Consider the following 461,373-nt stretch of genomic DNA (forward strand, 5'->3'; position numbering starts at 1 on the left):
TGCACCCGCCCGTTCCTGGCCTGCGATCTGACCCTCGCGCTCGTCGGCATCCTCATCACCCCGCTCGCGGACCAGCAGGCCCGCGGGGCCGACGTGACGACCCTGCCGTCGATATGGACGGCGGGCGCCGTCCTCGCCTTCGCGCTCAAGGGCGGCTGGCGGCCGGCCCTCGCGGCCTCCACCCTGGTCGCCGTGGCCGACATCGTGGAGCGCGCGCATCCCAGCAAGGACACCCTGCACAACGTGGTGCTGGTGTGGATCGCCTCCATCGGCATCGGCTACGTGGTCGAGGTGGCGCGCGCCTCGGAGCGCACGCTCGCCCGGGCCCTGGAGATCGAGGCGGCGACGCGCGAGCGCGAGCGGCTCGCCCGGGACATCCACGACAGCGTCCTGCAGGTGCTCGCGATGGTGCAGCGGCGCGGCACCGCGCTCGGCGGCGAGGCCGCCGAACTGGGCAGGATGGCGGGCGAGCAGGAGATCGCCCTGCGGACACTGGTCACCAGCGGGCTGCTGCCCCCCGCGCCCCTGGCGCCGGGCGCGACGGAGACACCGGACGGAGCCGACGCCGGAGGTGCGTGGGCGACCCCGCGCGACCCCGGCCCGCCGGATCCGGCCGGGCCGGCCACCCGTACCGCCTCCCCTGCGGACGGCCAGGCCGAGAGCGCCGGCGGGGCGCCGCGGGCGCGGTCCGTACGCGGGGACGGCCGGGACCCGCGGCCGGACCGGGACGGCGGCGGCGGGAGCGACCTGCGGGCGCTCCTCGCGCGGTACGCGGGGGCGCGCGTGAGCCTCGCCGAGCCCGGCGCGCCCGTGCTGCTGCCCGCGGCGGCCGCCGCCGAGCTGGCCGCCGCTGTCGGTGCGGCGCTGGACAATGTCAGGCGGCACGCGGGCGCGGACGCCGGTGCCTGGATCCTCGTCGAGGACGAGCCGGGCCAGGTCATCGTGACCGTACGGGACGACGGCCCCGGCATCCCCGAGGGACGTCTCGCGCAGGCCGAGGGCGAGGGCAGACTCGGGGTCGCCCAGTCCATCCGCGGCCGGCTGGCGGACCTCGGCGGCGCCGCGGAGCTGATCTCCGTGCCAGGACAGGGCACGGAAGTGGAGTTGAAGGTTCCACGGCAGGCCGGGGACAAGTCCACACGGGGGAGAAGGACATGAGCACACAGGACGCGACGGCACCTGAGCAGGGCAGCGGGGCACCGGTCACGGTGATGGTCGTGGACGACCACCCGATGTGGCGGGACGCGGTGGCGCGCGACCTCGCCGAGGCCGGCTACGACGTGGTCGCGACGGCGGGCGAGGGCGCGCAGGCCGTCCGCAGGGCGCGTGCCGCCTGCCCCCAGGTGCTCGTCCTCGATCTGAACCTGCCGGGACTGCCGGGCGTGCAGGTGTGCAAGGAACTCGTCGGCACACTGCCCGGGCTGCGCGTCCTCGTCCTGTCGGCGAGCGGTGAACACGCGGACGTACTGGAGGCCGTGAAGTCCGGTGCCACGGGCTACCTGGTGAAGTCCGCGTCCACCGCGGAGCTGATCGAGGCCGTGCGCAGGACGGCCGTCGGCGACGCGGTCTTCACCCCGGGCCTCGCGGGCCTCGTCCTCGGCGAGTACCGCAGGCTGGCCGCCGGGCCGGGACCCGGCAGGCCCGACGAGCCGAGGGTGCCGCAGCTGACCGACCGCGAGACGGAGGTGCTGCGCCTCGTCGCCAAGGGCCTGTCGTACAAGCAGATCGCCGAGCGGCTGGTGATCTCCCACCGCACGGTGCAGAACCACGTGCAGAACACCCTCGGCAAGCTCCAGCTGCACAACCGGGTCGAGCTGGTGCGGTACGCGATCGAGCGCGGCCTCGACGACGACTGAGCGCCGCCCCCCGGGGGGCGTCCTTCGCCCTCCCGGCGCCACGGGGCGGTCCCCGGGAGCCCGTGCGACAGTGGCAGAGAGTGATCCGAGTCACGTCAGCCACGGTCGCCGGGCAGCCGGCGCACCCCACCGCCGGCGGAGGGAAGTCCCATGCGGGTCGGACTACTGACCGGAGGCGGCGACTGCCCCGGGCTGAACGCGGTCATCCGCGCTGTGGTGCGCAAGGGCGTGCAGGAGTACGGCTGCACCTTCACGGGGTTCCGGGACGGCTGGCGCGGCCCCCTCGAAGGCATCGGCCGCCCGCTCGACATCCCGGACGTACGGGGGATCCTGCCGCGCGGCGGCACCATCATCGGCGCCTCACGCACCAACCCGCTCAGCGCGGAGGACGGCGTGGCACGGATCCGGGAGCACCTGGCGGAGGCGGGGGTCGAGGCGCTGATCGTGGTCGGCGGCGAGGACACGCTCGGTGTCGCCGCCGAACTGGGCGCGCGGCACGGCATCCCGTGCGTCGGTGTGCCCAAGACCATCGACAACGACCTGTCCGGCACCGATTACACCTTCGGCTTCGACACGGCCGTGGGTGTCGCGACGGAGGCCGTGGACCGGCTGCACACCACCGCCGAATCACACACACGGGTCCTGGTGTGCGAGGTGATGGGGCGGCACTCGGGCTGGATCGCCCTGCACGCGGGTCTCGCGGGCGGCGCCAACGCGATCCTCGTCCCGGAGCGGCCCTTCGACGTCGAGGAGGTCTGCGGCTGGGTGAACTCGCGCTTCAGCTCCTCGGCGGCGCCGATCGTGGTGATCTCCGAGGGGGCGAAGCCGAAGGAGGGCCGGCTCGTCCTCAAGGACGGCTCGACCGACTCGTTCGGCCACGTGCGCCTGTCCGGGGTGGGCGAGTGGCTCGCCGGGGAGATCGAGGAACGCACCGGTTACGAGGCGCGTACGACGGTGCTCGGCCATGTGCAGCGGGGCGGGACCCCGAGCGCGTTCGACCGGTGGCTCGCCACCCGGTTCGGGCTGCACGCCATCGAGGCCGTGCGGGACGGCGACTTCGGGACGATGGTCGCGCTGCAGGGCACGGACATCGTGCGGATCCCGATCGCGGAGGCGGTGGCGACCCTGAAGACGGTGCCGGCGGCGCTGTACGAGGAGGCCGGGGTCTTCTTCGGCTGAGCCGCCCGCGACCCGCGCTGCGCCCCGCGCGCGGGCGGCAACCCCTGCGCGCGGGAGCGCGACTTCCGCCGTAGGGCGTCGGTCCCTAGCTGTCGGCGGCCAGCTTGGCCACGCGCGACTCGACGTCGTCGAAGTGCTCCAGGACCGCGCGGCGGGCCGCCTCCGTGTCGCCGGCCCGCAGCGCGCCGACGATGTCGGCGTGCCGGTGGACGAGGTCGCCGGGGTGTCCGACGGGGCGCAGGTCGGCCCGTACGGTCTGGAAGGCGTCCCAGAACAGCTCGATGAGCTGGGTGGCCAGCTCGTTGCCCAGCGGTTCGAACAGCATGAGGTGGAAGCGGCGGTCCGCGGCGGCGGTGTCCTGCCCGACGCCCTCCGGGGTCCCGCCGGCGGTGCTCCCGCCGTCCGGGGCGCCGGAGGCGGCCATCGCGGCGACCTCGGCGTCCAGCCGCTCGAAGAGCGCAGGGTCGGCCAGCTCCACGACGTCGCCGATCAGTCCGGATTCCAGCGCGCGGCGGACCGCGACCAGTTCGCGCAGCGCACCGGGGTTGCCCCGCACGGCCTGCCGGGTGCGAAAGAGCAGGCCGGGCCCCATGGTGGCGAGCGGGGCACTGCCGACGAAGGTTCCGTACCCGTGCCTGATGTCCACGATGCCGCGCGTGTGCAGGGCGCGCAGGGCCTCCCGCACGCTGTTGCGGCCGGCGCCGAGACGCTCGATGAGCTGGGTCTCCGCCGGCATGGCCTCGCCGGGGGCGAGGTCCAGCTCGAAGATCAGCTCGGTGATGCGGTCCTCAAGTTGCTGCCGGACTCCGTACGCCACGGTCACTCCTCGGCCTGATGGCGGGCCGGCCTCGACGCTCTTGCCTGCCCTCGCCGACGAGTGTAGCGTCGGCACGTATAGGACATCCCATGTCCCATGTCCTATGTCTGTTCGGGGGCGGCGAAAGAAAGGGCCCGAAAACCCACATGAGAAGTGAACCGGCCGTCGCAGGGGTCGTCACGGGAGTCATCCCACCGTTGTGCACACCGCTGACCGAGGAGCAGGAGCTCGATGTCCCGTCCCTGGAGCGACTGTGCGCCTTCCTCCTCGACGCGGGGGTGACCGGGCTGTTCGTCGGCGGATCGACCGGTGAACTCGCCTACCACACTGATGAGTTGCGGCTGCGGGTGCTGACCGTCGCGCGCGGGGTGGCGGCCGGTGCGGTCCCGGTGCTCGCCGGCGCCGTCGACCTGTCCACGAACCGGGTGATCGCCCAGGCGCGCGCGGCCGAAGCCGCGGGCGCTGACGCGGTGGTGGCGACGGTGCCGTTCTACTCGCCGACCCACCCGAGCGAGATGGTGGACCACTTCACGGCGGTCAGCCACGCGCTGAGCATCCCGCTGTGGGCGTACGACATCCCGGGCAACGTGCAGCGCAAGCTGCCCGCGGAGGTCACGGCGCACCTCGCGGGAGCGGGAGTGATCGCCGGGCTCAAGGACAGCAGCGGCGACCTCGACGCCCTGCGCACGGCCTTGGACCTGACGGCCGCCAACGGCGCACGTGCACGCGGCTTCTCGGTGCTCACCGGCTCGGAGGTCATGGCGGACATCGCGCTCGCCCTCGGCGCGGACGGCATCGTGCCGGGGCTCGGCAACGTCGACCCGCACGGCTATGTCGCGCTCCACGAGGCGGCCCGGCGGGGCGACACGAAGGAGGCGGCCCGTCAGCAGGAGCGGTTGCGGACGCTGTTCGCCATGGTGCGGGTGGGCGACACCACCCGGATCGGCGGATACGCGTCGGCGATCGGCGCGTTCAAGGAGGGGCTGCGGCAGCGGGACGTGATCGCCCACGCGACGACACCGCGCCCGATGGGCGCCCTGTCCGCCATCGAACGCGAGGCGGTCACGGCCCACTTGCGCACGGCGGGTCTGCTGTAACCGCCCCAGCTGCCGCGGGGCGCGGCCGTCGGGGGCCCAGCTGCCGCGGGGCGCGGCCGTCGGGGGCCCAGCTGCCGCGGGGCGCGGCCGTCGTCGGGGGCCCAGCCGTCGTGGGGCGCGGCCGTCGTGGGGCCGGGGCACGCCGCCCGGCCCCGCGAGGCTGTTTCCGTACGCCAGCGCCAGCGCCAGCGCCAGTGGCAGATCGGCGCGGGGCCGGCGACCGGCGACCGGCGGCCGGGCAGCCGCCCGCGGTCGGGCGGCGGACGCTTCGGCGCTCCGAGGTGCCTTCCGGGGTGCCCGGCCGGCGCCGGGCCGCACGGCGCCGGCCGGGCACCCCGCGGGGTCTCAGCCCGCCGCCCCCGCGCCCGCGCGGCGGGCGTGCGTCAGGAAGCGGGAGATCACGCCCACGCCGTCCCGGGTCAGCACCGACTCGGCGTGGAACTGCCACGACGCGAAGCCCGGGCCCCGCACCGCGTGCACCTCGCCCGTCGCCGCCTCCCGCGCCACCTCGATGCCGTGCGCGGCCAGCTCGCGCGCCGTCCCGTCGTCGCACCGGGCGGTGAAGCTGTTGTAGAACCCGACGGTCTCCCGCCGCCCGAACAGGCCGACCGTCACCTGCGCCCCCTGGTGCGGCTCCCGCTTGCGCACGACATCGAGGCCCAGCTCCGCCATCAGCAGCTCATGGCCGAGGCACACCCCGAGCAGTCCGCGCTTGCGGGCCGCGACCAGGTCCGCCGCGAGCCCCCGCATCACTCGGATCCTGGGGTCGCGCAGGTTCGTCGGGTCGCCGGGGCCGGGCCCCAGCATCACCGGTCCTTCATGGGCGAGGACCGCGGCCCGCAGCCCCGGTTCGTCGTGGCGGCGCACCGACACGCTCAGCCCGCAGGCGCGCAGCAGGTACGCCAGCATCGCCGTGAACGTGTCCTCGCCGTCCACCACGAGGACGTGCTCCCCGGTGGGCTGCGTCTCCTCGTCCGTCCGCATCCGCAGCCAGAACGGCGCGAGGTCCGCCCGCCGCGCGTCCAGTGCCGCCCGTACCCGGGGGTCCCGGGCCAGTGCCGCCCCGGCCGGCGCCCCCTCCGGGCGGGGCCGCGCCGGCTCCCGTACGCCCAGCGCGGTCAGCACCCCCGCGGCCTTGGCGTGCGTCTCGGCGACCTCGCTCGCCGGGTCCGAGTGGCGTACGAGGGTCGCGCCCACGCCGACCCGGAGTACGCCGGTGTCCGCGTCGATGTCGGCCGTACGGATCAGGATCGGCGAGTCCAGTGACTGGGCGCCGCCCGCGTCCCGGCCGAGCAGGGCCAGGGCGCCCGCGTAGTAGCCGCGCCCGCCGCGCTCGTAGCGCTCGATGACCCGGCAGGCGTTCTGCACCGGTGACCCGGTGACGGTCGCGGCGAACATCGTCTCCCGCAGCACCTCCCGCACATCCATGGTCGAACGCCCGCGCAGCTCGTACTCCGTATGGGCGAGATGTGCCATCTCCTTGAGCCGGGGGCCGACCACCACACCGCCCCGGTCGCCGACGGTGCACATCATCTTGAGTTCCTCGTCGACGACCATCGACAGCTCGTCGGTCTCCTTGCGGTCGCTGAGGAAGGCCAGCACGTCCTCGACCGTCGGCTCCGAGGGGCCCGGCGGGTAGCGGAAGGTGCCGCTGATCGGGTTCATCACGACTGTGCCGCCGCTCATCCGCACATGGACCTCGGGGCTCGCGCCCACCAGGGCCCGCCCGCCGTCGCCCGTGTGCACGACGAAGGTCCAGTACGCGCCCTGCTCGCCCACCAGCAGCCGCCGGAACAGCGCCAGCGCGTCCGCCCGTGCGAACCCGGCGACGCGCCCCTCGTAGGTGCGGCGGATGACGAAGTTCGCGCCCTCGCCGGTGCCGATCTCGTCGTCGATGACGCGCCGGACGGTGTCCGCGTACTCCTCGTCGGCGACGTCGAAGCCGCCGTCCTCGACCCGTACGGCACCGGCCGGCAGCGCGTCCAGCACGTCGGCGAGGGGCAGTTCCCAGGTCTGCTCGGCGAGCAGCACCGAGAGCGGCGTGGCGTCGTCGCGTACGTCGAACCCGCGCTCCCGGATCTGCCGGAACGGTACGAGCGCCAGCGAAGGACGCTCCCCGACCGGGAGGTCCGCGAGCCGGTCCACTTCCCGGACGGCGCCGACGAGCACCTCGACCACGTCCTCGGCGCGGCCCGGCGTACGGCGGCGCAGCAGGGCGAAGGGCGGTCCGCCGGCGGCCGTCAGCCGGCACAGCAGCGACCGGGCCGTCACCGCGGCGTCGGCCGGGACGGTAGACGGGACGGGAGAAGAAACGGAGCAGGGGGCGCCCGGAGCCGGTGCGGCGGGGGAGGGCGGAGGAACGGAGGGCAAAGTGCCGGTCATGGGGCGGGTGGTCCTTCCGGGTGGGAGAGGAGCGGCCCGCCTCACGGCTCCCGCGGCGCCTCGCGCCGACGGGTCCCCGTACACACGGAAGGCCGCCCTCGGGCGGCCTTCTCGATCCGTGCGATATGCGTCACGCGCGCGGAATCAGTGGGGTCGCCGGTCGATCCGGCCACCACCAGGACTGATTCGCGTGACAGAGCATGCGCGCAGCCTAGCCCACCCACCGGCCCCCGGCCCGGAGCGTCCGGAGCGTGCGAAAGCCGTTCCACAGTGTGAGCACCTTGCGTTATCCCGTTGCGTGACCGCGTAACCTGGGGCTGTGACAGTGAACGCTGAGAACCCCGCGACGCATGTGCCCACCTGGAAAGGTCTCCCCGCTGCGCAGCAGCCGGCGTATCCCGACCAGGAGGCCCTGCGCGCGGCCGTGGCCGAGCTGGAGTCCTGTCCGCCGCTCGTCTTCGCCGGCGAGTGCGACCTGCTGCGTTCGCGGATGGCGGCCGTCGCGAAGGGCGAGGCCTTCCTGCTCCAGGGCGGCGACTGCGCCGAGGCGTTCGACGGCGTCTCCGCCGAGCACATCCGCGCGAAGATCAAGACGCTGCTCCAGATGAGCGCGGTCCTCACCTACGCCGCCTCGGTCCCCGTGGTCAAGGTGGGCCGTATCGCCGGCCAGTACTCCAAGCCGCGCTCCAAGGACACCGAGACGCGCGACGGTGTCACGCTGCCGACCTACCGCGGCGACTCCGTCAACGGCTTCGCGTTCGACGAGGCGTCCCGCGTGCCCGACCCGGCGCGCCTGACGCGGATGTACCACGCGTCCGCCTCCACGCTGAACCTGGTGCGCGCCTTCACCACCGGCGGCTACGCCGACCTGCGCCAGGTGCACGCCTGGAACCAGGACTTCGTGAAGTCCTCGCCGGCCGGGCAGCGCTACGAGCAGCTCGCCCGCGAGATCGACAACGCCCTCAACTTCATGAAGGCGTGCGGTACGGACCCGGCCGAGTTCAAGTCCGTGGAGTTCTACTCCTCGCACGAGGCGCTTCTGCTCGACTACGAATCGGCGCTGACCCGCACCGACTCGCGCACGGGGAACCTGTACAACACGTCGGCCCACCTGGTGTGGATCGGTGAGCGCACCCGCCAGCTCGACGGCGCGCACATCGAGTTCGCGTCCCGGATCCGCAACCCGCTCGGCATCAAGCTCGGCCCCAGCACCACGGTGGACGAGGCCCTCGCCTACGTCGACAAGCTGGACCCCGACCGCGAGCCCGGCCGCCTCACCTTCGTGGTGCGGATGGGCGCCGACAAGGTCCGGGACAAGCTCCCCGAGCTGGTCGAGAAGGTCACGGCCTCCGGCGCGAGCGTCGCGTGGGTGACGGACCCGATGCACGGCAACACCTTCGAGGCGGCCTCCGGGCACAAGACGCGCCGGTTCGACGACGTCCTCGACGAGGTCAAGGGCTTCTTCGAGGTCCACAAGGGCCTCGGCACCCACCCCGGCGGCATCCACGTCGAACTCACCGGGGACGACGTCACCGAGTGCGTCGGCGGCGGCGACGAGATCTTCGTCGACGATCTGCACCAGCGCTACGAGACGGCCTGCGACCCCCGGCTCAACCGCAGCCAGTCGCTCGACCTGGCGTTTTTGGTGGCCGAGATGTACCGCGACCAGTAGCCGCCGCACCGGTCGGCCCCCGGGTGACCCGGGGGTCCGCCGCGCGCGAGAACCGACGACGGATGGGGCACGGATCACCGCTTGTGATCCGTGCCCCATCACTCGCACGGGGGTTCTCCGGAGGTGCGGCCCTGGGTAAGGTTAGGTTAGCCTCACCGATACGTCGGGACGGCGTTCCGAGTCCGGCCCCCGGGGAGGTGAACCGCGTGTACGTATGCTCCTGCTTCGGCATCACGGAGTCACAGGTCAAACAGCACGCGGCGGCGGGCGCCTGCACGCCCCGCCAGATCGCCTCCCGGTGCAAGGCCGGTACGGACTGCGGCGGCTGTGTACGCCGCATCCAGTCGATACTCGGCCGTGGTACGTGTCCCAGCCGCCAGCTGCTCGACGGGCGCACGGACGTGCCGGCCGAGGCCGAGGCTCCCGCCATGCCCGGTGAGCCGGCTCCCCGCCCGCCCGCGCTGAACCCGTCCGAGCCGTTCGCCCCGTCCGAGCCGTTCGCCCCGGCAGAGCCGTTCGCGCCGAGTGAGCCCTTCGCGCCCGCGCCCGTGGCGACCGGGACGAGGGTGCGGTTCCCGTACGCGGCCTAGGACGCCGTACGACCGTTCCCGCTCCCGTGCCCCTGCCCCTGCCCCTGCCGTGAACCGGTAGCACCGCCGGACGAGTCGCGGTGGGCCGCGTCGCACCCGTCAGCTGTCGCCGTCGCCCTCCGGCTGCTCGATCTGCTGGGCGATGTACAGCCCCTCGCCGAGCTTCTCGATCAGCGCGAGCTGAGTGTCGAGATAGTCGATGTGGTGCTCCTCGTCCTCCAGGATCGACTCGAAGAGACGCTTGGACGTGAAGTCGTTCTTCGCGTGCATCACATCGATACCGCGCTTGAGCCGGTCGATGGCCTCCACTTCGACCTGCCGGTCCGCCTCGAACATCTCCGTCGCGCTCTGGCCGACCCGCACGTGGAAGAGCCGCTGGTAGTTCGGCAGGCCGTCCAGCAGCAGAATCCGGTCGGTCAGCAGCTCCGCGTGGCGCATCTCGTCGAAGGATTCCGCGCGGGTGTTCTTGGCGAGCTTCGTCCAGCCGAAGTTCTCCTGCATCTTCGCGTGCAGGAAGTACTGGTTGATCGCGGTGAGCTCGGCGGTCAGCTGCTCGTTCAAGAACTCAAGGACCTCGGGGTCGCCCTGCATGGCAGCGGCTCCTTCCAACGATGTGGCGATGGACGCGTGGCGCGTGGCAGACATGTGCCCTGTGAGACTGCGCGCAGTCTCGCATCGCCATGGGGGGCCGTCCAGTAAGGACGTCCTTGGTATGAATTGGGTGGATATGCGTTCAGCCTGGTCATGACCACCCCTCCCGGTCTGTCACCATGTAAAGCATGGGTCAGGACCAGAGCGAGGGGCATCGGATACCGGAGGAGTCCCCCCTGCCGCCGGGACAGCGCCTCCAGCGCGGCTGGCCCGTCACCCATTACGGACCGGTCCCGAAGTTCAAACCCGACCGCTGGGAATTCCGGGTATTCGGCGCGACCTCCGATGCGGACAAGCACTGCTGGAATCACGAGGAATTCACGTCCCTGCCCTTCTCCACGGTCGTGGCGGACGTCCACTGCGTCACGAAATTCAGCATGCTCGGCGCCGAATGGGGAGGCGTCCACGCGAAAACGGTCCTCGACCTCGCACCGCCCGCCGCCTCGGTGACCCACGTGATGGTCTGGGCCGAGTACGGCTACAGCGCCAACCTACGGCTGGCGGACTTCGCCGGGGACCGTACGATCTTCGCCACGCACCGTGACGGCGAACTTCTCACGGCGGAGCACGGCTTCCCGCTGCGGCTGGTCGTGCCGCATCTCTACGCCTGGAAGGGGCCCAAATGGGTCAGGGGCGTGGAGTACATGACGGCGGACCGGCGGGGCTTCTGGGAGGAGCGGGGCTACCACAACGTGGCGGACCCGTGGACCGAGCAGCGCTACACCTACCAGGAGGAACCGGGCGAGGGCCCCGAGCTGTAGGGGCGGTGCGGCGAGGCAGCGCGCGGCCGGGACGGTAGCCGGACCGGTTCACCGCGCGTATGGCGTGGGGGGTGCGGGGTCCGGGGTCCTGCGAGCTTCACCCCGTACGGCCCCCGCCCGCCTCAGGGCGGCCCCGGTTCCGGCTCCCGGTCCTTCCCGGGTCAGGCGTCGCGCAGCTTCTTCAGGCGGGTGACGTCGTCCGTGTGCCCGTCCCTGCCGCCGGGGGTCTCGGTCACCAGCGCTACGCCCCGCGTCGCCGGGTGGTGGAACAGCGCCTCGAAGGGTGCCTCGCCGATGTGGCCGGCGCCGATGTTCTCGTGGCGGTCCTTGTGCGCCCCCACCACGTCCTTCGAGTCGTTGGCGTGGATGAGGCCGAGCCGTCCGGGGCCCACCGTCTCCACCAGCAGATCCAGTGTCTGACGCATGCCGTGCTCACCCGCGAGGTCGTGGCCCGCGGCGAAGACGTGGCAGGTGTCCAGGCACACGCCGAGCTTCGGATGGGCCTCCAGGGCCTCGAAGTACGGGCCGAGATCCCAGATCCGGGAGCACAGCGAGAAGCCCTGGCCCGCGGTCGGCTCCAGCAGGACGGGCGGGTCGTCGTCATGCGTCAGTTCGTCCAGCAGCGGCAGCAGCAGTTCCCGTACCTGCGCGAGCGCGGTCGCGCGGTCCCGGCCGCCGGTCGCGGACCCCGTGTGCACCACCACGCCCCGCGCCCCGATGGCCCGGCCGCGCCGCAGGCTGTGCCGCATGGACTCCACGGACCGCTCCGCCGTGGCCTCGGTGTGCGAGCCGAAGTTGATGAGATAGGGCGCGTGCACGTAGGCGGGCAGGTCCGCCGCCGCGCACCCGGCCCGGAACAGTTCGTCCTGGGCCGGGTTGCCGGCCGGCGTCGCCCAGCCCCTCGGGTTGGCGACGAAGACCTGGACGCTCTCGGCGCCGAGGTCGCGGGCGTAGCCGAGACCGGTGGTCGCGAGTCCGCCGGCCACGGGCACATGGGCGCCGACTGGATTGCGCATGGTGGCGGGGGCCGTCCTTGTCATCGGGGGTGCCGGCTGTTCACGACGGCGCGGGTGCCGGCGGTGCCGCGTGCCCCGCCGCCGTCTCCCGCTCTCACAGGCCGTCGGTCTTGATCGTGATCGTGCTGCCCTCGGGCGCCTTGTCGCCGCCGTCCACGGACTGCTCCGTGATCGTGTCGTCGATGAACGGGAAGCTGTGCTTCACCTTCACCGTGAACCCGGCGTCCTCCAGCCGCGTCCGCGCGTCGTCGGCGGACCGGCCCGTGACGTCGGGCACCGCGACCATCTTCGGGCCCTTCGACACGGTCAGGGTGACCGTGTCGCCCTTGGCCAGCTGCCCGCCCTCGCCCGGTGACTGACGGGCCACCGTGCCCGCGTCCTCGTCGGACTGCACGCGCTGCGGTGTGACCTTCGCCTTCAGGCCCGCGTCGTCGAGGTCGGACGTCGCGTCGTCGACGTCCTCGCCCGTCACGTCGGGCACGTCGACGGCGCTGCCCTTGCTCACCGTGAGCGCGACCGCCTTGTCGGGGCGCACCCGCTCGCCCGCGCCCGGGTCCGAGGAGATGACGGCGCCCCGGTCGGTGCCGTCGTCGAAGGCCGAGGTGACCAGCCCCGCCGACAGGCCCGCCTTGGTGAGTGCCGCCTTGGCGTCGGCCAGCGGCAGGCCGGCGAGGCCGGGAACCTGCACGATCTTGGGGCCGCGCGAGATGGTCAGCGTCACCGGGCCGTCGCCCCGGATCTTGGTCTCGGGGGCCGGATCGCTCCGCATGACCGTGCCCCGGTTGAAGGCGTCGCTGTAGCCGTGGTCGAAGCGTGCGTCCAGGCCCGCGTCGGAGAGGCGCTTCTTCGCCGCCTGCTCGCTCTGCCCGAGCAGCGGCGGTACCCGCGTGAACTGGCCCGAGTTGATGTACCAGACCCCCGCGCCGACGAGCACCACGACGAGCGCGGTCACCACGGCGACGACGCCGCGACGCCGGCGTGGGCCCCGGCCGCCGTGGCGTGCCGGGGGACCCGCCGCGGCCGGCGGTGCGGGCGGCAGGTCGAGGCGGCTGGTCCTCGCGACCCGGCCGGTGTCCGCGCCGGCGGGGGCCGTGCGCGGGATCACGCTCGTACGGTTCTCAGAGCCGGACGCACCGCTCACGGTGCGCGCGGCGGGTGGCACGGCGTCCAGTTGGGCGTCGCTGAGGGCCGCCCGTGCGGCGCGTACGAGCGCGAGCAGCGCCACCGCGTCGCCCGGCCGGACCCGGGGGTCGCGCGCGGTCGCCGCGGCCACGAGCGCGTCGAGTTCGCGGGCGAGGCCCGGCACGGCCGCGGACGGCCGCGGGACGTCCTCGTTCAGGTGCTGGTAGAGGACCTGCGCGGGAGTCTCGCCGCCGTGCGGCTTGCGGCCGGTCAGCATCTCGTAGAGCACGACGCCGCACGCGTACACGTCGACGCCGGCCCCCGCGCCCGCGGCGGCGTCCTCCAGCTGCTCGGGTGCGAGGTACGACACCGTGCCGAGCACGGCGCCGGTGGTGGTCGTGACGTCGCCGACCGTACGGACGAGACCGAAGTCGGCGACCTTGACCCGCCCGTCGTCCCCTATCAGGACGTTCTCCGGCTTCATGTCCCGGTGCACGAACCCGGCGCGGTGCGCCGCGCCGAGCGCGGCCAGCACCGGTTCCACGATGTCCAGGGCCGCCCGGGGCTGCAGTGCGCCGCGTTCGCGCAGCACGTCACGCAACGTACAGCCGGCGACGTACTCCATCGCCAGGTACACGTACGCGCCCTGGGCGCCCTGGTCGAAGACCGCGACCACATTGGGGTGCGCCAGGCCCGCGACGGACTTGGCCTCCCGGATGAAGCGCTCCACGAAACCGGCGTCGGTGGCGAGCGAGGGATGTATCACCTTGAGCGCGAGCACCCGGTCGAGGCGGGTGTCCAGGGCCCGGTAGACCGTGGCCATCCCGCCGACCGCGATGCGCGCGTCGACGCGGTACCTGCCGTCGACCACGTGCCCGACGATCGGGTCATTGAGGGTCGTATCCACGCGGCGAGTCTACGTTCCGGCCGGGTGGAAGGCCCTGCCCGCCGGTGGGCCTGCAGCAGAGCTGTAACGCTGCGAACAGCCCGGATGCCCCGCGCCCGGGCCGCCGACGGGTGCGGTCCTGCCCCCGGAAGGGGTGCTGTCCCGCCTCAGAAGGCGGGGCGTTCCGGGTCCAGACTCGCGCGGCCCGCCTCCGGGGAGGACGCCTCCGCGTGGTGGCGGCGGGGGATGCGCCCGGCGCGGCGGGCGAGGCGGCCCGCCTGAACGCCGTGCCGCATCGCCTCGGCCATCAGGACCGGTGACTGCGCCCGGGTCACCGCCGAGGCGAGCATCACCGCCTCGCACCCCAGCTCCATCGCGAACGCCGCGTCCGAGGCGGTTCCCGCGCCCGCGTCGAGGATCACCGGAACGCCCGCCCGCTCGACGATCAGGCTGAAGTTGTGCGGGTTGCGGATGCCGAGGCCCGAGCCGATGGGGGAGCCGAGCGGCATCACGGCCGCGCAGCCGACATCCTCCAGTTTCCGCGCGAGCACCGGGTCGTCGTTCGTGTACGGCAGCACGGTGAAGCCGTCGTCGACGAGGGTCTCCGCCGCGTCCAGCGTCTCGACCGGGTCGGGCAGCAGCGTCCGTTCGTCCGCCACGACCTCCAGTTTCACCCAGTCGGTGCCGAGCGCCTCCCGGGCGAGGCGGGCCGTCAGCACGGCCTCGCCGGCCGTGAAGCACCCCGCCGTGTTGGGCAGCGGACGGACGCCGAGCCGGCTGAGCACCGACAGCACCGAACCCTGCACGCCGGGGTCGAGCCGGCGCATGGCCACGGTGGTCAGCTGTGTGCCCGACGCGACCAGGGACCGTTCCAGCACGTCGAGACTGGGCGCACCGCCCGTTCCCATGATCAGTCGGGACGTGAACGTCACGTCCGCGATGGTGAGTGGATCGTCCGCCATCCCCGTCAGCCTCCTTGTACGGCGGTGAGGACTTCCACCCGGTCGCCGTCGCCGAGCCGCGTCCGGGGCCAGCTGCCCCGGGGCACCACCGTCTCGTTGAGCGCCGCCGCGACGCCCGAATGCGCCGTTGTCAGCGTTGCGATCAGCTCGTCCAGCGTCGTGGCGGCCGCGACCTCACGCGGCTCGCCGTTCACCGACACGCGCACCACGCGTGCCGCCGTGTCGTCGCTCATGCGAGCAGCCCCTCTCGTACGGACATCTCGGTCCGGTGCGTCCCCTCGGGCGACGAGCCGGCGGGACGCGGCGAACCCGTGAACCGCTCCGGTGTGAACGGCCGTGCGACCTCGGGCAGTTCGCCCGTCGTCAAGGCCTCGGCCAGCGCGTCCCCGGTCACCGGGGTCAGCAGTACGCCGTTGCGGAAGTGCCCGGTCGCCAGGTGCAACCCGGGCAGGGCGGTGGGGCCGAGCAGCGGCGCGTTGTCCGGCGAGCCCGGCCGCAGTCCGGCGCGGGTCTCGGTGAGCGGCAACTCCGTGATGCCGGGGACGAGTTCGTGGGCGTCCCGCAGCAACTCGTACACACCGCCCGCCGTGACCGTGGTGTCCCAGCCGAGCTCCTCGCTCGTCGCGCCCACCACCAGTTCGCCGTTCTCGCGCGGTACCAGGTACACGTGCCCGCCGCGCACCACCGCCCGTACCGTGCGGGAGAGGAACGGCGCGTACGCACGCGGCACGGTCAGCCGCAGTACCTGGCCCTTCACCGGCCGTACCGGCGGCAGCACCTCGTCCGGTACGCCCGCGAGCCTGCCACTCAGGCTGCCCCCGGCGAGCACGACCTGGCCGGCGCCGAGCGCCGATCCGTCCGCGAGCTCCGCGCCGGTGGCCCGGTCCCCGACGACGGTCAGCCGCCGGGCCCAGGTGCGGTGCAGTGCCACGCCCGCGCGCTCGCACGCCACCACCAGCGCGGCGGCCAGCCTGCGTGGATCTATCTGGTGGTCGCCGTCCACGCGCAGACCGCCCCGGACGCCCGGCGCGAGCATCGGTTCGAGCCGACGGCAGTCGCGGCCGCCGAGCCATTCGGAGGTGAGGCCGCACTTCTGCTGGAACGCGTGCAGTTCGCGCAGGTGGGCGCGGTCGTCACTGTCCAGCGCCACGGCGAGCGTGCCGCAGGCCCGGTAGCCGGTGTCCCGGCCGCTCGCCTCCTCCAGCTCCGCCACGAACCGTGGATAGCGGCGCGCGGAGGCGAGGTTGAGGCCGAGCAGTGTCTCCTCGCCGTAGTGCAGTTCGGTGACGGCGGCCAGCATGCCAGCCGCGACCTGCGCGGCCCCGCCGCCCGGCTCCGGGTCGACGACGGCGGTCCGCAGGCCGCGCTGCGCGGCGCGCCACGCGGTGACGAGGCCGATGATCCCGCCGCCGATCACCAGGACGTCGTACCCGCCGGCCCCCGCGGGCGCGGAGCCCGGCGAAGCGGAGGGTGCCGCCGACCCGCCGGACGCGCCGGACACGGGAGAGACGCCGGAGGCGCCGGAGGCGGGGGAGGCGTCGGCCGCACCGGACGTCGGGGACGCAGCAGACGTCGGGGACGCGGAGGACGCACCGGAGGCCGGGGACGCGGCGGTCGGTGTCCCGTGCGTGTCGGATGAGTTGGATATGTCAGAAGGCTGCACGGTCGTCAGCCCCTCCCTTCGCCGGCATGACCCGGATCAGGTTCGTACGGTCGGAGGCCGCCCAGCCTCCCTCTCAGCCCGGTCCGTCCGGGCTCCCGCGAGGTTTCCCGGGCAAGCCTAGACCCTGTCATGCCGTCCTGTAACACGGCCCGGGGCGGTGGGGATCTATGGTGATCGCGTGAGCGAGGATCAGAGAGTCGTGATCGTCGGTGCGGGCATGGCCGGTGTGCGGACCGCGGTGGCGCTGCGCGAGAGCGGCCACGCGGGGCCCGTCGTCGTCGTGGGCGCGGAACGGCATCCCCCCTACGACCGGCCTCCGCTGTCCAAGGCCCTGCTCCTGGGCCAGGCCGAGAGCTCCGCCTTCGACATCGACTTCGCCGCACTCGACGTGCAACTGCGGCTGGGCCTCGCCGCGACCCGGCTGCGGCCGGACGAGCGCGAGATCGACACGGCCGAAGGGCCCATCGCCTACGACGCGCTGGTCCTCGCCTGCGGCGCGCGACCACTGACCCTGCCCGGTACGGAGGGCCTGCCCGGCGTGCACGTCCTGCGCACGCTGGACGACGTGGAGCGACTGCGGCCCGTACTGGAAGCGCAGCACGAGATCGCCATCGTCGGCGCCGGCTGGATCGGCGCGGAGTTCACGACCGCGGCGCGCGCCGCGGGCTGCGCCGTCACCGTCCTGGAGGCCGCCGACCTGCCGCTCGCGGGAGCGCTCCCCGCCGAGATCACCGCGCCGATGGCCGCCTGGTACGAGGAGAGCGGCGCCACGCTCCTCACGGGCACGCGCGTCGAACACGTCGAAGAGGGCGCGGTCGTCCTCACGGACGGCCGGCGGATCGCGGCGGGCGCCGTCCTCGTCGGTATCGGTGCCCGGCCCGCGACATCCTGGCTGGCCGGCTCGGGCGTCGCACTGGACTCCGACGCGGCCGTCCGCGCCGACGCCTGGCTGCGCACCTCGCTGCCCGACGTCTACGCCGTCGGCGACTGCGCGTCCTTCCCCTCGGCGCGCTACGGCGAGCGGCTGCTCGTGCACCACTGGGACAACGCCCTCCAGGGCCCGGTCACCGTCGCCGGCCGCATCACGGGCGCCACGCGGGAGCCGTACGATCCGGTGCCGTACTTCTGGTCCGAGCAGTTCGGGCGCTTCGTGCAGTACGCGGGCCATCACACGGGCGCCGACCGGCTCGTCGCGCGCGGCGACCGCGCCGGCGCGGCCTGGTCCGCCGTGTGGCTGCGGGACGGGGTCCTCGTCGCGCTCCTCGCCGTCGGCAGGCCCCGCGACCTGGCGCAGGGCCGCAAACTGATCGAGTCGGGCGCCCGGCTCGACCCGGAGCGGGCCGCCGATCCGGCCGTACCACTGAGGAAATCGGTGCTCTGAACGTCCTCTGAACGTCCTCGGAACGTCTTTCGGGCATCCTCCGGCCATCCTCCTGGGGGCGCCAGGAGGATCCTCCGAGCATCCCCCGAAGGCCCCACGAGCGGACTTCCCAGGTTTTTTCCGCGGTGCGGCACGGCATGCCGATCCCCTTGCGGCCTGCCCTGCCATGGGTCGCAGGGGTGGGCGCATGCCCCGCCCGGACCGCCACGACTACCGTCTGTCAGTCCGGGATGGCAGGCTTGTCCTCGTGACCGAGATTGACGCAAAGATCGATGCTCTCGTCCCCGAGTGGCTCCACCTCCCCGACATCGCGGAGAAGCTGGATGTCGAGGTGACGCGCGTTCGCCAGCTGGTGAAGGAAGGCCAGCTGATCGCCGTACGGCGCGGTGAGAACCGGACACTCCAGGTACCCGCCTCCTTCATCGACGGCGACAAGGTCGTCAAGGGCCTCGTCGGTTTGCTGACGCTCCTGAAGGACGACGGCTTCTCCGACGCGGAGATGCTGGAGTGGCTGTTCACGCCCGATCCGACCCTGCCGGGCACGCCCGCGCAGGCGCTGAGCGAGAACCGCGGCACGGAGGTGAAGCGCCGGGCGCAGGCGCTCGCCCTCTGACGCCGGGCGCAGGCGCTCGCCCTCTGGCGCCGGGCGGTCGAGGCCGCCCGGCGTGAGCCGACAGAACACGACAGACGACACCACCGCCCCGGGCGGTACCAGTGGGGGGATCACCCGATGTCCACGGCCCGCGCGGCGCTCGCCGACGCCCGTATCTACCTGTGCACGGACGCCCGCAGGCGTCAGGGTGATCTCCCCGCCTTCCTCGACGCGGTCCTCGCGTCGGGGGTCGACATCGTCCAGCTGCGGGACAAGACACTGGAGGCCGCGGAGGAACTCGACCACCTCCGGGTCTTCGCCGACGCCTGCCGCAGGCACGGCAAGCTGCTCGCGGTCAACGACCGCGCGGACATCGCCCACGCGATCGGCGCGGACGTGCTGCACCTCGGGCAGGGAGACCTCCCGGTGCCCGCCGCCCGCGCCATCCTCGGCGACGGGCCGCTGATCGGCCGCTCCACCCACGCGGAGGCCGAGGCGGACGCGGCGGCCACCCAGCCGGGCGTCGACTACTTCTGCACGGGCCCCTGCTGGCCGACCCCCACCAAGCCGGGGCGGCACGCGCCGGGGCTCGGCCTCGTGCGGCACACGGCGCGCAGTACCGAGGCCCTCGGCGTCGACCGCCCCTGGTTCGCCATCGGCGGGATCGACGAGGGCAACCTCGACCAGGTGCTGGACGCCGGGGCGAGAAGGATCGTCGTCGTACGGGCCATCACGGAGGCCGACGACCCCGCCGCCGCGAGCGCGGCGCTCGCGGCCCGGGTCAGGGAGCGCGCGACGGCGGCCGCGGGCCACTGAGCGCGGGCTGTGCGCCGGACCAGGCCGCTCGCCGCGACGGGCGGCCTGGTCCGAGGCGGCGACCGGTCCGGGGTCCGCCCTCGGTGCGGCGAACTCGCACCCCCGGGTGCCCGGCTCAAGGAGCCGCGGCGCGGCGGACTCCAGCGGACTCCCGCCCCTCGGTGGGTACAGGTCCGGGGCCCTACGGTGTGACGGCGCCCGCCGCAAGTCGATAACCTGCTCGTATGGCCCTCGGTACCCCGTCCACCTGGACTCCGCGTGCGCGCACCGTAGGAGATGTCCTCGCCGACGGTGAGACCAGCTTCTCCTTCGAGTTCTGGGCGCCCAGAACCGAGAAGGGCGAGCGCAACCTCTGGAACGCCCTGCGCCGCATCGAGGCCGTCGCCCCGAGCTTCGTCTCCGTCACCTACGGAGCTGGTGGTTCCACCCGCAGCGGCACCGTCAAGGCCACCGAGCAGATCGCCGCCGACACGACCCTCACCCCTGTCGCGCACCTCACGGCCGTCGGCCAGTCCGTCGCGGAACTGCGCCACATGGTCGGCCGGTACGCGGCGGTCGGCATCCGCAACATCCTCGCTGTACGCGGCGACCCGCCCGGCGACCCGATGGGGGAGTGGGTCAGGCACCCCGAGGGCGTCGAGTACGCCATCGAACTGGTCCGGCTGATCAAGGAGTCCGGAGACTTCTGCGTCGGGGTGGCCGCCTTCCCCGAGATGCATCCCCGCTCACCCGACTGGGACAGCGACATCCGGCACTTCGTCGCCAAGTGCCGTGCGGGCGCCGACTATGCGATCACCCAGATGTTCTTCCGGCCCGAGGACTACCTCCGGCTGCGGGACCGTGCCGCCGCGGCGGGCTGCGAGACGCCGATCATCCCGGAGATCATGCCCGTCACCAGCGTGAAGCAGTTGGAGCGGCTGCCATCGCTCAGTACGGCGCTCGTCCCCGACGCGTTGAAAGCGCGGATCCTCGCGGTCGCGGAGGATCCAGCGGCTGTACGCTCCATTGGCATCGAGTTCGCCACGGAGTTCTGTGCGCGGCTCCTGGCCGAGGGAGTGCCGGGGCTGCACTTCATCACGCTGAACAACTCCACTGCGACACTTGAGATCTACGAGAATCTCGGACTGCACAGACATTCCTGAGCGGCGCCGCACACCACCCGGGGCGGTGGCCGCACGAGAGGGGCGTACATGGGCTATACGGTCCTCTACATCGCGTTCGGCTTTGTCGCGCTGTGGCTCCTCGGCGAGGTGCTGCTCCAGTACAAGGCGCGGCTGCGCTGGCGTGCGCTCGCCTTCGTGGGGTTCGTGACGGTGGTCGTCGGCGTCGTCCTGCCGTCGATCGTCGTGATCGTGCTGGGCGCGATCGCCTTCGCCGTCGGGCAGACGTACGTGACCATGTCGTTCCGCAAGGGTTATTCGACGGGCTGGGCCGTCGGCGGGCGGCCGGGCGCCAGCCGACGTCGCAGAGACGCGGCGCGCGGCGCGCGCGGCGACGAGGACGCGGAGGGCGCTCCGCACCCGCAGGTCTCCGACGTGGCGCTTCAGGCGCCCGAGGAACAGACGATGGTGTCGGCGGCCGCGCCCCAGGACCTCCCGCCGGAGGCCGGCGGGGGGAACCCGGCCGAGGCGGCCCAGGTCTACGCCCCGCAGCCGATGCCGGACGACACCGGCCAGCTGTACGGCGTGTACGACGACACGACGAGCGGCACGGGCCAGGGCGGCCTCGGCGCCGCGGCGTTCGCGGCCGAGGGCCAGGGCGGCCACACCGAGTACGCCCCGGCGGGGTATGACACCTACGGCGGTTACGAGCAGCCCACGGGACACGACGCGTACGGCACGTACACCGGTTACGAGACGTACGGCGATCAGGCGGACCAGGCTGCCTACGCACAGCAGCAGCAATACGGGTACGGCTACGAGGACCAGCCCGGCCAGGGCGCTCAGGCGGGCCAGAACACCCCGACGGGGCAGGACGATTACGCCGCGTACGGCGCGGACGGCGCCGCCGGGCAGCAGCAACAGCAGCAGTCCGACTACCAGCAGCCCGAGTACGGGCAGGCCGAGTACGCGCAGGCCGACTACCAGCAGGCCGACTACGCCCAGTCCGACTACCAGCAGCCCGCGTACCAGCAGCAGTACAACGGCTACGACCCGTCCTACGCCCCGTACGAGGCGCCCGGCGAGCAGCAGCGGTACCAGGACCCGTACGCCACGGACACCCCGCCCGGCGGTGTCTGGGTCCCGCAGCAGCGTGACAACGCGTCGGGGCAGCAAGCACCCCAGTCCACCTACGAACCCTCGTACGGCTACGACCCCCAGCAGCAGCAGCAGCAGCAACAGCAACAGCACGAGCCGGAGCGTGAAGCGGGCGGCCCCTACCGCTACTGACCGCCGCCCGGCGTGCTCCCGGTCCCCAGCGGACCTCGGGGCAGTCCGGTCGCGACAACGCCCGTTGCGCCGGGCCGCCCTCGGGGTCGCGGCGGCGCGCACCCGCAGGCGCTCCCTGCCGTGAACGGCTCACCCACGGGCGGTGCCCGTCACCGCGAGCCCCGGAACTCCGGTCCCTCCACGATCAGTCCGGACACCAGCGCACCCGACATGCCGGCGTGCGGCAGCCCGCCGCCCGGATGGGACCGGCCGCCGACCAGGTAGAAGCCGCGCAGACGGGTCGCGTTGGGCGGATGCAGCAGCCGCCCGCCGGCCCCCGCGAGGGCGGGTGCCGGCACGCCGCCGCCGGGCGCGCCCGTCTCGGCCTCGGTCACGGCAGGCGTGCGCACCTCGCGCCACAGCATCCGTTCGCGCAGGCCGGGCACGGCCGCCGACGCCGCCTCGACCAGCGCGTCGGCACAACGCTCGCGCAGCGCGGTGTCTCTCCAGTCCACGGCACCCTGCGGGGCGACCGTCGCGGTGAGGGTCACCGCCTCGTGCTCCGCGTCGGGCCGCGTCGAGGCGTCGTCGGGCCGGAGCACCGTCACCGTGGGACGGAGAGCGGGGGCTCGGCCGGGACCGCCGAAGACCGCCTCGGCCTCGGCGTCCGCCGGCGGCGCGTGCACGACCGTGCGGTGCGCCGTCCCGGCCGGGCGCCCGCCCCGCACGGCCAGCAGTACCGTGAACCGGCCGGGCACCGCCGCGCGTTCCGGCCCGGCCGGCGCCGCCCGGGCGTCCGTCCACAGCTCGGGCGCCACCAGCGCCGACGGATCCGCCCCGGCGATCACGATGTCGGCGGCGACCGACGCGCCGTCGAGCAGTTCCAGGCCCGCCACCGCGCCGTCCTTCTCCACGACGGCCCGCACCCCGGCGCCGAAGACGAACTCCACCCGGCGTGCCAGGCACCGTTCGTGGACCGCGCGGGCCAGTTCCCGCATCCCGCCCCGCACGTACCACGTGCCGAAGGTCTGCTCCAGATACGGCAGGACGGACGCGCTCGCGGGCGCCGTGCGCGGATCGAGCCCGTACGCCAGCGCGTACCCGTCGAGGAGCGTCGCGAGGCCCGGCACCGCCAGCTCCCACGCGCCGATCTCCGCGAGCGTCGTCGCCTGCCGGGCACCCCGCAGCAGCCTGCGCTGCCGCGGCGCCGGGTACGGGTCCCGGGTGAGCGGCCCCGGGTCAGCGGGCAGCGGCTCCTCCAGCAGCGGACGGCGGGCGCGCGCCCAGGCCTCTCCGGCGCGGCCCAGGAAATCGGCCCAGCGTCCGCCCGCGCCTGCGCCGAACGCCCCGTCCAGCGCGGCGATCACGCCCCCGCGCGACGCGTTCGGCAGCAGTGCGCGCGTGCCGTCCGCGAAGACGTGGAGCGCGTCGTGCGCCGGCTGCACGAGTTCGAGACAGCGCTCCAGCGGCTCCTTGCCCGTCTTGACGAACAGGTCGCGGTAGACCGCGGGTACGTGCAGCACGCCGGGGCCCGTGTCGAAGACGAAACTGTCCCGCTCGAACCTGCCCACCGCGCCGCCGTACGTCGCCGTCCGCTCGTACACCGTCACCCGGTGGCCCGCGACGGCGAGTCTCGCGGCCGCCGCCATCGCGCCCATCCCGGCGCCGATCACCGCAATCCGTGCCATGCCGGTGACTCTAACGGCAGCCACCGACATCGCTCCCCGGCCCCCGAGCAGGCCCCGGGGAGCGCGTCAGCCCGGCGGGTAGGGGGCCCGGCCGGCCGTGGGACGCCGCAGGGCCCGGCGCTCCGCGCGGCGCCCGCGAAAGCACCGGATGCGGGACGCCAGGAACACGATCGCCACCACGCCCGTCAGCAGCAGGGCCGCGGCGAGGACCGCCGCACCCACCGGGTGGAAGAGCGCGAGCGTGATGATCCCGGCGACGCCCAGGTCCTCCAGGGTGGAGACGGCGATGTTGCTGAACGGCTCCGGAGAGGTGTTCACCGCCCTGCGCGTGCCCGCCTTCACCAGATGACTCGCGAGCGCCGTCGAGCCGCCCGTCGCCGCGGCCGCGAGCTCCGGAAGCGAGCCGTTGTGCCCCGCCAGCAGCGCGGCCACGACCCCGCCCACGACAGGCCTGATCACCGTGTGCACGGCGTCCCAGAGGGTGTCCACGTACGGGATCTTGTCCACCACCGCCTCGCAGACGAACAGCACGCCCGCCGCGATCAGGACGTCGGGCCGCTGCAACGCGTCCGGGACGTCGTCGCTCAGGCCGGTCGCGCCGAGAACGCCGAGAAGCAGGACCACCGCGTACGCGTTGATTCCGGCGGCCCAGCCGCCGGTGAAGACGAGAGGGAGTACCGACATCCCCCAAGGCTAGCCACTCGGGGGCGAGTTGGAACGGGGCCGCCCGTGGCCCGCACGGACCTGAGTAGGCGTACTCAGGTGCCTGGATGAGTAGCGGCGCGGATGGGGAGACCCCGTGGAAACGGAAGAGTGGAGCTCGCGGGAGGGACACGGCACCGGCACCGCCGACACGGGGCGGCGGAACGGTGTGACGGCCCCTGCCGGTACGGGGGAGCACGGCGGAGGGACCGGTGACCGGCAAGGAAGCCGGGCCCTCCCACCTCGGACGGGGGGACGGGGGACAGGACCGGGGGCGGCGGACCGACGGGGGACACGGCGGTCCGCGGCCGTACGGGGGAGACGGGGCCCGTGCCCCGGCGCGTGAAGCGCCGGGGCACGGGCCCCGTGCGTTCTCCGGGCACCTGGACGGTGCGCAGCGGCCTTGACGGTGCGTGGTGGGCGAAAGGCCAGGTCGGAGCCGATTGTCAGTGGCGGCCCGCACTATGGGACACAGACGGCCACCGTGCCGTCACACGCGACAGGAGGTTCGTCATGGCCAGCTCCTCCGCAGGCGCCGCACGCCGGCTCCCGGCAGGCGGCCCCGCCCCCTCGCCGACGACCGGTCCGCCCACCGACATCCACCCCGTCACCCGTCGCGCCGGCGCACCGCCCGCGGCCCTGGACCTGCTGGGCCAGGCCCGCGCCGGACTCGACGAGGCAGGCACGCTCGCAACACCCAACGAGCGCTACGCGACGGCCCATCTCGCCGCGCTGCGCACCGCCGCCGCGGTCCTCGCCGCCCGTGGCCGGCCCGAGACCACCCCGCAGCGGCGCCACCGCATCCGCAGTGCCTGGGAAGTGCTGCCGGAGATCGCTCCCGAGCTGACCGAGTGGAGCGCGCTGTTCGCGTCCGGAGCGGGCAAGCGGGCCCGTGCGGAGGCCGGCATACAGGGAGCGGCGGGTATGCGCGACGCCGACGACCTGGTGCGGGACGTCGAGATGTTCCTGCGGCTCGTGGAGCGGCTGCTGGTCCGTGAGCCGACGCTGCCGCTGCCCCGCCGCGAACAGCCGTCGCTGCGCGGCGGCCCCGTCCGGTGAGGGATCGGCTCCTCGCCACCTGTCCCCGGCAGGCCGAGGACAGGTGGCGAGACGGCCGGATCGGTTCGCGGCCCGGCCCGGGCGACATGTGATGCGGGTGGGTACGCCGGGGCATGAGGGGCAGGTGAGGAGGCAATAGGGTGGACGGCACGCACCGTCCACGCCCTGCCGCAGGAAAGCGGCGGCCGCGCCGAGGAGTCAACTGCCGTGTCGGACCCTTCCCCCGCCGTCGGCGGCGAGTCGCCGTCGTCCCGTCGCGGCCCCCTGCGCACCGGAGTGGTCCGGGAGGTCGTGGACGAGGCCCTCGCCCGGCGGGTCAAGTCCACCGGATCCGATGTGCTCGACGTGCTCGACACCGGCGGGGGCACCGGAAACTTCGCCGTTCCGGTGGCGAGCCTCGGCCACCGGGTCACCGTGGTGGACCCGAGCCCGAACGCGCTGTTCGCGCTGGAGCGCAGGGCCGCCGAGGCCGGCGTCGCCGACCGCGTACGGGGAGTGCAGGGCGACATCAACGGCCTGTTCGACGTGGTGGAGCCGGGTGGCTTCGACGCGGTCCTGTGCCACGGCGTCCTGGAGTACGTGGACGACCCGGCCGACGGGCTGCGCAAAGCGGTCGAGGCGCTGCGACCCGGCGGCGCGCTGAGCCTGCTCGCCGCGGGCCTCGGCGGCGCCGTGCTCGCCCGCGCCCTCGCCGGGCACTTCACCGAGGCCCGCCAGAGCCTGATCGACCCGGACGGACGCTGGGGTTCCGGTGACCCGGTTCCCCGGCGCTTCACGGCGGAGCAGCTCGCGGACCTGGTCTCCGACGCCGGTCTCACGGTGGCGTCGGTGCACGGCGTCCGGATCTTCGCGGACCTCGTCCCCGGCGGCCTCGTGGACACGGAACCGGGCGCTCTTGAAGCGCTGCTCAAGCTGGAGGCCACGGCCGCGGTCCTGCCGGCCTTCCAGGCGGTCGCCACCCAGCTGCACGTGCTGGCGGAGAAGCGGGGCTGATCAGGCACGGCCGCCGCGGCGGCGGTCCCACGGGTACCGCATGGAGTACGACACAAGCCAGCCCGTCCATGGGCTCGGCACCGTATGATCGGGGTACACCATCCGGCATGAGGGATCACGTGTTGGGGAATCAACGCCTCAGCAGCCGCGTCCCCATGGCGGCTCGGATTGCTGAAATGGCGTTGAGGGCGGGTTTCTCGGGGGCGATTCCCCGCTTATCCTGAAGGAGCCGCATACCGGCCGCCCCCGCGGCCGACGACTAGGAGGACTCCGTGCCGCTCTCGGAGCACGAGCAGCGAATGCTCGAGCAGATGGAGCGAGCGCTGTACGCAGAAGATCCCAAGTTCGCGACAGCGCTTGAGGGAAGCGGGCTGCGTACGTACACCCGGCGACGGGTCTACCAGGCGGTCGTTGGCTTCTTGGTGGGTATCGCGCTCCTCATGTCAGGAATGGTCGCCCAGCAGATCTGGATCAGCGTGGTGGGGTTCCTCGTCATGCTCGCCTGTGCCGTGCTGGCCATCACGGGCTGGCGCAGGGCACCGAAGCGGGGAGAGCAGCAGATCGCGGCACCGGGCCGCGCCACGGGCGGTGGCCGCGATCAGCGGCAGCACCGCTCGATGATGGACAGGATCGAGCAGCGCTGGCAGCGGCGTCGGGATGAGCAGGGCCAGTGAGGTAGCACGGCGGGACGAGCCGCAGGCTCGCACGAAGGGGCGGACGCGCGACGCGTCCGCCCCTTCGTCGTCCGCACGCCCGCCTCGCCCTTCGTCGTCCGCCCGCCCGCTTCGCCCCGGTGGCGCCGCCCCTTCGGCCCGGCAGCCGGTGCCCTCGCCCTCCTCCTCGCCGGCCCTTGCCGCCGCCCGGCCGCGGATGAGCGACGCGGGAAGGCCGGACGGGGACCGGGCGAAAAGCAGGAAGGCCGGACGCGGACGCGAGAGCGGGAGGGGCGGCGGGCGGCGCGGGCGGGGCCGGTCTGCCCCCGCCCGCGCCGCCCGCCCCCGCCGTTAAGGCCGGCGCCAGGCGGATGGCAGCAGCCGCTGCGGGGCCCAGCGGGACGCCAGCGCCTCCCGGCGCTCCGACAGCGCCCAGACCACCCGGACGGACGAGCGCGGCATCAGCAGCGCGCGCAGCCTGGTGGCCCGGCCCGCGGAGGCGCGCAGTGCGGCCCTGACCCGGTGCACGTCCTGCGCCAGGCCGGTGCGCGGCGCCGGGTCCGGTGCGTAGAGGACCTGCTCCACCGCGTCGGCCAGCCGGTGTGCGGATCGGGCCGCCGCGGGGTCCAGCGAGCCCAGCCGGACGATCCGCTCGGCGGCCCGTCTCGGCGTCCGCGCGTCGTCGGGCACGATGCCGTGGTCCCACGCCGTGTCGGTCAGCTCGCGCCAGGCGGCGAGGACCGGCGCGGCAGGGTCGGCGCCGAGGTGGGCGCCCGCGGTGAGCCTGCGGGAGCGGGCTCTTGTCCGGTACAGCAGCGGAAGCAGCGGGATCAGCACCACCAGTGCGATCCCGGCGCCGATCAGCCCCCAGGTGCCGCCGTGCGCGCCGGGGCCGGAGGGCGGCACCGGGGCCTGGGCCGCCGCCTGGTCGCACTCACCGAGGCGCTGGTCCTGCGCGGCGCAGCTGCTGGACGCGGACGGGGCCGTGGACGGCGCCGCCGACTCGGGCGCTGCGGGCTGCGTGGAGGTCCCGGAGTCCGGGTCCGACGGCGACGCGGGCAGCGTGTAGGCGGGGAGGCTGCCCCGGCTCGGCGTCGGCTCGAAACGGGTCCAGCCGACGCCCTGGAAGTACAGCTCGGGCCAGGCGTGCGCGTCCCGCAGCCCCACGTCCACGGTGCCGTCGCCCTCCGGGGTCCCCGGCGCGAAGCCGACCGCCACCCGGGCGGGGATGCCCAGCGTGCGGGCCATGGCCGCCATCGTGAAGGAGAAGTGGATGCAGAAGCCGCGCTTGTCCTTCAGGAACCGGGTGATCGCGTCCGGGCCGGTGCCCGAGTTGACGTGGGTGTCGTACGTGAAGCCCCCGTCGGCGGCGAACCAGTCCTGGAGCGCGACGGCCTTCTCGTAGTTGTTCCGGGAGCCCGCGGTGATGCGCTGGGCGGTCTTCTTCACCACGGCCGGCAGGCTCGCGGGAACCTCGGTGTACTCGCGCCGGAGCGACGCGGGGGGCGCCCCCGCCGTCGCGAGCTGCTGCCGGGTGGGGTTCACCTCCAGGCTCTCGACGGTGTAGCGCGCGTCGCGTGTGGACTGGCCCCGGTCGCCGACGAGCGTGCGGCCCTCGGGTTCGTAGCGCCAGCGGCCCTTGACCGACACACCCGTGGCCGGGTACGGCATCGGCAGGTAGTTCTGCCGGTACCAGGGCGCGGCCGTGATGCTCGTCGCGATCTTCGTGGCGGGCACGGCGGGGGCGAGTCCCTGCGGCGTCGGCAGGGAGTCCGGTACGTCCTGCACCTTGCGCTGCGAGAACCGCCAGGTCGTGCCGTCGAACTGGTCGAGCGACATGATCCGCAGGTACATGCCCTGCCCGTCCGCGGCGTTGGTGCGGTAGCGCAGTGCCTCGCGGTCGTCGTTCTGATTGAGGTCGTCCTGGAGCGAGACCAGGGGGTTCACCGCCGAGATGGTGCCTCCGCCGCCGAGGCCGGAGCCGTTGCCGCCGCCGATGCCGGCCAGCAGGCCGCCGCCGAGGGTGGGCAGGGCGAGCGGAACGACGAGGGCGGTGCCGAGCGCCACCACGCCGATGCGCCGGCCGGTGCGGGCCGGTGCCGACGCCCGCTGTGGCGGTGCGCCCGGCGGCCGCCCCGGCCGGTGCGCTCCACCGCCGAAGACCCGGCCCCACTGGGCGAGCCGGTCGCCGCCCTCGGCGAGGAGCAGCGAGAGGTAGCCGACGGCCGCGAGCAGGAACCACAGCCAGCTCGCGGTGGAGCCGGTGCCGCCCGAGATGCCCGCGGCCACCGAGTACAGCGCGAGCAGCGGCAGCCCGGCGGGAGCCGCGTTGCGGAAGGTCACCGCGATCGCGTCGACGGCCAGCCCGATGATCAGCACACCGCCGATCAGCATCAGCTTGATGCCTTCGGTCGGCGGTGCGGGGATCGAGTACCGGGTGACGTCCTGACCCCCGGCCGTGAGCAGTTGGGAGAACCGCTGGAAGACCTCGGGGGTCGGCAGCAGGCCGAGCGGCGCGACGCCCCGGGCGAAGACGACCGTGAGGATCAGCAGCACGAGGACCGCCTGGATCACGACGGTGAGCGTCCGGGCGAGCGGGATCCGGCGCGTCAGCGCGCCGACCGCGCTGACCAGGCCCGCCAGCAGTGCCGCCTCCAGCAGCCACAGGTACGAGTTGACCAGCGGCAGCAGCGCGCACGCCGCCAGCAGTGTGGCGAGGAGCGCGCACAGCGTCAGCTTGCCCCGGCCGCTCATGACCATCCTCCGGAGAATCCCGTGGGGCCGCCCGTCGCGGCCCGCCCCGCGGCGCCGGAACCGTCACGGCCGCCGTCCTGCGGGCCGCCCTCGCCCGTGTTCCCGTCGTCCGGGTGGCTCCGGTCGCCCGCCGCCCAGCCCTCCCGTCGGTCGTTGCCGCCGCCCGCGCCGGGAGCCGCCCGCTCCCCGGCGCCGCCCGGGTCACCGGCATCCGGCGCGTACGCCCCCTGGCCGGCCTCCGCCGCCTGGCGCCACAGCGCGGGCAGCGCGCCCCCGGGTGGGACCCGGACCACGCTCCAGCCCGCCTCACGCAACTGCCCGGCCCGCTGACCCGCACCGGAGCCGGCCGGAGCCGCCGTGCCGGGCACCGGCGCCCAGGTGCCGGCGTCCAGCAGGAACGCCACCGCGGGACCGCTGCGCATCCGCATCCTCGCGACCACCGCCGCCTGCTCCTCGTCCAGGTCTCCGAGGAACGCGACGAGCAGCCCCTCGGATCCGCCGCGCAGCGCGTCGTACGCGGGGGAGAGCACCGACCCCTTGGAGTGGTCCACCACCGCGAGCGTGTCCATCAGCAGCCCCATCGAGTCGGCCGACTCGTGCGCCGGGCCGGCGAAACCCTCGCCGCCGTCCCCGGGCACCGAGGCGCCCGAGTCCGTCAGCAGCCGCACCGCGTAGCCGCGCTCCATCATGTGCGCGAGGACGGAGGCCGCGCCGGAGACCGCCCACTCGAACGCGGAGTCCGGCCCCGTGCCCAGGTAGGCGCCCGCGCGGGTGTCGAGCAGCACGGTGCACCGGGCCCGCCGCGGCGCTTCCTCGCGGCGCACCATCAGTTCGCCGTAGCGGGCGGTCGAGCGCCAGTGCACGCGGCGCAGGTCGTCGCCGTGCCGGTAGCCGCGCGGGATCATGTCGTCCTCACCCGCGAGCGCCAGCGAGCGCAGCCTGCCGTCGCCGAAGCCGGAGGAGTCGCCGGAGAGCCGCACCGGGGGCAGCGGCTCGGTGCGCGGGACCACGGTGAGCGTGTCGAAGGAGCTGAAGGACCGGGTCAGCTCGCACATCCCGAACGGGTCGGTCAGCCGCAGCTGGAGCGGGCCGAGCGGGTAGCGGCCGCGCAGGTCGGAACGGACCCGGTACGACACCTCGCGGCGCCCGCCCGCCTCCACCCGGTCCAGGACGAACCGGGGACGCGGCCCCAGTACGTACGGCACGTGGTCCTGGAGCATGAGCAGACCGGTGGGCAGCCGTGACACGTTGTCCACGCGCAGGTGCACCCGTGCCTCGGAGGCGGTGGCCACCCGCCCGGGGGTCAGCCGCCGGGTGCCCGCGACCTGGTAGCGGGTGCGGTTCAGGACGATCACACACACGAGCGGCAGCACGATCAGGAGCAGACCGACCCGCAGCAGATCGGGCTGGCCGAGGACGTACGCGCACACCGAGGCGGCGGCACCGGCGGCGAAGAACGCGCGACCGCGGGTCGTCAGGCCCGAGAGCGCGGTCCGCAGCCCCCCTTCCCGGCCGCCCGGCCCACCGGGAGCCGGAGCGGGAGCGGATGCGGTGCCGGGCGCCGTTCCCCCCGACGGCATCACGGCCGCCGCAGCCCGGGCCGCCGGCCGCCGAAGGGTGCGCCGCCCTGCGCCTGTGTGCCCGTCACATGGCCGCCGTCGGCGGTGGGTACGGGTGTGTGCTGCAGGATCTCCAGCACGACCTGCTCGGCCGTCCTGCGCCCCAGTTGCGCCTGGGCCGTGGGCAGCAGGCGGTGCGCCAGCACCGCGACCGCCAGGGCCTGTACGTCGTCGGGCAGCGCGTAGTCCCGCCCGCTGAGGGCGGCGGCGGACCGCGCCGCGCGCAGCAGGTGCAGCGTCGCACGGGGCGACGCGCCGAGTCTGAGGTCCGGGTGCGAGCGCGTCGCGGAGACCAGTTCCACCGCGTACCGGCGTACGGCCTCGGCGACGTGCACGGTGCGGACCGCGTCGATCAGCTTGATGATGTCGGCGGCGTGCGCGGCGGGCTGGAGGTCGTCCAGCGGGGAGATCCCGCCGTGCACGTCCAGCATCCGCAGTTCCGCGTCGCTGCTCGGGTAGCCGATGGAGACGCGCGCCATGAAGCGGTCGCGCTGTGCCTCGGGCAGCGGGTACGTGCCCTCCATCTCCACCGGGTTCTGGGTGGCGACCACCATGAAGGGGCTCGGCAGCTCGTACGTCGTGCCGTCGATGGTGACCTGGCGTTCCTCCATCGACTCCAGCAGGGCCGACTGGGTCTTTGGCGACGCCCGGTTGATCTCGTCGCCGATCACGATCTGGGCGAAGATCGCGCCCGGCTTGAACTCGAACTCGCGCCGCTGCTGATCGAAGATCGACACGCCCGTGATGTCCGAGGGCAGCAGGTCCGGCGTGAACTGGATGCGCCGGACGGAGCAGTCGATGGACCGGGCGAGCGCCTTCGCCAGCATCGTCTTGCCGACGCCCGGGACGTCCTCGATCAGGAGGTGTCCCTCGGCGAGCAGCACCGTGAGAGACAGCCGTACCACCTCCGGCTTGCCTTCGATCACGCTTTCGACCGACGCGCGGACCCGTTCCGCTGTCGCGGTCAGATCCTCCCCTGCCCTCGCGTATGCCGGGTCGGGGGGACCCCCAGGGTTCGCTCGATCGTCATAGGTCGTCACCCGGCCCTCCTCGGCCTTGCCCCGTCGCTCCGGTGAGGAACTGGGGTACCCCATTGAAGTGCTGCAGGGCCGGTGCACGACAAGCTGCCCGGCCCACCCCGCAATACGGACACCGCCTCCGGAAGGTTCCGGTTCGGTGTCCCGCACGCATTCTTGTTGCCGTTACCGCTTCGTGTCACTTATCCGTCGGCAACAGTGACCAACCAAGCGCCGGAATGAGCGACATGCCGGATCTGAGGGTACGTGCCGGGCGGAACGGGCGGGGATGGGCCGGGCGGAGCCTCGCGGCGGGGGTCAGTCCGCGGTGACCTCGGCCAGGCGGCCGGACTTCACGTCGAAGACGAAACCGCGCACGTCGTCCACGTGCGGCAGGAACGGCGAGGTACGCACCCGGCGGATCGACTGGCGTACGTCCTGCTCGGCGTCCTGGAACGCCTCCACCGCCCACGGCGGCCGCTGCCCGACCTCCAGCTCCAGCTCGTGCCGGAAGTCCTCGGTGATGGTCTGCATCCCGCAGCCCGTGTGGTGGATCAGCACGACGCTGGTGGTGCCGAGGGCGCGCTGGCTGATGGTGAGCGAGCGGATCACGTCGTCGGTGACGACGCCGCCCGCGTTGCGGATCGTGTGGCAGTCGCCCAGCTGGAGGCCGAGCGCGGCGTGCAGGTCGATCCTCGCGTCCATGCAGGCCACGACGGCCACGCGCAGGACGGGACGGGCGTCCATCCCCGGGTCGTCGAAGCTGCTCGCGTACCGGGCGTTCGCGTCTATGAGCCGGTCGGTGACGGTCCCGCCGCCACGCGCGGCGTCCGCCGGGGCCACCGCGGGCTCCTTGGTCGAATGAGTCGAGGTCGTCATACCTATAGACGGTACGGGGAGAGAGGGTGGGCAGCCCGCTGTGGGGTCATGCCAAACAACGCACGCCGGTCTTGTGGCCTGGAGCCGCGTGCGCCGCGCGCGAGCGGCCGGGGCGGCGGCGGGGAGCCGGTCCGTGCGAGCCGGGCGACGCGCCAGGCGGTTGATTGACCGTAAGGGACTGTGGACTAAAGTGACGCGAAGTTCGCGGTTCTCCACCGCACACTTCCCAAAACTCCCCGCGTGCGCGGCGGACGTGCGGCTCGGCCTCCTCCCGCTCGACGGTCCGGACGACGCCCTGGCGGCGCCCCGGCGGACCACTTCCCCTTCCGAGCGGGCGGGGACCCGGCCCCCGCGTACGGCGCGCCGGATCAGAGAGGGCGCATGAGCGAGCGCAGCGAGCGACACGTACCCGTGATGCTCCAGAGGTGCCTTGACCTGCTGGCCCCCGCACTCGCCGACCCGGGGGCCGTCGTCGTGGACTGCACGCTCGGCCTCGGCGGGCACAGTGAGGCGCTGCTCGCCACCTTCCCCGCGGCACGGCTGATCGCGCTCGACCGCGACAAGGAGGCGCTGCGGCTGTCCGCCGAGCGGCTCGCCCCGTACGGCGACCGGGCGACGCTCGTGCACGCCGTGTACGACGAGCTGCCCGAGGTCCTCAAGCGCCTCTCCGTCCCGCGCGTCCAGGGCGTCCTGTTCGACCTCGGCGTCTCCTCCATGCAGCTGGACGAGGCCGGGCGCGGCTTCGCGTACGCCCAGGACGCCCCCCTCGACATGCGGATGGACCAGACGACGGGCCCGAGCGCGGCCGAGGTCCTCAACACCTACCCGCCGGGCGAGCTGGTGCGGGTCCTGCGCACGTACGGCGAGGAGAAGCAGGCCAAGCGGATCGTCGAGGCCGTCGTCAAGGGGCGGGCGAAGGAGCCCTTCGACCGCAGCGGCCGGCTCGTCGAGCTGATCAGGGACGCGCTGCCGCAGGCCGTCAAGCGCACCGGGGGCAACCCCGCCAAACGGACCTTCCAGGCCCTGCGGATCGAGGTCAACGCCGAACTGTCCGTCCTTCAGCGGTCGATCCCGGCCGCCGTGGGATCGCTCACGGTCGGGGGGCGGATCGCCGTCCTCTCGTACCACTCGCTGGAGGACCGCATCGTCAAGCAGGTGCTGACCGCGGGCGCCACCAGCACCGCGCCGCCCGGCCTGCCGATCGTCCCCGAGCAGTACCAGCCCCGGCTGAAGCTGCTGACCCGGGGCGCGGAAGTGCCGCCCGAGGAGGAGGTCGCGGACAACAGCAGGGCCGCGTCCGCCCGGCTGCGCGGCGCCCAGCGCATCCGGGAGGACGCGCTGTGAGCGCCGCCGGCCAGGGCAAGGAGCTGAGGGGCCGCGCAGCGCGGCTCGCGGGGCTGCTGCCGTCCGGGGCCGGCTCGGCGGCCCGCACCCCCTTCGTCCTGCTGGTGGTGCTGCTCCTCGCGGGCGGCCTGATCACCCTTCTCCTGCTGAACTCGTCCCTCAACGAGGGATCGTTCAGGCTGAGTGAGCTGAAGAAGCAGACCCAGGACCTGACGGACGAACAACAGGCCCTCCAGCGCGACGTCGACGACCGGTCGGCGCCCGACGCGCTCGCCGGCCGGGCCCGCATGCTGGGCATGGTGCCCGGCGGCAACCCGGCCTTCCTCGAACCGGACGGGACCGTGCTGGGCAGGCCGACGCGCGCCCACGCGCTGCCCCTCCCGGCGCTGCCCCGCCCGGCCCCCACCGCGACCCCCGCACCCTCCGGGGGCGCCACGCCCACGCCCGGTGCCACGCCGTCCGGCGGTGCCGTGCCGTCGGCGGGCGCCACCCCTTCCGGGGCCGCGTCCGCCACGGCGGGCGCCACGGCGCCGGGCCCCGGCGGGCAGGGCGTGCCGGGCGGCCCCTCCCTCGCGGCCACGGCGACCCCCTCCACGGGCGCGCCCCCCACCGCCGCTCCGCCCGGTACGGCCGTACCGCTCGCGCTGACCGGCGCGGCGACCACCCCCACGACCTCCCTCGGCAGGTGACGTACGTGCCCTCCCAGGAACCACCGCGCCGCAGGGTGCCGCGCCCCGCACGGCCGGCAGGCGGCGCACGACCGGGTCCTGGCGGCAGGCCGGGGCCCGCGAAGCGCCGCACGTACCGGCCGGGACCGCCGCGCGGACCCCGGAAACTGAAACTCGGCAGCCCGAAGCCGCGGCTGCGGTTCGTGGCGTTCGGCCTCTCGCTGGTGGTGCTGGTCTTCGCCGTACGGCTGCTGCAGGTGCAGGCCGTCGACGCGAGCGCCTACACGACCAAGGCGGACCAGAACCGCGTCCTCAAGAGCACCATCGCCGCGGAGCGCGGTGAGATCACCGACCGTTCCGGCGTGCCGCTGGCCGCCAGCGACGACGCGTACGACATCACGGCGGACCCCTCGATGTTCGCACCCGCGTTCAGCAAGGCGTCCGACACGCCCGAGCGGGCGGCGGCGCTCCTGGCCCCGGTCCTCGGCGCCGACCAGGCGAACCTGGTCAAGAAGCTGAGGACGCCGAACTCCCGTTACACGGTGCTCGCGTCCCGGCAGACGCCGCAGGTGTGGAACCAGATCAAGGACCTCAAGAGCGTCCTCGCCACCAAGGCGGGCAAGGACGCGGCGGCCGGGGGCCCCGGCACCAATCCACTCGCGGGCGTCTTCGACGAGGAGTCCAGCAAGCGGGTCTATCCGAACGGCGATCTCGCCGCCGGGATACTGGGCTTCGTCAACGGGACCGGGCACGGCGCGGGCGGCATCGAGTCGATGCTCGACAAGCAGCTCGCCGGCCGCAACGGTGAGATCTCGTACACCCAGTCGGGCGGGCGCCGCGTGCCCACCGGGAGTTCCAGCGAGAAGCCGGCCGTGCCCGGTACGGACGTCGAGCTGACCATCGACCGCGACATCCAGTGGGAGGCGCAGCAGGCCATCGCCGACCAGGTCAAGAAGTCGAAGGCCGACCGGGGCTACGTCGTCGTGCAGAACGCGCGTACCGGCGAGGTGCTCGCGATGGCCGACGCGCCCGGCTTCGACCCCAACGACCTGTCCACGGCGAACTCCGCGAACCTGGGCAACGCCGCCCTCCAGGACGCGTACGAGCCCGGTTCCGTCGCCAAGATCATGACGATGTCGGCGGTGCTCCAGCAGAAGGCGGCGTCCCCGCTCACCCACGTCGTCGTGCCCAACCGGCTGCACCGGGGGGACCGCCTCTTCCACGACGACATCGACCACGCGACCGAGTACCTCACGCTCAACGGCGTGCTCGCCAAGTCCAGCAACATCGGCACGATCGAGGCGGCGGGACACCTCGGCTCCACCCAGGCCCAGGCCGACAAGGTGCTCTACTCGTACCTGACCAAATTCGGCATCGGACAGCCCACCGGGCTCGCCTTCCCCGGCGAGACGCAGGGGCTGCTCGCCAAGCCGCAGGACTGGTCGACCTCGCAGCAGTTCACCATCCCCTTCGGGCAGGGGCTCTCGCTCAACGCTCTCCAGGCGGCGTCCGTGTACTCCACCATCGCCAACGGCGGTGTACGCGTGCAGCCGACGCTGATCAAGGGCACCCGCGGCCCCGACGGGCGCTTCACCCCGACTCCCGCGCCCCGTACGAACCGCGTCGTCAGCCCGGCGACGGCGCGCACCGTGGGCACCATGCTGGAGTCGGTGGTCGGCAACGTGGAGGGCACGGGCACCTCCGCACAGATTCCCGGGTACCGGGTGGCGGGCAAGACCGGTACCGCCAACCGGGTGGATCCGAAGACCGGCAGCTACCGTGGCTACACCGCCTCCTTCGCCGGTTTCGCCCCCGTCGACAAACCGCAGATCACCGTCTACTGCGCCATCCAGAACCCGACCAAGGGCTCGTACTTCGGCGGCTCGATCTGCGGACCCATCTTCAAGAAGGTCATGGAGTTCTCCCTCAAGACGTTGCAGGTCCCGCCCACCGGGAGCGCGCCGGCGCGACTGCCGGTCACCTTCGACCCGGGATCCGGCCACTGACCCCTCAAGGCACCAGGAACCGCCAGTGACGATCAACACCACACCCCCCGCCGACCGCCCCACCTCCGCGGGCGGCGCGTCGGCCTCGCTTGGCCCGAGCCCCGTACAGGCGGGTACGCTCACCGCCGTGCAACACGCTGATCAGAACCCGACCGACGCCGTGCCCGCCCCCGAGAGCAGGCCCGGGGCACCACGCCCCGAGCGGGTGAGTCCGATCCCGCTCGCCGAACTGGGCAAGCTGCTCGGTGAGAGCGGCCCGCTCGGCCCGGGCGAGGTCACCGGCATCACCCACGACTCGCGGGCCGTGCGCCCCGGCGACGTGTACGCCGCCCTGCCCGGCGCGCGCGCCCACGGCGCCGACTACGCGGCCCAGGCCGCCGAGCTCGGCGCGGCGGCCGTCCTGACCGATCCCGGCGGCCGGGAGCGCGCCGCGGCCACCGGGCTGCCGGTGCTCGTCGTGCCTGAGCCGCGCGCCCGGATGGGCGAGCTGGCCGCCGCGATCTACGGGCACCCCGGTGACGACCTGCTCCAGATCGGCATCACGGGCACCTCGGGCAAGACCACCACCGCCTACCTCGTCGAGGGCGGCCTGCGCGGCGCGGGCCACCTGACGGGCCTGATCGGCACGGTCGAGATGCGCGTCGGGGACGAGCGCATCAAGTCGGAGCGCACCACCCCCGAGGCCACCGACCTGCAGGCGCTGTTCGCGGTCATGCGCGAGCGCGGCACCACGTCCGTCGCGATGGAGGTCTCCAGCCACGCGCTGGTGCTCGGCCGCGTCGACGGCTGCGTCTTCGACGTCGCGGTCTTCAACAACCTCAGCCCGGAGCACATGGAGTTCCACTCCGGCATGGAGGACTACTTCCAGGCCAAGGCGAGCCTCTTCACCCCCGAGCGCAGCCGCAAGGGCGTCGTGAACTACGACGACGAGTACGGTCGCAGGCTCGTGAGCGAGGCCTCCGTACCGATCACCACGTTCTCCGCCGAGGGGCACCCCGACGCCGACTGGCGCGCGGAGAACGTCCAGGTCGGCTCGCACCGCTCCACGTTCACCGTGGTCGGCCCCGGCGGCGTGCGGGTGCACGGGGAGGCGCCGCTGCCCGGCCCGTTCAACGTCGCGAACAGCCTCGCGGCCGTCGTCGCGCTGGCCGTCGCCGGCGTCGACCCGGGGACCGCAGCCGACGGCGTCGGCGCGGTGCCGGGCGTGCCCGGCCGTCTGGAGCGGGTGGACGCCGGACAGCCCTACCTCGCCGTGGTCGACTACGCGCACAAGACCGACGCGGTCGAGTCCGTGCTGCGCTCCCTGCGCAAGGTCACCAAGGGCCAGGTGCACATCGTGCTCGGCTGCGGTGGCGACCGGGACACGACCAAACGCGGCCCGATGGGCGCGGCGGCGGCCCGGCTCGCCGACACCGCGGTCCTCACCGCCGACAACCCGCGCTCCGAGGACCCTCTCGCGATCCTCGCCGCGATGGTCGCGGGCGCCGCCGAGGTGCCCGTGCACGAGCGGGGATCCGTCCTCCTCGACGCGGACCGCGCCTCCGCCATCGCCACCGCGGTGGCCCGCGCCCAGCCCGGCGACACGGTCCTCGTCGCCGGCAAGGGCCATGAGCAGGGTCAGGACATCGCGGGCGTCGTGCGCCCCTTCGACGACCGGGAGGTCCTGCGCGAAGCAATCGCCCACGCGCTCCACGACGAGCCCTGCCACGAGAACACCAGTCGTCACAGGAACAACAGTCAGGGATGACCAAGTGATCACCCTCTCCCTCGCCGAGGTCGCCGAAATCGTCGGCGGGCAGGCGTACGACATACCGGATCCGGGGACTACCGGCACACCGGACATGCTGGTCACCGGCCCCGTCGTCTACGACTCCCGCAAGGTCGGGGCCGGCAGCCTCTTCGCCGCCTTCGCGGGCGAACGCGTCGACGGCCACGACTACGCGCGGCAGGCGGTCGCGGACGGCGCGGTCGCCGTCCTCGCCACCCGTCCCGTGGGCGTGCCCGCCGTCGTCGTCGACGACGTGGTCGAGGCGCTCGGCGCCCTCGCCAAGGCCGTCGTCGAGCGCCTCGGCGCCACCGTGGTCGCCCTCACCGGCTCCGCGGGCAAGACCAGCACCAAGGACCTCATCGCCCAGCTGCTGCGCAGCAAGGCGCCCACGATCTGGCCGGAGGGCAACCTCAACAACGAGATCGGCCTGCCGATCACCGCCCTGCGGTCCGAGGCGGACACCCGTTACCTCGTCCTGGAGATGGGCGCCCGCTACATCGGCGACATCCGCTACCTGACCGGGCTCGTGCCGCCCCGCGTCGGCCTCGTCCTGAACGTGGGCACCGCCCACATCGGCGAGTTCGGCAGCCGGGAGAACATCGCCCTCGCCAAGGGGGAGATGGTCGAGGCGCTGCCGTCGGCCGAGGAGGGCGGCATCGCCGTCCTCAACGCGGACGACCCGCTCGTCAGGGAGATGGCGACCCGTACCAAGGCCCGGGTCGTCTACTTCGGGGAGTCGGACAAGGCAGACGTACGGGCCGAGAACGTGCGTCTCACGGACACGGGTCAGGCCTCATTCCTGCTCCGGACACCCTCCGGGTGCAGGGACGTGACCTTGCGGCTGTACGGTGAGCACCACGTGTCGAACGCGCTCGCAGCGGCCGCCGTAGCCCATGAGTTGGGCCTGTCCGTCGATGAGATCGCTGAAGCGCTCTTGTCGGCGGGAACCCTCTCCCGCTGGCGTATGGAGGTCACCGAGCGCTCGGACGGCGTGACGATCGTCAACGACGCCTACAACGCGAACCCCGAGTCCATGCGAGCTGCGCTTCGCGCGCTGGTCGCCATGGGCGGCGCCGCACGTGCCGAGGGGGGCCGTACCTGGGCGGTGCTCGGCCCGATGGCCGAGCTCGGCGACGACACGCTCACCGAGCACGACGCGATCGGACGGCTCGCCGTCCGACTCAACGTCAACAAGCTCGTGGCGGTCGGGGGCAGGGAAGCGTCCTGGCTGCGACTGGGCGCTTACAACGAGGGTTCGTGGGGTGAGGAGTCGGTGCACGTGTCCGACGCACGGGCGGCGATCGACCTGTTGCGCAGGGAACTGCGTCCGGGAGACGTCGTGCTGGTGAAGGCATCGAGGTCGGCAGCGCTGGAGAGGGTGGCTCTCGCACTCCTCGACGACGCGGCCGAGGGCGAGGTCACCGGCCGATGAGGCAGATCCTCTTCGCGGGGGCCATCGGGCTCTTCCTGACCCTGATCGGTACCCCGCTGCTCATCAAGCTGCTGGCCCGCAAGGGCTACGGACAGTTCATCAGGGACGACGGGCCGCGCTCGCACGGCAGCAAGAAGGGCACGCCCACGATGGGCGGTATCGCCTTCATCCTGGCGACGCTCATCGCGTACGTCCTGGCGAAGGTGATCACGGGCGAGGACTTCCACTTCTCCGGTGTCCTCGTGCTGTTCCTGATGACCGGGATGGGGCTCGTCGGGTTCCTCGACGACTACATCAAGATCGTCAAGCAGCGCTCACTCGGTCTGCGCGCCAAGGCCAAGATGGCCGGCCAGCTGATCGTGGGCATCGCCTTCGCGGTGCTCGCACTCCAGGACCCGAACACCCGCGGCATCACGCCCGCGTCGACCAAGCTGTCGTTCGTCACGGACTTCGGCTGGTCGATCGGGCCGGTCGTGTTCGTCGTCTGGGCGCTGTTCATGATCCTCGCGATGTCGAACGGCGTGAACCTGACGGACGGTCTGGACGGCCTCGCCACCGGCGCGTCGGTCATGGTCTTCGGCGCGTACACCTTCATCGGCCTGTGGCAGTTCCAGGAGTCCTGCGCCAACGCGGTCACCCTGACCAACCCGAGCGCCTGCTTCGAGGTGCGCGACCCCCTCGACCTCGCCGTCGTGGCGTCCGCGCTGATGGGTTCGTGCTTCGGCTTCCTTTGGTGGAACACGTCCCCGGCCAAGATCTTCATGGGGGACACCGGCTCGCTCGCCCTCGGCGGCGCGTTCGCGGGTCTCGCGATCACCTCGCGTACCGAGTTCCTGATGGCCGTCCTCGGCGGCCTGTTCGTCCTCATCACGATGTCCGTGGTGATCCAGGTCGGATCGTTCCGGATGACGGGCAGGCGCGTCTTCCGCATGGCGCCACTCCAGCACCACTTCGAACTCAAGGGGTGGTCCGAAGTCCTTGTCGTGGTCCGGTTCTGGATCATCCAGGGCATGTGCGTGATCGTCGCGCTCGGACTCTTCTACGCCGGATGGGCAGCGAAGAAGTGAGCACGGACGACTGGCGGGGCAGGCGCGTCACCGTCGCGGGGCTGGGCGTCTCCGGCGTGCCCGCGGCGCGCGTCCTGCACGGCCTGGGCGCCGAGGTCACCGTCGTCAACGACGGTGACGACGACCGTTCCCGCGAGCAGGCGCGCGACCTGCGCGCGCTCGGTGTCACGGTCCGGCTCGGCGACGGCGACACGCTGCCGCCGGGCACCGAACTGGTCGTCACCGCGCCCGGCTGGCGCCCCGACAAGCCGCTGTTCGCGGCGGCCGCCGCGGCGGGCGTCGAGATCTGGGGCGACGTCGAACTCGCCTGGCGGCTGCGCGGGCCGGGCGCCGCGCCCTGGCTCGCCGTCACCGGCACCAACGGCAAGACGACCACCGTGCGGATGCTGGCCGCGATGCTGGCCGCGGCGGGCCTGCGGACCGCCGCCGTCGGCAATATCGGCGTCTCGCTCCTCGACGCCGTCACCGGCGATCAGACGTACGACGTGCTCGCCGTCGAACTCTCCAGTTACCAGCTGCACTGGGCGCCGAGCCTGCGCGCCCACTCCGCGGCCGTGCTCAACCTCGCGCCCGACCACCTCGACTGGCACGGCTCCATGGAGGCGTACGCCGCCGACAAGGGCCGTGTCTACGAGGGCAACCAGGTCGCCTGCGTCTACAACGTGGCGGACAAGGCGACGGCGGACCTGGTCCGGGCGGCCGACGTCGAGGAGGGCTGCCGCGCCATCGGCTTCACGCTCTCGACGCCCGGCCCCTCCGAACTCGGCGTCGTGGACGGCCTGCTGGTCGACCGTGCCTTCGTCGAGGGGCGGCAGCGGCAGGCACAGGAGCTGGCCGAGGTGAGCGACATCACCCCCGCCGTGCCGCACAACATCGCCAACGCGCTCGCCGCGGCGGCCCTCGCCCGCGCCTACGGCGTGCAGCCGTCGGCCGTACGGGAGGGACTGCGGGCCTTCCGCCCCGACCCGCACCGTATGGAGCACGTCGCCGACATCGCGGGCGTCACGTACATCGACGACTCCAAGGCGACGAACACGCACGCCACCCAGGCGTCCCTCGCCTCCTACGACCCGATCGTCTGGATCGCGGGCGGCCTTGCCAAGGGCGCCACCTTCGACGAGCTGGTCGCGGGGGCGGCGGGGCGGCTGCGCGCAGTGGTGCTGATCGGCGCCGACCGCGCCCTGATCCGCGAAGCCCTGGCGCGACACGCCCCGCAGGTCCCGGTGGTCGACCTCGCGCGGACCGACACTGGGTCGATGTCGGCGGCGGTCCACGAGGCGACGCGCCTGGCACAGCGGGGGGACACGGTCCTGATGGCCCCGGCCTGCGCGTCGATGGACATGTTCGCCAACTACAACAAGCGGGGCGAGGCGTTCGCGGAAGCCGTACGCTCACTTGCCGCGGAGCATGCCTGACCGGCTGGCCCAGGTGCCCCGCCGGGATCGACTGGAGGGTCCACCGCTGATGCCGCCGATGCCCCCGATGCCTGCCGACGACACCCGTCCCCCCGAGCGCTCCGCGGGTGCCGCCGGACCCCCGAAACCCCCGGCGGCCCGAGGGGCCGGCCGGTGGTTCAGCGGGACGGGGCCCGGGCCGCGCACCGCCCAGGTCCCGCACGGGGTCCCCGGCCTCGCGGGGCTGCCCGGCACGGCCCTTCGGGGCGGTACGCCCGGTGCCGGGCCACGGGCCGGACGAGCCCCCGCCCCGCGCGGCGGTGCCGGCCGCCCCCGGCCCCCGCGTCCCGTCGCCCGGCCCTCCCAGGTGGCCGCGCTGCGCCGGAAGTACGACCGGGCCCGGCGGGCCTGGGACCGCCCCCTCACCGCTTATTACCTGATCATCGGCAGCGCGCTGCTGATCACCGTGCTCGGCCTGGTCATGGTGTACTCCGCGTCCATGATCAAGGCCCTGGAGCTGTCGCTGCCCGGGTCGTACTTCTTCCGCAAGCAGTTCCTCGCCGCCGTGATCGGCTCCGTCCTGCTGCTGATCGCGACCCGCATGCCGATCAAGCTCCACCGCGCGCTCGCGTACCCGCTGCTCGTCGTGACGGTCTTCCTGATGGCGCTCGTGCAGGTGCCCGGGATAGGGCAATCGGTCAACGGCAACCAGAACTGGATCGGCTTCGGCTCCTTCCAGCTCCAGCCCAGCGAGTTCGGCAAGCTCGCCCTCATCCTGTGGGGCGCTGACCTGCTCGCGCGCAAACACGAGAAGAACCTGCTCAACCAGTGGAAGCACCTGCTGGTGCCGCTCGTGCCGTGCGCCTTCTTCCTGCTCGGCCTGATCATGCTCGGCGGCGACATGGGCACCGCGATCATCCTCACGGCCATCCTGTTCGGCCTGCTGTGGCTGGCGGGGGCGCCCACCCGGCTGTTCGCCGGGGTGCTCGGCGTCGCGCTCGCCATCGGCGCGATGCTGGTGGAGACAAGCCCCAACCGGATGGGCCGCCTCAGCTGCGTCGGTGCCAGCGTGCCGGGACCCGACGACCAGTGCTGGCAGGCGGTGCACGGCCTGTACGCGCTCGCCGGCGGCGGCTGGTTCGGCTCCGGGCTGGGCGCCAGCGTGGAGAAATGGGGCCAGCTTCCCGAACCGCACACCGACTTCATTTTCGCCATCACCGGGGAGGAACTGGGTCTGGCGGGGACGCTGTCGGTCCTCGCCCTCTTCGCGGCTCTAGGCTATGCGGGTATCCGCGTGGCCGGACGCACGGAGGAACCCTTCGTGAGGTACGCCGCGGGTGGCGTGACCACCTGGATCACGGCGCAGGCCGTGGTCAACATCGGTGCCGTGCTCGGCCTGCTGCCGATCGCGGGTGTCCCGCTCCCGCTGTTCTCCTACGGAGGGTCCGCCCTGCTGCCGACGATGTTCGCCGTCGGGCTGCTGATCGCCTTCGCGCGACAGGAGCCCGCGGCGAAGGCGGCGCTTGCCATGCGGAGGTCCGCCCCCGGCAGGAAGCCGGGCGGACTGGGATGGATGACGATGAGACGGCGCGTCAAGCAGCGGCCGTCCGGAGAGCGGTGAATTTCGGTGCATGTCGTACTCGCAGGCGGAGGGACCGCCGGTCATATCGAGCCCGCGCTCGCCCTCGCGGACGCACTGCGCAGGGCCGATCCCACCACCGGGATCACCGCGCTCGGGACGGAGCGCGGTCTGGAGACCCGGCTCGTGCCCGAGCGCGGCTACGAACTGGCGCTCATTCCCGCGGTACCGCTGCCCCGCAAGCCCACGCCTGAGCTGATCACCGTGCCGGGGCGGCTGCGCGGCACCATCAAGGCCGCCGAACAGATCATGGAGCGGACCAAGGCGGACTGCGTCGTCGGCTTCGGCGGCTATGTCGCACTGCCCGGCTACCTGGCGGCCAAGCGGCTCGGCATCCCGATCGTCATCCACGAGGCCAACGCCCGGCCCGGCCTGGCCAACAAGATCGGCTCGCGCTACGCGTCGGCCGTCGCCGTCTCCACCCCCGACAGCAAGCTGCGGGGCGCGCGCTACATCGGCATCCCGCTGCGCCGCACCATCGCCATGCTCGACCGCGCACGGGTGCGGCCCGAGGCGCGGGCCGCTTTCGGCCTGGACCCCAACCTGCCGACGCTGCTGGTCTCCGGCGGCTCGCAGGGCGCGCGCCGGCTCAACGAGGTCGTCCAGCAGGCGGCGCCGGTGCTCCAGCGCTCCGGCATCCAGATCCTGCACGCCGTCGGCCCGAAGAATGAAATGCCGCATGTGGACAACATGCCGGGAATGCCGCCCTACATCCCGGTACCGTACGTGAACCGGATGGACCTCGCGTACGCCGCGGCCGACATGATGCTCTGCCGTGCGGGCGCGATGACCGTGGCGGAACTCACCGCCGTCGGGCTGCCGGCCGCCTACGTACCGCTGCCGATCGGCAACGGCGAGCAGCGGCTCAACGCCCAGCCGGTCGTCAAGGCCGGCGGCGGGCTCCTCGTCGACGACGCGGAACTGACCCCGCAGTGGGTACAGAACAACGTCCTCCCGGTACTGGCCGATCCGCACCGGCTGTACGAGATGTCCCGCGCGGCCTCCGAGTTCGGCCGCAGGGACGCCGACGACCTGCTCGTCGGCATGGTGTACGAGGCGATCGCCGCGCGCCGCCAGGCGTGAGGCGGGCCCCAGCGGGCCCAACCGAGCGAGAGGCAGGGGCACATGGCCGGACCGACCACAGCCGAGCAGGACGCACGGCAGCCGCGGTCGCAGTCCGGCCGCCCCGGCGGGGACGAGCAGGGTCCGGCCCGGCGCGTCCCCCTGCGCAGGCTGATCGTCGTACTGGCTGCGGTGGCCGTCCTGTTCGGTCTCGTCCTGTGGCTGCTGTACGGCTCCTCGTGGCTGACGCTCACCCGCGTGAAGGTCACGGGCACCGGGGTGCTGACCCCCCGGCAGGTGTCGGACGCGGCCCGGGCGCCGGTGGGCTCGCCGCTGGTGTCCCTGGACACCGGCGCTGTCGGGGCGCGGGTCGAACGGACGCTGCCGCGCGTCGATTCCGTGGACGTGTCACGGTCGTGGCCGCATACCGTCGAACTGAAAGTGGTCGAGCGAAAGCCCGTGCTGCTCATGAAGAAGGGCGCCGAGTTCACCGAAGTCGACGTCAAGGGTGTGCGTTTCGACACGGTCCACAAAGCGCCCGCCGGTGTTCCGCTGCTGGAATTGGCGATCGATCCGAAGGCGGCGTCCCCCCGTTTCCCGGTCGCCCGGCTGCTGCGCGAGGCGGCCGCGGTACGCGGGGTCCTCCCCGCCGAAGTGGCCCGTGGCACCCGCTCCCTTGAGGTGCGATCGTACGATTCCGTATCGCTGGAGCTGTCCGGCGGCCGTACGGTGATGTGGGGGAGCGGCGAGGACGGCGCGGCCAAGGCGCGTGCGCTCTCCGCTCTCCTCAAAGCCGTGCCGAAGGCGGACCATTTCGACGTAAGTGCGCCCAGCGCTCCTGCGGCGTCGGTGAGTTGACGGGCGTTTCCGCTGGCGGGGCCCCTGGTTGGCCAGCGCTATGGGTGATCACATAGGGTGAAAAGAAACACGGGAGGTTCGGCGTGTTCATTGAACGTCCGCCACTTGTCGCCTTAGTGTCCTGTTCGGAAGAGTCCAAAGAAGCCCAAGAACGGGCACACTACTAACCCTAAACTTCAACGTTAGGGTTTGGGTCGGCGATTCGGACCGTCCCATCGGCATCAGTCGTCGCGCAGTGGATTGGTCCGCGCGACGGCACGTAACCCGAGGCGAGAGGCCTTCGACGTGGCAGCACCGCAGAACTACCTCGCAGTCATCAAGGTCATCGGTGTCGGCGGCGGTGGTGTCAATGCCATCAACCGAATGATCGAGGTCGGTCTCAAGGGTGTCGAGTTCATCGCGATCAACACCGATGCGCAAGCCCTGTTGATGAGCGACGCCGACGTCAAGCTCGACGTCGGCCGCGAACTGACCCGTGGCCTCGGCGCCGGCGCCAACCCGGCGGTCGGCCGCAAGGCGGCTGAGGACCACCGGGAGGAGATCGAGGAGGTCCTCAAGGGGGCCGACATGGTCTTCGTCACGGCCGGCGAAGGTGGCGGCACCGGCACCGGCGGGGCTCCCGTCGTCGCCAACATCGCGCGCTCCCTGGGCGCCCTCACGATCGGCGTGGTCACACGCCCGTTCACCTTCGAGGGCCGCCGCCGCGCCAACCAGGCGGAGGACGGCATCGCCGAACTCCGCGAAGAGGTCGACACCCTCATCGTCATCCCCAACGACCGGCTGCTGTCCATCTCGGACCGCCAGGTCAGCGTGCTCGACGCGTTCAAGTCCGCGGACCAGGTACTGCTGTCCGGTGTCCAGGGCATCACCGATCTGATCACCACACCGGGCCTGATCAACCTGGACTTCGCGGACGTCAAGTCCGTGATGTCCGAGGCGGGCTCGGCGCTCATGGGCATCGGCTCCGCGAGGGGCGACGACCGCGCGGTGGCCGCGGCCGAGATGGCCATCTCCTCGCCGCTGCTGGAGGCGTCCATCGACGGTGCCCGCGGCGTACTGCTCTCCATCTCCGGAGGCAGCGACCTCGGCCTGTTCGAGATCAACGAGGCCGCGCAGCTGGTCAGTGAGGCCGCGCACCCGGAGGCGAACATCATCTTCGGCGCGGTCATCGACGACGCGCTGGGCGACGAGGTCAGGGTCACCGTGATCGCGGCCGGCTTCGACGGCGGTCAGCCGCCGACCCGGCGCGAGACGGTACTCGGCTCGTCGTCCGCCAAGCGCGACGAGCCGTCAGCGTCCCGTTCGCTGGACGGCGGACGCCCGTCCTCCGGCGGCCTGGGCACCGTGCCGTCCGCCGACGACTCCTCCGGGTCGCTGAAGGAGCCCGCGATCCCGGTCGCCGAGAAGCCGCTCCCGCCGGTCTCCACGCCCCACGTTCCGCCGACCCGTCCGCCGTACCAGGACAGCCAGGCCGAGGAACTGGACGTTCCGGACTTCCTGAAGTGATACGGGAATCCCTCGCGATCACGGGCGGCGCCCACTTCGCCTTCACCGACCGGTGGGGCGGGGTGAGCGCCGCTCCGTACGAGGAGCTCAACCTGGGCGGGGCGGTGGGGGACGATCCCACCGCGGTCCTCGCCAACCGGAAGCGGGCCGCCGCCTCGCTGGGCGTCGACCCGGCCAGGGTGGTCTGGATGAACCAGGTGCACGGACGCGACGTCGCCGCCGTGTCGGGACCCTGGGAAGCGGACGCTGACATTCCGTCGGTGGACGCCCTGGTCACCTCGGAACGCGGACTGGCGCTCGCCGTGCTGACCGCGGACTGCGTGCCCGTCCTGCTCGCCGACCCGGTCGCGGGAGTGGCCGCGGCGGCCCACGCGGGCCGGCCCGGTCTCGTCGCCGAGGTCGTGCCCGCCGCGGTGGCGGCGATGACGGAGCGCGGCGCCGATCCCGCCCGCATCACCGCGTACACCGGACCCGCCGTCTGCGGCCGGTGCTACGAAGTGCCCGAGGCGATGCGCGCCGATGTCGCCGCCGTCGTGCCCGAGGCCCACGCGGAGACGAGTTGGGGCACCCCCTCCGTCGACGTCGCCGCCGGGGTGCACGCGCAACTCGCCCGACTCGGCGTACGTGACCTGCGGCGTTCGCCCATCTGTACGCGCGAGTCGGCGGATCACTTCTCCTACCGCCGCGACCGCACCACCGGTCGGCTCGCCGGCTATGTCTGGCTGGGCTGAGCACATGAGCGACCGCAAGGCCGAACTCTCGCGCAACCTCGCCGCTGTTCACGAACGCATCGGCGCCGCGTGCGCGGCCGCGGGGCGGGACGCCGACGAGGTGACGCTGATCGTGGTCACCAAGACCTACCCGGCCGAGGACGTCCGCGCGTTGTACGAACTCGGAGTCCGCCACGTGGCGGAGAACCGGGACCAGGACGCCGCCCCCAAGGCGGCCGCCTGCGCGGATCTGTCGCTGAACTGGCACTTCGTGGGACAGTTGCAGACGAACAAGGCCAGATCCGTGCTGGGTTACGCCGACGAGGTCCAGTCGGTCGACCGGCCGCGGCTCGTGTCCGCGCTCTCCGCGGCCGCGGTCCGCCGGGAGCGCGAGGTCGGGTGTCTCATCCAGGTCGCGTTGGACGCGGAGTCCGGCGCACGCGGAGAGAGGGGCGGTGTCGCGCCTGACGGAGTCGAGGAGTTGGCCACCGCGGTGGCCGGTGCCGAAGGACTGCGGCTCGACGGAGTGATGACCGTCGCCCCGCTGGCCGGCCCGTTCGCGGGACGGCAACACGCGGCGTTCGAGCGGCTGATGGAAATCTCATCCCGCCTGCGGGCGGACCATCCGGCTGCGAACATGGTATCGGCAGGGATGAGCTCGGACCTCGAAGAGGCCGTGCGGGCGGGTGCGACACATGTACGCGTCGGTACGGCGGTCCTCGGAGTCCGACCCCGGCTCGGGTAACGTCGCGAACTAAGTCGGACCAGAGTAGAAAATATGGTCATTTCCGCCGCAAGGCGGGCAGGCCGAGTGGATCGCGGGCACTTGGTGACGAGGATCCACCACAGAGCGGAGGAACCGGAGCATGGCCGGCGCGATGCGCAAGATGGCGGTGTACCTCGGCCTCGTGGAGGACGATGGGTACGACGGCAGGGGCTTCGACCCCGACGACGACTTCGAACCCGAGCCGGAGCCCGAACGGGAGCACCGGCGTCAGCCCGTGCACCAGTTGGAGCGCGAGGAACCCGTGCGGGTGCCAGGGCCGCCCCCGCAGCGTGAGCGGGAGCGCGAGCCGGTGTCACTGGCGGCGGAAAGTGGGCGACCGGCACGAATCGCCCCCGTGGCATCCATCACACCTGAACGTCCCAGTCTGGAGAAGAACGCACCGGTGATCATGCCCAAGGTCGTGTCGGAGCGGGAGCCCTACCGCATCACCACGCTGCACCCGCGGACCTACAACGAGGCCCGTACCATCGGGGAACACTTCCGTGAAGGCACCCCGGTGATCATGAACTTGACCGAGATGGACGACACCGACGCGAAGCGACTTGTCGACTTTGCCGCTGGTTTGGTCTTCGGTCTGCATGGCAGCATTGAACGTGTGACCCAGAAGGTGTTCCTGCTGTCTCCTGCTAACGTCGATGTCACGGCGGAGGACAAGGCCCGTATCGCAGAGGGCGGGTTCTTCAACCAGAGCTGAGAAACACGACACCGGGTACGACACCGGCCTTCCGGCCGGACCGAGTGAGCCAGGGGAGAGGGAAGCGCGGGATGGGCGTTGCGCTGCAGGTGATCTACATCGCTCTGATGTGCTTCCTGATCGTGCTGATCTTCCGGTTGGTCATGGACTACGTCTTCCAGTTCGCACGTTCATGGCAACCCGGGAAGGCGATGGTGGTCGTACTTGAGGCCACCTACACTGTCACCGATCCACCGCTCAAGCTTCTGCGGCGGTTCATCCCGCCGCTGCGTCTCGGGGGCGTGGCACTCGACCTGTCCTTCTTCGTTCTGATGATCATCGTTTACATTCTGATTTCCGTCGTAGGCGGGTTCGCGGGATGAGTGTGGACGATACGGTCTTGCCGACTGCCGACGACTACGTAGAGGTGAAGAAGAGATGCCGTTGACCCCCGAGGACGTGCGGAACAAGCAGTTCACAACCGTCCGCCTCCGAGAAGGCTATGACGAGGACGAAGTCGATGCCTTTCTCGACGAGGTCGAGGCCGAACTGACTCGCCTGCTCCGCGAGAACGAGGACCTGCGGGCCAAGCTGGCCGCCGCTACGCGTGCGGCCGCGCAGAACCAGCAGCAGCAGAGCATGCGCAAGGCTCCCGAACCGCAGGACCGACAGGGACCCGGCGGCCCGCAGGGCCCGGGCGGACCCGGCGGTCCTGTCCCCGCGGCCATATCCGGACCCCCCGTGCAGCAGGGCCCCCCGCAGATGGGTCCGCCCCAGCTGCCCGCGGGTCCGAGCGCGCACGGCCAGCAGGGTCCCGGCGGTCCGCAGGGGCACGGCCCCCAGGGCCAGCACGGCCCCGGCCCGATGCAGGGTGGTCCTGGTATGCAGGGCGGTCCGATGCAGGGTGGTCCCGGTATGCAGGGTGGCCCGATGCAGGGTGGTCCCGGTATGCAGGGCGGTCCGATGCAGGGTGGTCCCGGTATGCAGGGCGGCCCGATGCAGGGCGGTCCCGGCATGCAGGGCGGCCCGATGCAGGGTGGTCCCGGTATGCAGGGTGGCCCCGGCCAGATGCAGCAGCAGATGGGCGGCCCCATGGGCGGCCCGGGACAGATGCAGCAGCAGATGGGCGGCCCCGGTCCGATGGGTGGCCCCATGGGCCACGGCCCGCAGCTCGGCCAGCCCGGCGGTCCCGGCGGCGACAGTGCCGCACGTGTCCTCTCCCTCGCCCAGCAGACCGCCGACCAGGCGATCGCCGAAGCGCGGTCCGAGGCCAACAAGATCGTCGGTGAGGCACGCAGCCGCGCCGAGGGTCTGGAGCGGGACGCCCGCGCCAAGGCCGACGCACTGGAGCGGGACGCCCAGGAGAAGCACCGCGTCGCGATGGGTTCCCTGGAGTCCGCACGGGCCACGCTGGAGCGCAAGGTCGAGGACCTGCGCGGGTTCGAGCGTGAGTACCGCACCCGCCTGAAGTCCTACCTGGAGAGCCAGCTGCGCCAGCTGGAGACCCAGGCCGACGACTCGCTCGCGCCGCCGAGGGCACCTTCGTCCGCGCCCTCGCTGCCGCCGTCGCCCTCGATGGCGTCGGCCGGTGCGGGATCGCTCGGGCACACGATGGGTAGCGGCGCGCAGTCCATGGGCGGCCACGGAGGTCCCTCGTCCGGTCCGTCCTACGGCGGTCAGCAGCAGATGTCTCCCGCGATGACGCAGCCGATGGCACCGGTCAGGCCCCAGGCCCCGCAGCCGATGCAGCAGGCCCCGTCGCCGATGCGCGGCTTCCTCATCGACGAGGACGACAACTGAGGCCGGGACGCGCGCACCGCGCGTGATCTGAACTGTTCGGCCGTCGGCAGGCCGCGCACAAGGGCCGGGCCCGAGTCTTCACGGACTCGGGCCCGGCCCTTTCGCGCGTCGGACGCGGCGCGGTGAGCGCCGGCCCCCGCCCACTCACGCCACGGTGAGAGGGGAGCGCCCCCGCCCGGACGACGCGGCCCCGGACCCCGGGGCGCATTCCAGGGGTCCGGGGCCGCGCCGGGCCTTCCGCTACGCCTTGCGCAGGTGGAACGTGAGATGCAGGCCGTCGTCGGTGAACGCCTCGCCGTACGCCCCGTCCGGCTCGCCCTCGGCGAACTCCGGGGCGAGGACCTCCTCGGAGATCAGCCCGGAGTGCCGCGTCAGTGCCTCCGTGACCTCGTCGGACCCCGACCGCCAGCGCAGCGCGATCCGGTCCGCGACATCGAGGCCGCTGTTCTTGCGCGCTTCCTGGATCATCCGGATCGCGTCGCGGGCCAGGCCCGCGAGCCGCAGGTCCGCGGTGATCTCCAGGTCGAGCGCGACGGTCGCACCCGCGTCGGACGCGACGGACCACCCCTCGCGCGGGGTCTCCGTGATGATCACCTCGTCCGGCGCGAGCGCGACGCTCTCGCCGTCCACGTCCACCGCCGCGGTGCCCTCGCGCAGCGCGCGCGACAGGTCCGCCGCGTCCGCCGCCGCGACGGCCTTCGCCACGTCCTGGACCCGCTTGCCGAACCGCTTGCCGAGCGCCCGGAAGTTCGCCTTCGCCGTCGTGTCCACCAGCGAGCCGCCCACCTCGGACAGCGTCGCGAGCGACGACACGTTCAGCTCGTCGGTGATCTGCTCCCGCAGACCGGCCGGCAGCGAGTCGAACCCGGCCGCCGCGATCAGTGCCCGCGACAGCGGCTGCCGGGTCTTCACACCCGACTCCGCGCGCGTGGCCCGCCCGAGCTCCACCAGCCGCCGTACGAGCACCATCTGCCGGGACAGTTCCGGGTCGATCGCCGCCAGGTCGGCCTCCGGCCAGCTCGCCAGGTGCACCGACTCCGGCGCGTCCGGCGTCACCGGGGCGATCATGTCCTGCCACACCCGCTCGGTGATGAACGGCGTCAGCGGCGCCATCAGCCGCGTCACCGTCTCCAGCACCTCATGCAGCGTGCGCAGCGCCGCCTTGTCCGCCGCCCAGAAGCGGCGGCGCGAGCGGCGCACGTACCAGTTCGACAGGTCGTCCACGAACGCGGACAGCAGCTTGCCGGTGCGCTGCGTGTCGTACGCCTCCATCGCCCGGGTCGTCTGGTCGACCAGCGCCTGCGTCTCGCTCAGCAGCCAGCGGTCCAGCAGCGGCCGGTCGGCGGGCGCCGGGTCGGCCACGGACGGCGCCCAGCCGGAGGTGCGGGCGTAGAGCGCCTGGAAGGCCACGGTGTTCCAGTACGTCAGCAGCGTCTTGCGGACGACTTCCTGGATGGTGTTGTGGCCGACACGGCGCGCGGCCCACGGCGAGCCGCCCGCCGCCATGAACCAGCGGACCGCGTCCGCGCCGTGCTGGTCCATCAGCGGGATCGGCTCCAGGATGTTGCCCAGGTGCTTGGACATCTTCCTGCCGTCCTCGGCGAGGATGTGGCCGAGGCACACCACGTTCTCGTAACTGGACTCGTCGAAGACGAGCGTGCCGATGGCCATCAGCGTGTAGAACCACCCGCGTGTCTGGTCGATCGCCTCGCTGATGAACTGCGCCGGATAGCGCCGCTCGAAGAGCTCCTTGTTCTTGTGCGGGTAGCCGTACTGCGCGAACGGCATCGAGCCCGAGTCGTACCAGGCGTCGATCACCTCGTCCACGCGCGTCGCGCTCTCGCCGCACTCGGGGCACGCGAAGGTGACGTCGTCGATGAACGGGCGGTGCGGGTCGAGTTCCGACTGGTCGCTTCCGGTCAGCGTGGTCAGCTCCGCACGGGAGCCGACGCACGTCAGGTGCGACTCCTCGCCGGCGCAGCGCCAGATCGGCAGGGGGGTGCCCCAGTAGCGCTTGCGGGACAGCGCCCAGTCGACGTTGTTGTTGAGCCAGTCCCCGTACCGCCCGTGCTTGACAGAGTCGGGGAACCAGTTCGTCTTCTCGTTCTCCTCCAGGAGGCGGTCCTTCACGGCCGTCGTACGGATGTACCAGGACGGCTGCGCGTAGTACAGCAGCGCGGTGTGGCAGCGCCAGCAGTGCGGGTAGCTGTGCTCGTAGGGCACGTGGCGGAAGAGGAGGCCGCGGGTGCGCAGGTCCTCAGTGAGCGCCTCGTCCGCCTTCTTGAAGAAGACGCCGCCGACCAGCGGGACATCCGCCTCGAAGGTCCCGTCGGAACGCACCGGGTTCACCATCGGCAGCCCGTACGCGCGGCAGACCTCCAGGTCCTCCTCACCGAAGGCGGGGGACTGGTGGACGAGGCCCGTACCGTCCTCGGTCGTCACGTACGTGGCGTTGACGACGTAGTGCGCGTCGGTGTCCGTGGGGAAGGGGATCAGCGAGAAGGGACGCTCGTACGTCCACCGCTCCATCTCCTTGCCGGTGAACGAGTCCCCGGTGAGCTCGAATCCTCCCCCGGGGCTCTCCTGGCCGGCGGCCGCCCCCACGCCCAGCGCCTGCGCCGCCAGCGGCTCGGCGACCACCAGCTTCTCCCGGCCGTCACTGGCCACGACGTAGCGGACGTCCGGGTGGGCCGCCACCGCCGTGTTCGACACCAGCGTCCACGGCGTCGTCGTCCAGACCAGTAGCGACGCCTCGCCCGCGAGGGGGCCGGACGTCAGCGGGAAGCGCACGTAGACGGACGGGTCGACGATCGTCTCGTAGCCCTGCGCCAGCTCGTGGTCGGACAGGCCCGTCTCGTCCCGGGGGCACCAGGGGGCGACGCGGTAGTCCTGCACCAGCAGGCCCTTGTCGAAGATCTGCTTCAGCGACCACCAGACGGAGTCGACGTACTCGGGACTCATCGTCCAGTACGCGTTGTCCGTGTCCAGCCAGTAGCCCATGCGGTTGGTGAGCTCGGTGAACGCGTCCGTGTGCCGCGTCACGGACGCACGGCACCTGTCGTTGAACGCCGCGATGCCGTACGCCTCGATGTCCTTCTTGCCCTCGAAGCCGAGCTCCTTCTCGACGGCCAGCTCGACCGGCAGGCCGTGGCAGTCCCAGCCCGCCTTGCGCGGCACGTGGTAGCCGCGCATGGTGCGGTAGCGGGGGAACACGTCCTTGAAGACGCGGGCCTCGATGTGGTGCGCGCCCGGCATGCCGTTCGCGGTGGGCGGGCCCTCGTTGAACACCCACTCGGGGCGTCCCTCCGTCTGCTCCATGCTCTTGGCGAAGATCCTGGACTCGCGCCAGAAGTCGAGCACGGCGTGTTCGAGGGCGGGCAGGTCGACCTGGGCCGGTACCTGGCGGTACTGCGGCTCGGCCGGCGACGGCGGGGTCACTGATGTCATCGGGCGCTTCCTCCGGCGGGACTGCGGCATCTCCGTCCGGAGGGACGAGAGCACGTGCTCCCGCGGTACCACCCTCCTTGGCACCGGGCGCAGCGCACCCGAGGCCCCCTCATTGGGGTCGCGCTGCCGGGTCTACTCGCCCACCGCCGCGGCGGGCTTTCTTCCGGCGGCTCCGGGGTGATGCTTCGCACCGCGCCTGCCCCCGGGCTCTCACCGTCCCCGGGTCGCTCCTGGCCGCTCTCGGGCTACTCGTCCCCATCCACGCCTGTCGCTCGTCCAGTGTACGGGGCGGGGCGGGGTCCGCCGTACCGGTTTGCGGCGGCCGTGCAGGCCATGCGCGATGGTGCCGTACGCGGGCCCGGATGACCCGGATGGCCATGAGGGCCGGACGGGTTCCGGCGGGCCCGGGTGGTGGCGCGAGGCCGGATTACCGGTCGTACTGCTGGGCACAACGGATGCGGACGGGCCGGGGGAGGGAACAAAGGAGCGGCGTGCCCCGTTGCCGCGAAGCTGATGTCGATTTATCGTCCCAACACGATTTGCGGGCGAAATCACGCGATGTGAAGGGGCCGCGGCCATGGTGGCGAAAAGGACGACCAGGGCGGACTCCGCGGCGGCCGATCGCACGTCGTCCCCGGCGCGGTCCGGGCCGGAGGCGGCGGGCGAGGCCGGCCGGCCGCGGGAAGCGGACGGGGCGTCCGGTCGGGCGCCGGAGAAGGCCGCACCGGAGAAGACCACGAAGGCCGCGGCGAGGAAGACCACGACGACCGCGCCGAAGAAGGCCACGAAGGCCGCGGCCAAGAAGACCGCAGCGAAGAAGGCCACGAAGCCCGCGGCGAAGAAGACCGGGGCCGAGAGGACCTCGAAGAAGACCGTCAAGAAGGCCGCCGGGAAACAGGCGGGGGACACGACGAAGGGCCGGCACGCCGAACGGCGGGCCGGCCCCGGGCCGGCGGGGGAGCCCCGGGCGGGCCGGCCGGCGGCGAAGGACGCCGCCGGCGCGGATCAGGACACGGCGGCGGGTGCCGCCGCGGGGGGACGGGCCGGGCGTGAGTCCGGCGCGGACAGGGCCGCGGACGCGGCCGTCGACAAGACAGGAGCCCATACGGTGGCAGCGAAGAAGACCGCGGGCGGCCGTGGCGGCACGGCCGGACCGGACGAACAGACGGCCGTCGCGGTGAGCCCGGCTCCCGTCGTCGCGACCGTGGCGCCGGGGGAGCTCCCGGTCCGGCCGGGCGAGGACCCGTGGACCGAGGAGGAGGTCACCCAGGCGCGTACGGGCCTGGAGGACGAGGCCGAGCGGCTCACCGACGAGATCACCTCGTCCGAGCGCGCCCTCGTGGGCCTGATGCGGGACTCCGCGGACGGCGCGGGCGACGACGAGGCCGACACCGGCACGAAGAACATCACCCGCGAGCACGAGATGGCTCTCGCGGGCAACGCGCGCGAGATGCTCGAACAGACCCAGCGGGCCCTGCAGCGTCTCGACGCGGGCACGTACGGCCTGTGCGAGGTGTGCGGCAAGCCGATCGGCAAGGCACGCATGCAGGCGTTCCCGCGGGCCACGCTGTGCGTGGAGGACAAGCAGAAACAGGAGCGGCGGGCCTGACTGCGCCTCCCCGCCGGCGGGGCCGTGTCGTACCCTCGTCATCACACAGGCACCAGCAGGGCCCACGAGGGACCCGGCGGGTTCGGAGCTAGCTGGCCGAGGGACTCACGTGGCAGAGGCGGAGCGCATCATCGGTACGCCGGAGGCAGACGACGAGGCCGCCGTTCCCGCCGAGCGGACCCGGGGCAGACGCCGGGTCCTCGCGCTGTTCACGGTCGCCCTCGTGGCGTACCTCCTGGATCTCGGCAGCAAACTGCTCGTCGTTGCCAGGCTCGAATACCACGAGCCGGTGAAGATCCTCGGGAACGCCCTCGAACTGACCGTGATCAGGAACCCGGGCGCCGCCTTCGGCGTCGGCACGGCCTACACGGTGATCTTCACGATCATCGCGGCCGCCGTCATCGTGGTGATCGCGCGGCTCGCCCGCAAGCTCTACAGCCTGCCCTGGGCCATCGCGCTCGGCCTGCTGCTGGGCGGCGCCCTGGGCAATCTCACGGACCGGATCTTCCGTTCCCCGGGCCTTTTCGAGGGCGCTGTGGTGGACTTCATCGCCCCCGCGCACTTCGCGGTCTTCAACCTGGCGGACTCGGCCATCACCTGCGGTGGCATCCTTGTGGTGCTGCTGTCGTTCCGCGGACTCGACCCGGACGGGACGCTCCACCGGAACTGACACGGCCCAGGAAACCTTCACCACGGGACGGCCATCATTCCGGACATCAGAACACTCCCTGTACCCGACGGTCTTGAGGGCGAGCGCGTAGACGCCGCCCTCGCGCGCGTGTTCGGGTTCAGTCGTACGAAGGCGGCAGAGCTGGCCGCGCAGGGCAAGGTACAGGTCGACGGCGCCCTGGTGGGCAAGTCGGACCGGGTCACCGCCGGCGCCTGGCTGGAGGTGGAGATGCCGGGCGCGGCGGCGCCCGTGCAGATCATCGCCGAGCCCGTCGAGGGCATGGAGATCATCCACGACGACGAGGACATCGTGGTGATCGTCAAGCCGGTCGGCGTCGCCGCGCACCCCAGCCCCGGCTGGCGCGGCACCACGGTGATCGGCGGACTCGCCGCGGCCGGCTACCGCATCTCGACCTCGGGTGCCGCCGAGCGCCAGGGCATCGTGCACCGGCTCGACGTCGGCACGTCCGGCCTGATGGTCGTGGCGAAGTCGGAGCGCGCGTACACCCAGCTGAAGCGGCAGTTCAAGGAACGCACGGTCGACAAGCGCTACCACGCGCTGGTCCAGGGCCTGCCCGACCCGATGAGCGGCACGATCGACGCGCCCGTCGGCAGGCACCCCACGGCCGACTACAAGTGGGCGGTCACGATGGACGGCAAGCCGTCCGTGACGCACTACGACCTGATGGAGGCGTTCCGCGCCGCGTCCCTGCTGACGATCAAGCTGGAGACCGGACGTACGCACCAGATCCGGGTGCACATGTCGGCCCACCGCCACCCGTGTGTGGGCGACCTCACCTACGGCGCGGACCCGACGCTCGCCAAGCGCCTCGGACTGACCCGCCAGTGGCTGCACGCCGTGAGCCTCGGCTTCGAGCACCCCTCCGACGGGCGGTGGGTCGAGTTCTCCAGCGAGTACCCCGCGGACCTCCAGGAGGCCCTCGACGCGGTGCGTGCGGAGAGCAACGCATGAGCGGCGCCCATCCGGCCCCCGTCGTACGGGTCGCCGTGGACTTCGCCGACCTGGAGTCGTGCTTCGCGGTGCGCAAGGAGGTCTTCGTCGGCGAGCAGGGCCTGTCCGTCGACATCGACCGCGACGGCCGTGACGGCGACGCCCTCCAGGTCCTGGCGACGGCGGCGGACGGCACCCCGCTCGGCACCGGGAGGCTGCTGCACGGCCCCGGCGCGTCCGATGTGACCGGCGGCGATCCGCGGGTGGGTGCGCTGGGCCGGCTCGCCGTCGTCCGGTCCGCCCGCGGCACGGGGGTCGGTGCGGCGCTGGTGCGCGGCATCGAGGAGGCCGCGCGGGCGGCCGGGCTCGCCGTGGTGGATCTGCACGCGCAGACCCACGCGCTGGGTTTTTACGCGCGGCTCGGGTACGAGGCGTACGGCGACGAGTTCCTGGACGCCGGCCTCCCGCACCGGTCGATGCGCCGCGGCCTGTGACACGACGGATGCGACACGACGCCCATGACACGACCCCTGCCCTGGGCGCGTGTCAGGGCGCGGGTCGCGCCGCGCACGTGTACGGGTACGTGTACGTGTACGTGACGGAGGTGACCGCACCCCGGCGGGAGCGGTGAGGCCCTGCCGCCGCCGGGCGGTGGTGCGGCGGCGGGCCGGCGGCGGAGCGCGTCGGGCGGGGACGTTCGGCTGATTGCGACGTCCTCGTGACAGGCTGGTGCGGTTCGATCACGGGCCGCCGTGATCACCGTCGGAGGCAGACCCGTGGACCAGTTGGCCCTGCTGTTCGTGCTGTTGCTCGGCGCGGTGGTGACGGTGCCTCTGGGAGAGCGGATCGGTCTGCCGCCGCCGGTGCTGATGACCCTGATCGGGGTCGTCCTGGCCCTGCTGCCGTTCGTGCCGAACGTCCAGGTGCCGCCGGGGTTCATCCTGCCGCTGCTGCTGCCGCCCCTGCTGTACGCGGCGGTGCAGCGCACCTCCTGGCGGCAGTTCGCCGCCAACAAGCGGCCGATCATCCTGCTGGCCGTGGCGCTGGTCTTCGTCACGACGGCCGCCGTCGCCCTCGTGGCGCACGCGGTCGTGCCCGGACTGCCCATCGCGGCGGCGGTCGCCCTCGGTGCGCTGGTCGCCCCGCCCGACCCGGTCGCCGCCACGGCCGTCGCCGGATCGCTCGGGCTGCCGAGGCGGCTCGTGTCGATCCTGGAGGGCGAGGGGCTGTTCAACGACGTCACCGCGATCGTCCTGTACCACGCGGCGATCGCGGCGGTCGTCAGCGGCACGTTCTCCTGGGCGGGGGCCGCGGGAGAGCTGGTGCTGTCCGCGGTCGTGGCCGTGGCGGTCGGGCTCGCCCTCGGCTGGCTGTCGAACAAGCTGATGTCGCTGCTGGGCGACGCCACGCTGCAGATCGGGCTGACCCTGCTGGTGCCGTTCGTCAGCTACGTCCTGGCGGAGGAACTGCACGGTTCGGGTGTCCTCGCGGTCCTCACGACGGCCCTGTTCCTCGCGGAGCACGCGGCGGACGCGGACGACGTGATGGGCCGGCTGGCCGGGAACTCCTTCTGGGAGGTCGTCGACACCCTCGTCACGGGCATCGCGTTCGGCCTGATCGGGCTGGAGCTGCACAACGCGTTCGGCATGGGCAAGGGCCACGAGAGCCGGATGCTCGTGTGGGGCGGGGCGGTCGTGGGCGTCGTCGTGCTCGTACGGCTGCTGTACCTGCTGCCCGCCGCGTGGGTGGCGAAGAGGCTGCACACACTGCGCGACCTGGACGAGGAGATCCCGACCAGCTGGCGCGAGAGCGTCGTGATGTGGTGGGCCGGGATGCGCGGCGTGGCCTCGGTCGCGCTGGCGCTCGCGGTGCCGCTCACGACGGACGGCGGGCACCCCTTCCCGGGGCGCGACGAGATCGTCTTCATCGCGTTCGCGGTGATCATGACCACCCTGGTGGTCCAGGGACTGACCCTGCCGTGGCTCGTCCGGCGGCTCGGCGTGACGGCGGACGCGGACGTGGAGCGCAAGCTGGAGCACGATCTCGCGGTGCGGGCGGCGAAGGCGGCGCGGCGGCGGCTGAGGGAGATCGAGAACGTGGAGGAGCTGCCGGACGAGATCAGCGAGCGGCTGACCCGTACGGCATTCGACATCGGGGCCCGGATCAGCCCGTTCATCGTCGACGACGAGCGGCGGGAGTGGGCCGCGCGCCGGGTGGCGTACGTGCAGACGCTGCGGCGGGTCCAGCGCGACATGATGTCGGCCGCGCGCCACGAGGTGCTGTCGGCACGGAGCGAACCGGGAGCCGACCCGGAGGTCGTCGACCGGGTGCTGCGGCATCTGGATGTGCGCTCCATGCGCTGAGGGAGCCCGGCGGCCGGCGTGGCCGTCACGGGCCGGGCCGGCCGCCGGACACGGCCCGTGGAGTGGTCCGCGGGCGCGACGCGTCCTTTGCCGGCGTCCCCGCCGTCCAGAGCCGTCGCGCGGCCCCGACCGCCCCGAGCAGCGCCTCTCTCTGACGGCTCCTGTGATCAGGGCCCCGCTCGGGGGCGGGCGCAGCTCAGCCGCGACCGGTGTCAGGCGTGGGGGTGTCGTGGCGGGCGGCGGCACCGCGCAGGCGCGGGGTCGGAACGCCGTCCGCGCCCGGAAAACGGGCCTCGTGCGGGGTGGGCGCCTCAACCGTCGCCACATGCGGGAGGGCGTACGGATGCTCCTCGGCCAGCCAGCCGACCAGCTGCTCGCGCACCGCGCACCGCACCGTCCAGATGTCGTCGGCGTCCTTCGCCGTGACGACCGCCCGTACCTCGATCGACGTCGGTGTGGTGTCCGTCACCGCGAGGCTCCAGCCCCGGCCGTCCCACGCCTCGCACCCCTCAAGGACCGCCAGCAGCTTCTTGCGCATCAGGGGGATCGGCGCCGCGTGGTCGAGCTGGAAATAGACCGTCCCCGTCATCTGCGCGCCGCCCCGCGACCAGTTCTCGAACGGCTTGCTGGTGAAGTACGACACAGGCATCGTGATGCGCCGCTCGTCCCAGGTGCGCACGGCCAGGTAGGTGAGCGTGACCTCGTCGATCACGCCCCACTCGCCGTCCACCACGACGGTGTCGCCGATCCGCACCATGTCGCCGAACGCGATCTGGAATCCGGCGAACAGGTTCCCCAGCGTCGACTGCGCCGCCACACCGGCGACGATGCCGATGATGCCCGCCGACGCCAGCATCGACGTCCCGATCGCGCGCATGTCGGGGAACGTCAGCAGCATCGCGGCGATCGCCACGACCACCACGACCGCCGTCACGATCCGCATGATCAGCAGGACCTGGGTACGCACGCGGCGTACCCGCATCGGGTCACGGGTGGCGGACGCGTACCGCGCGTACGACGCCTCGACGGCCGCCGACGCGATCCGGATCAGCAGCCACGCGCCCGCCGCGATCAGCACCAGGGACAGGAGCTGGCCGATGCGGTTCTCGTTGCGCGAGATGAACGACCAGTGCGCCTGCCGGTAGCTGCCGCGCAGCAGCGCCGCGAGCAGCACCACTTGGAGCGGTGCGCGGCAGCGCCGCAGCAGACCCCACAGGGGGGTGTCGTGGTGACGCTCGTCCAGGCGTCGCAGCAGGACGTCGGAAGCCCAGCCGAGCAGCAGTGTGAGCACGACCGATCCGCCGAGGACGGTCAGTGGCCGTAGTGCTTCGTTCATGATCCCCTCGTCGTCCGGTACCCGTGTGATGTCGGTGGCAGGATGGCCGGATGGAGATCATGCTGTTCCATTCGGCTCTCGGCCTGCGCCCGGCCGTCCACGACGCGGCCGACCGGCTGCGCGGCGCCGGGCATTCCGTGCGCGTTCCCGACCTGTTCGAGGGGCAAACCGCCGAGACGATGGACGAGGGCCTGGCGATCAAGGACAGGACCGGCGCGGACGAACTGCTGCGGCGCGCGGTCGCCGCCGCCGCGCCCCACTCGGACCTGGGACTGGTCTATGCGGGGTTCTCCCTCGGCGCGTCCGTCGCGCAGAACCTCGCGCTCGGTGACGAGAAGGCGCGCGGGCTGCTCCTGCTGCAGGGCACGTCCGACATCGCGCAGGGCGCGGCGGTGGACGACCTGCCGGTCCAGTTGCACGTCGCCGACCCGGACGTGTTCGAGCCGCACGACTGGCTGACGGCCTGGTACCTGGGGATGCGGCGCACGGGCGCCGACGTGGAGATCTTCCGCTATCCCGGGGTCGGCCACCTGTACACGGACCCGGCGTTCGAGGACTACGACGAGGAGGCCGCCGAGCGGACGTGGCTGCTCTCCCTCGCCTTCCTGGACGACATCACGGCCGAGCAGGCGTAGGCGGGGCCGCCCCGTCGAGGGGGCCCCGCAGCAGGATGCCCGCGGCGGGGGAGGCCGGTCGGTCCGCGCTCGTGGCCGGGTCGTTCGTGCCGTGGCCGGTGGGCGCCGGGGATGCCGGGGCGCCGCCGGGACGGCTTCAGTGGGGCGTGTCGTCCCAGAGCGAGTGGGGCTCGGGGTCGCGCGGGCCGAAGAACGCCGTCAGGCCGAGGTGCACCAGCATCGCGGCCACGGGCCAGGCGAGCAGCGCGCCCTTCACGCCCAGTTCGAGCGGTGCGTCGAACGTGTGGCCCTGACCGACCTGCTTGGCGTGCGCCACCACATTGGTCGTCGGCCCCAGCGCCTGCCCGAACTTCCAGGCGACGAACGACGCCGCGAGGCCGCCCAGCGCCAGCCCGAAGACCAGCGGAACACCGCCCCGCCTGCGCCACAGGAAGACGGCGACCGCGCTCACCACGCCGAAGGCGAGTGCCAGCAGGACGAACGTGCCGTCCCCGCCGATCGCCTCCTCACCCTCGACGTCCTTGAGCAGGACCGCCGTGCTGTCCGAGGTCAGCGGCACCTTCGGGGAGAGCCACATCCACAGTGCGCCGAGCAGCAGCCCGAACGCGGCCGTCGCGACCAGCACCAGGGCGGCCTGCACCAGCTCCGCCCTCGTGCCGGGGCCGTCCGGGGCCGGGTGCTGTCCGGGCCAGGACCCGCCGCCCTGGGCACCCTCCTCCGGCTGCTGCCAGGGGTCCGGGGACGAGGGGTGCGGAGGTGTCAACGGTGCGTTCACCTTGCCATCGTGCCAAACATGCCTGTGTGCCGCGCCAGCAGGGCGGCTCCGGCCGCATACGGGAGGCGGCGCAGGAGCCGTGCGACGCCCGACGCCCCGCACGAAACGGGTGTCCGGCGGCCGTGCGCACCGGCCCCGCCTCAGCGGACGGCGGCCCTGCGGTACGCCCAGGTCGCCACCGCGAGCGACGCGACGCCGACCGCTGCGCAGACCGTGAGGTCGAGCCCCACCGCCGACCAGTCGGGCCGTGCGTCGAACGTACGGGCCAGCGCCTCCACCCCGTAGGTGGAGGGCAGCAGGTCACGCGCCCAGCGGATCAGCTCGGGCAGCCGGTCGGCGGGCAGCACGCCCAGCAGCAGCGCGGCGGACATGCCGAGCTGGCCCAGCAGCGTCGCGACCTCCTGGCGCCGCGCCAGCAGCCCGCAGGCGGCTCCGAGGCCCGCGAGGGCCGCGCCCGCCAGCGGGATGACCGCGACCAGGATCCACAGATGACTCAGCGGCAGCTGGAACAGCGCGCTGCCGACGACCGCGGTCACCGCCGTGCCCGGCACGGTGAACGACGCGTACGCCCCCGCCGTGCCCAGCACCACCGCGGCGGGCGGCACCGGCAGGGTGGCGTAGTGGTCGAGGCCGCCGCTGGCCCGCAGCTGGCCGAAGTACTGGGCCAGCAGGTTCAGCGCGACGAACGCCACGACGAGCACGCTCGACCCGGAGACCACGGCGCGTGCGCCCGGCCCGCCGTCCACGACACCCCGCATCAGGACCATGATCCCGATCGACTGGAAGGTCGCCACGAACAGCAGCGGGATCCTGGCCACCCGGGCACGCGACAACTGCGCCCGGTAGATGGCGGACATCGACGGCAGCAGCTTCGCGCGGGGCGCGAGCGGCGCCGGCCCCGCGACGGCGGGCGGCGCATGGACCGGACGGGCCGGCCGGCCGTGCCGCACCACCTCGGGGGCGGCGTCCGCGTCCGCGGACTCCGTGGGCACAACGCTCACGCCGTGTCACCCCTCATGCCTTCACCAGCCCCTTCGTCAGTCCGCCGAGCGCCAGGTACACGTCCTCCAGGCTCGGCGTGGCCAGCGTGAAGTCGTCCAGTGCCGCGAACGCGGCCCCACCGGTCACAGCGGCGACCGCCGCCCGTGCCTCCTCGGGAGCCAGCCGGAGCACCCAGCGGCGCCCCGACTCCTGCGCGAAGCCGCGCAGGGCCGCTACCTCCGGCACGTCGAGCGGGGCCCGCTCCCGCCACACCAGCTCCACCCGCACCTCACCCGCGACCTGCTGCTTGAGCCCGGCGGGCGTGTCGCAGGCGATCACCCGTCCGCGCTCCAGCACGGCCACCCGGTCGAGCACCGTCTCCGCCTCGATCACGTTGTGCGTCACCAGCAGGACCGTCGTACCGTGCTCGGCTCGCCGCCGGTCCACCGCCGCCCACACCGCGCGGCGCGCGACCGGGTCCATGCCGGTGGTGGGTTCGTCCAGCACGAGGACCGGCCGTTCACCCACCAGGGTGGCGGCGAAGCACGCGAGCCTCCGCTGACCGCCGGAGAGCTTCTTCAGCGGCCGCGCGGCGATCTCGGTCAGGCCGAGTTCCGCGAGGACCGCGTCGCGCTGGGCACGCGCCTCGCGCAGTGGCAGACCGCGCAGCCTGCCCGTGGTCTCGGCGGCCAGCGAGACGGTCAGTTCGTCCAGCGCGCTGGACTCCTGCCCGAGGTAGCCGATCAGCCGGGACGCGCGCTCCGGGTGGCGCACCAGGTCGTGTCCGAGTACGTCGACGCTGCCGCTGTCGGGCCGCATCAGGCCCGTGAGCTGCCGTACGAGGGTGGTCTTGCCCGCGCCGTTGGGCCCGAGCAGCCCGAAGATCTCCCCGCGCCGCACGTCGAGACTGATCCCGTCGGTGGCCCGGACCTCCGGCGTGCCGGGGGCGCCGCGCCTGCCGCGCGCGGCGGGGTACGTCTTCACCAGATCGCGTACCTCGCACACCGTACTCACAAGAGACGAGATTACGTGGTCCGTCTGTCATCGCGTCCCCGGGCCCCGCGCGGTGGCGTGGCCCGATCGGTGCGCCCCGCGGTCCGGGAGGCCGCGGCGGGCGGCGTCAGGACTGTTCCGACGGGTGCCCGGCCGGCGCGGTGACGTCGATCTCGCGCCAGAAGCCCGCCCGGATCGCGTACCGGTCGTGTTCGTCGATCTGGTCGTCCTTGTGGGCCAGCAGTCCGAAACGGGCCGCGTACCGCAGCAGTTCGCCGTCGATGCGGTGCGGGATCCGCGGGTACAGCGTGGAGAGCGCCGACACGTGGCCGTCCTCGCCGAGGCGGTCCATCCAGCGCCGCGCGAAGACCTGCCCCACCTCGAACGGGTCGCCGCCGACGGTGGTGATGTCCTCCTCGCGGTCGGCCCACCGCTGCTCCGCGCTGGTGAGCTGCGCGAGGGTCGGCAGCGAAGCCGTCTCCGGCGGCTCGCCCGCGCCGCTGCCCGGCCGTACGACCCAGCCCTTGTCCGACGACCAGCGCAGCGTCGCCCCGACGGGCTGCTGCGGCTGGGGCTGCGGCGGCTGGCCCAGCGGCGCGCGCAGCCCCGCGAGGTCCTTCGGGGTGGGCACGCCGGCGCCTTTGCCCGCCGGCGCGGGCGCGGGTTCCTCGGTGTCCTCCCGCGCCGGGTCCCGCACACCGTCCTGGCCGGCCGAGGGACCCGGCCCCCGGTGGTCGGGGCCGCCGGGGGCCGACTCGGGCAGGGGGGCGGCGAGGATCGCCGCGATGTCCGGCCGGGTGGCCGCCGACGGCTGGCAGATGCCCAGGTCCTTGGCCCGTACGGCACGGGTGATCCAGCCTCGGTCGAGCACCCGCCGCTCGTCGGCCTCCGCGACGAGGTCCTCGGACTGGTTGTAGTCGCCGTCCGCGGCCTGCACCGCCCACAGGTGGACGGCGACCCCGTGCTCCTTCGCGGACATCAGGCCCGGCAGCAGATCCCCGTCCCCGGTGACGAGTACGACGTCGGAGCACGCGCGGTTCCTGGCCAGCTCGGTCAGTTCCGCGTGCATCGCGGCGTCCACGCCCTTCTGCGCCCACCGGCCGTCGCTGCGGGTCAGCGCTCCGAGTCGCACGGTCACCCGGGGCATCACACGCAGTCTGCGGTGCTCGGGCTGGGGGACCCGGTCCGGTGCGCCGTCGAACCAGTAGATCCGCAGCAGCGGGCGTTCCGTGTCCTGCTCGGCGCGCTCTCGCAGGCCCCTGATCAAAGCGCTGTGGTCGACGGTGATGCGGGAGCGGGCGGGTTCTCCGGCCAGGAGACTCGCGGCGGCGCCCAGCAGATAGCCGGCGTCCACCAGGACGACGCAGCGGTCCACGTGTTCCACCTTCTTTCGGGAACCTCGGGATCGGAGGGGGGTGTGCTTCGCGTTCGCTTCGAGTCTGCCCGACCGGACGAGCCTTAAGGTCCCGAACTGGATCATCGGCGTGGCGGATCGGTCATGACCCCCCTGCGACGAGGCATCACTACACACGGCGATGATCCAAAATGCGGCATTTTTCCGGTCATGTGAGTCTGACAACGGCCCTGGCCCCGAAACCCCTTCAGGAGGCACACCATGGCCAAGAACCGCAACCGCGACCGAAGTAAGCCGCAGACGGCCGAGCGTGGGCCGGCAGCGGCCAAGTCCCCCACCACCGAGAAGATGACGGAGTCCGAGGAGGCCAGGTTCACGGCCCCCGACACCGCAGCCCACGGCAAGCGGCAGAAGCGCTTCGGCCACAACTGACGCGCCGCGCGGGCCCCGAGAGCCGCCGCCCGCAGGACGGAGCGGACCGGCCGGGGGCATGCGCGAGGGGCGCGCCCGCAGGAGCGGGCGCGCCCCTCGCCGGTGCGTACGGCCCGGCCCGCCGGGCAGGATCCGGCCGAGCGGCACCTTCCGGCCTGCCGGACAGGGCTTGACCGGACCGGGCCGGCACCGGGCCCCACCAGGGGGCCGGGCGAGCCGGAGTACGGTCGGGGTGCGGGTGCCCCGCGAGCGGTCGCAGGCGCAGAACACGGGCGTCTCCCGCTCCGGCGCGAGCTGGCACGACGTGTCCCCCTCGACGTGCTTTCGTGAACATGCCCCACGCGACGGCCGAGGACCCGGCGACGCGTCCCGGGCCCGGCTTGTCGTCACGCCCGGCCCGTACTGCCGAAGAGGGCGAAGTGGCCCCCGGCCCCTTCGCGCTTGACACGCGGCACGGTGGGCGATCACCGGCGCGTGCCGCGCGGCGCGTCCCCTGCGCGGTCGCCTGCCCCGCCGCACGCGCCAGTCCTGATCGGCGACTCGGCGGTGCGGCTGTCACGCGCCACCGCCCCGGCCTCGTCCAGGACGGCCGGCAACGCGGCGCACGGCCCGGCGCGTTGCCGGCCGTGGGTGACCGAATCCCCCGCGTCCCGGCTGCTGTTGGGCACGGCGGCCAGGCTGGAGGGTCAGCCCGCCACGTCATCACCTCATCGCCGGGCCGCCCCCGGGTGGCACTCGTCCCGTGGCGCGGCCGACTTGTGCTTGTCGCCGTCGTCTTTCCGCGCGGGCGCGGACCTGGCGGACCTGACCGGACCTGAGGGAACCGTCTGCGGCGACGTCGCGCAGTCCACGCCCGGGCCTGCCGACCGGGACTCGCGCAGCGGGGGGCCGCGCTCCCCGCCACGCGCCTCCCGCTCCAGGCCTCTCCCGGTCCGGTCCACGGGCCTTCGCCGTCCGTTCCCAGCGCCGCGCACAGGTGTTTCCCCGCCGTCGCCGGGCACTTGCCGGGGGCCTCGCGCGTTGCCTGGGAGGCGGCGTCCGCCCGCGGGTGCGGAGCCCGCGGGAGCGTCCGCACCGCGTACGTCCACCGTCCGCCGTCCGCGAAGGACGGCGCCCGGCGGCGCACGATCAGCGCATGACGAGGAACGGCCGGAGAGCGGCGCCCGGGTCAACACCCGGACGACGGCGTCCGGAAGAGAACGACCCGGGACGAACGACCGGCACCGCCGGAAGACCCGCGACCAGGAGGCACCAGACGATGTCGGCTCCCCGACCCGTGGCAGCAGCGGACGAGCAGCGCGGCGAGGCCATCCTCGCCGTCTTCGACACGGCCTTCGGTGAACTCCTCGCGGCCGACCCCGCCGCGTTCCAGGTGAAGTTCCGGAAGATGGCCGGTTCCGCGTTCGCCTTCTACCGGGGAACGGCCTGCCTCTTCTACCACGACCTGGAAGCGGGTCCCGAGGAGCGCGCGTACCAGGACGAGCGGACCGGCCGGGTATGGATCCACGGCGACCTGCACGCCGAGAACTTCGGCACGTACATGGACGCGGGCGGGCGCCTCGTCTTCAACGTCAACGACTTCGACGAGGCGTACGTCGGTCCCTTCACGTGGGACCTCAAGCGGCTGGCCGCGTCCCTCGCCCTGATCGGCTACACCAAGGCGCTGAGCGACGCGCAGATCACCGGACTCGTCGAGACGTACGCCGGGGCCTACCGGGAGCGGGTGCACGCCCTCGCGACGGGCGCCAGGAACGACGACGTCCCGCCGTTCACCCTGGACACCACCGAGGGACCGCTGCTGGCCGCGCTGCGGTCGGCCCGCTCGCAGACCCGTTTCGCCCTGCTCGACTCCATGACGGAGATCCGCGACTGGGAGCGCAGGTTCTCCTCGGGCGCCGGCTCCGTCGAACTGGACGCAGCGACCCGGTACAAGATCCTCGACGCGTTCGACGGCTATCTGGAGACCCTGCCGGAGGCGAGCCTCGCCCGCCCCGACTCCTACCGCGTCAAGGACGTCGTCGGGCGGCGCGGCGTCGGGATCGGGTCGGCGGGCCTGCCCTCCTACAACATCCTGCTGGAGGGCAACAGCGACGCCCTGGAGAACGATGTCGTCATCTACCTGAAGCAGGCGCAGGTGCCCGCTGTGTCCCGGCACATCAAGGACGCCACGGTGCGCCGCTACTTCCAGCACGAGGGGCACCGCACGGTCATCTCGCAGCGCGCGCTGCAGGCGCACGCCGACCCGTGGCTCGGCTGGACCGAGCTGGACGGCGCCGGGCAGCTGGTCGCGGAGATCTCGCCGTACGCGGTCGACCTCGACTGGTCGGACATCGACGACCCGGATCAGATCGCCGGGGTCGTCGCGGACCTCGGCCGGGCCACGGCGACGATGCACGCGGCGGCGGACGACGACAGCGGCCACACGCTGGTGCCGTTCTCCACCGAGCGCGCCATCGACGCGGCGATCGCGGCCGACGAGGACGGCTTCGCGCCGCTCCTGGTGGACTTCGCGCACACGTACGGGGCGCGCGCGAGGGCCGATCACCAGATCTTCGTGGACCTGTTCCGCAACGGCCGCATCGGCGGCGGGCTGCTGTAGCCGCCGGGCGGGGCCGTGCGGGCCGGTGGCCGGCCGCGGTGGCTGCGGGACGCGGTGGACGCGGCCGGCGGCCGGCGGCCCTGCCCCGGCGCTCCGACGTGGTTCGCGCGGTCCGGGCCCTGTTCCCGGTGCTGCCGCGGTTCCCCGCCCGTGATCCGTATCGGTGCTGCCGCGGTTCCCGGCCCGTGATCCGTATCGGTTCGGAACCTTTAGATCCCTCTGACGGGGTCCCATGGCACACTCGGGTCCGATGAACATATCCGCGACGCAGCTGCGAGCCGCGCGGGCAGCCCTCTTCACGGCCCTCGTCGTGACGCTGTCCGCGGGCTCCCACGTGCTGCTGTCGCGCGCCGCGCTGCCGCTCTCCGTGCTCGCCGCGCTGACGGCGGCGGTCTTCTGCGTCGCCTACGCCCTGGCGGGCCGCGAACGCGGCTACTGGGGCATCGCGGCGCTGCTCGTCCCGCTGGAGCTCGCCGCGGACACCGTCTTCACGACGGGCCAGCAGATCTGTTACGGACCCGTCGGCGGCCCGGTCACCGGCTCGCTGCGCTCCGTCGGCTTCGACGTCCTGTGCGGGCATCCGGTCGGCGCGCACCTGCCGGGTGTCGGCGCGGTGGGCGCCGAGCCCGGCGCGGCCACCGCGTTCCTGGCCTCGCCCGACCTGCCGTGGCTGCCCTGGCTGCTGCTCGCCGTCCACGTGTCGGTGGGGCTGCTGGCGGCGGCCTGGCTGCGGCGCGGCGAGAGCGCCGTCTCCGGCCTCGTCCTGACGGCCACGGTGTTCGCCTTCCGCCCGCTGCTGCTCGCCGTCAAAGCGGCGACCAGGGGCGCGCACGGCGCGCCGCGGGCGCCGCACCGGCGCGCGGTCCGCCCGCCCCGGGGCCCGGCCACCCGGCTCCTCGTGCACTCCGTGGGACGACGGGGACCGCCCGTCCCCGTGCTCGGCATCGCCTGAGCACCGGTTCCGGTACGTCCCCCTTTCGTTTTGTGTCATCACACGGAGTGAACTGTCATGAGTGCACGCAACAACTCGGCCAACAAGGCCGCCGCCCGTGAGCGTCTGCGCGCCGAGCGCGACAAGCAGGCGAAGCGCGACAAGATCCGCAAGCAGTCGCTGGTCGCGGGCTCCGGCGTCGTCGTCCTCGCGATAGCCGCCGGCGTCGTCCTGCTGGTCAACAACCACAACAAGCCCTCCGGCTGGGAGGCCGCGGCGAAGGTCACGAACGTCGTCGCGCCCAAGAACACCTCGGGCACGGACGGCACGACCATCGTCATCGGCAAGTCCACCGCCAAGAAGACGCTGGTGGAGGCCGAGGACCCGCGCTGCCCGATCTGCATGCAGGCGGAGAACGCGTTCGGCACGACGATCCACAAGGACGTCACCGACGGCAAGTACAAGCTGCAGTACGTCGGCGCCGACTTCATCGACGACCACGACAACGGACAGGGCTCGAAGAACGGCCTGTCCGCCCTGGGCGCCGCGCTCAACGTCAGCCCTGACGCCTTCCTCCAGTACAAGACCGCCATGTACTCGGCGAAGTTCCACCCGGACGAGAACGACGACAAGTTCAAGTCCGACTCCTACCTCCTCAAGATCGCCGACACGGTTCCGGCGCTCAAGAGCAACGCGACGTTCCAGAAGGACGTCAAGGCCGGCACGTTCGACGCCTGGGCGCTGAAGCTGGCGGCCAAGTTCAACAAGGACGGCTACACGGCCACGCCGACCTTCAAGGTCGACGGCAAGGACCTCACGGTGCCCGGCGGCCAGAACAACCCGCCGCTGACGCTGGACCAGTTCAACTCGGTGATCGAGCCGGCGCTGAAGTGACCCGGCGCTGAGGTCACCACGACGAGCGCGAGGAGGGGCGCCGGACGGTCTCGGGGACCGGTCCGGCGCCCCTCCTCGTCATCGCGCGGGCGGCAGAGCGCACACGGGAGGGTACGGGCGGGGGGGCGGGGCCCTGCCCCCGCTCCCCGCGGGACCGGTGCGGCCCGGGACCGGCCGTGAGCTTCGCCTACGGCCGGGCCACCGGCGCGAGGGTCGCCGACGTGAGTTTCGCCAGCGCGTCCGGTGTCAGCTCCACCTCCAGGCCCCGCCGGCCGGCCGAGATGTAGACCGTCCCGTGCCCGGCCGAGGACGCGTCCAGCACCGTCCGCAGGGCGCGCCGCTGCCCGAGGGGCGAGATGCCGCCCAGTACGTAGCCCGTCGTGCGCTCCGCGGCCGCCGCGTCGGCCATGACCGCGCGTTTGCCGCCGACCGCCGCCGCCAGCGCCTTCAGGTCGAGGCGGCCCGTCACCGGGACCACCGCCACCGTCAGCTCGCCGTCGACGTCCGCCACCAGGGTCTTGAAGACCCGCTCCGGCGGGACGCCCAGGGCCTGTGCGGCCTCCTCGCCGTAGCTGGGCGCCGCGGGGTCGTGTTCGTACGAGTGCAGGGCGTACGGCACGCCCGCCGCAGCCAGTGCCGTGGTGGCCGGGGTGCCGCCCCCGCCCTTCTTCTGCTTCTTCGCCATGGGCCGGGACCGTCCGCCTGTCAGGTCGCGTGGGTGCGGGTCGTGTCAGTTCAGGTTCGTCGGGGTCGTCGTCAGGTCCGTCGCGGGCAGCGAAGGAAGCTTCCTGATCACCGCGGTCTCCGCGCGCAGCAGCTTGAGTTCCTGCCGCAGCCGGGACGCGGTGTCCGTGGCCTCCAGGAGCTGCTGCTTGGCCGGTACGTCGAGCATCGCGGCGGCCGCGACCAGGTAGGACACCACCGGCGGTTCGCCCGGCAGTTCCTCGTCGTCGGGCAGGGTGCGCTCGCTCGCGCCCGCCAGGCGCTGCTGGTAGGTGCGAAACGCCCGCAGCACGCCCTCCGCGAGCGCCTCGGCGCCCTCACCCGACTCCTCGGGCACTTCCTCGACCTGAGCGGTCAGGTAGGGCCCCGAGGCGTCGACGGACAGGAGTCTGACGCGGGTCGTGCCGGTCGCCACGACCTCGAAGCTGCCGTCGGGCCGCTCCCGGATCGTGGCGGCGTCGGCGACGCAGCCGACGCTGTGGAAGGAGTCCAGAGGTGCGTCGCCGAAGCCCGCCGACGGGCCGCGCTCCGGCACGGACGTCGGGTCCGGCATGCCGGGCGAGGTCACCGCGACCTCGTGCCCGTCGCGGATCGCGACGACGACGAACCGCCGCGCTTCGGGGTCGTCGGTCTTGAGCAGCTCCCGCATCATCGCGCGGTAGCGCTCCTCGAAAACGTTCAGCGGCAGCACGAGGCCGGGGAACAGGACCGCGTTGAGCGGGAACAGGGGGAGGCTTGCCGTGGTCACGACGGGCAAGCCTAGTGGGCGAAGGGCCCTCGCCGACCAGGTCTGTGACACAAAGGCATGCCGGAGGCCACCTGCAGCCGTACTCCGTCGCGTGTTTCCAGGAAATCGCGCAGGGGATCGTCACTGAACCGGCTCCACGGGAACGACGTCGCGTAGGGCCCGATCATGCGGAACTGCTCCAGCGCGTCGGCCCAGCGGCCCCGCCGGACCAGCACGTACGCGAGCAGGTTGCGGGACTCGGCCGGCCACGGGTCGCCCGCCCGGTAGCGCCCCGACAGGTCGATCGCCAGATCCGCCGCCCGGTCCATCCGGTCGGCCTGCACCGGTGAGGGCGCGAAGTCGAGCAGCTGCTGGAACGCGGCGCGCGCGGGCAGCGTCCTGATCAGGGACGCGGGCAGCGCGTCGTGCGCCGCGTCCTCCGCGAATTCGAGGCACTCCCGGTGGGAGCCGTACCACTGCGCCGACAGGTACAGCAGCGCCGAGACGTGGCAGCCGTAGTGGTGGGCGCTGCGCCGCACGGCCTGCGACCACAGCGTCTCGAAGTGGCTGTGGGAGGAGTGCGTACCGCGCGCGTGGTCCAGGGCGATGCGCCAGGGGACCGGGTCGCGCGGGTCGCCGTCGGCGGCCGCGTCGATCAGCGGGCCCGCTTCGCGCAGCCGCTCGGCGCGCGCGGGCGACTCCCAGGCTCTGCGTACGGCGAGTTCGGCCTTGACCACCAGCGCGTCGGGGTCCTCGGGCGCGGCGCGCAGCCAGCAGGTGAGCCAGCTGTCCCGGCGGTGGGCGAAGGCCGCGAGTTTCATCACATAGCGGTCACGGCTCTCCCACTCGCCGCCCTCACGGGTGGTCGCGAGCAGTTTGGCGGCGGCCTCGTACTCGCCGAGCGCGGCCGAAAGCAGCGCGGGCGCGAGCCGGCCGTCCGGGGCGTCGAGGAGGACCGCGTCGTCCGGCGGCAGCCCGGCCGCGAGCTGCGGAGTGTGTCTGACCATACGCGCGGTACTGATCAGAGCGCGAAGCAAAGACATGGTGTGGACCATTCAAAACCGCAGGTCGCGGAGGCGCCAGGGGGTATCTGTGAAGCTTTCGCACGGGGCGGGAGGGTTGTACATTCCGGCGTCAAGAGGCGGTAAAGAAACCGTGACGGAACGTGACCCTCAGTGATCAATCGGGCGGGCGGGCCTCCGGATGAGCACGCCGTGTGCGGGCCGGACCGGCTCGGCGGGACGCCACCACTGGTCCCTCACGCCCCGCGCATCCCATATCACCCACTGATACGGGCGGCCGACGGCCCTTTCCGGTCTGCGAGAATTGGACCCGTGATCTCACGAATCGATCTGCGCGGCGACACCTTCCCCGAAGGCGGCGCCCTGCGTTCTCTGCTGCCCCGTGCCGAGTTCGACGTGGAAGCCGCCCTGGAGAAGGTGCGGCCCATCTGCGAGGACGTACGCCATCGAGGCGCGGAGGCGGTCCTTTCGTGGGGCGAGAAGTTCGGCGACGGCCGGCCCGCGCGCCTGCGGGTGCCCGAAGAGGCGCTGCACCGCGCGCTCGACACCCTGGCCCCCGCCGTGCGGGCCGCCCTTGAGGAGTCCGTCCGCAGGGCCCGGATCGTCCACCGCGCCCAGCGGCGTACCGACACCACCACCCAGGTCGTGCCCGGCGGCACCGTCACCGAGCGGTGGGTCCCGGTCGGGCGGGTCGGCCTGTACGTGCCCGGCGGCCTGTCGGTGTACCCGTCGTCCGTCGTGATGAACGTCGTGCCCGCCCAGGAGGCCGGTGTCGAGGGCATCGCCGTCGCCTCGCCCGCCCAGGCCGACTTCGGCGGCCTGCCGCACCCCACCATCCTCGCCGCCTGCGCCCTGCTCGGCGTGGACGAGGTGTACGCGGCCGGCGGTGCCCAGGCCGTCGCGATGTTCGCGTACGGCGTCCCCGGCCCCGACGGCTGCCGCCCGGTCGACCTCGTCACGGGCCCCGGCAACATCTACGTCGCCGCCGCCAAGCGCCTGCTCAAGGGCGTCGTCGGTATCGACGCCGAGGCGGGCCCCACCGAGATCGCCGTCCTCGCCGACGCCACCGCCGACCCGGTGCACGTCGCCGCCGATCTGATCAGCCAGGCCGAGCACGACCCCATGGCCGCGGCCGTCCTCGTCACGGACTCCGCCGTCCTCGCGGACGCCGTGGAGGCGGAACTCGCACCCCAGGTCGAGGCCAGCAAGCACGCCGAGGCACGTATCAGGCCCGCCCTCGCCGGACGCCAGTCGGCGATCGTCCTCGTCGACTCCCTCGACGACGGGCTCCGCGTGGTCGACGCGTACGCCGCCGAACACCTGGAGATCCAGACCGCCGACGCCGCGGCCGTCGCGGCCCGGGTGCGCAACGCCGGCGCGATCTTCGTCGGCCCCTATGCGCCGGTCTCCCTCGGCGACTACGCCGCCGGCTCCAACCACGTGCTGCCCACCGGCGGCTGCGCCTGCCACTCCTCGGGCCTGTCCGTCCAGTCGTTCCTGCGCGGCATCCACGTCGTGGACTACACGCGGGACGCGCTCGCCGACGTCACCCACCACGTGGTGACGCTCGCGGAGGCGGAGGACCTGCCCGCGCACGGCGCGGCGCTCAAGGCCAGGTTCGGGTGGAAGGTGCCCCAGAAGTGAACCGCACGACCGAGGACCGGACGGGCCCCGGCACCGCCGGCCCCGTCCGCATCGACGACCTGCCCATCCGCGACGAGCTGCGGGGCCAGTCCCCGTACGGCGCGCCGCACCCCGACGTACCGGTCCAGCTCAACGTCAACGAGAACCCGTACCCGCTGCCCGACGCCCTCGTCGAGCGGATCGCCGAGCGGGTCCGCGAGGCCGCCCGCGGCCTCAACCGCTACCCGGACCGCGACGCCGTCGAGCTGCGCACCGGACTCGCGGCGTACCTCACCCGCACCGGCGGCCACGCGCTGAGCACGGCGAACCTCTGGGCCGCCAACGGCTCCAACGAGATCCTGCAGCAGCTCCTCCAGGCCTTCGGCGGCCCCGGCCGCACCGCGATCGGCTTCGAGCCCTCGTACTCGATGCACAGCCTCATCGCCCGGGGCACCACCACCGGCTGGATCTCGGGCCCGCGCCACGACGACTTCACCATCGACGTGGACGCGGCCGTCGCGGCGATCGCCGAGCACCGCCCGCACGTGGTGTTCGTCACCACGCCCAACAACCCCACCGGCACCGCGGTCGACGCGGAGACCGTCCTCGCGCTGTACGAGGCGGCGCAGCGCGCCCGGCCGTCCCTGTTCGTCGTCGACGAGGCCTACGCGGAGTTCAGCCACCACCCGTCGCTGCTGCCCCTGCTGGCCGGCAGGCCGAACCTCGTCGTCTCGCGGACCATGTCGAAGGCGTTCGGCGCCGCCGGCCTGCGGCTCGGCTACCTCGCGGCCGACCCCGCCGTGGTGGACGCGGTCCAGCTCGTACGCCTGCCGTACCACCTGTCCTCCGTCACCCAGGCCACCGCGCTCGCCGCCCTGGAGCACACCGATACTCTGCTCGGGTATGTCGAGCAGCTGAAGACCGAGCGGGATCGCCTGGTCGAGGAATTGAGGGCACTCGGTTTCGAGGTCACGGACTCCGACGCGAATTTCGTGCAGTTCGGCCTCTTCGAGGACGCGCAGGCCGCATGGCAGCACATCCTCGACCACGGAGTGATCGTCCGGAACAACGGCGTGCCGGGCAGGCTCCGGGTGACCGCGGGCACCCCCGCCGAGAACGACGCGTTCCTCGACGCGGTACGCGATCTCAAGAAGGAGCAGAGCGCATGAGTCGCATCGGCCGAGTGGAACGCAGTACGAAAGAGACGTCCGTCGTCGTGGAGATCGACCTCGACGGCACCGGGCAGGTCGAGGTCGCGACCGGGGTCGGGTTCTTCGACCACATGCTCGACCAGCTCGGCAGGCACGGCATGTTCGACCTCACGGTCAAGACCGAGGGCGACCTGCACATCGACTCGCACCACACCATCGAGGACACGGCGCTCGCGCTCGGCGCGGCGTTTCGGCAGGCGCTCGGCGACAAGGTCGGCATCTACCGCTTCGGCAACTGCACGGTGCCGCTGGACGAGTCGCTCGCCCAGGTCACCGTGGACCTGTCCGGCCGCCCGTTCCTCGTGCACACCGAGCCCGAGACCATGGCGCCGATGATCGGTTCGTACGACACGACGATGACCCGCCACATCCTGGAGTCCTTCGTCGCCCAGGCACGCGTCGCACTGCACGTCCACGTGCCGTACGGGCGCAACGCGCACCACATCGTGGAGTGCCAGTTCAAGGCGCTGGCCCGGGCCCTGCGGTACGCCTCCGAGCGCGATCCGCGCGCGGTCGGCATTCTCCCCTCCACGAAGGGCGCCCTGTAGAGATGACCGGGCTCAACACCATCCTGATCCTGCTCGGGCTCTTCCTCGCCGGCGGTGTGTACTCCTTCGTCAAGCAGAAGCTGCCCGTCGGCGTCATCGTCCTGGTCGGGATCTCCTCCGTGTTCTGCCTGGCCGCCGGGATACTCCGGATCCAGGGATTGTGGACATGACCGCCATGACCGCCATGACCGCCATGACCGCCGCGACCGGTGCGGTCGCCGCGACCGGTGCGGTCGCCGCGACCGGTGCGGCCGCCGGGACCGCCTCCGCGACGGAACGGACGACATGAGCAAGAACGTCGTGATCTTCGACTACGGCTTCGGCAACGTGCGCTCCGCCGAGCGCGCCGTCGCACGCGCCGGCGCCGATGTCGAGATCACCCGTGACTACGAGCGCGCCATGAACGCCGACGGGCTGCTCGTGCCCGGCGTCGGCGCGTTCTCCGCCTGCATGGCGGGGCTCACCGCCGCGCGCGGCAACTGGATCGTGGGCCGCAGGCTGGCCGGCGGCCGGCCCGTGCTCGGCGTCTGCGTCGGCATGCAGGTCCTCTTCGAACGCGGCATCGAGCACGGCGTGGAGGCCGACGGGCTCGACGAGTGGCCCGGGACCGTCGAACCGCTCAGGGCCGACGTCGTCCCGCACATGGGCTGGAACACCGTCGAAGCCCCCGGCGACAGCGAGCTGTTCGCCGGACTCGACGCGGACGCCCGCTTCTACTTCGTCCACTCGTACGCCGTGCACCACTGGGGACTTGAGGTCACCAACCCCCGCATACGGCCCCCGAAGGTCACCTGGGCCACCCACGGCGAGCGGTTCGTCGCCGCGGTGGAGAACGGCGCCCTGTGGGCCACCCAGTTCCACCCCGAGAAATCCGGCGACGCCGGAGCGCAGCTGCTCACCAACTGGATCGGAACTCTTTGATGCAGTCCACTTCCCCGCTCGAACTCCTGCCCGCCGTCGACGTGCGCGACGGCCAGGCCGTGCGGCTCGTGCACGGCGAGTCGGGCACGGAGACGTCCTACGGCTCCCCGCTCCAGGCGGCCCTCGCCTGGCAGTCCGCGGGCGCCGAGTGGCTGCATCTGGTCGACCTCGACGCCGCGTTCGGTACGGGCGACAACCGGGCCCTGCTCGCCGAGGTCACCGGCACGATGGACATCAAGGTCGAACTGTCCGGCGGCATCCGCGACGACGACACGCTCGCCGCGGCCCTCGCCACGGGCTGCACCCGCGTCAACCTCGGCACCGCGGCGCTGGAGAACCCCGAGTGGGTGGCCCGCGTCATCGCGAGCCACGGCGAGAAGATCGCCGTGGGTCTCGACGTACGGGGCACGACGCTGCGCGGGCGCGGCTGGACCCGCGACGGCGGCGACCTGTACGAGGCGCTGGAGCGCCTCGACTCGGAGGGCTGCGCGCGCTACGTCGTCACCGACATCGCCAAGGACGGCACCCTGCAGGGCCCCAACCTGGAGCTGCTGAAAAGCGTGTGCGCCGCCACGGAGCGGCCGGTGGTCGCGTCCGGCGGCGTCTCCAGCCTTCAGGACCTGCGGGCGATCGGTTCCCTCGTCCCCGCAGGCGTCGAAGGCGCCATCATCGGGAAGGCGCTCTACGCGAAGGCATTCACGCTTCAGGAGGCGCTTGCGGTGGTGGCCCCATGACGGAGATCGACAAGACGGCCGGCGGCATCAGGAGACTGTCGACGGACGGCCCCTGGGAGGACTCCTACGGCTACTCCCGCGCCGTACGGCTGCCGAACGGGCTGGTGCTGGTCTCCGGGTGCACATCCGTGGTCGGCGGCAGGATCGCCGACGGCAGCCCGTACGAGCAGGCCAAGACGGCCTTCGGTGTCGCGATCAGCGCCCTGCGCGAACTGGACCTCGACACCGCTGACGTCGTGCGCACCCGCATGTACATCACGCACTCCCGTGACGCGGACGACGTGGGCCGCGCACACAAGGAGCTGTTCCACGCGGTGCGGCCGGCCGCCTCGATGATCGTGGTGGCGGGGTTCGTCGACCCGAGCCTGGTCGTCGAGGTCGAGGTCGAGGCCTTCAGGGCGCCCGGGGACGACACGGCGGAGGCCGCGCGGTGACCGTCGCGGTACGTGTCATCCCCTGCCTGGACGTCGACGGCGGCCGGGTCGTGAAGGGCGTCAACTTCCAGAACCTGCGGGACGCGGGCGACCCCGTCGAGATGGCCAAGCTCTATGACGCCGAGGGCGCGGACGAGCTGACGTTCCTCGACATCACCGCGTCGTCCGGCGACCGCGAGACCACCTACGACGTGGTGCGGCGCACCGCGGAACAGGTCTTCATCCCGCTGACCGTCGGCGGTGGCGTGCGCACGTCGGACGACGTGGACCGGCTGCTGCGCGCCGGGGCGGACAAGGTCGGCGTGAACACGGCCGCCATCGCCCGCCCGGAACTGATCCGGGAGATCGCCGAGCGCTTCGGCCGCCAGGTGCTGGTCCTGTCCGTCGACGCCCGCCGGACGCCCGCGGGCACCTTCGAGGTGACCACGCACGGCGGGCGCCGCGGCACCGGCATGGACGCCGTCGAATGGGCCGAGCGGGCCGCGGACCTCGGAGCCGGGGAGATCCTCCTCAACTCCATGGACGCGGACGGCACGAAGAACGGCTACGACACGGAGATGATCCGGGCGGTCCGCGCCCGCGTCAGGGTCCCCGTCATCGCCTCGGGCGGCGCGGGCGGCCTCGACGACTTCGCCCCGGCGGTCTCCTCGGGCGCGGACGCGGTGCTCGCCGCGTCCGTCTTCCACTTCGGCGACCTGCGCATCGGCCAGGTCAAGACGGCTCTGCGCGAGGCGGGACATCCGGTGCGCTGAGCGCCCGGCGGACGGCGGGGCAGCCGGCGGCGACGGATGCCGGCCCACTGCCGGGGCGAGCCGATACCCGGCGCGGCACCCACGCGCCGGTGCCGGTCCCGCCGTGCGGGGCGGGACCGGCACCGCGCGGGGACCCGGTGCGTCAGACGCCCAGCTTCGCGTCCAGCAGTATCGCCACGGCGTCCTTGTCGCCCTCCAGCGTGACGTCCGCCATCGCCTGGCGGCCCGAGAGGAACAGCGTCAGCTCCGCGGCCTCACCCGTCACCGTGACCACGGGGGTGCCCTTGTGCGCCACCGCCGTGCGCCCGTCCGGCCGGCGCAGCACCAGGCCCACCGGGGACTTGCGGCCCATCAGCCGCGCGCCCTTCTCCAGCCGCGACCACAGTGCGTCGGCGAAGACCGGGTCCACCTCACGCGGCGTCCAGTCGGGCTGGGCGCGGCGGACGTCCTCCGCGTGGATGTAGAACTCCGTGGTGTTCGCCGCCTCGTCGACCTGTTTCAGGCCGAACGGCGACATCTTCCCCGGACCGGTACGGACCATCTGCAGCAGTTCCTCGTACGGCTTCTGCCGGTACTCGGACTGCACCCGCTCCAGGCGCCCGCGCAGCGCCGGGATGATCGTGCCTCCGGCCGCGTCCGGGCGCCTGTCCCGTACCACGAGGTGGGCGGCGAGGTCGCGGGTGAGCCAGCCGTCGCACAGGGTCGGTGCGTCGGGGCCGGCGGCTTCCAACAGGTCGGCGAGCAGAAGTCGTTCACGCTTGGCATGGGTCGACATGTCCGCCAGCGTACGGCGGCGGCCTGCTGTCCGCCCAGTGGGCTCACCGCCGGGCATGCCGCCCGGCGCGGCAGAATGGGCCCATGACCACCTCGCTCGACCCTGCCGTCGCCACCCGCCTCAAGCGGGACGCGAACGGTCTCTTCCCCGCCATCGCCCAGCAGTACGACACGGGTGAGGTCCTGATGCTCGGCTGGATGGACGACGAGGCGCTGCACCGCACCCTCACCACCGGGCGCTGCACCTACTGGTCCCGCAGCCGGCAGGAGTACTGGGTCAAGGGGGACACCTCGGGTCACACCCAGCACGTGCGGTCCGTCGCCCTCGACTGCGACGGCGACACCGTCCTCGTCAAGGTCGACCAGGTGGGGGCGGCCTGCCACACCGGTGACCGGACGTGCTTCGACGCGGGCACGCTGCCCCTCGCGGCCGAGTAGGGTCTGCCGCCATGGATCTTGAGACGTTCCGCAAGCTGGCGGTGGACCGCCGCGTCATCCCCGTGAGCCGGCGGCTGCTCGCGGACGGCGACACCCCGGTCGGCCTGTACCGCAAGCTCGCGGCCGAGCGCCCCGGGACGTTCCTGCTGGAGTCCGCCGAGCAGGGCACCTGGTCCCGTTACTCCTTCATCGGCGTACGCTCCGCCGCCGTGCTCACCGAGCGCGACGGAGCCGCCCACTGGCTCGGCACCCCGCCCGTCGGCGTCCCCACCGGCGGTGACCCGCTCGCGGCGCTGCGCGCCACCCTGGAGGCGCTGCACACGCCCCGCGACCTGACCGAGGGCCTCGGGCTGCCGCCCTTCACCGGTGGCATGGTCGGCCACCTCGGCTTCGACATCGTGCGCCGCCTGGAGAAGAAGATCGGCGACCACGCCCGCGACGACCTGCGCCTGCCCGAGCTGACGATGCTGCTCACCTCGGACCTCGCCGTCCTCGACCACCAGAGCGGCACGGTCCTGCTGATCGCCAACGCGATCAACCACAACGACCTCGACACCGGTGTCGAGGAGGCCTACGAGGACGCCGTCGCGCGGCTCGACGCCATGGCCGCGGACCTGGCACGGCCCGTCGACTCCGTGCCCACCGTCCTGCCGCCCTCCGAACTGCCCGAGTACACCGCGCTGTGGGGCGGGGCGGACTTCCGGGCCGCCGTCGAGGACATCAAGGAGCGCATCAGGGCGGGCGAGGCGTTCCAGGTCGTGCCCTCGCAGCGGTTCGAGACCCCCTGCACGGCGAGCGCCCTCGACGTGTACCGCGTGCTGCGGACCACCAACCCGAGCCCGTACATGTACCTGTTCCGCTTCCCCGGCGACGACGGCGAGGTCGCCTTCGACGTCGTCGGATCGAGCCCGGAGGCCCTGGTCAAGGTCGAGGACGGGCGCGCCCTGGTGCACCCCATCGCCGGGACCCGCCCGCGCGGCGCGACGCTCCGCGAGGACCAGGAGCTCGGCGACGAGCTGCTCGCCGACCCGAAGGAGCGCGCCGAGCACCTGATGCTGGTCGACCTGGGCCGCAACGACCTGGGCCGGGTGTGCGAGCCGGGCAGCGTCGAGGTCGTCGACTTCATGACCGTCGAGCGGTACTCGCACGTTATGCACATCGTGTCCACGGTCACCGGCCGCGTCGCGCCCGGCCGTACCGCGTTCGACGTCCTCACCGCCTGCTTCCCCGCCGGCACCCTCTCCGGCGCCCCCAAGCCGCGGGCCCTGCAGATCATCGACGAGCTGGAGCCGAGCAGGCGCGGCGTGTACGGCGGCTGCGTGGGCTACCTGGACTTCGCCGGCGACTCCGACACCGCCATCGCGATCCGCACGGCCCTGCTGCGTGACGGCACGGCGTACGTGCAGGCGGGCGCGGGCATCGTCGCGGACTCCGACCCGGTCGCGGAGGACGCCGAGTGCCGCAACAAGGCGGCGGCCGTGCTGCGCGCCGTGCACACCGCGAACCGGCTGGCGCGTCCGGGGGAGCGGCACCCGACCACCGACTGAACCCGGCCGGAGGCCGTAGGGGATAGTGGAGGGCGTGACAGCGCTACCCGCCCCCCGTGGGGGCACCACCGACCAGCGACGCGCGCCGGGCGCCCCGAGCGGCCGCCGCAGCCTCGCAGCAGCCCTGCTCCTCGGCGCCGCCGGCGCGGCGGTGGCGCTCGTCGCCTCGGGGCAGATCTGGGCCAGAGGCGCCGCTGCCGTCGGCGGCGGCGCCGTCACCGTGACGGCCGACGGCCGCGACGTGACGGGCGTGCCCGCCGCGCTCGCCGTGGTGGGCCTTGCCGCGCTCGTCGCGGTGTTCGCGGTGCGCCGCGCGGGACGGTTCGTCGTCGCGCTGCTCCTCGCGCTGAGCGGCGCGGGCGCCGCGGTCTCCGCCCTGCTCGGCGGTACCGGCTCGGACGCCCTCGACGAGAAGGCCGCGCAGACCACCGGCGACGCGTCGGCGACCGTGCACGCGCTCAGCCACACCGTATGGCCGTACGTGACGGCCGTGGCGGGCGTGCTCATCCTGCTGGCCGGGCTGCTCGCGCTCGGCTACGGAAGGCGCTGGCCCGCGATGTCGGGCCGGTACGAGCGGGGCACGGGCGCCGCGGGCGTCAAGGCGGCGGCCCGCCGTCAGCCTGTCGTGGACCCGGACCGGCCCGAGGACCTGTGGAAGGCCTTGGACCGCGGCGAGGATCCCACCGGCGGGAGCTGAGGCGGGCTCCCGGAGTGGCGGGCGCACTCCCGTCGCCCGCCGGAGAGCCACGGACCGGTGCCGCGGTCCGTGCGGGGGCCGGTGACACGACCCCCCTCGCGCGTCACCCGCCGTGCGTGCGGGACAATGGCGGGTGAGCATCGGGAGAGCGGGGGCCCGATCGCCCGGCACCACGACGCACCACCCCGGCATCACGATCAAGCGCCCACGACACAGCGCCACAGCAACGAGGAGCAACTCATGGCGGGCAGCAGCCACGGACACACGCCGGCGGCCTGGACCGGCGTCACCATTTCCTTCGTCGGCTTCTGCGCCGGCGGGGTCTTCATGGTCGGCGACAGCCCGGTCGGCTTCTGGGTGAGCATGGGCGTCGTCATCCTCGGCCTCGTCGCCGGCGTGGTCATGCGACTGATGGGCCTCGGCATGCCGAAGGAGTCCGACGAGATGGTCCAGGCCCGTGAGGCGGCCGGACGCGCCCAGGCCACGAGCCGTACGTCCGCCGCCGAGGCGAAGCAGCACGCCAGGGCCTGACCGCCCCCGACCGCGCGGCCGCCCACGGGCGCGCCACGGCACGGCACGACCCCGGCCGTCTCGGACGGCCGTGACGGCACGGGACGCGACGACCGGACGGGGCGGGACACCATGGCGGCACCTGCGATGCGGACGCCCGCCCGGCCGGCCCGTCGGCTGGCCTGGCCGTTCGCCCTGCTGGCCGGGGCGGCGGCGGCCTTCACGTACGTGGGCCTCATCGACCCGAACCACCCGGGCCACTACCCCGTCTGCCCGCTCTACGCGCTCACCGGCGTGTACTGCCCGGGCTGCGGGGGGCTGCGGTGCGCCCATGCCGTCGCCACCGGTGATCTCGGCACCGCGCTGCACGACAACGCGCTCGCCGTCGTCGCGTTCGCCGTCTGCGCCGTCCTGTGGGTGCGCTGGGTGTGGCGCGCCCGCACGGGGCGGCCTGCCGGCTTTTCCTTCGGAGGGCACTGGGGGTGGATCCTCGGGGGGCTCGTCGTGGCCTTCACCGTGGCGCGGAACCTGCCCTTCGGCTCGCTGCTCGCGCCCTGAGGCGCCGGGCGCACGCCCCTGCAGGCCCCGCACGCCCCCTCTGGACGATCTGCCGCCGCCGCGCCCGCCCCGTGGCCGGGAGCGCGTCCCCGGCCACCGCGACCGGGGCCGCGACCCGCGCATCCACCGTGATGAGGGGCCTTCGGCCTCCAACGGCTAGCATCGAAGATGGCTGGACCTGAACGTATGAACCACCACTTTCCGGAAAGGGGGCCGCTCGCGTGAGTGTGCTCGACGAGATCATCGAGGGCGTACGCGCCGACCTCGCGGAACGCCAGGCGCGCGTCAGCCTCGACGAGCTCAAGGAGCGCGCGGCGCGCGCCCCCGAGGCCAAGGACGGCGGCGCCGCGCTGAGCGGCGAAGGGGTGAAGGTCATCTGCGAGGTGAAGCGCTCCAGCCCCTCCAAGGGCGCGCTCGCCGCCATCGCGGACCCCGCGGGCCTCGCCGCCGAGTACGAGGAGGGCGGCGCCGCCGTCATCTCCGTACTGACCGAGCAGCGCCGGTTCGGCGGGTCGCTCGCCGACCTCGAAGCGGTCCGGGCCAAGGTCGACATCCCCGTCCTGCGCAAGGACTTCGTGGTGACGTCGTACCAGCTGTGGGAGGCCCGCGCGTACGGCGCCGACCTCGTCCTGCTGATCGTCGCGGCGCTGGAGCAGCCCGCCCTGGTGTCGTTGATCGAACGCGCCGAGTCCATCGGGCTCACTCCGCTCGTCGAGGTGCACGACGAGGACGAGGCGGAACGCGCCGTCGACGCGGGCGCCCGCGTCATCGGCGTCAACGCGCGCAACCTGAAGACCCTCAAGGTGGACCGCTCCACCTTCGAACGGGTCGCCCCCGAGATCCCCTCCGGCATCGTCAAGATCGCCGAGTCGGGTGTGCGGGGGCCGCACGACCTGATCGCGTACGCCAACGCCGGCGCGGACGCCGTCCTCGTCGGCGAGTCCCTCGTCACCGGGCGTGACCCGAAGGCGGCCGTCGCCGACCTCGTCGCGGCGGGCGCCCACCCGGCGCTCCGGCACGGCAGGGACTGACCCGCGGACATGCCCGTCACCCCGAGCCGCCCGGCGCACCTGGCCGCCGGCACCCCGCCCGCGCGGCACGCGCCCCTGGCGCGCGGCTGCCGGCCGCGGGGCTGTCGCGCGCCCGCGCGCCGGGTGCACGGGCGGCGGGTGCGGTACGTCATCGGTGACGAGCCTGGGCAGGTCAACGGAATGCGATGGCGGACGCGCCCGCGCGTGCGGCACGAGTGTGCCGTGCGCGCATACGGTGCTGTCCGTCCGTAGCTTGACGAGGAGTTGCTCCGTTGTCCACGAAGCCTTCCGCAGAGTCCTCTGCGTTCTTCATCCCTGATCCCGGGGGCCAGATCCCCACCGCCGAAGGGTACTTCGGCGCTTACGGCGGCAAGTTCATCCCCGAGGCGCTCGTCGCCGCGGTGGACGAGGTCGCCGTCGAGTACGACAAGGCCAAGTCCGACCCGGCCTTCGCCGCCGAACTCGACCAGTTGATGGTCGAGTACACCGGCCGTCCGAGCCCGCTGACCGAGGTGCCGCGCTTCGCCGCCCACGCGGGTGGCGCGCGGGTCTTCCTCAAGCGGGAGGACCTCAACCACACCGGCTCCCACAAGATCAACAACGTGCTGGGCCAGGCGCTGCTGACCAAGCGCATGGGCAAGACCCGGATCGTCGCCGAGACCGGCGCGGGACAGCACGGCGTGGCCACCGCCACCGCCTGCGCCCTGTTCGGCCTCGAATGCGTCATCTACATGGGCGAGATCGACACCGAGCGCCAGGCGCTCAACGTCGCCCGCATGCGGATTCTCGGCGCCGAGGTCGTCGCCGTGAAGTCCGGCAGCCGCACCCTCAAGGACGCCATCAACGAGGCGTTCCGCGACTGGGTCGCCAGCGTCGACACCACGCACTACCTGTTCGGCACCGTCGCTGGACCGCACCCGTTCCCGGCGATGGTCCGCGACTTCCACCGCGTCATCGGCGTCGAGGCCCGCCGGCAGATCCTTGAGCGCGCGGGCCGGCTGCCCGACGCCGCGGTCGCCTGCGTCGGCGGCGGCTCCAACGCCATCGGCCTGTTCCACCCGTTCATCCCGGACGCAGGGGTCCGCCTGATCGGCTGCGAGGCCGCCGGGCACGGCGTGCCCAGCGGGGAGCACGCGGCCACCCTGACCGTCGGCGAGCCGGGCATCCTGCACGGCTCCCGCAGTTACGTCCTCCAGGACGACGAGGGCCAGATCACCGAGCCGTACTCCATCTCGGCGGGGCTCGACTACCCCGGTATCGGCCCCGAGCACGCCTACCTCAAGGACAGCGGACGCGGCGAGTACCTCGCCATCACCGACGACGAGGCCATGCAGGCCCTGCGGCTGCTGTCCCGCACCGAGGGCATCATCCCGGCCATCGAGAGCGCCCACGCGCTCGCCGGGGCCCTGACCGTCGGCCGCGAGCTCGGCGAGGACGGACTGCTCGTCGTCAACCTCTCCGGCCGCGGCGACAAGGACATGGACACGGCGGCCCGCTACTTCGGGCTGTACGAGGCGGACACGGCCGTCGAGGCCGACGCCGCGTCCCCGGCACTGATCGAGGACGACCGCAACGGCACCGGCGGGGCGCCGGACAAGGGGGCCGCGAAGTGAGCGGGAACATCCAGCTGCTGACCGACACCCTCGCCGCGGCACGGGCCGAGGACCGGGCCGCCCTGATCGCGTACTACCCGGCCGGGTTCCCCACCGTGGACGGCGGCATCGACGCCATCAAGGCGGCCTTCGACGGCGGCGCCGACATCGTGGAGGTCGGCCTTCCCTACAGCGACCCCGTGCTCGACGGTCCGGTCATCCAGACCGCCGACGACATCGCGCTGCGCGGCGGCGTGCGCGTCGCCGACGTGCTGCGCACGGTGCGCGAGGCCCACGAGGCCAGCGGGAAGCCCGTACTCGTCATGACGTACTGGAACCCCGTCGACCGCTACGGCGTCGAGCGTTTCACCGCCGAACTCGCCGACGCGGGCGGCGCCGGGTGCATCCTGCCCGACCTGCCCGTCCAGGAGTCGGGGCTGTGGAGGCAGCACGCGGCGAAGCACGACCTCGCCACGGTCTTCGTCGTCGCCCCGAGCAGCAAGGACGCCCGCCTCGCCGAGATCACCGCGGCCGGCAGCGGCTTCGTGTACGCGGCGTCGCTGATGGGCGTCACCGGCACCCGCGAGTCGGTCGGCGCGCAGGCGCAGGACCTCGTCAGCAGGACCAGGGCGGCCGGTGACCTGCCGGTGTGCGTGGGTCTCGGCGTCTCCAACGCGGCGCAGGCCGCGGAGGTCGCGGCGTTCGCGGACGGGGTGATCGTCGGCAGCGCGTTCGTCAAGCGGGTCCTCGACGCGCCGGACGCGGCGGCGGGGCTCGCGGGCGTACGGGAGCTGGCGGGCGATCTCGCGCGGGGCGTACGGTCCGCCGCCTCCTGACGCTCCGGCGTACCGCCCCGCTCGCGCGGCGGCGCGTTCGAACGTGAGCGGCGGGTGACCTCATCCTTACGGGTGTACCTGGGGCCGGGGAGGTGCGCAGGCGCCTCCCCGGTTCGTTGCTGACGTGTGAGTCAGAAGACACGTGTGGCAAGCAGCAGCGCCCGAGAGCGCATCCAGCAGGAACGCGCGGCGGAGAAGGCCCGCGAGAAGCGCAGGCGCGGATTCGTCGTGGGCGGCACCGCGCTCGCGGTGCTCGCCCTCGCAGCGGGCATCGGCGTGCTCGCGGCCAACGCGGGCAAGGACAAGCCCGCCGACGGGGCGGCCGGCCCGGTCAGCACGCCCACCGGGGCGAGCGGCAAGGACAACCTCGCGATCCGGGTGGGCGCGGCGGACGCCCCCTCCACCCTCACGGTGTGGGAGGACTTCCGCTGCCCGATCTGCGGCCAGTTCGAGAACGTCTTCCGCGACACGTTCCACCAGCTGGAGAACAGCGGCCAGTTGAAGATCGAGTACCACCTGGCGACGATCATCGACGGCAACATGGGCGGCACCGGCTCCGTCCGGGCCGCCAACGCCGCGGCGTGCGCGCAGGACGCGGGCAAGTTCGCCCAGTACCACGACGTGCTGTACACGAACCAGCCGGAGGAGACCTCGGACGCCTTCGGCAAGAACAGCAGGCTGATCGAGCTCGCGGCCAAGGTCCCGGGCCTGTCGACGCCCCGGTTCAAGAGCTGCGTCGAGAGCGGTGCCCACGACGCGTGGGTGAACAAGTCGGCCGCCGCCTTCCGTACGGGTGGCTTCGCCGGTACGCCCACGGTGCTGCTCAACGGCAAGCCCGTCTTTCCCAAGAAGGGCAACGAGAACATCAGCCCGGCGAACCTGAAGAAGTGGGTGGCCGAGGCGAACAAGGGCAAGCAGCCGGGGAAGGCCACGGCGCCGGGATCCTGAGCCGCCGCGTCCGGGACCGCGTCCGCGTCCGGGACCGCCTCCGGGACCGAACCCACGTGCCGGATCGCGTCCGGGGCCGGTGGGCACGGCTCCCCGCGCACCCGAGCCCGCCGGACGCGGATACCGGGGGCCGGGCGCCGGGGGGCTGGGCACCCGGTCCGGAAGGGGCCGGCGCGATCTTCGCGGACCCGTCCTCATGCCCAGAAAATGGCGGCTCGTTACCCAGACGTTGCCGGGTGACCAGCCGTCCACCTGGCCCGGCAAGGTAGCGTCGGTCCTGCCATGGAAATTGCCTTTATTCCCAGTCCGTCGGTCGGAGTGGTCCATCTCGGCCCCATTCCGCTGCGCGGCTACGCCCTCTGCATCATCATCGGTGTCTTCGTAGCCGTCTGGTACGGCAACAAGCGCTGGGTCGCCCGTGGCGGCAGGTCCGGGACGGTCGCGGACATCGCGGTGTGGGCGGTGCCGTTCGGCCTGGTCGGCGGTCGCCTCTACCACGTGGTGACCGACCCCGAGCTCTACTTCGAAAAGGGCGAGGACTGGGTCAACGCCTTCAAGGTCTGGGAGGGCGGGCTCGGCATCTGGGGGGCCGTGGCGCTCGGCGCGGTCGGCGCGTGGATCGGCTGCCGTCGCCGGGGCATCCCACTGACGGCCTGGGCCGACGCACTGGCCCCCGCCGTCGCGATCGCGCAGGCGATCGGACGCTGGGGCAACTGGTTCAACCAGGAGCTGTACGGCAAGCCGACGCACCTCCCGTGGGCGCTGCACATCACGAACCCCTCGGGCGACGGCACACCGGGCTACTACCACCCGACGTTCCTCTACGAGTCGATCTGGTGCCTGATCGTCGCCGCGCTGGTGGTCTGGGCGGACCGCCGCTGGAAGCTGGGCCACGGCCGCGTGTTCGCGCTGTACGTGGCGCTGTACTGCGTGGGACGCGGCGGTACGGAGTACCTCCGGGTCGACGACGCGAACCACATCCTGGGCCTGCGGCTCAACCTGTGGACCGTCATGATCATGTTCGTCCTCGCGGTCGTGTACTTCGTCCTCTCGGCGCGGCTGCGTCCCGGCCGCGAGACCGTGGTCGAGCCCGGCGCGGACCAGGACGAGGCAGTGGAGAAGGCCGGCGCGGACGGTACGGACGGCACCTCCGGCACGGGGGAGCACGCCGGGTCCGACCCCGGCGGCCCGGGCAAGCCGCACCAGCAGGACAAGGCCGAGGTGTCCGCGGAGCCGGCGACCGCGAAGGCCGCGACGAGCGCCGACAGCGCGCCCGCGAAGACCGGGGCCGCGAAGACCGGGGCCGCGAAGACCGATGAGGCCGCGAAGCCCGCCGGTGCGAAGGCGGAGACGGCCGAGAAGGGCTGACCCGCCGCGCGGCGCACCACCGCACCGCGAACAAGGACTCCCGGGACCGTCGGTCCCGGGAGTCCCGCGTCTCCGGCGCTCCCCGCGCTCCCGGCGCTCCCGGCGCTCCCCGCGCTCCCCGCATCGTCGGCGCGGCCGGTGCTCCCGCGCGGCCCGCATCGCCGGTGATCCCCGGCGGTCCAGCGACGCGCTCCCGGCGATCAGGGCCGCCCTCCCGGGGCCCGGCTGCTACCTCCGCTCCGTGGACACCACCCGGAACGCGTGCTCATGGGCGCGCCGCCGGCTGACGTCCTTCGCGAAGACCTCCTCCGCCACGCGGGTCAGGCCGGGCGCCGCCGTGCCCAGGTCGACACCCGCCGCCTCCGCCGCCTGTTTCGCCCCGTCCCCGGGGACCGCGCGCCCGCCCGCGAGGGCGCCCGCCAGAGCCCCCGCGAGCAGGGCCACGGTGTCGGCGCCGCGCCCGTACGTCCGGGCACCGAGGACCGTGCGCCGGTAGTCCGCCCCGCCGATGAGCAGCATCCCCAGCGCCACCGGCAGCTCCTCCACCGCGTGCCGCCGCGAGGGACGTCCAGCGCCAAGGTCGGGGGCGTGGTGCGCGGGACCGACCAGGTCGTAGGGGGCGAGCGCCGCGCGCAAGCCGCGTACCGCGGACTCGGCGTCGCGGTGCCGGGACGCCACATCGGCTGCCGCCTCGATCGCCGCCCGGGTGCCGTCCTTCGCCAGCGGCAGGCACGCACTGACCACCGACACGGGGGTCGCGCCGTCGGCGCACGCCGCCGCCACCGCCGCCGCGAACACACCGGCGGCCTCGCGCCCGTACGACGCCTGGTGCGGCGCCGCGACCTCCAGCGCCTCCGCGTACGCGCGGGCCGGGTTCGCCGCGTTCACCAGACCCACCGGGGCCATGTACACCGCGGCCGAGGCGTCGACGCAGTTCCCGACGCCGGCCTCGCGGGGATCGGCGTGCGCCCGGTGCAGGCGCGTCAGCAGCCAGCTGTCCGCCGTCGCCAGCCGCCGCGCGACCGCGTGGGCGTCGAGGTGGTCCCGGGCCTCCTCGTACGCCTCCACCAGCGCGTGGGTCAGCCGGATCGCGGCCGCGGCGCCGGGCCCGCCGCCCGCCGCCGCGCCGGTCAGCGTGCCCGCGACGCGCTCACCGAGCGGCAGTGCGCAGGGCGTCGCCGGAGGAGCGTTATGTGCCATATATGACGTCATGTATTGGATTGTTCACCCTCGGGTGACGGCCGGTACGGCGGCGGGCCCACCACCGGGCCGTCGAGCGGCGCCTCCCGCGCCGCCGGTTCCTCCGCGCGGGTCGCGCCAGGACGGGATCCGCGCACCCCTGGCCGGTCCCCGACTGCGGGTGCCTGGTGTGCGGCCCGCGTGACGCGCCTCACCGTGCGGCGCGAGTCGTCCGGTCCGTACCCCTTTGACCTGCGGTAAGTACGGCCTTCCTTGCTGGCGGCGAGTGATTTCCCTGCGTAGTTTCAGACCTGGGGGGCCGTCGGCTCCGATACGGAACCGGGCCGCCCGCCCATGGGAAGGGGAATGACACCATGGCCGTCTTCGAGGCGAACGCGACACTGCACGAGGCACACCGCGACAACCACACCCACCGCGATGTGACGGGCGGCTGGCTGCGCCCCGCCGTGTTCGGGGCGATGGACGGCCTGGTCTCGAACCTCGCGCTGATGACCGGCGTGGCGGGCGGCGACGTCTCGACCCACGCCGTGGTGATCACGGGCCTCGCCGGGCTCGCGGCCGGAGCGTTCTCCATGGCGGCGGGTGAGTACACGTCCGTGGCCTCCCAGCGGGAGCTCGTCGAGGCCGAGCTCGCGGTGGAACGCGCCGAACTGCGCAGGAACCCCGCCGACGAACTCGACGAGCTGGCCGCCCTGTACGTCTCGCGCGGTGTGCAGAGCGACCTGGCCCGGCAGGTGGCCGAGCAGCTGTCCGCCGATCCCGAGCGGGCCCTGGAGATACACGCACGCGAGGAACTCGGCATCGACCCGGACGACCTGCCGTCGCCCACCGTCGCCGCGGTCTCGTCCTTCGGCTCCTTCGCCCTGGGCGCACTGCTGCCCGTGCTGCCGTTCCTGCTGGGTGCGACCGGCCTGTGGCCCTCGGTGCTGCTCGCACTCGTGGGCCTGTTCGCCTGTGGCGCGCTGGTGGCCCGCGTGACGGCCCGCAGCTGGTGGTTCAGCGGCCTCCGCCAGCTCGCCCTCGGCGGGGCCGCCGCAGCCCTGACCTACGCCCTCGGGACGGTCCTGGGGGCCTCCCTCTAGCCATACTCGGGGGCCGCCCCGGGCTCCGGACGCCCGGAGCCGGCGGCCCGGCGGCCCGAGCCGCTGGTCCGGCGGCCCGGGGCCTTCCAGGCCTGCACGGCCCGAGGGGGCGAAGGCGCCCGGGCCTCAGGCGGCGAAGGCCCCGCCCGGCGGCACCCGCGGGGAGCACGGGGTCCGCCGGGCTCCGGACGCCCGGAGCCGGCGGCCCGGCGGCCCCGGGCCTTCCAGGCCTGCACGGCCCGAGGGGGCGAAGGCGCCCGGGCCTCAGGCGGCGAAGGCCCCGCCCGGCGGCACCCGCGGGGAGCACGGGGTCCCGGCCCGGGCGTCGGCACCTGCCGCGACCGCCGGGTGTGACCCACGTCCCTGTGCGCGCCGGCCGCGGGGGTGCGACACTGACCGGACGCGTCGTACGTACCTGTTACACGGCGGTTTCGACCGCGCGATACCGGGGCATCACCCGTTAGCGCCGCGGGCAATGAGGCCCGCGCCCCCGGACAGCCGCCGTACTGCCCGGCACACCGTGTGTCCGTCGCTGGGAATCCGTCACTCGGCACCCCGCACGGACGCCCCGAGGTGTCCGCATGTTGGATAGAAGCTTCCGCTTTCTGAGAAGAACCCCATCATGTAACCTGCACGAAATTTTTTTGGAGGGCCAACGTCGTCCCTCGGTACCTGCATATGCCACGACGACGACGGGAGAGCCGATGCGTTCCCACGCCTGGTCGCCCATGGACGGTCACCCTGCCCCGCAGGGGATGTACGACCCCCGCAACGAACACGACGCGTGCGGCGTCGGTTTCGTCGCCACCCTCACCGGCGATGCCAGCCACGAGCTGGTCGAGCAGGCGCTGACCGTCCTGCGCAACCTTGAGCACCGGGGCGCCACTGGCTCCGAGCCCGACTCCGGCGACGGCGCCGGAATACTGCTGCAGGTCCCGGACGTGTTCTTCCGCGAGGTCGCCGGCTTCCCGCTGCCCGACGCCGGCGCGTACGCCGTCGGCACCGCCTTCCTGCCGGCCGAGGAGGCCGACGAGGGCGTCGCCGCCATCGAGGCACTCGCAGCCGAGGAGGGCCTGACGGTCCTCGGCTGGCGCGAGGTGCCCGTGGCGCCGCAGATGCTCGGCCTGATCGCGCGCGCCACCATGCCGATCTTCCGGCAGCTGTTCGTCACCGACCACGCGAGCACCGGCATCGCGCTGGACCGCAAGGCGTTCGTGCTGCGCAAGCGCGCCGAACGCGAGGCAGGGGTGTACTTCCCCTCGCTGTCCGCGCGCACCGTCGTCTACAAGGGCATGCTCACCACCGGGCAGCTTGAGCCGTTCTTCACGGACCTCTCGGACCGCCGGTTCGCCACCGCGATCGCCCTCGTGCACTCGCGGTTCTCGACGAACACCTTCCCGAGCTGGCCGCTCGCGCACCCTTACCGGTTCGTCGCGCACAACGGCGAGATCAACACCGTCCAGGGCAACCGCAACTGGATGCGGGCCCGCGAGTCGCAGCTCGCCTCCGGCCTGTTCGGCGACGGTGCCCTCGACCGGATCTTCCCGATCAACACGCCCGGCGCCTCCGACTCCGCGACCTTCGACGAGGTGCTGGAGCTGCTGCACCTCGGCGGCCGTTCGCTGCCCCACTCGGTGCTCATGATGGTGCCCGAGGCGTGGGAGAACAACGACGCCATGGACGCGTCCCGCCGGGCCTTCTACCAGTACCACGCCACGATGATGGAGCCCTGGGACGGGCCCGCCGTCGTGTCCTTCACCGACGGCACCCAGGTCGGCGCGGTCCTCGACCGCAACGGCCTGCGCCCTGGCCGCTACTGGGTCACCGACGAGGGCCTCGTCGTCCTCGCCTCCGAGGTCGGCGTCCTCGACATCGACCCCGCCAGGGTCGTGCGCAAGGGCCGCCTCATGCCCGGCCGGATGTTCCTCGTGGACACCGCCGAGCACCGCATCATCGAGGACGACGAGATCAAGGCGACCCTCGCCGCCGAGCACCCCTACCCGGAGTGGCTTGAGGCCGGCGAGATCGAGCTGTCGGACCTGCCGGAGCGCGAGCACATCGTGCACACCCACGCCTCCGTCACCCGCCGCCAGCAGACCTTCGGCTACACCGAGGAGGAACTGCGCGTCCTCCTCGCGCCGATGGCCCGCGCCGCCGCCGAGCCGATCGGCTCCATGGGGACCGACTCGCCCATCGCGGCGCTCTCCGCCCGCCCGCGGCTGCTGTTCGACTACTTCACCCAGCTGTTCGCGCAGGTCACGAACCCGCCGCTGGACGCGATCCGCGAGGAACTCGTCACCTCGCTGCTCTCCTCGCTCGGCCCCCAGGGCAACCTGCTGGAGCCGACCGCCGCGTCCTGTCGCAGTGTGACCCTGCCCTTCCCCGTCATCGACAACGACGAGCTCGCCAAGCTCGTCCACATCAACGCCGACGGCGACATGCCCGGCCTGACGGCCGCGACGCTCTCCGGCCTGTACCGGGTCGCGGGCGGCGGCGAGGCGCTGGCCGCCCGCATCCAGGAGATCTGCGCCGAAGCGGACGCCGCGATAGAGGGCGGGGCGCGCATCATCGTCCTGTCCGACCGGCACTCCGACGCAGAGCAGGCGCCGATCCCGTCGCTGCTGCTCACCGCGGCCGTGCACCACCACCTCATCGGCACCAAGCAGCGCACCCAGGTGGGGCTGCTCGTCGAGGCCGGCGACGTCCGCGAGGTCCATCACGTCGCGCTCCTGATCGGTTACGGCGCCGCCGCGGTCAACCCGTACCTCGCGATGGAGTCGGTCGAGGACCTGGTCCGCGCCGGGACCTTCATCGAGGGCCTGGAGCCCGAGCAGGCCATCCGCAACCTGATCTACGCGCTCGGCAAGGGCGTCCTCAAGGTCATGTCCAAGATGGGCATCTCCACCGTCGCCTCCTATCGGGGCGCGCAGGTCTTCGAGGCCGTCGGCCTGGACCAGAGCTTCGTCGACACGTACTTCAACGGCACCGCCACCAAGATCGGCGGCGCCGGTCTCGACATCGTGGCGCAGGAGGTCGCGGCGCGGCACGCCAAGGGCTACCCCGCCTCCGGTATCTCCGCGAGCCACCGCAAGCTGGAGATCGGCGGCGAGTACCAGTGGCGCCGCGAGGGGGAGCCGCACCTGTTCGACCCGGAGACCGTCTTCCGCCTCCAGCACGCCACACGCTCCGGCCGCTACGACATCTTCAAGAAGTACACGGACCGCGTCAACGAGCAGTCCGAGCGGCTGATGACGCTCCGCGGCCTGTTCAACGTCACCTCCGGCCGCGAGCCCATCCCGCTCGACGAGGTCGAGCCGGCCTCCGAGATCGTCAAGCGCTTCTCCACCGGCGCCATGTCGTACGGGTCGATCTCGCGCGAGGCGCACGAGACGCTCGCCATCGCCATGAACCAGATCGGCGGCAAGTCCAACACCGGTGAGGGCGGCGAGGACACCGACCGCCTGCACGACCCGGCGCGGCGCTCCGCGATCAAGCAGGTCGCCTCGGGCCGGTTCGGCGTCACCAGCGAGTACCTCGTCAACGCCGACGACATCCAGATCAAGATGGCCCAGGGCGCCAAACCCGGCGAGGGCGGGCAGCTGCCCGGCCACAAGGTCTACCCGTGGGTCGCCACCACCCGGCACTCCACACCCGGCGTCGGCCTCATCTCGCCGCCGCCGCACCACGACATCTACTCCATCGAGGACCTCGCCCAGCTCATCCACGACCTGAAGAACGCCAACCCGCGGGCCCGCATCCACGTGAAGCTGGTCTCCGAGGTCGGCGTCGGCACGGTCGCGGCCGGTGTGTCCAAGGCGCACGCCGACGTCGTGCTGATCTCCGGCCACGACGGCGGCACCGGTGCCTCCCCGCTCACCTCCCTCAAGCACGCGGGCGGCCCCTGGGAGCTCGGCCTCGCCGAGACCCAGCAGACCCTGCTGCTCAACGGGCTGCGGGACCGGATCGTCGTACAGACCGACGGCCAGCTCAAGACGGGCCGCGACGTCGTCATCGCCGCGCTGCTGGGCGCCGAGGAGTTCGGCTTCGCCACGGCGCCGCTCGTGGTGTCCGGCTGCGTGATGATGCGCGTCTGCCACCTCGACACCTGCCCGGTCGGCATCGCGACGCAGAACCCCGTGCTGCGCGAGCGCTTCTCCGGCAAGGCCGAGTACGTCGTGAAGTTCTTCGAGTTCATCGCGCAGGAAGTCCGCGAGCTGCTCGCCGAACTCGGCTTCCGCACGCTGGAGGAGGCCGTCGGCCGCGCCGAACTCCTCGACACCGAGCGGGCCGTGGACCACTGGAAGGCCCAGGGCCTGGACCTGGCACCGCTGTTCCACGTGCCGGTCCTCGGCCGGGGCGCCGTACGCCACCGCACCGTCGAGCAGGACCACGGCCTCGGCAAGGCACTCGACAACGAGCTGATCCGCCTCGCCGCGGACGCGCTCGGCGCCGAGAGCGCCGAGGACGCCCAGCCGGTGCGCGCGCAGATCGGCATCCGCAACATCAACCGCACCGTCGGCACGATGCTCGGCCACGAGGTGACCAAGCGGTTCGGCGGCGCGGGCCTGCCCGACGACACCATCGACGTGACGTTCACCGGCTCCGCGGGCCAGTCGTTCGGCGCGTTCCTGCCCTGCGGTGTCACCCTGCGGCTCGAAGGCGACGCCAACGACTACGTCGGCAAGGGCCTTTCGGGCGGCCGGATCGTCGTACGGCCGGACCGAGGCGCCGACCACCTCGCCGAGTACTCCACCATCGCGGGCAACACCATCGCGTACGGTGCGACCGCCGGCGAGCTGTTCCTGCGGGGCCGCAGCGGCGAACGCACCTGCGTGCGCAACTCCGGCGCCACCGTCGTCACCGAGGGCGTCGGCGACCACGGCTGCGAGTACATGACCGGTGGCCGGGCCGTCATCCTCGGCCCCACCGGCCGCAACTTCGCGGCCGGCATGTCCGGCGGCATCGCGTACGTCATCGACCTCGACACCGACAACGTCAACGCGGGCAACCTGTCCGCCGTCGGGCCCCTCGACGACACCGACCGGCAGTGGCTGCACGACGTCGTGCGCCGCCACCAGGAGGAGACCGGCTCGACCGTCGCCGCCAAGCTGCTGGACGGATGGGACGCCGCGGTCGAGAGGTTCACCAAGATCATCCCCGCTACGTACAAGGCAGTGCTCGCCGCCAAGGACGCCGCCGAGCTGGCCGGACTCTCCGAGACCGAGACCACCGAGAAGATGATGGAGGCGGCGACCCATGGCTGACCCGAAGGGCTTTCTCACCACCGGGCGCGAGGTCGCCGAGCCCCGCCCCGTCGCCGAACGCGTCAAGGACTGGAACGAGGTCTACGTCCCCGGCTCGCTGCTGCCGATCGTCAGCAAGCAGGCCGGCCGGTGCATGGACTGCGGCATCCCGTTCTGTCACCAGGGCTGTCCGCTCGGGAACCTCATCCCCGAGTGGAACGACTACGCCTACCGGGAGGACTGGAACGCCGCCATAGAGCGGCTCCACGCCACCAACAACTTCCCGGAGTTCACCGGCCGGCTGTGCCCCGCGCCCTGCGAGTCCGCGTGCGTGCTCGGCATCAACCAGCCCCCGGTGACCATCAAGAACGTCGAGGTCTCCATCATCGACAAGGCGTGGGAATCCGGTGACGTCACACCGCAGCCGCCCGAGCGGCTGTCCGGCAAGACCGTCGCCGTGATCGGCTCGGGCCCCTCCGGACTCGCCGCCGCCCAGCAGCTCACCCGGGCCGGCCACACCGTGGTCGTCTACGAGCGCGCCGACCGCATCGGCGGCCTGCTGCGCTACGGCATCCCCGAGTTCAAGATGGAGAAGTCCCACATCAACCGCCGCGTCGAGCAGATGCGCGCGGAAGGCACCAAGTTCCGTACGGGTGTCGAGGTCGGCCAGGACATAGACGCCGGGAAACTGCGCCGCCGCTACGACGCGGTCGTCGTCGCCGCCGGGGCCACCGTCTCCCGCGACCTGCCCGTGCCGGGCCGCGAGCTGAACGGCATCCACTTCGCGATGGAGTACCTGCCGCTGTCCAACAAGGTGCAGGAGGGCGACCTCACGGTCTCCCCGATCAGCGCCGAGGGCAAGCACGTCGTGGTCATCGGCGGCGGCGACACCGGCGCCGACTGCGTCGGCACCGCCCACCGGCAGGGCGCCCTGTCCGTCACGCAGCTGGAGATCATGCCGCGGCCGGGCGAGGAGCGCGCCGAGAACCAGCCGTGGCCGACCTTCCCGATGCTTTACAAGGTCACCTCCGCGCACGAGGAGGGCGGCGAGCGGCTGTACTCGGTCTCCACCACCCACTTCGAGGGCGACGAGGACGGCAACGTCCAGGAACTGCACCTCATCGAGGTGGAGTTCAAGGACGGCAAACTCGCCTCCCTGGAGGGCACCGAGCGGGTCGTCCCGGCCCAGCTCGTCACGCTCGCGATGGGCTTCACCGGCACCGACCAGGCCAACGGCCTCGTCGAGCAGTTCGGTGTGGAGCTCGACGCGCGCGGCAACATCGCTCGCGACGCGGACTACGCGACCAACGTCCCCGGTGTGTATGTCGCCGGTGACGCGGGCCGTGGCCAGTCGCTGATCGTGTGGGCCATCGCCGAGGGCCGCTCGGCCGCCCGCGGTGTCGACAGCTACCTCACCGGCGCGAGCGACCTGCACGCGCCGATCCGCCCCACGGACCGGTCCATGATGGTCTGAGGGCCCGGCGGTCCACCGGGTGAAGCAGCCTGACGGACCGTCATGTCCCGGCCGGGCCCGAACCTGTCCGGCCGCACGCACCGTGGGCCGGCCCTCACCGGGCCGGCCCGGCAGACGTCCCGTACAACGGCGTACGGGCGGTCGGGCCGGGGGAGCGACTTCCCCGGCCCTCCGCACGGCACGGCGCCCGCCCCCCATGTCCCCGACCGGACAGGGCGGGTGCCGTGGCATGTGCTCCCCGGGATCCGGGTCCGGGATCCGTTCCTGGCGCCCGGCGTTCCGCGACGGCTGATCGATGGCCCTGATCGACTGCCGGTGCCCCGCGCCGGGCGATCGATGCCCGGTCGTCCCGCGCCCGCTGACCGGCGGCGCGCCAGTCGTGCCCGGCGCGGTGTCCCGGACGGCCGCGCGATCAGGCGGCCGGCTCGCCACTCGGGGTCTTCGCGGACAAGTGCAATTGCGGTGCGGTCTATCTGAGGGGCCGTCGGGCAGGGGTTCTTTCGGGTTCGGCACCCCCGTGCGCGGACGGTCCGACGTCCGTCCGCACCGGCGGACAGGGTGCGCGCCCCCCTGAGGGCCGGCCGCCGCGCTCGGCCCGTCCGGGCACGGATCCTGATGAACTTCCCGCGAACGCGGTGACGTTGGGATTGACGTGACCACGTCTACGCGCGTCATCATGGAGCCATGCGCATACCCCCACGTATAGCCACCCTCGGTGGCGTCGCAGCCCTGGCGTCCTCCCTCCTGCTCGGTGGCGCCTCGGCGTCCGCCGCGGCGACGCCGCAGGCACCCGTCACGTACGCCTTTGTCGCCTCCGTCGGCAGTGTCTGCTACGCGAACCTGCCGGCCCAGGCCCACGACACCCAGGGCCTGATCGACCGGGGCGGCCCCTTCCCCTACAAGCAGGACGGTGAAGTGTTCCGCAACGACGAGCAACTGCTGCCCAGTCAGTCGCAGGGCTATTACCACGAGTACACCGTCATCACTCCGGGATCCGCCGACCGCGGGGCGCGCCGCATCATCGCCGGGCGCACCGACGAGGAGTACTACACCTCTGACCACTACGCGTCGTTCAACAAGATCAACTTCTCCTGCTGACCGGCGGCCCGCCGTGAAAGGTAGCCTCCGCCCCATGACAGTCACCTACGTGATCGACGGGGCGGAGGTCACCGGCCTCGACGCCTTCTGGCGGGTGCTCGGCGCGGCGGTCAACGGCCCCGGCGGGTACTTCGGCACGAACCTCGACGCGTTCGCGGACTGCCTGCGCGGCGGCTACGGCACCCCTGACGACGGGGACTTCGCCTTCCTGTGGCGTGACCACCGGCGCTCCCGCGAGGCACTCGGTCATGCCGCGACCGTACACACCCTCGAACGCCGGCTGGCCCGCGCGCACCCCACCAACCGGGCGGCCCTTCAGGCCCGGCTCGCCGATGCGCGGGCCGGACGCGGCCCCACCGACTTCGACGACCTCGTCGCCGTCTTCGAACGAGAGGCGCCGGGCGCACTCGCGCTGGCATGACCCGGAGGGGAGGTGTCCGGGCAGCCTGCCCGGGACGGTGGCCCGGGGCCTCGTCACGCCGGCGGCGCGACCGGCACGAAGGAGGCCGTCCTCACAGGGGCTTGAGCCGGGTGTGCAGGAGGCAGAACTCGTTGCCCTCCGGGTCGGCCAGGACGTGCCAGCTCTCGGTGCCGGTCTGGCCGATGTCGACGGGCCGTGCCCCGAGAGCGAGCAGCCGCTCCAACTCGGCGTCCTGGTCGCGGTCGGTGGCGTTGACATCGATGTGCAGGCGGAGCTTTCCCGTCCGCGGCTCGCTGCTCGGGCTGAAGACGAGGGTGGGCCGGGGGCCGCCGAAACCGGCGTCGGCCGGGCCGATCTCGATGCTCCCGTCGGGCTCCCGGTCGAGCTCGACGTAACCGAGGACCTCGTTCCAGAACGCGGCCAGCCGGTCGGGGTCCGCGGCGTCGATCACGAGTTCGCTGATGCGGGATGCCATGGCCGTCACTGTAGGGCTGAACCGCGGGAGAGGACACGACGGATCGCGCCGGTTCGGTGCGCCCTGGCCGGCGCGCAGGACGGACGAAGCCCGCCCGGGTGCCGCCGGATCCGGGGCCGTGGGGCCGGCGAACGCCGGGCGCTGTCGAACGCCGGGCCGTGGACCGTACGCCCCAGGGTGTTCCGTGATCTTCTGGCGGCGGATGCCCTTGCCGTGTACGGCTGGGCGACGTGACATGACAGTGGGCGGGAGCGCGGATCCAGGATGACCGGGGAGCAGGCCACATGGCGCATCATGCGGGGGGACACGCTGGTCGGCACGATCGCCGTGCAGGAGGGCGACTTCCCCTGGCTGCGCGGCCGGTTCACCGCAGGACCGGCCTTCGCGCCGTTCGAGCCCTGGTTCGGGGAGTCGCTGGCCGCGCTGGAGGCCGAGGACTTCGAGCGGTTCAACGACGTCTGCGACCGGATCGCCCGGACGCTGACGCTGGTGGCGCCTTCGGGTCCGGTCGCCGATTTCCTCCTGCACATCGACGGCGAGGCGGCGTGGTTCCGGTGGAGCGATGAACCGGTCGTCGACTGACGGGAGTGAGCGGTCTCCCGCGCTGCCGGCCCGGCGTCGGGGGGTGCTTCCGCTGCGCCGTCGGTTGCTGACCCCCGGCGATGACGCAGGGCGTCGCGTGAGGTGCGGTCCGCCCTGTCGGGCACCGGTCCGGCTTCCTGAGCGGGTCCGGGCCGTGCCGGTCGGGCCGTGCCGGTCGGGCCGTGCGGGACCGCGTGGCGGAGCCACCTCGGCGCCGGGGGGCGAGGGAGTGTCGGATAGGCACTGACAGATATTGAAATCTGTCAGATGGCCTGCCATGCTGATCTGACGCACACCCCCTCACCCCTCTCAAGGAGAGCTCTGTGCAGACCCGCACGCTCGGCACCACCGGCCCCCAGGTCTCCGCTCTCGGCCTCGGCTGCATGGGCATGTCGGCCGCCTACGGCGCGACCGACCGCACCGAGTCCATCGCCACCCTGCACGCCGCGCTCGACGCCGGGATCACCCTTCTCGACACCGGCGACTTCTACGGCATGGGCCACAACGAACTGCTCATCAACGAAGCACTGCGCACCGCCCCCCGGGCCCTGCGCGAACAGGCCCTGACCAGCGTGAAGTTCGGCGCCCTGCGCGACCGCGAGGGCCGCTGGGGCGGAGTCGACGGCCGTCCCGCGGCCGTCCGGAACTTCCTCGCCTACTCGCTGCAGCGCCTGGGCACCGACCACATCGACATCTACCGCATCGCCCGCGTCGACCCCGCCGTGCCCATCGAGGAGACGGTCGGAACCATCGCGGAGGCCGTCCAGGCCGGACTCGTCCGGCACATCGGCCTGTCGGAAGCCGGCCCCGACACCATCCGCCGTGCCGCCGCGACGGCCCCGATCGCCGACCTCCAGATCGAGTACTCCCTGCTCGACCGGGGTATCGAGGACGAGATCCTGCCGCTCTGCCGGGAGGCGGGCATCGGCATCACCGCGTACGGGGTGCTCTCGCGCGGCCTGATCAGCGGGCACTGGAGCCGCGACCGCGTGATGGCGGCCGACGACTTCCGCTCCCACAGCCCGCGCTTTCGCCAGGAGAACATCGACAGCAACCTCGACCTCGTGGAGGCGCTCCGCTCCGTCGCCGACGGCAAGGGCATCAGCGTGGCGCAGACGGCCATCGCCTGGGTGCTGGCCCAGAACACCCCGGACTCCGCCGGCATCGTCCCGCTCGTGGGAGCCCGCCGCCGCGACCGCCTGGCGGAGGCGCTCGGCGCCCTGGACGTTAGGCTCGACGCCGACGACCTGGCCGCCGTCGAGAAGGCCGTTCCGGCGGGTGCCGCAGCAGGCGCGCGCTACCCGGAGGAGCAGATGGCCCACCTCGACAGCGAGAAGAAGCAGATGAAGTAAGGGACCCCATGGCGCCGCCCGAGACCCCCCTGACCCCCGAGCGCATCCTCGCGGCCACCGAGGACGTGCTGCGCCGCTACGGTCCGGCCAAGGCCACGGTCGTGGACGTCGCCCGCGCGCTGGGGGTCAGCCACGGCAGTGTCTACCGCCACTTCCGTACGAAGGCGGCGCTGCGCGAGGCGGTCACGAGACGCTGGCTCGACCCCGAGGACGGCGAACTGTCACGGATCGCCGCCGGCGAGGGCCCCGCGGAGGACCGGCTGCGGCGCTGGCTGACAGGCCTGTTCACGGCGAAGCGGAGCTGGGCGTGCGACGACCCGGAGATCTTCGCCACGTTCCTGGAGCTGGCACGGGAGGACAGCGCCACGGTCGCCCGGCACGTCGCGAGCCTCGTGGAGCAACTGGAGACGATCGTGACGAGCGGGGTCGCCGCCGGTGAGTTCGCCGTGCGCGACCCGGCGGCGGCGGCGCGGGCCCTGTGGGACGCGACGGAGCGCTTCCACAACCCGGTCCACGCCTCGGAGTGGGCGAAGCCGGAGATCGACCGGGACTTCCAAGCGGTGTGCGAGCTGCTGCTGCGAGGGCTGCGCGCCTAGGCTCTTCCGGTCTCCCTCTTCCGGTCTCCTGGTCTTCCGGTCTCCCGCCGGCAGTGGCGTGCGGGCGGCACCGGGCGGACGAGCGGACGACGCCGGTGCCGGTTCGGTGCCGGTGCCGGCGCCCCCGTGTTTGGGTGCGGGCGTGGGCCTGCCTGCGTGCTGGTCCCGGCGCGGGAGGCGGTGGCGCATCGCGCGGGGCCGCCACCGCATGTTCGCCCGGTACGCACCGGCAGTCGTGGCGTCCACCTGGGAACACCGGTACCAGGCAAGCCCATGGCCGGACAGGCACACTTGTACCCATGGCGACGGCGGAGTTCGGGCAGGCGGTGCGGCGCTGGCGGGACCGCGTCCCCCCGGAGGCCGCCGGGCTGCCCGCGGGCGGACACCGGCGGGCGGCCGGGCTGCGCCGGGAGGAGCTGGCCCTGCTCGCCGGGATCTCCGTCGACTACGTCACCCGCCTGGAACAGGGCCGGGCCTCCAGCCCCTCGGCGCAGGTCGTCGAGGCCCTGGCCAGGGCGCTGCGACTGCCGGCGGCCGAGCGCGCGCACCTGTTCCGGCTGGCGGGCCTGGCCGCGCCGGGGCCGAAGACCGTCCCGGCCTTCATCTCCCCGAGCGTGCAGCGGCTGCTGGACCGGCTGACCGGGACACCCGTCGCCGTCTACGACGCCTCCTGGACGCTGCTGCTGGCCAACCCGCCGTACGCGGCGCTGATGGGCGACGGGTCGGGTCGGCGGGGCAACGAACGCAACGCCGTGTGGTGGCATTTCGTCGGACCGGGCTCACGGGCCCGGCACACGCCCGCGTCACTGCGCCGGTTCGAGGCCGCGCTCGTCGCCGATCTGCGCGCGGTCGCCGGGCACTACCCGGCCGACCCGCGGCTGCGGCGGCTGGTCGCGGAACTGCGGGAGCACAGCGAGCGGTTCGCCGAGCTGTGGGACTCCGGCACGGTCGGTCAGCACGAGGTCGCGCGCAAGACCATCGACCACCCCGAGGCGGGTCCGGTGACACTGGACTGCGACGTGCTCACCGTCGCGGGCAGCGACCTGCGGATCATGGTCTACACCGCGGAACCCGGCACCGAGGACGCCGAACGCCTCGCACTGCTCACGGTGCTCGGCACCCAGGCGCTCGGCGGCTGAGACCCCCACCTACGGCAGGCTCCGCCCCGCCCTGCCCCGCCTCGCCTCCGCGGAGCCGGCCCCGGGTTCCCACCCCGCAGCCCAGCAGCCCCGCCCCGCAGCCCACCAACCCCAGCCGCAGCACCCGTCCCCATCATCCGCGGCGGGGCGGCGTGCGCTCCAACTCCCGGCGCGCGGGACCGTCCGGCACCAGCGCCACCGCCTCCCGGGCCCGCGCCCACGCCGTACCCCCCGGGTCGGCCCGCGCGAGCAGCCGCGCCAACGCGGCCACCGCCCGCTCGTCGCCCCGCCGCGCCAGGCCCGTCGCGGCCTCCGCCGCCGTCGCGTCGTCCGGGTCGCGCAGCCGCCGCGCCAGCACCTCCCGTACGCGCCCCTCCGCCCCGTCCGTCGCAGCGAGGGCCGTGACCGCCGTCCGCCGTACCGCCGGATCCAGGTCCGTGGCCAGCGCGATCAGCGTGCCGAGGCCCTGCTCGCCCGCGAGCGGGGGAGCGGCCGCGACCCGGCGCCGCACCTCGGGATCCGGGTGGCCCGCATGCCGGGACACGTCGCCCGGCCGGCAGCCGTGCCGCCCCAGGGCCCGCACCACCGCACCCACCAGTGCGGCCGGCGCCGGTGTCCGCGGTGCCGGGACCGCCGCGAGCACCTCCCGCAGCGCCTCCACCGCCCGCCCCGACAGGCCGGCCCGGGCGGGCAGCTCCGCCAGCACGTCGGCCGCGAGCGTGCCGCGCCACTCCTCGGCCGTCCGGCACCAGACAGCCGCCACCTGAAACGTTTCCTCAACGGGCAGCGCGGCCAGCGCCGTCACCGCCTCCCGCCAGTCGTCCCGCGCCGGATCACGGCAGCGCAGCGCCCGCCGCGCCAGCTCCTCGTACCCGGCCCGCACCCCGAGCCCCGCCTCCAGCACCGTCGCCACCGCCGCGTGCCCGGTACCCGCCGCCCGGCCCGCCACCGGGGCGCCGTCCCGCAGCAGCTCCACCGTCACGCTCTCCGCGCCGTCCGCGACCGTCCGCCGTACGACCGTCTCGAAACCCTCCCCGTACGCGGCTGCCAGCCCCTGCCGCAACTCCCGCTCCACATCACGCCCCAGCCAGTGCCTCGCCTCCGCGAGAGCCGCCTCCCGCCCGCCAGGATCACCCGAGCCCGCCCCGTGCCGCAGCAGCGCACGCACCGCCGCGGCCGACCCGCGCCGCGCGGCCAGCACCAGCGGCCGCTCCCCGCCGGGACCCGGCAGGTCCGGGTCGGCGCCGGCCTCCAGCAGCGCCTCCAGCGTGTCCGCGAACCCCTGCACCGCGGCCCACGCCAGCGCCGTGAAGCCGTACGCCTCCCGCAGGTCCACCTCCGCCCCCGCCGCCAGCAGCGCCCGCACCACCTCCGTGTGCCCGCCGCTCGCCGCGCCGCACAGCGGCAGGTCCCCGGCGTCCTCGCCGCACGCCCGCTGCGGATCCGCGCCCGCCGCGAGCAGCAGCCGCACCGCCGAAGGACGGTCACCGACCGCCGCCGCGTACAGGGCCGTACGCCCCTCGGCGTCCACCGCGCACACCGCGCCGGCCGGATCGGCCCGCAGCAGACGTACCAGAGTGTCGTCGGCGCCCCCGAACACCGCCGTGAACAGTTCGTCGTGCATGTCGTCGTCTCAGGATCTTCAGGTGTCGCACTCCAGCACCGTGCGGCACAGCCCGCACCGCGCCCTGACCCGCCCCCGCACCGGTACCCGGATGCGCTGATGGCATGTGGGACATTCGAACGCCACCCGGGGGCCGTCCCGCAGCGCCTCGAACGCGTACGGCGCCGCCGGATCACCCGGCGCGCCGGGATGCTCCAGCGCGTACCTGCGCTCCCGCGCGTAACGGTGCCGGCCCACCCGGCCCGCCGTCGTCAGCGGCGGCTGCCGCTCGTCGCGCAGCGCACGCGCCGCGCCGCGCGTGTACGCCTCGTACCCCTGCGGGCTGGTGAACCAGATCCGCGGGTCCTCCCCGAACACCGCCGCCCGCTTCGCCAGTACGTAACCGAACTCCTCCGGGGTCAGGTAGCCGAGCTTCTGGCTGGAGTCGCGGTCCTCCCGGTACGCGTCCAGCAGCAGCCAGCCCGCCCCCAGGTACGTCGTCGCGGTGTCCGTCAGGATCTCGTTCGCACGGGTGCCGGGGAAGGAGAGCCCCAGCCGGTGCAGCAGCACATGCGTGATCTCGTGCGCCAGCGCGGCCCCGATGTCCCGGCGGTACCTGCGGAACCGGTCGTTCAGCTCGATGAAGTACTCCGGCCCCGCCGTCAGTTCGACACTCGCCGCGTCCTCCATCTCCTGGAAGCTCACCATGATCCGCGCGTCCGGCAGCCCCAGCTGCCGCACCAGCGCGCGGGCCACCCGCTGCGTGCCCAGGTGCAGATCGTCCAGATCGGAGAAGGCCACATCGGCCGGCGCCACACTCGCCGCGTACGCCAGGACGCCGTCGGACGTCAGCCGCCGGTACAGCGCCGTGATGGCCGCCCGGGCGGTGTCGAGATGCGGAAAACCGTGCACGACCCCGGTGCCGTTCGCCACGCCCTGCCCCCTCCACCCGTCCTGCGGGCCCGCCCGTTCCCGTGTCCCCCGAGGCGGCCGGCCGTCCTCCACTGTACGGCGGGGACCCGCGCGCTGCCGGGGCCCTCCTGCGCGGCGCGCTACGGACCCGGCACGGGCCCGGGGACCCGCCGCCCCGTGCGGTGCCGGCCCCTCCTCGAAGGGGGCGGCCGGGGTGGTGCGATCCTCCCTCCTCGAAGGCGCGTCGTACGGGGTGGTGCGGTCCCGGCACTCCGCGGGCCTCCCGCCCCGGGCCTCCCCCCGGGCGGTACCGTCCCGGGGCACCCGGGGCACCCGGGGAGCCCACCGGCCCCGCACGCCCCGAACACCACCCGTCACCGCCCGCAGCCCTCGGCAAGCAGTGCGACGAACCGTGCTGCGCGGGCTGCCCCGCATCGGGCAGCATGGCCCCCATGTCCGTACTGACGCGCGACGAAGCGCGAACCCGAGCCCAGCTGATCGACGTACACCGGTACGCCATCGCCCTCGATGTCACCACCGGCAGCGAGACCTTCGACTCCCGTACCGTCATCCACTTCACCGCACACGCGGCCGGGGACACCTTCGTCGAGCTCAAGCCCGCCACCCTGCGAGCCCTCGCCCTCGACGGGCACGACCTCGACCCGGCGGCACTCGAAGGCAACCGGTACCCGCTCACCGGCCTCACCCCCGGCGAGCACGAACTGCGCGTCGACGCGGACATGCGCTACTCGCACACCGGCGAGGGCATGCACCGCTTCACCGACCCCACCGACGGCGAGACGTACCTCTACACCCAGCTGTTCATGGAGGACGTCCAACGGGTCTTCGCCGCCTTCGACCAGCCCGACCTCAAGGCCGTCTTCGAGATGACGGTCACCGCCCCCGAGACGTGGACCGTCCTCGGAAACGGAGTCGCCACCCACACCGGCGGCGGCCGGTGGACCCTCGCCGCGACCCCCCTCATCTCCACCTACCTCGTCGCCGTCGCCATCGGCCCCTGGCACTCCGTACGCACCGAACACGCGGGCATCCCCTTCGGCATCCACTGCCGCCGGTCGCTGGCCACCCACCTCACCGAGGACGCCGACGAGATCCTCGGTATCACCCGCGCCTGCTTCGACCGCTACCACGAGAAGTTCGAGGAGCCCTACCCGTTCGACTCCTACGACCAGGCGTTCGTCCCCGAGTTCAACGCCGGCGCCATGGAGAACCCCGGACTCGTCACCTTCCGCGACGACTTCGTCTACCGCTCCGCCGTCACCGACACCGAACGCCAGACCCGCGGCATGGTCATCGCCCACGAGATGGCACACATGTGGTTCGGCGACCTGGTCACCCTCGCCTGGTGGGACGACATCTGGCTCAACGAGTCCTTCGCCGAGTACATGGGCTACCAGACCCTCGCCGAAGCCACCCGCTTCCACGACACCTGGGTCGACTTCGCCATCGGCCGCAAGCCCTGGGGCTACGACGCCGACCAGCGCCCCAGCACCCACCCCGTCGCCCCCGAGCACGACGCCGTGCCCGACACCGCGTCCGCCATGCTCAACTTCGACGGCATCTCCTACGCCAAGGGCGCGTCCGCACTGCGGCAACTCGTCGCCTGGCTCGGTGAGAAGGACTTCCTCGCCGGTGTGAACAACCACATCTCGCGGCACAAGTACGGCAACGCCACCCTCGCCGACTTCGTCGACTCCCTCGCCCGCGCCACCGACCGCGACGTCCACGCCTGGGCCGCCGCCTGGCTGCGCACCACCGGCGTCGACACCCTCACCCCGCGCATCACCGGCACCGACACCGACTGGACCCTCACCGTCGGCCACGACGGCAGCCGCCCCCACCGCGTCGCCGTGGCCACCTACGACCTCGACATCGTCGACGCCGGGCGCCTCGTGGCCCGCGACCGCATCGAACGCGACGTGCCCGCCGACGGCGACGGCGCGCCCACCACCCTGCCCGGCCGCCGCCCCGCCCTCGTGGTCCTCAACGACAGCGACCTCACCTACGCCAAGATCCGGCTCGACCCCGGCTCCTGGGACACCGCGCTCAGCGCGCTGTCCTCCGTCCCCGACCCGCTCACCCGCGCCGTCGTGTGGAACGCGGCCCGCGACATGGTCCGCGACGGCGAACTCGCCCCCGCCACCTACCTCGAAGCCGCCCGTGCCCACCTCCCGCACGAGAGCGACCTCGCCCTCGTCCAAGGGGTCCTCACCTTCGCGAGCGGGCAGATCACCGCCCGCTACACCGCCCCCGAGAAGCGGCCCGCCGCCCTCGCCACCCTCACCTCCCTGTGCCGTGACCTCATCCGCCGCACCGAGGACGGCAACGACCCGGGCCTGCGCCTCACCGCCGTACGGCACTTCATCGATACCGCCACCCAACCCGACGGCATCCACGACTGGTTCACCAGTGGCCACGTCCCCGGCGGCCCCGAACTCGACCCCGAACTGCGCTGGCGCGTCCTGACCCGCCTCGCCGTCCTCGGCGCCGCGTCCGAGAAGGACATCGACGCGGAACTCGCCCGCGACCCCAGCGCCAGCGGCCAGGAAGGAGCGGCCCGCTGCCGCGCCGCCCTGCCCGACCCGGCCGCCAAGGACGCCGCCTGGGCCCGCCTCTTCGACGGCGACGACCTCTCCAACTACCTCTTCACCGCCGTCGCCCAGGGGTTCTGGCAGCCCGAACAGGCCGACCTCGTCGCCGGGTTCGTACCCCGCTACTTCCCCGCGGCCGTCGCGCTCGGCGCGCGCAGGGGACCCGCCATCGCGGACGCCGCCGGACGGTACGCCTTCCCCGCGCCCGCCGTCGACGAGACCACACTGCGCCTCGGCACCGAATGCCTCGACACCGCGGACATGATCCCCGCGCTGCGCCGCAAGCTCACCGACCAACTCGACGACCTGCGCCGCGCGCTGCACGTCAGAAAGGCGAGCATCGGCTGACACCGGGCCGCACGCTCCCGCAGCGGGCCCTCAGAGGCCCGCCGCGGGGGGCGCCCACCGGGCCGGTGCCGTACCGCGCATCCCGCGCATCCCCGCGCACCGCACCTCCCGCGCAGCGGCGCCGACCGCTACGCGGTACGCCGGTGCCGTACCGCGCATCCCGCGCACCGGGCGCCGTCCGTCCCGCGCACCGGGCGCCGACCGCGCCCGAGCCGTACCGCGCGCCACCCGTCCCCGGCAGGGCCACCGGCGTCCACCGTGCCGGAGCCGTACCGCGCACCACCGCGCATCCCACGCACCGTACGTCCCCCCGGCCCCGGGCCGGTGGTGGCGTCCGTCCCCACCGGGGCGGACGCCCTCACCCGCGCCGGGCACCGCTGTCCGCCCGACACCCGGAACCGCACAAAACCCGCCAGGGCAATACCCCGTCCGGGTGCCGGTCGTTGGACACGGTGACGCCGTCCACGCAGAAGGGCCAGGATGACCACGCCGCCGCACCCCCCGACACCCGGCACCGCGCTGCCACCGCTCGCGGGCGGCACCCACGGCCCCGACGCGCTGCGGCCCCTCGTCGCCACCGTCCTCGACGCCCTCGCGGCGGGCGCCGCGGAACGCCAGGGCAGGCCCCTGCCCGCCGGGGGCCCCGACGTCACCGCCGCACAGGTCCTCGCCGCCGCCACTCCCGTCCTGCCCGAACTCGGCGCGGGCGCCGGCGAAGCCCTCACCACCCTCGTCCACAGCCTCGCCGCCGGCGCCGCCGACCCCGGACACCCGCTCTGCGCCGCCCACCTGCACACCCCGCCCCTCGCCGTCGCCGTGGCCGCCGACCTCGCCGCCTCCGCGCTCAACCAGTCACTGGACTCCTGGGACCAGGCCCCGGCCGCGGCCGCCCTCGAAGCACTCGTCACCCGCGCCCTCGCCGACGAGGTCTACCGGGATGCCGCCCCCCACCACGCGCCCGCGCCGGACGCCCTCGTCACCACCGGCGGCACCGAGTCCAACCAACTCGCCCTCCTGCTCGCCCGGGAACGCCACGCCCGCACCTGTGGCGGCGTCCAGGTCATCACCGGCGAACACACCCACCACTCCCTCACGCGCGCCGCCTGGCTGCTGGGCCTGCCCGAACCCGTCGCCGTGCCCGCCCCCGGCGGCACCCTCGACCTGGCCGCCCTCGACGACGCCCTCACCACGCTGCGCGGCCCCCTCCTCGTCGCCGCCACCGCGGGCACCACCGACACCGGAGCCATCGACCCGCTCTCCGCCGTCGCCGACCTCTGCGAACGCCACGGCGCGCAGCTCCACGTCGACGCCGCCTACGGCGGCCCCCTGATCTTCAGCAACCGCCGCAAGCACCTCCTCGACGGCCTCGCCCGCGCCCACTCCGTCACTCTCGACCTGCACAAACTCGGCTGGCAACCGGTCGCCGCGGGACTCCTCGCCGTGCCCGACACCGCGCTCCTCGCGCCCCTCGGCCACACCGCCGACTACCTCAACGCCGACGACGACACCGAGGCAGGACTGCCCGACCTCCTCGGCCGCTCCCTGCGCACCACCCGCCGCCCCGACATCCTCAAGATCGCCGTCACCCTGCGCGCCCTTGGCCGCAGTGGACTCGGCTCCCTCGTCGACCACCTCTGCGACACCGCCGAGGAACTCGCGGAAGCCATCGACAAACACCCCCGGCTCGAACTCTACGAACGCCCCACCCTCACCACCGTCCTCTTCCGGCCGGCCGGGGCGCCCGACGCCACCGTCGCCGCCATCCGCCGGACCCTGCTCACCGAGGGCACCGCCGTACTGGGCCGGGCCCGCGCCGGCGGCCGGCTCTGGCTCAAGACCACCCTCCTCAACCCCCACACCACCCCCGACGACCTCACCGGACTGCTGACCCGTGTGGAGGCACTCGGGGACACCCTCCTGGAAGGCAGTTCACCCCGATGACCGGCACCACCCCCGCGCCCCGCCAACCCGGCATCCCCACCCCGGCCACCGCGGCGACAGCATCCGACCGCCACACGGCCCGCACCACCGGCGCCACGCACACCCCCGGCGGTGCACACACCCCCGGCGGTGCACACACCACCGCAGGGACGAACGCCTCCGCAGGGACGAACCTCGACGGAGGGACGAACACCTCAGGCGGGACGAACCCGTTCGGCGCCGGCCACACCACCGGGGACGTACGCACGACCGGGAGCAGGTACGCGACCGGCACCAGGCGGGCCGCCGCAAACGCGGCCACACCGGCCGCCGAGCCGCCCAAAGACCTCGTCGGTATCGGTGTCGGTCCCTTCAACCTCTCCCTCGCCGCCCTCGCCGACGGCATCCCCGGCGGCATCGAAGCGGCCTTCTACGAACAGAACCCCGGCTTCACCTGGCACCCCGGCCTCCTCATCGACGGAGCCACCCTCCAAGTCCCCTTCCTGGCCGACCTCGTGACCCTGGCACAGCCCGCCAGCCCCTGGTCCTTCCTCAGCTACCTCCGCTCCGTCGACCGCCTCTACCCCTTCTACTTCTCCGAGCGCTTCCACATCCAGCGCACCGAATACGACGCCTACTGCCGCTGGGTCAGCGCCAACCTGCCCACACTGCACTTCGGCCACCAGGTCGACGCCGTCCGCTGGAACCACGAACGCGCTCTGTTCGAGGTCGACTTCACCCAACTCGACGCCGACGGCGAAGCCGAGGCACTCGGCCGCACCTACGCCCGCAACATCGCTCTCGGCATCGGCACCAGCCCCCACATCCCCGAACCGCTCAAAACACTCGCCGAAATCCCCTCCGTCCCCGTCATCCACTCCTCCGACTACCTCCACCACCGCGAACAGCTCCTGCGCGCGGGACACGTCACCGTCATCGGCTCCGGACAATCCGGCGCCGAGGTCTTCCTCGATCTGCTGCGCGCCCGCCCCGCCGGCGCCGAACGCCTCCACTGGCTCACCCGCACCGAAGCCTTCGCACCCATGGAGTACTCCAAGCTCGGCCTCGAACACTTCACCCCCGACTACACCCACTACTTCCACGGACTCCCTGAACACACGAGGAACGAACTCGTCCCCCGGCAGTGGCAACTCCACAAGGGCATCGACCACGACACCCTCGCCGCCATCCACGACGAGCTCTACCGCCGCACCCTGGACGGCGGCTGGCCCGACGCCACCCTCACCCCCGGCGTCCACGTCCGCACCGCCGGACGTATCGCCACGAAACAAGTCGAACTCCACCTCGAACACACCGACCAGCGCGCCCGCTCCCGCCTCACCACCGACGCCGTCGTCCTCGCCACCGGCTACCGCGAGCGCCCCGCCGACCGGCTCCTGGCCGGGCTCGACGCCTACATCAGGCGCGACTCCCGCGAACGCCCCCGCGTCGACGCCCACCACCGGATCGTCCTCGACCGCGCCATCACCGGCTCCGTGTACGTCCAGAACGCCGGGACCCACACCCACGGCGTCGGCGCCCCCGACCTCGGACTCGCCGCCTGGCGCAGCGCCGGCATCCTCAACCACCTCACCGGCCTGCCCGCCTACCCCCAGCCCCAGCGCACCGCCTTCACCACCTTCGGGCTCGCCGAAGGCGCTGCGCGCGGCCCCGCCCCCGTGCCCTTGGACCTCGTCCCCCTCGTGGAACCCGCCTGATATTGCCGGACCTCGCCGGCCCCGCCTGATCCGTTCGATCAGCCCGGCCCGCCTGATCCGGAGCGGGCCCCGGCCGCTGCTCCGCCGGACCGTCGTCACCGCGCCGGCCGGCGCAGGCCGCCCGGGAAGAACAGGAATTGACGAGTATTCAGCGGATGTTGGGCGACACGTGACGGGGCGTTTCCCGAAGATCGCTTCGATCAGTGCATGACCCGTGCGCACCGGAACACCCCCGCCCGCTCCCGCACCGACCGCCGCCGTCTGCGACTCGGCGTCGTCACCGCGACCGCCGCCCTCGCCGCCGCCTGGACGCTCCCGGCCCACGCAGCCGACAACGCCGACCCCGGCTTCCAGGTCAAACTGCTGGTCGACCCCACCAAGATCCTCGGGTCATCGGGCACGCCGCTGGCCGCCGCCAACAGCGCCTTCGGCCTCGGCAAGGCATCCGGCGTCGAAGCCGCCGAATACCTCGACTCCAGCAGCCGCCAGCTGGAGAACGAGGGATGGAGCGTCCGCGTCCGCCACGACGATGCCGACGACCAGGTCAAGGAGACCTACAAGAAGCGCTACGCCATCGCGGGCGACGGCACCGACGCCGACGCGCTCGACGACGCCCTCGACCAGGCCGCCGACGACTCCTTCGACGCCGACGAGGAGGACTACGACGCCCAGGTCGACCTCAGTTACAACCAGGCCACCCTCGACTTCTCCGACGACAAGAAGGCCGACGCCGACGGCCTCGGCAGCGGGAAACTCCCGAGCGCCGCGGACGCGCGCGACGACGTCGTGAACGACCTGCCCGGCAAGCTCGACGACCTCGGGTCCAAGAACTTCGCGGCGGACATCCTCGCCGGCGCCCACATCTACGGCCCCGTCGTCCAGACCGACTACCCGGGCACCCTCGCGGGACAGGCAGTCGAACTGCAGATCACACCGATGCACGGCGCCCCCGGCGGCAGCGGCTACTGGGCCGAGATCAGCGCCGACGCCACCAGCCTCCCCAAGGCCGTCGCCCTGCGCACCAGCATCGTCAACGCCCTCAACGCCCACGGCTGGCTCATCCCGCAGAACGCGTTCAAGACCGAGCAGATCCTCGCCACCTACTGACCGTCGAGCAGCCCCGCGCGGCGACAACGGCGCACCGGACACACCGTCCGCCGCACTCGCACCACCCACCGTCCCGTACCGGCCCGGCCCCGGTACCGGCCGTCGTACCGGCCCCGAGCCGGTACGACGGCCCGGGCACACCGACGGCACGACGCCGGTGGCTCCCCCACACCACATGGTCGACGGAGAGTCACGAACACGCCCTGAAACCGCTCATCAGAGCGGCCCTCCGCACACTTCGACACCCCTCAACAACCCTTCACGCAAAGGTTGTTGCGTAGTCATACGACCCCAAACCTCTACCCGGCGGTAAGGTTTACGCTCGGTGGCATGCGCCGAGCGAAAATCGTTTGTACCCTGGGCCCCGCGACCGACTCCTACGACCAGATCAAAGCACTGGTCGAAGCCGGGATGAACGTCGCACGCCTCAACCTCAGCCACGGCACCTACGCCGAACACGAGGACCGCTTCCAGCGCGTACGCAAGGCCGCCGAAGAAGCCGGCCGAAGCATCGGAATCCTCGCCGACCTCCAAGGCCCGAAGATCCGGCTCGGCCGATTCCTCGAAGGCCCCGTACTCCTTGAACGCGGCGACACCTTCACCATCACCGTCGAACCCTGCGCCGGCGACCGCCACACCTGCTCCACCACCTACCCAGGGCTCGCCACCGACGTCACCACGGGTGAGCGCATCCTCGTGGACGACGGGAAAGTCACCCTCGAAGTGACCGCCGTCGACGGCCCCCGCGTCCGCACCACCGTCATCGAAGGCGGCATGGTCTCCGACCACAAGGGCCTCAACCTCCCCGGCGTCGCCGTCTCCGTCCCCGCCCTCTCCGAGAAGGACGTCGAAGACCTCCGCTGGGCCCTGCGCGCCGGCGCCGACGCCATCGCCCTCTCCTTCGTCCGCAGCGGACGCGACATCGAACCCGTCCACCGCATCATGGACGAAGAGGGAACCCGGCGACCCGTCATCGCCAAGGTCGAGAAGCCCCAAGCCGTCGAGAACCTCGACGACATCGTTGCCGCCTTCGACGGAGTCATGGTCGCGCGCGGTGACCTGGGCGTCGAAATGCCCCTGGAACACGTCCCCTTCGTGCAAAAGCGTGCCGTCACACTGTGCAGGCGCAACGCCAAGCCGGTCATCGTCGCCACCCAGATGCTCGAATCGATGATCCAGAACTCGCGCCCCACCCGCGCCGAAGCCTCCGACGTGGCCAACGCCGTCATCGACGGCACCGACGCCGTCATGCTCTCCGGCGAGACCAGCGTCGGGAAATACCCCGTGGAAACCGTCAGCACCATGGCGCGCATCGTCGAAGCGGCCGAAGAGGAGATCCTCTCCAAGGGGCTCCCGCCGCTCACGAAGAACAGCAAGCCCCGCACCCAGGGCGGTGCCGTCGCCCGTGCCGCCGCCGAGATGGGCGACTTCCTCGGTGCCAGGTTCCTCGTCGCCTTCACGGAATCCGGCGACACCGTCAAGCGCCTCGCCCGCTACCGCTCGCCGATCCCCCTGCTGGCCTTCACACCCGACCCCGCGACGCAGGCAGAGCTGAACCTGGTCTGGGGCGTGGAGACGTTCCTCGGCCCGCACGTCGGCTCCACCGACGCGATGGTCGGCCAGGTCGACGAGATGCTCCTGAACCTGGGCCGCTGCGAGCGGGGCGACATGGTGGTGATCACCGCGGGCAGCCCGCCCGGTGTCGCCGGCACGACGAACATGGTGCGCGTCCACCACATCGGCGAGGACGACAGCCCCAAGTAGTCAGGCCCGCCTAGTGTTTCGGCCCGATGTGGGCGTCCATCACCTCGACGGACGCCCGCCGGGCCACGGATATGTTCTGGACGCTGCGGCTGTTGTTGCAGGACTTCCACGCGACACCGACGTGGTCGAGGGCGTCGGTGTACAGGCGCAGCACGTCGGCGGATCTGTTGGTGAAGAAGTACCGCGGATACTCGTACCGCTTCCGGACGCCGCCGGTCACCCTCTCGGTCCAGTTGGTGATCCGGCACCCGTCCGAATGCACCAGCCCCCGGATGAAATCCCAGGGATACGCGTCCACGATGTCCTGCTGCCACTGCTCCAGAACGATCCGCCGCTCGTGTTTCTTGCCGGGCCCGTGCTGGGGGAAGAGGCAGGGCCAGTGGCGGTCGTAGCTGCCCACCTCCACACAGCCCTGCCGCTGGGTGATCCAGACGCCGTTCGTGGGGCGCACGGCCCGGACGGCGCTCCGGCAGAGTGCGATCAGGCCCGGCCAGGTGTCGGCACAGATGATGCGTAACGTATGGCCCTTGCGGCCCTGAGGGCTGACGCAGCCGTCACCGAGGTAGAGCCCGAGAAGGTACGCGTAGGCGACCGGGTCCGAGGGCGGCCGGGGGTCCGGCGCACAGCGGAAGCAGGGCTGCGCCTGTGCGCTCATGCGCGGCCGTGGCTCGGGCCGCCGCTGCCAGGAACGGATCGCCGCACGCGAGACGCCGGTCTGCCGGCTGATCGAGTTGAGGCTCAGTCCCTGCTCGACCAGGGTGAGGACACGGGTGCGTGTCTGCATGTCGTACATAGGCACGACTGTCCACTGCTCGGATACCCGGTCGTGCCGAATTCGCGAAGGGGATCACCGGCGCGAGTGAAGATCAACAAATCGCGACAGACCTGCAAATCGAAGGTAAAGTGCCCTGGGTGGGATTCGAACCCACGCTGTCGGTGGTTTGAGCACCGTGTCTCTACCGCTGGACTACCAGGGCATGCCTAAGAATCGAAGGTTCGCGGGAACCCCCTGTGTCTCAAACATACCGTAGCTCGGTAGGCTCATGGGAGCAGTACCCCGCCGAATCGAGGAGCCCCGTGACCACCCCCGACTCGCCCGAGCCCGTCGAAGACGACGACCCGTCGCACGTTCCTCCGCTGACGACGCGCGTCGTCATCGCCGAGGACGAGGCGCTGATCCGGCTGGACCTCAAGGAGATGCTCGAAGAAGAGGGCTATTCCGTCGTCGGCGAGGCCGGGGACGGGGAGCGGGCCGTGGAGCTGGCGCGCGAGCACCGGCCCGATCTGGTGATCCTCGATGTGAAGATGCCGGTGCTCGACGGTATCTCCGCCGCGGAGCGGATCGCCGCGGAGTCGATCGCGCCGGTGCTGATGCTGACAGCGTTCTCGCAGCGTGATCTGGTGGAGCGGGCGCGGGACGCCGGGGCGATGGCGTACCTGGTGAAGCCGTTCAGCAAGTCGGACGTGGTGCCGGCGATCGAGATGGCGGTGTCGCGGTTCACGGAGCTGCGGGCGCTGGAGCAGGAGGTCGCGGACCTCACGCAGCGGCTGGAGACGCGGAAGCTGGTGGACCGGGCGAAGTCGATCCTGCAGACGCAGTACGGGCTGTCGGAGCCGGCGGCGTTCCGGTGGATCCAGAAGACGTCGATGGACCGGCGGCTGTCGATGCAGCAGGTCGCGGAGGCGGTCATTCAGGACGCCGAGGAGAAGAAGAACAAGTAGGCCGGGCGGGCCCGTGGGCCCGGTGTCGGCAGATGTGCGGCGAGGCCCGTCCCGGGAGTTCTTCTCGGGGCGGGCCTCTTCGCGTGCCGTGCGGCGGGGTGGGTGTTCAGTCCTCGCCGAGGTAGGCCTTGCGGACGGATTCGTCGTGGAGGAGGTCCTGGCCGCTGCCGGACAGGACGATGGTGCCGATCTCCATGACGTGTCCGTGGTCGGCGAGGGAGAGCGCCGCCTGGGCGTTCTGTTCGACGAGCAGGATGGTGGTGCCGCCGGCCTTGAGTTCGGCGATGGTCGCCATGATCTTCTGCATCATGATCGGGCTGAGGCCCATGGAGGGCTCGTCGAGCATGAGCAGTTTGGGCTGCGACATGAGGGCGCGGCCCATGGCGAGCATCTGCTGTTCGCCGCCGGAGAGGGTGCCCGCTGCCTGTTTGCGTCGTTCGCCCAGGATGGGGAAGAGCTCATAGGCGCGCTGGACGTCCTTCTCGATGCCTGCCTTGTCGTTGCGGAGGAACGCTCCGAGGAGGAGGTTCTCCGCGATGGACAGGCGGGGGAAGATGTGGCGGCCTTCGGGGGAGTGGGCGAGGCCGAGCGCGACGATCTTGTGCGCGGGGACGCCGGAGAGGGGTTTCCCGTCGAAGGTGATGCGTCCGCCGGACGGCTTGAGGAGGCCGGAGAGGGTGCGCAGGGTGGTGGTCTTCCCGGCGCCGTTGGTGCCGATGAGGGTGACGACCTGGCCGGCTTCGACGCTGAAGCTGATGCCCTTGACGGCTTCGATCTTGCCGTAGGCGACTTTGAGGTCCTCGACCTCCAGGAGTGCGGTCACTGGTCGTCTCCGTCGGTGGCTTCGGTCTCGGCGGTGGCGTCTTCGTAGGGCGTGCCGAGGTAGGCGGCGACGACGCGTTCGTCGGCCTGGACTACCGCGGGGGTGCCTTCGACGAGTTTTTCGCCCTGGACGAGGCAGGCGACGCGGTCGCAGAGGTTGAAGATGAACCGCATGTCGTGCTCGATGACGAGGACGGCGATGCCCTGGTCGCGGATGGCGAAGACGAGTTCTTCGGTGGTGCGGGTCTCTTGCGGGTTCATGCCGGCGGTGGGCTCGTCGAGGAGCAGGAGGCCGGGGTCGCTGGCGAGGGCGCGGGCGATTTCGAGCTTGCGCTGTTCGCCGTAGGGGAGGTTGCGGGCGAGGTGGTCGGCCTTGTGGGCGAGGCCGGTGAATTCGAGGAGTTCCATGGAGCGGGCGCGTGAGGCGGCTTCCGCTCTGCGGAATCCGGGGCCGCGCAGGATCGCCGACCAGAGGCCCTCTTTGGTCCGGGTGTGGCGTCCGATGAGGACGTTCTCCAGGACGGTCATGTTGGCGAAGAGCCGGATGTTCTGGAAGGTGCGGGCGATGCCGGCTTTGGTGACGAGGTGGGGTTTGGGCGGGAGGACGGTGCCTTTGTAGGTGACTTGGCCCTGCGTGGGGACGTAGAGGCCGGTGAGGCAGTTGAAGAAGGTGGTTTTTCCCGCGCCGTTGGGGCCGATGAGGCCGACGATCTCGCCGCTGCTCACGGTGAGGTCGACGGAGCGTACGGCGGTGAGGCCGCCGAAGCGCATGGTGACGTCGGTGGCCTTGAGGACGGTGGTGGCGGCGGGTGCGTCGGGGGTGGCGGTGGCGGTGGTGCTCATGGTGGTTATGCCTCCGCCTTCGTGACGCCGACGGTGCCCGCGGGGAGTCCGTCCTCGGGGACGTCGAGTTGGCCGGTCTCGTGGAACTCCAGCTGGCTGCGCCGGTTGGGGATGATGCCTTCGGGGCGGAAGCGCATCAGGATGACCAGGGCGACGCCGAAGGCGAGGAGTTCGTAGTTCTGGAGGAAGCCGAGCTTCTCGGGGATGAGGTAGAGGAGTACGGCTCCGAGGATGGGCCCGCCGACGGTGCCCATGCCGCCGAGGACGACGGCGGCGAGGAGGAACGCCGAGTTGGGCGGGGCGGCGCCGGCGAACTGGTACGGCGTCGGCACGACGCTGTAGGTCACGTGGGCGCTGACGGTGCCGGCGAGTCCGGCGAGGGTGGCGCCGAGGGCGAACGCGATGAGCTTCACGCGGAAGCCGTTGATGCCCATGGCGGTCGCGGCTGTCTCGTCCTCGCGGATGGCGACCCAGGAGCGGCCGATGCGGGAGTCCGCTGCGCGCTTGAAGACGAACACCACGATCGCGGTGAACAGCAGCATGAGGAAGAAGTAGTTGGCGAAGCGGCCGATGGTGAAGCCGACGATGTCGTGTGCTTGCCCGAAGTTGAATCCGAAGAAGTTCAGGTCGGGGATGTTGGAGATGCCGTTGGGCCCGTTGGTGACGTCGGGTCCTGAGCTGCCGTCGAGGTTGTTGACGGCGATGCGGAAGATCTCTCCGAATCCGAGGGTGACGATGGCGAGGTAGTCGCCGCGGAGCCGGAGGGTGGGTGCGCCGATGAGGACGCCGAAGACGAGCGAGGCGGCCATGCCGGTCAGGGCGGCGCCCCAGAACGGGAACTGGATGTGGATGCTGGAGTACTGGCTGCCGGAGACGAGCGCCGCGGCGTAGGCGCCGACGCCGAGGAAGGCGACGTAGCCGAGGTCGAGGAGGCCGGTGAGGCCGACGACGATGTTGAGGCCGAGGGCGACGGTGCCGAAGATGAGGATGTTCACGCCGAGGTTGGCGTTGTGGTCGTCGCTCTGGGTGAAGGGGAAGGCCACGGCGGCGAGGAAGGCCATGCCGGTGGCGAATCCCTTGTGGCGCGCGTTGAGTTCGGAGAACCGCTCGAAGAGTCCCGCGGCGTGCAGGGCCCAGGCGGCGAAGATGACGAGGAGCGCGAAGCCGACGAAGGTCTCGCTGTCGTCGTCGTCGATGCCGATGCCGTAGCTGAAGGCGACGAGCGCGAGCGCGGCGCACAGGGTGATGATGACGCGCTGGAGCCAGGCCGCCGGGAGCTTGGGCCGCGGGAGGTCGCCCGGCTTGGCGAAGTACGACCTGAAGCCGGTGCCGGCGTGGGGGAGCGCGAGGGCTCCGAGGACGGCGAGGAGGCCGCCGACGACGGCGACGATGGCGCCGGGGTCGAGGTTGACGAAGCCGCCGAGGTCCACGGAGATCGCGATGGCGGAGAACCAGGTGACGACGAACGCTGAGAGCGCGGCGAGGAACACCGGGCTCGCGGCACGGGCCGGGTTGAGCCAGCGCAGGCCGCGGACGCTCTTGCGGGCGAGGCCGAGGAGGAGGGTGAGGACACCCCCGACGATGGCGATGATCTGGAGGCCCGCGGGGTAGCCGTAGACGGTGAGGTCGCCGGGGAAGTCGCTGGTCCAGGTCCAGGACATGAACCCGGAGACGACGGTGGCGAGGCCGCCGAGGAGGACGAGCGCGTCGGCCGCGGTCTCGGGCAGCGGGAGGACGCCGTGGCGGGGGCCCTGGCCGTCCGTTGCCGGTGCGGGTGTGTTTCCGGTGGTGGCTGTGGTGGTCATGGTTCTCACGCCCTGTCCGCGACGCGTTCGCCGAGGAGTCCTTGTGGTCTCAGCAGGAGTACGAGGATGAGCAGGATGAACGCCCAGACGGAGGCCCAGGCCTGGCCGCCGAACTGTTCCATGCCGGGGATGTTGGAGATGTACGCGGTGGCCATGGCTTCGGTGAGGCCGAGGACGACGCCGCCGAGCATGGCGCCGTAGATGTTGCCGATGCCGCCGAGGACGGCGGCGGTGAACGCCTTGAGGCCGGCCTGGAAACCCATGGAGTAGTCGACGTTGCCGTACTTGAAGCCGTAGGACACGCCCGCGACGGCGGCGAAGAGGCCGCCGATGGCGAAGGCGACGACGATGATGCGGTCGGTGTTGATGCCCATCAGGCGCGCGGTGTCGGGGTCCTGGGCGGTGGCCTGCATGGCGCGGCCGGTGCGGGAGGTCCTGACGAAGAACGCGAGTCCGGTCATGCAGACGATGCCGGCGGCGATGAGGAAGATGTCACCGCTCTGGATGGAGATGGAGCCCAGGTGGTAGGGCCCGAAGGGGAGTTGCGGGAAGGAGCGGTTGGACTTCGCGTCGGGGTACAGGTTGAAGACGACCTGCTGGAGGGCGAGGGACAGGCCGATGGCGGTGATGAGTGGGGCGAGGCGTGGTGCGCCGCGCAGGGGCCGGTAGGCGAAGCGTTCGGCACCGACGGCGATGAGGACGGCGACGAGTGCCCCGCCGACGAGCATGAGGGGAACGGCTATCCACATGGATATGCCGTGGGGGAGCCAGAGGTAGACAGTGAGCGCTCCGAATCCTCCCGTCATGAATATCTCGCCGTGGGCGAAGTTGATGAGCTGGACGATGCCGTACACCATCGTGTAGCCGATGGCGATCAGCCCGTACATCGAGCCGAGGAACAGCCCGTTGGCCAGCTGCTGCGGCAGGGTGTTCACCGCATGGCCTCCATGGGTCAAGGGGTGTGGGTGCGGGTGGTGGTGTGCACGCGCCGCGGGTGACGCGGCGAGCGTGCGGCTGGTCCGGCTACGCCCGGTACCGCGAGGTGTGCGGTACCGGGCGTTCGATGTGTTCTCGGTGGTGCCGGTGGTGCGGGGTGGGTCAGCTGGCGTCGAAGGTGCCGCTCTTGGCGGCGACCCACTTGCCGCCACTGACCTTGTAGACGGTGAGCTGCTTGTTGGTCGTGTCTCCGTACTGGTCGAACTTCACGGGGCCGGCGATGCCCTGGAAGTCGGCGTTCTGGATGGCGCCCACGAGCTGCTGGCGGGCGTCGGAGGGCAGCTTGCCGTCCTTGACGACCTTGGCGACACCGTTGATGACGGCGGTGGCGGCGTCGAACGAGTAGCCGCCGTAGGTGCTGTAGTCGCCGGGGTAGCCCTTGGACTTGTAGGTGCTGATGAAGTCCTTGGCCGCGGCGACGGTGTCGAGGGGCACACCGACGGAGGTGGCGAGGTCGCCCTCGGACTCCTTGCCGGCGGTCTTGATGTACGTGTCGGAGAACATGCCGTCGCCGCCCATGAGCGGGATCTTGGCGCCGACGTCCTTGAGCTGCTTGGTGATCAGCTGGGCCTCGTCGTACTGGCCGCCGTAGTAGAGCATGTCGGCGCCGGAGTTCTTGATCTTTGTGACGAGCGTGGAGAAGTCCTTGTCACCGGTGTTGACGTGGTCCTCACCGATGACCTTTCCGCCGTCCTTGATGAAGTTCTGCTTGAACAGCTTGGCGAGGCCGGCGCCGTAGGTCTGCTTGTCGTCTACGACGTAGGCCTTCTTCTTCTTCAGGTCGCCGGAGGCGTACTGGGCCGCGAACCCGCCCTGGAGGGCGTCGGTGGTGGCGGTACGGAAGTACGTCTTGAAGGGGCGGACCTTGGCGGTCTGCCAGTCCTTGCCCTGGGTCAGCTCGGGCGCCGTGTTGGCGGGCGAGATCTCGGCCATGTTGGCGCTGGCGAAGACCTGCTGCATCGAGGTGGCGACACCCGAGTTGAGCGGGCCGACCGTGGCGATGACGGTCTTGTCGGCGACGAGCTGGGTCGCGTTCTGCTGACCGGTGGCGGGCTGGGCCTTGTCGTCCAGGGCCTTGAGCTTGAAGGTGACGCCGGGCACGGTCTTCTTGGCGTTGGCCTGGTCGATGGCGATCTGGACGCCGTACTGGATGCCGAGGCCGGTGGCGGAGTTCTGCCCCGTGAGGGGCGCGTCGACGCCGATGGTGACAGTGGTGTTGCCGCTCCCCGAGGCGCCGTCGGAGCCCTTGTCGTCGCGGGACCCGCAGGCGGTGAGGGTCAGTGCTCCGGTGGTGAGCACTGTGGTGAGTATGAGCAACGAACGCTGTCGCACGGTGAATCCTCTCCCTGGCGCAGGCTTCCTCGGCTGAGGGGCCATGTTTCTCGCCGGGCCGTTCGGGGTGGTGCCGGTGAAGCGGGACGCGCCCGGCGGCGCGGTAACTGGCCGTGACTCTAGGCGAGGTGGGTCATGTCAGGGGGGCGGCGCGCACATGCTGTGACTTTCTTGTTATGCCGGGACGGGGGCAGCGAGGTGCGTAGTGTGGGCAGATCGGTTGTTTCCGTACAGGGGACCGGTGTTCACATGATGAGAACCCGCAGTTCCACTAAGGGGCTTGGGTGGATCACGGTGCTGTCGCGCGCAGATGGTCCTGATGGCGGCTGTGACGTCGGTGGCGTAGGCGCGGTCGAGTACTTCGGTGTGCTTGCGTATGACGTTTTTCTTACGCAGTGTTACATCCAGGAAAGGCAGACGGACATCGCGCGGGGTGGCGTCGCAGTTCTCCACGGTGATCGCCAACGTGACGTCGCGCGGGCGGTGTTCGGTCACGGTGAAGGGTGAGGCGGGCCGGCTCCGGGTGGCGAGCGCGGTGAAGGGATGGCGCAGCGACTGGACCGTCACGGGCGGGCCCGGAGCGGCCGTGATGCGCAGGCGCACCGTGAAGGTGGGGTCCGCCGGGTCGGTGGGGAGGGTGAGTCCGCGGTACGCGACGGCGTGGATGCCGCCCGGTGTGGGCGTCTTGTCCCTGTCCGAACGGCCCTGGTGCGCCAGGGTGTTGGTGACGGCGTAGCCGACGAGGGCGAGGGCGGCCGCGGCGAGCAGGGCCTGCCGCGCGCGTCGGTGCGGTGTCCGGTGCGTTGTCCGGCGCCCGCCGACGACGTCGGGTGGCGCGGTGTCCGTCGGGTCGGTGCCGTCTTCGTCGGGCTCGGCGCCGTCGCCCTGCTCGACGGGTCCGATCGCGCTCACGGCGCGGACCGCCGCGCGGTGGCGGCCGGGCGGCCGGCGGCCGGCCGCATGGGGGCCGCGCGCGTCGGCGAGGTGATGGGGGGATGCGGCGTGGTCGCCATGGAGGAACGGTAAGCGGTCACCATCGGTCACACAACAGTCGGCGCCGGGACGGGGATTGATCCGTTCCGGCGCCGATCGGGCGTCGCCCCCGCCCGGGTGGTGTCCGCCATGTCGCTCCCGCGCGCGGACGGCGGCGACGTCGCGGGTGCTTCTAGCCGGCGTTCGGCGCGTCGCGCAGCAGGCAGGTCAGGCGCGCGGTGCACACGCGCCGGCCCTGTTCGTCGCTGATGACGATCTCGTGCGTGGTGGTGGACCGGCCGCGGTGCACCGGGGTCGCGACACCGGTGACGGTGCCGGACGACAGGCCCCTGTGATGCGTGCAGTTGAGGTCGACCCCGACGGCGATCTTGGTGCTGCGGCCGTGCAGCATGGCGCCGATGGAGCCGAGGGTCTCGGCGAGCACGGCGGACGCGCCGCCGTGCAGGAGTCCGTACGGCTGGGTGTTGCCCTCGACGGGCATGGTGCCGACGACGCGGTCCGCGGACGCCTCGGTGATCCTGATGCCCATGCGGGTGCCGAGGTGCCCGGCGGAGAACAGCGCCGGCAGGTCGGTGCCGAGCGCGGCGTACTCGTCGACGATGTCCTTCGGCAGCTCGGGGCCGGACGCGTCCGGCCCGTCCGTCTCGTACGTGTCGGCCATGGGCCCGGCTCCGATCCTCTGCGTGATGTTGGCCCGTCTTACTTATCAGACGCGCCGGTCGTGGGCTCGCTCGCGGGTTCGAACCGTACGACGACGGACTTGCTTGCGGGCGTGTTGCTGGTGTCGGCGGTGGCGCCCAGCGGGATGAGCACGTTGGTCTCCGGGTAGTACGCGGCGGCGCAGCCCCGCGCGGTCGGGTAGTGCACGACCCGGAAGTGCGGGGCGCGGCGGTCCACGCCGTCCTTCCACTCGCTGACGATGTCGGTGTACGCGCCGTCGGCGAGGGCGAGTTCCCGGGCGTCCTCCGGGTTGACCAGCACCACGCGGCGGCCGTCCTTGATGCCGCGGTAGCGGTCGTCGAGGCCGTAGATGGTGGTGTTGTACTGGTCGTGCGAGCGCAGGGTCTGCAGCAGCAGGCGGCCGGGCGGCAGTTCGGGGTGCTCGACGGGTGCCGCGGTGAAGTTGGCCTTGCCGGTGGCGGTGGGGAACCTGCGTTCGTCGCGCGGTCCGTGGGGCAGGGCGAAGCCGTTCGGGTCGGCGACGCGCGCGTTGAAGTCCTCGAAGCCCGGCACGACGCGTGCGATGCGGTCCCGGATCGTGGCGTAGTCCTTCTCGAACTCCTCCCACGGCGTGCGGGACGCGGCGCCGAGGACGGCACGCGCCAGACGGGCCACGATGGCCGGTTCGGACAGCAGATGCGGTGAGGCCGGCGCCAGGTTGCCGCGCGAGGCGTGCACCATGCCCATGGAGTCCTCGACGGTGACGACCTGCTTGCCGCCGGCCTGGACGTCCTTGTCGGTGCGGCCGAGGGTCGGCAGGATCAGGGCGCGGGCGCCCGTGACGGCGTGGGAGCGGTTGAGCTTCGTGGAGACGTGCACGGTCAGGCGGGTGGAGCGCATGGCCGCCTCGGTGACGTCGGTGTCGGGCGTGGCCGCGACGAAGTTGCCGCCCATGGCGAAGAAGACCTTCGCCTCGCCGTCGCGCATCGCCTCGATGGAGCGGACGACGTCGTAGCCGTGGTGGCGCGGTGAGGTGATGCCGAACTCGCGGTCGAGGGCGTCGAGGAAGGACGCCGCGGGACGTTCGAAGATGCCCATCGTGCGGTCGCCCTGCACGTTGGAGTGGCCGCGCACCGGGCAGACCCCGGCGCCGGTCCGGCCGATGTTGCCGCGCAGCAGCAGGAAGTTGACGACCTCCCTGATGGTGGGCACGGAGTGCTTGTGCTGGGTGAGGCCCATCGCCCAGCACACGATGGTCCGCTCGGAGGCGAGGACCAGCTCCAGCGCCTTCTCGATGGAAGCGCGGCTGAGGCCGGTGGCGGCGAGTGTCTCGTCCCAGTCCGCCTCGCGGGCGGCCTTGACGAAGTCGTCGTAGCCGTGGGTGTGCTCGTCGACGAACTCCTGGTCGACGGCGCCGGGGGTCGCCAGGATCAGCTTGTTCAGCAGCCGGAACAGGGCCTGGTCGCCGCCGATCCTGATCTGGAGGAACAGGTCGGTCAGGGCCGCGCCCTTCAGGGCGCCCTTCGCGGTCTGCGGGTTCTTGAACCGTTCGAGTCCCGCTTCCGGCAGCGGGTTGACGGAGATGATCCGCGCCCCCGCGTCCTTGGCCTTCTCCAGCGCGGAGAGCATCCGGGGGTGGTTCGTGCCCGGGTTCTGGCCGGCGACGATGATCAGGTCGGCCTGGTGGATGTCCTCCAGGGAGACGCTGCCCTTGCCGATGCCGATGGTCTCCGTGAGCGCGGAGCCGGACGACTCGTGGCACATGTTGGAGCAGTCGGGCAGGTTGTTGGTGCCGAACTCGCGGGCGAACAGCTGGAGCAGGAACGCCGTCTCGTTGCTCGTGCGGCCCGAGGTGTAGAAGAGGGCCTCGTCGGGGGAGGCGAGCGCGCGCAGCTCCTCGGCGATGATCTCGAAGGCCGCCTCCCAGGAGACGGGCCGGTAGTGGCCGTCGTCGTCGGAGCCGGGTGAGGCGTCGCGCTCGAACAGCATGGGCTCCGTGATGCGGCCCTGCTGGCCGAGCCAGTAGCCGCTGCGGGTGGCGAGGTCGGACAGCGGGTGCGCGGCGAAGAACGAGGGCGTCACACGGCGCAGCGTCGCCTCCTCGGCGACGGCCTTGGCGCCGTTCTCGCAGAACTCGGCGATGTGCCGGTGGTCCCCTTCGGGCCAGGCGCAGCCGGGGCAGTCGAAGCCGTTCTTCTGGTTGACCTTGAGCAGGGTGCGGGCGGTGCGGGCCGTGCCCATCTGCCGCTGGGCGATCTGCAGGCTGTGGCGTACGGCGGGGATCCCGGCGGCGGCGTGCTGGGGCGGGGAGACCCGCGGCGCGTCCTGGGCGGGGTCCTGTGCGGGGGGCTTACTGGCCATGGTGCTCTCCCTGTCTGCCGGGCTCCGGGTCGAGAACCCGCACCGCACCGGACGGCGCGAACTGTCTACAATATTCAATGCTCCCACGGGGGCGGTCCGTTGTGATCACGGCCCGCCTGTGACGTGGCCCACCGGCGAAGCGGGGTCCGCCGCTCGCGCGCCCTGGCGGCGACGGCGGCGGCCGGCCGTCCGCCGGGGGCGGCGGGCGGTCGGGAATGTCAGTGGGGCGTGGCAGGATCGGACCCGTGGCTGAGACAGCATCGAAGAAGACCGTGACAGATCGTCCGCGCCTGCTCCTCATGGACGGGCACTCCCTGGCGTACCGGGCGTTCTTCGCGCTGCCCGCGGAGAACTTCACGACCGCGTCGGGCCAGCCGACCAATGCCATCTACGGCTTCGCGTCGATGCTGGCGAACACGTTGCGTGACGAGGCGCCCACGCACTTCGCCGTCGCGTTCGACGTGTCGCGCAAGACCTGGCGCTCCGGTGAGTTCCCGGAGTACAAGGCGAACCGCTCCACGACCCCCGACGAGTTTAAGGGACAGGTCGAACTCATCGGGGAGCTCCTGGACGCGATGCACGCGGACCGCTTCGCCGTCGAGGGCTTCGAGGCGGACGACATCATCGCCACCCTCGTCACCCAGGCCGAGGCCGAGGGCTTCGACGTGCTCATCGTCACGGGCGACCGGGACTCCTTCCAGCTGGTCAGCGACCACACCACGGTGCTGTACCCGACCAAGGGCGTGTCCGAGCTCACGCGCTTCACCCCCGCGAAGGTCCACGAGAAGTATGGACTGACCCCCGCGCAGTACCCGGACTTCGCGGCGCTGCGGGGCGATCCGTCCGACAACCTCCCCGGCATCCCCGGCGTCGGCGAGAAGACCGCCGCGAAGTGGATCAACCAGTTCGGCTCGTTCGCGGAGCTCGTGGAGCGCGCCGACGAGGTCAAGGGCAAAGCCGGCCAGAACTTCCGGGACCACCTCCCGTCGGTCCAGCTCAACCGCCGCCTGACCGAGATGGTCAAGGACGTGCCGCTGCCGAAGCCCGTGTCGCTGCTGGCCCGCGAGCCCTACGACCGCGGTGCGCTGACCGGCCTGCTGGAGCTCCTGGAGATCCGCAACCCGAGCCTGCGCGAGCGGCTGCTCGCCGTCGACCCGGGCGCCGCGGAGGCGGAGCCGCCCGCGCCCGCCGAGGGCATCGCGCTCGACGGCTCCGTCCTCACCACCGGCGAACTCGCCCCCTGGCTCGCCGAGCACGGCACGGTGCCGCTCGGCGTCGCCACGGTCGACACCTGGGCGCTCGGCACGGGCAGCATCACCGAGATCGCCCTCGCCACCGCCGAGGGACCCGCCGCCTGGTTCGACACCACTCAGCTCGACGAGGCCGACGAGCGGGCCCTCACCGCGTGGCTCGGCGACGCCGACCGCCCCAAGGTCCTGCACAAAGCGAAGAACCTTCATAGGGTCCTGCCCGAGCACGGCTGGCACATCAAGGGCGTCGGCATGGACACCGCGCTCGCCGCCTACCTCGTCAAGCCGGGCCGCCGCTCCTTCGAACTGGACTCGCTCGCCGTCGAGTACCTCGGCCGTGAGCTCACCCCGCCCGCGGCGGCCGACGGGCAGCTCGCGTTCGGCACCGACGAGCAGGCCGAGGCCGAGGCGCTGATGTCGCAGGCGCGCGCCGTCCTCGACCTCGGTGTCGCGTTCACGGAGCGGCTCACCGAGGTCGGCGCGACTCGCCTCCTCGACGAGATCGAGCTGCCCACCTCCACCATGCTGGCCCGGCTCGAGCGGCACGGCATCGCCGCGGACCGCGCCCATCTGGAGGCGATGGAGCAGCAGTTCGCCGGCGCCGTGCAGCAGGCCGTCAAGGAGGCCCACGCCGCCGTCGGCCGCGAGTTCAACCTCGGCTCGCCCAAGCAGCTCCAGGAGGTGCTCTTCGGTGAACTGGGCCTGCCGAAGACGAAGAAGACCAAGACGGGCTACACCACCGACGCCGACGCCCTCGCCTGGCTCGCCGCGCAGACCGAGCACGAACTTCCCGTGATCATGTTGCGCCACCGCGAGCAGGCCAAGCTGCGGGTCACGGTCGAGGGCCTGATCAAGAGCATCGCGGGCGACGAGCGCATCCACACGACGTTCAACCAGACCGTCGCGGCGACCGGCCGGCTCTCCTCCACCGACCCCAACCTGCAGAACATCCCGGTCCGCACGGACGAGGGCCGGGCCATCCGCCGCGGCTTCGTCGTCGGCGAGGGCTTCGAGTCGCTGATGACCGCGGACTACAGCCAGATCGAACTGCGCGTCATGGCCCACCTGTCGGAGGACGACGACCTCGTCGAGGCATTCGCCTCCGGCGAGGACCTGCACACGACGGTCGCCTCCCAGGTCTTCGACGTCGACAAGGGGTCCGTCGACCCCGAGATGCGGCGCAAGATCAAGGCCATGTCGTACGGGCTGGCCTACGGCCTCTCCGCGTTCGGCCTGTCCGGGCAGTTGGGCATCGAGGCCGCCGAGGCGCGCGTCCTGATGGAGAACTACTTCGAGCGCTTCGGCGGCGTACGGGACTACCTGCGCCGCGTCGTGGACGAGGCACGGGCCACCGGCTACACCGAGACCATGCTCGGCCGCCGCCGCTACCTCCCGGACCTCAACAGCGACAACCGCCAGCGCCGCGAGACCGCCGAGCGCATGGCGCTCAACGCCCCGATCCAGGGCACCGCCGCGGACATCGTCAAGATCGCGATGCTCAACGTGGACCGCGCCCTGACCGAGGCTGCGCTCTCCTCCCGCATGCTGCTCCAGGTCCACGACGAAATCGTCCTGGAGGTCGCCCCCGGCGAGCGGGACGCCGTGGAGGAACTGCTGCGCCGGGAGATGCCGGCCGCGGCCCAGCTCCGCGCCCCGCTCGACGTATCCGTCGGCTACGGGACCGACTGGGAGTCCGCGGCGCACTGACCGCGGCGATCCCGCGGACAGCCGCGGACGACGACCCCTGGTGAACGGTGGGCGGCGACGGCCCGGAAGGGCCGTCGCCGCCCACCGTTCTTTCCGCGTCCGGCCGGCCGTTCCTGTGAGTTCGGGAAGCGGAGGACGACGCACAGGTAGCGAAGTGGTGAAAAGCGGTCAGGGGGCGCTGTGCCCGCACCGGGTGGTGTCGTAGGGTCGCCTGAGTCGGGGCGCGGGAGCGCGAAGTGTCGTTCTGGGGGAGGGTCATTCGTCATGGCAGCGCTATTCGGTCGCAGGCTGCGCAGAGGGGCGACCACGACGGCGGTCGCCGCCGTGGCCATCGCCGCACTCTCCGCCTCGGGAGCCCCCGGTCTCACCGCGCCCCTCACCGGCGCGGGCGGCGGGCAGCAGAGCGCGGGCGACGCGCAGGACTCCACCCCCGACACCGCCAGTGGCAACTCGCGCTACTACACGGACCTTCCGCCGCTCGACTCGCCGACGCCGGCCGCCGGCACCCTGCCGGACCCGGGCACGACGGTCGGCGGTTCCACTGAGTCGGGCATCCCGGCGACCGTGCTCGCCGCGTATAAGCAGGCCGAGCAGGAGCTGCGGGGGACCAACCCGCAGTGCCACCTGCCCTGGCAGCTCCTCGCCGCGATCGGCAAGGTCGAGTCGGGTCAGGCGCGCGGCGGTGACGTCGACGCCAACGGCACGACGCTGCACCCCATACTCGGGCCCGTCCTCAACGGCGACGGGTTCGCGAACATCCCTGACACCGACCACGGCGTCTACGACCAGGACACGGTCCACGACCGCGCCGTCGGGCCCATGCAGTTCATTCCCTCCACCTGGCAGACCTGGGGCCGCGACGCGAACCACGACGGCGTCAAGGACCCCAACAACATCTTCGACGCCGCGCTCGCCACGGGCGCGAAGCTCTGCGCGAGCGATCACGACATGACGGTCCAGGGCGACATGAACGCCGCGATCCTCAGCTACAACCAGTCGCAGGAGTACCTCGACACCGTCCTGTCCTGGTACGAGTACTACCGCAAGGGCACCCACGAGATCCCGGACGGCACGGGCACCCTGCCCACCAGCACCAGCCCGGTCGACCCCTCGCCCTCCGCGGACCCCTTCTCCACCGCGCCGAGCACGCCCGCCCTGCCGACGCAGACGCCGAAGCCCCCGCAGAGCAGCCCGCCGTCCACCCCGACGAAGCCGGGTAAGCCCGGCAAGCCCGGCGGTGGCAGCAGCACCCCGCCGCCCACCAGCCCGCCCGCCACGCCCACGCCCGTCCTGAAGAGTCTGGCGAAGACCGCGGGCGACGCGCTGACCGCCATGGCGGGCGCGCTGTTCGACGGGCACGCCGAGGTCCGCGCGCTCGACAGCACGGGCAAGCCGATGGCCGGGATCGCCGTCACCTTCGAGATCACCGGTGCCACGGACGCGCACTTCGACGGCGGCGCCACCACCAAGACCACCGTCACCACCGGCAAGGACGGCACCGCGAGTGCCCCCGCCGTCCGGGCCGGCGAGGACGTGGGCGCGTTCAGCGTGCGGGCCACCGCGGGCAAGGCGCCCGCCGCCGACTTCAAGGCCTCCGTCACCCCGCACAGCGCCGACGCGCTCGTCTACCTCGGCAAGGACGGCGACCAGAGCACCGAGGCCGGGGCGGAGTTCAAGACCCCCATCGCCGTCAAGGCCACGCTGAAGGGCGAGGTCGCGGCCAAGGTGGCCGTGTCCGCGGCGATCGTGGACGACAAGGGCAATCCGGTGGCGGCCGGCGGGCCGTCCTTCAAGAACGCCGACGGCACGCTCGTCACGACCCTGTCCGGGCTGACGACGGCCGCGGACGGCACCCTGACCCTGCCGACGCTCGTCGCGGGCAAGGACGCCGGCACGTACCTGATCACGCTCACGGCTGCGAACGGCGGCGGCAGCGTGAGCGTCAAGGTGACGGTCACTGAGGCGACCACCCCGTCCGACCCGCCGTCCGACGACCCGTCGCCCTCGCCGTCCGCCTCGGCCAAGTAGCCACCCGGGCGCCACGCACGTGCCCGCCCCCGTCCGGCCCGTCCGAACGGGGGCGGCGCCGTGCCGGGACCCGCATCGCCCGGGACCCGGACCCGGACCCGGACCCGCCCGAAGCCGTCCGCACGAGGCCCGCGCGTACGCCTGATCCCACGCGCCCGCACGCGGTGTGCAGGCCGCCGCGCGCCGGCCCCACCCGGGGCCGGCGCCGTCACGTGATCCCGGCTCAGTGCTTGCGTGGCTGCAGGCGCCGCGTCGGCCGGGCCGTGGACGGGTCCTCCGGCCAGGGGTGGCGCGGATACCGGCCGCGCAACTCCGCGCGCACCGCCCGGTACCCCTCCTGCCAGAACGACGCCAGGTCCGCCGTGACCGCCGCGGGGCGGCCCGCGGGCGACAGCAGGTGCACCACCACGGGCACGCCCGCCACCGTGGGGGTCTCCCGCAGCCCGAACAGCTCCTGCAGTTTGACCGCGAGCACCGGCTGCTCGCCCTCGTAGTCGACCCGCACGCGCGACCCGCTCGGCACCTCGATGCGCTCCGGCGCCAGCTCGTCAAGCCGCCCGGCCTCGCCCCTCGCCCAGGGCAGCAGCCGCCGCAGCGCCTGCCCCGCGTCGATCCTGGCCAGGTCCGCCCGGCGCCGGGCCCGCGACAGCTCGGGCTCCAGCCAGTCGTCCGCGTGCTCCAGCAGCGCCGAATCCGACACGTCCGGCCAGCCGCCGCCCACGGCGCGCCGCAGGAATGCCAGCCGGTCCCGCAACTGCCGCGCCTCGCGCGTCCAGTGCAGCAGCCCCGGGCCTTCGCGCCGCAGCCCGTCGAGCAGCGCGTCCCGTACGAGCCCGGCCGCCGGGTTGCGCAGCGGCCGTACGGACAACTCGACCGCGCCCAGCCGCTCCACGCGCCTGGCCACCACGTCGCCGTCCTGCCAGTGGACCTCCTCGGCCGCCGAACGCAGCGCCCCCGCCGCCTCAAGCGCCGTGCCCTCGTCGATGACGGCCGCCAGCCGCACCCGGGCCGCCGGTGCCGTCGCGGGCCGGTCCGCCACCGCGACGGCCAGCCACTCCTGGCCGCGCAGCCGGGATCCCTCGGTGAGTTCCGCGCCCGTCCCCGACACCATCAGGTACGTCCCGCCGCCACGCGCCCCTGCCACCCGCTCCGGGAAGGCGAGCGCGGCGACCAGACCCGCCACCGCGTCGTCGCCGCCGCGGCCGCCCCGCCGCCCGCGCACCGCGTCGGGGAGCGCGCCCTCCAGCCGCCGCACCTCCTGGCGCCACCGCGCGCCGTACGCGTCGCCGCCCGCGCGCGCCGCCCGTAGAGCCGCCGCCAGGTCGTCGCCGTAGGAGCGCGGAGGCTCCTCGCTCAGCAGGGCGACGACCTCCGCCGCGGCCCGCGCGCCGACCCGCTCGGCACCGTCCAGCAGGGCCCGTGCCAGCCGGGGGTGCACACCCAGCCGGGCCAGCCGGGCGCCGCGCGGCGTGGCCCTGCCAGTGCCGGGCTCCGTCGCGCCGATCGCTGCCAGCACCTCGCGCGCCGCCGCCAGCGCGCCGGCCGGCGGCGCGTCGAGCAGTGCGAGGCCCGAGGCGTCCGGGTCGCCCCAGCACGCGGCTGCCAGCGCGAACGCCGTCAGGTCCGCGACCTTGATCTCCGGCGCGGGGAACCGGGCGAGGCGGCCGTGGTCGGCCTCGGGCCAGCACCGGTACACCGCGCCGGGCGCCTCGCGCCCGGCGCGGCCCGCGCGCTGCGTGGCGCCCGCCTGCGACACCCGGACCGTCGCCAGAGCGCTCAGGCCGCGCGCGTGGTCCGTGCGCGGTTCGCGGGCGAGCCCCGCGTCCACCACCACCCGTACGCCCGGCACCGTCAGGCTCGACTCGGCGACCGCCGTCGCCAGCACCACCCGCCGCCCGCCCGTGGGCCCGGCGAGGACCGCGTCCTGCACGGCGGCGGGCGCCCGCCCGTGCACCTGGAGCACCTCGGCGCCGAGTTCGCCGGTGTCGCCCAACTGCCCGGCCACGCGGCCGATCTCACCGACGCCCGGCAGGAAGACCAGGACGTCCCCGGTGCGTTCGGCGAGCGCCCTGCGCACCACCGACGCCACGTGCGTCAGCAGCGCGGGATCGACCCGCATGCTGTGCGGCGGCCGCACGGGCCGGGCCGGCGGCGCCCACACCACGTCCACCGGGTGGGCGACACCGCCGGCCTCCACCACGGGCGCGTCCCCGAGGAGCGCGGACCAGCCGGCCGCGTCCGTCGTCGCGGACGCCGCCACCAGCCGCAGTTCCGGCCGCAGGGCCGCTCGTACGTCCAGCAGGAACGCGGCAGCCGTGTCGGCGTCCAGGTGCCGCTCGTGGCACTCGTCCAGGATCACCACGTCCACGCCCGCCAGCTCCTGGTCGCGCTGGAGCCGCTGGAGCAGGACGCCGGTGGTCACCACCTCCACGACCGTGTCGGGCCCCACCGCGCGCTCCCCGCGCACCGTGAACCCCACCCGCTGCCCGGCGCGCTCGCCCAGCAGCCACGCCATCCGGCGGGCCGCCGCGCGCGCCGCGATCCGCCGCGGCTCGGCGACGAGGACCCGTCGCACCGGACCGCCGCCGGGCAGCAGCCCCGCGAGCGCCAGCGGTACGAGGGTCGTCTTGCCGGTGCCCGGCGGCGCGCAGAGCACCGCGCACCCGGCCGCGTCGAGCGCCGCGGTCAGTTCCGGCAGCACCGCCTTGACGGGCAGGGCGGCGAGCGCGTCGGCGCGCGGGGACGTCACGCGTCAGTCCCGTACGCAGACGAAGATCGCGGTGCCCGGCAGCAGCCGCCCGCGCAGCGGCGACCAGCCACCCCACTCCTGCGTGTTCCACGCCGGCCACTCCGGCTCGACCAGGTCCACCAGCCGGAACCCGGACGCCGTCAGGTCCCGTACCCGGTCGCCGAGGGTCCTGTGGTGCTCCACGTACACCGCGTTGCCCTCCTCGTCCTGCTCGACGTAGGGCGTGCGGTCGAAGTACGGCATCGTCGCGGTCAGGCCCTCGGGGCCCGGTTCGTCGGGGAACGCCCAGCGCACCGGGTGCGTCACCGAGAACACCCACCGGCCGCCGGGCCGCAGCACCCGGTGCACCTCGTGGAAGACCTTCGCGGAGTCGGCGACGAACGGCACCGCGCCGTACGCGGAACACGCCAGGTCGAACGCGCCGTCGCGGAACGGCAGCACCCCCGCGTCGGCCTGGACCAGCGCGAGCGGGCGGGCCCGCTCGTCGTCGATGCGGCGGCCGTGCTGGAGCTGGCGGTGCGAGAGGTCAAGGGCGACGGGCCGGGCCCCCTGCGCCGCGAGCCAGCGCGAGCACTGGGCGGCACCCGCGCCGATCTCCAGGACGTCGAGCCCGCTCAGCGACTCCAGCGGGCCGAGGAGTTCCGCCTCCATCTCGTCCAGGCCCTCGGGGCACCAGACGAAGCGGTCGTCGCCGAGGAACGTGCCGTGCTCACTCTGGTACTCGTCGGCGTTCCTGTCCCACCACCCGCGGTTCGCGCGGGAACTCTCGGCTTCACCGGCGCCGCGGCGGGCGGCCTCCGGTTCGCTGCCTTCGTCCTCCCCGTCGCCGTCCGCGGGTGCTTCGTGCCCCGCCTCGTACAGAAGGGGGTCGTAGGGCGCCGCGCGGTCCTCGTGCGCGGGCGGCTGCGGGGTACTGGTGCGGGGCTCGTGTGCTCCGGGCTCTTGGATCATCGTGTCCGTCGTCGTAGGGTGCGTGCAGTCTCCGAAGGGACCGGCCGCAACGGCCGGCCGCTGGGCCGAGTGTGGCAGCGGGCCGCCCGCGACCGCCCGGCCGGGTCCTGGGTGCGGGGCCGGGCGGGCGGACGGAAGCGGGGCCCGCGCGACGTGCCACTTTCCGGTATGCGAGGTTCCGCCCCGGGTGTGCGCCTTCGCGCATTGACCATGCCTGGCTGCCCCCGTATGCTAAAGGTTGCGCTGCGGGCTTGCGCGCCTCAGACGTAGCAGCCGCGCTCGCATCTGTTCGGAGTTCCTCGCTCGTCGAGGCGCCCATCCGGCCGGTAGGTACCGACCGGGGCGGGCGCTCAATGGCGTGTCCGGTTCTTCCACAGACGCGATATCGGGCTCTCGGCGTAGCAGTACCTACGACTCACTGTCCGTACCGGAGCCCTTTCCCACATGACGAGCAGCACCGAGACCACCGCCACCACCCCGCAGGTTGCGGTCAACGACATCGGTAACGAGGAAGCCTTCCTCGCCGCGATCGACGAGACGATCAAGTACTTCAACGACGGCGACATCGTCGACGGCGTCATCGTGAAGGTCGACCGGGACGAGGTCCTGCTCGACATCGGTTACAAGACCGAGGGTGTCATCCCCTCCCGCGAGCTTTCGATCAAGCACGACGTCGACCCCAATGAGGTCGTCGCCGTGGGCGATGAGATCGAGGCCCTGGTCCTCCAGAAGGAGGACAAGGAAGGCCGTCTCATCCTGTCCAAGAAGCGCGCTCAGTACGAGCGCGCCTGGGGCACGATCGAGAAGATCAAGGAAGAAGACGGGATCGTCACCGGTACGGTCATCGAGGTCGTCAAGGGTGGTCTCATCCTCGACATCGGCCTCCGTGGCTTCCTGCCGGCCTCCCTGGTCGAGATGCGCCGCGTGCGCGACCTCCAGCCCTACGTGGGCAAGGAGCTCGAAGCCAAGATCATCGAGCTGGACAAGAACCGCAACAACGTGGTCCTGTCCCGCCGTGCCTGGCTGGAGCAGACGCAGAGCGAGGTCCGCCAGACCTTCCTCACCACCCTGCAGAAGGGTCAGGTGCGCTCCGGCGTCGTCTCCTCCATCGTCAACTTCGGTGCGTTCGTGGACCTCGGCGGTGTCGACGGTCTCGTGCACGTCTCGGAGCTGTCCTGGAAGCACATCGACCACCCGTCCGAGGTCGTCGAGGTCGGCCAGGAGGTCACGGTCGAGGTCCTGGACGTCGACATGGACCGCGAGCGTGTCTCCCTGTCGCTGAAGGCGACGCAGGAAGACCCGTGGCAGCAGTTCGCCCGTACGCACCAGATCGGCCAGGTCGTCCCCGGCAAGGTCACGAAGCTGGTGCCGTTCGGCGCGTTCGTCCGTGTGGACGAGGGCATCGAGGGTCTGGTCCACATCTCCGAGCTGGCCGAGCGCCACGTGGAGATCCCGGAGCAGGTCGTCCAGGTCAACGACGAGATCTTCGTCAAGGTCATCGACATCGACCTGGAGCGCCGCCGCATCAGCCTCTCGCTGAAGCAGGCCAACGAGTCCTTCGGTACCGACCCGGCCTCGGTCGAGTTCGACCCGACGCTCTACGGCATGGCCGCGTCGTACGACGACCAGGGCAACTACATCTACCCCGAGGGCTTCGACCCCGAGACCAACGACTGGCTCGAGGGCTACGAGACTCAGCGCGAGGTGTGGGAGACCCAGTACGCCGAGGCGCAGCAGCGCTTCGAGCAGCACCAGGCGCAGGTCATCAAGTCCCGCGAGGCCGACGAGGCCGCTGCGGCCGAGGGTGCGGCGGCTCCGGCCGCCGGCCAGGGCAGCGCTCCGGCGGCGTCCGGCGGCTCGTACTCCTCGGAGTCCACGGACAACTCCGGCGCTCTCGCGTCGGACGAGGCCCTGGCCGCGCTGCGCGAGAAGCTGGCCGGCGGCCAGAGCTGACGCTCACGCGGTACGGACCGGCGCTCCGGCGCTGATGTCGTGAGGAAGGCCCGTTCCCCTCGGGGAGCGGGCCTTCCGCATGTCCGGAGCCGGGGCGGGGACGGGGAGGCGGACGGGCGGGCGCCGGGCGCACGCCCGTGGCCCGGCACGGCGCCGGGTCCCCGTCACCGTGGCGGGGATCCCGCCCGTAACAGTGGTGAGCGGAAGGCAACGCGGGGGACCACGCGCGGCAGACGGCACGAAACATGCCATTGACATGATCCCGACGACCTGATGATCAGGAAGGGGTCCGGGACATGCGTCAGACACCCATTACCGATTCCACGGGCACGAGCCGGCGCGGGTTCCTGCGCACGGTGGGGATCACCGGCGGCGCGGGCGCCATGCTCGCCACCATGGGCGCCATGGGGCTGGCCCCCACCGCCGCGCAGGCAGCCGAGCGTGAAGCGGGTTACCGTGCGCCGCGGACCGGCGACTTCACCCTCAAGGGCAGAGCGGCGGCCAAGGTCGTCGTCGTCGGCGGCGGCATCGCGGGCCTCGCCTGCGCTTACGAGCTGGGCAAGGCCGGCTACGACTGCACGATCCTGGAGGCCCGCGACCGCAGCGGCGGCCGGAACTTCACCGTGCGCGGCGGGGACACCACCACCGACACCTACGGCAACCGCCAGACCGCGCACTTCAGCGACGGCCAGTACATGAACGCGGGCCCCGCGCGGCTCGCGCAGTGGATGCTCACCCTCGACTACTGCCGCGAACTCGGCGTGCCCATCGAGGCGTTCACCAACCAGAACGCCAACGCCTACCTCTTCAACGAGAAGAGCGGCATGACGGCGCCGACCCGCTACCGCACCGCCAAGGCCGACCTGTACGGATACGTCTCCGAACTGCTCGCGAAGGCCACCGACAAGGGCGCGCTCGACGGGGCGGTCACCGCCGACGACCAGGACCGGCTCCTGGAGTGGCTCAAGGACTTCGGCGACATCGGGGACTCGCTCACCTACACGGGCAGCGCCCGCCGCGGCTACAGCACGGACCCCGGCGCGGCCGGGACTCCGGGTGTCGTACGGGGTTCCGTACCGTCCCTGTCCGACGTGCTGTCCACTGGTGTGGGCCGGTACTTCTCCTTCGAGTTCGACTACGACATGGCCATGATGATGTTCCAGCCGGTGGGCGGCATGGACCAGATACCCAAGGCCCTCACCAGGGCCATCGGGAGCAGGCGCGTCAGGACCGGAGCCGTGGTCGGCGGCATCACCGACACGGCGCACGGCGTCACCGTCACCTACACGCAGGACGGGCGCGAGCACGCGATCGACGCCGACTACTGCATCGCCGCGCTGCCCCCGCACATCCTCGCCGCCACGCCGCACAACCTCGGCAGCGCGGTGCAGGGGGCGCTCCAGGCCGTCACCCCGGTCTCCGCCGGCAAGATCGGGCTGGAATACCGCAGCCGCTGGTGGGAGGAGAAGCTGCGCATCTACGGCGGCATCACCGAGACCGACATGGACCTCAGCCACATCTGGTACCCGTCGTACGGCTACCACGGCAGCCGCGGCGTGGTCATCGGTTACTACAACACCGGTACGAACGCGGACGCCTACGGGGCGCTGAGCCCCGCCGGCCGGGAGAGTCGCGCGGTGGCCCAGGGCGTGAAGATCCACGGCGACATCTACCGCACCGAACTGGCTACTTCGTTCTCGCACCACTGGCGTCAGACCCCGCACCTCCTCGGTGCCTGGCACAGCATGAAGGGCGGCCCGGACGCCGCCGCGTACGCACCGCTCAACGAGGCCGCCGGGCATGTCTACTTCGCGGGCGACTACCTCTCGTACGCCGACGCCTGGCAGCACGGAGCGTTTTCCTCGGCACGCAGGGTGGTGACTACACTGCACCAGCGCGTCCTCGCCTGAACCAGGGGCCGAGTACCCGGCTGAACACGGGCGGGAGGCGCGGGCGGGGAATGCCCGCGCCTCCCGGTGTGTTCTTGCGGGGGAACAGCAGGAGGAGGAGCGGTAATCGTGCTTGATCCGCAGGATTTGTACGAGTGGGACCCCAAGGGCCTCAGCGCGGTCGACATGGCCCTGGCGCAGGAGACGGCCGGATTGGTCATGCTCTACCACTTCGACGGATACATCGACGCGGGCGAGACCGGCGACCAGATCGTGGAGAACCTGCTGGAAGCCCTCCCGCACCAGGTGGTTGCCCGCTTCGACCACGACCGGCTGGTGGACTACCGGGCGCGACGGCCGCTGCTGACTTTCAAGCGCGACCGGTTCACGCAGTACGAGACGCCGTCGCTGGACGTACGCATGGTGCAGGACGCCACGGGCGCGCCGTTCCTGCTGCTGGCGGGCCCCGAGCCGGACGTCGAGTGGGAGCGGTTCGCCGCAGCCGTCGAGCAGATCGTGGAGCGCCTCGGAGTGCGCCTCGTGGTCAACTTCCACGGCATCCCGATGGGCGTCCCGCACACCCGTCCCGTCGGCATCACACCGCACGGCAACCGTACGGACCTCACGCCCGGCCACCGCAGCCCCTTCGACGAGGCCCAGATCCCGGGCAGCGCGGAGTCGCTGGTGGAGCTGCGGCTGATGGAGGCCGGACACGACGTGCTGGGAGTGGCGGCGCACGTGCCGCACTACGTCGCGCGTTCCTCGTACCCGGACGCGGCACTGACGGCGCTGGAGACGATCACCGCGGCGACGGGCCTGGTCCTGCCGGCCGTGGCGCACGCCCTGCGCACGGAGGCCCAGCGCACCCAGACCGAGATCGAGCGGCAGTTGGGCGAGGGCGACGAGGACCTGGTCACCATGGTCCAGGGCCTTGAGCACCAGTACGACGCGATCATCGGGGCCGAGACCAGGGGCAGCCTGGTGGCCGAGCCCGCGGAGATCCCCTCGGCGGACGAGATCGGTCTCGAATTCGAGAAGTTCCTCGCCGAACGCGAAGGCGAGGGCGGGAACTGACGAACCGCCGGACCGGCCGGTGCGGGCCCTGAGGGGACGCGTGAGCGGCCGGGCGGCACGGGAGCCCGCCCCCCGAACGTGCACCGGGAGCCCGCAAGGCGACCGGCGGACGGCACGCACAGCGGTGGAAGACGGTGGGACCAACGGCCCGCGCGAAGCCTGACGGCTTGGCGCGGGCCGCGCCGCTGTCCGCAGCGTGCCGTGCCCGCGCCGGACTTCGGGGCGCGGCCACTGAGTAGGCTGAGGCTCATGCTGAGAGTGGGGCTCACGGGCGGTATCGGCTCGGGCAAGAGCGAGGTCGCGAAGCTGCTGGTGTCGTACGGCGCGGTACTGGTCGACGCCGACCGGATCGCACGGGAGGTCGTGGAGCCCGGTACGCCGGGTCTGGCGGCGGTGGTCGCCGAGTTCGGCGACGGGATCCTGACCGAGGAGGGCACCCTGGACCGGCCCCGGCTCGGGGCGGTCGTCTTCGCGGACGAGGAACGCCGCCGGGCCCTGAACGCGATCGTCCACCCGCTCGTGCGGGAGAGGTCCGCCGAACTGGAGCGGTCGGCCGGCGACGACGCGATCGTCGTGCAGGACGTCCCGCTGCTGGTCGAGGGCGGGATGATGAGCCATTTCGACGTCGTCCTCGTCGTGGACGCCTCGCCCGGCACCCAGCTCGACCGGCTCGTACGGCTGCGCGGCATGACAGCGGACGACGCGCGGCGGCGGATGACCGCGCAGGCCACCCGTGAGCAGCGGCGCGCCGCCGCGGACGTGGTGATCGACAACGACGGTCCGCGTGAGGCCCTGGAGCCACGGGTGCGGTCGGTGTGGGGCGAACTGGAGCGGCGCGCCGCGTCGCCGGGTGAGCACGCCGGGTGAATGCGGGGCCGCCGCGGCCCGCCGGTCTCGGCCCGCGGGGGGCGGAGCCGACACGTCGTGTCGCGGGCACCCGGTGCGGGTGCCCTTCGCCCTGGGGCTCAGAGCGCTGTCGCGACCAGCACCACCGCGAGCAGCAGGGCCACTGCCCCCACCGCGACGAACCCGGCGTCGAGCAGTGTCCTTCGATGTCTCGGCAGCGCCACGTCCCGCGGATCCCGCGGGTCGTAGGCAAGGACGACCACCGACCCGACCTCCAGATCGACGGGTGAGACGAGCTCCATCACCCGGCCGTCCGCCGTCTCGAACTGGAGCATCGGCCGCTCGGCACCCGGCGGCGGACGCATCACGAGTGCGACCGCCGAGGTGCCGCTCGCCAGGATCTGCCGGGTCCTGTACAGACCGTAGGCGCCCGCGAGCAGCGCGAGGAGCCCGCCGAAAGCGACGGACCCCGCGAAGACGATCTGCACTCCGTGATGCTAATCGGACCGGCGGGAGCGTGGGATGCGAGCGTCGGCGCGTTGACGCACATCTGACGCGGACCCCATCCCGACGGCGTAACCTCCCCCGGCCCCCTCCCTCACGGATGGTGGTGCAAGTGCCTGGGCGGGCGCTGCCGCCGCGCGCCGTAGACCGGTTCGTACGGCGGGACGTCACGGCCCGGCTGGAAGTGCGCCCCCTGCCGCATCCGATGGACGATCACCGCGAGGTCGACGACCGCGATCAGTGCCAGGGCGGCGCACACGCCCGCCAGCACCGGCACGGACACCAGCGCGAAGACCGCGGCGGCGCCCCCGCACCAGATCAGACCCCAGACACTCAGCCAGAACCGCAAGCGCAGCGCGCTGCGCGCCGTGACCGGTTCGTTTCCCGTGCGCATGACGCATCCACCTCCTCCGTCCCCTCCTCACGGGAGTACCCGATGGGGAGCGTTCGAAGCGGGGCGGGAGCGGCGATCGGGGTGGGCTCGCGACCGGGCGCACGGGCCCGGCGGCCCATCGTCCGGGACCGTCCCACGCACCGGGTCAGCCGTCCCGCGCCGCGGAAGACGCCGTGCGTCAGTGGCCGTGCGTCAATCGCCGTGCGTCAGTGCACGAAACGGTAACTGCGCCAGGGCGGATTCCCGGCGGAGATGGTGTCTGTCAGGGTCGTCGCGATGTAGTCCGCGTTCGCGCCCGAGCAGTTGAGCGTGGGATAGGCGATCAGGTCCACGAGCGTGCCGTTCTCCACGGCGCGCGCCCCCGTCGGGGCGAAGCGGTGGCAGCCGGTGACGACCGGGTTGTTGACCTGGATCACGCGGTCACCGCTCGTGAGGTGGTCGACCGGCCCCACGGCGGTCCTGCCGAGATCCGAGCACCCGCCGGCCAGCCCTGCGGTCAGGAGCGCCGCACAGGTGGCGCCGGCGAGGCGCCAGTGCTGGTTCACGAACATGAGCCGTCCTCGTCTTCGCGGGGGGCGGTGCGCGGTCGCCGCACGGATGCCGGTGATGGCACCACCCTGCCGGACCGGGCACGGCGCGGCACGCGCTGTACGGCCGGCCGGGGGACGGGCCCGGCGCGCCCGCGCGAGGAGCGTGCCGGGCGTCGCGCCGAGGCCCCGTGGCGTGCTGCCGGGACAGCCCGCGACCCGCCGCCGGGGCCTTGGCTGACGGCGGGCACCGGAGGACCTCGCCCCCTCGCGGCGGCGGACTTACGGTGGAAGAGGGACTCGCTTTCGGCTTCAGGGGGCCGTCATGGTCGAGGTTTGGGTCATAGCAGCAGTCGTCGTGGTGTGCGCCGTGCTGGTGTACGTGATGGCCGCGGCGAGGGTCGTCAAGCAGTACGAGCGGGGCGTGGTCTTCCGCTTCGGCCGGCTGGTGCGCGGGGTGCGGGGTCCCGGCTTCCAGTTCGTTGTGCCGTTCGTGGACCGGCTGCACAAGGTGAACATGCAGATCGTGACGATGCCGGTGCCCGGCCAGGACGGCATCACGCGGGACAACGTCACCGTCCGGGTCGACGCCGTCATCTACTTCAAGGTCGTGGACGCGTCGGACGCCCTGGTGAAGGTGGAGGACTACCGGTTCGCGGTCTCCCAGATGGCGCAGACGTCCCTGCGCTCCATCATCGGCAAGAGCGATCTCGACGACCTCCTGTCCAACCGGGAGAAGCTCAACCAGGGCCTGGAGCTCATGATCGACAGCCCCTCGGTCGGCTGGGGCGTGCAGATCGACCGCGTCGAGATCAAGGACGTGTCGCTGCCGGAGACGATGAAACGGTCGATGGCCCGGCAGGCGGAGGCGGACCGGGAGCGCCGCGCGCGCATCATCAACGCGGACGCGGAGCTGCAGGCGTCGAAGAAGCTGTCGCAGGCCGCACACGAGATGGCGCGGCAGCCGGCCGCGCTCCAGCTGCGGCTGCTGCAGACGATCGTCGCGGTGGCGGCGGAGAAGAACTCGACACTCGTCCTGCCGTTCCCCGTCGAACTGCTGCGCTTTTTGGAGCGGGCCACCCCGGCGGAGGCCGCGCAGGCGGTGCGGGCGGTGTCGGACGTGGCCGAGGCGGGCGCCCCGCAGGCCGGGCAGAAGGGGCCCGCCCCGGGAAGCACTGAGCCCGGCGCCGACGCGGCCGGGGAAGAACCCCCGCCGGGCGCCGACGGCGCGACGGACACGGAACGGGTGGACGCACGGGCACCGGCGGGCCGCGGCACGGGCTCGCCCCCGTCGGCAGATGGCGGTTCGGGGCCCGGCTGAACGGCGGGTCGGGATCAGGGCGAACGCGACGGGCCCGGGCTCCGGCCGCACGCGCCGCGGCCGGCGTGCGGCGGCACGCCCCGGAGCAGGGGACCGGCCGACGCCGGGGCGGTCCCGCACAGCGGGGGAGTGGGGCCCCGCCCCCGTCGCGCACACCGCGATCCGTGCCGCGGCCGCAGGGCCCCGGACCGCTGCCGCATGACCCCGGACCTGGCAGAACGTCGCGCCGGGACGGGATGTCAGACCCCTTGCCTAGACTCGCAGAGGTCGGATGGATCAGTGGATCGTGCGGGAGGGGGTCGGTGATGGCCGTGGCGTACGGGGCGGGGCTCGCGCGGTGCGCCGCCGTCTTCCTGCCCGCCGAGCTGCCTCGTGAGGGGCGGATCGCGTTCTGGGCACCCGAAGGGTCACTCCCGCAGGACGCGTACCCGCAGGAGAGGGCCGGGCGGCTGACGGTCCTGCGGTGGGGCGGCGCCGGCCCGGCGGCCGAGGACGTGCCGGCCGTGATCATGCCCGTGGGCGAGGCGGTGCCGCTGCTCGTGCGCGCCAGAGCGGACAGGTCGGCCCACCCCGCCACCGCCTGCTGGGGCGCGGCGGCGCTGCACGCGCTGCAGCTCGTCGCCCGCGGCAGACTGCTGCCCGGGCTCACCGCGAGAGACCACGACGCGTGGCGGGCGGGCCCACTCGACGCGGAGGACATCGCCCAGCTCCGGGCGGTCGCCGCGGCGATGCCGCCTGAGGGATACGCGGTTCCCGCGCCCGAGCCGCCCAGGGAGGCGGCGGCCGGGCCGTGGGTGTCCGACCCCGAGGCCCTGGTGCGCGCCTTCCTCGACGCGGTCGCCGACACCCTGCCGCGCACCCCGGCCGCCGCGTTCGCCGCGGGCGCGCCGTTCGCCGCGCGGGCCCCGCAGCGGCTGCCCGGTGCCCGCACCTGGGCCGCCGAGGCGGCAGCCGGGATGGATGCCGGCGTACGGATCTCGCTGCGGCTCGACCTGTCGGCGTTCGAGGCCTTCGACCGGGAGCCCGACCCCGGGCCCGGCGCGGCCGGCGCCCCGGGTACCCGGCGTGCGGCGGTCGCGCTCGTCCAGGTGCACAGCCTCGCCGACCCGACCCTCGTGGTGGACGCGGCGCGGCTGTGGGCCGGGGAGGGGGAGGAGGCACTCGGGCCGCGTGCCCGCGTCGACGCGCTGCTCGCGCTGCGCCGGGCGGCCCGTGTGTGGCCACCGCTCGGCCGCCTCACCGAGCAGGACGTCCCCGACGCGGTCGCGCTCGCCGAGGACGAGCTGTACGACCTGCTGGGACCCGCCGCGGGCGCACTGGCCGCCGCGGGCGTCGCGGTGCACTGGCCCAAGGAGCTGGCCCGTACGCTCACGGCGGCCGCGGTCGTCCGCTCGGCGCGCATGGCGCCCGGCTCGGCCACGGACGGGACGGTGTTCTTCGACAGCGCGGAACTCCTCGCGTTCGACTGGCAGATCGCGCTCGACGGGGACCCGCTCACGCAGGCCGAGATGGACATGCTGGCGGAGTCCCACCGGCCCGTGGTGCGGCTTCGGGACCGCTGGGTCGTCGTCGACGCCGCACTCGTACGCAAGGCGCGCAAGCGGGAGTTGGGGCTGCTCCAGCCGTCCGAGGCGCTGGCCGTCGCGCTCACCGGCAGCGCCGAGGTCGACGGCGAGAGCGTCGAGGCGGTGCCGACGGGCGCGCTCGCCGCCCTGCGCGACCGCATCACCGCGGGGCCCGGGAGCCTGCCCCAGCCGCCAGGACTCGACGCGACCCTGCGCGACTACCAGCTGCGTGGCCTCGCCTGGCTCGACCTGATGACGTCGCTCGGCCTCGGCGGCTGCCTCGCCGACGACATGGGACTGGGCAAGACGATCACGCTGATCGCCCTGCATCTGCACCGCGAGCGACGCGCCGAGGCGGGCGGCGGCGCGGGTGAGCCACCCACCCTGGTGGTGTGTCCCGCCTCGCTCCTCGGCAACTGGCAGCGCGAGATCACCCGGTTCGCGCCCGGCACGCCGGTGCACCGCTTCCACGGCGCGGGCCGCTCGCTGGACGGCGTCGGGCGCGGCTTCGTCCTGACGACATACGGCACGATGCGCTCCAGCGCGGAGCAACTGGCGGCACACCGCTGGGGGATGGTCGTCGCCGACGAGGCCCAGCACGTCAAGAACCCGTTCTCGGCGACGGCGAAGGCGCTACGCACGGTCCCGGCCGCCGCGCGGATCGCCCTCACTGGCACACCCGTCGAGAACAACCTGTCCGAGCTGTGGGCGCTCCTCGACTGGACCACCCCGGGGCTGCTGGGCCCGCTCAAGACGTTCCGGGCCCGCCACGCCCGCATCGTGGAGCACGTGGAGAACGCGCGGGCCGCGGGCATCAAGGACACCGACAACGAGCAGGCCGTCGACCGGCTCGCCCGCCTCGTCCGGCCGTTCCTGCTGCGCCGCAAGAAGTCCGACCCCGGCATCGTGCCCGAACTGCCGCCCAAGACGGAGACCGACCACCCCGTGGCTCTGACCAGGGAACAGGCGTCCCTGTACGAGGCGGTGGTCCGCGAGACCCTGGGGGCGATCGAGGAGGCGAAGGGCATCGAGCGGCGCGGCCTCGTCATGAAGCTGCTGACGTCGCTCAAACAGATCTGCAACCACCCCGCCCAGTTCCTCAAGGAGGAGGCGCCGCCCGCGCGCGGCGACCGGCGGGGCGGTGGCGGCGGCGCGGTCCGCCTGGCCGGCCGGTCCGGCAAGCTCGCCCTGCTCGACGAACTCCTCGACACGATCCTCACGGAGGACGGGTCGGTGCTGATCTTCACGCAGTACGTGTCGATGGCGCGGCTGCTGACCGCGCACCTGGCGAGCCGCGCGGTGCCCGCCCAGCTCCTGCACGGCGGCACGCCCCTCACCGAGCGCGAGCGGATGGTGGACCGCTTCCAGGCGGGCGAGGTCCCCGTGTTCGTACTGTCCCTCAAGGCCGCAGGAACCGGGCTGAACCTCACCCGCGCCGGTCATGTCGTCCACTTCGACCGGTGGTGGAACCCCGCCGTGGAGGAGCAGGCGACGGACCGCGCGTACCGGATCGGCCAGACCCAGCCCGTCCAGGTGCACCGGCTCATCACCGAGGGGACCGTCGAGGACCGCATCGCCGAGATGCTCGCGTCCAAACGGGCGCTCGCGGACGCCGTCCTCGGCTCCGGCGAGGCGGCGCTGACCGAGCTCACCGACCGGGAGCTCGCCGATCTGGTGTCCCTGCGGAGGCCGTCATGACCGCGCCGGCGCCGCGCCGGACGCGCCCCGACGACCGGCGTGCCACGTTCCGCGCGATGCCCCCGCGCCCCACGCCCGAGGGCCCGTTCGCGGCGACCTGGTGGGGCAACGCATGGCTCGCGTCGATGGAGGACACGGCCCTCGACCCGGCCAGGCTCGGCCGCGGCCGGGCCTACGCGGACCGGGGCCACGTCGACGCCATCACCGTGACCCCCGGCAAGGTCATGGCGTACGTCCACGGCAGCCGGCCCCGGCCGTACCGCACGGAGATCCGGCTGCGCACCCTGGCCGACGACGACTGGGAGGACCTGCTCGACAGCGCCGCCGACCGGCCCGACCACATCGCCGCCCTCCTCGACAAGGACATGCCGCACAGCCTCGCCGACCTGTCCGAGCTGCTGCCCGCGGCCGGCGACCTGGTGCCGGACTGCTCCTGCCCCGACGACGGTTACCCCTGCAAGCACGCAGCCGCGCTGTGCTACCAGACGGCGCGGCTGCTCGACGCGGACCCGTTCGTCCTGCTGTTGGTGCGGGGCCGCGCGGAGCACGAGATCCTCGCGGAGCTGACCCGCCGCAGCGCGACCCGGTCGGCCGCTGAGCGCACGGCCGCCACCCCGGCGATGCCCACCGTGCCGGCCGCGGCCGCTCTCGCCCCCCGCCCACTGCCGGCGCTGCCACCCCCGCTGCCCGTGCCCGACCGTCCGGGCCGGCCGCCGGACTACCCCCAGGCGGCGGGCGCGCCGGACCCGTTCGCGCTGGACCTCCTCGCCACCGAGGCAGCCGCCCGCGCCCACACCCTCCTCGTCCTTGGCACGGACCCGGTCGCCGACCTCACGCCCTGGCAGGACGCGGTCCGGCTGGCCGCCGCCCACCCGGGCTCCGGGCTGACCGCGTCGACCCGAGCCCTGTACCGGGACCTCGCGGCAGCCACGGCCCACACCGCCACCGACCTCGCGCGCGCCGTGGCCGCATGGCGGCAGGGCGGCCTCGCCGGGCTCGACGTCCTGGAACACGCCTGGGACCCGCCCGCGGGGCCCTTCGACCGGGCACGCCCCGCCCTGGCCGCCGCGGACCTCCCCGCCCTGCGCCCCTGGCGCAACCGGCTCACGGGTCCCACCCTGCAACTGCGCCTCGGCCGTGACGGCCTCTGGTACGGCTACGAGTCGGACCGCGGCCGGGAGGACTGGTGGCCCCGGGGCATTCCGGACACCGATCCCGCGGGTGCCCTCATCGCCCTGCTCGGCCGGTGACCGGCGGCCCACCGCGCGCGACGGATCAGGGACCGCGCCGGTCTCCAGTTGCTTCAACGGCCCTGGCACGGCCCGCGGGGGGCGCCGGCGGTCAGGTGTCCAGTGACGCGGCCCAGTGGGTCAGTGCCGCGAAGTCGGCCTCCCGCAGGCCCCGCGCGGGACGTACCCGCAGCAGGAGCGCTGGCGCGTCGTGGTGCCGGGCCACATGGGCGGTGTCCCGGTCCGTGATCATGTCGTCGACCCAGGCGAACGGCCGTCCGGCGGCCCACGCGAGCAGCGGCCTGGTCTTCCAGTACAGGCCGTCCGGGTCCCGGGCGAACAGGTGGGGCCACTCGATCACCGGCAGGCCGCCGGGGAGCCCCACGCGCGGCGCGATCAGGGTGTTCGCCTCGTGCATCCAGGTGGTGGCCCAGGCGAGTTCGAAGGGCAGCGCCAGCAACCGGGCGCCATGGTCCGCGTTGAGCCGGACGCGCAGGCCCCGGCGGTGCGGGCGGGAGCCGGGGGTCTGGCGGGCAAGCCAGTTCGCGGGGTGCAGGCGGTGGCTCGTGTAACCGCGCGGGCGGATCAGCCGCGCGGCGTACGGGTTGAGCGGGCTTATGCGGGCATGAGACATGTCCGCACCTTTCGGTGGCTGGGCAGAGACGAAGACGGATGGCGCGGATCGGCCGCACCGTCAGTCATGGATGAGGCAACCGCCCGCGAGGTCGGCTGTCCTCGCTGAAGATCATGGGGGCGTGTAGTCGAGGCGCACCATCGAGGTCAGCAGGACTGTCAGACCCGGGTGCCATGCTGTGCGGTCATGGATCTCGAACAGTTCTGGAATCTGATCAATGGCGGATGTTCCGACGATGGCTTCGACTACTTCCGCGGTTGGCTGATCGCCCAAGGCCGTAAGGCTTTCGAGCAGGTCATTGCAGATGCCGACCAGCTCGCCGATCTACCGGTTGTCCGGGCTGCGGCAGCCGAGGGCATCGATCTGGAAAACGAGCAGACTCTGAACATCGCCTTCAACGCCTACAAAGCAGCAACCGGTGAAGAGCTTCCCGGAGACGCCTTCACGATCAACTATCCCGCTCTCGATCCTGCCTGGAGCTTCGACTTCGAGGACGACAGCAAGATCGCGGCCAGACTCCCGCGTATCGCGGCGCTCTACCTGGGCTGAGGAAGGAGATCATCATGGGCACCTGGGACACCGGCCCCTTCGACAACGACGCGGCCGCAGACTTCGCCAATGCGCTCGACGACGCCGAGCCCGCGGAACGCGAGGCTTTGATCCGCGGTGTCCTCGCTCGCACCGTGGACGCCGCCGGCTACCTCAGGGAAGCGGAAGAGGCGGTGGCCGCCGCCGCTTTGATCGGGGCGCAGTGCCCAGGCGGCGAGCCCATCGACACTTCGTACGGCCCTGAATCCACCATGCCCGTATTTCCTGCCGACCTTCGGACGCTCGCTGACGACGCACTTGCCCGAATCATCACCGACGAGGCTGGGCCGGCCTCGAACTGGGTCGATCCGAGGGACTGGAAGCAATGGCAGACAATGCTCAACCGCCTTCGTGCTGTACTTGCCCCGGCCCCACCGTCCCTCTCGCTTTTCGATATCGAGCCATAGAGCCTTACTGATCAAGAAGGTTGAGCGGAACCGTTACTCGCGTACACAGCCATCGCGGCTCTGGGTGATTCGGCTCATCGCGGAGGCACCATGCGCAGACCTCCTGTGGTGGTGTCGCTGAGCTCGCGTCTCAGCGACACGATCTCCTCGTGCTGGGCGGCCAGCCGGGACAGAGCCGTGGTTCGGAAATTCTCTGCCCCGGAGAGTTCTTGGCTCATGCGTGCGATCCGCCCCCGTAGCCGGGCGACTTCCTCCTTGAGTCGGTCAATTTGGACAATCCGGGGGTCCGGCTCGCCTCCGGTTTCCCGTACCCGGCCCAGTCGCTGCTCGAATTCCTGCTTGAGGTGTGGATAGGTGCGATACAGCGTCGCTCTGGGAACACGTGACAGAGTGCTCAGAGACTTGATGTCGCACCTCAGCCCTTCGGGGATGTCCCCGCCCAGGAGCTGTTCCATCGCGGCCCGGATTCGGGCCTCCACCTGGGCATGACGTTCACTGGCCACTGTCGGTCCCCTCACTGTTTAAGCCCGTCGATGCGGCATCGATGGCGTCTACGATCCGCATCGCTCGGTCGAAGGCGTCCTGAGCCCGCCGCCGCTCCAGCGGGGCCAGCCTCGGGTTGCCGAGGAACACTTCCCGAGTGTTCTTTGCCTGGTCCGCCCATGTCTGGCGATGCTGCGGATGGTGGGTAGCCTGCGGGCAGCGCGCAGAGTCGCACATGCCGATGAGCGGTTCCGTCGCGTCCGGAGTCCCAGCCAGTGTCAGACACAGAGCCTTTTTTGGGTCGGTGAACCAGCAGTAGTTTGCAGCCCCCACGTGCAGGGTCTTCGCCCTGGTCTTGAGTAGCCGTTCGAGCCGCCGGTCATCTGTGAGGACGGGAGGTTGAGTTTCGTGCGCGGCCAGTTCCTCATCCACCGCACGAAAGGCCGCGATGAGATCGCGTGCTCCCCGGCCGGACGGCAGCTCCCCCTGCCGGTAGCTTTCGTAAGCTGCGACGGTCAGTCGGGTGTGCTCGGCTTCCTCTTCGGCTTGTACCTCGGCGAGGAACGCTGCTTGGTGCCCGCCTGGCCGAGCGGCGTACCCCTCTGTCGTAGCCACGGATACGTGCTTGAGATGCCACTTCGCAGCCAGGAGGCCATGCGGGCGCTGGGCGATGGACAGCGCGAGAGTACGGCGGAGAGCGCGCGGGTGCACCGGCCCATCAGGGATGGGAGCAAGGCCCAGACGCTGTCCGCAAGGTCCGTTGACCCAGTTCCGGAGAGCGGCATAGCGGTTGCGGGAGTTACTACCCGAAGAGAAGAGGAGTTCGCCGAGTTTGGTTCCAGTGACGGCCTCGGCTGCGGCCAGGGCCCGGTGAACCTCTTCGATCACCACCCAGGAGTCGGGTACCCCGCCGAAGTCCTCTCCCTTGATACGGCGGGAGTCCACCCAGAATCGGGGACTTTGGGAGCGGTTTTCGCGTCGACAGGCCCCGCCGGTGAGCTCGGCCAGCTCGGAGGCCCTCATACCGGAGAGCGCGGCGGTGAGGTAGAACGCGGCGCTGGCGATGACATAGACCATGGTCTCCAGTCCGAAGTGGTCCACAGGGATGGCGAACGGAACGGCGGAGCGGTCATCGGCCCGGGGAACAGCGGTGGCATCCCGACACCATGGTGGCTCGGTTCCGCACTGCCTGATCCAGGCTTCCAGGGGAGGTCGGAGACGTTCCAGATCGCGCCTCTTGGAGAGCGAGAGTGCGGTGTCCCTCACGAACGAGTCGAAGGCGAACGGCAGCAGGGGGTCGTCTTGCTCCCAGCCCCCAGCGAGTCGCCGGGCGATGTATCCGGGTGTGGTGCGCGGGGCGGGAACTCCTGCCCTCATCTGCCGCTGTACTTCATCAATGACCTGCGAGTACTGATCGAGGCGCAGCGAGGATCTGATTCCTGCCCGTGAGGTGATGGCTTGTCGGGCTTGGGTGGCTTCGGCTGCGACGTGAGGCCCGACCACGTCGATGAGGTAGATCGAGTTGCAGAGCAGGGGCCGCAGGATGTCGTCGGGCACAGGGGCGGTCTGATTGACGTCGGCGCGTTCGTAGCCAGCGACTTCGGCGGCGCTGCGGTCACCCCAGGGACGGAAGCCGGGTGCGTAGCAGTCTGGAAGCAACGGCGAGTAGGCCATGAGAGCTTGGGCTGTCAGGACGTATCCCGCGACGGTGCCGGGAGTGACGGACCGTTCCGGGTCCGTGCGGCTGCGGGAGATGACGCTCAGGTAGGTGTCGCAATAGGGCTGCCTGACGAGCGAGAGGCTGCTGATCCCAGCCCCGGAGAGGTGGTTGAACCAGGCTGTCAGCCGATTGACCTCGTGACGAAGGGTGGGGAGTGCGAGGGGGGTTCGGTAGGCCTGTGGAAGAACAGCGACGTCCGGGTGGGTGGGCAGGATGCGAGCCATCAGGTAGGCACGGGCGACGGTCCGCCAGCGAGGGTTGGCGATGGTGGTGAAGTCCAGGATCTTCTCGCTGCGGGGCCAAGACACAGGAGCGTCGGCCACCGCCGTCAGGTCCCAGATTTCTTGATCGAAGCAGGGGCCGCGCATACCGGGCTTGGTGCGGTATCCGGCGGTTTGGAGGATGTCCATCCCATGGAAGGGGTGCCGGTTCGAGTCGATTTGAGGCAGCGGAATGGCGCTGCTCATGGAGCCTCCTCCGGGTGTAGGGGTGCGAAGGCGGTGTCGGTGGCGGCTTGGATGGCCGCAGGACTGAAGCGCGGCAATACGTCGGCATCGAGTCGATCGGCGTAAGGGCCGAAGACCGCCAGGAACTGCGGCGCCGTCATATTCCTTGCCTGGTCCGAGAAGTACTTCTTGAGGCGGAGCAGGTTCGGTAGGTGACGTGGAGCGAAGACCGCGAGCGGGCACAGCAGACAGACCCAGGGACGGGCAGGACACAGCGTTCCGGCTGGGGCGTGAGGGCTGCTGTAAGGGTCGACACAGGAGGCCAGAAACACATCCTGTTCTCCGGCCAGCAGTCGCTTGACGGCGTCGGCGTCGAGCCCGTTCTGCCCGGCGAGGCGAGGGAAGTCGGCTACGAAGCGGGCTGCGTCCTGGTGAGTGACGACGACCGGTGGCTCGGCTTTGCGTCGAATGTCTCGCTGGGCGTCTTCGATGACCCCCTCGATGGCGTCCACCTGCGCGGGGGTGTGGTGGGACAGGTAGTGGTCGCCTTCGACCGTCGGGGTGTGGTTCGGGTCGATGGTGGTGCGACCGGTCCAGGCGGATCGGTCACGACGGTGGTGGTAGGTGGCGCGGATCCGGCCGCTGTGCTGGACGAGTGGCTGTCCGTTGTCGTCGAGCAGGCCAATCTCCTGCGCCCACCGTGTTCGCCACCACGGGGTGCGTGGGGCCGAGGACAGGCCGTGTCTGCCCGAATAGTGAATCCACATGTCATCGGCGATGTCTGTGGCGTGCTCCCGGAGCAGCGCGGAGTGCTTGAGCCATTGGTCCAGGAGCCGGACCGCGGGCCCGTTGATGTTGAGGGATTCGCGGCCGGTGCGTCCCTTGAAGTAGGACAGCAGGGCGGTGGAAGGGCCTGTGCGGGTGAGGTTGGTGCAGGTGAGGGCATCAATGCCGTCCGGAACGATGCCGGTCAGCATCGCCAGACGTAGGTTGTAGGCGAGTGCGACCGGGGCCGTGGGATGGAAGGCGTTACGGATTTCGGCAATCGTCTTCTCTGCCGTTGTGGGAGCCGCCAGGATCATGGTGCGGATGGCCTTGGCTGTGAGGGGGCCGGTGCGGTGGACCATCCAGGCGAGGTTGTCGAAGGTGATGCCGTGCGTCGCTGGGTCGGCTCCTCGGCCGGCGGCTTCCAGGATCTTGCGGTGGTCCCGCCAGGCGGTGGTGATGGTGGCGTTGGTGGCCTCATCGAGGCGCCGCCATTCGGCTTCGCTGTAGGGCCGGTTGGGAGTGGAGTCGCGCATCCGGTTGACGGACCGCCCATCGAGGTGGGCTTGGATGACGGCGTGGAGTTGGCCGCCGTTCGTGCGGTAGCCGGTCAGCATGATCCGGCTGTGCCGTTCGAAGGTGAACCCGGATGCAAGCCAGTACTGGGTGACCTGGGCGGGGGTGAGGCCGCTGAGACTGCCCCTGAAGTCGGCACCGCTCAAGTGCCGGGCGAAGTGGCGCGCGCAGCGGACGGCATGCCTGGCCTCGCGGTAAGTACGGATCGGCCCGACGGGGTGGGTCGCGGAGATGAGCCCCTGGGCGAGATCGGCGGCGAGGACGGCATCGGGGAGCTCGTGGAGGGTGCCGAGGTACGGGCGCTGCCCAGGAAGAACGAAGTGGACGGCGAGAGGATGGCGGAGTTCAGCGGGCATCGCTGTCCTGGAATTCGGTGGCGGCCTCGATCTGTTCGCACGGGGTGGGGGAGGTTTCCTCGTATGCCTCGCGGAAGATCCGTTGCGTGTCCAGCAAGTGGAGGTATGCCTGAGTGGTGGTGACGCTGGCGTGTCCCATCAGGTCCCGCAGAACCAGCAGTGGATCGGCCTTGGTGAGGTAGAGGGCCATGGCGTTGTCGCCGTCGGTGTCCACCACGAGCTGAGCGGCCCGCTGGTAGTAGCCCCGTACCAGCCGCTCCAGGGTGGTCATGGCAAAGGTGTGCCGGGTCATGTGGGGGGAGACGTGCGGGAACGCAGGATCGAACCGGTCGCGGACGCGGGCTGAGGTGCGTCGCAACACAGTGGCCCAGTCCACGAAGGGGGAGCCGTCCGACTGCACGGCGAGCAAGGCGCTACCTCCGCCGGGGGCGACGAGACGGCGTCGTTCGGCGGGGGTGAGGACGTGCCACCGCCGGTACGTGCCGTTGATGCGGGCACCCGCAAAAGTGGGCTCTTCGACGTACAGAGGATCTCCGGGCAGCCAGCGGGAGGCATCAGTGGAGGCGGCGCGCTCCAGCGACACATAGTCGTGGACACCGGCCAAAGCCTCGTAGGTGATCCACGTCTGCCGTCCCTTGCTGCCCTTTGCCGTAGGCGGAGCGAGTAGCAGAGGGATCGGTACAGGGGTGTGTTGCCGGGGTAGCGGTGGGAGCTCCCACACGGTCAGGTGGGACAGCTCGCGCAGCCGTAGTCCCGTAGAGAGAGCCAGGGCGACTCCAGCCGCGTTCCGACCGGTTTCCCGGCCCCGGAAGCTGCGGTCTGGCTCACCATCGGGATAGTTGCCGGCCAAGGCGTTCATCAGCAGCTCGGCGTAGGGGCGCTCCAGGTACTTGCGGGTGGCGTGGCGCTTGGCGCCTCGTACAGTCGCCAGATTGCGTGCCGACTGCACTCGCACGCCATCGGGCCGCCGGTACGAGCCTTCGGCGTAGCTGAACGGAACATCGGTGCAGTACCCGTTACCCACGGACCACTCGTAGAAGGCGGCGATCGTCTTGACCGCCAAGTTCCAGCTCGTCCCCTCCAGCCGAGCCTCCAAGGGCCCCGACAGCCGGTGTTCGGCGTAGGCGGACAGTGCACCACGGAGCCGGAACTGGTCGGCGAACACGTCGACGCTGTGCTCGGTCAGGAACTCGGACCAAGACTTGAGCTGCTGGGCATAGGTCCGCCAAGTGTTCGGGCTGGGGGCTCCGGTGACGGGTAACTCCTGGAGCCACCGGTTCATCGCCACAGTGGGTCGAGGGCCGTTCTCGTCTTCGAAGCGGAGGTCTTCATCGATGAGGACGGGCATCCCGTCTCGGATGAGGGGGCGCGATAGAAGGCCCCAGTTCTTCCAGCCAGTGGGGGAGAAGGAGTGCAGGATCACGCCCGGCACGTTATGTGAGACGTAGTGGAGTGCAAGCGATAACGGTGGGATTGTCACCCTTGCGAGTGAGACAGCGAGACACGCTCAAACCGCAAAGCTAAGCGGGCCGTCGACATCGAGGAGCAGCAACGGGCGGTGCGGGAGGTCCGTCATGCCCAGGACATGTCCCGAACCGGCCGTCGTCACTCCCCGCGCGCGGCGCACTCGCAGAGCGGCCCCGTACGGCGGCCGCCGGTACCGCCGCTTACCGCAGGGCCGCTCGTACCGCCGCACCCCCTGCCGGGGCGCACCGGCGTGCCGGGTGCGGCGGCGCGGTCAGAAGTCGGCGCGGGCCGGCTCGTCCAGGCGGGCCACGGAGTCCTGGGCGTACGTGCGCACGTACGCGGCCCTGGCCCGCTCGATGGCGCCGTCGCGGCGGGCCGCCTCGCTCCTCGGGTACAGCAGGATCAGTTCGTGGCTGCGCTCCCGCTCGATGGTGCCGTGCGCGTCGCGCCACTGGCCCCGGCCGTCCTGCACGGTCAGGCCTTCCGGGAAGGACGGGGTGACCTCGCGGTCGACGAACGCCGCGAACTGCGCCTCGGTGACGGCCGGGCCGCCGTCGGGGCGTTCGGTGCCGAAGAACAGCCGGGTCTCCGTGTAGGCGGCGGCGGGCGGTTCCGCCCCGCGCGGCGCGGCCGGGACGGCGGGCCGGCCGGCGCCCGGTGGTGTGTCCTGGCTCGTGCGGTGCGCGCTGTGCCGCGCGGCGGATCCGGAGTCGAGGCCGGTGTACGAGCTGGGCGCGCCCACGCCGAACAGGGCGGTCACCGCGCAGCCGAGCGCGAGCAGGCTGGAGCGGTGGGGCAGGAAGAAGGTCGTCACGGACGACACTCTGCTGATCCCGGCCCGCCCGCGTGGCCCGCCCGGGCCGGGCTCACCCTCCGCGCGGCCCCTTTTCACCCGATGCGCCTACTGGCGGTACCCGCTCAGGAACCGGCCGATACGGCTGATCGCCGCGTCCAGGTCGTCCGCGTACGGCAGGGTGAGGATGCGGAAGTGGTCGGGGCGGGGCCAGTTGAAGCCGGTGCCCTGGACGACCTGGATCTTCTCCCGCAACAGCAGGTCGAGGACGAACTTCTCGTCGTCCACGATCGGATGGACCTTCGGGTCGAGCTTCGGGAACGCGTACAGCGCGCCCTTCGGTTTGACGCAGGATACGCCGGGGATCTCGTTCAGCTTCTCCCAGGCGCGGTCGCGCTGCTCGTGCAACCTGCCGCCGGGCGCGGTCAGTTCGCGGATGGACTGGCGGCCGCCCAGCGCGGCCTGGATGGCGTACTGCGCGGGCGCGTTGGGACACAGCCGCATCGACGCGAGGACGGTGAGGCCTTCGAGGTAGTTGCGGGCGTGCTGCTTGGGCCCGGTCACGACGAGCCAGCCGGAGCGGAACCCGGCCACCCGGTACGTCTTCGACAGGCCGCTGAAGGTCAGGACGACCAGGTCGGGCGCGAGCGCGGCGGCACAGTGGTGCACCGCGTCGTCGTAGACGATCTGGTCGTAGATCTCGTCGGCGAACACCATCAGCTGGTGGCGCCGGGCGAGGTCGAGGATGCCCTCCACGATCTCGCGCGGATAGACGGCGCCCGTGGGGTTGTTGGGGTTGATGATCACGACGGCCTTCGTGCGGTCGGTGATCTTCGACTCCATGTCCGCGAGGTCCGGGTTCCATGCGGAGGACTCGTCGCAGACGTAGTGCACGGGACGGCCGCCCGCGAGCGAGGTGACCGCCGTCCACAGCGGGAAGTCGGGCGCGGGGATGAGGACTTCGTCGCCGTCGTCGAGCAGTGCCTGTACGGCCATCGAGACGAGTTCCGACACACCGTTGCCGAGGAACACGTCGTCCACGCCGACATCCAGGCCGAGCGCCTGGTAGCGCTGGGCGACCGCGCGGCGCGCGGAGAGGATGCCCCGCGAGTCGGTGTAGCCGTGGGCCTGCGGCAGCATCCGGATCATGTCCTGGACGATCTCCTCCGGCGCCTCGAAGCCGAAGAGGGCGGGATTGCCGGTGTTCAGCCGCAGGACGCTGTGGCCCGCCTCCTCCAGCGCGTCGGCCTGCGCGATCACCGGCCCGCGGATCTCGTACAGGACGTTGCTGAGCTTGCTCGACTGCCGGAACTCCATGGCGTGGCCTCCCCGACCGATTGCGATACTTGGTTTTACCAAGCTTGAGCTTGGAAAGTCCAACAACATGTCTAGACTGCGAGCCATGCCACGTCGCCGAAGCTACGACCAGTACTGCGCAGCGGCCCGCGCCCTCGACACCGTCGGGGACCGCTGGGCCCTGCTGATCGTCCGGGAGCTGCTGGCGGGACCCCGCCGCTACACGGACCTCCACGCCGACCTGCCGGGCGTCAGCACGGACGTCCTGGCCTCCCGCCTGCGGGACATGGAGCGCGACGAACTGGTCACCCGCCGGAAGCTGCCGCCGCCCGCCGCGGCCGTGGTGTACGAACTGACCCCGCGCGGGGCGGGGTTGCTGCCGGTTCTCGGCGCACTGGCCGCCTGGGGCGCGCCCGACCTCGGCGAGCCGGGACCCACGGACGCGGTACGGGCGCACTGGTTCGCCCTGCCGATGCTGCGCATCCTCGGGGAACGGGCGGGGGCCGCGGCGGGCACGGTGGACGTACGGCTGGACGAGGGCACGTTCCACGTACACCTGGGTGCGGCGCCCGCGCCCCGTCCCGCGGGTGCGGCCGGAGCTTCGGAAGCGATGCCCGCGTCGGGCGCCGCCCACGCCAGGGACGCGGCACGTGGGGCAGGCGGTGCGGCGGGGACGGCCGTGGCCGCCGTCGCGCGGGTGCCGGGAACGGCGTACGGCGAGGGCCCGGCCCCCGCCGGCCCCGACGCGGCCCTCGCCCTCGACACGGCCACCTGCCGCGCGCTGTGCGGCGGCACACTGGCGTTCGCCGAGGCCGTGGGAGCGGGCTCGGTCGTCGTCGAGGGGGACGGCCCGCTGGCGAAGGCACTGCGCGGACCGTGACCCCGCGGTGGCTCCGGCGGCTCCGGCTGCGGCGTGCGCGGTCCGCCACCATCCGCAATCCGCAGGCCGCGTCCGCCGGGCCGGCCGGCGGCAAGGGAGGATGGGGCGGTGCGACTCGAAGCGATCACCTGGGAACGGCTGACCGACGCCCTCGCCGACCGGCTGCTGACGAGCGAACCGCGCGACGGCGCCTCCCGGCTGCGCGTCGGCCTCGACGGCGCGCCCGCGGCCGGTACCGGGCGTCCCGCGGCGGCGCTCGCCGAGGCGCTGCGGCTGCGGGGCCGCCCGTCGGTCGTCGTCGACACGGAGGGCTTCCTGCGACCCGCCTCGCTGCGCTACGAGTACGGGCGCGAGGACCCCGACGCGTACTACGGCGGCTGGTACGACACCGGCGCGCTGTGGCGCGAGGTCTTCGGCCCGCTGGAGGCGGGCGGAACGGGGCGCGTCCTGCCGGACCTGTGGGACCCGGAGACCGACCGCGCCACCCGCAGCGAACCGGAACAACTGCCGCCCGGGGGCGTGCTTTTGCTGCACGGGCCGCTGCTGCTCGGCCAGTGGTTCCCCTTCGACCTGACGGTGCACCTGGACCTGTCACCGGCCGCGCTGCACCGCCTCACCCCCACGGAGCGGCGCTGGACCCTCCCCGCCTTCGAACGCTACGCGGCCGAGACCGACCCGCGCGGCTCGGCGGACGTGATCGTGCGCGCAGACCGCCCCGAACACCCGGCCTGGACGGGCCTGCCCGACTGACGGGCCGCCGCCGTCGCCGCGCCCCCGTGCGCCGCGCGGGCGCGGCGACGGCCAGCACCTCCGCGATTCCTGCACCTCCGCGATTCCCGCACGTCCGTGCACCCCGCACGTCCGCGTATCCCGGAGGTCCGAAGACCCGCGGCCCGGACACACCCGTAGCTCCGGCAACCCGCACGCCGGACGCACCCGCAGTCCCGCGCACCCCCGCCCACCCCCGCAGGCCGGACGCACCCGCCATCCTGCGCACTCCCGCACCCCCGCCCACCCCCGCAGGCCGGACGCACCCGCCGTCCCGCGCACCTCCGCAGGCCGGAGGCACCCGGTCCCGCCCACCTCCGCAGGCCCCTCGCCCCGCCGTCCCGCCCACCCACAACTCCAGCCACCCCGAAAACTCCAGCCACCCGCGGCGCCGAACCCGCGCGCGGGCCCGCGCACCCCCGGTGCGCGGACCCGCGGCCGTGGCCCTCGGCCTTCGGCCACCCCGGCGGCGTCTACGCCGCCATCGCATGGTCCAGGGCGCCGTTGGGGTTCAGCACGTACTTGCGGCTGGCGCCCTTGTCGAACTCCTCGTACCCGCGCGGCGCGTCGTCCAGCGAGATCACCGTCGCGTTCACCGCCTTCGCGATCTGCACCTTGTCGTGCAGGATCGCCATCGCGAGCTGGCGGTGGTACTTCATCACGGGGGTCTGCCCCGTGTAGAAGCGGTGGGCCTTCGCCCAGCCGAGCCCGAGCCGTACCTTCAGCGTGCCGGTCTGGGCGTCCGCGTCCACGCCCCGCGGGTCGTCCGTCACGTAGAGGCCGGGGATGCCCAGCGCGCCGCCCGCCCTGACCGTGCTCATCAGGGAGTTGAGGACCGTCGCCGGTGCCTCGCCCGCGTCCTTGCCGTGGCCCTTGGCCTCGAAGCCGACCGCGTCGACCGCCGCGTCCACCTCGGGCTCGCCGAGGATCTGAGCGATCTGGTCCTCCAGCGGCCCTTTCGTCAGGTCGACCGTCTCGCAGCCGAAGCTGCGGGCCTGGGCGAGCCGTTCCGGGTTGAGGTCGCCGACGATGACCACGGCGGCCCCGATCAGCTGCGCCGCCGCCGCGGCCGCGAGGCCCACCGGGCCCGCGCCCGCCACGTACACCGTCGAGCCGACCTCCGTACCGGCGGTGATCGCGCCGTGGTAGCCGGTCGGGAAGATGTCCGACAGCATCGTGAGGTCGAGGAGCTTGTCCATCGCCGCGTCCCGGTCGGCGAACTTCAGCAGGTTGAAGTCCGCGTACGGCACCATCACGAACTTCGCCTGGCCACCGACCCAGCCGCCCATGTCGACGTAGCCGTAGGCGGCGCCGGGACGTCCGGGGTTGACGTTCTCGCAGATGCTGGTCTGCCGCTCCTTGCAGTTGCGGCACCGTCCACAGGCGATGTTGAACGGGACGGAGACGACGTCGCCGACGTCGATGAACTCGACGTCGGGCCCGCGCTCCACCACCTCGCCGGTGATCTCGTGTCCGAGGATGAGTCCCTCGGGGGCCGTCGTCCTGCCACGCACCATGTGCTGGTCGCTGCCGCAGATGTTGGTGGCGAGGATCTTGATGATGACGCCGTGCCGGCAGATCCTGCCGACGTTCTGGGGGGCCACGCCCGGCCCGTCCTTCAGTTCCAGCGTCGGGTAGTCCGTGGTCTGTACCTGCACCACGCCCGGTTCGATGTAGGCGACCGCCCTGTTTCCTCCAGCCATGCCCACTCGCCGTCCCTTCGGAAGTTCGCGTTGTCCGGCTGATGAAGTCCGTTCTGCCCGTAACGGTTGTGTGGTCGATCTCACAGTAGGGCGAGTCCGTGAACGGGACAACGCCGACGGGTCGCCGCCGGATCCCCCGCCCGCCTCTTCCCGCGTGCCCGGGCGCCGGGGTGGGAGTGTCCGCCGCGCCGCCCGCCACCTCGGCGGGGCCGGGGCAGGGCGGTCCGGCCCGGCCGCCCGGGACACGGCGTTCGCGGCACCGGTCGGGGCCGGGCGGGGTCCCTGGGGGCTGCCCCGTATCCGGCGCTGCTCCCGACGGTGGTCGCGACCGTCTTCCATTCCACCGATTCTTCACGGTTCGTTCAGATCACCGTCCAAGCCACCACCGGCAACCGACTTTGCTAACCGGGCCGACCGTCCTACTGTCGCCCCGGACCAGCACGTCAGTACGGTCGTACACATGACGCCGAGGGGCTGAGGGGCACCACACGATGCAGGGGACTGTCAACGGATTCAGCTACGGCCTCGTCACGCCGGTCGTCGCCTTCCTGATGGCGTGCCTGGGCGGGGCACTCGGTCTGCGCTGCGCCGCCCCCTCCCTGCGCGGACGGGTGCCGTGGCGCCCCGGTGTGCTGGTCCTCGCCACGATCGCCATCGGCTGCGGTGTGTGGACCATGCACTTCGTCGCGATGACCGGGTTCTCCGTCGACCAGGTCGGCGTCGGCTACGACCGCCCGACCATGCTCGCGAGCCTCGGTGTGGGTCTGCTGATGATCGGTGCGGGACTGTTCGTCGTCGGGTACCGCGGCGCCACCAGGATGTCTCTCGCCACCGGCGGCACGCTGACCGGGCTGGGCATCGCGAGCATGCACTACCTCGGCATGGCCGGCCTGCGGATCCACGGGCAGATCGAGTACAGCACCGTCACGGTGGTCGCCTCGGTCGCCGTCGGTGTCGCGGCCTCGGTCGCCGCGCTGTACGCGACGGCCCGGCAGCGGGGCGCCGTGGCGGGCCTGACCGCCGTGGCCTGCCTCGGGGGCGCCGCCACCGGGATGCACTATCTCGCGATGGCCGGCTCTCAGGTGCACCTGGCGGCCCCCGCGCCCGCGACGCACCCGGCGGGCGGCTCCGACCTGGGGCTGCTGCTGCCGATGCTCGCCGGTCCTGTCGTCTTCCTGGTGCTCGCCGGACTCGTCATGATCTTCGAGCCGCAACTGCTCTCCGGCTCGGCCGCGCCGCGCCGTACGACGGCGCCGGACGCCTCCAGGGCCCGCACGGGCGGCCCCGTGCAGGACGGGGGCTCCTGGGCCCCGGGCGCGGGCGGCATGCTCCCCGCCCCGCGCCTGCGGCCCCGCCGCCACCACCCGCAGGGGCGGGCGCCGCAGGAGCGGGCGCCCCAGCCCGTACGGCGTGGCTCGTCCGACCTCCACGACTGGTGACCGCCGCCGGCGCCCGCGGGCCCGCGGCGGCGTCGCGGGCGTGAGCCCCGCCGCTCCGGCCCACGACGCCGCGCGGCTCCGCGCCTACCGTCCGTGACGCCGTGCCGCCCCGACAGGCGGCTCTCCCGGGCCGCCGCTGCCGCCGCAGGGGCCCGTCGTGGCGCCCGATGGGGGTTCCGCCGCAGGTGGAAGGCGGCTCGGGGGGCGTTGTCAGTGGGGAGTCGTACGGTTGACTCCATGCGGCCCGTAACTCAGATCGAACGCACTCTGGCGCCTTTCGAGGTCGTCAGCCCCTATCAGCCGAGCGGCGATCAGCCGGCAGCCATCGCCGACCTTGAGCGGCGCGTCCGCGCCGGGGAGAACGATGTCGTCCTGCTCGGCGCGACGGGCACGGGCAAGTCAGCCACCACGGCCTGGATGATCGAGAAACTCCAGCGGCCGACCCTGGTCATGGCGCCGAACAAGACGCTGGCCGCCCAGCTGGCGAACGAGTTCCGTGAGCTGCTGCCGAACAACGCGGTCGAGTACTTCGTCTCGTACTACGACTACTACCAGCCCGAGGCGTACGTGCCGCAGTCGGACACGTACATCGAGAAGGACTCCTCCATCAACGAGGAGGTCGAGAGGCTGCGCCACTCCGCGACGAACTCGCTGCTCACCCGGCGGGACGTGGTGGTCGTGGCCTCCGTGTCGTGCATCTACGGCCTGGGCACACCGCAGGAGTACGTGGACCGCATGGTGCCGCTGAGGGTCGGCGGCGAGTACGACAGGGACGACCTGCTCCGGCGTTTCGTCGAGATCCAGTACACGCGCAACGACGTCGCCTTCCAGCGCGGCACCTTCCGGGTCCGGGGCGACACGATCGAGATCTTCCCGGTCTACGAGGAACTCGCGGTCCGCATCGAGATGTTCGGGGACGAGATCGAGGCGCTGTCCACGCTGCACCCGCTGACCGGCGAGGTGATCAGCCAGGACGAGTACCTGTACATCTTCCCCGCGAGCCACTACGTGGCCGGCCCCGAGCGCATGGAGCGCGCGGTGGGCGACATCGAGGAGGAGCTGGAGCGGCGCCTCGCCGAACTGGACAAGCAGGGCAAGCTCCTGGAGTCCCAGCGGCTGCGCATGCGCACGACGTACGACATCGAGATGATGCGCCAGATCGGGTCCTGCTCCGGCATCGAGAACTACTCGATGCACTTCGACGGCCGCGACTACGGATCCCCGCCCAACACCCTCCTGGACTACTTCCCCGAGGACTTCCTCCTCGTCATCGACGAGTCGCACGTCACCGTCCCGCAGATCGGCGCGATGTACGAGGGTGACGCGTCCCGCAAGCGCACGCTGGTGGACCACGGTTTCCGGCTGCCGTCAGCGCTCGACAACCGGCCGCTGAAGTGGGAGGAGTTCCAAAAGCGCGTCGGCCAGACCGTCTACCTGTCGGCCACGCCCGGCGCCTACGAGCTCTCCCGGGGCGACGGTGTGGTCGAGCAGATCATCCGGCCGACCGGGCTGATCGACCCGGAGGTCGTCGTCAAGCCGACGCAGGGCCAGATCGACGACCTGGTGCACGAGATCAGGGAGCGCACGGAGAAGGACGAGCGCGTCCTTGTCACCACACTCACCAAGAAGATGTCCGAGGACCTCACGGAGTACTTCCTCGAACTGGGCATCCGGGTCCGCTACCTGCACAGCGACGTCGACACCCTGCGCCGGGTGGAGCTGCTGCGCGAGCTGCGCGCCGGCGAGTACGACGTGCTGGTCGGTATCAACCTCCTGCGGGAGGGGCTGGACCTGCCCGAGGTCTCGCTCGTGGCGATCCTCGACGCCGACAAGGAGGGCTTCCTGCGCTCGGGCACGTCACTGATCCAGACGATCGGCCGCGCCGCGCGGAACGTGTCGGGCCAGGTGCACATGTACGCGGACAAGATCACGCCCGCGATGGCGCGCGCCATCGACGAGACCAACAGGCGGCGTGAGAAGCAGATCGCGTACAACACGGAGCGCGGTCTGGACCCGCAGCCGCTGCGCAAGAAGATCAACGACATCGTGGCGACGATCGCGCGCGAGGAGATCGACACGGACTCCCTGCTGGGCACGGGCTACCGGCAGACCAAGAGCGGCAAGAACGGCAAGCCGGCCAAGGCGCCCGTGCCCTCCCTCGGCGCCGCGGCCAGGGGCGGCAAGGGGTCCGAGGGCGGCGAGGTCCTCACGGACCGGCCCGCGACTGAACTGGCCGGGATGATCGAGGAGATGACGGACCGGATGCGGGCCGCCGCGGGAGACCTCCAGTTCGAGGTGGCCGCGCGCCTGCGCGACGAGGTCGGTGAGCTGAAGAAGGAGCTGCGGCAGATGCGGGAGGCGGGCCTGGCCTGACGGGCGGCGCGGCCGCCTCCGCCGCGTACACCGGTGCCGGTCCTGTGTTGCAGGACCGACACAGTCGGCGTGAGGGCCTCCGGGCTGGGCAGCGTCCCCGCGTAGGGTGCCCGAAACCGCACACGGCCGTGGGGCGGGGGGACCGGTGAGAAGGAGGCCAGGGCGTGGTGGACACATCCAAGGGCGGTTCGTCCGGCGGGGGCGTCAGCCTGAGCAAGGGCCAGGCGATCAGCCTGGAGAAGAGGGGCGGGGGAACCCTCACCGCGGTGCGCATGGGGCTCGGCTGGCAGGCGGCCAAGCGCCGCGGCCTGTTCGGGATGCGCAATCGCGATATCGACCTGGACGCCTCGGCGGTCCTCTTCGCCGACAAGCAGCCGGTCGACGTGGTCTTCTTCCGTCACCTCGTCAGTGACGACGGGTCGGTGCGCCACACCGGGGACAACCTCGTGGGCGGCGAAGGACAGGGCGGGGACGACGAGTCGATCCTGGTGGACCTGGCGCAGGTGCCGGCGCACATCGACCAGATCGTCTTCACGGTCAACTCCTTCACGGGCCAGACGTTCCAGGAGGTGAGCAACGCCTTCTGCCGCCTCGTGGACGAGACGAACGGCGAGGAGCTGGCCCGCTACACGCTGGACGGCGGCGGCCAGTACACGGCGCAGATCATGGCGAAGGTCCACCGCTCGGGTGCGGGCTGGCAGATGACCGCCCTGGGCAGCGCGGCCAACGGCCGTACCTTTCAGGACCTGATGCCGGCGATCCTCCCGCACCTCTGAGACCTCTGAGACCTGAGGCCGCGGAACGCCTCCGCCGGTCCCGGCCCTGCCCGGCGGGGACCGGCGGACGTGTTCCGGGGGTGTGCCCGGCCGCTCGGTGACGTGCGGGAAGGGATGTGCGGGGTGTGTGGGATGCGCCGATGGTGACTCCTGCTGTCCGCCGGGTCAGGGATGGCCTGGTGCCCCACGGGTCGGCGTCGGGCGCTGCTGGCTTTACCCAAAGCTTCTCAGTAAAGCGCTGTGACCTGCGCACTTGAATATTCTTTACCCATTACTTTACTTATTCATGGGCATCCCTGTACCGTTGTGAGCAGCGGAGGGGAGTACTCCCACATCGCGACGTACCCGTCAATACGGATCGCCATCGGTCCCGGGGCGTCGGCCTGGCAGTGGCGGTGGCCGCCCAGGTGGAAGAGACCTCCGGCAGGCAGTTCGACCCGCTCGACACTGCCCCAGTCGTACGACGCCGGAGGCACGATGGACATCTCGTTGACCCTGTGGCTGCTGACCGTCCTCGGTCTGACGGCCCTGATCGCGATCGACTTCTTCATCGGTCGCAAACCCCATGAGGTCTCGGTCAGGGAGGCCGGAGTCTGGACGGTCGTCTGGCTCGCCCTGGCCGGCGTGTTCGGCCTCGGCCTGATGGTGTTCGGCAGCGGCAAGGCCGGCGGCGAGTTCTTCGCCGGATACGTCACGGAGAAGTCGCTCAGTGTCGACAACCTCTTCGTGTTCATCGTGATCATGGCGAAGTTCGCGGTGCCGCTCCGGCTCCAGCAGCGTGTGCTGCTGTTCGGTGTGCTGATCGCGCTGGTACTGCGCGCCGGGTTCATCGCGGCGGGTGCCGCCGTCCTCGCGAGCTTCTCGTGGGTGTTCTTCCTGTTCGGCGCGTTCCTCATCTACACGGCCTGGAAGCTGATCCAGGAGGCGCGTTCGGACCACGACGGCGATGAGGAGTGGGAGGAGAACCGTCTCCTCAAGTCCATCGAGCGCCGCTTCGGCGTGGCGGACAAGTACCACGACACGAAGCTGTTCATCCGGCGAGGCGGCAAGCGCGTCCTCACGCCGCTGATGGTGGTCATGCTCGCCATCGGCACCACGGACGTGATGTTCGCGCTCGACTCGATCCCCGCGATCTTCGGCCTCACCCAGGACCCGTACATCGTCTTCACGGCCAACGCGTTCGCGCTGATGGGCCTGCGGCAGCTGTACTTCCTGATCGGCGGGCTGATGAAGAAGCTGGTCCACCTCAGTTACGGCCTGTCGGTGATCCTGGGCTTCATCGGCGTGAAGCTCGTCCTGCACGCGCTGCACGAACTGGGGGTGCACGTCCCCGAGATCGGCATCACCCTCTCGCTGTCGGTGATCGGCGGGGTGCTGCTCATCACGACCGTCACCAGCCTGATCGCCACCCGCAAGCAGACCGCGACGGCCGCACCGGCCACGGCCGCGCACTCCGGTTCCCCCCGCCCGAACGTGGAAGAGGGCGGCAGGAACAAGGACAGCGCGGACGTCTGAGTCGTCCGTCGCCCTCGACTGGTCGGCGGCCGAGGGCGACGGGCCCGGCCCCCGTCCGCGATCCGTACCGGATCGCGGACGGGGGCCCTTTCTACGCGCCGGGCCGTGCCCCGCCGGCGAGCGCGGGACGGATCAGTACCACACCGTCACGCGGCGGGCCGGGCCGTCGACCCGTACCGTCCCGCCGTACGGCACGATCAGCTGCGGGTCCGTGTGCCCGAGGTCCATGTCGAAGACGGCCAGGGTGTCCGGCGCGTACTCACCGAGGGCGCGTTCGACGGCAGCCCGCTGCTCACGGGCGTACCGCGCCCCCTCGGCCGGGGTGGTCCGCCGGTTCAGCGCCCAGGTCTTCGGCCGGGCCATCAGCAGCGCGGGGAACCGGGCGAGCAGCCCGCGCCCGCCCATGTCGCACAGGATCCGGTACACCTGCGAGGCGGACGGCATCTCCTCCGACGTCTCCAGCAGCAGCACGCAGCCGTCGTAGACCGAGGGGTCCGCCTGGATCTCGCGCTCCGCCGCGAGGAGCGACGACAGCACCTCCAGGTTGCCGCCCCAGCTGGACCCCTCCACCACCCGCTCGGGGCCGTGCCAGGACCAGCCGCCCGCCGGGCGGGTCTCCGGTTCGGTATCGAACGTGGCCGGATCCGCCCAGTCCCGGGCCGTGTCGCGGAACCGGGCCGCCGGGCGCAGTTCGTAGGGCCCCGACGTGAACAGGGCGGCCCGCAGCGACGCGGCCGTCAGCGGGTCCATCCGGCCCGGCCTGCCGAACTCCACCATCACGCTGCCGCCGTGGTAGCCGACGATGCCGGTGTTCCACAGGTACGCCAGCAGGTTGGTGTTGTCGCTGTAGCCGAAGAACGGCTTCGGGTTCGCGGCGATCAGCTCGCGGTCCAGGTGGGGCAGCACGGTGATCTGGTCGTCACCGCCGATGCTCGCGATGACGGCCCTGACCGCGGGGTCGCCGAACGCCGCGTGGATGTCGGCGGCCCGCTCGCGTGCCGTGGCCCCCATCCGGCGCGTCGCGGGGTACTCCACCGGTTCGAGCCCGAAGTCGTCGGCGAGCCGGCGCAGCCCCAGTTCGTGGGGGAGCGGCAGGAGGCCGGGCAGGCCCGAGGACGGTGAGATCACGGCGATCCGGTCGCCGGGACGCGGCTTCGGCGGGAGGACCGGGACCCGCGCCGTGCTGGGGCGGTCGGGCCCTCGCGACGGGGGGCCCGGGCGCGCGGGGCGTGGTGTCGGCATGGCGCCGAGGCTAGTGAGCGCCGACCCGACGTACGAGCGAATAACCCCGCGGTCTAGCGTGGTCGCCGAAAACCGACGGCCGGGCGCATATCGGAGCCTGGCCTGCGCCGGTACCCATGACGGGACCGGTGGCGGGACCGGTCCTGCGGGGCCGGCCCGCAGCGGTGGCGAGACCGGTACGCGAAAGAGGGTGCGGCGTGCTGCCGGAACTGACCGTGAGCCGGGGCTTCACGTCCTGGACGCTCGACCCGGCGGCGCTGGTCGCGGTGGTCGTGCTCGCCGGGCTGTACGCGTACGGCGTCGCGGGGCGCGTCCGCTCGGGGCAGCGCCTGCCCGTGGTGAGGGCCGCCTCGTTCGTGGTGCTCGGGCTCGGCACGATCGTCGTCGCCACCATGTCCTCGCTGGCCGTCTACGACCGGGTGCTGTTCTGGCCCGCCGCGGTGCAGAACATTTTGCTCGACCTGCTGGCGCCGCTCGGCCTGGCCCTGGGCGACCCCTTGGCCCTCGCGGCGCCGGACGGGCGACTGCGCCGGGCGATGACCTCGCGGCCCGTGCGGCTGTTGACGTTCCCGCTCGTCAGCTCCCTGTTCGTGCTGATCTCGGAGCTGGCCATCTACTTCACGCCGTACTTCCCGACGGCTCTGCACAACGACCTGGTGCGGCAGTTGATGCACGCGCAACTGCTCGTCACCGGTTCCCTGTTCGTCCTGCCGATGCTGACCGGCCAGGAGTTGCTGCCGCGCTGGTGCACCCATCCGATCAGGGCCGCGCTGGTGTTCGTCGACGGACTCTTCGACTCGATCCCCGGCATCGTCGTGATGACGAGCGGCACCCTCGTCGCGGGGCCCTGGTACCGGGCGCACCCCCGCGGTTGGGGGCCCACGCTCCAGTTCGACCAGATGCTCGGCGGCGGCCTGATGCTGACGCTCGCGGAGATCGTCGCCCTGCCCTTCCTCATCGCGGTGTTCTTCCAGTGGTGGCACACAGAGCGGGACCGCACCGCCGAACTCGACGCCCGCCTCGACGCGGAGCTGACCCCGGTGGGACCGGCCGCCCCGGTGGGCGCCGCCACCACGGGGACGCGCGTGCCCGCGGCCTCGGACGCGGCCCCGGCGGACACCGCGGATTCCGGGCTGGTGCGCCCCTGGTGGGAGACCGACGACGGCGAGGTCGGGCAGCGGATGCGCAGAAGCCGCTGACCGCCGCGCCATGGCCGGCGCCGGACGAGGGCGGCCGCCCGGCCGGCCGGACCCGGTCGCCGTGGGCCCCGCCGGGGCCCGTCCGCGTGCGTTACGGTCGGTGCCGTGATCGTCGTCGCCGGTGAGTCCCTGATCGACCTGGTCCCTGCCGAGCGGGCGGGCGGGGCACTCGCGCCCCTGACGCCCCGTCGCGGCGGTGGCCCGTACAACACGGCTGTGGCCCTCGGCCGGCTCGGCGACCGGGCCGCGTTCTGCTCGCGGATCTCCACCGACGCGTTCGGCGAGGCGCTCGTGGAGGGGCTGCGCGAGGCCGGTGTCGGCCTGGCGTTCACCCAGCGCGGGCCGCAACCCACGACCCTCGCCGTGGCGACGGTGGCCGAGGACGGCTCCGCCGGATTCGGCTTCCACGCGGAAGGGAGCGCCGACCGCCTCTTCGCGCTTCCCACGGCCCTGCCACCGTCCGTACGGGCGATCGCGTTCGGTACGTGTTCGCTCGTCCTGGAGCCCGGGGCCACGGCGTACGAGGCACTGCTGCGGCGCGAGGCGGACCGGGGCGTCTTCACGCTCCTCGACCCGAACATCCGCCCGGGCCTGATCCCGGACGCGGGCGCCTACCGGGCCCGCTTCCGGTCCTGGCTGCCCTCCGTGTCCCTCCTGAAGCTCTCGGAACAGGACGCGCAGTGGCTGGAGGGCACGCCCGAGGGCTGGCTCGGCAGTGGGCCCGCGGCGGTGGTGCTGACCCGGGGCGGCGCCGGGCTCAGCGTGTTCACCGCGGCGGGCGGTGAGGTGTCGGTGCCCGCCGCGCCCGTCGAGGTCGCCGACACCATCGGCGCCGGTGACACGGTCAACGCCGCGCTGCTGCACAGCCTCGCCGCCCACGACGCGCTGACACCACCCGCGCTCGTCTCCCTCGGCGACAGCGGCTGGCGCGAGGTGCTGGCCTTCGCCGCCCGCGCGGCGGCGGTGACCTGTTCCCGGCCCGGCGCGGACCCCCCGTACGCCTCGGAACTGCTGTCGGCGTGAGGCCGCGCGGGCCCTCGGGGACCGGGCCGGGACTCAGGCCGACAGGCGCGGCGAGCGGTCTCCGGTCGTTCTGCGTGTCGCGAGGTAGAGCGCGACGAGCCAGCCGATCAGGGTTCCGCCGAGGACCAGGTTCACCAGCAGGATCAGCCACCGCCGCGGTACGCCCCGGTTGAAGGCGATCAGCGACAGCAGGAGATACACCGCGATGAAGACGATGGTGAGCAGGACAGAGAGAAACGGGCCGAGTGTTCCGAACATGACAAGAGGCTAGGGCAACGGCCCGCGGCCGCGGTCGGCGCCGTGCGGCGCCGGCCGCGCGGGTCCGCCCCGACGGGCGGGTGATCGTCCGCGCCCGAAGACCCGGGGGCGCCGGCTTGGCTGCTCGCGGCTCCTCACGCGGACGGTGCGGCTCCCGGCGTGCGCGGCTCCTCCCGCCCGTCCAGGAAGGCGGTGATCGCCGCCGCGAAGCCCGCGGGGTCCTCCGCCCACGGGATGTGGCCGGCCTGAGGCAGGACGGTCCTGCTGACCTGCGGGAGCGCGCGTTCCAGGGAATCCACGGCCGACCTCGGGCGGATGTCCCGCGCGCCGTCCACGATCAGGACCGGGACGGTCAGTTCCGCGCAGCGCTCCGGCATCCCGCCGTCGGCTGCCAGGTCCCGCAGCTCGCGGTTGAGTGCCGTGTTGCAGGCCCGGTTGACGCCGAACCACGGTGTCGCCATGGCCTCGGCCGACGCCAGGGCGTCGGGGCCGAGGAAGTCCGCCGACCACTGGAGCACGCAGAGTTCGCGGTCCTCCGACTCCGTCAGGCCGGACGCGGGCCGGTCGTTCAGCTCGCGCCATCGCGCCAGGCGGTGCCCGAGCCGCCGTCGCTGCCCTTCCTCGTAGGCGGGATGCCAGGCGGACACGTCGTCCACGCCGACGCCCGAGACGTACACCAGCGCGCGGACCCGGTCGGGGCGCTCCAGCGCGTACAGGAGCGCGAGTTGCGCGCCCCACGAGTGCCCGACCAGCACGGCCCGCTCCCATCCCGATGCTCGCCGTACGGCGTCGAGATCGGCGATCGAGCGGGCCACCGTGTAAGGGCCCCGGCGTTCGGAACGCCCGCAGCCCCGTTGGTCCCAGCGCACCACCGGCCGCCCTCCGAGGAGCGCGGCCGGTGCCTGCAGGGTGTCCCAGATGCCGGGGCCGCCGTGGCAGAGGATCACCGGCGCCCCGGGGCCGTCCGCCGCGCGGACGGCCCAGAGCCGGACCCCGTCGTCCGCGACGACGTCGATGCCCTCGCCGTCCCCGCCGCCGTGAGCGGTTCCGTCGGCCCCCGCGTGCGCTGTCTTCGCCATGACCCGGGATCCTGCCGGGTCACGGCTCACTTCGCGCGCGCTTTACGCGCGCTCGCCGGCGCCGCCCCCGCGGACGTGGCCTTCTTCGCGGCGGTCTTCTTCGCCGGGGCCTTGCGGGCCGGCGCCTTCCTCCCGGTCGTGGCCGCGTCGCTGACGCGCTCCGTGTCCAGGATGTCCCGGAGGAACTTGCCGGTGTGGCTGGTGGCGACGCCCGCCACCTGCTCGGGAGTGCCCTCGGCGACCACCAGGCCGCCGCCGTTGCCGCCCTCGGGGCCCATGTCGACCACCCAGTCCGCCGTCTTGATGACGTCCAGGTTGTGCTCGATCACGATCACCGTGTTGCCCTTGTCGACCAGGTTGGACAGGACGGTGATCAGCTTGCTGATGTCCTCGAAGTGCAGACCTGTCGTCGGCTCGTCCAGCACGTAGACCGTGCTGCCGGTGGAGCGCTTCTGCAGCTCGCTGGAGAGCTTCACACGCTGCGCCTCACCGCCCGACAGCGTCGGGGCGGGCTGACCCAGCCGCACATAGCCGAGGCCCACCTCGTTGAGCGTCTTGAGGTGACGCGAGATCGTCGGGACGGCACCGAAGAACTCCAGCGCCTCCTCGATCGGCATGTCCAGCACCTCGGCGATGTTCTTGCCCTTGTAGTGGACCTCCAGCGTCTCCCGGTTGTAGCGGGCGCCGTGGCACACCTCGCAGGGCACGTACACGTCCGGCAGGAAGTTCATCTCGATCTTGATGGTGCCGTCGCCCGCGCAGTTCTCGCAGCGACCGCCCTTCACGTTGAACGAGAAGCGCCCCTGGAGGTAGCCGCGGACCTTCGCCTCGGTCGTCTCCGCGAACAGCTTGCGGACATGGTCGAACACACCGGTGTACGTCGCCGGGTTGGAGCGGGGCGTGCGACCGATGGGCGACTGGTCGACGTGCACGACCTTGTCGACGAGATCGTCCCCGTCGACGCGGGTGTGCCGTCCCGGTACCGACTTCGCGCCGTTCAGCTCGCGGGCCAGGTGCGTGTACAGGATGTCGTTGACCAGGGTCGACTTGCCGGACCCCGAGACGCCGGTGACGGCCGTGAGCACGCCCAGCGGGAACGACACGTCGATGTCCTGCAGGTTGTTCTCCCGCGCGCCGTGCACGGTCAGACGCCGCGCGGGGTCGACGGGGCGCCGGATCTCGGGTGTCGCGATGGAGCGCTTGCCCACCAGGTACTGGCCGGTCAACGACTCCTCGTTGGCCAGCAGTTCCTTCACGGTGCCCGAGTGGACGACCTTGCCGCCGTGCTCACCGGCGCCCGGGCCGATGTCCACGACCCAGTCCGCGACCTTGATCGTGTCCTCGTCGTGCTCGACCACGATCAGGGTGTTGCCCATGTCCCGCAGCCGCACCAGCGTCTCGATCAGCCGGTGGTTGTCGCGCTGGTGCAGGCCGATGGACGGCTCGTCCAGTACGTAGAGCACGCCGACGAGGCCCGAACCGATCTGCGTCGCGAGTCGGATGCGCTGCGCCTCGCCGCCGGACAGTGTGCCCGCGGCGCGGTTCAGCGACAGGTAGTCGAGGCCGACGTCGACCAGGAACCGCAGCCGCTCGTTGACCTCCTTGAGCACCCGCTCGGCGATCTTCTTGTCGCGCGCGTTCAGCGTGAGCTGGCCCAGGAACTCCGCGCAGTCGCTGATCGACATCGCGGCCACGTCGGCGATGGACTTCTCCATCACCGTGACCGCGAGCACGATCGGCTTGAGGCGCGTGCCCTCGCAGGTCGGGCAGGGCACCTCGCGCATGTACCCCTCGAAGCGTTCCCTGCTGGTGTCGCTCTCCGCCTCCTGGTGGCGCCGCTTCACATACGAGACGGCGCCCTCGAAGGACGGTGTCACATAGGCGCGCTCGCGCCCGTAGCGGTTGCGGTAGCGGACCTCGACCTGGGTCTTGTGGCCGTACAGCAGGGCCTTCTTGGCCCGCTGCGGCAGCCCCGCCCAGGGGATGTCCGTACGGAAGCCCAGCGCGTCCGCGAGGCCCTTGATCATCCGGCCGAAGTACTCCCGCGTGTGCCCGTGCGACCACGGGTGGATCGCGCCCTCGTCCAGCGACTTGTCCTCGTCGGGGATGATCAGCTCTGGGTCGACCTCCATCCGCGTACCGATGCCGGTGCATTCGGGGCAGGCGCCGAACGGCGAGTTGAAGGAGAAGGAGCGCGGCTCCAGCTCCTCGAACGAGAGGTCGTCGTAGGGGCAGTACAGGTGCTCCGAGTACATCCGCTCACGCTCGGGGTCGTCCTCGGGGAGGTCGACGAAGTCGAGCACGACCATCCCGCCGGACAGCCCGAGGGCGGTCTCCACCGAGTCGGTCAGCCGGCGCTTGGCGGAGTCCTTCACGGTCAGGCGGTCGACGACCACCTCGATCGTGTGCTTCTCCTGCTTCTTCAGCTTGGGCGGGTCGGTCAGCTGGATCGTGGCGCCGTCGACGCGTGCCCGGCTGTAGCCCTTTGTCTGGAGGTCGGAGAACAGGTCGACGAATTCGCCCTTGCGCTCGCGCACCAGCGGCGAGAGGACCTGGAACCTGCTGCCCTCGGGCAGCTCCAAGACCTTGTCGACGATCGCCTGCGGCGACTGCCGGGTGATCGGCCTGCCGCACTGCGGGCAGTGCGGCTTGCCGATGCGCGCGAACAGCAGGCGGAGGTAGTCGTAGACCTCGGTGATCGTGCCGACCGTCGAGCGCGGGTTGCGCGAGGTCGACTTCTGGTCGATCGAGACGGCCGGGGAGAGGCCCTCGATGAAGTCGACGTCCGGCTTGTCCATCTGACCGAGGAACTGCCGGGCGTAGGAGGACAGCGACTCCACGTAACGGCGCTGCCCCTCCGCGAAGATCGTGTCGAACGCGAGGGAGGACTTGCCCGACCCGGAGAGACCGGTGAAGACGATGAGTGAATCGCGGGGCAGGTCCAGCGAGACATTGCGGAGATTGTGCTCGCGAGCGCCACGGACGATGAGACGGTCGGCCACGCCGGTCCGCACCTTTCGTTGGGGGGATGCAGGGGCGGAGCCCCCTCGGCGGAATGCCGGGGGCCGCCAGAGCGATGGACTGCTGTACGGGGTGTACGGGGTGCACGGACGCATCCGCACGGAGGCGTCGATACGGGCATCGGTACGGGGGCACCCGTGCGGCTGTGCATGAGGTGCACATACCAGGATGCCTCTTCCGCTGCCGTAACCGAGCTTATAGCACGCGCATTCGATTTAAGCGGGACTTCCGTCCTCTTCACCCGAACGGGTGGCGCCCGTCACGTGCCCCGTAAGGTGGCGTCCATGACCTACAGCGGAGCGGTGCAGGTCGGTGGGCCTGCCGACGTGCACGAGCTGCCCGACCTGATGATCTCGAAGATCGCGGTCGGCGCCATGAACAACAACGCCTACCTGCTGCGCTGCCGTGCCACCGACGCGCAACTGCTCATCGACGCGGCGGCCGAACCCGCGGCCCTTCTCGGCCTCATCGGCGAGGACGGCATCTCCGCCGTCGTCACCACGCACCGCCACGGCGATCACTGGGCAGCGCTCGACGAGGTCGTCGGGGCCACCGGGGCACGCACGTACGCCGGACGCTACGACACCGAGGGCATCCCCGTGCCCACCGACGTACCGGTCGAGGACGGCGACGCCATCCGCTTCGGTGAGATCACGCTCACCGCGCGCCACCTGGTCGGCCACACACCGGGCTCCATCGCCCTGGTCTACGACGACCCGCACGGCCACCCGCACCTGTTCACGGGCGACTGCCTCTTCCCCGGCGGGGTCGGCAACACCCACCAGGACCCCGAGGCCTTCGCGAGCCTCCTGCACGACGTCGAGGCCAAGCTGTTCGACCGGCTGCCGGACGAGACCTGGGTCTACCCCGGGCACGGCGACGACACCACGCTCGGTGACGAGCGGCCCCACCTGCCCGAGTGGCGCGAGCGCGGCTGGTGACAGGCCGCCCGGTGCCGCCCGGCCGCCGGGCGGCACCGGGCGGCGGGTCCCGCGCCGAGGGGGTCCGGAGGGGGCTGGGGCCGGTGCCGGGACGTCTGGTCCGTCCCGGTAACGTCGGGCTCGTACCACCCCTTCCGCCCCCCGTCCGTGGAGCACCCTGATGTCCGGCCTTTCCGCACGCTTCGCCAACCGCCGCGCCGTGCTCAAGGGCGCCGCGCTCGCGGGCGCCACCGCTCTCGGCGCCGCCGCCTGCGGGCCCGGTGGCAAGGCGGCGGCGAGCCCCACCCCGACGGCGCCCGTCGACCTCGGTTCGCCCGACGACGTGCCGGTGGGCGGCGCCCGGCTCTACCGCGACGACAAGGTCGTCGTGTACTGCCCCTCCAAAGGCCGGTACAAGGGCTTCAGCGCCGTCTGCACCCACCAGGGGTGCGTTTTGACCGAGGTCGTCAGGACGACGGGCGAGTGCGCGTGCCACGGCAGCCGGTTCGACGTCACCACGGGCAAGGTCGTCCAGGGTCCCGCGAGCTCGCCGCTGCCCCCCGTACCCGTGCGGGCCGAGGGCGGCAGGCTCGTCGCCGGCCCGGACACCGCGCCGGGCAAGGCCGAGGGGACGCGCGGCAGCGCCGCGGGGGCACCCGGCGGGGCCGCCGGCACCGCGGCCTGAGCCGGTCGCGGTCCGCCCTGATCACACGCCGGGCTCGGAGCCTGACTGTCCGTCCCCGCCAGTAGGGTGGCAGTATGGCCGACCCCTCCAGCTACCGCCCCAAGCCGGGAGAGATCCCCGACTCGCCGGGGGTCTACAAGTTCCGTGACGACCACCGCCGGGTGATCTACGTCGGCAAGGCGAAAAGCCTGCGCCAGCGCCTCGCCAACTACTTCCAGGACCTGTCGGGGCTGCATCCGCGCACGCGCACGATGGTCACCACGGCCGCCTCCGTGGAGTGGACGATCGTGTCGACCGAGGTCGAGGCGCTCCAGCTCGAATACTCCTGGATCAAGGAGTACGACCCCCGGTTCAACGTCAAGTACCGCGACGACAAGAGCTACCCGTACCTCGCGGTGACGCTCAACGAGGAGTTTCCCCGCGTGCAGGTCATGCGCGGCGCCAAGCGCAAGGGTGTGCGCTACTTCGGCCCGTACGGCCACGCGTGGGCGATCCGCGAGACCGTCGACCTGATGCTGCGCGTCTTTCCCGTGCGGACGTGCTCCGCCGGGGTGTTCAAGAACGCGGCCCGCACCGGCCGCCCCTGCCTCCTCGGTTACATCGGCAAGTGCTCGGCGCCCTGCGTCGGCCGGGTCACCCCCGAGGAGCACCGCGAACTCGCCGAGGAGTTCTGCGACTTCATGGCGGGCCGGACCGGCGCCTACCTGCGCCGCCTGGAGCGGGAGATGGCCGAGGCGGCGGAGGAGATGGAGTACGAGCGCGCGGCACGCCTGCGTGACGACATAGGCGCCCTGACGCGTGCCATGGAGAAGAACGCGGTGGTGCTGGCCGATGCCACCGACGCGGACCTCATCGCCGTCGCCGAGGACGAACTGGAGGCGGCCGTGCAGATCTTCCACGTGCGCGGCGGACGCGTGCGCGGGCAGCGCGGCTGGGTCACCGACAAGGTCGAGGCCGTGGGGACCGGGGAACTGGTCGAGCACGCGCTCCAGCAGCTCTACGGGGAGGAGCGCGGCGACGCCGTGCCCAAGGAGGTGCTGGTCCCCGCGCTGCCCGGCGACGACGAGGCCGGCGCGGCAGCCGTCGCGCAGTGGCTCAGCGAACGGCGCGGTTCCCTGGTCTCGCTCCGCATCCCGCAGCGCGGTGACAAGAAGGACCTGATGGAGACGGTCGCACGCAACGCGCAGCAGGCCCTCGGCCTGCACAAGACCAAGCGGGCCAGCGACCTGACCACCCGCTCGCGCGCCCTGGAGGAGATCGCCGCGGCGCTCGGCCTGGACAGCGCCCCGCTGCGCATCGAGTGCTTCGACATCTCGCACTTCCAGGGCGACGACGTCGTGGCGTCCATGGTCGTCTTCGAGGACGGACTGTCCCGCAAGGGCGAGTACCGCAGGTTCCAGATCAAGTCCTTCGCGGGCCAGGACGACGTCCGCTCGATGCACGAGGTGATCACCCGCCGCTTCCGCCGCTACCTCCAGGAGAAGGAGCGCACGGGCGAGTGGCCGGAGGGCCGCGAGGAGGCCCCGGAGCCCGCCAACGGCAGCGCCAACGGCAACGGCGAGGGCGGCGCCAACGGCGGGGGCGCCGGCACCGGTGCGGGCGAGGAGGCCGCGGGAGGCAGGCCGGACACGCGGGCCGCGCGCGGTCCCGAGCGTGTCATGGTCCGTGCCGGGACCGACCGGACGATGGAGCCCGTGACGCCCGGCGGCGCCTGGGGGGCCCCGGAGGCGGACGCCGACGACGGGAGCCCGGCCGTCACCCCGCCGCCCACCGCGACGGGGGGCGCCCTCTCGTTCGAGGCGGAACTCGCGGGCCTCAAGGACGACGAGGGCCGCCCGAAGCGGTTCGCCTACCCCCCGCAGCTCCTCGTCGTGGACGGCGGGCAGCCGCAGGTCGCGGCGGCCAAGCGGGCCCTGGACGAGCTGGGCATCGACGACGTCGCGGTGTGCGGCCTCGCCAAGCGGCTCGAAGAGGTCTGGCTGCCGGACGACGACGACCCGGTCGTCCTCCCGCGCTCCAGCGAGGGCCTCTACCTGCTCCAGCGCGTGCGCGACGAGGCGCACCGCTTCGCCATCACCTACCAGCGCGCGAAGCGGGCCAAGCGGATCAGGTCGGGCCCGCTGGACGACGTCCCCGGTCTGGGCGAGGCGAGGAAACAGATACTCGTCAAGCATTTCGGCTCGGTGAAGAGGCTCCGGCAGGCCACAATCGAGCAGATCTGCGAGGTTCCCGGCTTCGGCCGCAAGACGGCCGAGTCCGTGGTCGTGGCCCTCGCCAAGGCGGCCCCGGCCGCACCGGCCGTCAACACGGCCACAGGAGAGATCATGGAAGACGACGGGGACAGCGGGGACAGCGGGCATGACTGAGGACGACCGGGACGACCTGGGCGACCGGCACAGCGAGCACCACCGGGACGGAGCAGGGCACATGGGCACGGTCGGCACACACACGGGCGGCGGGGGCGGCGAGGCCGTCCCGCCGGAAGGGGGCGGCCACGAGCCCGGCATCCCCGAACTGGTGATCATCTCCGGCATGTCGGGGGCGGGCCGCAGCACCGCCGCCAAATGCCTGGAGGACCTCGGCTGGTTCGTCGTGGACAACCTGCCGCCGGCGCTGATCCCGACGATGGTCGAGCTGGGCGCCCGTTCGCAGGGCAACGTGGCCCGCATCGCCGTCGTGGTCGACGTGCGCGGCCGGCGCTTCTTCGACAACCTGCGCGATTCGCTGGCCGACCTGGAGGCCAAGGGCGTCACCCGCAGGATCGTCTTCCTGGAGTCCTCCGACGAGGCGCTGGTGCGCCGCTTCGAGTCCGTGCGCCGGCCGCACCCGCTGCAGGGCGACGGCCGCACGCTCGACGGCATCGTCGCCGAGCGGGACCTGCTGCGCGAGCTGCGCGGCGACGCGGACCTGGTGATCGACACCTCCAGCCTGAACGTGCACGAACTGCGCGCCAAGCTCGACGCCGGGTTCGCCGGTGAGGAGGAGCCCGAACTGCGGGCCACGGTCATGTCGTTCGGCTACAAGTACGGCCTGCCGGTCGACGCGGACCTGGTCGCGGACTGCCGCTTCCTGCCCAACCCGCACTGGGTGCCCGAACTGCGCCCGTACACCGGGCTCAACGAGGAGGTCGCGGGCTACGTCTTCAACCAGCCCGGGGCCAAGGAGTTCCTGGACCGCTACACGGAACTCCTCGAACTGGTGGCCTCCGGCTACCGCCGGGAGGGCAAGCGCTACGTGACCATCGCCATCGGCTGCACCGGCGGCAAGCACCGCTCCGTCGCGATGTCCGAGCGGCTCTCCGCGCGCCTCGCCGACGCGGGCATCGAGACCGTCACCGTCCACCGCGACCTGGGGCGCGAGTGACCGGCCGCACGTTCAGACTCCGCAGGCTGCGCACCGGCAACCCCGCGCCGTCCGCGCGCGGACGCGGCGCGCAGCCCAAGGTCGTCGCCCTCGGCGGGGGGCACGGCCTGTCCGCCTCGCTGACCTCGCTGCGCCGCATCACCGGCGACCTCACGGCCGTCGTCACCGTCGCGGACGACGGCGGGTCCAGCGGCCGGCTCCGCGAGGAGCTCGGCGTGCTGCCTCCCGGCGACCTGCGCAAGGCGCTCGCCGCGCTGTGCGGTGACGACGAGTGGGGCCAGACGTGGTCCCATGTCATCCAGCACCGCTTCGAGTCCCAGGGCGACCTGCACGACCACGCCGTCGGCAATCTGCTGATCGTCGCCCTGTGGGAACAACTGGGCGACCACGTCAAGGCACTGGACCTCGTCGGCAAGCTGCTCGGCGCGCACGGGCGCGTCCTGCCCATGTCCGCGGTGCCGCTGGAACTCCAGGCGCTCGTCAGGGGACACGACGCGACGCGCCCGGACGACATCGAGACCGTACGCGGCCAGGCGACGGTCGCGCTGACTCGCGGCGAGGTCCAGTCCGTCCACCTCGTACCGGCCGATCCGCCCGCCGTACCGGAGGCCGTCCAGGCCGTGATGGACGCCGACTGGGTGGTTCTCGGCCCCGGATCCTGGTTCTCCTCCGTCATACCCCACCTGCTCGTGCCCGAGCTGCTGACGGCCCTGGTGGAGACCAGGGCGCGGCGGGTCCTCTCGCTGAACCTCGCACCCCAACCCGGCGAAACAGAGGGCTTCTCACCGCAGCGTCATTTGGAGGTTTTGGCGCGACACGCCCCTAAACTCGCCCTGGACGTGGTGCTGGCCGACCGGGCCGCCGTGCCCGACAGTGAATCCCTCGCCGATGCCGCGAAACGCTTCGGTGCCGCCGTCGAGCTGGCCCCGGTCGCCGCGCGCGACAGCTTCGCGAAGCACGACCCGGAGCTGCTGGCCGCCGCGTACGACCGTATTTTTCGTATGCATGGAAGGATCGGCCCATGGCGATGACGCCAGCGGTGAAGGACGAGATCGCTCGGCTCCCGGTCACCCGGACGTGCTGCAGGAAGGCCGAGGTCTCGGCGATCCTCCGGTTCGCGGGCGGACTGCACCTGGTCAGCGGCCGCATCGTGATCGAGGCGGAGCTCGACACCAGCATCGCGGCGCGCCGCCTGCGCAAGGACATCCTGGAGATCTTCGGGCACAACTCCGAGCTGGTCGTGATGGCGCCCGGCGGGCTGCGGCGCGGCAGCCGTTACGTCGTACGGGTGATCACGGGCGGCGATCAGCTGGCCCGGCAGACGGGCCTGGTGGACGGCCGGGGCCGGCCTATCCGGGGACTGCCGCCGCAGGTCGTCTCGGGGGCGACGTGCGACGCGGAGGCCGCGTGGCGGGGCGCGTTCCTCGCCCACGGCTCGCTGACGGAACCGGGCCGCTCCTCCTCGCTGGAGGTCACGTGCCCGGGACCGGAGGCGGCCCTGGCCCTGGTGGGCGCCGCGCGCCGGCTCCAGATCCCCGCCAAGGCCCGTGAGGTCCGGGGCGTCGACCGGGTGGTCGTGCGGGACGGCGACGCGATCGGGGCACTGCTGACGCGCCTCGGGGCGCACGAGTCGGTCCTCGCGTGGGAGGAGCGGCGGATGCGCCGCGAGGTCCGCGCGACGGCGAACCGGCTGGCGAACTTCGACGACGCGAACCTGCGCCGCTCCGCGCGGGCCGCCGTCGCGGCGGGGGCGCGGGTGCAGCGGGCGCTGGAGATCCTCGCCGACGAGGTGCCGGAGCACCTGGCGGCGGCGGGCCGCCTGCGCATGGAGCACAAGCAGGCGTCGCTGGAGGAGCTGGGCGCGCTCGCCGACCCGCCGCTGACGAAGGACGCGGTCGCGGGCCGTATCCGCCGTCTGCTGGCCATGGCCGACAAGCGGGCCCAGGACCTGGGCATCCCGGGGACGGACTCGGGCCTGAGCGAGGAGCTCGCGGACGGCCTGGCGGTCTGACCCGCCACGCCGAAGGGCCGCAACCGCAACCGCGACCGCGTGGGGCCCGCGCCCCGGCCCCGGCGAGGGGCCGGCGCGGGCCCTGGGCCGCGGGGCGGGCGGCGCGGGAACGCGCGCCTGGCGGCACCGCGCATCCGACCGGGCACCCGCCCAGGTGAGCGCGGTGCGGTTACCGGTGGTCATGGGACCCTCTGATGTCACGGCCGGAGGCAGGGGGCGGTAGGGTCGTAGACGGTCGGGGACATCCCATACAGCTCGCCGGGCGTCGCAATCGCACGGCGTACCAACGAGGAGATCGGTTCGTGACGATCCGCGTAGGCATCAACGGCTTTGGCCGCATCGGGCGCAACTACTTCCGGGCGTTGCTGGAGCAGGGTGCGGACATCGACATCGTCGCTGTCAACGACCTGGGTGACACCGCGACCACGGCGCACCTGCTGAAGTACGACACCATCCTCGGCCGTCTCAAGGCCGAGGTCACCAACACCGCCGACACCATCACCGTCGACGGGCACGTCATCAAGGTGCTCTCGGAGCGCAACCCCGCCGACATTCCGTGGGGCGAGCTGGGCGTCGACATCGTCATCGAGTCGACCGGCATCTTCACGAAGAAGGCCGACGCCGAGAAGCACATCGCGGGCGGCGCGAAGAAGGTCCTCATCTCGGCTCCGGCCAAGGACGAGGACATCACGATCGTGATGGGCGTCAACCAGGACAAGTACGACGCGGCGCAGCACAACGTCATCTCCAACGCGTCCTGCACCACCAACTGTGTGGCGCCGATGGCGAAGGTCCTCCTGGAGAACTTCGGCGTCGTCAAGGGCCTGATGACGACGGTCCACGCGTACACGAACGACCAGCGCATCCTGGACTTCCCGCACAAGGACCTGCGCCGCGCCCGCGCCGCCGCCGAGAACATCATCCCGACCACCACGGGTGCCGCCAAGGCCACCGCGCTGGTCATCCCGGAGCTGGCGGGCAAGCTCGACGGCATCGCGATGCGCGTGCCGGTGCCCACGGGCTCCGTCACCGACCTCGTGGTCGAGGTGGAGCGCGAGGTCACCAAGGACGAGGTCAACGCCGCGTTCCTGAAGGCGTCCGAGGGCGATCTCAAGGGTCTGCTCTCGTACACCGAGGACCCGATCGTCTCCTCGGACATCGTGAACTGGCCGGCGTCCTGCACCTTCGACTCCTCCCTGACCATGGTCCAGGGCAAGAGCGTGAAGATCATCGGCTGGTACGACAACGAGTGGGGCTACTCCAACCGCCTCGTCGACCTGACCGTCTTCGTCGGCAACCAGCTCTGATCCGTACGGCATGAGCCCAGGGCCCGGCCCGCGCATCGTCGCGGCGTACGGGCCCTGTGGCCTGTCGGCAGCCTTGAGGAGGCCAGGAAACTGATGAAGACGCTCGATGAACTTCTGGCGGACGGCGACGGTGTGCGCGGCAAGCGCGTGTTCGTCCGCGCCGACCTGAACGTGCCCCTGTCCGGCACCGCCATCACCGACGACGGCCGGATCAGGGCCGTCGTCCCGACGGTCGCCCGCCTCGCCGAAGCCGGCGCGCGCGTGATCGTCGCCTCGCACCTGGGCCGCCCCAAGGGCGCGCCCGACCCCGCCTTCTCCCTCGCGCCCGCCGCCGCCCGCCTCGGTGAACTCCTGGGCCAGGAAGTGGCGTTCGCGACCGACACCGTCGGCGAGTCCGCCCGTGCGGTCGTCGCGGGTCTCGGTGACGGCCAGGTCGCCGTCCTGGAGAACCTGCGCTTCAACCCCGGCGAGACCGCCAAGGACGACGCCGAGCGCGGTGCCTTCGCCGACCGGCTCGCCGCCCTCGCGGACCTCTACGTCGGGGACGGCTTCGGCGCCGTGCACCGCAAGCACGCCTCCGTCTACGACCTCCCCGCGCGCCTGCCGCACGCCGCGGGCGGCCTCATCGCCACCGAGGTCGGCGTCCTCAAGAAGCTCACCGAGGACGTCAAGCGCCCCTACGTGGTGGTGCTCGGCGGCGCCAAGGTCTCCGACAAGCTCGGGGTCATCGACCACCTCCTGGAGAAGGCCGACCGCATCCTCATCGGCGGCGGCATGGCCTTCACCTTCCTCAAGGCGCAGGGGCACGAGGTCGGTTCCTCCCTGCTGCAGGAGGACCAGATCCCGGTCGTGCGCGACTACCTCAAGCGGGCCGACGAGCGCGGCGTCGAGTTCGTGCTCCCCGTCGACCTGTTGGTCGCCGCCGAGTTCCCCGATCTCAAGGCCAAGACGCCCACCCACCCCGAGACGGTCCCCGCGGACGGGATGCCGCCCGGGAAGATGGGCCTGGACAACGGCCCCGAGACCTGTGCGCTGTACGCGTCCAAGCTCGCCGACGCGGCCACCGTCTTCTGGAACGGCCCGATGGGCGTCTTCGAACACCCCGACTACGCCGAGGGCACCCGGGCCGTGGCCCAGGGCCTGATCGACTCGTCCGCCTTCACCGTCGTGGGCGGCGGCGACTCCGCGGCCGCCGTGCGGACGCTGGGCTTCGACGAGTCGGCTTTCGGCCATATCTCGACCGGCGGCGGTGCGAGCCTCGAATACCTCGAAGGCAAGTCGCTGCCCGGCCTCGCCGCACTGGAGGACTGACCTTCCCATGACCGCAACGCCCGAGAACACCGGCCGGACCCCGCTGATGGCGGGCAACTGGAAGATGAACCTCAATCACCTTGAGGCCATCGCCCAGGTCCAGAAGCTGGCCTTCGGCCTGAACGACAAGGACTTCGCGGCCGTCGAGGTCGCCGTCCTGCCGCCGTTCACCGACCTGCGCTCCGTACAGACCCTGGTCGACGGCGACAAGCTCAAGATCAAGTACGGCGCCCAGGACATCTCCGCGCACGACTCCGGTGCGTACACCGGTGAGATCTCCGGCTCGATGCTCGCCAAGCTGAAGTGCTCGTACGTGGTCGTCGGCCACTCCGAGCGACGTCAGTACCACGGTGAGAGCGACGAGCTCTGCAACGCCAAGGTCAAGGCCGCCTACCGGCACGGGCTGACCCCGATCCTGTGCGTCGGCGAGGACGAGGCCGTCCGTGAGGAGGGCCGCCACGTCGAGCACACGCTCGCGCAGGTCGAGGGCGGTCTGAAGGACATCACGGCCGAGCAGGCCGAGACGCTCGTCATCGCCTACGAGCCGGTCTGGGCCATCGGCACCGGCAAGACCTGCGGTGCCGGCGACGCCCAGGAGGTGTGCGGTGCGATCCGCGGCAAGATCGCGGATCTGTACACGCAGGACGTCGCGGACAAGGTCCGCATCCAGTACGGCGGCTCGGTGAAGTCGGGGAACGTCGCGGGGATCATGGCGCAGCCCGACATCGACGGTGCTCTCGTGGGCGGCGCGTCCCTGGACACGGACGAGTACGTCAAGATCGTGCGCTTCCGCGACCAGTGAGTGTGCGGTAGCACGGATCCGTCGTACCCTTGCGGGGGCCGGCCACGGACGCGACGCGTCCGGCGGCGGGCCCCCGCAGTACGTCGCAGGTGCCGCCCCTCGCGCATGACGAGCGGTACCCGTGGTCAGTCCTGTCAGTCCTGTGTCAATTCCGCCCGTCCGAGGAAGTTGGTTCAGCCGTGGTTCTGGGGTTCTCGATCGCCCTCATCGTCTTCAGCCTGCTGCTGATGCTGCTGGTGCTGATGCACAAGGGCAAGGGCGGCGGCCTCTCCGACATGTTCGGTGGCGGCATGCAGTCGTCCGTGGGTGGCTCCTCGGTCGCGGAGCGCAACCTCGACCGCATCACGGTGGTCGTCGCCATCCTGTGGGTGGCGTGCATCGTCGCGCTCGGCCTGATCATCAAGCTCAAGGGCTGAGCGCGGGCGGGTATCACCTCCCTGGACGCGGCCTATCATGAGGTTCCGCGTCCGGAACAGGGGGTAACTCCCGTAACGGAAAGCGCGTTGGGCCTTACGTACACTGGGGCGCCCGGCAGCGGAGCTGCCGTTCGATGCTTTGCGGCACCATCACGCAGGGAGTTACGACCGTGGCAAGTGGCAACGCGATCCGGGGGAGCCGGGTCGGAGCGGGGCCGATGGGTGAGGCCGAGCGTGGCGAGTCCGCGCCCCGCCTGCGCATCGCCTTCTGGTGCTCCAACGGGCACGAGACCCAGCCGAGCTTCGCCAGCGACGCTCAGGTGCCGGAGACGTGGGACTGCCCGCGCTGCGGTTTCCCCGCCGGGCAGGACCAGGACAATCCGCCGGACCCGCCGCGCACCGAGCCGTACAAGACCCACCTCGCGTACGTGCGCGAGCGCCGCAGCGACGCGGACGGCGAGGCGATCCTCGCCGAGGCGCTCGCGAAGCTCCGCGGTGAGATCTGACGTGACGGGACCGGCCGGTCACCCTCGGGTGACCGGCCGGGCGCGTTCGTGCCCGCCGGTCCCTCGGCCGCCTGCCTGATCAATTAGGTTGGGGTCCGAACAGGGGCACGCATAGAGGCACGAGAAGAAGTGGGCTGATGTCCGACATGAACGCAACCGGGGCGCGTACGAGGCTCAACCAGCTGCCCGAGTGGGCCGCGCTCGGCAAGCACCGCGAACAGCTGGCCGACACGCATCTGCGGGATCTGTTCGCGTCGCAGCCGGAGCGCGGTACCGACTACACGGTGCGGGTGGGCGACCTGCGCCTGGACTACTCCAAGCACCTGGTGACCGACGAGACACTGGCGCTGCTGCGCGACCTCGCGAAGGCCACGGGCGTGGCCGAGCTGCGGGACGCGATGTTCCGCGGCGAGAAGATCAACACCACCGAGGACCGCGCTGTCCTGCACACCGCGCTGCGGGCCCCGCGTGACGCCGTGATCGAGGTCGACGGCGAGAACGTGGTCCCCGCCGTCCACGCCGTCCTGGACAAGATGGCGGACTTCTCCGAGCGCGTGCGCTCCGGCGCCTGGACCGGTCACACCGGCCGTCCCATCAAGAACATCGTCAACATCGGCATCGGCGGCTCCGACCTCGGCCCCGCCATGGCGTACGAGGCCCTGAAGACGTTCACGCGCCGGGACCTGAGCGTCCGCTTCGTCTCCAACGTCGACGGCGCCGACCTGTACGAAGCGGTACGCGACCTCGACGCGGCCGAGACGCTCTTCGTCATCGCCTCCAAGACGTTCACCACCATCGAGACCATCACCAACGCGACCTCCGCCCGTGAGTGGCTGCTGGGTGAACTCGGCGCCGGGCAGGAGGCGGTGGCCAAGCACTTCGTGGCGCTGTCCACCAACGCCGAGAAGGTCGGCGACTTCGGCATCGACACGGCCAACATGTTCGAGTTCTGGGACTGGGTCGGCGGGCGCTACTCCTACGACTCGGCCATCGGCCTGTCGCTGATGATCGCGATCGGCCCGGACAGCTTCCGCGAGATGCTGGACGGCTTCCACACCGTCGACGAGCACTTCCGCACCGCGCCGCCCGCCTCCAACGTGCCGCTGCTGCTCGGCCTCCTCGGCGTCTGGTACGGCTCGTTCTTCGACGCGCAGTCCCACGCAGTCCTCCCGTACAGCCACTACCTGTCGAAGTTCACCGCGTACCTCCAGCAGCTGGAGATGGAGTCCAACGGCAAGTCCGTGGACCGTGACGGCAAGCCCGTCGAGTGGCAGACAGGACCGGTCGTGTGGGGTACGCCCGGCACCAACGGGCAGCACGCGTACTACCAGTTGATCCACCAGGGCACCAAGGTCATCCCCGCGGACTTCATCGGCTTCGCCCGCCCCTCGGGCGACCTGCCGGCGAACCTTCGCGCGCAGCACGACCTGCTGATGGCCAACTTCTTCGCCCAGACGCAGGCGCTGGCCTTCGGCAAGACCCCCGACGAGGTACGCGCCGAAGGCGTCGCCGAGGCACTCGTGCCGCACAAGACGTTCCGCGGCAACCACCCGACGACGACGATCGTCGCGCCGGACCTCACGCCGTCGGTGCTCGGCCAGCTCATCGCGCTGTACGAGCACAAGGTGTTCGTCCAGGGCGCCGTGTGGAACATCGACTCCTTCGACCAGTGGGGCGTGGAGCTCGGCAAGGTGCTCGCCAAGAACATCGAGCCCGTGCTGACCGGGGAGAAGTCCGCCGAGGGGCTCGACTCCTCGACTGCGGGGCTCGTCGCCCTGTACCGGACGCTGCGCGGCCGCTGAGCCGATGACGACGGGGGCGGGGGCGGCCGGGGCCGCACACACGACGCCGTACGGAGCGCCGGACGGCGCCGGCCGGGGCGCGGCGCGGCTGCGGCCGCCGAACCGGGCACTCGACCGGCGTGCCGTCGCCTGGTGGCGCACCCAGTGCCTGCTGGCGGCGATCGGGCCGGTCGCGGTGCTCGCCGTGCTCGGGGCGCTGATCGGGCCGGCGCGCGGGGCGCTGCTCACCGCGGCGGGCGCCGTCACCGCGGCCGGCCTCGTCTGCGCCGCGGCCCTGCCGCGCTGGTGGTACCGGGTGCACCGGTGGGAGGTCACCGAGGACGCGGTCTACGTGCGGTCCGGCTTCTTCCTGCAGGAGTGGCGGGTCGCGCCGATGTCCCGCATCCAGACGGTGGACACCGTGCGGGGCCCGCTGGAGCAGCTGTTCCGGCTCGCGACGGTCACGGTCACCACGGCGTCCGCGAAGGGCGCCGTGCACATCAGGGGGCTCGACCGGGAGACCGCCGCGTCCCTCGCCGAGCGGCTGACCCGCATCACCCAGGCGACGCCGGGGGACGCGACATGAGCGTTCCGGTGACGGACGCCGGCGAACGCGCGGCGGACGCGGGCGCCGAGGAGGCACTGCCGTGGCGGCGGCTCGACCCGCGGACGTACGTCGTCACGGCCATGGTCCTCGTCGGGGTCGTCGTCACGGCGGGCGTGCCCGCGACGCTCGGCATCATGGGCTCCATCGGCGTCAGCCGCGCCATGGTGTGGACGGTGGCGGGAGCGGTCCTGGTGATCGCGCTCGGCACCGGCGTCGACTACGTCCGCTGGCGGCGCACCGGCTACCGGATCGGCCCGGAGCGCGCCGAACTGCGCCAGGGGCTGCTGCTCGTCAAGCGCCGCTCGTTGCCCCTGGAACGCATCCGGACCGTGGACCTGACGGCCAACCTGCTGTTGCGGGTGTTCGGCCTGGTCACCGTCCGGATCGGCACCGGTGAGCACGCACGCGAGGGCGCCCTGGAGCTGGAGTCGGTCGCCCGCGCGGAGGGTGAACGCCTGCGCAGGGAGCTGCTGGCGCACGCGCCGGAGGGCGCGGGGGAGAAGCCCGAGGAGGGCCTGCTCGCGTCGATCAGGCCCGGCTGGGTGCTCTACGCGCCGCTGTCGTTCCTGTCACCGCTGCTGGCCGGCGCGTCCGTCGGCGCCCTGCTGCAGATCAGCGACTGGTTCGGTGCGCAGCAGGACGTGATCCGGTTCGTGGCCCACTGCTTCCGGCACGCCCCCCTCGGCTGGGCGATCGCCGGATCGGCGCTCGTGGCGCTGCTGGCAGGGGTGGCCGGGGCACTGGGCGTCTGGGTCGAGATGTGGTGGAACTACCGGCTGGAGCGGGAGCCCGGCGGCACGCTGCGGGTCCGGCGCGGGCTGCTCACCTCGCGGTCGGTCTCCGTCGAGGAGCGGCGGCTGCGGGGCGTCGAGGTCGTCGAGCCCCTCGGGGTCAGGATGTTCGGCGCGGCACGCGTCGACGCCGTCGCGACCGGACTCGTCCACAAGGAGAGCCGGGAGAAGCACGTCGACCACCGCAACCTGCTGCCCGCCGCGCCACGGGCCGTCGCCCACGAGGTCGCCACGCGCGTGCTGCGCGCGCCGTCGTCGCCCACGGCGGGCCCGCTGCCCGCCCACCCTCCGGCGGCCCGGGCCAGGCGTCTGCGCCGGGCGCTGGCGGCGGCGCTCGCCCCGGCCGCGCTGTTCGCGGTGCTGGGCCTCGGGTGGGTGGCGCTGTGCGTGGCGGTCGTGGCCCTGCCGGCGGCCCTGTACCTGGCGGGGACCGCGTACCGGGCCCTGGGACACGCTCTGAGCGGTGCCTACCTGGTGGCGCGGTCCGGCGCGGTCCGCAGGTCGACCGTCGCGCTCCAGCGGTCGGGCGTGGTCGGCTGGACGGTCCGGCAGTCGTACTTCCAGCGCCGGGCGGGCCTCGTCACCCTGACGGCGACCACGGCGGCGGGCCGCGGTGCCTACCACGTGCGCGACGTGGCGGAGGGCGAGGCCCTGGCCTTCGCCGAGGAGGCGGTCCCGGGCCTGCTGGCGCCCTTCCTGACGACCGACGACGCCTGACGCGTCGCACAGGGCCCCGGCACAGCCCAGGAGCCGGGCCGTACGGCGCCCCCGGCGGGAGGGGACCGCGGGGCCGGTGCCAGACACGGGACCTACAGGTCGTAGACGCGGTGCGCGTTCTGGGAGGCGATCAGGGTGGAGACCCGTTGCGCGTCCGACAGCGACCAGGCTCCGTCGGCCACCCAGCCGCCCAGGACGCGGCCCAGCGCCTCCGTGAACACCCGCGCGCCCACCACATGCAGTTCGGGCAGCCCCCGTGCCCCGCTGGAGAACAGCAGCTTGCCGAAGGGTGCCGTCTCCAGCACCTCCGCCAGCAGCGCCGCCGCCCGTGCGCCGGTGCGGGTCAGGGCCGGGCCGAGGTCCGCGTACACATGCGGGAACAGCGCGGTCAGCCGCGCCGCCTGGCGGTGGTGCGGGTAGCTGCCCAGCAGCACCAGATGCACGCCGTGGCCCTCCGTGGCCGCCGCGAAGCCCGTCAGCCGCTGGGGTTCCGTGCGGGACAGGTGCAATTGGAGCGGACGGCCCGTCGCGACCGCCGTCCACAGCAGATGGCGCAGCAGGACGGGATCGACGGGCGGATCACCCGTCGCGCGGGTGGTCAGCCAGTGCGCGGCGGCGGCATGCGTCTCACGGGGCGTCGGCGGCTGGGCGATGTCAACGGCGGGCAGGGACGCGCACGCGAAGGCCACGGCCGTGGTCGCCGCCGAACTCACCGACTCCATCAGGTTCGCCAGCAGTGCGCCCGCCGACCCCGAGGTGTCCGCCACCTGCTGCGCCAGCAGGTCCAGCCGGACGATCTCGCGGGCCCGCGCGCCGCCCGCCGACGCCAGTTCCTCCGGGCCCGTCAGATCGCCCGGCAGCCCGGTGTCCACCAGATACGTGGTGACGCCCGAGCCCCGCAGCAGCATCCGCGCGGCGACGGCCACGCCCAGTTCGCGCCGCCGGGCCAGATACCGGGCGGGCGCGCAGTGCGGTTCGAGGCCGAGCAGCGGCGGGCACCAGCGGCGCACCGCGAAGCCGGTCTGGGTGTCGAAGAACGTCGTGCCGGGCGCGGGCGGGCCGCCCGAGTCGGCGAGTTGGGTCTCGAACGTGCCGAGCCCCAACTCGGTGCGGAGCACGCCGTGGCAGTACTGGTCCACCAGGGACGCAGTTTCGATCATCGGGGTTTCCCGTCGTGGACGTCATGGACCGTGTCGGACGCTCCTCACAGTCCCTAACGGGAAATCCCGGATCGGGTGGCGGGCCCGCCGTTCCTCAGGCGCCGCCGCGTCCGCCGAGCTGGATGCCGGCCATCCGCTTCCACTCGTACGGCCCAGTGGTGACCTTGGCGGCCAGTTCGCCGTCGAAGGCCTCCTGGAGGGCGAGCCCCGCCCCTTCCGCTGCGCGGCGGGCGATGTCGTGCGACGGCGCCACGAGGTCGCCCCAGCCGCCGTCCTCACCGACGAGCACGATGCGCGTGCCCCGCCTGCCGAGGTGCGCGAGCTGGCCCCGCGCACCGCCGTGGCGCGAGCCGAACGCGACGATCTGCTTCGCCAGCCGGGCCGCCGTGCGCGCGGCCTTCGCCTCGCGGCGCCGCTCGGCCGGGTCCGGCTTCTCGGCGGCCGGCGGCTCCTGGACCGCCTCGGCCACGGCCTCGGCGGTGGCACCGGAAGCGGACGTGGACTCGGTCCCGGGCTCCGGCTCGGGGGCGGCTGCGGGCTCCGGCTTCGCTCGCGGCTCGGTCTGCGCTGTGGGTGCGGGGTCCGGTTTCGCTCGCGGTTTGGTCTCCGCCTGGGCCGTGGCATCCGGCTTCGCCTGGGCCGTGGCCTCGGGCTTCGCTTCGCGCGTGGTTTCCGCTGTGCGCTCGGGCTTTGCTTCGGGTGTGGTCTCGGCCGTGGCCTCGGGCTTCGCTTCGCGCGTGGTTTCCGCTGTGCGCTCGGGCTTTGCTTCGGGCGTGGTCTCGGCCGTGGCCTCCGGCTTCGCCGCGGGCGCGGCATCCGCTGTGCGCTCGGGCTTCGCCTCGGGCTTCGCCTCGGGCTTCGCCGTCGCGGTGGGCTCGGCCTCGCGCTCCGGCCCGGGGCCCGCCTCGGACCCGGTCCCGGCCGTCGTGCCGGTGGCCGGCTCGCCCTCGGGGTCCGCCGTGTCCTTCGTGACCGGCTTCGCGTCCTGGTCCTTCGCCGTCGTGACGGCCTCCGGCGTCGCCGCCGTGCCGGGCTTCTCAGCCGCCTCGGACGGCACGGCCGCCTCGGGCTTCGCGGAAGCTCCCGGCTTCTCCTCGGCTTCGGGGGACGACCCCGCCGTCCCGGCGTCCGGGGCCGTCTCCGCCGCCGGGGCCTCGGGCGTCCCGGGGACCTCGTCCTCGGCGCGTCCGCCCTGACCGCTCTCTTCGCTCTCTGCCATGTGCGCAGGCTACCCACCAGTAGCGGGATCAGCGACGCCCCGGGCGGGTGGCTTTGGCCACGCGGTCACCGGGGCGCCGGGCAGGGCTTCGGGCCCGTGCGCGGGGTCAGCGCACGAAGGGGTCCACGGCCACCGCCACGAACAGCAGCGAGACGTAGGTGATGGACCAGTGGAACAGGCGCATCTCCTTGAGCTTCGCGCCGACGACGCCTGCCTTGGCGCGCGCCTGGAGCTTGTGCGCCTCCGCCAGCCACCACGCGCCGGACAGTGCGGCGACCACCGTGTAGAGCCAGCCGGTGTAGCCGAGCGGCGTGAGCGTCAGCGACACCAGGACCATGACCCAGCTGTACGCGACGACCTGCTTGGCGACGGCCGTGTTCGTGGCGACGGCGGGGAGCATCGGTACGCCCACCCGCTCGTAGTCGGTGCGTACCCGCATCATCAGGACCCACGTGTGCGGCGGCGTCCAGAAGAAGATGACGAGGAAGAGGACGACGGCCGCCCACGACATCGAGTCCGTCACGGCCGACCAGCCGATGAGGACCGGCATGCAGCCGGCGATGCCGCCCCAGACCACGTTCTGCGAGGTGCGGCGCTTGAGTCCCATCGTGTAGACGAGCACATAGAAAAGCAGAGCGCCGAGGGCCATCGCCGCCGACAGCCAGTTGATCAGCAAGCCGAACCAGAGCGTCGAGACGACGGCGAGCGTGAGACCGAATACGAGGGCTTCGCGGGGGGAGACCATTCCGGTCACCAGGGGCCGCTGTGACGTCCTGTCCATCAGGGCGTCGATATCACGGTCGATATACATGTTCAGCGCATTGGCGCCGCCCGCGGAGAGATAACCGCCGACGCAGGTCGCGAGGACCAGCCAGAGGTCCGGCACGCCCTGGGCGGCGAGGAACATGACCGGCACGGTGGTGATGAGCAGCAGCTCGATGATCCGGGGCTTCGTCAGCTCCACGAACGCCTTGACACGCGCTCCGAACGGCCGACGGGCCCTCGGGCTCGAAGTCGCGGCGACCCCTGCGGGTCGGGACTCGACGGCCGTCACGTACACCCCTGACAGAGAAATCCCAGCAAGCTCCGGGCGTAGTGAAGCCCCGGTGAAGTCTTGCGCGTACCACGCCACTCTAGACGTTGCCCAGATGCCGTTCTTCGCGGGGGTGGGTCGTGTTGGGGCGCCCCGTGGCCATACGAAAGGCTCACCGGGAGGCAGACTTCCGCCCCGGGCCGCACCCTGGGAATGCAGGGGAAATGCGCGGGAAATGCATGCGTGAGTCCGTCGCGGGCGCAAGGGTAGGCTCGACATCGAACCGGTGCGCCCGCAGGACACCGGCCGCGACATGTGGAGAGGAGCCCTGACTCAGGGTGAGCACCAAGCCGACCACCACAGACCTCGAGTGGACAGAGCTGGACCAGAGGGCGGTCGACACCGTCCGTGTCCTGGCAGCGGATGCCGTGCAGAAGGTCGGCAACGGCCATCCCGGTACGGCGATGAGCCTGGCCCCTGCCGCGTACACCCTCTTCCAGAAGGTGATGCGGCACGACCCCGCCGACGCGGACTGGACCGGCCGTGACCGGTTCGTCCTGTCCGCGGGACATTCGTCCCTGACCCTCTACATCCAGCTCTACCTGGCCGGGTTCGGCCTGGAGCTGGATGACCTGAAGGCCCTGCGGACATGGGGTTCCAAGACCCCCGGGCACCCGGAGTACGGCCACACGGTCGGCGTGGAGACGACGACGGGCCCCCTGGGCCAGGGCGTCGCCAACGCGGTCGGCATGGCCATGGCCACCCGCTACGAGCGCGGACTGTTCGACCCGGACGCCGAGCAGGGCGCGTCCCCGTTCGACCACTTCATCTACGCGATCGCGGGCGACGGTTGCCTTGAGGAGGGCATCTCGGCCGAGGCGTCCTCCCTCGCGGGCCACCAGAAGCTCGGCAACCTGATCCTGCTGTGGGACGACAACCACATCTCGATCGAGGGCGACACGGAGACCGCGGTCAGCGAGGACACCGTCAAGCGCTACGAGGCGTACGGCTGGCACGTCCAGCGCGTGGAGCCGAAGGCGGACGGCGACCTCGACCCGAAGGCCCTGTACACGGCGATCGAGAAGGCCAAGGCCGTCACCGACCGGCCCTCCTTCATCGCGATGCGCTCGATCATCGCCTGGCCGGCCCCGCACGCCCAGAACACCGAGGCCGCGCACGGCTCGGCGCTGGGCACGGACGAGGTCGCCGCCATCAAGCGGGTCCTCGGCTTCGACCCCGAGCAGGACTTCGAGGTCGCCGACGAGGTCGTCGGGCACACCCGCAAGGCGCTCGACCGGGGCCGCGAGGCGCGGGCCGAGTGGGAGAAGACCTTCGCCGCGTGGCGCACCGCGAACCCGGAGCACGCCCAGACCTTCGACCGGGTCGCCTCGGGCGCCCTGCCCGAGGGCTGGGAGGACGCGCTGCCCGTCTTCGAGACCGGCACGTCGCTCGCGACGCGCGCCGCGTCCGGCAAGGTCCTGCAGTCGCTCGGCCCGGTCGTCCCCGAACTGTGGGGCGGCTCCGCCGACCTGGCGGGCTCGAACAACACGACGTTCGACAAGAACTCGTCGTTCCTGCCCGTCGGCAACCCCCTGCCGGAGGCGGACCAGTACGGCCGCACCATTCACTTCGGCATCCGCGAGCACTCGATGGCCGCGGAGATGAACGGCATCACGCTGCACGGCAACACCCGTGTCTACGGCGGTACGTTCCTCATCTTCTCGGACTACATGCGCAACGCGGTACGCCTGTCCGCGCTGATGCACCTGCCGGTGACGTACGTGTGGACGCACGACTCGATCGGCCTCGGCGAGGACGGCCCGACGCACCAGCCGATCGAGCAACTGGCCACGCTGCGCGCCATCCCCGGCCTCAACGTGGTCCGCCCGGCGGACGCGAACGAGACGGTCATCGCCTGGCGCGAGATCCTGCGCCGTTACACCAAGGAGTACGGCAAGGGGCACCCGCACGGCCTCGCGCTGACCCGCCAGGGCGTGCCGACGTACGCGCCGAACGAGGACACGGCACGCGGCGGTTACGTGCTCGCCGAGGCCGAGGGCGGCACCCCGCAGGTCGTGCTCATCGGCACGGGCTCCGAGGTGCAGCTCGCCGTCGAGGCGCGCGAGCGGCTCCAGGCCGAGGGGGTCCCGACGCGCGTCGTCTCGATGCCGTCGGTCGAGTGGTTCGAGGAGCAGAGCCAGGAGTACCGCGAATCCGTCCTGCCGCCGTCCGTGAAGGCGCGCGTGGCGGTCGAGGCGGGAATCGCCCTGACCTGGTACCGGTACGTGGGCGACGCGGGCCGTGTCGTCTCGATCGAGCACTTCGGTGCGTCGGCGGACGGCAAGGTCCTCTTCCGTGAGTTCGGCTTCACCGCCGACGCGGTTCTCGCCGCCGCGCGGGAATCTCTCGACGCCTCCGCACGCTGACGCCAGTACACGACAAGTAGGAGATGCAACCGACATGACAGACGCACTGAAGCGCCTCTCCGACGAAGGCGTAGCGATCTGGCTGGACGACCTGTCACGCAAGCGGATCACCTCGGGCAACCTGGCCGAGCTGATCGACGAGCAGCACGTGGTGGGCGTCACGACGAACCCTTCGATCTTCCAGAAGGCGATCTCCCAGGGCGACGGGTACGACACCCAGCTCACCGAGCTCGCGGCCCGCAAGGTGACCGTCGAGGAAGCCATCCGCATGATCACCACGGCGGACGTCCGCGACGCCGCCGACATCCTGCGCCCCACCTTCGACGCGACGGGCGGCACGGACGGCCGGGTGTCCATCGAGGTGGACCCCCGCCTCGCGCACAACACGCTGGCCACGCTCGCCGAGGCCAAGCAGCTGGCCTGGCTGGTGGACCGGCCGAACACGCTGATCAAGATTCCGGCGACCAGGGCCGGCATCCCCGCGATCACCGAGACCATCGGCCGCGGTATCAGCGTCAACGTGACCCTGATCTTCTCGCTGGAGCGCTACCGGGAGGTCATGGACGCCTACCTGAGCGGACTGGAGAAGGCCAAGGCCGCCGGCCTGGACCTGTCCAAGATCCACTCCGTGGCGTCGTTCTTCGTCTCCCGTGTCGACACCGAGGTCGACAAGCGCCTCGACGCGCTGGGCACCGACGAGGCCAAGGCCGCCCGCGGCAAGGCCGCGGTCGCCAACGCCCGCCTCGCCTACGAGGCGTACGAGGAGGTCTTCGGCAGCGACCGCTGGGCCGTCCTCGACCGCGCGCAGGCCAACAAGCAGCGCCCGCTGTGGGCCTCCACGGGCGTCAAGGACAAGGCGTACAAGGACACGATGTACGTGGACGACCTGGTCGCCCCGAACACCGTGAACACCATGCCCGAGGCGACCCTGTACGCCGTCCAGGACCACGGCTCGATCACCGGCGACGCCGTCCGCGGCACCTACGACCAGGCCCGCGCGGACCTGGCCGCCCTGGAGAAGCTGGGCATCTCGTACAACGAGGTCGTCCAGCTCCTTGAGGACGAGGGCGTCGACAAGTTCGAGTCGGCGTGGAACGACCTGCTCAAGTCGACCGAGGCGGAACTCAAGCGCCTCGCCCCCTCGGAGGGCTGATCCCCTTGACCGCAACCCACGGAGCCAATCCGCTCCGTGACCCCGCGGACCGAAGGCTCCCGCGCATCGCGGGGCCTTCGGGCCTGGTCATCTTCGGTGTCACGGGCGACCTGTCCCGCAAGAAGCTGATGCCGGCGGTCTACGACCTGGCCAACCGCGGCCTGCTGCCGCCGGGCTTCTCACTCATCGGCTTCGCCCGCCGCGACTGGGAGAACGAGGACTTCGCCCAGGTCGTGCACGACGCCGTCAAGGAGCACGCACGTACCGCGTTCCGCGAGGAGGTCTGGCAGCAGCTCAGCCAGGGCATGCGGTTCGTGCAGGGCACCTTCGACGACGACGAGGCGTTCGAGACGCTGAAGTCGACGATCGAGGACCTCGACAAGTCGCAGGGCACGGGCGGCAACTTCGCCTTCTACCTGTCGGTGCCGCCGAAGTTCTTCCCCAAGGTCGTCAAGCAGCTCAAGAAGCACGGGCTCGCCGACCAGAAGGAAGGGTCCTGGCGCCGCGCCGTCATCGAGAAGCCGTTCGGCCACGACCTCAAGTCCGCGAAGGAACTCAACGCGGTCGTCCACGAGGTCTTCCCGCCGCACGAGGTCTTCCGGATCGACCACTACCTCGGCAAGGAGACCGTCCAGAACATCCTGGCGCTCCGCTTCGCCAACACCCTCTTCGAGCCGATCTGGAACCGGTCGTACGTCGACCACGTGCAGATCACCATGGCCGAAGACATCGGTATCGGCGGCCGGGCCGGGTACTACGACGGCATCGGCGCCGCGCGCGACGTCATCCAGAACCACCTGCTCCAGCTCATGGCGCTGACCGCGATGGAGGAGCCCGCCTCCTTCGACGCGGACGCGCTGGTCGCGGAGAAGACCAAGGTGCTCGGCGCCGTACGGCTGCCGAAGGACCTGGGGGCCGACACCGTGCGCGGCCAGTACGCCTCGGGCTGGCAGGGCGGCGAGAAGGCCGTCGGCTACCTCCAGGAAGACGGCATCGACCCCAAGTCGAAGACCGACACGTACGCCGCGATCAAGGTGGAGATTGAGAACCGCCGCTGGGCGGGCGTCCCGTTCTATCTCCGTACCGGCAAGCGCCTCGGCCGCCGCGTCACCGAGATCGCGGTCGTCTTCCAGCGCGCGCCGCACTCGCCCTTCGACCACACGGCGACCGAGGAGCTGGGGCAGAACGCCCTCGTCATCCGCGTTCAGCCGGACGAGGGCGTGACGATGCGGTTCGGCTCCAAGGTGCCCGGTACCTCCATGGAGGTACGGGACGTCTCGATGGACTTCCAGTACGGCGAGTCCTTCACCGAGTCCAGCCCCGAGGCGTACGAGCGACTCATCCTCGACGTGCTGCTCGGCGACGCCAACCTCTTCCCGCGCACGGAGGAGGTCGAGCTCTCCTGGAAGATCCTCGACCCGATCGAGGAGTTCTGGGACAAGCACGGCAGGCCCGCCCAGTACGAGTCCGGGACCTGGGGTCCCGCCGAGGCGGACGAAATGCTCGCACGAGACGGACGGAGCTGGCGGCGGCCATGAAGATCGACCTCACGGACACCACGTCCAGCAAGATCAACAAGGCGCTGGTCCAGGGCCGGAAGGCCATCGGGTCACCCTCGGTCGGCATGGTCCTCACCCTGGTCGTCGTCACCGACGAGGAGAACGCGTACGACGCCCTGAGGGCCGCGAGCGACGCGTCGAGGGAACACCCCTCGCGCATGCTCGTCGTCGTCAAGCGCCCCTCGCGCTCCCCGCGGGACCGCGCCAACGCGCGCCTCGACGCCGAGGTGCGGGTCGGCGAGGACGCCGGCATCGGCGAGACGGTCATCCTCCGGCTGTACGGCGAGGTCATCGACCACGCCCAGTCGGTGGTGCTGCCGCTGCTGCTGCCCGACGCCCCGGTCGTCGCCTGGTGGCCGGTGAACTCGCCGCCCAGCCCGGCCAAGGACCCGCTGGGCGCGCTGGCCCAGCGTCGCGTCACGGACTCCTACACCGCGCAGAGCCCGGTCGAGGAGCTCAAGGAACGCGCCGCCGTCTACACGCCGGGCGACACGGACCTGGCATGGAGCCGGATCACCCCGTGGCGTTCCATGCTCGCCGCCGCCCTCGACCAGGTGACCTGCAAGGTCACCTCGGTCGAGGTGGAGGGCGAGCAGGACAACCCGAGCTGTGAACTGCTCGGGATGTGGCTGGCCGACCGCCTCGGCGTGCCGGTGCGGCGCGCCGTGTCCAAGGGCCCTGGGCTCACCGCCGTGCGGATGGAGACCACCTGCGGTCCGGTCTCCATCGACCGAGCCGACGGCTCCCTCGCGACCCTCTCCATCGAGGGCCAGCCCGACCGCGCGGTGGCGCTCAACCGCCGCGAGACGGCCGAGCTGATCGCGGAGGAACTGCGCAGGCTCGACCCGGACGACACGTACGCGTCGACGCTGCGCTTCGGCGTGGACCGGCTCGCCGAGTCGTCGGCCGGGGCACCGGCGGGCGACACGGCCAAGGACGGTGCGGCGCCGGCCGCGAAGAAGACCGCGGCCAAGCGGGCGGCGTCCAAGTGAGCACGACGCCGCAGCTCGTCGTGCATCGCGACAAGGAGCTGATGGCGTGCGCCACGGCGGCGCGGCTGATCACGAAGATCGTGGACGCGCAGGCGTCGCGCGGCTCCGCGTCGGTCGTCCTGACCGGCGGGCGCAACGGCAACGGCCTGCTGGCCGCGCTGGCGTCGTCGCCCGCGCGGGACGCGGTCGACTGGTCGCGGCTCGACCTGTGGTGGGGTGACGAACGCTTCCTCCCCGAGGGGGACAGCGAGCGCAATGTCACCCAGGCACGCGACGCGCTGCTCGGCAGTGTCCCGCTCGACCCGAAGCGGGTGCACGCGATGGCCGCCTCGGACGGCCCGTACGGCAGCGACATCGAGGCGGCCGCGGCCGCCTACGCCGCCGAACTGGCCGCCGCGGCGCGGCCCGAGGACCACGCACAGGTACCGTCGTTCGACGTCCTGATGCTGGGCGTGGGGCCCGACACCCATGTCGCGTCGCTGTTCCCCGAGCTGCCCGGCGTACGGGAGAGCGAACGCACGGTGGTCGCCGTGCACGGGGCTCCGAAGCCGCCGCCGCTGCGCATCTCGCTCACGCTGCCCGCCATCAGGGCGGCACACGAGGTGTGGCTGCTCGCGGCGGGCGAGGACAAGGCCGAGGCAGCGGAGATCGCGCTGTCCGGCGCCGGCGAGATCCAGGCTCCCGCGGCGGGTGCGACCGGCAGGGCGCGCACGCTGTGGCTGCTGGACGAGGCGGCGGCGTCGAAGCTGCCGCGCGCGCTCTACCCGCCGGCCTCCGCCTGAGGCACGGGCATACGGGCGTACCTGACGGCCCGGTCCCCCTCCCGCGATCAGCGGGGGAGGGGCCGGGCCGTCGGCGTGCCCCTCCTCGGCTGAGCCGTGCGGGCCCGCGCCGGGGGCGTCGGGGGGAGGTGCCGCCTCGCCGCGCGGTTCAGACGTTCGCGCCGTCCAGCAGGCGCAGGAGGTGCGCCGCGCGGTGTTCCGCGGCGCCGGGCGGATTGCGCGAGCCCGGCCCCGAGGCGTCCCCGAGCAGCAGGAAGAGCCATACGAGGGAGAGCAGCCTGCGGCAGTCGTCGTAGCGGGCGGCCTCCGCGCGCGTCAGCGGGAAGTGCCCCAGGAACAGGGGGACGTCGAGCCCGCCCTCCTCGCGGCTGGACACGTGCTCGGTGATCTCGGCCAGTTCGAAGGCGCGGTCGCTGCGGCCCGAGTCCTCGAAGTCGACGGCGCGTACCCGCTGCCCGTCCCACAAGTAGTTGGCGAGGTTGCCGTCGCCCGGGCCGAATACCACCGGTACGCCGGGCGGATCGTCCTCGCCCACGCGGCTGGAGCCCAGCCAGGAGATCCCGCGCTCGACGGCCTGCGCCGCCACCCCCCGTGTCCGGTCCGCGTGGCCTTCGGCGAGCCAGCCCGGGACGCGGCGCAGCAGTGCGGACGCGCGGTCCGGCCGGGGCGGCAGGGACCGCACCGCGCCGGGCGGTACGCACGTGTGCAGCCGCCGTACGGCCCGGGCGAGGGCGGCGGTACGGGCGGGGTCCGCGAGCGCGCCGCGCAGCGGGGTCCCCGGCAGCCGTGACATGACGATCACGGGACGCTCGACGGCCGGGTCCGACGCGAGGGGCACGGGTGCGAGGCCGGGTGCGTGGATGTGGAGCAGGCACAGGGCGCGCCACTCGCGCGCGTGTTCCGCGTGGTCGCCGGGGCGGAACGTCTTGACGACCCGCTCCCCGTCGGCCTCGACGGTGTGCGTGCTCCAGACCACGTCGTGCGGCGCCGGGCCGTCAGACCTTCGCGGCGAGCGGGAGGTGGGCCTGGGCCGGCACCTCGGGCACGGCCGACGGGCGCTCCCGAAGGCTCACCGCGACCCGCACCACCCCGATCCACACCGCGCAGATCCCCAGCATGTGCACCCCGACGAGGAGTTCGGGCACCCCGGTCGCGGACTGGACGACCCCGATGACGCCCTGGGCGAGCAGGACCAGCAGGAAGTTGCGGGCGAGCACGCGGGTGTCGTGCGGCGCGTCGACGACGTGCAGCCCGATCCACAGGGCGGCGGACATCGCGACGACGAGGCACGCGAGGCCCCCGTGCACGTACACCGTGTCCAGCCAGTCGAACGGCATCCGCGGCACCTTGGTGCTGTCGCCCGCGTGGGTACCGGAGCCCGTCGCCGCGGTGCCCGCGGCGATCAGGACGGCCGTCGCGAGGACCATCCACGCCGTGAGGCGGCGCAGCGGCAGCGGGGCGCGCGGCCGGGCGGGCAGGTCACCCTCGCGAAAGCGCAGCCAGGCCAGGGTGGTGACGGTGACGAAGACCATGGCGAGCAGCAGATGGCCCGCGACCGTCCAGGGGTTGAGCTTGACGAGGACGGTGATGCCGCCGAGCACCGCGTTGGCGACGACCAGCCAGAACTGCGACCAGGCGAGCCGGGTGACGCTGCGCCTGCGGGGCTTCGCGCAGCGGGCGGCGATGATCGCCCACCCGACGACGACGCAGAGCAGGTCGGTCAGCATGCGGTTGCTGAACTCGATCGCGCCGTGCAGGCCGAGCGCGGGGGTCGCCGTGAGGCTGCCGTCGGAGCACTTGGGCCAGGTGGGGCAGCCGAGACCCGAGCTGGTCAGGCGGACCGCGCCGCCGGTGACGACGATGACCACGCTCATCACCACCGCGGCCAGCAGCGAGTAGCGGACCAGACGGTCGGAGGGCGTCCAGCGCGCGGCCAGGAAGGCCAGGGGGTTACGGGCCGCTTCGGCCACATCCGCCCGGGTGACGTTCGGCATGACAGTCATCGTATGCGGCCGCTTGTGCAGGTTTTCACGAGGGGGTGGCCGGATCGCCGCCCGTGGGCCGCTCCACCGCGCCGCCGGTGGGCGGGCCCGCCGTGGCGGGGTCATTCCCAGCGGAAGAACGCGCCCGCAGCGCCGAGCCCGGCCACACTCCAGCCGGCCAGGATGCCCAGATCGCCCCAGGGCATCGACGCGCCGTGCTGGAGCACGTCCCGCAGCCCGCCGGACAGCGCCGCGATCGGCAGCAGCTGGAGCACCTCGCGCGCGCCGTCGGGGAACGTGTCGAGCGGCACGATCACCCCGCCCGCGACCAGCAGCAGGATGAACACCAGGTTCGCCGCGGCGAGTGTCACCTCGGCCTTCAGCGTGCCCGCCATCAGCAGGCCGAGCCCGGAGAACGCCGCCGTGCCGAGGACCAGCAGCAGGGCCACCGCGCCCGGGTCGCCGTGCGGGGACCAGCCGAGCAGCAGTGCGATGACGCTCAGCAGCGCGACCTGGAGGAGCTCCGTCACGAGCACGCACAGCGTCTTCGCGGTCATCAGGCCCCAGCGCGGCAGCGGCGACGCGCCGAGCCGCTTGAGGACGCCGTAGCGGCGGTCGAAGCCGGTCGCGATGGCCTGCCCGGTGAAGGCGGTGGACAGGACGGCGAGGGCCAGGATGCCGGGCGCGAGGAAGTCCACGGACCTGCCCCGGCCGGTGTCCACGATGTCGACCGTCGAGAACACGACCAGCAGCAGTGACGGGATGATCACCGTCAGCAGCAGCTGCTCGCCGTTGCGCAGCAGCAGCTTCGTCTCGAACGCGGTCTGCGCCGCGATCATCCGGGCGAGCGGGGCCGCGCCGGGCGCCGGCGCGTAGGTGCCCGTGCCGGTGGTGGTGCTGGTGCCCGTGCCCACGGGCCCGGCGGTGGTGCTCATCGGCGCAGCTCCTTGCCGGTCAGTTCGAGGAAGACGTCCTCCAGGGTGTGCCGCTCCACGGCGATGCCCTCCGCCATCACCCCGTGCTGCGCGCACCAGGAGGTGACGGTGGCGAGCAGCTGCGGATCGACCGTGCCGGTGATCCGGTACGCGCCCGGCGTCAGCTCGGACGCGCCCGAGCCGTCGGGAAGTGCCTTGAGCAGCGAACCGACGTCGAGCCCGGGCCTGCCGGTGAAGCGCAGGGTGTTCTCCGCGCCGCCCTTGCACAGCTCCTCGGGGTCGCCCTGGGCGACCACGCGCCCGGCGTCCACGATGACGACGTCGTCGGACAGGCTCTCGGCCTCGTCCATGAAGTGGGTGGTCAGCACGGTGCTGACGCCGTCCGCGCGCAGCTCGCCGATCAGCTCCCAGGTCGCGCGGCGGGCCTGCGGGTCGAGGCCCGCGGTCGGCTCGTCGAGGAACACCAGTTCGGGGCGGCCGACGACGGCGAGCGCGAGGGCGAGCCGCTGCTGCTGCCCGCCGGACAGCCGACGGTAGGTGGTGCGGCCCAGGGAGCCGAGGCCGAGGCGCTCGATCAGCGCGTCCACGTCCAGCGGATTCGCGTGCAGCTTCGCCATGTGGCGGAGCATCTCCTCGGCGCGGGCGCCGGAGTACACGCCACCCGACTGGAGCATCACGCCGATCCGGGGTCGCAGCCGCGCCGCGTCCGCGACGGGGTCGAGCCCGAGGACGCGCACGGTGCCCGCGTCGGGTCGGCGATAGCCCTCGCAGGTCTCTATGGTGGTGGTCTTGCCCGCACCGTTGGGCCCGAGCACCGAAGTCACCGTGCCCGCGCGCACCAGCAGGTCCAGGCCGTCCACCGCGGTCGTGTTCCCGTAACGCTTGACCAGGCCCCGGATCGACACGACGGGGTCGGACCCGCTGTCCGGGAAGTCGCTGTGCATGGCCGAAGTCTAGGCAGCGCCCCTGGGACGGCCGACCACGGGGGACCGGGACCGCTCCTTAGGTGACCCTAAGTGACGCAGGGCACCGTTGATCGTGGCGGACCGTGGTTGTCATCCCGCCGGGAATTACGCAACAATGGCGTTGTGAAATACGTCGGCGAGACTCGGGAGGCCCCCATGGGGACCCCGCAGGACGATCTGGCGACCGGTGAGCACTCCACGCGCGGCCGCGTCGCGCGGTCCATCCTGGACCACGGCCCCTCGACGGTCGCCGAGCTGGCGGACCGCCTGGGGCTGACCGCCGCGGCCGTGCGCCGCCATCTCGACGCACTGGTCGCCGACACCGTCGTGGAACCCCGCGAGAAGCGGGTCTACGGCTCGCGGGGGCGCGGGCGCCCCGCGAAGGTCTTCGCGCTGACCGACTGCGGCCGGGACGCCTTCGACCAGTCCTACGACAAGCTCGCCGCCGACGCCCTGCGCTGGATCTCCGCCGCCGCGGGCGGCGCCGAGAAGGGCGAGGCCGCCGTCGCGGCGTTCGCCCGCGCCAGGCTCGCCGCCCAGACCGAGGCGTACCGCGCCCCCGTGGAAGCGGCGGCCCCCGCCGGACGGGCCGAGGCCCTCGCGGACGCGCTGAGCGCCGACGGATACGCGGCCACCACCCGCGCGGCGCCGAACGGGCAGGGTGAGCAGCTCTGCCAGCACCACTGCCCGGTCGCCCACGTCGCCGAGCAGTTCCCGCAGCTGTGCGAGGCCGAGACGGAGGCCTTCTCCCAGCTCCTCGGCACGCACGTGCAGCGGCTCGCGACCATCGCCCACGGCGACGGCGTGTGCACCACCTTCATCCCGGGGACGCCGGACGCCGCCGCCCCCCACTTCGACCCCACTACTGAACGCACTGCCGGGAGGAACCCCGCATGACGCTCCCCACGGAGACCGCACACCCCGAGCTCGACGGCCTGGGCACGTACGAATTCGGCTGGGCCGACTCCGACACCGCGGGTGCCGCGGCCAAGCGCGGCCTCTCCGAAGAGGTCGTCCGCGACATCTCGGCGAAGAAGAACGAACCCGAGTGGATGCTGAAGCTGCGCCTCAAGGGCCTCAAGCTGTTCGGCAAGAAGCCGATGCCCAACTGGGGCTCGGACCTGTCGGGCATCGACTTCGACAACATCAAGTACTTCGTACGCTCCACGGAGAAGCAGGCGGAGTCCTGGGACGACCTGCCCGAGGACATCAAGAACACGTACGACAAGCTCGGCATCCCCGAGGCGGAGAAGCAGCGCCTCGTCGCCGGTGTCGCCGCGCAGTACGAGTCCGAGGTGGTCTACCACCAGATCCGTGAGGACCTGGAGGCGCAGGGTGTCATCTTCCAGGACACCGACACGGCGCTCAAGGAGCACCCGGAGCTGTTCAAGGAGTACTTCGGCACCGTCATCCCGGTCGGCGACAACAAGTTCGCGTCGCTGAACACCTCGGTGTGGTCCGGCGGTTCCTTCATCTACGTGCCGAAGGGCGTGCACGTCGACATCCCGCTCCAGGCCTACTTCCGTATCAACACGGAGAACATGGGCCAGTTCGAGCGGACGCTGATCATCGTCGACGAGGACGCCTACGTCCACTACGTCGAGGGCTGCACGGCCCCGATCTACTCCTCGGACTCGCTGCACAGCGCCGTCGTGGAGATCATCGTCAAGAAGGGCGGCCGCTGCCGCTACACGACGATCCAGAACTGGTCGAACAACGTCTACAACCTCGTCACCAAGCGTGCCGTGGCGTACGAGGGCGCGACCATGGAGTGGGTCGACGGCAACATCGGCTCCAAGGTCACCATGAAGTACCCGGCCGTCTACCTGATGGGCGAGCACGCCAAGGGCGAGACGCTCTCCATCGCGTTCGCGGGCGAGGGCCAGCACCAGGACGCCGGCGCCAAGATGGTGCACATGGCGCCCAACACGTCGTCGAACATCGTCTCCAAGTCGGTGGCGCGCGGCGGCGGCCGGACCTCCTACCGCGGCCTGATCGAGATCGGCGAAGGCGCCGCGGGCTCCAAGTCCAACGTTCTGTGCGACGCGCTGCTGGTCGACACCATCTCCCGCTCCGACACGTACCCCTACGTGGACGTGCGCGAGGACGATGTGTCGATGGGCCACGAGGCGACCGTCTCCAAGGTCTCGGAAGACCAGCTGTTCTACCTGATGAGCCGCGGTCTGTCCGAGTTCGAGGCGATGGCGATGATCGTGCGCGGCTTCGTCGAGCCGATCGCCAAGGAACTCCCGATGGAGTACGCGCTGGAACTCAACCGGCTGATCGAGCTGCAGATGGAGGGATCGGTCGGCTGACGCCGCGCCGCCCCGACACCGAGACAGCACCAGAGACAGACAGAGAGAACACGACGACAGCCATGGCTGAGGCCCAGAATTCCCCCGCTCCGGCGGGTTCCACGACCACCGGCGCGATCGCGGTGGCGGCGGAGTCCACCGTGGCGACGCGCATGAGCGCGTCCCCCTCGTACGACGTCGGTGACTTCCCCGTACCGCACGGCCGCGAGGAGGAGTGGCGGTTCACCCCGCTGGAGCGCCTGCGCGGACTGCACGACGGCACCGCCACCGCCGACGGCCGCATCCGCGTCGAGGTGAGCACGCCCGCCGGGGTCACCCAGGAGACCGTGGGCCGCGACGACCCGCGCGTCGGCAAGGCCGGTGTCCCGGCGGACCGCGTCGCGGCCCAGGCGTACTCCTCGTTCGAGAAGGCGTCCGTGGTCTCGGTCCCCAAGGAGACCGTGTTGAGCGAGCCGATCAGGATCGCCCTGCACGGCCAGGGCGGCACCGCCTTCGTGCACCAGGTGATCGAGCTCGGCGCGTTCGCCGAGGCCGTGGTCGTGCTCGACCACACCGGTGACGCGGTCGTCGCGGCCAACGTCGACTTCCTCGTCGGCGACGGCGCCAAGCTGACCGTCGTGTCCGTGCAGGACTGGGACGAGAAGGCCGTCCACGTCGCGCAGCACAACACGCTCGTCGGCCGCGACGCCTCGTTCAAGTCGGTCGTCGTGACCTTCGGCGGCGACGTCGTACGGCTCCAGCCGCGCGTCGCGTACGCGGGCCCCGGCGGCGAGGCCGAGCTGTTCGGCCTGTACTTCACCGACCAGGGCCAGCACCAGGAGCACCGCCTCCTCGTCGACCACAACACGCCGCACTGCAAGTCCAACGTCGCCTACAAGGGCGCGCTCCAGGGCGAGGGCGCGCACGCGGTGTGGATCGGCGACGTGCTGATCAGGGCGGCCGCCGAGGGCACCGACACCTACGAGATGAACCGCAACCTCGTCCTCACGGACGGGGCGCGCGTCGACTCCGTGCCGAACCTGGAGATCGAGACGGGCGAGATCGCGGGCGCGGGACACGCGTCCGCCACCGGCCGTTTCGACGACGAGCAGCTGTTCTACCTGATGGCGCGCGGCATCCCGGAGGTCGAGGCCCGGCGCCTCGTCGTCCGCGGGTTCTTCGCCGAACTGGTCCAGCAGATCGGCCTGCCGGACGTCGAGGAGCGTCTGCTCGGCAAGATCGAGACGGAGCTGGAGGCGTCCGTCTGATGGCCTTCGCCCGCGTCTGCGCCCTCAGCGAGCTGGAGGACGGCATGCCGAAGCGCGTCGAGCTCGAAGGCGTCCCCGTCTCCGTCGTCCGTACGGAGGGCGAGGTGTTCGCGATCAACGACATCTGCTCGCACGCGAACGTCTCCCTCTCCGAGGGCGAGGTGGAGAACTGCCAGATCGAGTGCTGGCTGCACGGTTCCAGCTTCGATCTGCGTACCGGCAAGCCGTCCGGACTGCCCGCGACGCGCCCCGTCCCCGTATACCCCGTACAGATCCAAGGGGACGATGTGCTCGTCTCCGTCACCCAGGAGACCTGAGTCACCCATGGCAACGCTCGAAATCAACGACCTGCACGTCACCGTCGAGGCGGAAGGCGGCCCCCGCGAGATCCTCAAGGGCGTCGACCTGACCGTCAGCCAGGGCGAGACGCACGCCATCATGGGCCCCAACGGCTCCGGCAAGTCGACGCTCGCCTACTCCCTCGCGGGACACCCCAAGTACACGATCACCGGCGGCACCGTCACCCTCGACGGTGAGGACGTCCTGGCGATGACCGTGGACGAGCGGGCCCGCGCCGGCATCTTCCTCGCCATGCAGTACCCGGTCGAGGTGCCTGGCGTCTCCGTCTCCAACTTCCTGCGCACGTCCGCGACGGCCGTGCGCGGCGAGGCCCCCAAGCTGCGCACCTGGGTCAAGGAGGTCAGGGAGACGATGGAGCGGCTCCAGATCGACCCGGCGTTCGCCGAGCGCAACGTGAACGAGGGCTTCTCCGGCGGTGAGAAGAAGCGCCACGAGATCCTCCAGCTCGAACTGCTCAAGCCGCACATCGCGATCCTCGACGAGACCGACTCCGGCCTCGACGTGGACGCCCTGCGCATCGTGTCCGAGGGCGTCAACCGCGTCCGCGAGACCGGCTCGGTCGGCACGCTGCTGATCACCCACTACACGCGGATCCTGCGCTACATCAAGCCCGACTTCGTGCACGTCTTCGCGCAGGGCCGCATCGCCGAGTCCGGTGGCGCGGAGCTCGCCGACAAGCTGGAGAACGAGGGCTACGAGGCCTACGTGAAGGGAGGCGTAACGGCGTGACTCAGACGCGGGAACTGCAGGGCCTGCTGGACACGGAGGCGATCCGCAAGGACTTCCCCATCCTCGACCGGATCGTCCACGACGACCGCAAGCTCGTGTACCTGGACAACGCCGCGACGTCGCAGACGCCACGACAGGTCCTCGACACGATCACCGGGTACTACGAGCGGCACAACGCCAACGTGCACCGCGGCGTCCACGTCCTCGCGGAAGAGGCCACGGCGCTGTACGAGGGCGCGCGCGACAAGGTCGCGTCGTTCATCAACGCCCCCAGCCGTGACGAGGTGATCTTCACCAAGAACGCCTCGGAGTCGCTGAACCTGGTCGCCAACATGCTGGGCTGGGCCGACGAGCCGTACCGCGTCGACGCCGACACCGAGATCGTCATCACGGAGATGGAGCACCACTCCAACATCGTGCCGTGGCAGCTGCTCTCGCAGCGCACCGGCGCGAAGCTGAAGTGGTTCGGCCTCACCGACGACGGCCGCCTCGACCTGTCGAACATCGAGGAGGTCATCACCGAGAAGACGAAGATCGTCTCCTTCGTGCTGGTCTCCAACATCCTCGGCACGCACAACCCCGTCGAGGCGATCGTCCGCAGGGCGCAGCAGGTCGGCGCGCTCGTGATGATCGACGCGTCGCAGGCCGCACCGCACATGCCGGTGGACGTCCAGGCGCTCCAGGCGGACTTCGTCGCCTTCACCGGACACAAGATGCTCGGCCCGACCGGCATCGGCGTCCTGTGGGGCCGCCAGGAGCTGCTGGAGGACCTGCCGCCCTTCCTCGGCGGCGGCGAGATGATCGAGACCGTGTCGATGCACTCGTCGACCTACGCGCCGGCCCCGCACAAGTTCGAGGCCGGTACGCCGCCGATCGCGGAGGCCGTGGGCCTCGGCGCGGCCGTGGACTACCTCACGGCCATCGGCATGGACAAGGTCCTCGCGCACGAGCGGGCACTGACCTCATACGCCGTCGAGCGGCTGCTGCGGGTGCCCGATCTGCGTATCATCGGCCCCGCCACGGCCGAGGAGCGCGGCGCCGCGATCTCGTTCACGCTCGGCGACATCCACCCGCACGACGTGGGCCAGGTGCTCGACGAGCAGGGCATCGCGGTCCGGGTCGGCCACCACTGCGCGCGCCCCGTCTGCCTGCGGTACGGAATTCCCGCGACCACCAGGGCGTCGTTCTATCTGTACTCCACCCCGGCCGAGGTGGACGCCTTGGTCGACGGCCTGGAGCACGTCCGTAACTTCTTCGGATAGGGACAGGGCGAGAGTGAAACTGGATTCGATGTACCAGGACGTCATCCTGGACCACTACAAGCACCCGCACGGGCGCGGTCTGCGGGACGGCGACGCCGAGGTGCACCACGTCAACCCGACGTGCGGCGACGAGATCACGCTGCGCGTGCGCTACGACGGCTCGCGCATCGCGGACGTCAGCTACGAGGGGCAGGGCTGCTCCATCAGCCAGGCCAGCGCCTCGGTGCTGAACGACCTGCTGGTCGGTAAGGAACTCGCCGAGGCACAGCAGATCCAGGGCACGTTCCTGGAGCTGATGCAGTCCAAGGGCCAGGTCGAGCCCGACGACGCGATGGAGGAGGTGCTGGAGGACGCGGTCGCGTTCGCCGGCGTCTCGAAGTACCCCGCCCGCGTGAAGTGCGCCCTGCTGAGCTGGATGGCCTGGAAGGACGCGACAGCCCAGGCCCTGGGCGAGAGCGCACAGAAGGAGAGCGCATGAGCGAGAACGAGACCCTGATGAAGCCGGCCTCGGAGGACGAGGTCCGCGAGGCGCTGTACGACGTCGTCGACCCCGAACTGGGCATCGACGTCGTCAACCTCGGGCTGATCTACGGGGTGCACATCGACGACGACAACACCGTCACCCTGGACATGACCCTGACGTCGGCGGCCTGCCCGCTGACCGATGTGATCGAGGACCAGGCGAAGTCGGCCACCGAGGGCATCGTGAACGAACTCCGGATCAACTGGGTCTGGATGCCGCCGTGGGGCCCCGAGAAGATCACGGACGACGGGCGCGAGCAGCTGCGCGCGCTCGGCTTCAACGTCTGAGCGATCCGAGCGGGCCGCGAGGCGCGCCCCGGTGAGCGGGCCCACAGGGCCCCGGGGCGGCGGGTGTCACACCCGCCGCCCCGGGGCCCTGTTCCGTGTGCGCCCGGACCCGGTTTGGCCAGGACAGTATGTTCCGCTTTAAATGAACTGTTCGAATACGGGTCGCGCGGGGTCCCCCGCGCGCCGACGGCGGGTTCACGGCCGGTTCACGGCGTTCTGCGCCGTGCGCCGGACGCGGGACGGCGGCGACGAGGCGCGGGCGGGTGCCGCCGCGCGCGGAGCCGGGAGAGCGAGAACTGGAGAGCAGTCATGGCGGGGTTCGGCTTCGGGTGGAAGCTGCACGGCGACGGCAAGCACCTGGGGCCGGGAGACATCGTCAGGCCGGGTGAGCGGCTGACCTGGGGGCGCACCGTCGGCCTCGGCGCCCAGCACGTGGTGTCGATGATCGGCGCGTGCTTCGTCGCGCCGGTCCTGATGGGGCTCGACCCCAGTCTGGCGCTGATGGCGTCCGGCGTGGCGACGGCGCTGTTCCTGCTGACCACGCGGGGTCGCGTGCCCAGCTACCTCGGCTCGTCGCTGTCGTTCGTCGGCGTCTCGGCCGCGATCGCGGGCCAGGGCGGCGACACGGGAACGCTGACCGGCGCGATGCTCGTGGTCGGCGCCTGCCTCGCGGGCTGCGGCATCGCCGTCCAGGTGCTCGGCGCCCGGATCATCCACGCCGTCCTCCCGCCGCCGGTGACCGGCGCGGTCGTCATGCTGATCGGCTTCAACCTGGCGCCCGTCACGGCCGCCACCTACTGGCCGCAGGACCAGTGGACGGCACTCGCCACCATGGTCTTCACGGGCCTCGCGCTGGTCGTGCTGCGCGGCTTCTGGTCTCGGATCGCGATCTTCCTCGGCCTCCTGTTCGGCTACGCGCTGTCCTGGGTCCTCGACCGCACGGCCGGCCGGATCCACTCGGCGGACGGCTCCGGCAAGGTCGTCGACCACTGGCGCGTCGACTTCTCCGGCGTCGGCAGGGCCGACTGGATCGGCCTCCCGCACTTCCACGGGCCGAACTTCACCGGCTCCGCGGTCCTGGTCGCGCTGCCCGTCCTCGTCGCGCTGCTCGCCGAGAACACCGGGCACATCAAGGCGGTCGGCGAGATGACCGGCGACACGCTCGACGACACGATGGGCAAGGCGATCGTCGCGGACGGGGCGGCGACCGTGCTGTCGACGGCGTTCGGCGGCCCGGCCACCACGACGTACGCGGAGAACATCGGCGTCATGGCCGCGACCCGCGTCTACTCGACGGCCGCGTACTGGGCCGCCGCCTGCTTCGCCCTGCTGTTCGGGCTCTGCCCGAAGTTCGGCGCGGTCGTCGCCGCCATCCCCGGCGGTGTGCTCGGCGGCATCACCGTCATCCTGTACGGCATGATCGGCCTGCTCGGCGCCCAGATCTGGATCCGCAACAAGGTCGACTTCTCGCAGCCGCTGAACCTGGTCCCCGCGGCGACCGGAGTGATCATCGGCGTCGGCGGTGTCTCGCTGAGGATCACCGGCGACTTCGTCCTGAGCGGCATCGCGCTGGGCACACTCGTCGTACTCACCTCGTACCACGGGCTGCGCTGGCTGTCGAAGACCGCGGGCACGCCCCAGCCGCCGCTGCTCGACGGCGGGACGGCCGGGTACGGCGCGGAGCCCGAGGAGCCCTCCGTACCGGGCGGCCCCGGGCGCGGCGCCGACGGCCAGGACCTGCCGTGACCGTCGGCCGCCGTGCTCACAGGGCCCGGATCAGGTCCTGGGCCAGGCCCTCGTCCCGTATCCGCCGGTCCACGTACACCACGGACAGGACGAGCTGCGGGTAGAGCAGGACCACCAGCTCGGCGAGGAACAGCAACGCGACGGCGAGGAGCGGCAACAGGACGAGCGCCGAGTGGGCGAGGGAGTCGCCGTCCGGCGACGCGGTCACGGCTCCGAACACCGTGATCAGTCCCACCAGCTCCAGCACCACGTTGATGACCGACGCGGCCAGCCCCGCGCACATCCCCGCCACCGCCACCAGGCCGAACGTCCGCCACCAGTTGCCCCGCACCAGCGTCCGCGAGCGGCGCAGCGCCGCCGACGGGCCGGCCGACTCCGCGACCGCCACCACCGGGGCGAGGCACAGCCGCACGCTGACCCAGAGCACCAGCGGGGTGGCCGCGAGCATCAGCAGATAACTCAGGGCGAGCGCCGTGCCGTCGGGATGGTCGAACGACGAGAAGGCCCCGAGTGAGAGCGCCGCCACGGCGAACACCGCGAGCGGGATCAGGCCGAGGACCCCCACGACGAGATTCACCGGGAACGACCGTCGGGCGCCGCGCAGCGATGTGCGGAGCAGGGCGCGGTACGTCGTGCGCCGGCCCAGCGTTCCGTCCTGCACGGCGGTCGCGCACGCGGCGAGGATGACGGACTGCGCCGCCATCAGGGCGAGCAGTCCGAGGACGCCGAGCAGCACCGCGCAGACGACGGCCGGGGCGGTGACGGCCGCGTCCCCGCCTCCGTCGAGGCCGTCGGCCAGCGCGTCCGCCTGCGTGGCGAACACCGCCACCGTCGCGGTGATCACGATCGCGCCGAGCAGCAGCGCCGAGCCGAACGCCGTCACGAGGACCCCGGCGAGCTGCTTCCCGTAGCGGCCGAAGGTGGCGAGGCCACCGCCCAGCACCTGCCCGAAGTTCAGCGGCGCCAGGGGTATGGTCCCCGGCTTCGGCGGCGCGTAGGCGCCCCAGGCGCCGTATCCGGGCATGCCGTACCCCCCGGGACCACCGGGTCCGGGTCCGTATCCCGCAGGCCCCGCGCCGCCCGGTCCGTGTCCGCCAGGACCGGGCCCCGCGCGGCCTGGCCCGTCCCCGCCCGCACCCGCTTCCGTCGGCCCGCCCGGTTCCTGTCCGCCGGGTCCGTACCCACCTGTGTGCGCCATCGCGCGCCCCCCGATGCTCGAATAGCGCACAACGTAGCCGGTGGGGCGGCCTGTTGTGGGTCCGGGGGGGAGGGACGGGACCGTGTGTACGGTCGTACGCATCTCTGTGTACGCTCGTACACATGGGATACACGCTGCTCGCCGGGGCCATCGCGGCGGAGATAGCCGCCACCACCGCGATGAAGTACAGCGAGGGCTTCACCCGGCTCTGGCCCTCGGTGATCACCCTCTGCGGGTACGTGCTCTCCTACGCCCTGCTCTCACAGACGCTCAAGACCCTGTCGGTCGGCACCGCGTACGCGATCTGGGCCGGTGCGGGCACGGCCGTCATCGCCGTGATCGGCATGCTGTTCCTGCACGAGCCGGTGAGTCCGGTTCGGCTGGCGGGCATCGTCCTGGTTATCGTCGGTGTCGTGGTCCTCAACCTCGGCGGAAGCCATCCATGACGCGCCGCTACGACCCCGACCGGCGGCAGCGGATCATCGACGCCGCGATCCGGGTCGTCGGGCGGTCCGGGATCGCCGGGCTCAGCCACCGCACGGTCGCGGCCGAGGCCGATGTGCCGCTCGGCTCCACCACGTACCACTTCGCCTCCCTCGACGAGCTGTTGACCGCGGCGCTGCGCCAGGCCAATGAGGGCTTCGCGGCCCTGATCAGGGACGGCGGACTGCTCGCGGAGCCCGGCGCGGACGTGGCGGCCGTGCTGGCCCGGCTCACCGGCCAGTGGCTCGCCGGGGACCGTACCGGTGTCGAGCTGGAGTACGAGCTGTACCTCGCGGCCCTGCGCAGGCCCGCGTTGAGGCCCGTCGCCGCCGAGTGGACCGACGCCGTGGCCGAGATCCTCTCCGCGCGCACCGACCCCACGACGGCCCGCGCCCTCGTCGCGCTGCTGGACGGCATCTGCCTCCAAGTGCTGCTGACCGGCGGGGAGTACGACCAGGAGTACGCGCGGGAGATGCTCGCGCGCGTGCTGCGCCCGCCGGCCGCTGCCGGCGACGGGTAGGTTGTCCGCGTGAACACCCCCGTACCGCCCGATCCGCAGCCGGGCTCCGAGCCGCCCCCGGCGGACGGGAGCGGACCGGAGATCACCTACGCGGAGTGCCGCCAGTGCGGGACCCTCATCGCGGGGCTCGACGGCCGCTACAGCTGCGGCGTCTGCGGCTGGGTCAACCACCACTCGGAGGGCCACCGGCCCCTGCCGCGTGCCGAGGACGACAGGTACCGCACGCGCGGCGGGGACGCCAACCGGCTGGGCTGACGCCACCGCCACCGGGCAGAGCCCCACCGTGGCCGTCACCGCGCGCACCGATCCCACGACGGCCCGGGGCCGTCGTCCCGTGCGGGGCGGTTCGCTCCGGGGGAGCGGGTGCGGATAGGTTTTCGGTATGACCGATACGACCTCAGGCCCCACCGGCGCGGCCGCCGCCGGCCTCGCCACCGTCGCCGCCGACGGCACCGTACTCGACACCTGGTTCCCCGCTCCCGAGCTCGTGAGCGAGCCCGGCCCCGCGGGTACCGAACGCCTCTCCGCCGAGCGGGCCGCCGGCCTGCTCGGCGAGGCGGCGGGGCGCGCCGTCGGTCCCGACCCGCGCCGCGGTGTCGAGGTCGTCGCCGTCCGTACGGTCATCTCCTCGCTGGACGAGAAGCCGATCGACGCGCACGACGCCTACCTGCGCCTGCACCTGCTCAGCCACCGCCTCGTACAGCCCCACGGCCAGAGCCTCGACGGCATCTTCGGCCTGCTCGCCAACGTCGCCTGGACCTCGCTCGGCCCGGTCGCGGTGGACACGCTGGAGACCGTGCGGCTCAACGCGCGCGCCGAGGGCCTGCACCTCCAGGTGGTGTCCGTCGACAAGTTCCCGCGCATGACGGACTACGTGGCGCCCAAGGGCGTGCGGATCGCGGACGCCGACCGGGTCAGGCTCGGGGCGTACCTCGCGGCCGGCACGACCGTGATGCACGAGGGCTTCGTCAACTTCAACGCGGGCACGCTCGGCACGTCGATGGTCGAGGGCCGGATCTCGCAGGGCGTCGTGCTCGGCGACGGCTCCGACATCGGCGGCGGCGCCTCCACCATGGGCACCCTGTCCGGTGGCGGCAAGGAGCGCATCGTGATCGGCGAGCGCTGCCTGATCGGCGCGGAGGCCGGTGTCGGTATCGCGCTCGGCGACGAGTGCGTGGTCGAGGCGGGCCTGTACGTCACGGCCGGGACCCGTGTCACGCTGCCCGACGGCCAGGTCGTCAAGGCGCGCGAGCTGTCCGGCGCGGGCAACATCCTCTTCCGCCGCAACTCCGAGACGGGCCGCGTCGAGGCGCGCCCCAACAACGCGGTCTGGGACGGCCTCAACGACGTCCTGCACGCCCACAACTGACGACGTCCCGCACGCCCACAGCTGACGGATCGGCGGGGGTGACGGCCGGGCCGGGCGCCACCCCCGCCGAGCAGGCACGGTGGAGGCCCCGGTTCACGGGGCCTCCACCCGCCCGGTGTCACGGCCGCAGGCGCAGCACCTGCGGGTCGTGGTCACTGTCCTGCTGGGCGAACTCCGCGTTGATGTGCACGCTGTCGTACTGGAAGTCGGTGATCGAGGGCGTGGTCAGGATGTGGTCCAGCGTCTGGGTGTTGCCGTTGTAGACGTACGTGTAGCGCTCCGGCACCGGCAGCGAGTCGATGTCGTCGTTGAGCACGCCGCCCTGTGTCAGGGCGGCGAGGGCGCCGGAGAACTGGAAGTCGTTGAGGTCGCCGAGGACCACGACCTCCGCGTTCTTCTTGACCTTGCGGATGTCCTTGACGAAGGAGTTGACGGCCTGGGCCTGCTCCAGGCGCTGCGGCTCCGAGGAGCGGGTCCCGGGCTGGTGCTGCGAGGTCAGCGACTCGTCGCCGCCCTTCGAGATGAAGTGGTTGGAGACCAGGAACACCGTCTTGCCCTGGAAGGTGAACTCCCCGGCGAGCGGCTTGCGGCTGTCCTGCCAGGCCGGGTTCGCCGGGTCGATCCGGCCCGGCGACAGGGTCAGGTCCGGCCCGTTCTTGCCCGACACGACCTGCGTGCCCGTGGTGGCGTCCGCCGTACCGCGGTCCACGAACGAGACGCGGTCGGGGTTGTAGAGGAAGACGTTGCGGATGTTGCCGCCCGGCTCGCCGCCGTCCTCGTCGTTCGAAGGGTCCACCGAGCGCCACGCGTACGTGGGGCCGCCGGCCGCGGCGATCGCGTCGATGAACTTCTGCACGGTCTCGGTCGCGGAGACGGTGCCGTCGTCCTTCGCGCCGTTGTTGTCCTGGATCTCCTCCAGCGACAGGATGTCGGGCGAGGAGAGGTTCGTGACGACGGCGGACGCCAGCGAGTCGAACTTCGACTGCGGGTCCGTCGGGGCGAGGTTCTCCACGTTGTACGTGGCGACGGCGAGCTGGTCCTTCTTCTGCTTCGCGGTCACCTCCCGCGCCAGGCCCTTGTCGACGACCGTGCCCAGCCGGCCCGCGACGATGGTGTAGCCGCCGAACTGGTTGAAGTCGAGCGGGCCTTCGGTGGTGCCCTTGAGCTGGTCGCCCACGTTGGCCGTCGGGAAGGCCTGGTCGGTGGTGGACGCCTGCTGCTGGATCTGGACGCGGCCCGTGTTCTGCTCGTCGTAGGAGCCGTAGACCGTGCCGCCGCGGCGGTCGGCGTTCTCCGACGGCTTGACCGTCACCCACAGCTCGTCGAACGCGTCGGTGGCGCCCACGACCCGCGTGTTCGCGACGCTGACGTTCATGCCCTCCAGCGACTCGTAGTAGTCGAGCGCGTAGGCCTTCGGCTTCAGCTTCAGGCCGTTGATGGAATCGCCGGTCGCGGCCGTGCCGGCCGGCGCGTAGGCGGCGGGCACGGACTTCGCGGTGATCTTCACGGCGGCGGGCAGCGGGTTACCGGAGGAGACGACCGTCACCTTCGCGTTCGAGGAGGTCAGCTCGGTCTCCGACTGCTCGCCGGTCGCGGCGCCGCCCGGGACGAACTCGCTGACGGTGCCGGCGACCTTGACGCTGTCCCCGGTCTTCACCGTCGGCGCGGAACCGGTGTAGACGAACAGGCCCTCGCTGGTGGCGGGGTCGTTGTCCGGCTGCGGGTCCTGGTACCAGAAGCCCTTGGAACTGCCGTACGCGCGCACCCCGGTGACGATGCCGGGCACGTCCGCGACGGGCGAGCCGACGAGCGGCGAGATCCGCGTCGTGCCCTGGATGCCGTGGATCCGGACGTCGGCGGCGGACGCCGGACCAGCGGTCACGATCAGACCGCCCGCGAGGGCGAGTGCCACGAGGGCCGGGACGGCGGCCGTTCTCGGCAGGGAAGAAGGCATCAGGGTCTCCGCAACTGGAAGGCGATGGAGGAAGCGGTGGGGCTGGACATCTACGCGCGTCAATCTCCGCTCTGACCCCATAACGTGTCAAGAGTGCCTGGATGTACGGGGGTTGTCGGCCGGATGAACCAGTGGGCAGGCCGCGGACGAGACCCGCGCGAGACCCCGCCGGGGGTGCCCCGATCGCAGGGACACACGGCAGGCGCACGGGCGTACGCCGGTGCCGCGAGGGCCGGGTCCGGCGCGTGCGTTCGTCGGCGCGACGCACGGTTACGCTGGGGGCGGCGTCCGCCGAAGGCCGTAGCGCGCAGCCGTCCACCGAGGAGTGAACCGTCAGATGTCCGTGCCCGCAGACCGCATGACCCTGCCGCCGGTGCGGCTGCCCTCGGAGGCCGAACTCGCGCGGGACGCGCTGGCTGCCCCCCTGATCGCGCGCGCGGTGCGGCTCGCCCGCTGGGCCGGGCCGAAGACCCGGGTGGACGCGGGCGGCGAGCTCGCGGCGGACGAGCTCACGGCCGCCGCGGAGGTCATCGGCCTCGGCGGCGACGCCGGCGGCGCCGAGGGCGAGGCCGAGGAGTACGCGGCCGAGGCGTGGCGCGTCGCGCTCGAAACCGGCCTCGTGGAGGTGGCCCCGTTCGACGAGGGCGTCCCGGACGAGGACTTCGCCGAGGGCGACGACAGCGCCGACGCGGTGCGGGCGGGCTGCGTCTCCCCGGGCGAGCAGCTGAAACTGGTGACCGCCGGGGGTCCCCAGGAGATCCTGGCCCTCTGGCTGGACATGCTCGACGTGGTCCTGGCCGACGCGGCCGCGCCCGTCCTCGACTCGTCGTCGCCGGCCTTCGGTGAGGACGGACAGCTCGACTTCGACGCGTTGGAGTGGGACCCGGAGACGGAACTGGAGTTCTTGGACACCGTCCTCGGGAACCTGTACCAGCTGACCGTCAGGGACGACAGCACCGAGGAGCCGGGCGCGCCGGTCCCGCTGCCCGCGCTCGCGGCGTCGGTGATCGTGCCGGACGACATGGAGGAGCCGACGGACGACATCCTGGAGCAGGTCTCCGAGGCGATGATCCGCCTCGACGACCAGTTCCGGGTGCTGGAACCGGTCGGCCTCGTCGCCTACACGCCGGTCGACGAAGCCCTCATGGCGGACGTGGAGGAGCCCGACGACACTCCCCTGAGCGAGGACGACGTGTCCCGCTACGGCCTCGTCACGCTGACCCCGCTGGGCCTGTACGGGCTCAGGACCCGGCTGGTGGAGGCGGGTGTCGACGCGCCGCTCGTCGGCGGCCTCGCGGAGCGCGACGCGCGCGGCCTGCTCGACGGCATCGCCCACTATCCCGAGCGCTCCGCGCGCGAGGAGACGGAGCGGTGGCTCGTGACGCGGGCGGCCGGCGAGGCGGCGTCCGCACTGCTGGACGCCGCGCGCGGCGCCGACGCGGGAGCCCCGCTGCGCCGCCTCAACTGCCAGCAGGCGCTCGCCCTGATCGGCTCTCCCGCCGAGCCCGCGGTGCGCGGCGTGCTCGACGACCCCGAACTCGGCGGTCTGGCGCGTGTCTGGCTCGCCGAACTGGGCACGGGCAGCCCGGTGCCGCCGCCGTCGGCGGACATGGTGTTCTGGCTGACGGTCGACACGATCGCGGCCCAACTGGACGCGGAGGGCGAACCCGACGAACTCCAGGAACTCGTGGAGGGCCTGGTCGGCCGGCACGCGGGCTTCTTCGACGAGGCGTGGCGGGTGAACCACCCGGCGACGGCGGAGGTGCTGGAGGCGATCGGCAGGCTGCACCCCGACCGCTCGCTGGCCAAGGACGCCCGGAAGGCCGCGTTTCGCGCGAGGTCGCGCGGCGAGGCGTAGCCGGCGGGCCGCCCCGGGCCGTGGCTCCGGCGGCCGTGGCCCCGGCCGCCGACGGCCCGGCCGCCGGGAGCGGGGCCGAGCCGGGGTTCGCCTTGGGTACGGGCTCCGGGTACGGGCCGCCAGGCGCCCCGTACGGCTTCCGGGGTGGCCGGGCGCGGGGCCCCGTCGCCAGGTACGGCCCCAAGCGGCGCGTACGGGCCCCTCTCCACGGACGGGCGGGCCACCGCCCCGGCGCGGACCACCGCGCGGGAGGGCACCGTCCGCGCGGCGCGACGGCCCCGGCCACCGCCGGTGCTCAGATCGCGCGCAGGGCCTCACGTACCGTCGCCAGGTCCTCGTCACAGGCCAGGCCCGCGTGGTAGAGCCGCAGTTCCGTGGCGCCCAGGGCGCTCGCGCGTGCCGCGTCGTCCGCGAGGGTGCCGGGGCTGCCGCCCATGCCGGAGACCACCGGGAAGTTGGCGGCGATCACGCCCGCGCCCGCCCGCGCGAACGGTTCGAGCATGCCTTCGGGGCCCGCCGCGCACGGCACGACGACACCGTCGGCGACCTTCGCGATGTGCGCCGGGTCCACCCCGGTGTTCGCGCCGGTGCGGTGCGCCTGCGGGTCCGCGTGCAGCAGGATGCGGAAACCGCTGGGCGCCGCCGCGCGCACCGCCGCCACCACCCGTTCCTGGAAGGCGCGGGCCACCCGCCCGCGCCACGCCATCGTGCGGCGCCGCACGTCCGCGGCGGCGTCCGGGGTGCCGCGGCCCTCCAGCACCGCGCGCACCTCCTCGGGGCCCACGCCGTCCCCGTACGCCGCGTAGCCCTCGCGGCAGACCGCGCAGAAGCAGACGGACATCAGGTACTGCTCGGCGTCCCCGGCCGCGAAGCCGGCGATCTTGTCGTGGGCGTGCAGGTGGGCGAGCCCGTACCAGCCGCAGGACTCCAGTTCGGTGCCGAGCGCGCCGGGGCGCACGGCCGCCTCCACCGCCAGGTCGCTCAGCAGGTCGGCGACCTCGGGCCGGGCGATGCAGGGCGCCCACGGGTAGCGGTCCCCGTAGGCGTTGACGACCGATGTGTCCGGATGCTCGGCGCCGAGCCGGGAGTTGTGCGCGAGCACCACCCAGCTGTGCACGTCGAGGCCCGCGTCCGTGAGGGCCGCCGCGGCGTCGCCGAACGCGTCGCCCGGCGCCCAGGCGCCCGCCTCGTGGGGCCGCAGGTCCCGGCCCGCCCAGCGCCGGGCCGACGGCGGGTACAGCACCGCCGCGTACTCCGCCGTGACGATGCGCCGGTGCGGGTGGCGGGGGGTCACCGCGCGCGTGGAGTGGTACGCGGACGCCAGCGTGACCTGCTGGACGCCGAGGCCGGCGACGCGGCCGGGAGCCGCCGCGTCGCCGCGTACGTCCCAGGGGTAGAGGAAGGCGGATGCCCTCATGCTTCCTCTCCCGCCGTGCCCGTGCCGGGTGCGCCGCCGGCGCTCTCCGCGAGCAGCGCGTAGCCCCGCTCGATGATCTCGGTGAGCTCCTTGACGTGCGCGGGCGCGGGTTCGCTCAGCGGGCTGCGGACCTCGCCGACGGCCAGGCCCCGCATCCGCACGCCCGCCTTCACCAGGGACACCGCGTAGCCGCGGCCCTTGGCGCGCAGTTCGACGAGCGGGCGGTAGAAGACGTCGATGAGCCGGTTCGCCGCTTCGTCGTCGCCGGTGTTCAGCGCCCGGTGGAACGCGACGGCGATCTCCGGCGCGAAGCAGAACACGGCCGACGAGTACAGGGTGATGCCGATGCCCCGGTAGGCGAGCCCGGTCAGTTCGGCCGTCGGCAGGCCGTTGAAGTACAGGAAGTCGCGGTCCGGTTCCGCCGTGCGCACCGCGCTGAGGATGCGCTGCATCAGGTCGAGGTCGCCGACGCCGTCCTTGAGGCCGACGATGTTGGGCGTGCGGGCCAGTTCGACGACCGTCTCGGGCGTGAAGACCGCGTTGTCGCGCTGGTAGACGATCACCGGCAGCGGGGTGGCGGCGGCGAGCGCCGCGTAGTGCGCCAGCAGACCCTCCTGGTCGGCGAGAACGAGGTAGGGCGGCATGGCGAGCAGCCCGTCCGCACCGGCCTCCTGCGCGATGCGCGCGAACCGCACCGCGAGGGCGGTGCCGTAGCCGGCGCCCGCGACGACGGGGACGCGGCCCGCGGTGGCCTCGACGGCGGCGGCCACGTACGCGCCGAACTCCTCGGGGGTCAGGGCGTGGAACTCGCCGGTCCCGCAGCAGGCGAAAACGGCCGCGGCACCCGCCTCGACGCCTGCGGCGACGTGTTCGCGGTAGGTGGTCAGGTCGGGTCCGCCGTCGGGGCCGTACGCGGTGACGGGGAAGAACAGCGGCCCCTCCCCGCGGGTGAGGCGGTCGGTGAGCGGGGCGGCTGAGGTCACGGGTGCTCCCTGGCTGCTTCTGTGCACGTCTGTGATCGGTGTCTATATTTCTGAACAGTTCCCACGCTAATGGGCCCCGTCGGCTCCGGTCAAGCTCAGAACAGGGCAACTCCGCACGGGCGGACCGCCCCGCCGGAGAACGATCGGCCCTCGTCCGGAGCCCCGCCGGCGCCACGGCGGAACGGTTCTTCCGGTGGCTGGAGCGCCCCGCCACGATATTCCCGAGCGCCCACGGCGGGAACACGGCCCCACGGCGCGCCGACCGATCCGACGAGGGCGCCGCGGGGTTCCGCGCCCCCGTTGCGGGCGGGTGCGAGGCTGTCCCCGGGTGCCGCGAACGGGTCGCGCGGGGTGCGGCGTCCGGCGTCTTCCCGCGGCGTGCGTCGCGCACTTGACGCCCCCGCCGGCGCCTCCCTAGGTTGAGTGGACCGACTCAATCACGCATATGAACGACGTCTACGGAGCTGAGTGCCCGCCATGCCCGCACCTCGTACCGTCCTGCTCACCGGCGCGGCCGGCGGCCTCGGCACCCTGATGCGCGGGCTGCTGCCCGCGTACGGATACGACCTCCGCCTCTTCGACGCCGTCCCCGTCGAGGGCGAGCCGTACGCGATCACCGCGGACCTGGCCGACACCGACGCGCTGCGCGAGGCCGTACGCGGCGTGGACGCCGTCCTGCACCTCGCGGGCATCTCGCTCGAATCCACCTTCGAGAAGATCCTGAACGCCAACATCGTGGGCACGCACAACCTGTACGAGGCGGCGCGCGCGGAAGGGGTCGCGCGGATCGTCAACGCGTCGAGCAACCACGCCGTCGGCCGCACACCGAGGCCGGCCGACGGCGAACCCCTCGTGCCGGTCGCCACCCCGCACCGCCCCGACACCTTCTACGGGCTGTCCAAATGCTTCGGCGAGGACCTGGCACAGCTCTACTGGGACAAGCACCGCATGCAGACCGTCTCGGTGCGGATCGGGTCCTGCTTCGAGGAGCCCACCACCGTACGGATGCTCTCCCTGTGGATGAGCCCCGCCGACGGCGCTCGCCTGTTCCACGCGGCCCTCACCGCCGAGGGTGTCGGCCACACCGTGGTCTACGGCTCGTCGGCCAACACCCGCCTGTGGTGGGACCTTTCTCCGGCGCGCGCCCTCGGCTACGCGCCGCAGGACGACTCGGAGCCGTTCGCGGCGAAGCTGATCGCCGAGCAGGGCGAGCTGGAGCCGGACAACCCGGACCACGCGGCGATCGGCGGGCAGTGGGTGTCCAGCCCGCCGTTGTGGCCCCGCTGACCTGCGCCGGGACCCCTGCCGGGGCGACTCGCACGGGAATGGGGGACGGGGCCGTTGGGCCGGTCGGGTGGGCGGTACGGACGGGGCGTGGGTAAGGGAACGGCAAAGCCGGGCCGCTCGTTACGCCTGGCATGACTGCTATGACCCCGGGCTCGAACCTTCCGCTCCCGACCGCCCGAGTGACGGTGGACGTCGCGGCGCCCGTGCGCCTGGACGTGTCTGCGCTGTTGCTGACGGCCGCCGGCAAGGTCCGCTCCGACGACGACTTCATCTTCTACAACCAGCCGGCGGGTCCCGGCGTCACCCACCGCTCGGGCGGCGGCTCCGCGCCCGACGCGATCGTCGTCGACACGGCGGGCGTACCCGACGGCATCGAGAAGATCGTCGTCACGGCGAGTCCGGACGCGGCGGGCGCGACGTTCCGGGGTACCGAGCCCACGGCGACGGTGCGGGGCACCGACGACGGCTCGGTCCTCGCGACGTTCACGCCGCCGAGCCTCGGCTCCGAGACCGCGCTCGTGATCGTGGAGCTCTACCTGCGCGGCGGCGCGTGGAAGGTCCGCGCCGTCGGACAGGGGTACGCGGACGGGCTGGCCGGTATCGCCACGGACTTCGGCGTCTCGGTGGAGGAACCTGCCGTCCCCGCCGCACCCGCCGCGCCGCCCGCCGCCGCTCAGGCAGCCGCGCCGCCCGCCCCGGCGCCGAGCGCCCCCCCGGGTCCGCCGTCCGCGCCGTCGCCGTCCTCCTGGCCCACGGCCGCGCCCGCCCCGGCTTCGCCGCCCCCGCCGCCCGCCCCGCCGACTCCGTCGTACGCACCGAGCGCGCAGGACACGGGCGGCTTCGGCGCCGCGACACCGCCGCCGCCCGCGGCGGCTCCGGCAGCGGCCGCCCCGGCCGCCGGCGGGAAGATCAACCTCGACAAGGGGCGCGTCAGTCTCCAGAAGAACCAGACGGTCTCGCTCGTCAAGGGCGGCCGCCCGCTGCTGTCCCGCGTGAAGATGGGCCTCGGCTGGGAGCCCGCGTTCCGCGGCAAGGACATCGACCTGGACGCGTCGGTCATCGCGTACGGCCCGGACCGGCGCCACATCGACAGCTGCTACTTCGGCAAGCTGAGCATCCTCGACGGCGCGGTCAAGCACTCGGGTGACAACCTCACGGGCGAGGGCGCGGGCGACGACGAGGTCATCGTCGTCGACCTCGGCCGGGTGCCGGCCGAGGCGACGGGCCTGGTGTTCACCGTCAACTCCTTCTCGGGACAGAAGTTCACCGAGGTCGCCAAGGCGTACTGCCGCCTGATCGACGCCGCGACGGACGAGGAACTCGTCCGCTTCGACCTGACCAACGCCGAGGCGGAGACGGGGGTCATGATGGCCAAACTGGTTCGGCAGTTCTCGGGAGAGTGGGAGATGACCGCGATGGGCGAGTTCGCGAAGTCCCGTACGGTGCGCGGCATGGTCAAGCCGGCCGCGAAGGCGCTGTGACGGCGGCCGGGCGCGGCGTCCTCGTCACGGGCGCGTCGCGGGGCCTCGGCCGGGCGGTCGCCGCGGCCTTCGCCGGGCGCGGCGACCGGGTGGCGGTGCACTACGGCACCCGCGAGGAGGACGCGCGCGCGACGCTCGCGTCGCTGCCGGGCGAGGGGCACGTCCTCGTCGGCGGCGACGTGTCGGACCCGGCGGGCGCGGCCCGCGTCGCGGACGCGGCCGACGAGGGTCTCGGCGGTGTGGACGTCCTCGTCAACAACGCGGCCGTCAACGACGCGCATCCGCCGCTCACGACGTCGTACGAGGAGTTCGCCGAGCACTGGCAGCGCCATGTCGCGGTGAACCTCAACGCGCCCGCGCTGCTCGGCCACCGCGTCGCCGGACGCATGGTGGAGCGCGGCGTACGCGGCCGGATCGTCAACGTCGGCTCGCGCGGCGCCTTCCGAGGCGAGCCCGACTACCCGGCCTACGGCGCCTCCAAGGCGGGGCTGCACGCGCTCGGCCAGTCGCTGGCTGTGGCGCTCGCGCCGCACGGCATCGCCGTGGCGTCGGTGGCGCCCGGGTTCATCGGCACGGAGCGGGTCGCCCACCGGCTGAGTGGCGCCGAGGGTGAGGCGATCCGCGCCCAGAGCCCGTTCGGCCGGGTCGCGACGGCCGAGGAGATCGCGGCGGCCGTGCTGTGGCTGGCCTCGGACGAGGCGGAGTGGGCGTCCGGCTCGGTGCTCGACCTCAACGGCGCCTCGTACCTGCGGACCTGACCGGCGCGGGCCGGAGCAGGCCTGACCTGACCGGCGCGGCCTGAGCAGGGCCGTCCGCGCGCCGGCCCCGGAGGCGGGGTCCTCCGGGGCCGGCGCGGGTCAGGGAGCGGTGTCCGCCCTCAGCGGCGCGGTGTTCGCGCGACCGCCCGGGCGGCGGCCCTCAGGTGACCGTCCAGACGAAGGACACCGTGGCCCGCGCGCCGGCCGGGGTGGTGGCTGTGACCGTCACCGTCCCGGTGCCCGCCCGCGTGGCCCTGCCCGTGATCACACCGTCCTTCGTCAGGCTCAGGCCCCGCGGCAGTCCGCTCGCGGTGTACGCGGCGTCCGCCGCCGACGCCTTGACCGGCAGGGACACCGAGGCGCCCGCCGGGCTGCTCATGCCGTGCGGGTCGGCGAGGGTGAGCTTCCCGGTCGTGCCGCCCGCCGCCGCGGGCGCCGCCTTCGCGGCGGTCGCCGCCGTCGCCGCCGTGACGTTCAGGGTCCCCGTCAGCGGCAGGTTCCGCGACGAGTCGCCGACCTGGACGCGGTACGCGCCCGCCGGTGTGGTCCACGAGTTGGAGGACGTCGAGAAGTACGCGAGGTCGTGCGGTGTGAGCGTGAACGTCACGGGGGCGCTCGCGCCGGGCTGCAGGTCGACCCGCTGGAAGCCCTTCAGCTGCTTCGCGGGCTCGCCCGCCGCCGGGGAGCCGAGGTAGAGCTGTGCCACCTCGGCGCCCGCTCGCGAGCCCGTGTTCGTCACCGTCGCGGTGACCGTACGGTCGCCCGCGCCGTCCGCCGCGCCGATCTGGAGGCCGGAGAAGCCGAACGACGTGTACGACAGGCCGTAGCCGAACGGGAAGAGCGGGGCGATGTTCTTGTCGTCGTACCACCGGTAGCCGACGTCGAGTCCCTCCGAGTACTGCACGTCGGTGCCGTTGCCCGGCCACTGCGCGCTCGTGTGCGCCGGTACGTCGGCGAGGCTCTTGGGGAACGTGACCGGCAGCTTCCCGGAGAAGTCGTCGTCCCCGTACAGCAGCCGGGCGAGTGCCGTGCCGACGGTCTGGCCCGCGTACCAGTTCTCCACCACGCCCTTGACCTGGCCGAGCCACGGCATGGTCACCGCGGAGCCGGTGTTGAGCACCACGACGGTGTTCGGGTTCGCGGCGGCCACCTGCGAGATCAGCGCGTTCTGCTGTCCCGGCAGGTCGATGCTCGTCAGATCGGTGCCCTCCTGCTCCCCGTAGCTCGCGAACACGATCGCCACCTTCGAGGACCTGGCGAGCGCGACCGCCGAGGCGATGTCCGTGGCGTCGTTGTACTGCACGTTCACGCCGGTGCCCGCGCGCGCCTTGATCCCGTCCAGCGGGGAGACCGTGCCGGAGCTGGTGGCGGTGGCGCTGCCGCCGCCCACGCTCTGCACGCCCGCGCCGCCGTCGGCGCCGAGGACCGCGACGGACGTGGTGGCGGCCGTCAGCGGCAGGACGCCCCCGTCGTTCTTCAGCAGGACGGTGCCCTGTTCGGCGACCTGCCGGGCGGTGTCCTGGTGCGCGGCCGTGGTGACGGTCGCGGTGGGCGAGCCGGTGTGTGCCGTGTCGAACAGGCCGAACGCGAACATCTGCGTCAGTACGCGGCCGGCCATCGTGTTCAGCGTCGCCTGGCTCACCTGGCCGTTCGCCAGCGCCTGCGCCAGGAAGTCGGCGTAGAAGTAGCCGCCGGGCATCTCCATCGTCATGCCGTTGTTCGCGGCCTTCACGGTGGAGTGGGCCGCGCCCCAGTCGCTGGTGACGAACCCGCCGAAGCCGGCCTGCTGGTACAGCGCCGTGTTCAGCAGGGCGCCGCTGTCGCAGTCGTAGTCGCCGTTGACCGTCGAGTACCCGCACATCACGGAGGCCGCGGCGCCCTTGCTCACCACGGACTGGAAGCCGGGCAGGTAGATCTCGTTGAGGGTCCTCGCGTCGACGATCGCGTTGTCCGCCGGCCCGTTGCGGTCGGTCTCCTGGTTGTAGACGGCCACGTGCTTGGGCTCCGCCATCACACCCTGGCTCTGCAGGCCCCGCACGTTGGCGGTGGCCAGGGACGCCGTCAGGTACGGGTCCTCGCTGTACGTCTCGAACGCGCGGCCCCAGCGGGGGTCGCGGTCGATGTTCAGCGTCGGGCCGAGCGCCACGCCCGCGCCCTTGCCCGCGAACTCGGCGCCCGCGACGGCCCCGTACTGCTGCACGAGGGACGGGTTCCAGGTCGCGGCCGAGGACACGGCGGACGGCAGCTGTGTCACGCCGCCCATGCCGTCACCCACACCGCTCGGACCGTCCTGGAAGCCGACGTCGGGAACGCACAGGGACGGGATGCCGGAGAGGTCGCCGATGTACGGGGAGGCGTTGCCGTTGCCGTGCAGGAGCGAGATCTTCTGCGCCTGCGTCATCTCGGCGAGCACCTGGGCGACGCGTGTGGCGACGGGGGCCGTCGAACCGACCCACGGGCAGTCGCCGTTGCCGCCGGAGGGCGGCGCGGTCCCACCCGGGGTGAGCACGCTGAACTCCCAGAGTGAGTAGCCGTAGGCGGTGGCGCGCTGTGTCCCGTACATCCGCACGTAGCGGGCGCTGGTGGGGGAGAAGGAGAGGTTCTCCGTACCGCCCTTGCCGGTCGTCGTCGTGTAGACGTCGCTCCAGTCCGAGCCGTTGGCGGAGACCTGGATGCGGTACGCGCTCGCGTACGCGGCCTCCCAGGTCAGCTGGGCGCCGCAGACGGTGGTGGCGGCGCCCAGGTCGACCTGGAGCCACTGCGGATCGCTCGCCGCGCTGGACCAGCGGGTGCCGGCGTTGCCGTCGAACGCGGCGCCGGGCGTGAAGCTCGCGTCCTGGACGGACGAGGCCGTGGCCGGCTTGCCGAGGGCGGCGGTGGCGATGCCGCAGGGCTGCCCGCTTCCGCCGCCGTCCCCGGACGTTCCGTAGACCTGGAACTCCCAGAGCGAGTAACCGTAGGCGGTGGCGCGCTGCGTGCCGTACATCCGCACGTAGCGGCCGGATCCGGAGACGGGCAGGGTCTGGGTGCCGCCGGTCCCGGTGGTGGTCGAGTAGACCGTGCTCCAGTGGGAGTCGTCGGTGGAGGTCTGGATCTGGAAGGCCTTCGCGTACGCGCCCTCCCAGACGAGGGTGACCTGCGAGAGGGGCTGGGTGGATCCCAGGTCGACCTGGAGCCACTGCGGGTCGGCGCCGGCGGCGCTGGACCAGCGGGTGCCCGGGTCGCCGTCGACGGCGGAGGACGCGGGGAAGACCGCGTTCTCGGTGGAGGAGGCCGTGGCGGGTCTGCCCTGCGACAGCGGGGCGGGCGCGGCGGCGCGGGAGGTGGTGGCGCCCGCGCCGAGCAGGGTGCTCGCGGCGAGGACGAGGAAGCCGAGGAGGAGGGCGAGGCGGGCCCGGGGCTGCCGGATGCCTCGGCGGGTTCTTGGCGGACGGGACATGGGGGTGCCTCTCACTCAGAGAGCGCTCTCAGGGTGAGGCGATAATGTGGCGTTGTCGGGGCCGCGTCAAGAAGGTGAACGCTTTTCGGGACGGACGGGGTCCGTGGGGACAAGTAGTGAAGGCGGACTCACGAACGCCGGTTCCCGGGCCGCCCGTTGGACCCCGGCCGATCACGGCGGGGCAGGCGCGCGGACGGCGGAGGAGCGGCGGGGCGCGCGCCCTCGACGCGGCGGGACGCCCCGGCACCGCTGCGGGCGGGCGCGCCGGGTCAGCGCAGGGTGAGGTGGATCTCCCGGATCGGGCCGCCCCGCGCGTTCGCGTGCGACACCGACTCGCCCGTGACCTCGAACCCGCAGGCTCGCAGCACGCGCAGCGACCCGGCGTTGTCCGCCGCCGCGCTCGCGTGCACCGGGCGCTCGTCCGGGACCAGGGCGAGCAGCGCGCGCAGGGCCCCGGTCGCGATGCCGCGTCCCCACAGGGCGCGGTCCACCCAGTACGTGACCTCGCGCTCGCCCGGCGTGGGCCCGTACAGCGCCGTCATTCCGGCGACCCGCCCGTCGGCCAGCACCGTCCGCAGGACGTCCGTGCGCTCCGGCGCCCGGATGCGGCGCCAGTGCGCGTCGAAGTGCGCCCGGTCGTCCGGGTCCTCATGCGTGAAAGCCGCCATCTCGACGGCGGCCGGGTCCCGCATCATGGCGAACAGCAGCGGGAGGTCGCCGTCCTCGACCTCCCGCAGGGACACGTCGGGGGTCACAGGCGCCGCGTCGCCATCGTGAGCCGGTCACGCGCGTCGAACAGCGCCTCCCGGACGGTCTGTTCGTGCGCGGGGGTCAGCCGGGCCACCGGGACAGAGCAGCTCACCGCGTCCCGCGCGGGCGTGCGGTACGGGATGGCGATGCCGAAGCACCGCAGGCCGAGGGTGTTCTCCTCGCGGTCCACCGCGAAGCCCTGCTCCCGTACCGACCGCAGCTCCTCGATCAGCTTCTCGCGGTCGGTGATCGTGTGCTCGGTCAGCGCGGGAAGTTGCGCGGGCAGCATCGTGCGCACCTGCTCGTCGCTGTACGTGGACAGCAGGGCCTTGCCCAGCGACGTGGAGTGCGCGGGGAGTCTGCGGCCGACCCGCGTGAACGGCCGCAGGTAGTGCTGCGACTGGCGGGTCGCGAGGTAGACGACGTTGGTGCCGTCGAGCCGCGCGAGGTGGATCGTCTCGGCCGTGTCGTCCGAGAGCCGGTCGAGCGCGGGACGCGCGGCGGCGACGACCTCGTCGCCGTCGATGTACGAGGTCCCCACCAACAGGGCTCGCACGCCGATGCCGTAGCGTGTTCCCGTTGCGTCCGTCTCCACCCAGCCGAGCTCGACCAGGGTGCGCAGCAACATGTAGAGGCTGGACTTCGGGTAGCCGACGGCTTCCTGGACGGTGGCGAGCGAGTGCATTCCGGGCCGGCCCGCGAAGTACTCAAGCAGCTCCACCGTCCGGACGGCGGACTTGACCTGTGCGCCGCCCGCGCCTCCCGCCCCGATCGTCCCGCCAGCCCCGCCTGTCTCCACAGCTGACATAACGCCTCGCCTCGCCCCTTCTTCCTGACCGTTCCTGACGGCCTTGACCACACAGAACGCCGGAAATAGAGTCCCTGAGGATTCACCATCAGGAATCGTGTTCAGAATAGCGAACACTAGCGAATACAGCCTCGGAACGGCCCGCAGGCCCAGGCCCTTGGGAAGGAAGCCGCGGTGGCAGCAACACCAGTCTGGAGTGTCGACCCTCGTACGGGGAAGCAGCGTGAGCACGTCGCCGACGAGGCGACGGCCGAGGAGGTCGACCTCGCGGTGCGCAGAGCGCACGCCGTCCGCGCCGCGCTCGCCGACCGCACGACCCGCGCCGCACTGCTGCGGACCGCGGCCGACCTGCTGGACGAGGCCGGTGAGCACGTGATCGAGGCGGCCGACGCCGAGACCGCGCTCGGCCCGGCGCGGCTCACCGGCGAACTGGCCCGCACGTCCGCTCAGTTCCGCGCGTTCGCGGAGGTCGTGCAGGACGGCTGGTTCCTCGACGTCCGCATCGACCACGCCGACGCGACGCGCACCCCGCCGTGGCCCGACCTGCGCCGCTACAAGGTGCCGCTCGGTGTCGTCGCGGTCTACGCGGCGAGCAACTTCCCGCTGGCGTTCTCGGTGCCGGGCGGCGACACGGCGAGCGCGCTCGCCGCGGGCTGCCCCGTCATCGTCAAGGCGCACCCGGACCACCCGGCGACGTCCGAACTGTGCGCGTCGGTGATCCGCAGGGCCGCGGCCCAGGTCGGACTGCCGGAGGACGTGCTGATCCTGGTGCACGGCTTCGACGCGGGCGTCGCCCTCGTCAAGCACCCGCTGATCGCGGCGGCCGGCTTCACCGGGTCCGTACGTGGCGGCCGCGCGCTCTACGACGCGGCGGCGGCGCGGCCCGAGCCGATCCCGTTCCACGGCGAACTGGGCTCGCTCAACCCGGTCGTCATCACCGAGGCCGCCGCGGGCGAGCGTGCCGACGAGATCGGCGCGGGGCTCGCGGGCTCGATGTCGTCGGGCGTCGGACAGTTCTGCACGAAGCCCGGCTTCGTCCTCGCGCCCACGGGCGAGGCGGGCGACCGGCTGCTCACGACGCTGACCGCGGCGGTCAGCGAGACCGAGCACGGTGTGATGCTCGACCACCGGATGCGGGACGCGTTCATCGCGGGCATCGAGAAGCGGGCCCGCCTCGACGACGTCACGGCGCCGGTCACGCCGGGCGCAGGCAGCGAACACACCGTCAGCGCGGGCTTCCTGACCGTCCCGGCGGCGCGGCTCGCCGAGGCGGGGGAGCACGACCTGCTGCTGGAGGAGTGCTTCGGCCCGGTCACCGTCGTCGCGCGCTACACGTCCGTGGACGAGGTGGGCGCGGTGCTCTCGCGGCTGCCGGGAAACCTGACGGCGACCCTGCACCTCTCGGACGGCGAGGGCGACGGCAGCGTGCCGGGCGGCGCCGAACTGCTCCGCTCGCTCACCCCGCTGGCGGGCCGCGTCCTCGTGAACGGCTGGCCCACGGGGGTGGCCGTCGCGGACGCCCAGCAGCATGGCGGCCCATACCCCGCGACGACGTCGACGTCCACCTCGGTGGGTGCCACGGCGATCGAGCGCTGGCTGCGGCCGGTGTCGTACCAGTCCACGCCGCCGGCCCTGCTGCCGGTGGAACTGCGCGACGACAACCCCGAAGGGCTGCCGCGCCGGGTGGACGGCGCACAGGAGAAGTGACGCCGCTGTCCCGGACGGCCGACGCCGCCCGGGACCGGCCCCGTGAGCCGCGGACCCTCATCCGGTCCGCGGCTCCCGTGCGTTCGGGCGGATGGCGCTCACCCGGCGGGCGGGTCGTGGGTGCCGGGGCCGGCGACGGGTGCCGGTTGACGACGGGTGTGGCGGACGACGGGTGTGGCGGGTGGCGGGCCGCCGGCGGGCGTCGCCGGGTGCAGCGGTCGTTGGCGGGACGGCGGCAGGTGCGCCGGGTGCGGCGGGTGATGCCCCCGTGTTGCCCGGGAGGGCTCACTTCGCGGTCCCGTACGTGATTCCGCTCACGCCCTCGCAGCGCGCCCGGCGTCCCGGTGCCGGGCCGGGCGGCCGGTCCCCGAACGGCTCTGGCCAGGCGTGGCACGGCAGTGGCACGGCAGTGCGCCCTCACGGCGGCCCGGGGCGGGGGACCCGGGGAGAAAAACCACAGTCGCCCCTTGACCCTCCGGCGCACCTCACGGTAATGAAACCCGTTCACCCTCTTATATAATTGCTGTATGCATTCATCGCCGGTGTCCGACGAGCAGCGCGTTGTCGCCGCCGCTCGTGGACTGCTGAGGACCATCGGCCGACTGTCGCGCGACCTGTACCAGGCCGGTGAGTTCGGCCTCTCCCGCAGCCATGTGTCCGTCCTCGACGCTTTGGAGACACGCGGACTGCGCGTCACCGAACTCGCCGCCGACACCGGCCTGACGCAGCCCCGCGTCACCGTCGTCCTCCAGGAACTCGCGGAGCGCGGGCTGGCCGAGCGCACGCGGTGCACCACCGACCGCCGCGCCGTCGACGCCTCCATCACGCCGGCCGGCCGCCAGTACCTCGAAGACGCCCGCCAGCGCATGGCCGCCGCCATCCACACCGGTCTCGCCGCCCGCGGATCCGACGCCGAGGATTCCGAGCGTGCCGTCCTCGCCGCCCGCGCGGCCGTCTCCACCCTTCTCGACGCCCTGCACGCCCCCATCGAAGCGGAGGTCAGTTGACCGCCCCCGTCCGCACGACGACCGCGACCGACGAAGCGGCCGAACCCGGCACCACCGTCACCGGATCCCGTACCACCCGCCACCACCCGCTCCCCGTGGCGCCCCGCCGCGTCGGCGGTCCCCGACGCTGGTGGGACTGGGTGCTCGCCGCCGACCCCGGCCTCGGACAGCTCCAGGCCGGCTGGCGGTCCGTCATATCCATGATCACCGCGCTCGCCGTCGGCTACGGCATGTCCGTGGCCCTGGGCCTGCCCGCCATGCTCGGTATGACCATCGGCGGCATGATGGGCCTGATGAGCGCCTTCGCGGTCGCCGAGAACACGGCGCCGCGCCTGGCCCGGGCCATCCTGTGGATGCCGATCCCGTTCTCCGCGGTCCTGCCGCTCACGGCAACGCTCCACGACAACCGCCCGCTCGAGCTCAGCCTGATGGGCTTCGGCCTCGCGCTCACGTTCTTCCTCGCGCGTTTCGGCACGATGTACCTGCTCACGGGCATGATGCTGTTCAACTCCTTCATGGTCGGCATGATGGCCGCCATCCCGTTGAACCTCAGCTTCAAGGCCTTCCTCGTGGCCTTCGTGTGCTGCGCGGCCGTCCTGGCCGCCCGGCTGCTGTTCTGCTACCCGATGCCCCGCGAGGACCTGCTGCGCACCCAGCGCGCGTTCGTCGTGGAGGCCCGCCGGGTCGCCGACGCGGCCGTCGCCGCACTCGACCCCGACGCCGACCACGACACCGCCGTCAAGCGGATGCGCCGCAGCATGCGCCGCCTCAACATGACCACCGTCATCATCGACGGCCGGCTCGCCCAGCCCGAGGTCGCGGCCGACCCGGACACCGCAGAACTCCTGCACCGCCACCTGTTCGACGCGGAACTCGCACTCCAGGGCATCGGCCAGGCCGTCCAGCGGCTCACCCCCCTCAAGATGACCCCGTCGCTGCGCGAGACCGTCGTCGTGGGGCTCGTCATCGCCCGCGGCACGCCGCTCGGCCGGGCCGGCGCGCTGCGTCCCGCCGCCCAGCTCATCCAGCAGCAGGCCGAGGCCGTCACCGCCACGGGAGCGGAGCTCACCACCGACGAGGCCGAGGCCGCCGCGCTCGCCGAGCGGGTCGGTCAGCTCCTCGACTCGCTCGCCATCTCGCTCGCCCACTGGCTGGCCCTCGGCTGGGACGCGCCGACCGCGCCCGCCAAGGTCCCCTTCCAGCCGACCATCGCGCTGGAGCAGAACCGCCCGGCCGGCACCGGCGCCGTCGCCCGCCGCGTCTCGGCCGCCCAGAACGTGGGCGGCTGGCGTCGCGTTGTGCCGTACCTGCGCCTCCCGCTGCACGCGGGCGTCGCCGTCGCGATCGTCGCGCCGATCTCCGACGCCATCGACCCCAGCCGGTTCTACTGGGGCCTGGTCGGCGTGATGATCACGCTCTTCGGCACGAACACCACCCACGACCGGGTGCGCAAGTTCGGCCACCGCATGGCCGGCACGGTCGTCGGTGCCGTGATCGGCGTGCTGTTCCTGCACCTCATCGGCCCCGGCCATGTGTACCCGACCCTCGCGGTCATCGTCGTGGGCCTCTCGCTCGGCGCCTGGGGCATGCAGCGGGCGTACGCGTTCTGGGTCGTCGGGCTCGTCACCGCGCTCGTCCAGCTGTACGGGCTGACGACGCCCTACAGCGGCATGGACCACCTCCTCGCGGAGCGGCTCCTCGACAACGCCATCGGCATCGCCGTCGCCACCGTCTGCGCCGCGCTGATCTTCCCGGTCTCCAACGGACGCCTCATCCGGGAGGCCGAGCGCGGCTTCGCCGCGGCCATCGGGCAGTTGATCTCGCAGATCACCGACCGGTGGCAGGACCCGGAGGCCCCGGTCAGGCTGCGCGGTGCGGCGCGCGGCGTGGACGCGGCGCTGTTCCAGGTCCAGGGTGTGGCCCGGCCGCTGATCAAGATGCCCCTCGGGGTGCGCGGCCCCGACGGGGCCAACCGGCTGGCCCTGCTCACCAACGCGACCGGCCACGCCCGCGCCCTCGCCGCGGCCGCCGACATCGACATCGACCTGGCGCCGCACCTCGCGGCCCGGATCGAGTACGTCATGCGGACGTTCACCGAGTCGCTCGGCGCCCTCGACCGGCGCTTCGCCACCGGGGAGCCCGAGGGCGACTGGGTGCGGGTCGGCCCGCTGGTGTGCGACCTGGAGGCTGCGCTCAACGCACCGTCCGGGCCGCGTGCGGAGCGGCTGCACGCGGCGCTGCGTGAGCTGTCCGCCCTGGACGAGGCACTCGCCGGGTACGCGGAGGCCCGCGGCCTGCGGGTCGTGACCGCTTCCGACCATGGTCCTGGGCCGCGTGGGGCAGCGGTGATCGCCCGGCCCGCGCGGCCGTCCTGGGCGGCGCCCGCCGCCGAGGCGGCGCAGAACGCGCAGGCGCCGCAGGCTCCCCGCACACCCCACGCACCGGCGGCCCCGGGGGCCACGTGGGCGCCGCAGGCACCGGGGGCCGGGCAGGCGCCGCCCTTCGCGTCCGCGGCGCTGTCGGCGTCCGAACCGCCGGCGGGCGGGCTGCCGGAGCCCTCGGCAGCCCGGGCCGGACACGGCCGGCACGCGGCGCCGCCCCGGGACGCCGTACCTGCCCCGCGCAGGGCGCCACGGGCGCCGGACGCGTACCCCGCCACCGGTCAGGTCACCGTCGTCGGACTGCTGCGCTGCACGGACCACCCCGCGGGGTGCGACGCGTGGATCACGGTCGTCAGCGACCGCGGCAAGCGCCGCGCCGGTGTCCGGGCCGTGGGCGGGCGCTACCGCGTCACCGGCCTCGAACCCGGCCGCTACACGCTGATCGCGGCGGGCGCGGCGCACCCGCCGCGCGCCGAGTACCTGTCGGTACGGCAGGAGGGCGGCGAGCTGCGCCACGACATCGACATGGACGCGGAACCCCGCGACTGATCCGCACCCACCCGGTGCCGGCCGGTCCCGCCCGAAGGGACCGGCCGGCGCCGAGTGCTGTGTGCCGCGTGCTTGTACCGTCTGCCGCCGGGCCGGCTGTTCCCACCGTCCAGGGCCCGCCTCCCGCCGCGCGCCGTGGGTTCCGCGCCCTCCCGCCTCCGCGTTCCGCGTCCGCCGCGGGCCCCTCCGCCGCGCGTCCGCCGGGCGGGTCCGTCCCCGTCTCCCCGGCCCCGGCGGGCGTGCGCCCGGCAGCGCACCGGGGCCGGCCGCCCCGCGCGTCCCCGGATGTACGCCTCGTAGGCCTGCGCACCTCCTCGTGATCACCGGGCATGGGTGGAGCACCTTGTGACAAAGGGCACTTTACGGAGCGCGCCGGAAGAGAGCAGACTCGGACAATCCGGCACTAACGCGGAAAGGCGCCCATGCCCGCACCCGGTGAAGTCCCCGAAGTCCTCCCCGAGCACCCACCCCGCCGACCGACCGACGACGTCCACCCCACGGTGGCCGGCGCCGCGACGTCGCCGCTCCTGGCGGCCGTCGGTCCGGCCCTCGCCGCCGTCGCGCTGCTCGACGACGCGGGGCGCGTCGCCGAGTGGACGCCGGGCGCCGAGCGGCTGCTCGGTCACACCGCCGACGAGGTCGTCGGCCGGTACGCCGCGGAACTGCTCGCGTGCCGGACGCCGGGCCCGTCCCAAGGTCCCGAGGACGAGGCAGCAGGCGGGCCGTTCGGGCGGGGCTCCTGGGAGGAGCGGGCCAGCGCCGTCCGCGAGAGCGGGCACTGGTCCGGGGTGCAGGACCTGCGGCACCGCGACGGCCGGGTCGTGCGAGCCACTCTGGAGGCCGTGCCGCTGTCGGGCGACAACGGTGTCACCCACTGGTTCCTGTGGGCCTCCGAGTTCGCCGGCGCCCAGGACGTGCCGCCGGCGCGCGCCGCCGTGATGCGGACCCTGCTCGACCACGCGCCGATCGCCCTCGCCGTGTGGGGCACCGATCTGCGGTGCGTCTGGCTCAACACCACCGCCGAGCACGAGGTCGGCGCCTTCCGCAACCGTGACATCGGCCTGCCCATGCGCGAGGCACTGCACGGCTTCGACACGGCCACCGCGGAGAACGTGATGCGGCGGGTGCTGGACGGCGGCGGCCCGGTCATCGACCACGAGTTCCGCTGGATGTCCGACGACGGCAGCCAGGAGCGGGTCTTCTCGTCGTCCTTCTTCCGCCTCGACACGGCGGACGGGGACCCGATCGGCGTGTGCAGCATCGCCGTCGACATCACCAACAGCTGGGCGCGCGACCGGCTGTCCATCCTGAGCCGGGCCGGCCGGCAGGTGGGCACCACGCTGGACGTGATCACGACGGCGCAGGAACTGGCGGACGTGGCCGTTCCGCTCCTCGCCGACTTCGTCGCGGTCGACCTCTCCGAGTCGGTGCCCTTCGCCGTCCACCCGCCGGAGCGGGTGGAGCCGGCGTCCGACGGGAGACTCCCGCTGTACCGGCGCGCCGCGGCGGCATCGGTGCACGAGGGTGTGCCCGAATCGGTGTTCACGAACGGTGAGGTGGTGTTCGTACGGCCGCCCTCGCCGTACTTCCGCGCGGCCACGGGCGGCGTCTCCATCTTCGAACCCGACATCCGCTCGAACTGGTCGGCCTGGCGGCTCTTCGAGCCCGAGCGGGTCGAAGCGATGGAGCAGACCGGCATCCACTCGCTGATGGTGGTTCCCCTCAAGGCACGCGGAACGACCCTCGGGATCGCGATCTTCGCCCGTTCGGAGAACGCGGCGCCCTTCTCCCGCGACGACCTGCTGCTCGCCGAGGAGCTCGGCCTGCAGGCCGGGCTGAGCATCGACAACGCGCGCCGCTACACGCGGGAGCGGACCGCCGCGCTCGCCCTCCAGCGCAACCTCATGCCCCGCAAGCTGTCCGGCGGCACGACGATGGAGGTCGCGTCCCGCTACCTGCCGACCGACGTCCACGAGGGGGTCGGCGGTGACTGGTTCGACGTGATCCCGCTGCCCGGGGCCCGGCTCGCCCTCGTGATCGGCGACGTCGTCGGCCACGGCATCAACGCCGCAGCGGCGATGGGCCGCTTCCGTACCGCGGTGCACACACTGGCCGACCTGGACCTGCCGCCCGACGAACTGCTCGCGCACCTCGACGATCTCGCAGTACACCTCTCGGAGTCGGAGATGTCCTCGGGCGCCGGGACGGCGACCGGTCTCCAGCCCGAGGCCGCCGAGGCGTTCTCCCCGCCGACGATGGCCGCCACCTGTGTGTACGCGGTCTACGACGCGGTCAACCAGACCTGCACGATCGCGCGGGCCGGCCACCCGCCGCCGGCGGTCGTCGACCCGAGCGGCTTCGTCACCTTCCCCGAGACGCCGGCCGGGGCGCCGGTCGGCATGGGGGTCGGGTCGTACGAGTCGGTGGAGCTCAAGCTCGCCGAGGGCAGCCTGGTCGCGCTCTACACGGACGGGCTCGTGGAGCGCCGCACCTCCGACCTGGACGCCGGTCTCGACCGGCTGGCGGACGTCGTCTCGCAGGCGGGGCCGAAGACGCCGCTCGACGGGCTGTGCCGGCGGATCGTGGACTCCATGACGGCCCGCCTGCACACCGAGGACGACATCGCGCTGCTGCTGGCGCGCACCCGCGCCCTGGATCCGGGGCAGGTCGCCACCTGGGAGCTGCGCCGCGATCCGTCGACGGTGGGGGAGGCGCGCGGCGCCGCGTCCGCGCAGCTCGCCGAGTGGGGGCTCGAAGCGCTGAGCCCGGCGGTGGAGCTGATCGTCAGCGAACTGGTGACGAACGCGGTCCGCTACGGCGGCACCCCGGTCAGGCTGCGGCTGATCCGCCACTCGACGCTCGTCATCGAGGTCGCGGACGCCGACAGCAGTTCGCCGCGGCTGCGGCACGCCCGGGTCACGGAGGAGAGCGGCCGCGGCCTGTTCCTCGTGTCGAAGACGGCGGACCGGTGGGGCAGCAGGTTCACCCCGGAAGGCAAGATCACCTGGGCGGAGCTGGACACGGGCGGCCCGGCATAGCCCGTGGCGGCGCGCGCCCCGCGTGCTGCCGGGCGCCGCCGGGCCGGCACCGGCGGGAATGGACGCCGTCCACCGGACGTTTTTCGTGCGGGGCCATGGGCGGACCGTTGTCCGCCTGCCCCGCCGTCCGCCCGCGAACCGAGAGAAACGGACCACCGATACCCATGCGCGTCGAGATATGGAGCGACATCGCCTGCCCCTGGTGCTACATCGGAAAGGCGCGCTTCGAGCAGGGCCTCGCGGCCTTCCCGCATCGCGACGAGATCGAGGTCGTGCACCGGTCCTTCGAACTCGACCCGCAGGCGGCCCCGGCGAGCGGCGAGAGCGTGGTGGACCTGATCGCGTCGAAGTACGGGCGCACGCGCGAGGAGGCCGCCGCGATGGAGGAGCACGTCGCCTCCAACGCCCGTTCGGAGGGGCTCGGTTACCTCACCGAGGGCCGCGACCACGGGAACACCTTCGACATCCACCGCCTCCTGCACCTCGCCAAGGAGCGGGGCCGCCACAGCGAGCTGCTGGACCTCGCCTACCGCGCCAACTTCGCCGAGGAGCGGTCCGTGTACGCGCCGGACACCCTGGTCGCGCTCGGCGTCGAGGCGGGTCTGGACGAGGCGGAGGTCCGTGCCGTGCTCGCGGAGAAGTCCGCGTACGCCGAGGAGGTACGGGCCGACGAGCGCGAGGCGGCGGAACTCGGGGCGAACGGCGTGCCGTTCTTCGTCCTGGACCGGCGCTACGGCGTGTCCGGCGGTCAGCCCGCCGAGCTGTTCACGCAGGCGCTGCAGCAGGCGTGGGACTCGCGCGGCGCCACCGTCTGACCGGCGGCGGCTCGCGGTCCGTGCCCGGGCCTCGGGCGGGTGGGGGCCGAATCCTCGGCCCCCCGCCCCCCGGGGGCCGTCCCCCGTGGCGAGGACCGCCGGCCGTTTCCCGCTCGTCGTGATTGACGGGAGGACGCGGCCCGCCTCAGGGTGGCTGTCCATGGACCTCTCGCATCGGCTCGGCGGCGCGGAGTTCGCGCCCGACACGGCGTACCTGAACACCTCGAACTGCGGCCTGCTGCCGCGCAGGGCGGTGGCCGCCGTCCAGGAACTCGCCGCGGCCAACGCGACGGGCCGGCGCGGCGGCGGCGCGGGAAGCTTCGACTCGGTGGAAGCGGCCCGTGCGTCGTTCGCGCGGCTCGTGGGGGTGGCCCCCGACCGGGTCGCGGTCGGCGGCGCGGTGTGCGTCCATGTCGCGCTGATCGCGGGATCGGTCCCTTCGGGCGGTGAAGTCGTGGTTCCCGAGGGGGAGTTCAGTTCACTCGTCACACCGTTCGCGGTACGCGGGCTCACCGTCAGGCAGGTGCCGCTCGATCGGCTCGCCCAGGCGGTGGACGCGCGTACGGCGCTCGTCGCGTTCTCCGCGGTCCAGTCGGCGGACGGGCGGCTCGCCGACCTGGCCGCGATCCGGGCGGCCGCCGCCGCGCACGGCGCCCGCACCCTGCTGGACGCGACCCAGGCGGCCGGCTGGCTGCCGGTCGCGGCGGGGGACTGGGACTACACCGTGACCGGGGGCTACAAGTTCCTGTGCTGCCCGCGCGGCACGTCGTTCCTGACCGTCTCGGAGCGGGCGCAGCAGACGCTGGTGCCGCTGCACGCCGGATGGGTCGCGGGCGCGGACCCCTGGCAGTCCACGTACGGGCCGGTCACCGAACTCGCGGATTCGGCACGGCGGTTCGACGAGAGCGTCTCCTTCCTCGCCTACCACGGCGCCGAGCAGTCGCTCGCGCTGCTGGAGGAGATCGGCGCGGGCCCGGTCCACGCGCGGGTGACGGCGCTCGCGGGACGCTTCCGGCGCGGGATGGCGCGGGCGGGTCACGACGTGGTGGAGGCCGGGGACTCGGCGGTCGTGGCGGCACCGGGCCTCGGCGGCCGGCAGGAGGCCCTGAGCGCGGCGGGCGTGGACGCGTCGGTCCGGGCGGGCAACCTGCGGCTGTCCTTCCACCTGTACAACACGGACGCCGACGCGGACCGGGCACTGGAGGCGCTGACCGGGTGACATCCGCGCGGTCCGGGCCCGGGGCCCCCGCACGGGCCGAGCCCGGACACGGCCCGTGCCCGGACACGGCGACGGGTGCGGGACGGCAGGAATCCCTTGCCGTCCCGCACCCGTCGTGCGTCATGCCCCTGCGGGGCCGGGTGTCACCGTACCGGGGTGAAGTCCCGCGAACCGATGAACTCCGGGCGCGGTACGGGAGCCGCGTACGGCTCCACGGCCGTGTTCTCCACGCTGTTGAACACGATGAAGACGTTGCTGCGCGCGTACGGCGTGATGTTGTCGCCGGACCCGTGCATGCAGTTGCAGTCGAACCAGGTCGCCGAGCCGGCGGCACCGGTGAACAGCCGGATGCCGTGCGCGTCCGCGAGCCGGGTCAGCGCCTCGTCCGACGGCGTGCCCGCGTCCTGCATCTGCAGCGACCGCTTGTAGTTGTCACTCGGTGTCTCGCCCGCACACCCGAGGAAGGACTTGTGGGAGCCGGGCATGATCATCAGCCCGCCGTTCGTGTCGTAGTTCTCGGTCATCGCGATCGACACCGACACGGCCCGCATGTTCGGCATGCCGTCCTCGGCGTGCCAGGTCTCGAAGTCGGAGTGCCAGTAGAAGCCGGAGGCGCCGAACCCGGGCTTGAGGTTGATGCGCGACTGGTGCACGTACACCTCGGAGCCGAGGATCTGCCGCGCGATCCCGGCGACGCGCTCGTCCCGTACGAGGGAGGCGAACACCTCGCTGATCTTGTGGATCTCGAAGACCGACCGGATCTCCTGCGAGTGGGGCTCCACGATGGAGCGCTCGTCGGCGCGAATCGCCGGGTCCGTGATCAGGCGCTCGGTCTCGGTGCGGAACCGCGCCACGTCAGCGGGTCCGACCAGCTGTTCGATCGAGAGGAACCCGTCGCGCTCGAAGGCGCCGAGTCCGGCCGGCTCGATCGGTCCAGGGGCGTCCGGCACGGACCAGACGACCGGGTCCTGGCGCGGGGTGACGACTTCGGCGGCGCCGCGTGTCGGGTAGAGGTCCTTGGGTCGGGCGGGGGCAGTGGTCATGGGGTTCCTTCCTCGGTATCCCGGTGGAGTACCGGTTCTTCTTCGTGTCTCAAACAGTCCTTCGCGGTGCCGGGTGGCTGGGCCGTGCGGCTCAGTCCTCGGTCAGCAGCGGGTACACGCCGTTCTCGTCGTGCTCCTCGCGGCCGGTCACCGGCGGGTTGAACACGCAGATGACGCGGAAGTCCGACTTGGGCCGCACGGTGTGGTGCTCATGGCCGTTGAGCAGGTACATCGTGCCGGGCCTGATGTCGTGGACCTCGCCGGTCTCGTCATCGGTGACCTGGGCCTCGCCCTCGACGCACAGCACGGCCTCGATGTGGTTCGCGTACCACATCGACGTCTCCGTACCGGCGTACATGATGGTCTCGTGGAGGGAGAAGCCGACCTTCTCCTTGGCCACGACGATCCGCTTGCTCTCCCAGGTGCCCGACGCGGCCTTGATGTGGCGGTCGGTGTTCTCGATGTCCTTGAACGATCGGACGATCACGGTGCGTTCTTGCCTTTCTGTGTTACGGACGTACGGCTTCCGGGACGGCGGGGCGGCCCGGACGGGGGGCGCGCCCGCGCCGGCTTCAGGCCTGTGGGGGGCCTTCGTACCGGCGCGGGACGCCCCGGCCCGGTCCGCCCCCGGTCGTGGCCGGGGGCGGACCGTTGGTCTCCTGCTGCAGGGGGAGCGGTGCCGGGAGCGGCCGGGGGCCGCTCAGGCCGCGCCGGCCCGGACGGGCGCGGTGTCCCGTACGGCGCGCTCCAGTGTCCGCAGTCCCTCGTCCAGCTCCTCCGGCGTGATGGTCAGTGCCGGCAGCAGCTTGACGACCTCGCTCTCCGGGCCCGACGTCTCCAGCAGCAGCCCCAGTTCGAAGGCGCGCCGGCACACGGCACTCGCCCGTGCCTTCTCGTGGAACTCCATACCCCACACGAGGCCGCGGCCCCGGAACTCGGCGTCGCCGCCGGCGCTCTCCGCGCAGATCCCCGCGAGCGCCTGCTCCACCTGCTCGCCGCGGGCGATGGTCTGCTTCTCCATCTGCCCGTCGGCCCAGTAGGTGTTGAGCGCGGCGGCGGCGGTCACGAACGCCGGGTTGTTGCCGCGGAAGGTGCCGTTGTGCTCGCCGGGCTCCCAGATGTCCAGCTCGGGCCGGAACAGGCACAGCGACATCGGCAGTCCGTAGCCGCTGATCGACTTCGACACCGTCACGATGTCCGGGACGATCCCGGCCTCCTCGAAGGAGAAGAACGGGCCGGTGCGGCCGCACCCCATCTGGATGTCGTCCACGATGAGCAGCATGTCGTGGCGCCGGCACAGGTCGGACAGCGCGCGCAGCCACTCGGGCCGTGCCACGTTGATGCCGCCCTCGCCCTGCACCGTCTCGACGATCACGGCGGCGGGCGTGTTAAGGCCGGAGCCGCGGTCCAGCAGCAGCCGCTCGAACCACAGGAAGTCCGGCACCTGGTCGTCCAGGTAGTGGTCGAACGGCATCGGCGTGCCGTGGACCAGCGGGATGCCGGCGCCGGCCCGCTTGAAGGCGTTGCCGGTGACGGCGAGGGAGCCGAGCGACATGCCGTGGAACGCGTTGGTGAACGAGACCACCGACTCGCGTTCCTTCACCTTGCGGGCCAGCTTCAGCGCGGACTCGACGGCGTTGGTGCCGGTCGGGCCCGGGAACATGACCTTGTACGGGAGGTCGCGCGGGCGCAGGACGACGTTCTGGAACGACTCCAGGAACGCGCGTTTCGCGGTGGTGGCCATGTCGAGGCCGTGCGTGATGCCGTCGCGCTCGATGTAGTCGATCAGCGCGCGTTTCAGCACGGGGTTGTTGTGGCCGTAGTTCAGTGAGCCGGCGCCGGCGAAGAAGTCGAGGTACGTGTGACCGTCCTCGTCGGTGAGGCGGCTGCCCTGCGCGCGGTCGAAGACGGCAGGCCAGCCGCGGCAGTAGCTGCGCACCTCGGACTCGATCGTCTCGAAGACACTCAGGGCGGGCGGGGTGATGGTCACGGCGGTCTCCTGCGGTGCAGAGAACGGGGGCTTCATGGGTCGGGGGTCGTGCGTGGTCCGAAGGGGCGCCGCGTCGGTCAGGTGGATCGCGAGGATCCCGCGGCGTCCGGGGCGAGTGGGGGTCGGATCGGTGCCGGTGCCGCACGGACCGCGGCCCGGGCCGGTGTCAGCGGCGCCGTCCGGGTGGGTGCGGGTCGGCCTGAGGGCTCAGCCCGTGGTCAGCGGGCCGATGCGGTAGAGGACCTCGGGCGCGTGTGCGACGTCGCCGTCCGCGGGGAACAGCCCGCCGTCGAAGAGGACCTCGCGGTCCAGCACCGCGCCGCGGCGTGCGGCGTACGCGGTGAACATGTGGTCCGAGGGGATGTTGTCGGGGGTGACGGTCGTCTCGACCCCGGTGATCCCGAGGTCGCGGACGACCCGGTCGGTGAGTTCGTCGAGCAGGGCGGCGGCGATGCCCTTTCCGCGGTGCGCGTCGTCCACGGCGACCTGCCAGACGACCAGCACGTCGGACCGCTGTGGCCGGACGTAACCGGTCACGAAGCCCATCGGCGCGCCTGCGGCGTCCCTCGCGACGACGGACGTCGCGGCGAAGTCGCGGCACCACAGCAGGTAGCTGTACGAGGAGTTGAGGTCGAGTACCTCGGAGTCACGGGCGATGCGCCAGATCGCGGCTCCATCCTCGACTCGTGGGGTGTCGATCACGAAAGATCCCGGAGAACCCGAGGAGGAGGTGAATTCGCTACTGGCCCCTGCAAGGTCTGCTTGTGCGGCGGTCATACGGATTGAATTTACCGAGCAATTCCGAAAGATGCATCTGGGCAAGGGGTTGGGCTAAACGCGGTCTTGTGTTATCACGCGGGCGCGAACCTCAACAAGAGGAACGGCGAATGGTCCAGATTTGTGGCGGATTTATGGGGCGAATCGACGCTCACTGTGGACTCGGTCACAAGTGGATGACGGGCGTAAATGTGTCCGAATTACGCTGAACATCCTGTCGAAATCTTGGCGTTTAACCAAGGGCTAAGCGGGCAGAAGCATAACGGGAAGCTGTCTGCAAAAGAGCGGGAATTCTTATTCTCAACTTAACATATTCTTGGCTCTGCGGTACAGGGGAATTCCCCACGGAAACCACAGAAACATCATGAGGCGTCACGAAGCGTCAGGACGCGCGGGCGGTACGCCGTAACGTCGCGCAAAACGCCACCGAACACTGTTCGCAGCGACGGAAGGCGCCGCCGGAGATCCCTCTCCGGCGGCGCCTTCCGTCGCTCCCGGGCCGCCGCGCCCCGCGCAGGAGCGTGCACCGGCGCGTGTCGTGACCCACGGAGGCACGACTACGTACGTCGGCGCACGTCAGGCGCTCGGCGGCGCACTGCGGCGCGCGCCTCGCTCCGGCGACCCCCAGGGGACCCCCGGCGGCCCGCGCCGGGCCTCAGGCGCTCAGGCCCACGCCTCGGCCACGGCGCGCGCCGCGGCCCGCGTGTCGAGCGGATCGCGGTCCGCACCGGCCGAGGCCGCCAGCGCGTCGCCCAGGGCCGTCAGTGACGCGGTCACCGCCTCCGCCGTGGCGTCCCGCCCGTAGTGGTTCACCCTGATCATCCGCGTCGCGAGCGCTCCGCCACCCGCGATCAGCGGGAGCGAGGGATCGGCCGCGAGCGCCTTCGCCACCAGCGCGGACGCGTCCACCCCGGCCGGCGTGCGCAGCGTCGTCGCCACCGGGGCCGCGGCCACCGCCTCGTGCACGTACGGAGCGAACCCGCCCCCCAGCGCGAGGACACCCGCGCGGGTCGCCGCGGCGGCCCGCGCGTGCCGCTCCCGCACGACGGCCGCGCCCGTCCGCTCGATGCGGGCCAGGCAGGCGTCCAGCGCCGCCATCTCCAGCTGCGCCGGCGCGTGCGGAAGGGCGCGCCTGCCGGTGTCGATCCAGCGCTCCTTCCAGTCGAGCAGCGAGAGGTACGAGCGCCGCGGGGCGCTGGGGTTGTCCGCCAGCCGGGCCCAGGCGCGCTCGCTGACCGATACCGCCGACACGCCCGCGGGACCGCCCATCGCCTTCTGCGCGCCGATCACGCACAGGTCCACGCCCCACGCGTCGGGCAGCAGCGGCTCGGCCGCGACCGACGCCACGGCGTCCAGCATCAGCAGGGCGCCGTGCGCCCGTACGACCTCGGCGATCTCCGCGACCGGGTTGGTGTTGCCGGTGGCCGCCTCGGCGTGCACCAGCGAGACGAAGTCCGTCTCGGGGTGCTCCGCGAGCGCGCGCTCCACCTGCTCGGCGCTCACCGCACCGGAGAACGGCACCCGCAGGTCGTGCACCCTCGCGCCGCAGTCGCGCAGCCAGCCGCCGAAGGTCTGCCCGTAGGGCCCCGTCACGACGTTCAGCGCGGTGGAGCCCGGACGGGCGGCGCCCTTCACGCATCCTTCGAGCGGCAGCAGCGCCTCACCCTGCATGATCACCACGTCGTTGCCGGTGTCCAGCAGCGCGGCCACCCGCCGCTCAACGGCCGCGAACGCGGCGGCGGTCGGCGGCGCCAGGTCCAGCAGGGCGTTCGACGGGGGCGTGGCGGGCGCGGGGTGTGTCACGGCGGGGCTTCTTTCGCGTTTCCGAGTGTCCTGGACACGGCGGCCGGGGGCCGCCGTTCGAGCGGCTGCGATCTTCTCGGATCCTCTCGAACGAGGGTACTCACGGCTCGTACAGTGCTCTCATGAGCGATGGGACGACAGCGCCGGCACTGCACGTGAAGGGCCGGGTGCTCCTCGGCCCCGACGAGGTCGTGGACGAGCTGTGGGTGGTGGGCGGCAGGATCACCCACGAACGGCCCGCGGGCGTCCGCGACGTGCGTACGGTCACCGGCTGGGCGCTGCCCGGCCTGGTCGACGCGCACTGCCACGTCGGCCTCGACACCCACGGCCCGGTGGACGACGCGACCAGCGAGAAGCAGGCGATCGGCGACCGCGAGGCGGGCGCGCTGCTGCTGCGCGACGCGGGTTCGCCGTCCGACACGCGCTGGATCGACGACCGCGACGACCTCCCGAAGATCATCCGGGCCGGCCGGCACATCGCACGCACCCGCCGCTACATCCGCAACTTCGCCCACGAGATCGAGCCCGACGACCTCGTCGCGTACGTGGCGCGCGAGGCGCGGCGCGGCGACGGCTGGGTCAAGATCGTCGGTGACTGGATCGACCGCGAAGCGGGCGACCTCACCGCGTGCTGGCCGCGTGGCGCCGTCGAGGCGGCCATCGCGGAGGCGCACCGGCTGGGCGCCCGGGTCACCGCGCACTGCTTCGCCGAGGACTCGCTGCGCGATCTGGTGGAGGCCGGCATCGACTGCGTCGAGCACGCCACGGGACTGACCGAGGACACCATCCCGCTGTTCGCGCGGCGGGGCGTCGCGATCGTGCCGACACTGGTGAACATCGCGACGTTCCCGCAGCTCGCCGCCGGGGGAGCGGCCAAGTTCCCCCGCTGGTCCGCGCATCTGGAGCGACTGCACGAGCGCCGCTACGACACTGTGCGCGCCGCCTACGACGCGGGCATCCCGGTCTACGTGGGCACCGACGCGGGCGGCTCGCTCGGCCACGGCCTGGTCGGCGCGGAGGTCGCCGAACTGGTGAAGGCGGGCATCCCGGTGGTGGACGCCCTGTCCGCGACGACCTGGGCGGCGCGGAGCTGGCTCGGCCGCCCGGGACTTGAGGAGGGCGCGCCCGCGGACCTCGTGGTCTACGAGGAGGACCCGCGCGCTGAGGTGCGGGTGCTGACGGCGCCGCGCCGGGTGGTGCTCAACGGGCGTGTGGTCGGCTGAACGTCCTTCTGGGACGGCCGAGTTGACGCCGGACAAGTCGGCCGGCGGGTGTGGCGGCCCGTCCGTTTCGGCGCGCGGTGGGGCGGTCGCCGCGAATGCGCGGGGCCGCGGCGCGGCACGCCGGGGCGCGGGCGGCCTCCTGTGCGGCGTTCGCGGGGTCGGTGCGGCGCCCCCGGACGTCCTCCCCGTCGGCGACGCGGCGGGTTGACGAGGCGTGACGGAGAGGAACGTCCCTCGTTAGACATTAACTTGTCCGCGGCTTCGACCGCCCCGCACGAGTGACGGCTGTGCTCTGCGAGGGAACTCCCGTGCCTCACAAATCGAATGTTGTCACGGAAACCCCCCTTTCGAGTGAACTAGCGCTCCGTCCCGCCACGTTCACTCTCCGTGCGTAAAGATGCGGATGTCTCGGTCGCCGTCGGCCTGTCCCCAGCCGGCCGGTCGGCGACGCCATGTCTATGTGGGGGTTTCACGATCTTGAAAAGCAATACCTTTCGCCGGATGCCCGCGCGTCGCTACGCCGCGATCGCGGCGGCGGCCGCGCTGACGGCGGGCCCCGTGCTCCTCGCGGCGCCCGCGTCGGCCACGGGCGTCGAGGGGGGCGGCGGGGCGGCCCACGCGGCCGTACTGAAGGCGGGACTCGACGTCTCCCTGCTCAACAGGTCCGTCGACGTACCGCTGAACACGTCGCTCAACGAGGTGGAGGCGCCGCGGAGCGCGGACAAGAAGGCGCTGAGCCTGACGGTCGACGGGGTGGACAAGGGAAAGCCGTTCAGCATGCTCAGCGCGGACGTCGCCGACGCGAGGGCGACCGTGGCGGGCGGGAAGGCGGAGGGCTATGTGAACGTGGCCCACGCGAAGGTGCACGTGCCAGGACTCCCGCTGCTCTCGCTGATCGAGATCCAGCAGGTCACCTCCAGGGCGACGTGCGAGGCCGGGAAGCACCCGGTCGCCGCCTCGAACCTGCTGGGCGACGTCACGGTGCTCGGCAAGCGGATCACGCTGTCGACGGCCGGCCCCACGAAGGTGAGCGTGCCGGGGGTGGGTGACGTCAGCCTGGAGCTGTCCCAGACCCGGACGACGTCGCGCACGGCGGCCGCCACGGCCCTCTCCCTCGACGTCTCCGTCAACCCGCTCAAACTGAACGTCGCGGACGTTCAGGGCTCGGTGAAGCTCGCCACGGCCGACTGCACGACGCCCAGGCGGTCGGGGTCCCACGGCGGCGGGGCGCCGTCGAAGCCGACCGACCCGCGAACGGGTGCCCCGTCCCAGGCGCCCGCGCCCGCCTCCTCCGCGCCGGACGTCACGGCGCAGAGCGCGTCGGACCCGAAGCCGGTCCCCACGGCGAAGGAGAACCTCGCGGAGACCGGCGGCAGTTCGACGACGCCGTACATCGCGGGCGGCGCCGCGGTCCTGCTGGTGGCGGGCGCGGGAGCCGTCGTCCTGGCGAAGCGGCGCACCTCGCAGCGCTGACGGCGCCCGGTACGGACACGGGGGCCGCGCGCGGGCACGGCCCAGTCCGTGCAGCACGCGGCCCTGCCCCCGCGCCCCGGTGACGACCCGGGCGCGGGGGCACCGGCGCCCCGGCGCCGACCCGCCCCGAGGAGCGGGGAGCCGGCCGGGTGCGAGCGGCTACCGCGACAGGGGACGGCTCCGGTGGCTGCCCCGGTCCTGGGCTCACACGTCCCTGCCGACGCCCGTCACCGCGAGGTCGAGCGCCTGCAGGAAGCGGTTCGTCGTCGCCCGGTCGCGTACCGCGAGGCGCAGCCACTCGCCGTCCAGGCCGGGGAAGGTGTCGCCCCGGCGCACCGCGAAACCGTACGTCCGCAGCCGGGCCCGAACGGCGTCCGCGCGGGCCGTGCGGACCAGGACGAACGGGCCCTGGGCCGCATGCACGGCCTCGACCTCGTCGAACTCGGCGAGCCCCGCCAGCAGGTGGGCCCGCTCCGCGCACATGGCCCGGGCCGCCGCGTCCGCCTCCGCCAGCGCGGCGGGCGTCATGCAGGCCTCCGCCGCCGCCAGCGCGGGCGTCGAGACGGGCCACAGGGGCTGAGCGCGTTCCAGCTCCTCGATCAGCGGCGGCTCACCCAGGACGTAACCGATCCGCAGCCCCGCGAGGCCCCAGGTCTTCGTCAGGCTCCGCAGCACCACGAGCCCCGGTACGTCCGTGTCGCCCGCCAGCGCCTCCAGCTCGCCCGGGACCGCGTCCATGAACGCCTCGTCGACCACGAGCACCCGGCCCGGCCGCGCGAGCGAGACCAGGGTGTCCGCCGGGTGCAGGACCGAGGTGGGGTTCGTCGGGTTGCCGACGACCACCAGGTCCGCGTCGTCCGGGATCGCTTCCGGGTCCAGCCGGAAGCCGTCCTCCCGGCGCAGCAGCACCCGCCGCACCTCGTGCCCGGCGTCGCGCAGGGCCGCCTCCGGCTCGGTGAACTGCGGATGGACCACCACCGGCCTGCGCACCCGCAGCGCACGTGCCAGCAGGACGAACGCCTCGGCGGCGCCCGCCGTCAGCAGCACCCGCTCCACGGGCAGACCGTGCCGTGCCGCCACCTCCGCGCGGGCCCTGCGCCCGTCGGGGTAGGCCGCGAGGCCGGTCAGCGAGGCGGCGATGTGGTCCCGCAGCCAGGCGGGGGGCGTCCCGCCCCGCACATTGACGGCCAGGTCGATGAGGTCGCCCGGGGTGTCCCGTACCTCGGCGTCGCCGTGGTGGCGCAGATCGTGGGTGCCTGCGGCACCGTGGGGGTCAGCGCTCTGCTCGGCCGTGCGTCTCACGGCGCTCCCTCCGTACGCGCCCTGTGGGGAGGGCACGTCAGCATCCGGTTCAGCGTGTCCGAGCTGTCTACCCTCCGTACAGACGTTCTGTCCACGGGGCGCACACGAACCGTCACCGGGGAGGTCGCGCCCGGTTCCGCCGTCCGGGACGGCGCCGTCCGGCCCCTTGCGCGCGATCGCGCACGTCGCCGTGGCCGTGGCGCCCTTCCGCTTCGCGACGAGCAGCCGGCCGCCGCCGACGAGGGCCGCCGCCTCCGCGACCGAGCCCGTACCGACGGCGGCCCGTACGCCCTGGGCCGGACGCGGTACGGGCACCGCGTCGAGCACCCGGGCCGGGTAGCCGCGCAGGGGTACGCCGAGCCGCGCCGCGGCGGCCACCAGCCCCGGCTCGGCGACCCGGGTGTCGAGGGTGGCCAGCTCCGCAACGGCGGCCGGCCGCAGCCCCGCCGCCAGCAGCGCGTCCGCCACCAGGGCGATCACGTCGTCCGCCGGGACGCCCGGCCGCGCGCCGATCCCGACAGTCAGGTCAGGTGCCCCGAAAGGCGCATCAAACGTGAGGTTGGTCACGACAGGCCCCGATCCGGGCCTCCGAGGGCCCGCGGATGTGCGCTCGACGGCAGTGATCGGCTATGCAGGGGCTCATGGCGGTGTTCGTCGCGCTCGGCGCGTTCCTGATGACGCTGTTCGGCGGCTGGACGGCGCAACGCGTCACCGACCGCCGGCATCTCGTGCTCGGCCTCGCCGGTGGGCTCATGCTCGGCGTCGTCGGCCTCGATCTGCTGCCCGAGGCGGTCTCCGCCGCGGGCAACGAGGTGCTGGGCGTCCCCCAGGCGCTCCTGCTGTTCGTCGGCGGCTTCCTCGTCGCCCATCTGGTCGAACGGCTCCTCGCGACCCGCAGGACCTCCCACGGCGGTGACGAGACGGAGGCCGCCTCCGGCGCGGCTCATGCGGCGGGGACCGCCGGGACGCCCGGCACCGGGAGCCACCCCCACGTGGAGGGCCACGCCCCGGTCCGCGGTCCCTCCGGCGCGCCGCGCGTCCCGCAGTTCGGCCTCACGGCGGCGGCCGCCATGGTCGGGCACAGCCTGATGGACGGCGTCGCCCTCGGCGCGGCCTTCCAGGCAGGCGGCGCGATAGGCACCGCGGTCGCGCTCGCCGTGATCGCCCACGACTTCGCCGACGGGTTCAACACGTACACGATCACCAGCCTGTACGGGAACGCCCGCCGCAAGGCCCTCGCCATGCTGTTCGCGGACGCCGTCGCACCGGTCGTCGGTGCCGCGTCCACGCTGTTCTTCCGGCTCCCCGAGCAGGTGCTCGGCAGCTACCTGGGATTCTTCGGCGGCGCGCTGCTCTACCTCGCGGCCGCCGAGATCCTCCCCGAGGCCCACCACGAGCACCCGGCCCGCTCGACGCTGCTGTGCACGGTGGCGGGCGTCGCGTTCATCTGGCTGGTGGTGGGCGTCGGGGGCTGAGCACCCGCGCTCCACGGCGTCGGGGGCTGAGCACCCGCGCTCCACGGCGTCGGGGGCTGAGCACCCGCGCTCCACGGCGTCGGGGGCCGGGCACCCGCGCTCCACGGCGTCGGGGGCCGGGCACCCGCGCTCCACGGTCCCGGTCCCGGCCGGCCGGCCCGCGAGCGGGCGGCAGGTCCCCGCGCCCGGGCCCCTCAGCGGGCGAGGGACCCGCCCTGTCCTGCCGTCCACCACCGCGCTGCCTCCCGCCGTGCCCCGGAGCCCGTGGGCCGCCCTCACGGGCTGCTCGCCGACGCCGCGGCGCGGGATACGAAGCGGGCCGCGAACTCCGGTGTGGCCGCCCAGTGCGTGTGCAGGTAGCTGGCGTGCACCCCGCGCCGTACGAACCCCTCCATGTGCCGCTCGGGGCGCACAAAGCCCCAGGCCGGGTAGGTGCCCGCGCGCGGCTGCAGGACCGTGCGGTGGAACTCGTGGCCGCGCGTGCGCGCCCCGGCCTCCGCGATCGAGCTGTCGCCGATGGCGACGGCCTCCCGGTAGCCGAGGGTCAGCCGGTCCGTCATCCGCGCGTCGGCGTCCAGCACCCCGCACATCTGCCGCCCGTCGAGCGACCGCGCCAGATACAGCAGCCCGGCGCACTCCGCGGCGACCGGCGCACCCGAATGCGCCAGTGTGGCCACCGCGCGCCGCAGTTCGTCGTTGGCCGACAGTTCGGGCGCGAACACCTCGGGGAAGCCTCCGCCCACCACCAGGCCGGCGGTGCCGGGCGGCAGCCCGTCGTCGTGCAGCGGGTCGAAGGACACGACGTCCGCGCCCGCCGCCGTCAGCAGTTCGGTCTGCTCGGCGTACGAGAACGTGAACGCCGAGCCGCCCGCGACCGCGACCACCGGCCGCCGGTCCGTGACGGCCTCGCCGCCGACGGCCGCCACCGGATCCCAGGCCCGCGCGTCGAGCGGCGGCGCCGAGCGCGCGAGGGCCAGCAAGCCGTCCAGGTCGCACCCGGCGCGTACGTGCTCCGCGAGCGCACGCGTCGCCGCGACCGCGTCCGCGTGCCGTTCCGCGACCGGTACGAGCCCGAGGTGGCGCGAGGGCGTGTTCACGCCGTCCGAGCGGCGCAGCACCCCCAGCACGGGCACCCCGCAGTCCTCCAGGGCGTCGCGCAGCAGCTGTTCGTGCCGGTCGCTGCCGACCTTGTTCAGGATGACCCCGCCGACCCGTACGTCCGGGTCGAACGAGAGGAATCCGTGCACCAGCGCCGCCACGGACCGCGACTGCGAGGACGCGTCCACCACGAGCACGACCGGCGCGCGCAGCAGCTTGGCCACGTGTGCGGTCGACGCGAGCTCGCCGAGGCCCGCCGCACCGTCGTACAGCCCCATCACGCCCTCGACGACCGCGAGGTCGCAGCCGGCGGAGCCGTGCGCGAACAGCGGACCGATCAGCTCGGGCCCGCACATGTACGCGTCGAGGTTGCGGCCGGGCCGCCGGACCGGGCCGCCGCCGGAGACGGCGAGCGCGTGGTAGCCGGCGTCGATGTAGTCCGGGCCGACCTTGTGCGGCGAGACGATCAGGCCGCGCTCGGAGAACGCGGCCATCAGCCCGGTGGCGACGGTGGTCTTGCCGCTGCCCGAGGAGGGCGCGGCGATGACCAGCCGGGCGACGGCGGTCATCGCGCGGCCCCCGCCGCCGGACGTCCAGTGCGGTGGTCGCGGTGCCGGCCCCCGACGCGGAGTGCCGCGCCGGCCCCCGCACCGGGACGCTCAGCGGTGCGCGGCCCGCTCCCCGGCCCGGCGGTTCTCCGAGTACCGCGCGAGGTCACCATTCGATGCCTCGCTGGCCCTTCTGGCCCGCGTCCATCGGGTGCTTCACCTTCGTCATCTCCGTCACGAGGTCCGCGAAGTCCATCAGCTCCTGCGGCGCGTTGCGGCCCGTGATCACCACGTGCTGGGTGCCGGGACGGTCCCGCAGGACCTCGATCACCTCGGCGGTGTCCACCCAGCCCCAGTGCAGCGGGTACGCGAACTCGTCCAGCACGTACAGCCGGTGCGTCTCGGCCGCGAGGTCGCGCTTGACCTGCTCCCAGCCCTCGCGGGCCGCCTCCTCGTTGGAGAGCTGGCTGTCCCGCTGGACCCACGACCAGCCCGCGCCCATCTTGTGCCAGGCGACACTCCCGCCCTCGCCGCTCGCGCCGAGCGTCGTGAGTGCCTTCTCCTCGCCGACCTTCCACTTCGCGGACTTCACGAACTGGAACACCCCGATCGGCCACCCCTGGGTCCAGGCGCGCAGCGCGAGCCCGAAGGCCGCGGTCGACTTGCCCTTCCCCGGGCCCGTGTGGACGAGGACCAGCGCCCGGTTGCGGCGCTGGCGTGTGGTGAGGCCGTCGTCAGGGACGGCCTCCGGCTTTCCCTGGGGCATCAGGCGACCCTTCGCAGCTCGTTGGTGGTGGTGTGCCGCGCGGTACGCGCGTGCTGTTCGTCCCGTACGTCCTTGACGAGGCCCGCGATCGAGTCCGCGCGCAGTTCGTCCAGCGTCACCGCGGTGCCACCGAGCGAGGTCGCGAGCGAGCGGGCGAGACCGAGCCGTACGGGTCCCGACTCGCAGTCCACGACGACCGACGCGATGCCCTCCGCCGCGTGCAGGGAGGCGGCCCGGGCGGCCTGCGCCACGGCGGCCCCGCCGCCGGCCGCCGTCGCGCGCCCGTCGGTGACGACGACGAGCAGCGCGCGGCGCGCGGGGTCCCGCAGCCGCTCCACGCGCAGCACGTCGTGCGCCTTCAGCAGCCCCGCCGCCAGCGGCGTGCGGCCGCCCGTCGGCAGTGACTCCAGGCGGGCCGCCGCCGCGTCGACGGACGAGGTGGGCGGCAGCGCGAGCGCCGCGTCCCGGCCGCGGAAGGTGATCAGGCCGACCTTGTCCCGGCGCTGGTAGGCGTCGAGGAGCAGCGACAGCACGGCGCCCTTGACCGCGCCCATGCGCTGCCGGGCCGCCATCGAGCCGGACGCGTCCACGACGAACAGCACCAAGTTGCCCTCACGGCCCTCGCGGGTCGCCTGCCGCAGGTCGTCGCGGCGTACGAGCAGTCCCCGCCCGACGCGGCCGCGGGCCCGCTGGTGGGGCGCGGCGGCCTGCACGGTCGCGGCGAGGTGCAGCTTGGTCAGCGCGCCCCGGGGCCGCCGGGACCCGGTGGTCCTGCCGTGTTCGGTGCGCGCCCTGGAACGGCGTCCGGCCGCGCCCTCGCCGAGGCCGGGCACGGTGAGGACGCGGGCCCGGAAGGGTTCGCCGGCGCCGGTGGCGGGGCGTTCGGCCGGGGCGGAGCCCTGCCGGGGGACACCGTTGCCCGCCGGTTCCGGGGAGTCGGGGGAGCCGTCCGACGCGGGATCCTGTCCGGCCTCCGGCTCCTCGGGCGCCGGGGCGCCGCCGGAGCCCGGGCCGTCCGGTCCCGGGCCGCCGCCGGGTCCGTCCGGGCCGTCGTCCCCGCCGTCGCCGTCCGGGTCGTTCCCCTCGGGACCCGGTCCTTCCGGTTCGGGCCCGGGGGTGTCGTCGTCGAACTCGTCGAGCGTGCTGTCGAGCTTGTCCTCGTCCAGGCCCGGCGCGTCGAACGGGTTGCGGCGCCGCCGGTGCGGCAGCGCGAGCAGAGCCGCCTGCCGCACGTCGTCGGGGGTGACCTCCTCGCGTCCGGCCCACGCGGCGAGCGCGGTCGCGGTACGGGCCATGACGATGTCCGCCCGCATCCCGTCGACCTCGAACGCCGCGCAGGTCGCGGCTATCCGGCGCAGTGCCCCGTCGCCCAGCACGACACGCGGCAGCAGCGCCCGGGCCGCGACGATCCGCTCCCGCAGCGCCCCCTCCTCGTCCGCCCACCGGGCCGCGAAGGCCTCCGTGTCGTCGTCGTAGGCGAGCCGGCGGCGTACGACCTCGACCCGCAGGTCGGGCTCCCGGGACGCGGCGACCTCGACGGTGAGCCCGAACCGGTCCAGCAGCTGCGGGCGCAGCTCGCCCTCCTCCGGGTTCATGGTGCCCACGAGGAGGAAGCGGGCCGCGTGCCGCACCGAGACGCCCTCCCGCTCGACGTAGGAGGCGCCCATGGCGGCGGCGTCCAGCAGCAGGTCGACGAGGTGGTCGTGGAGCAGGTTGACCTCGTCGACGTAGAGCACCCCCCGGTGCGCGTCGGCGAGCAGGCCCGGCTCGAAGGCCTTGACCCCCTCCGCGAGCGCCCGCTCGATGTCGAGCGCGCCGACGAGCCGGTCCTCGGAGGCGCCGACGGGCAGCTCCACCATGCGCGAAGGCCGGTGCACGGCGGGCTCGTTGCCGTGCGGGCCGTCGGGGCACTGCGGGTCGGGAGCGGCCGGGTCACAGGAGAACCGGCACCCGGCGACGACGCTCAGCTCCGGCAGCAGCGCGGAAAGCGCCCGCACGGCCGTGGACTTGGCGGTTCCCTTCTCCCCCCGCACCAGCACACCGCCGACGGCGGGACTGACGGCGTTGAGCAGCAGGGCGAGCCGGAGGTCGTCCATGCCGACGACGGCGGTGAAGGGATAGGGGGTGGTCATGAATCTCCTTTGCTACGTGAGCCGTTCGGGGCGTGGAAGCGGGCGCCGCGTGGCCGGGGGCGGCGGCGGGGGTGCTCACGGCATCTGACACGGCGCCCCCGGCGGTACGAACGGGAGCCCCGGCGGCGCGCCCGTCTCGATCAGCCGCAGCAGCGCGGCCGTGTCCGCGTGCTCCTCCACCAGGTCCGCGAGCCGGTCCAGCTGTGCCTCGCGCAGCACCCCGAACTCGGTGTCCGGCGCCACTACGAAGCGCCGGCCGGCCTCGCGCGCCACCCGTGTCAGGTACGCGCGCCGGAACGCGTCGTTCTCCAGGACCCCGTGCCAGTGCGTGCCCCGGACCGCGCCGACGACGCAGCCGTCCGGGTCCTGGCCGCCCGCGGGGCCGGGCGTCACGAACGGCTCGCCGCCGCCGACCGACGCCACCCCGTGGTGGATCTCGTAGCCCTCGACCCGCTCGCCGAGTGCGGTCCCCACCGGCCGCGCCAGCGTCTTGTCCGCCGCGAAGCGCACCCGTACCGGCAGCAGACCGAGGCCCGGTACGGCCCCCGCCCGCGACTCGACGTCGTCCTCGATCCGTTCGCCGAGCACCTGGTACCCGCCGCAGATCCCGAGCACCGGTCGCCCCTCGGCCGCCCGCCGGGCCAGCTCGTGGGCGAAACCGCGCTCGCGCAGCCAGGCCAGCGCGCGGACCGTGCCGCGCGTGCCCGGTACCACCAGCAGGTCCGCGTCGGCCGCCTCGTCCACGCGGTCCACGAACCGCACGCGTACGCCCGGTTCCGCGGCCAGCGCGTCGACGTCGGTGAAGTTCGACATCAGCGGAAGCGCGCACACGGCGACGCGCAGCACCTCGTCGCCGACGGGCGGCAGGGCGGACCCGCTCGCGCGGACGCCGAGACCGCCGTCCTCCTCGTCGATGCCGAGCCCCTCGCGCCAGGGCAGGACCCCGTACGTGGGCCGCCCCGTGAGTTCCTTCAGCATGTCCAGTCCCGGCGTCAGCAGCGACACGTCCCCCCGGAACTTGTTCACCAGGTAGCCCGCGACGAGCGACTGGTCCTCCCGGCTGAGCAGCGCCGTCGTACCGAAGAACGACGCGAACACCCCGCCGCGGTCGATGTCGCCGACCACCACCACCGGCAGCCGCGCGGCCCGCGCGATGCCCATGTTCACGATGTCCGTACGGCGCAGGTTGATCTCGGCCGGGCTGCCGGCGCCTTCGCATATCACCGCGTCGTAGGTCGCCCGCAGCTCCGCCAGGCACTCCAGCACCGTGCCGAGCAGCGCCTCCTGGCGTCCTCCGTGGTAGCCGCGCGCGCTCAGCTCGCCCACCGGCCGCCCCATCAGCACCACTTGGCTGCTCGACTCGCCACCCGGCTTCAGCAGCACCGGATTCATCAGGGCGGTCGGCTCGACGCCGGCGGCCCGTGCCTGCATCGCCTGCGCGCGGCCGATCTCCGCGCCCTCACGTGTGACGAACGAATTCAGTGACATGTTCTGGCCCTTGAACGGCGCCACCTTCATGCCCTGCCGCGCGAGCCAGCGCACGATGCCGGCCGTCACCACGCTCTTGCCCGCGTCCGAGGTCGTGCCCGCGACCAGCAGACCACCGCCCCGTCCCGAGCCGCCCCGTCCCGAGCCGCCCCGCGCTCCCCGGGCGCCGTCGGGCGCGCCACCGGGCAGACCCGTCACCCCTGTCACCGCCGTACCTCCCCGCTCCGCCACGCCGTCGCCCACCCCGATCGCCGCACGGGTTCCCGCGCGCTTCCCGCCAGCGATCCCCGTATGGCTCCCCATGCCAGCCGCCCCGTCACACACGCCGCGAGTGCGAGCCAGGTCACGCGCCGCGACAGGCGTACCGCCCGCTCGACGTCCGGGACCTCCACTTCGCGCAGCCCCTCGCCCAGCACCGGCCGCTGCTCCACCCGCCCGCCGTAGGCCAGTGTCCCGCCGAGCCGTACGCCCAGCGCGCCCGCGAACGACGCCTCGACCGGGCCCGCGTTGGGACTCGGGTGGCGGCTCGCGTCGCGTCGTACGACCCGCAGCGCACGGCGCGGCGCGCCGCCCGCGAGGACCGCGAGCGCGGCCGTCAGCCGGGCGCCCGGCCATCCGACGGCGTCGTCGAGGCGCGCCGACGCCCAGCCGAACCGCAGGTAGTGGGACGAGCGGTGGCCGACCATCGCGTCCAGCGTGTTCACGGCGCGGAAGCCCACGAGACCCGGGACACCCGCGAGCGCGCCCCACACGAGCGCGCCGACGACCGCGTCGGAGGTGTTCTCGGCGACCGACTCGACGACGGCCCGCGCGAGTTGCCGCTCGTCCAGGGCCTGGGGGTCGCGCCCGCACAGGTGCGGCAGCCGGGTACGCGCCGCCTCGACGTCGCCGGCCGTGAGGGCGGAGCCGATGAGTGCGGCCTCGCGGGCGAGGGAGGTGCCGCCGACGACGGCCCAGGTGGCTGCCGCGCCCAGGGCGAGCGAGGCGGTGCGCCGGTCCCGCAGTGCCCGGGCCGCCAGCGAGGCCGCGCCTGCGGCCGACCCGACGCAGACGGCGGTGAACAGGGCCCCGCGTCCCCGGTCGTCGTGCCACAGCAGCCGCTCCGCGGCGCCGGCGCACCGCCCGAAGGCGGCGACAGGATGGCCGCGGCGCGGATCACCGAGCACGGCGTCGGCGATCAGGCCGAGCCCGGCGGCCGCGCCGAACGCGAAGGTGTCCTTGACGGCTCTGCCACGGGCAGGCATGGGGCAGTGTCCTCACTCAGGGTCCGCGCCCCGGCTCGACGTGAAACACGGCGGCGAGAGTTCCTGGCTCCCGGCGCGCCCCGGGGGCGCTCACCGGTGACAGTGGCGGGACCGCGCCGGATTCGCACCGGCTTCCTCTGTTGCTGCCGCGGTAATGGCCACGGAAGTCCACCACGCCCCACAACGCCCGTCAACCTCACCCTTGACCTGCGGTGGTGCAGTGTGCGAAGAGCCACACCCGGGCCCGGGCGGACACGTCATAAGGGCTCCCGGCGGGCACGCACGCGCCGTGTCCGGGCGGCCCGCCCGCGCGGACCGGCGGCGCCGGGCACTTCGGTACCGGCGCCGCTCCGGCGCCCGTACCCGGCGGGCCCGTGACGCGCCGAAGTCCCTCGCGTGCCCGGGCACGCGAGGGACTTCGGCCGTCCTGCGAGAAGCGCTCAGCCGACGATCAGGAAGATCCCGTACGCGACGGCCGCCGCGCACAGGGCGAAGCAGGCGTACGCGGCGGATGTGACGACCACCGAGCCCTGCTTGGCGAGCCCCACGGTGCCCAGGGCGAACAGGCCCACCAGGGCCACGCTCACCAGCAGGCTGACGCCGAAGACACTGCCGACGGATGCCCAGTCGATGTTCATACGGCCGTGTCCCTGTCCTTGTCCCTGACGGTGGCCCGGTGCACGCACCCGGCCCGATTCGGCTGTCCCTCGCGGGCGAAGGCGGTGATGCGGGCCGCACCCGCCGCCGGGCCGCTCATGCCGCGGCCGACTGCGGAGGCGCGGGCGCGGCGGCGGCCGGCGCGGGCGCGGGGATGGTCGCGCTGAGGTCCCCGTCCTGCTCTCGGGCGCCGGCACCGGATGGCGCGGCCACGGCGGCCCCGGCGGGCTGCGTGGTCATGCCGCTCGCCGTCACGCTCTGCGCGGTGACGGGCCGTCGGCGGGCCGCCAGCCAGATGACCGTGGAGGCGGCCACCAGTACGGCCGCCACCACCGCGATGCCCCAGGCACCCTGCCCGGCGACGAACTCCGCGCCCGCCGCGACCAGCGCGGCGGCCGGCAGCGTCAGGCACCAGGCGATCGCCATCCGCGACGCGGTCGACCAGCGCACCACCCCGCCCTTGCGGCCGAGGCCCGCGCCCATCACGGCGCCCGAGCACACCTGCGTGGTGGAGAGCGAGAAGCCGAGGTGCGAGGAGGCGAGGATCGAGATCGCCGCGCTGGTCTGCGCCGCGAAGCCCTGCTGCGGGCGCAGGTCGGTCAGGCCGGTGCCCATGGTGCGGATGATCCGCCAGCCGCCGATGTACGTGCCGAGGGCGATCGCCAGACCCGAGCAGACGATGACCCAGACCGGCGGATTGGAGCCGGGAGCGATCACGCCGCCGGTGACGAGCGCGAGCGTGATCACTCCCATCGTCTTCTGCGCGTCGTTGGTGCCGTGTGCGAGGGAGACCAGCGCGGCGGAGGCGATCTGCCCCGCGCGGTAGCCCTTCGCGGTGGCCGCGTCGCCCGTGTGCCGCCCGATGCGGAAGGTCAGGCGGGCGGCGACGAGCGCCGCGAGCCCGGCCACCGCCGGGGCGGCGACCGCGGGGAGGAGGACCTTGGTGATCACCACGTCGCCGTTGACCGCCGAGGCGCCCGCGGACATCACGGCCGCGCCGATCAGGCCGCCGAACAGGGCGTGCGACGAACTCGACGGGAGTCCCAGCAGCCAGGTGACGAGGTTCCAGAGGATGGCACCGACCAGGGCCGCGAAGATGACCTGGGTTCTGATGCCCGACTCGTTGACGATCCCGCCGGAGATCGTCTTGGCGACCTCCACCGACAGGAAGGCGCCGACGAGGTTCAGGGCGGCGGACATCGCCACCGCGATCTTGGGGTTGAGCGCACCGGTCGAGATGGTCGTGGCCATCGCGTTGGCGGTGTCGTGGAAGCCGTTCGTGAAATCGAACGCGAGGGCTGTCGCGATCACGACCGCGAGCAGCAGCGTCACATGCTCCATGTACCCAGGCAATCGTTCGACGGGGTGTGTGGCCGAGATGAACGTAGGGAGCGTGGATGAACGCAAGGTGAACTGGGTCGGTATTCGCGGTGTCTCTCCTGACGATTCGCCCCGGACCCCGTCCCCGGAGCCCCCCGTATCACGGAGGACATCCGAGGCGACGTGAGCCCCGTACGCAACCGTGCGCGAGCCCGGGACCGTTCGCGCGCACCCCTTTCTCGCGGCCGGCGCGCGCGCCCTCCCCTCCCGCGCGCCTCGTTCCCGGAGCCCACGACTCCGCCGGGACCGCAGCCCGGATCCCCCTGCCCGCGGCGGACGTGCCCGGGACCGCTCCCGGCCGCCCCCGGCGTGGCGCTGGCACGATCTCCCCATGACAGAGATGACAGAGATGACGGATCAGCAGGCGGACCGGCTCAGGGACGCGCTGACCGGGCCGTGGCTCGACCTCGTCGCCACCGCCCGCAGGACCGCCGCGGAGGGCCTCGTCGTCGGCACCTCGGGCAATGTGTCCGTCCGCGTGGACGACCTCGTCCTCGTCACCCCCAGCGGCGTGGCCTACGACCGGCTCGGCGCGGCGGACACCGTCGCCGTACGCCTGGACGGCACGCGGGTCCTCGGCGCCTTCACCCCCACCAGCGAACTGCCCATGCACCTCGCCGTGTACCGCACCACCGACGCCCAGGCGGTCGTCCACACCCACGCCGTGCACGCCACCGCCGTCTCCACGCTCGTCCCCGAACTGCCGCTCGTGCACTACATGACCGCCGCGCTCGGCGGGCCCGTGCGGGTCGCGCCCTACGAGACGTACGGCAGCGACGCCCTCGCCGAGCGGATGCTCGAAGCGCTGGAGGGCCGGTCCGGCTGCCTCCTGCAAAACCACGGCGCCCTGACCTACGGGGCCTGTCTCGACCAGGCGTACGACCGCACGGCGCAGCTGGAGTGGATGTGCCGGGTGTGGCTCACCGCCGCGGCGGTGCCCGGCCGGGAGCCCTCGCTGCTGTCACGGGAGGAGATCCGCAGGGTCGGGGAGAAACTCGCGGGCTACGGCCAACGCCCCGCCGGCGGGGCAGGCCCGGGGCCGGGGGGCACGGGCGGACAGGGCTGAACGGCCCCACCGGGGCCGACGCCCACTGGCGCGGGCGGGCGGGGCCCCGGACACTTGGGGAGTGCGCCCCGCTACAGCGACGGCAGCTGCCGTCACCACAGTGATCGGGATCGGTGCGGCTGCGGCAGTCGCGGCCGGCCGCTACGCGAGCGACGCGGCACTCAAGGCACCTCCCCGACGGCCCCTGCCCAGCGACCCGAAGGTCACCGTGCACGGCACCGCGGCCGGTCGGATCACCCTCACCCGCAGCCTCGCGTCACTGCGTCCCGGCACGTACGGCCTGAAGGGGCCCGGCGTGCATGCCGCCGTCGGTCCGGTGGTCGGGGGCGCCGAGCGCAGCGCGGACACCGTCGTACGGCGGCTCCTGCGGGTCAGTCAGGGCAGGCTCACGCCGGGCACCAGGCTCTGGCTCACGCCCGAGGTGTACGCGGGTGACCCCCGCAGCGCGCTCGGCCTCGACCACCGCGAGGTGCTCGTCCCCGGGGAACTGGGCGACGCGCCCGCCTGGTTCGTGCCCGGCACCCGCGACACCTGGGTCATCTGCGTCCACGGCCTCGGCACCGGCCGGGCCCAGACGATGAACCTCATGCCGTTCCTCACCGAGCGGCGCTTCCCCCTCCTCGCGGTGTCCTACCGGGGCGACGAGGGCGCGCCCCGCCCCAGGGAGGGCCTCGGTCACCTCGGCGAGACGGAGTGGCGCGATCTCGACGCGGCCATCGGCTTCGCCCTGCGCGGCGGTGCCCGGCGCGTGGTTCTCTACGGCTGGTCCGTCGGCGCCACCATGGCGCTGCGCTGCGCCGTCGGCTCCGAGCGCAGGTCGCGCATCAGCGGACTGGTCCTCGACTCACCCGTGCTGGACTGGCGCGCCACCCTCAGGGCCCTGGCGTCGGCCCGTACCCCGGCGCCGCTCGTGCCGCTGGCCGTGCGCGCGGCCGAGGGCAGGACGGGGCTGGACACCCACCGGAGCGCGACGGCCGACTTCCCCCACCGCCTCAAGATCCCGACCCTGATCCTGCACGGCCCCGGCGACACCGTCGCCCCGTGGGCCGCGTCCCGTGCCATGGCCCGCCAGAGGCCCGACCTGATCAGTCTCCACACGGTTCCGAATGCGCCCCACGCGGCCATGTGGAACGCCGACCCCGAAAAGTACGAGGAGGCCCTGCGCCGCTACATCACCCCGCTGATGTGAGGTGATACCCCGGGCATCGACCCGAGTACACCGCCCCCGACCTGCTCTCACGCCCTTCGGTCCACCGAGCACCACCGCCCCGCGCGGGCGCCGGCACACACCGGACAAAGTGGCGCGAGCCACCTCCGCGCCGCCGACAACCAGCCCGCACGACACGTTCCGTTTGGGCTTTCGGGCGGACAGCGGGGAGACTGCCATCCGTGACGTCCCGAAAGCCTGATGAGCAATTGGCGCGCAACTCCAGACTCCGACTCGTCCCGTCGCAGCCACTGGCCTCCGCACGACGGGCCGTGACCACCGGACGCAATCGCCAGGCACCCCGGCCGCCGGAGGGCACCCCGCCCCGTGCGGAGCTGGCCCGCCAGGCGAGGGCCGTCCTGTCCGATGCGGTGCGGATGGCCCGCTGGGCCGCCGCGGACCGCGACCCTGGGGCGGGGCCCCTGGGTCCGAAGGCCCTGGAACGGGCTGTCACCACGCTGGATCTGACGGCCTCCCAGGCGCACACGGCGTGGGACCGGGCCAAGCTCTCCGGCCTCGTGGAAGTCCACGACGGCGTCGTACGCCCCGGCTGGCGGCTGCACGCGTGGGACAGCGACGACAGTGCCGTCCTGCGCGGCTGGGTGGCCCTGTTCGACGCGTGGTCGCTGATCCACCTCGCGCCCGCCGGCGTCGACCCCGGCCTCGTCGCCGAGGTCGTCGAGTCCGTCCCCCAGGTGCTCTCGCTCCTGCAGCTCTCCGCCGGTCCCGTCACCGCGCCCGCCCTGCTCGACCTGCTGGCGCAGCGGGTGGCGGAACTCCACGAGGAACGCTGCGAGATCCCCGACGGCCCGGCGGCACCGGTCCCCGCCGACGGTGACGCGCCGGCAGCGGCGGCCCGGCCCGACACCGGCTCGGCTGCGGTGCCCACGGCCGCCTCCCTCGCGCCGCTGCTGCGCTGGGCGCTGGAGGGCCTGGCCTCGGTGGGAGCGCTCGTCCTCGGCCACGGCCAGGCCACCCTCACCCCCCTCGGCAGCTGGGCGGTGTGGGTCAAGCTGGAGCAGATCTGCGTCGCGGCGCAAAGCCCCGCGGGCAACATCGAGCAGTCCGCGCAGGACATGCTCCGCGGCTGCGCCCAGCTCACCCCGGGACCCGCCCGCGCCGAGTACCGCGCCTGGCTCGCCGCCCGCACGGTCTCCAGCGCGGTCGGCGAGCTCGTCACCGTCGCCCGGGGCGAGGACGCCCTGCTGCGCGGCCTCGCCTTCGAGGCGCTGCGCGTCGTCGGGGCCCCGGCCGAGACCGCCGTGCGCGGTGTCGTCGAGGAGCCCCAACTACGCCCCTACGCGCTGATCTGGCTCGCCGAGTACGAGGGGGCCGACCCCGAGGACGCGCAGGAGGTCCTCACCCGCGAGGAATCCACCTGGCTCTGGGTCGACACGGCCGCGGCCGTCGCCGACCACGGCGACAGCGAACTGCTCGTACGGCACCTCGACTCGGCCGTGCAGGGCAACGTGCCCACCCTCATCGCGGAGGTCCGGGCCATAGGGCATCCCCGAACCGTCCAGGTGCTCGTCGCCCTCGCCGCCGCCCATCCCGACCCGGCGCTCGCCAAAGCGGTGCGACGGGCGGCCTTCCAGGTCCACACCGGCGGAGTCTGACGCGGTCGCGGTCGCCGTCGCGTCCGGCGGTCCCGCCGGTCGCGACGCGCACCCCGGCGCCGGGCTCTCCCGGGCCCCTTCACGCCCGTCCCGGGGGCTGTGCCCTCCCCGGCGTGTGCCCGCCGTCCCCGCAGTCGACTGTGAGCCGGATCTCAGTCTCCGGCCGGCCGCGGGCGGCGGGGCGCCGCGGCCTCCCGCCGGAGCCGGGGATACGCAGGCCGCGGCCCCGGCGTTCTCCCGCCCGGCGACGGCTGCTTGTACAGGGCGGGCGCGCCGACCGCTAGAATGGCGGTATGGCAATTCTCCTTGTGCATTAGCGGCGTCGAAGAATCTCCGCCTGCCCTTCCGCCGTCCTTCCCGCCCTGGAGTCTTTCCGTGATCACCGCAACCGGTGTCGAGCTGCGCGCCGGAGCCCGCATCCTCATCGAGTCCGCAACGTTCCGTGTCGCCAAGGGCGACCGCATCGGTCTGGTCGGCCGCAACGGCGCCGGCAAGACGACGCTCACCAAGTGCCTCGCGGGGGAGGCCCAGCCCGCCGCGGGCACCATCACCCGGGGCGGCGAGGTCGGCTACCTCCCGCAGGACCCGCGCACCGGGGACCTCGACATCCTGGCCCGTGACCGGGTCCTGTCCGCGCGGGGCCTCGACACCGTGCTGAAGAAGATGCGGGAGAACGAGGAGCGCATGGCCAACGGCCAGGGCGCCACCCGCGAGAAGGCGATGAAGAAGTACGAGCGCCTGGAGACGGAGTTCCTCACCAAGGGCGGGTACGCCGCCGAGGCCGAGGCCGCCACCATCGCCGCCGCGCTGGGCCTGCCCGATCGGGTGCTGGGCCAGCCGCTGCACACGCTCTCCGGTGGTCAGCGCCGCCGTATCGAGCTGGCGCGGATCCTCTTCTCCGACGCGGACACGCTGCTTCTGGACGAGCCGACCAACCACCTGGACGCCGACTCGATCGTCTGGCTGCGGGACTACCTCAAGACCTATCGCGGCGGTTTCATCGTCATCTCCCACGACGTGGACCTGGTGGAGACGGTCGTGAACAAGGTGTTCTACCTGGACGCGAACCGCTCGCAGATCGACATCTACAACATGGGCTGGAAGCTGTACCAGCAGCAGCGTGAAGCCGACGAGAAGCGCCGCCACCGCGAGCGCGCCAACGCCGAGAAGAAGGCCGCGGCACTGAACGCGCAGGCCGACAAGATGCGCGCGAAGGCCACCAAGACCGTCGCCGCGCAGAACATGGCCCGCCGCGCCGAGCGGCTGCTCGCGGGCCTCGAAGAGGTGCGGGCGTCGGACAAGGTCGCCAAGCTGCGCTTCCCCGAACCGTCGCCGTGCGGCAAGACGCCGCTGACGGCCGAGGGCCTGTCGAAGTCGTACGGCTCGCTGGAGATCTTCACCGACGTCGACCTCGCGGTCGACAAGGGCTCCCGGGTCGTCATCCTGGGCCTGAACGGCGCGGGCAAGACGACACTGCTGCGACTGCTCGGCGGGGTGGAGAAGCCGGACACCGGCACGGTCGTGCCGGGATACGGGCTCAAGCTCGGGTACTACGCGCAGGAGCACGAGACCCTCGACCCCGAACGTTCGGTCCTGGAGAACATGCGCTCCTCCGCGCCCGACCTGGACCTGGTGGAGGTCCGCAAGACGCTGGGCTCCTTCCTGTTCTCGGGCGACGACGTCGACAAGCCCGCCGGAGTGCTCTCCGGCGGTGAGAAGACCCGGCTGGCGCTCGCCACGCTGGTCGTCTCCTCGGCCAACGTGCTGCTGCTGGACGAGCCGACCAACAACCTCGACCCGGCCAGCCGCCAGGAGATCCTCGGAGCGCTGCGCACGTACAAGGGCGCGGTCATCCTCGTCACCCACGACGAGGGCGCGGTCGAGGCCCTGGAGCCGGAGCGGATCATCCTGCTGCCGGACGGGGTCGAGGACCTGTGGGGAGCCGACTACAAGGACCTGGTCGCGCTCGCCTGAGCCCTCGCGCAGAGGCGTACGGGGCCTTCGGGGTCTCCGGGACGCGCGGATGCCCCGATGAGCGGCGCGGCGCGCGGGATCGGGCCCCCGGGGCGGGCGGATCGCGGCTCCGGTCCGCGGGCGGCGGTACCCGGGTCGGTGCGGGCCCTCGCGGGACCGCGCGGACCACCCGGCCGACCCCCGGCCGCCCGCCCGGTGCCCGGCCGGACGGCACTCACCGTGGCCGCCCGCTCACCGTCGGACGTCCGTGCGGGTGGACGGCCGCGCCGGCCCGGCCGGTGATCAACTTCGTATGGATCATTCGGCTCAGCGGTGATCCATCATCTGGGGGAGAGCGTCTACTGCCGCGGCGCGGCTGCGTGCGGATAGCACGTATCGTGCCCGACTTCCGCTTTTTGGCCGGAAAACCTCGCTGACCAGGCACTTCTTTCCGGTTGTCGGCGGAATCCCGTCATGATCGCCGCTGGAACGGCCAATTCCATTCGTGCTGAAATGTTGAAGTGCGGTCCAGCATGTCGAGCGGACCTTGCCGAATGGGTGGCCAGGACGGCCGCTAGGGGTGATCATGAGAAGTCCAGAGCGCACTTCCCATGAGGAGGCACGGGTGGCCGAGACTCTGAAGAAGGGCAGCCGGGTGACCGGCGCCGCGCGCGACAAGCTCGCGGCAGACCTCAAGAAGAAATACGACTCCGGTGCGAGCATCAGGGCACTGGCCGAGGAGACCGGCCGGTCCTATGGGTTCGTCCACCGGATGCTGAGCGAGTCCGGAGTGACCCTGCGGGGGCGTGGCGGAGCCACGCGCGGCAAGAAGGCCGCTTCGGCCTGAGAGCCGCCGGTTCGGCGGGTGACCCCTGGGCGGTCGTGATGATCGTCCGGTGGTTACTGTGCAGTCACTTAGCAGCGCGCCCCCGGGCGTGACTGTGCGACTGCCCGAACCGGAGGCCCGCATGACCACATCGGAATCGCTCGATCCCGTACCCGTAGTCGACAAGGACGGCGTGCGGCTGACCATCGAGGACGCCGTCGCCACGGTGACGCTGACCAATCCGGCCAAGCGCAACGCCCAGTCTCCCGCCCTCTGGCGGGCGTTGGCCGAGGCCGGGGCGTCACTGCCGGGCTCGGTCCGGGTCGTCGTGGTGCGCGGGGAGGGCATGTCGTTCTCCGCGGGTCTCGATCGTCAGGCGTTCACCCCGGAGGGCTTCGAGGGTGAGCCGTCGTTCCCTGATCTGGCGCGGCTCGGTGACGCCGAACTGGACTCCGCGATCGCGGAGTACCAGTCGGGCTTCACCTGGCTGCGACGCAACGACGTCCTGTCGGTGGCCGCCGTGCAGGGGCATGCGATCGGTGCCGGTTTCCAGCTCGCGCTCGCCTGCGACCTGCGTGTGGCGGCCGACGACGCCCAGTTCGCCATGCGCGAGACCAGTCTGGGCATCGTTCCCGACCTCGCGGGCAGCCATCCCCTCGTGGGCCTGGTGGGATACGCCCGCGCTCTCGAAATCTGCGTGACGGGCCGGTTCGTCCACGGGGACGAGGCGGAGCGCATCGGGCTGACCAATCTCACCGTTCCGCGCGCCGACCTGGACGCGGCGGTGTCCGACCTGACGGCGGCCCTCCTCGCGGCCCCCCGGTCCGCGGTCATCGAGACGAAGGCGCTGCTGCGCGGCGCGTCGGGCCGTACGTACGACGAGCAGCGGGCGGCCGAGCGTGCTGCCCAGGCCAGGCGCCTGCGGGACCTGGCCGGTCTCGGCGACTGACGCGCCCCGCGCCGCGGGTGCCGGACGGGCCGGCCGCTTCCCGATCCGGCTTCCCGGGGCGTGCGTTCCTCGCGGCCCCGGGCGCGGCCGTCCCGTTGCGTTGCGGGCTTCCCGGGGCGTGCGTTCCTCGCGGCCCCGGGCACGGCCGTCCCGTTGCGGGGCGCTCCTGGGGGCCGTCGGCGCGGCCCGGTCCCTCGGGTCCTTTCGGCATCCTCGGCACGGCGCCGGCAGCGGGAATTCCCCGGCCCGGGCGAGGTGGATTCGTGATCAATTCCAAAGATCAATTCCCGTTGATCATATGCAAGGACGGGACTCATCTCGCCTTCGGAATGGCCGAATTCCGTCCTCGTGTGAGATCACTCTCGCTCCGTCGACGCTGTGAAAAGGCGCGATTTGGCGTGCCCTTTGCCCGCCCTGTGCCAGTCTCTAAGGGGTTCGAATGCGTGACGCGATCCACGAAGCGGGATGTGCGGTGCGCGAAGGCGTACCTCTGACGCAATGACACGAGTGGGGCAGCGAGAATGGGCCGTGGCAAAAGCAGCATAGGTACGGCGCTCCTGGTGGGGGCGGTACTCGCGGGGGCGGGGGCGTGCGGGGCCGGGGGAGCGACCGCCTCGGCCGACGCCCGGACCCCGCCCGCGACTCAGGCGCCACCCCCGTCGGCGAGTGCCTCCACGGCGCCCTCACCCTCGGCATCCGCCTCCTCGGCGTCGCCCTCGGCCTCCGCGACCCCCTCGGGCACGCCCTCGGGGCAGGTCCAGGCATCGGTGACAGCCGCGCCGACCCCGAAGAAGACGCCCGCCAAGCCGCCGATGCTGCTCAACACCATCACGCCGACCAACGGCGCGACCGTCGGTGTGGCCATGCCCGTGTCCGTCGTCTTCACCGACCCGGTGGCGCCCTCGGCCCGCGCGACGGTCGAGCGGCACCTCAAGGTGTCGGCCTCACAGGCGACGACCGGCGCCTGGCACTGGATGAGCGGCACGCGCGTCGACTGGCGTCCCAAGACGTACTGGCACTCCGGTACGAAGGTGTCGGTGAACGCCGACCTGGCGGGTGTGAGCAACGGCAACGGCCGTGTGGGGACGCACAGTTACTACCACAGCTTCACCATCGGGGAGGACGTCGAGGCGACCGTGTCGGTCACCGGCCACTCGATGAAGGTCACCCATGACGGGACGACCGTACGCACCGTGCCGATCGACGCCGGCAGCAAGTCGTGGCCCTCCTGGGACGGCACCATGGCGGTGATCGACAAGCAGCCGAAGGTCCGGATGACCTCGTGCAGCGTCGGTATCAGCTGCAACAAGAAGGACAAGGACTACTACGACCTCACGCTGCCGTGGGACGTGCACCTCACGAACTCCGGCACGTACCTGCACTACTCGACCGGCGACCCGTACCCGGGCCACAGCGTCGGCTCCCACGGCTGTGTGCACCTCTCCCTGGCCGACGCGAAGTGGTTCTACAACTACGTGAAGCAGGGCGACCCCATCACGATCACGGGATCCCCGCGCGGCAAGGCGGCGCCCGACAACGGCTACGCCGATTTCAACCTCTCCTGGTCGCAGTGGCTTGCCGGCAGCGGAAGCGGCGCGCAGACGACCCTCCCGTACTGACCCCGCCCCGATCCGGCCCTCCGCCCCGTTCCGCGCTCCCGCGGGACGGGGCGGAGGCGGTTGAACCGGGGATTTCGAGCCTGCGGTGGCCGAAACCGCCGACGCGGCGTGGGTGCATGCCGTGGCGGGAGCGGATAAACGCCCTGGAAGGGCGGGAAAGGCGGCGGTGCCGAATTAGCCGGGGGGCCGGGGGAATTCGGGAACCCGCGAGGGGCCGGGCGTCGGTTGCCGCGGACAGGGAGCCGTCGCACACCGGAGCAGGAGACACGGCGCCCGATTTTCGCGACCGTGCCGGGTGCCGGGTGCCGGGTGCCGGGTGCCGGGTGCCGGGTGGCCGCGTCCCGTCGGCCGGGGCGCCGCGATGGAGGCACGAGCCCCGCGTCCCGGCGGGCGGAGCCTTGGCCGCACGCGGCGGCAGTCGCGCGGCGCGGGCCCCACCGGGTGCCGCCGAGCGCGGGCCCCACCCGGGTGCCCACGATCGGGGGGCACCCGGGGTCACGGCCGCGCAGCCTCCGGGGCCGCGGCGATCTCCGTCACGACGACCGCGACCGACCGCGCGCCGGGCCGCTCCCGCGCCAGCGCGACCCGCACCGCCCGCGCCACGTCGAGCACCCGGTGCCCAGCGGACGTCGCCAGTTCCACCCGCAGGTCGCCCTCGGAGGACTCGCTCAGCCCACGCCCCAGCACCGCCGTCAGATGCGCCACCCCGGGGACGTCCGAGACGCCGGGTACCCCGTCCGGGCCAACGGGCCCCGACCTTTGCGCGACAGGCTCCCGCGCGGCCGGTTCCCCCTCGTCCCCCCGCAGTCCCGTCACCCGCAGGTCCACCGCCTCCACCCGCAGCCCGAGCCCGTCGCGGGCACAGGCGAGCAGGGCCGCCCGCAGCCGCTGGGCCAGGGCGGGCAGGGGCTCGTCCCGGGCCGCCTCGAACTCCGCCTCGATCCTGAGCGGTCCGGGCGGCTGCGCGCTCCACGGCACCGGCGGTACAGGCGCGAGCGCCGCATCGCCCGTGGGGCCGGGGGCCTTCGGGTCTTCTCCGCCCTCCTCGTCGTCCGCGGGGCCCACCCGTACGCGACCGAGGGTCAGGGCCCCGCCCGTGCCCGCCGCCCCGGCGGCGCGCAGCGCCCTTGCGGCCGCCGCTTCGGCGAGCCAGGAGCCGTCCTCGGCCGAGCCCAGCGGCAGCAGTCTGCCGAGCCCCAGCCGTCGTCGTACCCCCGCCTGCCACCCCTCGCTGCCGTGCGTGTCGTGCGCAGTCGTCATGGGCTCAGCCTGCCGTATCCGTGGCGCGCGGTCCGGCAAGCGCACCTAATGTGAGAGCGAGAGCAGGAAACCGCCCGGAAAGGGACGAATGGCTATGCCTGAGAACACACCGCGTGACCAGTTCGGTTCGACCGGCTCCGGCGGTTCCAGTGCGACACCGCCGTCGTCCTCCTCGGGTTCGCCGTCGTCGTCCTCGCCGTCGTCCTCCTCGGGCTCAGCGGGCAGGCGCGGCGGCGGGGCCCCCGCCACACGCGGCAGGACGACCATCGCCGACGGCGTGGTCGAGAAGATCGCGGGGCTCGCGGCGCGCGACGTCGTCGGGGTCCATGCCATGGGCAGCGGCGTCTCCCGGACGTTCGGCGCCATGCGCGAGCGCGTGCCGGGCGGCGGGAGCGGCAAGTCCGTGACACGCGGCGTCAAGGCCGAGGTCGGCGAGGTCCAGACGGCGCTCGACCTGGAGATCGTCGTGGACTACGGCGTGGCCATCGCCGACGTGGCGCGCGACGTGCGGGAGAACGTCATCGCCGCCGTGGAGCGGATGGCCGGCCTCGAAGTCGTCGAGGTCAACATCGCGGTCAGCGACGTCAAACTGCCCGACGAGGACGATGACGACGACCAGGACTCCCGACTGCAGTGAGCGGCGGCTGAGCCGACCGCCCCCGGGAGCACAGCGCGAACCACGCGGTACCGACGCGGAACCGACAGCGAGCGGAGTACGGGATGAGCATGGCGGTGGCCGGCCTAGCGGCCGGCATGGCACTGGGCTTCGCCGGGTATTTCGGCGGCTTCGGCGCGTTCGTGGTGGTGGCCGTGCTCGGCGCGATCGGGTTCGCCGCGGGCCGGTTCGCGGACGGCGACCTCGAACCGGGAGACTTCTTCCGGAGCCGCGATCGCGACCGGGACCGGAGCCGCGACCGCGACTTCGGCCGTGACGAGCGCCGGCGGTGAGCGCGACATGACGACGGTTCACCCGACGGCGGACTCCGGCGACGTGAGCCCGGGGGAGCGCGGCTCGACGTCGATCGCGGATCGCGTCGTCGCGAAGATCGCCGCGCAGGCGGCACGTGAGGCGCTCTTCCGCGGCGTACCGGCGGGCGGCGATGTTCCGCACGCCGTCGTCACCGTGCACAAGAACCACGCGCGGGTGCGGATCGGGGTGGAGCTCGACTACCCGTCCGACATCGGCGCGCAGTGCGGCGCGGTCCGCGTGCACGTCGCCGAGCGGGTGCACCACCTCGCCGGGATGACCGTCCCCGAAGTGCAGGTGCAGGTCGAGCGCCTGCACTCCGTCCACTCCCGCGCCGCGGCGGCGGGGAGGTCCCGATGAGCGAGGAACGGCCCACCGAGGCCCTGCCGGTGCGGCACCACGAGCGGCCCGAGGAGGCCGGGGCGCACCAGGGCGCGTACGAGCACCGGCGGGCTGGCCGGTTCTGGTCGGCACGGCGCTTCCCGGCGGCCCTCGTGGCCGCCGTCGTGCTGGGCGCTTCGGGTCTGCTGCTCTACGACGTGGTCTCGGTGCGGGCGGACCGGCCGGCCATGTACTGGCGGCGCTGGCTCGCCCGCGAACTCGCCCGGACGCAGTTCGACTCGACGGCCGCGCTGACCGGTGGGGCCATCGCCATGGCGGTCGGCGTCTGGCTGATCTGGCTGGCCCTCACCCCCGGCCTGCGGGCCGTGCTGTCGATGCGCCGCTCCGTTCCCGACGTACGGGCCGGGCTGGACCGGGACGCCGCCGCGCTGGTGCTGCGCGACCGGGCCATGGAGGTCCCCGGTATCCAGTCCGTGAAGGTACGGATGAAGCGGCACAAGGCGAAGGCCCGCGCGCAGTCGCACTTCCGGCCGTTGGACGACGTGCGGGGGGACCTGGAGGAGGCGCTCGCCCTCGGGGTCCGCGACCTGGGCCTCGCGAGGCCCCCGTCCGTCACGGTGAAGGTCCGCAGACCGGCGAAGAAGGGATGAGTGACGACGGATGTTCCGACTGCTGCGGCTCGTGAACCGGCTGGCGCTCGGCCTGATCGGCCTGGTCCTGCTGTGCGCGGGCGGGGTGGTGGTCGCCCTCGGCGCCCAGTGGTCCGTGCCGTCCTGGTGGCCCTACAACGGACCGCACGACACCCTGCTCAGCCACGCGGACCGGTTCCGGTGGCGGGGCGACGGCTGGTTCTGGCCCGTGGTGATCGCGGCGCTGGTGGCACTGGTGGTGCTGACGCTGTGGTGGCTGCTCGCGCAGCCGCGGCGGGCCCGGCTGCCGGAGGTCCTCGTCGACAGCGGTGACGGCGAGGGCGCACGGGTGAGGGGCCGCGCCCTGGAGGACGTCCTGGAGCGGGAGACCGAGGCACACGACGGAGTGGCGCGGGCGCAGGCCCTGCTGACGGGCCGTCGGCGCCGGGCGCCCGCCGCACGTATGCGGGTGCTGCTGGAGCCGTACGCGGCCCCGGAGGAGACCCTGGGCAGGGTGACCGACGAGGCGCTCGCGCACGCCCGGGACTCAGCGGGGCTGGAGTCGCTGCCGGCGGAGATCCGCATGCGCGCCGCCCGGCACCGCGCGGAACGCGTGCGGTAGGCGCACCGCCCCCACCGTCCCCGGGCCGTCGCGGGCCGGCCTCTCGGCGTAGCGGTCCGCCGGTCCGCCGGTCCGCCGGGCGAGCGGACCGGGCACCTGCCGGCCGCGAAGCGTCGGCCCCGCGGGCGGACATCGCCCTCGTGCGGTGCGGCCGCTCACGCGCCGGACCGCGGCGCCGGGGGCGGGGGCCGGCGCCCGGCGACCCCGGCCGGTCTCAGAATCCGTGCCGCGCTCCGCCGTCCACCGGGACCATCAGGCCCGTCAGGAACGACGCCGCGGGGGAGAGCAGGAACGCCGCCACCGCGCCGAACTCCTCCGGTGTGCCGTACCGCCCCAGCGGGATGCGCGCCGCCATCGCCGCGCGGGTCCCCTCGGCGTCGCCCGTGAGCGCGTCCAGTTCGCGCACCCGGTCCGTATCGATGCGTCCGGGCAGGAGCCCCACGACCCGGACGCCGCGCGGGCCCAACTCGTCGGCCAGCGACTTCGCGAAGCCCGCGAGGCCCGGCCGGAGGCCGTTGGAGATGGTCAGGCCCGGGATCGGCTCGTACACCGAACCGGACAGGACGAAGCCGATCACTCCGCCCTCGCCCAGTTCCTCCGCCGCGGTGCGCGCCATCCGTACGGCCCCGAGGAAGATCGACTCGAACGAGGCCTGCCACTGCTCGTCGGTGCTGTCGATGGTGCTTCCGGGCGGCGGGCCGCCCACGCTGATCAGTACCCCGTCGAACCGGCCGAATCGTTCCTTCGCGGCATGGACCAGGCGCTGAGCCGCCGTCGGGTCGGCGTTGTCCGCCGCGACGCCCAGCGCCCCCGCCCCGTGGGCGCCCAGTTCCGCCGCGGCCTCCGCGACCTGTTTGCCGTCGCGGCCGGAGACGACGACCCTCGCGCCGTCCGCCGCGAGCGCCCGCGCCGCCGCGTTGCCGAGTCCTCGTGTGCCGCCCGTGACCACATAGACACGGTCCTTCAGTCCAAGATCCATGGGGACATCGTTACCACGCCCGTCACACGGTCCTGTGCCCGGCCACCCCTCGATCAGGCCTCCGCGGCCGGCGGCGTCGCGGGGGGCGGGACCGTCCCCGCCACGGGCGTCACGTCCCGCAGGAGCTGGGTGAACGCGGCCTCATCCACCACGGGCGTCCCGAACGCGGCGGCCTTGACCACCTTCGAGGTGAGCGCGCCGGGATCGTTCGTGACGAGCAGGCTGGTCAGCCGCGACACGCTCGTCGCCACGTGGAGGCCGGCCTCCACGGCGCGGTCCTCCAGGAGTTCACGGTCGATCGACGTGTCCCCGGAGAACGCCACCCGCATGCCCTGCGTCAGGGTCCCGCCCGGCTCGTAGCGCCCCGGATTGGGGTACGGACACGCGGGACGTCTGCGCGAGGCGCGCCAACTGGCCGGGCGGTACGCGTGAGCGCCCGACGGCTGGTAGCCCACCCGCGGCCCGGCCGGACCGTCCGACCACTCCGTCAGCGGACGGCACTCCAGCAGCGGCAGCCGCACGCCGCCCCGCGCCGCCGCCACGAGGCTCGGCCTGAACGCCTCGGCCAGCACCCGCGCGTCGTCCAGCGCGTGGTGCGCGTGCCGCTGGACCACACCGAAGTGGGCCGCCAGCGACTCCAGTTTGTGGTTGGGCAGCGGGAGCGCCAGTTCCTTGGAGAGCGCGATGGTGCACAACCGCTGCCGGGTCGGGGCCGTCAGCCGCGCACGGGCGTACTCCCGGGAGATCATCGACCAGTCGAAGATCGCGTTGTGCGCGACGAGCACGCGGCCTTCGAGCCGGGCCGCGAACTCCTCGGCGATGTCCGGGAAAAGAGGCGCGGCCTCCAGCACGTCGCTCGTCAGACCGTGGATCCACACGGGGCCCGGATCGCGCTCCGGGTTGACGAGGGTGTACCAGTGGTCCTCGACCTCGCCGCGGGCGTCGAGCCGGTAGACGGCAGCAGAGATTATCCGGTCGTCCCTGGCGAGACCGGTGGTCTCCACGTCGACGACCGCGTACCCCTCGGGATACGCGGCCGGCCATGGCGCTGCTGTCGTACGGTCGTCGAGCATGGTCACAGAGGATACGGGCCCGGACTGACAGCGCCGAGTCCGCCCGTACCCCGCACCCCGCCCGGTATGTCCGCAGCGCCCGTACTCCCTCGGCCCGCACGCCGGACCAGGAGACCGCGCCGGGGATGAGAGGCTCCCGCAGTGACGAACACGAACACGGCGCAGGGCGATTCGCCCGACGACCCGCGCGACGGGCGGCGCCGGCCGCGCGGCGGGCGCGACGAGACGCACGGTCCCCGGGGTGCCGCGCCGGCCGCGGGCCGCGGGGACGGCGGGCACGACGAGCCGCACGGCGAGGCGCTCGGCTCGCGGCTCAACTGGCTGCGGGCTGCGGTGCTCGGTGCCAACGACGGGATCGTCTCCACGGCCGGCATCGTGGTAGGCGTCGCCGGCGCGACCCAGTCGCGCGAGGTCCTGCTGACGGCGGGTCTCGCCGGACTCCTCGCCGGATCGATGTCGATGGCAGCCGGGGAGTACGTGTCGGTCTCCACGCAGCGCGACTCGCAGAAGGCCGCCCTCGCGGTCGAGCGACGTGAGCTGCGCGAGCAGCCGGAGGAGGAACTCGCCGAGCTGGCGGGCCTGCTGAGGGGGCGTGGCCTGTCCGAGGAGGTGGCCAGGGAGGCCGCGGAACAGCTCACCCGCCGGGACGCGCTGCGCGCCCACGCCAGCGAGGAACTCGGCATCGACCCCGACGCGCTCACGAACCCCTGGCACGCGGCGGGCGCGAGCTTCCTCGCCTTCACGGTGGGCGCGCTGCTGCCGCTGCTCGCCATCGTGCTGCCGCCGCAGTCCTGGCGGCTGGCCGTGACGGTCGCCTCGGTACTCGCCGCGCTCTCGGTGACGGGCTGGGGCAGCGCGCGCCTCGGCGCGGCCCCCGTCGGCCGGGCACTGCTGCGGAACATGGGCGGCGGGGCGATCGCGATGGCCGTCACCTACGCGGCCGGCGCCCTGCTGGGCGCGGCGGGGGTCGGCTGAGCCCGCGCCGGTCCGGGTCGCACGCCCCGGCCCGAGATCCCCGGGCCCGTCCCGTCATACTCCCGGCAGCCCGTCCCACCGCACCCCGCCCTGCCCCGCCCACCCGGGCTCGCGATGCGGCTTCCCGCGCCCCGGAGCACCGCGTGACGAGGGCGCGGAGCCCGCGCCGGCACTGGCGTAACGTGATGGTCGTTCGAAGAGTATCGATCACGTCGACCCTGCCCGCTCACCCCCTGCCGGCGGCGCGACCGTGCCCGATCACGCCGTACCAGCAGCGAGGAATCACCGCGATGCGCGCCACCGTCATCAACGCCCCGTACGAGATCCGGGTGGAAGACGTACCCGACCCGGTCGTCCGGCAGCCCACCGACGTCGTGGTGCGTGTCCTGCGCGCCTGTATCTGCGGCAGCGACCTGTGGCCGTACCGCGGTGAGGTGGCGAACAAGCCCCGGCCCGGGCAGCGCATCGGGCACGAGTTCCTCGGCGTGGTCGCCGAGGTCGGTTCCGAGGTGACCGGTTTCACGGTCGGTGACCTGGCTGTCGCCCCCTTCATGTACTCGGACGGGGTCTGCGCGTACTGCCGGGAGGGCCTGCAGACGTCCTGCGTGCACGGAGGCGGCTGGGGCGGCTTCGACCACGACGGCGGCCAGGGCGAGGCCGTACGCGTCCCCCACGCCGACGGGACCCTCGTCAAGCTGCCCGCGGAGGCCGTCTCCGACGACCGGATGCTCGCCTCGTTCCTCACGCTCTCCGACGTGATGGGCACCGGACACCACGCCGCCGTGGGCGCGGACGTGCGGACCGGCGGGACCGTCGCGGTCGTGGGCGACGGAGCGGTGGGCCTGTGCGGCGTCCTCGCGGCCAAGCGGCTCGGTGCCGAGCAGATCATCATCCTGGGCCGGCATACCGTACGGACCGATATCGCCCGGTCGTTCGGCGCGACCGACGTCGTGGCCCAACGCGGCGACGAGGCCGTGGAGGCCGTGCGCGAGCTGACGAAGGGCCAGGGCGCGCACTCCGTCATCGAGGCCGTCGGCACCGAGCAGTCCATGTCCACGGCGCTGCGGATCACCCGCCCCGGCGGCTCCGTCGGCTACGTCGGCGCTCCGCACGGCAGCGGCGACGGCGTCGACCTGCGCCACCTGTTCGACCGCAACATCGGCCTGCGCGGCGGTATCGCGCCGGTGCGCCAGTACCTGCCCGAACTGCTGGCGGACGTCGTGAGCGGCGCGATCGACCCGTCACCCGTCTTCGACCTGAGCATCGGGCTCGACGAGGTGGCGGACGGCTACCGGGCCATGAACGACCGCACCGCGCTGAAGGTCCTCATCGCGTTCTGAACCGGTGGGCCGTCCCGCCCGCGCGGCTGCGCGGCGGGGCGGCCATCCGGCGCGCCGGAGCGGTGCGGGGGCGCCGGGGCGCGGGCGAGGTGGCCTCGGGCACGGACGAGGAGCGCGAGGGCCCACGGTGCCCCGAGTTCCCGGCCTGCGGGACCGAGCTGGACGAGGCACGCCGTGCCGTTGTGTTCGTGATCTGAGATGACGTGTGTGACGAAGGAGCCCGTTCCGCTCCTGAGCGCCCGTCAGTCCCCTTCGGCAGAAGAGGCACGCGCCGGCCGCGCACGCCCGGGGTCGTAGGGTCCTACGACCGGGCCGCGAGGACCCTCGGAGCAATCGGCCCCGGCCGATGTCCGGGCTCTGACGTAGGCTCGAAGAGGTCGGATCGGCGATATCAGGAGGCGGCACAGTGCTCATCGACACGTATGGCCGGGTTGCCACCGACCTGCGGGTCTCGCTCACGGACCGGTGCAACCTGCGGTGCTCCTACTGCATGCCGGAAGAGGGTCTGCAGTGGCTGGCGAAGCCGGACCTGCTCACCGATGACGAGATCGTCCGCCTCATACGGGTGGCGGTGACCACCCTCGGTATCACCGAGGTCCGCTTCACCGGCGGGGAACCCCTGCTCAGGCCCGGTCTGGTCGGCATCGTCGAACGGGTCGCGGCGCTCGGTCAGCGTCCGCGGATGTCCCTCACGACCAACGGCATAGGCCTGAAACGTACGGCCGAGGCGCTGAAATCGGCCGGTCTCGACCGGGTCAACGTCTCCCTCGACACCCTCCGCCCGGAGGTCTTCAAGACCCTCACGCGCCGCGACCGGCACGCGGACGTCCTCGCGGGCCTCGATGCCGCCCACGCCGCGGGGCTCGTCCCCGTCAAGGTCAACACGGTGCTGATGCCGGGGCTCAACGACGACGAGGCCCCCGAGCTGCTGGCCTGGGCCGTCGAGCGGGGCTACGAGCTCCGCTTCATCGAGCAGATGCCGCTCGACGCGCAGCACGGCTGGAAGCGCGAGGGCATGATCACCGCGCAGGACATCCTCACCTCGCTGCGTGCGCGCTTCACCCTGACACCCGAGGGTGAGGAGGAGCGCGGTGCCGCGCCCGCCGAGCGCTGGATCGTGGACGGGGGCCCGCACCGCGTCGGTGTCATCGGCTCGGTGACCCGCCCGTTCTGCGCGGCCTGCGACCGTACGCGTCTCACGGCCGACGGCCAGGTGCGGACCTGCCTGTTCGCGACGGAGGAGACCGACCTGCGCGCCGCGCTGCGCTCCGGCGCGGAGGACGAGGACATCGCGCGGATCTGGCGGCTCGCCATGTGGGGCAAGAAGGCGGGTTCGGGTCTCGACGACCCGTCCTTCCTGCAGCCGTCGCGGCCGATGTCGGCCATCGGAGGCTGAGCGCGGGGGCCCGCCGGGCCCTCCCGGGGTACGCCTCAGGCGCCGGGCGCCTGCCCGCCCGCCTCCGGGCGCGCCGCGCCGCCGCCCGCCTCCCATTGCGCGAGGGGCACCACGTCCTTGAGGAACCCCCGGACGCCGAGGAACGCCGACAGGTGCTCACGGTGCTCGTCGCACGCCGACCAGGTCTTGCGCCGGTCCGGCGTGTGCAGTTTCGGGTTGTTCCAGGCGAGCACCCAGACGGCGGGTGCCTGGCAGCCCTTGGCGGAACAGACGGGTGTGGGGTGGTCTGCGGACATCACACCGTCAGCCTAGGCCCCGCGCGAAGCCGGGATGCGGGTGGCGTGCCGCGGCGGACCGTTCCGGGCCGGTGATCAACGGCGAGTGACGACGCAAGCCCGGGAAGGGTCACGAGGGACCGGGGGAGGCCGCGAAAGGTGAGAGGGGAACCGTGAAAGACGGTGAAAGGCATGAAAGACAAACGACGCCGAGCAGCCACGGGGGGAGCTGCCCGGCGTCGGTCCGTCGCTCCGACGGGGGATGCGGAGCGCCTGGGAAGTATGTCACGCGGTTCGCATCCGCCGGAGGTGAACCGCGTGATTGATCTGAGCTTTTCCTGACCTTGGCGAAGCCCTGACGGACGCGTCAGACCCGGTCGCCCCGGCGCCGGGCACGGCTCTCATCAGTCACTTCGTCCTCGGCCACCGGTCCCTGCGGCCCTCCAGGGGGCGGCGCCGTCGAGCCCGCCTCCGAGCCCTGACCGGACCGTCGTGCGCCCTCGGCGCCCTCGTCTGCTGAGGGGGCGGCCGCCGGGGATCCGGCGGTGATCATCGGCCGCGTCGGAGTGGGTACGAAGGTCGACGGGAGCGACCTCACGTTCTCCCGGCCGGCGTTCGCGATCACCACGGCCACGTACGGCAGCAGCAGCCCCACGGCCAGGGCCGCCACCGCCACGGGCCGTTCGACGTTCCACAGGACCACGGTCAGGATCACGGCGATCGTGCGGATCCCCATGGAGATCACATAGCGCCGCTGCCTGCCCCGGACGTCCTCCTGGAGGCCCGTGCGGGCCCCGGTGATCCGGAAGACTCCGTTGTCATTTCGCTTCCGCATCACAGTCCATCACCCGATTCATGGTCGGACCCGCCCCGGTCCTGACGCTCCTCACGGTACGCCGGGTGACCGTGCCCTTCGAGACCGGGGCGCACCCGAATGCCACGAAAACGCCGTATCCGGCCGCGGCCGGATACGGGGTCCGGACGCGACAGGACGTCGTCTCCCGCCGTCCCGCGTACGGGCCTTCCGGCATGCGGGGCGTGCGGCGCCGACAGACACTGGCCCTGCGATGCGCGCACCGCGCCGCAGGAGGAGACCGCCGTGAACTGGTTGTGGATCATCATCGTGGGCCTGGTCCTCGGCCTGGTGGCCAGGGCGATCATCCCGGGCAAGCAGTCCATCCCGATCTGGCTGACGGTCATCTGCGGCATTCTCGGCAGCATCCTCGGCAACGCGGCCTCCGGATGGCTCGGCGTCGCCGACACCAAGGGCGTCGACTGGACGCGCCATGTGCTCCAACTGGCGGGCGCCGTCCTCATCGTGTTCGTGGGGGACGTCGTCTGGGCCACTGTCCGGGGCAAACGCCGCGACCGCATCTGACGGGCCGTTCCCGAACGGCGGGGCCGCCAGGGGCCGAGCGGGCATCCGGAGCGGACAACCGGGCCGGAGTGAACAGGGGCAGTGGACAGCGGCGCCGGAGAACGGCGGAACAGCGGCGCCGGAGAACGGCAGGACAACGCCGGCGGCCGACGTCAGAACGGCGGCAGCGGACAACGACGGCGAACGAGGGCGGCGCACGACGGCAGGGGCCCACCGAAGCGGGCCCCTGCCGTCGCGCCGTGTCGTCCCCCGCGCGGGGGACGGGTCAGGCGCCGGTGACCTCGACGGCCGCCAGGTTCCTCTTGCCCCTGCGCAGCACCAGCCACCGCCCGTGCAGCAGATCCTCCGCGCCGGGTACCGCCTCCGCGTCCACGACCTTCTCGTTGTTCACGTACGCCCCGCCCTCCTTGACCGTGCGCCGCGCGGCCGACTTGCTCGGCGCGAGCCCGGTCTCGGCGAACAGGTCGGCGAGCGGCGCCGGGGCGGCGACCGTCGCCGACGGCAGCTCGGCGAGCGCCGCGCGCAGCGTCGCCTCGTCCAGCTCCGCCAGGTCGCCCTGTCCGAACAGCGCCTTCGACGCGGCGATCGCCGCCGCGCACTGCTCGGCGCCGTGCACCAGTGTCGTCAGCTCCTCGGCGAGGGCACGCTGCGCGGCCCGCGCCTGCGGGCGCTCGGCGGTCTGCCGCTCCAGTTCCTCCAGCTCCTGGCGGGAGGCGAAGCTGAAGATCCGGGCGAACCGGGAGATGTCCCGGTCGTCCGTGTTGAGCCAGAACTGGTAGAAGGCGTAAGGCGAGTACATCTCCGGGTCGAGCCAGATGGCGCCGCCCTCGGTCTTGCCGAACTTCGTACCGTCCGCCTTGGTCAGCAGCGGCGTCGCGAGCGCGTGCACGGATTCGCCCTCGACCCGGTGGATCAGGTCGATGCCGGCCGTCAGGTTGCCCCACTGGTCGCTGCCGCCGGTCTGCATGGTGCAGCCGTACTGCTGGTACAGCTTCAGGAAGTCCATGCCCTGCAGGATCTGGTAGCTGAACTCCGTGTAGCTGATGCCCTGGTCGGAGTTGAGGCGGCGCGACACCGCCTCCTTCGCGATCATCTTGTTGACCCGGAAGTACTTGCCGATGTCCCGCAGGAACTCGATCGCGGACAGCCCGGACGTCCAGTCGAGGTTGTTGACGACGATCGCCGCGTTCGGCCCCTCGAAGGAGAAGTACGGCTGCAGCTGCCGCTGGAACCTGCCCACCCACTCGGCGACGACCTCCGGCGCGTTCAGCGTGCGCTCCGAGGTCGGCTTCGGGTCGCCGATGAGTCCGGTCGCGCCGCCGACCAGGGCCAGCGGGCGGTGGCCCGCCTGCTGGAGGCGGCGGACGGTGAGGATCTGCACGAGGTTGCCCAGGTGCATGCTCGGCGCGGTCGGGTCGAAGCCCACATAGACCGTGACGGGACCGTCCGCGAACGCCTTGCGCAGTGCGTCCTCGTCAGTGGACACGGCGATCAGGCCGCGCCACTGCAGGTCGTCGACGATGTCCGTCACGGTGCTCATGTCTCCTCGTGGAAGGGGCTCGCCGTCCCCCGCGGCGGTACCCGGGGCGGCCGGAAGTTCTGAAAGCAGTCTAGGGGTGCCTCTCGGACACCTCCGCCGCTCCCGCCCACCGGTGACCGGGCGCGACGGCGGAGGGACGGACGGCGACCCGACCGGCGGTGGCCGTAGGCGCCCGGACCGGAGACGCCAGGACCGGAGCCGACCGGACCGGAGGCGCCAGGACCGGAGCCTGCCGTGGACGACCGCCTGTCCCGCGCCGGCGCGGCCGGAACCGGGCGGAAGCGTCCGCCGGGCGCCTCAGACGCCCTTGCTGACCGAGCTCATGTTGAAGTCGGGCACCCGCAGGGCGGGCATCGCGGCCCGGGTGAACCAGTCGCCCCACTCGCGCGGCAGCGTCCGCTCCGTCCGCCCGGCCTCGGTGGCCCTGGCCAGCAGGCTGACCGGCGACTCGTTGAAGCGGAAGTTGTTGACCTCGCCGACGACCTCCCCGTTCTCCACCAGATACACGCCGTCCCTGGTCAGCCCGGTGAGCAGCAGGGTCGCCGGGTCCACCTCGCGGATGTACCACAGTGACGTGAGGAGCAGGCCACGCTCCGTTGCCGCCACCATCTGTGCCAGCGAGCGTTCGCCCACGCCCGCGCCGAGGCCGTCCAGGACGAGGTTGCCGATGCCGGGGGCCACCGGCAGCCCGGTCAGCTCCGCGCTCTGCCGCGTGGTGACCAGCCGGTCGAGGCGGCCGTCCTTGATCCAGTTCGTCGCGGTGAGGGGCAGGCCGTTGTCGAACACCGACGAGTCGTCGCCCGAGGAGTGCGCGACGACGAACGGCGCGCATTCGAGGCCCGGCTCGTCGGGATCGCTGCGCAGCGTCAGCGGCAGTCCGCTCAGCCGGTCGCCGACGCGCGTGCCGCCGCCTGGCTTGGAGAAGACCGTGCGGCCCTCCGCGGCGTCCCGGGCCGCCGACGACCACAGCTGGTAGATCAGCAGGTCCGCCACGGCCGTCGGGGGGAGCAGCGTCTCGTAGCGGCCGGCGGGCAGTTCGACCTTCCGCTCCGCCCAGGCCAGCCGGCGCGCCAGGTCCTGTTCGAGGGCCAGCGGGTCGACGTCCTTGAAGTCGCGGGTGGCCTGCCCCGCCCAGGCGGAGCGCGTACGTCCGTGGGACTTCGCGTTCAGCTCCAGCGTGCCGCTCGGCTGGTCGTGGCGCAGCCGCACGCCCGTGGAGGTGCCGAGGTAGGTGGAGGTCAGCTCGTGGTGGGCGAATCCGTAGAGCTCACGGCCGCCCGCCCGGGCCCGCGCGAAGGACTCGCCGAGGGCGGGCGCGAAGTCCGTGAACACCGCGGAGGACGTCTCGCCCGGCGCGCCCGCGAAGTCGTCGGACAGCTCGGGGACGTCGATCAGCGGGCGCGCGTCGTCGGCGGGCTCCGCGCTTCTCGCCGCGGCCTCGGCCGCGCGGACGAGCGGTTCCAGGTCGTCGGCCGTGACGGCGGACCGGGACACCACACCGGCGGCGGTGCCCTGCGCCCCGTCGACGGTGGCGATGACGGTCAGCGTCCGGCCGCGGGTCACGCCGTTGGTGGTCAGCGCGTTGCCGGCCCACCGCAGGTTCGCCGAGGAGTTCTCGTCCGCGATGACCACGCAGCCGTCGGCCCGGGACAGGCCGAGGGCGCGCTCGACGATCTCGTGCGGTGTGATGACGGCGCTCATCGCCCTGCCTCCTGCGTGGTGTTGAGGATGTTGACCCCGCGGAACAGTGCGGAGGGGCAGCCGTGCGACACGGCGGCCACCTGGCCGGGCTGCGCCTTGCCGCAGTTGAACGCGCCACCGAGCACGTAGGTCCCCGGGCCGCCGACGGCCTCCATCGACCCCCAGAAGTCCGTCGTCGTCGCCTGGTACGCGACGTCCCGCAGCTGGCCCGCCAGCCTGCCGTTCTCGATGCGGAAGAACCGCTGGGCGGTGAACTGGAAGTTGTACCGCTGCATGTCGATCGACCAGGACCGGTCGCCCACGACGTAGATGCCGTGGTCGACGCCGCCGATCAGGTCCTCCGTCGACAGGCCGGCCGGATCCGGCCGCAGCGACACGTTCGCCATGCGCTGCACCGGCACATGGCCGGGGGAGTCCGCGTACGCGCAGCCGTTGGACCGCTCGAAGCCGGCCAGGTGCGCGATCCCGCGATCCAGCTGGTAGCCGACGAGGGTGCCGTCCTTGACGAGGTCCCACGACTGGGCCTCCACGCCCTCGTCGTCGTAGCCGATCGTGGCGAGGCCGTGCTCGGCGGTGCGGTCGCCCGTCACCTGCATCGCGGGTGAGCCGTACGTCAACGTGCCCAGCTGGTCGAACGTGGCGAACGAGGTGCCCGCGTACGCCGCCTCGAAGCCGAGCGCCCGGTCCAGCTCCGTGGCGTGCCCGACGGACTCGTGGATCGTCAGCCACAGGTTGGAGGGATCCACCACCAGGTCGTACGAGCCCGCCCGCACGCTCGGCGCACGCATCTTCTCGGCGAGCAGGGCGGGGATGCGCTCCAGCTCGCCGTCCCAGTCCCAGCCCGTGCCGGTCAGGTACTCCCAGCCGCGCCCGGCGGGCGGGGCGAGCGTGCGCATCGAGTCGAACTCGCCGCTCCCGCCGTCCACCGCGACGGCCGTCAGGGCGGGGTGCAGCCGCACCCGCTGCTGGGTGGTGACCGTGCCCGCGGTGTCCGCGTAGAACTTGTTCTCGTGCACCGTCATCAGCGACGCGTCCACATGCGCGACGCCCTCCGCGCGCAGCAGCCGCGCGCTCCACTCGGCGAGCAGCCCCGTCTTGTCCTCGTCGGGCACCGTGAACGGGTCGATGTCGTAGGCCGACACCCATGTCCTGTCCGCGTGCACCGGCTCCTCGGCGAGCGCCACCTGCCCGCCCGCCTCCCCGGCGGCCCGGACGACCCGCGCGGACAGCTTCGCCATGGCGACCGCCTGCGAGGCGACGCGCGCCGCGGCGTCCATCGTGCGGTCGACGCCGGACGCGAACCCCCAGGCGCCACCGTGCACCACCCGTACCGCGTACCCGATGTCCGTGCTGTCCGAGGACCCGGCGGCCTTCGCGTCGCGCAGCCGCCAGGACGCGTACCGCACGCGTTCGAAGCGGAAGTCGGCGTGTTCGGCCCCGAGTGCGCGCGCCCGCGCGAGGGCGGCATCCGCGAGCGCCCGCAGCGGCAGCTCAAGGAACGACTGATCTACCTCATGGCGCACAGCGGCCACTCCCCGGTTCGGCACGTCATCGTCAACCCGCAGTGAACCACGCGCGCGCGAGGGCCACCGTCCTTCGGAGGGTGTCCGCGCGGACCGCCGGACGGGCCGGACGCGGACGCGGACTGTGGGGATCCGACAGTGTGCGTCCCGAGGCCCTGTCGGGGGGCGATCGCTGCTGGTGGCGGCCGAGCCGATAGGTTTCGGGTGTATGCACACCGCTAGGGAAAGGGTGATCCGTTGAGCCGCTCGGTTCTCGTCACCGGAGGAAACCGGGGCATCGGCCTCGCCATCGCCCGCGCTTTCGCGGCAGGCGGCGACAAGGTCGCCATCACCTGCCGCTCGGGCGAACCGCCCGAGGAGCTGACCTCGCTGGGCGTGCTGGCCGTGCGCTGCGACATCACCGACACCGAGCAGGTGGAGCAGGCGTACAAGGAGATCGAGGAGAAGCACGGTCCCGTCGAGGTGCTGGTGGCCAACGCCGGTATCACCAAGGACCAGTTGCTGATGCGGATGTCCGAGGAGGACTTCACGTCCGTCCTCGACACCAATCTCACCGGGGCCTTCCGCGTGGTCAAGCGCGCCAACCGGGGCATGCTGCGGGCCAAGAAGGGCCGCGTCGTGCTGATCTCCTCGGTGGTCGGCCTGATGGGCAACCCGGGCCAGGCCAACTACGCCGCGTCCAAGGCCGGACTTGTGGGGTTCGCGCGGTCGCTGGCGCGGGAGCTCGGCTCGCGGAACATCACCTTCAACGTCGTGGCACCCGGCTTCGTCCAGTCGGACATGACCGCGGTGCTCACCGACGAGCAGCGCGAAGCGGTCCTCGGACAGGTGCCGCTCAAGCGTTTCGGACTCGCCGAGGAGATCGCCGCGACGGTGCGCTTCCTCTCGTCCGACGACGCTTCGTACATCACTGGAGCCGTCATTCCCGTTGACGGCGGATTGGGCATGGGTCACTGATCACATGAGTGGAATCCTGGCAGGCAAGCGCATTCTCGTGACCGGGGTGCTCACGGAGGCGTCCATCGCCTTCCAGGCCGCCAAGGTGGCTCAGGAGGAGGGCGCCGAGGTCATCCTGACCGGCTTCGGCCGGCTCTCCCTGGTCGAGCGCATCTCCCGGCGGCTGCCCAAGCCCGCGCCCGTCATCGAGCTGGACGTCACCAATCAGGAGCACCTGGACGCCCTCGAAGGCCGGGTGCGTGAGCACCTCGGCGAGGACGCGAGCCTGGACGGGGTCGTGCACTCCATCGCCTTCGGCCCGCAGGGTGTCTTCAACTTCCTCGGTGCCGAGTGGGACGACGTGGCCACGGCCGTCCACGTCTCCGCGTTCTCGCTGAAGTCCCTGACCATGGCCTGCCTGCCGCTCATGGAGCAGCGCGGCGGCTCGGTCGTCGGCCTCACCTTCGACGCACAGACCGCGTGGCCCAAGTACGACTGGATGGGCGTCGCCAAGGCGGCCCTGGAGTCCACCAGCCGCTACCTGGCCCGCGACCTCGGCGCGAAGAACATCCGCTGCAACCTGATCTCGGCGGGCCCCCTCGGGTCGATGGCAGCCAAGTCCATCCCGGGGTTCAGCGAACTCGCGGACGTCTGGAACCACCGCGCCCCCATCGGCTGGGAGCTCTCCGACCCGGAGCCCGCGGGCCGCGGCATCGTCGCGCTCCTCTCGGACTTCTTCCCCCGGACGACGGGCGAGATCGTCCACGTCGACGGTGGCGTGCACATGATGGGCGCCTGACACCGCGTGCCGCCCTGCCCGCCCCGCACGGGCCGGGCAGAGCGCGCCGGTACCGCGGCGTGGCGGCACGTCCGCTCCCGTCCGTTCCCGCCCCGCTTGACCGACGGTGACCGTTCGAGTCGAAAAGCCCGGCATCTCCCCGCACACTTGACCCGACGGATGATCCTTCCGCTCGGGGGTGGGCAGGAGGTGCCGGGCTTCATGCGTGTTCGCCACCGCGGGACAGCAGCTCTCACCACCGCCGTACTGATCGCGGCGGGATTCACGGCCGCCCAGCGGGCGCAGACACCCGAGCGGCCGGAGGCGTCCGCACCGGGGCGCGGGACCGGGCCGGGCCGCGCCGCGGAGCCCGTACATCCACGGGGCGCGGCGGCGCTCACCGGGCCGGCGCCCGGCGGCCCGGCCGGCCGTGGTGCCCGTGCCGGCGACCGCGACGACCGGGCCGCCTGCACCACCCGGGTCACCGGTTCGCACGCCGTCGCCGACTGCCACAACCCCGATCCCGCGACGGACCGGGTCCGGCTGCACGTCGAGTGCGCCCGGTGGTGGGACATCGACGCCGACAGCGCACCCGTCGACGTGCCCCCGGCCGGTTACGCGCGGCTCACCGAGCGGTGCTGGAAGGAGATCGCGTCGGTGTGGATCAGCCACGAGCCCGTCCCGCACGCACCGGCAGGCCACGCGCCGCCCGGGACCGCGCCGCTCACGCGCGCGCCCGTACGGACTCCCGCGGGCGGCAGCTGACCGCGTGGCTCGCGGCCTCGGCCGCCGCGGTCTCCCCGTCGCCGGCCCGCAGGGCCTCCACCAGCCGCGCGTGGTCCATCAGCCCCTGCGGGCCCGGGGTGCCGATGACGTGGTCGCGCAGCGTCTCGCGCATGAGGTCGCCGAGGTCCGCGTAGAGCGTGGTCAGCACGTCGTTGTGCGCCGCTGAGACCACCGCGAGGTGCAGGGCCGTGTCCGCGGCGACGAAACCGTCCAGGTCCACCGCCTGCCAGGCCCGCGCGCGCCGGTCGAGGAGCACGTCGAGCTGGCGCAGGTCACGGTCCGTGCGGCGCTCGGCCGCGAGCCTGGCCGCCGACGACTCCAGCGTCGCGCGCAGCTCCGTCACATGATCCGGGTCGGCCCCGGCGAACCTGCGGTGCATCACGCCCGCCAGCTCGCTGGTCGCGACGACGTACGTGCCGGAGCCCTGCCGGATGTCCAGCAGGCCCGTGTGGGCGAGCGCGCGCACGGCTTCCCGGACGGTGTTGCGGGCCACTCCCAGCTGCTGCGCCAGCTCCGGCTCGGTCGGGACGCGGGAGCCGACCGGCCACTCGCCGGAGGTGATCTGGTTCCGCAGCTGCGCGATCACCTGGTCGGAGAGCGCGGAACGCCTCGGAGAAGACAGCGGCATGCTTCCTCATCTCACGTGCGGTGTGGACAACCAATCATCCCATGATTCTATGATAGTGCCATGGCAGACGATCCGAACACCCCGCACCGCGCGGCGCGGACCGCGGAAGCGGCCGGGGCCGCCCAGAAGAGCGCCCACGCCGGGAAGGCCCCCCGGACCGAACACCCCACGCCGAACGCCGTGCCGGCCGTCGAGGCCGTGGAAGAACGCGTCCGCGCGGCCGTCACCGCGGGGGAAGCCGTCGAGGCAGCCGGATCGCTCGCCGTCGACCCCGCCGTGCCGGGCCGCCGTCCCGCGAGTGGACGGGCCGCCTGGGTGTCCCCGTTCGTCGCGGTCAGCATGTTCCTCGCCGCGCTCAACCTCAGACCCGCGATCGGCAGCCTCGGCGCCATGCTCGAAGAGGTGCGCGACGGACTGCACATGAGTGGCAGCGTCGCCGGGGTGCTGACCTCCGTCCCGCCGTTGTGCTTCGCGGTGTTCGGCTTCGCCGCGCCCCGGCTCTCCCGGCGCTTCGGCCCGGGAGCGGTCGTCTGCGCGGGTCTCGTCGCCATCACGGCGGGGCTGCTGATCAGGCCGTACGTGTCGAGTACGGTGCCCTTCCTGCTCGCGAGCGCGCTCGCGCTGGCCGGCATCGCCGTCAGCAACGTCCTGATGCCGGTGATCGTCAAGCGGTACTTCCCCGACCGGGTCGGCACGATGACCGGTCTCTACTCGCTGGCCGTCTCCCTCGGTACGGCGCTCGCGGCGGCGGTGGCCGTACCGCTGACCGGTGCGCTGGGCGGCGACTGGCGTACCGGTCTCGCCGTCTGGGCGCTGCTGGGCGCGGTGGCCCTCGTGCCGTGGCTCGTGTTGGTGCGGGACCGCAGCGGCTTCGACGACCGTACGGGCGAGGCCGCGGCCCGCGCAGCCCGCGCCGTCGCCCCCCCAAACGCCCCCGGGCAGGCGGCGCCCCGCACGGCCGGGCTCGGGGACCCGGCCGGCCGAAGGAGCGCCGCGCGGTTCCGGGTCGGCGCCGGAGCGGGAGTGCCCAGCCTGCTGCGCAGCCGGACCGCCTGGGCCCTGGCGGTCTTCTTCGGCCTCCAGGCCACCGGCGCCTACATCACCATGGGCTGGATGTCGCAGCGCTTCCGGGACGCCGGTGTGTCCGCGGACACCGCGGGCGTACTGCTCGCGGTGATCATGGTGATGGGCGTCCCCCTGGCGTTCGCGATACCGGGCATGGCCACCCGGCTGCGCCACCAGGGTCCCATCGTGGTGGGCCTCGGGATCTGCGGCCTGGTCGCCGTCGGCGGGCTGTACGTCGCGCCGGTGGGCGGCGCCTGGATCTGGGCGGTGCTGCTCGGCGTGTCCAACTGCGCGTTCCCGCTGGCGCTCACCATGATCGGCATGCGGGCCGGCACCGGCGCCGGGGTCGTGCGGCTGTCGGCGTTCGTGCAGAGCACCGGCTACCTGATCTCCATCCCGGGTCCGCTGCTGGTCGGGGTCCTCTACCAGCACACCGGCGCGTGGACCTGGCCGCTGGCGCTGATGGCCGCCCTGCTGCTGCCGCAGATGGCGGTGGGGTGGCTCGCGGGCCGGGACCGGACGATCGAGCAGGAGGCGGGAGTGGGAGACTGACCGCATGCCAGTCCTGGAACCCTCCCCCCAGAACGGGCAGCGCAAGCTGCTCTACGTCTTCGGCGCAATCATGGGCATTCTCGTGATCATCGCCATCGTGGCCTCGTTCGCTTCGCCGTGACCCGCTGAGCGACGGAGCCGCTTCGCCGTGACCCGCTGAGCGACGGAGCCGCTTCGCCGTGACCCGCTGAGCGACGGAGCCGCTTCGCCGTGACCCGCTGAGCGACTGAGGCGCTGACCTGTCGATCCCGCTGAGCCGGGGACCTGCCGACCCGCTGTGACCGACCCGCTGCGGCCGGCCGGTCACAGCGGGTCGGCCGGAGGGCCCGGCGGGGGCGGCGGCCTGCGCGGCGGCGGTGGGCCGCGGTGGTGCTGGCCCCCCGTCCCCTAGGGGGCCAGGGTCAGGGTCGAGTGGGTGGATCGCCGGATGGGAAAGGCGCCCCTCGCTCCGTAGGTTCTTCTGTGACGGCGATAGCCGGGGAACAGCGGACCTCACGGAGGCGGTCATGTCGGTGCGGGCCCGGTCCCACCCCCACAGCTCGGTCGGCGCGGCCACGTCCGCCCTCAGGCTGCCCTGGTGGGCGGTGGTGCTTCCCGCGACCGCCTTCTTCGCCCTGCTGACCGTGATGGTCAACCCGTCCCAGGCGCACGCGGCCGGCGGTGGCGACCTGGTCGCCCGGCTGGTGCGGGAGATACAGCTGCTGCTCTTTCCGTAGCGCTTCGCGCGGACATCAACACCCTGCGCCCGGGGGCGCATTTCGTGCGAAGCTGGGTTGCATGAGCGTCGACACACCACGCAGGATCGTCCTCCTCCGGCATGCGAAGGCCGACTGGCCCCAGGTGTCCGACCACGAGCGGCCGCTGGCCGAGCGGGGCCGCACGGAGGCCGCCACGAGCGGTCGCAGGCTCGCCGACACCGGCATAGGTTTCGACCTGGCGCTGTGCTCCACCTCCGTGCGCACCCGGGAGACCTGGAAGCTCGCCGTGCACGAGCTCCCGCACCGCCCCAGGACCGTCTACGAGGAGCGGATGTACGAGGCGACGCTCGGTGACCTCCTCGCGCTGGTGAACGAGACACCGGACGATGTCGCGGACCTGCTCCTGATCGGCCACAACCCCGGCATGCACGCGCTGGCGGACGTGCTGTCATCGAGCGCGGAGGGCGACGCGATGGCGCGCATGACGCAGGGCGCGTTCCCCACGGCGGCTTTCGCGGTGGTCGGGTTCGACGGCAGTTGGAAGACGGTCGAGCACGGAGTGGGACGACTGCTGGACTACTGGGCCCCGCACGACTGACCGAGCGCACGGTACGCGGGGTTTCGCGGCGGCGACGCGGTGTGTTTCCGCTCTGTGCGGGCGGGCGCGACCGGCCCCCTGACTCCCCGGCCCCTGGCTCCACGGACCCCGGCTCCACGGACCCCGGCTCCACGGACCCCGCCCCGGACCCCGCCCCGGACCCCGCTCCGGTTTCCGGGCGGGGGCCCGGTCGTGCGGTGGAGCCGACCGCTCAGCCGCGGTGCGGCACGTCGGCGCTCCGGCACTCAAGACCCGTTACGCCCTGAGCGGGGTGTTCCCCCGGCTGTCCGCCGTCTCGGCGTCCTCGACCTCGTCGACCTCGTCGCGGGTGATGCCCAGCAGATAGAGCACGGTGTCGAGGAAGGGCACGTTGACGGCCGTGTGGGCCGCGGCCCGTACCAGGGGCTTCGCGTTGAACGCGACACCCAGCCCCGCCGTGTTCAGCATGTCCAGGTCGTTGGCGCCGTCACCGATGGCCACCGTCTGTGCCAGGGGCACCCCGGCCTGCTCGGCGAACGCGCGCAGCAGTCGCGCCTTGCCCGCGCGGTCGACGACGTCGCCCACCACCCGGCCGGTCAGCACACCGTCCTTGATCTCCAGTGTGTTCGCCGCCGCGAAGTCGAGCCCCAGACGTTCCCGGAGAGCGTCCGTGACCTGGGTGAAGCCGCCCGACACCACGCCCACCTGGTAGCCGAGGCGCTTCAGTGTGCGGATCAGGGTGCGCGCGCCCGGTGTGAGGCGGACATCGGCCCGTACCTTCTCCACCACCGATTCGCTCAGCCCCGCCAGCAGCGCCACCCGTTCGTGCAGGGACTGCTCGAAGTCGAGCTCGCCCCGCATGGCCCGGGCCGTCACCTCGGCGACCTCCGCCTCGCACCCGGCGTGCGCGGCGAACAGCTCGATCACCTCGTCCTGGATCAGTGTGGAGTCCACGTCCATGACGACCAGCCGCCGTGCCCTGCGCTGGAGCCCGGCCGACACCACCGCCACGTCCACACCGATGTCCGCCGCGGCCGTGGCGATCGCGGTGCGCAGCGGTTCGGTGGCCACGCCCGACACCGCGAACTCGACGGCGGTCACGGGGTATTTCGCCAGCCGGAAGATCCGGTCGATGTTGCCGCCGGTTCCGGTGATGGTGGCCGCTATGGCCGCGGTGGACTCCGCGGACAGCGGGTTGCCGAGCACGGTGACATGGGATCGGCCGCTGCCACGCGGCTTGTTGTCGCCCGTGCCAGAGATGATCTCGGCCTGCAGCCGCAGGGACTCGGCCCAGCTGTGCACGGTCGCGCGCAGCTCGCCGTCGGTGGTGCCCGCGTACTCCGGCGCCGTGATCAGCGCGCACAGCACGATCCGGCCACGGGTGACGACCTGCTCGATGTCGATCACGTCCACGGCGTACGCGGCGAGTGTGTCGAAGAGTCCCGCCGTGATGCCGGGACGGTCCTTGCCGAAGATCTTGACGAGAAGTGTGCGTACGCCGCCGGCCGACACGCTGGTCGCCGGGGGCTGCGGGGGCTCCTGTGCGCTCATGGTGTTCCCACCGTATCGGGCGGGGACCCGGCCGTGCCCGCCGTCCCGCCCACCGGACAGCGCTTCGCGCCGGGCGGGGCCCCTGGCGGGAAACCGATGCGCGCGACGCGGGACGTGGGCCGTCCCGCGTCCAGCCGGCGTCCACGATCCGTGCCGGTTCTGTCCTGGTCGTGGGTATTGCGCGCACCCGGCTTTCCGACAGGGGGCCGGGCCTGAAATAGTTCCCCCGATGTTGGTCGTCCCTAGACTCCTTTGACTGGGGTACCTCGGGGGAAACACATGGGGCATGGAGTGCCTGGACTCGTACTGGAATTGAACGGAAGAACCTGGACGCTCGATCCGTCCCGGTCCTACACGCTGGGCAGGGACCCGCAGGGTGATCTCGTGGTCGACGACGCCCGGGTCTCGTGGCGGCACGCGACCATCGCCTGGAACGGCCGTGGTTGGGCCATCGAGGACCACGGCAGCACCAACGGCACCTACGCACAGGGGCAGCGCGTCCAGCAGTGGGAGCTCACCCCGGGCGCCGCGGTGCACCTGGGCAACGCCACCGACGGCCCGCTGCTGTCGCTGAGCGCGGCGGAGCAGCCGGTCGCGGCGGCCGGCGCGGCCACGGGCGCCACCGCGGCCCCGGCCCACCAGCAGCCGCTCCTCCAAGAGCCGCCCCAGCAGTCGCAGATGCCCTCGCCGCAGGCGCGAGCACAGGCGCCGGCGCCCGCCCAGGTCTGGCCTCAGCAGCAACAGCAACAACAGCAGCAACAGCAACAGCAACAGGGCCTCTACGAGGAGACGGGCCCGCAGCAACTGCCGCCGACCGGCACGCCGGTGCCCCCCCAGCAGGGCGCGGCGCAGGTCCACAGCGACCGCAGCCCGACGACGTTCCACCAGGTCTCGCTGGGCCGTGTGATGCGCATCGGCCGCGCCCTGGAGAACGAACTGGTCGTCTCCGACCTGCAGGTCTCCCGGCTGCACGCCGAGTTCACCGCCGCGCCTGACGGCCGGTTCGAGATCCATGACCTCGGCTCCCACAACGGCACGTACGTGGGCGGCCAGCGGATCGCGAAGTCCGGCACCGTCCTGATCGGCCAGGGCGACATCGTCGGCGTCGGTCACTCGACCTTCCGCCTCGTCGGCGACCGGCTGGAGGAGTTCGTCGACACCGGCGAAGTGTCGTTCTCCGGGCGGCACCTGACGGTCACGGTCGACGGCGGCAAGCAGATCCTCAAGGACGTGTCGTTCGGTGTGCCGGAGAAGTCGCTGGTCGCGGTCATCGGCCCGTCCGGCTCCGGCAAGTCGACGCTGCTGAAGGCGCTCACGGGATACCGCCCGGCCGACCAGGGCGACGTCCTGTACGACAACAGGGACCTGTACAAGCAGTTCGCCGAGCTGCGCCAGCGCATCGGCCTGGTTCCGCAGGACGACATCCTGCACAAGGAACTGACCGTCAAGAAAGCCCTGAAGTACGCGGCGAAGCTCCGCTTCCCCGGCGACACGGCGGAGGCCGAGCGGGAGTCGCGGATCGGCGAGGTGCTGCGCGAGCTGAAGCTCGACATCCACCAGGAGAAGAAGGTCAGCTCCCTCTCCGGCGGCCAGCGCAAGCGTGTCTCGGTCGCCCTGGAGCTGCTGACCAAGCCGTCGCTGATCTTCCTGGACGAGCCGACGTCCGGCCTCGACCCGGGCATGGACCGCGATGTGATGCAGCTGCTGCGCTCACTCGCCGACGACGGCCGTACGGTCCTCGTGGTCACGCACTCGGTGGCCGAGCTCGCCATCTGCGACAAGCTGCTGGTGATGGCCCCCGGCGGTTCGGTGGCGTACTTCGGCCCGCCGGAAGAGGCGCTGAACTTCTTCGGTTACTCCACGTGGGCCGACGTGTTCTCCGCGTTCGAGAACTACCGGGACTACGACTGGGCCGGCCGGTGGCGCGGGTCGCAGCACTACGAGCTGTACGCGGCCGACCTCGACTCGGTCGCGCCGCAGCGGGTGGCCATGCCGTCCGCGCAGCAGGTCAGGCCGCCGAAGCCGCAGAGCTGGGGCGCCCAGCTGGTGACGCTGATGCGCCGCTACGTGTCGGTGATCGCGTCCGACCGCGGTTTCATGGCGCTGATGGTGATCCTGCCCGCGGTGCTCGGCATCGTGAGCCTCGTCATCCCGGCGGAGTTCGGGCTCGGGCGGCCGGACGCGCATCACGCGTTCAACAGCGGCGCGGGGACGATCACGCTGATCCTGGCCGTCGGCATGTGCTTCTCCGGCGCTGCCAACTCCGTGCGGGAACTGATCAAGGAGCGGGTCATCTATGAGCGTGAACGGGCGACCGGCCTGTCACGCTCCGCCTATCTGATGTCGAAGGTGATCATCCTCGGACTGATCACCGCGGTCCAGGGCGGCATCATCTGCGGGATCGGCTTCTCCACCCGGGCGATGCCCACGGAGGGCCTGTTCATGCCGCCGGCCGTCGAGATCTGCCTCGCGATCATCGCGCTCGGCCTGACCTCGATGATGGTGGGGCTGGTCATCTCCTCGTTGGTGAAGACCTCCGAGAAGACGATGCCGCTGCTGGTGATGTTCGCGATCGTGCAGGTGGTGTTCACCGGCATCCTGTTCCAGGTGTTCGGGACGCCGGGCCTGGAGGAGTTCGCCTGGCTGATGCCGGCGCGCTGGGGCGTCGCGGCGGCGGGCACCACGCTCGACCTGGGCCACGTGATGCCGCCGTTCGACAAGGACAACCCGACGAACCTCGACCCGCTGTGGGCACACGAGGCTTCGCAGTGGGTGACGGATGTCGGGGTGCAGCTGCTGCTCGCCGCCGTCTGCGTGTTCGTGGTGGCGCGGCTGCTGCGCCGGCACGAGCCCGAGGTCATGCGCAAGTAGCGTCCCGCGGGCTCATGGCAGCGCGGCGCACCGCCGAAGGGCGGCACCCCGACCGGGGTGCCGCCCTTCGGCGGTGCGGCCGTACGCAAGGCCGTACGGTGCGGGGCCCGGGCGCCCTCGCGGGGCGCCCGGCCGGGTGTCCCGGTGCGGTGCGGCCGGCTCAGTACGCGCTGTCGACGTTGTCCATCGAGCCGTACTTGTCGGCGGCGTAGTTGCACGCGGCCACGATGTTGGAGACCGGGTCGTAGATGTTGTTCGGCGTACCGGAGACGTGGTACGTCGCGAACGTCGGGGGGATGACCTGGAGCAGGCCCTTCGACGGGATCCCCTTCTGGGCGTTGATGTCCCAGAGGTTGATCGCCTTCGGGTTGCCCGAGGACTCACGGATCACGTTGCGGTAGATGCCGTTGTACGAGCCGGGGATGTGGTGCTTCTTCATGATGGCCAGCGACTCGTGGATCCAGCCGTTGAGGTTGTTGGCGTAGACGGGCGTGCGGGGGGCCGACCGGCCGGCGGCGCTCTTGGCCTCGTGGGCCTTGGCGGCCTTCGCGGCGGCCTGGGCCTTGGCGGCCTTGGCGGCCTTCGCCTTGGCGGCGGCCTTCGCCTTGGCCTCCGCGGCGGCGTGCGCCTTGGCGGTCTTCTCGTCGTCGGCCTTGTTCGCGGCCTTGGTGAAGGCTGCGGCCTGGGCCTTGACGGCGCTCTGGGGGGTTATCTGCTGCTTGGCGATGCTCGCGTGCAGGGCCGTTGCCTGCTCGCTGCCGGTCCAGGCAACCGGGGCCGTAGCCACGGAGTGGGCCGGAGCCGCAGCAGCTGCCGTGCCGTGTCCCGGGGCCACGGCGAATGCCAGGGACCCGGCTCCGATCGCACCCATGGTGGCGACGATCGTGACCTTGCGGGACATGTTGAGACGGAAGGCAGGGGTGCGTGACGCGGACATAGAGACGTACCTCTTCGTGTCGGGGAGTCGCGGAGGCCAAGTCGGCCGGCTGCCTACTCGGCGGCGACGTCGGCAATTGTTAGCGGCCGCAAAATCCCCTGGCAACGATGTGACGTACGACCCCGGATAGTCGTGAGAGGGGCATAAAGGGGTGTCCGAATCGCCCCTCTTGACCCCCTCGACCTCCATTTATACGGTGCCGATTTGTCGACTAATCCCCTTCGTAAGTGATCTGGGTCCTATGTCCGGCCTCACAGGGCACCCCCCTCGATCTCACCCGAGGTTGCACAAGCAACGCAGTGGGTGAGCGGTTTTCGGCTAGCGCAGGATCAGGTGGACATCGCCGAACTCGTGCCACAGGTACCGGTGGTCGAGCGCCTGGTCGTATCCCCTGACCAGGGCTTCCCGTCCGGCGATCGCCTCCAGCATCAGCAGGTGGGACGCGCGGGGCTCGTGCAGCCCGGTCAGCAGGCCGTCCACCGCCCGGGCGCCCCGCCGCGGCGTCACCACCAGGTCCGTCCACCCGGCCGCCGCCCGCACCGTGCCGCGTCCGTCCGCCGCCGACTCCAGGGCCCGCACCACCGTCGTACCGACCGCGATGACGGCTCCACCGCCCGCCCGTGCCGCGTTCACCAGCCGCGCCGTCGTCCCCGGCACGGCGTAGCGCTCCGGGTACGGCGGCTCGTGCGCCTCGGCCGACGCCACCCCCGTGTGCAGGGTCAGCGGCGCGAACTGCACTCCCCTTCGCACCAGCGCGGCGACGGTCTCCGCCGTGAAGGGACGGCCCGCGCTCGGCATCTCCGCCGACCCGGACCCGTCCGGCTCGGGCAGCGCGAAGACCGTCTGGTAGGCCGACAGGTCCTGGTCGCGCTCCGTGTACCCGTACCGGATGGGCCGGCCGTAGCGCCGCAGCAGTCCCGGCACGTCCGGGACAGCGGGCACCTGCCCGGGGCCCGCCGCCCCGCCCCCTGCCCGGTCCTGGCCACCGGAGCCGGCGGCGCGGGAGGCGCCCGGCGCTCCCGCCACCCGCTCCCCGGTCCTGTCCTGCTCGCCGGCGGCTCCGTCCGCTCCCGCCGCGCCGTCCCCCGGCCGGACCCGCGCCCACCACAACCGCGCCCCCGCCGGGTCGAGCGGTTCCTGCAGCAGCAGCCGCACCCCGCCCGGCAGGCGTACGAGCGTCCCCGCGGGGCCCCCGGGGCGCGGGCGGCTCACCCCGCCGCCGCCCGGCACCGGGGTGCGCAGCTCCACCGCCCACCGCCCGTCGTCACCGCGGGTCGAGAAGTGCACCACCACGGCCTCTCCGCCCGTCTCGCCGCCGAGCCGGCCGCCGACCGCGGCGGGCAGCGTCGCCGACGTGTTGACCACCAGCACGTCCCCGGCGCGCAGCAGGCACGGCAGTTCACCGAAGGCGTGGTGCGACACGTCCGTCCCGCGCGAGACCAGCAGCCGTACGTCGTCCCTGCCGCGCCCCCGCTGCTCGGCGGGCACCCGCGCGGACAGTTCGTCCGGCACCCGCAGCGCGTCCAGTACGGTCCTGGTCATCGCGTCGCCGCCAGGGCCCGGGCCGTGTAGCGGCCGCTCGCGGGCCGCCGTCGCACCAGCGCGAGGAAGCCCGGCACCACCGTCACCGGATCGGGCCGCGGAGAACTGTCGTCCGGTACCGCGGCCGCGTACAGGTCCGTCGCCATGTCGCCGGGATCCACCGACCACACCCGCAGGGCCTCCTCCTCCACCGCGAGGACCGCGGCGACCTGGTCGAGCGCGGCCTTCGACGCCCCGTAACCGCCCCACGTCCCGTACGCCTCCGCCGCCGCGTCCGAGCTCAGCACGATCACCGCGCCCCGGCCGCCCGCCCGCAGCAGCGGCAGCGCCTCCTGCACGAGGCCGAGCGCCGCCACCACGTTCGTCTCCAGTGCGTCCCTGAACCCCGCGAGCGGCAGCCGGGCCAGCTCCACCAGCGGCTCGGCGCCCAGCGCGCTGGCGTTGCTCACCAGCAGATCGAGACCGCCGAGCCGGTCCGCGGCCGCCACCAGCTCCCGCCGGTACGCCGCATCCCGTACGTCCCCCGGCAGGGCCGTCACCCGCGAGCCGTGGGCCCGGGCCGCCGCCGCGGAGTCCGCCAGCGCCGACGCGGTCCGCGCCCCCAGCACCAGGTCCCACCCCTCCCGCGCGAGGCCGGACGCGAGCGCCCGCCCGAGCCCCTTCGAACCACCTGTGATCACCGCGACCGGCATGATGCCCGCTCCCTCGTCCCGCGCGGCCCCGGCCGTTGCGCCGGCCGGCCCGCGTGTCCCCGCGGACCACGCCGGCCCGCGATCGCCGGGTCCGCCGCCGTGGCGAGGGACCCGTGCCGATGCCGCCACGGTAGGAAGGGACGAAGGTCCGCCACCTCGGTCCCGAGGGCCCGCCCCCCAGGGCATTTGGGCCTAGGCCGCAGGACCCCCGCACCCGGGTCCCGCGGCCGATACGCGCGGGGGCGCCCCGCCGGTACGGTGAGGACATGACGCCCACCACGGGATCCACGGGCTCCGGCCTCGCCGCCGTGAGCACCGCGCTGCTCGCCATGAGCAGGCACCTGGAGGTGCGGGACGTCCTGAAGACGATCGTCGCCTCCGCCAGGGAACTGCTCGACGCGGAGTACGCGGCGCTCGGCGTCCCCGACGACCACGGCGGCTTCGCGCAGTTCGTCGTGGACGGCGTGAGCGACGAGCAGTGGAAGGCCATCGGCCCGCTGCCCCGCCAGCACGGGATCCTCGCGGCGATGCTCCACGACGAGAAGACCGAACGCCTCGCCGACGTGCGCAAGGACCCCCGCTTCGGCGGCTGGCCGCGCACCCATCCGGAACTCTCCGACTTCCTCGGACTGCCGGTCAGGGACGGCGACGAGACGCTCGCCGCACTGTTCCTCGCCAACAAGCGCTGCCCCGGGCGCCGCTCCGACGGCACCAAGGTCTGCGGCTTCACCGCCGAGGACGAGGAACTGCTGTCGATCCTCGCGCAGCACGCGGCGATCGCCCTGACCAACGCCCGCCTGTACGAGCGCAGCCGCGAGCTCACCATCACCGAGGAGCGCTCGCGGCTCGCGCACGAGCTGCACGACGCCGTCAGCCAGAAGCTGTTCTCGCTGCGGCTCACGGCGCAGGCCGCGGCGAAACTCGTCGACCGTGACCCGGCCCGCGCCAAGGACGAGCTCCAGCAGGTCGCGGCGCTCGCCGCGGAGGCGGCCGACGAGCTCGGCGCCGCCGTGGTCGAGCTGCGTCCCGCGGCCCTCGCGGAGGACGGCCTCGTCCACACACTGCGTACGCAGATCAAGGTCCTCGACCGTGCGCACTCCGCACGCGTGACCCTGGACGCCCCCTACCTGAAGGCGCTCCCGGCCGCACAGGAGGAGGCGGTGCTGAGGGTCGCGCAGGAGGCGCTGCACAACGCGCTGCGCCACTCCGGCGCGCACCACGTCGGCGTCGTCCTCGGCCGCCGCGGGGCGGGCGCGGTCCTGCGCGTCAAGGACGACGGCAAGGGCTTCGAACCGTCCGCGGTCCGCCGGGCGGGCCGCCATCTCGGCCTGGTCTCCATGCGGGACCGCGCGAGCGGTGTGGGCGGCAGACTCATCGTCACGTCGGCGCCCGGAGCGGGCACCACGATCACCATGGAGGTGCCCGGTGGCTGACCCGATCCGTGTGCTGCTCGTCGACGACCACCAGGTCGTACGGCGTGGTCTGCGCACCTTCCTGGAGATCCAGGACGACATCGAGGTCGTCGGTGAGGCGGGCGACGGCGCCGAGGGCGTCGCGCGCACCGAGGAACTCCGTCCCGACGTGGTCCTGATGGACATCAAGATGCCGGGTACGGACGGTATCGAGGCGCTGCGCAAACTGCGGGAGCAGGACAACCCGGCGAAGGTGCTCATCGTCACGAGCTTCACGGAGCAGCGCACCGTCGTCCCCGCGCTGCGCGCCGGCGCCTCCGGCTACGTGTACAAGGACATCGACCCCGAGGCGCTCGCCGACGCGATCCGCTCCGTGCACGCCGGGCACGTACTGCTGCAGCCGGAGGTCGCCCAGGCGCTGCTCGCCCAGGACGACCAGGCGAGCGGCCAGGGGAGGGGCACGTCCCTGACGGACCGGGAGCGGGAGGTGCTCGCGCTGATCGCGGACGGCCGCTCGAACCGCGAGATCGCCCGCGCCCTGGTGCTCTCGGAGAAGACCGTCAAGACCCACGTCTCGAACATCCTGATGAAGCTGGACCTCGCGGACCGTACGCAGGCTGCCCTCTGGGCGGTCCGGAACGGCGTCACCCGCTGATCCGAGATTCATACTGTCGGGTGTATGTCACCCACTCGGCGTATCCGTACGACCGGGCGGGCGTTCTCCTTGCGTGCCGCGGCGCAGCGCCGCGGACGTACGAGGAGGAAACCCGAAATGAAGAACCTGAAGAGGGCGGCCGCGCTCACCATGATCGCCGGTGGCATCGTCGCGGCGGGCGCCGGTGCGGCGTCCGCGTGCGACACGGGCGCCCACGCGCCGGCCACCCACGCCCAGGCTTCGGGCGAGGCCGTCCACTCCCCGGGCGTCGGCTCCGGCAACCTGATCCAGGTGCCGGTCGACGTCCCGGTCAACGTGGTCGGCAACACGGTCAACGTGATCGGCCTCCTGAACCCGGCCTTCGGCAACCACGGCGTCAACTACTGACCCACCCCGCGCCCACGCCCCGGCAGGCCCCCTCACGGCCGCCGGCGCGGGACGCAGGACGCCGCGGACCCGCCCTCCAGAGCTCCCCACCCGGCCCTGGAGGGCATTCCCGTCGGCGCCCTACCGGCGCTCCCGCTCCTCCACGTACGCGTTGTACGCCGCGACCTGAGCCCGCCGTGCCACCCGCTCCACCGGCCGCAGCGCCGAAACCCGCGCCGCGATCGCCGACGCGCTGACCGCCGCCCCGTCCCCGCTCTCGTACGCGAGCGACACCATCAGCCCCACCCGCCGCGCCAGTTCCAGCACCCGCGCCGCCCGTGCCGGATACCCCGGTGCCAGCAGCGACGTGTTGCGTGACGCCCGCGAGCGGTACGCGTCCAGCGCCGCCTCCGCGACGGGCCCCGACGCCGCCACATCGAGCCGCGACAGGACCTCCGTCGCGTCCCGCAGCGCCTCCGCGAGTTCCCGCTCGGCCTCGCCCAGCGACGGGACGTCAGCGGGCGGCGCCTCCCGCACCGGCAGGGCGTGCCAGACGACCTCGACGTGCTCGTCCCCGTCGGGCCCCACCGATGTGACCTCCGGCACCAGCCCGTACGGCGCCCCGACGGCGACCACGGCCTCCTCCGCCTCCAGCGCCCGCGCGTTGAACTCCGGCGGACCGCTCAGCCCCAGCGGGTGGCCCGGCGCGGGCAGCGCGACCCGGTAGCCGCTCACCCCGAGCGAGCGCAGCCGGCCCAGGGCCAGCGTCAGCCCCACCGGCCCCGGCTCGCCCGGCAGCCCCTCGACGCGATGCGTCGCGTCGTCGCCGACGACGGCGAGCGCCGCGTCGTCCGGCGATGCGAATCCGGCCAACAGGGCGTTCCCCCACGAGGCCAGCCGTCCCGAGCGTGGTTCGACATGCATGCGCTCCAGCCTACGGGCCCTGCGGAAACGGCCCTCACAGCCGGAGCATCTCCCCGGTGGCGTAGGTTTTGCCCTGGAGCTGCGCCCGCAGGCGCACCCTGGAGCTCACGACGATTGCATGGGGAGACAGCGCACTCATGAGCGATGTACTGGATCTGGTGGACGTGTCCGTTGTCCGCGACGGACGCGCTCTGGTGGACGACGTCTCCTGGTCGATCAAGGAGGGTGAGCGCTGGGTCATCCTCGGTCCCAACGGCGCGGGCAAGACCACCCTGCTCAACGTCGCCTCCAGCTACCTCTTCCCGAGCACCGGCAGCGTCAAGATCCTCGGCGAGGAGCTCGGCCGGGTCGACGTGTTCGACCTGCGCCCCCGCATCGGCGTCGCGGGCGTCGCCATGGCCGAGAAGCTCCCCAAGCGCCAGACGGTCCTCCAGACGGTGCTGACCGCCGCGTACGGCATGACCGCCACCTGGAACGAGGACTACGAGGAGGTCGACAAGGACCGCGCTCTCGCCTTCCTCGACCGGCTCGGCATGACCGAGTACCTCGACCGCAGGTTCGGTACCCTCTCCGAGGGCGAGCGCAAGCGCACCCTCATCGCCCGCGCCATGATGACCGACCCCGAACTGCTGCTCCTCGACGAACCGGCGGCCGGCCTCGACCTCGGCGGCCGCGAGGACCTCGTCCGCAGGCTCGGCAGGCTCGCCCGGGACCCGCTCGCCCCCTCCATGATCATGGTCACGCACCATGTCGAGGAGATCGCGCCCGGCTTCACCCACGTCCTGATGATCCGCCAGGGCAAGGTGCTCGCCGCGGGCCCCATGGAGACCGAGCTGAGCTCCCGCAACCTCTCCCTCTGCTTCGGCCTGCCGCTCGTCGTCGAGCGCAACGGCCAGCGCTGGACGGCGACGGGCCTGCCCCTCAAGTAACCGGCATACCGGGCTTCCTCCCGGCGCCGGCCCTCCCACCGGGGAGGATGCCGTCCGCGGCGCTCGTCGCCGACACGGCCCCACGGCACCGGACCCGGGCCGGGCGCTGCCCGGCGCGCGCTCCTGTTCCGCGCTCCCGCGGCCCGATGGCGGAGCCCGCCGCGGCCCCGGCGGCCGCCCGAGGGCCGTCCTCCGTCCGCTCCGGGCCCCAACGCCCGTCAAGTGACCTGATATTCACCCTGTCCGGACCATGAACCGCCGACCTACCATGACGTCGTGGACATCGACGCATGGGTGTGGTGGCTGGTAGCGGCGGTCGGGCTCGGTATCCCGCTCGTCATCACCGCGATGCCCGAGTTCGGCATGCTGTCCGCGGGCGCCGTCGCAGGCGCCGTCACCGCGGCACTCGGCGGCGGAATCGTCCTCCAGGTCGTCGTGTTCGCCGTCGTCTCCGTCGCGCTCATCGCCGTCGTACGGCCCATCGCCACCCGCCACGGCAGGCAGCGGCCCGAACTGCGTACGGGAGTGGACGCGCTGAGAGGCCGTCAGGCCCTCGTGCTGGAACGGGTCGACCGGCGCGGCGGCCGTATCAAGCTCGCCGGGGAGACCTGGTCCGCGCGGGCCCTGGACAAGGAGCAGACGTTCGAACCGGGGCAGGAGGTGGACGTGGTCGAGATCGACGGCGCCACAGCGGTCATCATGTGACCGGGGCGACCCGCGCGTGACGCGCGGTCCACCCCACCGACCCCGGCCAACCTGCGTGAACTCCCCCCCGGCACACGCACGGTCATGGGAAACTCGATCATCGGACTATCCGTCAGCGAAGGGCCCAAGGAACACGATGGCAGCAATCATCATCGTCCTGATCATTCTGGTGGTGCTTGTCTTCATCGCCCTGATCAAGACGATCCAGGTCATTCCCCAGGCCAGCGCGGCCATCGTCGAACGCTTCGGCCGCTACACGCGCACCCTCAACGCGGGGCTGAACATCGTCGTCCCGTTCATCGACTCGATCCGCAACCGCATCGACCTCCGTGAGCAGGTCGTGCCGTTCCCGCCGCAGCCCGTCATCACGCAGGACAACCTGGTCGTCAACATCGACACCGTCATCTACTACCAGGTGACCGACGCACGGGCCGCCACGTACGAGGTCGCCAGCTACATCCAGGCGATCGAGCAGCTCACCGTCACCACGCTCCGCAACATCATCGGCGGCATGGACCTCGAACGGACGCTGACCTCCCGCGAGGAGATCAACGCGGCGCTGCGCGGCGTACTCGACGAGGCCACCGGCAAGTGGGGCATCCGCGTCAACCGCGTCGAACTCAAGGCCATCGAACCGCCCACCTCCATCCAGGACTCGATGGAGAAGCAGATGCGCGCCGACCGTGACAAGCGCGCCGCGATCCTGACCGCCGAAGGCATCCGGCAGTCGCAGATCCTGACCGCCGAGGGCGAGAAGCAGTCGGCGATCCTGCGCGCCGAGGGCGAGGCCAAGGCCGCCGCGCTGCGCGCCGAAGGCGAGGCACAGGCGATCCGTACGGTCTTCGAGTCGATCCACGCGGGCGACGCCGACCAGAAGCTGCTGTCGTACCAGTACCTCCAGATGCTGCCGAAGATCGCCGAGGGCGACGCCAACAAGCTCTGGATCGTGCCCAGCGAGATCGGCGACGCCCTCAAGGGCCTCAGCGGCGCCTTCGGGAACCTGGGCCCGGGCGTTCCCGGCTTCGACAACAGTGACAAGAGCGCGCAGCAGGGCGCGGCGAACGTACCCGGACAGGGCGGCAGCCCCGACGCCGGAGGCAAGTCGCTCGGCTGAGACACCGCCCGCGGACCCGGCCCACGCGCCGGCCCGCGGGCGTCCGAGCACGAACGGAGACCATGAGCATCTGGGACATGCTGGCCGTCCTCTTCGCGGGCGTCTGGGCGGGCGCGATCAACACCGTCGTCGGCTCGGGCACCCTGGTCACGTTCCCGGTCCTGCTCGCCGTGGGCCTCCCGCCGGTCACCGCCACCGTCTCCAACGCCCTCGGCCTGGTGCCCGGCACCCTCAGCGGCGCGCTCGGCTACCGCGCCGAACTCGCGGGCCAGCGCCGCCGCGTCCTGCGCCTCGGCGCGGCGGCACTCGTCGGCGGGTTCACCGGCGCCGTACTGCTGCTGGCCCTGCCGTCCACCGCGTTCGAGACGATCGTGCCGGTCCTCGTCGCTCTCGCGCTCGTCCTCGTCGTCCTCCAGCCCCGGATCTCCGTCCTCGTCCAGCGCCGCCGGGCCCGCCGCGGCACGGACGCCACCGACAGCGCCGTCCGCGACGGCGGCCCCGTCCTGATCGGGGCGCTGCTGCTCGCCAGCGTCTACGGCGGCTACTTCACCGCCGCCCAGGGGATCCTGTACATGTCCCTGATGGGCATGCTGCTCGACGACAGGATGCAGCGCCTCAACGCCGTGAAGAACGTCCTCGCGACGATCGTCAACTCGGTCGCGGCGCTGTTCTTCCTCTTCGCCGCCCACTTCGACTGGACGGCCGTCGGCCTCATCGCCCTCGGCTCCACCATCGGCGGCCAGCTCGGCGCCAGGATCGGCCGCCGCCTGCCCCCCACCGCGCTGCGCGCCGTCATCCTCGTCGTCGGCGTCGCCGCGATCGTCCAGCTCCTCCTGCGCTGAACGGAGCGAAGCCCGCCCCCGGAAGAGTTTCGGGAACGGGCTTCACACGACAGGGACGTCCACGCTGTTACGCGGCGCCCACCCCCACGGGGACGCCGGCCAGCCACTCCGGCAGCTCGGAGCGCTCACCCGACCGCAGCGACAGCAGCATCGCCTCGGCGGGCGACGGTATGAACGGGCCCCGCAGCAGCGGCATCCCCGCCTGCTCCGGCGTACGGTCCGCCTTGCGGTGGTTGCACTCGGCGCAGGACGCCACCGTGTTCACCCAGCTGTCCGCGCCCCCGCGTGAGCGCGGAGTGACGTGGTCCACCGTCGACGCCCGCCGGTCGCAGTACGCGCACCGGTGCTGGTCACGCACCAGCACCCCTCGTCTCGACCACGGTGCCTGTCTTCGAAACGGCACGCGTACGTAGCGGCACAGCCGGATCACCCTCGGCACCGGCAGCTCCATCGCGGCCGCGCGCACGCGCAGAGCGGGGTGCGCCTGCTCGACCACGGCCTTGTCCGTGAGCACCAGGACGATCGCGCGGTGGAGAGTCACCGTCGACAGAGGTTCGAAGCTCGCGTTGAGCACCAGCGTGTCCCGCATCCCGCCCACCTCCCGTGTTGCCGGCCCAGCCTTGTCCGACGGGCCATTCGGCTCGGATCAACTCTGGCCGGGCGCGCCGGGGTGGACAACACAATAAAAATGCCCCGCCCCGATCACCGATAGACCAGGGCAGGGCAAACAACGGGCAAACGGTCAGCTCCCGGACGGCTCCGCGTACGCGCCGATCAGCTGTCCACGGCCCAGCGTGTGGAAGCGCAGATTGAACCCGACGAAGGCCGGGGAGCCGTCGCTGTCGGGTCCCAGCTTCTCCGTGTCCACCGCGTACACCGTGAACACGTAGCGGTGCGCGGGGTCACCGGCCGGCGGCGCCGCGCCGCCGAAGTCCTTCGTCCCGTAGTCGTTGCGTGCCTGCACGGCCCCTTCCGGCAGACCCTTGAAGGATCCACTGCCCGCACCCGCGGGCAGCTCCGTCACCGACGCCGGGATGTCGAACAGCACCCAGTGCCAGAAACCGCTGCCCGTCGGCGCGTCCGGGTCGAAACACGTCACGGCGAAACTCTTGGTCTCCGCCGGAAAGCCCTCCCAGCGCAGGGACGGGGACGTGTTGCCCGCCGCGTAGACCTGCGCGTCCTTCAGCGTCGCGCCCGGCGAGACATCGTCGCTGGTCACGCTGAACGAGGGCACCTGCGGGTGGAAGTCGTGGGGGAGCGGGGCCCTCTGTCCTTCGGCCATGCCGGAACCTCCGTGTCATCAGTAGTTCGATTTTGTACTTCTCTACGCGCCGAGCCTAGTCCCGTACTCAGAACCAGTTGCGGCGACCGCCCACCTCGGCGAGCCACGCGTGCAGGTACGCCGGCCAGTCCGTCGAAGCGAAGCCGTCGAGCCCCACGGCGAAGGAGCGGTACGTGTCGTGCCCCTCGCTGAACAGGCCGTCCTTCTTGTCCATCTCCATCACGACGTCCATCTCGCGGTCGTCCGCGACGAAGGTCAGCTCGACCTCGTTCAGCCCCCGGTACTGCTGGGGGGAGTGGAACTCGATCTCCTGGTAGAAGGGCAGCCGCTGACGCGTCCCGCGGAGGTGGCCCCGCTCCATGTCCGCCGCCTTGAAGCGGAAGCCCAGCTGGATGAAGGCATCCAGGATCGCCTGCTGCGCGGGCAGCGGGTGCACGTGCACCGGGTCCAGGTCACCCGAGTCGACCGCACGCGCGATCTGCAGCCCCGTCGTCACCCCGATGTGCATACCGCGCAGGTCCTGGCCGTCGATCGTGGTGAGCGGCGTCTCCCACGGGATCTCCAGACCGAACGGCACCGTGTGCACCGCCCCGGCCCGCACCTCGAAGGCGCCGCCGATGCGCTCCGTCGCGAAGTCGATGTTCTGCTTGTACTCCTGGTCGTCGTGGCCCTCGACCTCGACACGCGCCTGCAGCCCGACGGTGAGCCCCTGGATCTCCTGGCTCACGGATCCGCCCTGGACACGCACCTCGCCGGAGACCACCCCGCCCGGCACCACATTGGACTCGAACAGTTCCGTCTCCACCGAAGCCCCGCCGGCCCCCATGCTGGCGAGCAGCCTCTTGAAGCCCATCTGCACTCCCTCTTCGTGTTGCGCGGTACGGGTCCTTACGACCCCTACATACGCGCGGGCCCCGCGGACGGTTCCTGGAGCGCCGCAAGCGAGGGCCGTACGGATGACGCCGGTAGGCTCGTGGGCCATGGTCATGATCGAAAACGACGACCGTACGCCACTGCCGCGGGACTTCTTCGACCGCCCGGTGCTCGACGTCGCGCCCCAGCTGCTCGGCCGGACCCTTCAGGCCCGCACCGCCGGCGGCACCGTCACGCTCCGCCTGACCGAGGTGGAGGCGTACGACGGCGGCAACGACCCGGGGTCGCACGCCTTCCGCGGGCCCACGGCCCGCAACGCGGTCATGTTCGGCCCGCCGGGCTACGCCTATGTGTACTTCACCTATGGCATGTGGTTCTGCGTGAACGTGGTCTGCGGACCCGAGGGCCGGCCGAGCGGTGTCCTGCTGCGGGCGGGACGGGTCGTCGGCGGCGAGGAGACGGCGAGGAAGCGACGGCTTTCGGCCCGCCACGACCGGGAACTGGCCAAGGGACCGGCCCGCTTGGCCACCGCCCTCGCCATCGACCGATCCCTGGACGGCACGGACCTGTGCGCGGGAACGGCGAGCCCTCTCGCGCTGCTCGCGGGTGTCCCCACCCCGGCCGACCAGGTACGCAGCGGCCCCCGCACGGGCGTCGGTGGAGGGGGAGCCCACCAGCCGTGGCGGTTCTGGACGGACGGCGACCCCACGGTCAGCCCGTACCGCGCCCATGCGCCCCGCAAGCGGCGCCCTTGACGCGGCTTGACCCGGGCACCCCGGACGCGTAATGTAGTCCGAGCCGCTGAAACGGGGCAGCTGCCGTTCGGCAGACCCGGGAGCGGCCATCTTTGAACCTCGAAACCTTTGAAACGAATCCCCAACGGGCGCCTCTTTCGGCATGCCGAAATTGCGATCCAAAGACTCGATTATGAGTCGGCCGGGGAAATCGGCTAAGGTTTGGAACGTCGGAACGGCCGAGCGAAAGGGCCGGAAAGACAAAGGCAGGACCCCTTCCGACGGGGAATCGGACGAAACAGAGTCTGATAGAGTCGGAAACGCAGGACAGCGAGACGGAAACACAGCAGGACAAAGAAATACCGAAGGGAAAGCCCGGAGGAGCCCCGGAAGGGAATCCAAAGGAAGCGTCCGTTCCTTGAGAACTCAACAGCGTGCTAAAAGTCAACGCCAGATATGTTGATACCCCGTCCATTATGCCGGGCGATCCGAATCTTCGGATGGTTCCGGTGGACGAGGTTCCTTTGAAGTAACACAACACAGCGAGGACGCTGTGAACCGCAGGGATTATTCCTTCCTGTGGTTCCGCTCCGAGTGGTGTCACCCCGTTTACGGGGAAAGCATTCACGGAGAGTTTGATCCTGGCTCAGGACGAACGCTGGCGGCGTGCTTAACACATGCAAGTCGAACGATGAAGCCTTTCGGGGTGGATTAGTGGCGAACGGGTGAGTAACACGTGGGCAATCTGCCCTGCACTCTGGGACAAGCCCTGGAAACGGGGTCTAATACCGGATATTGACGCACTCCTGCATGGGATGTGCGTGGAAAGCTCCGGCGGTGCAGGATGAGCCCGCGGCCTATCAGCTAGTTGGTGGGGTAATGGCCTACCAAGGCGACGACGGGTAGCCGGCCTGAGAGGGCGACCGGCCACACTGGGACTGAGACACGGCCCAGACTCCTACGGGAGGCAGCAGTGGGGAATATTGCACAATGGGCGAAAGCCTGATGCAGCGACGCCGCGTGAGGGATGACGGCCTTCGGGTTGTAAACCTCTTTCAGCAGGGAAGAAGCGAAAGTGACGGTACCTGCAGAAGAAGCGCCGGCTAACTACGTGCCAGCAGCCGCGGTAATACGTAGGGCGCAAGCGTTGTCCGGAATTATTGGGCGTAAAGAGCTCGTAGGCGGTTTGTCACGTCGGATGTGAAAGCCCGGGGCTTAACCCCGGGTCTGCATTCGATACGGGCAGACTAGAGTGTGGTAGGGGAGATCGGAATTCCTGGTGTAGCGGTGAAATGCGCAGATATCAGGAGGAACACCGGTGGCGAAGGCGGATCTCTGGGCCATTACTGACGCTGAGGAGCGAAAGCGTGGGGAGCGAACAGGATTAGATACCCTGGTAGTCCACGCCGTAAACGTTGGGAACTAGGTGTGGGTCACATTCCACGTGGTCCGCGCCGCAGCTAACGCATTAAGTTCCCCGCCTGGGGAGTACGGCCGCAAGGCTAAAACTCAAAGGAATTGACGGGGGCCCGCACAAGCGGCGGAGCATGTGGCTTAATTCGACGCAACGCGAAGAACCTTACCAAGGCTTGACATACACCGGAAAGCATCAGAGATGGTGCCCCCCTTGTGGTCGGTGTACAGGTGGTGCATGGCTGTCGTCAGCTCGTGTCGTGAGATGTTGGGTTAAGTCCCGCAACGAGCGCAACCCTTGTCCCGTGTTGCCAGCAGGCCCTTGTGGTGCTGGGGACTCACGGGAGACCGCCGGGGTCAACTCGGAGGAAGGTGGGGACGACGTCAAGTCATCATGCCCCTTATGTCTTGGGCTGCACACGTGCTACAATGGCCGGTACAATGAGCTGCGATACCGCGAGGTGGAGCGAATCTCAAAAAGCCGGTCTCAGTTCGGATTGGGGTCTGCAACTCGACCCCATGAAGTCGGAGTCGCTAGTAATCGCAGATCAGCATTGCTGCGGTGAATACGTTCCCGGGCCTTGTACACACCGCCCGTCACGTCACGAAAGTCGGTAACACCCGAAGCCGGTGGCCTAACCCTTGTGGAGGGAGCTGTCGAAGGTGGGACTGGCGATTGGGACGAAGTCGTAACAAGGTAGCCGTACCGGAAGGTGCGGCTGGATCACCTCCTTTCTAAGGAGCATTTCTTACCGGGTCCTTCGGGGTCCGGTCAGAGGCCGGTTCATCAGCGAATGTCTGGTGCCGGTTGCTCAAGGGTGGAACGTTGACTATTCGGCAGGGCCGGTCGGCTGCTGCTGTGAGTACTGCTCCTTCGGGGGCGTGGAAAGCAGTGGGTGGTGGGCTGGGTTTGTCGGGCACGCTGTTGGGTGTCTGAGGGTGCGAGCGTTGCTCGCCCTTCGGGTTGCCGGCCCCAGTGAACTCGCCTGTTTGGGTGGGGTGATGGGTGGCTGGTCGTTGTTTGAGAACTGCACAGTGGACGCGAGCATCTGTGGCCAAGTTTTTAAGGGCGCACGGTGGATGCCTTGGTACCAGGAACCGATGAAGGACGTGGGAGGCCGCGATAGGCCCCGGGGAGCTGTCAACCGAGCTTTGATCCGGGGGTGTCCGAATGGGGAAACCCGGCAGTCGTCATGGGCTGTCACCCGCACCTGAACTCATAGGGTGTGTGGAGGGAACGAGGGGAAGTGAAACATCTCAGTACCCTCAGGAAGAGAAAACAATAGTGATTCCGGGAGTAGCGGCGAGCGAAACTGGATCAGGCTAAACCGTTCACGTGTGATACCCGGCAGGGGTTGCGTGGGCGGGGTCGTGGGAGTGGACTTTCATTGTCTGCCGGCAGTGAGGCGAGTCAGAAACCGTATGGATAGGCGAAGGGCATGCGAAAGGCCCGGCGTAGAGGGTAAGACCCCCGTAGCTGAAATCTGTACGGCTCGTTTGTTTATTTCCCAAGTAGCACGGGCCTCGAGAAATCCTGTGTGAATCTGGCGGGACCACCCGCTAAGCCTAAATATTCCCTGGTGACCGATAGCGGATAGTACCGTGAGGGAATGGTGAAAAGTACCGCGGGAGCGGAGTGAAATAGTACCTGAAACCGTGTGCCTACAAGCCGTGGGAGCGTCGCATGCAAGCTTGCTTGCATGTCGTGACTGCGTGCCTTTTGAAGAATGAGCCTGCGAGTTTGCGGTGTGTTGCGAGGTTAACCCGTGTGGGGGAGCCGTAGCGAAAGCGAGTCCGAATAGGGCGATTTAGTAGCGCGCTCAAGACCCGAAGCGGAGTGATCTAGCCATGGGCAGGTTGAAGCGGCTGTAAGAGGTCGTGGAGGACCGAACCCACCAGGGTTGAAAACCTGGGGGATGACCTGTGGTTAGGGGTGAAAGGCCAATCAAACTCCGTGATAGCTGGTTCTCCCCGAAATGCATTTAGGTGCAGCGTCGTGTGTTTCTTACCGGAGGTAGAGCACTGGATAGGCGATGGGCCTTACCGGGTTACTGACCTTAGCCAAACTCCGAATGCCGGTAAGTGAGAGCACGGCAGTGAGACTGTGGGGGATAAGCTCCATGGTCGAGAGGGAAACAGCCCAGAGCATCGACTAAGGCCCCTAAGCGTGCGCTAAGTGGGAAAGGATGTGGAGTCGCAGAGACAACCAGGAGGTTGGCTTAGAAGCAGCCACCCTTGAAAGAGTGCGTAATAGCTCACTGGTCTAGTGATTCCGCGCCGACAATGTAGCGGGGCTCAAGCGTACCGCCGAAGTCGTGTCAATCCAGCGTATAGCCCCAACGGGTGCTGGGTTGGGTAGGGGAGCGTCGTGTGCCGGGTGAAGCCGCGCCGGAAGGCAGTGGTGGACGGTTCACGAGTGAGAATGCAGGCATGAGTAGCGATTCACACGTGAGAAACGTGTGCGCCGATTGACTAAGGGTTCCTGGGTCAAGCTGATCTGCCCAGGGTAAGTCGGGACCTAAGGCGAGGCCGACAGGCGTAGTCGATGGATAACCGGTTGATATTCCGGTACCCGCTGTAGAGCGTCCAGTATCGAATCCTCTGATGCTAAGGCCGTGAAGCCGCCCTGATCTCTTCGGAGTTGAGGGGAGTGGTGGAGCCGCCGGTCCAAGGTGGTAGTAGGTAAGTGATGGGGTGACGCAGGAAGGTAGTCCATCCCGGGCGGTGGTTGTCCCGGGGTAAGGGTGTAGGACGTGTGGTAGGTAAATCCGCCATGCATGTGTCTGAGACCTGATGCCGAGCCGATTGTGGTGAAGTGGATGATCCTATGCTGTCGAGAAAAGCCTCTAGCGAGTTTTATGGCGGCCCGTACCCTAAACCGACTCAGGTGGTCTGGTAGAGAATACCGAGGCGTTCGGGTGAACTATGGTTAAGGAACTCGGCAAAATGCCCCCGTAACTTCGGGAGAAGGGGGGCCATTCTTGGTGATCTGTCTTGCACAGTGAGCTGGGGGTGGCCGCAGAGACCAGCGAGAAGCGACTGTTTACTAAAAACACAGGTCCGTGCGAAGCCGTAAGGCGATGTATACGGACTGACGCCTGCCCGGTGCTGGAACGTTAAGGGGACCGGTTAGTCACATTTCGGTGTGGCGAAGCTGAGAACTTAAGCGCCAGTAAACGGCGGTGGTAACTATAACCATCCTAAGGTAGCGAAATTCCTTGTCGGGTAAGTTCCGACCTGCACGAATGGCGTAACGACTTCTCGACTGTCTCGACCATAGGCCCGGTGAAATTGCAGTACGAGTAAAGATGCTCGTTTCGCGCAGCAGGACGGAAAGACCCCGGGACCTTTACTATAGTTTGATATTGGTGTTCGGTTCGGCTTGTGTAGGATAGGTGGGAGACTGTGAAGCTTGGACGCCAGTTCAGGTGGAGTCATTGTTGAAATACCACTCTGGTCGTGCTGGATGTCTAACCTGGGTCCGTGATCCGGATCAGGGACAGTGTCTGATGGGTAGTTTAACTGGGGCGGTTGCCTCCCAAAGGGTAACGGAGGCGCCCAAAGGTTCCCTCAGCCTGGTTGGTAATCAGGTGGTGAGTGTAAGTGCACAAGGGAGCTTGACTGTGAGACTGACGGGTCGAGCAGGGACGAAAGTCGGGACTAGTGATCCGGCGGTGGCTTGTGGAAGCGCCGTCGCTCAACGGATAAAAGGTACCCCGGGGATAACAGGCTGATCTTCCCCAAGAGTCCATATCGACGGGATGGTTTGGCACCTCGATGTCGGCTCGTCGCATCCTGGGGCTGGAGTCGGTCCCAAGGGTTGGGCTGTTCGCCCATTAAAGCGGTACGCGAGCTGGGTTTAGAACGTCGTGAGACAGTTCGGTCCCTATCCGCTGCGCGCGCAGGAGTCTTGAGAAGGGCTGTCCCTAGTACGAGAGGACCGGGACGGACGAACCTCTGGTGTGCCAGTTGTCCTGCCAAGGGCATGGCTGGTTGGCTACGTTCGGGAGGGATAACCGCTGAAAGCATCTAAGCGGGAAGCCTGCTTCGAGATGAGGACTCCCACCCACTTGATGGGGTAAGGCTCCCAGTAGACGACTGGGTTGATAGGCCGGAGATGGAAGCCAGGTGACTGGTGGAGTTGACCGGTACTAATAGGCCGAGGGCTTGTCCATAGAGGCTCGCGTCCACTGTGTAGTTCCCGGATTGCGAACAGTCGCTGCCGGTGAACGCACCACGCACCACGCAGTACTCAATTGAAAAGAGTGCTTGTTCGCCGATCCATTAGGGTTTCGGTGGTTATAGCGTAGGGGAAACGCCCGGTCACATTCCGAACCCGGAAGCTAAGCCTTACCGCGCCGATGGTACTGCAGGGGGGACCCTGTGGGAGAGTAGGTCGCTGCCGAACAATCTTTCAGGGACCCGTGGTCCAGCATTCAAGCTGGACTACGGGTCCTTTTTTGTTGCGATTTTCGCAACACGCACACACCCGCGCATCGGTCGGCCGACTGCGCGACGATTGATGGTGGCACCTGAACCGACGACGGTGCCCTAAGACAGGAGTCCTACCGATGTCCCCCAATGCCCCCGACGACCGTCCTGAGCGCGAACCGCGCCGCGGGGACAGTGGTGACAACCGGAGCGGCTTCGGAGGGCGTCGGGACGACCGGCCTTCCACTCGTCGTGACGACCGGCCGGCTCCACGCCGTGACGACCGGGGTGGCGACCGTGGTGGGTTCCGTGGTGGCCGCGACGACCGCGGTGGCGACCGCGGCGGATTCCGCCGTGACGACCGGCCCGCGCCCCGCCGCAACGACGACCGCGGGAGCCGTCCCGGTGGCGGCGGCGGTTACGCGGGACGTGACCGCGACGACCGTGGCGGTCGTCCTGCTGCCGGTGGCAGCAGTACCGGCGGGTTCGCGCGTCGTGACGACCGTGATCGCGGCGGCGACCGTGGCGGATTCCGTCGTGATGACCGTCCGGCCCCGCGTCGTGATGACCGTGGTGGGGACCGTCCCTCGTTCCGTCGTGATGACCGTCCGGCACCCCGTCGTGATGACCGTGGTGGCGACCGTCCCTCGTTCCGTCGTGATGACCGTCCGGCACCCCGTCGTGATGATCGTGGTGGGGACCGGCCCTCGTTCCGTCGCGATGACCGTCCCGCTCCCCGTCGTGACGACAGTGGTGGTTTCCGTGGCGGCCGTGATGACCGTGGCGGGGACCGTACCTCGTTCCGTCGTGATGACCGTCCGGCTCCCCGTCGTGATGATCGTGGTGGGGACCGGCCCTCGTTCCGTCGCGATGACCGTCCGGCCCCGCGTCGTGACGACAGTGGTGGTTTCCGTGGCGGCCGTGATGACCGTGGCGGGGACCGTACCTCGTTCCGTCGTGATGACCGTCCGGCTCCCCGTCGTGACGATCGTGGTGGGGACCGTCCCTCGTTCCGTCGCGATGACCGTCCCGCTCCGCGTCGTGACGACAGTGGTGGTTTCCGTGGCGGCCGTGATGACCGTGGTGGCGACCGCCCGTCGTTCCGCCGTGATGACCGTCCCGCTCCCCGTCGTGACGATCGTGGTGGGGACCGTCCCTCGTTCCGTCGCGATGACCGTCCCGCTCCGCGTCGTGACGACAGTGGTGGTTTCCGTGGCGGCCGTGATGACCGTGGTGGCGACCGCCCGTCGTTCCGCCGTGATGACCGTCCCGCTCCCCGTCGTGATGACCGTGGTGGCGACCGCCCGTCCTTCCGTCGCGATGACCGTCCGGCCCCCCGTCGTGATGACCGTGGTGGCGACCGGCCCTCGTTCCGTCGCGACGACCGTCCCGCTCCGCGTCGTGACGACAGTGGTGGTTTCCGTGGCGGCCGTGATGACCGTGGTGGCGACCGCCCGTCGTTCCGCCGTGACGACCGTCCGGCCCCGCGCCGTGACGACCGCGGTGGCGACCGGCGTGACGACAGGCCCCGTGGCCCGCGTCGCGAGGACGACCGCGGTGGCCGCCCCACTGGCGGTTTCGCTCGCCGTGACGACCGTGACGGGGGCGGGCGTCCCGCCGGTGGCGGTGGGTACGCCAGGCGTGACGACGGCGACCGTGGCGACAGGGGCGGTTTCCGCGGCGGACGCGACGACCGTGACCGCGGCGGGTACCGCCGTGACGACCGGCGGGACGACCGCCGTGACGGCGGCTACGGGCAGCGTGACGACCGTGACCGTGACCGGGAGCCCGTGAGGCGCCTGCCGATCCCGCCCGAGGTGACCGGCGAGGAGATCGACAAGGACGTGCGGCAGGAGCTGATGAGCCTGCCCAAGACCCTTGCCGACGATGTCGCCCGCAACCTCGTGATGGTCGCCCAGCTCATCGACGAGGACCCCGAGCAGGCCTACGCCTACTCCCGCGTCGCGCTGCGGCTCGCGTCCCGTGTCGCCGCCGTACGTGAGGCGGCCGGCTTCGCGGCGTACGCGACGCAGAAGTACTCCGAGGCACTGGCCGAGTTCCGGGCGGCCCGGCGGATGACCGGCAATGTGGACCTGTGGCCCGTGATGGCCGACTGCGAGCGGGGGCTCGGCAGGCCCGAGCGCGCGCTCGCGATGGCCGGCGAGCCCGAGGTGCAGAAGCTGGACAAGGCGGGCCAGGTCGAGATGCGGCTCGTGGCCGCGGGTGCGCGCCGGGACATGGACCAGCTCGACGCCGCGATCGTGACCCTGCAGAGCCCCGAACTCGCGTCCCACGCCGTCCATCCGTGGACCGCGCGGCTGCGCTACGCCTACGCCGACGCACTGCTCGCGGCCGGCCGGGAGGACGAGGCGCGGGAGTGGTTCGCCCGGGCCATCGAGGCGGACAAGGACGGCAGCACGGACGCCTCCGACCGCCTGGCCGCGCTCGACGGCATCGAGTTCGTGGATGCCATGGAGGACGAGGACAGCGACGACGAGAGCCCCGAGGGCCGGGACGATGCCGCTGCCGAGGAGGACGACGACCGGCAGGACGCGCCGGCCGGAGCCCGCCCCGAGCCGGAGACCGACGCCGAGGCCGTGGCGGACGTCGCTGACGCCGACGACGAGCCCGTACTGGACGACGACGCCGACGACGTTGATGACGATGACGACGACGAGCCCGCAGCGGCCGACGACGCCGACGCCGACGACGCCGACGACGATGCGGATGCCGACGCGCCCACCGGCGCCGAGGGCAGTGCTTCTCCCCGGGCGACGCGGAACGCGGGCCAGGACGACTGAACCGTCGCTTCGGCGAAACAGGTGAGGAAGTAACGAACGACTGAGGGGCCCGCGTGCTGTCGCCGCGCGGGCCCCTCAGTCGTTTCCGGCTCGTACAGGCCGGACACTGCGGCGGGCCGGACACTGCCGGCCGGGCTGCCGGCTCAGGCCGGATCGAGTGTGCGCAGCACCAGACCGGTCGCCGGCTTCGGGCCGAACGACGTGGACTTGCGCGGCATCGTCACGCCCTGCCGCGCCAGCTCCCGCACGACCTCCTCGCGTACCGGGTGCAGCAGGACCGCCGTGCCCCCGTCCTGCTCCGCCTTGCGGACGGCGGCCTCCGTGTCGTGGATGTAGGAGATGTGGTCCGGCGCGTCCGGCACCCGCCACACCGTGTCCAGCAGGGCGCTGTGCAGCACCGTCGCGTCCAGCCGCCGCCAGGCCTGCGGGCGGTCGGAGCGCACCGTGCGGGCCAGCAGAGCGGGGTCCGGGTGATCGGCGAGGTGGAAACGACCGTCGCCCGCGAGCAGGAAGGCGTTGCCCTCCGCCGTCGCCGCGGCCAGGGCCTCCAGGGCCTCGGGCAGTGTGCCGGGGAGCGTGCGTACCCGGCAGACACCGTCGAGCGCCGCCACCGCCGTCGCCACCGGCAGGCCGTGCAGCAGACGGTGGATCGCCCGTACGCGCAGTGGATAGCGTGCCGTGTCCACCAGCAGCACGAGACCGTAGGCCCAGGGTCCCGCGCCCTCGTGCTCCTCGCGCAGCCGCAGGTACGTCGCCCAGCGGTGGTGCCCGTCGGCGATCAGCGCCTGGTGGCGTGCGAGACCGTGGCTGATCGCGGCCTGCTCGGCGGGGTCGGTGACCGACCACAGCCGGTGCGCGAAGCCGTCCTCCGTGGTCGTCGCGAGCAGCGGGGCGCGCTCCCGAACACGGTCGAGGACGGCCGCGGTCTCGTCGGCGTCCTCGCCCTGGTAGGTGAGCAGCAGCGGTTCCAGATTGGTCGCCGTGGTCCGCATGAGGTCGGCGCGGTCCTCGACGATGTCGTCCATCACGTCCTCGTGGGGGAGCACCACGCCGTCCGCCGGCGGGGACAGGGCGAGGGCCCCGATCACTCCGCGCTGGAGGATGCCGTCGCCGTACTGCTCGTAGACGTACAGCGCCGGTTCGGGGTCCGCGGCGAGCACGCCGTCGGCGAGCCAGCGTTCCAGGGTCCGCGCGGCCTGCCGGTGCCGGCTCGCGGGGGTGGGTCCCTGAGGGAGGATCAGCCGGACGATGTTGTGCGGATCCGCCGACTCCAGGTGGTGCAGCCCGTCGGGGCGTACCACGACGTCGTACGGCGGTGAGGTCACGGCGGACAGGCCGGTCACCAGCCCGGGGACGTAGCGCACGCCCCGGAACGCCGTGAGCCGCAGCCCCTTCCCGCCCGGACCTGTCATGTTCATCAGTGCATCGTATGTGCGCGGGGGCCATGAGCGATGATCGGGTGAGCAGCCGGAGCAAGGAGTACGAGCGATGAGTCAGCGGAACAGGACCAGGCCCGGCGGCAGCGCGACCGCCCTGAGCGCGGCGTACGACACGGCGCTGCTCGACCTGGACGGAGTCGTGTACACGGGCGGTGACGCGGTGGAGCACGCCGTGGACGCGCTCGCGGCGGCGCGCGGGACGGGCATGCGGCTCGCGTACGTCACCAACAACGCGCTGAGGCCGCCGGAGGCCGTCGCGGAGCACCTGACGGAGCTCGGTGTGCCCGCCGGGGCCGAGGACGTGATCACCTCCGCGCAGGCCGTGGCCCGGCTGATCGCGGACCAGTTGCCCGAGGGCTCGAAGGTGCTGGTGATCGGCGGCGAGGGGTTGCGGCTCGCGCTGCGCGAGCGGGGTCTCGTCCCGGTGGACTCCGCGCAGGACGGCCCGGCCGCGGTGGCGCAGGGCTACGGCGGTCCCGACATGGTGTGGCGGCGTTTCTGGGAGGCGTGCGCGGCGATCAACGCCGGAGCGCCGTGGTTCGCCTCCAACACGGATCTGACCATTCCGAGCCCGCGCGGCATCGTGCCGGGCAACGGCGCGGCCGTGGAGGTCGTACGGATCGCCACGGGGGCCGAGCCGCAGGTCGCGGGCAAGCCGCTGCCGCCGATGCACCGGGAGACCGTCCTGCGGACCGGCGCGCGTCGGCCGCTCGTGGTGGGGGACCGGCTGGACACCGACATCGAGGGCGCGTTCAACGGTGACGTGGACTCCCTGCTGGTCCTGACCGGCGTGACGGACGCCCGAAAGCTCCTGGCGGCGGAGCCCCGGCACCGTCCGACGTATGTGGACGCGGACCTGCGGGGCCTGCTGACCGGGCAGCCCGAGGTCGTCGACGCGCAGGACGGCGCGTTCCGGTGCGGCCGGTGGACGGCCTCGGTGAGCGCCGGCGCGCTCGTCCTCGACGACGACGGCGGGGAGGACGAGCGCGGGGACGGTGACGCTACGGGCGGGACGGACGGGCGGGCCGGTCAGGATCGCGACCGCGAGGCGATGGACGGGCTGCGCGCGCTGTGCGCCGCGGCCTGGACCCACGCGGGCGACGGCGCCTGCGACCTCGACCCGGCCAAGGCGCTGGAGCGGCTGGGTCAGTAGGCGGTGTGTGCCTGCGGGCGGCTGTGCCCCTCGCCGCGGCAGGTTCTGCCGTGCGGGGCGGTGCGGTGGATCGTGGGTGAGCGGGCAGAGGGCGGGGAGGGTGCCGCGGGGGCCCGCGTGCCGGACTCCGGCGTACACACCCCGTCGAGACGGACAACAGGATAGGCTAGCCTAACCTTCGTGTTGGTCGAGAGCCCCCCAGAACAGAGTGGTGCGCCGGTCGCCGCCGCGCCGCCCCGCGGACGGCGGGCGGTGCGCGGCGCGGGTCTGGCCGCCGCCGTCGTCCTGCTGGCGGCCGTGTGCGTCGCGAGTGTCGCCGTCGGCGCCAAATCCATGCCGATCGGCGATGTCTGGCATGGATTGTTCGCGTCCACCGGCGGTCGCAACGACATCATCGTCAGCGAGGTCCGCGTCCCGCGCACGGTGCTCGGCCTGCTCGCGGGCGTCGCGCTCGGTCTCGCGGGTGCGGTGATGCAGGCGCTCACCCGCAACCCCCTCGCCGAGCCCGGTCTGCTCGGGGTCAACGCGGGCGCGGCCGCGGCCGTCGTCTCGGCCATCAGCTTCCTCGGCGTCAACTCCTTCACCGGGTACGTGTGGTTCGCGTTCCTGGGCGCCGCCGTCGTCTCCGCCGCCGTGTACGTGCTGGGCGGCAGCCGCAGCGCGACACCCGTACGGCTCGCTCTCGCCGGTACGGCGGCCAGCGCGGCGCTCTACGGGTACGTCAACGCGGTGCAGCTGCTCAACACCGCGGCCCTCGACCAGATCCGGTTCTGGACGGTCGGGTCGCTCGCCTCCGCCGACATGTCGACCATCCGGAAGATGTGGCCGTTCATCGCCGCCGGGACCGTGCTCTCCCTGCTGATCGCGCGGCCGCTCAACGCCATGGAGATGGGTGACGACACCGCCCGCGCGCTCGGCGCCCACCTCACCCGTACCCGCGTCCTCGCGATGGCGGCCGTGACGCTGCTGTGCGGCGCGGCGACCGCCGCCTGCGGCCCGATCGTCTTCGTCGGCCTGATGGTGCCTCACCTGGTGCGCGGTATCACCGGGCCGGACATGCGCTGGATCCTGCCGTACGCGGCGGTCCTCGCGCCCGTCCTGCTGCTCGGCTCGGACGTCGTCGGCCGGGTCGTGGCACGGCCCTCCGAGGTCCAGGTGGGCATCGTCACCGCGCTGATCGGCGGGCCGGTCTTCATCTATCTCGTACGGCGCAGGAAGATGGTGAAGCTGTGACCGGGCCCGTTCCCACCCCGTCCTCCTCACGGGACGCCTCCGGGCCGGACCCGGCCGGATCCGCCCCTCGCCCTCGCGGGGTTCGGGCCCTGCGCACACCGGGCGGTCTCGTGTCCGTGCGCGTCGAGATCAGGGCCGCGCTCGTCCTGCTGCTGCTGGCAGCCGCCGCACTCCTCGCGGGGGTGATCGTCATCGGCAGCGGCGACTACCCGATGTCGCCCGCCACCGTGCTGAGCACCCTGACCGGTGGCGGCACCACCGCGCAGGAGTTCATCGTCCAGGACCTCCGGCTGCCGCGCGCCCTCGTCGGGCTGCTCGTCGGTGCCGCACTGGGCATCGGCGGCGCGGTCTTCCAGTCCGTCACCCGCAACCCGCTCGGCAGCCCCGACGTCATCGGGTTCGGCCAGGGCGCCACGGTCGGCGCGCTCGCCGCGATCGTCCTCTTCCACGGCGGGGCCGCGGGGACCGCGGCCGGCGCCGTCGTCGGCGGGCTCGTCACCGGCGCCGGCATCTACCTGCTGGCGTGGAGGCGGGGCGTGCACGGCTACCGGCTCGTCCTCGTCGGCATCGGCGTCGCCGCGATGCTCACGGCCGTCTCCCAGTACCTCATCACCAAGGCCGACATCGTCGACGCGACCCGCGCCGTGCTGTGGATGACGGGGACCCTCGACGGCTCCGACTGGGGTCAGGTGTGGCCGCTCCTCGCCATCAGCGCGGTCCTCGTCCCGCTGATCCTCGGGCACGGCAGGCGGCTGCGGATGATGGAGATGGGCGACGACGCGGCGTACGCGCTCGGTGTGCCCGTCCAGCGCACCCGCATCCTGCTGATGGCGTGCGCGGTGCTGCTGGTCGCCGCCTCGGCCGCGGCGGCGGGACCCATCACCTTCGTCTCGCTCAGCGCGCCCCAGCTCGCCCGCAGGATCACGCGTGCGCCGGGCCCCAACCTCGCCGCGTCGGCGGCGATGGGCGCGGTGCTGCTGTGCGCCGCCGACCTGCTGGCCACGCACGCCTTCGGCAGCACCCAGCTGCCCGCCGGTGTGGTCACCGCCGTGGTCGGCGGCCTCTACCTGCTCTGGCTGCTGATCACGGAGCGCAAGGCGGGCCGGATATGAAGCGCCGGTCCTTGACCCCGGCGCCCGGCTCCGGCGCCCACCGGCCCGACCAGCCCCACCCGCCCGCTCAAGCCGCCAGGCCCGCCCGGCCCGGCGGGCACCCCGAGCCCTCCAGGAGTACGACGATGCAGCGCCTCACCGCGGAGTCCGTGACCCTCGGCTACGACCACCGGGTCATCTCCCGTGACCTCTCCCTGGAGATACCCGACCATTCCTTCACCGTCGTCGTCGGCCCCAACGCCTGCGGCAAGTCGACGCTGCTGCGTGCCCTGTCACGGATGCTCAGGCCGCAGGAGGGCCGGGTCCTGCTCGACGGGTCGGCGATCCACACCATGCCGGCGAAGAAGGTGGCCAAGACGCTCGGCCTGCTGCCGCAGTCGTCCACAGCCCCCGACGGCATCACCGTCGCCGACCTGGTCGCGCGGGGCCGCTACCCGCACCAGGGCCTGTTGCGGCAGTGGTCCCCCGAGGACGAACGGGTCGTGCACGAGTCGATGGCGGCCACGCGCATCGCCGAACTCGCCGAGCGGTACGTGGACGAGCTGTCCGGCGGCCAGCGCCAGCGCGTGTGGATCGCCATGGCGCTCGCGCAGCAGACACCGCTGCTGCTGCTCGACGAGCCCACTACCTTCCTGGACATCCAGCACCAGATCGATGTGCTCGACCTGTGCGCGGAACTGCACGAGACGCAGGGCCGTACGCTCGTCGCCGTCCTGCACGACCTCAATCACGCCGCCCGCTACGCGACGCATCTGATCGCGATGCGGGACGGGAAGGTCGTCGCGGAGGGTGCGCCCGCGGATGTCGTCACCGCGCCGCTCGTCGAGCGGGTGTTCGGGCTGCGCTGCCAGGTCATCGACGATCCGGAGACCGGCACCCCGCTGGTCGTGCCGGCGGCGCGGCGGGCGCGCGCGGCAGCGGCCCAGGAGCCCCGGCGGGCCGGGGCCGCCTCGCTACAGCAGTGACCGCAGGCGCAGCAGGTCGAGAAAGGCCGCCTCGAACCTGACCCGGCCGGAGCCCCACGCCGCGGCGAAGTTCAGCCGCCCCTGAACCAGTGCCACCAGGTCGTCACCGGCCATGGCGAGTCTGATCTGCGCGCGGTTCGCCGGCGCTCCGTCCTGCACGGCCTCGTCGACCTCGATCGTGCCGCGCCGCAGCCGCCCCGTGAACGTGATGTCGAGGTCCGTGATGTGGCAGCTCAGCGAGCGGTCGAGGTCCGCGGCCCCGCGCACGTCGCCGTTCGCGCCCGCGAGGCTCTCCGCGAGCCGGTCGAGCGCGCTCCTGCACTCCTGCGAGGTCGCCATGGTGATCGACGGTACCCGAGCCGATCGCGGTAGCGTTCCGCCATGAGCGAGATGATCCCCGGCCCCGGCCCCCAGGACCCGGTGCGCCACGGCGGTCCCGGTGCCCCGGGGCGCCCCGGCCCAGGGCCCGTACCGCCGCCCGTACCGTCCGACGGGGCGCTGGGGAGCGGGGCCGCGGGGGCCGCGTCGCGCGCGGGGGTCCCGCAACCCGGTGGCGCCGCGGAGGCCCCGGACGCGGCAGGCCCGCAGCGCCGCGCGGCGGAGCCCGGTGGGCCCGCCCCTCTCGGTGTGGAGCGCGCGTCGACCGGCGAACCGCGGGTCGACGCCCGGCTCGCCCGTCTCGCCGACGCCGACCACCTCCCCACCGACGGGCATATCGAGGTGTACGAGGATGTTCACCAGGGGCTGCGTGACGCGCTCAGTGCGCTGGACGCCCGCCCCGCACCACCCGTGTACGACCACAGGAGCTGAAACCCACGTGGCAGGACTGGCCCGCCGACGTCTCGACGCCGAGTTGGTACGGCGAGAGCTGGCGCGCTCGCGCGAACACGCTTCCCAGCTCATCGCCGCCGGCCGCGTCACCGTCGGCGGCATGACCGCGACGAAGCCGGCGACCCAGGTCGAGACCAGCGCGGCCGTCGTCGTCACCGAGGACACGGCCGACCCCGGGTACGCCTCGCGCGGCGGCCACAAGCTGGCCGGCGCGCTCGCCGTGTTCGGCCCGCTCGGACTCGCCGTCGAGGGGCGCCGGGCGCTCGACGCGGGGGCGTCCACCGGCGGCTTCACCGACGTGCTGCTGCGCTCCGGGGCCGCCCACGTGATCGCTGTCGACGTCGGGTACGGCCAGCTCGTGTGGGCGCTCCAGAACGACGAGCGGGTGACGGTCATGGACCGCACGAACGTGCGAGAGCTGACGCTCGACGCGATCGGGGGGATCCCCGTCGACCTCGTCGTGGGCGACCTGTCCTTCATCCCGCTGGGCCTGGTACTGCCCGCCCTCGCGGCCTGTGCGGCGCCCGGCGCCGACCTGGTGCTGATGGTGAAGCCGCAGTTCGAGGTCGGCAAGGAGCGCCTCGGCAGTGGCGGGGTCGTCCGCAGCCCCGGGCTGCGGACCGAGGCGGTGACGGGCGTCGCGCGGCGCGCGGCGGGCCTCGGACTGGGCGTACGGGGCGTCACGGCGAGCCCGTTGCCCGGGCCTTCCGGCAATGTCGAGTACTTCCTGTGGCTGCGGGCGGACGCGCCCCCGCTCGACCCGGCAGACGCGGAACGCGCGGTTTCGGAGGGACCCCAGTGACCGCTTCGGCACAGGGCCGGGCGTCGGAGCCCGGCCGTACGGTCTTCCTGCTCGCGCACACCGGCAGAGCCGCCGCCGTGCGCAGCGCGGAACTCGTCGTCAACGCGCTGGTGGCCAACGGCATCGGCGTACGGGTACTGCGGGCCGAGGCGGCGGACCTGCCGCCGCTGCCCGCCTCCGTGCGCACCGTCGAGGACGCCACGCCCGACGTCCTGGACGGTTGCGAACTGCTGATCGTCCTCGGCGGCGACGGGACGCTGCTGCGAGGCGCGGCCTTCGCCCGCGCCTCCGGCGTGCCCATGCTCGGCGTCAACCTGGGCCGCGTCGGCTTCCTCGCCGAGGCGGAGCGCGACGACCTCGCGCGCGTCGTGGACCGGGTCGTCGGCCGCTCGTACGACGTCGAGGAGCGGATGACGATCGACGTCGTCGTGCACAACAACGGCGACATAGTGCACACGGACTGGGCGCTCAACGAGGCAGCCGTGCAGAAGGTGTCGCCCGAGCGCATGCTGGAGGTCGTCCTGGAGATCGACGGCCGTCCGGTCACCGGCTTCGGCTGCGACGGCATCGTCTGCGCGACCCCGACCGGCTCGACGGCGTACGCGTTCTCGGCGGGCGGGCCCGTCGTCTGGCCGGACGTCGAAGCCCTCCTGATGGTCCCGATCAGCGCGCACGCGCTGTTCGCCAAGCCACTCGTCACCTCACCGACCACGGTCCTGGCCGTGGAGGTGCAGGCGGACGGGCCCCACGGGGTCCTGTGGTGCGACGGCCGCAGGACCGTCGAGCTGCCCGCGGGCGCGCGCGTGGAGGTGCGGCGTGGCGCCGTGCCGGTCCGGCTCGCGCGGCTGCACCACGCGTCGTTCACGGACCGGCTGGTCGCGAAATTCGCACTCCCGGTCTCCGGGTGGCGGGGCGCGCCGAGCTGACGCGGGACCCGTGACGTGGCGGTCGCGGGCCCCCACCTCGTATGGTCATGACCGTGTTGGAGGAAATGCGGATACGGTCGCTCGGTGTCATCGACGACGCCGTGGTCGAGCTGTCGCCCGGCTTCACGGCCGTGACGGGTGAGACCGGCGCCGGTAAGACCATGGTCGTCACCAGCCTCGCGCTGCTGCTCGGCGGGCGTGCCGACGCCGGGCTCGTACGGATCGGCGCCAAGGCCGCCGTCGTGGAGGGCCGGCTCAGACTGCCGCCCGGCGACCCGGTCTCGGCCCGGGCCGAGGAGGCGGGCGCGGAACTGGACGACGGTGCGCTGCTGATCAGCAGAACCGTCTCCGCCGAAGGGCGCTCCCGGGCGCACCTCGGGGGCAGATCCGTGCCGGTGGGGCTGCTCGGCGAACTCGCCGACGACCTCGTCGCCGTGCACGGCCAGACCGACCAGCAGGGGCTGCTGCGCCCGGCCCGGCAGCGCGGCGCGCTCGACCGCTACGCGGGCGGCGCGGTGTCCGTACCGCACGAGAAGTACCTCGGCGCGTACCGGCGGCTGCGGGACGTCGCCGCGGAGCTGGACGAACTGACCACCCGGGCCCGCGAGCGGGCCCAGGAGGCCGACCTGCTGCGCTTCGGGCTCGGCGAGATCGCCGCCGTGGAACCCGTCGCGGGCGAGGACACGGAGCTCTCGGCGGAGGCCGAGCGGCTCGGCAACGCGGAGGCGCTCGCGTCCGCCGCGTCCGTCGCGCACGCCGCGCTGGCTGGCGTGCCGGAGGACCCGGAGGCCGTCGACGCGACGACGCTCGTCGGGGCGGCCGGCCGCGCCCTGGACGCCGTACGCGCACACGACCCCGTCCTCGGCGCACTCGCCGAACGGATGGGGGAGCTGTCCATCCTGCTCACCGACGTGGCGGGCGAACTCGCGGGATACGCCGACAACCTGGACGCGGACCCGTTGCGGCTCGCGGCGGTCGAGGAACGGCGGGCCGCTCTGACCTCGCTCACCAGGAAGTACGGCGCGGACATCACGGCTGTCCTCGCCTGGGCCGAGACGAGCGCGGCGCGGCTGACCGAGCTGGAGGGGGACGACGACCGGATCGGCGAACTGGCGGCCGAACGCGACGTGCTGCGCGACGAACTGTCCGGACTCGCCCAGGCCCTCACCGACGCCCGCGCGGAGGCCGCCGAGCGGTTCGCGGCGGCCGTCACCGAGGAGCTGGCGTCGCTGGCGATGCCGCACGCGCGGGTGTCCTTCGCGATCAGCCAGGTGCCGGCCGAGGACGGCATCGAGGTCGACGGGCGCACGGTCGCGTACGGAGCGCACGGGGCGGACGAGGTGGAGCTGCTGCTCGCCCCGCACCCCGGCGCCCAGCCCCGGCCCATCGCGCGCGGCGCGTCCGGCGGTGAGCTGTCGCGGGTCATGCTCGCGGTGGAGGTCGTGTTCGCGGGCTCCGACCCGGTGCCCACGTACCTCTTCGACGAGGTCGACGCGGGCGTCGGCGGCAAGGCCGCCGTGGAGGTGGGCCGGCGCCTCGCCAAGCTCGCCAGGTCGGCGCAGGTCGTGGTGGTCACGCACCTGCCCCAGGTGGCGGCCTTCGCGGACCGGCAGTTGCTGGTGGAGAAGACGAACGACGGGTCGGTCACGCGGTCCGGGGTCACGGTGCTGGAGGGCGAGGACCGGGTGCGGGAACTGTCCCGGATGCTCGCGGGCCAGTCCGACTCGTCCTCGGCCAGGGCCCACGCGGAGGAACTCCTGGCGGCCGCGCGGGACGACGCGTAACGCGGGGACGGGATCCGGGACGCCGGGCCCGGGCACATCCTGCCGGGACCGGCGGGCGCCGTGACGGACAGGCGCCGGGACGGCCAGGTGTCGAGAGGGACCGGCCGCGGGACGGACCCGACGCCGCCCACCACCGCCACGGCCGTCCCGGGCCGGCGGACTTCGGGGCCGGCCCCGGGCGATCGCCCGCGGCGGGGCCCGGGAGCGGTCCCCGGCCCCGGGGTTCGTACAGTGACGTCCATGGTCGTCGCGCGTGTGCCCCGCAGCCTTGCCCTGGGAGTGTCGTACGGGCTCTCCCGGGTCTTCGGGCAGGCCCTGCCGGGGGCCCTCGCCGCGGGCGCCGTGGACCCGGCCGCCGGGGCCGCGGTCGTGGGCGCCGCGCTAGCGCCCCGCGTGCCGGGGGCGCTCGTCGCCGGCGCCGTCGTCGCCGGGGTGCTCATGAAGCGGCGGCCACTCGACCGGGCGCTCGCCGCCGTCGTCATCGCCGGAGCCGCCCACTGCGTGCGCCTCGTGGACCGCCGGCCCGGCCGGGCGGTGCTGGCCACCGCCGCGTTCGCCGCGCCCGGCCTGCTGCGGCGGGACGGGGCGCTCGCCGCGGTGCCGCTCGGCGCGGCCTGCGCCGTCGTGGTGGACGACCTCGCCGAGGAGAGCACCCTCGGCGCGAGCGGCGCGTACGCGCTCGGCGCGGCCCTCGGCGTGGCGGTCGTCGCGACCAACGGGCGGTTCGGACTTGCCGCGCACGCCCTGGGAGCCGCGGCCGGGACGGCGTACGGTGAGTGGTCCGCCCTTCACCCGAACGGGTGATCCGGTCGGCAGGGTGGCGGGCCGGCGAGCTGGCATCCTTGAGAGCGATTCCGCATCCGATCTCGAACCCGGGAGTCCCGACAGGTGGCACCGCTGCGTACGGTCCAGGTGCTCGGCGGCGGCAGCGCCGGCAGCAGCGCGCACGTCAGGTCCCTCGCGGGGGGACTGGTCGCCCGCGGTGTACGGGTGACGGTGTGCGCGCCCGACGACGTCGAGCGGGCCTACGACTTCCACGCCTGCGGTGCCCGGCACCTCCCTGTGCCGCGCCGCGGTGATCCGGTGTCGGTGGCAGCGCTGCGCGCCGCCTGCGCGGGGGCCGACGTCGTGCACGCGCACGGGCTGCACGCGGCGGCCAGGACCGCCTTCGCCCTCGGCGGCCGGCCCGTGCCGCTGGTCGTCACCTGGCACACCCGCGCGGTCGGGGACGGCGCTCGCGGAGCGCTTGCCGGGTTGCTGGAGCGAAGGGCCCTGCGCGCGGCGTCCGTGGTGTTCGCGACCTCGTCCGACCTGGTCGACACGGCCCGCTCCCGGGGCGCCCGTGACGTGCGGCTCGCGCCGCTCGCCGTGCCGGCCCCGCGGCCGCCGGGCGCGATGGGCGCCGACAGCAAGGCGCGCGCCGAACTCGGCGCCGTGGAGCGGCCCCTGGTGATGGCGGTCGGCAGCCTCGTGCCGGAGCGTGGCCACGACGTCCTGCTGGACGCGGTGGCGTTGTGGCGCACGCACGGCCTCGACCCGCTGCCGCTTGTGGTTGTCGCGGGCGAGGGACGCCAGCGGGCGGCCCTCCAACGCCGCGTCGACCGCGAGGACTTGCCGGTCCTCTTCCTCGGCAGCCGCGAGGACGTCGCCGATCTGCTCGCCGCCGCCGACGTGGCCGTGCTGCCCAGTCGCTGGGAGTCCCGTTCCCTGCTCGCCCAGGAGGCCCTGCGGATCGGGGTGCCGCTCGTCGCCACCGCCGTGGGCGGTGTGCCCGAACTGGTGGGCCGCGCCGCGGAGCTCGTACCGTACGGAGACCCCGGGGCCCTGTCCGTGGCGCTGATGCGGCTGCTCGCCGACCCGGGGCGGCGGGCCGAACTCGCGGGCGCCGGGCGGGCGCAGGCCGCGACCTGGCCCACCGAGGACGAGACGGTCACCCAGGTCCTCAGCGTCTACGACGAACTGGTCCACCCGCTCGGCGCGTAGCCGCTTCCCGGCGCCCGCGCGGGGGCTGCGCGCCCCCGGACCGGCTCGGGGTCCGTCAGGGCGTGTGGGGGCGCGCCCGCAGGGCCAGGCTCAGCGTCAGCACGGTCCCCGGGTCGTCCAGGTCGCGGCCCAGCAACTCCCCGATACGCGCGAGCCTGTTGTAGAGGGTCTGCCGGTTCAGGTGCAGCGCGCGGGCCGTCTCCGCCTTGCGGCCCGCGTGGGCGAGGTAGGTCTCCAGCGTCGCCAGCAGCGCGGGCCGCGCGGTCCTGTCGTGCGCCAGCAGCGGGCCGATCGCGCGCTCCACGAAGGCCGCCAGGTCCGGGTGTTCGCGCAGCCGCCACAGCAGCAGGTCGATGTCGAGTCCGCGCGCGTCGTACCAGAGCCGGTCACCGGGCCCGTGCGCCGCCGCGGCCGTCTGAGCCGCGTGGCGCAGCCCCGCGCCCGCCGCCGCCCAGCCGCCCGCCATGCCGACGACGACCACCGGAGGAGCGGAGCCCGTCCGTTCCAGGCCCGCCCGCTCGACCCCGGCGCGCAGCGCCGTCGCGACCCGGTCCGCCACCGCCGCGCGCTCCGGCTCCGCGCGCAGTCCCAGCAGCAGCGGCACCCGGCCCTCCACCGGCCGCACCCCGAGCAGCACCGGCACACCCACGGAGGTGAGTTCCTCCAGCACGGCCCGCGCCAGCACCGCCCAGTTGCCGGACGGGGCCGGCTCCGGGGCGAGCCGCATCACCACCGGCAGCAGCGGCCCCGCGCCCGGCCGGAAGCCGAGCACCCCGGCCCGGCCCGGAGCGTCCTCGGGCCGGACGCGGCCCTCCGCGAGGTCCGTGAGGAAATCGCCCCTGCCGCGTGCCGCGAGCTCCTCCTCCAGGCGTGCCTGCATCAGCACCACCGCCAGGGTGCCCGCCGCCCGCTCGGCCGCCAGCCGGTGCACCTGGGTGAGCGGCGCCGACACGGCCGGCATCACCAGGCGCGCCCGTACGGCCCCGGTGCCCTGCCCGCCGCCCGCCACGTCCACCAGTACCGATCCGGCGGGCGGGCCCGACCTGCGGGCCGCCGGCGCGCCCCGCAGGCTCTGCCAGACGTCCAGCGGGGCGGCGGCCGGCGTGGCACCCGGCGCGGTCCCCGGCGCCGCCGCGTACAGCAACTGCCCCTCGGCACTCTCCAGGAAGACGGGCCCGGCGCGGAAGTCCGCGAGGATCCGCAGGACCCGGGGGATGCCGCCGCCCCCGAGGAGCGCCTGCGTACAGCGGCGGTGCACCTCCTCCGCCTGCCGCAGCAGCGCGTAGTGGCTGTTGACGATCTCGGTGTGCACCTCCTCCGTCACCGACACGAACGCGACCTCGCGGTGCAGCTGCACGAGGGGGAGCCGCGCCGCGCGGGCCGTCTCGACCAAGGTCTCCGGCAGCCGCTCGAAGCGCGCTCCGAGCTCCACCACCAGCGCGGCGATGCCGCGTTCCGCGAGGCGCCGCACGAACGCGCGCTGATCGGCCGGGCGGGTGCCGAGCCCGAGCCCCGTCGTCAGCAGCAGCTCACCGCCCTTGAGGAGCGAGGCGATGTTCGGCACCTCACCCGCGTGCACCCAGCGCACCGTACGGTCGAGATGCTCGGCGCCCACGACGACTTCGGGCAGGCCGCCGCGCAGTCCCGGCAGGTCCAGAGCCTGCCGTACGGTGATGCCGCCCTGAGCCTCCATGCCGGGACCCTACCCGCGGGCCCGCGGGTGGGGACATCCCCCTCGGGCGCCCGGCGCGGAACGCCCGATGCGGTATCCGAGCGTGCGTGCCGGGCGCCCGTCCGGACGTCCCGGGTCCGTCCGGACGCCCCAGGCAGCGGGCCTCCGTCCCACCGCGGTGCCTGCCCGGTGAATCATGGAGCCGGTACATCCGACCGAGGGTCCGAGGCAGCCGGCAAGCAGGTCCGCCGCCGTGCGTCCCTCCGCCAGTGGAACGAGAACGACATGCCTCTCAGCGGCACCTACCAGCCGAGCCCGGACCGGTTCGCGAGCGACCAGGTCGCGTTGTACGAGAGCTCAGGGGGCACGGCGGGAACGACGCTCCAGGGCAGGCCCGTGATCATCCTCACCAGCCTCGGCGCCAGGAGCGGCAAGATCCGCAAGACCCCGCTGATGCGGGTGGAGCACGCAGGGACGTACGCCGTGGTGGCCTCGCAGGGCGGTGCGCCCCAGCACCCCACCTGGTACCACAACCTGGTCGCGCATCCGGGGGCCGAGCTCCAGGACGGCGCGGTGCGCCAGGACGTGACGGCCCGCAGGGCCGAGGGCGAGGAGCGGGACCTGTGGTGGTCCCGCGCGGTCGAGGCGTGGCCGGACTACGCCGAATACCAGACGCAGACGGACCGGGTGATCCCCGTCTTCGTGCTGGAGCCGGCGGCCGACGCCGGCTGACTCCGGGCGTCACGGGCGGGGCCGGCGGGGCCCTGCCCCCATACGAGGGGCGGCGAGGGCCACGGGAGGCGCGGCCCGGGCCGCTCCGGGGCGTGCGCACCGCAACCGCACGCACGCCCGTGGCCGTTCGATCCCCGGCCCCGTGAGCGGCCCCGGCCTCCTGCAGGTTCTCGTTCCCCATGTTCTCTGGCAGAGCCCTGACCAGTGGATTTCATGGTCATCTCACTCCGTGGCCACTGGTCGTCATCCACTGGCCGTGTCCGTTTCCTCATGCGGTGGTCGGGGCAGCGCACCGGCGGCAGCGCAGGGTCTCGACAGCGCCGTTATGGCGTGCAGTCCTCAAGCAGCGCTCATCCGTGCGCGGTCGTCGCGTCACGGGCGGGGCCGCGTGGCGAAGTCCGCCGCGCCCAGGCCGGCGGCGAGTTCGGCAACTGCCTCCCGGATGCGGGCCGGCAGGCCGATGGGGTCCGGCTGGTCGGTCCAGCGTTCGAACGCGGTGCGGAAGATGGCGACGCCGACCTCCGCGAGCAGCGTCGCCTCCGATGCGGCGGTGCCTCGGTCCCGCAACGCGTCCGCCACCGCGTCGGTCACGGCGGCGAACTTGGTGCGTCCCCGTTCCTGCAGCTCCGGGCTGGCCCGGACGACCGCGCGCCGTTGCGCGGCGAGCGGGGCCTGGCCGGCCAGCCCGCCGGCGACCTCCACGAGAGCGGTCAGGAGGGCCCCGAAGGACGAGAGGGTGTCGTCAGCGTTGCGGACGGAGCGGGCGAGGACCACCGGAAGTTGTTCGGATCCGGCAAACAGCACGTCCCGCTTGTCCGTGAAGTAACGGGAGAACGAGCGCCGGGTCAGCCCGGCCCGCTCGGTGATCTCCGTGACGGTGACGTTGTCGTACCCATGCTCAAGGAACAGCTCCAGCGCTGCCTCGCGGAGCCGGTCCTCGGCGCGTGATTCCCATCGCGGCATGGCCCCCATCATACCAGTGATGACTCAGTGAGCCATCATCACTGCTACGCTGACGACTCAGTGAGTCGTCACTGTTCGAGGCATAGGAGTACGCATCATGGCTCTTTCAGGCCAGCGCATCGTCATCATCGGCGGCAGTTCAGGGATGGGACTGGCCGCGGCCCGCGCCGCAGCCGCGGCCGGGGCGGCAGTCACGATCGCTTCGAGCGACCAGGGGCGTCTGACGGCCGCTCTCGCGGAGTTGCCGGACACCTGCGACGGGGCCGTCGTCAACACCCGCAACGAGGCTGACATCGCTGCCCTGTTCGCCCGCGTCGGCGAGCTCGACCACGTGGTTTACACAGCCGGTGACGCTGTGCGTCCGCAGCCGCTGGCAGACCTAAAGCTCGACGCCGCCCGGGAGCTGTTCGAGGTCCGCTTCTGGGGAGCCGTCGCCGCGGTCAAGCACGCGGCACGGCGCGTCCGGCCGGGAGGCTCGATCGTGCTGACGTCCGGGACGGTCGCTGTTCGCCCCGTACCCGGTGCGGCGCTCGCGGCCGGCGCCGCCGCCGCCACCGAGGGCCTGACGCGAGGGCTGGCTGCCGAGCTCGCCCCGATTCGCGTCAACGCGGTCCGGCCGGGAGCAATTCGGACGCCGCTGTGGGACCCGGTTCCGGAGCCGCAGCGTGCGGCGCTGTTCGCGGCCCTCGCCAATAAAACGCTCACCACGTCGATCGGGGAGGCGGACCAGATCGCCGCGGCACACCTGTACCTGATGGAGAACCGCTTCGTCACCGGAACCGTGCTCACCGTTGACGGAGGCGCCATCCTCGCCGGGAGCTAGGTGTATTGGCCCGTAGGGTCGTTCACGCGCGTGATGGGTGGCCGGCCGTTGGGTGCGGTGTGGCTGCGGTGGTGGTTGCAGGTGAGCGTGATGGGCTGGGCGACGATGTGCCGCACTTCGGGGTGAAGCCGGAGAACATCAGCCGCCCGAGCTCCATCCACGACGCGTAGATCCCATGATCGCCCACGGGGACCGACCAGTGGATGCCCGGGCAGTGCCGCTGCTCCCTGTGCCGGCGGAAGCGCTACGGCCGCCGAAACGCTGGGGTCCGGAGCCGGCCACGCACCCGGACGACGGCCGGGGCGGTCCTGCACACGAAGGGGGGAACCACTGGTCCACGGAGCATGATTTCCATCCCGTGGCCAATTGGCCACCAGGTGGCCATCGCCGATGGAAAGTGACCACGGGTCTGGAAACCCACCCACGCCCGTGGCCGTCCGATCCCCCGCCCCCGTGAGCGGCGCCGGCCACCTCAGCCGGAGTACGCCCCCGACGCGGTCAGCCGCAGGGCCGTGTCGATCAGGGGGACATGGCTGAACGCCTGCGGGAAGTTGCCCACCTGGCGCTGCCCCTGCGGGTCCCACTCCTCGGCGAGCAGCCCCAGGTCGTTGCGCAGGCTCAGCAGCTTCTCGAAGAGCCTGCGTGCCTCGTCCACCCGCCCGATCATGGCGAGGTCGTCGGCCAGCCAGAACGAGCAGGCGAGGAACGCCCCCTCGTCACCCGCCAGGCCGTCCAGGCCCGCCTCGCTGCCCGATGTCGGGTAGCGCATCACGAAGCCGTCCGGGGTGGACAGTTCGCGCTGGATCGCCTCGATCGTGCCGATGACGCGCTTGTCGTCCGGCGGCAGGAAGCCGACCTGCGGGATCAGCAGCAGGGACGCGTCCAGCTCCTGCGAGCCGTACGACTGCGTGAAGGTGTTGCGCTCGTGGTCGAAGCCCTTCTCGCACACGTCGCGGTGGATGTCGTCGCGCAGGTCGCGCCACTTGTCCAGCGGCCCGTCGGCGTCACCCGACTCCAGCAGTTTGATGGTCCGGTCCACGGCCACCCAGGCCATCACCTTCGAGTGCACGAAGTGGCGGCGCGGGCCGCGCACCTCCCAGATGCCCTCGTCGGGCTGGTGCCAGTGCGCCTCCAGGTAGCGGATCAGCTTGAGCTGGAGCACCGACGCGTAGTCGTTGCGCGCGAGGCCGGTCATGTGGGCCAGGTGGAGCGCCTCGGTGACCTCGCCGTACACGTCCAGCTGGAGCTGGTGCGCGGCGTTGTTCCCCACGCGTACGGGCGAGGAACCCTCGTACCCGGGGAGCCAGTCGAGTTCCGCCTCGCCCAACTCCCGCTCGCCGGCGATGCCGTACATGATCTGGAGGTTCTCCGGGTCGCCCGCGACGGCCCGCAGGAGCCACTCGCGCCAGGCGCGGGCCTCCTCGCGGTACCCGGTGCGCAGCAGCGAGGAGAGGGTGATCGCGGCGTCACGCAGCCAGGTGTAGCGGTAGTCCCAGTTGCGTACGCCCCCGATCTCCTCGGGCAGCGACGTCGTCGGCGCGGCGACGATGCCGCCGGTCGGCGCGTACGTCAGTGCCTTCAGCGTGATCAGTGAGCGGACCACGGCCTCCCGGTAGGGCCCGTGGTAGGTGCACTGGCCGACCCAGTCCCGCCAGAAGTCGACCGTCGCGTCGAGCGCCGCCTCGGGCTCCGGCAGGGCCGGCTGCTGGTGGTGCGAGGGCTGCCAGCTGATCGTGAAGGCGACCCGCTCGCCGGGGGAGACGGTGAAGTCGGAGTAGGTCGTCAGGTCCTTGCCGTACGTGTCCGCCGTGGTGTCCAGCCAGACCGAGTCCGGTCCGGCGACGGCGACCGTGCGCTCGCCCACCTTGTGCACCCAGGGGGTGACCCGTCCGTAGCTGAAGCGCATACGGAGCGTGGAGCGCATCGGCACGCGGCCGCTGATCCCCTCCACGACACGGATCAACTGCGGTGCCCCGTCGCGCGGGGGCATGAAATCGGTCACTCTGACCGTTCCACGAGAGGTGTCCCACTCCGATTCCAGGATCAGCGAGTCGCCGACGTAGCGGCGCCGCTGGGCCCGGGGCGGCTTGGAACCCGCAGGAAAAGCGGGTCCCAGTCGCCAGAAACCGTGTTCTTCGGTGCCGAGGAGGGCTGCGAACACGGCATGGGAGTCGAATCGGGGCAGGCACAGCCAGTCGACTGTGCCGTCCCGGCAGACCAGCGCGGCGGTCTGCATGTCTCCGATGAGTGCGTAATCCTCGATGCGCCCTGCCACGTGCATCTCCAGTCCAACGGCCACGTCGCCCCGTGGGGGCTCTTACTACGGTCAAGGGGTCGTTGACGAGCTCTTTTTCCGGGAATACGGGCTGGGGTGGTGCCGTTTGCCGGCCTGACTCGGCAGCGAATGTCCGAGCAGGATACGACGCACCCCGCCCTTCTGTGTCACGCCCACGGCACCATAGGTCCGATGAACGGCTGAGTCACGGCGGGGGAGGCCGGCGTCGGGTGTGACGAGTGGCCGGAAGCAGTCGCTCCCGGTCGCTGTTAGTCTGGTAGCCCGTGGACCGGTGGTCTCCCTCAGGCGTGAAATCCGCAGACAGGGCGCACCGAAGCCGCCGCGACGCCACCCCAGACCGCGACCACGGGAGCCCCCTCTTGGCCATGCCGAACCGATCCTCGACATCCTCGACGACCAAGCACATCTTCGTCACCGGCGGTGTTGCCTCCTCCCTCGGCAAGGGCCTCACCGCCTCCAGCCTCGGAGCGCTGCTCAAGGCGCGGGGTCTCAAGGTCACGATGCAGAAGCTGGACCCGTATCTGAACGTGGACCCCGGCACGATGAACCCGTTCCAGCACGGTGAGGTCTTCGTCACGGACGACGGTGCCGAGACGGACCTGGACGTCGGGCACTACGAGCGCTTCCTCGACGTCGAACTCGACGGCAGCGCCAACGTGACCACCGGGCAGGTCTACTCCACGGTGATCACCAAGGAGCGCCGCGGCGACTACCTCGGCGACACCGTGCAGGTCATCCCGCACATCACGAACGAGATCAAGCACCGCATCCGGCGGATGGCCACCGACGACGTCGACGTGGTCATCACCGAGGTCGGCGGCACCGTGGGGGACATCGAGTCCCAGCCGTTCCTGGAGACGGTCCGTCAGGTGCGGCACGAGGTCGGCCGCGACAACGTCTTCGTCGTGCACATCTCGCTGCTGCCCTACATCGGCCCGTCCGGCGAGCTGAAGACCAAGCCGACACAGCACTCGGTGGCGGCGCTGCGCAGTATCGGTATCCAGCCCGACGCGATCGTGCTGCGCGCGGACCGCGAGGTCCCGCTGCCCATCAAGCGCAAGATCTCGCTGATGTGCGACGTGGACGAGGCGGCCGTGGTCGCCGCGATCGACGCCAAGTCGATCTACGACATCCCCAAGGTGCTGCACGCCGAGGGCCTCGACGCGTATGTCGTGCGCAAGCTGGACCTGCCCTTCCGCGACGTGGACTGGAGGGTCTGGGACGACCTGCTGGACCGGGTGCACAACCCCGACCACGAGGTCACGATCGCGCTCGTCGGCAAGTACATCGACCTGCCGGACGCCTACCTGTCCGTGACGGAGGCCATGCGCGCGGGCGGGTTCGCCAACCGGGCGCGGGTCAATGTGAAGTGGGTGACCTCGGACGAGTGCAAGACGCCCGCGGGCGCCGCGCGCCAGCTCGCCGACGTGGACGGTGTGCTGATTCCCGGCGGATTCGGTGACCGGGGCGTCACGGGGAAGATCGGCGCCATCCAGTACGCGCGGGAGAATCGCATCCCGCTGCTCGGCATCTGCCTGGGCCTCCAGTGCATCGTCATCGAGGCGGCGCGCAACCTCGCGGAGATCCCGGACGCCAACTCCACCGAGTTCGACGCGGGCACCGCGCACCCGGTGATCTCCACGATGGAGGAGCAGCTGGCGTACGTGGAGGGCGCGGGCGACCTCGGCGGCACGATGCGGCTCGGGCTCTACCCGGCGAAGCTCGCCGAGGGCTCGCTGGTGCGCGAGGCGTACGCCGGCGAACCGTACGTCGAGGAGCGCCACCGGCACCGCTACGAGGTCAACAACACCTACCGTGCGGAGCTGGAGAAGAAGGCGGGTCTGGTGTTCTCCGGGACCTCGCCCGACAACAAGCTCGTCGAGTACGTGGAGTACCCGCGCAGCGTCCACCCGTACCTGGTCTCCACCCAGGCGCACCCGGAACTGCGTTCCCGTCCGACCCGGCCGCACCCGCTGTTCGCGGGTCTGGTCAAGGCCGCGGTCGCGCGCAAGCTCGGCACGGACAGCTAGCCGCGAGGTGACCCGCCGAGCGGCGGGTCACCGGGCGATACGGTGGAACCGGGGCGTACGGATCGGACAGATCCGGCGCCCCGGTTGTCCGTTTCACCGGCTACGTGTGGAGGGCCGTTTCATGACCGTCAAGGATGCCCACGAGGAGTGGCGGGTCACCGGGACCGCGAGGCCGTTCCGCGGCCACAAGACCAGCGTCCGCACGGACGAGGTGGTCATGCCGGACGGCGCGGTCGTCTCCCGTGACTACCAGGTGCACCCCGGCTCCGTCGCGATCCTCGCGCTCGACGACGACGGCCGGGTCGTCGTACTGCGCCAGTACCGCCATCCCGTACGGCACAAGCTGTGGGAGATCCCGGCCGGCCTGCTAGACGTCGAGGGCGAGAACCCGCTGCACGCGGCGCAGCGCGAGCTGTACGAGGAGGCCCACGTCAAGGCGGGGGACTGGCGGGTGCTCGTGGACATGTACACCTCGCCCGGCGGTTCCGACGAGGCGGTGCGCGTGTTCCTCGCGCGCGACCTCGGCGAGGCCGACGGGGAGCGCTTCGAGGTCTCCGAGGAGGAGGCCGACATGGAACTGGCGCGGGTCCCGCTGGGTGAGCTGGTGCGCGGTGTGCTCGCCGGCGATCTCCACAACAGCTGCCTCGCGGTGGGGGTCCTCGCCCTGACGGCCGCTCTCGCCGGCAGTGGCCCGGAGTCGCTGCGCCCGGCGGACGCCCCCTGGCCGGCCCGCCCGTTCACGTCCTGACGCCCCTCCTTGGCGGTGGCGGGCCGCGCCCGGTCCGGGCGCGGCCCGGGACCCGGCGACCGGGCATGGTGGTCGGACTATCGGTTGATCCGATCTGGTGATCCTCCGGGCACGCCCGCCGTTCGCGCCAGGCGAGGTCAACTAGGCTCTGGACGCCCGCGGGGCTCCGTGGGACCGGGTTGTGGTCAGGTGGACGGAGCGTGATCCCGTGACGGATCAGGCGGTGGACGTGAACAGCCCCGACCGGGCCGCCGAGTCCTTCTTCGTGGGTCGCCGTCGCGAGCTGACCGAGCTGCGCGCCGACCTGGAGCGCGCGGGACTCAACACCATCTCCGGCCGCAAGGCCCCGCGCGCCCGCGTCCTGCTCGTCGCGGGACGGCCGGGCTCCGGCCGCAGCGCGCTCGCCGAGGAGATCACCCGGCAACTGCGCGAGCGCTACCCCGGCGGTGTCGTGCGGGCCGCCCTGACGGATCCCGGTGGTGAGCCGGTGCCCGGCGAGCGCTCGGCCCGCGCCGTCCTCGGCGCCCTCGGCATCGAGGCGCCGCCGGGTGAGGACGAGGACGCGCTGACCCAGCGCGTGCGCGAGGCCCTCGCCGCGCGCAAGGCCCTCCTCCTGCTCGACGACGCGCGCGACGCGGAACAGGTCGACCCGCTCGTCCCCGACACCGCCGACTGCCTGGTCGTCGCCGTGTCGCGCGGCCCGCTCACCGGCATCCCCGACGTGCGCCCCTGCACCGTCGGCGGCCTCGACAGCGCCGCCGCCGTGGAACTCCTCGGCCGCCACACCGGCGCCGTGCGCATCACCGTCGACCCGCAGGCCGCCGAGTCGCTGGCCGAGGAGTGCGGCGGCCAGCCCGCCGCGCTGCTGCTGGCCGGAGGCTGGCTGGCCGCCCGCCCCACCGCGTCCGTCGCCGACCTGGCGCGGCGGCTGCGCGAACTGCCGGCCGAGCAGGACGTCCCGGAGGGCGACCGGCCGCTGGCCCGCGCCTTCCGCCTGGCGTACGAGGCCCTGTCGCCGTCCGCCGCGCACGCGCTGCGGTTGCTCACGCTCGCCCCGGCGGGACTCGTCGACGCGCACACGGCGTCGGCGCTCGCCGGCTGCTCCGTGCCGTCCGCCGCCTCGACCCTGCGCGACCTCGCGGGCCTCGGCATGCTCAGGCCCGCGCCCCCCGCCGGCCCCGGGCAGGTGCCCGCGGGGCGGCGGGAGGACGGCACGGACGGCCGGTACGTCCTGCCGGGCTGCCTCGTGCCGCTGCTGCGCGCGCGTTCGGAGCGCCAGGACCGGCCGGGCGAACGCCGGCTCGCCCGGGCCCGCATGCTGGAGCGGACCGTACGGCTGCTGCGGGCCTGCCGGGCGATCACCGAGCCCGAGGGTTCGCCCGCCCGCAAGCAACTCGCCGGGCTGCCCCGCGCGCTGCGCTTCGCCAACACGGCCGCGGCCGGCTCCTGGCTGCGGCTCAACCGGCCCGCGCTGCTCGGCGCGGCCCGCATCGCCGTCGCGGACGGCGAACTCGACACGCTGGCCCGCAGGCTGGTGGCCGCCCTGGTCCGGGCGCTGGCCGCGCACGAGGGCACCGAGGCCGCCGCGCCCGACCTGTACGGGCTGCACCACCTCGTCCTCGACGTCGCCGAGCGGCGGGGGCTGCACCGCGAGCGGGCCGCGGCGCTGCTCAACATCGGCGACCTCGACGCGCGGACCGGACGTACCGAGGCCGCTCTCGCCCGCTACCGGGCCGCGCTGGACGCCGGACGGGCGGCCCGGGACCACTACGCGACGGGCCGCGCGATGGAATCCGTCGGCGGCGCGTACCAGGACCTGAAGGACTGGCACCGGGCCGCCGACTGGTACGGCAGGGCCCTCGCGCAGCGCCTCAGCCGGGGCGAGCGGGCCGACGAGGCGCGGCTGTACGGGCGGCTCGGCGCCGTCCACGCGTACGCGGGCGCCCACGAGGACTCGCTGCGCGAGTGGCGGGCGGCCGTGGCCTGTCACCGGCGCCTGGACGATCTGCCGGGCGTGGCAAGGGCGTTGAGCGAAGTGGCGCGGGTGCTGGAGTTCACCGGCCGTCCGCACGACTCGCTGCGCGTGTGCGAGGAGGCGCTGGAGTGGGCCGTCCTCGCGGAGGACGAGCGGCTGCGGGCCGCCCTGCACCTGCGGCTCGCGGACACCCTGGAGCGGGTGGGGGATCCCGCCGCCGCGGCGCTGCACCGCGGCAGGGCGAATCGGCTGCTGGGCCCGGACGAAGCACGGGCATGAGGCTGGATGGCCTACGAATTCCGTAGCTCATCTCGAAGAGGTTCCTTCATTGCAAGGCTAGACACCGAGAAATCCTTCATTAGACTGAATCTGCCGCGGGTATCCGTGGTGTCGCCCGATGCGTCGTGTCCCTGCCTGTTTTCGGCGCCGATACGTCGATTGCCCGGGTGTGTGTTTCTCCTGGCACCCCTCTGAGTCAAGGACCGTGATCGACGTGAAGGTCGGCATCCCCCGCGAGGTCAAGAACAACGAGTTCCGGGTGGCCATCACCCCGGCCGGCGTGCACGAGCTGGTGCGCCACGGCCACGAGGTCGTCATCGAGCGGGGAGCCGGCGCCGGCTCCTCCATCACCGACGGGGAGTACGCGGCGGCGGGCGCGGCGATCCTGCCCGGGGCCGACGAGGTCTGGGCGGCGGCGGACCTGCTGCTCAAGGTCAAGGAGCCGGTCGCGGAGGAGTACCCGAGGCTCCGCAAGGGCCAGACCCTCTTCACCTACCTCCACCTCGCCGCCTCGCGTGCCTGCACCGACGCGCTGCTCGCCTCCGGCACCACCGCCATCGCCTACGAGACCGTCGAGACCGGCGGCCGCGCGCTGCCCCTGCTGGCCCCCATGTCGGAGGTCGCGGGACGGCTCGCGCCCCAGGTCGGCGCGTACCACCTGATGCGCTCGGCCGGCGGCCGGGGCGTGCTGCCCGGCGGCGTGCCCGGCACGGCGCCCGGCCGCGCGGTGGTCATCGGCGGCGGCGTCTCCGGCTGGAACGCGACCCAGATCGCGGTCGGCATGGGCTTCCACGTGACGCTGCTCGACAAGGACATCAACAAGCTGCGCGAGGCCGACCGGATCTTCGGCACGAAGGTGCAGACGATCGTCTCCAACGCCTTCGAACTCGAACGCGCGGTCGTCGAGGCGGACCTCGTCGTCGGCGCGGTGCTCATCCCCGGCGCGAAGGCGCCGAAGCTCGTCACCAACGACCTCGTGGCGAAGATGAAGCCGGGAAGTGTACTTGTCGACATCGCAATCGATCAGGGTGGTTGCTTCGAGGACTCACGGCCCACCACCCACGCCGAGCCGACCTTCCGCGTGCACGACTCGGTCTTCTACTGCGTGGCCAACATGCCGGGCGCTGTCCCGAACACGTCCACCTACGCGCTGACCAATGCCACACTCCCGTACATCGTGGAGCTCGCCGACCGCGGCTGGCGTGCCGCGCTGCGCCGCGACGTGGCGCTCGCCCGGGGCCTCAACACCCATGAGGGCCAGGTGGTTTACCGTGAGGTGGCCGAGGCGCACGGCCTCGATCACGTCGAACTGGACGCGCTGCTCGGCTGAGCCGTCAAGGGGCGCCGTCAACGTCGCTCCACGGGCCGGACCTTGCCTCGCGAGGTCCGGCCCCCGTGTGTATCGGGCCACTTTCCTGGCCTGACCCGCCCGTCGTCAACACGCGGTAAAGGTAACGATTGTGCCGGTTTGTTCATCGGCCATGACAGTGCGCTGTGCCTTGGTGAGAGGGGTGTGCGCCCTTGACACAGGGGTGTTCGCTCGCCGACACATCGGGCCGGGTACGGCGGATTGTGTTGCTGCGGAGCGGTGACACGCCATAGAGTCGCCAACCGTCGGCATGGTGCCACGCTGACCTATCGATAAGTTTCCTGGTCACATCCAAGGAGGTAAGACGACTTGTGAATGAGTCGACATTTACTCCCGGGGGTGGTCAACCAGGAATGTCTGCGGCGGGCGTGCGCGCTCCGTCCGGCTTCGAGGCTGTCGGCTCCGTCGCTGTCCGCACCTTCGCCACCACCCAGCACATGACGACAGCCCACCAGATGATGGACGGCCAACACGTGAACGCCATGGCCGGCAACGAGGGAAGCCGAGAGCCCACCCCATTCGCCGACTTCGAGGAAGTGCCCGAGGGGCACTTCTACGACCCTGACGCCGAATACGAGCCCGACCCGGAGTACGCGGCCACACTCGCCCCGGACGCCGCCCGCCAGCGCCGCGAGCGCGTCGGCCCCACGGGCCGGCCGCTGCCGTACTTCCCGATCCCCGGCCCACTGACCGACCACGGCCCCGCGAAGATCATCGCGATGTGCAACCAGAAGGGCGGCGTCGGCAAGACCACGTCGACCATCAACCTGGGCGCCGCACTCGCGGAGTACGGGCGGCGCGTGCTGCTCGTCGACTTCGACCCGCAGGGTGCCCTGTCGGTCGGCCTCGGGGTCAACCCGATGGAGCTCGACCTGACCGTCTACAACCTGCTCATGGAGCGGGGCATGGCGGCCGACGAGGTGCTGCTGAAGACGGCGGTGCCCAACATGGACCTGCTGCCCAGCAACATCGACCTGTCCGCGGCCGAGGTCCAGCTCGTCAGCGAGGTCGCCCGTGAGTCCACGCTCCAGCGCGCCCTGAAGCCGCTCCTGCAGGACTACGACTACATCGTCATCGACTGCCAGCCCTCGCTCGGCCTGCTGACCGTGAACGCGCTCACCGCCGCTCACCGCGTCATCGTGCCGCTGGAGTGCGAGTTCTTCGCGCTGCGCGGGGTGGCCCTGCTCACGGAGACCATCGAGAAGGTCCAGGAGCGGCTCAACCCCGAGCTGGAGCTCGACGGCATCCTCGCCACGATGTACGACTCCCGTACGGTCCACAGCCGCGAGGTGCTCGCCCGCGTCGTCGAGGCCTTCGACGAGCACGTCTACCACACGGTCATCGGCCGTACGGTGCGCTTCCCGGAGACCACGGTCGCCGGTGAGCCGATCACGACGTACGCGTCCAACTCGGTCGGCGCCGCCGCGTACCGCCAGCTCGCCAGGGAGGTGCTCGCCCGGTGTCACGCCGAGTGAGTCTGCCCGGCGCCGACGAACTGTTCCGTACGACCGGCGGCACGGCCCTCCAGTCGTCCTCGCCCGCGGAGCGGCGCCGCGCCGCGAACGGCGAGGCGCGGGTCCCCGCGCCCGCCGGGGAGAGCGACGCGGGCGTCGAGGGGCCAGGTCCCGGCCAGGCGCAGTCCCCGGCCGCCGGCACGTCCGGACGCGGTGCCGAGGAGGAGCACTCCTCCGCCGCCGATCCCGACTCCTCCGACCCGGCCTCCTCGGCCAGGTCCCGTACGGCCGACGCCGAGCAGCAGGCCGCCGCGGCCGGCAAGCAGCGCAGGCCGGGCGACGCGCCGGGCGTCGGGCCCGTCGTACCGCAGCAGCCGGCCCCCGCGCCCGCGCAGCAGCAGCGCCGCAAGGGGCGCGGCGCGAACCGCAGGCCCAGCGGGCGCGAGCGGCACGATGAGAAGATCACCGTGTACGTCTCCGCCGAGGAACTCATGGACCTCGAACACGCACGGCTCGTCCTGCGCGGCGAGCACGGCCTCGCGGTGGACCGCGGGCGTATCGTCCGGGAAGCGGTCGCCGTGGTCCTCGCGGACCTCGAATCACGCGGCGACGCGAGCATTCTCGTACGGCGCCTGCGCGGCCGCTGACCGGCCCGCCCCGGCCGGCGCCCGCCCGGTGCCCCTGCCCTGGACCCCGATGCCGCCCACGAACCTCCCCCGCCGCCCGCTGGGCCAAGGCCCCGGCACCGCCGCGCGGCCCACGCGGCCCGAGCCGGGGCCCGCGGGCCCCGCGCCGGCCGCGCCGCCGCCCGGCGACACCGCCGCCGGGGAGCGGCACCCCGCGGCGCCCGCGCCCGCGAACGCCCCGTCCGAGGAGCCGTCCGGGCCCGGCACCGCCGGCCGGACACCCGCGGCCGAGACACCCGCGGCCGAGACACCCGCGGCCGAGACACCCGCGGCCGAGACACCCGCGGCCGAGACACCCGCACCGGACCCCGCTGACGGCGATGACGGCCCCGACGGCGATGACGGTGCCACCCGCACTGCCGCCGAAGTGCGAGGGGCTCCTGACGCCCCGTCCGCTGACGGCGCGTTCTGCGCCGTGCCCCCCGGTCCCCGGAGCGTGACCCCCAAAGCGCCTGAGGCCCCCTCTGGGCGCCTGCCGGCCGCACGGACCTCTCCCGGTGCACCCGAGGAGCCCGAGGCTCCCGAAGGGGCTCCTGACGCCGCGTCCGGGCATCCCGGCGACGGCAGGGCGGAGCCGGCGGACGACGGGCGCTTCACCGTGCGGCTCGTCAACTTCGAAGGCCCCTTCGACCTGCTCCTCCAGCTCATCTCGAAGCACAAGCTCGATGTGACCGAGGTCGCACTGTCCAAGGTCACCGACGAGTTCATGGCGCACATCCGGGCCATGGGACCCGACTGGGACCTCGACCAGACCACCGAGTTCCTCGTCGTCGCGGCGACCCTCCTCGACCTCAAGGCCGCCCGGCTGCTGCCCGCCGCCGAGGTGGAGGACGAGGCCGACCTCGCGCTCCTGGAGGCCCGTGACCTGCTGTTCGCGCGGCTCCTGCAGTACCGCGCGTACAAGGAGGTCGCCGCGGTGTTCGCCGGCCGCCTCGACACGGAGGCGCGCCGTTACCCCCGTACCGTCGGGCTGGAGCCGGGCCTCGCCGAACTGCTGCCCGACGTCGTGATCCGCATCGGCCCCGAGGGCTTCGCGCGGCTCGCCGTCAAGGCCATGCAGCCGAGGCCCGAGCCGCAGGTCTACATCGACCACATCCACGCGCCGCTCGTCTCCGTCCAGGAGCAGGCCCGGATCGTGCTCGCTCTGCTGCGCGAGCGGGGGCGGGCGACGTTCCAGGAGCTGACCGCCGACACGGACGACACCCTCACCGTGGTCGCCCGCTTCCTCGCCCTCCTGGAGCTCTACCGGGCCCGCGCGGTCGGCCTCGACCAGGAGGAGGCGCTCGGCGCCCTCGTCGTCCACTGGACGGGCGCGGAGGACGCCGGGGAGATCCGCGTGGGTGAGTTCGATCTCGTTTCCGGACCCGGCGAACAGGAGGAGGCAACCGCGTGAACGAGCCGCAGTCGTCGCGTGCCACGGAGGAGCTGCCCCTCGGGCCGGCTCTTGAGGCCGTCCTGATGGTCGTGGACGAGCCTGCCACCGAGGAGCACCTCGCCAAGGTCCTCGGCCGCCCGCAGCGCGCCGTCGGGGACGCGCTGCGCGCGCTCGCCGACGACTACACCGCCGCCGGCCGGGGCTTCGAGCTGCGGCTCGTCGCCGGAGGCTGGCGTTTCTACTCCCGCGCCGAGTACGCGGCCGCCGTCGAGGGCTTCGTCCTGGACGGCCAGCACGCGCGGCTCACCCAGGCCGCGCTGGAGACGCTCGCCGTCGTCGCGTACCGCCAGCCGGTCAGCCGTTCGCGGGTCTCCGCCGTGCGCGGAGTGAACTGCGACGGCGTGATGCGCACCCTTCTCCAGCGCGGTCTGGTGGAGGAGGCGGGCACAGAACCCGAGACAGGTGCGATCCTGTACAGGACGACGAATTACTTCCTGGAGCGCATGGGCCTGCGAGGCCTCGACGAACTGCCCGAGCTCGCGCCCTTCCTCCCCGAGGCGGACGCGGTCGAGGCCGAGTCGCTGGAAGGCGTTCCGTCGTTCGATCCGGACGCACCGGACACCCACGCAGGCGACGAGACGACGACGGACATTTGATGCGAAGCAGCGGCAGCGGCAGGAACGACCGGAACGACCGAGGGGCGGGCAACCAGCGGGACGACAAGCAGGGGCAGCGTCCTCGCCGTCCCCGCCCCGAGGAGCGCCGCTACGACGTGGGCGGCGCCCCGGGCGAGGGGAGCGGCGGCGCGCCCCGCAAGGGCCGCGGCGACGCCGCGCGCGGCGGGGCCAAGGGTGGCCCGCGCCCGGCGCAGTCCCCCCCGAAGCGCGGCCCGCGCAGCACTCCGGCGCGCCCGCGTGAGCTGGACGCGACCATCGAGCAGCGCAACCGCGACCGGTACGCGCAGCGGCCCGAGGTCAAGACGCCCAAGACGTTCCCCGGCGCCGAGCAGGAGGGTGAGCGGCTGCAGAAGATCCTCGCCCGGGCCGGCATGGGTTCGCGGCGGGCCTGCGAGGAGCTGATCGAGCAGGCGCGGGTCGAGGTCAACGGCGAGATCGTGCTGGAACAGGGCATGCGCGTCGACCCCGACCACGACGAGATCAAGGTCGACGGGCTGACCGTGGCCACCCAGTCGCACCTGTTCTTCGCGCTGAACAAGCCGGCGGGTGTGGTCTCCACCATGGAGGACCCCGACGGCCGCCAGTGCCTGGGCCACTACGTCAACAACCGTGAGACGCGCCTCTTCCACGTCGGCAGGCTCGACACGGAGACCGAGGGCATCATCCTGCTCACCAACCACGGTGAGCTGGCCCACCGCCTCACCCACCCGCGCTACGGCGTGAAGAAGACGTACCTGGCGGCCATCCAGGGTCCGCTGCCCCGGGACCTCGGCAAGCGGCTGAAGGACGGCATCGAGCTGGAGGACGGCTACGCGCGCGCGGACCACTTCCGGGTCGTGGAGAACACGGGCAAGAACTACCTCGTCGAGGTGACGCTGCACGAGGGCCGCAAGCACATCGTGCGCCGCATGCTCTCCGAGGCGGGCTTCCCCGTCGACCGCTTGGTGCGTACGGGCTTCGGGCCCATCCCGCTCGGCGACCAGAAGTCCGGCTGGCTGCGCCGTCTGACGAACACCGAGGTCGGCATGCTGATGCAGGAGGTCGACCTGTAGGACGGCCTCCGCCCCCTGAGCGGGGCAGGAGCGAGCGGCATCGAGGACCCGCGGCAGCAGGAGGGCCGCGGGTCCTCGCGCTGTCCGGACGGGCGCCGGGGCCCCGGTCCTGCACGACACGAAAAGCCTCTTGTCATACCGCTGCGCGAGTCTTTATAGTCAACATGACTATAAAGAAGGAGGCGGGACCATGAGCGTCGCGGACCTGCTCGACCCGCTGCGGGAACCCCTCGTGACCGTGCTCGGCACCACCGTCGGCTGGAGCGAGATCCTCGGCTTCGGCAGCGGCGCGCTCTGCGTCTGGCTCGTGGCCCGCCGGCACGTCGCCAACTGGCCGGTCGGGATCGCCAACAACCTCTTCTACCTGCTGCTTTTCGCAGGGGCCGGGCTGTACGCCGATGCCGCCCTCCAAGTCGTCTTCATCGTCCTCGCCGCGTTCGGCTGGTGGGTCTGGACCCACGGGGGTGGCCCGGAATCCGCCGGTTCCCCACCGGTGCGCCGCAGTACGCGCGCCGAGTGGGGGATGCTGATCGCGGCGGGGACGGTGGGGACCGCGGCGCTGACGGTCCTGCTCGGCCGGTTCACCGACTCGACGGTCCCGTTCTGGGACGCGCTGACGACCGCGCTCTCCCTCGCCGCGACCTACGGCCAGTGCCGCAAGCTCATCGAGTCCTGGTGGCTGTGGATCGCCGCCGACCTCGTGTACGTCCCGCTCTACGCGTACAAGGGCCTCTACCTGACCTCGCTCCTGTACGTCGGGTTCATCGCCCTGTGCGTCACCGGGCTGCGCGGCTGGCACCGCGACCTCGGCGCGGCCCGTCCCGCGCCGGCCGCGGAGGCGCTCGCGTGAGCCCCGCCCCGCGGCCCCGCTACCCGCACGGCCTGGTCCTCGGCAAGTTCTATCCGCCGCACGCGGGCCACCACCATCTCGTGCGTACCGCGCGTGCCCGCTGCGCCCGGCTCACCGTGCTCGTGTGCGCCGCGTCCGTCGAGTCCGTGCCGCTCGCCGACCGGGTCGCCTGGATGCGGGAGGAACATCCGGACGTCACCGTCGTCGGCGCCGTGGACGACGTGCCGATGGATCTGAACGACCCGGACATCTGGGCCGCGCACATGGCCGTCTTCCGCGCCGCCGTACCGGAGGGCGTCGACGCCGTCTTCTCGTCCGAGACCTACGGCGCCGAACTGGCCCGCCGTTTCGGTGCGGTGTCCGAAACCGTCGACCCCGCCCGGGTCGCCTTCCCCGTCTCCGGCACCGCCGTGCGCGAGGACCCGGCCCGCTCCTGGGACTTCCTCGCCCCGCAGGTCAGGGCGGCCCTCGCGCGCCGGGTCGTGGTCGTCGGCGCGGAGTCCACCGGCACCACCACCCTCGCCCGCGACCTCGCCGCGCACTACCGCGGGCGGGGCGGGGTGTGGACCCGCACGGGCTGCGTCCCCGAGTACGGGCGGGAGTTCAGTGAGCGCAAACTCGCGGCGCTGCGCGTGCGGCGGCCCCGCGCGGGCTGGGACGAGGTCGCCTTCACCACGGAGGAGTTCCCGCTGATAGCGCGTCGGCAGAACGCGGCGGAGGACGCGGCGGCCCGCGCCGGTTCACCGCTGCTCGTGTGCGACACGGACTCCTTCGCCACCACGGTGTGGCACGAGCGCTACGTCGGCGGCCGCAACCCCGCCGTCGAGGAGGTCGCGGACCGCGCCGCGCACCACCTGTGGCTGCTCACCGACCACCGCGACGTGCCCTTCGAGGACGACGGACTGCGCGACGGAGCACACCTCAGGCCCTGGATGACCGACCGCTTCCGCGCGGAACTCACCCGGACCGGACGCACGTTCCGCCTGATGCGCGGATCCCGCGAGGCGCGCCTCGCGAACGCCGTCGCCGCCGTCGACGAACTGCTCAGCCGAGGCTGGGACTTCGCACCACCCCTTCCGGAGAAGCGTTGAACACCGCACCGGGGGACCACCGCAGCCCCGAGCCCGGCCGCACCGCCGGCGAGCCGTCCGCCCCCGCGTCCGGCCCCACGGCACCCGAGGGCTACGACCCGTCCGCCTTCGAACCGTTCGCCGTGACCGTCGACCTCGCGGTGTTCACCGTACGAACGGCACGCCTGCACGTGCTCCTCGTGCGGCGCGGCGAGGAACCGTACCGGGGCAGGTGGGCGCTGCCCGGCGGATTCCTGCACCCGCGCGAGTCGGCGGAGCAGGCGGCGAGGCGCGAACTCGCCGAGGAGACCGGCATAGCGCCCGACGACGGGCCCTCCCCGCTCCACCTCGAACAGCTGCGCACCTACAGCGACCCGGGCCGTGACCCGCGGATGCGCGTCGTGTCCGTCGCCTACGCGGCCCTCGTACCCGGGCTGCCGGAACCGCGCGGCGGCGGCGACGCCGACCAGGCCTGCTGGAGCGCCCTCGCGGACGCTCGGGACCTCGCCTTCGACCACGACCGGATCCTCGCCGACGCGCACGACCGCGTCGGCTCCAAGCTCGAATACACCGGCCTCGCCACCGCCTTCTGCCCGCCCGAGTTCACCCTCGGCGAGCTCCAGCAGGTGTACGAGACGGTGTGGGGCGTCACCCTCGACCGCCCCAACTTCCGCCGGAAGGTGCTCGCCACACCCGGCTTCGTCACCCCGGCGAAGGACGGCAGGCGCCGCACCGGAGGCCGGGGCAAACCGGCCGTCCTGTACCGGGCCGGAGACGCCGCCGCGCTCCACCCACCCCTGCTGCGACCGGAAGGACGGACCCCATGACTCCGACAGGAACACGGACCCGGCGGGCCGCCACCGGGGCGCTGATGGGACTCGCCCTCGGCGACGCGCTCGGCTTCCCCACCGAGTTCAGCGCGGTGCCGGCCATCCTCGCCAAGTGCGGGCCCTGGCGGGAGATGAAGCTGCCCACCCCGGCGTTCGTCACCGACGACACCCAGATGACGCTCGCGTTCGCCCGCGCCCTGCGGGCGAGCCTGGCGGACGGCGCGCTCGACCCGCGACGGCTCGCCCGCGAGACCGGTGACGCGTTCGTGCTCTGGTACCGCGACCCGGAGAACAACCGCGCCCCCGGCACCACCTGCCTGACCGCGTGCGCGACTCTGGAACGCCTCGACCGGCCGCGCGAACCGTGGCAGCGCGCGAGCCGCACGGAGTCCAAGGGCTGCGGCGCGAACATGCGGGTCGCGCCGATCGCCCTCGTACCGGGCCTGACCGCGCAGGAACGGGCCGGCGCCGCGCAGACGCAGGCCGCTCTCACCCATGGACACCCCACCGCGCTCGCCGCCTCCGACCTGACCGCGCACGCCATCCACCTGCTCGCCGACGGCGCCGACCCGGCGGGACTCGTCGGCAGGCTGCGCTCGTACGCCTTCGACCACCGGGACAGCTACCACCACGCCTGGCTCGGCGACCTGTGGTCGTACGGCCAGGACGCCACTCCCGAGGCGTACATCGCCCGCGGCTTCGACGACTGCCTCGCCGCGCTCGACCGGGTCCGGGACGCTCTGGCCGCCCCCTCGCCGGAGACCGACCCCTGCCTGACCACCGGCGACGGCTGGGTCGCGGAGGAGGCGCTGGCCACCGCGCTGCACTGCTTCCTCCTCTTCCCCGACGAACCCGTCACCGCGCTGCGCAGAGCCGCCTGCACCCGCGGCGACTCCGACTCGATCGCGTGCCTCACCGGGGCCTTCGCCGGGGCGCACCTCGGCCCCGGCGCCTGGCCGGCCTCCTGGACGGGCCGTATCGAGTACCGGGCCGAACTCCTCAGGTTCGGCGCCCTCTGGGACGCCTGAGCCATGCCGGCGACGGAAGAGCACCAGCGGCGGGCGGTCCTGCGCGCGGCCGGCCCGCCCGCGACGGCTCCGCGGCCGCCGCTCGCTGCCCGGAGCGACCCGCTGGTGTTCGCCACCGTCTCCGGGGCCCACCCGTACGGCTTCCCGTCCCGCGACGTCCACGTGAACCCGCGCGGCGCGCACCTGCCGGCGTTGCCCGCCTGGTCGGTCCGGGGGAGCCGGACGGGACCCGCTTGCCGATGGACGGCCGCGACGGTGTCGAACGGGACCTCGTGAAGCACGACCTGGGCGGGTCCGCCCGGCTGCTGCTCACCCGCGACGGCTGCGTCCTGGAGCAGCCGCTGTCCCCGCTCGTCGTGCACACGACCCCGGCCCACCATGAACTCGTCGCGCCGGGACGAGAAATGATGACCCATCACCACGCCCACCACGGGGTTTCGCCCTGACCCCGTGGCGCCTCTTCGAGCGGACCGGTGTACTCAAGCCGCTCCTGTACACCTTCCGCTGCCGCGACAGGAACGCCTCGCGCAGCGCCGGCAGTTCCGCGCCGGTGTCGTCCACCCGCTCCACCAGGGGGGGAGAACAGGCACTCCAGTGCGTTGGGGTTCGAACGCAGGGTCAGCTCGCAGAACCGTTCCAGCTCCCACGAGAACTGCTCGTCCAGCGGGCCGTCGACGTGCGTGGGCGGCTTCTCGAACCGCCAGAACAGAGCACTGGGCGCGAGGAAGACCCCCGGCGGTCCGTGTCGCTGTCCCCGGTCGCCAGTCCGAACGCCCGCGAACCCGTCACGCACGCGTACACGGTGTGGTCGCGGACCAGCTCGTGCGGCGCCAGGGAACTCGGCCCGGGGGACCGCGGCCGCGGCCGTTCCTGCTGCGGCGGCGGCGACGGATCGGGCGTCGGACGCGGGGCGGCGGACGTCATGGCCGGGACAGTAGGCCACCGCGGCCCGCCCGCTCCACGGGATTGCGGGCGGACGCCCCGCCGTACCGCGCCCTGCCAGGGACGTCACCCGTCTCGCAGGGCGAGAGCCCGTGTCCGGCCCCGGGCCGCGGACACTACGCTGGACGAACGGGACGATCACTGAGGAGCACGTTGTGGCGGTACGAGCGGTTCGTGGAGCGGTCCAGCTGGAGCAGGACGAAGCCGGGCACATGGCGGATCAGGTGAAGCAGCTGCTCACCGCGATCATGGAGCGCAACGACCTCACCGCCGACGGGCTCATCAGCATCTGGTTCACGGCCACCCCCGACCTGCACAGCGACTTCCCCGCCGCGGCCGCGCGTGAGCTCGGCATCGTCGACGTCCCGCTGATCTGCGCGCAGGAACTCGACATCGCGGGTGCCATGCCCCGCGTCGTGCGGATCCTCGCGCACATCGAGTCCGACCTCACCAAGGCCGCGATCTCCCACGTCTACCTCGGCGCCGCCGCGACGCTGCGCAAGGACATCGCCCAGTGAGAACCGCCCTCGTCATCGGCACGGGACTGATCGGCACCTCGATCGCGCTCGCCCTCACCGCCCGGGGCGTCACCGTCCACCTCTCGGACCACGACCCCGGCACCGCGCACACCGCGGCCGCCCTCGGCGCGGGTACCGAGCAGCCGCCCGAGGGCCCGGTCGACCTCGCCGTCATCGCCGTGCCGCCCGCGCACGTGGCCGCCACCGTGGCCGCCGCCATCCGCGGCCGTGTCGCACGCGGCTACCTCGACGTCGCCAGCGTCAAGAGCGGCCCCCGGCGCGAACTCGAAGCACTCGGCATCGACCTGAGCTCCTACCTCGGCACCCATCCGATGTCCGGCAAGGAGAGGTCGGGGCCGCTCGCCGCGACCGCCGAGCTGTTCGAAGGGCGGCCCTGGGTGCTGACCCAGGCGACCGGGACCGACACCGAGGTGCTGAACCTGGCGCTGGAACTGGTCTCGCTGTGCCGGGCCGTCCCCGTGGTGATGGACGCCGCCGCGCACGACCGCGCGGTGGCCCTCGTCTCGCACACACCGCAGCTGATGTCCTCGATGGTCGCGGCCCGGCTGCGGGACGCCGAGGAGTCCGCCGTACGGCTGTGCGGACAGGGCATCCGTGACGTCACCAGGATCGCCGCCTCCGACCCGGGGATGTGGATCGACATCCTCACGGCCAACCCCGGCCCGGTCGCCGACGTGCTCTCCGGCATCGCGGCCGACCTCGGGGAGACCGTGCAGGCGCTGCGCGCCCTGGAGTCCAGTGACGAGGCCAAGCGGCAGGGCGGCGTCCAGGCGGTCGAGGACCTGCTGCGCCGCGGCAACGCCGGCCGCCGCCGGGTCCCGGGCAAGCACGGTGCGGCGCCCGCCGCGTACGAGGTCGTCGCCGTCCTCGTCACCGACAGGCCCGGCGAACTCGCACGGATCTTCGCCGACGCGGGGCAGGCCGGGGTGAACGTCGAGGACGTCCGAATCGAGCACGCGACCGGTCAGCAGGCCGGCCTCGCCGAGCTGATGGTGGAGCCGTCGGCGGCCCCGCTGCTCAGCGCGGCGCTGCGGGAACGGGGCTGGTCGATCCGGCAGTGACGCGCGGACCGGGAGCCGTCCCGAAGCCCTCGGGGGGCCGGCTCGGCCCATGCCCCGGGCGGCGCCCGACGGCTGGGAGCCGAACGAGTGCACGGGCCGATCCGGGCAGTCGGTAACCTCTACGGGGAACTTGTTTCGGGGGCCCCGCTCCGTGAGCCCGTGCCCGCGCCCCGTACCCGACCCGCGCCCTTTGTTCCCGCGCCACCCAGGAAGGTGTCCGTCCCCGTGGAAACCGCCGCACAAGCCGCAACCGCCGCCTCCGCGACCGGTCCCGCGGTGATCGTCGCCATCGACGGCCCGTCGGGCACCGGCAAGTCGAGCACCTCGAAGGCCGTCGCCACGCGACTCGGCATGAGCTTCCTCGACACCGGCGCGCAGTACCGCGCGATGACGTGGTGGATGATCAGCAACGACATCGAGGTGACCGACGCCTCGGCCGTGGCCGCGGTGGCCGGCAAGCCCGTGATCGTGTCCGGCACCGACCCCGCCGCCCCGGGCATCACCGTCGACGGCACCGACGCCTCCGGGCCGATCCGTACGCCCGAGGTCACCTCCCGGGTCAGTGCGGTCAGCGCCGTGCCCGAGGTGCGCTCCGCCATCACCGCGCTCCAGCGCTCCATCGCGGCCGCCGCGCCCCACGGCATCGTGGTCGAGGGCCGCGACATCGGGACGACGGTGCTGCCCGACGCGGACGTCAAGATCTTCCTGACCGCCTCGGCCGAGGCCCGCGCGGCCCGCCGCAGCGGGGAACTGGGCGCCACGGCCAGCGCCGACGTCGCCGCCACCAAGGAAGCGCTGATCAAGCGGGACGCGGCGGACTCCACCCGGAAGACCTCCCCCCTCGCGAAGGCGTCGGACGCGGCCGAGATCGACACGACGGACCTCACGCTGGACCAGGTCATCGATCGCATCGTGGCCCTCGTCGAGGAGAAGCGGGCGGCGAAGTGATGAGTACGTCCGTCACCTCGCGGCAGCGCCGCAACGTCGCCTCCGAGCGGGGAGCCGCCTTCGGCAGGGGCCTCGGCATCGGTCTCGTCAACGGCCTGTGGAGGCCCCGCGTCCTCGGCTCCTGGCGCGTTCCCGCTCAGGGGCCTGTGATACTGGCCGTCAACCACTCGCACAATGTCGACGGCCCCCTGGTGATGGGGCTCGCACCCCGGCCCGTGCACTTCCTGATCAAGAAGGAGGCGTTCGCCGGGCCGCTCGGCAGCTTTCTGCGTTCGATAGGCCAGCTGAGCGTGGACCGCGACGCGGTCGACCGTACGGCCATAATGGACGCGCTGGACGTCCTCGCGGACGGCAAGGTGCTCGGGATATTTCCTGAGGGCACGCGGGCGGGCGGCGACTTCGGGGCGCTGCGCGCCGGACTCACGTACTTCGCGGTCCGCTCCGGTGCGCCGGTGGTGCCCGTGGCGGTGCTGGGAAGCTCGGATCGGCCCGGACGGTTGATACGGGCGCTGCCCCCGATACGCGGCCGGGTCGACATCGTCTTCGGCGACCCGTTCCAGGTCCCGTCCGGCAGGCGCACCCGCGCCGCCCTGGACGACGCGACCGTGCAAGTCCAGCAGCAGCTGACCGGCCACCTGAAGGCCGCGCGGCAGCTCACCGGCCGTTAGACGGCGGCCGGCGGGCGGGCCGCGAGGCCGCACACCTGTGTGCGGCCCGCACTCAAGTAGTGGACCGCTCCCGCGCGGCCACCGATCACGACGGATGAACGAGGTACGCACTTCTCATGGACGACCAGATCGAAACCGGCTCGGGGGACGAGCACGGTGAGCTCGGTGACGCCGAGTACGCGGAGTTCATGGAGATCGCCGCGCTAGAGGGCTTCGACCCCGAGGACGTCGAGGGCGCCATCGACGAGGCGGGCCACGGCCCGCTGCCCGTCGTCGCCATCGTGGGCCGCCCCAACGTCGGCAAGTCGACCCTCGTGAACCGCATCATCGGCCGCCGTGAGGCGGTCGTGGAGGACCGGCCCGGGGTCACCCGGGACCGCGTCACGTACGAGGCCGAGTGGGCGGGCCGCCGCTTCAAGGTCGTCGACACCGGCGGCTGGGAGCAGGACGTTCTGGGCATCGACGCCTCCGTCGCGGCCCAGGCCGAGTTCGCGATGGACGCGGCCGACGCGGCGATCTTCGTCGTGGACGCCACGGTCGGCGCGACCGACACCGACAGCGCCGTCGTCCGGCTGCTGCGCAAGGCCGGCAAGCCGGTCGTGCTCTGCGCCAACAAGGTCGACGGGCAGAGCGGCGAGGCCGACGCGACCGCACTCTGGTCGCTGGGTCTCGGCGAGCCGCACCCCGTCTCCTCGCTGCACGGACGCGGTACGGGCGACATGCTCGACGCCGTCCTGGAGGTGCTGCCCGACGCGCCCCGGCAGACCTTCGGCGAGGCCGTCGGCGGCCCGCGCCGCATCGCCCTCGTCGGCAGGCCGAATGTCGGCAAGTCGTCCCTGCTCAACCAGCTCGCGGGGCAGGAGCGCGTGGTCGTCAGCGAGATCGCCGGCACCACCCGCGACCCGGTGGACGAGCTGATCGAACTCGGCGGGACGACATGGAAGTTCATCGACACCGCGGGCATCCGCCGCCGCGTCCACATGCAGGAGGGCGCCGACTACTACGCGTCCCTGCGCACGGCCGCCGCCGTGGAGAAGGCCGAGGTGGCGATCATCCTGATCGACACCAGTGAGTCCATCAGCGTCCAGGACCAGCGGATCATCACGATGGCCGTGGACGCGGGCCGCGCGCTCGTCATCGCCTACAACAAGTGGGACACGCTGGACGAGGAGCGCCGGTACTACCTGGAGCGCGAGATCGACTCGGAGCTCGCGCAGGTCGCGTGGGCGCCCCGGGTGAACGTGTCGGCGCGCACCGGCCGCCACATGGAGAAGCTGGTCCCGGCGATCGAGACGGCCCTGGCCGGCTGGGAGACCCGGGTCTCGACCGGCAGGCTCAACGCCTTCCTCGGCGAGCTCGTCGCCGGCCACCCCCACCCCATCAGGGGCGGCAAGCAGCCCCGCATCCTGTTCGGTACGCAGGCGGGCACACGGCCGCCCCGGTTCGTGCTGTTCGCGTCCGGGTTCATCGAAGCCGGCTACCGCAGGTTCATCGAGCGCAGGCTCCGTGAGGAGTTCGGCTTCGAGGGCACCCCGATCCACATCTCCGTGCGGGTGCGGGAGAAGCGCGGGCGCAAGAAGTGACGTCGCCGCCGCGGCGCTGTTGACGCGGCGGACACGCACGAGGAGGGAGGGGCGGTGGCCGGGCCACCGCCCCTCCCTCCTCGCTGTCGGCCGACGGCCGGTCCCGGGGCCGCCGGCGGCCCTCAGACCGAGCGGCGCGGCGCCGGCGGCAGGGCTGCCGCCGCGTGGCGCGGGGTCCCGCGCGTGTCGCGCTGCCAGGACCCCGGGTGGACGGTCCGCTCCCCGTACCGGCCGCCGTAGCCGCCCCGGGCGCCGATGCCGAACGCCGTGAAGCCGAGGTTCTCCTCGCCGCTCCGGTCGCCCGGCAGGGCTCTGAACGACCTCAGGTACTCCGAGTACAGCGCGTCGTAGATCGGCGTGGTGCTGTATCCGTCCACCAGGTCCTGCGCGGGGCGCATCGAGGGAAGATGGGCGCGGGTCGGTTCGTATGCGTGCACATACCGCCCAACGACCCCGCGCGCTGTGGGATGCGGGCTGTCGTCCGTTATTGCCCCGGTTTTCGCCGAGTGTCCGTCAGCGGGACGGCGGCCGGAACGACCGGGATCGACCGGTATGTGCCCCTCACGTGCCCGCCAGCGGCATCGCGGCCGCGACCAGGCGGCCACCGGCCGCCGCCCTGTCCAGCGCGTCGCGCAGCAAATCCTCCCGGGGCTGCTGGCCGATGGTACGGACGGGCGCGGCGAACACCAGGACCATGTTCGACTTGTTGGCCTCGGCCCGCCAGCCCTCCGTGACCTGCAGCGGCTGGTGCGCCTGCCACCAGGCCACCTGGCCGCCGCTGTGCGCGCCGGGCTGCAGCACCGCGTGCAGCTGGCCCATGGCGAGCAGCACCGACCAGCCGGGCAGCACCGCGGGCACCCTGGACAAGTCCCGTACGGCGCCGAAACCCTGCTCCACGAGGAGCTGGAGGAACTGGTCGGGGCCGGTCGTACCGGGCCGTGCGATGGGTGCCGTCGGCTCCACCACGAGGGCGGGGTGCAGGTTACCCTCGATCAGGACGAGCCCGCTGGTGACGCCGAGCACCGCCTGCTCGCCGCCGGCCGGAGCCTGGACGCCGGCCTCGGAGCCCGTGATGGACCTGACCGCCCCCTGCAGCTGGTCCTCGGCCACCTGCACCACCTGCGAGGGGATGCAGGAGGCGTGGGCGAAGGCGAGCACGGCGGTCTCCTCGCCGACGAACAGCACCGTGCTCGTCCGCTCCTGCTCCGAGTCGCCGGGGGTGCGGCAGGAGGTGCAGTCGTAGCTTCCCGGCGAGTTCTCACCGGCGAGCAGCCGGTCGGCTTCTTCGTCGCCGATCTCGGCGCGTACGTCTTCGCTGACGTCGAGCATGCGCGGCACGGGTGGCTCCTCGAACTGGGTACGTGCGGCCGGGCTGTTCCCGGCTCATACGAAGACAACGGGTGACCCGTGGCCGGGGTCACGCACGTGGCTCGTACGAAATCGAATCTCCCGGCGAGCGGCACCGAAAGCGTTTGTTCCGCGTCTCACCGGGCGACGCGGCCGCGTCACGTCCGCCGGTGAACAGCGGCGTGTTCCCGTCCGTACCGGATCAGGGACCCACCGTGTCCGGCCGTGGGGCAGCCGTGAACATCCGTGAGCAGCGCAAGAGCCGAAGGACGCCTGACCGCATGAACAGTTCCACCGAGCACCTCGCCCCGGCGAACGGGTGCGCCGTCGACTGCACAGCGGACTCGGCGGGCGGTCTCACGTTCGACGTGCCGGCCGCGGAACTGCCGCACGACGCGGCCCTGGTGCTGCGCAGGCGCGGTCCCTGCGCCGGGCAGAGCGCCGAGGAGGTCCTGCTGCCGCTCACGGACGTGGACGGCGGCCGGTGGCGCGCGGTCCTCCCGTCCACGGTGGCGCTCGCGGAGGGGCACTGGGACGTGCGCCACGGGGCCGTGGACGGCGGCGGACGCCTGCGCACCGGAGCGCGGGACGTGGCGGCGCTGAACGGCCGGGTGCCCGAGGCGGGCCTGGTCACGGCCCGGGTCCCGTACCCGACGGCGGACGGCGGCCTCGCGCTGCGCAGCTGGGTCAGGGCGCCGCACGCCGAGGCGGGTGAGGTGCACTGCCTGCCGGGAGCGGTGACCGTCGAGGGCGTCCTGTACGGGAGCGGCACCGGGGGCGGAGCAGGTGGGCCCGCGGTCGTGGAGGCCCGGCCACGGGGCGGCGGAGCCGCGCACCGGGTGCCCGCGACCGGCCGCGGGGGCGTCTTCGCCTTCACCCTGCCGTACGGACCGCTCGCCGCCGCGTCCGCGGGACGGCGGCAGTGGTGGGATCTGTGGCTGGTGCCCGAGGCGGGCTCGGCCGCGGCGCGGATCGCGCGGATCCTCGACGACGCCTGGGACAAGCGGCGCTGGGCGCTGGGGCCGGCGCAGGAGTCCGGTGGCGCCCGGGCCGTCCCCCGCTACACGCAGGACAACGGGCTGAGCGTACGGCTCGATCCGGCGCGCGTCCCGGCTCCCGCCGTCCGAAGGGGAATTACCGGCGATTTCCTTGCGGGACGATGACCGCGAGAACTCGTCATGCACACGAATATCCCGGCCCGGAATTTATCTGATCTTCGGTCGCGTGAAATTCAGCCGGACAGGATAAAACGGTCGAGTGGCGGGTTCGCCATTACGCTCCGCCAGGCGTCGAGATTCTGTGACAGAAGTGTGACTCCTGTGGGCCGAAAGAGGGTGCCCGCCCGGCGGACGGCTTCCCCCGGCGGCGCCGGACACCTACGGTGAAGCCATGGCACCGACACCCCGACCGCACCAGGGACCGGACGACGCCACCGACGCGTACGTGGGTCTCGACGCCGAGAGCGCGGAGCGCAGGGCGCGGGAGCACGGCTGGACGACGGTGAGATCACTGCCCCCCGGCTCGATCGTCACGCTGGAGTTCCGCGAGGGCCGGCTGAACTTCGAGGTCGACGACGGGTCCGTGACCCGCTGCTGGCGCGGCTGACGGCGTCCCAGCCCTCCTGCCCCCGTATCCGCGGACTCGTCGGAGCGGCGCGGCTGGGCCCGGCCGTACCCGGTAGGGCGGGGCGGGCGTGTCCACGGGCTGCCGGCGCGGGCGGCGCCGCCCGACGTGGCGCGCGTCGGCCCTCCTGACGCCGGCCACGGGCGGCACGCGAAACGGCGCGTGCCGCCTTCCGGGCCTTCTCAGGCCCTTCCCGGCCTCTCACGGGCCCCTGCGGCCTTCCGGGACTCCGCCGGGCTCCCGCTGGGTCCCGTGAGCGCCCTCCGGCCCCCACGTGGCCCCGTGCCCGTTGCGGCGGCCACGGGCCGCACGCGAAACGGCGCGTGCCGCGGATCGCTCCGCGCCACGCGCCGTTCCTGCCTGTGCCGCCGTCCGGTGTCCGCCGTGGGGTGCCCGCCCGGACCGTCGGGGTACCTCTCGCCGGGACCGCCGGGCCCCGCTGCCGTCCCCGGACGGATCAGCCGCCCGTGACCTGCCGGGACTGCGGGGGTCTGCGGCTGCCCGACGGGGTGATCGGCGAATGGTCGGAGCGGGCCGTCGGGTGGTGCGGCCTGGACTGCGCGAGCGCTCCCGTGCCGGTGGCGCCCGAGGGGCGCGCGGGGGAACCGGAGCCGCCGGCCACCGGCCCGCGTCCCGCGCGTCCCGCGCCGACCGCCTTGCGAGGCTGCTCCTCCTCGCCGCTCGCGGGCCGCCTGGGCGGTTGCGGGCGGACGTCGCCGGGCGCTCCCGGCTTGCGCACCGCCGCCCTGCGGTAGGCGCGCAGGCGGTCCCGTACGCCGAAGATGATGAGCTCCGCGCGGCCGATCATCGGCTCGAACCAGGGCATCGCCAGCAGGATCAGCAGGCCGGCGACCCAGCCGAGCACGACGTCGCTGACCCAGTGCGTACCGAGGTAGACCGTGGTCGCGCCGACGCCGAGCGAGAGGGCGGACGAGCCCAGGGAGAGGTAGCGGCGGGTGCGCGGGGTGGTGGCGAGGTAGGCGAGGATGCCCCAGGTCACGACCGCGTTGGCGGTGTGACCCGAGGGGAATATGTCGCCGCCGGAGAAGAGTTCGGGAGACCCGATCTGCGTCGCGTAGTGCGGGCCCTGCCTGCCCAGCCCCAGCTTCACCGCGCCGACGGTGATGTTCAGGAGCAGCAGCGAGGTGCCGAGGACCAGCAGCGGCCGGAGCGTGTGCTGCCGCCAGGACCGCCAGCCGAGCCAGGCGGCGATCATCACGGCGGTGGGGCCCCGCTGCCCGAGGACCACGAAGTAGTCCAGGAACGCGTGCAGCCCGGGCCACTGCTGGTAGGGCCGGAAGAGCATCGTCTTCCAGTCCAGAGCCACCAGCCAGGAGTTGGTGAGCACGGCCGCGACGATGACGACGTAGATCGCCAACGTCCCGCCGAAGAGGGCCGTGCGGGTGGAGCTCATCCGCGGGGTCTCTATCTTCGGTGGCTCCGGCTCCCGGTCGAGGCGGGCAAAGATGTCGGTACGCACCCAATCGACGTTACAGCGAGTGAGTGAGTGGGCAGGTCGTTCCGGTCTCTTTGTGATGACGATGTGATGTGGAGTATGTCTCAGATCACGGTTTATCCGGAGCGGTTCCCGAAATCCAGGTGATCTTGTTCTTTTTTATTCGACACGCCGTGCGAAGTCGATTGCGCGCTCCGACGGGAATTCGTTCACCGGGGCGTCGCGCGGAATTTCCCGGCCGCTCGAAGACCGGTGGCCCGTGGTGTGAACGGGACGGGGCGGACCGCTGAGTCCCCGGTGAACGGGGGTGGATCTGGACGGCCGGACGCCCGGACCCGTAACGTCGGCCCCGCCGTAACTACCACTGCTAGTTTTCAGGTGCCGTCGGAGGTAATCCCATGTCCAAGCCGTCCGCCGCGAAGCGTCCGCCCTTCGACCCGGGCGATCCCCTCGGCATCGACGACCTGCTCGGGCCCGAGGACCTGGCGGTCCGCGACACCGTACGGGCCTGGTCGGCCGACCGGATCCTGCCGGAGATCGCCGACTGGTACGAACGCGGCGAACTGCCCGGCGTGCGGGAGCTGGCCCGCGAGCTCGGCGGGCTCGGCGCCCTCGGCATGCATCTCCAGGGGTACGGCTGCGCCGGCGCCAGCGCGGTGCAGTACGGGCTCGCCTGCCTGGAGTTCGAGGCGGCCGACTCCGGTATCCGCTCCCTCGTCTCCGTGCAGGGGTCGCTCGCGATGTACGCGATCCACCGCTTCGGATCCGAGGAGCACAAGCAGCGCTGGCTGCCGTCGATGGCGGCCGGCGAGACGATCGGCTGCTTCGGCCTGACGGAACCCGACCACGGCTCCGACCCGTCCGGGATGCGCACCAGGGCGCGGCGCGACGGCGGGGACTGGGTGCTCGACGGGCGCAAGATGTGGATCACCAACGGGAGCGTCGCCGGGGTCGCCGTGGTGTGGGCCGGGACCGAGGAGGGGGTGCGGGGCTTCGTGGTGCCCACGGACACGCCGGGATTCTCCGCGCCGGAGATCAAGCACAAGTGGTCGCTGCGCGCCTCGGTCACCAGCGAGCTGGTCCTCGACGGCGTACGGCTGCCCGCGGACGCGGTGCTGCCCGAGGCGCGGGGCCTTGGCGGACCGCTGAGCTGCCTGAACCAGGCGCGTTACGGGATCGTGTGGGGCGCGATGGGCGCGGCGCGCGCCTGCTTCGAGAGTGCGCTCGGCTACTCCCGCGAGCGCGAGCAGTTCGGCAGGCCCATCGGGGGCTTCCAGCTCACCCAGGCCAAGCTCGCCGACATGGCGCTCGAACTGCACAAGGGCATCCTGCTCGCGCATCACCTGGGGCGGCGGATGGACGCCGGGACGCTCCGCCCCGAGCAGGTCAGTTTCGGGAAGCTGAACAACGTGCGGGAGGCGATCGAGATCTGCCGCACCGCCAGGACCGTCCTCGGCGCCAACGGGATCTCGCTGGAGTACCCGGTGATGCGCCACGCCACGAACCTGGAGTCCGTGCTCACGTACGAGGGGACGGTGGAGATGCACCAGTTGGTGCTGGGCAAGGCGCTCACCGGTCTCGACGCCTTCCGCTGACTCGCGCTGGGCCGGGCGGCGGCGGGCTGTCTCGCCCGTGCCCGGTCGAACGGCGGTCCCGACGGCGGGCGCGACACTGCTCGCGCCTGCGGCGGCTTCGGTGAGCGGCCCTGCTCAGCTCTGGTTGAAGAAACCGTCCTGGCCGCGGCCGTTGCCGTCGCCGGTGACGATCTCGGTGTGGGCGGGGGTCAGCAGGAAGACGCGGTTGGCGACGCGGTCGATCGAGCCGCGCAGTCCGAAGATCAGTCCCGCCGCGAAGTCCACCACGCGCTTGGCGTCGGAGGACTCCATCGCCGTGAGGTTCACGATGACCGGGATGCCGTCCCGGAAGAGTTCGCCGATGCCGCGCGCGTCCCGGAAGCTGTCGGGGGACACGGTGGCGATTCTGCGGTCCTGGCCCTCGGTGGTCTCCGCGGAGCCCTGGAGACGGAGGTCGGTCTTCCAGGCGTCGCCGCTCCCGGTCTCGACACCCTCGGAGTACTCGTCGTCGTAGTACCGCTCGTCATTGTCCTCGACGAGGCCCAGCCAGGCGCTCGCCTTGCGCACCGATCCCATGGACGCCTCCTTTCACCGCGGTCACTTGTGGTTCCGCATCCCCTCTATGGTCGTCCATCATGCGGATTCCACGCCAAGGGGATAGCCGCCGTGCAGATGATTCGTGACGCTACTGGCACACAGGATATGGCGGTTCGTCAGCGTTCTTCCCCGTCGGGATGGATGAATCAGCACGAAATATGAATTTCAGACCAGATGGGTGATCTATCGGGCGTACGGGTGACCTGGCCGTGGCTACCATGCGGGGCGCACCGCAGGACGTACTCATGGGGGAGACAGCCGTGTTCGGAATCATCAGACCGTGCGCCCATCGGCTCACCGAAAGCCTCAGGACCGAGTGGATGGCACATCTGTGCGGGCTCTGCCTGGCACTTCGCGCGGACCACGGCCAGCTGTCGAGGGTCGTCACCAACTACGACGGCCTGATCGTCTCGGTTCTGACGGAGGCACAGACATCGCGCCTGCCGGACGGCCGCCGCACGGCGGGCCCCTGCCCGCTGCGCGGAATGCGCACCGCGCCGGTCGCCCGGGGCGAGGGCGCGCGGCTCGCCGCCGCCGTCTCGCTCGTCCTGGCGTCGGCGAAGATACGCGACCACGCCGACGACGGGGACGGGGCGCTGCGGCGCCGGCCGGTGGCCGCGGCGGCCCGCCGGGTGGCGGCCGGCTGGGACCGGGCGGGCGCCCGTACCGGCGCCGAACTCGGCTTCGACACGGCCGTCCTGGCCGGGGCCGCCGCCCGGCAGGCGGACATCGAGGCGGCGGTGGTGGCCGGTTCGGGCACCACCGCTCTCCTGGCGGTGACGGAGCCGGCCGCGACCGCGACGGCAGCCGCCTTCGCGCACACGGCGGTGCTCGCCGGGCGGCCGGGCAACCGGGAACCGCTCGCGGAGGCGGGCCGGCTGTTCGGACGCCTCGCCCACCTGCTGGACGCCGTGGAGGACCAGGCTTCTGACGCCGCGTCGGGAGCCTGGAACCCGCTCACCGCGACCGGCACCTCGCGCGCCGAGGCGCGGCGGCTCGCCGACGACGCGGTGCACGGCATCCGGCTGGCCCTGCGGGACGTGGACTTCGCGGACGGGCGGCTGGCGCACGCACTGCTGGCGCACGAGTCACGGGTGGCGGTGGACCGGGCGTTCGGCACGGCGGGCTGTACGCACGGCCCTTCGCCGGTGGGCGCGGCGGACCCGAAAGCGCCGCACGATCCGCGGGTCCCGTACGACCCGGCGGCGCCACGGGTCCCGGAGGGTCCCGGGGCGCCGGGCGGTCCCGGGGAGCCCGAGGGGCCGCACAAGCCGGGCAAGCGGGGGTTCTTGGCGGGGTGCGCGGTGGCCGCGGGGCTGTGCTGCACCTGCAGGACATGCTGCGCGAAGGAGTTCGAGGGGCCCTGGTCGGGAGAGAGGCAGGAGGGCCTGTGCCGGGACGTGGGCAACTGCGACTGCTCCGACGGCGACTGCTCCGGATGCGGCGACTGCCTCCAGTGCTGCCAGTGCTGCTCGAACTGTGACGGCTGCGACGGATGTGACGGCTGCGACTGCGACTGCGGCTGCTGACGCGCGGCGGCAGGGGGCGCCGGGCGGTGGGCCCGGGTCCGCTGGCCCGGTCGGCCGGCTCGGGTCGGTGGGCTCCGGGCGGCGGGCTCGCTCCGGGCGGCGCGGCGCGCGCTCCGGGGCTTCGGGCGGCGGACGGGACGCCACCCGCCCGTGACCGCCCCCGCGCGTCCTGCGGAGGGAGCCCGGCGGCCGCACGGCCATCCGGTGTCGGTGGTCGCGCCACGTCCCGGGCCGACGGGCCCGCCTCCCGGGGCCCGAACCGGAAGCGCGCGGCGGCCCGCGGGCGGAGCCCCGGTACGGCGGGCCACGGGCGGGCGCGAGCGGAGACAGAGGCGGTTTCCGGAAGGCCGCTCGCCGGGTGCGGGGCGACTCCTCGGATCGCCCGGAGTGTTCGCGAACCGGAATCGCCACTGCCCGGTTCGGGGCGCGCGCGGCGCGCCGCCGGTGCGGTCGGGGTGTGGTCGGTACCACAGGCCCGTCCTCGACCGGGGGTTGTGTGCTACTCGCGGGTTTCGCCATAGTGGGCGGCCACATCCTCCGTACCGGAGCACCCCACATGCGCCCGGTGCGGTCCCCCACAGGAGGCCTGTCCATGAAGAACGGTCAGCACCGGCGGATATCCGGAAAGCGCGCGGCGGTCGCGGGAGGCGCCGCCGCCGCTCTGGTGATGGCGGGCATCACCTTTCAGACTGCGAACGCGAGCGAGGGAACACCCCAGTTCACGGTGAAGTCGCTGTCCCCACTCGCGGCCGGAAAGCTCTCCTCGTCGCTCGGCAAGGACCTCGGCTCGGACAACGCGGCGGGCTCGTACTACGACGCGAGGACGAAGGCGCTCGTGGTGAACGTCCTGAGCGGTGACGCGGCGGACGCCGTGCGGCGCGCGGGCGGCAGGGCCAAGGTCGTCGCGAACTCGCTGAGCGAGCTGCGCGGCGCGACGAGGGCGCTGTCCGGCGCGGCGTCCTCCGTGGCCGGCACGTCCTGGGCGATCGACCCGGTGAGCGACAAGGTGGTCGTCACGGCCGACCGCACGGTCAAGGGCGACGCCCTCGCCAAGCTGGACACCGCGGTGAAGAACCTCGGCGGCAAGGCCGAGCTGAAACGGTCCACCGGGCAGTTCAAGCCGTTCATCGCGGGCGGCGACGCCATCGAGGGGTCGGGCGGCCGCTGCTCGCTGGGCTTCAACGTGGTCAAGGACGGCCAGCCGTACTTCCTGACGGCCGGTCACTGCACGCAGGCCATCAGCGACTGGACGGACGGGCAGGGCAACGCCCTCGGCTCGAACGCGGGCTCGGACTTCCCCGGGCACGACTACGGCCTGGTGAAGTACGCCTCCTCCGGCACCGCCCACCCGAGCGAGGTCGACCTGTACAACGGCGGCACCCAGAAGATCACGGGGGCCGGTGCGGCGACGGTCGGGATGAACGTGACGCGCAGCGGCTCCACCACGCACGTCCACGACGGCACGGTCACGGGGCTCGACGCCACGGTCAACTACGGCGACGGCGACGTCGTGAACGGGCTGATCCAGACGGACGTCTGCGCCGAACCGGGCGACAGCGGCGGGTCGCTGTTCTCCGGCAGCACCGCGATCGGGCTGACGTCCGGCGGCAGCGGCGACTGCACGGCGGGCGGTCAGACGTTCTTCCAGCCGGTGCCGGCGGCGCTGACGGCGTTCGGCGCGCAGATCGGCTGACGGACGTATCCGTGCCGCAGGGCCGGGCGGGGGACACGGCGTCCCCGGCCCGGCCCTGCGGCGTGCCGGTCCCGCCACCGTGATCCCTGCCGCCGTCCGGCCTGGGCTGCCCGCCTCCGCTCGGCCGCGGGGCGGTGTTGGTCCCGCCGGGCGACCATGGCGCTTCCCTGGTGACGGCGTGTCGGGTCGCCGGCCGCAGGGGCCGGGCGGGCGCGGGCGTGGAGCCGCGGTGGCCGGGGCCCGGGGAGCCGGGCGCGCTGTCGGGAGTGAATGTCCTGATTCTGTAACCCCGCACCCGGTGAGGAGTGATGTGCACTTAATCTGCTTTTCCGCCGGGCGCGCCGAAGGTGTCCGGACTTACCCGTGGGGGGTCCCCGAATGTTCCGTATCCGTACTCTGTCCGCCGCCGGAGCGGCTGTCGCGGCCGTAGTGGCCGGGATGGCGCTGCTGCCCGCGCAGGCGCAGGCGGCTTCCGGTTCCGTGCACCTGTACAAGATCTACTACGACAGCCCCGGCACGGACCGCGGCGCGAACACCAGCCTCAACGCGGAGTACGTGCAGATCCGCAACACCACGTCGAAGGGGGTCAGCCTCAAGGGGTGGACGCTGACCGACGCGTCGCGGCACACGTACACGTTCGGCACGTACACGCTCGGCAAGGGCAAGACGGTCACCGTGCACACGGGCAAGGGCACGAACACGACGGCCAACCGCTACCAGGGGCGGGCCGCGTACGTGTGGAACAACGACAAGGACACGGCGACGCTGAAGAAGTCCACGGGCGCGAAGGTAGACACCTGCTCCTACAACTCCACCAAGGCCGACTACACGATGTGCTGATCGCACCGCCCGCCGGTATCCCCGGCAACGGGGTCCGCCCGCCGGTATCCGCGGCAACCGGGTCCCGGCGGGTGGCGACGGGTCCGGCGGGCGTGGCCCCGGCGCTCTCAGGACGCCGGCGGGGCCGTCGCCGGCCGCGGAGCGGGGGGCTCCGCGGCCCGGCGGCCGCGGAGCAGGGCCGTCGCGACGAGCGTCACCAGGACGCCGCCGACCGCCCACGCGGACAGCACCAGCAGCGGACCGGTCACCGCGTTGCCCCGGAAGTACGCGATCGAGCGGGCCACCCAGGTGCCCGCGCCCACTGGGAGCGCCGGGCCGATCGCCCGCCAGAAGTCGGGCAGCAGCGGCAGCGGGAACGCGCCGCCCGCGCTCGGGTTGCCGCCGATCACGATCAGCAGGATCGCGATGCCGATGCCGACCACGCCGAAGAGCGTCTGGAGCGCCAGCGTCGCCGCGCCCACCGCGAAGACGGTGAGCGCCCCGAGCCCCCACAGGGCCCACACGCTGCCGGGCAGCGCGCCGAGGACCGGACCCGTGATCACCGCGCCGAGGATGCCGCCGGCGATCGCGTACACCGCCGTCGTGGCGAGCCGGATCACCGCCCTGCTGCGGTTGGCGGGCCGGGCGCCCGCGCTGATCGCGAGGATCGCGGCGCAGAGGTAGCCGCCGACGCACCAGCCGACGACCAGGTAGAAGGACGACAGGCCGTCCGCGTCCTGGACGGACGCGGGCGCGACGTCCTCGGGCTTCAGGGTGCGCTGCTGCTGTTGTTCGATCTGGCCGAAGACGTTCAGCAGCGCGCTGGTCTCGGTCGACCCCTGTCCCGACGCGATCAGCAGCGTGTCCGACGCGGCGCTCGGGTCGACGATCAGCGCGGCGTCGACGTCCCGGTCCAGCATCTGCCGCCGCGCCGCCGCCTCGTCGGGCAGGACCCGGGGGGACAGCGGGCCGCCGGGGAGCTGCCGAAGCTGCGACGCCACCTGCTCCGCGGCGTCCCCGGGCGCCACCACCGCCACTTTCACGTCCGTGGGCTCCGGATGGTGCAGCGCGCCGACGTACGACGCGATGAAGAGGAGCTGCAGTACCAGGACGCCGAGCACCAGCAGTGCCGCGCGCGGTGTGACGGCCGTTTTGACCTCGTCCACGAAAGCCATGGCTCCACCGTCCGCCCGGCCGGACCGTCGCCCCAGGTGGGGAGGGCCGAATGGCTGGCCGAAAGGGGCGGGGCGAGGCGCCGGGCGGGTGTGCGGTGCCGGATGGCGGGGGCCGTCGGACGCCGCGGGCGGGGCAGGTCCCGGCGCTTCGATCATCATTCGCACGAGCGTTCGAAACTGGTTATGGTGGAACCCGTGGGGGCGATTTCCGGACGGTTCAGGAGGTGGGTGTGCCGACGTTCACGCATCTGCACACCGCCTCCGGGTACTCCGTGCGCTACGGCGCCTCCCACCCGGCGGCGCTCGCCGCGCGCGCCGCTGAGCGGGGCCTCGGCGCGCTGGCCCTGACCGACCGCGACACCCTCGCGGGCACCGTCAGGTTCGCCAAGGCGTGCGGGACGCACGGGGTGCGACCGCTGTTCGGCGTGGATCTCGCGGTGCGGTCCTTCGCCCCGGACGGCGGGCCCGGGAGCGAGGGCGCCCTCGCGCCGCGCCGCCGCGCCACCCCTGTGCGCGGCGGAGCCTTCGTCGACGAGTCCGCGCCGCGCGCCGTCTTCCTCGCCCGCGACGGCGCGGCCGGCTGGGCCGACCTGTGCCGGCTCGTGTCCACCGCGCACGCCACCGGGGCGGCCGGCCCGGTCCTCGGCTGGGACGACAACCACGGCGAGGCCCTCACTGTCCTGCTCGGCCCGGACTCCGAGGTCGGCCGCGCCCTCGCGGCGGGCCGCCAGGACCGCGCCGCCCTGCTGCTCGCGCCCTGGCGCGAGGCGTACGGCGACGGCCTGCGCCTGGAGGTCGTACACCACGGCCGTACCGGTACGGGCCCCGGCTCGCTGCGCCACGCCGCCCGTACGCTCGGCTTCGCCGTCGAGCAGGGCGTACCCGCGGTGCTCGGCAACGCCGTGCGGTACGCGGACCCCGGCCTCGGCCCGGTCGCCGACGTGCTCGACGCGGCCCGCCGCCTCGTGCCCGTCGACCCGAGGGGCGGCCTCGACACGGGGGAGCGGTGGCTGAAGGACGCGGCGGCGATGGCCCGTACCGCAGACCTGGTCGCCGAGGCCGCGGGGCTGGGACGGGACACCGCGCACCGGCTGCTCGCGCTGACCGGGCTGACCGCGGACGCCTGCCGGGTCGATCCCGCGGGCGACATCGGTGTCATCGACATGGCGAAGGGGTTCGGCGCGCACAACGTGCACTTCCCCGAGCCCCGCCTGGTCGGCGCCGACCGCCGCACCGCCGCCCGGGTGCTGCGCTCGCGCGCGGCGGCCGGGATGGTCGCGCGCGGTTACGACCTGCGGCCCGATCACCGGGACTACTGGCAGCGGCTGGACGCCGAGCTGCGCACGATCGACTCCTTCGGCTTCGCCTCGTACTTCCTCACGGTCGCCGGGGTGAGCGACGACATCAAGAAGATGGGGATCCGGGTCGCCGCCCGCGGCTCGGGCGCCGGGTCGCTGGTCAACCACCTGCTGGGGGTCGCGCCCGCCGACCCGGTCGAGCACGGCCTGCTGATGGAGCGGTTCCTCTCCAGCCGGCGGCCCGGACTGCCCGACATCGACATCGACGTGGAGTCCGCGCGCCGCCTGGAGGTCTACCGCGCGATCCTCGACCGGTTCGGCCCCGAGCGGGTCGCGGCGGTCGCGATGCCGGAGACGTACCGGGTCCGGCACGCCGTACGGGACGTGGGCGCCGCGCTGTCCATGAACCCGGCCGAGATCGACCGGATCGCCAAGGCGTTCCCGCACATCCGGGCCAGGGACGCCCGGGCCGCGCTGGCGGAACTGCCGGAACTGGCAGACCTGGCGACAGGGCAGAAACGTTACGGCAGGTTCTGGGACCTGGTGGAGGCGCTGGACGCGCTGCCGCGCGGCATCGCCATGCACCCCTGCGGTGTGCTGCTCTCCGACGCCTCGCTGCTGCGCCGCACCCCGGTCGTGCCGACCAGTGGCGAGAACTTCCCGATGTCCCAGTTCGACAAGGAGGACGTCGAGGACCTGGGCCTGCTCAAACTGGACGTGCTGGGCGTGCGGATGCAGTCCGCGATGGCGCACGCCGTCGCCGAGATCGCCCGCGCCACCGGCGAGGAACTGGACCTCGACGACCCGGCGCAGGTGCCGGAGGGCGACCCCGAGACGTACCGGCTGATCCGCTCCGCCGAGACGCTCGGCTGCTTCCAGATCGAGTCGCCCGGCCAGCGCGACCTGGTCGGCAGGCTCCAGCCCGCCACCTTCCACGACCTGGTCGTGGACATCTCGCTGTTCCGGCCGGGGCCCGTCGCCGCCGACATGGTGCGGCCCTTCATCGAGGCGCGGCACGGCAGGGCGCCCGTCCGCTATCCGCACGACGACCTGGCGGGCGCGCTGGAGGAGACCTACGGGGTGGTCGTCTTCCACGAGCAGATCATCAAGATGCTGGACATCATGACCGGTTGCGGCCGGGAGGAGGCCGACCGGATCCGGCGCGGCCTGTCCGATCCCGAGTCGCAGGACAGGATCCGTGCCTGGTTCGAAGGGGCCACCCGGGAGAAGGGGTACGGTCCCGAGACCGCCGCGCGCGCCTGGGAGATCGTCGAGGCGTTCGGCTCGTACGGCTTCTGCAAGGCGCACGCCGTCGCGTTCGCCGTGCCGACGTACCAGTCGGCCTGGCTGAAGGCCCATCACCCGGCCGCCTTCTACGCGGGGCTGCTCACCCACGACCCGGGGATGTACCCGAAGCGGCTGCTGCTCGCCGACGCGCGCCGGCGCGGGGTGCCGGTGCTGCCGCTCGACGTGAACCGGTCGACGGTCACTCATAAAATCGAACTGGTGTCTGAGAGTGGGCCCGCCGTGGGGCGTTGGGGGCTGCGGCTCGCGCTCTCGGACGTCCACGGCATCAGCGAGGCGGAGAGCGCGCGGATCGAGGCGGGGCAGCCGTACACCTCGCTGCTCGACTTCGTCCAGCGCGCCCGCCCGGGCAGGCCGGTGGCCGACCGGCTCGCACAGGTCGGCGCGCTGGACGCGTTCGGCGCGAACCGCCGGGACCTGCTGCTGCACCTGTCCGAACTGGGCACGGCACAGCGCGGGAGGGGCACGCGCAGGGGCGGCTCCGGAGCCCAACTGCCGCTGGGCGAAGGGCGCGAGACCGCGGCGGTCGGGCTGCCCGACCTGGACGACACGGAGCGGCTGAGCGCCGAACTCGGTGTGCTGTCCATGGACGCGTCCAGGAACCTGATGGACGACCACCAGGCCTTCCTCGCCGAACTCGGCGTGTACGGGGCGAAACGGCTGCGGGACGTGCCGCACGGCGCGACGGTGCTGGTCGCGGGTGCCAAGGTGGCCACCCAGACCCCGCCGATCCGGTCCGGCAAGCGGGTCATCTTCACCACGCTGGACGACGGCAGCGGCCTGGTGGACCTGGCCTTCTTCGACGACTCGCACGACGCGTGCGCGTACACCGTCTTCCACTCCTGGCTGCTGCTGGTGCGCGGGGTGGTGCAGCGGCGCGGGCCGCGCAGCCTGAGCGTGGTGGGCGCGCGGGCCTGGAACCTCGCGGAACTGGTGGAACTCCGGCAGCGGGAGGGCCTGGAGGCGGTCGCCGCCGCGCTGGCCGCGCCCGCCCGGGGCAGCGGCACCGGTACGGACAACGGCGAGGGCGGAGCGGACGGAGGCGGTGCGGCGGGCGGCGGCGCCCCGGACGGCGCTTCCGGGTCCGGCCGCCGCATCCACCTGCCCACCGGCTACGAGATGAACCCCTGGTCCGACCTCCGCCCGGCGGGCGAAGGGCAGGGCACGGGACGGAAGTTGTGGCATGCGAGCCCGGGGAGTGCGGGATGATCATCTGCGTACGGCTGCGCGACGGCGCGGCGCTGCCCGGCCTGCTCGACGTGGCGCGGAACCTCAGCCCGGTGGTCCAGGCACTCCCGCCGGACACCGCGCTGATCGATGTGGCGGGCGCCGAGCGGTACTTCGCCCAGGACGCGGCGGGTCTCGCCTCGGTGCTGCGGGTGCGCGCGCTCGCGTACGCGGGCGCCGAATGCGCCCTCGGCGTGGCCGCGAGCCCGCTGCTCGCGCGGATGGCCGCACGAACGGCCGCGTACGGCGCGACGGTGACGGTGGCGGACGATCCGCGCGAACCCGCCGCGTTCCTCGCGCCGAAACCGGTCGGCGCGCTGCCCGGCGTCGGCGCCGCGACGGCGCGCACCCTGCGCGCGTACGGACTCGGCACCGTGGGGAAGGCGGCGGGCGTCCCCCTGGCCACCCTCCAGCGGCTCCTCGGCGTACGGACCGGGCGCGAGGTGTACGAGAAGGCGCACGGCATCGACCGCACCACCGTGGCCCCGGACGCGGGCACCCAGAGCATCGCGGCCGAACGTGCCTTCGCGCACGACGAGTTGGACCACGAAACGCACCGCCGCGCTCTGCTGTCGGCGGCCGGGGAGCTGGGCGTCCGGCTGCGTGGGAGCGACCGGGCGTGCCGCTCGCTGACACTGGTGGTGCGGTACGCGGACGGCTCGGCCACCGTCCGCACCCGGACCCTGTCCGAGGCGAGCGCCCACTCGCCGGCGCTCACCGCCGTCGCGTACCGGATGCTCGACGCGCTCGGCCTGCAACGCGCCCGGGTACGGGCGTTCTCGCTGCGCGCGGAGGCCCTGGTCGAGGCGGACCTGGTCACCCACCAGCTCACCTTCGACCCGGCGGACGACCGCTCCCGTCGTCTGGAGGAGACCGCGGACCGCGTCCGCGCCCGCTTCGGCCCATCCGCGATCGGCCCCGGAGCACTGGCGGCCTGACCGGGCCCGCACCGGCGGGAGCCCTTGCGGACCGGGGCCGCGCGGCCGCGGGGGCGGACGTACCGTGCCCGTATGGAGAACCGCGACCACCAGGTCCGCGCGGCCGTCGCCGGTGACGTGCCGTGCGTCGCCGCCGTCACCGACGCCGCCTACCGCCACTACATCGACCGCATCGGGCTGACCCCGGCGCCGATGGAGGCCGACCACGCGGCCGACGTGGCCGCCCGCCGGGTGTACGTGACGGGGCGGCCCCCGGCCGGAGTCGTCGTGCTCGTCGAGGAGGCCGGGTATCTCCTCCTCGCCTCGATCGCCGTCCGCCCCGACGCGCAGGGCACCGGCACCGGGCGGGCGCTCCTGGGGTTCGCCGAGCGGCGGGCCCGCGAACTCGGCCTGCCCGAGGTGCGGTTGTACACCCACGCGCTGATGTGGGAGAACCAGGCACTGTACGAGCGGATCGGCTACGCCCTCATCGGGCGCCGCGTGGACGGGCCGTACGACCGGCTGTACTACCGCAAGCCGGTCGGCCCCGGCTGATTGTCAGTGGCGGCCCGCACAATCGGTGCATGACGATCGACTGGGACGCTGAGGCCGACACCTTCGACCGGGAACCCGACCACGGGCTGCTCCCACCCGAGGTGCGGGCCGCCTGGGCCGCGAAGCTCGCCGAGTGGCTGCCGGGCCGGCCCTGCGAGGTGCTCGACCTCGGGTGCGGCACGGGCTCGCTCGCGCTGCTCGCCGCCGAGCGTGGCCACCACGTCACGGCCGTCGACCTGTCGCCGCGCATGGCCGAGCGGGCGCGGGCCAAGCTCGCGGGCACGGACGCGCGGGTCCTGGTGGGGGACGCGGTGGCGCCGCCGGTGCCGGACCGTGCCTTCGACGTGGTGCTGGTCCGGCACGTGCTCTGGGCACTGCCCGAGCCCGAGGCCGCGCTGCGGCACTGGGTCTCGCTGCTGCGGCCCGGCGGGCGGCTGGTGCTGGTGGAGGGCGTGTGGGGGGACGCGGGCCTGCCTCACGAGCGGATCGTCGCGGCGCTCACGCCCCTGGTGGAGCGGGTGCGGCACATCCCGCTCGCCGGCGAGCACGCCCTGTGGGGCAAGCGGGTGGACGACGACCGGTACGCGGTCCTGGGCGGCGCGGCCTCCGCGGGACGCCACACGGAGATCGTCGACGTGCATCTGATCCTGCGCAGGGGTGACGAGGTGCTCCTCGCCCGCCGCCAGGGCACGGGGTACGCCGACGGGCTGCTGCACGCGCCCTCCGGCCATGTGGAGGACGGGGAGGACGTACGCGCGGCGCTGCTGCGCGAGGCGTACGAGGAGACCGGCGTGCGCCTCGGGCCCGAGGACGTCCGGGTGGCGCTCGTCATGCAGCACCGGGGGCCCGGCGGACAGCCCCGCATCGGCTGGTTCTTCGAGGCGGAGTACGGCGCGGGGGCGCGGCCGGACACCGAGCCGTACAACCGGGAGCCGGACAAGTGCTCGGGCCTGTCCTGGCACCCGCTCGCCGCGCTGCCGGACGACATGGTCGCCTACTGCGCCGCCGGGCTGGAGGCGTACCGGGCGGGCGGGCACTTCGTCCTGCACTGGCACGAGGACGGCGACGGGATCGCCCGGATGCCGGGCGGGGCGAGCCGTGCCGTGACCCTCCCGGGGACCGGGGCGAGATGAGGTGGCGAGGCGGCGCGGCCGCTCAGCCGAGGGTCCTCACGTGCCGGACCTCCGTCCCGGAGATCCGGTAGCCCAGGCGCCGGTTGATGGCGAGCATCGGGGCGTTGTCCGCGTCGTTCTCGGTGTGCGCCTCGGTGATGCCCGCCGCACGCGCCCTGCGCAGCGAGTCCGTCTTGGCGAGCCTCGCGAACCCCCGGCCCCGAAAGGCCCTGCGGGTGCCGGTCATGCCCGACCAGTAGCGGGTACGGCCGTCGGTGTGCGCGAGGGAGAAGGCGGCGACCCGCCCGTCGACCTCGACCACGGACGTCAGGGCGTGGTCGAGCCGGGGGTCGTGCCAGGTGGAGGTGGACCAGTCACCGAAGTCGGCCAGTTGCTGGGTGACGTCGCCGGGTTCGTCGGCCGTGACCTCGGCGTCCGCCGCGAACAGCGGACGCGGGTCGTCCGCGTAGTCGGCGAACGTCCGCAGCCGGACGCCGGCCGGGAGCGGTCCCGGCGGCGGCAGTTCGGCCGTGGTCAGGTCGAGGTGCTGGAAGTGCGCCGCCCTGCCGGGGCGGTAGCCGTGCCGGGCGGCGAAGGCGCGGTGCTCCGGCTCGTCGAGCACCCACGAGAACACCTCGGTGGCGCCCGCCGCGACGAGGTGTTCCTCGGCGCCGCGCAGCAGCAGCGTGCCCACGCCCCGGCCCCGGTGGGCCGGATGCACTTGGGGGTTGGCCGAAGCCTGGCCCGGCACGGGGCTGTCGTGGAACAGCAGCACCTCGGCGGCGCCGGCGAGGCGGCCGTCCTCCTCGGCCACGAGAATCCGGAAGCGTTCGTCCGGGTGCGCCTTCACCGCGCGGTGGCGCACGGACTCCTCGGTGAGCAGCAGGTGCGGCAGGGCGGCGAGCCTGGCGCGCACGACGCCCGCGGCGTCCTCGGGGTCGTCGGGGCGGAAATCTCGCACGATCACGGCCATGACGGGTGACCGTACGCGCGGGGGCGGCGTGGACGCGCGCCATTTTTTCCGGGAGCTGTCGGGGGAGGACAATCGAAGGCGTGACCTTGCAGATCGAGATCGACCCCGCGGGCGTGGACGCGCCGTACGAACAGCTCAGGTCCCAGATCGCGGACCGTGTCAGGGAGGGGGCGCTGCCGGTCGGCTACAAACTGCCCACCGTGCGGGGCCTCGCGTCCGATCTCGGCATCGCCGCGAACACCGTGGCGAAGGCCTACCGCGTGCTGGAGACGGACGGGGTGATCGAGACGCGCGGCCGCAACGGCACGTTCGTCGCGGCGGCCGGGGACGCGGCGGCCCACGAGGCCGCCGGGGCCGCCGCCGCCTTCGCGCGGCGGGCACGCCGCCTGGGCCTGAGTGAGGACGAGGCGCGCGAGGCGTCGGACGAGGCGCTGCGGGCGGCTTACGGGCAGCGGGAGTAGGCCCGGCGGCGTCCGCCGCCCGCCGGGAGCACGGAAGCCCCGGCGGCCCGCGGGCCCGTCACAGGTACAGCCCGGCCTCCTCCGCGCGGGGCGCCGGTGCGAGGGGGACCCGTACGCGTCCCCGGCGCATCGCGTACAGCTCGGCCAGGGTCGCGCCGTCGCGTGCCACCGTGCCCTCCCACGGCGCGGCGTCCCGCTGGAGCCAGGCGAGGGACTCGGCCCGGGTCAGGCCGCCCACCTCGATACGGGCCAGGCAGCGGCCCGGGCGCACCACGGCCGGGTGCAGGCGCTCCAGGTTCTCGTTGGTGGTGACGCCCACCAGAACGTTCCTGCCCTGGCCGAGCAGTCCGTCCGTCAGGTTCAGCAGGCGTGAGAGCGCCTGGCCAGCCGCGTGCTTGGCCTCGCCCCTGATGAGTTCGTCGCAGTCCTCCAGGAGCAGCAGCCGCCAGCGGCCGCCGCCCGCGTCGTCCTCGCCGATCGCGATGTCCATCAGATAGCCGACATCGTTGAACAGCCGCTCGGGGTCGAGGACGCAGTCCACCTGGCACCAGTCCCGCCAGGAGCGGGCGAGCGTGCGCAGCGCCGAGGTCTTCCCCGTGCCGGGCGGTCCGTGCAGCAGCAGGAGCCGGCCCGCGATGTCGTCCGGCGTGACCTTCATCAGGCCGTCCATGGCGTCGGCGACCGGAGCGGTGTAGTTGCCCCGCACCTCCTCCCAGGTGCCCGCACTGATCTGACGGGTCGTGCGGTGCGGGCCGCGCCGGGGCGAGACGTACCAGAACCCCATCGTCACGTTCTCCGGCTGGGGCTCCGGGTCGTCCTGCGCGCCGTCCGTCGCCAGCTTGTGGATGTCCTGCGCCAGTTCGGAGGTGACGGCGGTGACCGTCACGTCCGCACCCCGGCTCCAGCGGGAGATGAGCATGGTCCAGCCGTCGCCCTCGGCGAGGGTCACGCTGCGGTCGTCGTCACGGGCGTGCCGCAGCACGGTGGCGCCGGCCGGCAGCAGCGTGAGGCCGGCCTTGACGCGGTCTATCGACGAACTGTGCGAGTAGGGCTGCCATCCCGTCGCGAAGCGGCCGAGGAAGAGGGCGTCGACGACGTCCGCGGGGGAGTCGCCGTCGTCCAGGGCCAGCCGGAAGGGCAGCGCGCTCTCGGGCGGGAGGGCCCCGGCCCGCGCAGGGGCCGCCGGGTCCGTCCTCGCCGCCTCGATCGCCGCCGGGTCCGGCTCCGCGACGGCCGTCCCCGTGCGGGCCCTCCCCGGGACGGCCGTCCCGGCCGCGGTGCGCTCGTCCTGTGCGTCCTCGTGTGCGCCCTCGGGCCTGTCCTCAACGTTGGCAGACATGGCAGCCATGATCCGGCACCCGGCAGGCCCACGCACGGACTTTTGTCACGTCCGCGGTCCCGTCGCCGGGGCGGTCCGCGGGCCGGTGCCCAGGCCGGTGCCCTCGCACGCGCCCGGCCCGCGGACCGCCGACGTCACCCGCGCACCGCGCGTGTCGCCGCCCGGGCCCTGCGCACCAGCGCGTATCCCTTCGTCAGTGCCCGGTCCGCGGCGAACGTCCGGCCGACACCCTTCCCTTCGATCAGCCGGCCGAACTCCTCGATGCCCGTCGCGCGCCGCACCGTCAGCCGGGCCAGCGCGTAGGGCCCCTGGCCCCGGTGCGCCGACGCGTTACGCACGGCGAGCGACTGGGTGAAGCCCGCCTCCCGTACCACGTGGCGGACCCTGCGGTCCGAGTAGCCGAAGGGGTACGCGAACGACACCGGCGCCGTCCCCGTCTCCTGCGCCGTGATCTCCCGGCAGCGCTCGACCTCGGTCACCAGCCGTCCTTTCGACAACTGGTCGAGCTGGGGATGCGAGTGGCTGTGCCCGCCGATCTCGACACCCGCCGAAGCCAGTTCGCGCACCTGGTCCCAGTCGAGCGTCGTGTCCGGCGCGCCACCGGGCCCCGGCCTGCCGCGCAGCCACCCCGTCGACACGAACACCGTCGCGGCGAAACCGTGTGCGGCCAGGACCGGCAGGGCGTGCCGGTGCACGCCCTCGTACCCGTCGTCGAAGGTGATCAGGACCGGGCGGGGCGGCAGGGCGACGCCCCGCCGCCACGCCTCGCCCAGGGCGGCCGTGGTGAGCGGCGTCCTGCCGCGCCGGGCGAGCAGCGCCATCTGCGCGGCGAACGCGCGGGGCGTCACCGACAGCGCGCGGGCGGCCGGGGACGGTTCGTGCGCGACCGCGTGGTACATCAGGATCGGCACGGTGCCGTCACCCGCGGCCGGCGCGGCCCGCGAGGTCACGGCGCTCGCCGCGGGGGCCGTCATGCGGCCCCCGCCCCACCGGCCGGGGCCCCCAGGGGCGCCCCGCCCGCACGCGGCGCCTCGACCGGGCCCGGTGCCCCGCCCGCACCGGCCGCTCCCGGCGTCGCGGCCACGGCGAGCGGCACGATGGGCCCCGAGGAGAACGCGACCGCGCCGCCCCGGGTGCGGACCCGGCCCACGGCGTAACCCCCCGCCGTGGTCAGGGCCCCGACGACGATCGCCGCGGCCCGCCGCGCGCCGCCCGGCCGCCCGAGTGCCGCGTCGCGCAGCCCCCGCAGGATCCCGGCGGGCAGCGTGCGAGTCGTGTAACGGCGTTCGGACTCCAGGCCCTTGGCCGTGCCGACACTGCGGGCGACGAGCGCCTTCGACAGGCCCTCCGCGTACGCGCGGGTACGGAAGTAGCCGAACGCCTCCCGTGCGCGGGGCACCTTGTGGTGGATGACCGACCGGTCGTCGATCAGGAGCACCGCGCCGGGCACCGCGCGCGCGACGCGGATGCACAGTTCGGTCTCCTCGCAGCCGAGCGGCCGCCGGTCGCCGTCGCGTCCGATGCCCGTCGCGAACCCGCCGGCCGCGTCGAACGCCGTACGCCTGAAGGACGCGTTGCCGCCGAGCACGTTGCGCACCCGTACCCGGCCGGCGGGCAGGCCCCGGTACGTGCAGCCGACAATCCAGTCGAACTCCTCCGGGAACCAGCGGGGCCGCCGCCCCGACGCCCACAGGGGCAGCGTCCTGCCGCCGACCGCGAGGACCCTGTCGTCGTCGTACGCCTGGTTGAAGTGGCGCAGCCAGCCCGGCTGGGCGACGGCGTCGTCGTCGAGGAACGCGACGATCTCGCCGCGCGCCGCCGCCACCCCGGTGTTGCGGCCCGCGGACAGGCCGCGGGGGCCCGCGTTCGCGAGCACCCGCACCCCCCGCGCCGGGGCGAACTCGGCGGTCAGCCGCGCCCGCAGCGCCTCGTTGTGGTCCACCACGAGCAGCGTCTCCAGCGGGGCCGGCGACTGCCCGCGCACCGACTCGACCGCCGCGAGGATGTCCGCCCAGCGCTCCTCGGTGTAGACGCAGATCACCACCGAGTACGCGCGCCGGCCCTCGCTCACGGAGCCTCCCCGAGCGGCGCGTCGGTGAGCGCGGACGGGACCAGCGGGGACGGCACGAGTCCGAGCGGGACCTTGCCGATCGGTGTCCTGCCGAACGCGTCGGGCCTGCCCGTCCAGCGGCGGCCCGAGCGCGGCACGCCCTTCTCCTTGAAGATCACCTTGAGCACCCTGAGCCCGTCGCGGACCGCACGCAGGTTGGAGACGCCGTGGATGCGGTCGTACTCGTGGCTCGGTATCTCCTGCACCTTGAGGCCCGCCTTGACGACCCGGATGTTCATCAGGGTCTCCACTTCGAAGCCGGTGCAGTCCAGGGTGATCGCGTCCAGGCAGTGGCGCCAGAACGCGTTGTACCCGTAGCAGAGGTCGGTGTATCTCGCGCCGAACTTGGCGTTGACCGTGGCGCACAGGACGCGGTTGCCGAGCTTGCGGACGAAGGTCATGTCGTCCGTCCCGCCGCCGTTGGCGAAGCGCGATCCCTTGGCGAAGTCCGCGCCCGAGACGAGCGCCGACACGTAGCTCACGATCTCCTGGCCGTCGGCGGAGCCGTCCGCGTCGACCATCACGATGATGTCGCCCGTGCAGGCCGCGAAGCCGCTGATCAGGGCATCCCCCTTGCCCCTGCCCTGCTGCCCGACGACCTTGACGCCCGGCCACAGCCGTTCGGCGACCGCGACCGTGTCGTCGGTGGAATTGCCGTCGACGAGGACGACTTCGTGAATCCAGTCGGGCAGTGTCTTGAATACGTACGGAAGGTTCTCCGCCTCGTTCATGGCCGGGATGACCACGCTGACGGGCGGGGCGATCGCGAGATGGGACGAGATCGGCCGGTACCCCTCGGCATTGCGGCGAGGTGAAGTTAACCGATCGAGGCCCGGAACGGCCGGGCGCAGAATGGAGCTCACGAGTTGTTTTCCCTCTCGTCCGGCGGACCGCCCGCCCCCGGGCAGTCCGGCTGAGTTTCCGGTTCGAAAGGGGGGTTCTCAGCCCGGGCATGCCGGAGCGAACTCCGTGCACCCTGCTGAGCTGGTAGAACTTGCCGCGCGCGGCACGCGACTCGGCGCTGTTCACGACCGGAACGAACCGGCCGTGGACACCGAGCACGGCACCCCCCTACCGCGCCCCGCAACGATCCCTCCGGCGCCCGAGCCCTCCCCTTTGGCCGGTGTACATCAAGGATCGATGCAGGTGGATGTACGACGGTATTGACGAAAGGGACTGTATGGCAAGACCCGGAGGGGGGCTTGCCTTTTCCGTACATTGGCCGTTCTTCGCCGGTCGAATCCGCAAAGGACCAGTCGACTTCTGTCGCGTATTGCGTCCCGCGTGTTTTTTTCTGTCCCATCAGCCCCACGCGCCACAGCGTTTCTGCGTCACGGCGGAACGTCCGATATCTACGCTACGGGGTCCGGGCGTTCGGCGGCCGGTCGGCGGACGGACAGTTTTCTGTCATGTCCACTTCCGATGAAGTGGGTGTACTGGTACCACAGTTGACGGCGGTACACCGCTGAGTGGCGGCAAGAACTGTTATGGGAGGTTCCATGAAACTGACCCGTACCACCCCACGTTCCCGGCGGCCCAGACTCGTGGCGCTCGCGTCCGCTCTGGCCGCGGGCCTCGCGCTCACCCTCACCGGCGCGGCGGCGGCCCAGGCCGCACCGGCCGCGGGCACCGACTACGTCGCGCTCGGCGACTCGTACTCCTCCGGAGTCGGCTCCGGCGACTACGACAGCGCCAGCGGTTCCTGCGACCGCAGCCCCCACGCCTACCCCGCCCTGTGGGCCGCCGCGCACGCGCCGGCCACCTTCACCTCCCTCGCCTGTTCCGGCGCCCTTACGGGTGATGTCACGGGCAAGCAGCTCACGCCGCTGACCTCCGCCACCGACCTCGTCTCGATCACCGTCGGCGGCAACGACGCGGGATTCTCCGATGTCATGACGACATGTGTCCTCAAGTCACAGGCCACCTGTCTCAGCGGCATCGCCACCGCCAATGCCTTTGTCGACAACACGCTCCCCGGCAGGCTCGACACCGTCTACGCCGACATCAGGGCCAAGGCGCCCAACGCCCATGTCGTCGTCGTCGGCTACCCGCGCTTCTACGAGCTGAACGGTTCGTGCGTGGTCGGGCTCAGCGAAGCCGAGCGGTCGGCCATCAACAGCGCCGCCGACCACCTCAACTCGGTGACGGCCAAGCGCGCGGCCGACCACGGCTTCACCTTCGCCGACGTCACCCAGGCGTTCACGGGGCACGAGATCTGCTCCAGCGGCACCGCCTGGCTGCACAGCGTGAACCTCCTCGACCTCGGGGAGTCCTACCACCCCACGGCCGCGGGGCAGTCCGGCGGATACCTGCCGGTCTTCACTGCCGCCGCGTCCTGAGGTGCGCCCGGGCGCCGTTCTCGACGCCGTCCTGACGCCCGTCCCGGCGTGCGCGCAGACGTCCTTCGGAGGGCGATCTCGCGCGTAACGCCATGAACCGGGCATCCTGCCGGGAGTTGGCGGTCGAACTGTCCAACTCGCCCTGAAATAGGTGGAGCAGGGCGACCGCCAACGCAACTCGTACGAGTGTGGTTCACGCCCGAGACGGGATACACGGGTGTCATGGCGTAGCGATAGGGTTAATCTGCCCGGGGCCGGGCCCAGTCGTACGGGTGGGGAGTGAGATGAAGCAGATAACGGCGCACAGCAGGGCGCGAGTCCCTGCGATCACGTGCGGGACGAGCGCGAGCAGTTCGCGCCTCGACCGCCATCTGTCGGTGCTCGGCGGTCCAGCCGTGCCCCAGCGGGAGGCGGCGGAGGCGACGCTGCTCATGCGTGAGCTCACCTCGCACGACCACGCGCGGACCCACCAGCGCAAGAGCGCCAGGGTCTCGCTGTTCGCGCCTCTGCGGCGGCTGCGCCGCTCCCTGTTCGGCAACCGCGGCTGAGTGACCTGCCTGCGGGCCCGTCGTCACGGACGGCCCGCCAGGCTCCGCTGGGCACCCGGCACGCTGTTGGCGCCGGGGCCGCCTGCCCGCTGTATCCGTGCCCGTACCTGTTCTGTACCCGTACCTGTGCACGTGCCGGTGGTTCCCGGCCCGACCCGGACGTGCACGCGGGCCCGGCGCCCGTTCACGGGCCGCCCCGTGTCCCTGCGTCCCGCACCCGTCCCGTGCCGTGCCACCGGCCGTCGCGGCCCGGACCGGTGTGACCCCGCGCTGTCGCCGTGCCCGCGAAGAGCCGCACGACCGGCCCCTTCGTCTCACCGCCGCCGCGTCGACCCGCGAGCCCGCCGCCGCTCAGATCAGCGCGAACTGCCCCTCCGGGCCCTCCTCGTGGTGGTCGAACACCGATGCGGGCCGCCGCGCCGCCGTCGGCACCGGAAGGACGCCCGCCGCCCGCAGCGCCGCCCGGTCGAGGGTCGCGCCCGCAGCCGCCGCCGCGGCGCACGCGCCGCGCACCTCCTCCTGCCGGGGCGCCAGCCGGGCCAGCAGTGCGAGGACCGCGATCAGCTCCAGCAGCTCCGAGGTCCAGGCCTGCGGCCATACCGCCGGGGCCACGGCGTCCAGCGACCCGGCCTCCGCCCGCGCCGCGCGCCGCTCGAACCACAGCTCCAGGACGCGGACCCCGGCCACCCGGTAGGCCCACGCCTCCTCGGGCACGGGCGAGATCCGGCCGGAGCCGCCCAGGTGCAGCGTCTCGTCCTCGGGTGTGTACGCGAGGCCCTCCGGCCGCGCGGGCGGCGCCGCGCGGACATAGGGCCGCCGCCCGCCCGGCAGCCTCGGCCGCTCGCCCCCGCGCGCGCCGCGCAGCTGGATCCGCGCCAGTTCGGCGCCCAGGGCCACGCCCTCGGCCCACAGTGCCGGGTCGGCGGGCAGCGGGACGGCGCAGCCGCCCGCTGCCTGGAGCGCCGCCGCGGTGCTCCAGGCCAGCACGTCGCCCGCGCCGACATCGTGGCCGTACCGCGTCGAGAGCAGCGCGGTGAGGCCCGGGGCGAGGTTCGGTTCCACGCCGCCGGGCCTGCGGTACAGCGGCCGGATGCGGCCCGGCCGGCCCGCGGGGGAGCGGCCGTCCGGCAGCGGCGCCGACAGCAGCAGCGCCGGGCCCGCCGGCCCGGCGACGTACCCCTGTTCCACCGCGAAGACCTGCCGCTCGTCAGCGACGCGCCACAACTCGGGGCGGGCCGCGTCGATCAGCCGGTGGTCGGGGATCAGCCACTGCTCGTCGAACGGGCCGTGGGTGATGCGCAGCGGCTCCGGGCAGGGTCCCGACTCGCGGGCGAAACGCCCGGTACGCCGCGCGCCGCCGGGCAGCGCGGCCACCGCCGTGGCTTGCGTACGGGCGCGGCTCGGTGCGAAGAGGGCGTCCCGCTCGGCGCCCTCGGCCCGTACGAGCCGGTCCCAGCGCGCCGCGAGCGAGGTCGCGTCGGGGGCCAGTACCCAGGTCCTGCCGAACCGCAACGGCGCCACCGACCACGGCATCAGGTCGGCGAGCAGCGGAGTCCCGGCGGGTGCGGCGCTCTTCTCGGCCACCCGTACCCCCTCCTCCTCGGTAGCTTCCCGGGCGCGTGAGTCGCTGTCCCCCGAAAAGCGTAACGACCCGTGCCGCGCGGCGTTCCGGGACGCCGTCGGGCCGCCGGCGGGCGGGCCCGGCGCCGGACCTCGGGGCCCGGGCCGTCCGCAGCCGTGGCCCGTGCCGGGGGGCTTCCCGCGACGCCTCGCCCGCGCCGGGCCCGGGGGATCACGCCTGCACGGTCACCGAGAAGGCGAACCGGTCGCCGCGGTAGCGGATCCGGGCCACGTCGACCACCCGGCCCCGCTCGTCGTACGTCACGCCGGTGTAATGCAGGATCGGGCTCAGCAGCGGAACGTCCAGCAGCTCCGCCGTCACCGGGTCCGCCAGCGTGGCCCGGACCGTGTCGGTGATCCGGGAGATCGTGACGCCCGCCGCGTCACGCAGCACCTTGGTCATCGGGGCCTCGGCCAGGGCGGCCACGTCGATGTGCGCCGCGGCCTCGGGGCGGACCGCGTTCTGGGCCCAGCTCACCGGCTCGCCGCTCTCGCGGTCCCTGCGCAGGCGGGTGTAGGAGACGATCTCGGCCAGATCAGGAAAGAATTCGGCCAACTCTCCGGTGACTTTGGCGGGTCCGTGGCCGAGGACCGTCGTCATGTCGCCCGACTGCTGCGCCACCACGGCGTCCACCGAGCCGAGCAGGCGGCGCGGGGCGCTGCGCCGTGAGCCGGGTTCGATGAACGTGCCGTGCCGCCGGTGCCTGCTGATGAGGCCCTCGCCGACGAGTTCCTTCAGGGCTTGGCGCATGGTCAGGACCCCGACGCCGTAGTGCTCGGCGAGGCGCTCCTCGGTGGGCAGCCGCAGCGGGTCGCCCGGGTGGCGGCCGAGTATCGAGGCGCGCAGGGACTGGGAGACCTGGTACCACAGGGGCAGCTTGCGGTTGAGTACCAGCGAGTCGGGCGCGAAGGCGGCCGACTCGCTCCGGTCCCGGCCGCCGTTGGCCGTGCCGTCCGCGGCCGGGCCGCCGGCGACCACCTCGCCCCCGAACGGACCGCCGGTCCCCGCGCCGTCCTGGTCCCGGCCATCGGTCTCCGCGTCGCCGCGCTCCGCGTCACCGGGCTCCGCTCCGTCCCGCTCCGGGAGGCTGTCCCGCCCCGTGCCGCCGCGGTCGACGCCCCCGCGCCGGGTGCCGCTCATGCCGGGAAGTGGCGTTCGAGGCCCCGCCACACCCGGTCGTAGTCCCCCTGGAGCTGCGGCGCGGCCGCGGCCTGGGCCGTCGCGGTGATCGGCCACCGTGTCTCGAACATGAACGCGAGGCCGTCGTCGATCTTCTGCGGCCGCAACTCGGCCGTACTGGCCCGCTCGTAGGTCTCACGGTCCGGGCCGTGCGCCGACATCATGTTGTGCAGCGAGCCACCGCCCGGCACGAACCCGCCCTCCCCGGCCCGTTTCGCGTCGTACGCGCCCTCCACCAGGCCCATGTACTCGCTCATCACGTTGCGGTGGAAGTACGGCGGCCGGAACGTGTCCTCGCCCACCAGCCAGCGCGGCGCGAACACCACGAAGTCCACGCCCGCGAGTCCCGGTGTGTCCGAGGGCGAGGTGAGCACGGTGAAGATCGACGGGTCCGGGTGGTCGTAGGAGAGGGACCCCATGACGTTGAAGCGCCGCAGGTCGTAGACGTAGGGCAGGTGGTTGCCGTGCCAGGCGACCACATCGAGCGGTGAGTGGTCGCAGTCCGCGGCCCAGAGGTTCCCGCAGAACTTGTGCACCACGCGCACCGCTCGCTCCTCGGACTCGTACGCCGCGACGGGCGCCTTGAAGTCCCGGGCGTTGGCCAGCCCGTTGGCGCCGATGGGGCCGAGTTCCGGCAGTTCGAAGGGTTGGCCGTAGTTCTCGCAGACGTACCCGCGCACCGTCGCGTCCAGCGGCTCGACCCGAAAGCGCACACCGCGCGGGATCAGCGCCACCTCGCCGGGGCTCGCCGCGAGAAGCCCGAACTCGGTGCGCAGCAGCAGCCCGCCCTGCTCGGGGACGATCAGCAGTTCGCCGTCGGCGTCGCCGAACACCCGGTCGTTCATCGGTGAGTTGGCGGCGTAGAGGTGAATCGCCATGCCGACACGCCGACTCGCGTCGCCGTTGCCGCCGAGCGTCCACAGCCCGGCGAGGAAGTCGGTGCCGGGCGCCGGGTCTGGCAGCGGGTCCCAGCGCAGCCGGTTGGGGTCGGGCTCGGTCGCGGTGAACGGGGCCCCGGTCAGCGTCCCGTTGTCGATCCGGGTGTACGCGGGGTGCGCGGCGGACGGCCGGATCCGGTAGAGCCAGGACCGGCGGTTGCGGGCGCGCGGTTCGGTGAAGGCGCTGCCGCTCAACTGCTCGGCGTACAGGCCGAACGGCGCCCGCTGCGGGGAGTTGCGGCCGACGGGCAGGGCGCCAGGGACGGCCTCGGAACTGTGCTCGCCGCCGAAACCGGTGAGGTGGTCGAGGCCGGCGGCTGCCTTCCTGGCCCGCTCGACGGCGTAGCCGTTCGCAGGCCCGGTGCCGGCGCCGGACCTGCCCGTCTGCCCGGCGCCGGTCCTGCCGCCGCGGTCCTCGTCGTCGCTGCCGCTCATCGCCACTCCCTCGTGAGGATCGTTCGGTCCTTCAATCCTATGGTTCACCAGAGGATTCCACCCGTCAACGCCCGCCGACGTGGCCCGGGGCGCCGAAGGCGTGCGCGAACCGGGCCCCGGGGTTCACCCGAACGCGTCGCACTCCCGGTGCACTTGGGTCTTGGCCCGGAAAACTACCGCCGCTAGTTTGTGTCCCGGATGCCGCGCCCCGCGCCCGCGTCCGGCCACGCCGTCCGTCCTGGGGAGGATGTCGATGAAGGCACACGACGGTATGTACATCGGAGGGCGGTGGCGGCCCGCCGGGACGTCCGACACGATCGCCGTGATCAATCCGGCGGACGAACGGGTCATCGCCGAGGTCCCGGCCGGCGGGGCGGCGGACGTCGACGCCGCCGTACGGGCGGCGCGCGCCGCACTGCCCGGCTGGGCGGCCACCCCGCCCGGTGCGCGCGGAGCCTTCCTCGGCGCCCTGCACGACGCCATGGTGGACCGCGAGGAGGAGTTCGCGCGGACCCTGGTCGCCGAACTCGGCGCGCCCGCGCGGTTCGCGGCGAGGGTACAGACGAGGGCGCCGATCGCGGCGCTCGCCACCTACGCGGAGCTCGCCGCGACCCATCCGTTCGAGGAGCGGGTCGCCAATTCGACGGTGCTGCTCGAACCCGTCGGTGTGGTCGCCGCGATCACCCCGTGGAACTACCCGGTGTCCATGATCGTCAGCAAGGTGGCACCCGCCCTCGCGGCCGGCTGTACGATCGTCCTCAAACCCGCCGAGGACACACCGCTGACCGCTCTGCTGTTCGCGGAGTGTGTGGACGCGGCGGGGCTGCCGGCCGGTGTGGTCAACGTGGTCACCGGGTACGGGCACGTCGCGGGGCAGGCACTCGCGGAGCACGAGGGCGTCGACCACATCTCGTTCACCGGTTCCACCGCCGTCGGCCGGAAGATCGGCGCTCTCGCCGGCGGTGCGATCAAGAGTGTGTCGCTGGAACTCGGCGGCAAGTCCGCCAACGTGATCCTCCCGAGCGCGGACCTGCCGAGGGCCGTCGCCGCGGGCGTCGGCCATGTGATGGCCAACTCCGGCCAGACCTGCTACGCGTGGACCCGGATGCTGGTGCACAGCGACCGCTACGAGGAAGCCGTCGAGCTGGCCCGCCGGGACCTGTCCGGGTACGCGGTCGGCGACCCGGCCGCAGCCGGCACCCGGGTCGGCCCGGTCGTCAGCGCCAAGCAGCGCGAGCGCGTGCGGGGTTACATAGCCAAGGGCGTCGAGGAGGGCGCGCGGCTGGTCGCGGGCGGCACCGAGGCGCCGCACGCCACCGGCTACTTCGTGGCGCCGACCCTGTTCGCCGACGTCACCAGCGACATGACCATCGCGCAGGAGGAGATCTTCGGGCCCGTGCTGTCCGTCCTCAGGTACGAGGACGAGGAGGACGCCGTACGGATCGCCAACGACACGGTCTACGGCCTGCACGGCGGTGTGTGGGCGGACACCGAGGAGGAGGCCGTCGCCTTCGCCCGCCGGATGGACACCGGACGCGTCGACATCAACGGCGGCGACTTCAACACGCTCGCGCCCTTCGGCGGCTACAAGCAGTCCGGGGTGGGCCGCGAGATGGGCACGTACGGCCTGCACGAGTACCTTCAGACGAAGTCCCTGCAGCTCTGAGCACCCGGCCGCCGCCGATACCGGCCCCGGCCCCCTCCGGGACCCCGCCCGTCCCCGACCCCCGACCCCCGACCCCCGACCCCCGGCCCCGAACCGCCGTCCCACTGACGAGGAGGCATCACCCATGACCCGTGCCGCCGTTCTGCCCGCCGTAGGAGCACCGCTGCGGATCGACGAGATCGACCTGCCGGAGCCGGGCCCCGGGCAGGTGCGCGTCCGCCTCGCCGCCGCCGGGGTGTGCCACTCCGACCTGTCGCTGTCGAACGGCACCATGCGCGTGCCCGTGCCCGCCGTCCTCGGACACGAGGGCGCGGGCACGGTCGTCTCTGCAGGTGAGGGCGTCCAGGGGATAACGGCGGGTGACGAGGTCGTCCTGAACTGGGCGCCCTCCTGCGGCGCCTGCCCCGCCTGCGCGGCGGGGGAGGTGTGGCTGTGCGCGAACGCGCTCGCGGGCGCGTCCGCCGTGCACGCGCGGGCGTCGGACGGCACCGATCTGCATCCGGGGCTGAACGTGGCGGCGTTCGCGGAGGAGACCGTCGTCGCCGCGAACTGCGTCCTGCCCCTGCCCAAGGGCGTTGTGCTCACCGACGCGGCGCTCCTCGGCTGCGCGGTGCTCACCGGCTACGGCGCGGTCCACCACGCCGCGCGGGTGCGCGCGGGCGAGAGCGTCGCCGTGTTCGGTGTGGGCGGGGTCGGCCTCGCGGTGCTCCAGGCGGCGCGGATCGCGGGCGCGGCTCAGATCGTCGCGGTGGACGTCTCACCCGCCAAGGAGGACCTGGCGCGGGCGGCGGGGGCCACCTCGTACGTCGTCGCCTCCGCCACCACCGCCAAGGACATCAGGAAGCTCACGGGGGGCCGCGGCGTGGACGCGGCCGTCGAGTGCGTGGGGCGCGGCGACACCATCCGTACGGCCTGGGACTCCACCCGGCGCGGTGGCCGCACGACGGTCGTCGGCATCGGCGGCAAGGACCAGCAGGTGACGTTCAACTCCCTGGAGATCTTCACCTGGGGCCGGACGCTCGCGGGCTGCGTGTACGGCAACAGCGACCCGGCGAAGGACCTGCCGGTGATCGGCGACCACATCACGTCGGGCCGGTTCGACCTGGGCCTGATGGTCACGGACCGCATCACGCTCGACGACATCCCGGCGGCCTTCGAGGCGATGCTGGCGGGCCGCGGCGGGCGGGCGCTGGTGGTGTTCTAGACGGTTCTGGACGACCTGGATGCTGTGCGCCGGCTGCCGTGCACGCGGTGCCGAGCGGCCGGTTCCGGGCTTCGCGGGACGTGCGGGCCTCGCGGGGCGTGCGGGGCGTCCCGCCTGGGACCTGTCCGCCGTGGTGATCCCGCGGCGGGAAAAGGGCGGACGCCAGCGTGGCCGGGCGCGCGCTGTCCGATGCCTTCGCCTCGAAGGGGAAGGCGTCGCACGCGAACGCGGGCAGGCACACGAGGCTGCCCCGGTCCGACGCCGACGCCGAGGCCGACAGCGCGGTCCGTTCCGCGCCCGGCCTCTGCGGGGCGATCACCGCGGTGGCCTGACGCACCGGTCGCGGCGTCCGGTGCGTCAGGCCCGGACCCAGCGGGGAGCCGGGCGTCCGGCGTGCGGGTGTAACGGGCGCCCGACGCTCGGGGCGATGCCGAGGCGGCCGGGGCTCAGAGCGGGTCGGGGGGACGTCCGGCGCGCCGGGCGTACTCCTGGGCGAGGCCGTCGATCAGCGCCCGCAGGCCGGTCTGGAAGGCGCCCTCGTCCACCTGCCGCTGGTGCTCCGCGAGCAGGTGGGCCTGGCCCAGGTGCGGGTAGTCGGCCGGGTCGTACGCGTCCCGGTCCTCCACGAAGCCCCGGGCGAACGACGACAGCGCGGAGCCGGTGACGAAGTAGCGCATCAACGCGCCGATCCTGGTCGCCTGTGCGGGCGGCCAGCCCGCCCTGACCATCGCGCCGAAGACCGCGTCCGCCATCCGCAGCCCGGCCGGCCGGCGGCCGGGGCCGTGCGCGAGGACGGGCACCAGGTGGGGATGGTCAGCGAGCGCGGCCCGGTAGGAGAAGGCCCAGTCGCGCAGTGCCGTGCGCCAGTCGCGGCTGTCGTGCTCCTCGAACATCGACAGGTCGACCTGCGCGCTCACCGTGTCGGCCACGGCCTCCAGGATCTCGTCCTTGGTGCGGAAGTGGTTGTAGAGCGAGGGACCGCTCACTCCGAGTTCCGCCGCGAGGCGCCGGGTGGAGACCGCTTCGAGGCCCTCGGCGTCCAGCAGCGCGCTCGCCGTGGCGACGATGCGTTCTCTGCTGAGCAGGGGCTTGCGCGGTCGGGCCATGGCCCACATAGTAGGGCCTGCGCATATTAAACTAGCAGTGCTAATTTAACTTTCCGGCATCGCGGGCGACCCCGTCGGCGGTGCCGCTCACCGTCCCCGTCCGTCGAAGGAGCCCGCGACCATGAACCTGGAGCTGAGCGAGGAGCAGTCCGACATACGTGCCCTCGCGCGCGACTTCGTGGCGCGCGAGATCACACCGCACGTCGTCGAGTGGGACCGTGCGGAGAGTGTCGACCGGGCGATCGTCCCCCGGCTCGGCGCGCTCGGGCTGCTCGGGATGACGGTGCCCGAGGAGTACGGCGGCTCCGGCGGGGATCATCTGACGTACTGCCTGGTCACCGAGGAGCTGGGGCGCGGCGACTCGTCCGTGCGCGGCATCGTCTCCGTCTCCCTGGGCCTGGTCGGCAAGACGGTCCTGGCGTGGGGCGACGAGGAGCAGAAGCGCGCCTGGCTGCCCCGGATCACCTCGGGTGAGGCCATCGGCTGCTTCGGTCTCACCGAGCCCGGCACGGGCTCGGACGCGGGCAACCTCGCGACGCGCGCGGTGCGCGACGGCGACGACTGGGTCATCGACGGCTCGAAGATGTTCATCACCAACGGCACCTGGGCCGATGTGGTCCTGCTGTTCGCCCGCACCAACGACACACCGGGCCACCGCGGCATCTCCGCCTTCCTCGTGCCCACCGGGACGCCGGGCCTGAGCCGCCGCACGCTGCACGGCAAGCTCGGTCTGCGCGGCCAGGCCACCGCGGAGCTGGCCCTCGACGGGGTGCGGGTGCCGTCGGCCGCGATGCTGGGTCCTGAGGGCAAGGGGTTCTCCATCGCCATGTCCGCGCTGGCGAAGGGCCGGATGGCGGTGGCCGCCGGCAGTGTGGGCATCGCCCAGGCCGCGCTCGACGCGGCCCTCGGATACGCGGGCGAGCGCGAGCAGTTCGGCTCCACCATCGCCCACTACCAACTGGTGCAGGAGCTCATCAGCGACATGGCGGTGGATGTCGACGCGGCCCGGCTGCTGACCTGGCGGGTGGCCGATCTCATCGACCGGGGCGAGGAGTTCGCCACCGCCGCGTCGAAGGCGAAACTGTTCGCGTCGGAGGCCGCGGTACGTGCCGCGAACAACGCGATCCAGGTGTTCGGCGGCTACGGGTACATCGACGAGTACCCGGTCGGCAAACTCCTGCGCGACGCCCGGGTGATGACCCTCTACGAAGGCACCAGCCAGATCCAGAAGCTCATCATCGGCCGTGCGCTGACCGGGGTTTCGGCCTTCTGAGCGCGGTGCGGCCCGGCCGGGGTACGACAGTGCCCCGCCACGGGGGCGGGGCACTGGTCGACGCGGTCGTGCCGCCTTGGTCCGGGGCCGGGCGGAGCGTGATGTCCCGTCGGCCCCGGAACGGATGTCAGGCGAGCGGCCACACCGGCAGAACGGTCTTCGCCCAGGTGCTGTTGGCCACTGTCGCGCAGGACGCGTACCAGGCGACGGCCGCGGTCACGTACCCCGCCCAGCCGCCGACCTTGTCGATGCCCGTCGACTGCGCGAACGCGCCGATGGTCAGCAGGATGAAGGTGAGCGCCAGCAGCGCGATCACGGCCAGCACCGCCCCGCTGGTACGCATCGCCGGGATGATCATGTAGGTCGTGAAGATCGCCCAGGCCAGCAGGAACAGGCCGGTCGCCTGGTAGGCGTGGGCCGGCGGCAGCTTCGGCGCGACGTGGGAGATGTAGTAGGCGAACGCGAGCCAGAAGGCGCCGTACGAGCTGAACGCGGTGGCCGCGAAGGTGTTGGCCCTGCGGAACTCCCACATACCCGCGAGGAGTTGGGCGAGGCCGCCGTAGAACAGGGCGAGCGGGAGCACCACGGTCTCCAGCGTGTCGCTGAGCAGGCCGGTGTTGAAGGTGCTCAGGACGAAGGTGGTCATCGCGAAGGCGGCCAGCCCGAGGGCGCCCGGATCGGCGATGCTCGCGGTGGGTGAGGGAGTTGCGGCCGGCTGGGGGGTTGCCGCGCTGTTCGGTTCTGCTGATGCCACGGGTGGATCCTCTCCGCGAGATGCGCCTGACAATTCCCGGCGCGCTTCCGGCGGCGGCGGAGCCCCCGCCTGGGTGTGCCGGCCTCGGAGATGGTGTGGTGATGTCGGAACGGTCCGTGGTCGGCGCTGCGCTCCGGGTCAAGGATCATCATCTTGGCCTCGTGTCATGAAGCGGTCAAGGAGCCGGGCGTCAATCGTTGCAGCTTCGAATCCCGCATTCGATTGCCGGGCGCCCCGGGTCCTTCCTAAGCGCTTGCTCACCCTCGGGGTATGGTGTGCGTCCTGCCCCAGGGCAGTTCGGTGTCCGGACGGAAGGGGCGAACCATGCGTACGGCCGAATCGGTCGACGGCGACGGTGGGAGCGGCGGCGCCGCGTGGGCCGAGGTCTCGCCCGAGGCCGCCAGGAGGCTGCTGGTCGCGGCCGTCGAGGCGTTCGCCGAGCGCGGCTACCACGCCACCACCACACGGGACATCGCGGGCCGGGCCGGCATGAGCCCCGCCGCCCTCTACATCCACTACAAGACCAAGGAAGAACTGCTGCACCGGATCAGCAGGATCGGGCACGACCGTGCCCTGGAGATCCTGCGCAGGGCCGAGTCCGGCGGCGGCACCTCGGCCGAGCGGCTGGCCGAGGTCGTACGGGCGTTTGTGCGCTGGCACGCGGAGCAGCACACCACCGCCCGGGTGGTGCAGTACGAACTCGACGCGCTGGGCCCGGAACACCGCCCCGAGATCGTCGCCCTGCGGCGGCAGAGCGACGCCGTGGTGCGCAGGATCCTGGAGGACGGCGTGCGGGACGGCGAGTTCGACGTGCCGGACGTCGGCGGCACCACCCTCGCGGTGCTCTCGCTCTGCATCGACGTGGCACGGTGGTTCAGCGACGCGGGCAGCAGGACGCCCGAGGAGGTCGGGGACCTCTACGCCGGCCTCGTCCTGCGGATGGTGCGCGCGAGGCCCTGACCTCAGCCGGCGCCGGCACCCCGGCGCCCGGCGCGGGCCTCCCTCGTGCGGTGTCTCAACGCGCGGCGGCCACCGGCGCCTGCGCGTCGGGCCCGTACTGCCGCGCGACCCACGCGTACCAGTCGTCCATCCCCTCGCCCGTCGTCGCCGACACGGTCAGGACGCGCAGCCCGGGACTGACCGAACGGGCGTAGCGCACACACTGGTCGACGTCGAAGTCGACGTGGGGCAGCAGGTCGATCTTGTTGATGAGGACCAGGTCCGCGGCGGCGAACATGTATGGGTACTTCAGCGGCTTGTCGCTGCCCTCGGTCACCGAGATGATCACGACCTTGCTCTGCTCGCCCAGGTCGAACAGGGCGGGGCACACCAGATTCCCCACGTTCTCCACGAGGACCAGCGAACCGGGCGAGGGACGCAGCGCGGTGAGCGCGCCGCGCACCATCCCCGCGTCCAGGTGGCAGCCGGCGCCGGTGTTCACCTGGACCACGGCGCAGCCCGCCCGCTTGATGCGGTCGGCATCGAGCATCGTCTCCTGGTCGCCCTCGACGACCGCGACCTCACGGCGTCCCGACAGGTCGCGCACGGTGCGCTCCAGCAGCGTGGTCTTGCCCGAGCCGGGGGAGCTCATCAGGTTGACGGCGACGACGCCCCGCTCGGCCAGCCAGGCCCGGTTCTCCTCCGCCAGCAGCTCGTTCTTGGCGAGGACCCGCTGCTCCAGCGTGACGGTGGCGTCGCCGTCCCCGGCACGGCCGTGCTCATGAGTGTCGTGGCTGTCATGGCCGTGGCCGTGGGCGCCGCCGTGGGCGTGGTCCCGGCCATCGGCCGGTGGGTGCGGGTGGTGCGGCGTCGCGCCCTCCTCGCCCGGTACGCCGATCCGCACGCCCCCATGGGCGCTCGTCCCACCGCAACCGCAGGTTCCGCACATCCGGTTCAGCCCACTTTCATCGAAACGATCTGGAGCTCCCGCCCCGACACGACCCGCACGTCGGCGCTGCCGCACGGGCACAGCAGGACGAGCCCGTCGAGGGGGATGTCGGTGTCGCACGCCCGGCAGTGCCCCGAGCCGCCGGGCTGTTCGATCTGGAGCCGCGCGCCCTCGGCGACCGTGCCCGCGGTGACCAGGTCGAAGCAGAATCGCATGGAGTCGGGCACCACCGCGGTGAGCGCGCCGACGCGGACGGTCACCGTGTGGACCGGGCGGCCCGCCGCCTTCTCGCAGACCGCGTCCACGACACTCTGTGTGATCGCCAGTTCGTGCATCGCCGTTCCGCCGTCCCTTCGTGTCCATCACGTCCGAGGTGCCCGTGCGGCAGGTCCGAGGCCGGGTGAGGCGGCCGCGCGAAGCACCGATCGGGGTATCGCACCCGAATCACCCGGACGGCCCAACCGGGGATCGGCGGGCCGTAGGGCGCAATAACCACTGATGGGGGCGGTTTCGGTCGGCTTCGGGCGCGGATGTGCCCCACCTGCGTCCAGGGAGTTCCCGGGTCGGCCTGCGTTGCCGCGCGGCCACCGGGGCCTGTGGATGGTAGCAATGTGACCGGCGCCACACGCGTGGCGCGCCACCCCGAACTCGGTGACGCTCCGGATACAGCCTGAGCCCCCGGAAGGCGGCAACGCTATGCCGACAGAAGCCGCGGTCAAAGCGGAAGAAACGCTGATCCACGTCCTGTGGATCAATGCCGGTCTCAGCTGCGACGGCGACTCCGTGGCGCTGACGGCGGCCACGCAGCCGAGCATCGAGGAGATCGCCCTCGGTGCCCTGCCGGGGCTGCCCCAGGTGGCGGTGCACTGGCCGCTCATCGACTTCGAGTGCGGCCCGCGAGACGGCGCCGACGACTTCCTCGAATGGTTCTTCAAGGCGGACCGCGGGGAACTCGACCCGTTCGTCCTGGTCGTCGAGGGGTCGATCCCCAACGAGCGGCTGCACGACGAGGGCTACTGGTCGGGGTTCGGCAACAAGCCCGGCACCGACCAGCCGATGACCACCAGCGAGTGGATCGACCGGCTCGCCCCGAAGGCCACCGCGATCGTCGCCGTCGGCACCTGTGCCACGTACGGCGGGATCCACGCCATGGCGGGCAACCCGACCGGCGCGATGGGCCTGCCCGACTACCTGGGCTGGGACTGGAAGTCCAAGGCGGACATCCCGATCGTGTGCGTGCCGGGCTGCCCGATCCAGCCGGACAACCTCTCCGAGACGCTCACCTACCTGCTCTACATGGCCACCGGCCAGGCTCCGATGATCCCGCTCGACGACGCGCTGCGCCCGACCTGGCTGTTCGGGCAGACCGTCCACGAGGGCTGCGACCGGGCCGGCTACTACGAGCAGGCCGACTTCGCCACCGAGTACGGCTCCCCGAAGTGCATCGTCAAGCTCGGCTGCTGGGGCCCCACCGTCAAGTGCAACGTGCCCAAGCGCGGCTGGATGAACGGCATCGGCGGCTGCCCCAACGTCGGCGGGATCTGCATCGGCTGCACGATGCCCGGCTTCCCCGACAAGTTCATGCCGTTCATGGACGAGCCCCCCGGCGGGAAGCTCTCCACCAACGCCTCCAAGGCGTACGGCGTGACGATGCGCCGCCTGCGCGGGCTCACCACCCACACGCTCGACCACGAGCCGAAGTGGCGCAGGCCCGGCACCGAACTCAGGAGCGGCGCGACCCGCACCTGGTGACATCCGGGCATCCGCGCCTCCGGTGGGCGCGGATGCCCGTGCCCGTACCCCGCGTGGCCCGTACTCCCGCGGCCCGTACCCGGTGACCCCTACACCCCGTAACTCGTCGGCCGGCGCTGTCCAGCCGGTGACTCCCCGACACACTGACAGATGAGGCGGCGCAATGACGGCGACGAGCCAGGGCAAGAGCGAATTGGTGGAGATGGCGTGGGACCCCATCACCCGCATCGTGGGCAGCCTGGGGATCTACACGAAGATCGACTTCAAGCAGAAGACCGTCGCCGAGTGCCACAGCACCAGCTCGATCTTCCGCGGCTACTCGGTCTTCATGAAGGGCAAGGACCCGCGCGACGCCCACTTCATCACCAGCCGGATCTGCGGCATCTGCGGCGACAACCACGCCACGTGTTCCTGCTACGCGCAGAACATGGCGTACGGGGTGAAGCCGCCGCACCTCGGCGAGTGGATCGTCAACCTCGGCGAGGCCGCGGAGTACATGTTCGACCACAACATCTTCCAGGAGAACCTGGTCGGGGTCGACTACTGCGAGAAGATGGTCGCCGAGACCAACCCCGGCGTGCTGGAGCGGGCGAACCGCACCCAGTCACCGGGCGCCGAGGCGCACGGCTACAAGACCATCGGCGACATCATGCGCTCGCTGAACCCGTTCACCGGCGAGTTCTACCGCGAGGCGCTCCAGGTCAGCCGTATGACGCGGGAGATGTTCTGCCTGATGGAGGGCAGGCACGTGCACCCGTCCACGCTCTACCCGGGCGGCGTCGGCACGGTCGCCACGGTCCAGCTGATGACGGACTACATCACCCGCCTGCAGCGCTACGTCGAGTTCATGAAGAAGGTCGTGCCGATGCACGACGACCTCTTCGACTTCTTCTACGAGGCGCTGCCCGGCTACGAGCAGGTCGGCAACCGCCGCATCCTGCTGGGCTGCTGGGGCTCCTTCCAGGACCCGGAGTACTGCAACTTCGAGTACAAGGACATGACCGAGTGGGGACGCAAGATGTACGTCACCCCCGGTGTGGTCGTGGACGGGAAGCTCGTCACCACCGACCTGGTGAAGATCAACCTCGGCATCCGGATCCTGCTCGGCTCGTCGTACTACGGCGACTGGGAGGACCAGGAGATGTTCGTCAGCCACGACCCCCTCGGCAACCCGGTCGACCGCAGGCACCCGTGGAACCAGCACACCAACCCGCAGCCGCAGAAGCGGGACCTGGACGACAAGTACAGCTGGGTCATGTCGCCGCGCTGGTTCGACGGCAAGGACTACCTGGCGCTCGACACCGGCGGCGGCCCGCTGGCGCGCCTGTGGACCACCGCGCTCGCCGGCCTCGTCGACATCGGCTACGTCCAGGCCACCGGCCACAGCGTGAAGATCAACCTCCCCAAGACGGCGCTCAAGGGCCCGGTCGAGCTGGAGTGGAACGTCCCGAAGTGGAGCAACACCATCGAGCGCAACCGCGCCCGCACCTACTTCCAGGCGTACGCGGCGGCCTGCGCCCTGCACTTCGCGGAGAAGGCGCTCGTCGAGATCCGGGCCGGGCGCACCAAGACGTGGGAGAAGTTCGAGGTCCCGGAGGAGGGCATCGGCTGCGGCTTCACCGAGGCGGTGCGCGGTGTGCTCTCCCACCACATGGTGATCAGGGACGGGAAGATCGCCAACTACCACCCGTACCCGCCCACGCCGTGGAACGCGAGCCCCCGCGACACCTTCGGCACCCCGGGGCCCTACGAGGACGCGGTGCAGGGCCAGCCGATCTTCGAGGAGAACGACCGGGAGAACTTCAAGGGCATCGACATCATGCGCACCGTGCGCAGCTTCGACCCCTGCCTGCCGTGCGGTGTGCACATGTACCTCGGCGAGGGCAAGAAGCTCGAACTGCTGCACTCCCCGACCCAGTCGGCAGGCAGTGAGTGAGTGACGTGAGCGCACCCACCGAACCACCCATCGAACCACCCATCGAACCACCCGCCGGCGACCGCGAGTCCGAGGGACGGGAGGACTGGCGGGAGACGGGCGAACGCATCGAGACGCTGATCGCGGCGAGCGCCGCGAACGGCGTGGTCGCCCGCGAACGCAGCGAGGAACTCGTACGCCTCGTCACCGACTTCTACGGTGCGGGACTCGAACGGCTCCTCGACCTGGTCCACGACCACGGCCGGCTGGACGACGCCGTCCTCGCCGCTCTGGCCGGTGACGAACTCGTCGCGGGCCTGCTGCTGGTGCACGGCCTGCACCCGTACGGCGTCGAGACGCGCGTCGAGCAGGCCCTGGACGCCGTACGGCCCTACCTGGGCACGCACGGCGGTGACGTCGAACTCCTCGGCGTCAGCGACGAGGGCACCGTCCGCCTGAGGCTGCTGGGCAGCTGCGACGGCTGCCCCTCCTCGTCGGCGACGCTCGAACTCGCCGTGCGCGGCGCGGTCGAGGCGGCCGCGCCGGAGATCACCGCCATCGAGGTCGAGGCCCCGGCCGGGACGCCCGACACCGCGGCGGGCGGGACCGTCGTCCCCGTCGACGCGCTGTTCACCCGTGTGCGCGAGGCGAGCGCCGCGCCGGAGGGTGGCGGCTCGTGGGAGGCCGTCGCGGAACTGGCCGCGCTGGAGTCCGGCGCGGTCCGCCATCTCACCGTCGGCCGTGTCCCGGTGCTCGCCTGCCGCATCGGGCAGGACCTGTACGCGTTCCTGGACACCTGCGGCCGGTGCGCCGGCTCGCTCAAGGGAGCCTCGCTGGCCCGGCGGCTCGGCGGCGCGCTGGGCGAGGGTGTGCTGCGCTGCCCCGCCTGCGGTGCCCACTACGACGTACGGCGGGCCGGTGCGTGCCTCGACGAGGACGGCGTCCACCTGGACCCGCTGCCGGTGCTCACCGACGGCGCGACCGTGTCCCTCGCGGTGCCCGCCGCGGTGGCGACGTGAGCGCGCCGGCCGGCCGGGTCTCCCCGGCCGCGGCACTGCTGCGTCTGAGCCGCGACCGGCGCCCGGTGATGGAGGGGGAGCGCTGCGAGATGTGCGCCGCCCCGATCGGTGACGAGCACGCCCATGTGGTGAACCTGGAGAGCCGCGGGCTGATGTGCAGCTGCCGCGCCTGCTACCTGCTGTTCACCGACGAGAGCGCGAACCTGCGCTACCGCGCCGTCCCGGAGCGCTACCTGCGCTTCGACGGCGTGAGCCTCGACGCCCGTACCTGGGACGAACTCCAGATCCCGGTCGGCCTCGCCTTCCTGTTCCGCAACTCGGCGCTCGGCCGTACGGTCGCCTTCTACCCGGGCCCGGCGGGCGCCACCGAGTCGGAACTCCCGCTCGACGCCTGGGACTCCGTGATCGAGAGCCACCCCGAGTTCGCCGTCCTACTCCCCGACGTGGAGGCCCTGCTGGTGCGCCGCACCGAGTCCGGTGCGTCCAGCTGCCACCTGGTGCCCGTCGACGCCTGCTACGAACTCGTCGGCCGGCTGCGGACGGTGTGGCGCGGCTTCGACGGGGGGCGCGAGGCGCACGCCGCGATGGACGCGTTCTTCGCCCACGTCAGCGAGCGGAGCAGGCCCTACACCGAAGGACGCGCCTCGTGAGCGGACCGGAGCCCGCCGGGCTGGACTTCTCCGTGCTCGACGTGGTCGCGGAGCCGTACAGCGCCGCGCCCCAACTGACCGCGCGACTGCGGATCGAGGACAGCGGCGGCGAGCGCGTCCACGCGATCGTGCTGCGCTGCCAGGTCCGTATCGAACCGCAGCGCCGCTCGTACGACGCCGCCGAACGGGACGCTCTGCTGGGCCTGTTCGGGGAGCACGACCGCTGGGCCGACACACTGCGGCCGTTGTTGTGGATGCAGTGCAACACCACCGTGCAGGGGTTCACCGGCGCAACCGAAGTCGACCTCGCCCTGCCCTGTACGTACGACTTCGACGTGGTCGGCTCCCGCTACCTGCACGCGCTCGGCAGCGGTTCCGTGCCGCTGAACCTGCTGTTCTCCGGCACGGTGTTCACCAAGGACGGCGGCCCGTCGGGCACGGGCTTCGGTGTGCGGCACGTGCCGTGGGACTGCGAGGCCCGGTACGCGATGCCCGTCGCGGTGTGGCGGCAGCTGATCTCGGCGCACTTCCCCCACACGGGCTGGATCAGGCTCGACTCCGACATGCTCGCCCGGTTCGCGGACTTCCGCGCCCGGCGCGGCCTCATCAGCTGGGACGAGACGGTGAGCACGGTGCTCGAAGAGATCGGCGAGGTGGTCCGGTGAGCACGGCGGGCCTCGACCCCGTACGCGCGGTCGCCGACGCGGTCCTCTACGAGGGCTACCTGCTCTACCCCTACCGGGCGAGCTCCCACAAGAACCGCTCCCGCTGGCAGTTCGGGGTCCTCGGCCCGCCGAACGCCGGACCCGCCAGCTTCGGCGAGGAACCCGGCATGACGACGCAGGTCCTGCTCGCCCCGACCGGTGCCCCGGGCGACGCGGGCCTCACCGTCCACCTGCGTTTCCTCCAACTGCAGGTGCGCGAGGTGCAGCGGCTGGAGCGCGACGGCGGGCACACCCCGGTCGACTCCCTCACCGTGAACGGTACCTCCGTGCTGACCTGGGACGAGGCCGTCGAACACGAACTTGCCCTGCCCGTAATGCGGTTGACGGACACCGTCGACGAAGTGCGGGAGGTGGCAGGCGGCGAGGACACGGAGCGGCTGACGGACGCCGACGGCACACCGGTGGGCCGCGTCGTGCGGCGCAGGTCCCCGCTCACCGTCCGGATCCGCGCGCACGGCGAGCCCTGCGCCGGCGCGGGCGCACAGGACGGCGGGTACACCCGGTTCACCGTGTCCGTGACGAACGAACACGCCGGCCACGCCGGCGACAAGGAGGCGGCGATCCGCTCCTCCCTCATCGGCACGCACCTGCTGCTGCGGGCGCGGAACGCGGACTTCGTCTCGCTCCTCGACCCGCCGCCCGAGGCCGCCGCGGCGGCTGCCGGCTGCCGGCAGCACCGCTGCTGGCCCGTCCTCGCGGGCCCGCCAGGCAGCGCCGACACCGTGCTCGGCGCGCCGATCATCCTCTACGACCACCCGGAGATCGCGCAGGCGAGCCCCGGCGACCTCTTCGACTCCACCGAGATCGACGAGATCCTCACCCTGCGGGTGATGACCATGACCGAGGACGAGAAGGCCGAGGCCCGTGCCACGGACCCGCGCGCGCGGGAGGTCATCGACCGCTGCGACGCCATGACTCCCGCCGAACTCCAGCGCCTGCACGGCCTGCTGCGTGATCCGCACGCCCCGGGCCCGGACCCGGCCGCACCGCCGGCGGGCGAGGGGGCGGGGGACGTACGCGACCTGCCCGAGGCCGACTTCACCACCGGTGACGCGCCCTGGTGGGACCCGGCGGCCGACGCCGCCGTGCGCCCCGGCAGCGACGCCGTCGTCATCGACGGCGTCAGCGTGGCCAAGGGCAGCCTCGTCCGGGTCCACCCGGCCCGTCGCGCGGACGCGCAGGACCTGTTCTTCGCGGGCCAGGTCGCGCGGGTGACCGCCGTGCTCAGTGACGTGGACGGCGGCGTGCACGTGGCGCTGGTCCTCGTCGACGATCCGGCCGCCGACCTGCATGACTGGTACGGCCGGTACTTCTACTTCGCGCCCGACGAGCTGGAACCCCTGCCCGCCGGGACCGAGACCGACGCCGGGAGCGGGACCCGCACCGGGACCCGTACCGGGACCGGGACACCAACCCCGCAACACCGTGAGGAGAGCCGATCGTGAAGACCCTGGGCATGATCACCGCAGGTGTGGCCGCAGCCGTGGCGGCGGTCGCCGTCGTCGCCGGCGTGCAGTCGATCCCCGACATCCGCAGGTACCTCAGGATGCGCTCGATGTGAGCGCGAGCGGCAGCGAACAGGAGCGTGGGATGCCCGCGGACGGGCCGTCGGCGCGGGTCCCCGGGGCTCCGGGCGGCCGCATGCTCGTCGCGGGCATCGGCAACATCTTCCTGGGTGACGACGGCTTCGGGCCCGAGGTGGTGCGGCGCCTCGGCGACCGCGCGGACCTGGCGCCCGGGGTCCGCGTCGTCGACTACGGCATCCGCGGCATGCACCTCGCCTACGACCTGCTCGACGGTTACGACGCGCTGGTACTCGTCGACGCGTGCCCCGGCGAGGGGCCGCCGGGGAGCGTCACCGTGCTCGAAGTCGGCGCCGACGACCTGGGTGAGGGTGAATTCGACGCGCATGGGATGAATCCGGTAGCAGTTCTGGCAAACCTGGGCCAACTGGGCGGTACGCTGCCCCTCACCTTCGTCGTCGGCTGCCTACCCGCGGACCTCGGCGAGGGCATCGGGCTCAGCGGTGCGGTCGCCGCCGCCGTCCCGGAGGCGATGGACGCGGTGCTCGCGCTGGTGCGGCGCTCGCGGCCCACGGAAACCACCGGCCCTGCGGGCGCGCCCGTCACCGCGACCACCACAGCGTCCGCGTCCGCGTCCGCACCCGTACCCGCCGCCGTCGAGGCCGCGGCCACCGAGCCCCGGAGGACCTGAATCGTGTGTCTTGGCATCCCCGGCCGAGTCGTGGAGATCGTGGACGGGTACGCCGGGCAGCTGGCCCTGGTCGACGTCGAGGGCGCCCGCCGGCGCGTCAACATCGGCATGCTCGACGCGCCCCCCGCGTGCGGTGACTGGGTGCTGCTGCACATGGGCTTCGCGCTGGAGGTCATCGACGGGACGAAGGCAGCCGAGGCGCTGTCCGGCCTGGAGATGATGGGCCGGGGCCGGACGGCTGAGACCGAGCCCGGGACCGGCGCCGGTCCCGAGGACGGCCCCGAGGACGGCCCCGGACCCGCGACCGGCCCTGGAGCGAGGTCAGGGGCGGAGCCGGGCGGCCGCCCCGCTCCCGGCTCCGGCCCCACGCCCGGCCGCGAGGACCCGCACCGGGGCGCGCCTCGTGCCCCGGTCCGCTCGTCCGTCGCCCTGGCGGACGGCGGCGGGGCGGGGGCCGCCCCGGCGCCTGCGGCGGATGCCGCGACCGTGCCGGAGGCCGCTCACGCGCCCGGTGCGGTGGCCCTCGTCGCGGCCCGGCCCGTACCGGATGTGGCGTCGGCGCCCGTAGCCGACGCTGCGTCCGTCTGCGTAACGGAGACGGTAACGGAGGCGGCGTGCCCTCCCGTTCCCCGGACCGCGCCCGCGCCCGCTCCCGCTCCCGTGACGGTGGAGGCCGGGTCGCCTGCCGCCGCCGGGGCCGGGGCGCTGCGCTCGGGGTGCGGTGCGGAGCCCGGTCCGTGCGACGCGCCGCCCGGGGTGCGTGTCCGGCGCCGGTTCGAGGTGCGCGGGGTCGTACAGGGGGTGGGGTTCCGCCCCTTCGTCTATGTCACCGCCGACGCGCTGGCCCTCAGCGGGTCGGTGGCGAACACCGGCAGCGGTGTGGTGGCGGACGTCGAGGGCGAGGCGGCCGCCGTGGCGGAGTTCGGGCAGCGCCTGCGTACCGGCGCGCCGCCCCTCGCGCTGGTCGAGAGCGTCACGGAGTCCGCTCGGCCACCGCGCGGGACAAGCGGGTTCACCATCGAGGAGTCGGGCCCCGCGGGCCGCGCCCGGACGCTCGTCTCGCCCGACATCGCGACCTGCGCCGACTGCCTCGCCGAGCTGGCGGACCCGGGCGATCGCCGCTACCGGCACCCGTTCGTCACCTGCACCCACTGCGGCCCCCGATACACCATCGTCACCGGCACGCCCTACGACCGCGCCACCACCACCATGGCGGGCTTCGCGATGTGCGCCGAGTGCCGGACCGAGTACGAGGACCCGCGGGACCGGCGCTTCCACGCCCAGCCCATCGCGTGCCACGCCTGCGGGCCCCGGCTCGAACTGGTACGCGCCGACGGCGCGTTCGCCGTACGCGACGACGACGCGCTGCGCACCGCCCGGCGGTTGCTCGCGCAGGGCGCGATCGTGGCGGTCAAGGGTCTCGGCGGGTACCATCTCGCGTGCGACGCGCGCGACGCCGGCGCGGTCGCCGAACTGCGGCGCCGCAAGCGGCGCGGTGGCAAACCGTTCGCGGTGATGGTCAAGAACCTTGACGTCGCCCGGGAGTTCGCCCTCGTGAGTGAGGACGAGACGCAGCTGCTCGCGGGTCCCCGCCGACCGATCGTGCTGCTGCCCCGGCGCGCGGGCGGGCTGCCGGACGCCGTCGCCCCGGGCGCCCCCGACCTCGGACTGATGCTCCCGTACACCCCGCTCCACGTCCTGCTGTTCGGGCTCGACGGCGACCCCGGGGGACCCGACGCGCTCGTCATGACCTCGGGCAACCTGTCCGGTGAGCCGATCGTCACCGACGACGTACGGGCCCTGAGTGTGCTGGCGCCGCTGGCCGACGCCTGGCTGCGGCACGACCGGCCGATCCGGGTGCCGTGCGACGACTCCGTCAGCCGGTTCGTCGCCGGTGCGGAACTGCCGCTGCGCAGGGCACGCGGATACGCGCCGCTGCCGCTCGCGCTGCCGTTCGACGTGCCGCCGCTGCTGGCCGCCGGGGCCGACCTCAAGAACACCTGCGCGCTGGGGGAGGGCGGGTACGCCTGGGTCAGCCAGCACATCGGCGACATGGACGACCTCGCCACGCTGGACGCGCTCACGGCCACCGAGGCGCACCTCGAACTCCTCACCGGCACGGCCCCCCGCGCCCTGGTCGCCGACCTGCACCCGGACTACCGCTCCGGCGGCTGGGCGCGTGAGCACGCCCGCGGCAGGCCGCTGCGCACGGCGCAGCACCACCACGCGCACATCGCCTCCGTCATGGGCGAGCACGGGCTCGGCCCGGACGACGAGGTCATCGGCTTCGCCTTCGACGGCACGGGGTACGGCACCGACGGCGCGGTGTGGGGCGGTGAGGTGCTGCTCGGCGGCTACCGCTCCGTGCGGCGGGCGGCGCACCTCGCGTACGTGCCGCTCGCGGGCGGGGACGCCAGTGTGCGGCGCCCGTACCGGATGGCGCTCGCGCATCTGCACGCCGCGGGTCTCGGCTGGGACGCGGCGCTGCCGCCCGTGGCGGCCTGCCCTCCCCGTGAACAGGAGCTGCTGCGGCGCCAGTTGGAGACCGGGTTCGGGTGCGTGCCGACATCCAGCATGGGTCGCCTGTTCGACGCGGTCGCCGCGCTGGCCGGTGTCCGGCAGGAGATCGCCTACGAGGCGGAGGCGGCCGTCGCGCTGGAGGGGCTCGCCCGGGCGGGCGGGACGGATGCCCCCGGCGCCTATGCCTTCACGGTCCGGCCCGCCCCGGACGGGGGCCCGGATCTCGCCGACGCGGCGCCCGTGATCCGCGCGGTGGCCTCGGACGTACGGGCCGGGGTGCGGCCGGAGGCGGTCGCGGCCCGGTTCCACGCGGCCGTCGCCCACCTCGTCGTGGATCTGGCGGTGGCCCTGCGGGAGCGCACCGGTGTCGGGACGGTGGCGCTCGGCGGCGGTGTGTTCGCCAATGCCGTGCTCCTCCAGGCCGCACAACACGACCTGACGGCGCGGGGTTTCACCGTGCTGAGGCCCCGGCTGCTGCCCCCGGGCGACGGTGGGCTCGCTCTCGGCCAGCTCCTGATCGCGGCGTCGGCCTGACGCCGCCCGGCCGTGTCTTCGCGCGCTGCGGCGTGCCGTCATCCATCCGGTTGTCCCACGAGAGACAGAAAAGGAATAAGGACCATGTGTCTGGCAGTTCCGGGGCGTGTGCTCAGCACCGCCGAATCCGAAGGCGCCTTGATGGCCGAGGTGGATTTCGGGGGAGTGCGCAAGGAAGTGTGCCTCCAGTACATCCCTGATGTGACGGTGGGCGAGTACGTCATCGTCCACGTCGGGTTCGCGATCCAACGGCTCGACGAGCGCTCGGCGCTGGAGACGCTCGCGAACTTCGACCGGCTCGGGATCCTGGAGGAGGAGTTCGGCGACGGCTTCGAACTCGCCGCGCGGCAGGCGGGCGGCGACCCGGCCACCGCCGGGGACCGGGCGACCGCGGGGAACCCGGCGCCGGCTGGAGCGCCCGCCCACGGCGGGGGCGCAGGACCGACCGCACACCCGTCCACGACCCCCGAAGAGGCCGCCCGATGAAGTACCTCGAAGAGTTCAGCGACCCCGCCCTGGCGCGCAAACTGCTCGACCAGATCCATGCCGCGACCACCCGGCCCTGGGCGATGATGGAGGTCTGCGGCGGTCAGACCCACTCGATCATCCGGCACGGCATCGACCAACTCCTGCCCGAGGGCGTGGAGATGATCCACGGGCCCGGCTGCCCGGTCTGTGTGACGCCGCTGGAGGCCATCGACCGGGCGCTCGCGATCGCCGCGCGCCCCGGGGTGATCTTCTGCTCCTTCGGCGACATGCTGCGGGTGCCCGGCAGCAGCCAGGACCTGTTCTCCGTCAAGAGCGCGGGCGGCGACGTCCGCGTGGTGTACTCCCCGCTCGACGCGCTGAAGATCGCCAGGGAGAACCCGGACCGCGAAGTCGTCTTCTTCGGCATCGGGTTCGAGACGACGGCGCCCGCCAACGCCATGGCCGTGCACCAGGCGGCCCGGCTCGGTGTACGCAACTTCTCCCTGTTGGTCTCGCACGTCCTCGTGCCGCCCGCCATCGCCGCCATCATGGAGTCCTCCACCTGCCGGGTGCAGGCGTTCCTCGCTGCGGGGCACGTGTGCAGTGTGATGGGCACGGCGGAGTACCCGCCCCTCGCCGAGAAGTACCGGGTGCCGATCGTGGTCACCGGCTTCGAACCCCTCGACATCCTCGAAGGCGTCCGGCGGACGGTCCTCCAGCTCGAAGAGGGCCGGCACGAGGTGGAGAACGCCTACCCGCGCGCCGTACGCGAGGAGGGCAACCTCCCCGCCATGGAGATGCTGCGGGACGTCTTCGAGGTGACCGACCGGACCTGGCGGGGCATCGGGGAGATCCCCCGCAGCGGCTGGCGGCTCGCCGGGAAGTACACGGATTTCGACGCCGAACTGCGCTTCGACGTGACGGGCATCCACACCGCCGAGTCCGAGCTCTGCCGCTCGGGAGAGGTGCTCCAGGGGCTGATCAAGCCCCACGAGTGCCCCGCGTTCGGCAAGGAGTGCACGCCGCGCAACCCGCTCGGCGCGACGATGGTCTCGTCCGAGGGCGCGTGCGCCGCGTACCACTCGTACCGCCGACTGGAACTGGTGGACGCCAAGTGACCGGGACGACCAGCACCTCCACCGGTGCGACCTCCACCGGCACCACCCCCGCCACCGCCACCGGTGCGCGTGGTGTGCCAGCCGCCCCCGCCCCCGGTCCCGTCGCGGTCCCCGACCTCGACTTCGAGGGCTGGACCTGCCCCGCGCCGCTGCGCGACACCCCGGCGGTCGTCATGGGACACGGCGGCGGCGGAGCCATGTCCGGCGAACTCGTCGACCACCTCTTCCTGCCCGCCTACGGCGCGGCGGCGGCGGCGGAGCTGGGCGACTCGGCGGTCCTGACCGTGGGCGACGGCACCCGGCTCGCCTTCTCCACCGACTCCTACGTGGTCAGGCCGATGTTCTTCCCCGGCGGCTCGATCGGCGACCTCGCCGTGAACGGGACCGTCAACGACCTGGCCATGTCGGGCGCTTCACCCCTGTTCCTGTCGACGGCGTACATCCTCCAGGAGGGCACCGCGCTCGCCGACCTCGACCGCATCGCGCGGGCGGTGGGCGCGGCGGCGCGGGCCGCCGGGGTGCGGCTCGTGACCGGGGATACCAAGGTCGTCGAGCGCGCGAGCGGCGACGGGGTGTACATCAACACCTCCGGCATCGGTGTGATCCCGGACGGGGTCGACATCGGCCCCCGGCGCGCACGTCCCGGCGACGCCGTCCTCGTCAGCGGCGACATCGGGGCGCACGGCGTGGCGGTGCTCAGCCGCCGCGAGGGCCTGGAGTTCGCCTCCACCGTGGAGAGCGACACGGCGGCCCTGCACGGCCTGGTCGCCGACATGATCGCGACCGGCGCCGACCTCCATGTGCTGCGGGACCCGACCCGCGGTGGTGTCTCCGCCTCGCTCAACGAGATCGCCCGGGCCTCGGGCGTCGGGGTCGAGCTGGTGGAGCGGGACCTGCCGGTCCCCGAGACGGTCCGCGACGCGTGCAGCCTGCTCGGTCTCGACCCGCTGCAGGTCGCCAACGAGGGCAAGCTGCTGGCGATCGTCCCCGCTCAGGCGGCGGACCGGGTGCTGGAGGCGATGCGGGCGCACCCGCTCGGCCGTTCGGCGTGCCGGATCGGCACCTGCCTGGCGGACCACCCCGGCATGGTCGTGGCCAGGACCGGCCTCGGGGGCACCCGGGTGGTCCCGCAGCCCATCGGCGAGCAGCTGCCGAGGATCTGCTGAGGTGAGCGCCGAGGGAGCGGTGCTGTTCGCGCGCTACGCCTACCCGCCCAACGAGCTGGGCTACTGCGGTCCCGCCGACGCGTCCGCCCTCCTGCGGACCGAGGCCACCGACGGTATCGAGAGCCGCGCCCGGGAGTTCGAGGGCGCCTGGTGCTATCTGGAGTTCCTCGCGGAGAGCGCGGGTGTCGCCGACCCGCTGGACCCGTACGTCGTCGAGGCGTACTGGATCGGCAACGAACTGCTGGAGCGGGCCGACCCCGGGGCCCTGCTGGAGCGGATGCGGGACCGCTTCCGCGGCCAGCTCGGCGGCACCTGGCGCGAGGCGGGGGCCGGCGCGCGCGCCCACCACAGCTTCCAGGTGTTCGACGTGTATCCGTGGGCCGGCCTGCTGGCCACGGCCGGCAGGGCGACCGCGCTGAACGTGCTCGACCAGTGCCGCATCCGTACGGGTGTGGTGGTGGACGTCGACGGTGAGAGCGCCGTCGTCACGTCGCGGCCCCTGTTGTGGGACGCGGCGCGCGGGGTGCTGGCGCCGGGTGCGCCCCGGCGCCAGGCGGCCCGCTGGTCGACCGGCGGCAGGTCGCTCGTCGGCCGCGTGGCGCCGGGCGACCTGGTGGCGCTGCACTGGGACTGGATCTGCGACGTCATCACCGAGGGGCAGCGCGAATGGATCGAGCGCCTTGAGGAGCGCCGCCGCCCGCTCGCGGCGCCGGCGGCGTAGCGGCCCCTTGCTCCGGGGCGCGTCGCGGGCGTCATGGTGCGCGGGGCAGGGCCCGGTACGGGCCTCACGCGCGCGGATGCGGTACGGGCCGGCGGTGCCGGTCCGTACCCGCCTCCGCGTCCGTATCCACGTCGCGCCCGCGGGCCGGCGCCGGCCGGTGACGCCCCCCGCGCGGGCCTCAGAAGTAGTAGCGGGAGACCGACTCGGCCACGCAGACCGGCTTGTCGCCGCCCTCGCGTTCGACGGTGACGCGCGCCGTCACCTGCACCGCGCCGCCGCCGACCTCCTTGACGTCCGTCAGCGCGCCCGTGGCCCGCAGCCGGGAGCCGACGGGGACCGGGGACGGGAAGCGGACCTTCTCGGTGCCGTAGTTGATCCCCATCTTCACGTTCCGCACGCTCAGCACCTGCGGCAGGAGCATCGGCAGCAGGGACAGGGTCAGGTAGCCGTGCGCGATCGTGGTCCCGAACGGGCCGGCCGCCGCCTTCTCGGGGTCCACGTGGATCCACTGGTGGTCGCCGGTGGCGTCGGCGAACAGGTCGATCCGCTTCTGGTCGATCTCCACCCACTCGCTGTACCCGAGCTGCTCGCCGATCCCGGCGTGCAGTTCCTCGGCGGAGGTGAAGGTCTTCGGCTCGGTCATTCCCCGGCTCCCTGTCGTCGTACCGATCGGTATGTGCGGGGCGAGTCGACGCCCCGACCGGCGCTGTCCAAGCGCTTGCTCAGGATGGTCGGGGCGCCGCTCTCCTGTCAACGAGGCCGCCGTGCCCGGGCACCCGCACCCGTAGGCTCCCGGGGGTCCTCCGCGTTCCCCAGGTCCACGTCCCCGCCGTCGGCCGGCTCTCGGCCCGCGGCGGGGCCGCCGTGTCGGCCCTGCGCCTGAACGAGGAACGCGTGCTGATCAGCAGCCGCAGGGCCTGTGGCAACCAGCGCCGCGACCCGCCTGACGCGCCGCGCCGCGTGGCCTTCGTGCGCGCGGCGCGCCCGCATCCCGCTCACGGCGGTCGGGGACGCGCTCGCCTAACCGCCCCAGGCCGCACACCCACCACCCAGGACCGGGCGCGGCTCTCGCGGGCCTGGCGCTGCGGACCCGACGAGCGGACCCGGCGGCTCGGCAGGCTGAAGGACCACCCGGCCGACTGCATCTGCCTCCCGCCGGCCACGTGCGTGCTGTCGCATCCGGACGATGTGATCGGCGGGCGCATCACCGGGTCGCGGCTGCTGCCGGGGCGATGACGCGGACCCGGGTGAGAGGGACGTGCGGACGCGTCGCGTGGGTCGGGCGGAGCCTGCCGTGGCGGGTGTACGGGGACGGCGGGGCATGCGTGACGGGCGTACAGGGAGCAGGTGTGGGCGGCCGGTCGTAAGGGGGCGGCGGGGCGTGCGGTGACGACGGCGCCTGCCGTGACGGGCGTGCGGGGAACAGGTGCGGGTGGGCGGCCGTGCGGGGACGGACGTACCGGACACAGCGGTGGGGAGAAGCGGGCCGTGCTGCGCGCGCGTGACCCGCCGTGCCGTGCGCCGGCGGGATCACCGGCGCTCAGGCGGCGGTGAGTGCCTTGCCCCGGCCGTGCTTCGCGTGGGCGAGCGCCTCGGAGGTGAGGACCGGCTGGGGGACGACGATGCCGCAGCCCGTGCACACCGGGCCCGACCACGGCTCGTGCGTGAGGTCGGGGCGCCAGACGATCTCACGGGTCGCGCCGCACACCGGGCAGGTCTCGCCGGGTCCTGACTCCAGGCCGGCGATCAGCCTGCGCAGCACTTCGGCGAGCGAGTCGGAGGGGTGGATGCGGGGGTTGTCGCAGCGGGCCACGCCGTTGCCGCCCCAGGTGAGCCGGTGCCAGTCGTCGAAGCTCCCGGGCTGGCGGAGCCCGTCGTGCTTCTCGCGCTTGCGGCGTTCGGCGAAGTCCACCTCGTACTGCAGCCAGACCGCCCTGGCCTCTTCCAGTTCGTCGAGCGCCCCGACCAGACGGCCCGGCTCGGGCGACCTGTCCTCGGGTTCTATGCCGTGCCTCGCGCACAGGTGGTCCCACGTCGCCCGGTGCCCGTAGGGGGCGAACCTCTCCAGGCACTTGCGCAGTGAATACCGCCGCAAGGCCAGATCGCAGCGCGGGTCGCGGACTTGTCTCGCGAGACTTCTGAACCCGGCCATCACATGCCACCTCCGTCAGTGGATCTCCGGAACTCCGGCGTTGTGGAATGGACGTACGCCTGCCCCATTCGGCTCCATCAAAAAGAGGATTGCCGTGACGAATACGGGAGCGCCGACTTTTTTACCCGACGATGACCCCCGTGATCTGCGGCTTTACATCCGCATGACGACTGGCGTGCGAAAACTCCCCCCTTCGTTCACGCCATCCGTGCCCGCGCCCCGCGCCGGGCGCCGGGGAGTGCGATCCGGCGCCCGGCGCGTGCCGTGCGTGAGGGCGGCGTCGGGTAGGCGGCCCCGCGAACGGACAGTCCCGTCAGCCGCCCGGCCACGGGCACGTCATCGGGCGCGGTCCGTACCCGCGCTGCGGGCGGTTCAGCGGTAGAGGAGGTAGTGGCGGCGCACGGCACGGAACGCGGCGAGTTCCTTCTGCCAGGCGGCGACCACCTGGTCCGTGCTCGCGCCCGCGTCGATCATCGTGCCGACCTGGTCCGAGCCGGTGAGGGTCGCGATGTCGTTGTCCGCGCGCCAGGCGAAGGCACCGTAGAGGCGCTTCGCGGTGATCAGCAGGGCGATGCCGGTACGGACCGCGTCGAACGCGTCCCGGTCGTGGACGTGAAGTTGCAGGCCGCCGACGGTCTTGCCGGTGAACTTGGAGAAGGTCGGCGCGAAGTACGCCTCGCGGAAGTGCACGCCGGGCAGGTTCTGCGCGGTCGCGGCCCTCGCCCACGCCGCGTCCAGACCCTCGGCCCCCAGCAGCTCGAAGGGGCGGGCCGTGCCGCGGCCCTCCGAGAGGTTGGTCGCCTCGAACATGCAGGTGCCCGGGTAGACCAACGCCGTGTCCGGGGTGGGCATGTTGGGGCTCGGCAGCACCCAGGGCAGCCCGGTTCCGTCGAAGTACATCGACCGCTGCCAGCCGGTCATCGTGACGGTCGTCAGGTCGGCCTTCTTCGTGAGGAACTCGCCGTTGTAGAGAGCGGCGAGCTCCGCGACCGTCATGCCGTGCTGCTGCGAGATCGGTTTGCGGCCTACGAAGGACGCGAACTCCTCGTGCAGCACGGGTCCGGTGGCCTCCCGCCCGGTGACCGGGTTGGGCCGGTCCAGCACCACGAAGCGCTTGCCGGCCCGCGCCGCCGCCTCCATGCAGTCGTACAGCGTCCAGATGTACGTGTAGAAGCGGGCGCCCGCGTCCTGGATGTCGAAGACGACCGTGTCGACACCGGACTTCGTGAAGACATCCACCAGCGGCTGCCCGCTGACCTGGTAAGTGTCGTACACCGGCAGGCCGGTCGCCGGATCGGCCGAGGTGCCCTCGCCGCCGCCCGCCTGCGCGGTGCCGCGGAAGCCGTGCTCGGGGCCGAAGACCGCGACGAGGTCCACCCGGTCGTCCGCGTGCATCACGTCCACGATGTGGCGCACGTCGGACGTGATGCCCGTGGGGTTGGTGACGATCCCCACCTTCTGCCCGGCCAGCAGCCGGTACCCGTCCGCGCTCAGCCGGTCGAAGCCGGTGTGGACGCGGGAGCCGCCCGTGGCACCGTGCCGGGGCGCGACGGCCGTCGCGGGCCCGGCCGCCGCCACCGCCCCGGCGGCTCCCAGGGCGCCGCCCGCCGCGAGCAGACCTCGTCGGGACAGGTTCATGCCGCCGCCTCCGTGCCGCTGGAAACGATCAGTGCCGTAGGGTCCGGACCGGGGAAAACGATCATTGCTGTCATGCCCACGCACCGTAGTCCCCCGTGGTCCGGTACGGAATGAGGCCGTCGCGTCCGATCGGGCACCAAGCCTTCCCCGATGACATACCGACTGGTTAGTCTGCCAGTCGGACGTGTCAGCAACACGGCCGACGAGCAGCCGAAGGGCAGGTGCCGATGGAAGGCTTCGAGGGCGCGAGGGTCGTCGTGAGCGGAGCGGGGGGCGGCATCGGAGCCGCGCTCGCCCGCAGGTTCGCCGCCGGGGGCGCCAGGGTCGCCGTCAACGACCTCGACGCCGCGAAAGCCGCCGCCGTCGCGGCCGGGATCGGCGGCGTCGCGGTCCCCGGGGACGCGGCCACGACCATCGGCCAGGCCCGCGAAGCACTCGGCGGCCGGGTCGACGTCTACTGCGCCAACGCCGGTGTGGGCACCGGCGGCGACCCCATGACGGACGACGACGTGTGGCAGAGCGCCTGGGACGTCAACGTCATGGCACACGTACGGGCCTGCCGGGCGCTGCTGCCCGCGTGGCTGGAGCGCGGTGAGGGACGGTTCGTCTCCACGGTCTCGGCAGCCGGGCTGCTGACGATGCTCGGCGCCGCGCCCTACAGCGTCACCAAGCACGGCGCGCTCGCCTTCGCCGAATGGCTCTCGCTCACCTACCGCCACCGCGGCCTGCGCGTGCACGCCATCTGCCCGCAGGGCGTCCGCACGGACATGCTCGCGGCGTCCGGCGAGGCGGGGCGCCTGATGCTGGCCCCGGACGCGATCGAGCCGGACGCGGTGGCCGACGCGCTCTTCACGGCCATGGCCGAGGACCGCTTCCTCGTCCTGCCGCACCCCGAGGCCGGCCGGTTCGCGCAGGCGCGCGCCGCCGACCCGGACCGCTGGCTCGCGACGATGAACCACTACCAGCAGAAGCTGGAGACACGGGAAGGGGTCACCGAGTGACCGCGTCGATCTACGCCGCCAAGCCCTGGCTGGGGATACTCAACGAGGCGCAGCGGGCACCGATCACCCCGGCCGACTCGGTCGTGCACGCCTTCCGCGAGTCGGCCGCCGGGGCCCCGGACCGGGCCGCCGTCGTCTACTTCGACGGCCGGCTCGGCTACCGGGAGGCCGACGAGCTCAGTGACTCCGTCGCGGGCCACCTCGCCGCGCGGGGCCTGGCCCGCGGCGAGCGGGTCGCGATCATGCTGCAGAACAGCCCCCAGTTCGTCCTCGCGCTGCTCGGCGCGTGGAAGGCCGGGGCGATCGTCGTCCCGCTCAACCCCATGTACAAGTCCGCCGAGGTCGGTCACGTCCTCGGCGACGCGGACGTCTCCGCGCTGATCTGCTCGGACCGCGCCTGGGAGGCCTACCTGCGCGACACGGCCGCCGGATCGCCGGTGCGCATCGCGCTGACCACCAGCGAGCTCGACCTCCAGACGCGTGACGACCGCCGGGTCCTCGGCTTCGAACGGTTCCCGGTGGCACAGGACGCCGACGACCTGCTCGCCGTGGCGCGCAGCGGCCTGCCCGCCCCGGGCGGACGGGACCCCGGCCCCGGCGACACCGCGCTCATCAGCTACACCTCGGGCACCAGCGGCCGCCCGAAGGGCGCGATGAACTCCCATCGCAACATCATGTTCAACGCCGAGCGGCAGGCCACAGGACAGGGCCTCGCGGAAGGCTCCTGCTACTTCGCGCTGGCCCCGCTGTTCCACATCACCGGCATGGTCTGCGAGCTCGCGGCCTGCTTCGCCAACGCCGGCACCCTCGCCCTCGCCTACCGCTTCGAGGCGGGCGTGGTGCTGGACGCCTTCGTCGAGCACCGGCCCGCCTACACCGTGGGCCCCTCCACCGCGTTCATGGCGCTCGCCGCGCACCCGGACGTCACCCCCGCCCACTTCGCGTCCTTCGAGCAGATCAGCTCGGGCGGCGCGCCGCTGCCGCCGGCGCTCGTGGAGAAGTTCCGCGCCGCGCTCGGCCCCTACGTCCACAACGGCTACGGCCTCACCGAGTGCACCGCGCCGTGCGCGTCCGTCCCGCCGGGCGTCGAGGCGCCCGTCGACCCCGAGTCGGGCACACTCGCCGTGGGAGTGCCGGGGCCCGACACCGTGGTGCGCATCCTCGACGACACCGGCGCCGAGGTGCCGTTCGGCACGCAGGGCGAGATCGCCGTGAGCGGCCCGCAGGTCGTCTCCGGCTACTGGCACCTGCCGGAAGCCACGGCGGAGGCCTTCCCCGGCGGGGAACTGCTCACCGGCGACATCGGCTTCATGGACGCCGCCGGCTGGCTGTACGTGGTCGACCGCAAGAAGGACATGATCAACGCGTCCGGCTTCAAGGTGTGGCCGCGCGAGGTCGAGGACGTGCTGTACACCCACCCCGCGGTGCGCGAGGCCGCCGTGGTCGGCGTCCCCGACGACTACCGGGGCGAGACGGTCAAGGCGTACGTCAGCCTGCGGCCCGGCGCGGACGTGGATGGTGACGAGGTCGCCACGTACTGCAAGGAGCGGCTCGCCGCGTACAAGTACCCGCGGGTGGTCGAGATCCTGCCCGAGCTGCCCAAGACCAGCAGTGGGAAGATCCTCAGGCGGGAGCTGCGTTCACGTAGGGACGCCTAGCGACGCGAACGGGAAAGGGTGGTGGCTCATGGCCAGGACGACGGGGGGCGACGGCGCCACGCCGGTGCCCCAGCGGCTGCTGGCCGCCGCCACCCGGCTCTTCGCGGAGCAGGGCTACGACCGCACCTCCGTGCAGGAGATCGTGGAGGCCGCCGGCGTCACCAAGGGCGCGCTCTACCACTACTTCGGCTCGAAGGAAGACCTCCTGCAGGAGGTCTACGCGCGGGTGCTGCGGCTCCAGCAGGAGCGCCTCGACGCCTACGCGGACGCCGACGAGCCCGTCGAGAAGCGGCTGCGCGACGCGGCGGCCGACGTCGTCGTGACGACCATCGACAACCTCGACGACGCGTCGATCTTCTTCCGCTCGATGCACCACCTGAGTCCGGAGAAGAACAAGCAGGTGCGGATGGAGCGCCGCCGCTACCACGAGCGTTTCCGCGACCTCGTCGAGGAGGGGCAGCAAAGCGGTGTCTTCTCCACGGCGACCCCCCCGGACCTCGTGGTGGACTACCACTTCGGCTCGATCCACCACCTGTCCACGTGGTACCGCCCCGAGGGCCCGCTCACGCCACGCGAGGTCGCCGACCACCTCGCCGACCTGCTGCTGCGGGCCCTGCGGCCCTGACGGGCAGGGGACGGCCGCACCGGATTCCGGAGCGCGGCGTCCGCACCGACGGGCGCGGGGCTGCAGCCTCGCGTCACGCGCCACCGGTGCCGCGACAGGCGGCGGGCCGATGGCGTCACCCGCCGCCGCCCCGCCGCCGCCCCGGGACCGTCAGGCGTGCTTCCTCAGCTCCCGGCGCGCCAGCGAGCGCTGGTGCACCTCGTCCGGCCCGTCCGCGAGACGCAGGGTGCGGGCGTGCGCCCACAGCTCCGCGAGCGGGTGGTCCTGACTCACACCGCCCGCGCCGTGCAGCTGGATCGCCTTGTCGAGGATGTCGACCACCGCGCGCGGTGTCGCGATCTTGATGGCCTGGATCTCCGTGTGCGCGCCCCGGTTGCCCACGGTGTCCATCAGCCAGGCCGTCTTCAGCACCAGCAGCCGCAGCTGCTCCACGCTCACGCGGGCGTCCGCGATCCAGTTCTGGACGACTCCCTGGGCCGCGATCGGCTTGCCGAACGCGGTACGCGACGACGCCCGCACGCACATCAGCCCGATCGCGCGCTCCGCCATCCCGATCAGCCGCATGCAGTGGTGGATGCGGCCAGGACCGAGCCGAGCCTGGGCGATGGCGAAGCCGCCGCCCTCCTCGCCGACCAGGTTCGAGGCGGGCACCCGCACGTCGTCGAACACGACCTCCGCGTGGCCGCCGTGGTGGCCGTCGTCGTAACCGAAGACGCGCATCCCGCGGCGCACCTCGACGCCCGGTGTGTCCCGCGGCACCAGCACCATCGACTGCTGGCGGCGCACGTCGGCGCCGTCCGGGTCGGTCTTGCCCATCACGATGAAGATCCTGCAGTCCGGGTTCATCGCCCCGGAGATGTACCACTTGCGGCCGCTGACGACGTAGTCGTCGCCGTCGCGGGTGATCCGCGTCTCGATGTTCGTCGCGTCCGACGAGGCCACCTCGGGCTCCGTCATCGCGAACGCCGACCGGATCTCGCCCGCGAGCAGCGGCTCCAGCCACTGCTTGCGCTGCGCCTCGTCGGCGAATTCGGCGAGCAGCTCCATGTTGCCGGTGTCCGGCGCGGCGCAGTTCAGCGCGGCGGGCGCCAGCTGCGGGGAGCGGCCGGTGATCTCGGCCAGCGGCGCGTACTGGAGGTTCGTCAGCCCCGCGCCGTACCGCGTGTCCGGCAGGAACAGGTTCCACAGGCCCTGGCTCCGGGCCGCCCGCTTGAGGTCCTGGATGACGGGCGGGATCTGCCAGGGGTCGGCCGCCGTCTCGCTCTGCTCACGCAGAACGGGCTCCGCCGGGTACACGTACTCGTCCATGAAGGCGAGCAGTTTCGCCCGCAACTCCTGCGTGCGGGCGTCGAATGCGAAGTCCATGGGGGTAACTCAGCCTTCCTGGAGGGTGGTGAGGCCGTGCCGGATGAACAGGGGGACCAGGTCGCCGATGCGGTCGAAGCCGCGGCCGACGGTCTGGCCGAGCGTGTAGCGGTAGTGGATGCCCTCCAGGATCACGGCGAGCTTGAACCACGCGAACGCCGTGTACCAGGGGATCGCCGAGGTGTCCCGGCCCGAGCGGCGCGCGTAGCGCTCGATCAGCTCGGCCGGCTCGGGGTGGCCCGGCGCGCCGGCCGCCGTGCTGACGGGGGAGTCCGGCAGGTCGAGCCGGACGCTGTACATGACCAGCAGGCCGAGGTCGGTCAGCGGGTCGCCGAGCGTGGACATCTCCCAGTCGAGCACGGCCCTGATGCGGTCGTCGTCGCCGAGGAGCACGTTGTCGAGGCGGTAGTCGCCGTGCACCACCGCGGGCGCGGGTGAGGCGGGCAGCGCGCCGCCGAGGCGGCTGTGCAGTTCGTCGATGCCGGGCAGGTCGCGGCTGCGGGACGCGTCCAGCTGCTTGCCCCAGCGCCGCAGCTGCCGGTCGAGGAACCCCTCGGGCCGGCCGAAGTCCCCGAGCCCGACCGCCGCCGGGTCCACGGCGTGCAGGTCCACCAGGGTGTCCACCAGGCCCAGCACGGCGGCCCTGGTGCGCGCGGCGCCCAGCGGGGCCAGCTCCTCGGCCGTGCGGTACGGGGTGCCCGTCACGAACTCCATGACGTAGAACGGCGCCCCCGTCACCGACTCGTCCTCGCACAGCAGCAGCGCCTCGGGCACCGGTACGGGCGTGGTGTGCAGCGCGCTGATCACGCGGTGCTCGCGGCGCATGTCGTGCGCGGTGGCGAGGACATGGCCGAGCGGCGGCCTGCGCACGACCCACTGGCCCGTTCCCTCGGGCGCGGCGGTGTCGTGGACCACGTAGGTGAGGTTCGAGCGGCCCCCCTCGCACATCCGCGCCTCCAGCGGGCCGCCGACCAGGCCGGGCCGCTCGCGGTCCAGGTGGGCGCGCAGCCGGTCGAGGTCGAGTCCTGGCGGGGGGACTTGGCTCATCGTCCGCTCCTTCTTGGGTCACGTGCCGTGGTGAGGCGCGGTGCCGCGGTCGCGTCCCGCGGCACCTCTTATGATGCCGACCGGTCGGTATGTCGTCCAGTCCCGGGTACCCTGGCGGGCGGATCGTCCATATGAATAGGGTTCACGTATGGATACATCGCTCACCGTCGACCAGGTCCGGCTCACCCCGATCCTCATCGCCGATCCTCCCTTGCTCAACACCCAGGGCGTGCACCAGCCCTACACCCCGCGGCTGATCGTCGAAGTGATCACCCGGGGCGGCGTCGTCGGCGTCGGGGAGACGTACGGCGACGGGAAATACCTGGAACTGGCCCAGCCGCTCGCCGACGCCCTTCCCGGCCGTCCGATCACGGACATGAACGGCCTCTTCGCCCTCGCCGACGACGTGTGCGGCGAGTCACACAACACCGAGACCCGCGTCGACGCGGGCGGCCTGCGGGGCGCGCAGACCGTCGACAAGCTCCGCCTGTCCATCGTCTCCGCCTTCGAGGTCGCCTTCCTCGACGCGCTCGGCAAGCACCGCGGGGAACCGGTCCACGCACTCCTCGGCGGCAAGGTCAGGGACGCCGTCGACTACAGCGCGTACCTCTTCTACCGCTGGGCCCAGCACCCCGACGGCGCTCATCCGGCGGTGCAGGACGACGGCTGGGGCGCGGCCCTCGACCCGGCGGGCGTCGTGGCACAGGCCCGCCGCTTCGCCGACACCTACGGGTTCCGCTCCTTCAAGCTCAAGGGCGGCGTCTTCCCGCCGGACGAGGAGATCGCCGCCATCCGGGCGCTCGCCGAGGAGTTCCCCGGGCAGCCGCTGCGGCTCGACCCCAACGGCGCCTGGTCCGTCGAGACGTCGCTGTACGTGGCGGAGCGGCTGGCGGGCGTCCTGGAGTACCTGGAGGACCCGGCGAGCGGTACGGACCTGATGGCGCGGGTCTCCGCGGGCACCTCGGTCCCGCTCGCCACCAACATGTGCGTGACCGCGGTGCCGGAGATCGCGGAGGCCTTCCGGCGGGACGCGGTGCAGGTCGTCCTCTCCGACCACCACTACTGGGGCGGACTGCGCCGCACCCAGGAACTCGCCGCGATCTGCCGGGCGTTCGGCGTGGGACTGTCCATGCACTCCAACACCCACCTCGGCATCAGCCTCGCCGCCATGACCCATGTCGCGGCGACCGTGCCCAACCTGGACTACGCCTGTGACAGCCACTACCCGTGGCAGACGGAGGACGTGATCACCGTCCGGCACACCTTCGAGGACGGGCACCTCACCGTGTCCGACGCGCCCGGTCTCGGTGTGGAACTGGACCGGGAGGCCCTGGCGGCGCTGCACCGCCGCTGGGCCGAGGACGACGGCACGATGCGCGAGCGCGACGACGCGGCGGCGATGCGCACGGCGCGGCCCGACTGGGTGCGGCCCCCGCTGCCGCGCTGGTGAGAGCCGGGCGCCGCCGGCGGGTGGGAAGATCCTGCCCGCGGCGGCCGTCCGATGACGTGCGTCAGGCGTGGCAGGCCACGGGCTGCCCGCCGTTGACGGTCGTCATGTCACCGAACACCAGCAGCGGGTCCAGGTCCACGCCCTCCGGCAGGCCGTCGAGCTCCGCGTACGCACGGTGCAGGTTGGCGACGAGCCGCTCGCTCTCGCGCAGCGCGGCGAACTCGCCGAGGTCCGTGCCGCGCGCCGTTTCGAGCGGGCTGAGCCCCTTCGCGTGCCCGGCGCGCGCCACCTCCTCCACGAAGCGCAGGTAGCGCTCCGTCGCGTCGTACGCCGACGGGTCGGTGACCGGGCCGTGGCCCGGCACCACGATCTCCGCGTCCAGCGACCGCAGCAGCTCCAGTGCGCGCAGCGAGCCCGCCAGGGAGCCGTTGAAGATGAACGGTGTACCGCCCGCGAAGACCAGGTCGCCGGTGAACACCACGCCCTGCTCCGGCAGATGGACGATCGAGTCGCCCGTGGTGTGCGCGACCCCGGGGTGCAGTACGCGCACCGGTATGCCGCCCACGTACAGCGTCATGCGGTCGCTGTAGGTCATCGTCGGTGTGACGACCGGCACCTCGCCGAACTCCGTTCCGGGCCACACCAGATGGAGCTGATGCCCCGCCGCGATCTGCTGGCTGCGGCAGGTCTCGTGGGCGACGACCGTCGCGTCCGCCGCGAACATGCTGTTGCCGTACGTGTGGTCGCCATGGTGGTGGGTGTTGACCAGGGTGCCGGGCAGCGGCAGCCCCTGTGCGGCGACCGCCTCGCGCAGCAGCCGGGCGCGCCGCTCCGTCGCCGCGGTGTCGACGAGGAGCGTCGTGCGGCCGTCGCTCACCACACCGGCGTTGTTGAGGCACCAGCCGCCGTCCGGCTGGACGTAGGCGTACGCCTGCGGGCTGACGCGGACGAGGTACGGGTCCATTGCGGGCATCGGTGGTCCTTCGCTGCGGCGCTGTCGGGGGACGGTCGCGGTCCTGCCCGGCGTCGTTGCCGGGTACGTGTGCGGTGGTGCGGTGGGGCCTGATCCGCGGGGGGTTCTCCCGCCCGCAGCTTGCCAGGTGTACGGGGCACGTGCCAGCGCCGTCCGGCCGGGGCACGGCAGAGCGTTCGCGTTCGCGGCCGGGCGCCGGTGGACGCCCCGCGGGCCGGGGCGCCGGAGGACGCCGCTCTCCGGCCCGGACCTCGCCGGTGCGTGGCGGGGCCCCTCCGGGCGGGTGACGTCGAGGGCCGCACGGCCCGGTCCTTCGGGAAGCCCGGGAGGCGCCGGCGCCGGCCATCGGGGCACCCGCCTCACCACAGCAGCGCCACGCCGAGGGCCGCGAGACACACCGCGCACACCGCCGCCGTCCGCGCCGCACGCTCCCCGAGGCGCGGCGGGCGCGCTGTCGCGAGCGCGAGCGTCCTGACGTGCGCGACCACCAGGAACGCCAGCCAGAGCAGCGCGCCGAGCGCGACCGCGACCACACCGAGGGCCGTGACACCGTCGTGCAGCGCCTGCCGCACGGCGAGGATCGCCGCCACGGTGCAGGACAGGGTCGTGCGCCGCCACGCGAGCCGGGTGCGCTCCGGCTGCAGCCCGGGGTCCCTGGGCCGGTCCGCCCGCCGCGGACCCGGTGCCGAGGTCGCCATCGCCCGCCTCAGCCGCCCCGGCCGAGCAGCACCACGACCAGCATGCACACTGCCAGCAGCCCCACCACGAGAGCCAGCACCGTCGGGAACCGCGACACCGGCAGATCCTCGCCGCGCCGCATCGCCCGCTCGCAGCGCACCCAGTGGTTCACGGCGCGCAGCGAGGCCAGCGCCCCCACGGCGAGCAGCGCGACCGCGAGGGCCGCGCGCACCGCCCCGTCGAGGTGCGGCAGGAACTGGTCGACCGCGAACCCGCCGCCGACCAGCGCGAGGGCCGTACGGATCCACGCGAGGAAGGTGCGCTCGTTGGCGAGCGAGAAGCGGTAGTCGGGTGTCGTGCCCTCCTCGCCGATGCGCCGGGGGGCGAACCACAGGAAGAAACCCCGGCCGGGGCGCCCCGGGCCGGGTGCCTGCGGCGTGCCCGCGCCGTCAGGCACGCCCGGCACCCGTCGCCCCGCCCGTGCCATCGGCGGCGGGCCGCTCGCGCGCGTGGCGCGCGTAACGCTCGTACGCGACGCGGCCGTCCGGCACGAACTCCCACGGCAGTGCCTCCCCGGCGCCGCCCGCGGGCACCTCGCCGCGCAGCCGGGCCGCGACCTCGCCGGCCGGCAGGAAACCGTGCCACGCGACCTCCTCTGCCTGCGGGTTCACGGGCAGTGTGCAGCGCACCTCGTAGACCGCCGACCACCACGAGCCGCGCCCCTCGGGCGCGTCGTACAGGAAGCGGAAGAGCGGGGTGGGCCGGGGCAGCCCCGTGACCCCGAGCTCCTCCTCGGCCTCGCGCAGCGCGCCGTCGTCGTAGCTCTCGCCCGCGCCGAGCACGCCGCCGACGAAGACGTCGTACAGCGAGGGGAAGATCAGCTTCGTCGCGGTCCTGCGGTGTACGAACAGCCGGTCCCGCGCGTCCCGGGCCAGCACGAAGGCGGCCCGGTGGCGCAGACCGCGCGCGTACACCTCACCGCGCGGCGCCCGGCCGACGACATGGTCGTTCTCGTCGACGACGTCCACGATCTCGTCTTCTGGAGCCATGGGGCCATCCAATCAAACGGCCCGTCCGAAGCCCGGTCAGGGCCGGTACGTCCGGAACGCGCCGGGGCCGCCGCGCGCAGGCGGTTGACTTGTTACCAGCGCGTACCGAAGATCGGAGCACCGGGCAGAGGCGGACTCCGAGGGCGGGGGAGCATGGCGTACGACGCAGATGTGATCGTGATCGGAGCCGGTCTCGCGGGACTGGTCGCGACGGCCGAACTCGTCGACGCCGGACGCCGCGTGATCCTTCTCGACCAGGAACCCGAGCAGTCGATCGGCGGGCAGGCCCACTGGTCGTTCGGCGGGATCTTCCTCGTCGGCTCCGCGGAGCAGCGCCGCATGGGCATCAAGGACAGCAGGGAGCTCGCGCTCCAGGACTGGCTGGGCACCGCCGGCTTCGACCGCCCCGAGGACCACTGGCCGCGCCGGTGGGCCGAGGCGTACGTCGACTTCGCGGCCGGCGAGAAGCGCGCCTGGCTGCACCGGCGCGGCATCCGCTTCTTCCCGCTGGTCGGCTGGGCCGAGCGGGGCGGGTACGACGCGAGGGGGCACGGCAACTCCGTGCCGCGCTTCCACATCACCTGGGGCACGGGACCCGGCATCGTCGAACCGTTCGAACGCCGGGTGCGCGAGGGCGTCGCCAAGGGCCTCGTGAGCCTCCGCTTCCGGCACCGGGTCACCGCTCTCGCGGCGAGCGACGGCCACCTCGACACCGTCACCGGTGACGTGCTCGAAGAGAGCGATGCGCCGCGCGGCACCCCCAGCACCCGCACCACCACCGGCGCGTTCGAACTGCGCGCCCAGGCCGTCGTCGTCACCAGCGGTGGCATCGGCGGCAACCACGACCTCGTACGCGCCCAGTGGCCCGACCGGCTCGGCACCCCGCCCCGGCACATGATCACCGGTGTGCCCGCCCACGTCGACGGACTGATGCTGGGCATCGCCGAAGCGGCGGGCGCCCACCACATCAACCGCGACCGCATGTGGCACTACACCGAAGGCATCCAGAACTGGGACCCGATCTGGCCCGGCCACGGCATCCGCATCCTGCCGGGACCGTCGTCGCTGTGGCTCGACGCGCGCGGCCGGCGGCTGCCCGTACCGCTGTTCCCCGGCTTCGACACGCTCGGCACCCTCGAACACATCATGCGCTCCGGGCACGAGTACACGTGGTTCGTGCTCGATCAGCGCATCATCGGCAAGGAGTTCGCCCTCTCGGGCTCCGAACAGAACCCCGACCTGACCGGCAAGTCCGTCCGGGGCGTCCTCGACCGGGCCCGCGCCGACGTGCCGGGCCCCGTCCGGGCGTTCATGGACAAGGGCGCCGACTTCGTGGTCGCCCGCGACCTCGCCACCCTCGTCAAGGGCATGAACAACCTGACCGACGAGCCGCTGCTCGACGAGGCGGAACTGCGCCGCGAGATCGTGGCGCGGGACCGCGAGGTCGCCAACCCGTACACGAAGGACCTCCAGATCACGGCGCTGCGCGGGGCCCGCAGGTTCTGGGGCGACCGCCTCATCCGCACCGCGCCCCCGCACCGCCTCCTCGACCCGGCGGCCGGCCCGCTCATCGCCGTACGCCTGCACATCCTCACCCGCAAGTCGCTGGGCGGCCTGGAGACCGACCTGTCGTCCCGTGTCCTGACCGCGTCGGGCGAGCCGCTGCCGGGTCTGTACGCGGCGGGCGAGGCGGCCGGCTTCGGCGGCGGCGGCGTCCACGGCTACCGCTCACTTGAGGGCACGTTCCTCGGCGGCTGCCTCTTCTCGGGCCGCGCCGCGGGCCGCGCGGCGGCGGCCGCCACGGCCTGACGCACGGCCCGGGGGCCGTGGGGGAATCCGGAGCGGGTGCGGTCCGCGATCAGCGTCTCGTGTCAGCTCGTGCCCACCGTGCCCACCATGCCTGACGATGCCGCGCTCCGTGCGCCGTCCTGCGGGAAGTCCGTCGAACGCGAGAGCTCCTCCCAGGCGGCGAGGTCCTCGTCGACGGCCGCGCGGCCGGCCCGCACCAGCCGGAGCGCGTCCGATCCCAGTACCAGGTGGGCGGGCGGCCGGGGCAGGTCGAGGACGCGCAGCACCGCCGCGGCGGCCTGGGCGGGGTCACCGAGCTGCCGGCCGTCGGCCGACTGCCGGGCCGCGCGGATCGGTTCGAACAACTCGTCGTAGTCGGGAAGGGACCGGGGCGCGCGGACCATCGAGCGGCCCGCCCAGTCGGTGCGGAAGGAGCCCGGCTCGATCGCGGTCACGTGGATCCCGAAGCCGGCCACCTCCTTGCCGACGGCCTCCAGGAGGCCCTCCACCGCGTACTTGCTGCCGCAGTAGGCGGAGACGCCGGGGAACGAGGCGAGCCCGCCCATAGAGCTGACGGCCAGCACGTGCCCGCGGCGCCGGGCCCGCATGTACGGCAGGACGGCCTGCACGGTGGCGGCCGTGCCGAAGACGTTGACCGCGAACTGGGCCCGCAGGTCCGCGAGCGGGGTCTCCTCGAAGACGCCTTCGAGCCCGTAGCCCGCGTTGGCGATGAGCACGTCGATCGCGCCCACGCGCTCCTCGACGTCGCGCACGGTCCGTACGACCGCGTCGTCGTCCGTGACGTCGAGGACACGCGCATGGGCGCGGCCCGGCGCGAGGGCCTCGAAGGCGGCGCCGTCCGCCGGGCGCCGGACGGTCCCCGCCACCGTGTGGCCGGCCTCCAGGGCGCCCTGCGCGAAAGCGCGGCCGAGTCCGCTGCTGACGCCGGTGATGAGAAGGGTCCGCTGAGTCGGGTGCGTCATGCCGAGGTCACTCCTGGATCGGAAACGGGAACATCACCGAGTCTACACAGTGCAGATTTTTTTCTACGCGACGAAGATTTCTTGTCCGGCGGGTAGGCTCGGGCGGTCCGGGCCGGCCTGGCCCCGCAGGTGAGGAGAGCTGAGTCGCATGGGCAGGCGGAGCGAGACGCCACGCAAGGGCGACCTGCGCGAACAGGCGCTCCTTGACGCCGCCGAAGGTCTGCTGGCGCGCACCGGACTGGAGCGGATGACCGTCGAGGACATCGCGAAGGGGGCCGGCATCTCGCGCGGCTCGCTCTACTTCTACTTCGACTCCAAACAGGACGTCCTGGCGGGCCTCGTGGCCCGCACGATGGCCGCCATCCGCGAGGACGCCGCCCGCGCGGCCGAGGACACCGCGACGCCCCCGGCCCAGGCCGTCGAGCGCGCCCTGCGGCACACGGAGCGGATGTGGCGCGAGCACGGCACGGTGATGCGCGCGGCCGCCGAGAACGCGGCCCGCAACGAGGCAGTCGGGCGGGCCTGGGAGGAGACGGTGGAGGTCTTCGCCGACGCCATGCGGCAGGTGCTCGTACGCGCCGGGCTGCCCGACGGCGACGGTCCCACCGGCGCCGGCGCCCTCGCCCGTGCGCTGTGCTGGATGACGGAACGCGGCTACTACCGCGCCTGCGGCGATGACGGCGACACCCTCGACAGCGCCACCCGGACGCTGCGGGAGGTCTGGCTCCGGGTGATCACTCCACCGCGGCCCTGAGGAACGGGCTCCCCGACCGACCCGGGTGGGCGCCCGTCCCCGGGGCCGTTGTCCGGGCGTGGGGTGTGTGCGCGTAGAGGCGGCGGTGTGCCGGCGGATCGGTGGCGGGCGCCGTTGGACCGGCGGCCGACGCTCCCGGGCTCGTCGCGGCCCTGGACGGGGGCCACCGCTTCGCCGTCGCCGGACCGACGCCGTAGTGGCGCCGCGCGGCCCCGTTGAGCCGCCGCCCCGAAAGGAGCGCGCCACCGCCCGATCTGTGACGGAAGTCTGACGTGTCGGCCCGGGCAGGGCGCCGGACCTCCGCAGGGGTGTTCAATCGGTGGAGTGAGCGAGCAGAGCGAGGGCCGGTCCGGGTCAGGGGACGTACGCGACGAGGACGAGCGGCCGGGGCCGGGGCGTGCGGACGCGCCGGTGAGGAAGGGACCACCCGTGGGCCGGCGGGTGCTGCTGGGGACGCTGGCCCTGGGCGCGGGCGGGCTGGTGGCGGCCCCGTACCTGCAGGGCGGCCTGGAGAAGTTCCTCGGCGCCGCCTCCCAGGTCGATCCCACCGGGATCTCCAATCTGCTGCCCAACGGGGGCGGTTTCCGCTTCTACAACGTCGCCGCCTCGGTGCCCACGAAGACCGCGGTCACCTACCGGCTGAAGATCGACGGGCTGGTCGAGCGTCCCCGCTCGTACACCCTCGCCGAGTTGCGGGCCCTCCCGCAGACGCGGACCGATCTGGACGTCCAGTGCGTCACCGGCTGGCGGGTGCCGAAGGTGCCGTTCGAGGGGGTGCGGGTCTCGGACCTGCTGGACGCCGCCGGGGTGCGGGCGGAGGGCCGCGCGCTGCGCTTCACGTGCTTCGACGGGACGTACAGCGAGAGCCTCACGCTCTCCCAGGCCCGCAGGAACGACGTGCTCGTGGCGCTGCGGATGCAGGACAAGCCCATCAGCAAGGACCACGGAGGGCCGGTCAGGCTCTATGTGGCCCCCATGTATTTCTACAAGTCGGCGAAGTGGCTCTCCGGCATATCGGTCACCGACAAGGTGGAGCCCGGTTACTGGGAGGAGTACGGCTATGACGTCGACGGATGGGTCGGACGCTCGAACGGGCGGGACGACCAGCCGACGGTCTGAGGCCGCGGCGGGGCCGGACGGGGTACGGCGGTTCACGCTGGCCGAGCGGCTGGTGCACCGCACCACCAGCTGGCTGATGCTGCTGTGTGTGGGGACGGCCGCGTTCCTCTACGTACCGCAGCTCGCCGAGCTCGTCGGGCGCCGCTACCTCGTCGTCACGGTCCACGAGTGGTCCGGGATCCTGATCCCCGTGCCCTTCCTCGCGGGCCTGGTCTCGCGCGCGCTGCGCCGGGACCTGGAGCGGATCAACCGTTTCGCGCCCTACGACCGCGAGTGGCTGCGCGCGGTGCGCAGGCGCTGGAACTGGGCGGGTGCGCGGCCCGCGGGCAAGTTCAACGCCGGGCAGAAGATCTACGCGTCGTGGATCGCCGGTGCGACGATCCTGATGATCTTCACCGGCCTGCTGATGTGGTTCACCGGCCTGTTCCCGCTCGTCTCCCGCACGAGCGCCACCTTCATCCACGACTGGCTGGCGCTCGCCATCGGCATCGTGCTGTTCGGGCACATCGGCATGGCGTTCAAGGACCCGGGTGCCCGCCACGGCATGCGGACGGGTTCGGTGGACCGGGCCTGGGCCCGCCGCGAACACTCCGAGTGGGAGGACGAGATGGCGGCCGAGGAGGGGGCGGCCGGGGCGGCCGGCGGCGCGGCCCGGCCGGCGCCCGTGACGGACCTGCCGGAAGGCCGCGGCTGACCGTCCGCGCGTGCCTGCCCCTGGCTCGCCCGTGCGGGGCCCGGACACGACGAGGGGGCGGTGGCGACCCGGTGGCCGCCACCGCCCCTCTTCTTCGTCCCCGGGCCGCCCGCGGTGCGCCGGGGCCGGGGAAGACACCCGGACCGGGCTAGACGATCAGCGACAGCAGCAGCACGCAGCCCAGGCCGACCACCGACAGGATGCCCTCCATCACCGACCAGGTCTTGACCGTCTGCCCGACGTCCATGCCGAAGTAGCCCTTCACCAGCCAGAACCCGGCGTCGTTGACGTGGCTGAAGAACAGCGAGCCCGCGCCGACCGCCAGCACCATCAGGGACACGTGCGTGGTGGACATGCCCTGGGACAGCGGGCCCACCAGCCCGGCCGCCGAGATCGTCGCGACCGTGGCGGAGCCCGTCGCGATCCGGATGGCCACCGCGATCAGCCAGGCGAGCAGCAGGGACGGGATGGACCAGTCCTTGGTGACGTCCAGGATCATCTGGCCGACGCCCGCGTCGACCAGCACCTGCTTGAAGCCGCCGCCCGCGGCGACGATCAGCATCACACCGGCGATCGGGCCGAGCGACTCCTCCAGCAGCACCGAGAGTTTCTGCTTGCCGAAGCCGGCCGCGCGGCCCAGCGTGAACAGCCCGACGATGACCGCGATGAGGAGCGCGACCAGCGGGTTGCCGATCACGTCGGCGACGCGCTGGCCGGTGTTGGCCGGGTCGTCGACCGTGATGTCCACCAGCGCCTTGGCCAGCATCAGCACGACCGGCAGCAGCATGGTGCAGACGGTGGCGGGGAAGCTCGGACGGGTGTCCAGGGAGTCCGAGGGACGCTCCGGGATCATGTTCTCGGGCGGGGTGACGTCCACCCAGCGTGCCGCGTACTTCGAGAAGACCGGGCCGCCGATGATGACGGTCGGGATCGCGACGACCAGGCCCAGCGCCAGCGTCACCCCGAGGTTGGCGTGGATGGCGCTGATCGCGGCCAGCGGGCCGGGGTGGGGCGGGATCAGGCCGTGCATGGCGGACAGGCCCGCGAGCGCGGGGATGCCGATCCGGATCGCGGAGAAGTTGCCGCGCTTGGCGACGAGCAGCACCACCGGGATCAGCAGGACGAGCCCGATCTCGAAGAACAGCGGCAGTGCCACGATCGCGGCGATCAGCACCATCGCCCACGGCATGGTCCTGCGGCTCGCCTTGGCGAGGATGGTGTCGACGATCTGGTCCGCGCCGCCGGAGTCCGCGAGCAGTTTGCCCAGCATGGAGCCGAGCGCGATCAGCACGCCGACGCTCGCCACCGTCGCGCCGAGGCCGGTGGAGAAGCTGGTGATCACTTTGTCCAGCGGGGCGGAGGCCGTGGCGCCCAGCGCCAGTGAGCCGATCGTCAGCGCGAGGAACGCGTGCATCTTGAAGACGGTGATGAGCACGACGAGGACGGCTATGCCGACCAGGACGGCTATACCCAGTTGCGCGTCGCCCGCGGAGGAGATCAGCGGGGGGTCGGCGGCAGCCAGCATCTCGACATTGAGACCGGTCATGGGTGCTTCCTTCTACATCCCGGGCAGCGCGCGCAGCGCGGCTACCGCCCTTTCGGCTATTTCGTGGGGGGAACCGGACACATCGACGGCGACGCCTCGCTCGTCCGCTGCCAGCGGCTGGAGGGTGGCGAACTGCGACTCCAGCAGCGTGGACGGCATGAAGTGGCCCTTGCGGTCCGCCATGCGCTTCCCGATCAGCCCGCGGTCTCCCGTGAGGTGCAGGAAGACCACGCCGGGTGCCGCGGCCCGCAGCCGGTCGCGGTAGGCGCGCTTGAGCGCCGAGGAGCTCACGACACCGCCGTAACCGGCCCGTTCGTGCGCCCACCGGCCGATGGCGTCGAGCCAGGGCCAGCGGTCCTCGTCCTGGAGCGGCTGCCCGGCCGTCATCTTGGCGATGTTCCGCGGCGGGTGGAAGGCGTCGCCCTCGGCGTACGGAACGCCCAGGTCCTCGGCCACCAGGGGCCCGACCGTGGTCTTGCCGGTGCCCGATACGCCCATCACCACCACTACGTGGGGGCCGTGCATGCCTGCCTCGCTGTCTACGTCGGCAACGTTGTGTCGCGTCACTGAACCCCATCAGGTATGACGTAATCAAGAGTGTGTGATGTAAACGTAGTACTTATTTTTTGCGTGAGATGTGCCGTACGCACCGTAAGCTGGGGCCATGAGCGAAGAAGGCCGAGGTCAGCACAACCGCGTCCTGGACGCCCTCGGCCTCGCCGTCACCGCCGGCGCGTACCCCCCGGGCTCCGTGGTGCGCACCGACGAGGTGGCGCAGCGTTTCGACGTGTCCCGCACCGTCGTGCGGGAGGTCGTGCGCGTCCTCGAATCCATGCATCTCGTCGCCTCCCGGCGCCGGGTCGGCGTGACCGTACGGCCCGCCGACGAGTGGAACGTCTACGACCCGCGCGTGATCCGCTGGCGCCTCGCGGGCGCCGACCGGCCGCGTCAGCTGCGCTCCCTCACGGTCCTGCGCTCGGCCGTGGAACCGGTGGCCGCCGGGCTCGCCGCGCGCCACGCGACGCCCGAGCAGTGCGCGGCCCTCACCGAGCGGGCGCTCGGCATGGTCGCCACCTCGCGCGGCAGGCGCCTGGAGGAGTACCTGGTGCACGACATCGCCTTCCACCGGATCGTGCTGAGCGCGTCCGGCAACGAGATGTTCGCCCGGCTCGGCGACGTCGTCGCCGAGATCCTCGCCGGACGCACGCACCACCAGGTGATGTTCGAGGACCCCGACCCGGCCGCGGTCACGCTGCACGTCCAGGTCGCGCAGGCCGTACGGGAGGGCCGGGCGGACCGGGCCGAGGAGCTGACGCGGCAGATCGCGGCCGGCGCCCTGGAGGAACTCGACGTACTGGCTCCGTGAGCCGGGCCCCGGCGCGCCATACTCACCCTTGGACGAGATCGTTCCGTCGTCGGCCGACGCGGTGGACGCGGTGAGGAAAGGCAGGTCGTGGCATGGCGCAGCGGGTGCGGGGTGTGGTGGCACCGGGCAAGAACGAGCCGGTGCGGATCGAGACGGTCATCGTGCCGGATCCGGGCCCGGGCGAGGCGGTGGTGAAGGTCCAGGCGTGCGGTGTGTGCCACACGGACCTGCACTACAAGCAGGGCGGGATCAACGACGACTTCCCCTTCCTGCTGGGCCACGAGGCCGCGGGCGTGGTCGAGTCGGTGGGGGAGGGCGTCACGGAGGTGGCGCCGGGCGACTTCGTGGTGCTGAACTGGCGTGCCGTGTGCGGCCAGTGCCGTGCCTGCCTGCGCGGCCGGCCCTGGTACTGCTTCAACACGCACAACGCGAAGCAGAAGATGACGCTGGAGGACGGCACGGAGCTGACGCCCGCGCTCGGTATCGGCGCGTTCGCGGAGAAGACGCTGGTGGCGGCCGGGCAGTGCACGAAGGTCGACCCCGAGGTCTCGCCCGCCGTGGCGGGTCTGCTGGGGTGCGGTGTGATGGCCGGTATCGGTGCGTCGATCAACACGGGCGCGGTCGGCCGGGGCGACTCGGTCGCGGTCATCGGCTGCGGCGGTGTCGGCGACGCCGCGGTGCTGGGCGCGCGTCTCGCGGGCGCGGCGAAGGTGATCGCCGTCGACATCGACGACCGCAAGCTCGCGAAGGCCGTCGAGATCGGCGCCACGCACACCGTCAACTCCCGTTCCAGGGACGCCGTGGAGGCGATCCGGGAGCTGACGGGCGGGTTCGGCGCGGACGTGGTCATCGAGGCGGTTGGGCGCCCGGAGACCTATGAACAGGCCTTCTACGCACGTGACTTGGCCGGTACGGTCGTGCTGGTCGGGGTACCCACGCCGGAGATGAAGATCGAGCTGCCCCTGCTCGACGTGTTCGGCCGGGGCGGCTCGCTGAAGTCGTCGTGGTACGGCGACTGCCTGCCCTCACGGGACTTCCCCATGCTGATCGACCTGCACCGCCAGGGCCGCATCGACCTCGGCGCGTTCGTGACGGAGACGATCGGACTGGGCGACGTGGAGGCCGCGTTCGCCCGGATGCACGAGGGTGACGTCCTGCGCTCGGTGGTGGAGTTCTGATGACCGCGGGCATCGAGCACCTGGTCACCTCCGGCACCTTCTCGCTCGACGGCGGCACCTGGGACGTCGAGAACAACGTGTGGATCGTCGGGGACGACACCGAGGCGATCGTCATCGACGCGGCACACGACGCCGGGGCGATCAAGGCCGCGCTGGGCACCCGTACGCTCAGGGCCGTGGTGTGCACCCACGCGCACAACGACCATGTCGACGCGGCTCCCGCCCTGTCGGCCGCCACCGGCGCCAAGGTGCTGCTGCACCCGGACGACCTGCCGCTGTGGAAGCTGACCCATCCCGACGAGGCGCCCGACGGCGACCTGAGCGACGGCCAGACCATCACGGTCGCGGGTACCGACCTGACGGTGCTGCACACTCCGGGCCACGCGCCGGGAGCGGTGTGCCTGTACGCGGCCGACCTGGGCACGGTGTTCACCGGCGACACACTCTTCGCCGGCGGCCCCGGCGCCACGGGGCGCTCCTTCTCGGACTTCCCGACGATCGTGGACTCCATCAGCCGGCGTCTGCTGGCCCTGCCGCCCGAGACGGTGGTGCGCACCGGGCACGGCGACTCCACCACGATCGGCGCCGAGGCCCCCCACCTCGACGAGTGGATCACGCGCGGTCACTAGGCGGAAGCCGGTCACGGGGCCGGGCCGGCCGCGATCGGGCCGTGTGACCGCGCCGGTCATCACGGCGGACGGCCGGTGCCGGCCGGGCGGGCGGCGCTCTCGGCGGCGCCCGCCCGGCGGCGCCCGGCGCCCGGCCGCTGCCGGTTATATTGTAGTGGTAACTATAAATCCGACGTCACCTGGGAGACGATTCATGGCAGGGGGCAGGCCACGCACCTTCGACCACGACACGGCCCTCGACCGGGCCCTGGAACTCTTCTGGCGCCAGGGCTACGAGGGCACCGGGACCGCCGAACTCACCAAGGCGATGGGCATCAAGAACGCACCGAGCCTCTACAACGCCTTCGGCAACAAGGAGCAGCTGTTCCGCCAGGTCCTCGACCACTACGCCGAGGGCCCCGCACGGTACATCCGCGAGGCTTTCGGCCGTCCCACCGCACGAGAGGCCGTCGAGGCGCTGCTGCACGGAGCCGCCGACGCGACGACCCATCCCGACCACCCGCGCGGCTGCATCACGGTCCAGGGCGCTCTGGCGTGCTCGCCGGGTTCGCGGCCCGCGCGCGATGAACTGGCGGCGCGCCGGGCGGCCGGCGAGGCGGCCCTGCACGAGCGGCTGCGGGGGGCGAGCGAGAGCGGGGAGCTGCCGGCCGGCGCCGATCCCCAGGTGCTCGCCGCCTACTTCAGCACGATCTACCAGGGCCTGGCCGTCCAGGCCGCCGGTGGCGCGGCCCGCGAACAGCTGCACCGGATCGTCGATGTGGCCATGACGGCCTGGCCGCGGGAGCGCCCCGCGGCCTGAGCGCCGCAAGGCGACCGCCCGGCGCGCCCCGCGTGCGCCGCCGGCACGCCGGCGCTGCCCGTGACGGCGCCCCCGCGGGTGCCTTCCGTCAGCGGGCCAGTACGGCCAACTCGCGCCACTGGGGCAGCGGGACGGCGGAGCCCGCCCCCACCACGTGCAGGCAGACGTGGTCCGCGCCGGCGTCGTGGTGCGCGCGGACGCGCTCGCCGATGGCGTCCACGTCGCCCCGGGCGACGACACCGTCGATGAGACGGTCGCTGCCGCCGTCCGCCAGGTCGTCCTCGGTGAACCCCTGGCGCAGCAGGCTCCTCGCGTAGTGGTCCATCGTCAGGAACGCGCCGAGGAACTCCCGGGCGGCGGCGCGGGCCCGGCGTGGGTCGCTCTCCAGCACGACCGCCTGGTAGGGGGCCAGCAGCGGGCCCGCACCGAGGTGCTTCCTGGCGGCGGCCGTGTGCTCCGGCGTGACCATGAAGGGATGGACCCCGGCCGTGCGCCGTCCCGCCAGCCGGGTCATCCGGGGGCCGAGCGCGGCCATGACGCGCTCGTCCCGGGGCACGGGGACCGGGGCCTGGTCGAGTGCGTCCAGGTAGGCCCCCATGTCGGCCAGTGGGTGGAAGGCGCTCCCCGCGGCCTCGGCGGTCCCCGGATCGCTCACGCCCAGTCCGAGAAGCAGGCGTCGGCCGTACGCGCTTCCCAGCCGCGCGTGTCCGGCGGCCATGTCCTCGGCCCGGTGGCGCCAGATGCTCAGGACGCCGACGGCCACCTTCGTCACGCGGGTGGCCCGCAGCAGTCGTTCCGCGTCCCCCAGGATGTCGCCGCCGCCCAGCCCCGGGATCCACAGGGCACCCCAGCCCAGTTCGTCCAGCTCCGCCGCGGCGTCCGCGATCTCCACCGGATCGGCTGTCCGCAGCTCGATGCTCCAGAGCCCTGTCCGTCCCAACTCCATGGTGCCTTCCCGTCTGTACTGGTACATGGTCGTGCGGTGGGTCCCGCGCGGCCGGGCGGCCGGGCGGCCGGGGCCGGGCAGCCCGGGCCGCCGGGGGACGCGGGAGCGAGCCGGCGGAGGGCCGGTGTCCGTGCGCCGCGGCGCCCCCGCCGGTGTGTCCGACGCGGGGCCGGGTGGCGGTCAGATCTGGTTGCGTCCGCCGTCGACGAACATCTCCGTACCGGTGATGAAGGTGCTCTGGTCCGAGGCGAGGAAGAGGGCCGCGTCGGCGACCTCCTCCGGGCGGCCGACGCGGGCCAGTGGGATGGTGCCGGCCAGGAAGCTCTTGAGCTGGTCCGCCTGCTCCTGGTCGGGTGCCAGACCGTCGATCCCCGGGGTGTCGATGGTGCCGGGGCTGATGCTGTTGACCCTGATCGCCCGTCCCTTGAGCTCGTTGGCCCAGGTGCGCGCGAAGGAGCGCACCGCCGCCTTGGACGCCGCGTAGACGCCGAACGCCTCGTTGCCCAGGCTCGCCGCGTTCGAGGCAGTGAGGATGACGGAGGCACCCTCGTTGAGCTGCGGCAGTGCCTTCTGCACCGTGAACAGCATGCCCCTGACGTTGATGTTGAACGTCTCGTCGAAGTGCCGCTCGGTGACCTGCTCCAGTGTGGAGAAGCCGCCGCCGCCGGCGTTGGCGAACAGCACGTCGATGCCCGCGCCCCGTCGGGCGACGGCCGCGTAGAGCCTGTCGAGGTCGGCGAGGTCCGCGACGTCACCGCGTACGCCGGTCGCCCGTGCGCCGATGGCGGCCACCGCCGCGTCGAGCGTCTCCTGGCGCCGGCCGGTCACGAACACGTGTGCGCCCTCCGCGGCGAACCGCTGTGCGGCGGCCAGGCCGATTCCGCTGGTACCACCGGTGACGATGGCCGTCCTGCCGTCAAGCTGTCCCATGATCTGGTGCTCCGTGTCGGTCGAGTGCGGTGGAGAGAGACCCCGCCGGTTGATGTAACGGCTTTGGTTGCTTCAATGGGCGCGGGTGGCCCCGGCGCATAGCGGCAAGATGGGGTCGGCGTATTTTTTAGTGCCTACTAAGAAACTAGTCCCCGCCGAGTGGGGGTGTCAAGGCGGAACGTGGCCGCCCGGTCGCCGTCGTCCGGCCACGGTCGACCGGCTCTCCGGTGGACGGCGGCAGGCCCGGTGGCGGACCGCGGAACGGGCCGGTGGTGGACCCGCGCCGTCGGGCGGTGGCGAACCGGAGCGGCCCGTCACCGAGTCGGGCGTCTCACTGGGCCACGGGCCACCGCGCCAGCCGCTGCCCGCTGGTGAAGGAGTGCGGCTCTCCCGTCAGCGGATCAGTGAAATCCAGTGCCCTGGCGAGGAGTTGAAGGGGCCGGTCGTAGTCCTCCGGCGCCGCGTCGCGGACCACGGGGTACAGCGGGTCGTGCAGCAGCGGCAGCCCGAGTGCGTTCATGTGCACCCGCAGCTGGTGGGTGCGGCCGGTGGCCGGGGTGAGCCGGTAGCCGCCGAACCCACCGCCGTGCGCGGCCAGTTCGACGCGCGTCTCACTGTTGGGGACACCGCCCGGCACCTCGTACGCCGCGAGCACGCCGCGGTCCTTCACGATCCGGCTGCGTACGGTGCGGGGAAGGGTGAGCGCCGGATCATGGGCGGCGACCGCCTCGTACTCCTTGCGCACCCGCCGCTCGGCGAACAGCCCCTGGTACGCGCCCCGGTCCGCCGGGCGCACCACGAACAGCACCAGACCTGCGGTGAGGCGGTCCAGCCGGTGGGCCGGCTGGAGTTCGGGCAGGTCCAGTGCCTGCCGCAGCAGTGCCACCGCCGTACGCGTGATGTGCCCGCCGCGCGGTGTCGTGGCGAGGAAGGGGGGCTTGTCCGCGACCACGATCCGCTCGTCGCGGTGGACCACGCGGATGGCGAAGGGCAGCGGCTCCTCGGCCGGCAGGTCCCGGTGGAAGAACACGTACAGGCCGGGCGTGTACGGGGTGGCGGGTGTGACGGGCCGCCCGTCGGCGGTCACGAAGCGGCCCTCGCGCAGCATCTCCTCGATCCGCTCGCCGCCCGCCGCCGGTCCGTAGCGGACACTCAGATACTCCCGTACCGTCCCGTGGCGGCCCTCCGGATCGGCGGGCAGGCGCACGCGTACGGCGTCCACGCCGTCCCGCTGCGGCAGGGGCGAGGCCGGCGTCCTGTGTCTGCGCACCACGCGGCAAGCCTACGGCGCCGCCCGGATGAGGCCGCCCGGGCCGCCGTCAGTGCGCCGCGACGTGCGGGGAACCGCCCTGGTTTAGGTCTGAGTCCCATGTACACGCAAAATAGTGAGGTGATCAGTGTCCTCTTCGCCGTGCTGACGGCCATCAGCAACGGCTCAGCCTCGGTGCTGCAGCGCCGCGCCGCGGCGACGGTGCCCGACAGCGATGCCATGCACCTGTCCCTTTTCCGCCACCTGCTCAAGAAGAAGGTGTGGCTCGCGGGCATCGGCCTGGTGATCGTGGCAGCCGTCTGCCAGGCCGTGGCCCTCGCCACCGGGCCGATCGCGGTGGTGCAGCCGATCTTCGTGATCGAGCTGCCGTCGACACTGATCATCGCCGGGTACGTCTTCCGCTCCCGGCTCCCGCGCACGGCCTGGTACGGCGTCGCGGCCGTCACCCTCGGCCTCGCACTCGGGATGGCCTGCGCGGCGCCGGGCGGTGGCAGGGAGACCGTCCCGGGCGCCAGTTGGATTCCCGCGCTGATCGGCACGGTCCTCTTCGAGGCCGTGCTGATCACCCTCGCGCAACGCACCCGGGGCAACCCCAGGGCCGCCCTGTTCGGGCTCGCCGCCGCGTGCAGCTACGCGCTGACCGCGGCCCTGATGAAGGACGCCGTGGCGCGCCTGGCGGACGGCGACGGCATCGTGAAGCTGTTCGAGTCGTGGCAGCTGTACGCGACGGCCGTGGCGGGCGTGGGGGCGCTGTTCCTGCTGCAGAACGCCCTCCAGGCGGGTCAGCTGGTCGCCTCCCAGCCCATGCTGACCCTCGGCGACGCGCTCATCAGCATCACGTACGGGGTGACCCTGTTCGGCGAGACCCTGAACACCGGCTGGTGGCTGCTGCCCCAGCTGCTCGCGCTCGGACTGATCGCGGCCGGGTGCGTGGAACTCGCCAGATCACCGCTAGCGAGCGGCAACAGGCCACCGAAACCACGCGTCGTGTAGCGGTCGGCCCGCCGGGCGTACGGGGGAGGGGCCGGGCGGGCGCCCCTCTCCCGTACGACGCCCGGACGGGCGCCGGCCTCAGCGCCCGACGCGCTCGATCAGGCCCGCCGCGGCGTCCGCGGCGACCTGCTCGCGCAGCCGGTAGTGGATCTTCTTGCCGGTGGCCGTCGTGGGCAGCGCCTCCACGAAGCGGTACGCCCGGGGCCGTTTGTAGGAGGCCAGCATCGGGTGCGAGCGGCAGTGCTTCTCGCAGTCCTCGACCGTCAGGGCGGGGTCCCGGCGTACCACGTACGCGGTGACCAGCTGGCCCCACTCGGGGTCGGGCAGACCCACGACGGCCGAGTCGGCGACGCCGGGGTGCTCGCCCAGTACCTCCTCGACCTGCACCGGATGCACGTTCTCGCCGCCGGAGAGGATCATGTCGTCCTTGCGGCCGACGATCGTCACGTACTCGTCCGCGTCCCAGGTGGCGAGGTCGCCGATGTACAGCCAGCCGTCGCGGAAGTTCGCCGCCTCCTCGTCCGGCCGGCCCGTGTAGCCGTAGCCCGACTTGGGGGAGCGGACGATGACCTCGCCGATCTCCTGGCCGTTCTTCGCCGCGAGGTCGTCGGGGGCGGCGCGGCGGTCCTCGTAGACCTTCACGACGGCCACGTCGTCGTCAGTGGAGGCGCGGCCCGCGCTGCCCGCGTGCTCCGGCAGGTCGGCGGGGCGCAGGAACGTGTTCCAGAACGCCTCCGTCGTGCCGTACCCGTTGAAGATCCGCTCGGTGAGCACCCGCTGGTAGCGCAGGCACGCGGCCCGGTCCAGCGGCGCGCCCATGGTCACGATGCCGCGCAGCGAGGAGAGGTCGCGGGGCGCGGCCTCCTGCGCGTCCGCGAGCCGCTCCAGGTTCGTCGGCGCGCCGATCAGGAAGGTGAGGCCGCGCTCCTGCACCAGGTCGAGGACCGTCCCGGCGTCGAAGTGGCGCAACGGGACGGTTTCGCCGCCGATGTAGAACACCGGGTTCGGGCCGCCCGCGTACAGTCCGCCGCGGTGGAACCACGGCGTCATGTTGAGCGTGCGGTCCTCGGGAGAGAGCGGGAAGTGCATGATCACGTCGTGCGCGGAGAGCACCTCGGTCGCGTTGTTCAGCGGCACGCCCTTCGGCATGCCCGTGGTGCCCGACGTGTACAGGCGCGTGGTCTCCGCGTAGATCCCGCCGTCCGGCTCGGGCAGCGCGGGGCGGCCCTCGCCGCGCGCCGGCAGGTCGGCGAGCGCCACGGAGCCCGGCAGCGCCGCGTCGTCGGGATCGCCCGAGGCCACGTGCACGATCAGCTCGGGACGGTGGCCGGCGAGAGCGAGCGCCCGGCCCGCGTTCTCCGCGACGGCCGTGTCGTACACGAAGGCGCGCGGCCGGCCGGTGGTCAGCACGTGCGCGGTCTCGCCCGGTGCCAGCCGGAAGTTGACGGGCGAACCCACCGCGCCGAGCCGCTGCGTCGCCAGGTACAGCAGCGCGAACTCGGGGGTGTTGAACAGCTGGTACGCGACGAGGTCGCCCGCGCGCACCCCGGACGCCGCGAGGCCCGCGGCCAGCCGTTCGACCTCGTGGCCCAGTTCCGCGTACGTCCAGCCGCGACCGGACGCGGGGTCGTACATCGCGGTGGCGCGCGCGTACCGGTGCGTGTTGCGTGCGAAGCCCGCCCAGTACGTGAAGCGGTTCTCGAACACGGCGCGGTACGCGGCCGGGTCGTAGCCGGGTGCCTCGGCGGGGTCCGGGTCGGTCATGTTGCTGTTCCTCTCAGGGAAGCCTTCGGCAGGCACCGGCGGTGATCAGACCGCGCGCAGTACGGCGACGCAGTTCTGGCCGCCGAAGCCGAACGCGTTGACCGCGGCGGCGCGCACCTCGGTCTGCCGGGCCGTGTGCGGCACGTAGTCGAGGTCGCACTCCTCGCCGGGGTTGTCCAGGTTGATCGTGGGCGGCACGATGCCGTCCCTGATCGCGAGCGCGCACACCATGGCGGAGAGCGAGCCCGCCGCCCCGATCAGGTGGCCCACCATGGACTTGGGCGAGCTGACGGCCAGGTCGTACGCGTGGGAGCCGTAGACCTCTCGGATCGCGCGGGTCTCCGTCAGGTCGTTGATCCGGGTGCTGGTGCCGTGCGCGCAGATGTAGTCGATGTCGCCCGCGTCGGTGCCGGAGGCGCGCAGCGCGAGACGCATCGCGTCCATCGCGCCCTCGCCGCTCGGGTCCGGGGCGGAGACGTGGAAGGCGTCCGAGGTCAGGGCGCCGCCCGCGACCTCCGCGTACGCGCGGGCGCCGCGCGCCCTCGCGTGCTCGGCGGACTCCATCACGCACACCACCGCGCCCTCACCGAAGACGAACCCGTCGCGGTCCGCGTCGAACGGGCGGCTCGCGTGCGTGGGGTCGTCGTTGCGGCGGGACAGCGCGCCCATGTTGGACAGGCCGGTGAACATGACGGGGGTGATCGCCGAGTCGGTGCCGCCCGCGATGACCACGTCGGCCTCGCCGGACAGGATCAGCCGGCGGGCCTCGATCAGCGCGTAGATGCCGCTGGCGCAGGCGAGCGCGCTCGCGGTCACCGGGCCCCGGATGCCGAGGTCGATGGCGACCTCGCAGGCCGGCATGTTCGGGATGACCGACGAGACGAAGTACGGATTCACCTTGCGCGGGTCCAGGTGCATGGTGTCCACGGCGTTCTCGACGCCGTCCATGCCCGCCACCGCGTTGTTGACGACGACACCGACGCGGCGCGAGTCGACGCCGTCCGTGCCGATGCTCAGCCCGGCGTCCTCGACGGCCTCGCGGGCCGCGGCGATCGCCAGCTGGGAGAAGCGTGCCGAGCGGCGCTCCCGCTTGCGGTCCAGCAGCTCGGAGGGGTCGAAGCCGGTGACCTCGCCCGCGATGCTCGTCTGCATGCCCGTCGCGTTGAAGCGGGTGATGGGTCCGACACCCGACTTGCCCGCGAGGAGCGCCTGCCAGGTGCTCTCCCGGTCGTTGCCGACGGGGGTGAGGGCGCCGAAGCCCGTCACCACCACTTGCTGATTGCTCTGCACTGCGCTCCTCCTGCTCGGCTCCGGACTGCCAGGCATGGGCCTGCCAAACCTTGAACCACAATCCGGCCGTTGTCGATAAAAGTCACGGACTCGGCGCGATATGCCCGCCTCATACGCGCCGTATGTCCGTCAAGCCCCGGCTGCCACGTTCGTGCGGCCCCCGCTTGCCGGGTCTGTTCCGCTTTGTCCCATCGGGGCGGCCGGCGTCGTTGCGGAACCGGTATCCGCGGCGCCGATTTCGGCCACCGCCCCGCCCGGCCGCCGGCCGTGCCCGGTCCCGCCGCCGGCCGCGGCCCGCGACGCCACCGCGGCAGCCGTACGCGCCACGACGCGGTGCGCCGCCCGCAGCCCCTCCGCGGTGGCCCGCACCGCGTTGAGCTCCCGCGTGCCGCTCACGCCACCGGCCTCCTCGAACGGCACCCCGGCCCGCCGCAGCGCCGCCCGCGCGTCCCGCTCCGACTCCTGGCCCGCGGCCAGCACCACATGGTCGGCGGCCACCAGGCGGCGTTCGCCGTCCGCGTCCCTGACCACCACGCCCGCGCGCGTGATCTCCTCGTACTCCACCCCGACGAGCGTCTCGACGCCCGCCGCCCGCAGTTCCGCCAGCGCGACCCAGCGGGTGCTGGGGCCGATGCCCGCACCGACCCGGCCGCCGCGGCGCATCAGCGTCACCGAACGGGCGGCGCCCGCCGACGTGCCCTTCGCGGGGGAGCCGCCCGTCACCGCGTGCGCGGCCAGGAACTCCTGCGGGGTGGACTTGGCCCGGGGCCCCGCCGTCAGCAGGTGCGCGAGGTCCACGGCGATGCCACCGCCGCCGATGACCGCGACCCGGGGGCCGAGGGCGTCGGGGTCCGCGAACACCTGGGCGTAATCGAGCACGTGGGGCAGCGCGAGCCCCGGCAGCGTGGGCCGCAGCGGCAGCACACCCGACGCCAGGACCACCCCGTCGAACGTCCGCAGCAGCCCGACGTCCCCGTGGCCGACGCGGTGCCCCACGTGCAACGGGGCGCCGTGCTCCGCCAGTTCGGCCACATGGTGCCGTACGGTCTCCGCGAAGTCCGCTTTGCCCGGGACCTGTCCCGCCATCCGGAACTGCCCGCCGGGCTCGGCCGCCGCCTCGAACACCTCGACGTCGTGGCCGAGCGCCAGCAGCGTCCTCGCCGCCTGGAGGCCGGCCACGCCGGCCCCCACCACGGCGTACCTGCCGCGTCCCGCCCCGGGACTCCCGGCGGCCGCGAACTCCGCCTCGTACCCGGCCCGCGGGTTGACCAGGCACGACACCCGCTCGGTGCCGAACGACCTGTCGATGCACGCCTCGTTGCAGGCGATGCACAGGTCGGCGCTCTCCGGCCGGCCCGCACGCGACTTGGCGACGATCGCCGCGTCCGCGAGGAACGGCCGGGCCATCGCCACGAAGTCCACCTCGCCGCCCGCGAGGACCTCGTCGGCCTGCGCGAGCCGGTTGAAGCGGTTCGACGCGATCACCGGGACCCCGTCGAGGCCCGCCCCCAGCAGCGCCCGCTTGACGTCCTTCGCGAACGCCGCCCACGTACCCTCCGGCACCTGCGCCTGCACGGTCGGCACGGGCGACTCGTGCCAGCCGACGCCCACGGCCAGCGCGTCCGCGCCCGCCCGTGCGAGGGCCACCGCGAGGTCCGCGGTGTCCTTCGCCGGGGTGCCGCCCTCCACCAGGTCCGCCCCGGACATCCGGAACAGCACGGGGAAGCCCGGCACCGCCTCGCGCACCGCGCGCATCACCTCGACGGGGAACCGGCGGCGGCGCTGCGCGTCGCCGCCCCACGCGTCGTCGCGCTGGTTGGTCAGCGGCGCGGTGAACTGGTTGATCAGATAACCCTCCGACCCCATCACCTCGACGGCGTCGAAGCCCAGGTCGCGGGCCGCCTCGGCGCCCCGCGCGAAGTCCTCGACGGTCCTCGCGATGTCGTCCGCCGACATCTGCCGCGGCGTGGCACGGGAGAACCTGCTGTAGACGGGCGAGGGCGCGAACGGGGCGCCCCCGTCCGTCCCGGCCACGCCGGGCAGCGCGTACCGCCCGGCGTGGAACAACTGCAGCGCGATCAGGCCACCCGCCGCGTGCACCGCCTCGGCGGCGCGGCGCAGCGCGGCCCGGTGCGAGGGATCGCCGACCATGCCGTACCCCGGCCCGCCGGCCCCCGCGGGGGAGACCGCCGTGCCGCCGGTGACGATCAGCGCGGCCCCGCCGCCCGCACGCTCGGCGTAGAACGCGGCGAGCGCCTCCCCGCCGTCCTGAAGGGCCTCCAGATTGAGGTGCATGGCACCCATGACGATGCGGTGGGGCAACGTCAGGCCGCCGATGGCACCTGAGCGGAAGACATGGTCGAACACGTGCAGTCCCTCTGTCGGATTCAGCACTTCTCCGCCGGAATCAGGCTTCCCGCGTGGGACGCGGCGGAAGCCGCAGTTCGGGACCCGCGTCCGCGAAGAACGGCGGCGCGACCACGCTGAGGCCGCCGTCGACCACCAGCGTCTGGCCCGTGATGTAGCCGGAGCCCTCACCGAGCAGGAAGTTGATCGTGTCGGCCATCTCCTGCACCGTGCCCGGCCGGTTCGCCGGGATGCGGTCCAGCACGCCCTGCATGTCCGGCATGCCCTTGACGTTGTAGAAGTACTCCAGGGAGTCCGAGTCGATCAGACCGCCGTTGACCGCGTTCACGTTGATGCCGTACGGCGCGAACTCCACCGCCATGTACCGCACCCACGCCTCGATCGCGGCCTTCATCGCGCCGAGTGTCGCGTACGTCGGGTACGCGCGGATCGAACCGTACGAGGACAGCGCGACGATCCTGCCGCCCTTGTCCATCAGCTTCACGGCCTCCTGCGCGCCCAGCACGAAGGGCCGCAGGTTCATCGCGTAGGACCGGTCCAGGTGGTGCGGGCCGACGTTCACGATGTTCTTGAACGCGCTCGCGGCGGCGTTCGAGACGAAGTTGTCGAGGCGCCCGCAGCGCCGCGCGACCTCGTCGAACAGCGCCTGCACGCCCTCGGTGGTCTCGACGTCGGCCTGTACCGCGAAGCCGTGGCCGCCGGCCTCCTCGATGTCGGCGACCGTCTTCTCCGCCAGGTCGGCGTTCTTCTTGTAGTTGACGGCGATCGTGCCGCCCTCGCGGGCCAGGGTCAGGGCCAGGGCGCGGCCGATGCCGCGCGAGGCTCCGGTGATCAGCGAGACCCGCTCGGTCTTCGGGGTGTCCTGCGTGCCGCTCATCGGGCGGTCTCCTTGGTCGTCGTGTCCGTGGCGTTCGTGGAGTTGCCGGAGGCGGTGGAACCCTCGGCGGTCCTCGCCGCGGAGGCCGCCTTCGCGCGCTGCAGCAGCTCGCGGAAGACGACCGCCTTCTGCACCTCGTTGGTGCCTTCCTCGAAGCGCTGCGCACGGGCGTCCCGGTACACGCGCTCGATCTTCTGCGACTTCCAGTAGCCGAGGCCGCCGTGCACCTGGAGCGCCTTGTCGGTGACGTTCGTCAGCATCGTCACGGCGTGCATCTTCGCCATCGAGGACTGCATGGACGCGTCGTCCGCGCCCTGCTCGAAGCGGCGGGCCGCGTGCAGCACGAGCTGCTTGGCCGCCTCGATGTCCGCCTGGTTCTCGGCGAGCAGGAACTGGATGGCCTGCCGCTGCGTGAGCGACTTGCCGAACGTCACGCGGTTCGCGGCGTACTCGATGGCCAGCTCCTGCGCGCGCTCCGCGAGGCCCACGCAGCTCATCGCGACGGAGATGCGGGACGGCGTCAGGAAACCGCCGAGGAAGACCTCCAGGCCCTGGCCCTCGGCGCCGAGCCGGTGGTCGACCGGCACCGGGGTGCGCTCGAAGGTCAGCGACGCGTGGTCGGTGCCGGTGACACCCATCGTGTTCGACGTGTCCTCGACGGTGACGCCCTCGGCCTCGCGCGGCACCAGCAGCGCGACGGTGCCCTCATGGCCGCTGCTGCCCTCGACGCGCGCGGCCAGCAGGAAGTAGTCGCAGCGCACCCCGAAGGTGATCAGGTGCTTGCGGCCCGAGAGGTAGTACGTGTCGCCCTCGCGCACCACGGACGTGGTGATGTCCGCGCCGGTGCCGTTGCCCGGCTCGGTGAGCGTGAACGCGATCTTGATCTCGCCGGTGATCGAGGGGATCACGAAGCGCTTGCGCTGGTCCTCGGTGGCGTGGCCGTCCATGGACCGCCAGATGCCGTTGACCACGTGCACGATCATGCGCACGGAGCCGTGCGAGCGGGAGAAGATCTCCATCAGCTCCATCCAGCGCGCGAAGCCGAGGCCGTGGCCGCCGTACTCCTTCGGCGCGGCCACGCGCAGGAAACCGAGCTCGTTCAGCTCGGCCCACAGCTCCTCGGGGACCTCACCGCTCTCCTCGATGCGCTCGGCCCAGCGCTCGCCGGGCCCCTCCACCCACTGCTCCACCTGGGTCCTGAGCCGGTGGAACTGCTGGTCGTCGGTCATCTGCTGCTTCTGCCTTCCGTCTTTCCCGATGTGGTGCGAGGCCTGACGTCGGCCGGGCACCGTGGCCTGCCGGGCGGGGGCCGCTCCGGGAGGCGTCCGAGGACGCCTCCCGAAGCGGTGCTCCCGCTGCCGGAGGGCATGGTCTACAGCGCGCCGTGCGGGCGCAGGCCGCGGGCCCTGGCACGCAGTTCGAACTTCTGCACCTTGCCGATGGGGTTGCGCGGCAGGACGTCGATGGGCTCCAGCCGCTCCGGCCAGTACTGCTTGGCCACCTGGTGCTCGTCCAGATAGCGCCGCATCTCCGTGAACTCCAGGGTCGCACCGTCCTTCAGCACGACGAAGGCGCAGGCACGCTCGCCGAGCCGCTCGTCGGGCATGGCGACGATCGCCACGTCCTCGACGGCGGGGTGCGCGAACAGCAACTGCTCCACCTCGGCCACCGGGATCTTCTCGCCGCCGCGGTTGACGACGTCCTTCACCCGGCCCGTGATCCGCAGGAAGCCGGACGCGTCGATCGTCGCCAGGTCGCCCGTGCGGTACCAGCCGTCCTTGGTGAACACCTCGGCCGTCAGGTCGGGGCGGTCCAGGTAGCCGTCGAACACGGTGGGGGAGTGCAGCTCGAAGTTGCCCTCCTCACCCGCGGGGAGCACCAGGCCCGAGTCGTCGGTGATACGCAGCTCGATGCCGTCCAGCGCGCGGCCGTCCGAGCCCCAGCGCTCGCCCGGTTCGTCGCCAGGCGAGGAGAGGGCGCCGAGGCATGTCTCGGTGGTGCCGAAGGCACCGCACACGTCGGCGCCGAGCAGCCGGCCCGCGCGCTCCGCGAGGCCGCGCGGCACCTGGGCGCCGGTGGCGACGAAGATCCGCAGGTTGCGGGGCGTCTCGCCGCTCTCCTCGACCGCCCGGACCAGGTCGGCGAGGAACGGCGTCGCCGCCTGGACGAACGTCGCGCCGTGCTGGTTGAGCGACTGGAGGGCGCGCTTGGCGTCCCAGTCGGACTGCACGATCTGCGGGACGCCGAGCACCATCGCGAGGACCATGCCGTACAGGAAACCGGTCTGGTGGGCGAGTGGCGAAGGCACCCAGATCGCGTCCCGTGCGCCGAGGCCCAGGTGCTTGATCTCCATGGACGCCGCGCGCACCAGGTTGGCGGTCGGCTGCGTGACGCCCTTCGGCTCGCCCGTGGTGCCGGACGTGAACAGCAGCTGCGCCGTCATGCCGGGCTCCGGGACGATCGCGTCGAGTGCGGCGCGGTCCACGACCGCCGCGTCGAGCGCCGCGCCGAAGTCCCGTACGGACAGGCCCGTCGCACCCGCGTCGGGGAGCGCCGCGGCGCCGCCCGCACCGGACAGGACCAGGACGTGTTCCAGGGCGGCGCGGTCCGCGTCGGACAGGCCGAGCACCTCTTCGGCGGGCTGGCGCGAGCGGTACTCGTCGGCCACCACCAGGACACGCGCCCTGGAGCGGCGCAGCACGAAGCCGACCTCGCGCTCACGGAAGAAGGGGATGATGGGGCAGCACACCGCGCCGACGCGCAGCGCCGCCAGGGACAGCACCACGAACTCGACGCGGTTGGGCAGCTGGTACGCCACGTTCTCGCCGGGCCGCACGCCGAGGTCGAGCAGCAGGGACGCGGTGCGCTCCACGCGCTCCGCCAGCTCGCCCCAGGTGACGACCTCGTCGTGGTCGGACCGTACGTCCACCACCGCGGTGTCGTTCGGGCGGGCGGCGGCGCGCCGGCGCAGCCACTGGGGCAGTGTCACGCCGGCGGCCAGGTCCGGCCTGGTGACCTCGCGCTCCAGGCGCCGCGGCTTGGCCTTGCCGACCGCGCCCGCGCCCTCCTCCACCGACATCGGCACCCCGAGGGTGTTCATGCCGTCGAGGAAGGTGGGGTACGAGATGCGGTACGCGTTGGGGTAGGTGAGGGTGGAGTGCCCGCTGGCCCGCGACGACGCGATGGCCAGCGACATCAGCACCCGGTGGTCGTTGAACGACGAGAGCCTGGCTCCGACGAGACCGCCGACGCCGCGCACCCGCAGGGTGTCGCTCGTCAGTTCCAGTTCGCCGCCCATGGAGTTGAGCTGGAGCATCGCGGCGGCCCGGTCGGACTCCTTGAGCCGGGTGTGCGCGATGTTGCGGAACACCGACTCGCCGTACGCGAACGTGCCGAGCGTCGAGAGGATCGGCAGCATGTCCGGCACGTCACGGCAGTCGATGTCGACGCCCTTGAGCATCGGACGGTCCTGCTGGATGCGGACGCCGCCGGCGGCGTGGTCGATCTCCATCGGCACACCCATGGCGCGCGCGATGTCGATGAAGTGGAACTCGGGGTGGTCCGCGGGACCGCCCTCCAGCGAGGTGATGCCGCGCAGCAGCACGTCGGAGGGGTGCAGCGCGGCGGCGGCGATCCCGAACGCGGCGGAGCCGATGTCGGGCGGGAGCGTCAGTTCGACCGGGCGCGCCTCCTGGTGGGGCTCGATGTCGAACCGGCGCCAGTCCTCGGACACGGTGACCTGGAGGCCGAACTGCCGCATCATCGCGACCGTCAGTTCCAGGTACGTACGTTCGTTCAGCTCGCCCTCCACCTCGATGGTGGTGTGCCCGGTGGCGAACGGCGCGAGCAGGATCAGGCCGGAGATCCACTGCGAGAGCGTGCCGGCGATGCGTACGTGGCCGCCGGTGGGCCTGCGGCCGGTGACCTGGACCGGCGGGCAGTCGTCCGCCGACTCCACTTGGACGCCCATCTGTTCGAGGGCGCGCAGCAGGGGGCCGACCGGACGGCGCCTGAAGTACTTCTGCCCGGTCACCGCGACGTCGCGGTCGGACAGGGAGGCGAGTCCGATCATGAAGTAGAGGGTGGTGCCGGAACTGCCGGCGGAGACGGCGGCGCGGCGCGGCTTGTAGCGCCCGCCCAGTCCCTTCACCACAAAGGTGTCACCGTCACGTGTGACTTTCACACCTAGACCGCGCAGCAACTGCACGGTGTACTCGACGTGCCGGGCGTCGGAGAGCCCGTGCACCCGGCTCTCCCCGTCGGCGAGTGACGCGAGGATCAGCGCGCGGTGCGCGTGGTACTTGGAGTTGGGAACAAGGACATCACCGGTGAGCGGGTGCTTGATCCCTTTGACAAGAAGGTGCATGGGGGCTTGCTACTCCCTGGCCAGGCGGGCACACCGGGCCACGGTCGTCACAGCGGGGGCGGCGCCGTCGTCGTCGCGGCGCGAAGGCGCCGGGACACCACGGGCACGGCCCCGGCCGTTGAGACCGTGACTCGGTGATGGAACCGTCTGTGAGACGGCAGTGGTTACGTTATGAAAGCTGGGGCGGGCCGGTATGCGACATCGCCGGTCGGACCGATGTGCGGTCCTTACGGGGGACGACGGCCGGCCTGCGAGCATGAACGCGGGCACGGGCACGACCGTATCGCGAAGTGGCGCGAGCGCTGGGTGAGCGCTCACGGGGGTCAGTCACTCCGCGCGGATCGCGGCATCCGATGACGCGTCGAACAGATCGGACGGCTGTCATGGCGTCGAGCCCACGCTGGGGGGCCCTCTGGTCGTGGCAGTAGCCGAGGTGCGCTCGTGCGACCCGGGACGGGGTGCACGGGGAGGAGCGTCCGGATGACGAGCCCGCGCGGAACCACGCCGCGACGGCGGTGGTCCTGCTGGAAGTGCTCGGTCATATGAGCTTTATATCAATGCTCGGTACATGCATGCAGCTCGCCCCTTACGAGTGAGACGAGCGATGAGCGGTGACCGTTCCCGGACCTGCGGAGATCTTGACGTTGTGGCGGACGCCACTGCGCCGGGCGCCCGCGTCTCACTGATCCGGGCGGCCCAGCAGGCCCTGGACGGTCGGCATCATCAGGGTCCTGCTCTTGAGCCGTACGGTCGCGCGGTTTCCGAGCACCAGTGCGTCGCGGCCGAGCACCGGCAGCAGCGTGCTCCCGCCTTCGGGACCGAACGGCACCGAGAACGCCCGTACGGGGGAGGGCCGGTAGGGGCGCGGAGGCGTGCTGTGCCTCACACCCTCCAGATGCGCGCGGATGGTGTGCGCCGCCGCCTGTCCCTGCGCGAGGGCGGACGGGCTGAGTTTCGCCTCCGCCACGTCGTTGACGTCGCCGATCGCGAAGACGTCCCGCTGCCCGAGCACCCGCAGATGCGCGTCGACCCGGACATGGCCGCTCCCGTCCAGCCATCCGCCGAGCCCCGCGAGCCGCAGCCACAGCGTGTTCGGTGTGGTGCCCGTCGTCCAGAAGACCACGTCCGCGCCGAGCGGGGAGCCGGCCTGGTCGCGCAGTCTGCTGCCCGCGGAGGTGACGAGCGTGTTCAGCAGCACGCGGACGTCGTGGGTCTCCAGCCAGGCACGCGCCCTGCGGCCCATCCGGCCGGTACCGAGGCGCGACAGCAAGTGCTCCCCGGAGTGGGCGAGCGTGACGGTGGCGCCCGGGTTCGCGCGCCGCAACTCCGCGCTCAACTCCACACCGGACGGCCCGCCCCCGATCACCAGCATCGAACGGGCCCCGGCCGCGCGCCGCTGGTGAGCGCGGAACGAGGTGGCCGCCTGGGCGATGGTGCCGCCCGTGAAACGCGCGGGTTCCTGGTAGTCGGCCCCGGTCGCCAGCACCAGCACGTCGTAGGTGACCACCCCGCCGGAGGCGAGGACCACCTCGCGTTCTGCGGTCCTCACGCCGAGTGCCTTGTCACGCAGCACGCGTCCCCGCGCGAGCAGTGCGTCGTACGACAGGAACGGCGCGTACGTCCACGCGCTGTCCGAACTCGCGCGCAGCGAGGCGATCCGGTGGAAGAACGCCTCCTTGAGGTCGATCAGCGTCACCTCGGCGTGGGGGTCGAGGTCGCGTGCGAGCTTCACACCCGCATAGCCTCCGCCGATGATGACGACCCGCCGCGCGGTCATGGTCGTGGCCATGGTCAGCCCACTTCTTTCCGCTCGCAACTGTTGCCTTCGTAGGGTGAACGTGCGCGGGGCGCCAGTGGTTCAACGAGCGTCCCCGGGGATGCTCGACCCACCCCTTCCTCCCTCCCCCTCCCGGTGCCCGCGGGTGCGGGGCGCCGGAGGCGGACCCCAGGGTCCCGAAGGGACACGTACGTACGGGAAACGGGCGCGTGCGGGCGCCCCTTCGCCCGCTTCGTGCCGGTGCCCGCGCCGGGCGGCCCACCGCGCCCACCGCGTCCACGGCGGGTCGCGCCGCCCCCCGCCCGCGGTGCCGCCGGGAGGCGACCTGGGAAAGGTGCTTTACGAATCCGCCTCGGGCGCCGCTCTCACACGTCCCTGCGCATGTCGAAGACGCGCTCGCGGGCCGTCTGGGCCGCCCGTGCCACCGCGCCGAGCAGCACCGCGTCGTCACCGAGGGCCGAGCCGACCACGCGCGGGCGCAGCGGTGTCAGATCCCGCAGGCACGCCCGCAGCGGCGCCAGCAGCAGATCGCCGTTGCGGCCCACCCCGCCCCCCAGCACGACGAGTTCGGGGTCCAGGACGGCGGCGAGCGCCGCGACCGCGTGCGCGAGCCGCGCGCCCTCCCGCTCCACCACCCGCAGCGCCGTCGCGTCCCCGGCGCGGGCCGCGGCGAACACGTCCTTCGCCGTCCGGATCGTGGCCGCCGGCATGCCCATCGACCGGGCCAGCGCGACCACGGCGTCGGCCGAGACGGCGCCCTCCATCGGGCCGCCGCGCACCGCGGGGTCCCCGGCGCCCGGCCCCCGCGCCGTCCCCGCGGGCTCCGGGCCCCCGCCACCGGGGCCGGCCGCTTCGGGCAGCGGGAACATCGGCAGATAGCCGATCTCGCCCGCCGCGCCGTGGCCGCCCCTGAACAGCTTGCCATCCGCCACCACACCCGCGCCGAGGCCCGTGCCGACCCACAGGTACGCGAACAGCCGCGAGCCCTGGCCCGCGCCGAGCGCGTATTCGCCGAGCGCCGCGAGGTTGGCGTCGTTCATCACGTCGAGGCCGGTGCCGAGTTCCGCGTGCAGCCGCTCGAAGAGACCGCTGCGGCCCCACCCCGGCAGGTTGACCGCGTAGCGCACGCGGTGGGTGCCGGGGTCCGTCACGCCGGGGCTGCCCACCACCGTGTGCACCACCTGGGACCAGTCGAGACCAGCTTCGGCCGCCACCGAGCGGGCGAGACGGGCCGCTTCGCGCACCATCGCCCCGGCGGTACGGGCGGTGTTCGGTGTGTCCCTGCGGCCGACGACCGTGCCGTCGAGGTCGGCCGCCGCGGCCCGCAGCCACTCGCGCCCCACGTCGACACCGATCACATGTCCGGCCGTCGGATCGGCGGCGTAGAGCACGGCGGCCCTGCCGCGGCCCTGGCCCCGGCTGACCTCGCCGGTGCGGCGGACGAGGCCCGCGCGCTCCAGGTTGGCGAGCGCCGCGGAGACCGTCGGCTTGGACAGGCCGGTGGAACGGGCGAGTTCGGCACGTGAGGTGGAGCCCGCAGCGCGCAGGGCATCGAGCAGCACCCGCTCGTTGTAGCTGCGCAGGACGCCCCGGTTCCAGGCCTGTTTCCCGACCGAGGCTCCGGCCGGTGCGCGGGCCGCCTCGCCACCGGTCCCGTTGACGCCGTTCAGAATCGTCCCTCCTCGCCCGTTGACGTTCTTTTGTTAAGGATTCTAACTTGGTCCTGGCATCGTCTTGATGGTTCCTTGACGTCGCCTGTTCCGGCAAGCCCGGTCCCCCCTCGCGCCGCGGGGAGGGGCTCCGCACCCCACGACGACAGCAGCCCCGACGGACTTCAGGAGAGGGCCCGGATGCCCGACACCGACCGTAAGACCACGACGAACGACATCGGGTTCGTCCGCACCATCGGCCAATTCCAGGCGAGCGCCATCAACATGAGCCAGATGGTCGGTATCGGGCCGTTCATCACGATTCCCGCGATGATCATCGCCTTCGGCGGGCCGCAGGCCGTCATCGGCTGGATGGCCGGCGCGATCCTCGCCCTGGCGGACGGTCTGATCTGGGCCGAGCTCGGCGCGTCCATGCCGGGCGCGGGCGGCTCGTACATCTATCTGAGGGAGGCGTTCCAGTACCGGACGGGACGGCTGATGCCGTTCCTGTTCACCTGGACGGCCATGCTGTTCATCCCGCTCATCATGTCGACGGGAGTGGCCGGGTTCGTCCAGTACCTGACCTACCTCTGGCCGTCCATGTCTCCGGGCCAGGGCGACCTCATAGGCCTCGCCATGTGCGTCGCGGTGGTGGTGCTGCTGTGGCGGCGCATCGACTCCGTCGGCCGGCTCACCTCGGTGCTCTGGGTCGTCATGATGATCAGCGTGGCCTGCGTGATCATCGCGTCCTTCACGCACTTCCACGCGTCGGACGCCTTCACCTATCCCGCCCACGCGTTCGACTTCGGCTCCACCAAGTTCTGGCTGGGCTTCGCCAGCGGACTGACCATCGGGATCTACGACTACCTCGGCTACAACACCACCGCGTACATGGGCGCGGAGATCAAGCGGCCGGGACGGGTCCTGCCCCGCTCCATCATCTACGCCATCGTCGGCATCATGTGCATCTACCTGCTGATGCAGATCGGCACGCTCGGCGTGGTGAACTGGCACGACATGATCGACCCGGCCAATCCGGCGTCCCGGTCGGTCGCGGCGGTGGTGCTGGAGAAGGCGTGGGGCAGGACCACGGCGGACGTGGTCACGGTGCTGATCCTGATCACCGCCTTCGCCTCGGTCTTCGCCGGCCTCCTCGGCGGCTCCCGGGTGCCCTACGACGCGGCACGCGACAAGGTCTTCTTCAAGCAGTTCGGCACCCTGCACCCGAAGCACCGCTTCCCGGTCCTTGGCCTGGTGACGATGGGCGTGATCACGGCGCTGGCCTTCCTGATCAGCCGGCACCTCGGCAACGCGCAGACCCATCCGCCGCTGACCGTACTGATCACCTTCCTCACCACGACCATGGTGATCGTGCAGGCGTTCGCGCAGATCGCCGCCGTCACCGTGCTGCGCAGGCGGCAGCCCGCCCTGCGGCGCCCGTACCGGATGTGGCTGTACCCGCTGCCCAGCATCGTGGCGTTGGTGGGCTGGCTGACGGTGTATGTGTTCGCGGACAAGAACAACCCGGGGCTGCATCCCATCGAGGGGTCACTGGGCTGGGTGCTGCTCGGCGGCATCGCGTTCCTCGTGTGGGCGAAGGTCGAACGCACCTGGCCCTTCGGCCCGAAGGAGATCAACGAGAACTTCCTGAACGCGCCCGTGGACGACGCCGTGGACGGCGAGGCGGCGGGAGCCGGCGCGGACACCGGGGGAGCCGTCCGACGGGAGCAGGCGTGAGGGACGGCACGTCGGCGGACCGGGCGGCGGGCGGGCCGGACTTCGTACTCGGCGTCGACATCGGCGGTACGAAGATCGCCCTGGCCACCGCCGACCCGGCGGGCGGCATCCTGCGCACGGCACGCCTCGACACCCGCGCGTGGGAGGGCGCCGGTCAGGCGGTCGAGCGGGCCCTGCGCGCGGCGGCCGACCTGCGCGACGCCACGCCCGGGCGGCTGCTCGGCGTCGGCGTCGCCGCGCCGGGGGTCGTGCACGAGGACCACATCGCGTACGCGCCGAACATCCCGGGCCTCGCGGACATCGCCCTGCGCTCCCGGGTGGCGGCCGTCCTCGGCCCCGCCCCGGTAGGGGTGGACAACGACGTGAAGGCGGCCGGACTGGCCGAGGCGCGCTGGGGCGCGCTGCGCGGCGCCGACCCCGGCGTCTACCTCAACCTCGGCACGGGCCTGGCCGTCGCCCTCGTGGCGGGCGGCCGGGTCCTGCGGGGCGCGCACGGCGCGGCGGGGGAGATCGGCTACCTGCTGCGCGACCGCTCCGACCGGGCGGGCGTGGCCTCGGGCCGCGCACCGCTGGAGGAACACGTCTCGGGCCTCGGCCTCGCCCGCCGCGCGGGCGAGGTGCTCGGGGGGACCTGGACCACGGCGGAGCTGTTCGCGGCCACCGGCGACCGGGCCCGCGCACTGGTCGACGAGGCGCTGGACACGCTCGCGGTCCAGGTCGCCAACGTGGCCACGGCCCTCGACCCGGAGGTCGTCGCCGTCGGCGGCGGCATGAGCGCCGTGTCCGACCGCGTGCTGCCCGCGCTGGCCCGGCGCCTGGCCGAGGCGGTGCCGTACCCGCCCGCGCTGGTCACGGCGCGGTTCGCGACGGACGCCGCGCTGCGCGGCGCGCTGGCCCTGGCGCCGACGGGACGCGACGAGGGCCCCGCCTGAGGCACCGCGGCCTTGAGCGGCCCTCGGTCCGGCGCGGCCCGCGCGGCAGCCGCCGCGCGCGGGACTCCCGGCTCCCCGGACCTGAGGCCCCGCCACTCCGGCACCGGGCGCCGGTACATGACGGCTCCTCTGCTGTCCGGGTGGGCGGGGCGCGGGGACGGGCGCGCGCGGGCGATCCACGCACGCCCCCGGCGTACAGTGCCGGCGGCGGGCGGTCGGGGCTGGGGAAGGCACAGTCGACGGTGCCTCAACTGCCCCGATCTGTCCCGAACGTGCACGAGAGGCCCCCGCATGCACCAGCACAGGACAAGACTCCCCCTCCTCGCGGCTCTCACCAGCGGCGTACTCGCCGCGGGCTGCCTTGCGCTCCTCCCCGCGACCACCACCTCCGCCACCGCCGCACCCGCACCCGGTCCTGCGGCGGGCGCCGCCGCCGGGACGCGGCAGGCCGATTTCACGTCCGCGGCGGCGGAGTTCCACGTTCCCGCCTCCGTCCTGCTCGCCCTGGCCTACGAGGAGTCGCGGTGGGACGCGCACCCCGGCCGGTTCAGCACCGGGGGCGGCTACGGCCCCATGAACCTCACCGACGTCACCGCGAAGATGGCGGGCGCGGGCGGCGCGGGAGCCGCGGGACGCGGTGACATCGCCTCGTTCACCGAAGACCCCGCACTGCACACACTGACCACCGCCGCCCGCCTCACCGGCGCGTCACCCGCGGCACTGCGCACCGACAGCGGTGCGAACATCCGCGGTGGGACCGCCCTTCTCGCCTCGTACGAGAAGACCCTCACAGGCGGCACACCCGCCGGCCCCGCACAGTGGTACGGGGCCGTCGCCCGCTACAGCCGGGCCGTCGACCGCGCAACCGCGGGCGCTTTCGCGGCGCGGGTCTACGCCACGCTGCGCACCGGCGCGAGCCGCACCGCGGACCAGGGGCAGCGCGTCGCCTTCGCGGGCGATCCGGCCCTGCGGCCCTCGGCCGCACAACTCGTCAGGGCGTATCCGAAGGCCCCGGCCCAGCCCGGTCCCTCGGCCCGGGCGACCGAGTGCCCGGCCACGGTGAGCTGCCGGTTCG

The 461,373-nt window shown here is 72.5% G+C and carries 393 protein-coding genes, 1 tRNA gene, 3 rRNA genes, 4 pseudogenes and 2 riboswitches (2 of these 403 running past the window's edge); of the genes and pseudogenes, 255 read left to right on the forward strand and 146 right to left on the reverse strand.

The window, feature by feature from the left end; all coding sequences use genetic code 11:
* The 3 genes from macS to OG310_RS25980 form a co-directional block, all read left to right on the forward strand.
* On the forward strand, nt 1-1,158 hold the 3' portion of the coding sequence (gene macS / locus OG310_RS25970; protein WP_329458270.1) for a MacS family sensor histidine kinase. The gene continues 219 nt to the left of window position 1, outside the view; 1,158 of the gene's 1,377 nt are visible here — the last part of the coding sequence; the start codon falls outside the window, past its left edge; its stop codon occupies nt 1,156-1,158.
* A complete protein-coding gene (locus tag OG310_RS25975; RefSeq protein ID WP_329458271.1) occupies nt 1,155-1,856 on the forward strand; it encodes a response regulator transcription factor in 702 nt (233 codons plus the stop codon). Before macS ends, OG310_RS25975 begins: the two co-directional genes overlap by 4 nt.
* 150 nt (nt 1,857-2,006) lie before the next feature.
* The gene (locus OG310_RS25980; protein ID WP_329458272.1) at nt 2,007-3,035 is read left to right on the forward strand and encodes a 6-phosphofructokinase; all 1,029 of its coding nucleotides are present in this window, start codon (nt 2,007-2,009) and stop codon (nt 3,033-3,035) included.
* Between the two features lie 85 nt (nt 3,036-3,120).
* Here OG310_RS25980 and OG310_RS25985 read toward each other — a convergent pair whose 3' ends face one another.
* Nucleotides 3,121-3,852 (reverse strand): FadR/GntR family transcriptional regulator, encoded by a 732-nt coding sequence (locus tag OG310_RS25985; RefSeq protein WP_329458273.1) that lies wholly within the window; start codon nt 3,850-3,852, stop codon nt 3,121-3,123.
* A gap of 146 nt (nt 3,853-3,998) precedes the next feature.
* Here OG310_RS25985 and OG310_RS25990 point away from each other — a divergent pair, with 146 nt between their 5' ends.
* On the forward strand, nt 3,999-4,949 hold the full coding sequence (locus tag OG310_RS25990; protein WP_329458274.1) for a dihydrodipicolinate synthase family protein: 951 nt from the start codon (nt 3,999-4,001) through the stop codon (nt 4,947-4,949).
* Between the two features lie 345 nt (nt 4,950-5,294).
* Here the strand turns inward: OG310_RS25990 and OG310_RS25995 are convergent, their stop codons facing one another.
* Nucleotides 5,295-7,331: an anthranilate synthase family protein gene (locus OG310_RS25995; protein WP_329458275.1), complete on the reverse strand. Its 2,037-nt coding sequence runs from the start codon at nt 7,329-7,331 to the stop codon at nt 5,295-5,297.
* A gap of 319 nt (nt 7,332-7,650) precedes the next feature.
* On the opposite strand from OG310_RS25995, the gene OG310_RS26000 reads away from it, so the two are divergent.
* On the forward strand, nt 7,651-9,003 hold the full coding sequence (locus tag OG310_RS26000; protein ID WP_329458276.1) for a class II 3-deoxy-7-phosphoheptulonate synthase: 1,353 nt from the start codon (nt 7,651-7,653) through the stop codon (nt 9,001-9,003).
* Between the two features lie 206 nt (nt 9,004-9,209).
* Nucleotides 9,210-9,593 carry a (2Fe-2S)-binding protein gene (locus OG310_RS26005; RefSeq protein WP_329458277.1) on the forward strand — a complete coding sequence of 128 codons (384 nt, stop codon included), beginning with the start codon at nt 9,210-9,212 and terminating at the stop codon, nt 9,591-9,593.
* A gap of 99 nt (nt 9,594-9,692) precedes the next feature.
* On the opposite strand, the gene bfr is transcribed toward OG310_RS26005, so the two are convergent.
* Complete coding sequence (bfr, locus tag OG310_RS26010) at nt 9,693-10,184, reverse strand: bacterioferritin (protein ID WP_329458278.1); 492 nt, start codon at nt 10,182-10,184, stop codon at nt 9,693-9,695.
* A gap of 188 nt (nt 10,185-10,372) precedes the next feature.
* Between bfr and OG310_RS26015 the strand changes: the two genes are divergently transcribed.
* Nucleotides 10,373-11,005, forward strand: a complete 633-nt coding sequence (locus tag OG310_RS26015; protein WP_329458279.1) for a sulfite oxidase-like oxidoreductase — start codon at nt 10,373-10,375, stop codon at nt 11,003-11,005.
* 161 nt (nt 11,006-11,166) lie between these two features.
* On the opposite strand, the gene OG310_RS26020 is transcribed toward OG310_RS26015, so the two are convergent.
* From OG310_RS26020 to thiO, 5 genes are all read right to left on the reverse strand, one after another.
* Nucleotides 11,167-12,045 (reverse strand): deoxyribonuclease IV, encoded by an 879-nt coding sequence (locus tag OG310_RS26020; RefSeq protein WP_443078732.1) that lies wholly within the window; start codon nt 12,043-12,045, stop codon nt 11,167-11,169.
* A 70-nt stretch (nt 12,046-12,115) separates the two neighbouring features.
* Nucleotides 12,116-14,050: a Stk1 family PASTA domain-containing Ser/Thr kinase gene (gene pknB, locus OG310_RS26025; RefSeq protein ID WP_329458281.1), complete on the reverse strand. Its 1,935-nt coding sequence runs from the start codon at nt 14,048-14,050 to the stop codon at nt 12,116-12,118.
* 146 nt (nt 14,051-14,196) lie between these two features.
* Nucleotides 14,197-14,991: a thiazole synthase gene (locus OG310_RS26030; RefSeq protein WP_329458282.1), complete on the reverse strand. Its 795-nt coding sequence runs from the start codon at nt 14,989-14,991 to the stop codon at nt 14,197-14,199.
* A gap of 5 nt (nt 14,992-14,996) precedes the next feature.
* Nucleotides 14,997-15,224, reverse strand: coding sequence for a sulfur carrier protein ThiS (gene thiS, locus OG310_RS26035; protein ID WP_329458283.1), 228 nt, complete (start codon nt 15,222-15,224; stop codon nt 14,997-14,999).
* Nucleotides 15,221-16,411 (reverse strand): glycine oxidase ThiO, encoded by a 1,191-nt coding sequence (gene thiO / locus OG310_RS26040; protein ID WP_329460389.1) that lies wholly within the window; start codon nt 16,409-16,411, stop codon nt 15,221-15,223. Before thiO ends, thiS begins: the two co-directional genes overlap by 4 nt.
* Nucleotides 16,412-16,650: 239 nt before the next feature.
* Nucleotides 16,651-16,763, reverse strand: a riboswitch (TPP riboswitch).
* Nucleotides 16,764-16,832: 69 nt separating this feature from the next.
* Between thiO and OG310_RS26045 the strand changes: the two genes are divergently transcribed.
* From OG310_RS26045 to OG310_RS26065, 5 genes are all read left to right on the forward strand, one after another.
* Nucleotides 16,833-18,035, forward strand: a complete 1,203-nt coding sequence (locus OG310_RS26045; RefSeq protein WP_329458284.1) for an NAD(P)/FAD-dependent oxidoreductase — start codon at nt 16,833-16,835, stop codon at nt 18,033-18,035.
* 247 nt (nt 18,036-18,282) lie between these two features.
* The gene (locus tag OG310_RS26050) at nt 18,283-18,648 is read left to right on the forward strand and encodes an Rv2175c family DNA-binding protein (protein WP_329458285.1); all 366 of its coding nucleotides are present in this window, start codon (nt 18,283-18,285) and stop codon (nt 18,646-18,648) included.
* A 117-nt stretch (nt 18,649-18,765) separates the two neighbouring features.
* Nucleotides 18,766-19,443, forward strand: a complete 678-nt coding sequence (thiE, locus tag OG310_RS26055) for a thiamine phosphate synthase (RefSeq protein WP_329458286.1) — start codon at nt 18,766-18,768, stop codon at nt 19,441-19,443.
* Between the two features lie 224 nt (nt 19,444-19,667).
* Entirely contained in the window at nt 19,668-20,585 is a 918-nt protein-coding gene (gene metF / locus OG310_RS26060; RefSeq protein WP_329458287.1) for a methylenetetrahydrofolate reductase [NAD(P)H], read from the forward strand.
* Nucleotides 20,586-20,633: 48 nt separating this feature from the next.
* Complete coding sequence (locus OG310_RS26065; protein ID WP_329458288.1) at nt 20,634-21,833, forward strand: hypothetical protein; 1,200 nt, start codon at nt 20,634-20,636, stop codon at nt 21,831-21,833.
* Nucleotides 21,834-21,982: 149 nt separating this feature from the next.
* Here the strand turns inward: OG310_RS26065 and OG310_RS26070 are convergent, their stop codons facing one another.
* Together OG310_RS26070 and OG310_RS26075 are read right to left on the reverse strand one after the other, a co-directional pair.
* A complete protein-coding gene (locus OG310_RS26070; RefSeq protein WP_329458289.1) occupies nt 21,983-23,500 on the reverse strand; it encodes a phytoene desaturase family protein in 1,518 nt (505 codons plus the stop codon).
* A gap of 66 nt (nt 23,501-23,566) precedes the next feature.
* Nucleotides 23,567-24,184, reverse strand: a complete 618-nt coding sequence (locus OG310_RS26075) for a DUF4126 domain-containing protein (RefSeq protein ID WP_329458290.1) — start codon at nt 24,182-24,184, stop codon at nt 23,567-23,569.
* A gap of 531 nt (nt 24,185-24,715) precedes the next feature.
* Between OG310_RS26075 and OG310_RS26080 the strand changes: the two genes are divergently transcribed.
* The 3 genes from OG310_RS26080 (at nt 24,716) to OG310_RS26090 (ending at nt 26,928) form a co-directional block, all read left to right on the forward strand.
* Nucleotides 24,716-25,261, forward strand: coding sequence for an SAV_6107 family HEPN domain-containing protein (locus OG310_RS26080; protein WP_329458291.1), 546 nt, complete (start codon nt 24,716-24,718; stop codon nt 25,259-25,261).
* A gap of 276 nt (nt 25,262-25,537) precedes the next feature.
* Nucleotides 25,538-26,254 carry a class I SAM-dependent methyltransferase gene (locus OG310_RS26085; RefSeq protein WP_443078898.1) on the forward strand — a complete coding sequence of 239 codons (717 nt, stop codon included), beginning with the start codon at nt 25,538-25,540 and terminating at the stop codon, nt 26,252-26,254.
* Between the two features lie 272 nt (nt 26,255-26,526).
* A complete protein-coding gene (locus OG310_RS26090) occupies nt 26,527-26,928 on the forward strand; it encodes a DUF3040 domain-containing protein (RefSeq protein ID WP_329458293.1) in 402 nt (133 codons plus the stop codon).
* A 330-nt stretch (nt 26,929-27,258) separates the two neighbouring features.
* Here OG310_RS26090 and OG310_RS26095 read toward each other — a convergent pair whose 3' ends face one another.
* The 4 genes from OG310_RS26095 to OG310_RS26110 form a co-directional block, all read right to left on the reverse strand.
* Entirely contained in the window at nt 27,259-29,661 is a 2,403-nt protein-coding gene (locus OG310_RS26095) for a transglutaminase TgpA family protein (RefSeq protein ID WP_329458294.1), read from the reverse strand.
* Nucleotides 29,658-31,241, reverse strand: a complete 1,584-nt coding sequence (locus OG310_RS26100; protein ID WP_329458295.1) for a DUF58 domain-containing protein — start codon at nt 31,239-31,241, stop codon at nt 29,658-29,660. Before OG310_RS26100 ends, OG310_RS26095 begins: the two co-directional genes overlap by 4 nt.
* Nucleotides 31,241-32,320 (reverse strand): AAA family ATPase, encoded by a 1,080-nt coding sequence (locus OG310_RS26105; protein WP_329458296.1) that lies wholly within the window; start codon nt 32,318-32,320, stop codon nt 31,241-31,243. Before OG310_RS26105 ends, OG310_RS26100 begins: the two co-directional genes overlap by 1 nt.
* A 294-nt stretch (nt 32,321-32,614) precedes the next feature.
* Nucleotides 32,615-33,175: a beta-class carbonic anhydrase gene (locus tag OG310_RS26110; RefSeq protein ID WP_329458297.1), complete on the reverse strand. Its 561-nt coding sequence runs from the start codon at nt 33,173-33,175 to the stop codon at nt 32,615-32,617.
* Between the two features lie 381 nt (nt 33,176-33,556).
* Here OG310_RS26110 and rsmH point away from each other — a divergent pair, with 381 nt between their 5' ends.
* The 16 genes from rsmH to OG310_RS26190 all read left to right on the forward strand — a co-directional run bounded on the left by rsmH (nt 33,557) and on the right by OG310_RS26190 (nt 51,889).
* Complete coding sequence (rsmH, locus tag OG310_RS26115; protein ID WP_329458298.1) at nt 33,557-34,519, forward strand: 16S rRNA (cytosine(1402)-N(4))-methyltransferase RsmH; 963 nt, start codon at nt 33,557-33,559, stop codon at nt 34,517-34,519.
* Entirely contained in the window at nt 34,516-35,208 is a 693-nt protein-coding gene (locus tag OG310_RS26120) for a septum formation initiator family protein (protein ID WP_329458299.1), read from the forward strand. The genes rsmH and OG310_RS26120 overlap by 4 nt, the downstream gene beginning before the upstream one ends.
* Nucleotides 35,209-35,213: 5 nt before the next feature.
* Nucleotides 35,214-37,193 carry a peptidoglycan D,D-transpeptidase FtsI family protein gene (locus OG310_RS26125; RefSeq protein WP_329458300.1) on the forward strand — a complete coding sequence of 660 codons (1,980 nt, stop codon included), beginning with the start codon at nt 35,214-35,216 and terminating at the stop codon, nt 37,191-37,193.
* 127 nt (nt 37,194-37,320) lie between these two features.
* Entirely contained in the window at nt 37,321-38,940 is a 1,620-nt protein-coding gene (locus tag OG310_RS26130) for a UDP-N-acetylmuramoyl-L-alanyl-D-glutamate--2,6-diaminopimelate ligase (RefSeq protein ID WP_329458301.1), read from the forward strand.
* A gap of 4 nt (nt 38,941-38,944) precedes the next feature.
* Entirely contained in the window at nt 38,945-40,393 is a 1,449-nt protein-coding gene (locus OG310_RS26135) for a UDP-N-acetylmuramoyl-tripeptide--D-alanyl-D-alanine ligase (protein ID WP_329458302.1), read from the forward strand.
* Entirely contained in the window at nt 40,390-41,460 is a 1,071-nt protein-coding gene (gene mraY / locus OG310_RS26140) for a phospho-N-acetylmuramoyl-pentapeptide-transferase (RefSeq protein ID WP_329458303.1), read from the forward strand. Before OG310_RS26135 ends, mraY begins: the two co-directional genes overlap by 4 nt.
* Complete coding sequence (gene murD / locus OG310_RS26145) at nt 41,442-42,875, forward strand: UDP-N-acetylmuramoyl-L-alanine--D-glutamate ligase (protein WP_329458304.1); 1,434 nt, start codon at nt 41,442-41,444, stop codon at nt 42,873-42,875. Before mraY ends, murD begins: the two co-directional genes overlap by 19 nt.
* A 67-nt stretch (nt 42,876-42,942) precedes the next feature.
* On the forward strand, nt 42,943-44,475 hold the full coding sequence (ftsW, locus tag OG310_RS26150) for a putative lipid II flippase FtsW (protein WP_329458305.1): 1,533 nt from the start codon (nt 42,943-42,945) through the stop codon (nt 44,473-44,475).
* Nucleotides 44,476-44,481: 6 nt separating this feature from the next.
* Nucleotides 44,482-45,576 (forward strand): undecaprenyldiphospho-muramoylpentapeptide beta-N-acetylglucosaminyltransferase, encoded by a 1,095-nt coding sequence (murG, locus tag OG310_RS26155; RefSeq protein WP_329458306.1) that lies wholly within the window; start codon nt 44,482-44,484, stop codon nt 45,574-45,576.
* Between the two features lie 42 nt (nt 45,577-45,618).
* Nucleotides 45,619-46,413 carry a cell division protein FtsQ/DivIB gene (locus OG310_RS26160; RefSeq protein ID WP_329458307.1) on the forward strand — a complete coding sequence of 265 codons (795 nt, stop codon included), beginning with the start codon at nt 45,619-45,621 and terminating at the stop codon, nt 46,411-46,413.
* 285 nt (nt 46,414-46,698) lie between these two features.
* Nucleotides 46,699-47,919 carry a cell division protein FtsZ gene (gene ftsZ / locus OG310_RS26165; protein WP_329458308.1) on the forward strand — a complete coding sequence of 407 codons (1,221 nt, stop codon included), beginning with the start codon at nt 46,699-46,701 and terminating at the stop codon, nt 47,917-47,919.
* A complete protein-coding gene (gene pgeF / locus OG310_RS26170; protein ID WP_443078899.1) occupies nt 47,919-48,650 on the forward strand; it encodes a peptidoglycan editing factor PgeF in 732 nt (243 codons plus the stop codon). Before ftsZ ends, pgeF begins: the two co-directional genes overlap by 1 nt.
* A gap of 4 nt (nt 48,651-48,654) precedes the next feature.
* Complete coding sequence (locus OG310_RS26175) at nt 48,655-49,374, forward strand: YggS family pyridoxal phosphate-dependent enzyme (protein WP_329458310.1); 720 nt, start codon at nt 48,655-48,657, stop codon at nt 49,372-49,374.
* A 121-nt stretch (nt 49,375-49,495) separates the two neighbouring features.
* On the forward strand, nt 49,496-50,110 hold the full coding sequence (locus OG310_RS26180) for a cell division protein SepF (RefSeq protein ID WP_329458311.1): 615 nt from the start codon (nt 49,496-49,498) through the stop codon (nt 50,108-50,110).
* A gap of 71 nt (nt 50,111-50,181) precedes the next feature.
* The gene (locus tag OG310_RS26185; protein WP_329458312.1) at nt 50,182-50,472 is read left to right on the forward strand and encodes a YggT family protein; all 291 of its coding nucleotides are present in this window, start codon (nt 50,182-50,184) and stop codon (nt 50,470-50,472) included.
* 55 nt (nt 50,473-50,527) lie between these two features.
* A complete protein-coding gene (locus OG310_RS26190; protein ID WP_329458313.1) occupies nt 50,528-51,889 on the forward strand; it encodes a DivIVA domain-containing protein in 1,362 nt (453 codons plus the stop codon).
* A 240-nt stretch (nt 51,890-52,129) separates the two neighbouring features.
* On the opposite strand, the gene ileS is transcribed toward OG310_RS26190, so the two are convergent.
* A complete protein-coding gene (gene ileS / locus OG310_RS26195; protein ID WP_329458314.1) occupies nt 52,130-55,336 on the reverse strand; it encodes an isoleucine--tRNA ligase in 3,207 nt (1,068 codons plus the stop codon).
* 577 nt (nt 55,337-55,913) lie between these two features.
* Between ileS and OG310_RS26200 the strand changes: the two genes are divergently transcribed.
* The 5 genes from OG310_RS26200 (at nt 55,914) to OG310_RS26220 (ending at nt 60,929) form a co-directional block, all read left to right on the forward strand.
* Nucleotides 55,914-56,945, forward strand: coding sequence for a TraR/DksA family transcriptional regulator (locus OG310_RS26200; protein ID WP_329458315.1), 1,032 nt, complete (start codon nt 55,914-55,916; stop codon nt 56,943-56,945).
* Between the two features lie 109 nt (nt 56,946-57,054).
* Nucleotides 57,055-57,615: a signal peptidase II gene (gene lspA, locus OG310_RS26205; RefSeq protein WP_329458316.1), complete on the forward strand. Its 561-nt coding sequence runs from the start codon at nt 57,055-57,057 to the stop codon at nt 57,613-57,615.
* A 33-nt stretch (nt 57,616-57,648) separates the two neighbouring features.
* The gene (locus OG310_RS26210) at nt 57,649-58,587 is read left to right on the forward strand and encodes an RluA family pseudouridine synthase (RefSeq protein ID WP_329460390.1); all 939 of its coding nucleotides are present in this window, start codon (nt 57,649-57,651) and stop codon (nt 58,585-58,587) included.
* On the forward strand, nt 58,584-59,060 hold the full coding sequence (locus tag OG310_RS26215) for a GNAT family N-acetyltransferase (RefSeq protein WP_329458317.1): 477 nt from the start codon (nt 58,584-58,586) through the stop codon (nt 59,058-59,060). Before OG310_RS26210 ends, OG310_RS26215 begins: the two co-directional genes overlap by 4 nt.
* 282 nt (nt 59,061-59,342) lie before the next feature.
* Complete coding sequence (locus OG310_RS26220) at nt 59,343-60,929, forward strand: Na+/H+ antiporter (RefSeq protein ID WP_329460391.1); 1,587 nt, start codon at nt 59,343-59,345, stop codon at nt 60,927-60,929.
* A gap of 196 nt (nt 60,930-61,125) precedes the next feature.
* Here the strand turns inward: OG310_RS26220 and OG310_RS26225 are convergent, their stop codons facing one another.
* Nucleotides 61,126-62,265 (reverse strand): mechanosensitive ion channel family protein, encoded by a 1,140-nt coding sequence (locus tag OG310_RS26225; RefSeq protein WP_329458318.1) that lies wholly within the window; start codon nt 62,263-62,265, stop codon nt 61,126-61,128.
* A gap of 50 nt (nt 62,266-62,315) precedes the next feature.
* Here OG310_RS26225 and OG310_RS26230 point away from each other — a divergent pair, with 50 nt between their 5' ends.
* Entirely contained in the window at nt 62,316-62,900 is a 585-nt protein-coding gene (locus tag OG310_RS26230) for a dienelactone hydrolase family protein (protein WP_329458319.1), read from the forward strand.
* 136 nt (nt 62,901-63,036) lie between these two features.
* Here OG310_RS26230 and OG310_RS26235 read toward each other — a convergent pair whose 3' ends face one another.
* From OG310_RS26235 to OG310_RS26250, 4 genes are all read right to left on the reverse strand, one after another.
* Complete coding sequence (locus OG310_RS26235; protein WP_329458320.1) at nt 63,037-63,675, reverse strand: DUF2567 domain-containing protein; 639 nt, start codon at nt 63,673-63,675, stop codon at nt 63,037-63,039.
* 140 nt (nt 63,676-63,815) lie between these two features.
* Nucleotides 63,816-64,628, reverse strand: a complete 813-nt coding sequence (locus OG310_RS26240; protein ID WP_329460392.1) for an ABC transporter permease — start codon at nt 64,626-64,628, stop codon at nt 63,816-63,818.
* 61 nt (nt 64,629-64,689) lie between these two features.
* On the reverse strand, nt 64,690-65,661 hold the full coding sequence (locus OG310_RS26245) for an ABC transporter ATP-binding protein (RefSeq protein ID WP_329460393.1): 972 nt from the start codon (nt 65,659-65,661) through the stop codon (nt 64,690-64,692).
* A 115-nt stretch (nt 65,662-65,776) separates the two neighbouring features.
* Nucleotides 65,777-67,024: an NYN domain-containing protein gene (locus OG310_RS26250; protein ID WP_443078733.1), complete on the reverse strand. Its 1,248-nt coding sequence runs from the start codon at nt 67,022-67,024 to the stop codon at nt 65,777-65,779.
* Nucleotides 67,025-67,264: 240 nt separating this feature from the next.
* Between OG310_RS26250 and OG310_RS26255 the strand changes: the two genes are divergently transcribed.
* From OG310_RS26255 to OG310_RS26270, 4 genes are all read left to right on the forward strand, one after another.
* Entirely contained in the window at nt 67,265-67,435 is a 171-nt protein-coding gene (locus OG310_RS26255) for a hypothetical protein (protein WP_329458322.1), read from the forward strand.
* 1,258 nt (nt 67,436-68,693) lie between these two features.
* Nucleotides 68,694-70,034, forward strand: coding sequence for a DUF2252 domain-containing protein (locus tag OG310_RS26260; RefSeq protein ID WP_329458323.1), 1,341 nt, complete (start codon nt 68,694-68,696; stop codon nt 70,032-70,034).
* Nucleotides 70,035-70,284: 250 nt separating this feature from the next.
* Entirely contained in the window at nt 70,285-70,986 is a 702-nt protein-coding gene (locus OG310_RS26265) for a hypothetical protein (RefSeq protein WP_329458324.1), read from the forward strand.
* Nucleotides 70,987-71,043: 57 nt separating this feature from the next.
* Nucleotides 71,044-71,859 (forward strand): thioredoxin domain-containing protein, encoded by an 816-nt coding sequence (locus OG310_RS26270; RefSeq protein ID WP_329458325.1) that lies wholly within the window; start codon nt 71,044-71,046, stop codon nt 71,857-71,859.
* Nucleotides 71,860-72,046: 187 nt separating this feature from the next.
* Here the strand turns inward: OG310_RS26270 and ybaK are convergent, their stop codons facing one another.
* From ybaK to OG310_RS26285, 3 genes are read right to left on the reverse strand one after another with little or no spacing between them, the layout of a single operon-like run.
* Nucleotides 72,047-72,544, reverse strand: coding sequence for a Cys-tRNA(Pro) deacylase (ybaK, locus tag OG310_RS26275; RefSeq protein ID WP_329458326.1), 498 nt, complete (start codon nt 72,542-72,544; stop codon nt 72,047-72,049).
* A gap of 45 nt (nt 72,545-72,589) precedes the next feature.
* Nucleotides 72,590-73,330, reverse strand: a complete 741-nt coding sequence (locus OG310_RS26280) for an LON peptidase substrate-binding domain-containing protein (RefSeq protein ID WP_329458327.1) — start codon at nt 73,328-73,330, stop codon at nt 72,590-72,592.
* A gap of 11 nt (nt 73,331-73,341) precedes the next feature.
* On the reverse strand, nt 73,342-74,364 hold the full coding sequence (locus tag OG310_RS26285; protein ID WP_329458328.1) for a hypothetical protein: 1,023 nt from the start codon (nt 74,362-74,364) through the stop codon (nt 73,342-73,344).
* Between the two features lie 279 nt (nt 74,365-74,643).
* Here OG310_RS26285 and hisD point away from each other — a divergent pair, with 279 nt between their 5' ends.
* Genes hisD through hisF form a run of 9 tightly spaced genes read left to right on the forward strand, consistent with a single transcriptional unit; the run spans nt 74,644 to nt 80,554 of the window.
* The gene (gene hisD, locus OG310_RS26290; protein WP_329458329.1) at nt 74,644-75,975 is read left to right on the forward strand and encodes a histidinol dehydrogenase; all 1,332 of its coding nucleotides are present in this window, start codon (nt 74,644-74,646) and stop codon (nt 75,973-75,975) included.
* Complete coding sequence (locus OG310_RS26295) at nt 75,972-77,123, forward strand: histidinol-phosphate transaminase (RefSeq protein WP_443078734.1); 1,152 nt, start codon at nt 75,972-75,974, stop codon at nt 77,121-77,123. Before hisD ends, OG310_RS26295 begins: the two co-directional genes overlap by 4 nt.
* Entirely contained in the window at nt 77,120-77,713 is a 594-nt protein-coding gene (gene hisB / locus OG310_RS26300) for an imidazoleglycerol-phosphate dehydratase HisB (RefSeq protein WP_329458330.1), read from the forward strand. Before OG310_RS26295 ends, hisB begins: the two co-directional genes overlap by 4 nt.
* A 2-nt stretch (nt 77,714-77,715) precedes the next feature.
* Entirely contained in the window at nt 77,716-77,883 is a 168-nt protein-coding gene (locus tag OG310_RS26305) for a hypothetical protein (RefSeq protein WP_329458331.1), read from the forward strand.
* Complete coding sequence (locus tag OG310_RS26310; RefSeq protein ID WP_329458332.1) at nt 77,880-78,002, forward strand: hypothetical protein; 123 nt, start codon at nt 77,880-77,882, stop codon at nt 78,000-78,002. The genes OG310_RS26305 and OG310_RS26310 overlap by 4 nt, the downstream gene beginning before the upstream one ends.
* Nucleotides 77,999-78,634 (forward strand): imidazole glycerol phosphate synthase subunit HisH, encoded by a 636-nt coding sequence (hisH, locus tag OG310_RS26315; RefSeq protein WP_329458333.1) that lies wholly within the window; start codon nt 77,999-78,001, stop codon nt 78,632-78,634. The genes OG310_RS26310 and hisH overlap by 4 nt, the downstream gene beginning before the upstream one ends.
* Complete coding sequence (priA, locus tag OG310_RS26320; RefSeq protein ID WP_329458334.1) at nt 78,634-79,368, forward strand: bifunctional 1-(5-phosphoribosyl)-5-((5-phosphoribosylamino)methylideneamino)imidazole-4-carboxamide isomerase/phosphoribosylanthranilate isomerase PriA; 735 nt, start codon at nt 78,634-78,636, stop codon at nt 79,366-79,368. Before hisH ends, priA begins: the two co-directional genes overlap by 1 nt.
* Nucleotides 79,365-79,802 carry a RidA family protein gene (locus OG310_RS26325; RefSeq protein WP_329458335.1) on the forward strand — a complete coding sequence of 146 codons (438 nt, stop codon included), beginning with the start codon at nt 79,365-79,367 and terminating at the stop codon, nt 79,800-79,802. The genes priA and OG310_RS26325 overlap by 4 nt, the downstream gene beginning before the upstream one ends.
* On the forward strand, nt 79,799-80,554 hold the full coding sequence (gene hisF / locus OG310_RS26330; protein ID WP_329458336.1) for an imidazole glycerol phosphate synthase subunit HisF: 756 nt from the start codon (nt 79,799-79,801) through the stop codon (nt 80,552-80,554). The genes OG310_RS26325 and hisF overlap by 4 nt, the downstream gene beginning before the upstream one ends.
* A 142-nt stretch (nt 80,555-80,696) precedes the next feature.
* Here the strand turns inward: hisF and OG310_RS26335 are convergent, their stop codons facing one another.
* A complete protein-coding gene (locus OG310_RS26335) occupies nt 80,697-81,329 on the reverse strand; it encodes a TIGR03085 family metal-binding protein (protein WP_329458337.1) in 633 nt (210 codons plus the stop codon).
* 83 nt (nt 81,330-81,412) lie between these two features.
* Here OG310_RS26335 and hisI point away from each other — a divergent pair, with 83 nt between their 5' ends.
* The 11 genes from hisI to lgt all read left to right on the forward strand — a co-directional run bounded on the left by hisI (nt 81,413) and on the right by lgt (nt 90,853).
* Complete coding sequence (gene hisI / locus OG310_RS26340) at nt 81,413-81,766, forward strand: phosphoribosyl-AMP cyclohydrolase (RefSeq protein ID WP_329458338.1); 354 nt, start codon at nt 81,413-81,415, stop codon at nt 81,764-81,766.
* Nucleotides 81,767-81,777: 11 nt separating this feature from the next.
* Complete coding sequence (locus tag OG310_RS26345) at nt 81,778-83,313, forward strand: anthranilate synthase component I (protein ID WP_329458339.1); 1,536 nt, start codon at nt 81,778-81,780, stop codon at nt 83,311-83,313.
* A 25-nt stretch (nt 83,314-83,338) separates the two neighbouring features.
* Nucleotides 83,339-84,010, forward strand: a complete 672-nt coding sequence (locus OG310_RS26350) for a TIGR02234 family membrane protein (protein WP_329458340.1) — start codon at nt 83,339-83,341, stop codon at nt 84,008-84,010.
* Between the two features lie 240 nt (nt 84,011-84,250).
* Entirely contained in the window at nt 84,251-84,541 is a 291-nt protein-coding gene (locus tag OG310_RS26355; RefSeq protein WP_329458341.1) for an HGxxPAAW family protein, read from the forward strand.
* A 126-nt stretch (nt 84,542-84,667) separates the two neighbouring features.
* Nucleotides 84,668-85,078 (forward strand): DUF2752 domain-containing protein, encoded by a 411-nt coding sequence (locus OG310_RS26360; RefSeq protein WP_329458342.1) that lies wholly within the window; start codon nt 84,668-84,670, stop codon nt 85,076-85,078.
* 221 nt (nt 85,079-85,299) lie between these two features.
* The gene (trpC, locus tag OG310_RS26365; protein WP_329458343.1) at nt 85,300-86,109 is read left to right on the forward strand and encodes an indole-3-glycerol phosphate synthase TrpC; all 810 of its coding nucleotides are present in this window, start codon (nt 85,300-85,302) and stop codon (nt 86,107-86,109) included.
* A gap of 9 nt (nt 86,110-86,118) precedes the next feature.
* Complete coding sequence (trpM, locus tag OG310_RS26370; protein WP_329458344.1) at nt 86,119-86,361, forward strand: tryptophan biosynthesis modulator TrpM; 243 nt, start codon at nt 86,119-86,121, stop codon at nt 86,359-86,361.
* A 20-nt stretch (nt 86,362-86,381) separates the two neighbouring features.
* Complete coding sequence (gene trpB / locus OG310_RS26375) at nt 86,382-87,722, forward strand: tryptophan synthase subunit beta (RefSeq protein WP_329458345.1); 1,341 nt, start codon at nt 86,382-86,384, stop codon at nt 87,720-87,722.
* Nucleotides 87,719-88,537 (forward strand): tryptophan synthase subunit alpha, encoded by an 819-nt coding sequence (gene trpA / locus OG310_RS26380; protein ID WP_329458347.1) that lies wholly within the window; start codon nt 87,719-87,721, stop codon nt 88,535-88,537. The genes trpB and trpA overlap by 4 nt, the downstream gene beginning before the upstream one ends.
* Nucleotides 88,538-88,663: 126 nt before the next feature.
* Nucleotides 88,664-89,485 carry a DsbA family protein gene (locus tag OG310_RS26385; RefSeq protein ID WP_329458348.1) on the forward strand — a complete coding sequence of 274 codons (822 nt, stop codon included), beginning with the start codon at nt 88,664-88,666 and terminating at the stop codon, nt 89,483-89,485.
* Nucleotides 89,486-89,767: 282 nt separating this feature from the next.
* Nucleotides 89,768-90,853 carry a prolipoprotein diacylglyceryl transferase gene (gene lgt / locus OG310_RS26390; protein WP_329458349.1) on the forward strand — a complete coding sequence of 362 codons (1,086 nt, stop codon included), beginning with the start codon at nt 89,768-89,770 and terminating at the stop codon, nt 90,851-90,853.
* A gap of 228 nt (nt 90,854-91,081) precedes the next feature.
* On the opposite strand, the gene OG310_RS26395 is transcribed toward lgt, so the two are convergent.
* Complete coding sequence (locus tag OG310_RS26395; RefSeq protein WP_329458350.1) at nt 91,082-92,065, reverse strand: ADP-ribosylglycohydrolase family protein; 984 nt, start codon at nt 92,063-92,065, stop codon at nt 91,082-91,084.
* A gap of 341 nt (nt 92,066-92,406) precedes the next feature.
* Here OG310_RS26395 and OG310_RS26400 point away from each other — a divergent pair, with 341 nt between their 5' ends.
* The 5 genes from OG310_RS26400 (at nt 92,407) to OG310_RS26420 (ending at nt 101,371) form a co-directional block, all read left to right on the forward strand.
* Nucleotides 92,407-93,135: a VIT1/CCC1 transporter family protein gene (locus tag OG310_RS26400; protein WP_329458351.1), complete on the forward strand. Its 729-nt coding sequence runs from the start codon at nt 92,407-92,409 to the stop codon at nt 93,133-93,135.
* A 704-nt stretch (nt 93,136-93,839) separates the two neighbouring features.
* The gene (gene gltB / locus OG310_RS26405; protein ID WP_329458352.1) at nt 93,840-98,399 is read left to right on the forward strand and encodes a glutamate synthase large subunit; all 4,560 of its coding nucleotides are present in this window, start codon (nt 93,840-93,842) and stop codon (nt 98,397-98,399) included.
* On the forward strand, nt 98,392-99,852 hold the full coding sequence (locus OG310_RS26410) for a glutamate synthase subunit beta (RefSeq protein WP_329458353.1): 1,461 nt from the start codon (nt 98,392-98,394) through the stop codon (nt 99,850-99,852). Before gltB ends, OG310_RS26410 begins: the two co-directional genes overlap by 8 nt.
* Nucleotides 99,853-100,536: 684 nt before the next feature.
* The gene (locus OG310_RS26415; protein ID WP_329458354.1) at nt 100,537-100,950 is read left to right on the forward strand and encodes a ribonuclease domain-containing protein; all 414 of its coding nucleotides are present in this window, start codon (nt 100,537-100,539) and stop codon (nt 100,948-100,950) included.
* Between the two features lie 34 nt (nt 100,951-100,984).
* Complete coding sequence (locus tag OG310_RS26420) at nt 100,985-101,371, forward strand: barstar family protein (RefSeq protein WP_329458355.1); 387 nt, start codon at nt 100,985-100,987, stop codon at nt 101,369-101,371.
* Between the two features lie 91 nt (nt 101,372-101,462).
* On the opposite strand, the gene OG310_RS26425 is transcribed toward OG310_RS26420, so the two are convergent.
* On the reverse strand, nt 101,463-101,846 hold the full coding sequence (locus OG310_RS26425; protein ID WP_329458356.1) for a VOC family protein: 384 nt from the start codon (nt 101,844-101,846) through the stop codon (nt 101,463-101,465).
* 264 nt (nt 101,847-102,110) lie between these two features.
* On the opposite strand from OG310_RS26425, the gene OG310_RS26430 reads away from it, so the two are divergent.
* The 4 genes from OG310_RS26430 to OG310_RS26445 all read left to right on the forward strand — a co-directional run bounded on the left by OG310_RS26430 (nt 102,111) and on the right by OG310_RS26445 (nt 105,515).
* Nucleotides 102,111-102,428 carry a hypothetical protein gene (locus OG310_RS26430; protein WP_329458357.1) on the forward strand — a complete coding sequence of 106 codons (318 nt, stop codon included), beginning with the start codon at nt 102,111-102,113 and terminating at the stop codon, nt 102,426-102,428.
* Nucleotides 102,429-102,751: 323 nt separating this feature from the next.
* Nucleotides 102,752-103,780 (forward strand): aldo/keto reductase, encoded by a 1,029-nt coding sequence (locus OG310_RS26435; RefSeq protein WP_329458358.1) that lies wholly within the window; start codon nt 102,752-102,754, stop codon nt 103,778-103,780.
* Nucleotides 103,781-103,788: 8 nt separating this feature from the next.
* Nucleotides 103,789-104,376, forward strand: coding sequence for a TetR family transcriptional regulator (locus OG310_RS26440; RefSeq protein WP_329458359.1), 588 nt, complete (start codon nt 103,789-103,791; stop codon nt 104,374-104,376).
* 299 nt (nt 104,377-104,675) lie between these two features.
* Entirely contained in the window at nt 104,676-105,515 is an 840-nt protein-coding gene (locus OG310_RS26445) for a helix-turn-helix transcriptional regulator (RefSeq protein WP_329458360.1), read from the forward strand.
* A 133-nt stretch (nt 105,516-105,648) separates the two neighbouring features.
* Here the strand turns inward: OG310_RS26445 and OG310_RS26450 are convergent, their stop codons facing one another.
* Both OG310_RS26450 and OG310_RS26455 read right to left on the reverse strand, forming a co-directional pair.
* On the reverse strand, nt 105,649-107,139 hold the full coding sequence (locus tag OG310_RS26450) for an ankyrin repeat domain-containing protein (protein ID WP_329458361.1): 1,491 nt from the start codon (nt 107,137-107,139) through the stop codon (nt 105,649-105,651).
* A gap of 18 nt (nt 107,140-107,157) precedes the next feature.
* On the reverse strand, nt 107,158-108,051 hold the full coding sequence (locus OG310_RS26455) for a hypothetical protein (protein WP_329458362.1): 894 nt from the start codon (nt 108,049-108,051) through the stop codon (nt 107,158-107,160).
* A gap of 431 nt (nt 108,052-108,482) precedes the next feature.
* Between OG310_RS26455 and pepN the strand changes: the two genes are divergently transcribed.
* From pepN to pyk, 5 genes are all read left to right on the forward strand, one after another.
* Nucleotides 108,483-110,990: an aminopeptidase N gene (pepN, locus tag OG310_RS26460; RefSeq protein ID WP_329458363.1), complete on the forward strand. Its 2,508-nt coding sequence runs from the start codon at nt 108,483-108,485 to the stop codon at nt 110,988-110,990.
* Between the two features lie 480 nt (nt 110,991-111,470).
* Nucleotides 111,471-112,931, forward strand: coding sequence for a pyridoxal phosphate-dependent decarboxylase family protein (locus OG310_RS26465; RefSeq protein WP_329458364.1), 1,461 nt, complete (start codon nt 111,471-111,473; stop codon nt 112,929-112,931).
* The gene (locus OG310_RS26470) at nt 112,928-114,628 is read left to right on the forward strand and encodes a lysine N(6)-hydroxylase/L-ornithine N(5)-oxygenase family protein (protein ID WP_329458365.1); all 1,701 of its coding nucleotides are present in this window, start codon (nt 112,928-112,930) and stop codon (nt 114,626-114,628) included. The genes OG310_RS26465 and OG310_RS26470 overlap by 4 nt, the downstream gene beginning before the upstream one ends.
* Nucleotides 114,629-114,835: 207 nt before the next feature.
* Nucleotides 114,836-115,735 carry a hypothetical protein gene (locus OG310_RS26475; RefSeq protein WP_329458366.1) on the forward strand — a complete coding sequence of 300 codons (900 nt, stop codon included), beginning with the start codon at nt 114,836-114,838 and terminating at the stop codon, nt 115,733-115,735.
* Nucleotides 115,736-116,065: 330 nt separating this feature from the next.
* A complete protein-coding gene (gene pyk, locus OG310_RS26480; RefSeq protein WP_329458367.1) occupies nt 116,066-117,499 on the forward strand; it encodes a pyruvate kinase in 1,434 nt (477 codons plus the stop codon).
* 10 nt (nt 117,500-117,509) lie between these two features.
* Here pyk and OG310_RS26485 read toward each other — a convergent pair whose 3' ends face one another.
* Nucleotides 117,510-118,292 carry a transcriptional regulator gene (locus tag OG310_RS26485; RefSeq protein WP_329458368.1) on the reverse strand — a complete coding sequence of 261 codons (783 nt, stop codon included), beginning with the start codon at nt 118,290-118,292 and terminating at the stop codon, nt 117,510-117,512.
* A gap of 111 nt (nt 118,293-118,403) precedes the next feature.
* Nucleotides 118,404-118,476 (reverse strand) — tRNA-Leu (locus tag OG310_RS26490).
* A gap of 100 nt (nt 118,477-118,576) precedes the next feature.
* On the opposite strand from OG310_RS26490, the gene OG310_RS26495 reads away from it, so the two are divergent.
* Nucleotides 118,577-119,221, forward strand: a complete 645-nt coding sequence (locus OG310_RS26495) for an ANTAR domain-containing response regulator (protein ID WP_329458369.1) — start codon at nt 118,577-118,579, stop codon at nt 119,219-119,221.
* A gap of 106 nt (nt 119,222-119,327) precedes the next feature.
* Here OG310_RS26495 and OG310_RS26500 read toward each other — a convergent pair whose 3' ends face one another.
* The 8 genes from OG310_RS26500 to OG310_RS26535 form a co-directional block, all read right to left on the reverse strand.
* On the reverse strand, nt 119,328-120,044 hold the full coding sequence (locus OG310_RS26500; protein WP_329458370.1) for an ABC transporter ATP-binding protein: 717 nt from the start codon (nt 120,042-120,044) through the stop codon (nt 119,328-119,330).
* Nucleotides 120,041-120,886, reverse strand: a complete 846-nt coding sequence (locus OG310_RS26505; RefSeq protein WP_329458371.1) for an ABC transporter ATP-binding protein — start codon at nt 120,884-120,886, stop codon at nt 120,041-120,043. Before OG310_RS26505 ends, OG310_RS26500 begins: the two co-directional genes overlap by 4 nt.
* Before the next feature lie 5 nt (nt 120,887-120,891).
* Nucleotides 120,892-122,691 carry a branched-chain amino acid ABC transporter permease gene (locus OG310_RS26510; RefSeq protein ID WP_329458372.1) on the reverse strand — a complete coding sequence of 600 codons (1,800 nt, stop codon included), beginning with the start codon at nt 122,689-122,691 and terminating at the stop codon, nt 120,892-120,894.
* A gap of 5 nt (nt 122,692-122,696) precedes the next feature.
* Nucleotides 122,697-123,626, reverse strand: a complete 930-nt coding sequence (locus tag OG310_RS26515; protein WP_329458373.1) for a branched-chain amino acid ABC transporter permease — start codon at nt 123,624-123,626, stop codon at nt 122,697-122,699.
* Nucleotides 123,627-123,789: 163 nt separating this feature from the next.
* Nucleotides 123,790-125,004, reverse strand: a complete 1,215-nt coding sequence (locus OG310_RS26520; RefSeq protein ID WP_329460395.1) for a branched-chain amino acid ABC transporter substrate-binding protein — start codon at nt 125,002-125,004, stop codon at nt 123,790-123,792.
* 189 nt (nt 125,005-125,193) lie between these two features.
* The gene (locus OG310_RS26525) at nt 125,194-125,931 is read right to left on the reverse strand and encodes a hypothetical protein (protein WP_329458374.1); all 738 of its coding nucleotides are present in this window, start codon (nt 125,929-125,931) and stop codon (nt 125,194-125,196) included.
* Nucleotides 125,932-126,184: 253 nt separating this feature from the next.
* Nucleotides 126,185-126,673 (reverse strand): hotdog fold thioesterase, encoded by a 489-nt coding sequence (locus OG310_RS26530; protein WP_329458375.1) that lies wholly within the window; start codon nt 126,671-126,673, stop codon nt 126,185-126,187.
* Between the two features lie 38 nt (nt 126,674-126,711).
* Nucleotides 126,712-129,033 (reverse strand): FdhF/YdeP family oxidoreductase, encoded by a 2,322-nt coding sequence (locus tag OG310_RS26535; RefSeq protein ID WP_329458376.1) that lies wholly within the window; start codon nt 129,031-129,033, stop codon nt 126,712-126,714.
* Nucleotides 129,034-129,278: 245 nt separating this feature from the next.
* Between OG310_RS26535 and polA the strand changes: the two genes are divergently transcribed.
* The gene (polA, locus tag OG310_RS26540) at nt 129,279-131,990 is read left to right on the forward strand and encodes a DNA polymerase I (RefSeq protein ID WP_329458377.1); all 2,712 of its coding nucleotides are present in this window, start codon (nt 129,279-129,281) and stop codon (nt 131,988-131,990) included.
* Between the two features lie 264 nt (nt 131,991-132,254).
* Nucleotides 132,255-134,018, forward strand: coding sequence for a lytic transglycosylase domain-containing protein (locus OG310_RS26545; RefSeq protein ID WP_329458378.1), 1,764 nt, complete (start codon nt 132,255-132,257; stop codon nt 134,016-134,018).
* Between the two features lie 223 nt (nt 134,019-134,241).
* On the opposite strand, the gene hrpB is transcribed toward OG310_RS26545, so the two are convergent.
* A complete protein-coding gene (gene hrpB / locus OG310_RS26550; RefSeq protein WP_329458379.1) occupies nt 134,242-136,767 on the reverse strand; it encodes an ATP-dependent helicase HrpB in 2,526 nt (841 codons plus the stop codon).
* 3 nt (nt 136,768-136,770) lie between these two features.
* A complete protein-coding gene (locus OG310_RS26555) occupies nt 136,771-137,718 on the reverse strand; it encodes a class I SAM-dependent methyltransferase (protein WP_329458380.1) in 948 nt (315 codons plus the stop codon).
* A 444-nt stretch (nt 137,719-138,162) separates the two neighbouring features.
* Between OG310_RS26555 and rpsA the strand changes: the two genes are divergently transcribed.
* The 4 genes from rpsA to coaE all read left to right on the forward strand — a co-directional run bounded on the left by rpsA (nt 138,163) and on the right by coaE (nt 143,501).
* Nucleotides 138,163-139,671, forward strand: coding sequence for a 30S ribosomal protein S1 (rpsA, locus tag OG310_RS26560; protein WP_329458381.1), 1,509 nt, complete (start codon nt 138,163-138,165; stop codon nt 139,669-139,671).
* Between the two features lie 383 nt (nt 139,672-140,054).
* Complete coding sequence (locus OG310_RS26565; RefSeq protein ID WP_329460396.1) at nt 140,055-141,581, forward strand: flavin monoamine oxidase family protein; 1,527 nt, start codon at nt 140,055-140,057, stop codon at nt 141,579-141,581.
* 108 nt (nt 141,582-141,689) lie between these two features.
* Complete coding sequence (locus OG310_RS26570) at nt 141,690-142,634, forward strand: PAC2 family protein (protein ID WP_329458382.1); 945 nt, start codon at nt 141,690-141,692, stop codon at nt 142,632-142,634.
* A 249-nt stretch (nt 142,635-142,883) separates the two neighbouring features.
* Nucleotides 142,884-143,501, forward strand: coding sequence for a dephospho-CoA kinase (gene coaE / locus OG310_RS26575; RefSeq protein WP_329458383.1), 618 nt, complete (start codon nt 142,884-142,886; stop codon nt 143,499-143,501).
* Nucleotides 143,502-143,599: 98 nt separating this feature from the next.
* Here coaE and OG310_RS26580 read toward each other — a convergent pair whose 3' ends face one another.
* The 3 genes from OG310_RS26580 to OG310_RS26590 all read right to left on the reverse strand — a co-directional run bounded on the left by OG310_RS26580 (nt 143,600) and on the right by OG310_RS26590 (nt 144,929).
* Nucleotides 143,600-143,968 carry a DUF3592 domain-containing protein gene (locus OG310_RS26580; protein ID WP_329458384.1) on the reverse strand — a complete coding sequence of 123 codons (369 nt, stop codon included), beginning with the start codon at nt 143,966-143,968 and terminating at the stop codon, nt 143,600-143,602.
* Between the two features lie 110 nt (nt 143,969-144,078).
* On the reverse strand, nt 144,079-144,378 hold the full coding sequence (locus OG310_RS26585) for a DUF6343 family protein (protein WP_329458385.1): 300 nt from the start codon (nt 144,376-144,378) through the stop codon (nt 144,079-144,081).
* Between the two features lie 206 nt (nt 144,379-144,584).
* Entirely contained in the window at nt 144,585-144,929 is a 345-nt protein-coding gene (locus OG310_RS26590) for a hypothetical protein (RefSeq protein WP_329458386.1), read from the reverse strand.
* A gap of 301 nt (nt 144,930-145,230) precedes the next feature.
* Between OG310_RS26590 and OG310_RS26595 the strand changes: the two genes are divergently transcribed.
* The 3 genes from OG310_RS26595 (at nt 145,231) to OG310_RS26605 (ending at nt 150,739) form a co-directional block, all read left to right on the forward strand.
* A complete protein-coding gene (locus OG310_RS26595) occupies nt 145,231-146,226 on the forward strand; it encodes a slipin family protein (RefSeq protein WP_329458387.1) in 996 nt (331 codons plus the stop codon).
* A 305-nt stretch (nt 146,227-146,531) separates the two neighbouring features.
* Nucleotides 146,532-149,489 (forward strand): DEAD/DEAH box helicase, encoded by a 2,958-nt coding sequence (locus tag OG310_RS26600; protein ID WP_329458388.1) that lies wholly within the window; start codon nt 146,532-146,534, stop codon nt 149,487-149,489.
* Nucleotides 149,486-150,739: an SWIM zinc finger family protein gene (locus tag OG310_RS26605; protein ID WP_329458389.1), complete on the forward strand. Its 1,254-nt coding sequence runs from the start codon at nt 149,486-149,488 to the stop codon at nt 150,737-150,739. Before OG310_RS26600 ends, OG310_RS26605 begins: the two co-directional genes overlap by 4 nt.
* Before the next feature lie 91 nt (nt 150,740-150,830).
* Here OG310_RS26605 and OG310_RS26610 read toward each other — a convergent pair whose 3' ends face one another.
* Entirely contained in the window at nt 150,831-151,352 is a 522-nt protein-coding gene (locus OG310_RS26610; protein ID WP_329458390.1) for a hypothetical protein, read from the reverse strand.
* Nucleotides 151,353-151,538: 186 nt separating this feature from the next.
* On the opposite strand from OG310_RS26610, the gene OG310_RS26615 reads away from it, so the two are divergent.
* Both OG310_RS26615 and OG310_RS26620 read left to right on the forward strand, forming a co-directional pair.
* Nucleotides 151,539-151,901, forward strand: a complete 363-nt coding sequence (locus OG310_RS26615) for a DUF4240 domain-containing protein (RefSeq protein ID WP_329458391.1) — start codon at nt 151,539-151,541, stop codon at nt 151,899-151,901.
* A 14-nt stretch (nt 151,902-151,915) separates the two neighbouring features.
* Nucleotides 151,916-152,347 carry a DUF4259 domain-containing protein gene (locus OG310_RS26620; protein ID WP_329458392.1) on the forward strand — a complete coding sequence of 144 codons (432 nt, stop codon included), beginning with the start codon at nt 151,916-151,918 and terminating at the stop codon, nt 152,345-152,347.
* Nucleotides 152,348-152,421: 74 nt separating this feature from the next.
* Here OG310_RS26620 and OG310_RS26625 read toward each other — a convergent pair whose 3' ends face one another.
* From OG310_RS26625 to OG310_RS26650, 6 genes are all read right to left on the reverse strand, one after another.
* A complete protein-coding gene (locus OG310_RS26625) occupies nt 152,422-152,850 on the reverse strand; it encodes a hypothetical protein (RefSeq protein ID WP_329458393.1) in 429 nt (142 codons plus the stop codon).
* Nucleotides 152,840-155,017, reverse strand: coding sequence for an integrase (locus tag OG310_RS26630; RefSeq protein WP_329458394.1), 2,178 nt, complete (start codon nt 155,015-155,017; stop codon nt 152,840-152,842). The genes OG310_RS26625 and OG310_RS26630 overlap by 11 nt, the downstream gene beginning before the upstream one ends.
* The gene (locus tag OG310_RS26635; protein ID WP_329458395.1) at nt 155,014-156,693 is read right to left on the reverse strand and encodes a hypothetical protein; all 1,680 of its coding nucleotides are present in this window, start codon (nt 156,691-156,693) and stop codon (nt 155,014-155,016) included. The genes OG310_RS26630 and OG310_RS26635 overlap by 4 nt, the downstream gene beginning before the upstream one ends.
* Nucleotides 156,683-158,116, reverse strand: a complete 1,434-nt coding sequence (locus OG310_RS26640; protein WP_329458396.1) for a tyrosine-type recombinase/integrase — start codon at nt 158,114-158,116, stop codon at nt 156,683-156,685. Before OG310_RS26640 ends, OG310_RS26635 begins: the two co-directional genes overlap by 11 nt.
* A 315-nt stretch (nt 158,117-158,431) precedes the next feature.
* Nucleotides 158,432-158,974 carry a DUF3574 domain-containing protein gene (locus OG310_RS26645; RefSeq protein WP_329458397.1) on the reverse strand — a complete coding sequence of 181 codons (543 nt, stop codon included), beginning with the start codon at nt 158,972-158,974 and terminating at the stop codon, nt 158,432-158,434.
* 87 nt (nt 158,975-159,061) lie between these two features.
* Nucleotides 159,062-160,270, reverse strand: a complete 1,209-nt coding sequence (locus OG310_RS26650) for a pyridoxal phosphate-dependent aminotransferase (protein ID WP_329458398.1) — start codon at nt 160,268-160,270, stop codon at nt 159,062-159,064.
* Nucleotides 160,271-160,337: 67 nt separating this feature from the next.
* Here OG310_RS26650 and OG310_RS26655 point away from each other — a divergent pair, with 67 nt between their 5' ends.
* Entirely contained in the window at nt 160,338-161,129 is a 792-nt protein-coding gene (locus OG310_RS26655; protein WP_443078735.1) for a winged helix-turn-helix transcriptional regulator, read from the forward strand.
* 108 nt (nt 161,130-161,237) lie between these two features.
* Complete coding sequence (locus tag OG310_RS26660) at nt 161,238-161,879, forward strand: uridine kinase (protein WP_329458400.1); 642 nt, start codon at nt 161,238-161,240, stop codon at nt 161,877-161,879.
* Nucleotides 161,880-162,370: 491 nt separating this feature from the next.
* Here the strand turns inward: OG310_RS26660 and fdhA are convergent, their stop codons facing one another.
* A complete protein-coding gene (gene fdhA, locus OG310_RS26665; RefSeq protein ID WP_329458401.1) occupies nt 162,371-163,600 on the reverse strand; it encodes a formaldehyde dehydrogenase, glutathione-independent in 1,230 nt (409 codons plus the stop codon).
* 491 nt (nt 163,601-164,091) lie between these two features.
* Here fdhA and OG310_RS26670 point away from each other — a divergent pair, with 491 nt between their 5' ends.
* The 3 genes from OG310_RS26670 (at nt 164,092) to OG310_RS26680 (ending at nt 168,188) form a co-directional block, all read left to right on the forward strand.
* Nucleotides 164,092-165,039 carry an MHYT domain-containing protein gene (locus tag OG310_RS26670; protein ID WP_329458402.1) on the forward strand — a complete coding sequence of 316 codons (948 nt, stop codon included), beginning with the start codon at nt 164,092-164,094 and terminating at the stop codon, nt 165,037-165,039.
* Nucleotides 165,040-165,276: 237 nt separating this feature from the next.
* Nucleotides 165,277-167,412: an excinuclease ABC subunit UvrB gene (gene uvrB, locus OG310_RS26675; RefSeq protein ID WP_329458403.1), complete on the forward strand. Its 2,136-nt coding sequence runs from the start codon at nt 165,277-165,279 to the stop codon at nt 167,410-167,412.
* Nucleotides 167,413-167,621: 209 nt separating this feature from the next.
* Nucleotides 167,622-168,188, forward strand: coding sequence for a TerD family protein (locus OG310_RS26680; RefSeq protein ID WP_329460397.1), 567 nt, complete (start codon nt 167,622-167,624; stop codon nt 168,186-168,188).
* 284 nt (nt 168,189-168,472) lie between these two features.
* Here OG310_RS26680 and OG310_RS26685 read toward each other — a convergent pair whose 3' ends face one another.
* On the reverse strand, nt 168,473-168,673 hold the full coding sequence (locus OG310_RS26685; protein WP_329458404.1) for a hypothetical protein: 201 nt from the start codon (nt 168,671-168,673) through the stop codon (nt 168,473-168,475).
* Between OG310_RS26685 and OG310_RS26690 the strand changes: the two genes are divergently transcribed.
* On the forward strand, nt 168,666-169,703 hold the full coding sequence (locus tag OG310_RS26690; RefSeq protein WP_329458405.1) for a TerC family protein: 1,038 nt from the start codon (nt 168,666-168,668) through the stop codon (nt 169,701-169,703). The two genes, OG310_RS26685 and OG310_RS26690, sit on opposite strands and share 8 nt — an antisense overlap.
* A 132-nt stretch (nt 169,704-169,835) precedes the next feature.
* Here the strand turns inward: OG310_RS26690 and OG310_RS26695 are convergent, their stop codons facing one another.
* Nucleotides 169,836-170,945, reverse strand: a complete 1,110-nt coding sequence (locus tag OG310_RS26695) for a S66 family peptidase (RefSeq protein WP_329458406.1) — start codon at nt 170,943-170,945, stop codon at nt 169,836-169,838.
* 197 nt (nt 170,946-171,142) lie between these two features.
* Between OG310_RS26695 and OG310_RS26700 the strand changes: the two genes are divergently transcribed.
* Both OG310_RS26700 and OG310_RS26705 read left to right on the forward strand, forming a co-directional pair.
* The gene (locus OG310_RS26700) at nt 171,143-172,144 is read left to right on the forward strand and encodes a cytochrome c oxidase assembly protein (RefSeq protein ID WP_329458407.1); all 1,002 of its coding nucleotides are present in this window, start codon (nt 171,143-171,145) and stop codon (nt 172,142-172,144) included.
* 105 nt (nt 172,145-172,249) lie between these two features.
* Nucleotides 172,250-173,167, forward strand: coding sequence for a carbohydrate kinase family protein (locus tag OG310_RS26705; RefSeq protein ID WP_329458408.1), 918 nt, complete (start codon nt 172,250-172,252; stop codon nt 173,165-173,167).
* A gap of 33 nt (nt 173,168-173,200) precedes the next feature.
* Here OG310_RS26705 and OG310_RS26710 read toward each other — a convergent pair whose 3' ends face one another.
* From OG310_RS26710 to uvrA, 3 genes are all read right to left on the reverse strand, one after another.
* Nucleotides 173,201-173,425, reverse strand: a complete 225-nt coding sequence (locus tag OG310_RS26710) for a superinfection immunity protein (protein ID WP_329458409.1) — start codon at nt 173,423-173,425, stop codon at nt 173,201-173,203.
* 134 nt (nt 173,426-173,559) lie between these two features.
* A complete protein-coding gene (locus OG310_RS26715) occupies nt 173,560-174,504 on the reverse strand; it encodes an alpha/beta fold hydrolase (protein WP_329458410.1) in 945 nt (314 codons plus the stop codon).
* Nucleotides 174,505-174,530: 26 nt separating this feature from the next.
* Nucleotides 174,531-177,506 carry an excinuclease ABC subunit UvrA gene (gene uvrA / locus OG310_RS26720; RefSeq protein WP_329458411.1) on the reverse strand — a complete coding sequence of 992 codons (2,976 nt, stop codon included), beginning with the start codon at nt 177,504-177,506 and terminating at the stop codon, nt 174,531-174,533.
* Nucleotides 177,507-177,809: 303 nt separating this feature from the next.
* Here uvrA and OG310_RS26725 point away from each other — a divergent pair, with 303 nt between their 5' ends.
* From OG310_RS26725 to OG310_RS26790, 14 genes and pseudogenes are all read left to right on the forward strand, one after another.
* Nucleotides 177,810-178,466, forward strand: coding sequence for an MBL fold metallo-hydrolase (locus OG310_RS26725; protein WP_329458412.1), 657 nt, complete (start codon nt 177,810-177,812; stop codon nt 178,464-178,466).
* 160 nt (nt 178,467-178,626) lie between these two features.
* Nucleotides 178,627-179,052: pseudogene (locus tag OG310_RS26730) on the forward strand (Rieske (2Fe-2S) protein); the annotation flags it as partial.
* Between the two features lie 152 nt (nt 179,053-179,204).
* Nucleotides 179,205-181,496 (forward strand): excinuclease ABC subunit UvrC, encoded by a 2,292-nt coding sequence (gene uvrC, locus OG310_RS26735; protein ID WP_329458413.1) that lies wholly within the window; start codon nt 179,205-179,207, stop codon nt 181,494-181,496.
* The gene (gene rapZ / locus OG310_RS26740) at nt 181,489-182,493 is read left to right on the forward strand and encodes an RNase adapter RapZ (RefSeq protein ID WP_329458414.1); all 1,005 of its coding nucleotides are present in this window, start codon (nt 181,489-181,491) and stop codon (nt 182,491-182,493) included. The genes uvrC and rapZ overlap by 8 nt, the downstream gene beginning before the upstream one ends.
* On the forward strand, nt 182,490-183,524 hold the full coding sequence (locus tag OG310_RS26745) for a gluconeogenesis factor YvcK family protein (protein WP_329458415.1): 1,035 nt from the start codon (nt 182,490-182,492) through the stop codon (nt 183,522-183,524). The genes rapZ and OG310_RS26745 overlap by 4 nt, the downstream gene beginning before the upstream one ends.
* Nucleotides 183,515-184,504: a DNA-binding protein WhiA gene (whiA, locus tag OG310_RS26750; protein ID WP_225017232.1), complete on the forward strand. Its 990-nt coding sequence runs from the start codon at nt 183,515-183,517 to the stop codon at nt 184,502-184,504. The genes OG310_RS26745 and whiA overlap by 10 nt, the downstream gene beginning before the upstream one ends.
* A gap of 302 nt (nt 184,505-184,806) precedes the next feature.
* Nucleotides 184,807-185,811, forward strand: a complete 1,005-nt coding sequence (gene gap, locus OG310_RS26755) for a type I glyceraldehyde-3-phosphate dehydrogenase (protein ID WP_329458416.1) — start codon at nt 184,807-184,809, stop codon at nt 185,809-185,811.
* Nucleotides 185,812-185,904: 93 nt separating this feature from the next.
* Nucleotides 185,905-187,122, forward strand: a complete 1,218-nt coding sequence (locus tag OG310_RS26760; protein WP_329458417.1) for a phosphoglycerate kinase — start codon at nt 185,905-185,907, stop codon at nt 187,120-187,122.
* A gap of 46 nt (nt 187,123-187,168) precedes the next feature.
* Nucleotides 187,169-187,924, forward strand: a complete 756-nt coding sequence (tpiA, locus tag OG310_RS26765; RefSeq protein ID WP_329460398.1) for a triose-phosphate isomerase — start codon at nt 187,169-187,171, stop codon at nt 187,922-187,924.
* 179 nt (nt 187,925-188,103) lie between these two features.
* Complete coding sequence (gene secG / locus OG310_RS26770) at nt 188,104-188,340, forward strand: preprotein translocase subunit SecG (RefSeq protein WP_329458418.1); 237 nt, start codon at nt 188,104-188,106, stop codon at nt 188,338-188,340.
* A gap of 170 nt (nt 188,341-188,510) precedes the next feature.
* A complete protein-coding gene (locus tag OG310_RS26775) occupies nt 188,511-188,846 on the forward strand; it encodes an RNA polymerase-binding protein RbpA (protein WP_329458419.1) in 336 nt (111 codons plus the stop codon).
* 146 nt (nt 188,847-188,992) lie between these two features.
* Complete coding sequence (pgi, locus tag OG310_RS26780; protein ID WP_329460399.1) at nt 188,993-190,648, forward strand: glucose-6-phosphate isomerase; 1,656 nt, start codon at nt 188,993-188,995, stop codon at nt 190,646-190,648.
* A 4-nt stretch (nt 190,649-190,652) separates the two neighbouring features.
* Nucleotides 190,653-191,213, forward strand: coding sequence for a PH domain-containing protein (locus OG310_RS26785; RefSeq protein WP_329458420.1), 561 nt, complete (start codon nt 190,653-190,655; stop codon nt 191,211-191,213).
* The gene (locus OG310_RS26790) at nt 191,210-192,742 is read left to right on the forward strand and encodes a PH domain-containing protein (RefSeq protein ID WP_443078736.1); all 1,533 of its coding nucleotides are present in this window, start codon (nt 191,210-191,212) and stop codon (nt 192,740-192,742) included. The genes OG310_RS26785 and OG310_RS26790 overlap by 4 nt, the downstream gene beginning before the upstream one ends.
* Nucleotides 192,743-192,834: 92 nt before the next feature.
* On the opposite strand, the gene OG310_RS26795 is transcribed toward OG310_RS26790, so the two are convergent.
* The 3 genes from OG310_RS26795 to OG310_RS26805 form a co-directional block, all read right to left on the reverse strand.
* A complete protein-coding gene (locus tag OG310_RS26795; protein ID WP_329458421.1) occupies nt 192,835-193,902 on the reverse strand; it encodes an amidohydrolase in 1,068 nt (355 codons plus the stop codon).
* A gap of 94 nt (nt 193,903-193,996) precedes the next feature.
* Nucleotides 193,997-194,278 (reverse strand): hypothetical protein, encoded by a 282-nt coding sequence (locus OG310_RS26800; RefSeq protein WP_329460401.1) that lies wholly within the window; start codon nt 194,276-194,278, stop codon nt 193,997-193,999.
* A 949-nt stretch (nt 194,279-195,227) separates the two neighbouring features.
* Nucleotides 195,228-196,175 carry a heme o synthase gene (locus tag OG310_RS26805; RefSeq protein ID WP_329458422.1) on the reverse strand — a complete coding sequence of 316 codons (948 nt, stop codon included), beginning with the start codon at nt 196,173-196,175 and terminating at the stop codon, nt 195,228-195,230.
* A gap of 317 nt (nt 196,176-196,492) precedes the next feature.
* Here OG310_RS26805 and tkt point away from each other — a divergent pair, with 317 nt between their 5' ends.
* Genes tkt through pgl form a run of 5 tightly spaced genes read left to right on the forward strand, consistent with a single transcriptional unit; the run spans nt 196,493 to nt 203,066 of the window.
* On the forward strand, nt 196,493-198,580 hold the full coding sequence (gene tkt / locus OG310_RS26810) for a transketolase (RefSeq protein WP_329458423.1): 2,088 nt from the start codon (nt 196,493-196,495) through the stop codon (nt 198,578-198,580).
* A 34-nt stretch (nt 198,581-198,614) separates the two neighbouring features.
* Nucleotides 198,615-199,733: a transaldolase gene (gene tal / locus OG310_RS26815; RefSeq protein WP_329458424.1), complete on the forward strand. Its 1,119-nt coding sequence runs from the start codon at nt 198,615-198,617 to the stop codon at nt 199,731-199,733.
* A gap of 5 nt (nt 199,734-199,738) precedes the next feature.
* Complete coding sequence (gene zwf / locus OG310_RS26820) at nt 199,739-201,271, forward strand: glucose-6-phosphate dehydrogenase (protein WP_329458425.1); 1,533 nt, start codon at nt 199,739-199,741, stop codon at nt 201,269-201,271.
* A complete protein-coding gene (gene opcA / locus OG310_RS26825; RefSeq protein ID WP_329458426.1) occupies nt 201,268-202,284 on the forward strand; it encodes a glucose-6-phosphate dehydrogenase assembly protein OpcA in 1,017 nt (338 codons plus the stop codon). Before zwf ends, opcA begins: the two co-directional genes overlap by 4 nt.
* Nucleotides 202,281-203,066, forward strand: coding sequence for a 6-phosphogluconolactonase (gene pgl / locus OG310_RS26830; RefSeq protein ID WP_329458427.1), 786 nt, complete (start codon nt 202,281-202,283; stop codon nt 203,064-203,066). Before opcA ends, pgl begins: the two co-directional genes overlap by 4 nt.
* 148 nt (nt 203,067-203,214) lie before the next feature.
* Here the strand turns inward: pgl and OG310_RS26835 are convergent, their stop codons facing one another.
* The 4 genes from OG310_RS26835 to OG310_RS26850 form a co-directional block, all read right to left on the reverse strand.
* Complete coding sequence (locus tag OG310_RS26835) at nt 203,215-204,042, reverse strand: phosphotransferase family protein (RefSeq protein WP_329458428.1); 828 nt, start codon at nt 204,040-204,042, stop codon at nt 203,215-203,217.
* A 19-nt stretch (nt 204,043-204,061) separates the two neighbouring features.
* Complete coding sequence (locus OG310_RS26840) at nt 204,062-205,069, reverse strand: COX15/CtaA family protein (protein ID WP_329458429.1); 1,008 nt, start codon at nt 205,067-205,069, stop codon at nt 204,062-204,064.
* Between the two features lie 101 nt (nt 205,070-205,170).
* Nucleotides 205,171-205,983: an ABC transporter permease gene (locus OG310_RS26845; RefSeq protein ID WP_329458430.1), complete on the reverse strand. Its 813-nt coding sequence runs from the start codon at nt 205,981-205,983 to the stop codon at nt 205,171-205,173.
* Nucleotides 205,980-206,927: an ABC transporter ATP-binding protein gene (locus tag OG310_RS26850; RefSeq protein ID WP_329458431.1), complete on the reverse strand. Its 948-nt coding sequence runs from the start codon at nt 206,925-206,927 to the stop codon at nt 205,980-205,982. The genes OG310_RS26845 and OG310_RS26850 overlap by 4 nt, the downstream gene beginning before the upstream one ends.
* A gap of 144 nt (nt 206,928-207,071) precedes the next feature.
* On the opposite strand from OG310_RS26850, the gene OG310_RS26855 reads away from it, so the two are divergent.
* The 9 genes from OG310_RS26855 (at nt 207,072) to OG310_RS26895 (ending at nt 215,417) form a co-directional block, all read left to right on the forward strand.
* Nucleotides 207,072-207,845, forward strand: a complete 774-nt coding sequence (locus OG310_RS26855) for a helix-turn-helix transcriptional regulator (protein WP_329458432.1) — start codon at nt 207,072-207,074, stop codon at nt 207,843-207,845.
* The gene (gene sufB, locus OG310_RS26860) at nt 207,842-209,263 is read left to right on the forward strand and encodes a Fe-S cluster assembly protein SufB (protein ID WP_329458433.1); all 1,422 of its coding nucleotides are present in this window, start codon (nt 207,842-207,844) and stop codon (nt 209,261-209,263) included. Before OG310_RS26855 ends, sufB begins: the two co-directional genes overlap by 4 nt.
* A 62-nt stretch (nt 209,264-209,325) precedes the next feature.
* Entirely contained in the window at nt 209,326-210,510 is a 1,185-nt protein-coding gene (gene sufD, locus OG310_RS26865) for a Fe-S cluster assembly protein SufD (RefSeq protein ID WP_329458434.1), read from the forward strand.
* Nucleotides 210,510-210,827 carry a bifunctional 3-phenylpropionate/cinnamic acid dioxygenase ferredoxin subunit gene (locus OG310_RS26870; RefSeq protein WP_329458435.1) on the forward strand — a complete coding sequence of 106 codons (318 nt, stop codon included), beginning with the start codon at nt 210,510-210,512 and terminating at the stop codon, nt 210,825-210,827. The genes sufD and OG310_RS26870 overlap by 1 nt, the downstream gene beginning before the upstream one ends.
* A 7-nt stretch (nt 210,828-210,834) precedes the next feature.
* A complete protein-coding gene (gene sufC / locus OG310_RS26875) occupies nt 210,835-211,599 on the forward strand; it encodes a Fe-S cluster assembly ATPase SufC (RefSeq protein ID WP_329458436.1) in 765 nt (254 codons plus the stop codon).
* Entirely contained in the window at nt 211,596-212,861 is a 1,266-nt protein-coding gene (locus OG310_RS26880) for a cysteine desulfurase (protein WP_329458437.1), read from the forward strand. The genes sufC and OG310_RS26880 overlap by 4 nt, the downstream gene beginning before the upstream one ends.
* A 13-nt stretch (nt 212,862-212,874) precedes the next feature.
* Complete coding sequence (gene sufU, locus OG310_RS26885) at nt 212,875-213,339, forward strand: Fe-S cluster assembly sulfur transfer protein SufU (protein WP_329458438.1); 465 nt, start codon at nt 212,875-212,877, stop codon at nt 213,337-213,339.
* Nucleotides 213,336-213,671, forward strand: a complete 336-nt coding sequence (locus tag OG310_RS26890; RefSeq protein WP_329458439.1) for a metal-sulfur cluster assembly factor — start codon at nt 213,336-213,338, stop codon at nt 213,669-213,671. Before sufU ends, OG310_RS26890 begins: the two co-directional genes overlap by 4 nt.
* Nucleotides 213,672-213,980: 309 nt before the next feature.
* On the forward strand, nt 213,981-215,417 hold the full coding sequence (locus OG310_RS26895) for a uracil-xanthine permease family protein (protein ID WP_329458440.1): 1,437 nt from the start codon (nt 213,981-213,983) through the stop codon (nt 215,415-215,417).
* A gap of 16 nt (nt 215,418-215,433) precedes the next feature.
* Here OG310_RS26895 and OG310_RS26900 read toward each other — a convergent pair whose 3' ends face one another.
* Complete coding sequence (locus OG310_RS26900; protein ID WP_329458441.1) at nt 215,434-216,441, reverse strand: hypothetical protein; 1,008 nt, start codon at nt 216,439-216,441, stop codon at nt 215,434-215,436.
* A 296-nt stretch (nt 216,442-216,737) separates the two neighbouring features.
* Here OG310_RS26900 and OG310_RS26905 point away from each other — a divergent pair, with 296 nt between their 5' ends.
* The 4 genes from OG310_RS26905 to dapD all read left to right on the forward strand — a co-directional run bounded on the left by OG310_RS26905 (nt 216,738) and on the right by dapD (nt 218,987).
* Nucleotides 216,738-217,061, forward strand: a complete 324-nt coding sequence (locus OG310_RS26905) for a DMT family transporter (protein ID WP_329458442.1) — start codon at nt 216,738-216,740, stop codon at nt 217,059-217,061.
* On the forward strand, nt 217,058-217,618 hold the full coding sequence (locus OG310_RS26910; RefSeq protein ID WP_329458443.1) for a TetR/AcrR family transcriptional regulator: 561 nt from the start codon (nt 217,058-217,060) through the stop codon (nt 217,616-217,618). Before OG310_RS26905 ends, OG310_RS26910 begins: the two co-directional genes overlap by 4 nt.
* 9 nt (nt 217,619-217,627) lie before the next feature.
* Nucleotides 217,628-217,873, forward strand: a complete 246-nt coding sequence (locus tag OG310_RS26915; protein WP_329460538.1) for a hypothetical protein — start codon at nt 217,628-217,630, stop codon at nt 217,871-217,873.
* 127 nt (nt 217,874-218,000) lie between these two features.
* On the forward strand, nt 218,001-218,987 hold the full coding sequence (gene dapD / locus OG310_RS26920) for a 2,3,4,5-tetrahydropyridine-2,6-dicarboxylate N-succinyltransferase (RefSeq protein ID WP_329458444.1): 987 nt from the start codon (nt 218,001-218,003) through the stop codon (nt 218,985-218,987).
* Nucleotides 218,988-219,105: 118 nt separating this feature from the next.
* On the opposite strand, the gene OG310_RS26925 is transcribed toward dapD, so the two are convergent.
* Nucleotides 219,106-220,941, reverse strand: a complete 1,836-nt coding sequence (locus OG310_RS26925; RefSeq protein ID WP_329458445.1) for an endonuclease/exonuclease/phosphatase family protein — start codon at nt 220,939-220,941, stop codon at nt 219,106-219,108.
* 343 nt (nt 220,942-221,284) lie between these two features.
* Here OG310_RS26925 and OG310_RS26930 point away from each other — a divergent pair, with 343 nt between their 5' ends.
* Nucleotides 221,285-222,799, forward strand: coding sequence for a hypothetical protein (locus tag OG310_RS26930; RefSeq protein WP_329460402.1), 1,515 nt, complete (start codon nt 221,285-221,287; stop codon nt 222,797-222,799).
* A 295-nt stretch (nt 222,800-223,094) separates the two neighbouring features.
* Here OG310_RS26930 and OG310_RS26935 read toward each other — a convergent pair whose 3' ends face one another.
* Together OG310_RS26935 and OG310_RS26940 are read right to left on the reverse strand one after the other, a co-directional pair.
* Nucleotides 223,095-224,216: a hypothetical protein gene (locus OG310_RS26935; RefSeq protein WP_329458446.1), complete on the reverse strand. Its 1,122-nt coding sequence runs from the start codon at nt 224,214-224,216 to the stop codon at nt 223,095-223,097.
* Nucleotides 224,213-225,199: a 5-dehydro-4-deoxyglucarate dehydratase gene (locus OG310_RS26940; RefSeq protein ID WP_329458447.1), complete on the reverse strand. Its 987-nt coding sequence runs from the start codon at nt 225,197-225,199 to the stop codon at nt 224,213-224,215. The genes OG310_RS26935 and OG310_RS26940 overlap by 4 nt, the downstream gene beginning before the upstream one ends.
* A gap of 477 nt (nt 225,200-225,676) precedes the next feature.
* Between OG310_RS26940 and OG310_RS26945 the strand changes: the two genes are divergently transcribed.
* The 3 genes from OG310_RS26945 to OG310_RS26955 all read left to right on the forward strand — a co-directional run bounded on the left by OG310_RS26945 (nt 225,677) and on the right by OG310_RS26955 (nt 228,725).
* Nucleotides 225,677-226,486 carry an NAD-dependent epimerase/dehydratase family protein gene (locus OG310_RS26945; protein ID WP_329458448.1) on the forward strand — a complete coding sequence of 270 codons (810 nt, stop codon included), beginning with the start codon at nt 225,677-225,679 and terminating at the stop codon, nt 226,484-226,486.
* Between the two features lie 140 nt (nt 226,487-226,626).
* Nucleotides 226,627-227,967 (forward strand): TerD family protein, encoded by a 1,341-nt coding sequence (locus OG310_RS26950; RefSeq protein WP_329460403.1) that lies wholly within the window; start codon nt 226,627-226,629, stop codon nt 227,965-227,967.
* On the forward strand, nt 227,964-228,725 hold the full coding sequence (locus OG310_RS26955) for an SDR family NAD(P)-dependent oxidoreductase (RefSeq protein WP_329458449.1): 762 nt from the start codon (nt 227,964-227,966) through the stop codon (nt 228,723-228,725). The genes OG310_RS26950 and OG310_RS26955 overlap by 4 nt, the downstream gene beginning before the upstream one ends.
* Before the next feature lie 160 nt (nt 228,726-228,885).
* Here the strand turns inward: OG310_RS26955 and OG310_RS26960 are convergent, their stop codons facing one another.
* The 3 genes from OG310_RS26960 to OG310_RS26970 form a co-directional block, all read right to left on the reverse strand.
* Nucleotides 228,886-232,164, reverse strand: coding sequence for a discoidin domain-containing protein (locus OG310_RS26960; protein WP_329458450.1), 3,279 nt, complete (start codon nt 232,162-232,164; stop codon nt 228,886-228,888).
* A 269-nt stretch (nt 232,165-232,433) separates the two neighbouring features.
* Entirely contained in the window at nt 232,434-232,919 is a 486-nt protein-coding gene (locus OG310_RS26965; protein WP_329458451.1) for a GNAT family N-acetyltransferase, read from the reverse strand.
* A complete protein-coding gene (locus OG310_RS26970) occupies nt 232,916-233,722 on the reverse strand; it encodes an IclR family transcriptional regulator (RefSeq protein ID WP_329458452.1) in 807 nt (268 codons plus the stop codon). The genes OG310_RS26965 and OG310_RS26970 overlap by 4 nt, the downstream gene beginning before the upstream one ends.
* 174 nt (nt 233,723-233,896) lie before the next feature.
* On the opposite strand from OG310_RS26970, the gene OG310_RS26975 reads away from it, so the two are divergent.
* From OG310_RS26975 to OG310_RS27000, 6 genes are all read left to right on the forward strand, one after another.
* On the forward strand, nt 233,897-235,429 hold the full coding sequence (locus OG310_RS26975) for an aldehyde dehydrogenase (NADP(+)) (RefSeq protein ID WP_329458453.1): 1,533 nt from the start codon (nt 233,897-233,899) through the stop codon (nt 235,427-235,429).
* Between the two features lie 527 nt (nt 235,430-235,956).
* Entirely contained in the window at nt 235,957-236,436 is a 480-nt protein-coding gene (locus OG310_RS26980) for a MarR family winged helix-turn-helix transcriptional regulator (RefSeq protein WP_329458454.1), read from the forward strand.
* On the forward strand, nt 236,433-239,366 hold the full coding sequence (locus OG310_RS26985; RefSeq protein WP_329458455.1) for an FUSC family protein: 2,934 nt from the start codon (nt 236,433-236,435) through the stop codon (nt 239,364-239,366). The genes OG310_RS26980 and OG310_RS26985 overlap by 4 nt, the downstream gene beginning before the upstream one ends.
* Nucleotides 239,367-239,788: 422 nt before the next feature.
* Nucleotides 239,789-242,404, forward strand: coding sequence for a SpoIIE family protein phosphatase (locus OG310_RS26990; protein WP_329458456.1), 2,616 nt, complete (start codon nt 239,789-239,791; stop codon nt 242,402-242,404).
* A gap of 164 nt (nt 242,405-242,568) precedes the next feature.
* Nucleotides 242,569-243,219 carry a DsbA family oxidoreductase gene (locus OG310_RS26995; RefSeq protein WP_329458457.1) on the forward strand — a complete coding sequence of 217 codons (651 nt, stop codon included), beginning with the start codon at nt 242,569-242,571 and terminating at the stop codon, nt 243,217-243,219.
* 160 nt (nt 243,220-243,379) lie between these two features.
* Nucleotides 243,380-244,438 carry an aminotransferase class V-fold PLP-dependent enzyme gene (locus OG310_RS27000; protein WP_329458458.1) on the forward strand — a complete coding sequence of 353 codons (1,059 nt, stop codon included), beginning with the start codon at nt 243,380-243,382 and terminating at the stop codon, nt 244,436-244,438.
* Nucleotides 244,439-244,581: 143 nt separating this feature from the next.
* On the opposite strand, the gene thpD is transcribed toward OG310_RS27000, so the two are convergent.
* The 5 genes from thpD to OG310_RS27025 form a co-directional block, all read right to left on the reverse strand.
* Nucleotides 244,582-245,481: an ectoine hydroxylase gene (gene thpD, locus OG310_RS27005; RefSeq protein ID WP_329458459.1), complete on the reverse strand. Its 900-nt coding sequence runs from the start codon at nt 245,479-245,481 to the stop codon at nt 244,582-244,584.
* A 91-nt stretch (nt 245,482-245,572) separates the two neighbouring features.
* Nucleotides 245,573-245,968, reverse strand: coding sequence for an ectoine synthase (locus tag OG310_RS27010; protein WP_329458460.1), 396 nt, complete (start codon nt 245,966-245,968; stop codon nt 245,573-245,575).
* Between the two features lie 213 nt (nt 245,969-246,181).
* On the reverse strand, nt 246,182-247,471 hold the full coding sequence (gene ectB, locus OG310_RS27015) for a diaminobutyrate--2-oxoglutarate transaminase (RefSeq protein WP_329458461.1): 1,290 nt from the start codon (nt 247,469-247,471) through the stop codon (nt 246,182-246,184).
* A gap of 207 nt (nt 247,472-247,678) precedes the next feature.
* Nucleotides 247,679-248,248 (reverse strand): diaminobutyrate acetyltransferase, encoded by a 570-nt coding sequence (gene ectA, locus OG310_RS27020; RefSeq protein WP_329458462.1) that lies wholly within the window; start codon nt 248,246-248,248, stop codon nt 247,679-247,681.
* A gap of 663 nt (nt 248,249-248,911) precedes the next feature.
* The gene (locus OG310_RS27025) at nt 248,912-250,051 is read right to left on the reverse strand and encodes a pyridoxal-phosphate-dependent aminotransferase family protein (RefSeq protein WP_329458463.1); all 1,140 of its coding nucleotides are present in this window, start codon (nt 250,049-250,051) and stop codon (nt 248,912-248,914) included.
* Between the two features lie 122 nt (nt 250,052-250,173).
* On the opposite strand from OG310_RS27025, the gene OG310_RS27030 reads away from it, so the two are divergent.
* Both OG310_RS27030 and OG310_RS27035 read left to right on the forward strand, forming a co-directional pair.
* On the forward strand, nt 250,174-251,274 hold the full coding sequence (locus OG310_RS27030) for an amidohydrolase family protein (protein ID WP_329458464.1): 1,101 nt from the start codon (nt 250,174-250,176) through the stop codon (nt 251,272-251,274).
* Between the two features lie 501 nt (nt 251,275-251,775).
* A complete protein-coding gene (locus tag OG310_RS27035; protein WP_329458465.1) occupies nt 251,776-252,747 on the forward strand; it encodes an SCO1860 family LAETG-anchored protein in 972 nt (323 codons plus the stop codon).
* Between the two features lie 204 nt (nt 252,748-252,951).
* Here OG310_RS27035 and cobC read toward each other — a convergent pair whose 3' ends face one another.
* Entirely contained in the window at nt 252,952-254,616 is a 1,665-nt protein-coding gene (gene cobC / locus OG310_RS27040) for an Rv2231c family pyridoxal phosphate-dependent protein CobC (RefSeq protein ID WP_329458466.1), read from the reverse strand.
* 74 nt (nt 254,617-254,690) lie between these two features.
* On the opposite strand from cobC, the gene OG310_RS27045 reads away from it, so the two are divergent.
* Nucleotides 254,691-255,524, forward strand: a complete 834-nt coding sequence (locus tag OG310_RS27045) for a ZIP family metal transporter (RefSeq protein WP_329458467.1) — start codon at nt 254,691-254,693, stop codon at nt 255,522-255,524.
* 275 nt (nt 255,525-255,799) lie between these two features.
* On the opposite strand, the gene OG310_RS27050 is transcribed toward OG310_RS27045, so the two are convergent.
* The 7 genes from OG310_RS27050 to OG310_RS27080 all read right to left on the reverse strand — a co-directional run bounded on the left by OG310_RS27050 (nt 255,800) and on the right by OG310_RS27080 (nt 264,798).
* Nucleotides 255,800-257,191, reverse strand: coding sequence for a cobyrinate a,c-diamide synthase (locus OG310_RS27050; RefSeq protein ID WP_329458468.1), 1,392 nt, complete (start codon nt 257,189-257,191; stop codon nt 255,800-255,802).
* Between the two features lie 145 nt (nt 257,192-257,336).
* Complete coding sequence (gene cobO, locus OG310_RS27055; RefSeq protein WP_329458469.1) at nt 257,337-257,936, reverse strand: cob(I)yrinic acid a,c-diamide adenosyltransferase; 600 nt, start codon at nt 257,934-257,936, stop codon at nt 257,337-257,339.
* Nucleotides 257,936-260,068: a putative cobaltochelatase gene (locus OG310_RS27060; RefSeq protein ID WP_329458470.1), complete on the reverse strand. Its 2,133-nt coding sequence runs from the start codon at nt 260,066-260,068 to the stop codon at nt 257,936-257,938. The genes cobO and OG310_RS27060 overlap by 1 nt, the downstream gene beginning before the upstream one ends.
* A gap of 75 nt (nt 260,069-260,143) precedes the next feature.
* Complete coding sequence (locus OG310_RS27065; protein ID WP_329460404.1) at nt 260,144-261,667, reverse strand: cobyric acid synthase; 1,524 nt, start codon at nt 261,665-261,667, stop codon at nt 260,144-260,146.
* 92 nt (nt 261,668-261,759) lie between these two features.
* The gene (locus OG310_RS27070; RefSeq protein WP_329458471.1) at nt 261,760-262,800 is read right to left on the reverse strand and encodes a cobalamin biosynthesis protein; all 1,041 of its coding nucleotides are present in this window, start codon (nt 262,798-262,800) and stop codon (nt 261,760-261,762) included.
* 35 nt (nt 262,801-262,835) lie between these two features.
* Nucleotides 262,836-262,988: riboswitch (cobalamin riboswitch) on the reverse strand.
* 252 nt (nt 262,989-263,240) lie between these two features.
* Nucleotides 263,241-263,438, reverse strand: a complete 198-nt coding sequence (locus OG310_RS27075) for a hypothetical protein (protein WP_329458472.1) — start codon at nt 263,436-263,438, stop codon at nt 263,241-263,243.
* A gap of 115 nt (nt 263,439-263,553) precedes the next feature.
* Complete coding sequence (locus OG310_RS27080) at nt 263,554-264,798, reverse strand: inorganic phosphate transporter (protein WP_329458473.1); 1,245 nt, start codon at nt 264,796-264,798, stop codon at nt 263,554-263,556.
* 379 nt (nt 264,799-265,177) lie between these two features.
* Here OG310_RS27080 and OG310_RS27085 point away from each other — a divergent pair, with 379 nt between their 5' ends.
* From OG310_RS27085 to OG310_RS27115, 7 genes are all read left to right on the forward strand, one after another.
* A complete protein-coding gene (locus tag OG310_RS27085; protein ID WP_443078901.1) occupies nt 265,178-265,903 on the forward strand; it encodes a class II aldolase/adducin family protein in 726 nt (241 codons plus the stop codon).
* A gap of 61 nt (nt 265,904-265,964) precedes the next feature.
* Nucleotides 265,965-267,092, forward strand: a complete 1,128-nt coding sequence (locus OG310_RS27090) for an alpha/beta hydrolase (protein WP_329458474.1) — start codon at nt 265,965-265,967, stop codon at nt 267,090-267,092.
* 200 nt (nt 267,093-267,292) lie between these two features.
* The gene (locus OG310_RS27095) at nt 267,293-268,726 is read left to right on the forward strand and encodes a hypothetical protein (RefSeq protein WP_443078737.1); all 1,434 of its coding nucleotides are present in this window, start codon (nt 267,293-267,295) and stop codon (nt 268,724-268,726) included.
* A gap of 375 nt (nt 268,727-269,101) precedes the next feature.
* Entirely contained in the window at nt 269,102-270,700 is a 1,599-nt protein-coding gene (gene abc-f / locus OG310_RS27100; protein ID WP_329458476.1) for a ribosomal protection-like ABC-F family protein, read from the forward strand.
* Between the two features lie 604 nt (nt 270,701-271,304).
* Nucleotides 271,305-271,526, forward strand: coding sequence for a helix-turn-helix domain-containing protein (locus OG310_RS27105; RefSeq protein ID WP_006123601.1), 222 nt, complete (start codon nt 271,305-271,307; stop codon nt 271,524-271,526).
* 121 nt (nt 271,527-271,647) lie between these two features.
* Nucleotides 271,648-272,454: an enoyl-CoA hydratase/isomerase family protein gene (locus OG310_RS27110; protein WP_329458477.1), complete on the forward strand. Its 807-nt coding sequence runs from the start codon at nt 271,648-271,650 to the stop codon at nt 272,452-272,454.
* Between the two features lie 521 nt (nt 272,455-272,975).
* Nucleotides 272,976-274,073, forward strand: a complete 1,098-nt coding sequence (locus OG310_RS27115; protein WP_329458478.1) for a L,D-transpeptidase — start codon at nt 272,976-272,978, stop codon at nt 274,071-274,073.
* A 495-nt stretch (nt 274,074-274,568) separates the two neighbouring features.
* Here OG310_RS27115 and OG310_RS27120 read toward each other — a convergent pair whose 3' ends face one another.
* Nucleotides 274,569-275,333, reverse strand: a complete 765-nt coding sequence (locus OG310_RS27120) for a hypothetical protein (protein WP_329458479.1) — start codon at nt 275,331-275,333, stop codon at nt 274,569-274,571.
* Between the two features lie 94 nt (nt 275,334-275,427).
* On the opposite strand from OG310_RS27120, the gene OG310_RS27125 reads away from it, so the two are divergent.
* The 5 genes from OG310_RS27125 (at nt 275,428) to amaP (ending at nt 277,893) form a co-directional block, all read left to right on the forward strand.
* Nucleotides 275,428-275,970 (forward strand): Asp23/Gls24 family envelope stress response protein, encoded by a 543-nt coding sequence (locus OG310_RS27125; protein WP_329458480.1) that lies wholly within the window; start codon nt 275,428-275,430, stop codon nt 275,968-275,970.
* A gap of 83 nt (nt 275,971-276,053) precedes the next feature.
* Nucleotides 276,054-276,281, forward strand: a complete 228-nt coding sequence (locus OG310_RS27130; RefSeq protein WP_329458481.1) for a hypothetical protein — start codon at nt 276,054-276,056, stop codon at nt 276,279-276,281.
* A gap of 7 nt (nt 276,282-276,288) precedes the next feature.
* Entirely contained in the window at nt 276,289-276,660 is a 372-nt protein-coding gene (locus OG310_RS27135; protein WP_329458482.1) for a hypothetical protein, read from the forward strand.
* Nucleotides 276,657-277,292 carry a DUF6286 domain-containing protein gene (locus tag OG310_RS27140; RefSeq protein WP_329458483.1) on the forward strand — a complete coding sequence of 212 codons (636 nt, stop codon included), beginning with the start codon at nt 276,657-276,659 and terminating at the stop codon, nt 277,290-277,292. The genes OG310_RS27135 and OG310_RS27140 overlap by 4 nt, the downstream gene beginning before the upstream one ends.
* A 10-nt stretch (nt 277,293-277,302) precedes the next feature.
* Nucleotides 277,303-277,893 (forward strand): alkaline shock response membrane anchor protein AmaP, encoded by a 591-nt coding sequence (gene amaP / locus OG310_RS27145; protein WP_329458484.1) that lies wholly within the window; start codon nt 277,303-277,305, stop codon nt 277,891-277,893.
* 214 nt (nt 277,894-278,107) lie between these two features.
* On the opposite strand, the gene OG310_RS27150 is transcribed toward amaP, so the two are convergent.
* The gene (locus tag OG310_RS27150; RefSeq protein WP_329458485.1) at nt 278,108-278,872 is read right to left on the reverse strand and encodes an SDR family oxidoreductase; all 765 of its coding nucleotides are present in this window, start codon (nt 278,870-278,872) and stop codon (nt 278,108-278,110) included.
* Nucleotides 278,873-278,925: 53 nt separating this feature from the next.
* Nucleotides 278,926-279,951, reverse strand: a complete 1,026-nt coding sequence (locus OG310_RS27155) for a DEDDh family exonuclease (RefSeq protein WP_329458486.1) — start codon at nt 279,949-279,951, stop codon at nt 278,926-278,928.
* 315 nt (nt 279,952-280,266) lie between these two features.
* On the opposite strand from OG310_RS27155, the gene OG310_RS27160 reads away from it, so the two are divergent.
* From OG310_RS27160 to moaA, 3 genes are all read left to right on the forward strand, one after another.
* Complete coding sequence (locus OG310_RS27160) at nt 280,267-280,920, forward strand: VIT1/CCC1 transporter family protein (RefSeq protein ID WP_329460406.1); 654 nt, start codon at nt 280,267-280,269, stop codon at nt 280,918-280,920.
* A 290-nt stretch (nt 280,921-281,210) separates the two neighbouring features.
* Nucleotides 281,211-282,260, forward strand: a complete 1,050-nt coding sequence (locus OG310_RS27165) for a zinc-dependent alcohol dehydrogenase family protein (protein ID WP_329458487.1) — start codon at nt 281,211-281,213, stop codon at nt 282,258-282,260.
* Nucleotides 282,261-282,666: 406 nt separating this feature from the next.
* Nucleotides 282,667-283,656 (forward strand): GTP 3',8-cyclase MoaA, encoded by a 990-nt coding sequence (gene moaA, locus OG310_RS27170; protein WP_329458488.1) that lies wholly within the window; start codon nt 282,667-282,669, stop codon nt 283,654-283,656.
* A gap of 35 nt (nt 283,657-283,691) precedes the next feature.
* Here the strand turns inward: moaA and OG310_RS27175 are convergent, their stop codons facing one another.
* Both OG310_RS27175 and OG310_RS27180 read right to left on the reverse strand, forming a co-directional pair.
* Nucleotides 283,692-283,952, reverse strand: coding sequence for a hypothetical protein (locus tag OG310_RS27175; RefSeq protein ID WP_329460407.1), 261 nt, complete (start codon nt 283,950-283,952; stop codon nt 283,692-283,694).
* Nucleotides 283,953-284,298: 346 nt separating this feature from the next.
* Nucleotides 284,299-284,766: a DUF3099 domain-containing protein gene (locus OG310_RS27180; protein ID WP_329458489.1), complete on the reverse strand. Its 468-nt coding sequence runs from the start codon at nt 284,764-284,766 to the stop codon at nt 284,299-284,301.
* A gap of 264 nt (nt 284,767-285,030) precedes the next feature.
* On the opposite strand from OG310_RS27180, the gene OG310_RS27185 reads away from it, so the two are divergent.
* Nucleotides 285,031-285,309: a GlsB/YeaQ/YmgE family stress response membrane protein gene (locus OG310_RS27185; protein WP_329458490.1), complete on the forward strand. Its 279-nt coding sequence runs from the start codon at nt 285,031-285,033 to the stop codon at nt 285,307-285,309.
* 265 nt (nt 285,310-285,574) lie between these two features.
* Here OG310_RS27185 and tyrS read toward each other — a convergent pair whose 3' ends face one another.
* The 3 genes from tyrS to OG310_RS27200 all read right to left on the reverse strand — a co-directional run bounded on the left by tyrS (nt 285,575) and on the right by OG310_RS27200 (nt 290,073).
* The gene (gene tyrS / locus OG310_RS27190; RefSeq protein WP_329460408.1) at nt 285,575-286,840 is read right to left on the reverse strand and encodes a tyrosine--tRNA ligase; all 1,266 of its coding nucleotides are present in this window, start codon (nt 286,838-286,840) and stop codon (nt 285,575-285,577) included.
* Nucleotides 286,841-287,146: 306 nt separating this feature from the next.
* Entirely contained in the window at nt 287,147-288,550 is a 1,404-nt protein-coding gene (locus tag OG310_RS27195) for a metallopeptidase TldD-related protein (protein WP_329458491.1), read from the reverse strand.
* Entirely contained in the window at nt 288,547-290,073 is a 1,527-nt protein-coding gene (locus OG310_RS27200; RefSeq protein ID WP_329458492.1) for a TldD/PmbA family protein, read from the reverse strand. The genes OG310_RS27195 and OG310_RS27200 overlap by 4 nt, the downstream gene beginning before the upstream one ends.
* Nucleotides 290,074-290,310: 237 nt before the next feature.
* On the opposite strand from OG310_RS27200, the gene fabG reads away from it, so the two are divergent.
* The 3 genes from fabG (at nt 290,311) to OG310_RS27215 (ending at nt 292,552) form a co-directional block, all read left to right on the forward strand.
* Nucleotides 290,311-291,030: a 3-oxoacyl-[acyl-carrier-protein] reductase gene (fabG, locus tag OG310_RS27205; RefSeq protein WP_329458493.1), complete on the forward strand. Its 720-nt coding sequence runs from the start codon at nt 290,311-290,313 to the stop codon at nt 291,028-291,030.
* A gap of 4 nt (nt 291,031-291,034) precedes the next feature.
* Nucleotides 291,035-291,808, forward strand: coding sequence for an enoyl-ACP reductase FabI (fabI, locus tag OG310_RS27210; RefSeq protein ID WP_329458494.1), 774 nt, complete (start codon nt 291,035-291,037; stop codon nt 291,806-291,808).
* A 201-nt stretch (nt 291,809-292,009) separates the two neighbouring features.
* On the forward strand, nt 292,010-292,552 hold the full coding sequence (locus OG310_RS27215) for a hypothetical protein (RefSeq protein WP_329458495.1): 543 nt from the start codon (nt 292,010-292,012) through the stop codon (nt 292,550-292,552).
* Here OG310_RS27215 and OG310_RS27220 read toward each other — a convergent pair.
* Nucleotides 292,512-293,201 (reverse strand): FadR/GntR family transcriptional regulator, encoded by a 690-nt coding sequence (locus OG310_RS27220; protein ID WP_329458496.1) that lies wholly within the window; start codon nt 293,199-293,201, stop codon nt 292,512-292,514. The two genes, OG310_RS27215 and OG310_RS27220, sit on opposite strands and share 41 nt — an antisense overlap.
* Nucleotides 293,202-293,261: 60 nt before the next feature.
* Here OG310_RS27220 and OG310_RS27225 point away from each other — a divergent pair, with 60 nt between their 5' ends.
* From OG310_RS27225 to OG310_RS27240, 4 genes are all read left to right on the forward strand, one after another.
* A complete protein-coding gene (locus OG310_RS27225) occupies nt 293,262-294,818 on the forward strand; it encodes a CynX/NimT family MFS transporter (protein ID WP_329458497.1) in 1,557 nt (518 codons plus the stop codon).
* Nucleotides 294,819-294,822: 4 nt separating this feature from the next.
* Entirely contained in the window at nt 294,823-294,939 is a 117-nt protein-coding gene (locus OG310_RS27230; protein WP_329458498.1) for an SGM_5486 family transporter-associated protein, read from the forward strand.
* A 385-nt stretch (nt 294,940-295,324) separates the two neighbouring features.
* The gene (locus OG310_RS27235; protein WP_329458499.1) at nt 295,325-295,534 is read left to right on the forward strand and encodes a hypothetical protein; all 210 of its coding nucleotides are present in this window, start codon (nt 295,325-295,327) and stop codon (nt 295,532-295,534) included.
* A gap of 61 nt (nt 295,535-295,595) precedes the next feature.
* A complete protein-coding gene (locus tag OG310_RS27240) occupies nt 295,596-296,114 on the forward strand; it encodes a SixA phosphatase family protein (RefSeq protein WP_329458500.1) in 519 nt (172 codons plus the stop codon).
* 255 nt (nt 296,115-296,369) lie between these two features.
* On the opposite strand, the gene serB is transcribed toward OG310_RS27240, so the two are convergent.
* Nucleotides 296,370-297,644, reverse strand: coding sequence for a phosphoserine phosphatase SerB (serB, locus tag OG310_RS27245; RefSeq protein ID WP_329458501.1), 1,275 nt, complete (start codon nt 297,642-297,644; stop codon nt 296,370-296,372).
* Between the two features lie 279 nt (nt 297,645-297,923).
* On the opposite strand from serB, the gene OG310_RS27250 reads away from it, so the two are divergent.
* Nucleotides 297,924-300,515 carry an ABC transporter ATP-binding protein/permease gene (locus tag OG310_RS27250; RefSeq protein WP_329458502.1) on the forward strand — a complete coding sequence of 864 codons (2,592 nt, stop codon included), beginning with the start codon at nt 297,924-297,926 and terminating at the stop codon, nt 300,513-300,515.
* A 160-nt stretch (nt 300,516-300,675) separates the two neighbouring features.
* On the opposite strand, the gene OG310_RS27255 is transcribed toward OG310_RS27250, so the two are convergent.
* The 3 genes from OG310_RS27255 to OG310_RS27265 form a co-directional block, all read right to left on the reverse strand.
* The gene (locus tag OG310_RS27255) at nt 300,676-301,452 is read right to left on the reverse strand and encodes a transglycosylase SLT domain-containing protein (protein WP_329458503.1); all 777 of its coding nucleotides are present in this window, start codon (nt 301,450-301,452) and stop codon (nt 300,676-300,678) included.
* A 318-nt stretch (nt 301,453-301,770) separates the two neighbouring features.
* Nucleotides 301,771-302,994: an S-adenosylmethionine:tRNA ribosyltransferase-isomerase gene (locus OG310_RS27260; protein ID WP_329458504.1), complete on the reverse strand. Its 1,224-nt coding sequence runs from the start codon at nt 302,992-302,994 to the stop codon at nt 301,771-301,773.
* Nucleotides 302,991-303,686 carry an SDR family NAD(P)-dependent oxidoreductase gene (locus OG310_RS27265; protein ID WP_329458505.1) on the reverse strand — a complete coding sequence of 232 codons (696 nt, stop codon included), beginning with the start codon at nt 303,684-303,686 and terminating at the stop codon, nt 302,991-302,993. Before OG310_RS27265 ends, OG310_RS27260 begins: the two co-directional genes overlap by 4 nt.
* A 266-nt stretch (nt 303,687-303,952) precedes the next feature.
* Between OG310_RS27265 and OG310_RS27270 the strand changes: the two genes are divergently transcribed.
* From OG310_RS27270 to OG310_RS27280, 3 genes are all read left to right on the forward strand, one after another.
* Nucleotides 303,953-305,119 carry a GAF domain-containing sensor histidine kinase gene (locus OG310_RS27270; protein WP_329458506.1) on the forward strand — a complete coding sequence of 389 codons (1,167 nt, stop codon included), beginning with the start codon at nt 303,953-303,955 and terminating at the stop codon, nt 305,117-305,119.
* Nucleotides 305,112-305,753, forward strand: coding sequence for a response regulator transcription factor (locus tag OG310_RS27275; RefSeq protein WP_329458507.1), 642 nt, complete (start codon nt 305,112-305,114; stop codon nt 305,751-305,753). Before OG310_RS27270 ends, OG310_RS27275 begins: the two co-directional genes overlap by 8 nt.
* 117 nt (nt 305,754-305,870) lie before the next feature.
* Complete coding sequence (locus OG310_RS27280; protein ID WP_329458508.1) at nt 305,871-306,140, forward strand: chaplin; 270 nt, start codon at nt 305,871-305,873, stop codon at nt 306,138-306,140.
* A gap of 120 nt (nt 306,141-306,260) precedes the next feature.
* Here the strand turns inward: OG310_RS27280 and OG310_RS27285 are convergent, their stop codons facing one another.
* Nucleotides 306,261-307,043, reverse strand: coding sequence for a hypothetical protein (locus OG310_RS27285; RefSeq protein ID WP_329458509.1), 783 nt, complete (start codon nt 307,041-307,043; stop codon nt 306,261-306,263).
* 137 nt (nt 307,044-307,180) lie between these two features.
* Here OG310_RS27285 and OG310_RS27290 point away from each other — a divergent pair, with 137 nt between their 5' ends.
* The 4 genes from OG310_RS27290 (at nt 307,181) to OG310_RS27305 (ending at nt 310,633) form a co-directional block, all read left to right on the forward strand.
* Nucleotides 307,181-307,972, forward strand: coding sequence for an ABC transporter ATP-binding protein (locus OG310_RS27290; RefSeq protein ID WP_329458510.1), 792 nt, complete (start codon nt 307,181-307,183; stop codon nt 307,970-307,972).
* A 276-nt stretch (nt 307,973-308,248) separates the two neighbouring features.
* Nucleotides 308,249-308,677 carry an NfeD family protein gene (locus OG310_RS27295; protein ID WP_329458511.1) on the forward strand — a complete coding sequence of 143 codons (429 nt, stop codon included), beginning with the start codon at nt 308,249-308,251 and terminating at the stop codon, nt 308,675-308,677.
* A 136-nt stretch (nt 308,678-308,813) separates the two neighbouring features.
* The gene (locus OG310_RS27300) at nt 308,814-309,791 is read left to right on the forward strand and encodes an SPFH domain-containing protein (protein WP_329458512.1); all 978 of its coding nucleotides are present in this window, start codon (nt 308,814-308,816) and stop codon (nt 309,789-309,791) included.
* A gap of 62 nt (nt 309,792-309,853) precedes the next feature.
* Complete coding sequence (locus OG310_RS27305; RefSeq protein WP_329458513.1) at nt 309,854-310,633, forward strand: sulfite exporter TauE/SafE family protein; 780 nt, start codon at nt 309,854-309,856, stop codon at nt 310,631-310,633.
* A 67-nt stretch (nt 310,634-310,700) separates the two neighbouring features.
* On the opposite strand, the gene OG310_RS27310 is transcribed toward OG310_RS27305, so the two are convergent.
* From OG310_RS27310 to OG310_RS27320, 3 genes are all read right to left on the reverse strand, one after another.
* Nucleotides 310,701-311,222, reverse strand: coding sequence for an HNH endonuclease (locus OG310_RS27310; protein ID WP_329458514.1), 522 nt, complete (start codon nt 311,220-311,222; stop codon nt 310,701-310,703).
* 153 nt (nt 311,223-311,375) lie between these two features.
* Nucleotides 311,376-311,915, reverse strand: a complete 540-nt coding sequence (locus OG310_RS27315) for a YbhB/YbcL family Raf kinase inhibitor-like protein (protein WP_329458515.1) — start codon at nt 311,913-311,915, stop codon at nt 311,376-311,378.
* 67 nt (nt 311,916-311,982) lie between these two features.
* The gene (locus tag OG310_RS27320) at nt 311,983-312,768 is read right to left on the reverse strand and encodes a sporulation protein (protein ID WP_329458516.1); all 786 of its coding nucleotides are present in this window, start codon (nt 312,766-312,768) and stop codon (nt 311,983-311,985) included.
* A 133-nt stretch (nt 312,769-312,901) separates the two neighbouring features.
* Here OG310_RS27320 and OG310_RS27325 point away from each other — a divergent pair, with 133 nt between their 5' ends.
* The 6 genes and pseudogenes from OG310_RS27325 (at nt 312,902) to OG310_RS27350 (ending at nt 322,167) form a co-directional block, all read left to right on the forward strand.
* Entirely contained in the window at nt 312,902-313,543 is a 642-nt protein-coding gene (locus tag OG310_RS27325; protein ID WP_329460409.1) for a DNA-3-methyladenine glycosylase, read from the forward strand.
* 602 nt (nt 313,544-314,145) lie between these two features.
* Nucleotides 314,146-315,670: ribosomal RNA gene (locus OG310_RS27330) — 16S ribosomal RNA — on the forward strand.
* 318 nt (nt 315,671-315,988) lie between these two features.
* Nucleotides 315,989-319,110, forward strand: a 23S ribosomal RNA gene (locus OG310_RS27335).
* Between the two features lie 116 nt (nt 319,111-319,226).
* Nucleotides 319,227-319,343, forward strand: a 5S ribosomal RNA gene (gene rrf / locus OG310_RS27340).
* The 16S, 23S and 5S rRNA genes sit together here, the layout of an rRNA operon.
* Before the next feature lie 436 nt (nt 319,344-319,779).
* Nucleotides 319,780-320,565: pseudogene (locus OG310_RS27345) on the forward strand (tetratricopeptide repeat protein); the annotation flags it as partial.
* Between the two features lie 591 nt (nt 320,566-321,156).
* Entirely contained in the window at nt 321,157-322,167 is a 1,011-nt protein-coding gene (locus OG310_RS27350) for a tetratricopeptide repeat protein (protein ID WP_329460410.1), read from the forward strand.
* Nucleotides 322,168-322,310: 143 nt separating this feature from the next.
* Here the strand turns inward: OG310_RS27350 and OG310_RS27355 are convergent, their stop codons facing one another.
* Nucleotides 322,311-323,585, reverse strand: a complete 1,275-nt coding sequence (locus tag OG310_RS27355) for a DUF1015 domain-containing protein (RefSeq protein ID WP_329458517.1) — start codon at nt 323,583-323,585, stop codon at nt 322,311-322,313.
* A gap of 70 nt (nt 323,586-323,655) precedes the next feature.
* On the opposite strand from OG310_RS27355, the gene OG310_RS27360 reads away from it, so the two are divergent.
* From OG310_RS27360 to OG310_RS27375, 4 genes are all read left to right on the forward strand, one after another.
* Nucleotides 323,656-324,759 carry an HAD hydrolase-like protein gene (locus OG310_RS27360; RefSeq protein WP_329458518.1) on the forward strand — a complete coding sequence of 368 codons (1,104 nt, stop codon included), beginning with the start codon at nt 323,656-323,658 and terminating at the stop codon, nt 324,757-324,759.
* A gap of 180 nt (nt 324,760-324,939) precedes the next feature.
* Nucleotides 324,940-325,992, forward strand: a complete 1,053-nt coding sequence (locus OG310_RS27365) for a FecCD family ABC transporter permease (protein ID WP_329458519.1) — start codon at nt 324,940-324,942, stop codon at nt 325,990-325,992.
* Between the two features lie 116 nt (nt 325,993-326,108).
* Nucleotides 326,109-327,104: a FecCD family ABC transporter permease gene (locus OG310_RS27370; RefSeq protein ID WP_443078738.1), complete on the forward strand. Its 996-nt coding sequence runs from the start codon at nt 326,109-326,111 to the stop codon at nt 327,102-327,104.
* 125 nt (nt 327,105-327,229) lie between these two features.
* Nucleotides 327,230-328,069, forward strand: a complete 840-nt coding sequence (locus OG310_RS27375) for an ABC transporter ATP-binding protein (RefSeq protein ID WP_329458520.1) — start codon at nt 327,230-327,232, stop codon at nt 328,067-328,069.
* On the opposite strand, the gene OG310_RS27380 is transcribed toward OG310_RS27375, so the two are convergent.
* Nucleotides 328,058-328,408 carry a sterol-binding protein gene (locus OG310_RS27380; protein WP_329458521.1) on the reverse strand — a complete coding sequence of 117 codons (351 nt, stop codon included), beginning with the start codon at nt 328,406-328,408 and terminating at the stop codon, nt 328,058-328,060. The two genes, OG310_RS27375 and OG310_RS27380, sit on opposite strands and share 12 nt — an antisense overlap.
* Nucleotides 328,409-328,567: 159 nt before the next feature.
* Here OG310_RS27380 and OG310_RS27385 point away from each other — a divergent pair, with 159 nt between their 5' ends.
* The 6 genes from OG310_RS27385 (at nt 328,568) to OG310_RS27410 (ending at nt 334,395) form a co-directional block, all read left to right on the forward strand.
* Nucleotides 328,568-328,879 (forward strand): hypothetical protein, encoded by a 312-nt coding sequence (locus OG310_RS27385; protein ID WP_329460412.1) that lies wholly within the window; start codon nt 328,568-328,570, stop codon nt 328,877-328,879.
* Between the two features lie 7 nt (nt 328,880-328,886).
* A complete protein-coding gene (locus OG310_RS27390) occupies nt 328,887-329,702 on the forward strand; it encodes a TlyA family RNA methyltransferase (protein WP_329458522.1) in 816 nt (271 codons plus the stop codon).
* Entirely contained in the window at nt 329,699-330,628 is a 930-nt protein-coding gene (locus tag OG310_RS27395; RefSeq protein WP_329458523.1) for an NAD kinase, read from the forward strand. The genes OG310_RS27390 and OG310_RS27395 overlap by 4 nt, the downstream gene beginning before the upstream one ends.
* A 47-nt stretch (nt 330,629-330,675) precedes the next feature.
* A complete protein-coding gene (gene recN / locus OG310_RS27400; RefSeq protein WP_329458524.1) occupies nt 330,676-332,412 on the forward strand; it encodes a DNA repair protein RecN in 1,737 nt (578 codons plus the stop codon).
* Nucleotides 332,413-332,652: 240 nt separating this feature from the next.
* Nucleotides 332,653-333,216 carry a hypothetical protein gene (locus tag OG310_RS27405; RefSeq protein ID WP_329458525.1) on the forward strand — a complete coding sequence of 188 codons (564 nt, stop codon included), beginning with the start codon at nt 332,653-332,655 and terminating at the stop codon, nt 333,214-333,216.
* Between the two features lie 84 nt (nt 333,217-333,300).
* Nucleotides 333,301-334,395 (forward strand): glycosyltransferase family 4 protein, encoded by a 1,095-nt coding sequence (locus OG310_RS27410; RefSeq protein ID WP_329458526.1) that lies wholly within the window; start codon nt 333,301-333,303, stop codon nt 334,393-334,395.
* 55 nt (nt 334,396-334,450) lie between these two features.
* On the opposite strand, the gene OG310_RS27415 is transcribed toward OG310_RS27410, so the two are convergent.
* Nucleotides 334,451-336,088, reverse strand: a complete 1,638-nt coding sequence (locus tag OG310_RS27415) for a PucR family transcriptional regulator (protein WP_329458527.1) — start codon at nt 336,086-336,088, stop codon at nt 334,451-334,453.
* Between the two features lie 264 nt (nt 336,089-336,352).
* Here OG310_RS27415 and OG310_RS27420 point away from each other — a divergent pair, with 264 nt between their 5' ends.
* Nucleotides 336,353-336,799, forward strand: coding sequence for a nitroreductase family deazaflavin-dependent oxidoreductase (locus OG310_RS27420; RefSeq protein ID WP_329458528.1), 447 nt, complete (start codon nt 336,353-336,355; stop codon nt 336,797-336,799).
* 372 nt (nt 336,800-337,171) lie between these two features.
* On the opposite strand, the gene OG310_RS27425 is transcribed toward OG310_RS27420, so the two are convergent.
* Entirely contained in the window at nt 337,172-337,762 is a 591-nt protein-coding gene (locus tag OG310_RS27425; RefSeq protein WP_329458529.1) for a TetR/AcrR family transcriptional regulator, read from the reverse strand.
* 97 nt (nt 337,763-337,859) lie between these two features.
* On the opposite strand from OG310_RS27425, the gene OG310_RS27430 reads away from it, so the two are divergent.
* Nucleotides 337,860-338,585 carry an SDR family oxidoreductase gene (locus OG310_RS27430; RefSeq protein WP_329458530.1) on the forward strand — a complete coding sequence of 242 codons (726 nt, stop codon included), beginning with the start codon at nt 337,860-337,862 and terminating at the stop codon, nt 338,583-338,585.
* 472 nt (nt 338,586-339,057) lie between these two features.
* Here OG310_RS27430 and OG310_RS27435 read toward each other — a convergent pair whose 3' ends face one another.
* Nucleotides 339,058-340,866, reverse strand: a complete 1,809-nt coding sequence (locus OG310_RS27435) for a glycoside hydrolase family 15 protein (protein WP_329460413.1) — start codon at nt 340,864-340,866, stop codon at nt 339,058-339,060.
* 380 nt (nt 340,867-341,246) lie between these two features.
* Here OG310_RS27435 and OG310_RS27440 point away from each other — a divergent pair, with 380 nt between their 5' ends.
* The 14 genes and pseudogenes from OG310_RS27440 to OG310_RS27505 all read left to right on the forward strand — a co-directional run.
* Complete coding sequence (locus OG310_RS27440) at nt 341,247-342,911, forward strand: CTP synthase (protein WP_329458531.1); 1,665 nt, start codon at nt 341,247-341,249, stop codon at nt 342,909-342,911.
* Between the two features lie 121 nt (nt 342,912-343,032).
* A complete protein-coding gene (locus OG310_RS27445; RefSeq protein ID WP_329458532.1) occupies nt 343,033-343,659 on the forward strand; it encodes an NUDIX hydrolase in 627 nt (208 codons plus the stop codon).
* Nucleotides 343,660-343,867: 208 nt separating this feature from the next.
* A complete protein-coding gene (locus OG310_RS27450) occupies nt 343,868-345,913 on the forward strand; it encodes a tetratricopeptide repeat protein (RefSeq protein WP_329458533.1) in 2,046 nt (681 codons plus the stop codon).
* A gap of 214 nt (nt 345,914-346,127) precedes the next feature.
* The gene (ald, locus tag OG310_RS27455; RefSeq protein ID WP_329460414.1) at nt 346,128-347,243 is read left to right on the forward strand and encodes an alanine dehydrogenase; all 1,116 of its coding nucleotides are present in this window, start codon (nt 346,128-346,130) and stop codon (nt 347,241-347,243) included.
* A gap of 392 nt (nt 347,244-347,635) precedes the next feature.
* On the forward strand, nt 347,636-348,757 hold the full coding sequence (locus OG310_RS27460) for a ParA family protein (protein ID WP_329458534.1): 1,122 nt from the start codon (nt 347,636-347,638) through the stop codon (nt 348,755-348,757).
* Nucleotides 348,742-349,383, forward strand: coding sequence for a hypothetical protein (locus tag OG310_RS27465; RefSeq protein WP_329458535.1), 642 nt, complete (start codon nt 348,742-348,744; stop codon nt 349,381-349,383). Before OG310_RS27460 ends, OG310_RS27465 begins: the two co-directional genes overlap by 16 nt.
* Before the next feature lie 475 nt (nt 349,384-349,858).
* The gene (locus OG310_RS27470) at nt 349,859-350,815 is read left to right on the forward strand and encodes a segregation and condensation protein A (RefSeq protein WP_443078739.1); all 957 of its coding nucleotides are present in this window, start codon (nt 349,859-349,861) and stop codon (nt 350,813-350,815) included.
* Nucleotides 350,812-351,453 (forward strand): SMC-Scp complex subunit ScpB, encoded by a 642-nt coding sequence (gene scpB / locus OG310_RS27475; RefSeq protein WP_329458537.1) that lies wholly within the window; start codon nt 350,812-350,814, stop codon nt 351,451-351,453. Before OG310_RS27470 ends, scpB begins: the two co-directional genes overlap by 4 nt.
* Nucleotides 351,453-352,526 (forward strand): pseudouridine synthase, encoded by a 1,074-nt coding sequence (locus OG310_RS27480; RefSeq protein WP_329458538.1) that lies wholly within the window; start codon nt 351,453-351,455, stop codon nt 352,524-352,526. The genes scpB and OG310_RS27480 overlap by 1 nt, the downstream gene beginning before the upstream one ends.
* Nucleotides 352,527-352,716: 190 nt before the next feature.
* The gene (pnuC, locus tag OG310_RS27485; protein WP_329458539.1) at nt 352,717-353,376 is read left to right on the forward strand and encodes a nicotinamide riboside transporter PnuC; all 660 of its coding nucleotides are present in this window, start codon (nt 352,717-352,719) and stop codon (nt 353,374-353,376) included.
* Nucleotides 353,373-354,467, forward strand: coding sequence for an AAA family ATPase (locus tag OG310_RS27490; RefSeq protein ID WP_329458540.1), 1,095 nt, complete (start codon nt 353,373-353,375; stop codon nt 354,465-354,467). Before pnuC ends, OG310_RS27490 begins: the two co-directional genes overlap by 4 nt.
* 122 nt (nt 354,468-354,589) lie before the next feature.
* A complete protein-coding gene (locus OG310_RS27495; protein ID WP_329460415.1) occupies nt 354,590-355,273 on the forward strand; it encodes an NUDIX hydrolase in 684 nt (227 codons plus the stop codon).
* Entirely contained in the window at nt 355,270-356,304 is a 1,035-nt protein-coding gene (locus tag OG310_RS27500; protein WP_329458541.1) for an ADP-ribosylglycohydrolase family protein, read from the forward strand. Before OG310_RS27495 ends, OG310_RS27500 begins: the two co-directional genes overlap by 4 nt.
* A 3-nt stretch (nt 356,305-356,307) precedes the next feature.
* Nucleotides 356,308-356,809, forward strand: a pseudogene (locus OG310_RS27505) (DNA polymerase beta superfamily protein); the annotation flags it as partial.
* Here OG310_RS27505 and OG310_RS27510 read toward each other — a convergent pair.
* Nucleotides 356,809-357,138, reverse strand: a pseudogene (locus OG310_RS27510) (nucleotidyltransferase domain-containing protein); the annotation flags it as partial. The pseudogenes OG310_RS27505 and OG310_RS27510 sit on opposite strands and share 1 nt — an antisense overlap.
* A gap of 263 nt (nt 357,139-357,401) precedes the next feature.
* On the opposite strand from OG310_RS27510, the gene aroH reads away from it, so the two are divergent.
* From aroH to der, 5 genes are all read left to right on the forward strand, one after another.
* Nucleotides 357,402-357,764 (forward strand): chorismate mutase, encoded by a 363-nt coding sequence (gene aroH / locus OG310_RS27515; RefSeq protein WP_329458542.1) that lies wholly within the window; start codon nt 357,402-357,404, stop codon nt 357,762-357,764.
* Nucleotides 357,761-358,846 carry a prephenate dehydrogenase gene (locus tag OG310_RS27520; protein ID WP_329458543.1) on the forward strand — a complete coding sequence of 362 codons (1,086 nt, stop codon included), beginning with the start codon at nt 357,761-357,763 and terminating at the stop codon, nt 358,844-358,846. The genes aroH and OG310_RS27520 overlap by 4 nt, the downstream gene beginning before the upstream one ends.
* A 225-nt stretch (nt 358,847-359,071) precedes the next feature.
* Nucleotides 359,072-359,794 (forward strand): (d)CMP kinase, encoded by a 723-nt coding sequence (gene cmk, locus OG310_RS27525; RefSeq protein WP_329458544.1) that lies wholly within the window; start codon nt 359,072-359,074, stop codon nt 359,792-359,794.
* Entirely contained in the window at nt 359,794-360,462 is a 669-nt protein-coding gene (locus OG310_RS27530; RefSeq protein WP_329458545.1) for a lysophospholipid acyltransferase family protein, read from the forward strand. Before cmk ends, OG310_RS27530 begins: the two co-directional genes overlap by 1 nt.
* A gap of 116 nt (nt 360,463-360,578) precedes the next feature.
* Nucleotides 360,579-362,045, forward strand: a complete 1,467-nt coding sequence (der, locus tag OG310_RS27535; RefSeq protein ID WP_329458546.1) for a ribosome biogenesis GTPase Der — start codon at nt 360,579-360,581, stop codon at nt 362,043-362,045.
* A 122-nt stretch (nt 362,046-362,167) separates the two neighbouring features.
* Here the strand turns inward: der and OG310_RS27540 are convergent, their stop codons facing one another.
* Nucleotides 362,168-362,443 (reverse strand): hypothetical protein, encoded by a 276-nt coding sequence (locus OG310_RS27540; protein WP_443078740.1) that lies wholly within the window; start codon nt 362,441-362,443, stop codon nt 362,168-362,170.
* A gap of 163 nt (nt 362,444-362,606) precedes the next feature.
* The gene (locus OG310_RS27545) at nt 362,607-363,383 is read right to left on the reverse strand and encodes a hypothetical protein (protein ID WP_329458548.1); all 777 of its coding nucleotides are present in this window, start codon (nt 363,381-363,383) and stop codon (nt 362,607-362,609) included.
* Nucleotides 363,384-363,673: 290 nt separating this feature from the next.
* On the opposite strand from OG310_RS27545, the gene OG310_RS27550 reads away from it, so the two are divergent.
* The gene (locus OG310_RS27550; RefSeq protein WP_329458549.1) at nt 363,674-364,555 is read left to right on the forward strand and encodes a hypothetical protein; all 882 of its coding nucleotides are present in this window, start codon (nt 363,674-363,676) and stop codon (nt 364,553-364,555) included.
* Between the two features lie 226 nt (nt 364,556-364,781).
* Nucleotides 364,782-364,997, forward strand: coding sequence for an I78 family peptidase inhibitor (locus OG310_RS27555; protein WP_329458550.1), 216 nt, complete (start codon nt 364,782-364,784; stop codon nt 364,995-364,997).
* A gap of 475 nt (nt 364,998-365,472) precedes the next feature.
* Here OG310_RS27555 and OG310_RS27560 read toward each other — a convergent pair whose 3' ends face one another.
* On the reverse strand, nt 365,473-366,495 hold the full coding sequence (locus tag OG310_RS27560) for a phosphatase PAP2 family protein (protein ID WP_329458551.1): 1,023 nt from the start codon (nt 366,493-366,495) through the stop codon (nt 365,473-365,475).
* Between the two features lie 374 nt (nt 366,496-366,869).
* Here OG310_RS27560 and OG310_RS27565 point away from each other — a divergent pair, with 374 nt between their 5' ends.
* The gene (locus OG310_RS27565; RefSeq protein ID WP_329458552.1) at nt 366,870-368,066 is read left to right on the forward strand and encodes an acyl-CoA dehydrogenase family protein; all 1,197 of its coding nucleotides are present in this window, start codon (nt 366,870-366,872) and stop codon (nt 368,064-368,066) included.
* A 114-nt stretch (nt 368,067-368,180) separates the two neighbouring features.
* Here the strand turns inward: OG310_RS27565 and OG310_RS27570 are convergent, their stop codons facing one another.
* Complete coding sequence (locus OG310_RS27570; RefSeq protein WP_329458553.1) at nt 368,181-368,621, reverse strand: cell division protein SepF; 441 nt, start codon at nt 368,619-368,621, stop codon at nt 368,181-368,183.
* A gap of 281 nt (nt 368,622-368,902) precedes the next feature.
* On the opposite strand from OG310_RS27570, the gene OG310_RS27575 reads away from it, so the two are divergent.
* From OG310_RS27575 to OG310_RS27585, 3 genes are all read left to right on the forward strand, one after another.
* Entirely contained in the window at nt 368,903-370,171 is a 1,269-nt protein-coding gene (locus OG310_RS27575; protein WP_329460416.1) for a DUF5685 family protein, read from the forward strand.
* A gap of 592 nt (nt 370,172-370,763) precedes the next feature.
* Nucleotides 370,764-371,864, forward strand: a complete 1,101-nt coding sequence (locus OG310_RS27580) for a S1 family peptidase (protein ID WP_329458554.1) — start codon at nt 370,764-370,766, stop codon at nt 371,862-371,864.
* Between the two features lie 378 nt (nt 371,865-372,242).
* Complete coding sequence (locus OG310_RS27585) at nt 372,243-372,704, forward strand: lamin tail domain-containing protein (RefSeq protein WP_329458555.1); 462 nt, start codon at nt 372,243-372,245, stop codon at nt 372,702-372,704.
* A gap of 107 nt (nt 372,705-372,811) precedes the next feature.
* On the opposite strand, the gene OG310_RS27590 is transcribed toward OG310_RS27585, so the two are convergent.
* A complete protein-coding gene (locus OG310_RS27590; protein WP_329458556.1) occupies nt 372,812-373,858 on the reverse strand; it encodes a DUF3533 domain-containing protein in 1,047 nt (348 codons plus the stop codon).
* A 230-nt stretch (nt 373,859-374,088) separates the two neighbouring features.
* On the opposite strand from OG310_RS27590, the gene OG310_RS27595 reads away from it, so the two are divergent.
* The 4 genes from OG310_RS27595 (at nt 374,089) to OG310_RS27610 (ending at nt 380,293) form a co-directional block, all read left to right on the forward strand.
* On the forward strand, nt 374,089-377,670 hold the full coding sequence (locus OG310_RS27595; RefSeq protein WP_329458557.1) for a DNA polymerase III subunit alpha: 3,582 nt from the start codon (nt 374,089-374,091) through the stop codon (nt 377,668-377,670).
* Nucleotides 377,667-378,626, forward strand: a complete 960-nt coding sequence (locus OG310_RS27600) for a DNA polymerase Y family protein (RefSeq protein ID WP_329458558.1) — start codon at nt 377,667-377,669, stop codon at nt 378,624-378,626. The genes OG310_RS27595 and OG310_RS27600 overlap by 4 nt, the downstream gene beginning before the upstream one ends.
* 72 nt (nt 378,627-378,698) lie before the next feature.
* Complete coding sequence (locus OG310_RS27605) at nt 378,699-379,160, forward strand: GNAT family N-acetyltransferase (protein ID WP_329458559.1); 462 nt, start codon at nt 378,699-378,701, stop codon at nt 379,158-379,160.
* A gap of 29 nt (nt 379,161-379,189) precedes the next feature.
* Complete coding sequence (locus tag OG310_RS27610) at nt 379,190-380,293, forward strand: methyltransferase domain-containing protein (RefSeq protein WP_329458560.1); 1,104 nt, start codon at nt 379,190-379,192, stop codon at nt 380,291-380,293.
* Between the two features lie 22 nt (nt 380,294-380,315).
* Here the strand turns inward: OG310_RS27610 and OG310_RS27615 are convergent, their stop codons facing one another.
* The gene (locus tag OG310_RS27615; RefSeq protein ID WP_329458561.1) at nt 380,316-381,245 is read right to left on the reverse strand and encodes a GNAT family N-acetyltransferase; all 930 of its coding nucleotides are present in this window, start codon (nt 381,243-381,245) and stop codon (nt 380,316-380,318) included.
* Nucleotides 381,246-381,325: 80 nt separating this feature from the next.
* On the opposite strand from OG310_RS27615, the gene OG310_RS27620 reads away from it, so the two are divergent.
* Nucleotides 381,326-381,706, forward strand: coding sequence for a GntR family transcriptional regulator (locus tag OG310_RS27620; protein WP_443078741.1), 381 nt, complete (start codon nt 381,326-381,328; stop codon nt 381,704-381,706).
* A gap of 58 nt (nt 381,707-381,764) precedes the next feature.
* Here OG310_RS27620 and OG310_RS27625 read toward each other — a convergent pair whose 3' ends face one another.
* From OG310_RS27625 to OG310_RS27640, 4 genes are all read right to left on the reverse strand, one after another.
* Complete coding sequence (locus tag OG310_RS27625; RefSeq protein WP_329458562.1) at nt 381,765-383,045, reverse strand: DUF5925 domain-containing protein; 1,281 nt, start codon at nt 383,043-383,045, stop codon at nt 381,765-381,767.
* Nucleotides 383,046-383,179: 134 nt separating this feature from the next.
* The gene (locus tag OG310_RS27630) at nt 383,180-384,019 is read right to left on the reverse strand and encodes a polysaccharide deacetylase family protein (RefSeq protein ID WP_329458563.1); all 840 of its coding nucleotides are present in this window, start codon (nt 384,017-384,019) and stop codon (nt 383,180-383,182) included.
* Nucleotides 384,016-385,116 carry a glycosyltransferase family 2 protein gene (locus tag OG310_RS27635; protein ID WP_329458564.1) on the reverse strand — a complete coding sequence of 367 codons (1,101 nt, stop codon included), beginning with the start codon at nt 385,114-385,116 and terminating at the stop codon, nt 384,016-384,018. Before OG310_RS27635 ends, OG310_RS27630 begins: the two co-directional genes overlap by 4 nt.
* Nucleotides 385,113-386,018 carry a glycosyltransferase family 2 protein gene (locus OG310_RS27640; RefSeq protein ID WP_443078742.1) on the reverse strand — a complete coding sequence of 302 codons (906 nt, stop codon included), beginning with the start codon at nt 386,016-386,018 and terminating at the stop codon, nt 385,113-385,115. Before OG310_RS27640 ends, OG310_RS27635 begins: the two co-directional genes overlap by 4 nt.
* Before the next feature lie 636 nt (nt 386,019-386,654).
* Between OG310_RS27640 and OG310_RS27645 the strand changes: the two genes are divergently transcribed.
* Together OG310_RS27645 and OG310_RS27650 are read left to right on the forward strand one after the other, a co-directional pair.
* Nucleotides 386,655-387,494: an SGNH/GDSL hydrolase family protein gene (locus OG310_RS27645; RefSeq protein ID WP_329458565.1), complete on the forward strand. Its 840-nt coding sequence runs from the start codon at nt 386,655-386,657 to the stop codon at nt 387,492-387,494.
* A gap of 284 nt (nt 387,495-387,778) precedes the next feature.
* Nucleotides 387,779-388,042 carry a hypothetical protein gene (locus OG310_RS27650; protein WP_329458566.1) on the forward strand — a complete coding sequence of 88 codons (264 nt, stop codon included), beginning with the start codon at nt 387,779-387,781 and terminating at the stop codon, nt 388,040-388,042.
* 351 nt (nt 388,043-388,393) lie between these two features.
* Here the strand turns inward: OG310_RS27650 and OG310_RS27655 are convergent, their stop codons facing one another.
* The 3 genes from OG310_RS27655 to hmgA all read right to left on the reverse strand — a co-directional run bounded on the left by OG310_RS27655 (nt 388,394) and on the right by hmgA (nt 392,215).
* Complete coding sequence (locus OG310_RS27655) at nt 388,394-389,575, reverse strand: type ISP restriction/modification enzyme (protein ID WP_329460419.1); 1,182 nt, start codon at nt 389,573-389,575, stop codon at nt 388,394-388,396.
* Between the two features lie 259 nt (nt 389,576-389,834).
* Entirely contained in the window at nt 389,835-390,803 is a 969-nt protein-coding gene (locus OG310_RS27660; protein WP_443078743.1) for a GntR family transcriptional regulator, read from the reverse strand.
* Nucleotides 390,800-392,215, reverse strand: a complete 1,416-nt coding sequence (hmgA, locus tag OG310_RS27665) for a homogentisate 1,2-dioxygenase (RefSeq protein ID WP_329458567.1) — start codon at nt 392,213-392,215, stop codon at nt 390,800-390,802. Before hmgA ends, OG310_RS27660 begins: the two co-directional genes overlap by 4 nt.
* Before the next feature lie 253 nt (nt 392,216-392,468).
* Here hmgA and OG310_RS27670 point away from each other — a divergent pair, with 253 nt between their 5' ends.
* The 3 genes from OG310_RS27670 (at nt 392,469) to OG310_RS27680 (ending at nt 395,417) form a co-directional block, all read left to right on the forward strand.
* Nucleotides 392,469-393,881 (forward strand): aldehyde dehydrogenase family protein, encoded by a 1,413-nt coding sequence (locus tag OG310_RS27670; RefSeq protein ID WP_329458568.1) that lies wholly within the window; start codon nt 392,469-392,471, stop codon nt 393,879-393,881.
* Nucleotides 393,882-394,005: 124 nt separating this feature from the next.
* Nucleotides 394,006-395,085, forward strand: a complete 1,080-nt coding sequence (locus OG310_RS27675; RefSeq protein ID WP_329458569.1) for a zinc-binding dehydrogenase — start codon at nt 394,006-394,008, stop codon at nt 395,083-395,085.
* A 167-nt stretch (nt 395,086-395,252) separates the two neighbouring features.
* On the forward strand, nt 395,253-395,417 hold the full coding sequence (locus tag OG310_RS27680; protein ID WP_329458570.1) for a hypothetical protein: 165 nt from the start codon (nt 395,253-395,255) through the stop codon (nt 395,415-395,417).
* Nucleotides 395,418-395,531: 114 nt separating this feature from the next.
* On the opposite strand, the gene OG310_RS27685 is transcribed toward OG310_RS27680, so the two are convergent.
* Nucleotides 395,532-396,191: a TetR/AcrR family transcriptional regulator gene (locus tag OG310_RS27685; protein ID WP_329458571.1), complete on the reverse strand. Its 660-nt coding sequence runs from the start codon at nt 396,189-396,191 to the stop codon at nt 395,532-395,534.
* 121 nt (nt 396,192-396,312) lie between these two features.
* Here OG310_RS27685 and OG310_RS27690 point away from each other — a divergent pair, with 121 nt between their 5' ends.
* On the forward strand, nt 396,313-397,464 hold the full coding sequence (locus OG310_RS27690; protein WP_329458572.1) for an acyl-CoA dehydrogenase family protein: 1,152 nt from the start codon (nt 396,313-396,315) through the stop codon (nt 397,462-397,464).
* A gap of 127 nt (nt 397,465-397,591) precedes the next feature.
* On the opposite strand, the gene OG310_RS27695 is transcribed toward OG310_RS27690, so the two are convergent.
* Entirely contained in the window at nt 397,592-398,218 is a 627-nt protein-coding gene (locus OG310_RS27695) for an acetate uptake transporter (protein ID WP_329458573.1), read from the reverse strand.
* A 324-nt stretch (nt 398,219-398,542) separates the two neighbouring features.
* Between OG310_RS27695 and OG310_RS27700 the strand changes: the two genes are divergently transcribed.
* Nucleotides 398,543-399,178 carry a TetR/AcrR family transcriptional regulator gene (locus tag OG310_RS27700; RefSeq protein WP_329458574.1) on the forward strand — a complete coding sequence of 212 codons (636 nt, stop codon included), beginning with the start codon at nt 398,543-398,545 and terminating at the stop codon, nt 399,176-399,178.
* Between the two features lie 55 nt (nt 399,179-399,233).
* Here OG310_RS27700 and hypB read toward each other — a convergent pair whose 3' ends face one another.
* Both hypB and OG310_RS27710 read right to left on the reverse strand, forming a co-directional pair.
* Nucleotides 399,234-400,061 carry a hydrogenase nickel incorporation protein HypB gene (gene hypB / locus OG310_RS27705; protein ID WP_329458575.1) on the reverse strand — a complete coding sequence of 276 codons (828 nt, stop codon included), beginning with the start codon at nt 400,059-400,061 and terminating at the stop codon, nt 399,234-399,236.
* 50 nt (nt 400,062-400,111) lie between these two features.
* Entirely contained in the window at nt 400,112-400,441 is a 330-nt protein-coding gene (locus OG310_RS27710; protein ID WP_329458576.1) for a hydrogenase maturation nickel metallochaperone HypA/HybF, read from the reverse strand.
* A gap of 361 nt (nt 400,442-400,802) precedes the next feature.
* On the opposite strand from OG310_RS27710, the gene OG310_RS27715 reads away from it, so the two are divergent.
* The 13 genes from OG310_RS27715 (at nt 400,803) to OG310_RS27775 (ending at nt 414,908) form a co-directional block, all read left to right on the forward strand.
* Nucleotides 400,803-401,858, forward strand: coding sequence for a hydrogenase expression protein HypE (locus OG310_RS27715; RefSeq protein ID WP_329458577.1), 1,056 nt, complete (start codon nt 400,803-400,805; stop codon nt 401,856-401,858).
* A 163-nt stretch (nt 401,859-402,021) separates the two neighbouring features.
* Nucleotides 402,022-403,794, forward strand: coding sequence for a nickel-dependent hydrogenase large subunit (locus OG310_RS27720; RefSeq protein WP_329458578.1), 1,773 nt, complete (start codon nt 402,022-402,024; stop codon nt 403,792-403,794).
* 5 nt (nt 403,795-403,799) lie between these two features.
* Nucleotides 403,800-404,792, forward strand: a complete 993-nt coding sequence (locus OG310_RS27725) for a NifU family protein (RefSeq protein WP_329458579.1) — start codon at nt 403,800-403,802, stop codon at nt 404,790-404,792.
* Entirely contained in the window at nt 404,789-405,442 is a 654-nt protein-coding gene (locus OG310_RS27730) for a DUF5947 family protein (RefSeq protein ID WP_329458580.1), read from the forward strand. The genes OG310_RS27725 and OG310_RS27730 overlap by 4 nt, the downstream gene beginning before the upstream one ends.
* Entirely contained in the window at nt 405,439-406,107 is a 669-nt protein-coding gene (locus OG310_RS27735) for a DUF6084 family protein (protein WP_329458581.1), read from the forward strand. The genes OG310_RS27730 and OG310_RS27735 overlap by 4 nt, the downstream gene beginning before the upstream one ends.
* Nucleotides 406,104-407,612, forward strand: coding sequence for a hypothetical protein (locus OG310_RS27740; protein WP_329458582.1), 1,509 nt, complete (start codon nt 406,104-406,106; stop codon nt 407,610-407,612). Before OG310_RS27735 ends, OG310_RS27740 begins: the two co-directional genes overlap by 4 nt.
* Nucleotides 407,609-407,728, forward strand: a complete 120-nt coding sequence (locus tag OG310_RS38595) for a DUF6893 family small protein (protein WP_443078744.1) — start codon at nt 407,609-407,611, stop codon at nt 407,726-407,728. The genes OG310_RS27740 and OG310_RS38595 overlap by 4 nt, the downstream gene beginning before the upstream one ends.
* Nucleotides 407,729-407,757: 29 nt before the next feature.
* Nucleotides 407,758-408,381 carry a hydrogenase maturation protease gene (locus OG310_RS27745; protein ID WP_329458583.1) on the forward strand — a complete coding sequence of 208 codons (624 nt, stop codon included), beginning with the start codon at nt 407,758-407,760 and terminating at the stop codon, nt 408,379-408,381.
* Between the two features lie 3 nt (nt 408,382-408,384).
* Nucleotides 408,385-411,435, forward strand: coding sequence for a carbamoyltransferase HypF (gene hypF, locus OG310_RS27755; protein WP_443078745.1), 3,051 nt, complete (start codon nt 408,385-408,387; stop codon nt 411,433-411,435).
* Nucleotides 411,436-411,519: 84 nt separating this feature from the next.
* Nucleotides 411,520-411,921 (forward strand): HypC/HybG/HupF family hydrogenase formation chaperone, encoded by a 402-nt coding sequence (locus OG310_RS27760; RefSeq protein ID WP_329458584.1) that lies wholly within the window; start codon nt 411,520-411,522, stop codon nt 411,919-411,921.
* Nucleotides 411,918-413,021: a hydrogenase formation protein HypD gene (gene hypD, locus OG310_RS27765; protein ID WP_329458585.1), complete on the forward strand. Its 1,104-nt coding sequence runs from the start codon at nt 411,918-411,920 to the stop codon at nt 413,019-413,021. Before OG310_RS27760 ends, hypD begins: the two co-directional genes overlap by 4 nt.
* Nucleotides 413,022-413,194: 173 nt before the next feature.
* The gene (hypE, locus tag OG310_RS27770; protein ID WP_329460422.1) at nt 413,195-414,187 is read left to right on the forward strand and encodes a hydrogenase expression/formation protein HypE; all 993 of its coding nucleotides are present in this window, start codon (nt 413,195-413,197) and stop codon (nt 414,185-414,187) included.
* Between the two features lies 1 nt (nt 414,188).
* Nucleotides 414,189-414,908 carry a DUF6390 family protein gene (locus tag OG310_RS27775; RefSeq protein ID WP_329458586.1) on the forward strand — a complete coding sequence of 240 codons (720 nt, stop codon included), beginning with the start codon at nt 414,189-414,191 and terminating at the stop codon, nt 414,906-414,908.
* A gap of 178 nt (nt 414,909-415,086) precedes the next feature.
* Here the strand turns inward: OG310_RS27775 and OG310_RS27780 are convergent, their stop codons facing one another.
* From OG310_RS27780 to OG310_RS27790, 3 genes are all read right to left on the reverse strand, one after another.
* The gene (locus OG310_RS27780) at nt 415,087-415,551 is read right to left on the reverse strand and encodes a MaoC family dehydratase (protein WP_329458587.1); all 465 of its coding nucleotides are present in this window, start codon (nt 415,549-415,551) and stop codon (nt 415,087-415,089) included.
* 897 nt (nt 415,552-416,448) lie between these two features.
* Complete coding sequence (locus tag OG310_RS27785; RefSeq protein ID WP_329458588.1) at nt 416,449-417,060, reverse strand: hypothetical protein; 612 nt, start codon at nt 417,058-417,060, stop codon at nt 416,449-416,451.
* A 372-nt stretch (nt 417,061-417,432) separates the two neighbouring features.
* Nucleotides 417,433-418,698: an exo-beta-N-acetylmuramidase NamZ family protein gene (locus tag OG310_RS27790; protein ID WP_329458589.1), complete on the reverse strand. Its 1,266-nt coding sequence runs from the start codon at nt 418,696-418,698 to the stop codon at nt 417,433-417,435.
* A 227-nt stretch (nt 418,699-418,925) separates the two neighbouring features.
* On the opposite strand from OG310_RS27790, the gene OG310_RS27795 reads away from it, so the two are divergent.
* The 3 genes from OG310_RS27795 to OG310_RS27805 are packed head-to-tail and all read left to right on the forward strand — an operon-like array spanning nt 418,926 to nt 421,982.
* Entirely contained in the window at nt 418,926-419,699 is a 774-nt protein-coding gene (locus OG310_RS27795; protein WP_329458590.1) for an SDR family NAD(P)-dependent oxidoreductase, read from the forward strand.
* Nucleotides 419,696-421,357, forward strand: coding sequence for a class I adenylate-forming enzyme family protein (locus tag OG310_RS27800; RefSeq protein WP_329458591.1), 1,662 nt, complete (start codon nt 419,696-419,698; stop codon nt 421,355-421,357). The genes OG310_RS27795 and OG310_RS27800 overlap by 4 nt, the downstream gene beginning before the upstream one ends.
* A gap of 28 nt (nt 421,358-421,385) precedes the next feature.
* Nucleotides 421,386-421,982: a TetR/AcrR family transcriptional regulator gene (locus tag OG310_RS27805; RefSeq protein ID WP_329458592.1), complete on the forward strand. Its 597-nt coding sequence runs from the start codon at nt 421,386-421,388 to the stop codon at nt 421,980-421,982.
* A gap of 150 nt (nt 421,983-422,132) precedes the next feature.
* On the opposite strand, the gene OG310_RS27810 is transcribed toward OG310_RS27805, so the two are convergent.
* Both OG310_RS27810 and OG310_RS27815 read right to left on the reverse strand, forming a co-directional pair.
* Nucleotides 422,133-423,347, reverse strand: a complete 1,215-nt coding sequence (locus OG310_RS27810; protein ID WP_329458593.1) for an acyl-CoA dehydrogenase family protein — start codon at nt 423,345-423,347, stop codon at nt 422,133-422,135.
* A 9-nt stretch (nt 423,348-423,356) separates the two neighbouring features.
* The gene (locus OG310_RS27815; protein ID WP_329458594.1) at nt 423,357-424,394 is read right to left on the reverse strand and encodes a phosphotransferase family protein; all 1,038 of its coding nucleotides are present in this window, start codon (nt 424,392-424,394) and stop codon (nt 423,357-423,359) included.
* A gap of 148 nt (nt 424,395-424,542) precedes the next feature.
* On the opposite strand from OG310_RS27815, the gene OG310_RS27820 reads away from it, so the two are divergent.
* Nucleotides 424,543-425,844 carry a glucarate dehydratase family protein gene (locus tag OG310_RS27820; protein ID WP_329458595.1) on the forward strand — a complete coding sequence of 434 codons (1,302 nt, stop codon included), beginning with the start codon at nt 424,543-424,545 and terminating at the stop codon, nt 425,842-425,844.
* A gap of 61 nt (nt 425,845-425,905) precedes the next feature.
* On the opposite strand, the gene OG310_RS27825 is transcribed toward OG310_RS27820, so the two are convergent.
* From OG310_RS27825 to OG310_RS27840, 4 genes are all read right to left on the reverse strand, one after another.
* On the reverse strand, nt 425,906-426,817 hold the full coding sequence (locus tag OG310_RS27825; RefSeq protein ID WP_329458596.1) for an MBL fold metallo-hydrolase: 912 nt from the start codon (nt 426,815-426,817) through the stop codon (nt 425,906-425,908).
* A 359-nt stretch (nt 426,818-427,176) separates the two neighbouring features.
* Nucleotides 427,177-427,515, reverse strand: a complete 339-nt coding sequence (locus OG310_RS27830; RefSeq protein ID WP_329458597.1) for a DUF202 domain-containing protein — start codon at nt 427,513-427,515, stop codon at nt 427,177-427,179.
* 8 nt (nt 427,516-427,523) lie between these two features.
* Nucleotides 427,524-427,889, reverse strand: a complete 366-nt coding sequence (locus tag OG310_RS27835) for a YidH family protein (RefSeq protein ID WP_329460423.1) — start codon at nt 427,887-427,889, stop codon at nt 427,524-427,526.
* A 55-nt stretch (nt 427,890-427,944) separates the two neighbouring features.
* Nucleotides 427,945-428,544, reverse strand: coding sequence for an NUDIX hydrolase (locus tag OG310_RS27840; protein ID WP_329458598.1), 600 nt, complete (start codon nt 428,542-428,544; stop codon nt 427,945-427,947).
* Between the two features lie 153 nt (nt 428,545-428,697).
* Between OG310_RS27840 and OG310_RS27845 the strand changes: the two genes are divergently transcribed.
* Nucleotides 428,698-430,353, forward strand: coding sequence for an FAD-binding dehydrogenase (locus OG310_RS27845; protein ID WP_329458599.1), 1,656 nt, complete (start codon nt 428,698-428,700; stop codon nt 430,351-430,353).
* A 62-nt stretch (nt 430,354-430,415) separates the two neighbouring features.
* Here OG310_RS27845 and OG310_RS27850 read toward each other — a convergent pair whose 3' ends face one another.
* A complete protein-coding gene (locus OG310_RS27850; protein ID WP_329458600.1) occupies nt 430,416-431,315 on the reverse strand; it encodes an oxidoreductase in 900 nt (299 codons plus the stop codon).
* 148 nt (nt 431,316-431,463) lie between these two features.
* Here OG310_RS27850 and OG310_RS27855 point away from each other — a divergent pair, with 148 nt between their 5' ends.
* From OG310_RS27855 to OG310_RS27865, 3 genes are all read left to right on the forward strand, one after another.
* Complete coding sequence (locus tag OG310_RS27855; protein ID WP_329458601.1) at nt 431,464-432,069, forward strand: TetR/AcrR family transcriptional regulator; 606 nt, start codon at nt 431,464-431,466, stop codon at nt 432,067-432,069.
* Between the two features lie 411 nt (nt 432,070-432,480).
* Nucleotides 432,481-433,188, forward strand: coding sequence for a molybdopterin-dependent oxidoreductase (locus OG310_RS27860; RefSeq protein WP_329460424.1), 708 nt, complete (start codon nt 432,481-432,483; stop codon nt 433,186-433,188).
* A complete protein-coding gene (locus OG310_RS27865; RefSeq protein WP_329458602.1) occupies nt 433,130-433,882 on the forward strand; it encodes a cytochrome b/b6 domain-containing protein in 753 nt (250 codons plus the stop codon). Before OG310_RS27860 ends, OG310_RS27865 begins: the two co-directional genes overlap by 59 nt.
* 148 nt (nt 433,883-434,030) lie before the next feature.
* On the opposite strand, the gene OG310_RS27870 is transcribed toward OG310_RS27865, so the two are convergent.
* Both OG310_RS27870 and OG310_RS27875 read right to left on the reverse strand, forming a co-directional pair.
* Complete coding sequence (locus OG310_RS27870; RefSeq protein ID WP_329458603.1) at nt 434,031-435,428, reverse strand: GntT/GntP/DsdX family permease; 1,398 nt, start codon at nt 435,426-435,428, stop codon at nt 434,031-434,033.
* A gap of 12 nt (nt 435,429-435,440) precedes the next feature.
* On the reverse strand, nt 435,441-435,953 hold the full coding sequence (locus OG310_RS27875; RefSeq protein ID WP_329458604.1) for a gluconokinase: 513 nt from the start codon (nt 435,951-435,953) through the stop codon (nt 435,441-435,443).
* A gap of 139 nt (nt 435,954-436,092) precedes the next feature.
* Here OG310_RS27875 and OG310_RS27880 point away from each other — a divergent pair, with 139 nt between their 5' ends.
* From OG310_RS27880 to OG310_RS27895, 4 genes are all read left to right on the forward strand, one after another.
* Nucleotides 436,093-436,794: a FadR/GntR family transcriptional regulator gene (locus OG310_RS27880; RefSeq protein WP_329458605.1), complete on the forward strand. Its 702-nt coding sequence runs from the start codon at nt 436,093-436,095 to the stop codon at nt 436,792-436,794.
* A 92-nt stretch (nt 436,795-436,886) separates the two neighbouring features.
* Nucleotides 436,887-437,972 (forward strand): S-(hydroxymethyl)mycothiol dehydrogenase, encoded by a 1,086-nt coding sequence (locus OG310_RS27885; RefSeq protein ID WP_329458606.1) that lies wholly within the window; start codon nt 436,887-436,889, stop codon nt 437,970-437,972.
* Complete coding sequence (locus tag OG310_RS27890) at nt 437,972-438,601, forward strand: MBL fold metallo-hydrolase (protein WP_329458607.1); 630 nt, start codon at nt 437,972-437,974, stop codon at nt 438,599-438,601. The genes OG310_RS27885 and OG310_RS27890 overlap by 1 nt, the downstream gene beginning before the upstream one ends.
* 193 nt (nt 438,602-438,794) lie before the next feature.
* Complete coding sequence (locus OG310_RS27895; protein ID WP_329458608.1) at nt 438,795-439,400, forward strand: TetR/AcrR family transcriptional regulator; 606 nt, start codon at nt 438,795-438,797, stop codon at nt 439,398-439,400.
* Between the two features lie 88 nt (nt 439,401-439,488).
* Here the strand turns inward: OG310_RS27895 and OG310_RS27900 are convergent, their stop codons facing one another.
* The 3 genes from OG310_RS27900 to OG310_RS27910 form a co-directional block, all read right to left on the reverse strand.
* Complete coding sequence (locus OG310_RS27900; RefSeq protein ID WP_329460425.1) at nt 439,489-440,346, reverse strand: TIGR03620 family F420-dependent LLM class oxidoreductase; 858 nt, start codon at nt 440,344-440,346, stop codon at nt 439,489-439,491.
* Between the two features lie 180 nt (nt 440,347-440,526).
* Nucleotides 440,527-441,276: an SDR family NAD(P)-dependent oxidoreductase gene (locus OG310_RS27905; RefSeq protein ID WP_329458609.1), complete on the reverse strand. Its 750-nt coding sequence runs from the start codon at nt 441,274-441,276 to the stop codon at nt 440,527-440,529.
* 331 nt (nt 441,277-441,607) lie between these two features.
* Complete coding sequence (locus tag OG310_RS27910; protein ID WP_329458610.1) at nt 441,608-442,549, reverse strand: pseudouridine synthase; 942 nt, start codon at nt 442,547-442,549, stop codon at nt 441,608-441,610.
* Nucleotides 442,550-442,666: 117 nt separating this feature from the next.
* Here OG310_RS27910 and OG310_RS27915 point away from each other — a divergent pair, with 117 nt between their 5' ends.
* Nucleotides 442,667-443,539: a DMT family transporter gene (locus OG310_RS27915; protein WP_329458611.1), complete on the forward strand. Its 873-nt coding sequence runs from the start codon at nt 442,667-442,669 to the stop codon at nt 443,537-443,539.
* A 78-nt stretch (nt 443,540-443,617) separates the two neighbouring features.
* Here the strand turns inward: OG310_RS27915 and OG310_RS27920 are convergent, their stop codons facing one another.
* The 8 genes from OG310_RS27920 to OG310_RS27955 all read right to left on the reverse strand — a co-directional run bounded on the left by OG310_RS27920 (nt 443,618) and on the right by OG310_RS27955 (nt 457,542).
* The gene (locus OG310_RS27920) at nt 443,618-445,303 is read right to left on the reverse strand and encodes a class I adenylate-forming enzyme family protein (protein ID WP_329458612.1); all 1,686 of its coding nucleotides are present in this window, start codon (nt 445,301-445,303) and stop codon (nt 443,618-443,620) included.
* Between the two features lie 45 nt (nt 445,304-445,348).
* Nucleotides 445,349-446,593, reverse strand: a complete 1,245-nt coding sequence (gene fabF / locus OG310_RS27925) for a beta-ketoacyl-ACP synthase II (RefSeq protein ID WP_329458613.1) — start codon at nt 446,591-446,593, stop codon at nt 445,349-445,351.
* Between the two features lie 129 nt (nt 446,594-446,722).
* A complete protein-coding gene (locus OG310_RS27930; protein WP_329458614.1) occupies nt 446,723-448,987 on the reverse strand; it encodes an oxidoreductase in 2,265 nt (754 codons plus the stop codon).
* A gap of 13 nt (nt 448,988-449,000) precedes the next feature.
* Nucleotides 449,001-449,837 (reverse strand): SDR family oxidoreductase, encoded by an 837-nt coding sequence (locus OG310_RS27935; RefSeq protein ID WP_329458615.1) that lies wholly within the window; start codon nt 449,835-449,837, stop codon nt 449,001-449,003.
* Nucleotides 449,834-451,066, reverse strand: a complete 1,233-nt coding sequence (locus tag OG310_RS27940; protein WP_329458616.1) for an acyl-CoA dehydrogenase family protein — start codon at nt 451,064-451,066, stop codon at nt 449,834-449,836. Before OG310_RS27940 ends, OG310_RS27935 begins: the two co-directional genes overlap by 4 nt.
* Before the next feature lie 143 nt (nt 451,067-451,209).
* A complete protein-coding gene (aroA, locus tag OG310_RS27945; RefSeq protein ID WP_329458617.1) occupies nt 451,210-454,203 on the reverse strand; it encodes a 3-phosphoshikimate 1-carboxyvinyltransferase in 2,994 nt (997 codons plus the stop codon).
* A 679-nt stretch (nt 454,204-454,882) separates the two neighbouring features.
* On the reverse strand, nt 454,883-455,992 hold the full coding sequence (locus tag OG310_RS27950) for an NAD(P)/FAD-dependent oxidoreductase (RefSeq protein ID WP_329458618.1): 1,110 nt from the start codon (nt 455,990-455,992) through the stop codon (nt 454,883-454,885).
* Between the two features lie 353 nt (nt 455,993-456,345).
* Nucleotides 456,346-457,542 (reverse strand): ROK family transcriptional regulator, encoded by a 1,197-nt coding sequence (locus OG310_RS27955; RefSeq protein ID WP_329458619.1) that lies wholly within the window; start codon nt 457,540-457,542, stop codon nt 456,346-456,348.
* A 288-nt stretch (nt 457,543-457,830) separates the two neighbouring features.
* Between OG310_RS27955 and OG310_RS27960 the strand changes: the two genes are divergently transcribed.
* From OG310_RS27960 to OG310_RS27970, 3 genes are all read left to right on the forward strand, one after another.
* Nucleotides 457,831-459,366 carry an APC family permease gene (locus OG310_RS27960; RefSeq protein ID WP_329458620.1) on the forward strand — a complete coding sequence of 512 codons (1,536 nt, stop codon included), beginning with the start codon at nt 457,831-457,833 and terminating at the stop codon, nt 459,364-459,366.
* Complete coding sequence (locus OG310_RS27965; RefSeq protein ID WP_329458621.1) at nt 459,363-460,298, forward strand: ROK family protein; 936 nt, start codon at nt 459,363-459,365, stop codon at nt 460,296-460,298. The genes OG310_RS27960 and OG310_RS27965 overlap by 4 nt, the downstream gene beginning before the upstream one ends.
* Nucleotides 460,299-460,589: 291 nt before the next feature.
* A protein-coding gene (locus tag OG310_RS27970) for an N-acetylmuramoyl-L-alanine amidase (protein WP_329458622.1) crosses the window boundary here: on the forward strand, nt 460,590-461,373 show its 5' end (the start). It continues 1,163 nt past the right edge of the window; 784 of the gene's 1,947 nt are visible here — the first part of the coding sequence; its start codon is at nt 460,590-460,592; the stop codon falls past the right edge of the window.

It is taken from the genome of Streptomyces sp. NBC_01497, assembly GCF_036250695.1.
In the GTDB taxonomy this organism is placed as follows: domain Bacteria; phylum Actinomycetota; class Actinomycetes; order Streptomycetales; family Streptomycetaceae; genus Streptomyces.

Excerpts from the sequence above, each read along its gene's own strand:
- OG310_RS25975 (WP_329458271.1), top strand. The coding sequence starts at position 1,155 with ATGAGCACACAGGACGCGACGGCACCTGAGCAGGGCAGCGGGGCACCG.
- OG310_RS25980 (WP_329458272.1), top strand. The coding sequence starts at position 2,007 with ATGCGGGTCGGACTACTGACCGGAGGCGGCGACTGCCCCGGGCTGAAC.
- OG310_RS25990 (WP_329458274.1), top strand. The coding sequence starts at position 3,999 with ATGAGAAGTGAACCGGCCGTCGCAGGGGTCGTCACGGGAGTCATCCCA.
- OG310_RS25995 (WP_329458275.1), bottom strand. The coding sequence starts at position 7,331 with ATGACCGGCACTTTGCCCTCCGTTCCTCCGCCCTCCCCCGCCGCACCG.
- bfr (WP_329458278.1), bottom strand. The coding sequence starts at position 10,184 with ATGCAGGGCGACCCCGAGGTCCTTGAGTTCTTGAACGAGCAGCTGACC.
- OG310_RS26015 (WP_329458279.1), top strand. The coding sequence starts at position 10,373 with ATGGGTCAGGACCAGAGCGAGGGGCATCGGATACCGGAGGAGTCCCCC.
- OG310_RS26020 (WP_443078732.1), bottom strand. The coding sequence starts at position 12,045 with ATGACAAGGACGGCCCCCGCCACCATGCGCAATCCAGTCGGCGCCCAT.
- OG310_RS26030 (WP_329458282.1), bottom strand. The coding sequence starts at position 14,991 with ATGGCGGACGATCCACTCACCATCGCGGACGTGACGTTCACGTCCCGA.
- thiS (WP_329458283.1), bottom strand. The coding sequence starts at position 15,224 with ATGAGCGACGACACGGCGGCACGCGTGGTGCGCGTGTCGGTGAACGGC.
- thiE (WP_329458286.1), top strand. The coding sequence starts at position 18,766 with ATGTCCACGGCCCGCGCGGCGCTCGCCGACGCCCGTATCTACCTGTGC.
- metF (WP_329458287.1), top strand. The coding sequence starts at position 19,668 with ATGGCCCTCGGTACCCCGTCCACCTGGACTCCGCGTGCGCGCACCGTA.
- OG310_RS26065 (WP_329458288.1), top strand. The coding sequence starts at position 20,634 with ATGGGCTATACGGTCCTCTACATCGCGTTCGGCTTTGTCGCGCTGTGG.
- OG310_RS26070 (WP_329458289.1), bottom strand. The coding sequence starts at position 23,500 with ATGGCACGGATTGCGGTGATCGGCGCCGGGATGGGCGCGATGGCGGCG.
- OG310_RS26075 (WP_329458290.1), bottom strand. The coding sequence starts at position 24,184 with ATGTCGGTACTCCCTCTCGTCTTCACCGGCGGCTGGGCCGCCGGAATC.
- OG310_RS26080 (WP_329458291.1), top strand. The coding sequence starts at position 24,716 with ATGGCCAGCTCCTCCGCAGGCGCCGCACGCCGGCTCCCGGCAGGCGGC.
- OG310_RS26095 (WP_329458294.1), bottom strand. The coding sequence starts at position 29,661 with ATGAGCGGCCGGGGCAAGCTGACGCTGTGCGCGCTCCTCGCCACACTG.
- OG310_RS26100 (WP_329458295.1), bottom strand. The coding sequence starts at position 31,241 with ATGCCGTCGGGGGGAACGGCGCCCGGCACCGCATCCGCTCCCGCTCCG.
- OG310_RS26110 (WP_329458297.1), bottom strand. The coding sequence starts at position 33,175 with ATGACGACCTCGACTCATTCGACCAAGGAGCCCGCGGTGGCCCCGGCG.
- rsmH (WP_329458298.1), top strand. The coding sequence starts at position 33,557 with ATGAGCGAGCGCAGCGAGCGACACGTACCCGTGATGCTCCAGAGGTGC.
- mraY (WP_329458303.1), top strand. The coding sequence starts at position 40,390 with ATGAGGCAGATCCTCTTCGCGGGGGCCATCGGGCTCTTCCTGACCCTG.
- murD (WP_329458304.1), top strand. The coding sequence starts at position 41,442 with ATGGGCAGCGAAGAAGTGAGCACGGACGACTGGCGGGGCAGGCGCGTC.
- ftsW (WP_329458305.1), top strand. The coding sequence starts at position 42,943 with ATGCCTGCCGACGACACCCGTCCCCCCGAGCGCTCCGCGGGTGCCGCC.
- OG310_RS26160 (WP_329458307.1), top strand. The coding sequence starts at position 45,619 with ATGGCCGGACCGACCACAGCCGAGCAGGACGCACGGCAGCCGCGGTCG.
- OG310_RS26175 (WP_329458310.1), top strand. The coding sequence starts at position 48,655 with ATGAGCGACCGCAAGGCCGAACTCTCGCGCAACCTCGCCGCTGTTCAC.
- OG310_RS26180 (WP_329458311.1), top strand. The coding sequence starts at position 49,496 with ATGGCCGGCGCGATGCGCAAGATGGCGGTGTACCTCGGCCTCGTGGAG.
- OG310_RS26185 (WP_329458312.1), top strand. The coding sequence starts at position 50,182 with ATGGGCGTTGCGCTGCAGGTGATCTACATCGCTCTGATGTGCTTCCTG.
- OG310_RS26190 (WP_329458313.1), top strand. The coding sequence starts at position 50,528 with ATGCCGTTGACCCCCGAGGACGTGCGGAACAAGCAGTTCACAACCGTC.
- ileS (WP_329458314.1), bottom strand. The coding sequence starts at position 55,336 with ATGACATCAGTGACCCCGCCGTCGCCGGCCGAGCCGCAGTACCGCCAG.
- OG310_RS26200 (WP_329458315.1), top strand. The coding sequence starts at position 55,914 with ATGGTGGCGAAAAGGACGACCAGGGCGGACTCCGCGGCGGCCGATCGC.
- OG310_RS26215 (WP_329458317.1), top strand. The coding sequence starts at position 58,584 with ATGAGCGGCGCCCATCCGGCCCCCGTCGTACGGGTCGCCGTGGACTTC.
- OG310_RS26225 (WP_329458318.1), bottom strand. The coding sequence starts at position 62,265 with ATGAACGAAGCACTACGGCCACTGACCGTCCTCGGCGGATCGGTCGTG.
- OG310_RS26230 (WP_329458319.1), top strand. The coding sequence starts at position 62,316 with ATGGAGATCATGCTGTTCCATTCGGCTCTCGGCCTGCGCCCGGCCGTC.
- OG310_RS26255 (WP_329458322.1), top strand. The coding sequence starts at position 67,265 with ATGGCCAAGAACCGCAACCGCGACCGAAGTAAGCCGCAGACGGCCGAG.
- OG310_RS26260 (WP_329458323.1), top strand. The coding sequence starts at position 68,694 with ATGTCGGCTCCCCGACCCGTGGCAGCAGCGGACGAGCAGCGCGGCGAG.
- OG310_RS26265 (WP_329458324.1), top strand. The coding sequence starts at position 70,285 with ATGAACATATCCGCGACGCAGCTGCGAGCCGCGCGGGCAGCCCTCTTC.
- OG310_RS26270 (WP_329458325.1), top strand. The coding sequence starts at position 71,044 with ATGAGTGCACGCAACAACTCGGCCAACAAGGCCGCCGCCCGTGAGCGT.
- ybaK (WP_329458326.1), bottom strand. The coding sequence starts at position 72,544 with ATGGCGAAGAAGCAGAAGAAGGGCGGGGGCGGCACCCCGGCCACCACG.
- OG310_RS26285 (WP_329458328.1), bottom strand. The coding sequence starts at position 74,364 with ATGGTCCACACCATGTCTTTGCTTCGCGCTCTGATCAGTACCGCGCGT.
- hisB (WP_329458330.1), top strand. The coding sequence starts at position 77,120 with ATGAGTCGCATCGGCCGAGTGGAACGCAGTACGAAAGAGACGTCCGTC.
- OG310_RS26305 (WP_329458331.1), top strand. The coding sequence starts at position 77,716 with ATGACCGGGCTCAACACCATCCTGATCCTGCTCGGGCTCTTCCTCGCC.
- OG310_RS26310 (WP_329458332.1), top strand. The coding sequence starts at position 77,880 with ATGACCGCCATGACCGCCATGACCGCCATGACCGCCGCGACCGGTGCG.
- hisH (WP_329458333.1), top strand. The coding sequence starts at position 77,999 with ATGAGCAAGAACGTCGTGATCTTCGACTACGGCTTCGGCAACGTGCGC.
- priA (WP_329458334.1), top strand. The coding sequence starts at position 78,634 with ATGCAGTCCACTTCCCCGCTCGAACTCCTGCCCGCCGTCGACGTGCGC.
- OG310_RS26325 (WP_329458335.1), top strand. The coding sequence starts at position 79,365 with ATGACGGAGATCGACAAGACGGCCGGCGGCATCAGGAGACTGTCGACG.
- OG310_RS26335 (WP_329458337.1), bottom strand. The coding sequence starts at position 81,329 with ATGTCGACCCATGCCAAGCGTGAACGACTTCTGCTCGCCGACCTGTTG.
- hisI (WP_329458338.1), top strand. The coding sequence starts at position 81,413 with ATGACCACCTCGCTCGACCCTGCCGTCGCCACCCGCCTCAAGCGGGAC.
- OG310_RS26345 (WP_329458339.1), top strand. The coding sequence starts at position 81,778 with ATGGATCTTGAGACGTTCCGCAAGCTGGCGGTGGACCGCCGCGTCATC.
- OG310_RS26355 (WP_329458341.1), top strand. The coding sequence starts at position 84,251 with ATGGCGGGCAGCAGCCACGGACACACGCCGGCGGCCTGGACCGGCGTC.
- OG310_RS26360 (WP_329458342.1), top strand. The coding sequence starts at position 84,668 with ATGCGGACGCCCGCCCGGCCGGCCCGTCGGCTGGCCTGGCCGTTCGCC.
- trpM (WP_329458344.1), top strand. The coding sequence starts at position 86,119 with ATGCCCGTCACCCCGAGCCGCCCGGCGCACCTGGCCGCCGGCACCCCG.
- lgt (WP_329458349.1), top strand. The coding sequence starts at position 89,768 with ATGGAAATTGCCTTTATTCCCAGTCCGTCGGTCGGAGTGGTCCATCTC.
- OG310_RS26395 (WP_329458350.1), bottom strand. The coding sequence starts at position 92,065 with ATGACGTCATATATGGCACATAACGCTCCTCCGGCGACGCCCTGCGCA.
- OG310_RS26400 (WP_329458351.1), top strand. The coding sequence starts at position 92,407 with ATGGCCGTCTTCGAGGCGAACGCGACACTGCACGAGGCACACCGCGAC.
- gltB (WP_329458352.1), top strand. The coding sequence starts at position 93,840 with ATGCGTTCCCACGCCTGGTCGCCCATGGACGGTCACCCTGCCCCGCAG.
- OG310_RS26410 (WP_329458353.1), top strand. The coding sequence starts at position 98,392 with ATGGCTGACCCGAAGGGCTTTCTCACCACCGGGCGCGAGGTCGCCGAG.
- OG310_RS26415 (WP_329458354.1), top strand. The coding sequence starts at position 100,537 with ATGCGCATACCCCCACGTATAGCCACCCTCGGTGGCGTCGCAGCCCTG.
- OG310_RS26420 (WP_329458355.1), top strand. The coding sequence starts at position 100,985 with ATGACAGTCACCTACGTGATCGACGGGGCGGAGGTCACCGGCCTCGAC.
- OG310_RS26425 (WP_329458356.1), bottom strand. The coding sequence starts at position 101,846 with ATGGCATCCCGCATCAGCGAACTCGTGATCGACGCCGCGGACCCCGAC.
- OG310_RS26430 (WP_329458357.1), top strand. The coding sequence starts at position 102,111 with ATGACCGGGGAGCAGGCCACATGGCGCATCATGCGGGGGGACACGCTG.
- OG310_RS26440 (WP_329458359.1), top strand. The coding sequence starts at position 103,789 with ATGGCGCCGCCCGAGACCCCCCTGACCCCCGAGCGCATCCTCGCGGCC.
- OG310_RS26445 (WP_329458360.1), top strand. The coding sequence starts at position 104,676 with ATGGCGACGGCGGAGTTCGGGCAGGCGGTGCGGCGCTGGCGGGACCGC.
- OG310_RS26450 (WP_329458361.1), bottom strand. The coding sequence starts at position 107,139 with ATGCACGACGAACTGTTCACGGCGGTGTTCGGGGGCGCCGACGACACT.
- pepN (WP_329458363.1), top strand. The coding sequence starts at position 108,483 with ATGTCCGTACTGACGCGCGACGAAGCGCGAACCCGAGCCCAGCTGATC.
- OG310_RS26465 (WP_329458364.1), top strand. The coding sequence starts at position 111,471 with ATGACCACGCCGCCGCACCCCCCGACACCCGGCACCGCGCTGCCACCG.
- OG310_RS26470 (WP_329458365.1), top strand. The coding sequence starts at position 112,928 with ATGACCGGCACCACCCCCGCGCCCCGCCAACCCGGCATCCCCACCCCG.
- OG310_RS26475 (WP_329458366.1), top strand. The coding sequence starts at position 114,836 with ATGACCCGTGCGCACCGGAACACCCCCGCCCGCTCCCGCACCGACCGC.
- pyk (WP_329458367.1), top strand. The coding sequence starts at position 116,066 with ATGCGCCGAGCGAAAATCGTTTGTACCCTGGGCCCCGCGACCGACTCC.
- OG310_RS26485 (WP_329458368.1), bottom strand. The coding sequence starts at position 118,292 with ATGTACGACATGCAGACACGCACCCGTGTCCTCACCCTGGTCGAGCAG.
- OG310_RS26505 (WP_329458371.1), bottom strand. The coding sequence starts at position 120,886 with ATGAGCACCACCGCCACCGCCACCCCCGACGCACCCGCCGCCACCACC.
- OG310_RS26510 (WP_329458372.1), bottom strand. The coding sequence starts at position 122,691 with ATGACCACCACAGCCACCACCGGAAACACACCCGCACCGGCAACGGAC.
- OG310_RS26530 (WP_329458375.1), bottom strand. The coding sequence starts at position 126,673 with ATGGCCGACACGTACGAGACGGACGGGCCGGACGCGTCCGGCCCCGAG.
- OG310_RS26535 (WP_329458376.1), bottom strand. The coding sequence starts at position 129,033 with ATGGCCAGTAAGCCCCCCGCACAGGACCCCGCCCAGGACGCGCCGCGG.
- OG310_RS26545 (WP_329458378.1), top strand. The coding sequence starts at position 132,255 with ATGGCAGCGCTATTCGGTCGCAGGCTGCGCAGAGGGGCGACCACGACG.
- OG310_RS26555 (WP_329458380.1), bottom strand. The coding sequence starts at position 137,718 with ATGATCCAAGAGCCCGGAGCACACGAGCCCCGCACCAGTACCCCGCAG.
- rpsA (WP_329458381.1), top strand. The coding sequence starts at position 138,163 with ATGACGAGCAGCACCGAGACCACCGCCACCACCCCGCAGGTTGCGGTC.
- OG310_RS26565 (WP_329460396.1), top strand. The coding sequence starts at position 140,055 with ATGCTCGCCACCATGGGCGCCATGGGGCTGGCCCCCACCGCCGCGCAG.
- coaE (WP_329458383.1), top strand. The coding sequence starts at position 142,884 with ATGCTGAGAGTGGGGCTCACGGGCGGTATCGGCTCGGGCAAGAGCGAG.
- OG310_RS26585 (WP_329458385.1), bottom strand. The coding sequence starts at position 144,378 with ATGCGCACGGGAAACGAACCGGTCACGGCGCGCAGCGCGCTGCGCTTG.
- OG310_RS26590 (WP_329458386.1), bottom strand. The coding sequence starts at position 144,929 with ATGTTCGTGAACCAGCACTGGCGCCTCGCCGGCGCCACCTGTGCGGCG.
- OG310_RS26595 (WP_329458387.1), top strand. The coding sequence starts at position 145,231 with ATGGTCGAGGTTTGGGTCATAGCAGCAGTCGTCGTGGTGTGCGCCGTG.
- OG310_RS26600 (WP_329458388.1), top strand. The coding sequence starts at position 146,532 with ATGGCCGTGGCGTACGGGGCGGGGCTCGCGCGGTGCGCCGCCGTCTTC.
- OG310_RS26605 (WP_329458389.1), top strand. The coding sequence starts at position 149,486 with ATGACCGCGCCGGCGCCGCGCCGGACGCGCCCCGACGACCGGCGTGCC.
- OG310_RS26610 (WP_329458390.1), bottom strand. The coding sequence starts at position 151,352 with ATGTCTCATGCCCGCATAAGCCCGCTCAACCCGTACGCCGCGCGGCTG.
- OG310_RS26615 (WP_329458391.1), top strand. The coding sequence starts at position 151,539 with ATGGATCTCGAACAGTTCTGGAATCTGATCAATGGCGGATGTTCCGAC.
- OG310_RS26620 (WP_329458392.1), top strand. The coding sequence starts at position 151,916 with ATGGGCACCTGGGACACCGGCCCCTTCGACAACGACGCGGCCGCAGAC.
- OG310_RS26630 (WP_329458394.1), bottom strand. The coding sequence starts at position 155,017 with ATGAGCAGCGCCATTCCGCTGCCTCAAATCGACTCGAACCGGCACCCC.
- OG310_RS26635 (WP_329458395.1), bottom strand. The coding sequence starts at position 156,693 with ATGCCCGCTGAACTCCGCCATCCTCTCGCCGTCCACTTCGTTCTTCCT.
- OG310_RS26650 (WP_329458398.1), bottom strand. The coding sequence starts at position 160,270 with ATGGAGTTCCGGCAGTCGAGCAAGCTCAGCAACGTCCTGTACGAGATC.
- OG310_RS26655 (WP_443078735.1), top strand. The coding sequence starts at position 160,338 with ATGTCTAGACTGCGAGCCATGCCACGTCGCCGAAGCTACGACCAGTAC.
- fdhA (WP_329458401.1), bottom strand. The coding sequence starts at position 163,600 with ATGGCTGGAGGAAACAGGGCGGTCGCCTACATCGAACCGGGCGTGGTG.
- OG310_RS26670 (WP_329458402.1), top strand. The coding sequence starts at position 164,092 with ATGCAGGGGACTGTCAACGGATTCAGCTACGGCCTCGTCACGCCGGTC.
- uvrB (WP_329458403.1), top strand. The coding sequence starts at position 165,277 with ATGCGGCCCGTAACTCAGATCGAACGCACTCTGGCGCCTTTCGAGGTC.
- OG310_RS26690 (WP_329458405.1), top strand. The coding sequence starts at position 168,666 with ATGGACATCTCGTTGACCCTGTGGCTGCTGACCGTCCTCGGTCTGACG.
- OG310_RS26685 (WP_329458404.1), bottom strand. The coding sequence starts at position 168,673 with ATGTCCATCGTGCCTCCGGCGTCGTACGACTGGGGCAGTGTCGAGCGG.
- OG310_RS26695 (WP_329458406.1), bottom strand. The coding sequence starts at position 170,945 with ATGCCGACACCACGCCCCGCGCGCCCGGGCCCCCCGTCGCGAGGGCCC.
- OG310_RS26710 (WP_329458409.1), bottom strand. The coding sequence starts at position 173,425 with ATGTTCGGAACACTCGGCCCGTTTCTCTCTGTCCTGCTCACCATCGTC.
- OG310_RS26715 (WP_329458410.1), bottom strand. The coding sequence starts at position 174,504 with ATGGCGAAGACAGCGCACGCGGGGGCCGACGGAACCGCTCACGGCGGC.
- OG310_RS26725 (WP_329458412.1), top strand. The coding sequence starts at position 177,810 with ATGACCTACAGCGGAGCGGTGCAGGTCGGTGGGCCTGCCGACGTGCAC.
- uvrC (WP_329458413.1), top strand. The coding sequence starts at position 179,205 with ATGGCCGACCCCTCCAGCTACCGCCCCAAGCCGGGAGAGATCCCCGAC.
- rapZ (WP_329458414.1), top strand. The coding sequence starts at position 181,489 with ATGACTGAGGACGACCGGGACGACCTGGGCGACCGGCACAGCGAGCAC.
- whiA (WP_225017232.1), top strand. The coding sequence starts at position 183,515 with ATGGCGATGACGCCAGCGGTGAAGGACGAGATCGCTCGGCTCCCGGTC.
- OG310_RS26760 (WP_329458417.1), top strand. The coding sequence starts at position 185,905 with ATGAAGACGCTCGATGAACTTCTGGCGGACGGCGACGGTGTGCGCGGC.
- tpiA (WP_329460398.1), top strand. The coding sequence starts at position 187,169 with ATGGCGGGCAACTGGAAGATGAACCTCAATCACCTTGAGGCCATCGCC.
- pgi (WP_329460399.1), top strand. The coding sequence starts at position 188,993 with ATGAACGCAACCGGGGCGCGTACGAGGCTCAACCAGCTGCCCGAGTGG.
- OG310_RS26785 (WP_329458420.1), top strand. The coding sequence starts at position 190,653 with ATGACGACGGGGGCGGGGGCGGCCGGGGCCGCACACACGACGCCGTAC.
- OG310_RS26790 (WP_443078736.1), top strand. The coding sequence starts at position 191,210 with ATGAGCGTTCCGGTGACGGACGCCGGCGAACGCGCGGCGGACGCGGGC.
- OG310_RS26795 (WP_329458421.1), bottom strand. The coding sequence starts at position 193,902 with ATGATCGAAACTGCGTCCCTGGTGGACCAGTACTGCCACGGCGTGCTC.
- tal (WP_329458424.1), top strand. The coding sequence starts at position 198,615 with ATGACAGACGCACTGAAGCGCCTCTCCGACGAAGGCGTAGCGATCTGG.
- opcA (WP_329458426.1), top strand. The coding sequence starts at position 201,268 with ATGAAGATCGACCTCACGGACACCACGTCCAGCAAGATCAACAAGGCG.
- OG310_RS26840 (WP_329458429.1), bottom strand. The coding sequence starts at position 205,069 with ATGACTGTCATGCCGAACGTCACCCGGGCGGATGTGGCCGAAGCGGCC.
- OG310_RS26845 (WP_329458430.1), bottom strand. The coding sequence starts at position 205,983 with ATGAGCACCACCGCCGGGCCCGTGGGCACGGGCACCAGCACCACCACC.
- OG310_RS26850 (WP_329458431.1), bottom strand. The coding sequence starts at position 206,927 with ATGCACAGCGACTTCCCGGACAGCGGGTCCGACCCCGTCGTGTCGATC.
- sufB (WP_329458433.1), top strand. The coding sequence starts at position 207,842 with ATGACGCTCCCCACGGAGACCGCACACCCCGAGCTCGACGGCCTGGGC.
- sufD (WP_329458434.1), top strand. The coding sequence starts at position 209,326 with ATGGCTGAGGCCCAGAATTCCCCCGCTCCGGCGGGTTCCACGACCACC.
- OG310_RS26870 (WP_329458435.1), top strand. The coding sequence starts at position 210,510 with ATGGCCTTCGCCCGCGTCTGCGCCCTCAGCGAGCTGGAGGACGGCATG.
- sufC (WP_329458436.1), top strand. The coding sequence starts at position 210,835 with ATGGCAACGCTCGAAATCAACGACCTGCACGTCACCGTCGAGGCGGAA.
- OG310_RS26890 (WP_329458439.1), top strand. The coding sequence starts at position 213,336 with ATGAGCGAGAACGAGACCCTGATGAAGCCGGCCTCGGAGGACGAGGTC.
- OG310_RS26895 (WP_329458440.1), top strand. The coding sequence starts at position 213,981 with ATGGCGGGGTTCGGCTTCGGGTGGAAGCTGCACGGCGACGGCAAGCAC.
- OG310_RS26900 (WP_329458441.1), bottom strand. The coding sequence starts at position 216,441 with ATGCCCGGATACGGCGCCTGGGGCGCCTACGCGCCGCCGAAGCCGGGG.
- OG310_RS26905 (WP_329458442.1), top strand. The coding sequence starts at position 216,738 with ATGGGATACACGCTGCTCGCCGGGGCCATCGCGGCGGAGATAGCCGCC.
- OG310_RS26910 (WP_329458443.1), top strand. The coding sequence starts at position 217,058 with ATGACGCGCCGCTACGACCCCGACCGGCGGCAGCGGATCATCGACGCC.
- dapD (WP_329458444.1), top strand. The coding sequence starts at position 218,001 with ATGACCGATACGACCTCAGGCCCCACCGGCGCGGCCGCCGCCGGCCTC.
- OG310_RS26925 (WP_329458445.1), bottom strand. The coding sequence starts at position 220,941 with ATGCCTTCTTCCCTGCCGAGAACGGCCGCCGTCCCGGCCCTCGTGGCA.
- OG310_RS26935 (WP_329458446.1), bottom strand. The coding sequence starts at position 224,216 with ATGAGGGCATCCGCCTTCCTCTACCCCTGGGACGTACGCGGCGACGCG.
- OG310_RS26945 (WP_329458448.1), top strand. The coding sequence starts at position 225,677 with ATGCCCGCACCTCGTACCGTCCTGCTCACCGGCGCGGCCGGCGGCCTC.
- OG310_RS26950 (WP_329460403.1), top strand. The coding sequence starts at position 226,627 with ATGACCCCGGGCTCGAACCTTCCGCTCCCGACCGCCCGAGTGACGGTG.
- OG310_RS26960 (WP_329458450.1), bottom strand. The coding sequence starts at position 232,164 with ATGTCCCGTCCGCCAAGAACCCGCCGAGGCATCCGGCAGCCCCGGGCC.
- OG310_RS26970 (WP_329458452.1), bottom strand. The coding sequence starts at position 233,722 with ATGTCAGCTGTGGAGACAGGCGGGGCTGGCGGGACGATCGGGGCGGGA.
- OG310_RS26980 (WP_329458454.1), top strand. The coding sequence starts at position 235,957 with ATGCATTCATCGCCGGTGTCCGACGAGCAGCGCGTTGTCGCCGCCGCT.
- OG310_RS26990 (WP_329458456.1), top strand. The coding sequence starts at position 239,789 with ATGCCCGCACCCGGTGAAGTCCCCGAAGTCCTCCCCGAGCACCCACCC.
- OG310_RS26995 (WP_329458457.1), top strand. The coding sequence starts at position 242,569 with ATGCGCGTCGAGATATGGAGCGACATCGCCTGCCCCTGGTGCTACATC.
- OG310_RS27000 (WP_329458458.1), top strand. The coding sequence starts at position 243,380 with ATGGACCTCTCGCATCGGCTCGGCGGCGCGGAGTTCGCGCCCGACACG.
- thpD (WP_329458459.1), bottom strand. The coding sequence starts at position 245,481 with ATGACCACTGCCCCCGCCCGACCCAAGGACCTCTACCCGACACGCGGC.
- ectA (WP_329458462.1), bottom strand. The coding sequence starts at position 248,248 with ATGACCGCCGCACAAGCAGACCTTGCAGGGGCCAGTAGCGAATTCACC.
- OG310_RS27030 (WP_329458464.1), top strand. The coding sequence starts at position 250,174 with ATGAGCGATGGGACGACAGCGCCGGCACTGCACGTGAAGGGCCGGGTG.
- OG310_RS27035 (WP_329458465.1), top strand. The coding sequence starts at position 251,776 with ATGCCCGCGCGTCGCTACGCCGCGATCGCGGCGGCGGCCGCGCTGACG.
- OG310_RS27045 (WP_329458467.1), top strand. The coding sequence starts at position 254,691 with ATGGCGGTGTTCGTCGCGCTCGGCGCGTTCCTGATGACGCTGTTCGGC.
- OG310_RS27050 (WP_329458468.1), bottom strand. The coding sequence starts at position 257,191 with ATGACCGCCGTCGCCCGGCTGGTCATCGCCGCGCCCTCCTCGGGCAGC.
- cobO (WP_329458469.1), bottom strand. The coding sequence starts at position 257,936 with ATGCCCCAGGGAAAGCCGGAGGCCGTCCCTGACGACGGCCTCACCACA.
- OG310_RS27060 (WP_329458470.1), bottom strand. The coding sequence starts at position 260,068 with ATGACCACCCCCTATCCCTTCACCGCCGTCGTCGGCATGGACGACCTC.
- OG310_RS27070 (WP_329458471.1), bottom strand. The coding sequence starts at position 262,800 with ATGCCTGCCCGTGGCAGAGCCGTCAAGGACACCTTCGCGTTCGGCGCG.
- OG310_RS27075 (WP_329458472.1), bottom strand. The coding sequence starts at position 263,438 with ATGAACATCGACTGGGCATCCGTCGGCAGTGTCTTCGGCGTCAGCCTG.
- OG310_RS27080 (WP_329458473.1), bottom strand. The coding sequence starts at position 264,798 with ATGGAGCATGTGACGCTGCTGCTCGCGGTCGTGATCGCGACAGCCCTC.
- OG310_RS27085 (WP_443078901.1), top strand. The coding sequence starts at position 265,178 with ATGACAGAGATGACGGATCAGCAGGCGGACCGGCTCAGGGACGCGCTG.
- OG310_RS27110 (WP_329458477.1), top strand. The coding sequence starts at position 271,648 with ATGACCACATCGGAATCGCTCGATCCCGTACCCGTAGTCGACAAGGAC.
- OG310_RS27115 (WP_329458478.1), top strand. The coding sequence starts at position 272,976 with ATGGGCCGTGGCAAAAGCAGCATAGGTACGGCGCTCCTGGTGGGGGCG.
- OG310_RS27120 (WP_329458479.1), bottom strand. The coding sequence starts at position 275,333 with ATGACGACTGCGCACGACACGCACGGCAGCGAGGGGTGGCAGGCGGGG.
- OG310_RS27125 (WP_329458480.1), top strand. The coding sequence starts at position 275,428 with ATGCCTGAGAACACACCGCGTGACCAGTTCGGTTCGACCGGCTCCGGC.
- OG310_RS27130 (WP_329458481.1), top strand. The coding sequence starts at position 276,054 with ATGAGCATGGCGGTGGCCGGCCTAGCGGCCGGCATGGCACTGGGCTTC.
- OG310_RS27135 (WP_329458482.1), top strand. The coding sequence starts at position 276,289 with ATGACGACGGTTCACCCGACGGCGGACTCCGGCGACGTGAGCCCGGGG.
- OG310_RS27140 (WP_329458483.1), top strand. The coding sequence starts at position 276,657 with ATGAGCGAGGAACGGCCCACCGAGGCCCTGCCGGTGCGGCACCACGAG.
- amaP (WP_329458484.1), top strand. The coding sequence starts at position 277,303 with ATGTTCCGACTGCTGCGGCTCGTGAACCGGCTGGCGCTCGGCCTGATC.
- OG310_RS27150 (WP_329458485.1), bottom strand. The coding sequence starts at position 278,872 with ATGGATCTTGGACTGAAGGACCGTGTCTATGTGGTCACGGGCGGCACA.
- OG310_RS27165 (WP_329458487.1), top strand. The coding sequence starts at position 281,211 with ATGCGCGCCACCGTCATCAACGCCCCGTACGAGATCCGGGTGGAAGAC.
- OG310_RS27175 (WP_329460407.1), bottom strand. The coding sequence starts at position 283,952 with ATGTCCGCAGACCACCCCACACCCGTCTGTTCCGCCAAGGGCTGCCAG.
- OG310_RS27180 (WP_329458489.1), bottom strand. The coding sequence starts at position 284,766 with ATGCGGAAGCGAAATGACAACGGAGTCTTCCGGATCACCGGGGCCCGC.
- OG310_RS27195 (WP_329458491.1), bottom strand. The coding sequence starts at position 288,550 with ATGAGCGCCGTCATCACACCGCACGAGATCGTCGAGCGCGCCCTCGGC.
- fabI (WP_329458494.1), top strand. The coding sequence starts at position 291,035 with ATGAGTGGAATCCTGGCAGGCAAGCGCATTCTCGTGACCGGGGTGCTC.
- OG310_RS27215 (WP_329458495.1), top strand. The coding sequence starts at position 292,010 with ATGCGTGTTCGCCACCGCGGGACAGCAGCTCTCACCACCGCCGTACTG.
- OG310_RS27220 (WP_329458496.1), bottom strand. The coding sequence starts at position 293,201 with ATGCCGCTGTCTTCTCCGAGGCGTTCCGCGCTCTCCGACCAGGTGATC.
- OG310_RS27225 (WP_329458497.1), top strand. The coding sequence starts at position 293,262 with ATGGCAGACGATCCGAACACCCCGCACCGCGCGGCGCGGACCGCGGAA.
- OG310_RS27230 (WP_329458498.1), top strand. The coding sequence starts at position 294,823 with ATGCCAGTCCTGGAACCCTCCCCCCAGAACGGGCAGCGCAAGCTGCTC.
- OG310_RS27235 (WP_329458499.1), top strand. The coding sequence starts at position 295,325 with ATGTCGGTGCGGGCCCGGTCCCACCCCCACAGCTCGGTCGGCGCGGCC.
- OG310_RS27240 (WP_329458500.1), top strand. The coding sequence starts at position 295,596 with ATGAGCGTCGACACACCACGCAGGATCGTCCTCCTCCGGCATGCGAAG.
- serB (WP_329458501.1), bottom strand. The coding sequence starts at position 297,644 with ATGAGCGCACAGGAGCCCCCGCAGCCCCCGGCGACCAGCGTGTCGGCC.
- OG310_RS27250 (WP_329458502.1), top strand. The coding sequence starts at position 297,924 with ATGGGGCATGGAGTGCCTGGACTCGTACTGGAATTGAACGGAAGAACC.
- OG310_RS27255 (WP_329458503.1), bottom strand. The coding sequence starts at position 301,452 with ATGTCCGCGTCACGCACCCCTGCCTTCCGTCTCAACATGTCCCGCAAG.
- OG310_RS27260 (WP_329458504.1), bottom strand. The coding sequence starts at position 302,994 with ATGACCAGGACCGTACTGGACGCGCTGCGGGTGCCGGACGAACTGTCC.
- OG310_RS27265 (WP_329458505.1), bottom strand. The coding sequence starts at position 303,686 with ATGCCGGTCGCGGTGATCACAGGTGGTTCGAAGGGGCTCGGGCGGGCG.
- OG310_RS27270 (WP_329458506.1), top strand. The coding sequence starts at position 303,953 with ATGACGCCCACCACGGGATCCACGGGCTCCGGCCTCGCCGCCGTGAGC.
- OG310_RS27280 (WP_329458508.1), top strand. The coding sequence starts at position 305,871 with ATGAAGAACCTGAAGAGGGCGGCCGCGCTCACCATGATCGCCGGTGGC.
- OG310_RS27285 (WP_329458509.1), bottom strand. The coding sequence starts at position 307,043 with ATGCATGTCGAACCACGCTCGGGACGGCTGGCCTCGTGGGGGAACGCC.
- OG310_RS27290 (WP_329458510.1), top strand. The coding sequence starts at position 307,181 with ATGAGCGATGTACTGGATCTGGTGGACGTGTCCGTTGTCCGCGACGGA.
- OG310_RS27300 (WP_329458512.1), top strand. The coding sequence starts at position 308,814 with ATGGCAGCAATCATCATCGTCCTGATCATTCTGGTGGTGCTTGTCTTC.
- OG310_RS27305 (WP_329458513.1), top strand. The coding sequence starts at position 309,854 with ATGAGCATCTGGGACATGCTGGCCGTCCTCTTCGCGGGCGTCTGGGCG.
- OG310_RS27310 (WP_329458514.1), bottom strand. The coding sequence starts at position 311,222 with ATGCGGGACACGCTGGTGCTCAACGCGAGCTTCGAACCTCTGTCGACG.
- OG310_RS27315 (WP_329458515.1), bottom strand. The coding sequence starts at position 311,915 with ATGGCCGAAGGACAGAGGGCCCCGCTCCCCCACGACTTCCACCCGCAG.
- OG310_RS27320 (WP_329458516.1), bottom strand. The coding sequence starts at position 312,768 with ATGGGCTTCAAGAGGCTGCTCGCCAGCATGGGGGCCGGCGGGGCTTCG.
- OG310_RS27325 (WP_329460409.1), top strand. The coding sequence starts at position 312,902 with ATGATCGAAAACGACGACCGTACGCCACTGCCGCGGGACTTCTTCGAC.
- OG310_RS27355 (WP_329458517.1), bottom strand. The coding sequence starts at position 323,585 with ATGAACATGACAGGTCCGGGCGGGAAGGGGCTGCGGCTCACGGCGTTC.
- OG310_RS27360 (WP_329458518.1), top strand. The coding sequence starts at position 323,656 with ATGAGTCAGCGGAACAGGACCAGGCCCGGCGGCAGCGCGACCGCCCTG.
- OG310_RS27375 (WP_329458520.1), top strand. The coding sequence starts at position 327,230 with ATGCAGCGCCTCACCGCGGAGTCCGTGACCCTCGGCTACGACCACCGG.
- OG310_RS27380 (WP_329458521.1), bottom strand. The coding sequence starts at position 328,408 with ATGGCGACCTCGCAGGAGTGCAGGAGCGCGCTCGACCGGCTCGCGGAG.
- recN (WP_329458524.1), top strand. The coding sequence starts at position 330,676 with ATGACCGTGTTGGAGGAAATGCGGATACGGTCGCTCGGTGTCATCGAC.
- OG310_RS27405 (WP_329458525.1), top strand. The coding sequence starts at position 332,653 with ATGGTCGTCGCGCGTGTGCCCCGCAGCCTTGCCCTGGGAGTGTCGTAC.
- OG310_RS27415 (WP_329458527.1), bottom strand. The coding sequence starts at position 336,088 with ATGGAGGCTCAGGGCGGCATCACCGTACGGCAGGCTCTGGACCTGCCG.
- OG310_RS27420 (WP_329458528.1), top strand. The coding sequence starts at position 336,353 with ATGCCTCTCAGCGGCACCTACCAGCCGAGCCCGGACCGGTTCGCGAGC.
- OG310_RS27425 (WP_329458529.1), bottom strand. The coding sequence starts at position 337,762 with ATGCCGCGATGGGAATCACGCGCCGAGGACCGGCTCCGCGAGGCAGCG.
- OG310_RS27430 (WP_329458530.1), top strand. The coding sequence starts at position 337,860 with ATGGCTCTTTCAGGCCAGCGCATCGTCATCATCGGCGGCAGTTCAGGG.
- OG310_RS27435 (WP_329460413.1), bottom strand. The coding sequence starts at position 340,866 with ATGCACGTGGCAGGGCGCATCGAGGATTACGCACTCATCGGAGACATG.
- OG310_RS27440 (WP_329458531.1), top strand. The coding sequence starts at position 341,247 with ATGCCGAACCGATCCTCGACATCCTCGACGACCAAGCACATCTTCGTC.
- OG310_RS27445 (WP_329458532.1), top strand. The coding sequence starts at position 343,033 with ATGACCGTCAAGGATGCCCACGAGGAGTGGCGGGTCACCGGGACCGCG.
- OG310_RS27460 (WP_329458534.1), top strand. The coding sequence starts at position 347,636 with ATGTCTGCGGCGGGCGTGCGCGCTCCGTCCGGCTTCGAGGCTGTCGGC.
- OG310_RS27480 (WP_329458538.1), top strand. The coding sequence starts at position 351,453 with ATGCGAAGCAGCGGCAGCGGCAGGAACGACCGGAACGACCGAGGGGCG.
- pnuC (WP_329458539.1), top strand. The coding sequence starts at position 352,717 with ATGAGCGTCGCGGACCTGCTCGACCCGCTGCGGGAACCCCTCGTGACC.
- OG310_RS27500 (WP_329458541.1), top strand. The coding sequence starts at position 355,270 with ATGACTCCGACAGGAACACGGACCCGGCGGGCCGCCACCGGGGCGCTG.
- OG310_RS27530 (WP_329458545.1), top strand. The coding sequence starts at position 359,794 with ATGAGTACGTCCGTCACCTCGCGGCAGCGCCGCAACGTCGCCTCCGAG.
- der (WP_329458546.1), top strand. The coding sequence starts at position 360,579 with ATGGACGACCAGATCGAAACCGGCTCGGGGGACGAGCACGGTGAGCTC.
- OG310_RS27540 (WP_443078740.1), bottom strand. The coding sequence starts at position 362,443 with ATGCGCCCCGCGCAGGACCTGGTGGACGGATACAGCACCACGCCGATC.
- OG310_RS27550 (WP_329458549.1), top strand. The coding sequence starts at position 363,674 with ATGAACAGTTCCACCGAGCACCTCGCCCCGGCGAACGGGTGCGCCGTC.
- OG310_RS27555 (WP_329458550.1), top strand. The coding sequence starts at position 364,782 with ATGGCACCGACACCCCGACCGCACCAGGGACCGGACGACGCCACCGAC.
- OG310_RS27565 (WP_329458552.1), top strand. The coding sequence starts at position 366,870 with ATGTCCAAGCCGTCCGCCGCGAAGCGTCCGCCCTTCGACCCGGGCGAT.
- OG310_RS27570 (WP_329458553.1), bottom strand. The coding sequence starts at position 368,621 with ATGGGATCGGTGCGCAAGGCGAGCGCCTGGCTGGGCCTCGTCGAGGAC.
- OG310_RS27580 (WP_329458554.1), top strand. The coding sequence starts at position 370,764 with ATGAAGAACGGTCAGCACCGGCGGATATCCGGAAAGCGCGCGGCGGTC.
- OG310_RS27585 (WP_329458555.1), top strand. The coding sequence starts at position 372,243 with ATGTTCCGTATCCGTACTCTGTCCGCCGCCGGAGCGGCTGTCGCGGCC.
- OG310_RS27590 (WP_329458556.1), bottom strand. The coding sequence starts at position 373,858 with ATGGCTTTCGTGGACGAGGTCAAAACGGCCGTCACACCGCGCGCGGCA.
- OG310_RS27600 (WP_329458558.1), top strand. The coding sequence starts at position 377,667 with ATGATCATCTGCGTACGGCTGCGCGACGGCGCGGCGCTGCCCGGCCTG.
- OG310_RS27605 (WP_329458559.1), top strand. The coding sequence starts at position 378,699 with ATGGAGAACCGCGACCACCAGGTCCGCGCGGCCGTCGCCGGTGACGTG.
- OG310_RS27610 (WP_329458560.1), top strand. The coding sequence starts at position 379,190 with ATGACGATCGACTGGGACGCTGAGGCCGACACCTTCGACCGGGAACCC.
- OG310_RS27615 (WP_329458561.1), bottom strand. The coding sequence starts at position 381,245 with ATGGCCGTGATCGTGCGAGATTTCCGCCCCGACGACCCCGAGGACGCC.
- OG310_RS27625 (WP_329458562.1), bottom strand. The coding sequence starts at position 383,045 with ATGTCTGCCAACGTTGAGGACAGGCCCGAGGGCGCACACGAGGACGCA.
- OG310_RS27630 (WP_329458563.1), bottom strand. The coding sequence starts at position 384,019 with ATGACGGCCCCCGCGGCGAGCGCCGTGACCTCGCGGGCCGCGCCGGCC.
- OG310_RS27645 (WP_329458565.1), top strand. The coding sequence starts at position 386,655 with ATGAAACTGACCCGTACCACCCCACGTTCCCGGCGGCCCAGACTCGTG.
- OG310_RS27650 (WP_329458566.1), top strand. The coding sequence starts at position 387,779 with ATGAAGCAGATAACGGCGCACAGCAGGGCGCGAGTCCCTGCGATCACG.
- OG310_RS27655 (WP_329460419.1), bottom strand. The coding sequence starts at position 389,575 with ATGCCGTGGTCGGTGGCGCCGTTGCGGTTCGGCAGGACCTGGGTACTG.
- OG310_RS27660 (WP_443078743.1), bottom strand. The coding sequence starts at position 390,803 with ATGAGCGGCACCCGGCGCGGGGGCGTCGACCGCGGCGGCACGGGGCGG.
- hmgA (WP_329458567.1), bottom strand. The coding sequence starts at position 392,215 with ATGAGCGGCAGCGACGACGAGGACCGCGGCGGCAGGACCGGCGCCGGG.
- OG310_RS27670 (WP_329458568.1), top strand. The coding sequence starts at position 392,469 with ATGAAGGCACACGACGGTATGTACATCGGAGGGCGGTGGCGGCCCGCC.
- OG310_RS27675 (WP_329458569.1), top strand. The coding sequence starts at position 394,006 with ATGACCCGTGCCGCCGTTCTGCCCGCCGTAGGAGCACCGCTGCGGATC.
- OG310_RS27685 (WP_329458571.1), bottom strand. The coding sequence starts at position 396,191 with ATGGCCCGACCGCGCAAGCCCCTGCTCAGCAGAGAACGCATCGTCGCC.
- OG310_RS27690 (WP_329458572.1), top strand. The coding sequence starts at position 396,313 with ATGAACCTGGAGCTGAGCGAGGAGCAGTCCGACATACGTGCCCTCGCG.
- OG310_RS27700 (WP_329458574.1), top strand. The coding sequence starts at position 398,543 with ATGCGTACGGCCGAATCGGTCGACGGCGACGGTGGGAGCGGCGGCGCC.
- OG310_RS27710 (WP_329458576.1), bottom strand. The coding sequence starts at position 400,441 with ATGCACGAACTGGCGATCACACAGAGTGTCGTGGACGCGGTCTGCGAG.
- OG310_RS27715 (WP_329458577.1), top strand. The coding sequence starts at position 400,803 with ATGCCGACAGAAGCCGCGGTCAAAGCGGAAGAAACGCTGATCCACGTC.
- OG310_RS27720 (WP_329458578.1), top strand. The coding sequence starts at position 402,022 with ATGACGGCGACGAGCCAGGGCAAGAGCGAATTGGTGGAGATGGCGTGG.
- OG310_RS27745 (WP_329458583.1), top strand. The coding sequence starts at position 407,758 with ATGCCCGCGGACGGGCCGTCGGCGCGGGTCCCCGGGGCTCCGGGCGGC.
- OG310_RS27760 (WP_329458584.1), top strand. The coding sequence starts at position 411,520 with ATGTGTCTGGCAGTTCCGGGGCGTGTGCTCAGCACCGCCGAATCCGAA.
- hypD (WP_329458585.1), top strand. The coding sequence starts at position 411,918 with ATGAAGTACCTCGAAGAGTTCAGCGACCCCGCCCTGGCGCGCAAACTG.
- hypE (WP_329460422.1), top strand. The coding sequence starts at position 413,195 with ATGGGACACGGCGGCGGCGGAGCCATGTCCGGCGAACTCGTCGACCAC.
- OG310_RS27780 (WP_329458587.1), bottom strand. The coding sequence starts at position 415,551 with ATGACCGAGCCGAAGACCTTCACCTCCGCCGAGGAACTGCACGCCGGG.
- OG310_RS27785 (WP_329458588.1), bottom strand. The coding sequence starts at position 417,060 with ATGGCCGGGTTCAGAAGTCTCGCGAGACAAGTCCGCGACCCGCGCTGC.
- OG310_RS27790 (WP_329458589.1), bottom strand. The coding sequence starts at position 418,698 with ATGAACCTGTCCCGACGAGGTCTGCTCGCGGCGGGCGGCGCCCTGGGA.
- OG310_RS27795 (WP_329458590.1), top strand. The coding sequence starts at position 418,926 with ATGGAAGGCTTCGAGGGCGCGAGGGTCGTCGTGAGCGGAGCGGGGGGC.
- OG310_RS27805 (WP_329458592.1), top strand. The coding sequence starts at position 421,386 with ATGGCCAGGACGACGGGGGGCGACGGCGCCACGCCGGTGCCCCAGCGG.
- OG310_RS27810 (WP_329458593.1), bottom strand. The coding sequence starts at position 423,347 with ATGGACTTCGCATTCGACGCCCGCACGCAGGAGTTGCGGGCGAAACTG.
- OG310_RS27815 (WP_329458594.1), bottom strand. The coding sequence starts at position 424,394 with ATGAGCCAAGTCCCCCCGCCAGGACTCGACCTCGACCGGCTGCGCGCC.
- OG310_RS27820 (WP_329458595.1), top strand. The coding sequence starts at position 424,543 with ATGGATACATCGCTCACCGTCGACCAGGTCCGGCTCACCCCGATCCTC.
- OG310_RS27825 (WP_329458596.1), bottom strand. The coding sequence starts at position 426,817 with ATGCCCGCAATGGACCCGTACCTCGTCCGCGTCAGCCCGCAGGCGTAC.
- OG310_RS27830 (WP_329458597.1), bottom strand. The coding sequence starts at position 427,515 with ATGGCGACCTCGGCACCGGGTCCGCGGCGGGCGGACCGGCCCAGGGAC.
- OG310_RS27840 (WP_329458598.1), bottom strand. The coding sequence starts at position 428,544 with ATGGCTCCAGAAGACGAGATCGTGGACGTCGTCGACGAGAACGACCAT.
- OG310_RS27845 (WP_329458599.1), top strand. The coding sequence starts at position 428,698 with ATGGCGTACGACGCAGATGTGATCGTGATCGGAGCCGGTCTCGCGGGA.
- OG310_RS27850 (WP_329458600.1), bottom strand. The coding sequence starts at position 431,315 with ATGACGCACCCGACTCAGCGGACCCTTCTCATCACCGGCGTCAGCAGC.
- OG310_RS27855 (WP_329458601.1), top strand. The coding sequence starts at position 431,464 with ATGGGCAGGCGGAGCGAGACGCCACGCAAGGGCGACCTGCGCGAACAG.
- OG310_RS27865 (WP_329458602.1), top strand. The coding sequence starts at position 433,130 with ATGACGTCGACGGATGGGTCGGACGCTCGAACGGGCGGGACGACCAGC.
- OG310_RS27870 (WP_329458603.1), bottom strand. The coding sequence starts at position 435,428 with ATGACCGGTCTCAATGTCGAGATGCTGGCTGCCGCCGACCCCCCGCTG.
- OG310_RS27875 (WP_329458604.1), bottom strand. The coding sequence starts at position 435,953 with ATGCACGGCCCCCACGTAGTGGTGGTGATGGGCGTATCGGGCACCGGC.
- OG310_RS27880 (WP_329458605.1), top strand. The coding sequence starts at position 436,093 with ATGAGCGAAGAAGGCCGAGGTCAGCACAACCGCGTCCTGGACGCCCTC.
- OG310_RS27885 (WP_329458606.1), top strand. The coding sequence starts at position 436,887 with ATGGCGCAGCGGGTGCGGGGTGTGGTGGCACCGGGCAAGAACGAGCCG.
- OG310_RS27890 (WP_329458607.1), top strand. The coding sequence starts at position 437,972 with ATGACCGCGGGCATCGAGCACCTGGTCACCTCCGGCACCTTCTCGCTC.
- OG310_RS27895 (WP_329458608.1), top strand. The coding sequence starts at position 438,795 with ATGGCAGGGGGCAGGCCACGCACCTTCGACCACGACACGGCCCTCGAC.
- OG310_RS27900 (WP_329460425.1), bottom strand. The coding sequence starts at position 440,346 with ATGGAGTTGGGACGGACAGGGCTCTGGAGCATCGAGCTGCGGACAGCC.
- OG310_RS27905 (WP_329458609.1), bottom strand. The coding sequence starts at position 441,276 with ATGGGACAGCTTGACGGCAGGACGGCCATCGTCACCGGTGGTACCAGC.
- OG310_RS27920 (WP_329458612.1), bottom strand. The coding sequence starts at position 445,303 with ATGACCGACCCGGACCCCGCCGAGGCACCCGGCTACGACCCGGCCGCG.
- OG310_RS27935 (WP_329458615.1), bottom strand. The coding sequence starts at position 449,837 with ATGAGCGGCACGCAGGACACCCCGAAGACCGAGCGGGTCTCGCTGATC.
- OG310_RS27940 (WP_329458616.1), bottom strand. The coding sequence starts at position 451,066 with ATGACCGACGACCAGCAGTTCCACCGGCTCAGGACCCAGGTGGAGCAG.
- aroA (WP_329458617.1), bottom strand. The coding sequence starts at position 454,203 with ATGCACCTTCTTGTCAAAGGGATCAAGCACCCGCTCACCGGTGATGTC.
- OG310_RS27950 (WP_329458618.1), bottom strand. The coding sequence starts at position 455,992 with ATGGCCACGACCATGACCGCGCGGCGGGTCGTCATCATCGGCGGAGGC.
- OG310_RS27960 (WP_329458620.1), top strand. The coding sequence starts at position 457,831 with ATGCCCGACACCGACCGTAAGACCACGACGAACGACATCGGGTTCGTC.